Annotated in this window: 414 protein-coding genes, 7 tRNA genes, 3 rRNA genes, 7 pseudogenes, 1 riboswitch and 1 other annotated feature (2 of these 433 only partly in view); of the genes and pseudogenes, 251 read left to right on the forward strand and 180 right to left on the reverse strand. The window is 55.6% G+C overall.

From position 1 onward, the window contains the following. From AC6I8B_RS02330 to lplT, 5 genes are all read left to right on the forward strand, one after another. Positions 1–1364, forward strand: the 3' end of a protein-coding gene (locus AC6I8B_RS02330; RefSeq protein ID WP_497817572.1) for an efflux RND transporter permease subunit. The gene continues 1876 nt to the left of window position 1, outside the view; 1364 of the gene's 3240 nt are visible here — the last part of the coding sequence; the start codon falls outside the window, past its left edge; it ends in the stop codon at positions 1362–1364. After that, entirely contained in the window at positions 1361–4462 is a 3102-nt protein-coding gene (locus tag AC6I8B_RS02335; RefSeq protein WP_497817573.1) for a multidrug efflux RND transporter permease subunit, read from the forward strand. Before AC6I8B_RS02330 ends, AC6I8B_RS02335 begins: the two co-directional genes overlap by 4 nt. 3 nt (positions 4463–4465) lie before the next feature. Next, on the forward strand, positions 4466–5851 hold the full coding sequence (locus AC6I8B_RS02340) for an efflux transporter outer membrane subunit (RefSeq protein ID WP_157353473.1): 1386 nt from the start codon (positions 4466–4468) through the stop codon (positions 5849–5851). 90 nt (positions 5852–5941) lie between these two features. Beyond that, complete coding sequence (aas, locus tag AC6I8B_RS02345; protein ID WP_010671792.1) at positions 5942–8092, forward strand: bifunctional acyl-ACP--phospholipid O-acyltransferase/long-chain-fatty-acid--ACP ligase; 2151 nt, start codon at positions 5942–5944, stop codon at positions 8090–8092. Next, on the forward strand, positions 8089–9279 hold the full coding sequence (gene lplT / locus AC6I8B_RS02350) for a lysophospholipid transporter LplT (protein ID WP_010251689.1): 1191 nt from the start codon (positions 8089–8091) through the stop codon (positions 9277–9279). The genes aas and lplT overlap by 4 nt, the downstream gene beginning before the upstream one ends. A gap of 76 nt (positions 9280–9355) precedes the next feature. Here the strand turns inward: lplT and ridA are convergent, their stop codons facing one another. The 4 genes from ridA to argF form a co-directional block, all read right to left on the reverse strand. Further along, a complete protein-coding gene (ridA, locus tag AC6I8B_RS02355; protein ID WP_010251687.1) occupies positions 9356–9742 on the reverse strand; it encodes a 2-iminobutanoate/2-iminopropanoate deaminase in 387 nt (128 codons plus the stop codon). A gap of 72 nt (positions 9743–9814) precedes the next feature. Further along, the gene (gene pyrI, locus AC6I8B_RS02360; RefSeq protein ID WP_010251684.1) at positions 9815–10279 is read right to left on the reverse strand and encodes an aspartate carbamoyltransferase regulatory subunit; all 465 of its coding nucleotides are present in this window, start codon (positions 10277–10279) and stop codon (positions 9815–9817) included. Positions 10280–10291: 12 nt separating this feature from the next. Next, on the reverse strand, positions 10292–11227 hold the full coding sequence (gene pyrB / locus AC6I8B_RS02365) for an aspartate carbamoyltransferase (RefSeq protein ID WP_010251681.1): 936 nt from the start codon (positions 11225–11227) through the stop codon (positions 10292–10294). Positions 11228–11542: 315 nt separating this feature from the next. Next, entirely contained in the window at positions 11543–12550 is a 1008-nt protein-coding gene (argF, locus tag AC6I8B_RS02370; RefSeq protein WP_061901816.1) for an ornithine carbamoyltransferase, read from the reverse strand. Between the two features lie 160 nt (positions 12551–12710). Here argF and rraB point away from each other — a divergent pair, with 160 nt between their 5' ends. The 4 genes from rraB to AC6I8B_RS02390 all read left to right on the forward strand — a co-directional run bounded on the left by rraB (position 12711) and on the right by AC6I8B_RS02390 (position 16437). Further along, the gene (gene rraB / locus AC6I8B_RS02375) at positions 12711–13127 is read left to right on the forward strand and encodes a ribonuclease E inhibitor RraB (RefSeq protein ID WP_010251675.1); all 417 of its coding nucleotides are present in this window, start codon (positions 12711–12713) and stop codon (positions 13125–13127) included. Between the two features lie 54 nt (positions 13128–13181). Continuing rightward, positions 13182–13943, forward strand: coding sequence for a tRNA isopentenyl-2-thiomethyl-A-37 hydroxylase MiaE (miaE, locus tag AC6I8B_RS02380; RefSeq protein WP_033769520.1), 762 nt, complete (start codon positions 13182–13184; stop codon positions 13941–13943). Positions 13944–14312: 369 nt separating this feature from the next. Further along, the gene (locus tag AC6I8B_RS02385) at positions 14313–15641 is read left to right on the forward strand and encodes an OprD family outer membrane porin (protein WP_157353472.1); all 1329 of its coding nucleotides are present in this window, start codon (positions 14313–14315) and stop codon (positions 15639–15641) included. 10 nt (positions 15642–15651) lie between these two features. Continuing rightward, positions 15652–16437 carry a histidine phosphatase family protein gene (locus AC6I8B_RS02390; protein ID WP_033770889.1) on the forward strand — a complete coding sequence of 262 codons (786 nt, stop codon included), beginning with the start codon at positions 15652–15654 and terminating at the stop codon, positions 16435–16437. Here the strand turns inward: AC6I8B_RS02390 and AC6I8B_RS02395 are convergent. After that, entirely contained in the window at positions 16432–16932 is a 501-nt protein-coding gene (locus tag AC6I8B_RS02395; protein ID WP_010671786.1) for a GNAT family N-acetyltransferase, read from the reverse strand. The two genes, AC6I8B_RS02390 and AC6I8B_RS02395, sit on opposite strands and share 6 nt — an antisense overlap. Positions 16933–17237: 305 nt before the next feature. Between AC6I8B_RS02395 and AC6I8B_RS02400 the strand changes: the two genes are divergently transcribed. The 3 genes from AC6I8B_RS02400 to AC6I8B_RS02410 are packed head-to-tail and all read left to right on the forward strand — an operon-like array spanning position 17238 to position 18648. Next, entirely contained in the window at positions 17238–17717 is a 480-nt protein-coding gene (locus AC6I8B_RS02400; protein WP_010671785.1) for an Hcp family type VI secretion system effector, read from the forward strand. A 50-nt stretch (positions 17718–17767) separates the two neighbouring features. Further along, positions 17768–18130, forward strand: coding sequence for a tlde1 domain-containing protein (locus AC6I8B_RS02405; protein ID WP_010671784.1), 363 nt, complete (start codon positions 17768–17770; stop codon positions 18128–18130). Next, positions 18127–18648 (forward strand): hypothetical protein, encoded by a 522-nt coding sequence (locus tag AC6I8B_RS02410; protein ID WP_052061771.1) that lies wholly within the window; start codon positions 18127–18129, stop codon positions 18646–18648. The genes AC6I8B_RS02405 and AC6I8B_RS02410 overlap by 4 nt, the downstream gene beginning before the upstream one ends. 52 nt (positions 18649–18700) lie before the next feature. On the opposite strand, the gene AC6I8B_RS02415 is transcribed toward AC6I8B_RS02410, so the two are convergent. From AC6I8B_RS02415 to pepA, 3 genes are all read right to left on the reverse strand, one after another. Next, positions 18701–21556 (reverse strand): valine--tRNA ligase, encoded by a 2856-nt coding sequence (locus AC6I8B_RS02415; RefSeq protein WP_010251660.1) that lies wholly within the window; start codon positions 21554–21556, stop codon positions 18701–18703. Positions 21557–21561: 5 nt separating this feature from the next. Beyond that, positions 21562–22020 carry a DNA polymerase III subunit chi gene (locus AC6I8B_RS02420; RefSeq protein WP_061703670.1) on the reverse strand — a complete coding sequence of 153 codons (459 nt, stop codon included), beginning with the start codon at positions 22018–22020 and terminating at the stop codon, positions 21562–21564. A gap of 65 nt (positions 22021–22085) precedes the next feature. After that, positions 22086–23597, reverse strand: coding sequence for a leucyl aminopeptidase (gene pepA / locus AC6I8B_RS02425; RefSeq protein ID WP_010251654.1), 1512 nt, complete (start codon positions 23595–23597; stop codon positions 22086–22088). Positions 23598–23865: 268 nt separating this feature from the next. On the opposite strand from pepA, the gene lptF reads away from it, so the two are divergent. Continuing rightward, complete coding sequence (lptF, locus tag AC6I8B_RS02430; RefSeq protein ID WP_010671780.1) at positions 23866–24966, forward strand: LPS export ABC transporter permease LptF; 1101 nt, start codon at positions 23866–23868, stop codon at positions 24964–24966. After that, positions 24966–26042 (forward strand): LPS export ABC transporter permease LptG, encoded by a 1077-nt coding sequence (lptG, locus tag AC6I8B_RS02435; protein WP_010251648.1) that lies wholly within the window; start codon positions 24966–24968, stop codon positions 26040–26042. The genes lptF and lptG overlap by 1 nt, the downstream gene beginning before the upstream one ends. Before the next feature lie 419 nt (positions 26043–26461). Here the strand turns inward: lptG and AC6I8B_RS02440 are convergent, their stop codons facing one another. Beyond that, complete coding sequence (locus AC6I8B_RS02440) at positions 26462–27097, reverse strand: NADPH-dependent F420 reductase (RefSeq protein ID WP_157353471.1); 636 nt, start codon at positions 27095–27097, stop codon at positions 26462–26464. 101 nt (positions 27098–27198) lie between these two features. Between AC6I8B_RS02440 and AC6I8B_RS02445 the strand changes: the two genes are divergently transcribed. After that, positions 27199–28107 (forward strand): LysR family transcriptional regulator, encoded by a 909-nt coding sequence (locus AC6I8B_RS02445; RefSeq protein WP_157353470.1) that lies wholly within the window; start codon positions 27199–27201, stop codon positions 28105–28107. Positions 28108–28116: 9 nt separating this feature from the next. Here the strand turns inward: AC6I8B_RS02445 and AC6I8B_RS02450 are convergent, their stop codons facing one another. The 3 genes from AC6I8B_RS02450 to AC6I8B_RS02460 form a co-directional block, all read right to left on the reverse strand. Next, on the reverse strand, positions 28117–29397 hold the full coding sequence (locus AC6I8B_RS02450; RefSeq protein WP_157353469.1) for a DUF445 domain-containing protein: 1281 nt from the start codon (positions 29395–29397) through the stop codon (positions 28117–28119). A gap of 26 nt (positions 29398–29423) precedes the next feature. Next, positions 29424–30926 carry a helicase HerA-like C-terminal domain-containing protein gene (locus AC6I8B_RS02455; protein ID WP_157353468.1) on the reverse strand — a complete coding sequence of 501 codons (1503 nt, stop codon included), beginning with the start codon at positions 30924–30926 and terminating at the stop codon, positions 29424–29426. A gap of 118 nt (positions 30927–31044) precedes the next feature. Next, the gene (locus AC6I8B_RS02460) at positions 31045–32616 is read right to left on the reverse strand and encodes an ABC transporter substrate-binding protein (RefSeq protein ID WP_497817574.1); all 1572 of its coding nucleotides are present in this window, start codon (positions 32614–32616) and stop codon (positions 31045–31047) included. Positions 32617–33305: 689 nt separating this feature from the next. On the opposite strand from AC6I8B_RS02460, the gene AC6I8B_RS02465 reads away from it, so the two are divergent. The 3 genes from AC6I8B_RS02465 to AC6I8B_RS02475 are packed head-to-tail and all read left to right on the forward strand — an operon-like array spanning position 33306 to position 37107. Beyond that, positions 33306–34034, forward strand: coding sequence for a gluconate 2-dehydrogenase subunit 3 family protein (locus AC6I8B_RS02465; protein ID WP_010251628.1), 729 nt, complete (start codon positions 33306–33308; stop codon positions 34032–34034). A 36-nt stretch (positions 34035–34070) separates the two neighbouring features. Further along, a complete protein-coding gene (locus AC6I8B_RS02470) occupies positions 34071–35840 on the forward strand; it encodes a GMC family oxidoreductase (protein ID WP_010251625.1) in 1770 nt (589 codons plus the stop codon). A gap of 4 nt (positions 35841–35844) precedes the next feature. Next, positions 35845–37107, forward strand: a complete 1263-nt coding sequence (locus AC6I8B_RS02475; protein ID WP_497817575.1) for a c-type cytochrome — start codon at positions 35845–35847, stop codon at positions 37105–37107. Positions 37108–37150: 43 nt separating this feature from the next. Here the strand turns inward: AC6I8B_RS02475 and AC6I8B_RS02480 are convergent, their stop codons facing one another. The 3 genes from AC6I8B_RS02480 to AC6I8B_RS02490 all read right to left on the reverse strand — a co-directional run bounded on the left by AC6I8B_RS02480 (position 37151) and on the right by AC6I8B_RS02490 (position 39119). Beyond that, a complete protein-coding gene (locus tag AC6I8B_RS02480) occupies positions 37151–37819 on the reverse strand; it encodes a MarC family NAAT transporter (protein ID WP_010671772.1) in 669 nt (222 codons plus the stop codon). Between the two features lie 24 nt (positions 37820–37843). Next, complete coding sequence (locus tag AC6I8B_RS02485; RefSeq protein ID WP_497817576.1) at positions 37844–38479, reverse strand: hypothetical protein; 636 nt, start codon at positions 38477–38479, stop codon at positions 37844–37846. Between the two features lie 130 nt (positions 38480–38609). Next, positions 38610–39119, reverse strand: coding sequence for a YjjA family protein (locus AC6I8B_RS02490; RefSeq protein WP_010251612.1), 510 nt, complete (start codon positions 39117–39119; stop codon positions 38610–38612). 624 nt (positions 39120–39743) lie between these two features. Here AC6I8B_RS02490 and AC6I8B_RS02495 point away from each other — a divergent pair. Together AC6I8B_RS02495 and AC6I8B_RS02500 are read left to right on the forward strand one after the other, a co-directional pair. Further along, entirely contained in the window at positions 39744–40145 is a 402-nt protein-coding gene (locus tag AC6I8B_RS02495) for a DUF2382 domain-containing protein (RefSeq protein ID WP_010251609.1), read from the forward strand. Between the two features lie 16 nt (positions 40146–40161). Further along, positions 40162–41157, forward strand: coding sequence for a YsnF/AvaK domain-containing protein (locus AC6I8B_RS02500; RefSeq protein WP_083070269.1), 996 nt, complete (start codon positions 40162–40164; stop codon positions 41155–41157). Positions 41158–41261: 104 nt separating this feature from the next. Here AC6I8B_RS02500 and AC6I8B_RS02505 read toward each other — a convergent pair whose 3' ends face one another. Together AC6I8B_RS02505 and AC6I8B_RS02510 are read right to left on the reverse strand one after the other, a co-directional pair. Further along, positions 41262–41930, reverse strand: a complete 669-nt coding sequence (locus tag AC6I8B_RS02505; protein WP_497816127.1) for a class I SAM-dependent methyltransferase — start codon at positions 41928–41930, stop codon at positions 41262–41264. Beyond that, positions 41927–42940, reverse strand: coding sequence for an HNH endonuclease family protein (locus tag AC6I8B_RS02510; RefSeq protein WP_033787461.1), 1014 nt, complete (start codon positions 42938–42940; stop codon positions 41927–41929). Before AC6I8B_RS02510 ends, AC6I8B_RS02505 begins: the two co-directional genes overlap by 4 nt. 377 nt (positions 42941–43317) lie before the next feature. On the opposite strand from AC6I8B_RS02510, the gene AC6I8B_RS02515 reads away from it, so the two are divergent. From AC6I8B_RS02515 to AC6I8B_RS02550, 8 genes are all read left to right on the forward strand, one after another. Then, on the forward strand, positions 43318–43779 hold the full coding sequence (locus AC6I8B_RS02515; RefSeq protein WP_495915048.1) for a hypothetical protein: 462 nt from the start codon (positions 43318–43320) through the stop codon (positions 43777–43779). Positions 43780–43808: 29 nt separating this feature from the next. Then, a complete protein-coding gene (locus AC6I8B_RS02520) occupies positions 43809–44195 on the forward strand; it encodes an acyl carrier protein (RefSeq protein ID WP_238697651.1) in 387 nt (128 codons plus the stop codon). Positions 44196–44344: 149 nt separating this feature from the next. Further along, complete coding sequence (locus tag AC6I8B_RS02525) at positions 44345–45376, forward strand: DUF1176 domain-containing protein (RefSeq protein WP_497816450.1); 1032 nt, start codon at positions 44345–44347, stop codon at positions 45374–45376. 122 nt (positions 45377–45498) lie between these two features. After that, a tRNA-Leu gene (locus tag AC6I8B_RS02530) sits at positions 45499–45583 on the forward strand. A gap of 164 nt (positions 45584–45747) precedes the next feature. Further along, a complete protein-coding gene (locus tag AC6I8B_RS02535) occupies positions 45748–47016 on the forward strand; it encodes a tyrosine-type recombinase/integrase (RefSeq protein WP_497817577.1) in 1269 nt (422 codons plus the stop codon). A gap of 63 nt (positions 47017–47079) precedes the next feature. Next, entirely contained in the window at positions 47080–48213 is a 1134-nt protein-coding gene (locus AC6I8B_RS02540; protein ID WP_497817578.1) for an AAA family ATPase, read from the forward strand. 3 nt (positions 48214–48216) lie between these two features. Next, positions 48217–48804 carry a DUF4276 family protein gene (locus AC6I8B_RS02545; protein WP_497817579.1) on the forward strand — a complete coding sequence of 196 codons (588 nt, stop codon included), beginning with the start codon at positions 48217–48219 and terminating at the stop codon, positions 48802–48804. A 131-nt stretch (positions 48805–48935) separates the two neighbouring features. Further along, entirely contained in the window at positions 48936–49790 is an 855-nt protein-coding gene (locus AC6I8B_RS02550) for a hypothetical protein (RefSeq protein ID WP_497817580.1), read from the forward strand. Positions 49791–50031: 241 nt separating this feature from the next. Here the strand turns inward: AC6I8B_RS02550 and AC6I8B_RS02555 are convergent, their stop codons facing one another. Both AC6I8B_RS02555 and AC6I8B_RS02560 read right to left on the reverse strand, forming a co-directional pair. After that, complete coding sequence (locus tag AC6I8B_RS02555; protein ID WP_010671764.1) at positions 50032–50844, reverse strand: phage polarity suppression protein; 813 nt, start codon at positions 50842–50844, stop codon at positions 50032–50034. Positions 50845–50861: 17 nt separating this feature from the next. Further along, positions 50862–51137, reverse strand: coding sequence for an ogr/Delta-like zinc finger family protein (locus AC6I8B_RS02560; RefSeq protein ID WP_010671763.1), 276 nt, complete (start codon positions 51135–51137; stop codon positions 50862–50864). A 532-nt stretch (positions 51138–51669) separates the two neighbouring features. Between AC6I8B_RS02560 and AC6I8B_RS02565 the strand changes: the two genes are divergently transcribed. The 6 genes from AC6I8B_RS02565 (at position 51670) to AC6I8B_RS02590 (ending at position 57091) form a co-directional block, all read left to right on the forward strand. Further along, entirely contained in the window at positions 51670–51924 is a 255-nt protein-coding gene (locus tag AC6I8B_RS02565) for a helix-turn-helix transcriptional regulator (RefSeq protein ID WP_029519472.1), read from the forward strand. Positions 51925–51952: 28 nt separating this feature from the next. Next, positions 51953–52492, forward strand: coding sequence for a host cell division inhibitor Icd-like protein (locus AC6I8B_RS02570; protein ID WP_497817733.1), 540 nt, complete (start codon positions 51953–51955; stop codon positions 52490–52492). After that, positions 52489–52713 carry a hypothetical protein gene (locus tag AC6I8B_RS02575; RefSeq protein ID WP_010671760.1) on the forward strand — a complete coding sequence of 75 codons (225 nt, stop codon included), beginning with the start codon at positions 52489–52491 and terminating at the stop codon, positions 52711–52713. The genes AC6I8B_RS02570 and AC6I8B_RS02575 overlap by 4 nt, the downstream gene beginning before the upstream one ends. Next, entirely contained in the window at positions 52710–53033 is a 324-nt protein-coding gene (locus tag AC6I8B_RS02580; RefSeq protein ID WP_010671759.1) for a DUF5375 domain-containing protein, read from the forward strand. Before AC6I8B_RS02575 ends, AC6I8B_RS02580 begins: the two co-directional genes overlap by 4 nt. Before the next feature lie 14 nt (positions 53034–53047). Continuing rightward, the gene (locus AC6I8B_RS02585; RefSeq protein ID WP_497817581.1) at positions 53048–55378 is read left to right on the forward strand and encodes a phage/plasmid primase, P4 family; all 2331 of its coding nucleotides are present in this window, start codon (positions 53048–53050) and stop codon (positions 55376–55378) included. An 891-nt stretch (positions 55379–56269) separates the two neighbouring features. Continuing rightward, the gene (locus AC6I8B_RS02590) at positions 56270–57091 is read left to right on the forward strand and encodes a hypothetical protein (protein ID WP_010671757.1); all 822 of its coding nucleotides are present in this window, start codon (positions 56270–56272) and stop codon (positions 57089–57091) included. 91 nt (positions 57092–57182) lie between these two features. On the opposite strand, the gene AC6I8B_RS02595 is transcribed toward AC6I8B_RS02590, so the two are convergent. From AC6I8B_RS02595 to AC6I8B_RS02610, 4 genes are all read right to left on the reverse strand, one after another. Next, positions 57183–57392, reverse strand: a complete 210-nt coding sequence (locus AC6I8B_RS02595) for a hypothetical protein (RefSeq protein WP_138919693.1) — start codon at positions 57390–57392, stop codon at positions 57183–57185. A 627-nt stretch (positions 57393–58019) separates the two neighbouring features. Further along, on the reverse strand, positions 58020–58223 hold the full coding sequence (locus AC6I8B_RS02600; RefSeq protein ID WP_497817734.1) for a hypothetical protein: 204 nt from the start codon (positions 58221–58223) through the stop codon (positions 58020–58022). A gap of 214 nt (positions 58224–58437) precedes the next feature. Beyond that, entirely contained in the window at positions 58438–58713 is a 276-nt protein-coding gene (locus tag AC6I8B_RS02605; RefSeq protein WP_033759756.1) for a hypothetical protein, read from the reverse strand. After that, positions 58707–59759 carry a hypothetical protein gene (locus AC6I8B_RS02610; protein WP_354438978.1) on the reverse strand — a complete coding sequence of 351 codons (1053 nt, stop codon included), beginning with the start codon at positions 59757–59759 and terminating at the stop codon, positions 58707–58709. The genes AC6I8B_RS02605 and AC6I8B_RS02610 overlap by 7 nt, the downstream gene beginning before the upstream one ends. A 428-nt stretch (positions 59760–60187) precedes the next feature. Here AC6I8B_RS02610 and AC6I8B_RS02615 point away from each other — a divergent pair, with 428 nt between their 5' ends. Next, on the forward strand, positions 60188–61120 hold the full coding sequence (locus tag AC6I8B_RS02615; protein ID WP_497816129.1) for a COG2958 family protein: 933 nt from the start codon (positions 60188–60190) through the stop codon (positions 61118–61120). 155 nt (positions 61121–61275) lie between these two features. Here the strand turns inward: AC6I8B_RS02615 and AC6I8B_RS02620 are convergent, their stop codons facing one another. Genes AC6I8B_RS02620 through AC6I8B_RS02650 form a run of 7 tightly spaced genes read right to left on the reverse strand, consistent with a single transcriptional unit; the run spans position 61276 to position 72027 of the window. Next, positions 61276–64494 carry an RNA-dependent RNA polymerase family protein gene (locus AC6I8B_RS02620; protein ID WP_497816130.1) on the reverse strand — a complete coding sequence of 1073 codons (3219 nt, stop codon included), beginning with the start codon at positions 64492–64494 and terminating at the stop codon, positions 61276–61278. A 12-nt stretch (positions 64495–64506) separates the two neighbouring features. Further along, a complete protein-coding gene (locus AC6I8B_RS02625) occupies positions 64507–65340 on the reverse strand; it encodes an ATP F0F1 synthase synthase (protein ID WP_497816131.1) in 834 nt (277 codons plus the stop codon). A 2-nt stretch (positions 65341–65342) separates the two neighbouring features. Continuing rightward, positions 65343–65897, reverse strand: coding sequence for a KwaA family protein (locus AC6I8B_RS02630; RefSeq protein ID WP_497816132.1), 555 nt, complete (start codon positions 65895–65897; stop codon positions 65343–65345). Positions 65898–65899: 2 nt separating this feature from the next. Further along, positions 65900–67084 carry a restriction endonuclease subunit S gene (locus AC6I8B_RS02635; protein WP_497816133.1) on the reverse strand — a complete coding sequence of 395 codons (1185 nt, stop codon included), beginning with the start codon at positions 67082–67084 and terminating at the stop codon, positions 65900–65902. After that, positions 67077–68714 carry an HsdM family class I SAM-dependent methyltransferase gene (locus tag AC6I8B_RS02640; protein WP_497816134.1) on the reverse strand — a complete coding sequence of 546 codons (1638 nt, stop codon included), beginning with the start codon at positions 68712–68714 and terminating at the stop codon, positions 67077–67079. The genes AC6I8B_RS02635 and AC6I8B_RS02640 overlap by 8 nt, the downstream gene beginning before the upstream one ends. After that, positions 68708–71824 carry a type I restriction endonuclease subunit R gene (locus AC6I8B_RS02645; RefSeq protein WP_497816135.1) on the reverse strand — a complete coding sequence of 1039 codons (3117 nt, stop codon included), beginning with the start codon at positions 71822–71824 and terminating at the stop codon, positions 68708–68710. The genes AC6I8B_RS02640 and AC6I8B_RS02645 overlap by 7 nt, the downstream gene beginning before the upstream one ends. Beyond that, positions 71821–72027, reverse strand: a complete 207-nt coding sequence (locus tag AC6I8B_RS02650) for a helix-turn-helix domain-containing protein (protein WP_261109885.1) — start codon at positions 72025–72027, stop codon at positions 71821–71823. The genes AC6I8B_RS02645 and AC6I8B_RS02650 overlap by 4 nt, the downstream gene beginning before the upstream one ends. A gap of 242 nt (positions 72028–72269) precedes the next feature. On the opposite strand from AC6I8B_RS02650, the pseudogene AC6I8B_RS02655 reads away from it, so the two are divergent. From AC6I8B_RS02655 to AC6I8B_RS02690, 8 genes and pseudogenes are all read left to right on the forward strand, one after another. After that, positions 72270–72864: pseudogene (locus tag AC6I8B_RS02655) on the forward strand (transposase); the annotation flags it as partial. Positions 72865–73014: 150 nt separating this feature from the next. Next, positions 73015–73323, forward strand: a pseudogene (locus AC6I8B_RS02660) (type II toxin-antitoxin system RelE/ParE family toxin). Beyond that, the gene (locus AC6I8B_RS02665; RefSeq protein WP_497816136.1) at positions 73307–73630 is read left to right on the forward strand and encodes a helix-turn-helix domain-containing protein; all 324 of its coding nucleotides are present in this window, start codon (positions 73307–73309) and stop codon (positions 73628–73630) included. Before AC6I8B_RS02660 ends, AC6I8B_RS02665 begins: the two are co-directional and overlap by 17 nt. A gap of 522 nt (positions 73631–74152) precedes the next feature. Beyond that, positions 74153–74482 carry an endoribonuclease SymE gene (symE, locus tag AC6I8B_RS02670; RefSeq protein ID WP_033770916.1) on the forward strand — a complete coding sequence of 110 codons (330 nt, stop codon included), beginning with the start codon at positions 74153–74155 and terminating at the stop codon, positions 74480–74482. Next, entirely contained in the window at positions 74479–74745 is a 267-nt protein-coding gene (locus AC6I8B_RS02675) for a tlde1 domain-containing protein (protein WP_163842272.1), read from the forward strand. The genes symE and AC6I8B_RS02675 overlap by 4 nt, the downstream gene beginning before the upstream one ends. A 603-nt stretch (positions 74746–75348) precedes the next feature. Further along, complete coding sequence (locus AC6I8B_RS02680) at positions 75349–75669, forward strand: DUF8093 domain-containing protein (RefSeq protein ID WP_497817735.1); 321 nt, start codon at positions 75349–75351, stop codon at positions 75667–75669. Positions 75670–75785: 116 nt separating this feature from the next. Next, positions 75786–75872, forward strand: a pseudogene (locus AC6I8B_RS02685) (hypothetical protein); the annotation flags it as partial. Between the two features lie 392 nt (positions 75873–76264). Continuing rightward, a complete protein-coding gene (locus tag AC6I8B_RS02690) occupies positions 76265–76903 on the forward strand; it encodes an acyl-homoserine-lactone synthase (RefSeq protein WP_497816137.1) in 639 nt (212 codons plus the stop codon). A gap of 14 nt (positions 76904–76917) precedes the next feature. Here the strand turns inward: AC6I8B_RS02690 and AC6I8B_RS02695 are convergent, their stop codons facing one another. Continuing rightward, positions 76918–77610, reverse strand: a complete 693-nt coding sequence (locus tag AC6I8B_RS02695; protein ID WP_497816138.1) for a helix-turn-helix transcriptional regulator — start codon at positions 77608–77610, stop codon at positions 76918–76920. Positions 77611–78365: 755 nt separating this feature from the next. Between AC6I8B_RS02695 and AC6I8B_RS02700 the strand changes: the two are divergent. From AC6I8B_RS02700 to AC6I8B_RS02710, 3 genes and pseudogenes are all read left to right on the forward strand, one after another. Continuing rightward, positions 78366–78722 (forward strand): annotated as a pseudogene (locus tag AC6I8B_RS02700) (putative T6SS immunity periplasmic lipoprotein). Positions 78723–78853: 131 nt separating this feature from the next. After that, positions 78854–79279, forward strand: coding sequence for a hypothetical protein (locus tag AC6I8B_RS02705; RefSeq protein WP_497816139.1), 426 nt, complete (start codon positions 78854–78856; stop codon positions 79277–79279). Positions 79280–79338: 59 nt separating this feature from the next. After that, positions 79339–80076: a CDP-diacylglycerol diphosphatase gene (locus tag AC6I8B_RS02710; RefSeq protein WP_497816452.1), complete on the forward strand. Its 738-nt coding sequence runs from the start codon at positions 79339–79341 to the stop codon at positions 80074–80076. Between the two features lie 24 nt (positions 80077–80100). On the opposite strand, the pseudogene AC6I8B_RS02715 reads toward AC6I8B_RS02710, so the two are convergent. Then, a pseudogene (locus tag AC6I8B_RS02715) lies at positions 80101–80364 on the reverse strand (class II fructose-bisphosphate aldolase); the annotation flags it as partial. A 238-nt stretch (positions 80365–80602) separates the two neighbouring features. On the opposite strand from AC6I8B_RS02715, the gene AC6I8B_RS02720 reads away from it, so the two are divergent. From AC6I8B_RS02720 to AC6I8B_RS02730, 3 genes are read left to right on the forward strand one after another with little or no spacing between them, the layout of a single operon-like run. After that, positions 80603–81118 carry a DUF2778 domain-containing protein gene (locus AC6I8B_RS02720; RefSeq protein ID WP_010671743.1) on the forward strand — a complete coding sequence of 172 codons (516 nt, stop codon included), beginning with the start codon at positions 80603–80605 and terminating at the stop codon, positions 81116–81118. Continuing rightward, a complete protein-coding gene (locus AC6I8B_RS02725; RefSeq protein WP_033759772.1) occupies positions 81099–81620 on the forward strand; it encodes a hypothetical protein in 522 nt (173 codons plus the stop codon). The genes AC6I8B_RS02720 and AC6I8B_RS02725 overlap by 20 nt, the downstream gene beginning before the upstream one ends. Position 81621: 1 nt before the next feature. Further along, on the forward strand, positions 81622–82107 hold the full coding sequence (locus tag AC6I8B_RS02730; RefSeq protein ID WP_045140809.1) for an Hcp family type VI secretion system effector: 486 nt from the start codon (positions 81622–81624) through the stop codon (positions 82105–82107). 231 nt (positions 82108–82338) lie between these two features. Here AC6I8B_RS02730 and AC6I8B_RS02735 read toward each other — a convergent pair whose 3' ends face one another. From AC6I8B_RS02735 to AC6I8B_RS02780, 10 genes and pseudogenes are all read right to left on the reverse strand, one after another. Next, complete coding sequence (locus AC6I8B_RS02735) at positions 82339–83199, reverse strand: ketose-bisphosphate aldolase (RefSeq protein WP_010671740.1); 861 nt, start codon at positions 83197–83199, stop codon at positions 82339–82341. Positions 83200–83204: 5 nt separating this feature from the next. Further along, positions 83205–84629 (reverse strand): PTS fructose transporter subunit IIC, encoded by a 1425-nt coding sequence (locus AC6I8B_RS02740; protein WP_033759776.1) that lies wholly within the window; start codon positions 84627–84629, stop codon positions 83205–83207. A gap of 107 nt (positions 84630–84736) precedes the next feature. Further along, the gene (locus AC6I8B_RS02745; protein ID WP_010671738.1) at positions 84737–85210 is read right to left on the reverse strand and encodes a PTS sugar transporter subunit IIA; all 474 of its coding nucleotides are present in this window, start codon (positions 85208–85210) and stop codon (positions 84737–84739) included. Positions 85211–85228: 18 nt separating this feature from the next. After that, positions 85229–86434, reverse strand: coding sequence for a BglG family transcription antiterminator (locus AC6I8B_RS02750; RefSeq protein WP_320513883.1), 1206 nt, complete (start codon positions 86432–86434; stop codon positions 85229–85231). Positions 86435–86608: 174 nt separating this feature from the next. Further along, positions 86609–86746, reverse strand: a pseudogene (locus tag AC6I8B_RS02755) (HTH domain-containing protein); the annotation flags it as partial. Positions 86747–87022: 276 nt separating this feature from the next. Further along, a complete protein-coding gene (gene uhpT / locus AC6I8B_RS02760; protein WP_010251526.1) occupies positions 87023–88414 on the reverse strand; it encodes a hexose-6-phosphate:phosphate antiporter UhpT in 1392 nt (463 codons plus the stop codon). Positions 88415–88566: 152 nt separating this feature from the next. Beyond that, positions 88567–89895, reverse strand: coding sequence for an MFS transporter (locus AC6I8B_RS02765; RefSeq protein ID WP_033787439.1), 1329 nt, complete (start codon positions 89893–89895; stop codon positions 88567–88569). Positions 89896–89904: 9 nt separating this feature from the next. Then, positions 89905–91404: a signal transduction histidine-protein kinase/phosphatase UhpB gene (gene uhpB / locus AC6I8B_RS02770; RefSeq protein ID WP_497816140.1), complete on the reverse strand. Its 1500-nt coding sequence runs from the start codon at positions 91402–91404 to the stop codon at positions 89905–89907. Continuing rightward, positions 91401–91994, reverse strand: coding sequence for a response regulator transcription factor UhpA (gene uhpA, locus AC6I8B_RS02775; RefSeq protein ID WP_010251517.1), 594 nt, complete (start codon positions 91992–91994; stop codon positions 91401–91403). Before uhpA ends, uhpB begins: the two co-directional genes overlap by 4 nt. A gap of 181 nt (positions 91995–92175) precedes the next feature. Beyond that, positions 92176–92844 carry a YecA/YgfB family protein gene (locus AC6I8B_RS02780; protein ID WP_010671734.1) on the reverse strand — a complete coding sequence of 223 codons (669 nt, stop codon included), beginning with the start codon at positions 92842–92844 and terminating at the stop codon, positions 92176–92178. Between the two features lie 239 nt (positions 92845–93083). On the opposite strand from AC6I8B_RS02780, the gene AC6I8B_RS02785 reads away from it, so the two are divergent. Together AC6I8B_RS02785 and AC6I8B_RS02790 are read left to right on the forward strand one after the other, a co-directional pair. Next, positions 93084–94337, forward strand: a complete 1254-nt coding sequence (locus AC6I8B_RS02785; RefSeq protein WP_061703602.1) for a serine hydrolase domain-containing protein — start codon at positions 93084–93086, stop codon at positions 94335–94337. 132 nt (positions 94338–94469) lie between these two features. Further along, the gene (locus AC6I8B_RS02790; protein WP_022625353.1) at positions 94470–94976 is read left to right on the forward strand and encodes an RcnB family protein; all 507 of its coding nucleotides are present in this window, start codon (positions 94470–94472) and stop codon (positions 94974–94976) included. A gap of 42 nt (positions 94977–95018) precedes the next feature. On the opposite strand, the gene AC6I8B_RS02795 is transcribed toward AC6I8B_RS02790, so the two are convergent. The 4 genes from AC6I8B_RS02795 to AC6I8B_RS02810 all read right to left on the reverse strand — a co-directional run bounded on the left by AC6I8B_RS02795 (position 95019) and on the right by AC6I8B_RS02810 (position 98585). Beyond that, on the reverse strand, positions 95019–96131 hold the full coding sequence (locus AC6I8B_RS02795) for an NAD(P)/FAD-dependent oxidoreductase (RefSeq protein WP_157353448.1): 1113 nt from the start codon (positions 96129–96131) through the stop codon (positions 95019–95021). 19 nt (positions 96132–96150) lie between these two features. Next, positions 96151–96912 (reverse strand): amino acid ABC transporter ATP-binding protein, encoded by a 762-nt coding sequence (locus tag AC6I8B_RS02800; protein WP_157353447.1) that lies wholly within the window; start codon positions 96910–96912, stop codon positions 96151–96153. Continuing rightward, a complete protein-coding gene (locus AC6I8B_RS02805) occupies positions 96905–97711 on the reverse strand; it encodes an amino acid ABC transporter permease (RefSeq protein WP_010671730.1) in 807 nt (268 codons plus the stop codon). The genes AC6I8B_RS02800 and AC6I8B_RS02805 overlap by 8 nt, the downstream gene beginning before the upstream one ends. Positions 97712–97772: 61 nt before the next feature. Further along, entirely contained in the window at positions 97773–98585 is an 813-nt protein-coding gene (locus AC6I8B_RS02810; protein ID WP_031593265.1) for an ABC transporter substrate-binding protein, read from the reverse strand. A gap of 193 nt (positions 98586–98778) precedes the next feature. On the opposite strand from AC6I8B_RS02810, the gene AC6I8B_RS02815 reads away from it, so the two are divergent. After that, positions 98779–99864: a LacI family DNA-binding transcriptional regulator gene (locus tag AC6I8B_RS02815; protein WP_061703604.1), complete on the forward strand. Its 1086-nt coding sequence runs from the start codon at positions 98779–98781 to the stop codon at positions 99862–99864. 149 nt (positions 99865–100013) lie between these two features. After that, a complete protein-coding gene (locus AC6I8B_RS02820) occupies positions 100014–100727 on the forward strand; it encodes a GNAT family N-acetyltransferase (RefSeq protein WP_497817582.1) in 714 nt (237 codons plus the stop codon). 16 nt (positions 100728–100743) lie between these two features. On the opposite strand, the gene AC6I8B_RS02825 is transcribed toward AC6I8B_RS02820, so the two are convergent. The 3 genes from AC6I8B_RS02825 to AC6I8B_RS02835 all read right to left on the reverse strand — a co-directional run bounded on the left by AC6I8B_RS02825 (position 100744) and on the right by AC6I8B_RS02835 (position 104368). Next, positions 100744–101247 (reverse strand): hypothetical protein, encoded by a 504-nt coding sequence (locus tag AC6I8B_RS02825; protein ID WP_497817583.1) that lies wholly within the window; start codon positions 101245–101247, stop codon positions 100744–100746. A gap of 218 nt (positions 101248–101465) precedes the next feature. After that, positions 101466–103757, reverse strand: a complete 2292-nt coding sequence (opgB, locus tag AC6I8B_RS02830; protein WP_497817584.1) for a phosphatidylglycerol--membrane-oligosaccharide glycerophosphotransferase — start codon at positions 103755–103757, stop codon at positions 101466–101468. Between the two features lie 221 nt (positions 103758–103978). Next, complete coding sequence (locus AC6I8B_RS02835) at positions 103979–104368, reverse strand: tautomerase family protein (protein ID WP_010251498.1); 390 nt, start codon at positions 104366–104368, stop codon at positions 103979–103981. Positions 104369–104470: 102 nt separating this feature from the next. On the opposite strand from AC6I8B_RS02835, the gene AC6I8B_RS02840 reads away from it, so the two are divergent. After that, on the forward strand, positions 104471–105388 hold the full coding sequence (locus AC6I8B_RS02840; RefSeq protein ID WP_033769591.1) for a LysR family transcriptional regulator: 918 nt from the start codon (positions 104471–104473) through the stop codon (positions 105386–105388). Here the strand turns inward: AC6I8B_RS02840 and AC6I8B_RS02845 are convergent. Next, positions 105365–106378, reverse strand: a complete 1014-nt coding sequence (locus AC6I8B_RS02845) for a capsular polysaccharide synthesis protein (protein WP_010671722.1) — start codon at positions 106376–106378, stop codon at positions 105365–105367. The genes AC6I8B_RS02840 and AC6I8B_RS02845 overlap by 24 nt on opposite strands. Before the next feature lie 504 nt (positions 106379–106882). Between AC6I8B_RS02845 and AC6I8B_RS02850 the strand changes: the two genes are divergently transcribed. Then, positions 106883–107848, forward strand: coding sequence for a beta-propeller fold lactonase family protein (locus tag AC6I8B_RS02850; RefSeq protein ID WP_497817585.1), 966 nt, complete (start codon positions 106883–106885; stop codon positions 107846–107848). Here AC6I8B_RS02850 and AC6I8B_RS02855 read toward each other — a convergent pair. Next, positions 107830–108384: a histidine phosphatase family protein gene (locus AC6I8B_RS02855; protein ID WP_010671720.1), complete on the reverse strand. Its 555-nt coding sequence runs from the start codon at positions 108382–108384 to the stop codon at positions 107830–107832. The genes AC6I8B_RS02850 and AC6I8B_RS02855 overlap by 19 nt on opposite strands. A 580-nt stretch (positions 108385–108964) precedes the next feature. Between AC6I8B_RS02855 and AC6I8B_RS02860 the strand changes: the two genes are divergently transcribed. The 3 genes from AC6I8B_RS02860 to AC6I8B_RS02870 all read left to right on the forward strand — a co-directional run bounded on the left by AC6I8B_RS02860 (position 108965) and on the right by AC6I8B_RS02870 (position 112460). After that, positions 108965–110353, forward strand: a complete 1389-nt coding sequence (locus AC6I8B_RS02860; protein WP_010251485.1) for an MFS transporter — start codon at positions 108965–108967, stop codon at positions 110351–110353. Positions 110354–110439: 86 nt separating this feature from the next. Beyond that, complete coding sequence (locus AC6I8B_RS02865) at positions 110440–111462, forward strand: LacI family DNA-binding transcriptional regulator (RefSeq protein ID WP_029519642.1); 1023 nt, start codon at positions 110440–110442, stop codon at positions 111460–111462. Positions 111463–111473: 11 nt separating this feature from the next. Beyond that, positions 111474–112460 carry a nucleoside hydrolase gene (locus tag AC6I8B_RS02870; RefSeq protein WP_033787420.1) on the forward strand — a complete coding sequence of 329 codons (987 nt, stop codon included), beginning with the start codon at positions 111474–111476 and terminating at the stop codon, positions 112458–112460. Between the two features lie 155 nt (positions 112461–112615). Here the strand turns inward: AC6I8B_RS02870 and AC6I8B_RS02875 are convergent, their stop codons facing one another. The 3 genes from AC6I8B_RS02875 to AC6I8B_RS02885 all read right to left on the reverse strand — a co-directional run bounded on the left by AC6I8B_RS02875 (position 112616) and on the right by AC6I8B_RS02885 (position 115260). Continuing rightward, positions 112616–113080 (reverse strand): YbaK/EbsC family protein, encoded by a 465-nt coding sequence (locus AC6I8B_RS02875; RefSeq protein WP_010251476.1) that lies wholly within the window; start codon positions 113078–113080, stop codon positions 112616–112618. 94 nt (positions 113081–113174) lie between these two features. Then, positions 113175–113969, reverse strand: a complete 795-nt coding sequence (gene fhuF, locus AC6I8B_RS02880; protein WP_010251473.1) for a siderophore-iron reductase FhuF — start codon at positions 113967–113969, stop codon at positions 113175–113177. 193 nt (positions 113970–114162) lie between these two features. Then, positions 114163–115260, reverse strand: a complete 1098-nt coding sequence (locus AC6I8B_RS02885; RefSeq protein ID WP_157353441.1) for a GGDEF domain-containing protein — start codon at positions 115258–115260, stop codon at positions 114163–114165. 231 nt (positions 115261–115491) lie between these two features. On the opposite strand from AC6I8B_RS02885, the gene AC6I8B_RS02890 reads away from it, so the two are divergent. Then, positions 115492–115776, forward strand: a complete 285-nt coding sequence (locus AC6I8B_RS02890; protein WP_010251467.1) for a DUF1435 domain-containing protein — start codon at positions 115492–115494, stop codon at positions 115774–115776. A 161-nt stretch (positions 115777–115937) separates the two neighbouring features. Here AC6I8B_RS02890 and AC6I8B_RS02895 read toward each other — a convergent pair. The 4 genes from AC6I8B_RS02895 to rsmC all read right to left on the reverse strand — a co-directional run bounded on the left by AC6I8B_RS02895 (position 115938) and on the right by rsmC (position 117439). Continuing rightward, positions 115938–116024, reverse strand: a tRNA-Leu gene (locus tag AC6I8B_RS02895). 28 nt (positions 116025–116052) lie between these two features. After that, positions 116053–116139 (reverse strand) — tRNA-Leu (locus tag AC6I8B_RS02900). A 30-nt stretch (positions 116140–116169) separates the two neighbouring features. Beyond that, a tRNA-Leu gene (locus AC6I8B_RS02905) sits at positions 116170–116256 on the reverse strand. Positions 116257–116407: 151 nt separating this feature from the next. Continuing rightward, positions 116408–117439: a 16S rRNA (guanine(1207)-N(2))-methyltransferase RsmC gene (rsmC, locus tag AC6I8B_RS02910; protein ID WP_010253598.1), complete on the reverse strand. Its 1032-nt coding sequence runs from the start codon at positions 117437–117439 to the stop codon at positions 116408–116410. Between the two features lie 106 nt (positions 117440–117545). Here rsmC and AC6I8B_RS02915 point away from each other — a divergent pair, with 106 nt between their 5' ends. Genes AC6I8B_RS02915 through yjjG form a run of 3 tightly spaced genes read left to right on the forward strand, consistent with a single transcriptional unit; the run spans position 117546 to position 119067 of the window. Beyond that, the gene (locus tag AC6I8B_RS02915; RefSeq protein WP_022625367.1) at positions 117546–117956 is read left to right on the forward strand and encodes a DNA polymerase III subunit psi; all 411 of its coding nucleotides are present in this window, start codon (positions 117546–117548) and stop codon (positions 117954–117956) included. Further along, positions 117928–118368 (forward strand): ribosomal protein S18-alanine N-acetyltransferase, encoded by a 441-nt coding sequence (rimI, locus tag AC6I8B_RS02920; RefSeq protein WP_010671713.1) that lies wholly within the window; start codon positions 117928–117930, stop codon positions 118366–118368. The genes AC6I8B_RS02915 and rimI overlap by 29 nt, the downstream gene beginning before the upstream one ends. A gap of 18 nt (positions 118369–118386) precedes the next feature. Beyond that, positions 118387–119067, forward strand: coding sequence for a pyrimidine 5'-nucleotidase (gene yjjG / locus AC6I8B_RS02925; RefSeq protein WP_050680029.1), 681 nt, complete (start codon positions 118387–118389; stop codon positions 119065–119067). Positions 119068–119735: 668 nt separating this feature from the next. Here the strand turns inward: yjjG and AC6I8B_RS02930 are convergent. After that, positions 119736–120386: a YtjB family periplasmic protein gene (locus AC6I8B_RS02930; protein ID WP_050680500.1), complete on the reverse strand. Its 651-nt coding sequence runs from the start codon at positions 120384–120386 to the stop codon at positions 119736–119738. Between the two features lie 107 nt (positions 120387–120493). Between AC6I8B_RS02930 and serB the strand changes: the two genes are divergently transcribed. The 3 genes from serB to nadR all read left to right on the forward strand — a co-directional run bounded on the left by serB (position 120494) and on the right by nadR (position 124184). Beyond that, positions 120494–121471 carry a phosphoserine phosphatase gene (serB, locus tag AC6I8B_RS02935; protein ID WP_033770935.1) on the forward strand — a complete coding sequence of 326 codons (978 nt, stop codon included), beginning with the start codon at positions 120494–120496 and terminating at the stop codon, positions 121469–121471. 13 nt (positions 121472–121484) lie between these two features. Further along, positions 121485–122867, forward strand: coding sequence for a DNA repair protein RadA (gene radA, locus AC6I8B_RS02940; protein ID WP_010253610.1), 1383 nt, complete (start codon positions 121485–121487; stop codon positions 122865–122867). A gap of 75 nt (positions 122868–122942) precedes the next feature. Next, complete coding sequence (gene nadR / locus AC6I8B_RS02945; protein WP_010253612.1) at positions 122943–124184, forward strand: multifunctional transcriptional regulator/nicotinamide-nucleotide adenylyltransferase/ribosylnicotinamide kinase NadR; 1242 nt, start codon at positions 122943–122945, stop codon at positions 124182–124184. A gap of 45 nt (positions 124185–124229) precedes the next feature. On the opposite strand, the gene AC6I8B_RS02950 is transcribed toward nadR, so the two are convergent. Next, entirely contained in the window at positions 124230–125231 is a 1002-nt protein-coding gene (locus AC6I8B_RS02950; protein WP_033756486.1) for a zinc-binding alcohol dehydrogenase family protein, read from the reverse strand. A 204-nt stretch (positions 125232–125435) separates the two neighbouring features. On the opposite strand from AC6I8B_RS02950, the gene AC6I8B_RS02955 reads away from it, so the two are divergent. Then, positions 125436–126332 (forward strand): LysR family transcriptional regulator, encoded by an 897-nt coding sequence (locus AC6I8B_RS02955; RefSeq protein ID WP_010253616.1) that lies wholly within the window; start codon positions 125436–125438, stop codon positions 126330–126332. Here AC6I8B_RS02955 and AC6I8B_RS02960 read toward each other — a convergent pair. The 4 genes from AC6I8B_RS02960 to deoR all read right to left on the reverse strand — a co-directional run bounded on the left by AC6I8B_RS02960 (position 126313) and on the right by deoR (position 129780). Continuing rightward, the gene (locus AC6I8B_RS02960) at positions 126313–126915 is read right to left on the reverse strand and encodes a putative adenosine monophosphate-protein transferase Fic (protein ID WP_437382292.1); all 603 of its coding nucleotides are present in this window, start codon (positions 126913–126915) and stop codon (positions 126313–126315) included. The genes AC6I8B_RS02955 and AC6I8B_RS02960 overlap by 20 nt on opposite strands. 12 nt (positions 126916–126927) lie before the next feature. Beyond that, complete coding sequence (locus tag AC6I8B_RS02965) at positions 126928–127092, reverse strand: YhfG family protein (protein WP_109652447.1); 165 nt, start codon at positions 127090–127092, stop codon at positions 126928–126930. Positions 127093–127156: 64 nt separating this feature from the next. Continuing rightward, entirely contained in the window at positions 127157–128824 is a 1668-nt protein-coding gene (ettA, locus tag AC6I8B_RS02970; RefSeq protein WP_031593292.1) for an energy-dependent translational throttle protein EttA, read from the reverse strand. Between the two features lie 191 nt (positions 128825–129015). Further along, positions 129016–129780 carry a DNA-binding transcriptional repressor DeoR gene (deoR, locus tag AC6I8B_RS02975; protein WP_497816453.1) on the reverse strand — a complete coding sequence of 255 codons (765 nt, stop codon included), beginning with the start codon at positions 129778–129780 and terminating at the stop codon, positions 129016–129018. Between the two features lie 392 nt (positions 129781–130172). Between deoR and rbsK the strand changes: the two genes are divergently transcribed. Genes rbsK through AC6I8B_RS02990 form a run of 3 tightly spaced genes read left to right on the forward strand, consistent with a single transcriptional unit; the run spans position 130173 to position 133435 of the window. After that, positions 130173–131090 (forward strand): ribokinase, encoded by a 918-nt coding sequence (gene rbsK / locus AC6I8B_RS02980; RefSeq protein ID WP_033787409.1) that lies wholly within the window; start codon positions 130173–130175, stop codon positions 131088–131090. A gap of 9 nt (positions 131091–131099) precedes the next feature. Next, the gene (gene fucP / locus AC6I8B_RS02985; RefSeq protein WP_010671707.1) at positions 131100–132425 is read left to right on the forward strand and encodes an L-fucose:H+ symporter permease; all 1326 of its coding nucleotides are present in this window, start codon (positions 131100–131102) and stop codon (positions 132423–132425) included. Continuing rightward, positions 132422–133435 (forward strand): aldose 1-epimerase family protein, encoded by a 1014-nt coding sequence (locus tag AC6I8B_RS02990; RefSeq protein WP_497816141.1) that lies wholly within the window; start codon positions 132422–132424, stop codon positions 133433–133435. Before fucP ends, AC6I8B_RS02990 begins: the two co-directional genes overlap by 4 nt. Before the next feature lie 7 nt (positions 133436–133442). Here the strand turns inward: AC6I8B_RS02990 and urtE are convergent, their stop codons facing one another. The 8 genes from urtE to atzF all read right to left on the reverse strand — a co-directional run bounded on the left by urtE (position 133443) and on the right by atzF (position 145086). Next, a complete protein-coding gene (gene urtE, locus AC6I8B_RS02995) occupies positions 133443–134141 on the reverse strand; it encodes an urea ABC transporter ATP-binding subunit UrtE (protein ID WP_061703615.1) in 699 nt (232 codons plus the stop codon). A 1-nt stretch (position 134142) separates the two neighbouring features. Continuing rightward, positions 134143–134934, reverse strand: a complete 792-nt coding sequence (gene urtD / locus AC6I8B_RS03000) for an urea ABC transporter ATP-binding protein UrtD (protein WP_010671705.1) — start codon at positions 134932–134934, stop codon at positions 134143–134145. After that, entirely contained in the window at positions 134931–136004 is a 1074-nt protein-coding gene (gene urtC, locus AC6I8B_RS03005; protein ID WP_033769609.1) for an urea ABC transporter permease subunit UrtC, read from the reverse strand. The genes urtD and urtC overlap by 4 nt, the downstream gene beginning before the upstream one ends. Next, on the reverse strand, positions 136004–137569 hold the full coding sequence (urtB, locus tag AC6I8B_RS03010) for an urea ABC transporter permease subunit UrtB (protein ID WP_010253640.1): 1566 nt from the start codon (positions 137567–137569) through the stop codon (positions 136004–136006). The genes urtC and urtB overlap by 1 nt, the downstream gene beginning before the upstream one ends. A 92-nt stretch (positions 137570–137661) precedes the next feature. After that, a complete protein-coding gene (urtA, locus tag AC6I8B_RS03015; RefSeq protein ID WP_031292851.1) occupies positions 137662–138930 on the reverse strand; it encodes an urea ABC transporter substrate-binding protein in 1269 nt (422 codons plus the stop codon). A 28-nt stretch (positions 138931–138958) separates the two neighbouring features. Next, positions 138959–139660: a GntR family transcriptional regulator gene (locus AC6I8B_RS03020; RefSeq protein WP_122889260.1), complete on the reverse strand. Its 702-nt coding sequence runs from the start codon at positions 139658–139660 to the stop codon at positions 138959–138961. 9 nt (positions 139661–139669) lie between these two features. Further along, positions 139670–143287, reverse strand: coding sequence for an urea carboxylase (gene uca, locus AC6I8B_RS03025; RefSeq protein ID WP_497816142.1), 3618 nt, complete (start codon positions 143285–143287; stop codon positions 139670–139672). 2 nt (positions 143288–143289) lie between these two features. After that, positions 143290–145086 carry an allophanate hydrolase gene (gene atzF, locus AC6I8B_RS03030; protein WP_129062782.1) on the reverse strand — a complete coding sequence of 599 codons (1797 nt, stop codon included), beginning with the start codon at positions 145084–145086 and terminating at the stop codon, positions 143290–143292. Positions 145087–145355: 269 nt separating this feature from the next. On the opposite strand from atzF, the gene sltY reads away from it, so the two are divergent. Together sltY and trpR are read left to right on the forward strand one after the other, a co-directional pair. Then, the gene (gene sltY / locus AC6I8B_RS03035; protein WP_033756501.1) at positions 145356–147275 is read left to right on the forward strand and encodes a murein transglycosylase; all 1920 of its coding nucleotides are present in this window, start codon (positions 145356–145358) and stop codon (positions 147273–147275) included. 45 nt (positions 147276–147320) lie between these two features. After that, positions 147321–147638: a trp operon repressor gene (gene trpR / locus AC6I8B_RS03040; protein WP_010253656.1), complete on the forward strand. Its 318-nt coding sequence runs from the start codon at positions 147321–147323 to the stop codon at positions 147636–147638. On the opposite strand, the gene yjjX is transcribed toward trpR, so the two are convergent. After that, positions 147639–148157 carry an inosine/xanthosine triphosphatase gene (gene yjjX / locus AC6I8B_RS03045; RefSeq protein ID WP_010253660.1) on the reverse strand — a complete coding sequence of 173 codons (519 nt, stop codon included), beginning with the start codon at positions 148155–148157 and terminating at the stop codon, positions 147639–147641. It abuts the gene before it with no gap. Between the two features lie 206 nt (positions 148158–148363). Here yjjX and gpmB point away from each other — a divergent pair, with 206 nt between their 5' ends. After that, positions 148364–149011: a 2,3-diphosphoglycerate-dependent phosphoglycerate mutase GpmB gene (gene gpmB / locus AC6I8B_RS03050; protein WP_010253664.1), complete on the forward strand. Its 648-nt coding sequence runs from the start codon at positions 148364–148366 to the stop codon at positions 149009–149011. 40 nt (positions 149012–149051) lie between these two features. Here the strand turns inward: gpmB and robA are convergent, their stop codons facing one another. Further along, positions 149052–149933, reverse strand: coding sequence for an MDR efflux pump AcrAB transcriptional activator RobA (gene robA, locus AC6I8B_RS03055; RefSeq protein WP_033756504.1), 882 nt, complete (start codon positions 149931–149933; stop codon positions 149052–149054). A gap of 194 nt (positions 149934–150127) precedes the next feature. Here robA and creA point away from each other — a divergent pair, with 194 nt between their 5' ends. Further along, on the forward strand, positions 150128–150601 hold the full coding sequence (gene creA, locus AC6I8B_RS03060; protein ID WP_010253671.1) for a protein CreA: 474 nt from the start codon (positions 150128–150130) through the stop codon (positions 150599–150601). Positions 150602–150672: 71 nt separating this feature from the next. On the opposite strand, the gene arcA is transcribed toward creA, so the two are convergent. Beyond that, on the reverse strand, positions 150673–151389 hold the full coding sequence (gene arcA, locus AC6I8B_RS03065; protein ID WP_010253677.1) for a two-component system response regulator ArcA: 717 nt from the start codon (positions 151387–151389) through the stop codon (positions 150673–150675). A 609-nt stretch (positions 151390–151998) separates the two neighbouring features. On the opposite strand from arcA, the gene AC6I8B_RS03070 reads away from it, so the two are divergent. The 5 genes from AC6I8B_RS03070 (at position 151999) to thrC (ending at position 157725) form a co-directional block, all read left to right on the forward strand. Then, on the forward strand, positions 151999–152703 hold the full coding sequence (locus AC6I8B_RS03070) for a tRNA/rRNA methyltransferase (protein WP_497816144.1): 705 nt from the start codon (positions 151999–152001) through the stop codon (positions 152701–152703). Between the two features lie 188 nt (positions 152704–152891). Beyond that, positions 152892–152960, forward strand: a complete 69-nt coding sequence (gene thrL, locus AC6I8B_RS03075) for a thr operon leader peptide (RefSeq protein WP_071591720.1) — start codon at positions 152892–152894, stop codon at positions 152958–152960. Beyond that, positions 152899–153017 (forward strand) — a sequence feature (Thr leader region). (Overlaps the previous gene by 62 nt.) A gap of 26 nt (positions 153018–153043) precedes the next feature. After that, the gene (gene thrA / locus AC6I8B_RS03080) at positions 153044–155506 is read left to right on the forward strand and encodes a bifunctional aspartate kinase/homoserine dehydrogenase I (RefSeq protein ID WP_010671695.1); all 2463 of its coding nucleotides are present in this window, start codon (positions 153044–153046) and stop codon (positions 155504–155506) included. A 2-nt stretch (positions 155507–155508) separates the two neighbouring features. Continuing rightward, positions 155509–156438 (forward strand): homoserine kinase, encoded by a 930-nt coding sequence (gene thrB / locus AC6I8B_RS03085; RefSeq protein ID WP_010671694.1) that lies wholly within the window; start codon positions 155509–155511, stop codon positions 156436–156438. Between the two features lie 3 nt (positions 156439–156441). Further along, entirely contained in the window at positions 156442–157725 is a 1284-nt protein-coding gene (thrC, locus tag AC6I8B_RS03090; RefSeq protein ID WP_033769620.1) for a threonine synthase, read from the forward strand. A 61-nt stretch (positions 157726–157786) separates the two neighbouring features. Here the strand turns inward: thrC and yaaA are convergent, their stop codons facing one another. After that, on the reverse strand, positions 157787–158560 hold the full coding sequence (gene yaaA, locus AC6I8B_RS03095) for a peroxide stress protein YaaA (protein ID WP_010253688.1): 774 nt from the start codon (positions 158558–158560) through the stop codon (positions 157787–157789). A gap of 209 nt (positions 158561–158769) precedes the next feature. On the opposite strand from yaaA, the gene tal reads away from it, so the two are divergent. The 3 genes from tal (at position 158770) to AC6I8B_RS03110 (ending at position 161851) form a co-directional block, all read left to right on the forward strand. After that, entirely contained in the window at positions 158770–159723 is a 954-nt protein-coding gene (gene tal / locus AC6I8B_RS03100) for a transaldolase (protein WP_013356716.1), read from the forward strand. Positions 159724–159849: 126 nt separating this feature from the next. Next, complete coding sequence (gene mog / locus AC6I8B_RS03105; RefSeq protein ID WP_010253692.1) at positions 159850–160437, forward strand: molybdopterin adenylyltransferase; 588 nt, start codon at positions 159850–159852, stop codon at positions 160435–160437. Between the two features lie 106 nt (positions 160438–160543). Next, a complete protein-coding gene (locus AC6I8B_RS03110; RefSeq protein WP_010671691.1) occupies positions 160544–161851 on the forward strand; it encodes an MFS transporter in 1308 nt (435 codons plus the stop codon). 52 nt (positions 161852–161903) lie between these two features. Here AC6I8B_RS03110 and satP read toward each other — a convergent pair whose 3' ends face one another. Further along, positions 161904–162473, reverse strand: a complete 570-nt coding sequence (gene satP, locus AC6I8B_RS03115; protein ID WP_033770946.1) for an acetate uptake transporter — start codon at positions 162471–162473, stop codon at positions 161904–161906. A gap of 302 nt (positions 162474–162775) precedes the next feature. Between satP and dnaK the strand changes: the two genes are divergently transcribed. The 4 genes from dnaK (at position 162776) to nhaR (ending at position 168574) form a co-directional block, all read left to right on the forward strand. Continuing rightward, on the forward strand, positions 162776–164686 hold the full coding sequence (dnaK, locus tag AC6I8B_RS03120; RefSeq protein ID WP_010253698.1) for a molecular chaperone DnaK: 1911 nt from the start codon (positions 162776–162778) through the stop codon (positions 164684–164686). 104 nt (positions 164687–164790) lie between these two features. Further along, positions 164791–165936 carry a molecular chaperone DnaJ gene (gene dnaJ, locus AC6I8B_RS03125; protein ID WP_010253699.1) on the forward strand — a complete coding sequence of 382 codons (1146 nt, stop codon included), beginning with the start codon at positions 164791–164793 and terminating at the stop codon, positions 165934–165936. A gap of 520 nt (positions 165937–166456) precedes the next feature. Beyond that, the gene (gene nhaA, locus AC6I8B_RS03130; protein ID WP_010671807.1) at positions 166457–167635 is read left to right on the forward strand and encodes a Na+/H+ antiporter NhaA; all 1179 of its coding nucleotides are present in this window, start codon (positions 166457–166459) and stop codon (positions 167633–167635) included. A gap of 30 nt (positions 167636–167665) precedes the next feature. Continuing rightward, positions 167666–168574: a transcriptional activator NhaR gene (nhaR, locus tag AC6I8B_RS03135; RefSeq protein WP_033770947.1), complete on the forward strand. Its 909-nt coding sequence runs from the start codon at positions 167666–167668 to the stop codon at positions 168572–168574. 38 nt (positions 168575–168612) lie between these two features. Here the strand turns inward: nhaR and rpsT are convergent, their stop codons facing one another. Further along, positions 168613–168876 (reverse strand): 30S ribosomal protein S20, encoded by a 264-nt coding sequence (rpsT, locus tag AC6I8B_RS03140; protein ID WP_008925553.1) that lies wholly within the window; start codon positions 168874–168876, stop codon positions 168613–168615. A 306-nt stretch (positions 168877–169182) separates the two neighbouring features. On the opposite strand from rpsT, the gene ribF reads away from it, so the two are divergent. From ribF to AC6I8B_RS03200, 12 genes are all read left to right on the forward strand, one after another. Continuing rightward, positions 169183–170112 carry a bifunctional riboflavin kinase/FAD synthetase gene (gene ribF / locus AC6I8B_RS03145; RefSeq protein WP_010253714.1) on the forward strand — a complete coding sequence of 310 codons (930 nt, stop codon included), beginning with the start codon at positions 169183–169185 and terminating at the stop codon, positions 170110–170112. 29 nt (positions 170113–170141) lie between these two features. Further along, positions 170142–172958: an isoleucine--tRNA ligase gene (gene ileS, locus AC6I8B_RS03150; protein ID WP_497816145.1), complete on the forward strand. Its 2817-nt coding sequence runs from the start codon at positions 170142–170144 to the stop codon at positions 172956–172958. Further along, entirely contained in the window at positions 172958–173464 is a 507-nt protein-coding gene (lspA, locus tag AC6I8B_RS03155) for a signal peptidase II (RefSeq protein ID WP_424999152.1), read from the forward strand. The genes ileS and lspA overlap by 1 nt, the downstream gene beginning before the upstream one ends. A gap of 3 nt (positions 173465–173467) precedes the next feature. Then, positions 173468–173938 carry an FKBP-type peptidyl-prolyl cis-trans isomerase gene (gene fkpB, locus AC6I8B_RS03160; RefSeq protein WP_010253720.1) on the forward strand — a complete coding sequence of 157 codons (471 nt, stop codon included), beginning with the start codon at positions 173468–173470 and terminating at the stop codon, positions 173936–173938. Beyond that, on the forward strand, positions 173919–174872 hold the full coding sequence (ispH, locus tag AC6I8B_RS03165; RefSeq protein ID WP_010253724.1) for a 4-hydroxy-3-methylbut-2-enyl diphosphate reductase: 954 nt from the start codon (positions 173919–173921) through the stop codon (positions 174870–174872). Before fkpB ends, ispH begins: the two co-directional genes overlap by 20 nt. A gap of 223 nt (positions 174873–175095) precedes the next feature. Then, positions 175096–175911 (forward strand): 4-hydroxy-tetrahydrodipicolinate reductase, encoded by an 816-nt coding sequence (dapB, locus tag AC6I8B_RS03170; RefSeq protein ID WP_010253726.1) that lies wholly within the window; start codon positions 175096–175098, stop codon positions 175909–175911. Between the two features lie 61 nt (positions 175912–175972). Continuing rightward, on the forward strand, positions 175973–176317 hold the full coding sequence (locus tag AC6I8B_RS03175; protein ID WP_497817586.1) for a hypothetical protein: 345 nt from the start codon (positions 175973–175975) through the stop codon (positions 176315–176317). A 62-nt stretch (positions 176318–176379) separates the two neighbouring features. After that, the gene (gene carA / locus AC6I8B_RS03180; RefSeq protein WP_033756525.1) at positions 176380–177528 is read left to right on the forward strand and encodes a glutamine-hydrolyzing carbamoyl-phosphate synthase small subunit; all 1149 of its coding nucleotides are present in this window, start codon (positions 176380–176382) and stop codon (positions 177526–177528) included. Positions 177529–177542: 14 nt separating this feature from the next. Next, a complete protein-coding gene (gene carB / locus AC6I8B_RS03185) occupies positions 177543–180770 on the forward strand; it encodes a carbamoyl-phosphate synthase large subunit (RefSeq protein WP_010253739.1) in 3228 nt (1075 codons plus the stop codon). Between the two features lie 562 nt (positions 180771–181332). Then, positions 181333–182472 carry a porin gene (locus AC6I8B_RS03190; RefSeq protein ID WP_010253747.1) on the forward strand — a complete coding sequence of 380 codons (1140 nt, stop codon included), beginning with the start codon at positions 181333–181335 and terminating at the stop codon, positions 182470–182472. 234 nt (positions 182473–182706) lie between these two features. After that, positions 182707–183189, forward strand: a complete 483-nt coding sequence (folA, locus tag AC6I8B_RS03195; RefSeq protein ID WP_010253752.1) for a type 3 dihydrofolate reductase — start codon at positions 182707–182709, stop codon at positions 183187–183189. Between the two features lie 90 nt (positions 183190–183279). Next, complete coding sequence (locus AC6I8B_RS03200; protein WP_010253756.1) at positions 183280–185163, forward strand: PhoX family protein; 1884 nt, start codon at positions 183280–183282, stop codon at positions 185161–185163. A 33-nt stretch (positions 185164–185196) separates the two neighbouring features. Here the strand turns inward: AC6I8B_RS03200 and apaH are convergent, their stop codons facing one another. Genes apaH through lptD form a run of 6 tightly spaced genes read right to left on the reverse strand, consistent with a single transcriptional unit; the run spans position 185197 to position 192010 of the window. Further along, complete coding sequence (gene apaH / locus AC6I8B_RS03205) at positions 185197–186054, reverse strand: bis(5'-nucleosyl)-tetraphosphatase (symmetrical) ApaH (RefSeq protein WP_033787393.1); 858 nt, start codon at positions 186052–186054, stop codon at positions 185197–185199. A gap of 53 nt (positions 186055–186107) precedes the next feature. Further along, positions 186108–186485, reverse strand: coding sequence for a Co2+/Mg2+ efflux facilitator ApaG/CorD (gene apaG, locus AC6I8B_RS03210; protein ID WP_003854807.1), 378 nt, complete (start codon positions 186483–186485; stop codon positions 186108–186110). Between the two features lie 3 nt (positions 186486–186488). Continuing rightward, positions 186489–187310, reverse strand: a complete 822-nt coding sequence (gene rsmA / locus AC6I8B_RS03215; RefSeq protein ID WP_003854805.1) for a 16S rRNA (adenine(1518)-N(6)/adenine(1519)-N(6))-dimethyltransferase RsmA — start codon at positions 187308–187310, stop codon at positions 186489–186491. Continuing rightward, entirely contained in the window at positions 187303–188295 is a 993-nt protein-coding gene (pdxA, locus tag AC6I8B_RS03220) for a 4-hydroxythreonine-4-phosphate dehydrogenase PdxA (RefSeq protein WP_124889686.1), read from the reverse strand. Before pdxA ends, rsmA begins: the two co-directional genes overlap by 8 nt. After that, positions 188285–189580, reverse strand: coding sequence for a peptidylprolyl isomerase SurA (surA, locus tag AC6I8B_RS03225; protein WP_010253800.1), 1296 nt, complete (start codon positions 189578–189580; stop codon positions 188285–188287). The genes pdxA and surA overlap by 11 nt, the downstream gene beginning before the upstream one ends. A gap of 54 nt (positions 189581–189634) precedes the next feature. Next, positions 189635–192010 (reverse strand): LPS assembly protein LptD, encoded by a 2376-nt coding sequence (gene lptD / locus AC6I8B_RS03230; RefSeq protein WP_157353434.1) that lies wholly within the window; start codon positions 192008–192010, stop codon positions 189635–189637. Positions 192011–192192: 182 nt separating this feature from the next. Here lptD and djlA point away from each other — a divergent pair, with 182 nt between their 5' ends. Further along, positions 192193–193002 (forward strand): co-chaperone DjlA, encoded by an 810-nt coding sequence (gene djlA, locus AC6I8B_RS03235; protein ID WP_157353433.1) that lies wholly within the window; start codon positions 192193–192195, stop codon positions 193000–193002. Between the two features lie 63 nt (positions 193003–193065). Here the strand turns inward: djlA and rluA are convergent, their stop codons facing one another. From rluA to polB, 3 genes are all read right to left on the reverse strand, one after another. Continuing rightward, complete coding sequence (rluA, locus tag AC6I8B_RS03240; protein ID WP_010253813.1) at positions 193066–193719, reverse strand: bifunctional tRNA pseudouridine(32) synthase/23S rRNA pseudouridine(746) synthase RluA; 654 nt, start codon at positions 193717–193719, stop codon at positions 193066–193068. A gap of 39 nt (positions 193720–193758) precedes the next feature. Beyond that, positions 193759–196665 carry an RNA polymerase-associated protein RapA gene (gene rapA / locus AC6I8B_RS03245; protein ID WP_010253817.1) on the reverse strand — a complete coding sequence of 969 codons (2907 nt, stop codon included), beginning with the start codon at positions 196663–196665 and terminating at the stop codon, positions 193759–193761. Between the two features lie 152 nt (positions 196666–196817). Further along, positions 196818–199178, reverse strand: a complete 2361-nt coding sequence (polB, locus tag AC6I8B_RS03250; RefSeq protein WP_497817736.1) for a DNA polymerase II — start codon at positions 199176–199178, stop codon at positions 196818–196820. Positions 199179–199346: 168 nt separating this feature from the next. On the opposite strand from polB, the gene AC6I8B_RS03255 reads away from it, so the two are divergent. Further along, entirely contained in the window at positions 199347–200111 is a 765-nt protein-coding gene (locus AC6I8B_RS03255; protein WP_010253821.1) for a DedA family protein, read from the forward strand. A 5-nt stretch (positions 200112–200116) separates the two neighbouring features. Here the strand turns inward: AC6I8B_RS03255 and thiQ are convergent, their stop codons facing one another. From thiQ to sgrR, 4 genes are all read right to left on the reverse strand, one after another. Further along, entirely contained in the window at positions 200117–200818 is a 702-nt protein-coding gene (gene thiQ / locus AC6I8B_RS03260) for a thiamine ABC transporter ATP-binding protein ThiQ (protein ID WP_022625397.1), read from the reverse strand. Beyond that, positions 200802–202412, reverse strand: coding sequence for a thiamine/thiamine pyrophosphate ABC transporter permease ThiP (gene thiP / locus AC6I8B_RS03265; RefSeq protein WP_163763219.1), 1611 nt, complete (start codon positions 202410–202412; stop codon positions 200802–200804). The genes thiQ and thiP overlap by 17 nt, the downstream gene beginning before the upstream one ends. Continuing rightward, positions 202388–203374: a thiamine ABC transporter substrate binding subunit gene (thiB, locus tag AC6I8B_RS03270; RefSeq protein ID WP_010253828.1), complete on the reverse strand. Its 987-nt coding sequence runs from the start codon at positions 203372–203374 to the stop codon at positions 202388–202390. Before thiB ends, thiP begins: the two co-directional genes overlap by 25 nt. 46 nt (positions 203375–203420) lie before the next feature. Further along, positions 203421–203523: riboswitch (TPP riboswitch) on the reverse strand. Between the two features lie 35 nt (positions 203524–203558). Then, complete coding sequence (gene sgrR / locus AC6I8B_RS03275; protein ID WP_010671817.1) at positions 203559–205220, reverse strand: HTH-type transcriptional regulator SgrR; 1662 nt, start codon at positions 205218–205220, stop codon at positions 203559–203561. Between the two features lie 253 nt (positions 205221–205473). On the opposite strand from sgrR, the gene AC6I8B_RS03280 reads away from it, so the two are divergent. Beyond that, positions 205474–206652, forward strand: a complete 1179-nt coding sequence (locus AC6I8B_RS03280; protein ID WP_497817587.1) for an MFS transporter — start codon at positions 205474–205476, stop codon at positions 206650–206652. A gap of 617 nt (positions 206653–207269) precedes the next feature. Here the strand turns inward: AC6I8B_RS03280 and leuD are convergent. From leuD to leuL, 5 genes are all read right to left on the reverse strand, one after another. Then, positions 207270–207875: a 3-isopropylmalate dehydratase small subunit gene (leuD, locus tag AC6I8B_RS03285; protein WP_010253835.1), complete on the reverse strand. Its 606-nt coding sequence runs from the start codon at positions 207873–207875 to the stop codon at positions 207270–207272. Positions 207876–207878: 3 nt separating this feature from the next. Continuing rightward, positions 207879–209285 carry a 3-isopropylmalate dehydratase large subunit gene (gene leuC, locus AC6I8B_RS03290; protein ID WP_010671818.1) on the reverse strand — a complete coding sequence of 469 codons (1407 nt, stop codon included), beginning with the start codon at positions 209283–209285 and terminating at the stop codon, positions 207879–207881. A 4-nt stretch (positions 209286–209289) separates the two neighbouring features. Next, the gene (gene leuB / locus AC6I8B_RS03295; protein ID WP_022625403.1) at positions 209290–210381 is read right to left on the reverse strand and encodes a 3-isopropylmalate dehydrogenase; all 1092 of its coding nucleotides are present in this window, start codon (positions 210379–210381) and stop codon (positions 209290–209292) included. A gap of 2 nt (positions 210382–210383) precedes the next feature. Continuing rightward, entirely contained in the window at positions 210384–211946 is a 1563-nt protein-coding gene (leuA, locus tag AC6I8B_RS03300; RefSeq protein WP_010253843.1) for a 2-isopropylmalate synthase, read from the reverse strand. A gap of 89 nt (positions 211947–212035) precedes the next feature. Next, on the reverse strand, positions 212036–212119 hold the full coding sequence (gene leuL / locus AC6I8B_RS03305) for a leu operon leader peptide (RefSeq protein WP_099257765.1): 84 nt from the start codon (positions 212117–212119) through the stop codon (positions 212036–212038). Between the two features lie 731 nt (positions 212120–212850). On the opposite strand from leuL, the gene ilvI reads away from it, so the two are divergent. The 22 genes from ilvI to mutT all read left to right on the forward strand — a co-directional run bounded on the left by ilvI (position 212851) and on the right by mutT (position 238701). Then, complete coding sequence (gene ilvI / locus AC6I8B_RS03310) at positions 212851–214572, forward strand: acetolactate synthase 3 large subunit (protein WP_010253846.1); 1722 nt, start codon at positions 212851–212853, stop codon at positions 214570–214572. Positions 214573–214574: 2 nt separating this feature from the next. Beyond that, positions 214575–215066, forward strand: coding sequence for an acetolactate synthase small subunit (ilvN, locus tag AC6I8B_RS03315; RefSeq protein WP_003854770.1), 492 nt, complete (start codon positions 214575–214577; stop codon positions 215064–215066). A gap of 196 nt (positions 215067–215262) precedes the next feature. Next, a complete protein-coding gene (cra, locus tag AC6I8B_RS03320; protein ID WP_010253851.1) occupies positions 215263–216273 on the forward strand; it encodes a catabolite repressor/activator in 1011 nt (336 codons plus the stop codon). 494 nt (positions 216274–216767) lie between these two features. Further along, positions 216768–217226 carry a division/cell wall cluster transcriptional repressor MraZ gene (mraZ, locus tag AC6I8B_RS03325; protein ID WP_009092149.1) on the forward strand — a complete coding sequence of 153 codons (459 nt, stop codon included), beginning with the start codon at positions 216768–216770 and terminating at the stop codon, positions 217224–217226. 2 nt (positions 217227–217228) lie between these two features. Beyond that, positions 217229–218170, forward strand: a complete 942-nt coding sequence (gene rsmH / locus AC6I8B_RS03330) for a 16S rRNA (cytosine(1402)-N(4))-methyltransferase RsmH (protein WP_010253859.1) — start codon at positions 217229–217231, stop codon at positions 218168–218170. After that, positions 218167–218487, forward strand: coding sequence for a cell division protein FtsL (ftsL, locus tag AC6I8B_RS03335; RefSeq protein WP_003854764.1), 321 nt, complete (start codon positions 218167–218169; stop codon positions 218485–218487). The genes rsmH and ftsL overlap by 4 nt, the downstream gene beginning before the upstream one ends. Positions 218488–218503: 16 nt before the next feature. Continuing rightward, positions 218504–220270: a peptidoglycan glycosyltransferase FtsI gene (locus tag AC6I8B_RS03340; RefSeq protein ID WP_010671821.1), complete on the forward strand. Its 1767-nt coding sequence runs from the start codon at positions 218504–218506 to the stop codon at positions 220268–220270. Then, entirely contained in the window at positions 220257–221744 is a 1488-nt protein-coding gene (murE, locus tag AC6I8B_RS03345) for a UDP-N-acetylmuramoyl-L-alanyl-D-glutamate--2,6-diaminopimelate ligase (protein WP_010671822.1), read from the forward strand. Before AC6I8B_RS03340 ends, murE begins: the two co-directional genes overlap by 14 nt. Then, complete coding sequence (gene murF / locus AC6I8B_RS03350) at positions 221741–223099, forward strand: UDP-N-acetylmuramoyl-tripeptide--D-alanyl-D-alanine ligase (RefSeq protein WP_010671823.1); 1359 nt, start codon at positions 221741–221743, stop codon at positions 223097–223099. Before murE ends, murF begins: the two co-directional genes overlap by 4 nt. After that, positions 223093–224175 (forward strand): phospho-N-acetylmuramoyl-pentapeptide-transferase, encoded by a 1083-nt coding sequence (mraY, locus tag AC6I8B_RS03355; RefSeq protein ID WP_003854755.1) that lies wholly within the window; start codon positions 223093–223095, stop codon positions 224173–224175. The genes murF and mraY overlap by 7 nt, the downstream gene beginning before the upstream one ends. Before the next feature lie 2 nt (positions 224176–224177). Next, the gene (murD, locus tag AC6I8B_RS03360) at positions 224178–225494 is read left to right on the forward strand and encodes a UDP-N-acetylmuramoyl-L-alanine--D-glutamate ligase (protein ID WP_010253876.1); all 1317 of its coding nucleotides are present in this window, start codon (positions 224178–224180) and stop codon (positions 225492–225494) included. After that, entirely contained in the window at positions 225494–226708 is a 1215-nt protein-coding gene (gene ftsW / locus AC6I8B_RS03365; protein WP_010253879.1) for a cell division protein FtsW, read from the forward strand. Before murD ends, ftsW begins: the two co-directional genes overlap by 1 nt. Next, positions 226705–227763 carry an undecaprenyldiphospho-muramoylpentapeptide beta-N-acetylglucosaminyltransferase gene (gene murG / locus AC6I8B_RS03370; RefSeq protein WP_022625408.1) on the forward strand — a complete coding sequence of 353 codons (1059 nt, stop codon included), beginning with the start codon at positions 226705–226707 and terminating at the stop codon, positions 227761–227763. Before ftsW ends, murG begins: the two co-directional genes overlap by 4 nt. 70 nt (positions 227764–227833) lie before the next feature. Further along, positions 227834–229312 (forward strand): UDP-N-acetylmuramate--L-alanine ligase, encoded by a 1479-nt coding sequence (gene murC / locus AC6I8B_RS03375; protein WP_010253883.1) that lies wholly within the window; start codon positions 227834–227836, stop codon positions 229310–229312. Further along, positions 229302–230222, forward strand: coding sequence for a D-alanine--D-alanine ligase (locus tag AC6I8B_RS03380; protein WP_157353432.1), 921 nt, complete (start codon positions 229302–229304; stop codon positions 230220–230222). The genes murC and AC6I8B_RS03380 overlap by 11 nt, the downstream gene beginning before the upstream one ends. 1 nt (position 230223) lies before the next feature. Then, positions 230224–231063 carry a cell division protein FtsQ gene (gene ftsQ / locus AC6I8B_RS03385; RefSeq protein ID WP_010253887.1) on the forward strand — a complete coding sequence of 280 codons (840 nt, stop codon included), beginning with the start codon at positions 230224–230226 and terminating at the stop codon, positions 231061–231063. After that, on the forward strand, positions 231060–232316 hold the full coding sequence (ftsA, locus tag AC6I8B_RS03390; RefSeq protein ID WP_010253890.1) for a cell division protein FtsA: 1257 nt from the start codon (positions 231060–231062) through the stop codon (positions 232314–232316). The genes ftsQ and ftsA overlap by 4 nt, the downstream gene beginning before the upstream one ends. Before the next feature lie 71 nt (positions 232317–232387). Then, the gene (gene ftsZ, locus AC6I8B_RS03395) at positions 232388–233542 is read left to right on the forward strand and encodes a cell division protein FtsZ (protein WP_010253892.1); all 1155 of its coding nucleotides are present in this window, start codon (positions 232388–232390) and stop codon (positions 233540–233542) included. A 101-nt stretch (positions 233543–233643) separates the two neighbouring features. Continuing rightward, positions 233644–234561, forward strand: a complete 918-nt coding sequence (gene lpxC / locus AC6I8B_RS03400) for a UDP-3-O-acyl-N-acetylglucosamine deacetylase (protein WP_010253894.1) — start codon at positions 233644–233646, stop codon at positions 234559–234561. Positions 234562–234861: 300 nt separating this feature from the next. Further along, positions 234862–235368, forward strand: a complete 507-nt coding sequence (gene secM / locus AC6I8B_RS03405; RefSeq protein WP_223565752.1) for a secA translation cis-regulator SecM — start codon at positions 234862–234864, stop codon at positions 235366–235368. 74 nt (positions 235369–235442) lie between these two features. After that, positions 235443–238151, forward strand: a complete 2709-nt coding sequence (gene secA, locus AC6I8B_RS03410) for a preprotein translocase subunit SecA (RefSeq protein ID WP_010671827.1) — start codon at positions 235443–235445, stop codon at positions 238149–238151. A gap of 154 nt (positions 238152–238305) precedes the next feature. Further along, a complete protein-coding gene (gene mutT / locus AC6I8B_RS03415; RefSeq protein WP_010253900.1) occupies positions 238306–238701 on the forward strand; it encodes an 8-oxo-dGTP diphosphatase MutT in 396 nt (131 codons plus the stop codon). A 35-nt stretch (positions 238702–238736) separates the two neighbouring features. Here the strand turns inward: mutT and yacG are convergent, their stop codons facing one another. The 3 genes from yacG to coaE are packed head-to-tail and all read right to left on the reverse strand — an operon-like array spanning position 238737 to position 240299. Further along, on the reverse strand, positions 238737–238934 hold the full coding sequence (gene yacG / locus AC6I8B_RS03420; protein WP_010253903.1) for a DNA gyrase inhibitor YacG: 198 nt from the start codon (positions 238932–238934) through the stop codon (positions 238737–238739). 8 nt (positions 238935–238942) lie between these two features. Beyond that, positions 238943–239686 (reverse strand): cell division protein ZapD, encoded by a 744-nt coding sequence (gene zapD / locus AC6I8B_RS03425; RefSeq protein ID WP_010671830.1) that lies wholly within the window; start codon positions 239684–239686, stop codon positions 238943–238945. 4 nt (positions 239687–239690) lie between these two features. Beyond that, a complete protein-coding gene (gene coaE, locus AC6I8B_RS03430; RefSeq protein ID WP_010253911.1) occupies positions 239691–240299 on the reverse strand; it encodes a dephospho-CoA kinase in 609 nt (202 codons plus the stop codon). Positions 240300–240533: 234 nt separating this feature from the next. Between coaE and AC6I8B_RS03435 the strand changes: the two genes are divergently transcribed. Beyond that, positions 240534–241574: a GMP reductase gene (locus tag AC6I8B_RS03435; RefSeq protein ID WP_050680478.1), complete on the forward strand. Its 1041-nt coding sequence runs from the start codon at positions 240534–240536 to the stop codon at positions 241572–241574. Positions 241575–241599: 25 nt separating this feature from the next. Here AC6I8B_RS03435 and hofC read toward each other — a convergent pair whose 3' ends face one another. The 4 genes from hofC to nadC all read right to left on the reverse strand — a co-directional run bounded on the left by hofC (position 241600) and on the right by nadC (position 245690). Beyond that, the gene (gene hofC, locus AC6I8B_RS03440) at positions 241600–242799 is read right to left on the reverse strand and encodes a protein transport protein HofC (protein ID WP_157353430.1); all 1200 of its coding nucleotides are present in this window, start codon (positions 242797–242799) and stop codon (positions 241600–241602) included. Continuing rightward, positions 242792–244177 carry a type II secretion system protein GspE gene (gene gspE / locus AC6I8B_RS03445; protein ID WP_010253919.1) on the reverse strand — a complete coding sequence of 462 codons (1386 nt, stop codon included), beginning with the start codon at positions 244175–244177 and terminating at the stop codon, positions 242792–242794. The genes hofC and gspE overlap by 8 nt, the downstream gene beginning before the upstream one ends. After that, the gene (gene ppdD, locus AC6I8B_RS03450; protein WP_010253922.1) at positions 244164–244619 is read right to left on the reverse strand and encodes a prepilin peptidase-dependent pilin; all 456 of its coding nucleotides are present in this window, start codon (positions 244617–244619) and stop codon (positions 244164–244166) included. The genes gspE and ppdD overlap by 14 nt, the downstream gene beginning before the upstream one ends. 174 nt (positions 244620–244793) lie before the next feature. Continuing rightward, a complete protein-coding gene (gene nadC / locus AC6I8B_RS03455; protein WP_010671835.1) occupies positions 244794–245690 on the reverse strand; it encodes a carboxylating nicotinate-nucleotide diphosphorylase in 897 nt (298 codons plus the stop codon). Between the two features lie 197 nt (positions 245691–245887). Between nadC and ampD the strand changes: the two genes are divergently transcribed. Together ampD and ampE are read left to right on the forward strand one after the other, a co-directional pair. Then, on the forward strand, positions 245888–246439 hold the full coding sequence (gene ampD, locus AC6I8B_RS03460; protein ID WP_010671836.1) for a 1,6-anhydro-N-acetylmuramyl-L-alanine amidase AmpD: 552 nt from the start codon (positions 245888–245890) through the stop codon (positions 246437–246439). A 16-nt stretch (positions 246440–246455) separates the two neighbouring features. After that, a complete protein-coding gene (gene ampE, locus AC6I8B_RS03465; protein WP_010253930.1) occupies positions 246456–247310 on the forward strand; it encodes a beta-lactamase regulator AmpE in 855 nt (284 codons plus the stop codon). Here ampE and AC6I8B_RS03470 read toward each other — a convergent pair. The 3 genes from AC6I8B_RS03470 to aroP form a co-directional block, all read right to left on the reverse strand. Beyond that, positions 247292–248251 (reverse strand): glycoside hydrolase family 43 protein, encoded by a 960-nt coding sequence (locus tag AC6I8B_RS03470; RefSeq protein ID WP_157353429.1) that lies wholly within the window; start codon positions 248249–248251, stop codon positions 247292–247294. The two genes, ampE and AC6I8B_RS03470, sit on opposite strands and share 19 nt — an antisense overlap. Next, complete coding sequence (locus AC6I8B_RS03475) at positions 248248–249660, reverse strand: glycoside-pentoside-hexuronide (GPH):cation symporter (RefSeq protein ID WP_157353428.1); 1413 nt, start codon at positions 249658–249660, stop codon at positions 248248–248250. Before AC6I8B_RS03475 ends, AC6I8B_RS03470 begins: the two co-directional genes overlap by 4 nt. A 198-nt stretch (positions 249661–249858) precedes the next feature. Beyond that, on the reverse strand, positions 249859–251214 hold the full coding sequence (gene aroP, locus AC6I8B_RS03480) for an aromatic amino acid transporter AroP (RefSeq protein WP_010253939.1): 1356 nt from the start codon (positions 251212–251214) through the stop codon (positions 249859–249861). Positions 251215–251729: 515 nt separating this feature from the next. Here aroP and pdhR point away from each other — a divergent pair. The 8 genes and pseudogenes from pdhR (at position 251730) to AC6I8B_RS03520 (ending at position 260916) form a co-directional block, all read left to right on the forward strand. Further along, positions 251730–252494 (forward strand): pyruvate dehydrogenase complex transcriptional repressor PdhR, encoded by a 765-nt coding sequence (pdhR, locus tag AC6I8B_RS03485; protein WP_010253942.1) that lies wholly within the window; start codon positions 251730–251732, stop codon positions 252492–252494. A 103-nt stretch (positions 252495–252597) separates the two neighbouring features. Then, a complete protein-coding gene (gene aceE, locus AC6I8B_RS03490) occupies positions 252598–255264 on the forward strand; it encodes a pyruvate dehydrogenase (acetyl-transferring), homodimeric type (protein WP_157353427.1) in 2667 nt (888 codons plus the stop codon). A gap of 14 nt (positions 255265–255278) precedes the next feature. Next, positions 255279–257180, forward strand: a complete 1902-nt coding sequence (gene aceF / locus AC6I8B_RS03495) for a pyruvate dehydrogenase complex dihydrolipoyllysine-residue acetyltransferase (protein WP_010671838.1) — start codon at positions 255279–255281, stop codon at positions 257178–257180. A 160-nt stretch (positions 257181–257340) separates the two neighbouring features. After that, entirely contained in the window at positions 257341–258765 is a 1425-nt protein-coding gene (gene lpdA / locus AC6I8B_RS03500; protein ID WP_010253950.1) for a dihydrolipoyl dehydrogenase, read from the forward strand. A 182-nt stretch (positions 258766–258947) separates the two neighbouring features. Then, positions 258948–259127, forward strand: coding sequence for a type II toxin-antitoxin system HicA family toxin (locus AC6I8B_RS03505; RefSeq protein ID WP_157353426.1), 180 nt, complete (start codon positions 258948–258950; stop codon positions 259125–259127). Positions 259128–259153: 26 nt separating this feature from the next. Beyond that, positions 259154–259579, forward strand: coding sequence for a type II toxin-antitoxin system HicB family antitoxin (locus AC6I8B_RS03510; protein ID WP_157353425.1), 426 nt, complete (start codon positions 259154–259156; stop codon positions 259577–259579). A gap of 81 nt (positions 259580–259660) precedes the next feature. After that, positions 259661–259750 (forward strand): annotated as a pseudogene (locus AC6I8B_RS03515) (CRISPR-associated protein Cas1); the annotation flags it as partial. 236 nt (positions 259751–259986) lie between these two features. Then, positions 259987–260916 carry an Rpn family recombination-promoting nuclease/putative transposase gene (locus tag AC6I8B_RS03520; protein ID WP_033770970.1) on the forward strand — a complete coding sequence of 310 codons (930 nt, stop codon included), beginning with the start codon at positions 259987–259989 and terminating at the stop codon, positions 260914–260916. A gap of 428 nt (positions 260917–261344) precedes the next feature. Here the strand turns inward: AC6I8B_RS03520 and AC6I8B_RS03525 are convergent, their stop codons facing one another. Beyond that, on the reverse strand, positions 261345–262244 hold the full coding sequence (locus AC6I8B_RS03525) for a LysR family transcriptional regulator (protein ID WP_157353424.1): 900 nt from the start codon (positions 262242–262244) through the stop codon (positions 261345–261347). A gap of 105 nt (positions 262245–262349) precedes the next feature. On the opposite strand from AC6I8B_RS03525, the gene AC6I8B_RS03530 reads away from it, so the two are divergent. From AC6I8B_RS03530 to yacL, 3 genes are all read left to right on the forward strand, one after another. After that, positions 262350–262859 (forward strand): phenolic acid decarboxylase, encoded by a 510-nt coding sequence (locus tag AC6I8B_RS03530; protein WP_010253965.1) that lies wholly within the window; start codon positions 262350–262352, stop codon positions 262857–262859. Between the two features lie 553 nt (positions 262860–263412). After that, positions 263413–266010 carry a bifunctional aconitate hydratase 2/2-methylisocitrate dehydratase gene (gene acnB / locus AC6I8B_RS03535; protein WP_031593569.1) on the forward strand — a complete coding sequence of 866 codons (2598 nt, stop codon included), beginning with the start codon at positions 263413–263415 and terminating at the stop codon, positions 266008–266010. Positions 266011–266200: 190 nt separating this feature from the next. Next, positions 266201–266578, forward strand: coding sequence for a protein YacL (gene yacL, locus AC6I8B_RS03540; protein ID WP_010253973.1), 378 nt, complete (start codon positions 266201–266203; stop codon positions 266576–266578). Positions 266579–266639: 61 nt separating this feature from the next. On the opposite strand, the gene AC6I8B_RS03545 is transcribed toward yacL, so the two are convergent. From AC6I8B_RS03545 to AC6I8B_RS03565, 5 genes are all read right to left on the reverse strand, one after another. Then, complete coding sequence (locus AC6I8B_RS03545; RefSeq protein ID WP_157353553.1) at positions 266640–267311, reverse strand: SDR family NAD(P)-dependent oxidoreductase; 672 nt, start codon at positions 267309–267311, stop codon at positions 266640–266642. 8 nt (positions 267312–267319) lie between these two features. Then, the gene (locus AC6I8B_RS03550) at positions 267320–268516 is read right to left on the reverse strand and encodes a sialidase family protein (RefSeq protein ID WP_033756583.1); all 1197 of its coding nucleotides are present in this window, start codon (positions 268514–268516) and stop codon (positions 267320–267322) included. A gap of 1 nt (position 268517) precedes the next feature. After that, positions 268518–269933: a sodium:solute symporter family protein gene (locus AC6I8B_RS03555; protein ID WP_031292876.1), complete on the reverse strand. Its 1416-nt coding sequence runs from the start codon at positions 269931–269933 to the stop codon at positions 268518–268520. Between the two features lie 79 nt (positions 269934–270012). Continuing rightward, the gene (locus AC6I8B_RS03560; RefSeq protein ID WP_157353422.1) at positions 270013–270897 is read right to left on the reverse strand and encodes a dihydrodipicolinate synthase family protein; all 885 of its coding nucleotides are present in this window, start codon (positions 270895–270897) and stop codon (positions 270013–270015) included. 11 nt (positions 270898–270908) lie between these two features. Next, positions 270909–272057: an iron-containing alcohol dehydrogenase gene (locus AC6I8B_RS03565; protein ID WP_157353421.1), complete on the reverse strand. Its 1149-nt coding sequence runs from the start codon at positions 272055–272057 to the stop codon at positions 270909–270911. Between the two features lie 187 nt (positions 272058–272244). Between AC6I8B_RS03565 and dtnK the strand changes: the two genes are divergently transcribed. Genes dtnK through AC6I8B_RS03580 form a run of 3 tightly spaced genes read left to right on the forward strand, consistent with a single transcriptional unit; the run spans position 272245 to position 275248 of the window. Continuing rightward, positions 272245–273504, forward strand: a complete 1260-nt coding sequence (dtnK, locus tag AC6I8B_RS03570) for a D-threonate kinase (RefSeq protein ID WP_157353420.1) — start codon at positions 272245–272247, stop codon at positions 273502–273504. Next, complete coding sequence (locus tag AC6I8B_RS03575) at positions 273497–274477, forward strand: D-threonate 4-phosphate dehydrogenase (protein ID WP_158149547.1); 981 nt, start codon at positions 273497–273499, stop codon at positions 274475–274477. Before dtnK ends, AC6I8B_RS03575 begins: the two co-directional genes overlap by 8 nt. A 6-nt stretch (positions 274478–274483) precedes the next feature. Further along, complete coding sequence (locus AC6I8B_RS03580; protein ID WP_033756597.1) at positions 274484–275248, forward strand: DeoR/GlpR family DNA-binding transcription regulator; 765 nt, start codon at positions 274484–274486, stop codon at positions 275246–275248. Between the two features lie 248 nt (positions 275249–275496). Here AC6I8B_RS03580 and speD read toward each other — a convergent pair whose 3' ends face one another. The 3 genes from speD to AC6I8B_RS03595 all read right to left on the reverse strand — a co-directional run bounded on the left by speD (position 275497) and on the right by AC6I8B_RS03595 (position 277648). Next, entirely contained in the window at positions 275497–276306 is an 810-nt protein-coding gene (gene speD, locus AC6I8B_RS03585) for an adenosylmethionine decarboxylase (protein WP_010253978.1), read from the reverse strand. A 28-nt stretch (positions 276307–276334) separates the two neighbouring features. Continuing rightward, positions 276335–277198, reverse strand: coding sequence for a polyamine aminopropyltransferase (gene speE / locus AC6I8B_RS03590; protein WP_010253980.1), 864 nt, complete (start codon positions 277196–277198; stop codon positions 276335–276337). Between the two features lie 102 nt (positions 277199–277300). Next, positions 277301–277648, reverse strand: coding sequence for a YacC family pilotin-like protein (locus tag AC6I8B_RS03595; RefSeq protein WP_003854673.1), 348 nt, complete (start codon positions 277646–277648; stop codon positions 277301–277303). A 181-nt stretch (positions 277649–277829) separates the two neighbouring features. Between AC6I8B_RS03595 and cueO the strand changes: the two genes are divergently transcribed. After that, entirely contained in the window at positions 277830–279425 is a 1596-nt protein-coding gene (cueO, locus tag AC6I8B_RS03600; protein ID WP_157353419.1) for a multicopper oxidase CueO, read from the forward strand. On the opposite strand, the gene AC6I8B_RS03605 is transcribed toward cueO, so the two are convergent. Then, a complete protein-coding gene (locus tag AC6I8B_RS03605; RefSeq protein WP_022625436.1) occupies positions 279426–280709 on the reverse strand; it encodes a cystathionine gamma-synthase family protein in 1284 nt (427 codons plus the stop codon). A 235-nt stretch (positions 280710–280944) separates the two neighbouring features. Between AC6I8B_RS03605 and hpt the strand changes: the two genes are divergently transcribed. Continuing rightward, positions 280945–281481: a hypoxanthine phosphoribosyltransferase gene (gene hpt, locus AC6I8B_RS03610; protein ID WP_010254010.1), complete on the forward strand. Its 537-nt coding sequence runs from the start codon at positions 280945–280947 to the stop codon at positions 281479–281481. Positions 281482–281561: 80 nt separating this feature from the next. Here hpt and can read toward each other — a convergent pair whose 3' ends face one another. Next, positions 281562–282218: a carbonate dehydratase gene (gene can / locus AC6I8B_RS03615; RefSeq protein WP_029519477.1), complete on the reverse strand. Its 657-nt coding sequence runs from the start codon at positions 282216–282218 to the stop codon at positions 281562–281564. Positions 282219–282326: 108 nt separating this feature from the next. Here can and AC6I8B_RS03620 point away from each other — a divergent pair, with 108 nt between their 5' ends. The 3 genes from AC6I8B_RS03620 (at position 282327) to AC6I8B_RS03630 (ending at position 285461) form a co-directional block, all read left to right on the forward strand. Next, entirely contained in the window at positions 282327–283256 is a 930-nt protein-coding gene (locus tag AC6I8B_RS03620; protein ID WP_010254017.1) for an ABC transporter ATP-binding protein, read from the forward strand. Next, positions 283253–284023 carry an ABC transporter permease gene (locus AC6I8B_RS03625; RefSeq protein ID WP_061901747.1) on the forward strand — a complete coding sequence of 257 codons (771 nt, stop codon included), beginning with the start codon at positions 283253–283255 and terminating at the stop codon, positions 284021–284023. Before AC6I8B_RS03620 ends, AC6I8B_RS03625 begins: the two co-directional genes overlap by 4 nt. 424 nt (positions 284024–284447) lie before the next feature. Further along, positions 284448–285461 (forward strand): acyltransferase family protein, encoded by a 1014-nt coding sequence (locus AC6I8B_RS03630; protein ID WP_010254020.1) that lies wholly within the window; start codon positions 284448–284450, stop codon positions 285459–285461. Between the two features lie 65 nt (positions 285462–285526). Here the strand turns inward: AC6I8B_RS03630 and panD are convergent, their stop codons facing one another. The 9 genes from panD to thpR form a co-directional block, all read right to left on the reverse strand. After that, positions 285527–285907 (reverse strand): aspartate 1-decarboxylase, encoded by a 381-nt coding sequence (gene panD / locus AC6I8B_RS03635; protein WP_010254022.1) that lies wholly within the window; start codon positions 285905–285907, stop codon positions 285527–285529. Positions 285908–285954: 47 nt separating this feature from the next. Further along, entirely contained in the window at positions 285955–286809 is an 855-nt protein-coding gene (gene panC / locus AC6I8B_RS03640) for a pantoate--beta-alanine ligase (RefSeq protein WP_332837936.1), read from the reverse strand. A 15-nt stretch (positions 286810–286824) separates the two neighbouring features. Then, a complete protein-coding gene (gene panB / locus AC6I8B_RS03645) occupies positions 286825–287619 on the reverse strand; it encodes a 3-methyl-2-oxobutanoate hydroxymethyltransferase (RefSeq protein ID WP_010254026.1) in 795 nt (264 codons plus the stop codon). A gap of 83 nt (positions 287620–287702) precedes the next feature. After that, positions 287703–288188: a 2-amino-4-hydroxy-6-hydroxymethyldihydropteridine diphosphokinase gene (folK, locus tag AC6I8B_RS03650; protein ID WP_022625440.1), complete on the reverse strand. Its 486-nt coding sequence runs from the start codon at positions 288186–288188 to the stop codon at positions 287703–287705. Further along, complete coding sequence (pcnB, locus tag AC6I8B_RS03655) at positions 288185–289603, reverse strand: polynucleotide adenylyltransferase PcnB (RefSeq protein WP_203583884.1); 1419 nt, start codon at positions 289601–289603, stop codon at positions 288185–288187. Before pcnB ends, folK begins: the two co-directional genes overlap by 4 nt. Before the next feature lie 86 nt (positions 289604–289689). Continuing rightward, positions 289690–290568, reverse strand: a complete 879-nt coding sequence (gene gluQRS, locus AC6I8B_RS03660; protein WP_033756612.1) for a tRNA glutamyl-Q(34) synthetase GluQRS — start codon at positions 290566–290568, stop codon at positions 289690–289692. A gap of 73 nt (positions 290569–290641) precedes the next feature. Further along, positions 290642–291097 carry an RNA polymerase-binding protein DksA gene (gene dksA / locus AC6I8B_RS03665; protein ID WP_010254035.1) on the reverse strand — a complete coding sequence of 152 codons (456 nt, stop codon included), beginning with the start codon at positions 291095–291097 and terminating at the stop codon, positions 290642–290644. 247 nt (positions 291098–291344) lie between these two features. Then, positions 291345–292049, reverse strand: a complete 705-nt coding sequence (sfsA, locus tag AC6I8B_RS03670) for a DNA/RNA nuclease SfsA (RefSeq protein WP_033756614.1) — start codon at positions 292047–292049, stop codon at positions 291345–291347. Beyond that, positions 292027–292584, reverse strand: a complete 558-nt coding sequence (gene thpR / locus AC6I8B_RS03675; RefSeq protein ID WP_010671851.1) for an RNA 2',3'-cyclic phosphodiesterase — start codon at positions 292582–292584, stop codon at positions 292027–292029. Before thpR ends, sfsA begins: the two co-directional genes overlap by 23 nt. Before the next feature lie 36 nt (positions 292585–292620). On the opposite strand from thpR, the gene hrpB reads away from it, so the two are divergent. The 6 genes from hrpB to fhuB all read left to right on the forward strand — a co-directional run bounded on the left by hrpB (position 292621) and on the right by fhuB (position 303849). Further along, the gene (gene hrpB / locus AC6I8B_RS03680) at positions 292621–295104 is read left to right on the forward strand and encodes an ATP-dependent helicase HrpB (RefSeq protein WP_157353418.1); all 2484 of its coding nucleotides are present in this window, start codon (positions 292621–292623) and stop codon (positions 295102–295104) included. A 98-nt stretch (positions 295105–295202) separates the two neighbouring features. Beyond that, entirely contained in the window at positions 295203–297743 is a 2541-nt protein-coding gene (mrcB, locus tag AC6I8B_RS03685) for a bifunctional glycosyl transferase/transpeptidase (RefSeq protein ID WP_010671853.1), read from the forward strand. Between the two features lie 199 nt (positions 297744–297942). Beyond that, on the forward strand, positions 297943–300147 hold the full coding sequence (fhuA, locus tag AC6I8B_RS03690; RefSeq protein ID WP_033756618.1) for a ferrichrome porin FhuA: 2205 nt from the start codon (positions 297943–297945) through the stop codon (positions 300145–300147). A 39-nt stretch (positions 300148–300186) separates the two neighbouring features. Then, a complete protein-coding gene (fhuC, locus tag AC6I8B_RS03695; RefSeq protein ID WP_033756619.1) occupies positions 300187–300981 on the forward strand; it encodes a Fe3+-hydroxamate ABC transporter ATP-binding protein FhuC in 795 nt (264 codons plus the stop codon). A 10-nt stretch (positions 300982–300991) separates the two neighbouring features. Next, positions 300992–301870, forward strand: coding sequence for a Fe(3+)-hydroxamate ABC transporter substrate-binding protein FhuD (fhuD, locus tag AC6I8B_RS03700; RefSeq protein WP_033780605.1), 879 nt, complete (start codon positions 300992–300994; stop codon positions 301868–301870). Continuing rightward, positions 301870–303849, forward strand: a complete 1980-nt coding sequence (gene fhuB / locus AC6I8B_RS03705) for a Fe(3+)-hydroxamate ABC transporter permease FhuB (protein ID WP_157353416.1) — start codon at positions 301870–301872, stop codon at positions 303847–303849. Before fhuD ends, fhuB begins: the two co-directional genes overlap by 1 nt. Positions 303850–304126: 277 nt before the next feature. Here the strand turns inward: fhuB and hemL are convergent, their stop codons facing one another. After that, positions 304127–305407 (reverse strand): glutamate-1-semialdehyde 2,1-aminomutase, encoded by a 1281-nt coding sequence (gene hemL / locus AC6I8B_RS03710; RefSeq protein WP_157353415.1) that lies wholly within the window; start codon positions 305405–305407, stop codon positions 304127–304129. A gap of 203 nt (positions 305408–305610) precedes the next feature. On the opposite strand from hemL, the gene erpA reads away from it, so the two are divergent. After that, positions 305611–305958, forward strand: a complete 348-nt coding sequence (gene erpA / locus AC6I8B_RS03715; RefSeq protein ID WP_010254064.1) for an iron-sulfur cluster insertion protein ErpA — start codon at positions 305611–305613, stop codon at positions 305956–305958. Positions 305959–305988: 30 nt separating this feature from the next. On the opposite strand, the gene AC6I8B_RS03720 is transcribed toward erpA, so the two are convergent. From AC6I8B_RS03720 to mtnN, 3 genes are all read right to left on the reverse strand, one after another. Then, positions 305989–306240 (reverse strand): hypothetical protein, encoded by a 252-nt coding sequence (locus tag AC6I8B_RS03720; RefSeq protein ID WP_010254068.1) that lies wholly within the window; start codon positions 306238–306240, stop codon positions 305989–305991. A gap of 123 nt (positions 306241–306363) precedes the next feature. Next, positions 306364–307158: a vitamin B12 ABC transporter substrate-binding protein BtuF gene (btuF, locus tag AC6I8B_RS03725; RefSeq protein WP_010671857.1), complete on the reverse strand. Its 795-nt coding sequence runs from the start codon at positions 307156–307158 to the stop codon at positions 306364–306366. After that, complete coding sequence (mtnN, locus tag AC6I8B_RS03730; RefSeq protein ID WP_033756625.1) at positions 307151–307849, reverse strand: 5'-methylthioadenosine/S-adenosylhomocysteine nucleosidase; 699 nt, start codon at positions 307847–307849, stop codon at positions 307151–307153. Before mtnN ends, btuF begins: the two co-directional genes overlap by 8 nt. A 92-nt stretch (positions 307850–307941) precedes the next feature. Between mtnN and dgt the strand changes: the two genes are divergently transcribed. From dgt to AC6I8B_RS03745, 3 genes are all read left to right on the forward strand, one after another. Further along, positions 307942–309432: a dGTPase gene (dgt, locus tag AC6I8B_RS03735; protein WP_010254077.1), complete on the forward strand. Its 1491-nt coding sequence runs from the start codon at positions 307942–307944 to the stop codon at positions 309430–309432. Between the two features lie 134 nt (positions 309433–309566). Then, positions 309567–311012 (forward strand): serine endoprotease DegP, encoded by a 1446-nt coding sequence (gene degP, locus AC6I8B_RS03740; protein ID WP_010671858.1) that lies wholly within the window; start codon positions 309567–309569, stop codon positions 311010–311012. A 184-nt stretch (positions 311013–311196) separates the two neighbouring features. Further along, positions 311197–312354 carry a CdaR family transcriptional regulator gene (locus AC6I8B_RS03745; RefSeq protein WP_010254083.1) on the forward strand — a complete coding sequence of 386 codons (1158 nt, stop codon included), beginning with the start codon at positions 311197–311199 and terminating at the stop codon, positions 312352–312354. Between the two features lie 60 nt (positions 312355–312414). Here AC6I8B_RS03745 and AC6I8B_RS03750 read toward each other — a convergent pair whose 3' ends face one another. The 4 genes from AC6I8B_RS03750 to map form a co-directional block, all read right to left on the reverse strand. Then, positions 312415–312807, reverse strand: a complete 393-nt coding sequence (locus tag AC6I8B_RS03750) for a DUF3461 family protein (RefSeq protein WP_010254085.1) — start codon at positions 312805–312807, stop codon at positions 312415–312417. A gap of 224 nt (positions 312808–313031) precedes the next feature. Then, positions 313032–313856, reverse strand: a complete 825-nt coding sequence (gene dapD / locus AC6I8B_RS03755) for a 2,3,4,5-tetrahydropyridine-2,6-dicarboxylate N-succinyltransferase (protein ID WP_010671859.1) — start codon at positions 313854–313856, stop codon at positions 313032–313034. Between the two features lie 83 nt (positions 313857–313939). After that, positions 313940–316594, reverse strand: coding sequence for a bifunctional uridylyltransferase/uridylyl-removing protein GlnD (gene glnD / locus AC6I8B_RS03760; RefSeq protein ID WP_497817588.1), 2655 nt, complete (start codon positions 316592–316594; stop codon positions 313940–313942). A gap of 66 nt (positions 316595–316660) precedes the next feature. Beyond that, the gene (gene map, locus AC6I8B_RS03765) at positions 316661–317455 is read right to left on the reverse strand and encodes a type I methionyl aminopeptidase (protein WP_010254092.1); all 795 of its coding nucleotides are present in this window, start codon (positions 317453–317455) and stop codon (positions 316661–316663) included. A 318-nt stretch (positions 317456–317773) separates the two neighbouring features. Between map and rpsB the strand changes: the two genes are divergently transcribed. The 21 genes from rpsB to AC6I8B_RS03870 all read left to right on the forward strand — a co-directional run bounded on the left by rpsB (position 317774) and on the right by AC6I8B_RS03870 (position 341802). Then, the gene (gene rpsB / locus AC6I8B_RS03770) at positions 317774–318499 is read left to right on the forward strand and encodes a 30S ribosomal protein S2 (protein ID WP_008925636.1); all 726 of its coding nucleotides are present in this window, start codon (positions 317774–317776) and stop codon (positions 318497–318499) included. A gap of 182 nt (positions 318500–318681) precedes the next feature. Continuing rightward, entirely contained in the window at positions 318682–319533 is an 852-nt protein-coding gene (gene tsf / locus AC6I8B_RS03775; protein WP_010254097.1) for a translation elongation factor Ts, read from the forward strand. Between the two features lie 157 nt (positions 319534–319690). Then, positions 319691–320416 (forward strand): UMP kinase, encoded by a 726-nt coding sequence (pyrH, locus tag AC6I8B_RS03780; protein ID WP_010254099.1) that lies wholly within the window; start codon positions 319691–319693, stop codon positions 320414–320416. A 143-nt stretch (positions 320417–320559) separates the two neighbouring features. Beyond that, entirely contained in the window at positions 320560–321117 is a 558-nt protein-coding gene (gene frr, locus AC6I8B_RS03785; protein WP_010254103.1) for a ribosome recycling factor, read from the forward strand. Between the two features lie 111 nt (positions 321118–321228). Further along, a complete protein-coding gene (gene ispC, locus AC6I8B_RS03790; protein ID WP_010254105.1) occupies positions 321229–322425 on the forward strand; it encodes a 1-deoxy-D-xylulose-5-phosphate reductoisomerase in 1197 nt (398 codons plus the stop codon). Between the two features lie 181 nt (positions 322426–322606). Beyond that, positions 322607–323359, forward strand: a complete 753-nt coding sequence (gene ispU / locus AC6I8B_RS03795; protein WP_010254107.1) for a (2E,6E)-farnesyl-diphosphate-specific ditrans,polycis-undecaprenyl-diphosphate synthase — start codon at positions 322607–322609, stop codon at positions 323357–323359. A gap of 18 nt (positions 323360–323377) precedes the next feature. Further along, positions 323378–324235, forward strand: a complete 858-nt coding sequence (gene cdsA / locus AC6I8B_RS03800; RefSeq protein ID WP_010254111.1) for a phosphatidate cytidylyltransferase — start codon at positions 323378–323380, stop codon at positions 324233–324235. A 12-nt stretch (positions 324236–324247) separates the two neighbouring features. After that, positions 324248–325594, forward strand: a complete 1347-nt coding sequence (rseP, locus tag AC6I8B_RS03805; protein ID WP_010671861.1) for a sigma E protease regulator RseP — start codon at positions 324248–324250, stop codon at positions 325592–325594. 51 nt (positions 325595–325645) lie between these two features. Continuing rightward, positions 325646–328057 (forward strand): outer membrane protein assembly factor BamA, encoded by a 2412-nt coding sequence (gene bamA, locus AC6I8B_RS03810; protein ID WP_010254119.1) that lies wholly within the window; start codon positions 325646–325648, stop codon positions 328055–328057. 110 nt (positions 328058–328167) lie between these two features. Continuing rightward, on the forward strand, positions 328168–328665 hold the full coding sequence (skp, locus tag AC6I8B_RS03815; protein ID WP_010254125.1) for a molecular chaperone Skp: 498 nt from the start codon (positions 328168–328170) through the stop codon (positions 328663–328665). Between the two features lie 3 nt (positions 328666–328668). Further along, entirely contained in the window at positions 328669–329694 is a 1026-nt protein-coding gene (gene lpxD, locus AC6I8B_RS03820; protein ID WP_010254128.1) for a UDP-3-O-(3-hydroxymyristoyl)glucosamine N-acyltransferase, read from the forward strand. Positions 329695–329846: 152 nt separating this feature from the next. Continuing rightward, positions 329847–330302, forward strand: a complete 456-nt coding sequence (gene fabZ / locus AC6I8B_RS03825; protein ID WP_003852639.1) for a 3-hydroxyacyl-ACP dehydratase FabZ — start codon at positions 329847–329849, stop codon at positions 330300–330302. Between the two features lie 3 nt (positions 330303–330305). Then, the gene (lpxA, locus tag AC6I8B_RS03830; RefSeq protein WP_010254134.1) at positions 330306–331094 is read left to right on the forward strand and encodes an acyl-ACP--UDP-N-acetylglucosamine O-acyltransferase; all 789 of its coding nucleotides are present in this window, start codon (positions 330306–330308) and stop codon (positions 331092–331094) included. Between the two features lie 3 nt (positions 331095–331097). Then, positions 331098–332246, forward strand: a complete 1149-nt coding sequence (lpxB, locus tag AC6I8B_RS03835) for a lipid-A-disaccharide synthase (protein ID WP_157353413.1) — start codon at positions 331098–331100, stop codon at positions 332244–332246. Next, positions 332239–332865, forward strand: a complete 627-nt coding sequence (gene rnhB / locus AC6I8B_RS03840) for a ribonuclease HII (RefSeq protein ID WP_022625455.1) — start codon at positions 332239–332241, stop codon at positions 332863–332865. Before lpxB ends, rnhB begins: the two co-directional genes overlap by 8 nt. Before the next feature lie 31 nt (positions 332866–332896). Further along, positions 332897–336379 carry a DNA polymerase III subunit alpha gene (dnaE, locus tag AC6I8B_RS03845; protein WP_033756640.1) on the forward strand — a complete coding sequence of 1161 codons (3483 nt, stop codon included), beginning with the start codon at positions 332897–332899 and terminating at the stop codon, positions 336377–336379. A gap of 12 nt (positions 336380–336391) precedes the next feature. Continuing rightward, a complete protein-coding gene (gene accA / locus AC6I8B_RS03850) occupies positions 336392–337348 on the forward strand; it encodes an acetyl-CoA carboxylase carboxyl transferase subunit alpha (RefSeq protein WP_010254150.1) in 957 nt (318 codons plus the stop codon). A 169-nt stretch (positions 337349–337517) separates the two neighbouring features. Continuing rightward, entirely contained in the window at positions 337518–339668 is a 2151-nt protein-coding gene (locus AC6I8B_RS03855; protein WP_010671866.1) for a lysine decarboxylase LdcC, read from the forward strand. Between the two features lie 64 nt (positions 339669–339732). Next, complete coding sequence (locus AC6I8B_RS03860; RefSeq protein WP_010671867.1) at positions 339733–340122, forward strand: VOC family protein; 390 nt, start codon at positions 339733–339735, stop codon at positions 340120–340122. A gap of 52 nt (positions 340123–340174) precedes the next feature. Continuing rightward, positions 340175–341494: a tRNA lysidine(34) synthetase TilS gene (gene tilS, locus AC6I8B_RS03865; protein WP_157353412.1), complete on the forward strand. Its 1320-nt coding sequence runs from the start codon at positions 340175–340177 to the stop codon at positions 341492–341494. Then, positions 341494–341802 (forward strand): c-type cytochrome, encoded by a 309-nt coding sequence (locus AC6I8B_RS03870; protein WP_033787335.1) that lies wholly within the window; start codon positions 341494–341496, stop codon positions 341800–341802. Before tilS ends, AC6I8B_RS03870 begins: the two co-directional genes overlap by 1 nt. A gap of 40 nt (positions 341803–341842) precedes the next feature. On the opposite strand, the gene rof is transcribed toward AC6I8B_RS03870, so the two are convergent. Then, complete coding sequence (gene rof, locus AC6I8B_RS03875) at positions 341843–342103, reverse strand: Rho-binding antiterminator (protein ID WP_010254167.1); 261 nt, start codon at positions 342101–342103, stop codon at positions 341843–341845. After that, entirely contained in the window at positions 342090–342290 is a 201-nt protein-coding gene (locus AC6I8B_RS03880; RefSeq protein WP_010254172.1) for a YaeP family protein, read from the reverse strand. The genes rof and AC6I8B_RS03880 overlap by 14 nt, the downstream gene beginning before the upstream one ends. 217 nt (positions 342291–342507) lie before the next feature. Here AC6I8B_RS03880 and arfB point away from each other — a divergent pair, with 217 nt between their 5' ends. Next, complete coding sequence (arfB, locus tag AC6I8B_RS03885; protein ID WP_010254175.1) at positions 342508–342918, forward strand: alternative ribosome rescue aminoacyl-tRNA hydrolase ArfB; 411 nt, start codon at positions 342508–342510, stop codon at positions 342916–342918. Between the two features lie 232 nt (positions 342919–343150). Here the strand turns inward: arfB and proS are convergent, their stop codons facing one another. The 6 genes from proS to metN all read right to left on the reverse strand — a co-directional run bounded on the left by proS (position 343151) and on the right by metN (position 348714). Next, on the reverse strand, positions 343151–344869 hold the full coding sequence (gene proS / locus AC6I8B_RS03890; protein ID WP_157353411.1) for a proline--tRNA ligase: 1719 nt from the start codon (positions 344867–344869) through the stop codon (positions 343151–343153). Positions 344870–344958: 89 nt separating this feature from the next. Further along, positions 344959–345663, reverse strand: coding sequence for a tRNA (N6-threonylcarbamoyladenosine(37)-N6)-methyltransferase TrmO (tsaA, locus tag AC6I8B_RS03895; protein WP_157353410.1), 705 nt, complete (start codon positions 345661–345663; stop codon positions 344959–344961). Continuing rightward, positions 345660–346058, reverse strand: a complete 399-nt coding sequence (rcsF, locus tag AC6I8B_RS03900) for an envelope stress sensor lipoprotein RcsF (protein ID WP_010254182.1) — start codon at positions 346056–346058, stop codon at positions 345660–345662. The genes tsaA and rcsF overlap by 4 nt, the downstream gene beginning before the upstream one ends. A 128-nt stretch (positions 346059–346186) precedes the next feature. Beyond that, positions 346187–347002 carry a MetQ/NlpA family lipoprotein gene (locus tag AC6I8B_RS03905; protein WP_010254184.1) on the reverse strand — a complete coding sequence of 272 codons (816 nt, stop codon included), beginning with the start codon at positions 347000–347002 and terminating at the stop codon, positions 346187–346189. 34 nt (positions 347003–347036) lie between these two features. Then, positions 347037–347690 (reverse strand): methionine ABC transporter permease MetI, encoded by a 654-nt coding sequence (locus tag AC6I8B_RS03910; protein ID WP_003852613.1) that lies wholly within the window; start codon positions 347688–347690, stop codon positions 347037–347039. Continuing rightward, positions 347683–348714 carry a methionine ABC transporter ATP-binding protein MetN gene (gene metN / locus AC6I8B_RS03915; protein WP_010254188.1) on the reverse strand — a complete coding sequence of 344 codons (1032 nt, stop codon included), beginning with the start codon at positions 348712–348714 and terminating at the stop codon, positions 347683–347685. Before metN ends, AC6I8B_RS03910 begins: the two co-directional genes overlap by 8 nt. A 189-nt stretch (positions 348715–348903) precedes the next feature. Here metN and gmhB point away from each other — a divergent pair, with 189 nt between their 5' ends. The 6 genes from gmhB (at position 348904) to AC6I8B_RS03945 (ending at position 355189) form a co-directional block, all read left to right on the forward strand. Beyond that, the gene (gmhB, locus tag AC6I8B_RS03920; protein WP_122889296.1) at positions 348904–349464 is read left to right on the forward strand and encodes a D-glycero-beta-D-manno-heptose 1,7-bisphosphate 7-phosphatase; all 561 of its coding nucleotides are present in this window, start codon (positions 348904–348906) and stop codon (positions 349462–349464) included. 404 nt (positions 349465–349868) lie between these two features. After that, positions 349869–351408, forward strand: a 16S ribosomal RNA gene (locus AC6I8B_RS03925). 88 nt (positions 351409–351496) lie between these two features. After that, positions 351497–351571 (forward strand) — tRNA-Glu (locus AC6I8B_RS03930). Between the two features lie 231 nt (positions 351572–351802). Further along, positions 351803–354711, forward strand: a 23S ribosomal RNA gene (locus AC6I8B_RS03935). Between the two features lie 198 nt (positions 354712–354909). Further along, positions 354910–355025, forward strand: a 5S ribosomal RNA gene (rrf, locus tag AC6I8B_RS03940). The 16S, 23S and 5S rRNA genes sit together here with 2 tRNA genes alongside, the layout of an rRNA operon. 87 nt (positions 355026–355112) lie before the next feature. Continuing rightward, a tRNA-Asp gene (locus AC6I8B_RS03945) sits at positions 355113–355189 on the forward strand. Position 355190: 1 nt separating this feature from the next. Here AC6I8B_RS03945 and AC6I8B_RS03950 read toward each other — a convergent pair. Both AC6I8B_RS03950 and yafC read right to left on the reverse strand, forming a co-directional pair. Continuing rightward, positions 355191–355433, reverse strand: a complete 243-nt coding sequence (locus AC6I8B_RS03950; protein ID WP_157351575.1) for a hypothetical protein — start codon at positions 355431–355433, stop codon at positions 355191–355193. Beyond that, positions 355399–356301 carry a DNA-binding transcriptional regulator YafC gene (gene yafC, locus AC6I8B_RS03955; protein WP_157351577.1) on the reverse strand — a complete coding sequence of 301 codons (903 nt, stop codon included), beginning with the start codon at positions 356299–356301 and terminating at the stop codon, positions 355399–355401. The genes AC6I8B_RS03950 and yafC overlap by 35 nt, the downstream gene beginning before the upstream one ends. A 262-nt stretch (positions 356302–356563) precedes the next feature. Here yafC and AC6I8B_RS03960 point away from each other — a divergent pair, with 262 nt between their 5' ends. Further along, positions 356564–357355 carry an endonuclease/exonuclease/phosphatase family protein gene (locus AC6I8B_RS03960; RefSeq protein ID WP_010255114.1) on the forward strand — a complete coding sequence of 264 codons (792 nt, stop codon included), beginning with the start codon at positions 356564–356566 and terminating at the stop codon, positions 357353–357355. Between the two features lie 108 nt (positions 357356–357463). Here the strand turns inward: AC6I8B_RS03960 and mltD are convergent, their stop codons facing one another. Both mltD and gloB read right to left on the reverse strand, forming a co-directional pair. After that, positions 357464–358840 carry a murein transglycosylase D gene (gene mltD, locus AC6I8B_RS03965; RefSeq protein ID WP_022625195.1) on the reverse strand — a complete coding sequence of 459 codons (1377 nt, stop codon included), beginning with the start codon at positions 358838–358840 and terminating at the stop codon, positions 357464–357466. Positions 358841–358911: 71 nt separating this feature from the next. Next, positions 358912–359667, reverse strand: coding sequence for a hydroxyacylglutathione hydrolase (gene gloB, locus AC6I8B_RS03970; protein ID WP_052272058.1), 756 nt, complete (start codon positions 359665–359667; stop codon positions 358912–358914). 42 nt (positions 359668–359709) lie between these two features. Here gloB and AC6I8B_RS03975 point away from each other — a divergent pair, with 42 nt between their 5' ends. Next, positions 359710–360447 (forward strand): class I SAM-dependent methyltransferase, encoded by a 738-nt coding sequence (locus AC6I8B_RS03975; RefSeq protein ID WP_010671138.1) that lies wholly within the window; start codon positions 359710–359712, stop codon positions 360445–360447. On the opposite strand, the gene rnhA is transcribed toward AC6I8B_RS03975, so the two are convergent. Then, positions 360429–360896 (reverse strand): ribonuclease HI, encoded by a 468-nt coding sequence (gene rnhA / locus AC6I8B_RS03980; RefSeq protein ID WP_010255125.1) that lies wholly within the window; start codon positions 360894–360896, stop codon positions 360429–360431. The genes AC6I8B_RS03975 and rnhA overlap by 19 nt on opposite strands. Positions 360897–360947: 51 nt before the next feature. Between rnhA and dnaQ the strand changes: the two genes are divergently transcribed. Then, the gene (dnaQ, locus tag AC6I8B_RS03985; RefSeq protein WP_157351579.1) at positions 360948–361679 is read left to right on the forward strand and encodes a DNA polymerase III subunit epsilon; all 732 of its coding nucleotides are present in this window, start codon (positions 360948–360950) and stop codon (positions 361677–361679) included. A 134-nt stretch (positions 361680–361813) separates the two neighbouring features. After that, a tRNA-Asp gene (locus AC6I8B_RS03990) sits at positions 361814–361890 on the forward strand. Positions 361891–361939: 49 nt separating this feature from the next. On the opposite strand, the gene AC6I8B_RS03995 is transcribed toward AC6I8B_RS03990, so the two are convergent. Next, the gene (locus AC6I8B_RS03995; protein ID WP_157351581.1) at positions 361940–363448 is read right to left on the reverse strand and encodes an NCS1 family nucleobase:cation symporter-1; all 1509 of its coding nucleotides are present in this window, start codon (positions 363446–363448) and stop codon (positions 361940–361942) included. A 144-nt stretch (positions 363449–363592) separates the two neighbouring features. Between AC6I8B_RS03995 and AC6I8B_RS04000 the strand changes: the two genes are divergently transcribed. Genes AC6I8B_RS04000 through puuE form a run of 3 tightly spaced genes read left to right on the forward strand, consistent with a single transcriptional unit; the run spans position 363593 to position 366029 of the window. After that, on the forward strand, positions 363593–364315 hold the full coding sequence (locus tag AC6I8B_RS04000; RefSeq protein WP_010255133.1) for a GntR family transcriptional regulator: 723 nt from the start codon (positions 363593–363595) through the stop codon (positions 364313–364315). Beyond that, entirely contained in the window at positions 364312–365043 is a 732-nt protein-coding gene (hpxA, locus tag AC6I8B_RS04005) for an allantoin racemase (RefSeq protein WP_010671141.1), read from the forward strand. Before AC6I8B_RS04000 ends, hpxA begins: the two co-directional genes overlap by 4 nt. Before the next feature lie 32 nt (positions 365044–365075). Next, positions 365076–366029, forward strand: coding sequence for an allantoinase PuuE (gene puuE / locus AC6I8B_RS04010; protein ID WP_010255138.1), 954 nt, complete (start codon positions 365076–365078; stop codon positions 366027–366029). A gap of 50 nt (positions 366030–366079) precedes the next feature. Here the strand turns inward: puuE and hpxZ are convergent, their stop codons facing one another. Genes hpxZ through AC6I8B_RS04030 form a run of 4 tightly spaced genes read right to left on the reverse strand, consistent with a single transcriptional unit; the run spans position 366080 to position 369635 of the window. Continuing rightward, positions 366080–366460, reverse strand: coding sequence for an oxalurate catabolism protein HpxZ (gene hpxZ / locus AC6I8B_RS04015; protein WP_033756670.1), 381 nt, complete (start codon positions 366458–366460; stop codon positions 366080–366082). Next, entirely contained in the window at positions 366460–367857 is a 1398-nt protein-coding gene (locus AC6I8B_RS04020; protein ID WP_122889168.1) for an AtzE family amidohydrolase, read from the reverse strand. The genes hpxZ and AC6I8B_RS04020 overlap by 1 nt, the downstream gene beginning before the upstream one ends. Continuing rightward, positions 367854–368036: an oxalurate catabolism protein HpxX gene (gene hpxX / locus AC6I8B_RS04025; RefSeq protein WP_003852562.1), complete on the reverse strand. Its 183-nt coding sequence runs from the start codon at positions 368034–368036 to the stop codon at positions 367854–367856. Before hpxX ends, AC6I8B_RS04020 begins: the two co-directional genes overlap by 4 nt. 12 nt (positions 368037–368048) lie before the next feature. Further along, positions 368049–369635, reverse strand: coding sequence for a gamma-glutamyltransferase family protein (locus tag AC6I8B_RS04030; protein WP_157351583.1), 1587 nt, complete (start codon positions 369633–369635; stop codon positions 368049–368051). A gap of 138 nt (positions 369636–369773) precedes the next feature. Between AC6I8B_RS04030 and hpxU the strand changes: the two genes are divergently transcribed. The 9 genes from hpxU to uraH all read left to right on the forward strand — a co-directional run bounded on the left by hpxU (position 369774) and on the right by uraH (position 376973). After that, entirely contained in the window at positions 369774–370613 is an 840-nt protein-coding gene (hpxU, locus tag AC6I8B_RS04035) for a MurR/RpiR family transcriptional regulator HpxU (RefSeq protein WP_157351585.1), read from the forward strand. A 192-nt stretch (positions 370614–370805) separates the two neighbouring features. After that, a complete protein-coding gene (locus AC6I8B_RS04040; protein ID WP_010255154.1) occupies positions 370806–371591 on the forward strand; it encodes a transporter substrate-binding domain-containing protein in 786 nt (261 codons plus the stop codon). A gap of 10 nt (positions 371592–371601) precedes the next feature. Continuing rightward, on the forward strand, positions 371602–372270 hold the full coding sequence (locus AC6I8B_RS04045; protein ID WP_010255155.1) for an amino acid ABC transporter permease: 669 nt from the start codon (positions 371602–371604) through the stop codon (positions 372268–372270). After that, positions 372270–372926 (forward strand): amino acid ABC transporter permease, encoded by a 657-nt coding sequence (locus tag AC6I8B_RS04050; RefSeq protein ID WP_010255156.1) that lies wholly within the window; start codon positions 372270–372272, stop codon positions 372924–372926. Before AC6I8B_RS04045 ends, AC6I8B_RS04050 begins: the two co-directional genes overlap by 1 nt. Further along, positions 372907–373638, forward strand: a complete 732-nt coding sequence (locus AC6I8B_RS04055; RefSeq protein WP_010671147.1) for an amino acid ABC transporter ATP-binding protein — start codon at positions 372907–372909, stop codon at positions 373636–373638. The genes AC6I8B_RS04050 and AC6I8B_RS04055 overlap by 20 nt, the downstream gene beginning before the upstream one ends. Positions 373639–373658: 20 nt before the next feature. Then, positions 373659–374894, forward strand: a complete 1236-nt coding sequence (locus AC6I8B_RS04060) for a pyridoxal-phosphate-dependent aminotransferase family protein (protein WP_157351587.1) — start codon at positions 373659–373661, stop codon at positions 374892–374894. Beyond that, the gene (hpxK, locus tag AC6I8B_RS04065) at positions 374891–376144 is read left to right on the forward strand and encodes an allantoate amidohydrolase (protein ID WP_157351589.1); all 1254 of its coding nucleotides are present in this window, start codon (positions 374891–374893) and stop codon (positions 376142–376144) included. The genes AC6I8B_RS04060 and hpxK overlap by 4 nt, the downstream gene beginning before the upstream one ends. A 2-nt stretch (positions 376145–376146) precedes the next feature. Next, positions 376147–376641 carry a 2-oxo-4-hydroxy-4-carboxy-5-ureidoimidazoline decarboxylase gene (uraD, locus tag AC6I8B_RS04070; protein WP_157351591.1) on the forward strand — a complete coding sequence of 165 codons (495 nt, stop codon included), beginning with the start codon at positions 376147–376149 and terminating at the stop codon, positions 376639–376641. After that, entirely contained in the window at positions 376638–376973 is a 336-nt protein-coding gene (uraH, locus tag AC6I8B_RS04075) for a hydroxyisourate hydrolase (RefSeq protein WP_010671151.1), read from the forward strand. The genes uraD and uraH overlap by 4 nt, the downstream gene beginning before the upstream one ends. Before the next feature lie 27 nt (positions 376974–377000). On the opposite strand, the gene AC6I8B_RS04080 is transcribed toward uraH, so the two are convergent. Next, the gene (locus tag AC6I8B_RS04080) at positions 377001–377768 is read right to left on the reverse strand and encodes an amidohydrolase (RefSeq protein ID WP_157351593.1); all 768 of its coding nucleotides are present in this window, start codon (positions 377766–377768) and stop codon (positions 377001–377003) included. Beyond that, the gene (locus tag AC6I8B_RS04085) at positions 377756–378916 is read right to left on the reverse strand and encodes a pyridoxal phosphate-dependent aminotransferase (protein WP_033766594.1); all 1161 of its coding nucleotides are present in this window, start codon (positions 378914–378916) and stop codon (positions 377756–377758) included. The genes AC6I8B_RS04080 and AC6I8B_RS04085 overlap by 13 nt, the downstream gene beginning before the upstream one ends. Positions 378917–379392: 476 nt before the next feature. Here AC6I8B_RS04085 and AC6I8B_RS04090 point away from each other — a divergent pair, with 476 nt between their 5' ends. Genes AC6I8B_RS04090 through AC6I8B_RS04100 form a run of 3 tightly spaced genes read left to right on the forward strand, consistent with a single transcriptional unit; the run spans position 379393 to position 381231 of the window. Further along, positions 379393–380007 (forward strand): methylthioribulose 1-phosphate dehydratase, encoded by a 615-nt coding sequence (locus AC6I8B_RS04090; protein WP_157351595.1) that lies wholly within the window; start codon positions 379393–379395, stop codon positions 380005–380007. Continuing rightward, positions 380004–380687, forward strand: coding sequence for an acireductone synthase (mtnC, locus tag AC6I8B_RS04095; protein ID WP_157351597.1), 684 nt, complete (start codon positions 380004–380006; stop codon positions 380685–380687). Before AC6I8B_RS04090 ends, mtnC begins: the two co-directional genes overlap by 4 nt. Before the next feature lies 1 nt (position 380688). Next, a complete protein-coding gene (locus AC6I8B_RS04100) occupies positions 380689–381231 on the forward strand; it encodes a 1,2-dihydroxy-3-keto-5-methylthiopentene dioxygenase (RefSeq protein ID WP_010671156.1) in 543 nt (180 codons plus the stop codon). A gap of 56 nt (positions 381232–381287) precedes the next feature. Here the strand turns inward: AC6I8B_RS04100 and mtnA are convergent, their stop codons facing one another. After that, positions 381288–382310: an S-methyl-5-thioribose-1-phosphate isomerase gene (gene mtnA / locus AC6I8B_RS04105; protein WP_089414533.1), complete on the reverse strand. Its 1023-nt coding sequence runs from the start codon at positions 382308–382310 to the stop codon at positions 381288–381290. A gap of 122 nt (positions 382311–382432) precedes the next feature. On the opposite strand from mtnA, the gene mtnK reads away from it, so the two are divergent. Next, positions 382433–383632 carry an S-methyl-5-thioribose kinase gene (gene mtnK / locus AC6I8B_RS04110; protein WP_157351599.1) on the forward strand — a complete coding sequence of 400 codons (1200 nt, stop codon included), beginning with the start codon at positions 382433–382435 and terminating at the stop codon, positions 383630–383632. Positions 383633–383825: 193 nt separating this feature from the next. On the opposite strand, the gene fadE is transcribed toward mtnK, so the two are convergent. After that, complete coding sequence (gene fadE / locus AC6I8B_RS04115) at positions 383826–386276, reverse strand: acyl-CoA dehydrogenase FadE (protein WP_010255176.1); 2451 nt, start codon at positions 386274–386276, stop codon at positions 383826–383828. Between the two features lie 253 nt (positions 386277–386529). Between fadE and lpcA the strand changes: the two genes are divergently transcribed. Both lpcA and AC6I8B_RS04125 read left to right on the forward strand, forming a co-directional pair. Continuing rightward, positions 386530–387108, forward strand: a complete 579-nt coding sequence (gene lpcA / locus AC6I8B_RS04120; protein WP_010255178.1) for a D-sedoheptulose 7-phosphate isomerase — start codon at positions 386530–386532, stop codon at positions 387106–387108. A 51-nt stretch (positions 387109–387159) separates the two neighbouring features. Next, the gene (locus AC6I8B_RS04125; protein ID WP_010255181.1) at positions 387160–387927 is read left to right on the forward strand and encodes a class II glutamine amidotransferase; all 768 of its coding nucleotides are present in this window, start codon (positions 387160–387162) and stop codon (positions 387925–387927) included. Here the strand turns inward: AC6I8B_RS04125 and dpaA are convergent. Then, the gene (gene dpaA, locus AC6I8B_RS04130; protein ID WP_010255183.1) at positions 387898–388641 is read right to left on the reverse strand and encodes a peptidoglycan meso-diaminopimelic acid protein amidase; all 744 of its coding nucleotides are present in this window, start codon (positions 388639–388641) and stop codon (positions 387898–387900) included. The two genes, AC6I8B_RS04125 and dpaA, sit on opposite strands and share 30 nt — an antisense overlap. Positions 388642–388885: 244 nt before the next feature. Between dpaA and dinB the strand changes: the two genes are divergently transcribed. Continuing rightward, a complete protein-coding gene (dinB, locus tag AC6I8B_RS04135; protein ID WP_031590388.1) occupies positions 388886–389941 on the forward strand; it encodes a DNA polymerase IV in 1056 nt (351 codons plus the stop codon). Between the two features lie 36 nt (positions 389942–389977). Here the strand turns inward: dinB and AC6I8B_RS04140 are convergent, their stop codons facing one another. The 4 genes from AC6I8B_RS04140 to pepD form a co-directional block, all read right to left on the reverse strand. Further along, on the reverse strand, positions 389978–391045 hold the full coding sequence (locus AC6I8B_RS04140) for a sugar ABC transporter substrate-binding protein (protein ID WP_157351601.1): 1068 nt from the start codon (positions 391043–391045) through the stop codon (positions 389978–389980). A 25-nt stretch (positions 391046–391070) separates the two neighbouring features. Continuing rightward, the gene (locus AC6I8B_RS04145; RefSeq protein WP_010671160.1) at positions 391071–392072 is read right to left on the reverse strand and encodes an ABC transporter permease; all 1002 of its coding nucleotides are present in this window, start codon (positions 392070–392072) and stop codon (positions 391071–391073) included. Beyond that, positions 392069–393574, reverse strand: a complete 1506-nt coding sequence (locus AC6I8B_RS04150) for a sugar ABC transporter ATP-binding protein (protein ID WP_031292786.1) — start codon at positions 393572–393574, stop codon at positions 392069–392071. Before AC6I8B_RS04150 ends, AC6I8B_RS04145 begins: the two co-directional genes overlap by 4 nt. 260 nt (positions 393575–393834) lie before the next feature. Next, entirely contained in the window at positions 393835–395292 is a 1458-nt protein-coding gene (gene pepD, locus AC6I8B_RS04155; RefSeq protein ID WP_010671162.1) for a beta-Ala-His dipeptidase, read from the reverse strand. A gap of 254 nt (positions 395293–395546) precedes the next feature. Between pepD and gpt the strand changes: the two genes are divergently transcribed. The 3 genes from gpt to crl all read left to right on the forward strand — a co-directional run bounded on the left by gpt (position 395547) and on the right by crl (position 397905). Next, complete coding sequence (gene gpt / locus AC6I8B_RS04160) at positions 395547–396005, forward strand: xanthine phosphoribosyltransferase (RefSeq protein ID WP_009091894.1); 459 nt, start codon at positions 395547–395549, stop codon at positions 396003–396005. A 116-nt stretch (positions 396006–396121) separates the two neighbouring features. Next, positions 396122–397369, forward strand: a complete 1248-nt coding sequence (frsA, locus tag AC6I8B_RS04165) for an esterase FrsA (RefSeq protein ID WP_061901724.1) — start codon at positions 396122–396124, stop codon at positions 397367–397369. A gap of 134 nt (positions 397370–397503) precedes the next feature. Continuing rightward, entirely contained in the window at positions 397504–397905 is a 402-nt protein-coding gene (gene crl, locus AC6I8B_RS04170) for a sigma factor-binding protein Crl (protein ID WP_003851176.1), read from the forward strand. Between the two features lie 332 nt (positions 397906–398237). Here the strand turns inward: crl and ompC are convergent, their stop codons facing one another. Beyond that, positions 398238–399350: a porin OmpC gene (gene ompC, locus AC6I8B_RS04175; RefSeq protein WP_010255197.1), complete on the reverse strand. Its 1113-nt coding sequence runs from the start codon at positions 399348–399350 to the stop codon at positions 398238–398240. A gap of 238 nt (positions 399351–399588) precedes the next feature. Between ompC and proB the strand changes: the two genes are divergently transcribed. The 10 genes from proB to ymcF all read left to right on the forward strand — a co-directional run bounded on the left by proB (position 399589) and on the right by ymcF (position 407782). After that, positions 399589–400692 carry a glutamate 5-kinase gene (gene proB, locus AC6I8B_RS04180; RefSeq protein ID WP_010255198.1) on the forward strand — a complete coding sequence of 368 codons (1104 nt, stop codon included), beginning with the start codon at positions 399589–399591 and terminating at the stop codon, positions 400690–400692. Between the two features lie 10 nt (positions 400693–400702). After that, on the forward strand, positions 400703–401956 hold the full coding sequence (gene proA / locus AC6I8B_RS04185; protein WP_033766601.1) for a glutamate-5-semialdehyde dehydrogenase: 1254 nt from the start codon (positions 400703–400705) through the stop codon (positions 401954–401956). A gap of 360 nt (positions 401957–402316) precedes the next feature. After that, entirely contained in the window at positions 402317–403048 is a 732-nt protein-coding gene (locus AC6I8B_RS04190) for a S24 family peptidase (RefSeq protein ID WP_010255201.1), read from the forward strand. 423 nt (positions 403049–403471) lie between these two features. Further along, complete coding sequence (locus AC6I8B_RS04195; protein ID WP_071785064.1) at positions 403472–403750, forward strand: transcriptional antitermination N peptide; 279 nt, start codon at positions 403472–403474, stop codon at positions 403748–403750. 204 nt (positions 403751–403954) lie between these two features. Then, on the forward strand, positions 403955–404422 hold the full coding sequence (locus AC6I8B_RS04200) for a glycoside hydrolase family protein (protein WP_010255203.1): 468 nt from the start codon (positions 403955–403957) through the stop codon (positions 404420–404422). Beyond that, complete coding sequence (locus AC6I8B_RS04205; protein ID WP_157351603.1) at positions 404419–404766, forward strand: DUF7940 domain-containing protein; 348 nt, start codon at positions 404419–404421, stop codon at positions 404764–404766. The genes AC6I8B_RS04200 and AC6I8B_RS04205 overlap by 4 nt, the downstream gene beginning before the upstream one ends. Continuing rightward, positions 404763–405056 carry a hypothetical protein gene (locus AC6I8B_RS04210; protein ID WP_033766602.1) on the forward strand — a complete coding sequence of 98 codons (294 nt, stop codon included), beginning with the start codon at positions 404763–404765 and terminating at the stop codon, positions 405054–405056. Before AC6I8B_RS04205 ends, AC6I8B_RS04210 begins: the two co-directional genes overlap by 4 nt. A 203-nt stretch (positions 405057–405259) precedes the next feature. Next, entirely contained in the window at positions 405260–407014 is a 1755-nt protein-coding gene (locus tag AC6I8B_RS04215; RefSeq protein WP_157351605.1) for a putative phage tail protein, read from the forward strand. Between the two features lie 381 nt (positions 407015–407395). Continuing rightward, complete coding sequence (cspE, locus tag AC6I8B_RS04220; protein ID WP_003854408.1) at positions 407396–407608, forward strand: transcription antiterminator/RNA stability regulator CspE; 213 nt, start codon at positions 407396–407398, stop codon at positions 407606–407608. Positions 407609–407611: 3 nt separating this feature from the next. After that, the gene (ymcF, locus tag AC6I8B_RS04225; protein WP_085978710.1) at positions 407612–407782 is read left to right on the forward strand and encodes a cold shock small protein YmcF; all 171 of its coding nucleotides are present in this window, start codon (positions 407612–407614) and stop codon (positions 407780–407782) included. A 290-nt stretch (positions 407783–408072) separates the two neighbouring features. Here ymcF and AC6I8B_RS04230 read toward each other — a convergent pair whose 3' ends face one another. The 3 genes from AC6I8B_RS04230 to AC6I8B_RS04240 all read right to left on the reverse strand — a co-directional run bounded on the left by AC6I8B_RS04230 (position 408073) and on the right by AC6I8B_RS04240 (position 411142). Then, on the reverse strand, positions 408073–409650 hold the full coding sequence (locus tag AC6I8B_RS04230) for a methyl-accepting chemotaxis protein (RefSeq protein WP_497817589.1): 1578 nt from the start codon (positions 409648–409650) through the stop codon (positions 408073–408075). A 299-nt stretch (positions 409651–409949) separates the two neighbouring features. Then, entirely contained in the window at positions 409950–410099 is a 150-nt protein-coding gene (locus tag AC6I8B_RS04235; RefSeq protein WP_186437059.1) for a hypothetical protein, read from the reverse strand. An 80-nt stretch (positions 410100–410179) separates the two neighbouring features. After that, complete coding sequence (locus AC6I8B_RS04240) at positions 410180–411142, reverse strand: chemotaxis protein (protein WP_010255217.1); 963 nt, start codon at positions 411140–411142, stop codon at positions 410180–410182. Between the two features lie 167 nt (positions 411143–411309). Between AC6I8B_RS04240 and AC6I8B_RS04245 the strand changes: the two genes are divergently transcribed. Continuing rightward, a complete protein-coding gene (locus AC6I8B_RS04245; RefSeq protein ID WP_033785405.1) occupies positions 411310–411702 on the forward strand; it encodes a YgiW/YdeI family stress tolerance OB fold protein in 393 nt (130 codons plus the stop codon). Positions 411703–411737: 35 nt separating this feature from the next. Here AC6I8B_RS04245 and dbpA read toward each other — a convergent pair whose 3' ends face one another. The 3 genes from dbpA to AC6I8B_RS04260 form a co-directional block, all read right to left on the reverse strand. Beyond that, positions 411738–413120, reverse strand: coding sequence for an ATP-dependent RNA helicase DbpA (gene dbpA, locus AC6I8B_RS04250; protein WP_332837787.1), 1383 nt, complete (start codon positions 413118–413120; stop codon positions 411738–411740). A 987-nt stretch (positions 413121–414107) separates the two neighbouring features. After that, a complete protein-coding gene (locus AC6I8B_RS04255) occupies positions 414108–415496 on the reverse strand; it encodes an amidohydrolase (RefSeq protein WP_157351607.1) in 1389 nt (462 codons plus the stop codon). A gap of 90 nt (positions 415497–415586) precedes the next feature. Then, positions 415587–416447 carry a LysR family transcriptional regulator gene (locus AC6I8B_RS04260; protein WP_022625167.1) on the reverse strand — a complete coding sequence of 287 codons (861 nt, stop codon included), beginning with the start codon at positions 416445–416447 and terminating at the stop codon, positions 415587–415589. An 87-nt stretch (positions 416448–416534) separates the two neighbouring features. On the opposite strand from AC6I8B_RS04260, the gene AC6I8B_RS04265 reads away from it, so the two are divergent. The 6 genes from AC6I8B_RS04265 to yniD all read left to right on the forward strand — a co-directional run bounded on the left by AC6I8B_RS04265 (position 416535) and on the right by yniD (position 422238). Further along, the gene (locus tag AC6I8B_RS04265; protein WP_033771037.1) at positions 416535–417704 is read left to right on the forward strand and encodes a cyanate transporter; all 1170 of its coding nucleotides are present in this window, start codon (positions 416535–416537) and stop codon (positions 417702–417704) included. A 205-nt stretch (positions 417705–417909) separates the two neighbouring features. Further along, complete coding sequence (gene lldP, locus AC6I8B_RS04270) at positions 417910–419565, forward strand: L-lactate permease (protein ID WP_033766606.1); 1656 nt, start codon at positions 417910–417912, stop codon at positions 419563–419565. Further along, the gene (lldR, locus tag AC6I8B_RS04275; protein ID WP_010255231.1) at positions 419562–420335 is read left to right on the forward strand and encodes a transcriptional regulator LldR; all 774 of its coding nucleotides are present in this window, start codon (positions 419562–419564) and stop codon (positions 420333–420335) included. The genes lldP and lldR overlap by 4 nt, the downstream gene beginning before the upstream one ends. Further along, positions 420335–421522 (forward strand): FMN-dependent L-lactate dehydrogenase LldD, encoded by a 1188-nt coding sequence (lldD, locus tag AC6I8B_RS04280; RefSeq protein WP_022625165.1) that lies wholly within the window; start codon positions 420335–420337, stop codon positions 421520–421522. Before lldR ends, lldD begins: the two co-directional genes overlap by 1 nt. Positions 421523–421580: 58 nt before the next feature. Then, positions 421581–422009 carry an OsmC family protein gene (locus tag AC6I8B_RS04285; RefSeq protein WP_022625164.1) on the forward strand — a complete coding sequence of 143 codons (429 nt, stop codon included), beginning with the start codon at positions 421581–421583 and terminating at the stop codon, positions 422007–422009. A gap of 121 nt (positions 422010–422130) precedes the next feature. After that, positions 422131–422238, forward strand: coding sequence for a small membrane protein YniD (gene yniD, locus AC6I8B_RS04290; RefSeq protein WP_022625163.1), 108 nt, complete (start codon positions 422131–422133; stop codon positions 422236–422238). Between the two features lie 115 nt (positions 422239–422353). On the opposite strand, the gene AC6I8B_RS04295 is transcribed toward yniD, so the two are convergent. The 3 genes from AC6I8B_RS04295 to AC6I8B_RS04305 all read right to left on the reverse strand — a co-directional run bounded on the left by AC6I8B_RS04295 (position 422354) and on the right by AC6I8B_RS04305 (position 423677). Then, positions 422354–422584, reverse strand: a complete 231-nt coding sequence (locus AC6I8B_RS04295) for a hypothetical protein (RefSeq protein WP_029519422.1) — start codon at positions 422582–422584, stop codon at positions 422354–422356. A gap of 99 nt (positions 422585–422683) precedes the next feature. Further along, positions 422684–422854, reverse strand: a complete 171-nt coding sequence (locus AC6I8B_RS04300; RefSeq protein ID WP_003850083.1) for a hypothetical protein — start codon at positions 422852–422854, stop codon at positions 422684–422686. A gap of 172 nt (positions 422855–423026) precedes the next feature. Next, positions 423027–423677, reverse strand: a complete 651-nt coding sequence (locus tag AC6I8B_RS04305) for a CPBP family intramembrane glutamic endopeptidase (protein ID WP_010255238.1) — start codon at positions 423675–423677, stop codon at positions 423027–423029. Positions 423678–423890: 213 nt separating this feature from the next. Here AC6I8B_RS04305 and AC6I8B_RS04310 point away from each other — a divergent pair, with 213 nt between their 5' ends. From AC6I8B_RS04310 to AC6I8B_RS04320, 3 genes are all read left to right on the forward strand, one after another. Then, a complete protein-coding gene (locus AC6I8B_RS04310) occupies positions 423891–426494 on the forward strand; it encodes a bifunctional diguanylate cyclase/phosphodiesterase (RefSeq protein WP_060679539.1) in 2604 nt (867 codons plus the stop codon). Between the two features lie 273 nt (positions 426495–426767). Continuing rightward, positions 426768–427064 (forward strand): I78 family peptidase inhibitor, encoded by a 297-nt coding sequence (locus tag AC6I8B_RS04315; protein ID WP_052272152.1) that lies wholly within the window; start codon positions 426768–426770, stop codon positions 427062–427064. Between the two features lie 155 nt (positions 427065–427219). After that, complete coding sequence (locus AC6I8B_RS04320) at positions 427220–427540, forward strand: hypothetical protein (RefSeq protein ID WP_010255244.1); 321 nt, start codon at positions 427220–427222, stop codon at positions 427538–427540. Between the two features lie 9 nt (positions 427541–427549). Here AC6I8B_RS04320 and AC6I8B_RS04325 read toward each other — a convergent pair whose 3' ends face one another. Further along, positions 427550–427801: a biofilm development regulator YmgB/AriR family protein gene (locus AC6I8B_RS04325; protein ID WP_010255246.1), complete on the reverse strand. Its 252-nt coding sequence runs from the start codon at positions 427799–427801 to the stop codon at positions 427550–427552. 435 nt (positions 427802–428236) lie between these two features. On the opposite strand from AC6I8B_RS04325, the gene AC6I8B_RS04330 reads away from it, so the two are divergent. Beyond that, positions 428237–429511 (forward strand): multidrug efflux MFS transporter, encoded by a 1275-nt coding sequence (locus tag AC6I8B_RS04330; protein WP_437382223.1) that lies wholly within the window; start codon positions 428237–428239, stop codon positions 429509–429511. Here AC6I8B_RS04330 and AC6I8B_RS04335 read toward each other — a convergent pair. Further along, positions 429393–432530 (reverse strand): beta-galactosidase, encoded by a 3138-nt coding sequence (locus AC6I8B_RS04335; protein ID WP_497817590.1) that lies wholly within the window; start codon positions 432528–432530, stop codon positions 429393–429395. The two genes, AC6I8B_RS04330 and AC6I8B_RS04335, sit on opposite strands and share 119 nt — an antisense overlap. 253 nt (positions 432531–432783) lie before the next feature. Between AC6I8B_RS04335 and AC6I8B_RS04340 the strand changes: the two genes are divergently transcribed. The 4 genes from AC6I8B_RS04340 to AC6I8B_RS04355 all read left to right on the forward strand — a co-directional run bounded on the left by AC6I8B_RS04340 (position 432784) and on the right by AC6I8B_RS04355 (position 435545). Beyond that, positions 432784–432939, forward strand: a complete 156-nt coding sequence (locus tag AC6I8B_RS04340) for a hypothetical protein (RefSeq protein ID WP_497817591.1) — start codon at positions 432784–432786, stop codon at positions 432937–432939. A 204-nt stretch (positions 432940–433143) separates the two neighbouring features. After that, positions 433144–433395 (forward strand): anti-adapter protein IraP, encoded by a 252-nt coding sequence (gene iraP, locus AC6I8B_RS04345; RefSeq protein WP_010671173.1) that lies wholly within the window; start codon positions 433144–433146, stop codon positions 433393–433395. 115 nt (positions 433396–433510) lie between these two features. Continuing rightward, on the forward strand, positions 433511–433813 hold the full coding sequence (locus AC6I8B_RS04350) for a PsiF family protein (protein ID WP_010255256.1): 303 nt from the start codon (positions 433511–433513) through the stop codon (positions 433811–433813). Between the two features lie 205 nt (positions 433814–434018). Continuing rightward, positions 434019–435545, forward strand: coding sequence for an FAD-dependent oxidoreductase (locus AC6I8B_RS04355; protein WP_332837794.1), 1527 nt, complete (start codon positions 434019–434021; stop codon positions 435543–435545). Positions 435546–435612: 67 nt separating this feature from the next. Here the strand turns inward: AC6I8B_RS04355 and proC are convergent, their stop codons facing one another. Beyond that, positions 435613–436425, reverse strand: coding sequence for a pyrroline-5-carboxylate reductase (gene proC, locus AC6I8B_RS04360; protein ID WP_010255263.1), 813 nt, complete (start codon positions 436423–436425; stop codon positions 435613–435615). A gap of 167 nt (positions 436426–436592) precedes the next feature. Between proC and AC6I8B_RS04365 the strand changes: the two genes are divergently transcribed. Continuing rightward, positions 436593–437042 carry a YaiI/YqxD family protein gene (locus AC6I8B_RS04365; RefSeq protein WP_010255266.1) on the forward strand — a complete coding sequence of 150 codons (450 nt, stop codon included), beginning with the start codon at positions 436593–436595 and terminating at the stop codon, positions 437040–437042. A gap of 2 nt (positions 437043–437044) precedes the next feature. Here AC6I8B_RS04365 and AC6I8B_RS04370 read toward each other — a convergent pair whose 3' ends face one another. After that, positions 437045–437761, reverse strand: a complete 717-nt coding sequence (locus AC6I8B_RS04370; RefSeq protein WP_157351611.1) for a DUF2076 domain-containing protein — start codon at positions 437759–437761, stop codon at positions 437045–437047. A 315-nt stretch (positions 437762–438076) separates the two neighbouring features. Between AC6I8B_RS04370 and aroL the strand changes: the two genes are divergently transcribed. The 7 genes from aroL to ppnP all read left to right on the forward strand — a co-directional run bounded on the left by aroL (position 438077) and on the right by ppnP (position 443862). Next, the gene (aroL, locus tag AC6I8B_RS04375) at positions 438077–438601 is read left to right on the forward strand and encodes a shikimate kinase AroL (RefSeq protein WP_022625156.1); all 525 of its coding nucleotides are present in this window, start codon (positions 438077–438079) and stop codon (positions 438599–438601) included. Positions 438602–438712: 111 nt separating this feature from the next. Further along, entirely contained in the window at positions 438713–438904 is a 192-nt protein-coding gene (locus AC6I8B_RS04380; protein WP_010255272.1) for a YaiA family protein, read from the forward strand. A 349-nt stretch (positions 438905–439253) separates the two neighbouring features. Continuing rightward, positions 439254–440006 carry an IclR family transcriptional regulator gene (locus AC6I8B_RS04385; protein WP_010255274.1) on the forward strand — a complete coding sequence of 251 codons (753 nt, stop codon included), beginning with the start codon at positions 439254–439256 and terminating at the stop codon, positions 440004–440006. Positions 440007–440294: 288 nt separating this feature from the next. Further along, positions 440295–441854 (forward strand): OPT/YSL family transporter, encoded by a 1560-nt coding sequence (locus AC6I8B_RS04390; RefSeq protein ID WP_010671176.1) that lies wholly within the window; start codon positions 440295–440297, stop codon positions 441852–441854. A gap of 10 nt (positions 441855–441864) precedes the next feature. Then, positions 441865–442797: a DUF1177 domain-containing protein gene (locus tag AC6I8B_RS04395; RefSeq protein WP_033766613.1), complete on the forward strand. Its 933-nt coding sequence runs from the start codon at positions 441865–441867 to the stop codon at positions 442795–442797. A gap of 1 nt (position 442798) precedes the next feature. After that, positions 442799–443476, forward strand: a complete 678-nt coding sequence (locus AC6I8B_RS04400; protein ID WP_157351613.1) for an AroM family protein — start codon at positions 442799–442801, stop codon at positions 443474–443476. Positions 443477–443571: 95 nt separating this feature from the next. Then, complete coding sequence (gene ppnP / locus AC6I8B_RS04405; protein ID WP_009091800.1) at positions 443572–443862, forward strand: pyrimidine/purine nucleoside phosphorylase; 291 nt, start codon at positions 443572–443574, stop codon at positions 443860–443862. 646 nt (positions 443863–444508) lie between these two features. Here ppnP and rdgC read toward each other — a convergent pair. Beyond that, positions 444509–445420 (reverse strand): recombination-associated protein RdgC, encoded by a 912-nt coding sequence (rdgC, locus tag AC6I8B_RS04410; RefSeq protein WP_022625153.1) that lies wholly within the window; start codon positions 445418–445420, stop codon positions 444509–444511. A gap of 146 nt (positions 445421–445566) precedes the next feature. Between rdgC and mak the strand changes: the two genes are divergently transcribed. Next, positions 445567–446478: a fructokinase gene (gene mak, locus AC6I8B_RS04415; protein WP_157351615.1), complete on the forward strand. Its 912-nt coding sequence runs from the start codon at positions 445567–445569 to the stop codon at positions 446476–446478. A gap of 83 nt (positions 446479–446561) precedes the next feature. On the opposite strand, the gene eat is transcribed toward mak, so the two are convergent. Further along, entirely contained in the window at positions 446562–447926 is a 1365-nt protein-coding gene (gene eat / locus AC6I8B_RS04420) for an ethanolamine permease (protein WP_010671181.1), read from the reverse strand. 249 nt (positions 447927–448175) lie between these two features. Here eat and AC6I8B_RS04425 point away from each other — a divergent pair, with 249 nt between their 5' ends. Continuing rightward, entirely contained in the window at positions 448176–449180 is a 1005-nt protein-coding gene (locus AC6I8B_RS04425) for a phosphotransferase enzyme family protein (protein ID WP_157351617.1), read from the forward strand. A 162-nt stretch (positions 449181–449342) separates the two neighbouring features. Next, on the forward strand, positions 449343–450410 hold the full coding sequence (gene qhpR / locus AC6I8B_RS04430; RefSeq protein WP_497817592.1) for an AraC-like transcriptional regulator QhpR: 1068 nt from the start codon (positions 449343–449345) through the stop codon (positions 450408–450410). Here qhpR and AC6I8B_RS04435 read toward each other — a convergent pair. Continuing rightward, complete coding sequence (locus AC6I8B_RS04435) at positions 450407–450799, reverse strand: cell envelope integrity TolA C-terminal domain-containing protein (RefSeq protein WP_157351621.1); 393 nt, start codon at positions 450797–450799, stop codon at positions 450407–450409. The two genes, qhpR and AC6I8B_RS04435, sit on opposite strands and share 4 nt — an antisense overlap. Positions 450800–450952: 153 nt before the next feature. Between AC6I8B_RS04435 and AC6I8B_RS04440 the strand changes: the two genes are divergently transcribed. Genes AC6I8B_RS04440 through AC6I8B_RS04450 form a run of 3 tightly spaced genes read left to right on the forward strand, consistent with a single transcriptional unit; the run spans position 450953 to position 452651 of the window. Next, entirely contained in the window at positions 450953–451630 is a 678-nt protein-coding gene (locus AC6I8B_RS04440) for a CsgG/HfaB family protein (RefSeq protein WP_033756751.1), read from the forward strand. A gap of 11 nt (positions 451631–451641) precedes the next feature. Beyond that, positions 451642–452001, forward strand: a complete 360-nt coding sequence (locus AC6I8B_RS04445) for a DUF4810 domain-containing protein (RefSeq protein WP_089414524.1) — start codon at positions 451642–451644, stop codon at positions 451999–452001. Then, complete coding sequence (locus AC6I8B_RS04450) at positions 451998–452651, forward strand: DUF799 domain-containing protein (protein WP_031593975.1); 654 nt, start codon at positions 451998–452000, stop codon at positions 452649–452651. The genes AC6I8B_RS04445 and AC6I8B_RS04450 overlap by 4 nt, the downstream gene beginning before the upstream one ends. Before the next feature lie 29 nt (positions 452652–452680). Here the strand turns inward: AC6I8B_RS04450 and AC6I8B_RS04455 are convergent, their stop codons facing one another. Together AC6I8B_RS04455 and sbcD are read right to left on the reverse strand one after the other, a co-directional pair. Beyond that, positions 452681–456355 carry an AAA family ATPase gene (locus AC6I8B_RS04455; RefSeq protein ID WP_157351623.1) on the reverse strand — a complete coding sequence of 1225 codons (3675 nt, stop codon included), beginning with the start codon at positions 456353–456355 and terminating at the stop codon, positions 452681–452683. After that, positions 456352–457551 (reverse strand): exonuclease subunit SbcD, encoded by a 1200-nt coding sequence (gene sbcD / locus AC6I8B_RS04460; RefSeq protein ID WP_157351625.1) that lies wholly within the window; start codon positions 457549–457551, stop codon positions 456352–456354. The genes AC6I8B_RS04455 and sbcD overlap by 4 nt, the downstream gene beginning before the upstream one ends. A gap of 197 nt (positions 457552–457748) precedes the next feature. On the opposite strand from sbcD, the gene phoB reads away from it, so the two are divergent. The 4 genes from phoB to AC6I8B_RS04480 all read left to right on the forward strand — a co-directional run. Next, positions 457749–458438 carry a phosphate response regulator transcription factor PhoB gene (phoB, locus tag AC6I8B_RS04465; RefSeq protein WP_003852491.1) on the forward strand — a complete coding sequence of 230 codons (690 nt, stop codon included), beginning with the start codon at positions 457749–457751 and terminating at the stop codon, positions 458436–458438. A 14-nt stretch (positions 458439–458452) separates the two neighbouring features. Further along, positions 458453–459766: a phosphate regulon sensor histidine kinase PhoR gene (gene phoR, locus AC6I8B_RS04470; RefSeq protein WP_497817593.1), complete on the forward strand. Its 1314-nt coding sequence runs from the start codon at positions 458453–458455 to the stop codon at positions 459764–459766. A gap of 19 nt (positions 459767–459785) precedes the next feature. Further along, positions 459786–460706: a PstS family phosphate ABC transporter substrate-binding protein gene (locus AC6I8B_RS04475; protein WP_031293116.1), complete on the forward strand. Its 921-nt coding sequence runs from the start codon at positions 459786–459788 to the stop codon at positions 460704–460706. Between the two features lie 165 nt (positions 460707–460871). Continuing rightward, positions 460872–461373, forward strand: the 5' portion of a protein-coding gene (locus AC6I8B_RS04480) for a cobalamin-independent methionine synthase II family protein (protein WP_157351627.1). It continues 605 nt past the right edge of the window; the window shows 502 of its 1107 coding nt (coding positions 1–502); its start codon is at positions 460872–460874; its stop codon lies off the right edge, out of view.

A 461373-nucleotide genomic window follows, 5' to 3' on the forward strand; every position in this document is an offset into this window, starting at 1 on the left:
TGAAAGCGGGTGAGGTGATTAAACAACTGCAACAGGCGACCGCCGATGTGCCGGGCATCCGGCTCTATCTGCAACCGGCGCAGGATCTCACCGTCAACGATCAGGTCTCGCCGAGTCAGTATCAGTTCACCCTCGATGATGCCGACAGTGAAAATCTGGTCAGCGAGTCGCCGAAACTGGTGGCGGCATTGCAGCAGCGGCCCGAGTTTAATGGCGTGGTAAGTAACCTGCAGGATCAGGGGCGCGTCTCTTACGTTGAGCTGAACCGCGATAAAGCGGCGCGCTTCGGCATTACTGCCTCGGACGTGGACACCGCGCTCTATAACGCCTTTGGTCAGCGGCTGGTCTCGACCATCTTCACCCAGTCGAATCAGTATCGGGTGGTGCTGGAAGTGGCTCCGGCATACCAGCAGGGTCCGGCGTCGTTTGATGATGTCTGGCTGCAATCGTCCGGCAGCAGCAGTTCGGCGTCGTCATCCACCAGCACGGCTTCATCAGCGTCTTCGTCTTCATCAACGTCTTCGTCAACATCGTCGTCTTCGTCGACGTCCACTTCAGCCTCTGACACCAGCGCCAGCCCGACCAGCAGCGGCATGGTCAAACTCACTGCTATCGCCACCATTCACCAGCGCACCGGTTCGCTGATGCATATGCGGCTGAATCAGTTTCCGGCGGTGATGATCTCCTTCAACCTTAATCCGGGCTATTCGCTGGAGGATGGACAGCGGGCGATCGCGGAAGTACGGGAGCAGCTGCATCTGCCGGAGAGCACCACGCTGCGTTATCAGGGGGAAACCTCGGCGTTTCAGAGCGCCACCGGCAACACGCTGTGGCTGATTCTGGCGGCGCTGATCACCATGTATGTGGTGCTCGGCATCCTCTACGAGAGCTTTATCCATCCGGTGACCATCCTCTCTACGCTGCCGTCGGCGGCGGTGGGCGCGTTGCTGACGCTGCTGCTGGCGGGCACCGAATTCAGCCTGATTGCGCTGATTGGGGTGATACTGCTGATCGGCATCGTGAAAAAGAACGCCATCATGATGATCGACTTCGCGCTGGAGGCGGAACACCATCAGCAGCTCAGCGCGCGCGACGCGATTCATCAGGCCTGCCTGCTGCGCTTCCGCCCGATTCTGATGACGACGATGGCAGCGCTGCTGGGTGCGCTGCCGCTGATGCTGGCCTCCGGCTCCGGGGCAGAGCTGCGTCAGCCGCTGGGGCTGGTGATTGTCGGCGGGCTGATTGTCAGTCAGGTGCTGACACTCTTCTCCACGCCGGTCATTTACCTCCTGTTTGATGGGCTGGCACAGCGCGGTAACGCCTGGGTGAAACGCCGTCAGCAGCGGGCGCGGAGCGGGCAATGAATCTGACACGGCTGTTTATCTTTCGTCCGGTGGCGACGCTGCTGCTGACGCTGGCGATCCTGCTGCTGGGCGCGCTGGGCTACCGGCTGCTGCCGGTAGCACCGCTGCCGCAGGTCGATTTTCCTACCATCATGGTCAGCGCCAGCCTGGCAGGCGCCAGCCCGGAAACCATGGCGGCGACGGTCGCTACGCCGCTGGAACGTTCGCTGGGGCAGATTGCCGGTATCAGTGAGATGACCTCCAGCAGCTCGCAGGGCTCCAGCAGCATCATCCTGCAGTTTGAACTGGACCGCGATATTAATGGCGCGGCACGCGACGTGCAGGCGGCAATCAACGCGGCGCGCAGCCTGCTGCCCAGCGCAATGGCCTCGCTGCCAACCTATCGCAAAGCCAACCCGTCAGACGCGCCAATAGTGATGCTGGCGCTGACCTCTGCCACCCGCACGCCAGGCGAGCTCTACGATCTGGCGGAGAGCAAAATCGAACAGGCGATGGGGCAGGTACAGGGCGTCGGCGAAGTGTCGCTGATGGGCAGCGCCTTACCGGCGGTGCGGATTGATCTGCAGCCGCTGAAGCTGACCCATTACGGCATCTCGCTGGAGACGGTGCGTGCCGCCGTCGCCAACAGCACCACTAATCTGCCTAAAGGGATCTTACAGGGCAGTGACCAGTCGTGGCTGGTGGACAGCAACGGCCAGCTGGAGAAGGCGGCCAGCTACCGCGATCTGATCATCACTTATCAGCAGGGCAACGCGGTGCGGCTGCGTGACGTCGCCACGGTCTATGACTCGGTGGAAGATCGCTATCAGGCGGGGTTTCTGAATGCCACACCGGCGGTGATGATCGGTATCAAACGTCAGGCGGGTGCCAACATGCTGGAAACCATCGACGCGATAAAAGCGCAGTTGCCGCAGCTGGAAAAGAGTCTGCCTGCTGACAGCCAGCTGAACGTGGTGGTTGACCGTTCGCCTGGCGTGCGCGCCTCGCTGTATGACACCGAAGAGACGCTGCTGATCGCGGTGCTGCTGGTGATTGCGGTGGTGTTTATTTTTCTGCGCAATCTGCAGGCGGTGATCATTCCGGCGCTGGCACTGCCGGTGTCGCTGATCGGCACCTGCGCGGTGATGTATCTGCTGGGATACAGCCTGGATAACCTGTCGCTGATGGCGCTGATTATCGCCACCGGCTTCGTGGTGGATGATGCGATTGTGGTGCTGGAGAACATCACCCGTCACATTGAGCGCGGGCTGAGCCCGCTGCGGGCGGCGCTGCGCGGGGCGCAGGAGGTGAGCTTCACCGTGCTGTCGATGACCGTGTCGCTGATCGCGGTGTTCATCCCAATCCTGCTGATGGGCAGCATTGTCGGGCGGCTGTTCCGCGAATTCGCCGTGACGCTCACCGTGTCGCTGCTGATCTCGCTGTTTGTCTCACTCAGCCTGACGCCGATGCTCTGCGCCCGCCTGCTGAAACCAAAGCCGCCCGTCAGCCTGCGGCCGCATCCGCTCTGGCAGTTTATTGAAAACCAGCTGAATCGCCTGCTGGCCGCCTACGGGCGCGGGCTGGCCTGGGTGATGCGCCATCAGAAACTGACGCTGCTCAGCCTGCTGCTGACCGTACTACTGAATGTTTTTCTCTTCGTCGTGGTGCAGAAGGGCTTCTTCCCCAATCAGGATACCGGGCTGCTGATGGGTGCGCTGCGCGCCGATCAGAACATCTCGTTCCAGGCGATGAAGCCGAAAATGCTGATGTTCACGCAGATCATTCAGGAAGACCCGGCGGTAGAGAGCGTGATGTCGTCGATGGGCAGCGGGATGTTTGGCTCCCGCAACAGCGCCAACTTCTTTGTGCGGCTTAAAGATTTTGATCAGCGCGATGCGACCGCCACCGAGGTGGCCAACCGGCTGACGCGCAAAACCAGTCACATCGCCGGGGCGCAGATGTTCCTGATGGCGGCGCAGGACCTGCACATTGGCGGACGCAGCGCCAACGCCACGTATCAGTACAGCCTGCAGGCGGACGATCTCGATCTGCTGCGCACCTGGACGCCGAAAGTGCAGGCGGCGCTGGCGGCGATCCCCGAGCTTAACAGCGTGGACTCCGATTCGCAGACCGGCGGCCAGGAGGTAGAGCTGAACATCGATCGTGATCGCGCCACCCGGCTGGGCGTCAACGTGAACATGCTGGATACGCTGCTGAACAATGCGTTCAGCCAGCGGCAGATCGCCACGCTCTATCACACCCTGAATCAGTATCACGTGGTGATGTCACTGCAGGATAGCGACACCGCCAATCCTGAGACGCTGCAGCAGCTTTATGTGATTAACGACAGCGGTGACCGCGTGCCGCTCTCCGCTTTTGTCCGCTTCAGCGGCGGCAACGCGCCGCTGTCGGTGGCGCATCAGGGCCAGTCCGCGACCAGCACCCTGGCGTTTAATCTCAACGAGGGGGTGTCACTGGAACAGGCGCAGGAACTGATAAAACAGGCGATGGCGAAGCTGGGCCTGCCATCGACCCTTCATGCCGGTTTTGCCGGCACCGCCGCCGCCTTTTCTCAGCTGACCGCGACCATACCGTGGCTGATTCTGGCGGCGCTGGCGGCGGTCTATCTTGTGCTCGGCGTGCTCTATGAGAGCTACATCCATCCGCTGACCATTCTTTCGACCCTGCCGTCAGCGGGCGTCGGCGCGCTGTTACTGCTGCTGCTGACCGGCACGCAGCTCACGGTAATCGCGCTGATTGGCATCATCCTGTTGATCGGCATCGTGAAAAAGAACGCCATCATGATGATCGATTTCGCCATCGACGCGGAGCGGCGGCAGGGCATGTCGCCACAGCAGGCGATCACCCAGGCGTGCCTGATGCGCTTCCGGCCCATCATGATGACCACGCTGGCCGCCTTTTTCGGCGCGTTGCCGCTGGCGCTGGGCAGCGGCGGTGATGCCGATCTGCGCAGCCCGCTGGGCATCGCTATCGCGGGCGGACTGGCGTTCAGCCAGCTGCTGACGCTGTTTACCACGCCGGTTGTTTATCTTTGGCTCGATCGTCTGGGCCGTGCCACTCAACGTCAATGGCGTCGTCTGCGCCCTACGGAATCCTGATCCATGAAACCGCTTATCCCCTTTGTTGTGATGCTGCTGAGCGGCTGTAGCGTCGGTCCCGACTATCAGCGCCCCGCGATGGCGATGCCGGTCCACTATAAAGAGGCCAGAGGCTGGCAGCAGGCGACGCCGCTTGATGCGCAAAGCAAAGGCGAATGGTGGGCGGTTTATCACGATGCCATCCTGAGCGGGCTGCTGAGCCAGGTGAGCATCTCGAACCTGAACGTGGCGAATTATGCCGCGCAGTACCGGCAGGCACAGGCGCTGGCGAGTGAGTCACGCGCGGCGCTGTTTCCCTCGCTGGGCTATGACGGCAGCGCGACGCGCAGCGGCAGCCACGCGACTGACAGCAGCGTTCGCACCACCAGCAGCAGCCATCAGGCGGAGCTGAGTGCCAGCTGGGAGCTGGATCTGTGGGGCAAACTGCGACGCACGCTGGAGGAGAACCGCGCCAGCGCCTCGGCCAGCGCGGCGGAACTGGCCAATATCACCCTGAGCGCCCAGTCTGAACTGGCGCAGGACTATTTCCAGCTGCGCATCATGGATCAGAAAATCGCGCTCTATCAGCAGAGCGTTGATGCTTATCAGCGCTATCTGAAAGTGATTACCAGCCAGTATCAGGCGGGCACCGCGTCGCGTGCCACCCTGGCTCAGGCGCAGCTGCAGCTGGAGAGCGCCAGCGCCTCGGCGCAGGATTATCAGTGGCAGCGCGCGCAGATGGAGCACGCCATTGCGCTGCTGATCGGCAAAGCACCCGCTGAATTCAGCCTGACCGCCGCGCCGCTGACGGCCACGCTGCCCGCGATTCCGGCAGCCCTGCCGGGCGAGCTGTTGCAGCGCCGTCCCGACATTGCTTACGCCGAACGTAACATGGCCGCGGCCAATGCTGCGGTGGGCGTGGCGGTGGCCGGTTACTATCCCGACCTGACCCTGAGCGCCAGCGGTGGCGTCAGTTCTTCCGTGCTGCATTCCCTCTTCTCGCTGCCGAATCGCGTCTGGTCGCTGGGGCCGGAGCTGAGCGGCACGCTGCTGGATTTTGGTGCGACCGCAGCACAGGTCGATCAGGCACGAGCGGGCTGGGATGCCAGCGTTGCGACCTATCGTCAGACGGTGCTGACCGCAATGCAGGAGGTAGAAGATAAGCTGGTGGAGCTGAACACGCTGCAGGGTGAGATCGCCGCGCAGCAGCGCGCCACCGAAGCGGCGCAGACCTCGGCGCGGGTAACGCGTTTGCAATATGAGGCGGGCATGATTACGTATCTGGATGTGGCGACCACCGAAAACAGCCGCCTGAGCGCGCAGCAGAGTTTGCTGACGCTGCAGAGCACGCAGTGGGTCAGCAGTGTGGCGCTGATTGCCGCGCTGGGCGGTGGCTGGCAGGCACCCTGAAGGCGGCGTCAGGTTACCGATAATTCTGTTGTCGAACCGCGTCAAATCCTGCATCGTGAGGGGCTATTTTCACGATGCTAAGGAGCCGGCATGGTTTTCACACTATTGCGCCTGATATTTCGCCTGTTATGGCGGGTCGAACTGCGTGGCGACGTCGCCGAACTGCATAAGCAGAAGGTATTGATCACGCCGAACCATATGTCGTTTCTCGACGGCATATTGCTGGCGCTATTTTTGCCGATTAAGCCGGTCTATGCGGTCTATTCGACCATCAGCGAAAGCTGGTTTATGCGGCTGGTTAAACCCTTTATCGACTATGTACCGCTCGATCCCACCAAACCCATGGCGCTCAAACAGCTGGTCAGGCTGATCGACAGTGGCCGTCCGGTGGTGATCTTCCCGGAAGGACGTATTACCGTCACCGGATCGCTGATGAAGATCTACAGCGGGGCGGGTTTTGTCGCGGCGCGTTCGGGCGCGAATGTGGTGCCGATGCGCATTGAAGGCGCAGAGTACACGCCGTTTGGTCGTCTGGCGGGCGTGTTTAAACGTCGCCTGTTCCCGCGCATCACCCTGACGATTCTGCCCGCCACCCGCATTCCGATGCCGGAGGCGAAACGGGCGCGCGATCGGCGCGTGCTGGCCGGTGAGCATCTGCATCATGTGATGATGGAAGCGCGCATGGCGGTGCGTCCGCGTGAAACCCTGTTTGAGGCATTTCTGGCGGCGCGTACGCGTTATGGCGCGTTTAAGCGCTGCATCGAAGATGTCAATTTCAAACCTGACAGCTACAACGGACTGCTGAAGAAGGCGCTGGGCGTGGGCCGTATTCTGGAGCGCTACAGCCAGCCGCGCGAAGTGGTAGGACTGCTGCTGCCCAATACCACCGTCACGGCGGCGGCGATTTTCGGGGCATCCCTGCGCGGGCGTGTTCCGGCGATGCTCAACTATACGGCGGGCGTGAACGGCATGCGGGCGGCACTGACCGCCGCGCAGATCAAAACGGTCTTCACGTCGCGCCAGTTCCTGGACAAAGGCAACCTGTGGCATCTGCCACAGGGGCTCGATGATGTGCAGTGGATCTATCTGGAAGATCTGAAAGATACCGTGACCAGTAAGGACAAACTGTGGATCGTCGCCCATCTGCTGATGCCGCATCGCGCACAGCTGCCCCAGCAGCCGGAAGACGCCGCGATGGTACTGTTTACCTCCGGCTCGGAAGGCAATCCTAAAGGGGTGGTGCATTCGCATAAAAGCCTGCTGGCGAACGTTGAACAGATCCGCACCATCGCCGACTTCACCCCGCGCGACCGCTTTATGTCGGCGCTGCCGCTGTTCCATGCGTTTGGTCTGACCGTCGGGCTGTTTACGCCGCTGATGACCGGCGCGCAGGTGTTCCTCTATCCCAGCCCGCTGCACTATCGCATCGTGCCGGAGCTGGTCTATGACCGCAACTGCACCGTGCTGTTTGGCACCTCGACCTTCCTCGGCAACTATGCGCGCTTTGCCGCGCCCTATGATTTTGCCCGCCTGCGCTATGTGGTGGCGGGGGCGGAGAAGCTGCAGGAGAACACCCGTCAGCTCTACATGGAGAAGTATGGCATTCGCATTCTTGAAGGCTACGGCGTAACCGAATGCGCGCCAGTGGTCGCGATTAACGTGCCGATGGCGGCGAAGGCGCACACCGTCGGACGCATTCTGCCGGGCATGGATTCGCGGCTGATGTCGGTGCCGGGCATTGAGCAGGGCGGACGGCTGCAACTGCGCGGACCGAACGTGATGAAGGGCTATCTGCGGGTTGAGAATCCAGGCGTGCTGGAAGTGCCGGTCGCCGACGATGGCGAAGGCAATCAGGAAGCGGGCTGGTATGACACGGGTGATATCGTCAGCTTTGATGACGGCGGTTTCTGCCAGATTCAGGGGCGCGCCAAACGCTTCGCGAAGATTGCCGGTGAGATGGTGTCGCTGGAGATCGTCGAGCAGATCGCTCTGAAAGCGTCGCCGGACAAACAACATGCCGCCTCGCTGCGCCCGGATGGTCAGCGTGGTGAGGCGCTGGTGCTGTTCACCACCGACGCTGAACTGGCGCGCGACAGCCTGCAGAAAGCGGCCCGCGAGCTGGGGGCGCCAGAACTGGCGCTGCCGCGTGATATCCGGGTGATGAAGCAGTTGCCGCAGCTGGGCAGCGGTAAACCCGATTACGTCACGCTGAAAAAAATGGCGGAAGAGGAGCAGGCATGAGCCTTGATCGTAATGCGCCGCTGATGTCACGCGGCATGATCGCCGTGATTATCGCCCAGTTCTTTTCGGCCTTCGGCGATAACGCGCTGCTGTTTGCCACGCTGGCCGTGCTGAAAAGCCAGTTCTATCCCGACTGGAGCCAGCCGGTGCTGCAGATGCTCTTTGTCGCGGCCTACATTCTGCTGGCACCGTTTGTCGGTCAGGTCGCGGACAGCATGGCAAAAGGGCGGGTGATGATGCTCGCCAACAGCCTGAAGCTGCTGGGCGCGCTGGTGATCTGCTTCGGCTTCAACCCCTTCCTCGGATATACCCTGGTGGGCGCGGGCGCAGCCGCTTACTCTCCGGCTAAATATGGCATCCTCGGTGAGATCACTCACGGCGAGAAGCTGGTGAAAGCCAACGGGCTGATGGAGGGATCGACCATCGCCGCCATTCTGCTCGGCTCAGTGGCGGGTGGGATGCTGGCTGACTGGCATCTGCTGGCGGCGCTGGGGATCTGTGCGCTGACCTACGGCATTGCCGTGGTGGCCAACCTGTTTATCCCGAAACTGCAGGCGGCGCGTCCTGGTCAGAGCTGGCAGCTGGGTATGATGGTACGCAGTTTTTTCAGTGCTGCCGCGCTGCTATGGCGTGATGCGGAGACGCGCTTCTCGCTGCTCGGCACCAGCCTGTTCTGGGGCGCAGGCGTGACGCTGCGTTTTCTGCTGGTGCTGTGGGTGCCGGTGGCGCTGGGCATCAGTGACAACACCACGCCAACGACCCTGAATGCCATGGTGGCGATCGGGATTGTGATTGGGGCGGCGGCGGCGGCGAAGCTGGTGACGCTTGAAACGGTGCGTCGCTGTATGCCAGCCGGTGTGCTGATTGGTGTGATGGTCGTCGTCTTCGCGCTGCAGCATTCTCTGCTGAATGCCTATCTGGTGCTGATGCTGATTGGCGCGCTGGGCGGTTTCTTTGTGGTGCCGCTGAATGCACTGCTGCAGGCGCGGGGCAAAGAAAGCGTCGGTTCAGGTAATGCGATTGCGGTGCAGAATCTGGGTGAGAACAGCGCCATGCTGATCATGCTGGGGCTCTATACGCTGGCGATCAAGGCGGGTGCACCTGCGGTGGCGACGGGCGTCGGTTTTGGCGTGCTGTTTGCGCTGGCGATAGCGCTGCTGTGGCTGTGGCGTCCGGCTAAGCGTTAAGCGATTCACCGCCTCTCTCCGGGATAGCCGGAGAGAGGCGGGCGCCCTCGTTAACAATAGATGTTAACAACGGAGATTAGCGACGAAGGGCAATCGCTTCGATTTCGATCTTCACATCTTTTGGCAGACGCGCCACTTCGACACAGGAACGCGCCGGGAAGTGCGCTTCATGCTCGGTGAAAAACGCCTCATAAGCCGCATTGACCGTGGCGAAGTCATTTAAATCCTTTACGAACACCGTGGTCTTCACGATGTCGCCGACCTTCAGACCCGCTGCTTCAACAATCGCCTTCACATTTTCCAGTGACTGACGCGCCTGTGCGGCAACGTCATCCGCCACCTGGCCGGTCGCCGGATCCACCGGGATCTGGCCAGAGGTGATGATCATGCTGCCCAGATCGACACCCTGAACATAGGGGCCGATAGCGGCAGGGGCTTTTTCAGTACTGATTTCACGAGACATCATTGCTCCTTTGATTACGTCGTCAGGCGGCGATGCCGCCGGTGTTGCCCATTATAAGGTCGGGCAGGGCGATTACCAGTGACCCAGCACCACATGGCGGGCGAACTCTTTTTCGCAATATTTGCACTTCAGATGCACATCGTCGGCGCGCTGCTTCACGGCAAAGCTGGAGAAGACCGGCTCGCTGCGGCTGATGCAGTTGCTGTTGGGGCAGGTCAGCACCCGTTCAACGTGGTCCGGCAGCGTCGGGGCGATCTTCGCGACCACTTCATAGTCGTCGATGCGGTTGACCGTAGCATGGGGCGCATAGACCGCCAGCTGATTGACCTGATCGTCGGTGAGAAAGGTATTCTCAATCTTGATCAGATCTTTGCGGCCCATCTCGCCTGAGGGCAGATTCAGGCCAATGGTAATGCGCTGATCGGTTTCGGTCAGCCGGAACAGAGAGAGCAATTTAAAGCCGATCTGCGCCGGAATATGGTCGATGACCGTGCCGCGTTTGATCGCTTCGACCTGCAGTTTGTTGTCCTGCGTCATGGGGGTATCTCCTTACAGGGCGAGTTCGCTGTTTAAAACCAGTGCCAGCAGAGCCTGGCGCGCATAGATGCCGTTACCCGCCTGCTGGAAATACCAGGCATACGGGGTTTTATCGACATCGGTGGTGATTTCGTCGATGCGCGGCAGCGGGTGCAGTACCTTCATATTGTCGCGCGCTGTAGCGAGATCGGCAGCGCGCAGAATGAACTGCGCTTTGACGTTGGCATATTCTGACGGATCGAGCCGCTCTTTCTGCACCCGCGTCATGTAGAGGATATCGAGCTGCGGCATCACCTCTTCAAAGCTGTCGTGACGTGACCAGCTGATATTCTTCTCATCCAGCATATCGGTGATATAGGCCGGCATCGCCAGCGCATCGGGCGCGATAAAGAAGAAGCGGTTGCCGTCAAACTTCGCCAGCGCCTGGGTCAGGGAGTGGACGGTGCGGCCATACTTCAGGTCGCCGACCATCGCCACATTCAGCTGATTAAGACGGCTCTGCGTCTCCTGAATGGTGAAGAGATCAAGCAGCGTCTGGGTCGGATGCTGGTTCGCGCCGTCACCGGCGTTGAGAATCGGGATGCCGCCGGAGAACTCGGTCGCCAGCCGCGCCGCGCCTTCCTGCGGGTGACGCATCACGATCGCATCGACGTAGGTGCTGATCACTGAAATGGTGTCGGCCAGGGTTTCGCCTTTTTTGCCCAGCGACGTATTACTGCCGTCAGCAAAGCCCACCGCTGACGCGCCGAGGCGATGAATGGCGGTTTCAAACGACAGGCGGGTACGGGTAGACGCCTCAAAGAAGCAGCTGGCGATAACCTTGTGCTTCAGCAGTTCCGGCTGCGGGTGGGCTTTAAGCTTTGCGGCGGTGTGCAACGCCAGTTCCAGCTCTTCACGACTGAGGTCGTTAATTGAAATAATGTGCTTGCGATATAGCGGGTTAGCCATAGCTGTCTCCTCTGCGCGGCCGGATTGCGGACAAAAAAAAGCCCCTGCTTAAGGGGCTTTTTTAAGATCGGGTCGATGACCGAAAGAAACAGTAGCACCGCCTGCGGTCAGGCGTGATTGAGCGTCAAATTGTCCGCTGTGCTGTAGCATATTTCCTCCGGCAAATTGGGCCGCATTATACCCGTTCGCGGTGGGGCAGCAAGAGGAAAACGTTTGCGCCTGCTTAGCCGATCAGAGACCGGGCCAGATAAGACGGTGAATCGCCCGCTATGAGCGGGCGCGACTCAGCGTCCTCAGCCGCGCGGTGCTGGTCGGTCAGCGCTGGCCCAGCGTGGCCACCATTACCGCTTTAATCGTGTGCATCCGGTTCTCGGCCTGGTCGAACACAATGCTGTGCGGCGACTCAAATACCTCGTTGCTCACTTCCATGCCGTTGGGCAGATCGTACTGCTCTGCCATCTGCTGGCCCAGCGTGGTCTGATCGTCGTGGAAGGCGGGCAGACAGTGCAGAAATTTAACCTGCGGGTTGCCGGTCAGATCGAGCATCGCCCGGTTCACCTGATAGTCACGCAGCAGCGCGATACGCTCGGCCCACACCGCTTTGGCTTCGCCCATCGACACCCAGACATCGGTGTAGATAAAGTCAGCGCCTTTCACGCCGTCGGCAATATGTTCGGTGAGGGTAATTTTCCCGCCGGTCTGCTGCGCGGCTTCACGGCACTGCGCCACCAGTTGCTCCTCTGGCCAGCAGCTCTTTGGTGCCACCAGACGCAGATCCAGCCCCACCTGTGCGGCGGCTTCCAGCATGGTGTTGCCCATGTTGTTGCGCGCATCACCCACATAAACCAGCGTCATCTCGCTGAGTTTTTTGCCCGGCAGATGCTCCTGCATGGTCAGCAGATCGGCCAGCAGCTGGGTCGGATGAAACTCGGTGGTCAGGCCGTTCCACACCGGCACACCGGCATGTTCCGCCAGCGTTTCCACCAGTTCCTGACCGTAACCGCGATACTGAATGCCATCGTACATCCGGCCCAGCACCCGCGCGGTGTCGCGCATCGACTCTTTATGGCCGATCTGGCTGCCACTCGGGCCAAGATAGGTGACGTTCGCACCCTGATCGTAAGCGGCAACTTCGAAAGAGCATCGGGTACGGGTCGAGTCTTTTTCGAAGATGAGCGCGATGTTTTTACCTTTCAGATGCTGTACTTCCTGGGCGCTTTTTTTCGCCCGTTTCAATTCAGCGGAAAGGGTAAGCAGGTGATCAATCTCGGCGGGCGTAAAATCCAGAAGTCTGAGGAAATGGCGCTGATACAGCTGACTCATACAACACTCCGGTAATCATTAAAGTGAATTAAAATTCAATCTAACCGTATGAATATGCATTTTCAAGTGCGGGGCTAATAAACTTTTCGTTTTGTGTAGTGGCGCGACGGGCAGTATGGGAAAATAATTGATTATTGCCGAACTCAGAGAGGATATCGTCATGGCATATGAAGCATTACTGGAAGAGCAGCAGGAAGAGACGCGGCAGATTATTGAAGAGCTGCTGGAGGATGGCAGCGATCCTGATGCGCTCTATACCATCGAGCACCATCTCTCATGCAATAATTTTGATTCGCTGGAAAAAGCGGCCGTTGATGCGTTCAAGCTGGGTTATGAAGTGACCGAGCCGGAAGAGCTGGAGCTGGAAGATGGCACCACCGTGATGTGCGTCGACATCATCAGCGAATCCGCCCTGAAGCCTGAACTGATCGATGTGCAGGTTGAGCAGCTGGTGAACCTGATTGGTAAGTACAACGTCGATTACGACGGCTGGGGCACCTATTTTGAAGATCCCGATGCCGAAGATGAAGATGACGACGCCATCGAAGATGAAGATGATGATGGTATTCGCCACTAAGTAGCCGGGGCGGAGAGTTCTCCGCCTGTCACCCCTGCCACCTGTTTTAACATCATGAACTACGCACCCTTACTTGAACCAATCTATCAGTTTCTGCACTGCCGCACGCCACAGGCCTGGATTGATGAGGCGCGCAAGCCGGAAAATCTGACCCTGCTGTTAACCGACCATCTGGTGTGCGAACTGAAAGCCGCGCAGACCGCGGTGTGGTTGATCCGCAAATATGTTGCCGACAAACCCAGCGGCGACGCCATTCTGGCGTGGCTGAAACCCTATGAAGATTTTATCTTCCGCGAAGATGGCGACAGCGACTTTATCAACGCCCATAAGAACCTGACAAAACGTATCATCGTGCGCAATGCGCTGCCGTGGGCGGATGAGCTGGTGGAGAAGATGGTGCTGCTGATTAAAGAGGAGCTGCATCACTTCTATCAGGTGTGGGAAATTATGCAGTCGCGCGGGCTGGTCTATCAGAAGATCACTTCCAGCCGCTATGCCAAATCGCTGCTGCGCGAAGTCACCACCCATGAACCGGAAACGCTGGTGGATAAGCTGATATGCGGCGCTTACATCGAGGCGCGCTCCTGCGAACGTTTCGCCAGTCTGGCTCCTTATCTTGATGACGAACTGGCGAAGTTCTATCTGTCGCTGCTGCGCTCAGAGGCGCGGCATTATCAGGACTATTTAACCCTGGCGGCGCAGATTGCCACCAGAGACATCACGCCGCGGGTGCAGGCGATTGGGGCAACAGAAGGGCGGTTAATTAGCGAACCCGACAACGAATTACGCTTTCACAGCGGCGTACCGGCGTTCTGAAAAGAGTAAACGGCGCTCTTACGATGGCCGTTTATTTTTTATATTGAACCGGGTTGATTTTATTAATAATAAAAATATAAGTATTAACTGTTAATCTAATGTGAACGCGTTACCTCCGAAAAATATAATTTGAGTGACCCCTCACAAAATATTTTATCTCTTCTGTTTTTTCTTTGCGGAATAAATATAGTGCTCTTGCCGGATTAGGATTGTTATTTTTCAAGCAAAACCTGATTCATAACGCCTCTTTGCCAGAGAGGGTTGTGAATCAGGTTTTTTTTTGCACCGGGTATAGCCGGGGAAAAGAATCAGCGACTTTTTTTGGCGTCCAGTTTTGCTAATAAGCATTTAATGGAAGGAGTCATTAACATGAGGGGAAAGCGCGGTATTCCGTTATTTATTTTACTGTTTTTGCAGCCACCTGGCGCATGGGCTGACTTTTCCGACGCATTATCGTTCTCTGACACTGCTTTCCTGCGTGATTCGCAACTCGATCTCAGACTGCGTAATCACTGGAAGTATCTCAAGGAAAATGAAGCGCAGCCTACCGCTGTTCATAGTGCCTGGGGACAGGCGGCAAGCCTGAATTTTCGTTCCGGCTATCAGTGGGACTGGCTGGGTTTCGATGCAACCTATACCCGAGCGATCAGGCTGGGAGCCAGCGACTACTTTGCCACGCGCGGCCTGCTTTACGACAGCGGCGGTCATCAGCAAAAAGCTGACGCGCACGGCTTCAGCAAGTTTGGTGAACGCTATCTGAAAGTGAAGCTGGGGGACGCGAATGCGGGATTTAAAGGAAAAGCGGGCTGGCAGGAGTTAAAAAACATCGGCGTGCTGACCACCACGGACCGCTTGTCACGCAACAGTTACTCAGGCTATAGCGGCGCGCTGAACGTGCAGAAGATACGGCTGGATTTGGCTTATGTGACCAAAACGCTTCGCCACGACTCGCCGGAGAGTCTTGCCCTGCAAACCCAGGACCGACGAAAAATTAATGCGATCTATACCGGCGCACTGAGCTATACCGGTGATCGCGGACGTCTCGCCTACGCATTTGGCGAAGCGGAAGCCTACCAGCGGCGTCATGTTATCGAAGCGAATTACTCGCTCTCACCGAACTGGCGCTTGTCCTCTCAAATTTATGGCAGTCAGGGGCTGGAAAATTATAAAAGCATGGCGGCCAGCAAAAGATCGTTCGATAACCACGCGTGGCACTATGTCGGTGAAGCAGACTGGATTAACGACAGATGGACACAGAAATTCGCTGCTGCCTGGACTTCGGCGCCCAAACATAATGCGGTGGGATATTATGTGCGCCCGCTGACAAAAAATACCCGTGGGCGTTTCAACGCCCTGACCTCTGCCGGAAAAGATTATACCCGTGATAAAGAACTGGCGCTGGTGTCGCAGACGGAATTTGAAATTTCAAAAGGCATTTTTAGCGGATTTCAGATTAACTATGGACAGTTTAATTATCGTAATACGCGTATACGTTCGGGGGAAGTTGCGCTCATAAACCGCTTCATCGAACCCCATCCGGTCCTGAAGGATTTATCGGTCTTTACGCTATTCGGTTATGGCTGGTCATATAAGAATAATAAAGAAACCCCGGTTTTTAATGCGCAAGGTAAATATATGCGTTCTCCCAGCCTTTCTGCCGAGATCGCGGTTGAGTATAAATTAAACCTGTTCAGATAAGGAAAATACGATGAAGAGAATAGTTAAAGCGTTGCTGATTCTTATTGTGGTTGGGGCTGTCGCAGGCGAAGCCCTTGCCGCCGATGTCACTCTCTACGTTACGCGGCACGGTAAAACGATGTTCAACACGGTGCATCGCGCGCAGGGATGGGCAGATACTCCGTTAACGCCAGCGGGCGTGGAGGTGGCGCAAAAGCTGGGACGCGGTCTGCAGACGATCCCGTTTATCGCCGTCTGGTCCAGCGATGCTGGCAGAGCGAGAGAAACCGCGCAGCTTGTGATGCAGGCATGGAAAACGCCGCTGCCGCTGAACGAACGCCGGGAATTGCGGGAAGTGGGCTTTGGCCTGTATGAGGGCGATCTGAATAATAATATGTTGAACGATGCCGCCCATCAGTTGGGATTTGCATCCGACACGGCGCTAATGGAGGCCTATGGCAAAGGCAAGGTTCATGTCGACAGGATCATAGACGCTATCCGGCAGGCGGAAGCGTCAGGCACGCCGGCACTGAAAGGCATTAAATCAGCAGGCATGGCCGAAAGCTATCAGCAGGTTGCGAAGCGAATGGTCGATAGCCTGACTGAGATAGCGCAGCAGGCCCGGCAGCAGGGCGGCGGTAACGTTCTGGTGGTCACGCATGGCCTGGCGATTACAGCGCTACTGCAGGCGCTTGGCGATACGTCGTTAAACCAGACGCTGGACAATGCGAGCGTAACCCGGCTGCGCTATACCGACAGCGGAGAGTTCGTGATTGAATCCATCAACGATATGAGTTACGTAGAGCGCGGCTTATAACTTCCGCAACATACGCACTTCGCAGTCGACATGGCCGGTGCAGCCCATCGCGCTGTCGATATGCTCAAAGCCGAGTGACTCATAAAGTTTAATGGCCCGCGTCAGGCTGGCGGTGGTTTCCAGATAGCAGCGACGGAAACCGTGGCTGCGTGCATGTTCTATCGCCCGCAGCGCCAGTTCGCGAGCCAGACCCTGACCGCGCACCTCTGGCAGAAAGTACATCTTTTGCAGTTCGCAGATATCGGGCGCGCTGCAGGCGAGCGGCGCAACACCGCCGCCGCCGACCACCTTGCCCTGATACTCAACAATCCAGTAGGCGCTCTGTTCGGCACTGTAAAGCTCAAACAGCTGGTCGAGCTGCGGATCGGAAACGGTGTAGCCCTTGTCAGCCGTCAGGCCGAACTCCGCGGAAACATCGCGGATCACCTGGGCGATATGCGGATTATCGGCGGCAGTAATCGGCCGCACCTGGAGGTGCTGAGAGTCAGAAATCATGTGGGAGTTGAGCTATGTAAATCGGTTAGACATTTACCAGAAGTAACATTATCGTCATGTAAAAGCAATATTCCTGACAATGCAGGGAGGCTTTAAAAGCGTCATGTTTTTTAATGTCACTTGAAAATCTGTTTTATCATTTACACCTTACTATGTTCAGTAATAAGGGATTGTTTCTATCCTCTGGTCTTAATAGTGCTGATTACTTCACAATCAATTTGTTTGTCTTAATTGATGTAAATCAAAAATGCTGACTGCTACTCCTGTAAGTTAATATCTTTAACGCTAATTAAAGGATTAATTTCATGGCAATTCCAGCTTACCTATGGCTGAAAGATGATGGTGGCGCAGATATCAAAGGATCAGTTGACGTCCAACATCGAGAAGGAAGTATTGAAGTACTTAGTTTCATGCATGGTTTGAGCATACCGGTCGATCCTCACACCGGTAAACTCACAGGGACGCGTGTTCATAGTGCATTAGAATTCGAAAAAGAATTCGACTCATCCAGCCCTTATCTCTATAAAGCAGTCTCCTCCGGGCAAACACTCAGGTCAGCTGAAATAAAATGGTACCGTATTAATCACGCTGGCCAGGAAGAGGAGTACTTCAATATGTTCATTGAAGGAGTGAAAGTGGTGTCGGTTAATCCACTCATGCATAACATCAAATCCATTGAAAATATGAACCATCTTGAGTCAGTAACGCTGCGCTATGAAAAAATCACCTGGAAGTACTGTGATGGCAATATTCAGCACTCCGATTCATGGAAGGAACGCACATAATTCAACTATCAATGGCGCAGCAATTCTGTGAGTCATTTTAAGGAGCGTGTATGACATGGGTCTATGACGTCAGAAAGCGATCTTTTACACGAGATGGTGTCTATAAATTCGATGCGTTATATGCCGGGGCTGAAGGATATAAAGACGATCCTGCATTAGCATGTGAGGTGAACAAAGGTCCTTTGCCAGCAGGAAAGTATAAGATTGCCAGTCCTATGGCAAAGCATCCTACAGCCGGACGATTTGTTCTCCGTCTGATACCTTATGCGGGTAACAATATGTGTGGTCGCGCCGGATTTCTTATTCATGGAGATAACGGCTTTGGTACCGCTTCGAATGGCTGTATTGTCGCGTCTTTCAATGTAAGAAAAAGTATTGCGGATAGCGGCGACAGGGAGTTAATAGTGAAATGAAATGGCTCATTATTTTGCTATTAGCATTGTTTTCCGTCTCCTGTTCATCAGGAAGGTTCAATTCTGCAGAACATGTTTTGTCAGATAAAGTGATTACGGCATCCCGCAATAATGACAGCAGTTCACTTTCAGATGCTGATTATGACAAGATAACAGAATATCTTTCTCAGGGCCGGACACGCTGGATTGAACTTTACCCCATTCTTAATCGATCGCCATTCTTAGGCGCAACCTCTTTTCAGGAAGGTCTGGACATCGCGATGGCCTATGCCTTACCTGAAAATCCTGGCGCGGTAATGAAATACGTTAATCAAGGCAATGTTAATAAGCTATGCGGCATGCCATTTATTGAGCTGACTCCGGATGAAACAGATGCGTACTTTTTAAAAGCCCGCACGGCGCTTACTCAGTTAACGTCAGAAAGTGACCGGGAAAAAAGATGCCTGTCTGTATTAGAAAAGAGTCATGATCATCTTGCTGCTGAAACAAGGACGAGAAGGGTGTCATCGAAAAAATGATATAAAAAACCCCGCGCCAGAGCGCGGGGTTTTTTTCAGAGCGAGGAATCAATCAGAGCGCCGCAATGACCGCCTGCTGTTCAATCAGTTTTGTTTTTGATTGTTGCAGGTCCGCTACGCGTTCGCGCTCTTTCGCCACCACCGCTTCCGGGGCGCGCGAAACAAAGCCTTCGTTCGCCAGCTTGGTCTCGATCTTCTCGATTTCTACATCCAGCTTAACCAGCTCTTTCGCCAGACGCTCCAGCTCGGCGGTTTTATCCACCAGATCCGCCATCGGGATCAACAGCTCTGCGCCTTCAACCAGTTTGGTCACCGACACCGGACCTTTCTCGCCCGCAGGCAGAATGGTCAGGCTTTCCAGACGCGCCAGGCGCGACAGGAAGTTGCGGTTGGCTTCAACTCGACGCAGTGCCGCAGGCGAGCAGTCACGCAGCAGCACATCCAGCGGCTTGCTCAGTGCGATGTTCATCTCGGCACGGATATTACGCACCGCCACGATCGCCTGTTTCATCCACTCGATGTCCGCTTTCGCTTCGGCATCTTCTTTCGCCGCATCGTACTGCGGGAAAGGCTGCAGCATGATGGTGTCGTCGCTGATATTTTTCAGCCCCTTCACGCGCTGCCAGATGGTTTCAGTGATAAACGGAATGATCGGATGCGCCAGACGCAGCAGCGCTTCCAGCACGTGAACCAGCGTATGACGGGTGCCACGCAGTTCAGATTCACTGCCGCTGTTCATGACCGGCTTGGTCAGCTCCAGATACCAGTCGCAGAACTGGTTCCAGGTGAAGTCATACAGCAGGTTAGCCGCGATATCGAAACGGTAGCTATCCAGCGCTTCACGGTACGCTTTCACCGTGTTGTTGAACTCGGTCAGGATCCAGCGATCTGCCAGCGACAGCGTCATTTCGCCGCCATTCTGTCCGCAATCCTGCTCTTCGGTGTTCATCAGCACAAAGCGGCTGGCGTTCCACAGCTTGTTACAGAAGTTGCGATAGCCTTCCAGGCGCTTCATGTCCCAGTTGATGTCGCGACCGGTAGAGGCCAGCGCCGCCAGGGTGAAACGCAGCGCATCGGTGCCTGATGGCTCGATGCCGTCCGGGAACTGCTTCTCGGTACGTTTGCGGATTTTCTCCGCCAGCTGTGGCTGCATCATGTTGCCGGTGCGTTTTTCCAGCAGCGCTTCCAGTGAAATGCCGTCGACCATATCCAGCGGGTCAATCACGTTGCCCTTGGATTTCGACATCTTCTGACCTTCTTCATCACGGATCAGACCGGTCATGTAGACGGTTTTAAACGGTACCTGTGGTTTGCCGTTTTCATCTTTGATGAAGTGCATGGTCAGCATGATCATGCGGGCAATCCAGAAGAAGATGATGTCGAAGCCGCTGACCAGCACACTGGTCGGATGGAAAGTACGCAGCGCTTCGGTGTTTTCCGGCCAGCCCAGGGTGGAGAAGGTCCACAGACCTGAGGAGAACCAGGTATCCAGCACGTCATCATCCTGACGCAGCGCCACATCGGCGGCCAGGTTGTTCTCAGCGCGCACTTCGTCTTCGGTGCGGCCGACGTAGACGTTACCGTTGTCGTCATACCACGCCGGGATGCGGTGACCCCACCAGAGCTGACGGGAGATACACCAGTCCTGAATATCGCGCATCCAGGAGAAGTACATGTTTTCGTACTGCTTCGGTACAAACTGGATGTCGCCGTTTTCAACGGCTTCAACCGCGACTTTCGCCAGCGGTGCGGTACGCACATACCACTGGTCAGTCAGCATCGGCTCGATAACCACGCCGCCACGGTCGCCGTAAGGCACGGTCAGATCGTGGGGTTTGATCTCTTCAAGCAGGCCGAGTTCATCGACAGCGGCAACAATCGCTTTGCGCGCCGCGAAGCGTTCCATGTTCTGGAAAGCCGCCGGGATCTCATCGGAACAGGCATCGCTGGCTTCGCCATTGGTGTCATACACCTGAGCACGGTCGCGGATATCGCCGTCGAAGGTCAGGATGTTGATCATCGGCAGTTTGTGACGACGGCCGACTTCATAGTCGTTGAAGTCATGCGCCGGGGTGATCTTGACGCAGCCGGTGCCTTTTTCCATGTCGGCATGTTCGTCGCCAACGATAGGGATCAGGCGGCCAACCAGCGGCAGCATCACAAATTTGCCGATCAGATCTTTGTAACGTGGATCTTCCGGGTTAACGGCGACGCCGGTATCACCCAGCAGGGTTTCCGGACGGGTGGTGGCGACCACCAGGTAATCTTTGCCGTCGGCGGTTTTTGCGCCGTCAGCCAGTGGATAGCGGATATGCCACATCGAGCCTTTGCTCTCGCGGTTTTCCACTTCCAAATCGGAGATTGCGGTACGCAGTTTTGGATCCCAGTTCACCAGGCGTTTGCCACGGTAGATCAGGTTCTCTTTATAGAGGCGAACAAACACCTCTTTCACGGCGTTGGAAAGGCCATCGTCCATGGTGAAGCGCTCGCGCTCCCAGTCGACGGAGTTGCCCAGACGGCGCATCTGGCGGGTGATGGTGCCGCCGGACTCTGCTTTCCACTGCCAGATTTTGTCGATGAACGCATCACGGCCATAGTCCTGGCGCGTCTTGCCCTCTTCAGCCGCAATTTTGCGCTCAACTACCATCTGCGTGGCGATGCCCGCGTGGTCAGTACCTGCTTGCCACAGGGTATTTTTCCCCTGCATGCGCTGGTAACGGATCATGGTGTCCATGATGGTTTGCTGGAAGGCGTGACCCATGTGCAAGCTACCGGTGACGTTCGGCGGCGGGATCATGATGCAAAAGCTTTCCTGGCTGGTATCGCCATTCGGTTTGAAGTAGCCCTGCTTTTCCCAATGCTCGTAAAGCGGCTGCTCGATATCTTGCGGGTTATATGTCTTTTCCATTTCTGCTATGTCGTTTGCGGCTGTGGTGGCGCTGCCGTATTCAATTGGAATCCAACGCTGCGATACGCTTTATAGCGGTCGCGCGCCAGTTGTTTGAGCGTGTCTTCGTAAGGAACGAAGTCTATCACTTCATGGAAAGCAGTAGCAAAATCTGCGAAGTGGGGCAGCAGGCTAATCAGCAGGTCACGCGGTGAACTGCCGCGACGCTGTGGCCAGGCCAGCTCAACCGGCGCACCGTAGCGCGGGCCTTCACCCGCCAGGTTATGCGGCACGAAGGCGTTTGCCGGTCGTTGCCACAGCGCTTCGTCAAGTCGAATGGCTTGCTGTTCATCTTCGCAGGCGATCAACACCCGCTTTCCGGCCCGCCAGCGTGTTTCCGCCAGATTGCACACCAGCGCTTCAACGGCGCTAAGGCCATCGCTCGTTGCATCGGTTTCCAGCACGTAGAAGGTTACGTTTTTCATCGGTTTGCTCATCAGAAGATCAAGGGCGGAATGATATCCGCCCTTGCTGTCAGAAAAGAGGGCGCTTAATCGTCGCCGTTCAATCCTGCCCGATTCAACAGAAATTGCGATAGCATCGGCACCGGACGTCCGGTGGCGCCTTTGGCCTTGCCGGAGCGCCAGGCGGTACCGGCGATATCCAGGTGTGCCCAGTTATATTTGCGGGCAAAGCGTGCCAGGAAGCAGGCGGCGGTAATCGCGCCGCCGGGACGGCCACCAATGTTCGCCATATCGGCAAAGTTGGACTCCAGCTGCTCCTGAAACTCATCCGCCATCGGCAGACGCCAGGCGCGATCGCCTGACTGCTCCGAGGCGCTGATCAGCTCATGCGCCAGCGGATTGTGGTTCGACAGCAGGCCGCTGATGTGATGACCCAGCGCAATCACGCAGGCACCGGTCAGCGTCGCCACGTCAATCACCACTTCCGGATCGAAACGTTCAACATAGGTCAGCGCATCGCACAGGACCAGGCGGCCTTCGGCATCGGTGTTCAGCACCTCAACCGTCTGGCCAGACATGGTGGTCAGCACGTCGCCCGGACGCATCGACCGGCCATCCGGCATGTTTTCACAGCCCGCCAGCACGCCAACCACGTTCAGCGGCAGATTCAGCTCTGCCACCATACGCATCACGCCATAGACGGCGGCCGCGCCGCACATGTCATACTTCATTTCATCCATGCTGTCGGCAGGCTTGATGGAAATACCGCCGGAGTCAAAGGTCAGCCCTTTGCCCACTAGCACAATCGGACGTGCTTCCGCATCCGGATTGCCTTTGTACTCAATTACCGACATCAGCGATTCGTTTTGCGAACCGGCCCCGACAGCGAGATAGGCGTTCATGCCCAGCTCTTTCATCTGCTGTTCGCCGATGACGCGGGTGGTGACATTTTTGCTGAAGGCATCCGCCAGCTGACGCGCCTGTGACGCCAGATAGGCGGCGTTACAGATATTAGGTGGCATGTTGCCGAGATCTTTAGCCGCTTTCATACCGGCCGCGACTGCTAATCCATGCTGGATAGCCCGTTCGCCGCTGGTCAGTTCACGGCGGGTCGGTACGTTAAAGACCAGCTTGCGCAGCGGACGACGTGGCTCCGCTTTGTTACTTTTCAGCTGGTCAAAGTTGTAGAGCGCCTCTTTGGAGGTCTCTACTGCCTGACGCACTTTCCAGTAGGTGTTGCGGCCTTTGACATGCAGCTCGGTCAGGAAGCAGACCGCTTCCATTGAGCCGGTGTCGTTGAGCGTGTTAATGGTTTTCTGAATGACCTGCTTGTACTGGCGTTCATCCAGCTCACGCTCTTTACCGCAGCCAATCAGCAGAATACGCTCGGACAGGATATTTGGCACATGATGCAGCAGCAGTGTCTGGCCCACTTTTCCTTCCAGCTCGCCGCGGCGCAGCAGGGCGCTGATGTAGCCGTCGCTGATTTTATCCAGCTGCTCGGCAATCGGTGACAGACGACGCGGTTCGAAAACGCCAACGACAATGCAGGCACTGCGCTGTTTTTCCGGGCTTCCGCTTTTTACACTGAACTCCATGCACTCTCCTGAATCTTAAAGACAACGGCCGCTGCTGCCGCTAGAATGTAGCGCGCTCATGACCCATTTATTCATCGTCGCAGCATGACATTCTGCTGCTGGAGGTCATAATGAATCAGGGTGACAAGATGTTGTTTTTTCACCACCCGGACGCGTTTTTCATACAAATTTAGCTACGGCGACGGCCATTGATGAAGAAAAATGGCTGATAAGCGTTGAAACTAGCGATTTTCCTGCAAAAAGACAAGTTTTCACAGGCGTACTAAGCGTGATCATCATTAGATATCTGGTTCGGGAAACGCTCAAAAGCCAGCTGGCTATCCTGTTTATCCTGCTACTCATCTTCTTTTGTCAGAAGTTAGTCAGGATCCTGGGTGCCGCGGTGGATGGCGAAGTGCCGACAAACCTCGTTCTGACCTTGTTAGGACTCGGTGTGCCTCAAATGGCACAACTTATACTGCCCTTAAGTCTGTTTCTGGCGATCCTGATGACGCTGGGGCGGCTCTACACGGAAAGTGAAATTACCGTGATGCACGCCTGCGGCCTGAGTAAGGCCGTCCTGGTGAAAGCGGCGATGGTGCTGATGCTGTTTACCTCGATAGTGGCGGCCGTGAACGTCATCTGGCTGGGGCCGTGGTCATCCCGCTATCAGGATGAGGTGACGCAGAACGCCAAAGCGAACCCGGGCGCGGCGGCAATGGCTGCCGGGCAGTTCCAGACCTCCAGCGACGGCAGCGCCGTGCTGTTTGTCGAGGATGTGAAGGGCAACAACTTTGGTAACGTGTTCCTGGCGCAGTTACGGCCAAAGGGTAACGCGCGACCGTCGGTGGTGCTGGCTGACAGCGGTCACATGGAGCAGCATAAAGATGGCTCGCAGGTGGTGACGCTGGATAAAGGCACCCGTTTTGAGGGCACCGCTCTGCTGCGTGATTTCCGTATCACCGACTTCACCAATTATCAGGCCATTGTGGGTTATAAAGCGGCAACGCTCGATCCTAACGATGCAGAACAGGCGAGTCTGACTGACCTGTTCGCGAATAAGACACCTGAGTTTCAGGCCGAGCTGCACTGGCGTCTGACGCTGGTGTTTGCGGTGCTGGTGATGGCGCTGATGGTGGTGCCGCTCAGCGTGGTGAACCCACGTCAGGGGCGCGTGCTGTCGATGCTGCCCGCCATGATGCTCTATCTGATTTTCTTCCTGTTGCAGAGCTCGCTGAAGTCGAGCGGCGCGAAAGGGCGGCTCGATCCGGCGCTCTGGATGTGGGTGGTGAATATCAGCTATCTGGTGCTGGCGGTGCTCCTTAACCTGTGGGATACGGTGCCGATGCGTCGGATTCGCGCCCGCTTTACCCGCGGAGGGTCGGTCTGATGTTTCGCGTACTTGACCGCTATATCGGTAAAACCATTTTCAATACCATTATGCTGACGCTGTTCATGCTGGTGTCGCTTTCCGGCATCATCAAGTTCGTCGATCAGCTGCGCAAGACCGGGCAGGGCAGCTACAACGCGCTGAGCGCCGGTTACTACACGCTTCTTAGCGTACCCAAAGATATTGAGATCTTTTTCCCGATGGCGGCCTTGTTGGGCGCACTGCTGGGACTGGGCGCGCTGGCGCAGCGCAGTGAACTGGTGGTGATGCAGGCGGCGGGCTTTACCCGCATGCAGGTTGCGCTGTCAGTGATGAAAACGGCGATTCCGCTGGTGCTGCTGACCATGGCGATTGGCGAGTTTGTTGCGCCGTCGGGCGAGCAGATGGCGCGTAATTACCGGGCGCAGCAGCTTTATGGCGGTGCGCTGGTCTCAACCCAGAACGGTCTGTGGGCGAAAGATGGCAATAGCTTTATCTTTATCGAGCGCATTAAAGGCGACAACGAAATTGATGGCGTGAGCATCTACAGCTTTAACGATCAGCGTCGTCTGCAGAGTGTGCGTTACGCGGCGACGGCGACCTGGGATGCGGCTAAGAAGCGCTGGATACTGTCGCAGGTTGATGAGTCTAACCTGACCGATCCGAAGCAGATTACCGGTTCACAGAGCCTGAGTGGCGAGTGGAAAACCAATCTGACGCCGGATAAGCTGGGTGTGGTTGCGCTGGATCCTGACGCGTTATCGATTCGCGGTCTGCATAGCTACAGCAAATATCTGAAGCAGAGCGGCCAGGAATCGGGACGTTATCAGCTGAATATGTGGAGCAAAATTTTCCAGCCGCTGTCGGTGGCGGTGATGATGCTGATGGCGCTGTCGTTTATCTTTGGTCCGCTGCGTAGCGTGTCGATGGGTGTGCGTGTCGTAACCGGTATCAGCTTTGGCTTCCTGTTCTACGTGCTGGACCAGATTTTTGGCCCGCTGAGCCTGGTTTACGGTCTGCCGCCGATTCTGGGAGCGATTCTGCCGAGTTTTGCGTTCTTCGCTATCAGTATGTTTATGTTGATTAAGCGGCGCTAAGCGCAGTAAATGCAGTAAAAGAAAAGGCCGCGCAAGCGGCCTTTTTTGTGACCGGTGTTCAGGCTCAGAGCAGGCTCCCATCGCTTTACGTTTTGCAGCCGTGTGGGAGTAACGGTTTCAGCGGCCTGATTGTCTGTACGTAAAGCCGATGGTCTGTTTGAGTGAAGGCTCAGGGAGCATACGCCTTCCACAAAGACGCAAAAGCGCCATCCGTGGCGGCTCAGCGCGGGCGATTACGCACCTCATCCCTGAGGTGCGCCCGTAGCCGGGCCAACGCTTTGCGTTGTTCAAAAACGCTCCCGGCGTTTTTGTCCCTGGCCCGCGATGCTTTGCTACAGGCGTATGCTCCCATCGCTTTACGTTTGGTCTCCGTCTGGAAGATGCGGTTTCAGCGGCTTTATTCTGCGCTGATGCCCTGTTTATGCGGAGTGCCGGGTCGTCTCTTTCAGTGTCCTGGTGAGTTGCTCTCTGTTCAGGGCTACGCAATAGGCGGGCGTCCCACGCTCGAAACGCCAGCCTTCCGCTAACGAGCCCGCATCCACGGCATCAAATCCAAAGGCTTCATATAATGCCGTGGCGGTCGCTTTCCCTTCCCTATCATCCCCCGCCAGCGGTAACGCCTGCCGGTTAGCATCGCCCGGCGGCAGGCCCTGAGTTTCAAGATCGGTCATGCGGATGGCATTGAATGCCTTGGTGACGCGGCTGTCAGGAAGCAGGCGGGCAAGCCGTTCACTGGTGCTGATGCGGCCATTGAGCAGCTCTTCAATTTCGCCATCGCGGTCGGGATAGTAATTGACCGCATCAAGCACGATTTTTCCCCACAATTCTGTGGCCGGAAGTTGTTCCGTTGCCGTGAGCGGCACGGCAATCACCACCACGTCACCGAACTCTGCGGCCTCGGTGGCGGTGCCGGTTTCACAGCCAATCATCGGTTTCAGGCTGAACAGCGTTCGTGGATCGCGCGAGTTGCTGAGCATCACCTGATGTCCCGCCTGAATCGCCAGTTTTGCAATCGCCCGGCCAACAAAGCCTGCGCCAATAATGCCTATTTTCATACGTTTCTCCTCGATGAGTTTCACGCACTGACCTTAATTAAAAACAGGAGGTGAATAAATCGACAAACAGACGCAATATAAACAACCAACAGGAGGGAATCATGGATCGGCTTACCAGCATGAACGTGTTCGTTACCGTCGCGGAATCGGGCTCGTTTGCCGCCGCAGGCGGGCATTTGCAAATCTCACCGCAGATGGTGGCGAAGCATATCGCCATGCTGGAGAAGCATCTCGGTACGCTGCTTCTGCATCGCACCACCCGACGACAAAGCCTGACGGATGTGGGCCGCAACTATTACGAACGCTGCAAAATCGTGCTGGCAGAGGTGCAGGAAGCGGATGCGATCGCGCTGGATATGCAGCAGCGGCCGTCCGGTACGCTGAAGGTCAGCGCCCCGGTCACGTTTGGTTCTTTTAGCCTGGCGCCGTTTGTGACCCGCTATCTTGACCGGTTTCCGGAAACGCAGGTCGATCTTGAACTCAGCGATCGGCTGGTCGATCCGTTTGAAGAGGGTTATGAGGTGGTGATCCGGATTGGTGCGCTGGCGGACAGTTCGATCATTGCCCATCCACTGCAGCCCTACCGGCTGATAGCCTGCGCGTCGCCAGCCTATCTGGCGCGGCACGGTGTGCCCGCCACGCCAGCGGAGCTGGTGAACCACGCCTGTCTCGTTTATGGCATCTGGTCGCCCTCAAAACCCTGCCGCTGGGTATTCAGCCAGGCCGGTAAGGTTGAAGAGGTACATCCGCAGGGGCGCATGCGATCGAATGACTGGAAAGCGCTCCTGCATGCGGCGCTGGAGGGTTATGGCATTACCCTGGGGCCGGCCTCCATTCTCTCTGAAGAGATCAGACAGGGGCGGCTGGTCCAGGTGCTGCCCGATTATGCCGGGCCAGCACGACCCATGCATGTTCTGATCCCGGCGGGCCGCCGCCAGACGGTGAAAATCCGCAGCTTTGTTAGCGCTATTATCACCGAGTTTGGCCTCTATCCACCCCAATCCGGTTAAACCAGGCGGTTATCGGCTCAGCAGCGGGAGTAACTGAGGCAGCTGCGACAACAGGTAGAGAATCAGCCCGATGGTGCCGCCAACCAGCGTGCCGTTGATGCGGATAAACTGCAGATCTTTGCCGATATTAAGTTCGATCTGCTGCGACATGTCGCGTGCATCCCAGCTCTTCACGGTGTCGCTGATATGGCGCGTCAGGAAGCCAGCAAACTCTGGCGCAACGCTGCGTGCGGCCTGTTCCAGATGCTGATTCATCGAGTCACGCAGCGCCGGGTCGGCCGCCAGAGTTTCGCCCAGCCACAATGCTGCACCGCGCACTTTCTCCTGCACCCGTGAATCATCACTGGTGAGATCTGCCTTGAGCCAGTTGCGCATATCATTCCACAGCTCGCCGATGTAGCGGTTGAATGAGGCATCTTCTTTCAGCCAGCCTTTGATCTCCTCGGCACGCTCTGCCATTTCCGGGTCGTTCTGCAGTTTAACGATCAGCTTGTCGACCGCCCGGTTAAAGCCGAGGCGCAGCTCATGGCCCTGATCCAGCGCCACATCATCCAGCAGTGAATCGACCGCGTTTGCCACCAGCTCGGCGCTGTGCTCGCCCAGCCATTCGGTTGGCAACATTTTGGCTTTAATCGGATGCTCGCGTTTCAGCCAGCGCACCAGCTGCATGGCAATAAACTCGCGGGTGCTGGGCTTGTGCAGCAGCTTCAGCAGCTGTTCGATTGCCGCGTCCAGCAGCGCCTGATGACGGTTGTTTTTCGTCAGGCTCTCCAGCAGCAGGGCGCTGGTCTGGCTGAGATCGACCTTGTCGATGGCGCGATGTACTGCGCGGCGCATAAAGGTCTGGATCCGCGCATCATCGGTCAGATCAAGGAAGCCGCGCATGACCTGCAGCAGATGACGTCCGATGCGGTCAGCATTGCCGGGCGCATTCAGCCATTGCGCCAGCAGGTTGGAAGGATCGTGACGGCGAATCAGATTGAGCAGCGAGTCGGTATCAAGAAACTTCTCCTGCACAAAGCGACCGAGGTTTTCACCGATACGATCTTTGTTTCGCGGAATGATGGCGGTATGACGCGAGATAAAGGGCACCGGCACGCGCCGGAACAGTGCGACCACCGCGAACCAGTCCGCCAGCGCGCCGACCATCGCAGCTTCCGCAATCGCTTTTACGCCGCTGACCCAGAAGCCGGGCGGCAGAAAAAGCGTAACGATAAAGGTAATTGCGGCCAGCAGTAACAGCAGCAGCGCCAGACGTTTCGTCCGTTTCAGTTCGTGTTGTTTATCCATATCCTGATCTTAGCAGAGAGCCGGTTTCATCGGCGACGGCCACCCAGCAGGCTGCCGAGTACGCCACGGATGATCTGATTGGTAATCTGGCGCGTAGCGCTTTTCGCCATGGTCTGCACCACGCCATCGTGCTTGCCGCCGCGCGGGCCGGTTCGGCCAAACAGGATCTCTTTCAGCCCGCCGAGAATGCCGTTATCTACCGCGACATCGTCGCCTTTCGCCGGAGGCGCACTGGCCTGATCGCTGGCGGCCTGAAACCCTTTTTGCAGCTTCTCAAATGCCGATTCGCGATCAACTTCGCTGTCATATTTGCCATAGAGCGGTGAATGGTTGATCAGGCCGTTGCGTTCATCGCCTGTGACCGGACCCATACGTGAGCCAGGTGCGATCACCATGGCGCGTTCTACCACCGACGGGCTGCCTTTGATATCCAGGAAGGAGATCAGCGCTTCGCCGGTGCCCAGCGCCTGAATCGCCTCGACGCTGTCAAACGCCGGATTGGCGCGCAGGGTATCGGCGGCGGTTTTTACCGCTTTCTGATCTTTGGGGGTGAAGGCGCGCAGGGCGTGCTGGACGCGGTTGCCGAGCTGGCCCAGCACCCGATCGGGAATATCCGCCGGGTTCTGGGTGACGAACCAGACGCCGACCCCTTTGGAGCGGATCAGCCGCATGACCTGTTCTATTTTCTCCAGCAGCACCGGCGGCGCGTCGGTAAACAGCAGGTGCGCCTCATCAAAGAAAAACACCAGCTTTGGCTGATCGAGATCGCCCGCTTCCGGCAGATGCTCATAAAGCTCCGAAAGCAGCCACAGCAGGCTGGTGGCGTAGAGTTTCGGCATCTGGTAGAGCTTCTCGGCAGAGAGGATGTTGATGACGCCTTTGCCGTTGCTGTCGACGCGCATCCAGTCGGCGATATCCAGCATCGGTTCACCAAAGAAGTGCTCCGCGCCCTGTTGCTCCAGCGTCAGTAATCCGCGCTGGATGGCGCCGACCGAGGCGCTGTTGATGTTGCCGTAGTGGGTCTGGAAGCTTTTGGCGTTGTCACCGATGTACTGGGTCATGGCGCGCAGATCTTTGAAGTCCAGCAGCAGCAAACCCTGGTCATCGGCGATGCGGAAAATAATCTGCAATACGCCGCTCTGCACCTCATTCAGGTTCAGCAGTCGCGCCAGCAGCAACGGCCCGAGATCAGAGACGGTAGCGCGAACCGGATGGCCTTTCTCGCCGAAGATATCCCACAGCACCACCGGATTGCTCTGCGGCTGCCAGTCGGTGACGCCGATTTTCGCCAGCCTCTCCTGCAGCTTTTCGCTGGACTGGCCAGCCATCGCCACGCCGGTCAAATCGCCTTTAACGTCAGCCATAAAGACCGGCACGCCGCTGGCGGAGAACGATTCAGCCAGTTTCTGCAGCGTAACGGTTTTACCGGTGCCGGTCGCGCCGGTGATCAGGCCATGGCGGTTGGCCATTTGCGGCAACAGATGAAGTTCGACGTCTGGCGTACGGGCAATCAGTAGCGGGGAAGTCATGATTTCCACTCTCAGGCATTGGGTTATGCCTGAAGGATAGCAAGCCGGAGCGGCACAGGAGGAGAACTATTCACCAAAAAAAAGCCGCTGCCGGGGAGCAGCGGCCTGCAACAGTGGTTTACTTCTGCACCTCTTCAAAATTGAGCAGGCTGACCCCGATGCCCTGCTGCAGGTGACTGAGGTTGCTGCGCACCGCCACCTGGGTTGCGCCCTGCAACAGCATGACAAACGGCGAATCCTGCTGGATGCGGGTTTGCAGCCCGGTGTAGAGGTTGCGACGTTTCACCGCATCGCTCTCTCCGGCGGCGGCGCGGGTCTGTGCACTCAGCTCCGGAATCGTCCAGCCGACGCGCCACGCCAGGGTTTTGCCGCCGCCCGGCACGTTATAGGCAAAGGTGCTGGCATTGGTGTTGGGATCGATGTAGTCCGCGCCCCAGTAAGTAAAGATGGCCTGGAAGTCACGGCTGCGCATTTTGCTCCACAGCTCCGATTCCGCCACCGGCTGGATATCAAGCTGCACATCCGCTTTGGCAAAACTGGCCTGCAGTGCCTGCGCCACGTCAATGTAAGGCGGCTGGTTCACCACCGTCAGCGCGATATGGGTGCCAGGTTTAATGCCGCCTTTTTGCAGAATCGCCTGTGCCTTTTTCAGATCGTAATGGAACGGTGTCGTGTTCAGCGCACCATCGAAGCCATCCGGCAGGAAGCTCTGATGAATGCGGTACTGACCTTTCAGCAGCTGGTTCGCCAGGCTGTCATAGTCAACCAGCCAGTGTGCCGCCTGCCACAGCGCCGGATTCCCCAGCGCCGGTTGCTGCGGGCTTTGGGTGTTAAAGCCGATGTAATAAACCAGGCTGGACGGGAAAGCATCAATACGCACATTGGCGGTGTTCTTCAGCGCTGTAATCTGATCCGGACCGAGCTGATAGGCGACATCCACATCGCCCTGCTGGATCAGCAGACGGCGGCTGCCCGGATCGGCCACACCTTTCAGCAATACCCGCTTCAGATGCGGCTTCCGGATGCTGTTGGGATTGGCTTCCAGCACCAGCGCCTGCAGCGGCACAAACTGTTTTATGGCATAGGCGGCGCTACCGGCGGAGTGCACCTTCAGCCAGCTATTGCCGTAATCGTTGTTGCTGGCGTGCTCTTGTGCCAGTTTGCTGTCGACGATGGAGGAGACTGGCGCGGTCAGCAGGCGCAGCGCCAGATCGCTGCCGATCTCCGCTGGCCAGCGCAGTTCAAGCTGGTGGTCATTAATTACCGTGAACTGCTGATCGATGTTTTCTGGCGTCCAGCCAAATTCACCCAGAATAAAAGAGGGCGCTTTATTGAGTTTTACTGCACGGGTTAATGAGAAGACCACATCCTGTGCGGTCACGGGATGACCACTGGCGAAGCGGGCCTGCGGATTAAGATCAAACACCAGGCTGTGAGGCGTTTTGCCTGCCTGCCAGCGCGTGGCCGCCAGCGGCGAGAGCTGCTGCGGATTCTGATGGTCCGGCTCCAGCAGCGTCTGGTAGATATTGCGCAGGCTGCTGTTGCTGACGGTCTCAAAACTTTCAGCCGGATCGAAACTGATGATGCCATCAAGCGGAACGGCAATCACCAGGGTGTCGCCAGGCGTGGCGGCGTGTGCCGGGTGAACCAGTGCCAGAGCCGTAAACAGGGACAAGAGTGTTTTTCGCATGGAGAGTTATCCTGAGTCGTTGATAGCTCTACTCTATCGGGCGCCGGATAATCTCCAAATGCGGGTTTCTTATGAGCTTTGCACAATTATTAGCGTAGTCATTCAGGCAAAGAGACAAAATAAGATAATGACGGTCAGTAATTATTTTATTGTCATTTTACAGCGGGCGGAATAAAGCCGGTTTTACTCAGCCGATCACAAATTGCGCACAGTCTGATTGTATGACTATCAAAGTCACTATAGTGTTAACGATGAGAATCATTCTCTTGTATGGAAGTATGATATTTTTTTATCGGTTATCTGGCGTGATGATGACAGGGCGAAAATAATAACCCTCATTCCTGCGTTAAAAGAGTTAAATACCCGATTTTTATGCGGTTTTACCCCCGATTTCCGCGCTGTAAATCTTTTACCTCTCCGCAACCCTTTCGCAACACCATGATAAACTTTTACTAAGACACATCTTAAATTCAATTTTTACATCCAGACATATCTATATCCCTAAGATTGCCAGGTTATTAACCGATAAGTTCCGTTAGTCACCGAACCATAATTCTACCTGCCCTTGTCTGTTCTGCCGTCGTCTGTGCCGTGTGCGTTGATCTCTGCGGGGAGTTTTCCGCCTGCACTCAGCCTTTCAGCTTCATAACAAATAAAGTGGGTATTTAGCAGATGAGAGTCGTGCGGATATGCTTTTAGAAAAACCCACCACCAGGCGTAAATTTTTGCTCGGTTCACTGCTGGCGTTGCCATTAAGTGAACTGGTCTTCAAAGGCATTACTGCGGCACAGGCGGCAGAGATGGCCGCACCGGAGTTAGCCGATTACAAACCGATCTTTTTTAGTGCCGATGAGTGGCAGTTTATCCTGGCCGCCACTGACCGTTTGATTCCGGCGGGCGGCAAAGGCAAAGCGCCGGGCGCGCTGGAAACTAACGTGCCGATCTTTATCGATCAGCAGCTGCACAGCGAAGCGTTTGGCAGCGAAATCTACATGCAGGGGCCGTTCAATACGCAGGCGCCCGCAACCATGGGTTACCAGATCCCGTTCCGCCCACAGCAGATGTATCAGACCGGTATCCGGCTGATTAATCAGTGGTCGCAGAACACTCATCAGAAAGCGTTTCATGCACTGACGCTGGAAGAGAAAGATGCGGTACTGACCCAGGTAAACAAAAACGAGATCGACTTTGCCGCACTGGGCGAAGCCGATCTTAAGCCTGCGCATTTCTTCAGCCAGCTGCTTTCCGATACCAAGCATGGCTACCTTGCTGACCCGATGTACGGCGGTAATAAAGGCATGAAAGCCTGGATCGCCATCGGCTTCCCCGGCGCGCGTGCCAGCTTCACCGAATGGGTGAAACAGCACAACGTTCCTTATCCGCTGGGTCCGGTCAGTGTGAAGGGCGAACGCGCGTAGGGCGCGTCCACATCAGGTATTTGAAACAGGATTATCATGGCACAGGTTACTAAAAAAGAAGTCGACGTCGTGGTCTGCGGCCTCGGCTGGGCAGGCTCGCTGATGAGCATCGAGCTGGCACTGGCAGGTCTGGATGTGCGCGCCCTTGAGCGCGGCGGCGATCGCGATTATGACGAGTTCGCCTACCCGAAACCGGCGGATGAATACGCCTATGCGGTGCGCAACAAAGTGTTTGCCACCCCCGCCGAAGTGGCGGTCACCGTCCGCTACAACAGCAGCCAGACGGCATTGCCAACCCGTAAATGGGGTGCGTTTGCTCCGGGCACCGGCGTAGGCGGTTCCGGTCTGCACTGGACGGCGGTACTGATCCGTCCGACACCAACCGATATCAAACTGAAGACCTATGTCGACGAGGCTTACAAGCCGGGCATTCTGCAGGATGATATGCGGGTGATGGACTTCCCGTTCAGCTGGGAAGAGATCGAACCTTACTACTATAAATTCGAACTGATTTGCGGCCAGTCGGGTAACACCGGCAACCTGCGCGGCAAAATTCTGGAAGGCGGCGATCCGTTTGAAGGCCCGCGTTCTGAGCCTTATCCGCTGCCTGCGCTGGATGACACGCTGAACAACGTGATGTTCAAAGAGGTGGCGACCAAACTCGGTTACCATCCGTTCCCGAACCCGTCGGCCTGTGTGTCACGTGCGTGGAAAAACCCGTACGGCAACCAGATCGCGCCGTGCAACTACTGCGGCTACTGCAGTAAATATCCCTGCCTGAACTACTCCAAAGCGTCGCCGCAGACCGCCGTAATGGATTCACTGAAGCGTATGCCGAACTTCTCCTATGAAGTGAATGCGGAAGTGATCAAGGTCGTGCTGAACGATGATAAGAAAACCGCGAAAGGCGTGATCTACATCGATGCACAGGGCAATGAGTGCTTCCAGCCAGCGAAAATCGTGGTGCTGAGCAGCTTCCAGCTCTACAACGTGCGTCTGATGCTGCTCTCCGGCATCGGCAAGCCTTACAACCCGATTACCGAAGAGGGTGTGGTAGGGCGTAACTACGCGTTCCTGTCCAACGGCGGCGCGACGCTGTTCTTTAAAGATAAAAACTTCAATCCGTACGCTACGGCGGGCGCGACCGGCCAGATGTTTAACGATATCTCGCCAGGCAACTTCGACGGCCCATCCCTCGGCTTCCTCGGCGGCGCGAAGATCCACAGCTCACAGGCGACCGGTACGCCGATCAGCACCGCGCTGCCAAAAGGCACGCCGACCTGGGGCATGGGATACAAGGAAGGTCTGGAGGAGTGGTACGGTCATTCCATGAAGATCAGCATCACCACCACCTGCCAGTCTTACCGCGATATCTATCTGGATCTCGATCCGAACTACAACGATCACCGTGGCCTGCCACTGCTGCGCATGACATTCAACTGGAAAGAGAATGAGCTGAAGCTGCAGCAGCACCTGAAAGGCATCGTCGGCAATATCGCGAAAGAGCTGAACCCTGACAGCATGAGCATGAGCTTCCTGCCAATGGGCGCGGACTTTGACCTGACCAAATATGTCTCTACCCACAACGTGGGCGGTGCCGTAATGGGCGATAACCCGAAAACCTCGGCGCTGAATAAGTATCTGCAGAGCTGGGACGTGCATAACGTCTTTGTGCCGGGCGGCAACGCTTTCCCGCAGAACTTCCAGGCGAACCCGACCGATACCATCGGTGCGATCACCCTGATGGCGGCACAGGCGATCAAAGATCAGTATCTGAAAAATCCCGGCCCACTGGTACAGGCATAAGCGCATGAATAAGCTGAAACTGAAATCTTTTATCTTTGCCAACGCGGTGCTGTTAGCCAGCGGATTTGCGCTGCCGGTTCACGCCGAAGATGAAGCGCAACTGATTAAGCAGGGCGAATATCTCTCGCGGCTGGGCGACTGCATGGCGTGCCACTCCCTGCCTGGTAAGCCTGACTATTCGGGCGGGCTGGCGATTGAGTCGAACCTTGGCACCATCTTCTCCACCAACATCACGCCCGATAAGCAGCACGGCATCGGCAACTACAGCGAGCAGCAGTTCTCTGACGCAGTGCGCAAAGGGGTATTACCGGACGGTTCGCATCTCTATCCGGCGATGCCTTATCCTGATTACGCCAAAATCAGTGATGCCGACATCCACGCGCTTTACGTCTACTTCATGAAAGGCGTGCAGCCAAGCGCAGAACAGCCGCCGGAAACCGATCTGAGCTTCCCGTTCAGCCAGCGCTGGGGCATGCGCTTCTGGAACTGGGCGTTCGCCTCGGATAAGCCGTTCCAGCCGATTGGTGGTGCGTCAGCAGAGGTCAACCGCGGTGCCTATATCGTGGAGAGTCTGGGCCACTGCGGCAGCTGTCATACGCCGCGCGGTCTGGGCATGAACGAGAAAGCGCTGGATAGCGGTGACGATAAATTCCTGGCAGGCGGCAGCCTGAACAACTGGGATGTGCCGTCACTGCGTGGCCTGCCGCGCTGGAGCGAGCAGGAAGTGGTGGACTACCTGCAGACCGGCCGTAACGATAAAGCGGCGGTGGGCGGCGAGATGACCTCGGTGATTGAGCACAGCAGCTCACACATGACCGACGCCGATCTGAAAGCCATCGCGGCCTACCTGAAGTTCCTGGGCGGCAACCCGCCATTGCAGGCGTATAACGTGCAGGCGCAGCAGGCAACGGAAGCGAAACTCACTGCCGCGAAGAACCTGAGCGAAGGCGAGCGTCTTTATCTGGATAACTGCGGTGCCTGTCACTTCGTGACCGGCAAAGGCGCGCCGGGGATCTTCCCTGAGCTGGATCAGGCGACGATCGTGAATGCTAAAGATCCAACCGGATTGATCCACACCATCCTGGCGGGTGCTCAGCAGCCTTCCACCACGAAAGCCCCGTCGAAACTGGCGATGCCAGGCTTTGGTCAGCGTCTGAGTGATGAAGAGGTGGCGCAGCTGGCGACCTTTATTCGTCAGGGCTGGAGCAACACCGCGCCAGCGGTGAGCAAAGATCAGGTTGCTGAAGTGCGTAAAACGCTGAAGTAAGCGAGCTTTCCCCTCTGCCCGTTCGGAGAGGGGAAATCCCGGATTAGTGAAAGGTGCGCACCACTTCCAGCACGCCGTTAATGATAAACTGCACGCCCATACAGACCAGTAAAAATCCCATCAGGCGCGATATCGCCTCAATGCCGCTTTTACCCACCAGCTTCATGATGGCACCCGAACTGCGCAGTGAAATCCACAGAATCAGACTCACCAGCAGGAAGATCAGCACTGGCGCGACGGTGATGACCCAGGCCGGAAAGTCGACGCCGCTTCTTACCGTCGAGGCAGAGGAGATGATCATCGCAATGGTACCTGGCCCGGCCGTACTCGGCATCGCCAGCGGCACAAAGGCGATATTCACCGGCTCTTTGGCTTCATCCAGCTCATCCAGTTTCTGCTTTGCTTCGACAGAATGGCCGGCAGGTTTAGCCGGGAACAGCATCCGAAAACCGATAAAAGCGACGATCAGGCCGCCCGCCATGCGCAGGCCAGGAATGGAGATGCCGAAGGTATTCAGCACCGCGCTGCCCGCGTACCACGCCACCATCATGATGGCGAAGACATAGATAGAAGCCTGGCGCGCCTGTCGGTTGCGCTCCTGGAAGTTCATCTCACCCGCCAGCCCCAGGAACAGCGCCACGGTGGTGAGTGGATTGGCGAGCGGCAGGATCACCACCAGCCCCAGGCTGACTGCTTTAATTAACTCCAGCATGACAAATCGCCTTTTCCGTGGTGATTAGTGCTTCGGACGCTCCAGCGCCTCAAGCAGTTCCGGGAAGAAGTCCTGCAGGATTTCAGGCGTCATCAGTTCGGGATACTGCATCAGATGTTCGCGGATACGCTCGTTGATGTCCGGCAGCAGACGCTGGGCCGCGGCGCTGGCGGTGATTTTGTGCTTCTTCATGGCGCGCAGCAGATCGCCTGGCAGCGCGTCTTCATCGTCGGCGTCATCCACCATCTCCAGCGCGTCCAGTTCGTCGAACATCTCCATCAGCGCTTCGGTCTGTGGCGTGCGCGACTCATATTCACGCGGATGTTCATCTTCCAGGAAACGCAGCATGGCGCGCATCGGCGTGCCGTCTGGCGTAGAAGGCGGCTCGGTAGCGAACCAGCTCAGCAGCTGATGCATGGTGATCTGATGAACGCGAAAGCCGCTGTCGACCAGCTCATCGGCCAGCAGCTCGGCGGTTTCGTTTTCAATCACGCAGATGTGAGTACGTTTGGGTTCGTACTGCTCCAGCCACTGGTAGATCTCTTCAATCACGCCATCGTCATACTCGAATTTTTTGGTGACATAGCTGTCGTCCTGTTCGTGAACGCAGGCCTGAATCTGATCGGGGTCGAAGTAAAGTGCGATGTTGATGCCTTTCATGCGTGCTGTCCTGTAGAAATCAAAACAACACTATAGCGCTCAACCCCAGGTTAAGGGAATGTCAGGCGTCACAGCATGGGGGGCGTTTAACGCTCCCCTCAGAGCAGAGAGGGGAGAGAAGGGAAGGAGATTACGAGATAAAGTTTTTGCCCTGCTTCAGCACCACGTCACAGGCTTTGGTTTTCAGCTTCTCACCCATCGGCGAGTTGCTCAGGCTTTGCAGATTCAACTGCTGGCCATTACCGGTATTCAGCAGACCGGCCACGCCCTGGGTGTAGTCGGTTTTTTGTTCCTGCGCGGTGGTGGTGTTCAGACCGAGCTTGCTCAGCACCTGATCTTTTACCGACTGCACATTGTTTTTCACCACGTTATGTTCGACGCAGTACTGCATCACACCAGCGGCGTTGGTCATGCTGTTGGCGCTGACCGCTTTATCGCCGCCACCCAGCATGCTGGTAATGGTAGAAAGCGACATGCCGCCATTCTGCTGCGTGGTGCCGGTGGTGCTGCCGTTGTTCTGCTGGCTGAGCTGCGACGCTGCACTGCTCAGCTGATCCTGCCAGCTTGCCGCTGATGCACTGCCTGCGACCAGAAGTGCCGCCAGTCCCCATCCCCACGCACTGCGTTGTGCTTGCTTCATTTCAACCTCGGTATGTGCTTATTCAGTTTTCCTAAGAAAGGCTGACGGGCAGAAAGTTCCTGACTTCCTTTTATAAATAGCGTCTTAAATAGCACTTTGGGAATCTTCTGTAATAAGAGCGATAAAATATTCAGATGCTTGTGGGTGTTATTATTCTGTGAAGTGATTAACTGAAGGCAGTAATAAGCACATCCCGCGGAAATATTATTTAATATCCTCACGCTGTTTATCAGGAATTGTCCTGGTTTAAATTAAAGTTACCGCTTTGCTTATAGCGTGTTTTCTAAGCGCTTGCGTCTGGTCTGGTAATATTTACCTGCGAAATCATCTTAATATAACTTAATGTATTTTAGTTATTTTTTATTTTTAGCGTAGCGGTGATTTAAGCCAGATTGCTGTTCTTTGATGCGGGTTTTTGTACCGTAATTAAATTGAGTTAGCGGAATTTTTTATTATTCCGGCTTGCGAAATCAGCCAGAGTGTTCATGCTTAATCACTGTATCACTGTATCACTGTATCACTGTATCACTGTATCACTGTATCACTGTATCACTGTATCACTGTATCACTGTATCACTGTGTCAGGCAGTTGTGGCAGATATTTAATTTAACGGGAGCGATATTATGGCTGGACAGCCAGAGCACAATAATAATGCAGAGGTCACGCTTAAACTCGCTGAAGAGCAAATAGCCCTGACGAAGCAAAAGATTGTGGATGGACATGTCCGTGTTACCCGTTCCACAACTGAGCATGACGAGGTCATCAGTACACTGCTTAACCGGGAGAAGGTTGAGGTTGAGCATGTAGCGAAAGCGCAACCTGTTGAAACGATGCCCGAAATCAGGGAAGAGAACGGTGTACTGATTGTCCCGGTAGTAGAGGAAGAAATCCAAATCGTCAGAAAGCTGGTGCTTAAAGAGGAGATCCACATCCGAAAAGTGCAGGAGAATGTTCCTTTTCAGGAAGTGGTGACCCGACGTGAGCAGCAGGTGAACGTTGAAAGAGATGACGATCAAATTAGCTAACAGAGAGGAACCTATCATGGCACATGAAAAAATCGTAACACTGTTCGATTCTGCAATTCAGGCAGAGGCCGCGAAAAGAAATCTCGTGAAAGCAGGCTTTTCTGATCGGGACATCAGTCTTATCAGTGGAGAACGTTTGCAGGAGGAAGGACACTCTATCCGCCATCCGAGCATCTGGCAGCGTCTGTTTGGTCACTCCGTTGATAAAGAGCAGGCCGATGTTTATACCAGAGCGATGGACAAGGGCGGCGTAGTGCTGACTATCCGCACCGAGGAGGAGAAGCTGGCTCGCGCCATGACTATTCTCCATTCTCATGACTCGGTGGACGTTCCGTCACGTATGCAAAGCTCGGTTGAGAATGGCACCACCGCGCCGGGCATCAACCCGACGACGGCAGGTAAGCAGTTTGCCGGTGAGACCAACGACCGCCAGGTTGAACCGCGACGCACCTCACTGACCGGTGATGAGAGCGAAGCTGACATTTTGCGTCTTGCCGAAGAGCAGGTGGAAGTGGGTAAACGTCTGGTGAGCGAAGGCTCCACTCGTGTTCGCCGCTATACCGTGACCGATACCGTATCTGAAGATATCTCGCTGCATGAGCAGCACGCTGACATCTTCCGCCGTTCGGTGAATGAACCCGCGCTGGCTGGTGAAGTGGACTGGTCAGAGAAAACCGTCGAGGTCGCTGAGACCCATGAGCAGCCGGTGATCAACAAAACGACCCACGTGAAAGAAGAAGTGGTGGTGCGTACCGACGGCAGCGATCGTACCGAGACCATTAACGACACGGTGCGTCGGCAGGAAGTGGATATCGACCATGCACGAGGTGGGCTGGAGCGCGAACTGCCGGGTACAACCGCAGGGGTAAAACCTGCGACCGCCGCAGCAGGCACGCAGTCACCAGGTGCACATAACCGCGACCACAAAGAGAGCCTGACTGAGAAGGTGAGTGAGAAAGCCAGCGAAGTGAAGGATAAGGTCGGGAATAAATTGCACGACCACTCGCATTGAGGCGCTTATCCTGACAACAACAGGCGCTAATGGGCACCGCTGATGCCAGATGCTGAGCATGCAAGATGCAAGAAGGGGCCAACCGTGAGGTTGGCTCTTTTGCGTTATTTTTTCCTGATAATCGCATTCAGCCAGGCTTCGTCGCCGCGTCCGATACGAACATCACCGGTCTGCCAGATTTTATCTATTTCAAGAGCAAATCTCTTTACCGCTGTGTCCTCAGAGCCAGCCTCACTTTTTATCTCCATCGTATTTTTAGTCAGGAGGCTGCCGCCGGGAGTATTAATCCTCTCGATCAGTTTCTGTAACCCAGCCCTATCCATATCCGTAAATCTGCGCCCGTCCTTTTCCCGTTCGCCGCGGCCATATTTAAAAGAGAGATACTCTACGCCGCCAGGCTTCAGCGCTATGGCCAGTTTTGTCATGACGCCGGGTAGTTCAGCTTCGGAAACATGCAGCAGCGAGGCGCAGCACCAGATACCGTCATATGTTTCAACCGCATCAACATCCTGAAAGCGCATCTGTTCTACAGGCTTCCCGGATAACTGGCGGGCCAGCGCAACCAGCTCCGCCGAGGCATCAAAGGCTTCGACGATAAAACCCATTTCGCTGAAGGCTTTAACGTCACGACCTGAACCGCAGCCTGCATCGAGAATGCGAGCGCCCGGTGGCAGACAGTCAATAAAAGGCGGGTAAAGCGCAGACATATCCACGCTTACCGTATCCGTAAAAAATCGTTGAGCATTCTGCCGGTAATAATCTTCGTTGTTCAAAACAGGCTGTCTCCCTGTGCCGCTGGCTGCCACTCGTGGAGCAGGGCAAATTTTGCCGTATCCCAGCTGTTTTGCAGGAAACTGTGCCGCAGCAGCGGCGTTGCGCCGGTCTGGCGGATTAACGTCTCCCGCAGTGGCAGATGACTGTTAATAAAGTATTCGTTTCGATCATGCAGTCGCTGCAAAAGTGTTATTGAGGGAATGCGTGCAAATTTACCCTGAGCGCCGCGATTACAGGTCTGGCAGGCCAGCACCAGATTCCAGACGCCGTTGAGGTTGCCGATTTGCTCGCTGAGCATCAGCGGCAGAAAGTGATCGACATCCGCCAGGTTCTCTTCGCCACCCGTCACGCCAATGGCACGGAAGCAATAAAAGCACCGGCCTTTCTGGTAGCCATTCAGGCTGCTGCGGCAGCTGGTAATGGTGACGCGGCGACCGCTCTGACGGCTGAAAAGCATCTTGTCATTATCGTCATAATCAACCGCAATCAGGTTGCGTGAAACGTTCATCGCCCAGGCTTCTTCTACCAGCCGCCATCTGGCATCCGTTTCCGCTTTCAGACTGGCAAACTGTTCGTTTTCCGTCAGCTGATAAAAGTTCTCCGTCAGCCGGATGCCTTTATGGCTTCGCCGTTCATCCATGAAAAAGCGTTTGTCGATCTCGGCGTGATTCACATTGTGAAAAGCATCGATGACGTTAGCAAACCCGCGCTTAACGGTAATGGCAATTAACTGTTCTTCGCTGATTTCGCCTGCGTTGAATTGTCTGCATGCCTCCAGAAACTCGCTGCTTTTGCTGGTGATCTGCTTTGGTGCATGGCGCAGGTGGGCGCATAAATGCCGCACAAAAGGCACGGCCAGCGCTTCCAGCGTAATCAGGTCGTTGTCCGGCTGCTTCAGGTCGTACAGCGCATGGGCAAGGGCAAATTTATAAGAGGCGACGTTTTTGCCAAAAAGGATAACGCCGCGCCAGTAGTTTTCAAGACGGGGATCGGCCTGGTAAAAGCGCATGCAGGATCCTGTTTTGCGAGACAGCTCGAGGAATTCATGTAACAGGATCACATAACAAATGCAGGTAAATGTAAACCGTAAAGGTGGGGAGGAGTTTGGGCGTTTTTAGGGGCGAACAGGTGCTGTAAGACAATCAAGACAACATCAGCGTGAGAGGTAAGTAGAGGGAGGATACTCAGGCTAAAACGTTGGGCCATAGCCGGATTTATTCAGGCAACTCAGTTGTGCGGCAGGTGCGCAGCAATGTCTGTCGCTGGTACGCGTCAGACAGATCGTAGTGCACTGAAAGATGAGCGGGCAGGGCGGTAAAAACGGATAACGGCGTCATATCTTCTTCGATATAATCAGAAGCTATCCGAACAGGTCGGGTCATTTAAATGCATCAGTTTGTTTATTTTATTTTCTCACTGCTGTCGTTAGCTTTCTTCATTTTGTTCATCTGGTATTGCTTCAGGCCTTTGCCCCTTAAAAAAGGGCCTCCTCCTTCTCCAGGAGAGATGAAAAAGATATCGGCTAACACTCCGATATTGAAAAAATTGGGCATGAACACGGAAGATTATTACTATGACAGCGACTTCCTGTATCAGCAGCGTGACGGCGAAACGCTTTGCAAAGTTCCGCTGGAAAATATTATCAGGATAAAAGTTTCCGGAACTGAAGTCAGCAGTCGCCGGGTATGGCTGGTTCGCTATGTCACCGGGTCTTATAGCACCCAAAGGGAGTTCAGAGTCCTGAACAACTACACCCTTTTTAATCGGAATTTTGCCGGTTTTCTTGCCGCCGTAAAAGAGGCTAATCCAGCGGCTGAGGTGCAGGAAATGACCTTAGGACGACTGTAAATTGGCAGGATAGCGCGGAGCGCTTTAGCATGAGCAATGATATGGAACCCTCAATGGCGGACGTTATCGCTTTTGTCCGCGATTTTTCAGGATGTAGACGTGAAATAATCGATGAAAATACCTGGCTGGAAAAGGATTTGGGGATTACCGGCGATGATGGTGTTGAATTGCTGGAGGAGGTCGAAAAAGTTTTCGGCGTGAGCTTTTCTGCAGAAGAAGGTGGTTTCAGGAAGGCGTTCTCTCTGAAAGAAAACGAATATCTTTTCCATAGTGAAGGCATCGATTTTTTTGGCATTGTTTATCTTTGCAGACGACTGCGCGGTATTCCTGTGTCTGTCATCCGCGATCTCTCTGTCGGCCAGCTGCATAGCGTGCTGGTTGAAGCGCTTAACAAAAAAGAGAGAGTTACCCGATAGGCGCATCGCCCAGGACGGGGCGTAGCCTTTTTTCAAAGCCTGGCGGCGATTAACAATGGCTTTGGGTTCCCTCACACCGATGGTGAAAGAGTGATACCCGTACTGATATCAGAAATACAACCTGAGGGACTAAAGTGAACTGTAAACCGATGCTTTTCGTACTGGCGGCGTTCTCCCTGTCGGCTCAGGCCGCCCAGAGCGGAAAAACGCTTGAGCACAAAGACTGGGAAGTGGTCTGTGATAACACCCTGACCTGTCGCATTGCGGGTTATGCCAAAGAAGAGGATCCCTCCGGCTCCATTCTGCTTACCCGTGCCGCTGGACCAGGAACGGAGCCAGTGGGAGAAGTGACGCTGGGTGATACCGAAGATGACAGCACACCGGCGGAAAAACTGACGCTGTGGATCGACGGGAAATCAGCAGGCGATCTGGTGGCGGCTGATGATAACTGGCGGCTTTCGGCAAGTCAGACCTCTGCGGTAATCAGTGCCGTCAAAGGCAGCGGTAAAGTCGAATTTAAAGGCGGCACAAAGCCTTTCCTGCTTTCCGGCGAAGGCGCTTATGCCGTGCTGCTGAAAGCTGATGATGTTCAGGGCCGTATCGGCACGCCAGGCGCGCTCACCAAAAAGGGCAATAAACCAGAAAGCAGCGTGGCTAAGGCTGTGCCCGCACCGGTTATTCAGGCGGCAAAAACCCTCAGCGGCGAACCCCGTTTGCTGACCGCACCAGAAATCGACGCGCTGAAAACCCGCCTGCTTTCTACGGTCAATCACAATGACGATGACACGTGCGATAGCCTGTATTCACCTGCAGAAAACAGTGACCCGGAAACCGACGGACTCGCGCTTACGCCACTGGATGACACACACGCTTTGCTTTCGGCGCTCTGCTGGCGGGCCGCTTATAACGAAGGATATGGCTACTGGGTCATTGATAACCAGCTGAAAGGCAAGCCTGAACTGGTGACCATCTCCGGGTCGAATTACGACAAGGGCGAAATTACCAGTGTGCAGAAAGGCCGGGGTATCGGAGACTGTATGAGCCAGGAAAGCTGGGTGTGGGACGGCAAGGCTTTTCGCAAAAGCTATGACGGCGGGACCGGTATGTGTCGTTATATCCATGCAGGCGGCACCTGGGATCTGCCGACGCTGGTGACGGATGTGAAGGCTGTTTCGGGTTAGACAGGTGAACCTGAGAACCCAAGAGACGGTTTTTTCAGCAGTTGCACATTCGCCTGCTGATAAGGGTTGCGGAAACAGGGGGTAACGGTATAATCCTCAACGTTTTCCGCATACCCTTCAGTGCCGAAGTGGCGAAATCGGTAGACGCAGTTGATTCAAAATCAACCGCCGCGAGGCGTGCCGGTTCGATTCCGGCCTTCGGCACCAGTATCCTGTCCATCCTCGTCCGAGGAAGTGCAAATAAACCTTTAAAATCAACATGCAGGCTGATTTTATTATCCGGCATCGTCCGAGCGCATCCGTTGCAATCCAGACTCTGCTGGGGGCATAATTGGGGGCATCCCCACTTCGATAAGAAATGTGCCCCCAAAATGAAGCTGAACGCCCGCCAAGTCGATACTGCAAAGCCTAAAGAAAAAACCTATAAAATGGCTGATGGTGGCGGTTTGTACCTTGAAGTCACTCCCAAAGGATCAAAGTACTGGCGTATGAAGTACCGACGGCCAGCCGACAAAAAAGAGGACCGGCTTGCCTTTGGAGTCTGGCCGACAGTCACGCTTGCTGAGGCGCGTGCTAAGCGTGATGAAGCCAAAAAAATATTAGGGCAAGGGATTGACCCCAAAGCTGAACAGAAAGAAGCCCAGGCTGAAAATGCAGGGGCTTATACTTTTGAAACGATAGCCCGCGAATGGCATGCCAGTAATAAGCGCTGGAGTGATGACCATCGTTCAAGGATCCTGCGCTATCTCGAACTGTATATTTTTCCTCATATTGGTTCAGCAGATGTTCGTAAGCTGAAAACCAGCCAGCTGTTAGCACCTATTAAGGCCGTTGATGTCAGTGGCAGACATGATGTCGCTCAGCGTCTCCAGCAGCGTGTTACGGCGATAATGCGCTATGCCGTGCAGAACGATTATATTGAATCTAATCCAGCTGTTGATATGGCCGGGGCACTTTCTACGGTAAAGGCTCGTCATTATCCCGCCTTACCCTTCAGCCGTTTTCCTGAGTTTCTTGCGCGCCTTGCCTCATATCGTGGGCGAATTATGACGCGTATTGCCGTAGAGCTTTCATTACTGACTTTTGTCCGTTCCAGTGAGCTGCGCTTTGCTCGGTGGGATGAGTTCGATTTTGACAGAGCATACTGGCGTATTCCGGCAAAGCGTGAGGAAATTGAAGGTGTACGTTACTCACATCGTGGTATGAAGATGAAAGAGGAACACATTGTTCCGTTAAGTAGGCAGGCGCTGGTTTTACTTAACGAGCTAAAGCAACTTAGCGGTGATAACCCACGTTTGTTTCCTGGTGACCACGACCCAAAAAAAGTGATGAGTGAAAACACGCTCAATAACGCCTTGCGTGCTATGGGATACGACACGAAAACCGAGGTGTGCGGCCATGGTTTCAGAACGATGGCTCGTGGTGCGTTGGGTGAATCAGGATTGTGGAATGATGATGCTATTGAGCGGCAGTTAAGTCATACCGAGCGTAATAGCGTTAGAGCTGCTTACACCCATACTTCAGAGCATCTACAGGAGCGTTTCTTAATGGTTCAATGGTGGGCAGACTATCTAGATGCGAATCGAAGTTTTTTCAAAACCCCATATGATTTTGGCCAGCTATATGTAAGTATCAAGTGACATAGTGCTTAGTATTTTAAGCCAATTAATATCCTAACTTTAACGGAATAAACGAGGTAATTAATGAATATTACTAGAGTTAAACTTAAAAACTGGAAGAACTTTAGAAATATAAATGTTGCTTTAAACGATCGTGCGTATGTTATAGGGCCAAACGCGGTAGGTAAATCTAACTTTCTTGATGTTTTTAGATTTATGAGTGATCTCTGTAAGGATGGTGGAGGGCTGCAAAAAGCTGTAAATGATCGTGGGGGAATTACTAAGTTACGATGCTTGCAAGCACGTAACGATACTGAGGTGGCTATCTCACTTGAGCTGTCTGAAGATAGTGATGTATGGACTTATGATTTAATTTTTAAAGCCTCTGGTCGAGGCAAGCAACTTATAAATGTTACGCGTGAAAAAGTAACCAAGAATGGAATCGAAATTCTATCGCGACCAAATGATAAAGATGCGTTAGATGCGGTTCAGCTTACACAAACATATCTAGAACAAATACTAGCAAATCAAGACTTTAGGCCAATAGCAACATTTTTCTCATCGATTACATATTTGCATATCGTCCCACAACTATTAAAGTTTGCAAAAGAAATTGGTGTAAACAAAATTGAGGATGATCCATTTGGCCAGGGTTTTTTAGATAGATTGGCTAATACTCAAAGTCGAACCCGAGATGCTTGGTTGAAGAAAATACAGGCAGGGCTATCCATTGCAGTTCCTCAGTTCAAAGAATTAAGGTTTGAGCGAGATGAATCAGGTCAACCACACCTTGAAGCTCGTTATGAACACTGGAGACCTAATGCGGGATGGCAAAAAGAAGACCAGTTTTCTGATGGAACTTTACGTTTAATCGGTCTAATGTGGTCATTATTGGAAAAAAGGCAATTGCTTTTATTGGAAGAGCCTGAGTTATCACTTAACAGTGAGATTGTGAGATATATTCCTGAAATTATTGAAAATATTCTTAGGGGGGCACGAAATAAGAAACAAATAATAATAAGTACACATAGTACTCCTCTGTTAAGTAATGATATCGATGGTAATAATATCATATTATTCGTCGCGACTGAAAATGGCACAACCGCAAGATCGCCTACAGAAGAAGAACTAGATGCTATGAGGGCCGGTTTTTCTCCAGCCGATATTATGTTACCCCAGACTTCTCCCTATGATATCAAGAGAATTACAGGGATATAAAATATGAAAATTTCAATTGCAACGGAAGATGCCCTAACAGAAGAAATAGTCTTGAAGATGCTATCTCTTAAAGGTAGGTTTGAAATATTGCACCGGCTGGGAAAGAAAGGTTGCGGGTTTTTAGTTAGTAAATTAAATAATTTTAATCAGCTTTCTCGGACTCATAACGTTCTGGTATTTTTCGACCTTGATTTAAAGCCCTCGCAAGATGCTTATGTTCAAGAAATTGAAGGGTATTTAGCCAATAAACAACAATCTCTTCATGTTTTAATTTCTGTAAGAGAGGTTGAAAGCTGGATTCTGGCAGATCGTGAAGGGTTAGCGAACTTCCTACATGTTTCTAAAGAAAAGATTGATAGGAGCCCTGAGCAACTCCTTGACCCAAAAGAAAAAATAGTGAATTTAGCACGTAACTCAAAGAATTCAATTATAAGAAAAGGTATTGCGCCTTCGCAAGGCGCTGCTGCCAAGGTGGGGATTTCATATAATACTTTGCTTATTGATTTTATATGGAGCAGATGGGATCTTAATCGAGCTATTGAGTATTCACCAAGTTTAAAGGTGGTTTCAGATTTGATAGATTCCTTGTGATGCTTTTCCATATTTTATAAGGGTGGGTTATGATATTCAGATTCTACACGACATTCAGATTTCTTAAAATAATTGGAGGTAATTTTGAGGATTTCGATCTGCTTCCTGGGGTTACAGCTGTAAGAGAAAGAATGAAAATAAGAAAGATTCTATCAAAAGAATTCAAGTCTAATTCGGGGTTGATAGAGTTTAACCATTTTTATGAAGCTAATCATGTTATTTATGCGGAATTTTCAAATGAGCTTTTTGAATCTCACCGCGGAAGTCATGAAGCACTTATGGCTTGGTTGTTATGGATCGATATGTTGGTTTACAGCTCTTGGCTGATAAAAGATAACTGCATTCTTTGTGAGATAGCGTACTGTAATAAGACCGACAAAAAAAATTTATCGCATTGGACTAATAATAGCCTTATGAGCTTACACACGCTGGCTGATGGAAATCGTTTTGTTGATACTGACTTTAGTCATGACGAACTTGTAAAATGGGAAGAAGTCAATAATAGGCTGCAAAGTTATCTCTATGGCAATAACTCCACAATTTTTGTTTCTTTTTTGGATTCAAAGTATTCAAGATATGGAAGAGCGTATAACTTTGTTAAAGCAGCTAAAAGGGAATTCAACCCCGCAATGAAGATCGCACATTATTGTAGTGCTTTGGAAAGTTTGTTTTCTACTGATAGTTCTGAATTGTCTCACAAGCTATCAGAAAGAATAGCTATTTTTTTAAGAGATTATGGCTATGACCCAATAGCGACTTTTGACGATATCAAATCATTTTATAATGTTCGCTCTAAGGTGACGCATGGAGATAGCTTGAAATCAAGTAAGGTTGAGTTCATACCACAAATGAGTGTCAAGTTAGATAATTATCTAAGAACTGTGATGAACATAATTCTTGATTCCAATGATTTAATGGAAATTTTTAACGGTGATAAGAACGAATTTGAGAATTTTTTTAAGAAAAAAATCCTGACCGTTAGTTGAAAGAATTCGCATTGTTTTCAGGCTCTGCGCGCGCTCGTAGCCCCGCCACGCCTGCCCGCTTTATGCAGCGGTTTTCATGCACCTGCATGATTAGCTCTGAGCCGCGCCGCTGCTGGCCTTGCCTGCCGTTCCCGAGTGCCGGAGACTCATGCGTTTCCATGCAGCATAGACATGCACTCACGCAACGGACGTAAAAAAGCCCGGCACGGGCCGGGCTTCGGTGAGTTCCTGAGTCTGCGGCTCAGAAAAGTTTACGCTTGCGGCGGTCGGTTCTGGCTCCCCGGAAAGGATGCGCACCGCTGACGCTCAGCACGTCATCACGGAACATCAGCGGCTGATTTACGCTCGTCCATCGCTTAATCAGGTTCTGGACATATACGCGGTAAAGCGTGTCGGCATCGTTCGCGCCTTCGATAACGCCCGGTGCATGCGTTGAGCCATTCCGTTCAAACTGGCTGTACTTCATCCTGAGCAGGCTGCTCAGCTCTGCGCCGTGAATGATAAAGAAGTCATCAATCAGCGTATCAATACGCTCATCCGTGATGCCCTCATGACAGAATACGTAAGCGTTAGCCTTACGCCCGGTTACGTCTGCCAGCACCGGCAGCTGCTTTTCCTTTTCGGCAATCAGCCCGGCAAGGTCTGATGCCGTTTCCTGCTGCTCCAGATACTCCGCCCGCAGCGCCTTCATCTCCGGCGTGACGTTGCCGCCATTCTGTCCCAGCAGTTCACGGAAGCGTGCCCGGTTGTCCCGGCTTGCCTGCTCCATCTCGGCCTTACGCTGGCGCAGCCCGCTGAGATTTTCAGTAGCGGCGTTTTCGGTCTGTCTTGCCTCCAGCCAGCCCAGCATCTTTGTATTGAGGTCTTCAATACGCAACCGCCACTCAGAGGACAGCCCCTTTACCAGCTCGGTGGTGTGGCTGATAACGTCGGCCTCGGGTAACCGGAGGAGCCATCCGGCTTCCTTAAGTGGGCGCTGTGCTCTGGCCTGCGCCGTACCGATACGGTTACCGGCGGCCTGAATCTGTTCGTCGGTCATCTGCTGCTGTGTCATGCTGTTTTTCCTCTCTTTCAGGGCTGTGCGTGGCGGTCTTTGCGGGCACTGGCTGAACCATAGCGGCCCAGCGTCTGCGGCTGACGAACCGGCACGTCATTCTGCGGTTCCGGCTCTGCCGCTGCGGGCCTGTGCGGCTTCATGATGATTTTCTCGACGCTCTCCAGCGCGGTGAAGGTGCAGGAGCAGTCAAGGTTCTGGCACTGGTACCAGGTACGCTTTACAGAGGGCGCTTCATAAGCGCTGGTGCGGGTGTGGGCTACCTGACCACATTCGGGACATTTCAGGGCCATCTCGTTTCCTGTCGGCTGGTTTCAGTAAGTCAATTGTGCCGGGTCTGGCACAGTGGCTGCTACCGGAGAGCGTTGTATGACGGACCAGACAAAAGCATTACTTCTGGCGAGCCAGGAAAAGGTCTCACTGAAGCCTGTTATCAGCTTTCAGTTTTATATAAATCCTTCACTATTCTTCACCAGAGAGAAAAAAATAGTAAATACAGTAAATTAAGAGGTGAAGAGTGAAAAAGTAATCCTTCACCCTCTGTTCACCATTGATCATCGCCGGGATTCCGGCCTTATTTGCCCTTTAGAATGAGTAGTTTTTAAAATTCGACTGAAGCAAACTTAAAGTTATTGGATAAAACCTTACTATCCCTCTTTAGTACTATTTAGTACTGTTCTCGTACACCCATGCTTTATGTGGTTTTTGTGCGACCGGTCAGACAGATTTCTGTTGTTGTCACCGGCAAAAATATTCGCAAAATAAAGAGCTACCCGATGCCGTACACACCTGTGCGGCGCTTAACGGATACATAAGAGGTAGCTCATGCACACGACTTTAAACGCTCATTCATCCGCCCCGGCGGCCCCTGCCATGCCGGTATCATTCCCGGTCCAGGAACGCTTTATGCGCCTGCCGGAAGTGATCCACGTCTGCGGCCTGTCCCGCTCAACCATCTATGACCTCATCAGCCGCAATGCTTTTCCGGCGCAGGTATCGCTTGGCGGCAAGAACGTCGCGTGGCTTGCCAGCGAGGTCAGCGCCTGGATGAATGCACGCATCGCCGCACGCGCAGCATGATCTTCACCAACTGTTGAGATTTTCCGCCATGCTGCATTTTCCTGTGTTCCCCGGCTTGCGCGCCGGGGGCATTCCCTGGTACAGTCTCTCTGCTGTCGCAAAATCGGCAGCCGGGCGTGGAAACCCGAGCAAAACAAAGGCGACACCAGACGCGCCATGCGTCTTTTTTTGTGTCTGTGCCCATGTGCACCCATTTTTCGGGCGGCGGTTCTGTTTCCGCTGTGCCTTCTGCGTAATGGTGGCCCGGGCGGGGCAGCCTTCGGGCTGGCCGGTTTCCTTTGTTGCCGGTATTTCCACCCCCGTCCGGGCTGCCACCCATGAGCGTGGAAACTCTGGTGGTAGCTGTAAAAAGCTAACAAAGGAGTTTGCCCCTATGGCTGCGGTTCTTAATCCCCCATACCCTCAGTTTGTTTTCGTCTTTGCCGCCGTGCGCCGTACCGAGCGCCAGCAGCGTATCCACATGATCCGCACCGTTGCCGCTGACGAACGCGCCGCCCGCCGGCCGCTGGCCCGCAATTACATACTTTCCCTCGCTGCCCGCCTGCCGGTCAGGGAGGTGCGCGCATGACTCACGCCACCATTTCCCACGCCGACCTGTTGCGCCTTGAGCACCTGCGCAACGCCGGGCGCTTTATCAGCGACATGACCCTGCTTCAGGATTGCCACGAGCAGCCACAGGCCACACAGCAGGCGCAGCTGAACTCGCTTATTTTCCTCATCACCGAGCAGCTGGACGGGGTGGTGAACCGCTGTCAGGACGGCTGGATGAACGGGAAGGTTGAGTCATGAGCACACGTACCCTTTCCCCCGAACTGCGTTCCGCGCTGTCCCGCCGCGCGGTGGCCTGCGCCTGGCTGACCGTCTGCCGCGAACAGAAGCGCTATCCCGGCCTGACGCTGGCGCGTCTTGAGCACGCCATTGAAACCGAGCTGGAAGGCTTCTATCTGCGCCAGCACGGACGCCAGCGCGGTCAGGAAATTGCCTGCGCGCTGCTCGACGACCTGCTGGCCGCCGGGCCGATCAAGTCGGCCCCGTGCCTGAGCTTTCTGGGACAGGTGGTGATGGATGAACTCTGCGGGCGTCTCAAAGACGCGCCGGTGCTGCACTGAGGGAGAAAAGAACAATGAAAATGACCGTATCAGACGCGGCAAAAGCCGCACAGGGCCAGTGGCCCCGTATCCTTCCCGCACTGGGCGTGAAGGTGGTGAAGAACCGCCATACCTCCTGCCCGGTATGCGGCGGAACCGACCGCTTCCGCTTTGACGACCAGGAGGGGCGCGGCACGTGGATTTGTAATCAGTGCGGTGCCGGTGACGGCATAGACCTGGTGAAAAAGGCCCTCTCACTGAGCCTGACCGAAGCCGCCGCGCGGGTAAACGGCCTGACCGGCAGCCTGCCACCGATGGACAGCACGCCTGTCGCCAGCGCGGGCGAAGATAACGAAGCCGCACGCGCCGCCGCCGTAAAGCAGGCCCGGCAGCTGGTCAGCACCGCGCAGCAGGCAACCGGCAACGCCTACCTGTCCCGTAAGGGCTGGCCGGAGCAGTCCTGCCTGACGCTGGCGAAGCCGCAGAAAATCGCGCTCACGGCCTATCGCGCCGGTGATTTGCTCGTTCCCCTCCATGATGCGGGCGGCCAGCTGGTCAACGTGCAGCTGATTAACGCCGCGGGCGAGAAGCGCACGCTGAAGGGCGGACAGGTAAAAGGCGCGTGCCACGTCCTCAGCACCGGCAAACCGGCAGCGCGCATCTGGCTGACGGAGGGCTACGCCACCGGCCTGACGGTGCACAACCTGACCGGGGATGAGGTGTGGATTGCCCTGTCGTCCGTTAACCTCCTTTCTCTGGCTGGCCTTGCCCGTGAAAAGCACGCCGCACTGCCGCTGCTGATTGCAGCCGACCGCGACCTGAACGGCGACGGCCAGACTAAAGCAAGGCAGGCAGCCGAAGCCAGTCGCGCCGCCGTGGCCCTGCCGCCGGTGTTCGGTGACTGGAATGACGCCTTCATGCAGCACGGTGAGGAAAGCACCCGGCTGGCGCTGACCGAAGCCGCCACGCCGCCTGCCGCCAGTCCGTTCGACGTAATGAGCGAGGCGGAATTTTCAGCCATGAGCGCCAGTGAAAAGGCGGAGCGCGTGGCGGAGCACTACCGCAGCGCGCTGGCCGTGGACGCCAGCGGGGAAATTCTGTCACGCTACCGCTCCGGCGCGTGGAAGGTGATTTCCGGGAAGCAGTTTGAGCGCGACGTGGCGAAGCTGTTTCAGCGCCTGCGCGCGCCGTTTTCGGCGGGCAAGATTTCGGGCGTAGTGGACACGCTGAAGCTGATGCTGCCGCAGCAGGCCGACCCGGCGCGCCGCCTGATTGGCTTCCGTAATGGCGTGCTGGACACCCGCACCGGCGGCTTCAGCCCGCACAGTAAAGACTTCTGGCTGCGCACGGTCAGCGAGGTGGACTACACAAAGCCCGTTCAGGGTGAAACGCTGGCAGAGCATGCGCCGCACTTCTGGCAGTGGCTCGACCGCGCTGCCGGACGGGACCCGGCCAAACGCGACATTATTCTGGCCGCGCTGTTTATGGTGCTGGCGAACCGCTATGACTGGCAGCTGTTTCTGGAGGTCACCGGACCCGGTGGCAGTGGTAAAAGCATCATGGCGGAAATCGCCACCATGCTGGCCGGAACGGACAACACTACCTCCGCGACCATTGAAACGCTGGAGTCGTCGCGCGAACGCGCGGCAGTGATTGGCTACTCGCTGATTATCCTTCCCGACCAGGAAAAATGGAGCGGCGACGGCGCGGGCATCAAGGCTATTACCGGCGGCGATGCGGTCTCAGTAGACCCGAAGTATCGCGACGCCTATTCGACCCACATTCCGGCGGTGATTCTGGCGGTGAACAACAATCCGATGCGCTTCACCGACCGCAGCGGGGGCGTGTCGCGCCGCCGGGTGATACTGCACTTCCCGGAAATTATCCCGGCAGACGAGCGCGATCCGCAGCTGAAGGAAAAAATCAGCGGTGAGCTGGCCGTTATTGTGCGCCAGCTGATGCAGCAGTTCAGCCAGCCACAGCAGGCCCGGTCGCTGCTTCAGTCGCAGCAGAACTCTGACGAGGCGATGCGCATCAAGCGTGATGCGGACCCGATGGTGGACTTCTGCGGCTACCTGTTCACCACGCCGGAGCCAAACGCGCTTTACATGGGGAACGCCAGCATCAGGCCGCTTCAGCCCAGGCGTTACCTTTACCATGCCTATCTGGCCTATATGGAGGCCAACGGCTACAAGAATCCGCTCAGCATGAAAATGTTCGGCCTGTCACTGGAAAGCATCATGCGGGAGTACGGACAGCACTATATGAAGCGCCGCACTAAGCTGGGGATACAGACCAACCTTGATCTGACGGAAGAAAGCAGCACCGACTGGCTGCCGAAGTGCGACGCCCCTGCAGCGGCATGACTATCAGAACCGGCGAAAGCCGGTTTTTTTACGCTCATGCTTCACCACCGGTGAAAAATATCTGTCACACTTCACCTATTCATCACCACTTAATGGGTTGTTTAATATAGATAAAAGTGAAGGGTGAACAGTGTGAAGCATTTTTCGTAAAATCTTATTTTTACACCAATGCTTCTTTGGTTAGGTGCTTAATTGCACCTGACTTGACGATCCATTTGCATTTTACTTGGCGACATTTGCAAATTGCCTGATCACCGCCAACAAAATCTGGCCATACAGATTTGACGGTGAAAGAGTTTCGTCTGAGCGTCTGCTATGTGCTCAAGCGGTGTGAAAACCCTAACCCAAAACTTAAGTGCATGCATAAATTCAAAAACTGAAATTTCTCGACTAGTTAGCTGAGCCAAATTTTACGTTTGAGTGCAGTTTTTAGCCCTGTTTTTTTAGGAGTTTAAGTGACCATAATAGTTTTCATATAGCCTGTGCCAGAAGCAAAAATTACTAAGATCTTTGTGTATCAAGCGGCGGGAGTTGATCGTAGCAGTTCGCTCCAAGCTGCAATGTGTACGAACCCTATAGTCCGACTACCGCGCTCATTTCGATAACTATCGTCTGATGCTCAAATCTAAAAGGTACGAAAAATCGCGATTGGTAGACAGAATGTGTGAGAGCTGTTGTAAGATTTCTTGAAGTGCCGCTATGCCTATAGCTACACTGGAAGGACACATGTGGTGCCACGTCTCGTACAAGACTGTTACCACGGTTCAAAGAGCCGCAAACTCAGAGAACCTGCGAAATGCCGCTCCGCAAAGGCGGTTTTTCGTTTCAAGGACATGAGATAAGCCCTGCCAACAATTTCTATTTAAGTTAAAAAACAAAAAAGGATGAATAATGGATTTTTTTTCTTGGCTAAATTTTGGATGGGTCGGAAGCTTAATTGGTATATTGGGCCTTATTTTCGGCTTTGTCTTTTTCATTAAATCTTATAAAACCACTGTGCCATGTTATCAATACAGCACAAATATTATTGTTGGAAAGAAAGAAAGTGAGGCATCAAAAAATATAGAAATACTTTTCTTAGGTAAGAATGTAGATAACGTAAAAAGAACTGTGGTTGCAATATGGAATGATGGTAAGCATTATTTGGATAACTCAGTAATCCTGAGGGAAAAGCCATTAACAATAAGCTTTGAAGATGGCGAAATTCTAAGTCACCAAATAAAAAGCAAAACAAATGAATCCATAGTGTCAACTACTAACATGTCTGAAAACGGCGGGGTTATAGTCGAATTTAATTACTTAGACTACAAAGATGGTGTATGCGTAGAGTTGATACACACTAGCAACAGCAATGAACCAATATTGTCGTGTACAATTAAAGGCGTAAAAGGTGGGTTTATAAACAAAGGGAAAATAACCTCTACTACCCCCTCAAAAAAACCTAAAAAATTCTACTATATTATCCCAGTGATGGGCTTTTTAATGATAATAAGTGGGCTTGCATCATTACATGTAGCGAGCATGAAAAAGGAAGGACAAGAAGACTTCATCACTAAGTTTGATTCGTTTGGCAAAAGTTTTCTCACGATTAGCGATAAAGACTATATGACGGGATGGATTATGATAATTAGCGGCGCTATTTATGCGTTAACGCCGGTCGTCATGAAGTTTATATCAAGAACAAAAACACCAAAAAATATGGATATCTCTTAACAAACGAGAGATACGAGACAAGAGGACTGCTCTACAGGAAATTACTGTCTCTATCAGTTCTCGTTATTTACCGAAAAAATATTCGGACGCCTTAGCGCGATGTTTCGGCCACAGGGTCATTTTCGGCACCTTCCCTGTCCATATCGCGAATAATACGCCTGATGATTTCTGCGCGGTTGCACATGGCTATGCACGAAATTGAATGACGGGCATTTTGGCTGCTAAAATCCGGCGCAATGCCCAAAAACATCAAAGTAAATAGCAAATAACGGTGAATGGGTGCGTAGTTTACTTTGCTCACCTGTTCCCTGTTGGTTTACTCGCGGTATTGTTAGAACATTTATGGCGACTCCATTACGAATGCCTACTGATCTCTCAAAGCTGCCTATCAATTAAGTAGGGCTTTGTCTGCATTTTTAGTTGGAGACGACTAAGATAAATGCAAACAGGCAGCCAAGTAGAATGCAAATAGGTAGTCAAGTGAATGCAAACCCAGTCAGGATTCGCTATTCGCAACCTAATCAGTCAAAAATAGATTGAAATTTATACAGTTATGTGAGGTTTAAGACTAATGGATGCAAAGTAATATGGGGGCACAAAAGGGGGCATCTTAAATTTCTTCATTATTTAATTATTTAAGTTCAGTTACTTGCGTATGTTTTCGAGTCCGGCCTTCGCACCAGGTATGGAAATTAAAGTCGCTCAAGGGCGGCTTTTTTTGTGTCTGGGATTTATGCTTCCAAAGCCTGAATCAACCTGCCTCAATCCCCATCAGGTAATGGATGCAGGCAGATCTTGGGGTCCATCCCGTTTCGATAAGGTTTTACCTGCACATGATCCGGAAGAAAGATTTTTCGTAGCCATGGTTATATGAAGGTCCATACAGCAAAGCCTGAGATGTCTCGTATCCATAATAATTAGCCACAAATCATGGGATATCGGATGGGTTTATAACCTTGCCGATTTGCCCCAATAACTGGTGTCCTTGCTCAGATACGCGATACCTTGGTTTTGATGAGGTCTCGTTATAAACAGTATCTACCATTCCATCGTTCATCAGGTTGGTTACTATCGTCGCAACATTGCTAAATCCGGGAATACCCCGTGTAGCAAGGGTGCGATCCAGTATCATCCATGTCCAGTCTATGTCTTTTCCTGCCGTGATTTTCAGGACGTTGAGCTTTGTAGTGGTTAACACGTATTTCTTTGATATCATGAGAAATTATGCCAAGTGTGAATGACGCCTTCCCGGAATGTTTTAAGGCGAGATACTTCATCAAGCCATTAACCAAAAATGAATGGCTGAACCGCCAACAGAGCTTCTGAGGCGGTTCCTGAAACGACTGTTATGATAAATCGGTCTGGATTAAATCTTGATGATCAAGTTCTTCCAGAAGTCGAGAGCCTTGCTCTGATATCTGATAGTGATCCATACCTGCTGGGGTTCTTGGTATTATGTCAACTAATCCCGCTTCGGATAAGCCCCTAATAAGCCGTGCAACATTACCCACTCCATCCATTTTTCGCTTTGACATAGCGCGATCAAGATTATACCAATTCCAATTTACGTCATTTCTTGAAGCTAACAGCTTAAGAATGTTTAGTTCAGTGTTGTTTACCATGATGGGGCATCCGGATGATAAAGGTCATCGCCAGTTATTCTATAATCTTCGAGAGTTGCAGTGTGCGTGTTGTTCCATAAATCATAAGATTCAATGTCATCGGCTGGCCTGCCTGTTTCCCAACCTAAATTACAGTAACGCTGATATTCTCGACACTCATGAGTATAGTAATTCAAGTCTACTTTTTCAGGAGGTATTTCACCGTTTGCAATTTTTTTCAATCTGGAAACCATAAAGTCGTTGCCAGGATCGGGATCAAACCGTGATATGTGTTTTTCTACGATTTGAATCCCTTCATGAGTGATTTTTATTCCGTCTGTTGTCAGGTGCTCTATTGCCCCACCTGCTTTTTCTGGGTCAAATGTTCTTGACGTAAATGTGCCTTTAGCCCCGAATACTTCTGGTTTCTCTAACTCAGGAAATCGCATTCTTCCCATTGTTAGCCCGGCAGCAACAGATGCACCGGTGATAAGTAACCCCTTGTTATCCATGACCTGTTCGTAACCCGCTGGTGCATCCCCGCCGAGTTGCTCTGCGGTCTTCCTGAATCCCTCAATATTGCCGTTGTAAACACCCCCAGCGGCCAGAAGCCGACCCGCTGCTTTACTGTTGATGGTTTTTGCAGCCTGAGCATGTTGAATGGGTGCTGACGGAAGAACGCAGTACACCGGACGTTTTAGTTGATGTGTGATGAGGTAGCTAAGCCGGGAGTGGAGAAACAAAGGCAGGTCATTTCGGAGGTTGCCAGAGGATGTTTGCACCCCCGTTATGACATGACCAATTGCGTCATTTCCCAGTAAAACAACCTTCCCGGATCGAATGTCATCCAGCACGTCTCGGTACGCCATCCAGGGCTGCTGAAAGTGGAACTGACGATATCGGCTGACAAAAAGACCATAATTGCCCGGTAAATCCCACTCCCGGATGATTCTATTTGGCCGAGCGGTCTCCTCAAGGTAACGCACTGCCATATCCGGGTGGATGATGTCGGGAAAGTCATCAAGGTAGATATCATTCGCTGATTTTGCCTGATAGTGATGAAGCATAATGTCCCTATTAGCGCTACCATTGCACACAGCTTACAAAACGACCGATGTTGAGTGAGGTTTAAGACTATCCCTTCATTTAAGAAGAGTGAAGTGTCTGGCGATATCCAGGCGACTAATCAAAAGGTATTTTGGGACTACATGTAAATTATTGTCTGGCACCTCTGACAAAGAGGTCATTGAGGAAAAACAAGATTTACAACGCTTTACAGCTAATGAGATATGGCATTCAAGTTGAAGATTTTTCTCACAGTTTTATGATTATGGCCTGGAGCTTATCAATTGAATCAGGCTTAAAGTTGAGAGATACCGTTGAACGGGAAACAAACCATAAGCCTTCATATTGATATCTTGGTTTGAGCATCAGGGAGTTTTACACTGTGACATCTTAAAATCCGTGTTCTTATTATTATACCAAGGCAGGAGCCATGACGAGTCGTCCGCAGATGATTATCAATGTTCTTCAGGCCAATCCTGATGAACAATTCACAGCCCGTCAGCTTGCCCAGGAGATCATCGATCGATACAGCACAGAGCTTGCCAGTAAACGTCAAAATCCTCGTTTTGCCAGTGATGAAGATTTCTTAAGTCAAATAGCAGCTGAAGTAGGTGGGACCAGAACTGTTCAGGCTAAAGCGATGTGTCCTCAGGTTATGACGCGTGACAAGCCGCGACCCAGGCTATTTTACTGGGGTAAGGAAATTGATAATGGTGTGCAACAAGAATCATCTTTTGATATCGCTCCGACTCCCTCTGCTGAGACAGTAAGTTTTTCCGAGCATGCACTTTATCCGCTTCTGATTGAATACCTTTCTGAAGAAGAAGAACTATTTTGCCGTCGTATCGATGAGAGACGTTCAGGCAATAATAAAGGACCTGGAGCAAACCATTGGCTTTACCCTGACATCGTTGCCTTACAGCCCCTTGATAAGGGGTGGGATAGCGTTGTGCAAAACTGCGTACGCTATAGCGAAGGGCGTTTGACACGTTTGTGGTCATTTGAAGTAAAACGCCAGCTTAACCGCAGCAATGTCAGGGAGTGTATCTTCCAGGCAGTGAGTAATTCAAGCTGGGCTCATTTCGGCTATCTGGTTGCGACCGAAATAAACGAAGATAAGCAACGTAGTGTTGAAAAAGAGCTGCAGATGTTATGTGCACTGCATGGTATTGGCGTGATCCTGCTTAATCCGCAAGATCCCGGCAATAGCCAGACTCTTATTCCGGCGCGGGAGCGAACCAGTATTGACTGGCAATCTGTCAATCGTCTGGTTGTAGAGAACAAGGATTTTAAAGAGTTTATCGATCTGGTTTCTGATTATCACCAGATAGGAAAAGTACATAAAGCGCTATGGAATAGATAAGTCGCTCTGATATTTCAATCAGAAACATCATAGCGAACTGGTGGAAAATCAAACGTAATAAAGTGAGCGAGGACTCGCTCACCAAATGCAAAAAAATAAACTCATACAGATAGCGTTGGGTTGTCCAAAGCTGATCTTTAAAAGAAATAGACCATTTATTTTGGAGGAGATTTTTTGCGGTTGGTAGCTAATTGGAATCCCTCGGGCAACGGTTTGAATTTATCACCATTTTTAGGCCAACGTTTTGCTCTGCTCTGGAAAGCTCTAAGCCCATCAATATCCAAGGTTGCTGCAATGACAAAATCATTATCCCCACCTTTTACGCGAGCAAGATCACGCATAAAGGATTCTTTGGCTGGTGAGCGCACCCGGCTATCACCATACTTACGATTATTTACTAAAATAGTATAAGCATGTACATCAAGAGCTGCTGATTCTATCAAAGAAGAAAAAGTATCAAGATCTTTATTCCAGCTCAAAACCATTAATGCATCAATAGCACCCTGAAAGTGAATTCTAGCCTTGCTATTTTGGAGTTCAGAGCAAATCATGATACCAAAATTGATTCCATTATGAATATAAACAGGTTTTTCTAGTTTTCCTGCAAGAGACGAAAATGCCCAAGATTTCCCATACATTGAAAGCAGAGTCTCATCCTCACTAACAGCAGGTTCGAGTTTTGGTTGCCAAATTTTAACAAATGCAGGATAACCAAGTCTATTGTCCGATAATATAAGCAAAGCTTCACTTATTAATTCATCATTATTAATGTGACGATACTCTGTACCTGCTATAAGGCTAATACCAGCAGCGCTTAATCGTTCTCCGATACTGTTAACCCAGCGTAGAGGGATTGATAGCTCTGGAAATAAGACGTAATCAGGTCTAGGCGAGAGTTTCAATGTAGCATTAACCAGCTCAGATATTCTTTGATATCTGGAACGAGATAAATTTGATTTATTACAGGCCATAGCAGTCCAATCTTCCTCATCTGTCCTGATGTTTGTTAATGCCACTACAATTTTACTTTTCTTATCAGTACCTATACGAAGATTATTCGGAAGCTTATCTTGTTTTGATGATGCTTCATCTGAATCTTGCATCGTTGCCAGTTGTGTTGGTCGTATCCAGACACCACGTAATGCTTGTACATAATTGGCCCAAATATTTGTAGGTGTGTCAGCTGAAGAATTATTATCAATAGAAAATAATCCGACGCACTCCGGTGCTAACTCGGAAATTTCCGAAGGTGTCAAAGGCCTAGTAGGAAAAAGATAAGGGAGATAGCTCTCATTTGCACGATGCTCTTTTTCTACATTTGCTAATCTAAGATTTTTAGTCGATCTTAAAAAAACTCTAAGAGAATTGGTATCGATAAGAGAGGAAGAGCGAAATAACATTAAAACTGCAGCTTCTTTTTTTCTATCACGATCTACAAAAAGTTTTGTTGCTAACTTATTATCCAATATTTTTTTATATGGCTCATGAGCCAGGTCGGCACGGGCTAAAAAAGGTGCTTCTGAGTAAAATTTCGCAAGATCAAAATTCAAACTAAGTATATCTTTAAAGCTGGTCAGGGTTTGAACTATATTTTTAAAGAATATATCTGAAAGACATTTTTCTTTTTTCGAACGCTTTTCAGAAAGTAATTTATCGATGCTGTAATAACGGGTTGCTGCGTCAACAAATAGCCAGCTCAATGTACCTTTGACAAACCTCCAAAGATCATTAATGGCCCGTGTCTTGCAACCATTTATCGATACCTCCTTACCAGAGGTGACCTCAGATGCAAGAATATCAATGGCATTATCAGCCTTACGCACAATTGACTCCGCATGTTGCCACTCATTCATGCTTATAGCGAAACCAAGTAACCTTGGAAGATAACTAAAATGAGCAAATAAATTATCTGGCCTGAGTATATGATTATAAGCGAACTGATAAAAATCTTCTCTCTGCTCTTTCCATTCATGAGGGGGAAGGTCTCGCGCTAGCGTTTCAACATGTCGTAATTGTAATGACCAGCCTAGACGACGGATAGTTAATCCATCAGCGCGACGCAGGGTATCCGCATTTTCACCTACACTACCTGCAGCCGAAAGCACTTTAGCTGCCATAGAATCTTCTAATTGGTCAGGTGAGGGCATTAGTCGATGTTCACTGGAAAGCTCGTAAATCTCTTTTTCGATGCTGTCTAGTAAATCAATACCAGCTTTTCCATGGAGAATGAAAAGCTTTTGCTTATCAGATTGCAGTCTGATAGTTGTTTTTCCTTGAATTTTTTCGCCCTGCTGTATTTCCCAAATTTGATATTTGTTATCAACCAGATTTAAATGATCACTGCCTATCCTATTTTTTAGCAACATCATAAAATCGTGATTATTATTTATCTTTCCGGTATCGCGTAATACCAAAAACATATCGTCTACATAGCGACCATAGTAGATTGGCGATAGTTTTTCTATAATTAGCCTATCCCAGCAATGCAATAAAACATTCGAAATTATGCGGCTGGCAGTTAAGCCAATAACTAGTCCCCCCATAACAGTATATTTTTTATTTGCTATTTTTTCACTGAACACCATTGCTTCATCGGACCAATGATTCAAAAATTTCGCTAATTGTGTAGTGAATTCGATCTCTTCTTCGGTCAGTTCAACACCCAGCGTACTATGGAGATCATTTGAGACTAATGCTAATGGATCAATAAAATGGTAGTAACCCTTCAAATCAAGAGAGGCAGCAATTATATCGTGATCTTTTTCTAACTCATCACGCATTGCTTTTAATCCATCACCACGCCACTTCTTGTAAGGCTGAAAGTAAGGAGTAAAAGAACCAATTGAACTAATATGGAAAGGTCTATCTGCTTTGTCCGACAGTAACTCATCACTGCCGATTCTCTTTAGCCTTGCTCCATAGCAACAGTCCTCTAATTGTGCATCAAACTTATGTCCAACCATATTTATCCATAGTGCGGATATAATATGGCTATTGACTGGAAAGTCACCAACGATTCTAAATTCAGGGATTAAGTCGAAATGTTTGAATAATTCTTTAGCTGATCTTACTGGGTTAGAAAAATGGACATGGCCATTTTCTGGAAGTCCTTCTTTTTTCTTAGTGGATAATTTTTTAGGTAACATACGGAAATTTCCAATAAGATCAGAGTTGTTCTCAAAACCATTATTGTTATGTATGCTTTCTAGGAGATTAGCTAAATTCTCAACAAGATTTTGCTCATATCTGGCAAAGTTAGTGGCAGTAGGAAAGGTATCCTCAAAGAAGCAGTCTGCCTTAGCTTTGCGATAGGCAACTAATAAATCTTCAACTGTTAACTCATCCCAACCAGTAAAAATTGCTTTATACGCCATGTCTAATTGACCTTAATTTAGAGGCTGTACAGAATTAGCTAGTCGTCTTTCATGACCGTCATAAGTGGTGTAAAAACGTTTTTCAATACCATAAAGTAAAAGTTTTAATTCATCATCTGTTGATATTTCAAATTTACTGCTGGCATGGTCGAATTTTAGTTTTTGCTCGCAGTAGCTTTCAATATATGTCAACATGCTGGCTCTATCTGCGACTGACATTGTTTCCAAGGTTGCCATTGCAAGAGCTACTCTTTTCCGATTAGGTTTTGAAACTTTTTCTACGTTGTACTCATCCGCAAGTTCAATAAAAGATTCACCTAAAAACTCTTTGACTTCTTCTTTGGTTGCTTCTTTGTAGAGCATATCAATCCCAGGAAAAATGGATGATATCGTAACTAGATTTCTGAAAATTAACGTGTCAGATGCTGTAAAATATATCGCATCTGGTTTTGAATTAATCACGAGACGATTTGTGCTTTCTTCAACCTTCGCCACTTCACCAAAAACTACAGTCTTTCTTTTAATAAATAGTGAAGAAGTTATTTTTTGAAAATAAAAATTGCCCTCTTGAACTGAAACAACATAAGCAATTTTAGTAAATTGTTCCTTGGTTAAGTCATCATAGTTTTTTGAATCATAATCTCTATTAAAATGTTCAATGCTAAAAGGTTGCTGACTAAACTGTTCAACTTTAAACCAAGCATCCTCATCTAAGTTGTGATCAGGATTATAGGGAATACAAGTAGTTACATCGATATCAACAGTTTCGAAAAGTTTATAATCTGAGATCAATTTACGATATGGCTTTTTACGAAGCCCCTTAACTCTAACCAATACATGATCCATTGCTAACTCCGTTCAATAAATGTGTAGTTGTTAATTCTAAAGGCTGTTGAAATATCAATGTCACTTGGTGTTTTGTACTTCTGACGGCTAATTAAAAAAATCGCAGTTCCATTTTTTGTTTTAACGTTGTAAAACTCATAACCAAAGATGAGAAACAGTGGATTAAAATAAAGTGCTTGAGACAGGAAAGTGAAGATAAACAGAACGCCGTATACAAACCATAATGTCTCCCAATTTCCTACACTAAGAGCCACAAAGAAATAACCTAAATAACTGGGCAAAAAGCTGTTATTGGCATGCTCAATACTATCAATCTCACCTTTTTTGAATTGATCTTTTCCGAGTTTTGAACTTAGCACGATACTTAATCCTGTAAGTAGCACAGGGATAAGCACATATAACAGATAAGATACCGCGTCCGGCAATAAGTTCAGCCAGTTAGGGTTATTGTCTTTGGAAAAAAGGTACTCAAATGTATATCCTTTTTGCACAAGAAATATAATCACTAAAAGAGATGTGGCATTAAATGTAAGTAGCAGCCGAAACGCGGTATTCATAATTACCTCACAGTTATCTGCCCATTGATTAACATAGGGAGAAGCCAATCGCGGAGTTCTATAAGCTGATTATTCTCCAGCTCTAGTTTTTCTTGTCGACGAAATATGTTAGTGACTGTTTTAGTAAATTCATTTGTAACAGTTTCATTTGGAAGAATGATGTTTATTTTCTTGAGTACCGAGCCTGAAACCTCTTTAAAGGTTGATCCCGAAGCATGCTGTTCAATGATGGGGATACATCTTTTTACTGAATAATATACATATTCTGTCGAATACCCCTTCGTAGGGATAAAGGATTTAAAACCTTGATTCGTAGTAACTTCATTTATGGAAATAGCCATATAACCGATTGGTGCTCGTGAGCTTAACAACACAGTTCCTGGAGGGTATTTTTTCAGGGATGCAGCTTTAATTCCAGCATCAGAAACATCTTGTGCTCCATGAGATATAAATTTATACCCTTGGTTATTTGATAGATCGTTTGGTGTAATCCAAGAATTCCCGTTCAATGTAAAATTCTTTGGATTACTTGTTGATGGAGTGCTGCCACCTACTATTTGGCCTAAATCCTCCAACGTTCCGAACGCCCAACCTATAGGTATTTCTTGCTTTAGTATCGGGTTATAAACCATCTTTCCACCGGAGTTTTTATACGGTTGACCATTAGCATCTGGGAAATCAAACTGCACAAACCAGTAGTTGTAAAGTGTTTCCGCCATTGCCTCCAGTTCAGTGTTGATATGATTGTTGGTGGCGATCTTTTTGTCTAATAGCTTTAAAGTCCTGGCGATATTAATCTGCTCGCTTTCCACAATGTCTCTTAGTGATATGTCCTTAATAATAGGCATTGTAAGAAATTTTGTTTGTGAACCTTGAGATTTTTCACGCAATCTTTTTAATTCAAGCTTTAAAGCATAATAGATATAATCTATATCGTAACCCTGTTTAGCTGTCAGAACATAGGTTCGTTGATATGCATTAAATTTACCTTTATATTTGCTAACGTGAAAATTTCCACGGGCATTATTTCCAGCAACGAGTACTACATCATCATCAAATGCGTAGCGATCAATTCGATCAGGAAACTCTGCGCAAGTGAAAAATGGGAATTCACCGTCTGATACTGCTTGATTGGCATCTAATTTCCCTGTAAATATATGACAAGCATCTGCTATTTTTTTACTCATGGATATTCAATCCCTCCAGTTTACGCTTAATCTCTGCTTCCAACTCGCGTGACTGGCTGAACAATTTATTCAGATTGTCAGTAAATCCTTTCATTTTCTCTGAAAACTGTTTAGGAGTTATATCTGTATACTCAATCTTGACATCAAAGTATTGTCCAGCACTGAATGAGTAATTTTTGGCTGCAATATCATCATAAGAAACTAGAACGGAGAAATCTTCTTCGCACCATTTTTTATTAAATACTTCACAGATGCGCTGTTCTTCTTTAACCGTCAGAACAGTTTTTTGGTTTTTACCATCTTTGACTTTCTCCCCTAGATTTGAAGCGTCAATCAGTACCACACCCTCTTTGTTGCTGTCATCAATAAACAAAATAGAAACATTGGTGCCGGTGGTGGCAAAAATATTTGACGGCATAGAAACCACGCCAGCCAGCATTTTATTTTTCACCAGGTGTTCACGAATCCCCTTATCAATGCCGGACTGCTTAGTAATAAAGCCTGTTGGTACGACGACCGCTGCTTTGCCACCAGGCTTCAGTGAGAAAATGATGTGTTGCAGGAACAATTGGTAAATGGACATTTTGTTCTTTGCCGCTTTTGGTACTTTAGGGATACCGGCAAAGAAGCGCTCCTTATTCTCTTTACTGTCCAGAGAGTCACGAAAGTCGCTGAAATCCATATTAAACGGAGGGTTAGAAACAATATAATCAAAGCGTTTTGTCTCATGACCGTCTTTGTGGTATGGATGCAAAATCGTGTTGCCCTGAACTACATTCGGGATGGAGTGCACCAGATTATTAAGAATTAAGTTCAGGCGCAGCAGGCTGGAAGATTTTTGTGAAATGTCCTGAGCAAAAATACTGCAACGATCCTCGCCGATAGCGTGGGCTACGTTCATTAACAGCGTACCTGAACCGGCTGAGGGGTCATAACAGCTCACATCACGTATTTTGCCCTGCTGCTCTTTTGGGACTAGGATCTCAGCCATAATGCGAGCAACGGCGTGCGGCGTGTAGTATTCGGCATATTTTCCGCCAGAGTTGCTGTTGTAGTCTTTGATCAGGTACTCAAAGATGGTGGCGTAGAAATCAAATTTTTGGGTAAAAATACGCTCAAAACTGAACTGACCAAGCTTATTGATAATAGCGCGGCAGAAGTCATCACGTTTAGATTCATCCGCTATGTATTGGCTAATACGGTCGAACAGCACCACTTTAGCGCCACCATCAGTTTTCACGGCAAAGACATCATTGTTCGTAACGGCTATATCCAACAAGGTATCGTCAAAAGTTTTAGCAAAATCTGCAGCATTTTGATTATTAAACAGATAGCTGATGAAGTGGTGCGGCTTCAGGGTTGCAGTATCCGCACTCATCTTGAGTTGCAGTTTGTTTAATTGCTCTTCACTCATGGCGCTTAGCACATCTTCCCAGCGCTTTTCATCAGCTAGCTTTGGATCAACTTTTTTCGCCTCAAAGGCAAATTTGTCGTTCAGGAATTTGTACAGAAATGCCTGCGTGATGATTTTGAATTCGTTACCATCGTTACCCAGACCATAGTTGGCGCAAATGCTTTTCAGGTTGTCGATCAGGGCCTTAGTTTTATCTCTAAATTCTAGCTCTACCACGTTCTTGCTCCGGTATTAAATTCGTTCAGGTACTCTGCGACAATCAGGCGGTTGATGTCTTTGGCTGCGTCGGCACTCAGGTTGATATGGTGTACATCTTCAAAGTGGTTGATCACGCAAGACACCAACTGTTTTTCAAAGTAACTTTCGTTGTTCAGTATCTGGCTGTTGTTCAATACTTTTTCATCAGCATCCTGCTTCACACCAAACAACGCCTCAAAAATTTTACGCTCTGGCTCACCAAATGCGCCGCGCTCCTGTAACCGCTTATGAGTTCGGGCATATTTCCGGTCTCCCCGATACTTCTGGCGGAGCAGGTTGTTCTGGCGGTTCAGCTCTTTGATGCGGTCATGAATTCTATTGAGTGTGCCAATATTCGCAACCATTTCGTGCTGCGTGACGTCACTGAGTTTCTTTTTCTTAAACAGGCGTTCCAGCTCTTCTTTAAGGGTAACGAAGTGTGGGTCTTGCTGATCAAAGTTGCTTGCTAATGCTTCACGGGTGCGGCGTAGAGTCTGCTTCAGCTTGTCGGCCAGAACCAGCTCCTCTTCGCCCACCTTCACGAACTCGAAAATTACATCTTCCAATGCGCGATTTAGTAACCCGGAGATATCCTCACCCTGTTCCAGATTTTCTCTCAGATTGAGCAAGTCAAGGCGAGCACTAGCGACACGGTAGAGGACATTGAGCCGGTTAAAATCAAGCTCTGTGAGGAAGTCATAGTCACCCTGCAGGCGAATAACGTTATATAGACTTCTGGCATCGGCCAGAGCGTTTTTTAGTACCAGCGCAGTTTCACGATCCTGGATTTCGTTGATTTGGTCGGAGAAGATTTCTGCGTTTTCGGTATCAAACTGGAACAGCACATCCTTGATGTGTTCGATTTCCTGGCGAATTTCCTCCTGAGATTTGAATAACTGGGAGTAGTTAGCCATCTCGTCGCCCAGCTCATCCTGTAGTTCTTCGAAGTAAGCCTTATTAGTGGCATCGAACTCTTGGCTAATGTCGGCAAAATCCACCACATAGCCATAACGAAAATTCTTGTAGGTTCGATTAACGCGGGTTAGCGCCTGTAACAGACCATGTTTTCGGATCACGCGCCCGAGATAAAGTTTTTTCAGACGTTTTGCATCAAAGCCGGTAAGCAACATGTTGTAGACAAATAACAAATCGATTTTCCCTGCTTTAAAATCGTCTACCCAATCTTTTCGCTCTTGCTTTGTGCCAACATCATGAAGAATTAAGGCAGCGTTCTTAATAGAGCTCTTCTTACGACCGGGAACGCTGTAAAGCGCCTGAGGCTCGGCAGCCTGAGGATAGCCTACGATCTCTTGCTGTTCAGATTGCTTATCAGGAGAAGCAAACTCTTCATTAAAAAGTTCAAACATCTGTTTAGCCTGCTCAGAGCTGGAGCAGATAACCATCCCACCAATGGAGTCGTCATTGTAGGTTTTACGGCTATTTTCGAAATCAGTAGTAATGTAATTCAGCATTGGTTTAACAAAGCTTGGGTGCGAATAGACTTGAGTCTGCTGCCCGCTACCCATTTGTACCTCAGCATCTTTTAGCGCTTCCAGTAACACTATTCTGTAGTTACTGGCAATTTCTTCGCGGATAAGGCGCAGTGTATATCCGTCTGCAATAGAAGCATCGTAATAGTATTTGTGGATATATTCACCAAACATTAACCGCGAGTTGCAGTCGCTTCCTAGAAGTGGTGTTCCGGTCAAGCCTATTTTAATCGCGTTGGTATCTGACAGGGTTAGATTGGCAAGGAAACTGCCCGTTGGATTATAACTACGATGAACTTCATCCAGAAAATAGACTCGCTGAATACTGACATCATAATCTTTGGTCGTAACTACATCAGGGTCATCTTTAAATTTCTGAATGTTGACGACGGTGATTTCAGGCTTTCCAAGATGGTTATGAATAACCTGTGTTACTTTAATGTCACGAGAAAAGTCTTCACGAGAATCGATAAGATGAACCGTCAATCCTCGAGCTGTGAACTCACGATGCGCCTGTTGTAATAAATCCAGTCGGTCAACAATAAAATAGAATTTAGGGATCACCTGTTTTTTCTGAAAATAATCCGTCAGAAAGCTCACGTTGTAATAGGCCAGCGCAGTTTTGCCACTACCTTGTGTATGCCAAATGATTCCTTTTTTGAGTCCTGCATCAAACTTGCGTGCTATTGCCTTTGTAGCAAACAACTGCGGGTAGCGCATGATGTGCTTCTCAAGTCCAGTGGACTCTGTGACATAAACCAGCGCATAGCGCAGAATAAATGCCAGACGATCTCGGCTCAGGAGCGAAGTACAAATGCGATTAGTCGGTCGATTATAATCTTTATTGATCTGGAACTCAGGGCTGTTACGAATCACTTCAAGGTTATTGTCTTTTAACACAACTAATTCAGATTCTTCAGACAACGGCTTTAACATTGCCGTCAGGTCAAAAATCTCTTCTTCACGGAAATAGTTGAATACGGGCTTATGATACGAACTGCTGGCGTAGAATGCTCCTTGAATCGGTTCCGGGTCGCCGTCGTCATACTCCATGTTGTTGGAGAAGATCATAAATTGTGTGATGTTGGCAAAACGCCTAAATTTCTGGTTTCGAAAACGCTCGTTGATACGTTTTCGTTCATCAATAATGCCTTCCCGATTATTTGGCTTTTTAACCTCGATGAAAACCAATGGCATACCATTAATCAGCAATGTGATATCAGGACGGAATTCTTCATCGTCATTCACACAAGTCAGCTCGGTAACAACATGGAAGCTGTTGTTGTTGAAATTTTCAAAATCAATAAGTTTGATATTAGAGCGGTCTGTTATTTTTTCGAAAAATGCGCGCCCTAAATCTTCGTTATCTAGTAAGAGTGTTATCTCTTTAAGAAAGCGTTCTACGTCATCCGAGCTAGTATTGGGGTTTATCCTGGCAATCGAGGTTTTGAAAATCTCAGGGAAAATATTAGTTCCCTTGTCCCAATCCTGCCCTTTGAGTGATAGATAGGTATAACCCAACCTAATGAGATGAAGAATCGTTGGGATTTTTACGCGAGTATCTTCAGTAAATTTCCCTATTTTGGTAGGCGTTATCATTCCTCAAGTATCCTCTCAAACAATTTGCTTATGTCGCATTGGAAGAGGGCACAAAGCTTATCTACCGCCTCCAAATCAACCTTTTGAGCAGTTTCTTTGTACATCAGCGTTATGGTATTGCGGCTGATGCCGGTTTCTCTGACTACATCAGCGATGCGCATTTTGTGCTCACCCATTAGTCGGGCTAGATGGCAACGGATCATTGTTGTCCTACTATGCAAATGTATTAGTGGTTATCGTAACACTATACGATTTTTTTAGCCTTACCGAACATTTTTTCAGTTAAGCTTAAAAATTTTTTCATTATACAAAGTTTTTAGTTATGAAAGTGGTAGCCCGAGAGCATTTTTGACCTTAATCGGAGTTAGGGACATTGACCTGCTCCCCGTTGATTAATACATCGCGATGTTAGTAATGTCTTCATCAGTCACATGAGGACATTCTCATGAAGAAGCGTTTTTCCGACGAACAGATCATCAGTATTCTCCGCGAGGCCGAAGCCGGGGTTTCTGCACGGGAACTCTGCCGCAAGCATGCTATTTCAGACGCTACTTTCTACACCTGCCGCAAGAAGTTTGGCGGCATGGAAGTCCCTGAGGTAAAGCGGCTCAAGTTACCTGAAGAGGAGAACGCCCGACTCAGGAAACTGCCCGCTGAAGCCATGCTGGATAAGGAGGCGCTTCAGGTGGCTCTGGGCCGAAAGTTCTGACGACAGACCAGAAGCGGGAAGCCGTCGCTTTGGTTATCGTCGGATCTGGCAGTTATTGCGTCGTGAGGGCCTTCACGTCAACCACAAGCGGGTATACCGTATCTATCACCTTAACGGCCTGGGTGTAAAGCGCAGGCGACGCCGTAAGGGTCCGGAGACTGAGCGGCTTCCGCTGCTTCGCCCGGATGCGCCGAACCTGACATGGTCGATGGATTTTGTCATGGATGTACTTGCCAGCGGCCGCCGGATTAAATGCCTGACCTGCTTGGATGATTTTACGAAGAAGTGTCTGTCGATCACCCCCGCTTTCGGTATTCCAAGCATTCATATGCATGGTTAAAATTTCGTCGGTTCGGGCACTTTGCATCAGTATGCAAAAGAAGTAATGCGGCACCAGGTGCTATAGTTAAGGTAACAGGATGTCAGCCTGATGCGCGTATTCAAAACTTAATGTTTCAGCAAGGCAGCGAAATCTCACGCCATTAAAGATAGTGAGTTATGTCGGACTATAGAGGCAGTAGTGCAGGGGAAGGCTGACGATCCTGGTTGTGGTGTTTACAAGAAGCGCCTGAACCAGAATCGCGATCGCGCCATTATCCTGGCGAAAGGTGGGGAGCACTGATTTTACACGTTCCTTTATGCCAAACAGGATATGGCAAATATTGATAATCGCGAGCTGGCCGGATTTCGCGAGTTAGCAAAGCACTATGCTGCTCTTAGCGATGAAAAGATCACGGCACTGATTAAGAGTAAAGAACTGGTGGAGATTTGCCATGACTGCAAAAAGTAAATTCAAGAGTCCTGCCTTTGAGGCCATCCACAGCGCGGCTTCTGGATTATTAAGCGTCGATGCTATCCCGCAGGAAACGATGCGCAACTTTGATAAAGCGTGCCTCAACAATGTGGATGAGCTGCAACCCATCAAGATTAAGGCGTTGCGTGAGAAGCTGAACGTCAGCCAGCCCGTTTTTGCCAGCTATCTGAACACCAGTGTGTCAACGGTGCAGAAATGGGAAAGTGGGGTAAAGCGTCCAGGTGGATTATCGCTGAAATTGCTTACCGTAGTGCAGAAGCATGGGTTGAAGGTATTGGTTTGAGTGAGTTGTACTGGCTGCAGCATTAAATGGAAACCTGACTGAATCACGGCGCAGAAAGAACAATTTTAACCTCGATAATTGAGAGAAATCAGCTTTAAGCCATACACTGAAAAATTGAGGTCGGGAAAATTCTTGAATGTATTGAAGCACCATTTCATGAGCAACAATATGAGACTGTAAGGATTAGTGCAGTAACATGGGGAGAATACAATGAGGAGGAAAGTTAAACTCTCCCTGATAACTCTCTATTTATTGAGTCAGGAAGAATAGCTGTTGGTGATTTTCTGATATCCGGGACTAATGTTATTGATGTTTTTTCCTGGTGCGCTTCTTATTATTTCCTGCCAGGTAAACCTTACGCTTTATATTAAAATGATTTTATAAATTACTTATTTCGCTCTGTTTTTAGCTGGACTTTTCTTCCCTTTCCTGATGATATGTACAGGTATTTAGCGCGGTGCGGATGTGCGCCAACACACCCGCGCCGCTAATCACAATCACTATTTATAGGGAATAGTAATCATGACTGACGCCCATTCTATTGCACAACCGACTGAACCAGAAGTCTCTCCTGCAGATAACCGGCAATTAACCGTTAGCTATGCAAGCCGCTATCCGGATTACAGCCGAATACCCGCTATCACCATGAAAGGACAATGGCTGGAAGCAGCCGGTTTTGCCACGGGTACAGCAGTAGATGTAAAGGTAATGGAAGGTTGTATTGTTCTCACCGCCCGGCAGGAGAGCGAATTGATGCAGTCTCTGCGCCAGGTATGCAAGTTGTCGGCGCGGAAACAAAAGCAGGTGCAGGAGTTTATTCAGGTTATTGCCGGTAAACAGAAAGTCGTCTGAGTGTAAAACCGCTCCCGACATCGCATCGGGAGCGGTTAAGTGTCAGGAAGCGTAATGTAGAAAGAGGGGGCTTCAGACTACATCCTCGCGGGCCTCTTGGTGTATCTTTAGGTTGTATCACTTTGCAACACAGAACTGATTTCATCGCTATTCGGCAAGCATTACTCTCTACTTCACAAGTGAAATTACGTAATGGACTAATGTCTTTTGGCACAATTGAGGTGGTTTTAAATGGAAGCAAAACGTGTCCCAGCGGGGTTTAGAATCCTTATCGCAGTATCTTTGTTTGTAATGACGTTCCTTCTGGTAAGACCGTCAGATCCATCGACACAAGGAGAGCAGCAGTTTTGGACAGAGTTAGCAACGCTATTTAATCAACGCGATATTGAGGGTTTCGTGGGGATTGCGCTATTAGTGATATGTACAATGGTAACACTCATTGGTTATCAGATTATAGTCAGAGCGATTGAGAGGAAAAGTAACATTAAGAAATGATTTTTATATGGTGTGAATTAATTCTGGCAGAAGTTGAAAAATTACTTATAAATTGAATCATGTAAATTCGCTCACATTGTGCATTAAATTATTAAGACATGTATGGCTAAACCTTAGGTTTTCTTGCCCAAAAATACGTGCATGCGTGATTGAGTTGCATTATAACCTGCTCACCGTTTTCTGGTGTATCCACCACCGGGACATCGGGTTTTCGTTGCCTGATTGTTTAATTCACTTTCCTGCAGTCCGATTATCCCCCTGGAAATAAAAGAGACAACACAGGGATGCTTATATGGGATTGAGTCTGCCAGAAAAACCGTCTTATTTGCCTGTCGGGGAATAATCTTCCGCCGGAGTCGTGTGAACGTATCATCAGCTCTTTTGCAGCATGGAGCCACGCCGGACAGGACTACCAGTTTGATGATCGCTGGCATCACCAGCGCTATATCGTCAATATCGAACCACAATCCAGCTATCCCCTTGCCGGAACGCTTTCCAGACACGGAGAACGGTCAAAGGAACAACTAAAAGCCATGATAGAGTGTGGTGATGTGGTATGCCTGAATGATGTGTGTGTTCTGTCCGCCGGGCTGTTTTACATTGACGACAACGGTAAGTTAATTTGCGGCAATGAAAATGCCTTCAGATTCGGTGGAGCGAAAACACTATCGGTGCGTTTAATCCTGCAGTGAGTAAGTGCGATCACCGACGCTCTGACGGAATACCTGCGCCAACCTCATTAAGGCAGCTCCGCGTGGGAGGCGGGAGACAACCAGCCAGTAACCTACGGAACGCTTAACATCAAAACGTCGGCCGGTTACTCGCTGCTGGCGGTATCTGTAACGATAATAGTGAGGGGTTTCGTATAATGGCTGAACAGTTTGGTGGCGATGTCTTCAGCAACTGATTAGTGTCAGGCGGGGAAACCCCTGGTTAACCTGTATCACAGATTAGATAATAGTTGCTTTAGTCAATTCAACAGGAAAGCTTGCCCCTTAAAATTATAAAGGGCAATAATTAAACTATAGTTAATTGATGTTTTTCGTATTTTAATATAATTATTGTTTGAGCGCTTATTGCACTCTGTACCCGGTACCTGAAATATCAGATAATCGCGGGTGGGTTTTCCCTGGTGTTGACTTGGTCTTTGACCTCCTGACCGCTAAGCATGGTGAGTGCCCGGTGGTCAGGTACTTTTTTAAGTATAGAGTCTGCGCAGGTGTAATAAAAGCTGTCTTAAAAGACAGGGGGTAATGGTTCCCATGTGTGATTATCAGGAATGAATGAATGAATTCTGCTATTGAGTTTTTTTTGCGTGATTACGATGAATTTCCGCCAGAATTATCAACCGAACTCTACCGGCTCAGAAGAAAAACATTTCGTGAGAGGCTCGACTGGAAAGTCGAATGCATTGACGGCATGGAAAAGGATCAATTTGACAACGAAAATACGACTTACCTGCTGGGCATGCATAACGGGAAGTTGCTATGTGGTGCACGGTTTATAGATTCGACGCAGCCGACGATGATGAGCGAAATTTTTCATGAATATTTCGAGGGTATAAGTGGTCTCCCCACAGATATCCCCTGTTGTGAGATTAGCCGGCTGTTTTTAGATAAAGATAGACGTGACTCTGCAGGCCTGCATGGCTTGCCCGCCAGTAAAGTGTTATTCCTTGCAATGATTTTTTATTGCGTGAAGAGAAACTATCGGGGGATGTACGCTGTGGCAAGTCGCGGCATGTATGCAATATTTCGCCATGCAAACTGGAAAATAGAAGTTATTCAAAAAGGCCTTTCTGAAAAAGGGGAAGTTATCTACTACATTTTCATGCCTGCCAGCATGAGCATCGTGGAAGATATTATCACCAGGGACAAAGCCAGTGGCTGGCTTCGTGAGATGTCCCGGCATTTACGCCATCTTTAACCCGTAACGCTGGCTCAGTTGTCCAGCAGCCGGAGCTCCGTCCCTAGTTTTACCGCATGTGTGGCGTTATTCACTCCGAGCTTTTTCATGACGTTGCCCATATGAAATTTTACGGTGCGTTCCGCAATAGATAAAATGACCGCAACTTCGGCGTATGTTTTCCCGGCGCCGACCCACTTAAGTATTTGGCGCTCACGCGGTGACAAAAAAACGTTCTTTTTCTGATGGTGTTGGCTGTATAAGTTAAGCGTTTTCTGATGCAATTTAATAAGAAAAATAACTATTTTCGAACGATTTTTTTCCATGTCAATACCAGAATCTTTCTGACTGATAATGGATAGCAAAGCCAGGTTGTTCAGGTAGTCATGCAGAGGGAATGTCTGCCCCTGGAAAATATTATATTGAAAACTTTCATTGAAAATTCGCGTGAGATTGAAGCCGCCTGACAGAATGACGTTGTTTTCCCAAAAAAAATCTTCAACACAACGTAAACTCTGAATGATGACAGGATCAATAAACTGATACTTTCTTTCAAGGTATATATCGAACCAATCAGGGTTGTTATTAATAATACGCATCTGTGAAGGGTCTTTCTTGTTCATAATGGCGTAGGCATAGATAACACCCTTGTAATCCTCAAAGAATGCATTCAGTTCATTCTGGATTAACAAATTGATTCTTGTATCGTTGTAGTATGTATCCTTCACGTCAGTTTCTACCTCCGGGATGAGTGGATAAACCAGTATAATCCGCTTCGTTAGCTGTTGCTAATCGTATTTTAATCCAGCTAACGGACAGCGGAAATGACATCTGCCAGCAATATCCTGAATATTTTTGCTTTACAAAACGGATGGAAAGACCAGCTTACAAGACTACAGATGAATTATCGGGATTCACAAAAATCTGCGGGGACAGCAGGAACATTCGAATAATGATTCGCGATTTTAAGTTATTGCTGACTGGAGTGAACCGACAGCAGCATTTTTCATAACAAAACTCATGCTGGCAGGCGTAATTAAACAGGCACCGAGTCAGTATCTGGCTGCTGACGGTTTTTAAATCCTGATGCTCATGCTCCCCCTTTGGCTACCCGGCGTTACCGGGTCGTCAGTTCTGCTGCGCTAACCCCTGTGGCTTTCGGACATAGGGCCTGATGGCAAACGTTCAGGTCAACCCTGCAGCCGGTTTAACGCCTGCGCTTTCACTGGCCGTATAGGTGATGACAAGCGAGTGTTAATCAGCAGGAGGCACATCAGGTCGTGTAAGTAGGCCAGTAATCTGATTACTCTCCTGAACAGCAAGTCTCTATTTTAACTGACTATTGGTTACTACTGGTTTATGGGATGAGTAAGTGGTCTTTCTATCAGAGGCCAGGGCGCATGGGGATGTACAGGGGCAATGATATGTTGCAGGATGTCCCCACGCTTTCTCAGAAAATCGTAACAGGGAAGGGGCGTTAATCATGAAAAACAAGATGATGCTGGGTGTCGTATTTCTCTTAACGTGATGCCCTGGGCCTGGCGACCGAATGGTGGAGCGCGAATCTACAACGGCATTTATCAAAGACAAGCAAGTTTGTGTGGTGTCGCCACTGGAGCCACAAGAAAGGATTACTGCCATTCATATCAACAGTGATAAAAGCAACTCCCTTCACAAGGTTTTTGATGACAAACCTGTTTATGTTCCAAAAGGTGAGTGCCTTCCTGTGTTCGGATTTAAGTTCACAACTGGAGAACGTTACTATTTCGCCTGTGATGTTCAATCTGATAAATCAATATCGCATTTAGTCACTGCTGATTTTTCTTATCCAAAAGAATAGGGGGGCATAACGGCCCTTTGATTCTCATAAATGCACGCATGTCATCAGGCCAGGCTTAACGACTTCACATCTGCGGTAGTTAAGGTAGTTACCAATGATGGGACATCACTCTTATTCATGGGGGCGAGGCAATGAAAAACCTGTTTAAGTGGTCCGCACTTGTGGCTGCCACCGTCCTCATTCTTATTGGCTTGTTTGTCTGGCTTGTTGCATCGGGCTCTGATGAAACGACTGTCTACAAAGAAAATGACTTTTTCAGCTATCACACACTGACAGACAAGGACATTGAAAACGCGCCGCGTATAACGGACAACTACTATTTTGAAGCGCACCCTGGCGACGGTTACTCACCTTCAAATAGCATCGTATTTAAAGGGGCTACAGATACTGCATCGCTGCGTTCTTATCTCGAAAAGCTGGGATACGTGAAGCAAAATCGCAGTCTGGGTGAGAAAGAAATATGGGCAAGGCCTGATCAGTTGGATGGGGATCTGTTATATCTGTACTTTAATCCCACAACCCATGAGGTTGAGCTGACCAGGGTTCTGAATAATTGAGTCGCCTGAACGGGAAATTGTTGTGGCGATGCCGTTCTCTGCCGCTGGTCATCGCGCTGATGCTGACAGGATGCGCCCGCTCTGACGCGCTGTGGACGGTCACACATGACCTCTGCATGAATAACTATCACTACCGTCGCGATCCGGCACCCTGTCAGCAAATCTATCTGCCGCAGGACAGCACACAAGGCTACAGCATCATCCAGAATCCTCGCCACAGGCTGCACTTTATTCTGGTGCCCACGGTGGCGATGTCCGGCATTGAGAGCATCGCGCTGACGCGCCCCGGACGTCCCGACTATTTCGGCTACGCCTGGTTAATGCGTTATCGTCTGATGGCGGCCTATGGCGCTGAAGTGCCTGAGGATCGGCTCGGCATGGCGCTGAATTCCGCTTATGGCCGCAGCCAGAATCAACTGCATATTCATCTGACCTGCCTGCGGGAAGATGTCTATCGCCAGCTTCAGGCCGAGCGCCCCTTTATTCATAATGACTGGCGACCCTTGCCCGACCGTTTGCTGAACCACACCTACTATGCCCGTCGCGTTATGCAGCCGACGGCGATGGGGATCTATCCTGTCTCCTCCTTAGCACGCCATTTCCATCTGTCGCCGCCGCAGCTGGCAGAGTCTGGTGTGGCGCTCATCCCGGCGACGTTTTCGGGAGAAAAAGGGTTTATCCTGCTAACTACCCGGCGCGGCTGGGATAAGGGCAATCGGGCTTCCGTTGAGTCGCTGCTGGATAAACGCTGCGCTATTCTTTCAGCGCCGCCAGCTGACGTTTCAGTCGGGAAGTAACTAAACCTTATCACCCTTAATCCTTCACCGACAAAGCCACTCTGCTGTAATCAAATGCTCTGCCAGCAAGAACCCGACTGACGAGGACGATCGCCCGTGCATCGGTTTCGTAAACATTGAATCAGGTTCGTGTCCGCCCTGTTTCAGTTCCTGCTCCAATGCCACGAAAAATGCCTTCTTCATATCACTGGAAATATTGATTTTACCGACGCCATAACGAATTGATTCCGCGACCTCACTGTCTTTGTTGCCCGAACCGCCATGCAGTACATGTGGAATATTAATTAATAGTAAGCTTGTTACAAGCTTGTCATTTATACATGGTTGTTGAGCTATAACATCTCTGTTACTCTCAGGTTAAATAATAAGCCATAAACGCATATTAATTACATCTGTTAAGTGACTTATTGCTAACATAATCATCCTATTTCTTAAATTCAGACTTTTTCCAGGGAAAATTATTGCTCATTTTCTTTTCACCAGCGTAGGATAAGCGCACAAAGGATTATAGATGCAAGGATTATCAATGGCTCTACATGGAAAGTTTGTTATTAATGATGCTGACTACTCACCGTTATCCTTTCCGGGTGTGGGAACGTTTTTAGCGTTCTCTGGCAATGGTGCTTATCGTAATCGTGGTGCCTGTGGAATGATTCCTAAAGAGGGGCCTGTACCAGCGGGTAAATACTGGATTGTTGACCGTCCTGAGGGAGGCCTCCGATCACAACTAAATGCCGGTGTAAGGGATATTTATAATCATTTTGCCAGCGGTGCTACGTTCAGGCATTCCGAATGGTTTGCAATATGGCGGGATGATTGGGCAATTGATGATTACACCTGGGTTGATAGCGTTAAGCGTGGTAACTTTCGTTTGCACCCCGGCGTTCTTTCTGAGGGTTGTATCACACTTCCGCATGATTCTGATTTTTCCCTGTTACGCAATGCATTATTAAGGACCCAGAAAATAGAGGTTCCTTGTATGAGGAAGTTAAAGGCCTATGGAACGATTGAGGTAATTGCCAATGGCAAAACATGTCCTTAGTCTCTTTATAAAATTAGCGCTCTTTACTGTGATTATGCTGTTCGTTGCTAAAGAAGTTCCCTATGATGGATTAGTTGACTCTATAACAGCCTTATTTGATTTCCAAAGCGCTCTGAACGTTACCCATTTCATTCTGGGTGAACCTGACTTAGAGGCCTGGGAGTCGTTGCGAGATTACTTTTCTATTTTAATTAATACTCTAATCAGCATTCCGGTTATGAGTGCGATTATCACCCTTTTTAACGGCCTTACTCACAAAGTGAACCCATCTTGCCTCCCTAAAGAGTGGGCTTTCTCTACCGTGCGACGATTGATAAAAATAATCATTTTTGTAATGCTGCTTTGGTTATTCGTCCGCTTTGTACCTTACCAGGCTGTTTTTCCGGACATAGAAAAATTTTCAGATGTTGCTATGGCTGCACTTATGGCTTTCAACCTGATTTTAGCCATTTTCTGCTATTACTTTATTATGAAGAAATGCACATTCAAAAGGAGTTTGTAAAATGCCTATTCCAGCTTACATGTGGCTTAAAGATGACGGCGGTGCAGATATTAAGGGATCTGTAGACGTTCAGGATCGTGATGGTTCTATCGAAATTGTTGGCTTCAGTCACGGTTTAAATATTCCAGTGGATAGTGCCAACGGTAAAATCACCGGCAAGCGATCACACTCTCCCATTATGATTGAAAAAGAGTTTGATAGCGCCAGCCCATACTTATACAAAGCCGTTGCTACTGGTCAGACGCTGAAAAGTGCGGAGATTCGCTGGTATCGCATTAACAATGCCGGGCAAGAGGAATGCTATTTTGTTATGACTATCGAAGGGGTGAAGGTGACTGGCATTAATCCGGGGATGCCAAATGCTAAAATGGCAGGAAACTCGCAGATCAACCATATGGAAAGCCTTTCCCTGATGTACGACAAAATCACCTGGCGTTACGTTGATGGTAATGTGCAGTATACGGATGACTGGAATGTTCGGTCCTGAGATTAAAATCCTGTTTCCTGTGGTATAGCTAAGTTCTCCTTGGCAGTGAAGCACTAATTAAAACGTTACCGGGGTGTAATGGGGGATCTAGTGACGACCTCCATCCATGCTCGAAAAACGTTACGACCGCGTTATCCGGTTGTACAACATCTAAAAAAGGCACCTATTCATCGGTGCCTTTTCCCAGCCTCCCTGGCAGTCTTCAAGCCACCATCCACGCCACACAACCCCTTACCGATACAACGCCGCTTTCCCAACCGAACTAAATAGCGCCATCTTCGCCGCGACCACTTCACTTGCCGCCTGCATCGGTTTAACAAAGAGGGAATTAGGCTCGTGACCCCCAAGCTTCAGCTCCTGTTCCAGCGCCACGAAGAACGCCTTCTTCATATCGCTGGAGATATTGATTTTACCGACGCCATAACGGATCGATTCCGCGACCTCGCTGTCTTTGTTGCCCGAACCACCATGCAGCACCAGCGGAATATCAACCACCTTACGGATCTGCTGCAGGCGCTCGATATCCAGCTTCGGCTGCTTCCCTTTGGGGTAGAGGCCATGCGAGGTGCCGATGGCGACCGCCAGCGTGTCGGTGCCGGTCTCGCGCACAAAGGTCTCGGCCTGCTGCGGATCGGTATAGAGAATCTCGTTACTGCCGCCTTCGCCGCTGCCTTCCGCCACACCGATGGTGCCCAGCTCCGCTTCCACAGAGACATTAATCGTGTGCGCTATCTCGACAATCTTCTTCGTCAGCGCAATGTTCTGCTCGAAAGGGTGAGACGAAGCGTCAATCATCACTGAGGTAAAACCGGCGTAGATGGCTTTCATCACCTCTTCCAGCGAGCGGCCATGGTCCAGATGGATCACCACCGGCACGCGCGCCTGAATCGCCAGCGTCCGCAGATAGCCGATAAATTCCGGGCCGGTAAAGGCCATCTCTTCAGGATGGATCTCCAGAATCAGCGGTGAATCCAGTCGCTCGGCAGTCTCAACCGCCACACGTCCAAACTCCGCGCTGGCGATGTTAAACGCGCCAACGCCAAACTGATGCTGTCGGGCAACGCTGAGCAGATCTTTCATGTTGTAAAGCATAGGTTTTATCCTTGTTTTGCAGGAACGGAGATATCTTTTTTCAGGAACAGCAGGATCAGCGCTGTCAGCAAACTGCCTGCGGCAATCGCAAACAGATAACCCATGACATTGCTGATCACGTTAGGAATGAAGATGACGAAAATGCCGCCGTGCGGAGCGCGGGAAGCACAGCCCAGCATCATTGACAGGGCGCCCGCTAATCCGGAGCCCGCCACGATGGCCGGGATGACGCGCAGCGGATCGGCGACCGCGTATGGGATCGCGCCTTCGGTAATAAATGACAGACCGAGGATGTAGGTGACCTTGCCGGTCTCGCGCTCCTGCTCGGTAAACTTGCGGCGGAAGAGGGTGGTTGCCAGCGCGATGCCCAGTGGTGGCACCATGCCCGCCGCCATACAGGCGGCAATCGGCCCGTAGACCCCGCTCGACATCAGGCCAATCGCAAACATACAGACGGTTTTATTCAGCGGGCCACCCATATCAAAGGCCACCATCATGCCGAACAGCAGGCCGAGAATGGCCGCATTGGTGTTACCCAGCGAACTGAGGAAGTCGGTCAGCCAGCCGAGCAGCATTTTGATCGGCTCACCAATCAGCAGCGCCATTAGTGCGCCGGTCAGCAGCACGCTTAACAGAGGCACGATTAAAATAGGTTTCAGTCCGGCGACCGCTTTGGGCAGATGGATATGGTTATTGATCAGCAGCGTGATGTATCCGGCCAGGAAGCCGGCAATCAGCGCGCCGAGAAAGCCGGAGCCGGTGTGGATCGCCATCATCCCACCCACGGCGCCCGCCACGATGCCCGCTTTGCCGCTGACAGACTGGCTGATCCCCAGCGCCAGAATCGGTAGCATCAGGGCAAAGGCGGAACCGCCACCGATGTCAGAGAGCATCTTCGCTATCGGGCTGAAGTTCGCGTCCCCTGGTGTGGCCGCCGTAATCCCGAATGAAAAACTCAGCGCGATCAGAATGCCGCCCGCCACCACAAACGGGATCATCAGGTTCACGCCGGTGATCAGGTGCACATAAATCTCTGAAATCCAGGAACGGGAACCCGACGTCTCACGGGCACTGTTAGCCGGTTCCGATGCACTGGCCTGTGGGGCGGAGTCGGCAAGCCTCGGAGCCAGTTCGCCGTTAACAATGGCATTTAACAGGCCTTCAGCATCCTTCGCGGCACGGGTAACGGGCACCTCAATCACGTTTTTGTGCTGGAAGCGCGCCATCTCAACTTTTTTATCTGCGGCGATTAACACGACGTCCGCCCGATGAATATCGTCGTCGCTGAAAATATATTCGCTTTCAATCGCGCCCTGGGTTTCAACTAATACATTCAGGCCCAGTTTTTTAGCCGCTTTTTTTAAATTACTTTCGGCAAGGTAGGTGTGGGCGACACCTGTAGGACAGGCGGTAATGGCAATAATGTTCATAAATGTTCTCCAGTGAAAATTTTATATTTATGTTTTTCGGTCTGAAGGGATGGCTACAACCTGGAATACCTCCTTTATTTTTTAATTCATGCTGCTCTCCGGTTTATTCAGGCTCCCGATCGGGATAAGAGTAAATGAAACATCTCTTCGCGATGCGGGACATTAAGTAATTGCGCGACGACATCCTCATCGCCTAACGCAATGGATATTTTGGCGAGCATTTTGATATGGCCCACATCTTTATCGGACTCTTTTACCGCGAACAGAATCACCAGCCGGACTTTGGTGCCGTCGATGGTCTCCCACGGAATATCCTGGCGTAAACGACCCACGGCAATGCGGGTTTTGGCGACGGCGGCAGATTTGCCGTGCGGAATAGCAATATGATTTTCAAATCCGGTGGAGCCTAATTCCTCACGCAGATAAACATCTTTCAGGAAAGCGGCTTTATCAGTGACGGCCCCGGTCTGGCAGAGCAGATCGGTCAGTTGAGAAATAATCTGCTCTTTGGTCTGGCAATCGACATCGAGAATAATGCACTCTTCTTTTAATACTTCGTTAATAGCCACGGCTGTCGTCATTTTGCTTCTCCATTATCATTAATTAATCGAATTCGATACCAGACATTCTGTTACCCGTGCGATATCTTTCGCCGAGAACAGGGCAGAGACATACACCACCGGTTTTTCCAGTGGTTCCAGCCGGATGGTGGAAATCACCACGTCACACTCATGTCGTTTCAGGGAGTCAGCGATATTTTTCCCTGGCACGATGTCGATAATTTTCCAGTCGGGAAAGGCGCGGATAATCCGTCCGTAAAGCAGCTGCGAGGTGCCCAGACCGCTGGAGCAGACCAGTAATACCCGTTTTACCTTGATGCTGTTTTCGATGGCCGCCTGAATGTGCACCGTCAGATAAGCCACTTCGTCATCACTGATCTCATCCAGGCTGTACTCCTGCGTCAGCTGGCTGATCACCGCTTTCACGGCGGCGAACACCGTGCCCAGTTCGGTCTGAATATCATGCAGCAGCGGATTTTTAATCCGGATGTGATATCTGAGGCGGTTCAGCATCGGCTTGATATGCGAGGACAATGACGCCTGCAGGTTCTGGTCGGTGGTGATTTCAATGTTGATGCGCTGCGCCACCCGGGCGATCAGCGCCTCAGCAAAGCGGGTTTCACGTTCCGAAATCAGCGAGTCATCGTGCTGTGGTGACTCACCACCCGCCTTACCGGAGGAGACCAGATACTGATAGATGGAGTGAGACTCCTCGGCCACCAGTACCGTGTTGTAAGCGGTCTCAATACGTTCTATCACCGCCAGTGACACCTGCCAGGCGTGATGTTCGCTGACCCGGTTCATCGACACCGCGCGGGCGTCGGTCCTGTGCATCGGCGAGTGACTGCGGTGGATCAGCACCAGAATATGCGTAAATAAATTGATGTAGTAAGGATCGCTTATCGTATATTGCAGTTGCTGTTCAATAAAATTAATTAATTGCAGGGTAAAATGGACAGCCTGCTGACCAAACTTCTCTGAAAGCTCCTGCAGCGTGCTTTCATCCAGACGGCTTTCCATCATGTCCTGACGGTTATAAATCGATTTTAACACCAGCGCTTTCATCGCCATGCGAATATTATGGTCACTGCCTTTTATGCTGGTTCCGACGCGGCTTTTTAACAAGGTTAAATCAAACTGATGTAACCATGCTTCTAATGTTTTTAAATCATTCACTATCGAGGCGCGGCTGATAAAATATTTATCCGCCAGTTCGCTGATGGATGAACTTTTTGGTGACAGCATTAATAAATCCGACGCTATTTTCAGCATCCTGAAGTTACTGCTGAAATCATCCACCTCGGTTGAGAAAATCCGGCGCGCGGCTATTTCCGACTGCGCGTCAGCGAATTTAATTGTGATCCCTCTCCCACTTTTTCCGCTGAGATTGATTCCCTGGTCAGAAAGTTTTTCGTTAATGTCGGCAATATCGCGGCGTAGAGTTCTGGTTGTTATAGACGTTTTTTCTGAAATAGCGTGCAGGCTCACATAACTGTTATGAGAAATAAGCTGTCGCATAATCGTCAGTTGCCGTTCAGTCAGCGCCTTCATCATCATCAGGTTCCGCTTAATCCGTTATTCGCCTTGTCAGTTATCATCTAAGCAAAGGCACTATGCCATGTAAATATTAAAACATGGCCACAACTAAGTGGTCAGGCTGACCACCTGACAGTGAATTTCTTAAATAATCGGGGACGAGGTGAAAGAATAAGTGAAAGGGGATGGGAGGGTTTGGCGGGCTGACTGGCAGTGATCCGATTGGTGGGGCTACATCAATGGCTGAGGGCGGAACCTGGCGGGAAAGCCCGGCTTACGCCGGGCCTGATTCTATCTTTACGCCATCTTTAAACGCTGTAGCCGTTTCTCGCGGCGAATCTTACGCTCTTCCATCACGGCAACCAGCGCCATCAGGCAGATACAGGCGATAGCAGCGGCATCCAGTGCGGCAAAGGTGCCTGCCCAGCCGGTCAGGCCAAATATCGGCGTGCCGTCGGCAATCATGCCCAGGCCCAGTTTGGCGAAGCTGTCACCAATCAGATAGGCGAAGGTGCCTTTGATACCATCCGCTGCGCCAATCGCTTTTTTCGGTACAAAGCCGACTGCGGCGACGCCGATTAACAGTTGTGGGCCAAAGACCAGGAAGCCCAGAGCGAACAGCGACGCCAGATAAACATACTGGTTGCTGGCATGCTGATAGATCCCGAGCGTGGCAATAATAAGCGCTAACGCGACGCAGGCGACCAGCGCACGGCGGCCATTGGCCAGATCGGATAACCAGCCCCACATCAGCGTGCCCACCAGTGCGCCGACTTCAAACAGGGTAAACCCCTGAATCGCCACCTCTTTAGAGAGCTTCAGCTCCTGGAAGGCGTAAACCGTTGACCACTGATCGATCCCGATGCGCACCACATAGAGGAAGATGTTGGCGAAGCAGAGCAGCCAGATCACCTTGTTCTTCAGTACGTACTCAACAAAGATCTGCCATTTGGTCATCGACTCATCTTCAGCTTCTTTGTCCTCATCGCTCAGCTCTTCGTCAAACAACTCTTCGGCCTTGCCCAGGCCATAAGATTCCGGAGAGTCGCTGCCGTAGCGCAGGCCGATAAAACCAACAATCAGCGCGATAATAGAGGGGAAGATAAACATCCCAATTACGTGGCCGTTGAACAGCACATTGGCGCCAAACAGCGCAACGCCTGCCGCACCGGCACCGCCGAGGTTGTGGGAGATATTCCACATGCCAAGATAAGTACCTCGTTTGCGGCGCGGCGTCCACTTAGTGATGGTGGAGTAGCTACAGGAGCCGCCGGTACTCTGGAAGAATCCGCTTAAGGCATAGAAGGCGATCATCAGGAACAAACTGACGGAACCGGTGCCCATGCTGGCGCTGAAACCCAGCATACAGATGGCCGAGAGGATCAGCATAAACGGCAGGAACTGCTTGGTGTTTTTGCCGTCAGCATAATAGGAGACCAGGGTTTTCCCGACGCCATAGGTGATGGAGAAGCCCAGACCGATCATCCCCAGCTGCGTCATGCTCAGTCCGTAGGTGGTGATCATATCGTTCTGCGCGATATTGAAGTTTTTGCGGATCAGATACATGGTCAGGTAGCCGATAAAGACCACCAGATAGGACTGCATAAACGGCTTGAACCACATCTTGCGCCGCAGTTCGATGGGCAGATCCAGCGTCGGTCTGCGCACCTGTTTGAGGAATGCCAGCATGGAAGGGGATTCTCCTGGTTGGAATAGCTGCAATGGGCAGCGAATGGCTGGCATTGTAAAAACCTGCCGCCAGACTGGCCTGAGACAGCATCCAGGCGAAACCAGGAAAATTTCTTAGTTTTGCCCCACTCGGGGCAAAAAGGAGAGGCGTATCACGCTTCAGGCAGGGGGCGCGGTGCCTGAGCATTTAAAAACGGCAGCAGCAGCAGGGCGGATATCCCCGCCGCCGTGGCAATCACCGCAAAGAAGCCGCTCCAGTGCCAGACGTCGATAACCCACGCCAGCGGCCAGCCGGAGAGTGACGCGCCAAGATAGGCGAAAAGACCGACGAAGCCGGTTGCCGCGCCTGCCGCATCTTTATGGGAACATTCGGCTGCCGCCATACCAATCAGCATCTGCGGGCCGAAGACAAAGAAACCGGTAGTAAAAAAGCAGGCTGCCTGCATCACGTAACTGGTAAAGGGCATCAGCCACAGTGAGCCGACGGAAAGCAAAATCCCGGCTGCAAAAATCAGGTTCATCGGGCCACGGTTGCCGTTAAACAGCTTGTCCGAGCCCCAGCCCGCGACCAGTGCGCCTATCACACCGCCCAGCTCAAACAGGGTGACTACCGAGTTGGCCGTGACCAGATCTACCCCCAGCGTGTCGGAGATGTAGAGATTTCCCCAGTCATTAAGCGCTGCGCGAACCACATAGACCAGCACGTAACAGAGTGACAGCAGCCAGATGTAGGGGTTGAATAGCACGTAGCGGGTCAGGATCGCTTTGCGACTCAGACCTGCGCCTTCCTGCTGCTGCGCCATCTCCATCTCATCCTGTCGCCAGTCGCCTACCGCGGGCAGGCCGACAGTCTGAGGCCGGTCGCGCAGACGCCAGCAGAGAAACAGTCCGGCGAGGATCGCTAAACTGCCCGCAATCATCATCCCGATTCGCCAGCCATAGTGCAGCGCCACTGCACCGATAACGATCGGGATAACCGCACCGCCAACGTTGTGCGCGGTGTTCCATAATGCCCACCAGCCGCCGCGCTCGTTACGTGAATACCAGCTGGTCAGCAGGCGCGCGCAGACCGGCGCGCCCCAGCCCTGGAAAAAGGCGTTGATGGTCCACAGCAGCGCAAAGGCCCACAGTGAGGTCGAGAAGCCAAACAGGATATTGACCACGCCGGTAGCGATCAGCCCCAGCCCCATAAAGTAACGGGCGTTGGAGCGGTCACTGACGATGCCGGAGAAGAACTTCGACAGGCCGTAGGTGATGTAAAATAGCGTCGCCAGCAGGCCGATATCGGTGCGCATCATCACGCCGCTGGCGATCACTTCCGGCGCTGCCGCATTGAAGCTTTTGCGGGTAAAGTAGAACAGGGCATAGCCGATCCAGATGGTCGACATGATGTGCCGTCGCCAGTAGCGATAGCGGGTGTCAATCTCACTTTTGTCCTGCAGCGGAGCGGCGTTAGCGGGCGTTTTCAGAAAGTTAAACACGGTGGTTCCTCAGGCCATACGCAGCGGCAGATGCACGCTGACGCGGGTTCCATGGGTGCAGGAGATAGTCAGCGATCCGCCCAGCGCACTCACGCGTTCGCGCATCCCGACCAGACCAAAGCTCTGCTGACCGGAACCTGGCGGCAGACCGCAGCCATCATCTTCAATCACCAGCAAAACGCGACCATCCTGTTGCCAGCCTTTGAGCGTCACGGCGCTGGCGCTGGCGTGTTTCACAATGTTGTTCAGCCCCTCCTGACAGACGCGAAACAGCGTGACGCGCTGCGCTTCGCTCAGCAGCGTCTCATCAATACGCCACTCAAGGTGACTGACGATGCCACAATCCTCCAGCTCCATCTCACGCATCAGAGAGCGAACTGCCTGTTCAAGTGACAGGTCATCTAGCTGGCGGGGTCGCAGACGTCCCAGCAGTCGCCGCACTGAATCGTAGACACCCAGTGAGAGCTGCTCAATATGGACGCCGCTCTGGATCACCCGGCCATTATCCGGCGCAAGGCGCTGCACAATGCCCGCCTGGGTGCGGATTGCCGTAATCGTCTGACCGATATCATCGTGCAGTTCGCGTGCCACCTCCTGGCGCACATTCTCTTCTGTCTCGACCAGCCGTTCCGCCAGGCGCCGGTTGCGCGCCAGCTCACTCTGCAGCGACTGATTCAGCTCGCGCAGCCGCTGGATACCGGCACCCAGCAGCAGGCCGGTCAGGCTTTGTGCCAGTAGCGAAAGCAGGAGATCGACCGGATGATCGTGCCAGGTCTGGCTGGCGATCAGCGCGATAGCGTTCATCAGCGTCGCGATCAGTGCACCCTGCCAGCCGTAGTGCCAGGCCAGCGCAATAATCGGCAGCGCCAGACAGAATGGCGTAAAGCGCGACAGTTCAGCGGGCAGGCCAAGCTGCAACCACAGACTGATGACAAACAGCAGCAGATACCAGATAAGATGCCGGGCGCGCCAGTTGACCGGTTGCGAGACCAGCGCCGGTCCCAGCGGCTGCCAGCGGGTGCTGGTGAGGTAGTGCCAGATGACCAGGCAGGTCGGGGCCAGCGTCAGACCACCGGTGAGCGTCAGCAGCAGGGCGTTCAGCATCTCCTGCTGTCCCGCCCACGCCAGGGATTGCAGCAGCGCTGCGGCGATCAGAGCCGCGCCCTGGCTCAGCAGCGTGCGCCAGTCACGCTGATGGCGGTAATGGGAGATCAGCGCCACCGGCAGCAGCGTCAGTACACTGCCTGCCATTAACAGCGGCAGATGCGCCAGCGCGACCACCTTCGCCAGCCAGATCAGCATGATCCACTCAGCTGCCAGCAACACCGGCCAGTAAGCGCGTGGACATTGCAGCATCAGCCCCAGACGCAGGCCAAACGGGAATAGCAGCACCGCCAGCTCCGGGCGTTCCACCAGGTGCAGGCTGATACTCCACAGGCAGAACCAGGCCGCCGAGAAGATGAAAAAGCTGGCGACAACGGAGATCAGCCGCGAAACACAGGGGCTCATTGCCAGCCATCAAACATGCGGCGCGCCAGCTCCACATCATTGCTGACGCCGAGCTTCTCCATCAGATTCGCGCGATGGACATGTACGGTTTTCGGTGAAAGCGCCAGCTCAACGGCAATTTCCTTTACCGCCATGCCCTGTGACAGTTTTTCCGCCACCTGACGTTCGCGTCGGGTCAGCGGGTCCTGCCGACCGGCGGCCAGCTTGATCGCAATCTCTGGTGTCAGATAACAACCGCCTGTGGAGACGGTGCGCACCGCCGCGATCAGCTCATCGGGACGACAGCGTTTAGAGAGGAATCCGCGCGCACCGGCATTAAGCGCCTGCTCCACCAGGGCCGGACTGTCATGGACTGACAGCATGATGGTGGCCAGGCCCGTCGGCAGCTTGCTCAGCAACTCCAGCCCGGAGAGATCCGGCATCGAAATATCGCAGATACAGACCTGAACGCCCCGGCCCGGTAAACCTGCCAGCGCCTCACGGCCAGAACCAAATTCCGCTACGACCTGGAAATCCGATTCCAGGCCCAGCAACTGGGCAAAGCCGGAGCGGACGATAAGGTGATCGTCAATAAGCGCGATGGTGATCATGTTTATTCCTGGCGGGTAAAATCGCGCTTACCTTAGCGATAAGCACGAAGCTGTTCAAGTCGTGAGCAGTCTATTCAGGTAAGGGAGTGGGTAGAGTGATGCAGGTCAAACTGTCGTGGATCGTGAGAGAAGCATGCCGGACTGAATCGCCGCCCGGCAGATCGTGAGGCTAAGCAGCCGATCAGTGCAGACAGCACTGCTTATATTTTTTGCCGCTGCCGCACGGGCAGGGATCGTTGCGGCCGGGCAGCTTCTCTGCCGCGACAGGCTTCTGGGGAACGGGAATCGCTTCTGGCTGGGAGATCCAGTGATCGTGCAGCGCCAGCGCAGCAGGACGAATAGCTTCAATGCTGGCTTCCATCTCGTCCGGCGTCATGGCATCGATCTTTTCAAGATTCTCTTCCACGCCGTGCAGAGCGATGGCGTCCAGCGCGGGTTGCAGGTCCTGCGGCAGGGCAGTCCAGTCGGTCAGCGCGACACCGCGCATGTAGCCGAAGCACCACTCTTCCACCACGGTAAATTCCAGACCTTCCATTTCACGGATGCCAAACAGCGGTTCGAACTGCTCAGGGAATTCAGATAAGCGGTCAGCCACATCATTCATATGCTGGAAGCAAAGCGACATAAAGCGCGTCATTTCACGCTCGTTGCTCCATTTTGGGATCTGCTTCTCGCCACCCCACAGTGCCACCAGCCACTGGCTTGGCTCGACGGTGACGGGACCGGAGAGAACGGCAGTCAGCAGGCCGTCGAGCTCGGAGACATCAATAATCGATGCTTCGCTGCCATATTTTTCCAGCATATCTTCCAGCCATTGCAGCTCTTTTTCGGACAGTGGGCCTTCTTTCATGCGGTTGCCTCCCGGGCATTTCAAAATTTCAGCGGCGTTGAGCCTTAAAACCGCAGCAGTGTACACCCTTGTGGACTGCAACACAGCTAACCCTGTTCGGGCGAGCTGCGGTGATTAAACCGCGTTTAGCACCACTTTCACCCCGTTGTGCAGGCGATAGCCCACAGCACTTTATGGTACATTTTTGCGCTCCAGCCAGACAGTTACGTGTTAAATAATAATAAGTAAATGATTAATATATGAAAAATGGATTTACTGGCAGGCCGGCTGTTGCAGTCTCCCTTGCACGGCTGACCCCTGGTGGCCAGTGGATCAGCAGATTAATGACGCGATTCATGCCAGCCTTTATCTTCCTGCTGGCGGGATGTGGAACCCTGTCGCAAACCTCCGCCCCGGTGGGCGACCGCGTTTATCTGACACACGCCACCTTTCATGAAAATGTCGACGACATCGTGCAGCATTACATGCAACAGAAGCAGGTTCCCGGCATCAGCATTGCGGTCATTCATCGCGGTGGCCCGACCCGCTATTACGCTTTTGGCGTCACCGATCGTGTGCATCGCTATCCGATCACGCCCGATACCCTGTTTGCGCTGGGATCGCTGAGTAAAGGCGTGACGGCAGAAGTGATTATCCAGCTGGTTGATCAGGGTAAGCTGCGCTGGAGCGATACACTGGCGGATCTTCTGCCGGAAGGCGTTCGCCTCAGCGCTGACGCGCGGCGCATCACGCTGCTGCAGCTGGTGACGCACACCTCGGGTCTGCCGCGACAGGATATGGATCTGACGATGCTGCAGCAGTTCGTTCGTTATCTGGACACCGGCGAGAACTTCTATGGCAATCTTGATAGCGACAAGCTGCTGAGTTATCTGGCGGACTTCTCTGCACCTGCGGTACGCATGCCACACTACTCTAACCTCGGCTATGCGCTGCTCGGTTATATCCTGCGCACGCGTTGTCATCAGGATATTCAGACGCTGGCATCACAGCTTATCTTCACACCGTTAAAGATGAACCAAAGCAGTTTTGTACCGGAAACGCTGGCGGGCTATCCGCTGCGTGCGCTGGGCCATGCAGGCGATCAGCCGAAATTTATTCGCCGCGGCACGCTGACGCCTGACTGGCATTTTCACGGCAACATGGTGGCCGCGGCCAGTCTCTACAGTAACGCGCGCGATCTGAGTGCTTATTTGCGCGCACATCTCAGCGCTACCGGTGATGCTGCGCGGGACCGGGCTTTCGCGGCGGTAGATCAGGCGTGGTATCAGCAGGGCGCGCAGGCGCAGAATATCGCCTGGGTGACCGACACTTTCGAAGAGCAGCAGATTACCTATCAGGTGGGCTATATCGGCGGCTATGCCAGTTTTATCGGCTACGATAAACGTAACGGCAATGCGATTGTGGTGCTGCAGAACGGCTTTAACTGGAGTAACTATTTAGGCATTGCGTTGTTGGTCGATCTGGCAACTCAGGATAAAGTGGTCGGACAGTGATCCGCTACCTGGCCTGTGTGCAGTAAAGTGAATAGCGCTGTTTTTCCTTACACATAGCGTCAGTGCGCCGGAACTGAAGTGCGATAAACATTGTCTTTAGCCTGACTGTCAAAATTCAACGTGGAAATCATTATGCGCAGGACTCAACGTGTACTTTTATCAATGGGATTACTGGTTGGCTCGCTGAGCCTGATCCCCGCTGTACAAGCCGCTGGCGAAGCAACGGATACCGTTCCGCCACCGCCGCAGATTCAGCCTGCTAATCCGGATGCGCAGCCCGCTACGCCTGATACGGGCAGCGTTCAGCCGGATGCCGGTGCCGCGCAAAGCCAGGCGCCGACCAGCTCACAATCTAATGATGGTATTACGCCGACCACGCCGGCACCTTCCAACGGCGCGCACCCTAATTACGACCTCAGCACCATCATCATCGACTACAAACAGTACCAAATCGGTGACACAGTTCCAGAGAAGTACACCGATAAAACGTACACCATCAATGAGTGGCAAAAGCGTAATCTGCCTGCTCCGCAGGAAAATACCCACTGGGCCTATATCAACGCCAATTACATTCTTATTACCAATGACACCGGTAAAATCGTCATGGGTAAATCGGGCGATATCTTCTTCCGCGGTTAAAATAAGCGGTAAAAATCAGCCGGTCGTGATGACCGGCTTTTTTTAGCTGAAACGCTCAGCACCAAAGCTTGCCAGCATCGGATGCTTTTCACCGCTTACAATCTCCTCCGCCAGCAATTCACCGACAATCAGCGCCAGGGTTGCACCCGAATGCGTGAACGCCACATAACAGCCCGGCACCTTCTGCAGTTGCCCCAGTACCGGATCGCCATCGCCCGGAATCGGCTTCAGGCCAATTTTCCAGCTCTGGACGCTGAGCGGCTCGTCACCCCGTAACAACTGACTCGCTTCCTCGGCCAGCTTTGCTACAACCTGCTTATCAATATGGTAATCGCCTCCGGCCAGCTTCTGGATATCAGCCTCGTACCAGTCATGATCCAGGGCGTAACGGTTGCCGGGGTTTGGCCGGATGGCGGCGCGAGGCGTGTTCAGCACCGCCTTGAGTTCATGTTTGCCCGGCTCAGTGATCACCAGCATGGAGACGGGCGATCCGTTGGGAATCGTCACGCCCAGTGGCGCAATCACATCCGGTGTCCAGGGCCCGCAGGCGACCACCACCGCATCTGCCTGTAGTTCACCCAGCTCACTGCGAATGCCGCAGGCCCGGCCATTCACTGTGATCACACTGGCTTTACCGGCGTGTTCAATCACTTCACCACCCCGCACCCGGAACTGATTCACCAGATACTCTGACAGGTGCGGCAGACTGACCCAGCCTTCACCGGGGTTAAATATCGCCTGCGACGGCAGCGCGTCAGGATCGATCGTCGCATCCGCCTGCGCCACGTTATCAGGTGTCATGAGTTGTGAGTCGTAGCCGTGTGCTTTCTCATAGGCGTGCCGCGCCTGCGTTCCGGCTGCATCATTGCTGAACCAGCAGACCCCGCCATCAAAACGCAGCCAGTCGAGGGTAGGTTGTTGAGCAAACAGGGTGCGATAGCGATCAATGCCCGCCATGCGCAGCGCGTGATAGGGGCGGGAGCGTTCACCCGCCGAGTTGAGCCAGGAGAGTGAACGTCCCGATGCGCCAGAACAGAGCGCGGCTTCGGTCACCAGCGTCACCGCCGCTCCCCGTTTTGTCAGCTCCAGCGCCGTCGAGACACCTATTACGCCACCGCCCAGTACAACTACTTTCATTTCAGTTTTTACCGCCATTATCAGGTTCCTTGCTCAGTTACAGCACTTCAGAGAGAAAACGTTGCAGTCGCGGCGACTGTGGCGTATCAAAAATGGCGCCCGGCGGCCCGGCTTCAACAATCTCGCCTTCGTCCATAAACACCACCTGATCCGCCACTTTGCGCGCAAAGCCCATTTCATGTGTCACCACAACCATCGTCATGCCGCGACGACAGAGATCCGCCATCAGCGTCAGGACACCTTTCACCAGTTCGGGATCGAGCGCAGAGGTCGCCTCATCAAACAGCATGACCTCGGGATCCATCGCCAGCGCGCGGGCAATCGCGACACGCTGCTGCTGGCCGCCGGAGAGATCGCGTGGCCAGTGATCGGCGCGCTGACCCAGACCCACTTCTTCCAGCCGCTGACGCGCAATCGCCATCGCCTGCGCTTTGGGCAGGCCTTTAACCCGCCACGGTGCCAGCGCCACGTTCTCCAGCGCGCTGTGATCGGGGAAGAGATTGAAATGCTGAAACACCATGCCGATCCGTAACCGCAGCGCATCTGGCTTGTCGCGCAACACTGACCGATCAGCCAGAAGTACATCCCCCGATTGCGGTTCATGCAGCCGGTTGATGCCGCGCAGCAGCGTCGACTTACCCGAACCGGATGGCCCGATAATGCAGGTGGTGCTGCCGGGCGCGACCCGCAGCGAGACGTTACGCAACACCTCAATCGGGCCATAAGCCAGAGTCAGATCGCGCAGCTCCAGGCTGGCACCGTGCCAGCTCGCGGCAGTGGTGCTGTTCAGGTTATTCATGGTTGCCTCCGATCCGGGGATGAGTGACCAGTGCGCCGCCGGGCGCTCTGACTTCCTCCACCTCTTTTAAGCCACTTTGCGGGGCAGTCAGGCGACGTCGGCCGGTGCGATAACGCACATCGACATAGTTGACCATGTGCGTCAGCGGCACAGTGATAATCAGATAGAACAGCCCTGCCAGCATCAGGGGCGAGAGGTTGCCGGTGAGCACCGCCGCGTCCTGGCCCACGCGAAACAGTTCCCGTTGTTGTGTCATCAGGCCCAGCAGGTAAACCAGCGAGGAATCTTTAATGATGGCGATGAACTGGTTAACGATGGCGGGCAGTACGCGGCGGATCCCCTGCGGGATCACCACCAGTCGCATTGCCCGGCCATAACTCATCCCCAGCGCCCGGCAGGCTTCCATCTGGCCGCGTTCAACACTCTGAATACCGGCGCGGAAAATCTCGCCCATGTAGGCGCTGGCGATCAGGCTAAGGGCGAAGATCCCCAGCGGATAGGGCGTAGGACCGAACAGCTGATAGCTGAAGCGCGCCAGGCCCTGACCAATCAGCAGAATGGTCAGAATCGATGGCAGACCGCGGAACAGATCGGTATAGAGCCGGGCAGGCAGACGCAGCCAGCGTGAGGGCGAGATGCCCATCAGCGCCAGCAGAAGGCCGAATAGCGTGCCGAGCAGCGTTGCCGCCAGCGAGATAATCACTGTATTGACCAGCCCGGTGGTCAGCATCTGCGGCAGTACTTCCATCATTGATGGAAAATCAAAGAAGGTGCGGGAAAGAATCGTGAGCAAGTCCATCGCCGTCTCCATGCAGGGTGGGGGATCCCCCGGTTAACTCAGGACGCGAACGTCCGCATCTTTACTGCCCGCCAGGCAGATACTGTTTTGGCATCGGCGATCCGGGGAACCACTTCTGATAGAGCCGTTGCCAGGTGCCATCCTGCATGGCTGCTTTGATGGCACTGTCCAGCGCGGCCTTGAAGGCGGGTTTGCCTTTGGCAATGGCAATGCCGGCCGGTGCATCAAACGAGGGGATGTCGGCAGCAGAGACCAGCTTAAAGCGGTCGGCGTAGCTTTTTGCCGCCTCGTAGTCGAGGAAGATTGCGTCGAGCGTACCGTTATTGAGCGCAGAGACTGCGCTGTTGTTATCCGGGAAGCGCACGAGATCGGTCTGGGTGAAGTGTTCGACGGCATAGCTCTCCTGCAGCGTACCCTGAACCACCCCGAGCCGGTGTTTTGCCAGGCTGGCGACATTCTTCACGCCGCTGTCGTGGCGGGTCAGCACGGTGAGAAATCCCGCCAGATAGCCGGTTGAAAAATCCACCGTCTTTTCACGCGCAGGGGTGATGCCGATAGCCGCTACCGCCGCGTCATACTGACCGTTGGCCACCGCCGGCATGATGGCCGAGAAGTCCTGTCCAATAAAATCGACCTTATCGATCCCGATACGATGGGCGACATCTTTGAAGAATTCGACGTCAAAGCCGGTGAACTGACCGCTGGCATCCGTGAAGGTGTAAGGTTTTGAGTCGCCGACGCTGGCGATGCGTAGCTGACCCGGTTCGATCAGCCCATAGGGATTGTTATCACTGGCAGCCAGCGTACAGAACGACAGTGAACAGAGTGCGAGCGTGGTGCCGAGCAGTTTGCCCAGGGTGGTTTGCGATTTCATAGCTCATCCGTTTTTGCAGGTTTAAACATCAGAGACTGTTGAGCCAGCGATTATTATTGAGACCGGTCTCAACACAGGTGACACCTTAAGGCACTGATGTTGTGAGACCGGTCTCAAGGGGTTACAATGAGTTTAAGCACAGCCTTTTTTCGGCGTCAATATTCCTGTCATCAACCTGTGATTCAAAATAATTATGACCAGCCAGAAACGACAATCTAAAGCGCCCACCGTGGCGGATGTGGCGCGCGCAGCAAAAGTATCCAAAGCCCAGGCGGCGCGTGCGCTGGGTGGCTATGGGGCGGTCAGTGATGAGGTGCAGGAGCGGGTCAACAGCGCGGCCTCCGCGCTGGGCTACCGTCTGAATGCTCTGGCCCGCAGTATGAACACCGGACGTTCCAATACCATTGGTGTGATTGTCGGCGACATTGAGAATCCCCATTTCGGTCTTGCGCTGCGCGGCATGGCGGATGTGGCGCGCACTGCCGGTTACCATCTGCTGCTCAGTAACAGCGATGAGAAGTTGCAGGCTGAGCAGGATGCGGTGCGGGTGATGCTGGAAAAGCGGGTCGACGGCATCATCGTTGCGCCCTGCTGTTCAGAACACCGTCACAACAGTCACCTGACTCAGGTACTGGAAGAGGGCAGAGCGCTGAAATTATTTGATCGCGCAGTAACTGACCTTGATGTGGAGGCGATCTGTTGCGAATTTACCGAAGTGGCTGCAGAAGCAACCTCGCAGTTACTGGAAGCGGGCCATCGCCACATCGCTTATATCACCAGCATGGCACTGGCAACCGACTACAGCACACCAGGCGATTTTGGCCTGACGCCGGTCGCCCAGCGCGTGGGCGGCATGATGCAGGCATTTGCTGCCGCGGGCGTGGAATTTGATCCGACGATGGTGAAAGTGAATGCGCTGGACGAAGCGGAGATTGCCCGTATCGTGGCCGAGCTGTGGCAGCGTCCGCAGCCGCCTACTGCGCTGGTGGCTTCTGACAGCGTGGTGGCGATGTGGCTGCTGCGCGAAGTGACGCAGCGCGGACTGCGAATCCCTGCCGATCTCTCATTCGTGATGTATGACAATTTTCCGTGGAGTGAGATTGTCACGCCACCGCTGACGGTGGTGGCGCAACCGGTGTATGAGATGGGCCGTGAAGCGGCACGACGCCTGATCGCAGAGATACGCGGCGAAGCCGTCGGACCGATGCCGCGCTTTGATGCCCGCCTGATGATTCGCCAGTCCATTGCCGCACCGGCCAGCCTCATCAGTGGGAAATAATAGGGTTAACCCGGCCAGCCCGGTAACCGGTATATCGCCTGGCTGATGCGTTCGCAGGCAATGGGTCTATCATTTTCGCCAGTTTTGGTCCTTTTTTATCAATTATGATCGTGGCAATCTGCAGAGATAATCTGCAGCCAGGAGGCAACATGTCACAACATACCAATCAGTACGGACAGCCGGTCGGTGAGCCAATGCCAGACTGGCAGCCCCGGCCTCTTCCCCAGCATCAGGTTTTTACTGGCGAAGTTTGTCGGCTGGAGCCGTTCAGTGTGGCGCGTCATGCTGAGGCACTGTTTGAGGCATGGGCGCTGGCTGAAGATGGGCGTGACTGGACTTACCTGCCTGCCGGTCCCTTTACCGAACGTCCGGCATGGCAGGCGTATGCCGCACAGCTTGAAGTGAGCCGCGATCCGCTGCATTTTGCCGTGATCGATCTCGCCACCGACCAGGCGGTGGGTAGCCTGTCGTTAATGCGCATTCAGCCTGAACATGGCGTAATGGAAGTCGGGCATGTCATGTTTTCGGCCCGGCTGAAACAGACCCGCATGGCAACGGAGGCGCATTTCCTGCTGATGCGTTACGCCTTTGAGACGCTGGGTTATCGCCGTTATGAATGGAAATGTGATAGCTGTAACGCCCCTTCCCGTAAGGCGGCGGCACGTCTCGGTTTTCGGTATAAAGGCGATTTCCGTCAGGCGATCGTCTACAAAGGACGTTCACGTGACACCAGCTGGTTCTCGCTTATCGATAGCGAATGGCCGCAGGTGAAAAAGGGCCTGAAGCGCTGGCTGGCGGAGGAGAACTTTACCGCCGACGGTCAGCAGCGCGAAAAGCTGGAGGCGCTGCGCGACAGACCCTGACAGGGTGATAACGGGATCACATTAAAATATCTTTCAGGACCGCCGCCAGCAGGGTGGTGGTCATGAGAATAGATAACCGTTTGATCCAGCGCATATCGGTGGTCAGGGTAACAACGTCATTTCTGAGGCTGTCCACAGCCGAAGTTAATCGGAAATTCATTTCACTGAGAGCGACATCCAGCTTATCCACCTTGGCTTCTAACTGATTAAAACGGATGGCCAGTTTGTCCGTTTTTCTTTCAACATGGCCAAGCCGCTCGTCTATCTGATGTACTTTTGTTGTGAGCTGACCAAGCCGCTCATCTATCTGATCGACTTTGGTTGTAAGCTGCCCGAGCCGAATGTCTATATGGTTGGCTTTGGTCTGAATCTGACGGAGTTGCTTTCCAACCTGCCCGCCGGGCTGCCTCTGCTGCATATCAGTAAACACCTCCACCATCGCCTCCGCTTGCTGATCGTCGATCCCTGCCTGTTGCAGCGCTTTAAAGGCTTTGTGGGTACTCATCATTGTGCTTGTCATCACGACACCTCCCTGTGCACTTCAGCGATAACGGCATCATGACAGGCAAAAGACGTATCGCCACTAAGCCGGTTATATTTTGCGCGTCTCGCCGAAAAATATCAATTAGTACAACAAGTAACGTGCAGCAGAGTGCGGGCTGTCTCGCAACATTTAGCTGATGGCAGGATGAGGCGACTCTGCGGAAATCCGCAGAGTCGGAAAGAGAAAAGCGGGCGTCAGGGCTGTGGCACGATTTTAATTTCAACCATGCCGATGCCCAGTTTGCGCGGATCCTGACCGGTGATATTGCCGGTGTTACTCAGCTGCGGTTCAGGCGGTGCAATAACCAGACGATGGCTGGCGCCTGGGTTATCAAAATGCAGGGTATGTGTCGATATCTCTTCACTCAGCGACAGCAGTTGCTGCTGATCGCCCACCCGAACCGGAATCGCCCGGTGCGCATTGGGGCCATACGCACGCGCGGTGATCACCAGATCGAACTTCGCGGGCAGCGCATCGATATAGTCGATATGAACCTCGGGCGCGAGATTAGCGTTAGACCAGCGTCCCCAGCTCTCTGGCCGTGAGATGCCGCTGAAGCTTTTAACACTCTCCGGCGCGCCAGGCACGTCGAGCCGGAAGCTATCGGCGCTGTAGCGAATGTTGTTATCTTCAATACGGATCTGCGCGAGGTTCTGCTGGTAACGCGCATCGCTGATAGCGCCCTCGGGGAATCGGACTTTGCCTTTCCACTGCGGTTTGTCGACATGCGTCACCGACGGCGTGCCGCCGAGCTGTCCCATCGCCACACAGAGATCGCCGGAAAGTGCCAGCGAAGGCTGCCAGAGTCGCGCCATTTTAAAACAGCGATCCACCCAGAGGAATTTATCGGCTGAGGCGAAATCCGCCAGCTGATAGCGCAGCGGTGCCGAATATTCCCCCTCCGGCATCGGCTCGACATGCTTATCACTGATGCGGAACAGAATCGGCAATTTGAAGGTGGTTCCCGAGAAGCTGAAGATATTCTTCGCCTGATCCACCGTGAAGTTGTCTATCTTCTTCGGGAAGTTCCACAGCTGGATAATGTCGGGCTTCCAGCTCGCCACCTTACTCTTCATATCGTCGAACTGGGTGGAGAGTGAAAGCGATGAGAGGCTGCTGCGGCCCAGGCCAATCGCGTTATCGCCGCCGAGAATATCGAGCAGCGTGGCGCCGTTATCCAGCGTGCTGCGCTTCGCCTCCATCAACTCCGCCTGCGGCTTGTCACCACGGATCACCATGAAAAGATTGCGACGAGGCTGTTTAACCAGCCACGGATGCGCAGTGTTGTTCATCGCCAGATGATCCGAGCTCACCACAATCACGGTGTTTTTGAACCACGGCGACGCTTTAATGCGCGCAATCAGGCGCGCCACATGCTCCTGCGAGCAGGCGACCGCACTGAATGACTGATTCGGTTTGCCCTCAATGCTGTAGCTCCTGCGATCGCAGCTGCGTGAGATAAATCCGTCAGGATGATGGGTGTCGACGGTCAGCGTAAACAGCGCAAAAGGTTTACCGGCCTGAGAGAGTTCCTGATACTTCTCAAACACCTCATCCATTACCGTATCGTCGTAATAACCCCAGTTATTACGGTAGGTGGGATCGGCGACGCGGCTTTTCAGCTCCTGCGAACCATAAAGGTTAGCGGGATCAAAACCGTGTGATTTCAGGAAGACATCTTTCCCGGCGAAACGCAGATCGGCACCCTGAATAAACCAGTTCTGGTAGCCGGAGTTCTTCAGGATGTCGCCCAGACAGACGTTCTGTGGATAGAAACTGGAGAGCGACGCGGACGCATTGCCATCAAATGGGGCAAACAGCGGAATGCCACACTGTGAGGCGACCATGCCCGCAATGGTGTAATCGGTACCTGGCAGCTGTTCGGTTTCGCTGAAGTCGATGCTCTGCTCTTTCTGCCGGCTCAGCTCCGGCGCTAAGCCGGGAAAGGCGATAGGGTCAAAATAGGTGCGCTCTAAGCTTTCACCATAGATGTAAACCACGTTGAGGTGCGGCTGTTCAATGCGATTACGCGGCACTTTATAGAAGTTGTCGAAGTCAGAATCTGCCAGTTGGGTATGCGACACAATCAGGGTCGCGACCTGGCGAAAGGCCGGGGTGGTCTGCACCGAGCCGAGTGCACAGGCGGCGGCCAGCAGCGACCAGCCCATGTGATGCGGACGCTTACGCCGCCGCAGAATCCACGACAGCAGGCAGAACAGCAGAAACAGCACGATGATCAGCCCAATCGCCGGCACCACATATTTACTGATACCCGCGCCGATCAGACTGTTGGTCAGGGTATAAAGCACCGCATCGTTGATGCCGTCACCGGTAAAATAGTTGCTGGCATAGAGGGTGGCGTTCAGCACAACGAAAAGCACCAGCAGAATAAGAACGACAATAAACCAGAATTTGTTACGCCCGGCTTTACAGGAATAGATTGCAATAGCGGCCAGAAACAACGCGACGGACACCAATTCGGACAACGGCAAATCCTCTCTTCAGGGCTACGCGAGGCTTCACGCAACCGGCCACCTTCGGGGGATGGTTTTTCGACAATCTATATTGGCTGTAATCCGGCTGCAACATATCCGGCCCGATTTGTGCGGTGAAGAGCAGATTGGTTTATTGTCATTTCAGAAGTGAGGTTATCAGGCGTGACGGTGGCTGGCGCGCACCGTCAGCAGAACAGAAGTCAGGGCGATTTTCAGAGTTTGCCGGTGAGATATTGTGCTTCGCCGTCGGCAAAACTCCAGTCACCTTTGTCGTTGGTGATAAAGCTGATCATTAAATCGTTGCCCTGCACACCACAATGTTCACGCAGCTCACGCGCCAGCTCGGCCATGAACAGCTGTTTCTGTTCACTGCTGCGTGGGCTGGTATAGACCCGCACCATCACCAGATTATCGCTCCGGCTGAACCCCAGTCCGGTATCCTGAAACACCATCTGATAGCGCTTGTTTTCCTGAACAATCTGGTAACGATCGCGTTCCGGTACCTTAAAGGCCGTGAGCACGGCGCGGTGTGCCGCATCCAGCAGTGTACGAAGCTCTGATTCTGAACGACCCTGGATAACATCAAATTGCAGCAGTGGCATAGCGGATTCCTCCCGGTGATTAAGAACCCTATGGTGACCCCTTTATCCGGCGGGAAAAAGCGCGTAGCCTGAAATGATTATTCACTATAGTGAACAATCACGATGAAAGAGATGAAAACGGATACGCTGTGGGATCATCTGCACTGGCTGACCGTACTGGCAGAGCAGGGCAGTTTTACCCGCGCGGCAGAGCGGCTCGACGTCAGCAAGGCGGCGATGAGTCAGAAAATTAAAGAGCTGGAGGAGATGGCCGGTGTGTTGCTGGTACAACGCACTACGCGCAGCGTGCGGCTGACCTCTGCCGGTGAGAAGTTGGTGGAGGAGCTACGCGAGCCTTTTGCCCGCATTGAACAGAGTTTTTTCAGCGTGCGGGACACCGCCGGGCCGGTCCGTGGCCTGGTGCGCATTACCGCACCGGTGGCGTTTGCCCGTCAGCAACTGGTGCCGATTATCGGTGAGTTTCTGCGTGATTATCCGCAGGTGCGTCTGCAGCTGGATGTGACTGACCGCATTGTGTCGCTGAGCAGCGAGGGATTTGATCTGGCCATTCGACACAGCGACACCCTGCCGGAAACCCACGTGGCACTGCCGCTGTGTGACACGCGGACATTACTGGTGGCATCACCCGCCTATCTCAACGAACAGGGGATACCGCGTACGCCGCAGGATCTGGCGCAGCATAACTGCCTTTACTATCCACGAGGCGTCGAATCACCGCGCTGGCGGTTTACCACCTCCGCGGATAGCGAACAGGTCCAGATACGGATCCAGGGCAGCTTTGCCACTAACAACAGCGAGTCGATACGCGATGCGGCCCTGCAGGGATTAGGGATCGCTATGCTGCCCGATTTCAGCGCCCGGGAGGCGCTGGCAGCGGGATCATTGCAGCAGGTGCTGCCTGCGTGGCAGCCTGTTGAGGCCTTTGCCGCCCGCCTGTGGATCGTACGACCCTGGGCGGCGCAGGTGCCCCGCGCGGTCACCACGTTTACGCACTGGCTACGCGCGCGCTTTGACCGTTGATGGCAATGCCAGCGCAGATGGCGTGGTGTGCATCATCTCGCCAATCAGGCTGCTGCGGTTATATAAACCAAGCCGCAGATTGAAGTCGAGATGCAGCCGCTCGTTGCCGGTTAATTTTATAATGGGTGGCGGCGTTTGTGGCCGCTGCTGAAACATCACAGACTGCGCAAAGGCGCTGCTGCTGTCGGCATGCAGGCGCTGATAGAACCAGGCGCTGGCTTCACTTTTACGCAGATAGAGATTCGCCCGCCGGTATTCCCGCATCGCAACCTGCTGCGCCAGCGACAGGAGCTGACGAGACGGATTCTCCATATTCTGCACAATCAGCGGAAAATCATCACGCTTCTTCAGCTCATGGAAATAGTTGCGGATACCGACGTTTTTAACCGGTGCCAGCTGTTTCAGCCATTCGCGGATAAACGGATTTTGCGGGGCGGCAGCAAGAAACCAGCTCTCGGTGACCGGCGCAAGCAGATTCAGCGTTGATTGCTCGTTATAGTAACCAATGAGATCCATTGACCGCGCTTCGTGAACGCGATGCACCCAGGCGAGATTCTCAAACAGCAATGTGCTGCAATCAATGCCGATGCCGCCATAACGGTGAATCAGCTCAAGCCGGATGATTTCACTTTTATGTGCCAGCGTCAGATCGGAAGAGATAAAGTTGAGATCGGGCAGCCACTGCGACAGGGTGCGCTGCGTAATCAGATAAACCTGGTGGTCGGGGTTGTCCCGCCGGATTTTACTGATATTCAGCGCCATTGAGGCAGGCAGGTGATCGTTATGCCAGACCATCCAGACGATTTTTGGAATCTCCGGCAGATCTTTCTGCTGCGCGATCAATACGACATTATCTTCCTGACCCGGATCATATTCCGGTGCCCGACAGAGTTTCTGCTGTTTTCTATTCCATAACATCTGGCTACTGAACGATATTCTTTTCCAGTTACGCCAGATTTTATGCGCTGGACGTTGGCGATGTGAAGTCATGGTACACCTGTTATTTTTATTTTCCCGTCATAGTGCAGGCTCTGCCCGTTCCGCCAGCGGCGGGAACGGCCGGAATTACATACTGACTGCAATCCCGATGAGTGCGGGAATTAATGAATAGTTTTCCCTGGTGGCGACGCAGTGCTGGAGCGCGCGATAGTTTCCTCACGGCTGTTTAATTGCACTGCACCTTTTTAATAAAACATTATTTACACATTAGCTATGTCTTTTTTTGACTTTAGGATAATACGGAAATAATCCGGTCACGTTATGAAAATAATAATGTCGTCACTGTTAATCATTTATTTAAATGTGGGAATAAACGCAGTTAAGGAATATCTGAATATTATTCTTAACCTGCGCGTTATCCTGCGGCCCGGGCCACAGGAACAGTGGCTATTGTACTTAACTGGTGGTGTAAGCCCGGCTCATCAATCCGCGGAATCAGACAGCCTGAAGAGGATTGTCTACGCTTAAGAAGAACTTACTGAGAAAGGAGCGCGCATGCAGAGTGAATCTTACGGGTTACTGGCGGTTGATAAGCAGGGTAATCGCGTCCTGTTTCTTAATCCGGAAACCTTCGCGGTCGAGCGGGAACTGAACGCTTTTCCACCGCGGCCGCATGAACTCCTGATGCTGGCCCTCTGGGGTAAAGCCTATGTACCCATTTTTGGCGACGGCGTTCATGGTAATAACCCGCATCCGGGTCACAAAGTGGCGATTATCGATTTACAGCGTCGGGAGATCAGCGGCTTTATCGATCTGTCGCCGCTGCGGGCACCCCACAGCGGGCAGCTGGGCCGCGATGGCAAAGTCTATCTCTGCTGTGAGCAGAGTGCCGCAGTGGCGGTGATCGATCCGCAGAGCGACAAAGTGGAAAAAATCATTCCAATTCCTTCTCACAACGCGCATCGCCTGACGCTGTCACCCAGCGGCCGCAAGCTGTTCACCGATAACGAAGAGGATGCGACCATCACCGTGGTGGATCTCTGTGAAGCAGAGGGGCGGGTCATCGACACCATCCTGCTGCCCGGGCCGATTGCGGGCATCGCTGCCTCTCCGAAACACCCCTATCTGGTCGCCAGCGCCGCTGATGCACCGTTGCTCTATGTGATCGATCGGCAAAGCCACCGCATTCGCCAGCGCCTGACGCTGCCAGGTCATGAGCGGCCCTGTCAGGTGGTACGCTTCAGCGCCGATGGCGAGCAGCTGGTGGCGATAGGCGATCAGGAACCGCTGGTGACGCTGTTTGACGATCTGCTGAATCCGCTGGGCGACATCCGGGTAGGTAACATGCCGATGGATGGCTGTTTTACGCCAGACAGGCAACAGCTGCTGATTGCCAATCAGGATGATGGCACGCTGAGCGTCATCGATCTGGCGCAGCGTAAAGTGATTGCCACGCCGCGTGTCGGAACGGGCTGTGAGGTGCTGGGTTATTTTCCGATCGGTCAGATAAACGGACGATGATAGATCGCGGAACTCCAGTGGCGGCTGCTGGCGTGCTTCTCCGCCTGCCAGCCGCGTTTACGTAATTCGCGCGCAATCATCTTGTTCATGATGCCGTGACCCAGCAGCAGCACCGTGCCATGCCGTGAGTGATCGATCAGCTTCTCTGCCGCCGCGGAGGCGCGGCTGCGCGCATGTTGCAGCGACTCCGCTTCACCCGCATACCCGCAGAACCACAATAGCCGCAACAGGGCCAGCCAGCACAGGGTAGGCAGCTGCACCGCGCCGGTTCGCAGCAGTGGCACGGCGACTTCGCTGAACACGGCATCAACCTCATGGGGCTGCAGACCGAGCTGGCTCAGGGAGGATTGCGCGCGGGGCAGGGGACTGCAGACAATAAACGTAGCCTGACGGGCAATTTCGATGCTGCGCGGCGGCGGTCCGTCACTAACCTGTGACAGATCGTAGGCTTCGCACCAGTCTGCCAGTGCCTGCACGCTCTGGCGACCCGCAGCCTGGTGGTCAGGTTTACCGTGTCGCATCAGGATAATTTTCATAGCATCTCTGTCCGCCCTTTTTGTCAGGGTAACGTATTGTCTGCGCTTACAGCGATTTTTCAGAATAAATACACGTGTCATCTCATGGTCACAGGCGTGTGCGACAACAGAGCGCGATGAAAGGATTTTACCCTGTCTTATAACGCTTAAACATAAGAGAAAATGGTAACTTATAGTCGATGGTGATTTTTTTCAGGTGATGTGTTGCGGGTAACTGGCTGAATTTGCGCTAAAAATGCGTGATGACGGGATGTGATAGTGAAGTTTTACTAATAATTTTCATCAGGATCTATTGATTTATCTACGCGCGTAGATACACTAGGTCCCCAGTGATTGCTCACGGTGCCCGATGCACAGTAGGCCCATCGATTGTTAAGTTACATTCGCTCAGTTTAAGCGACCGGTGAAAAATACACCGGCGAAATGGGGCGAAGAACAAGATTCCAACACCAGGGAATCCTTTAACCTTTCATCATGGTTAGTCAACTGAACGTCGTCACCGGGGAATTTCCGCTTTTATCAGGGAATCGACCCATGGACGGGCGTTTATCGATCTGCATACTCATTCAGGGATAGGGTTATGACGGCACACAACTCCGTTAATCAGCAGGCATCACTGTCATCCACTTCAGCCGCCGATGAGCGGTTTAACACCCCTTCAGGCCGCAAAGATTTCTGGCGCGCCACTTTCTCATGCTGGCTCGGAACGGCAATGGAGTACGCGGATTTCGCGCTCTATGGTCTGGCGGCCGGTATTATCTTCGGCGACGTCTTCTTTCCGGAATCAACCCCTGCCATGGCACTGCTCTCCAGCTTTGCTACCTGGTCAGTCGGCTTTGTTGCCCGGCCTATCGGCGCACTCTTTTTCGGCTGGCTCGGTGACCGCAAAGGCCGAAAGGTGGTGATGATCTCCACCATCATTCTGATGGGCGCTTCCACGACGTTGATCGGCTTAATCCCGAGCTATGCCTCTATTGGCGTCTGGGCGCCTGCCTGTCTGGTTCTGCTGCGCTTTACGCAGGGTTTCGGCGCTGGCGCGGAGTTATCGGGCGGCACGGTGATGCTGGGCGAATATGCGCCCACAGAGCGTCGCGGACTGATCTCCTCCGTGATCGCGCTGGGTTCTAACAGCGGCACACTGCTGGCTTCGCTGGTCTGGTTGCTGGTGGTACAAATGGATCAGCAGAGCCTGCTGGAGTGGGGCTGGCGTATTCCGTTCCTCAGCAGTGCACTGATTGCGCTGGTTGCCTTGTGGATTCGACGTCATCTGCGCGAAACGCCGGTGTTTGAGCGCAGAAAAGCGGAGATGGAAGCGGAACGCGCAGGCGTACTGGCCGCTCCGGTGGTGGATCAGCGGCCTTTCTTCCAGCGTACCCGTGCCTTCTGGACCATGGTTGGCCTGCGTATCGGCGAAAATGGCCCCTCCTATCTGGCGCAGGGCTTCATCGTCGGTTACGTCGCGAAGGTGCTGATGGTCGACAAGTCCGTACCAACCACTGCGGTGTTCCTCGCGTCGTTGCTGGGTTTCCTGATCATTCCTTTAGCGGGCTGGCTCTCTGACCGCTTTGGTCGCCGGGTGGTTTATCGCGTGTTCTGTCTGTTACTGATGTTCTACGCCTGGCCCGCCTTTACGCTGCTCGACACGCGTGAACCGATGCTGGTGATCCCGGTTATCGTGGTCGGTATGGCGCTGGCGTCGCTGGGTATTTTTGGTGTGCAGGCGGCATGGGGCGTGGAGATGTTCGGCGTTCATCATCGCTACACCAAAATGGCAGTGGCTAAAGAACTGGGTTCCATTTTGTCCGGCGGAACCGCACCACTTATTGCCGCTGCTATGCTTTCTTATACCGGTCACTGGTGGCCGATTGCGGTTTATTTCTCGGCGATGGCCGCAATTGGGTTCTTTACCACCTTTGTCGCGCCTGAAACGCGAGGGCGGGATCTCAATCTGCCTGAAGATGCCATCTAGCTTTGCCTGAGGATGCCATCTGCCAGGATAGCGCGAAAAGCAGCAGGCCGTGTAAAGCGGCCTGTTTTTTTATGGAGGAACGTGATGTGCCTAAGTCGTTAACGGGAAAAGTGACCCGCAGTGAAGTTGCGAAAGCGGCAGGCACCTCAGTGGCAGTTGTCAGTTATGTCATTAATAACGGGCCTCGTCCGGTCGCCGAGGCGACCCGTCAGCGGGTACTTGAGGCAATTAAAGCGACCGGTTACCGGCCAAATGCGGCAGCACGCGCACTGGCTTCCGGTAACACCAAAACCTTCGGACTGGTGGTGCCCAACATCGGCAATCCTTTTGTGGCGTCAATGGCGCACGTGTTGTTGCAGGAGTCGATGAATCACGGCCACGTCATGCTGCTGGGTGATGCAGGTGATGACCGCAAGCGCGAACTGGAGTTAATTCAGGGACTGCTGAATCGGCAGGTCGATGGACTCTTTTACAACAGCGTCGATCGCCATCCTTACATTGACCTGATTAAAGCCAGCGGTACGCCACTTGTCATGCTGGAGCGGGTTGAGCCTCAGCCGGGCGTTAACATGCTGCGGGTCAATGAGCGTCAGGCCGCCTGGCAGGTGACGGCACATCTCTTGAGTCATGGTTATCAGCAGGTCGGCATAATCAGCGGCCCGGTCGATATGCTTAACGCGCAGGATCGTATTCAGGGCTGGCGTGATGCCATGCAGGATCGCGGGCTGCCGATTGATGAATCGCTGATGTTTCCCGCCAGCTACACCCCACAGGGCGGATACGCTGCGGCACAAACCATGATCGCCCGGGGTCGTGTGCCTCGTGCGCTGTTTACCAGCAACGAAGGTCAGGCGATTGGCGCGCTTCGCGCCTTTTCCGAACATCAGATTCGTGTGCCGCAGGATGTGGCGCTGGTCTGTTTTAACGGTACCAATCACTCGTCGTTTCACGTCCCGACATTAACGACCGTGCGCCAGCCACTGCGTGAGATGGCTCGCTCTGCGATTCATATGCTGAAAGAGGGACAGAGCGAAGCGCAATTAAAGGAGTTTCCACACTACCTTGAAATCGGTGAATCCTGCGGCTGTGAGCCGCAAAGCCAGAGTTAGCCTATAAAAATATGAAAAGAATTATTATTGACTGCGATCCCGGCAACGGTATCGCGGGTGCCAACACCGATGATGGACTGGCGATTGCGCTGGCCTTAGCTTCACCTGCACTGTCGCTGGAATTAATCACCACCGTGGCCGGTAACACGCCATGTGAAGTTGGCGCGCGCGTCGCCAAAGATCTGATCGTCCGGCTGGGATTATCTATCCCGGTAATCCAGGGGGCGACGCAGGCGCTACAGGAAGATCCTGCGCCGTGGCGCGAGACGCTGGATAACCGGGTCAATCAGCTTGCGCTGGGTGAGATGTGGCAGGGCGTGCGTCAGCCAGCGGATATCGCGGCGGATGCGTTTGATGCTGCTGACGCTATCGGCAAACTGATTTGCGACAATCCGGGCGAGATTACCCTGGTGGCGATTGGCCCGCTGACGAATGTGGCGCTGGCAATGCAGCGCTATCCCGCCATGGCCGACGCTGTGGCGGAAATTGTCATCATGGGCGGTGTGTTTACGCTGGATGATTATATCAAAGACACCAATTTTGGACTGGATCCGGAAGCGGCCCATCAGGTGTTGCACAGTGGTGCAGCAGTAACGCTGGTTCCGATGGATGTCACCACGCAGACGCTGCTGACCCAGCAGGATTTGACCCGCCTTACCGCCGTCGATCATCCGTTGACCGAATTTGTGCGCGATACGCTGCGTCCGTGGATCGACTATTCGATGGCGACCCGGCAGCTGGCGGGATGCTGGATCCACGATGCGCTGGTGGTCGCCTGGTTGCTGAATCAGCGGGTCGCGTCAGGCATCGATTACCGGGTGGATATCGAACTGCGTCCCGGTGCGACGCGCGGCAAAAGCTGGCGTTATCGTCAGCCCCTTCGGCTCACTGTCGGCGTGCCTGAGCAGTGCGGCGCATCGGTACATGTGCTGCATCGTGTCGATAACACGCTGCTGTTGTCGATTATTGAACAGGCATTTAAGCGCCTGAAATCCTGATATCGTAGGCGATTAACTCGCCCACTTGCTGGCGGCGGTGGATCGGTTTCCTGAAGATCGCTGTTGCCATCAAACGCTGACGGTATCCGTCAGTTTATCAGCCGCATCAGGACGCGGGCAGAAGGTGCAGGGCTTGTGTGAGCTGATACCCGGCATTACATTGCTTCGCACACGTCGATCCAGCGGGCGTTAGTCAGTTCAGCCATCAGCTGTGGGGTAATGCGGACGGCGCTGTGGATAGCGCCGGCGGCGGGCAGGACTTCCTCGAAACTGCGCAGTGAAACATCACAGTAAACGGTCAGCGGATTCTCAAGACCGAAAGGACAGACGCCGCCCACCGGATGGCCGGTCCAGTTAATCACCTCGTCCACGCTCAGCATTCGCGCTTTTGCCCCCAGCGCCGCTTTCAGCTTGCGATTATCCAGCCGGGCATCGCCTCGTGTCACAATCAGCACCACGTCGTTTTTCACTTTCAGTGACAGGGTTTTGGCAATCTCTCCTGGCGTCACGCCATGGGCGCGGGCAGCCATCCCGACCGTCGCAGTGCTTTCGGCCAGTTCAATAATTTCAATTTCAGGGGCGTGTTCGGCGAAGAACTGGCGCACGGACTCCAGGCTCATCTTTCTCTCCAGGCTGATCGAAGGCGTAAAAATTGCCACAAGCCTCAGTGCCTGTAAACGAGATAAACGGAGAATTCAGCGTAATTAAGTCTGTTTAGCTGCCGCTCAGGGTGCAGTTGCCGCATTGTTCGACATCGGGAATGCGATAACGCTGGCAGCAGCTGCGACGGACCAGTTCACCATTACGTGGGATCATGGTGCGGTAGAGCGGATTTTCGCTGCCATCCAGCAGCCGCTGGTTGAAGAACAGCGCCTGCTCCAGTTGCAGCACCAGCGACTCATCGATCTGACTTTTCAGCTCACCCAGGAACCACTGGAATGAGTAGCCCATATTGTTCCAGATGAGTCGGGCGTTGATATCACCATGCTGCGTAATACCATTGACTACCGGGATCAGATGCTGCTGAATCAGCCGATCGATACGCTGCTGAGGGTTAAGGTAGCGCGCTTCTTCATCCTCCTGCACATCGATCCAGAAAGTGGCCGGATGACCATTTTCATGAAAACCGACGCGGATATGCTCTGGCGAGCAGTCCAGCGCACGCGACTCCTGCAACAGCGCCATGATCAGTGTGGGCAGCAGCAGACCAAAATACCATTGCGCCCAGAGTGACAGCACCGGTTTCGCTTCACGAACCGCATCAGGATGATCGCGATAGAGATAATCGCTGTAGCGCTGAATAATTGGGGTAAAGGCTTCTGATTGTGACCAGGCGGCGAGGGTCAGCGTGTCGCGCGGAGCAGGCTGGCTGAGCTTCGTCGATTCAAGCAGATAGCTGCGCTGTTGTTGCAGCCGCTCATGCAGACTTTCCGCCAGTGGACGGTCATTCTGCCGGAAGATCATCGACTGAGCGTTAAAACGCTGTTCCTGAGCTGAAACGGTTGCCATGACGACTCGCGAAAAGTGTAGATAAGAAAGCAAATGATAATCGTTATTGATTAACTCTACAAGTCGTGTAAAAAATCGTCGTTGCGGGTGGGAAAACGGCGGGTTTGAGGTCAGTTATCCGATCGGACAGAGCAGCAGAGAGCCGGGCTTATCGAGTCAAAGCCTCAGTGATTACCGATAGCGTTACGTTTAATTATGCATGTTCACTGGCGGCGTGATGCTGTTTTCGGGTTAAATCTTCCCAGGCGAGAATGGTATTCCGGCCCTGATTTTTAGCCACATATAATGCGCTGTCAGCATTGGCGACCGCCAGGTCAAATTCATTATCATAAATAGGCGCGATGCCGGCACTGATGGTGACGTGGGTTGAAACGGTTTCATTGAAAAGATGAGGAATTTCTAAATCCAGCACGTACTGACGGATTCGCTCTGCCAGTTTCATGGCGATGGAACTGTTCACATTGGTCATCAATACCAGAAACTCTTCGCCGCCATAGCGGGTGACAACATCGCGTGAACGCACCGCATCACGAATTGCGACAGAGACCCGCGCCAGAGCCTGATCGCCCATCGCATGCCCGTAATTGTCGTTATAGGACTTAAAGTGATCGATATCCAGCAGCAGCACATAGTGGCTGCCAGCATGGTTTTCCAGAATATTATCGAGCCGGTTCTTAAGACCACGACGGTTATAAAGCCCGGTCAGCGGGTCGAGCATGCTGAGGTCGCTGAATGTCTCTTTCTCTTCGTAGAGCTGATGCATCAGGCGCAGAGTAAAGTTGTCGGCACGGCGGCGCATCAGATGCTGTAGTGAAAAACCAATCAGCGGCAGCGTAATGGTCAGCAGGATCAGCGGCAGGTGCTGCGCATTGTCGAGCAATAAAACGGTGAGCACCGGTGGCGTGACATGCAGACAAAAAGCCCCCAGATAGTCGCTCAGGGCGATGGCACTGATAAATAACACACTAATCAAACTGATAATAAGAAAGCCACCATCAAAATAGAACACCTGATGAAAGCGATAATTAATATGCCAGGCCCAGAGCATTCCCAGCAGCAGCGCCACAGGATTTAACAGGGGAAGTTTTACTTTAGGCCATATTAAAAGAGAAATTAACATGATGCCGCTAAAGGCCGCGACACTCATTACCGGCAGGGTCGTCTCACTTTGCTCACTGTTCATTATTGGCAGCAGATGAAATAGCGAAACGGCGATATTCAGAAACAGAAAAAGCATGACTGAAAGCCGGTATTCACTCTGTTTCAGTTCTTCATAAGATTGTAATTTCATTATAAGTACTCGTGACGACCCTGAAATACCAAAGCGCACGCCGGCAAAACCAGGTTCTGCCAGACAATGAGCAAATTATTGCTGTTGCTGTTATTAAAGGTGTTATCGGCCGCAATCTAGCATTTTCCAACTGGTCTGTCATCTTCGTTGCCGGGCGTGACAAAAACAGGCTGCAGAGCAGGCAAAACTGTCATATGATAATGGGAATGCTTATCATTTGAGGTTGGTGTCATGGGGATAGCGATTATAGCGGCCTGCGGCCTGTGGGGAGTCAGTTGGGCGCTGGGTAAAAAGCTGGATAGTGCGTGGGGCGTGTTGCTGCCGTGCATTGCGCTGCCGCTGTTCGCCTTATGGGAACCGAGCTTCAGCCAGTGGCGGATGGTGATGACGGTTGCGCTGCTGCTGACAGTCGTGATGCTGTTTAACCAGCGGCTGCGTCACTATCTGCTGCTGCCATCCTGTCTGGCGTTAGCGGGCGGACTGGCGGCTGTCTCTGTGAATTTTCATCTGAATTAACATAAGCGGAGTGGTTAAAACCGGCGAACGGGGTAAAGCGGCTGGAAAAGGTAAAGCGACCGGCAAACAGAACAACTGGAAAAGGTAAAACGAGCAGGGGATAAAGCGAAACTGCAGGGGAACAGAAGAGATGAGCGGGAAAGGCCTGAAGATGACAACGTTGGTGCGAAGAGAGGGACTTGAACCCTCACGTCCGTTAAGACACTAACACCTGAAGCTAGCGCGTCTACCAATTCCGCCACCTTCGCATCGAGTTGTCTGTTCATATCACCGCAATGGTGCGAAGAGAGGGACTTGAACCCTCACGTCCGTTAAGACACTAACACCTGAAGCTAGCGCGTCTACCAATTCCGCCACCTTCGCGCAGTGCTCGCGATATGAAACTTGTGATTTTGGTGCGAAGAGAGGGACTTGAACCCTCACGTCCGTTAGGACACTAACACCTGAAGCTAGCGCGTCTACCAATTCCGCCACCTTCGCATACCCGTAACACCTTGAGAATGTTACAACCACGGAGGCGCATTCTAGAGATTTTACTCTTTGCGTCAACAACTATTTCGTCGGGCTGAAACGATCGCTGTAAAAAGCAACGTTTTCAGCCCGGCAAAGCAGTTAACGGCAGGAAAAACTCTTAGCGCGTTTTGGCACCGCGACCATAGACGGCACGGTAAACTTTAAAGCGGCCGGTTTGCGCGATGACTTCGTGACTGCCGAAGGCTTCATCCAGCGCCTGCGGATAGGGCAGGAAGGTGTTGGCAACGATACGCAGTTCGCCGCCGGTATTCAGGTGCTTCACCGCACCACGAATGAGCGCCTGTGCGGCGTCGAGGCTGGTCTGAGTGCCTTCATGGAAGGGCGGATTAGAGATAATCATGTCGAAACGACCGGTCACGTCAGAGAAGACGTTGCTGGCGAAGACTTCGCCCTCGATGCCATTGGCGGCCAGCGTCGCTTTACTCGCTTCAATCGCCGCTGCGTGCACGTCACACAGCCACAGACGCACTTTAGGCGAACGGGCAGGCAGTGAGGCGGCAATCACGCCCGCGCCACAGCCCATATCCAGCACTTTACCTTTGGTGTGCGGGGTAAAGGTCGACAGCAGCAGTGCGCTGCCACTATCCAGACCGTCACGGCTGAAGACGCCAGGCAGGGTATGAATAGTCAGACCATCAAGCTGATACTGGTGACCAAAGGTGCTGGCATCGAATTCAGGCTGCTTGTCGAGGCGACCGTGGTAGAGACCACAGCGACGCGCGCTGTCGATCTTCTCCAGCTTCACCCATGACTCCATCATGCCTTCGGCGCTGCGCACGCCGCTGCGGTTTTCACCGACCACGAATACGTCGCAGCCCACCGGCAGCAGCGACAGCAGGTTCTGCAGCTGGAACTGCACTTCCGGCTTATTCTTGGTCCAGAAGTAGACCAGGGTATCGCAGCCCTGCACATCTTCGGCCTGAGCAACCATTCCGTAACGCGCCTGTTCGCCCATACGGCGGCTCAGGTTTTGCCAGTGATGATATTGCTGGGTGTGAACGCGCGATGAGGCGGTTTCCAGCTGAGCGGGCAGGTCATCCTGCAGATCGCCAGCAAATAAAACATGGCGGGCGGTAAATTCATCACTGTGGCGCAGAATGACTTCGCTGGCCGGGGTAAAAGCAGACATGTAGGGCTCCTGTAAGATCTGAGCGGGGATTATAGTGGTTTGTTGGCGCATGTTCGATGGGTTTGCTAGCATAGCGTCGCATTCAGGCAGCAGAACAGGTAACACCATGACGTCCAGGCGCGACTGGCTTTTACAGCAAATGGGAATTACGCAGTACCAACTGCGCCGCCCGCGCGTGCTTCAGGGCGAAATTGCCGTCACGCTGGCACCGGACACGCAGTTAATTATTGTCGCTGACGCGCCCCCCGGTTTGCATGAACCGCTGATGCGCGATGTGCTGCATGCCCTCAATCTGCAACCCGCCCAGGTAATGACCGTGACACCGGATCAGCTGCAAATGCTGCCGGAGACGCTGAACTGCGCGGGCTGGCTGCTCGGCGTAGAGAGCGAACAGACTTTCAATGGCGTGGCATTAACCAGCGCCTCTTTCAATGAACTGATCAGCAGCGGCGTCGCCAAACGCGCGCTCTGGCAACAGATGTGTAACCATGACAGCCATCTCTTTACTCACCCCTGACGATCTGGCGCAGGCCTTCGCCATTGAGTGTCGTAGTCACGCGTTTCCCTGGAGTGAAAAGACGTTTGCCAGCAATCAGGGCGAGCGCTTTATCAATTTACGTCTCGACGTTGACGGCCAAATGGCCGCCTTTGCGATTACGCAGGTGGTACTGGACGAAGCCTCGCTGTTTAACATCGCGGTCGATCCCGCTTTTCAGCGCCGGGGATTGGGCCGCCAGCTGTTGCAGCATCTGATCGATGAGTTGATCAAACGCGACGTGCTGACGCTGTGGCTGGAAGTGCGGGCCTCGAACCTGCCCGCCATCGCGCTCTATGAGCAGCTTGGATTCAATCAGGTCAGTCGTCGCCCCAACTATTATCCCACCGCCAGCGGCCGTGAAGATGCCATTCTCATGGCACTGACGCCGTAGCGGTGTTAAGGAGCTTTAATGATTGATAACTGGGATTGCATCCTGTTTGATGCCGACGATACCCTTTTTCATTTCGACGCCTATGCCGGTTTGCAGCGCCTGTTCGCCGGTTATGACGTGCAGTTCACCGACCAGGATTACAGCGATTACCAGGCGATAAATAAGCCGCTGTGGGTCGATTATCAGAACGGTGCTATCTCCGCGTTACAGCTGCAGACTCAGCGTTTCAACCACTGGAGCGAAAAGCTCAGCGTTGCGCCGGAGATCCTCAACAGCGGCTTCCTCAGCGCAATGGGAGAGATCTGCACGCCGTTACCGGGCGCGGTCAGCCTGATGAATCAGCTGCATGGCCGGGTGAAAATGGGCATCATCACCAACGGTTTTACTGCGCTGCAGCAGACGCGTCTGGAGCGCACCGGTTTCCGTGATTACTTCTCGGCGCTGGTAATCTCCGAGCAGGTCGGCCAGCCAAAACCGGCGCCAGAGATTTTTGATTACGCACTGAATCTGATGGGCAACCCGGATCGTGAGCGGGTGCTGATGGTGGGTGATACGCCAGAGTCAGACATTCTGGGCGGCATGAATGCCGGTATTAAAACCTGCTGGCTCGATCATGGCACCCGGCCATTGCCGGAACATATTAAGCCCACCTGGCAGGTCAAATCACTGGGCCAGCTGGAAGCGCTGCTCATCGGCTAACGCAAGACGCCTCGCAAATCAGCATCTTTCCCATAAAAAAGGCCCGCACAGCGGTAATGTCAGTCAGTTAAGGTTAGATTTGTAAAAGGCTGCCACGGTCAAACGTGGCAGCTTTTTTTCCGGGCGAGCGAGCCGCAGTGCGGGCCAGCGCACCTCTGCTGCTGCCGGGCCGTCCTCGCGCCGCTCACGCGGTACCTTCGGCTTTGACGTCGTGCCGACGAACCGTTCGGGGATCGGCCCTCCCTGGCCGGCCCCGAACTGTCCACGCTTCCCGGCGTGGACTTCTGGCCCGGCGTCACGCCTCAGCGCTGCGGATAGCCCTTTCAGCAGCAGAGGCGCCCAGGCCTCCACTCTCGTGCTCTTTTTAACAGCACGCACCAGAAGCTTCAGAGCAGGCCGGTGGCGATCAGGGGCAGGCAATCCGCAGCGCTGAACAGAATGAGTCTGCCAGGAGAGCCCGCAGGACGCGGGCGAAAGGCGGGGCGGCACAGGATGTGCCATCCCCGCCGGTCCGTCAGGCAGGCGAATGAAGTGAAGGAACCGCGCAGCGGCGCGAGGACCGCCAGCCCCTGAGCGGCACCAGACTGCGTTATCACCTGTCGGTTAACTGACTGGCATTACCGCATAGCGGGCCTTTCTTGTTTTATCTTTACCGCAGCGCCGGAACACTAGTCTTTCTTCTCGTCGTCCTCATCCCGATCCTCTTTCACCGGTGTACTGGCGGTGAGCAGGAACGGCGACTGCTGCCAGCGGGTGCGGCGGTGGCGCAGCAGGGTGCGTGAGAGAATAATGCCAATTGCCAGCGCCAGCAGCATCATCAGACGCAGAATATTGGTGGTGTTATCGACCTGATGTGAGTCGGTGACGAGCACGTGGGTATCCAGCGTCACGCGCAAAAAGCCCAGCGGACCCTCGTTTCCGGCCAGCGGCTGCACAATCTGATGGTTGAAATAGCTGCCCGCGCGCTGGCCGTCGAGCGCCAGCCGATCGCGTACATTGATGTTTTCACCGCTGTGCGCCACCAGGCTGCCGTCGCCGTCATAGACCGATGCATCCAGAATACGGCTGTTAGCCGTCATCTGATTAAGAATGGCTTCTATCTGAGTCCGGTTATTTTCACTGTTGTCCATCAATGGCTTAAGGCTGAACGCCACCTGGCTGGTCAGCGTATGCGCCAGCTCCTCGACCTGTTCTGAACGTGCCGCCTGATGGCCGAGACTGAACCAGGATGCGCCCTGCATCAGCACGACCAGCAGTGCCATCGAGATGAGAACGATCACGGTACGATGTAAGCGAAATTTCAGTGCGGTTTTAGCCATTAATCATCCGGGTCATATCACAACAGAAAGCCTGGAGATTATGTTGCCAGAAGCGGCGCAGACAAGGTAGCCTCTTGCGTGGTTTTGTTGTCCCTACAGGAGCTCTGATGCCAAATCGTTTAACCTGGTGCGATCTTCCCGCCGATGTCTCCCTCTGGCCGGGTTTGCCCCTTTCTCTTAGCGGTGATGAAGTGATGCCGCTGGATTATCGCGCTGGCCGTACCGGCTGGCTGCTGTATGGTCGCGGGCTGGATAAGCAGCGGCTGACCGATTACCAGCACCAGCTGGGTGCCGCCATGGTGATCGTCAGCGCCTGGAACGTCGATGAGTATCAGGTGATTCGCCTGGCGGGATCGCTGACGCCGTTTGCCAGCAAGCTGGCGCACGACGCTGGCCTGGATGTTGCGCCGCTGGGCAAAATCCCGCATCTCAAAACGCCAGGCCTGCTGGTGATGGATATGGACTCCACCGCGATTCAGATCGAGTGCATCGATGAGATTGCAAAACTGGCGGGCTGTGGCGAGCAGGTGGCGGAAGTCACGGAACGCGCGATGCGCGGCGAACTCGACTTCACCGCCAGCCTGCGTCAGCGCGTGGCCACACTGCAGGGGGCAGACGCCAATATTCTGAAACAGGTGCGTGATGCCCTGCCGCTGATGCCAGGCTTAACCACCCTGACGCAGAAGCTGCAGGCGCTGGGCTGGCAGGTTGCCATCGCGTCTGGCGGCTTTACCTACTACGCCGAATACCTGCGCGACAAGCTGCATCTGTCGGCGGTGGTCGCTAATGAGCTCGAAATTCGCGACGGCAAACTGACCGGCAACGTGCTGGGACCGATTGTCGACGCACAATACAAAGCCGATACCCTGAAGAAGCTGGCGCAGCGTTTTGACATCGCGCCGGAACAGACGGTGGCGATCGGCGATGGTGCCAATGACCTGCTGATGATCAAAGCCTCAGCACTGGGCATTGCGTTCCATGCTAAACCTAAGGTGAATGAGCAGACTGCGGTCACCATTCGCCATGCCGATTTAATGGGGGTGTTCTGCATCCTCACCGGCAGCCTGATCCACGAAGAGCGTTAACTGAGGTATTGATTTGGCCAAAGCGGCAAAACGCGCATTTGTCTGTAACGAATGTGGCGCAGATTACCCACGCTGGCAGGGGCAGTGCAGCGCCTGTCACGCCTGGAACACCATCACCGAGGTGCGCATTGCCGCCTCGCCCGCGGCTGCGCGTAACGAGCGCCTGAGTGGTTATGCCGGTAGCGCCGGCACCAGCCGGGTGCAGAAGCTCTCTGAAATCAGCCTGGAGGCGTTACCGCGCTTCTCGACCAGCTTCAAAGAGTTTGACCGGGTGCTGGGCGGCGGGGTGGTGCCGGGCAGCGCCATTCTGATTGGCGGCAGCCCCGGCGCAGGCAAATCCACGCTGCTGCTGCAGGTGATGTGCCGGTTGTCAGAGGGGATGAAAACCCTGTATGTCACCGGTGAAGAGTCACTGCAGCAGGTGGCGATGCGCGCCCATCGTCTGGGATTACCCACCGAAAATGTGAATATGCTGTCGGAAACCAGCATTGAGCAGATCTGCCTGATCGCCGAACAGGAGCAGCCGCAACTGATGGTGATCGACTCGATCCAGGTGATGCACATGGCGGAGATCCAGTCCTCGCCCGGCAGCGTCGCCCAGGTGCGTGAAACCGCCGCTTACCTGACGCGCTTCGCCAAGACGCGCGGCGTGGCGATCATCATGGTCGGTCACGTCACCAAAGATGGCTCCCTGGCCGGACCGAAAGTGCTGGAGCACTGTATCGACTGTTCGGTGCTGCTGGATGGCGATGCCGATTCCCGCTTCCGCACCCTGCGCAGTCATAAAAACCGCTTCGGCGCGGTCAATGAACTGGGTGTGTTTGCCATGACCGAGCAGGGCATGCGTGAAGTCAGCAACCCGTCAGCTATTTTCCTGTCGCGCGGCGAAGAGATCACCTCGGGCAGTTCGGTGATGGTGCTGTGGGAGGGAACGCGACCGCTGCTGGTGGAGATTCAGGCGCTGGTCGATCACTCCATGATGGGCAATCCACGCCGCGTGGCAGTGGGTCTGGAGCAGAACCGCCTGGCGATTCTGCTGGCCGTTTTACACCGTCACGGCGGATTGCAGATGGCCGATCAGGATGTATTCGTTAACGTGGTCGGCGGCGTCAAAGTCACCGAAACCAGTGCAGACCTGGCGCTGATGCTGTCGATGGTGTCGAGCCTGCGCGATCGTCCGTTGCCGCAGGATCTGGTGATCTTCGGCGAAGTGGGACTGGCGGGCGAAATCCGTCCGGTGCCCAGCGGTCAGGAGCGCATCGCTGAAGCGGCGAAGCATGGCTTCAAACGCGCCATTGTGCCGGCAGGGAATGCACCGAAAAAACCGATTGCCGGGATGCAGGTTTTCAGCGCGAAGAAGCTGGCCGATGCGCTGGCGATTCTGGACGATCTGTAACGCGCCTGCGGCCGCCAGCGAAAAGCCGCTGGCAGGCCGCTCCCACCTTAACCGCATTGATGCAGGAGGCACGACATGTCGTCGTTTGATTATCTGAAAACGGCCATTCGCCAGCAGGGCCACACGCTGCAACAGGTCGCTGATGCCAGCGGCATGACCAAAGGCTATCTGAGCCAGTTGCTCAATGCCAAAATCAAAAGCCCCAGCGCGCAAAAGCTGGAGGCGCTGCACCGTTTTCTGGGTCTGGAGTTTCCGCGACGCGATAAAACGGTCGGCGTGGTGTTTGGTAAGTTCTATCCGCTGCACACCGGCCATATCTATCTGATTCAGCGCGCCTGTAGCCAGGTCGATGAGCTGCATATCATTATGGGCTACGACGAGCCACGTGACCGCGAGCTGTTTGAGAACAGCGCGATGTCACAACAGCCCACGGTCAGCGATCGCCTGCGCTGGCTGCTGCAGACCTTTAAGTATCAGAAAAATATCCGCATTCACGCCTTTGATGAGGAGGGGATTGAGCCCTATCCGCACGGCTGGGATGTCTGGAGTAAGGGCGTCAGCGCGTTTCTCAGCGAGCACGGTATTGCGCCGGACTGCATCTACACCAGTGAAGCGCCCGATGCGGAGATGTATCAGCAGCATCTTGGCATTCAGACCGTGCTGGTCGATCCCAGCCGATCGTTTATGAGCATCAGCGGCGCGCAGATCCGTCAGGATCCGTTCCGCTTCTGGGATTACATCCCGACCGAAGTGAAACCCTTTTTTGTGCGCACCGTGGCGATCCTCGGCGGGGAGTCGAGCGGTAAATCGACGCTGGTGAATAAACTCGCCAACATCTTCAATACCACCAGTGCCTGGGAATATGGCCGCGACTATGTCTTCTCCCACCTGGGCGGTGATGAAATGGCGCTGCAATATTCAGATTACGACAAGATCGCGCTGGGCCAGGCGCAGTACATCGATTTCGCGGTTAAATACGCCAATAAAGTGGCGTTTATCGACACCGACTTTGTCACCACGCAGGCGTTTTGTCTGAAGTACGAAGGGCGTGAACATCCGTTTGTGCAGGCGCTGATCGATGAATATCGCTTTGATCTGGTGATTCTGCTGGAGAACAACGTGCCGTGGGTTGCGGATGGCTTGCGCAGCCTGGGCAGTTCCGTTGATCGACGGGAGTTTCAGTCGATGCTGGTGACGATGCTGCGGGAAAACAACATCGAATTCCTGCACGTGCAGGAAGATGATTATGACACCCGGTTCCTGCGCTGCATTGAACTGGTGAAAGCGATGCTGGGCGAGAAAAACGCCCAGCCGTAACGCATGCTGTGACCCGGTCTGCCGCAGGGCAGCCGGGTCAGCGCATTAATACACCATCACTACTTTGCCGCGCATGTGGCCTTCCAGTACGCGCTGATGGGCAGCAGTTAAGGTCTCAACGCTTAAGCCGTGCAGCGTCTCGCTCAGTGTGGTTTGCAGCTTACCTTCATCCAGTAACGCCGAGACGGCATCCAGAATCTCACCCTGACGCGCCATATCCGGGGTATTAAACATGCTGCGGGTGTACATCAGCTCGAAGTGCAGTGCGGCACTCTTCAGCTTCAGCTGATCCATCGACAGCGGATGTTCGTTTTCCACGATGGTGCAGATATGACCCTGCGGGGCAATAAGCTTTGCCATGGTTTCCCAGTGACCGTCGGTATCATTCAGGCAGAAGATATAATCGACCTGTTTAATGCCCTGTTTTTCCAGCTCTCCAATCATATCTTTGTAGTTGATCACCAGATCGGCGCCACGATCGCGGCACCACTGCGCGGAATCTTCACGCGAAGCGGTGGCAATGATCTTCACCTTGCTGCGCAGTTTCGCCAGCGGGATCGCCAGCGATCCGACGCCGCCTGCGCCGCCCACGATCAGCAGCGTCTGATCTTCCGTTGCTGACTCAAGGTTCAGTCGCTCAAACAGTCCTTCCCAGGCGGTCAGGGCCGTCAGCGGGATCGCGGCGGACTGCGCCCAGTCCAGGCTCTCTGGCTTGTGACCGGTGATGCGTGAGTCAACCAGCTGCTCGGTGCTGTTACTGCCAGGACGGGTCAGGTCACCCGCATAAAAAACTTTATCGCCTGGCTTAAAGTTGCTGACTTTGCTGCCCACTTCCAGCACCACACCGCTGGCATCCCAGCCGAGGATGCGTGGCTGCTCTAATCCGTTCTTCTTCGCCCCTTTGTGAACCTTGGTATCGACCGGGTTGACCGACGCGGCTTTGACTTCGACCCGCAGGTCATACTCCCCTGGCGCTGGGGTGTCAGGGAAAATTTCAGTAAAGTTTTCAGGACTTTCCGGATTAATTGCGATAGCGCGAATAGACATACATTTTTCCTGTTTAGTCAGGCTAAAAGCCTGGATCTGGTGGTTGCCATTCTGGCCCTGAAGAGTGCTCACACTCCGCAGGGGCTGTGCCATACTGTCTGTGGCAGACTGGCTGATGATTCGGAACAGGCTTTAAGTGTAGAACCTGATTTTAGCAGTGATAAGATGGACAATCTTTCATAGAGTGTTCGTCTGAGGTGAACAATGGCATTTCGCCAGTGGCAGGATATGGCACTGTTTGCGCTGGTGGCGGAGTGCGGCAGCTTTACCGGCGCGGCAGAACGTGCAGGGCTGCCAAAATCGAGCGTCAGTCAGCGCATCAGCCAGCTGGAGCAGCGGCTGGGGATTCGTCTGCTGAACCGCACCACCCGCCAGCTCAATCTGACCTTTGCGGGTGAGCGCTATCTGCTGCATTGCCAGGAGATGATGCAGGCCAGTGAACGCGCCGATCAGGCGATCGCCAGCCTGCGCGAAAACCCCAGCGGGCGTCTGCGCATCACCAGCCCGGCGGGGATTGGTGCCACGCTGCTGGCGCGCTGTAACGCGGCGTTTTTACGTCTCTATCCCGATGTGACGCTGGATGTCTCGATCTCCGATGAGATGCGTGATCTGGTGCAGGAGGGCTTTGATGTGGCGCTGCGCACCGGTCAGCCGCAGGAGTCCTCGCTGATTGGCCGCCGTATAGGCAACTGCCCGCGACTGCTGGTCGCTTCACAGCGCTATCTTGATCAGCATCCGCCGCTGGTTCATCCACAGCAGCTGTCGGCCCACCGCTGTATAGCACATCGCGCCTGGAATGAATGGGTGTTGCAGCGCGATGACGAGTTCTACCGCTGGCTGCTGCCGCCAGGCCATCTCACGGATAATTTACTCTATGCGCGCGAATCTGCGCTGGGCGATGCGGGCATTACGCTGCTGCCGCACTTTCTGACCGACGGGGCGATGGCGGATCCCCGGCTGGTGCCGGTATTGCCGGAATGGGAAATCGAAGGGAATGAGCTGTGGCTGGTCTATCCGGGCCGTAAACTGAATTCACCTGCGCTGGCGCGGTTTATTGAATTCGCGCTGCAGTCACCGGTGTTCAGGGAGTTTTATCGCTGACCGGTACAATGTGGCGCAGGAAGAGTGCCGCCATTTTTTCCGGGCCACTCTGGTAACCCGCGATATTTGCCGCTAACCAGTCGCTGGGGCTCACGCCTTCCCAGCTCACCTGATAGCCTGCGTGAAGAATGATATGCTCGAACAGAATGCGTAATGCCCGACCGTTTCCTTCCCGAAAGGGATGCAGGATATTGAACTCGCAGTAATACCAGGCAACCTGATGACAAAAAGCTTCATAGTCAGTCTGCTCCAGCCATCTTTCGCACGCCAGTTTTGCAAATAATTTCTCCGCTTCACGCAGAATAAAAGCGGGCTGGCAAAAGCGGGTCTCTCCTTTGCTGATAGAGATATCGCGTATCTGCCCCGCCCAACTATAAAGCTCGTTAAACAGGCAGTAATGAATGTGACACAGTGACTGAAGGGTAAAAGGAGGATGAGAGAGCTTAATGGTGTGAATGGTCAGTGCGGTAACATCACGCTCAGCCTGATCCAGCAGGGTTTGTTCGCGGATATCATAGCGATTGATCAGCACATCGGAATCGGGATAACAGTAGTGATCTCGCCAGACAAGATAACGATTCACGTTGGCTTCCTGCTACTGCTTATAGCGGCGTCGAACCTGTTCCAGGGTCGATAATTCAGCATCTGCTGAAATACGTATCCCCTCCAGCAGGGAACTTGCGGCAAAGTTTGCGACTTTAGTGGCTTCATAAATCGCTTCAGCTTTTTTAGCCACTGGCCGCTCAGCTTTTTTCTTCATTGCATTCAGCCCTTAAAACGTCACTGGTGAAGCAGGAGGAGGCCTGAGCCTCCCCCTGACATCGTTACTTCGTCATACGCTTGTACTTGATGCGCTTCGGCTCCAGCGCTTCGGCGCCGAGGGTACGCTTCTTGTACTCTTCATATTCGGTAAAGTTACCTTCGAAGAATTCGATGTTGCCCTCATCCTGATAATCCAGAATGTGTGTGGCGATACGGTCCAGGAACCAGCGGTCATGCGAGATCACCATGGCACAACCCGGGAACTCCAGCAGGGCGTTTTCCAGCGCGCGCAGGGTTTCAATGTCCAGGTCGTTGGTTGGCTCATCGAGCAGCAGCATGTTGCCGCCAACCTGCAGCAGCTTCGCGAGGTGCAGACGACCACGCTCACCACCCGACAGTTCGCCTACGCGTTTGCCCTGATCGACGCCTTTAAAGTTAAAGCGGCCGACATAGGCGCGGCTTGGCATCTCGGTGTTACCGATGCGCATGATGTCCTGACCGCCGGAAACTTCTTCCCACACGGTTTTGGCGTTATCCATGCTGTCGCGGAACTGATCCACAGAGGCCAGCTTGACGGTTTCACCCAGTACAATCTCGCCAGAATCAGGTTGTTCCTGACCAGACATCATGCGGAACAGCGTTGATTTACCCGCGCCGTTTGGACCGATAATCCCGACAATCGCGCCTTTCGGTACCGAGAACGAGAGATCGTCAATCAGCACACGGTCGCCATAAGACTTACGCAGATTGCTGACTTCCAGCACTTTGTCACCCAGACGGGCACCTGGCGGAATGAACAGTTCGTTGGTTTCGTTACGTTTCTGGTAGTCGGTGTTGTTCAGCTCTTCAAAGCGTGCCAGACGGGCTTTGCCTTTAGACTGCTGGCCTTTTGGCCCTTTGCGTACCCACTCCAGCTCTTTCTCAATCGACTTGCGACGAGCGGCTTCAGAGGAGGCTTCCTGCGCCAGACGCGCATCTTTCTGCTCCAGCCAGGAGGAGTAGTTACCTTCCCACGGAATCCCTTCACCGCGGTCAAGTTCCAGAATCCAGCCTGCAACGTTATCCAGGAAGTAACGGTCATGCGTAATCGCGACGACGGTGCCTTCGAAGTCGTGCAGGAAGCGCTCCAGCCAGGCGACAGATTCGGCGTCCAGGTGGTTCGTTGGTTCGTCCAGCAGCAGCATGTCTGGTTTTTCCAGCAGCAGGCGGCAGAGGGCGACGCGACGACGTTCACCACCGGAAAGGGTGGCAATTTTCGCGTCCCAGTCAGGCAGGCGCAGCGCATCGGCAGCACGTTCCAGCTGGGTATTCAGGTTGTGACCATCGTGAGCCTGGATGATCTCTTCCAGACGGCCCTGTTCCGCGGCCAGTTTGTCGAAGTCTGCATCTTCTTCAGCATAGAGCGCATAGACTTCGTCGAGACGCTTTAGTGCGCCAACGACTTCTGACAGCGCTTCTTCTACCGACTCACGCACGGTGTGTTCAAGGTTAAGCTGCGGTTCCTGCGGCAGGTAGCCAATCTTGAGGCCTGGCTGCGGACGCGCTTCCCCTTCGATATCTTTATCGATGCCGGCCATGATGCGCAGCAGGGTAGATTTACCCGCGCCGTTCAGGCCGAGTACGCCAATTTTTGCGCCAGGGAAGAAGCTGAGCGAGATGTTTTTCAGGATATGTCGCTTCGGCGGAACCACTTTGCCGACGCGATGCATGCTATAGACGAATTGAGCCACGTTGGTTTGAGCCTCTGGGTCTGTTGGTCGTTTGAATGATGTCGAAGTTTAGCCTTTTTCACCGTTTAATCCCAGCCGGGGGGCGGCGAATATTAGCGTGGCGGAGCCGATGCCGGGCATTGCCAGGCATAACTGACTGATTTCCACACTCAATCGCTGACAGAGTCAGGAGAGGATGTCAGAAAGAGGCGTCAGGGCAGGCGCAGCGGGAGCGCCTGCTGGGCCAGCCAGTTTTGCAACGCCTGATCGGGTACGCTGTCACTCACCAGCAGATCAAAGCGCTGCAGCTCGGCGATGCGGGCAGGCAGCACCTTGCCATATTTACTGCTGTCAGCCACCAGCACCGACTTTCGGGCGCGCAGCATGGCGTGATGTTTCATCATCAGCTCATTGGTGTTGTAGCAGGTCGCGCCCTGATCTTTGTCGATGCCCGCTGCAGAGATAAAGGCCAGCGTCGGGCAGAGATCGTCAAGGATGGTATGCACGCCAATCGGCGTAAACAGCGCGTTGTCGGCATGAAATTCACCGCCGCTGAGAATCACGTTACAGGCCGGTTTCTCTTTCAGGGTCAGAAAGGTATTCATGGCGCAGCAGATGGCGGTAAACGACAGAGTGTCGGGAATCGCATCCACGATGTAGGGCAGGGTGGTGCCGCAGTCAAAAAAGACCGTATCGTTCTCGTTGATCAGGCTGGCGGCCGCCTGTGCCAGTCGCTGCTTTCTGGCGGCATTCTGGCCATGCTGATCGCTGACAAAATAGTGGCTGGCATGACTTTTCGGATCGCTGACGATATAGCCGCCCAGCAGGACCACGCTGGAGCCCGGCTCGGTTAAATCGCGGCGAACCGTCATCTCTGAGACGCCGAGCAGCTGGGCCGCATCTTTCAGATGCAGTTTGTCGGTGCGTTTCAGCGCCTGCGTCAGCTTGTGAATGCGTTCGTCGCGCCGGGTTTCCATGGTCATCTCTCTGTTCCCTATCCTGCAGTGCGGAGGAAAGACGCCGGGATCGACGTCAATACGCTACAAACCTCACAGATTTGAATGAGTTGCGTCTCATCCGCCAGGCTGGCAGTCAATCTTACCCGCATTCCGTGAGGGCCGCAAACCTCCGCCGTGCTGTCAGCGCGTGGTGATATCGGCACATCACCGCGGGCGGTTGTGGCTTTCACCATCCGCGTTCAATGATGTTAGATTGTTATAATAATAACACTGAAAATCCCATTGCATGCCGTTGTTCGCCCATCACCACCGTGTCAGGATGTGGTTTTTGTCACATATTTAACCTTTAAGAATTGTTATTGTTACTTTAATAACATTTTAAGTTTAAAAAACATCCGGGAGAAAAGGTCATGACAATTGCGGTCATCGGCTCAAACATGGTCGATCTGATTACCTATACCAACAGCCTGCCGAAAGCGGGCGAAACCCTTGAAGCGCCCGACTTTGCCATTGGCTGCGGCGGTAAAGGGGCCAACCAGGCGGTCGCGGCGGCAAAAATGGGCGGCAACGTGATGATGGTCAGCAAGGTCGGTGACGATCTCTTTGCTCCGAACACCGTTGCAAATCTTCAACAGCAGGGCGTGGACACGCGCTTCGTCACCACCGCACCGGGCACCTCCAGCGGCGTGGCACCGATTTTTGTCGATGACCAGTCGCAGAACCGCATTCTGATTATCAAAGGTGCTAACCAGCAGCTGAAACCGGCCGATATCGACGACGCGGCTGAGGCGCTGAAAGCCTGCCAGCTGATCATTCTGCAGCTGGAGATCCCACTGGAGACGGTCTATTACGCCATCGATTTTGCCCGCCAGCATCAGATCACAGTGATCCTTAATCCGGCGCCGGCCGTCGCCACGCTTGATATTGATTACGCCTGCAAATGCGACTTCTTTATGCCCAACGAAACCGAGCTGGAGATCCTCACCGGCCTGCCGGTCAGCAGCGATGAAGAGGTGATCCTCGCCGGACAGTCGCTGCTGAAACGCGGCCTTAAAAATCTGATCATCACCCTGGGCAGCCGGGGATCGGTCTGGATGAGCGGCGACGAGATCCATCGCGTGGATGCCACACCGGTTCAGGCGGTAGACACCAGCGGCGCGGGCGATGCCTTTATCGGCTGCTTTGCGTATCTGCTGGTGGAAACCGGCGATGTGGCCGCCGCCATGACCCAGGCGTCTGCCTATGCCGCCTGCAGCGTCACCGGGCGCGGCACCCAGCGCGCCTATCCCGACGCAGAGAGTTTCCAGCGCTTTCTCAACCGTAACTGAGGGTCTGCCATGCAACAGAAAATTGTTCAGCAATCTGATGGCTATCTGAATAAAACGCCGCTGTTCCAGTTCATTCTGCTGTCGTGCCTCTTTCCGCTCTGGGGCTGTGCGGCGAGTCTTAACGATATCCTGATCACTCAGTTTAAAAGCGTATTTGCCCTGAGCGACTTTGCCAGTGCGCTGGTGCAGAGTGCCTTTTATGGCGGCTATTTTCTGATTGCGATCCCCGCGTCGCTGGTGATCCGCAAGACCAGTTACAAGATGGCGATCATGATCGGCCTGGCGCTCTACATTGCCGGCTGTATCGCCTTCTATCCCGCCTCGCACATGGCGACCTACACCATGTTCCTGGCGGCGATATTTGCCATCGCCATCGGCCTGAGTTTCCTGGAAACCGCTGCCAACACCTACAGCTCGATGATTGGCCATCGTGATCACGCCACGCTCCGGCTCAACGTCAGCCAGACCTTCTATCCGATCGGTGCACTGATGGGGATCGTGCTGGGTAAATATCTGGTGTTCCAGGACGGCGACAGCCTGGAGAGTCAGATGGCGACCATGACGGCAGAGCAGGCACATGCGTTCCGCCTGACGATGCTGGAACACACGCTGGAGCCCTACAAATATCTGGTGATGGTGCTGGTGGTGGTGATGCTGCTGTTTATGTTCACCCGCTATCCGCGCTGTAAACCCGAAAGCAGCGAGAGGTCGCGCCCCTCGCTGGGCGAGACCTTCCGCTATCTGGCTGGCAACCGACACTTTAAACGCGGAATTGTGACTCAGTTCCTCTATGTCGGCATGCAGGTGGCCGTCTGGTCGTTTACCATTCGTCTGGCGCTGACGCTGGGGGCGACTAATGAACGTCACGCCTCGAACTTTATGATCTACAGCTTCATCTGCTTCTTTATCGGCAAGTTCGTGGCGAACTTCCTGATGACCCGTTTCCGCGCCGAGAAGGTGCTGATTGCCTATTCGGTGCTGGGCGTGCTGACGCTGGCTTATGTGATGCTGGTGCCGAACTTTACCGCCGTCTACGCCGCCGTTTTTGTCAGCGTGCTGTTTGGTCCCTGCTGGGCAACGATCTACGCGGGAACGCTGGCGACGGTCGATAACAAATACACCGAAGTCGCGGGCGCGTTTATCGTGATGGCGATTGTCGGTGCGGCCTTTGTCCCGGCGCTGCAGGGCCTGGTTTCGGACTCACTGGGTTCAATGCAGCTGGCATTTGGCGTCTCGCTGCTCTGTTTCGCCTGGGTCGGATTCTACTTCTATGGCGAACTGCGCCATAAAAAACAGCCGGTTGCGACCGGTCGTCTGGCGGAGGAGTTACCATGAAAACCCGTTTACCCTTAGCGCGTGAACAGTTTCACACCACACCCTGGGTGCTGCTGGAGAGCGATGATTTCCGGGTTGAGCTGTTTCGTTATCCGGCGGGCATTGAGGCGGTGCGCATTCATAACCGGCGTGGCAGCGTGACCGTGCTGCCGTTTCTCGGGCAGATGATCTGGGACGCAGAGTTCGCCGATCATAACCTGACCATGGGCCACAGTTTTAAGCAGCCGCTGCCCGCAAATTCGATCATCGACACCTATGGCTGTTTTGCGTTTCATTCGGGACTGCTGGCCAACGGCTGTCCCGCACCAGAGGACGATCATCCGCTGCACGGTGAGATGGCCTGCGCCCGTATGGACAGCGCCTGGCTGGTGCTGGAGGATCAGACGCTGTCGCTGGAAGGGGAGTGTGAATATGTCAAAGGCTTCGGCCATCACTACCTGGCCGCACCCGCCGTCCGCATTCCGGCCAGCCAGCCCCGGCTGACGATTGAGATGACAGTCACTAATCTGGCTGGCGCGCCGATGCCGCTGCAGTATATGTGTCACCTCAACAGCGCGTGGATCGATCAGGGCCGCTTCCGGCAGTCGATCCCCGAACAGGCATTCCAGCTGCGTCGCTCGATCCCGGCGCATCTGCGACCGACGCCCGCCTGGCGGGATTACACCGATCGGCTGGCGCGCGATCCGCAGGCGTTACAGCAGCTCGATCAGCCGCAGCTCTGCGATCCGGAGATCGTCTTCTTCGCGGACGATCTGCCTCAGTATGGCGATGAGGTGCAGTTTGAGCTGCATGCGCCGCAGGGCTATGCGTTGATGACGCGCTTCTCTACCGCACAGTTCCCGCACGCCACTCGCTGGCTGCTGCACAACCACGATCAGCAGGTGGCGGCCTATATTCTGCCCGCCACCTGCCGGCCAGAGGGCTTTCTTGCCGCGCAGCAGGCTGGCACGCTGATCACCCTGGCGCACGGTGAACAGCGCCACTTTTCTGTCGAGACCGGCTTACTCTGAGCCGGGTTTAAATTGCCACCAGGCCGCGCACACCCTCTGCTTCCATGGTGTCGCCGCGGCCACGCTGCACAATTTCTCCGCGCGACATCACCAGATAGCTGTCCGCCAGCTCCGCCGCGAAGTCATAAAACTGCTCCACCAGCAGGATCGCCATATCTCCCCGTTGCGCCAGCTGGCGGATCACCGCGCCGATCTCTTTGATCACCGAAGGCTGGATCCCTTCGGTCGGCTCATCAAGGATCAACAGCTGGGGCCGACAGGCCAGCGCCCGGCCAATCGCCAGCTGCTGCTGCTGACCGCCAGAGAGGTCGCCGCCCCGGCGTGACTTCATCGCCAGCAGCACCGGAAAGAGCTGGTAGATCTCCTCCGGCACTTCACGCGCCTGCGCAGCCGGAAAGCGTGACAGCCCCATCAGCAGATTCTCTTCCACCGTCAGACGCGGAAAGATTTCCCGCCCCTGGGGCACATAGCCGATGCCAGCCTGCACCCGCTGGTGCGGCTTGCGGCCATTCATGCGCTGCTGCTGCCAGTGAATCTCGCCCGACTTCGCCGGGATCAGCCCCATCAGGCATTTCAGCAGCGTGGTCTTCCCAACGCCATTGCGCCCCAGCAGACAGGTGATTTCGCCAATCTTTACCTCAAACGACAGGCCGCGCAGAATATGACTGCCGCCATAATATTGATTCAGTTCAGTAACCTGTAACATTTCAGCGCCCCAGATAAACGTCGATAACCTGCTCGTTGGCCTGCACGTCGCGCAGCGAACCCTCGGCCAGTACCTGACCCTGATGCAGCACCGTCACGTGGTCGGCAATGGTTTCGACAAAGCCCATGTCATGCTCCACCACCATCAGCGAATGCTTGCCCGCCAGGCTGCGGAACAGCTCGGCGGTGTAGTCCGTTTCGGCATCGGTCATGCCCGCGGCCGGTTCATCCAGCAGCAGCAGATGCGGCTCCTGCACCAGCAGCATGCCGATCTCCAGAAACTGCTTCTGGCCATGCGACAGCAGGCCCGCGCGACGCTGGCGTTCGCCGCCCAGCCGCAGCAGTTTCAGCACCTCATCAATGCGGTCACGCTGTTCGCCGCTGAGGCGGGCGCGCAGGCTGGCCCAGACCGATTTATCGGCTTTAAGCGCGATCTCCAGATTTTCGAACACGGTTAACGCCTCAAACACCGTGGGCTTCTGGAACTTGCGGCCGATCCCGGCGCGGGCGATCTCAACCGGTGAGAGACGGGTCAGATCGCTGTCCTGGTCGTAGATCACCCGGCCGGCGTCGGGCCGGGTTTTGCCGGTGATCACATCCATCAGCGTGGTTTTGCCCGCACCGTTGGGGCCGATCACGCAGCGCAGTTCCCCGACGCCGATCTGCAGCGAAAGATCGGTCAGCGCCCGGAAGCCTTCAAACGACACGCTGATCTTCTCCAGTTGCAGCACCGGATCGCGCTGCACCCGATGGCGATCCGCCAGTTGAGTTTGGGTAAAAAGGGCATCACTCATTTTTTCCTCCGGCGCAGCAGGCCAATCACGCCGTGCGGCAGAAACAGCGTGACCAGGATAAACATCAGCCCCAGGAAAAAGAGCCAGTATTCGGGGAAGGCGACGGTGAAGAAGCTGCGTGCGCCGTTAACAATCGCGGCACCCAGCAGCGGGCCTATCAGCGTGCCGCGTCCGCCCAGCGCCACCCAGATCGCCGCTTCAATCGAATTGGCCGGTGACATCTCACCCGGATTGATAATGCCGACCTGCGGCACATAGAGCGCCCCGGCCAGGCCGCACAGCACGGCGGAGAGCGTCCAGACAAAAAGCTTGAAACCGCGCGGGTCGTAACCACAGAACATCAGACGGTTCTCCGCATCCCGCACCGCAGTCAGCACCCGGCCAAATTTGCTGCGCGCCAGGGCGAAGCCGATCGCCAGGCTCAGCAGCAGCAGCAGCACCGTGGCGATAAACAGCCCGATACGGGTGGGGGTTGCCGTTACCGAAAAGCCGAGCAGGGTGGTAAAGCCGGTAAAGCCATTGTTGCCGCCAAAACCGGTTTCGTTGCGGAAGAACAGCAGCATCCCGGCGTAGGTCAGCGCCTGGGTCATGATGGAGAAGTAGACGCCTTTAATCTTCGAGCGAAAGGCGAAGAAGCCAAAAATCAGCGCCAGCAGGCCCGGCACCAGCATGCTCAGGCAGAGCGCCCAGACGAAATAGTCGGTGCCGGTCCAGAACCAGGGCAGTTCACGCCAGGAGAGAAAGGACATAAAGGCGGGTAAACCCTCGCCTGCGGCCTGGCGCATCAGGTACATGCCCATGGCATATCCACCCAGGGCGAAAAAGAGGCCGTGGCCCAGCGACAGCAGTCCGGCGTAGCCCCACACCAGATCCAGCGCCACCGCGACCACCGCGTAGCAGAGGATTTTGCCGACCAGCGTCAGGGTATAGGTGGAGATCGCCAGCGGATGCGTAGCGGGCAGCAGGGCCAGAAACGGCATCACCAGGAGCGCCACGGTAATTGCCAGGCCAATGCTGATGGTCAGGCGCGGCGCGGTGCGCGCCACGCGAAGCGTGATGGGTTGCGTCATCAGTCAGTCACCCTTCCTTTTACCGCAAACAGCCCCTGCGGACGTTTCTGAATAAACAGCACGATAATCACCAGAATCAGGATCTTGCCCAGCACGGCGCCAATCTGCGGCTCCAGCACTTTGTTGAGAATGCCCAGGCTGAACGCGGCAACCACGGTGCCCGCCAGCTGACCGACGCCACCCAGCACCACCACCAGGAACGAGTCGATAATGTAGCCCTGGCCCAGCTCCGGTCCGACGTTACCGAGCTGCGACAGCGCCACGCCACCCAGCCCGGCAATGCCCGAGCCGAGTCCAAACGCCAGCATATCGACGCGGCCGGTCGGCACGCCGCAGCAATCCGCCATGGCGCGGTTCTGGGTCACGGCGCGCACGTTCATGCCAAGGCGGGTCCGGTTCAGCAGCAGCCAGGTGAGCGCCAGCACAAACACCACAAACAGGATCACCGCGATGCGGTTCCACGGCAGCACCAGATTGGGCAGCAACTGCAAGCCGCCGGAGAGCCACGCCGGATTCGCCACCTCCAGGTTTTGCGCCCCGAACAGCACCCGCACCAGCTGGATCAGCATCAGGCTGATCCCCCAGGTGGCGAGCAGCGTCTCCAGCGGACGGCCATAGAGATGGCGGATCACCGTGCGTTCCAGCGCCATGCCGATGGCGGCGGTGACCAGAAAGGCGACCGGCAGCGCCAGCAGCGGATACCAGGCTAAATAGTGCGGCGCAAACTGCTGAAACAGGCTCTGTACCCACCAGGTGGCGTAAGCACCGAGCATCAGCATTTCACCGTGCGCCATGTTGATCACCCCGAGCAGGCCATAGGTGATCGCCAGACCCAGCGCGGCCAGCAGCAGGATGGAACCCAGCGACAGGCCGCTGAAGGCCTGCCCCAGCAGATCGCCCCACATCAGCCGTTTCTGAATCTGTTGCAGACTTTCCGCCGCGGCGGCCCGTACCGTGGCGTCCGGCTCATTCGCGGGCTGGGTCAGGCGTTGCAGGCTGGCTTGCGTATTGGGATCGCTGGACTCACCCAGCAGTTTCACCGCCCGCAGGCGCACCATCGGCTCGCCATCCGCCAGTTGCAGATTCGCCAGCGCCAGTGCCAGTGCGGCATGGACCCGGCTGTCCTGCTCGGCGGCAAAACGCTGCTCCAGCAGCGGCAACTGGTCAGCAACGCCCTCACTTTGCAGCTGCTGCGCTGCGCGCAGACGCAGGGCCGTATCAGTGCTGACAAGCTGGTGGGCGGCCAGCGCGTTGTTAACCAGCACGCGCAGACGATTGTTCATAAACAGCTTTTTCAGGTTGCCCGTGGGCTGCGCCACCGCATCCAGCGGCTGCAGCGTGGATCCCTGCTGGCTGAACGGCTGTTTATTCTGGTCGATGACCACCGTTTCGGCATGCAGCGCTTCCAGCAGCGGCAGGCGATGGCTGTCCGGTGCGGCGGCCCACTGTTGCAGCAGCGTGGCCTGCTGACTGCGGCTGGCGGCGGCAAAGTCAGCCGCCGGTCCGGCACTGGCCAACAGCGGCATCAGCAGCAGCAGACTGAAAAAGCAGCGACATAGATTCATAAAAGGAGCCTCGTCAGGGGAGGGCAGCACGGCGGGGTGCCGTGCTGCCGCTTCACAGCGGGTGACGCTGCGTATCTATCAGCAACGCGCGATTACTGCGCGGTCTTCACCGGGTGATCGGGTTTTTTGTCGTTACCGGCAATGTACGGGCTCCACGGCTGCGCGCGTACCGGCTGATCGGTCTGCCACACCACGCTGAACTGGCCGTTCTCTTCCACTTCGCCAATCATGACCGGCTTATGCAGATGATGGTTGGTCTGATCCATGGTCAGGGTAAAGCCATCCGGCGCTTTAAAGGTCTGACCGGCCATCGCCGCCCGCACTTTGTCCACATCCGTGGTGCCTGCTTTTTCCACCGCCTGCGCCCACATATGAATGCCAACATAGGTCGCTTCCATCGGGTCGTTGGTGACGACGGTGGCGGCGTTCGGCAGGTTATGTGCTTTGGCATATGCGCGGTAGTCGGCGACAAACTTCGCGTTGGTCGGATTATCGATAGACTCGAAATAGTTCCAGGCGGCTAACTGACCCACCAGCGGTTTGGTGTCGATGCCGCGCAGCTCCTCTTCGCCCACCGAGAAGGCGACCACCGGAATGTCAGTGGCTTTAATCCCCTGGTTCGCCAGCTCTTTGTAGAACGGCACATTGGAGTCGCCGTTGATCGTGGAAACCACGGCCGTTTTGCCGCCAGCCGCAAACTTTTTGATGTTGGAGACAATGGTCTGGTAGTCGCTGTAACCAAACGGCGTGTAGACCTCTTCGATATCTTTATCCGCCACGCCTTTGCTGTGCAGGAAGGCGCGCAGGATCTTGTTGGTAGTACGCGGATAGACATAGTCGGTACCAAGCAGGAAGAAGCGTTTCGCGCTGCCGCCATCTTCGCTCATCAGGTATTCCACCGCCGGAATCGCCTGCTGGTTAGGCGCAGCGCCGGTGTAGAAGACGTTGGGTGACATCTCTTCCCCTTCATACTGCACCGGATAGAACAGCAGGCCGTTCAGCTCTTCAAACACCGGCAGCACCGATTTGCGCGACACCGAGGTCCAGCAGCCAAACACCACCGCCGCCTTATCCTGAGTCAGCAGCTGCCGCGCCTTCTCGGCAAACAGCGGCCAGTTAGAGGCGGGATCGACTACCACCGGCTCCAGCTTTTTCCCCAGCACGCCTCCTTTGGCGTTGATCTCATCAATGGTCATCAGCGCCACATCTTTCAGCGGCGTTTCCGAAATCGCCATGGTGCCGGAGAGCGAATGCATGATCCCCACTTTGATGGTGTCAGCCGCCTGCGCACTCCAGGCGAACCCCATGCTGACAACGGTGGCGGAGAGGGCGAAAGCCTTGATCAACGAACGTCTTTTCATCATCTGAAACCCCTGAGTAGTTGTTGTGTTATTCGGTGAGCTGGAGCCGGGCCTGCTGAAGGCGGTGCAGCGTGATCTTTCTGACCTCCGCCTTACTCACGGCGATGTGATCGGTCAGGATGCGTTGCGCCCCGGCGGTCTGCTGCTGAAAAATCGCCTGTAAAATCTGTGCATGTTCCTGATAAGTGGCACAGATGCGATCGTCACGAGTGAAGTCGAGCCGGCGGATAATGCGGATCTTCTCGGTGAGTTCGGCGTGAATGCGTGCCATCTCCGGGTTACCCGCTGCCGCCACCAGCGTCATGTGAAACGCTTCGTCATGCTGCGACACTACCAGGCCCTCTGTAAGCGCCTCCGCCTCGCACCAGAACTGGTTCAGTTCGTTTAACAGCGCGGCACACTGCGGCGCGGGCAGGGCGCAGAGGCGTTTGACCGCCTCGCACTCCAGCACGGTGCGCAGGTCATACAGCGATTCGAACCAGGCGAAATCGAAGTTCTTAATCTGCCAGCCGCTGCGAAACCAGACGTCGACAAAGCCTTCGCGTTCCAGCCGGAACAGCGCCTGACGGACCGGGGTGCGGCTGACCGCCATCCGTCCGGCGATTTCGCTTTCACTGAAGCGATCGCCGGGCATCAGGCGAAAGGCGAAGATATCGGCCTTCAGCGCCTGATAAACCCGTTCCGCCAGCGCTTCCGGGCGGGCTTTAGGGGAGTGGGGTTGCGTTGTCATTACCGCTCCTTATTCCAGCCACAGCAGGTTATCGCCAGGACTGACCGGACGGCCCGCCTGGCAGGCAATCCGCGTCACACGACCGGCCTGCGGGGCGATAATCGCCAGCTCCATCTTCATCGCCTCCACGATAATCAGCGTCTGCCCGGCGCTGACCTCGTCGCCCGGCTGCACCAGCACTTTCCAGATGTTGCCATTGAGATCCGCCTGCACCGGTAGCCCGTTCTCCTCCTCTTCGCTGACGCTGGCGCGCGTTTCATCCTCCGGCGGCGCGTTCTGCTCCTCCTGCGCCCATAGCTGCACTTCCTGTTCAAAGGCGGCGGCCTGGCGCTGGCGGAACGCTGCAATTTCAGCGGCGTGGTCGGCGAGGAACTGCTGGTGGGCGGCAAAATCAAACTGCGTCTCTTCAATACGCAGGCTGGCGCGGCCTTCGCGGAAATCTTCGCGCAGCTGGGTCAGTTCGGTTTCACTCACCGGATAGAAGCGCACCTGATCGAAGAAGCGCAGCAGCCACGGCGCATCGGTAGCGAACTGCGGATTTTTCAGGAAGGTGTTCCAGATGGGCAGCGTGCGGCCCACCAGCTGATAGCCACCGGGCGAATCCATGCCGTAGATGCACATGTACATGCCGCCGATCCCTACGGTACCTTCGGCGGTGAAGGTGCGCGCCGGACTGTATTTGGAACTCAGCAGGCGATGGCGTGGATCGATCGGAACGGCACAGGGCGCGCCAAGGTAGACGTCGCCCAGCCCCAGCACCAGATAGCTGGCGTTGAACAGGGTATCGCGCACCTCATCGCGGCTGCTTAAGCCATTAATCCGCTGGATAAAGTCCACGTTGTTGGGCAGCCAGGGGGCGCTGGCGCGCACCGTCTCCTGATAGCGGCTGACGGCACCCAGCGTGGCGCTGTCTTCAAATGCCATCGGCATCCACACTACGCGGGAGGGCACTTTCAGCGTGCTGACGTCGCCCAGCGTCGCTTCCAGCGCCAGCAGCAGTGACATCAGCCGGGACTGGTTAATGATGCGGCTGTCGTAGCGCACCTGCAGCGAACGCACGCCAGGCGACAGCTCCTCTACGCCGGGCTCCGCCTGCGCCGTCAGCGCATTCATCAGCAGATGGACACGCAGACGCAGCGCCAGATCCAGCACATTGTCGCCATACTCAATCAGCACATATTTGTCGCCCGCCTGGCGATAGACCACTTTCGGCGTGCTGGTCGTGGCCTCCAGAGCGGCCAGAATCGTGGCGGAACCGTGGGCGGTTTCGGCCAGTGACGGCACGGCAAACGTGGGCGGATGCTCAGGCCGCAATGTCTCAATCAGATGCATCTGCGCTTTTTCCTGCGCCAGCGCATCGTCTGCGGTGATGGGGTGGAAGCGGATGGTGTCGCCAGGTTTAACCTGGCCTACTTTCCACAGCTCGGCTTTGGCGATGGTCACCGGACAGACAAAGCCGCCGAGGCTTGGGCCGTCGTGCGTCAGGATCACCGGGAAGTCGCCGGTGAAATTGACCGCACCAATGGCATATTCACAGTCGTGAACGTTGGAGGGATGCAGGCCCGCTTCGCCGCCGTTGGCGCGGGTCCAGGTCGGTTTCGGGCCGACCAGCCGCACGCCGAGGCGGTTGGAGTTGTAGTGCACCTGCCAGTCACTGGCAAAGAACGCATCGATGGCGGCCTGGGTGAAGAAATCCGGTGCGCCGTGCGGGCCGTAAAGCACGCCGATGCGCCACTCGCTGCCGTAGTGCGGAATCAGCGCCGCATCGAGCGGCTGCGGATCGCTGACCGGGGCAGGCGTGGTGCAGGCTGCCCGCTCAGGCTGGGAGATCGCCAGCATATCGGCAACCCGCAGGGTGCGTCCGGCGTGACCGCCAAACTGGCCCAGCGAAAAGGTGCTGCGGCTGCCCAGATACTCCGGCACGTCGAAGCCGTTACGCACGGCCAGATAGCTGCGGCAGCCCGTCCGGGCGCGTCCCAGCGCCAGAGTCTCTCCCGCTTTCACCGCCAGCGGCTGCCAGGTGCTGACCGGTTCGCCCTCCAGCGTGGCGTCGCAGTCAGCACCGGTCAGCGCCACGATGGCATCACAGTGGAAACGCAGCGTCGGCCCCTGCAGGGTAAATTCCAGCCCCGCCGCCGCGTCATGATTACCGACGATGCGGTTAGCCAGCCGGAAAGCGAAGTCATCCATCGGGCCGGAAGGCGGCACGCCGATATCCCAGTAGCCGAGGCGGCCAGGATAGTCCTGAACCGAACTGAAGGTACCGGGTTGCAGCACTTCCACCACGGAGGAGGCAGGCACCACGCTGTCGAGGTAGCGCGTCCAGACGTTGCCGCTGCGAAACGCGTCGCTGGCGGTAATCTGGCGCAGATAGTCGAGGTTGGTGGCGATGCCGTGCAGCTGAGTGGCATCCAGCGCATGGCGAAGTTTTTTCAGCGCCGCATCGCGGGTGTCGGCATGCACGATCAGTTTGGCGATCATCGGATCGTAGAAGCTGGAGACCTCGCTGCCGGTTTCGATGCCGCTGTCGACCCGCACGCCGTCAGGGAAAGTTACGCCGGTTAGCAGGCCGGGGCTGGGCTGAAAGTTCTTGAGTGGATCTTCCGCATAGAGCCGCACTTCAATGGCGGCGCCCTGCGGCGCCTGCTGCAGACGTGACCAGTCAACCGCATCGCCCGCCGCCACCAGCAACATGCACTCCACCAGATCGAGTCCGGTGACGCACTCAGTGACCGGATGCTCCACCTGCAGGCGGGTGTTCACTTCCAGAAAGTAAAAGGCCTGCTGGTCGACGTCGTAGATATACTCCACGGTGCCTGCGCTGCGATAGTTTACCCGCTCGCCGAGCCGCACTGCCGAGGCGAGCAGGGCGTCACGCGTCGCCGGAGACAGACCGGGCGCGGGCGTCTCTTCCACCACCTTCTGATTGCGGCGCTGTAGTGAGCAGTCGCGTTCACCCAGCGCGACCACAGTGCCGTTACCGTCACCAAAAATCTGCACTTCTACGTGGCGGGCGCGATCGATGCAGCGCTCCAGAAACACGCCCGCATCACTGAAGAATTGCTCGCCAAGACGGCGCACGCTCTCCCAGGCGCTGGCGAGCGCACCGGCGTCGGCGCAGCGCGTCAGGCCAATGCCGCCGCCGCCCGCCGTGCTTTTCAGCATCACCGGATAGCCAATCTTATCGGCCGCCTGCATCGCCTCCTCCAGCGACGCAAGCAGCGGTGTGCCGGGCGTCATTGGTACACCTGCACTGGCTGCCAGCTCACGGGCACGGTGTTTAAGGCCGAACTCACCAATCTGCTGCGCGGTGGGGCCGACAAAGGCGATCCCTGCCGCTTCACAGGCTTCGGCAAACGGCTGGCTTTCTGAAAGAAAACCGTAGCCCGGCCAGATAGCCTGGGCGCCGCTCTGCTGAGCCGCCGCCAGAATTTTGTCGATGCGCAGATAGCTGTCGCTGGCTTTATCGCCGCCCAGCGCGATAGCGATATCCGCCTGCTTAACGTGCTGCGCGTTGCGGTCAGCATCTGAATAGACCGCGACACTTTTGACGCCCAGGCGCTTCAGCGTCCGAATGGCGCGACAGGCAATTTCGCCGCGGTTGGCAATCAGTACGGTGGTGAACATGATCAGTGACTCCCCTGTGATGCCAGCCAGTTGCGCCAGCCGCCCGTCTCAGTAATCTCCAGCGCGTTGTTCAGCGCCGCACCTTCGCAGATAAAGCCTTTCACCACCCGCCCATCCGCCAGCGTCAGGCTGCCGATGCCCAGCGGTGCGGGAATCTCGGCCACAAACTCACCAAAGCGCGCCAGCGGGATATCCCACAGCTCCACGGTGATAGCGGCGCCCTGTTCGTCACGCATCAGGCCGGGTTTTTTGATCGCGCCCTCCAGCAGGGCAAACAGGCGATAGTGTGGCGCGGTCTTCGTCTCTTCCACCCAGACGGCATGGCGATCGGTGAGCTGGAAATTAAGCGGCATTCCGGTGAGATGCGCGCCCACTACCGCCAGCCGGACATGGTCGGCGGAGGCGGGCAGGCTGGTGCGCCAGGCAGGGCAGGGCTGGCCGGTCGCGCCCAGCGGCAGAGCAAGCTGCTGCTGCCAGCGAATGCCAAACTCAGCCAGCGCCCGATCGTGCCAGGCGGGCGCAATCAGCGTGATGCCTGCCGGGAGATCGTCATTGCGGAACGGTGCGGGCAACGCCAGCGCGGCGAGGTCGGCAAGGTTGGTAAAGTTGGTATAGGTGCCAAACTGCGAGTTGTAGTGAATCGGCTCCTGCTTCATCTCCTCCAGGGTATGAATCGTGGGCGAGGTCGGCACCACCAGCGCGTCAAACTGTGCCAGCGTCTGCTGAATCTGGCGCGTCAGTTCGGCCCGCAGATACTCCGCCTTATAGGCGTCGACTGCGCTGTATTTCAGGCCGCTGGCGATAATCTCGTGTACCACCGGATCCATCTCCGCCGGGCGATCAAGCATCCCGCCCACCGCCGCCGTGCGTTCGGCGACCCAGGCACCGTAGTAGAGCTGTTCAGCCAGCTTCCGGAACGGGGTGAAGTCGATAGGGTGCAGCGTCACGCCACCCGCCTGCAATGCCTCCAGCGCCTGGTCCCAGGCGGCTTCGGCGGCGGCATCATCAAAAAACTCCGGGTTCAAAGGTACCGCAAAATGGGGATGGACGGGCAGGCTGGCCGGGGCGGTGCGCGGATTAATGCGCGAATAGGCGTCACCGGCATCATAGCCACCCATGACGCTGGCGACGCTAAAGGCATCTTCTGCCGTCAACGCAAACACGGAAATCGTGTCGTTGAGGCGGCAGGCGGGCACCACGCCGCGTGCAGAGAACCAGCCCTTGGTCGGCTTCAGTCCGACAATATTGTTAAAGCCCGCCGGAACGCGGCCCGATCCCGCAGTATCGGTGCCCAGTGAAAATGCGACCAGCCCGCGCGCCAGCACCGACGCGGAGCCGGAGCTGGAGCCGCCACTGACGTAATCGGCATCAAAGGTGTTACTGACCGCGCCAAACGGGGAGCGGGTGCCCACCAGGCCGGTAGCGAACTGATCGAGGTTGGTTTTGCCGATGACTATCGCGCCGGCGGCTTTCAGCCGGGCGACCGCTACCGCGTCTTCGCTGGCGGTATAGGTAAAGGCGGGGCAGGCGGCGCTGGTCGGCCAGCCCGCCACATCAATGTTGTCTTTGACGGCGAAGGGAACACCAAACAGCGGCAGCGATCCGGGATCGCGCTGATAGTGCGCCAGCAGTGGCTCAATCTGAGCCGCTAACTGATCCGGTGTCGCCAGATAAATCCAGGCACTATCCTGGGGATCGAGTGCCGCCAGGTGTGCGCTCAGCAGCGAAGTAATCTGTTGCGGCGCCTGCTGATAGCGCTGCTGCCAGGCGTGAAGCGTCAGGCCAAAGGTTGAAGTCATACGAAGAATTCCAGCTGGTATACAAGATGGAATTCAACAGAGCAAAGGCTGTGCCACTTTTTTAACGCAATGATTCAACAGTTTAATGCGTGCAGTGATAAGATTTTCTGATGATAATTTGCACAATTACGGCGCGCACGCTGAGCGATGACGGTGCGTTTACCTTTCGTGTGCGTAAATTTTGTGAAGAACATGGCAAGAGTCCGGTGGCCTGGTTAGCATGAAGACTGTCTGGCAACTCGCCGGCCCCAGCAACAGAGGAGATTTACGTGGTGAAGTGGCGTAACTGGATAATAGGGATCTGCATGGCCGGCACGGCCAGCAGCGCATGGGCCGATTCGCTTGATCAACAACGGCAACGTTATCAACAAATTAAACAGGCCTGGGACAGCAATCAGATGGCCACCGTGGATCAGCTGTTGCCCACGCTACAGGATTATCCGCTCTATCCTTATCTGCAATATCGCCTGCTGGCACAGGATCTCGATCAGGAGACCACCCTGGCGGTACAGAACTTTATTCGCCAGTATCCAACGTTGCCACCCGCGCGTTCGCTCAGCACCCGCTTTATTAATGTGCTGGCTTACCGACAGGACTGGCAGGGGGTGCTGAACTTCAGTCCGACTGAACCTAAGCCGGTGCAGGCACGCTGTAACTGGTATTACGCCAAATGGGCCACCGGTCAGCAGCAGGCCGCGTTTGACGGCGCGAAGCAGATCTGGCTGCGTGGCACGGCGCTGCCCGCGGACTGCGATAAGCTCTTCTCGGTCTGGCAGGCGTCCGGTCAGATTTCGCCAATTACGATCCTGGAGCGTATCCGGCTGGCGATGAAAGCAGGCAACGACAGCCTGGTGAGCTATCTGGCGAAAACGTTGCCAACTGACTATCAGACCATGTCTGACGCGATACAGGCCCTGCAGCAGGACCCGTTAACGGTCAGTACCTTCGCCAGCGCCGTCGGGCCAACCGACTTTACCCGCCAGGCGACGATTTACGCCTTTACGCGTGTGGCGCGGCAGGACATGGAAAATGCCCGCAGCCTGATTCCGATCCTGGTCCGGGCGCAGAAGATGGGGCCGGAGGATGAGCAGGCGCTGAAGGAGATTGTGGTCTGGCGCATGATGGGCAGCGATCTCACCTCTGAGCAGGCACGCTGGCGCGATGCGGTGGTGATGAACAGCGAGTCTACCGCGCTGGTAGAACGCCGGGTACGACTGGCACTCTCTCAGCATGACCGACGCGGCCTTAACACCTGGATCGCCCGTCTGCCGCTGGAAGCCAAAGAGAAAGATGAATGGCAGTACTGGCAGGCCGATCTGCTGTTTGAGAAAGATCGCAAAGAGGAAGCGGAAGAGATCCTGCGCAAACTGATGCAGGCGCGTGGCTTCTATCCAATGGTGGCCGCACAGCGGCTGGGCGTTGACTACCCGTTGCAGGTGGATGAAGCGCCGAAGCCTGACAGTGCCACGGTGCAGGGACCGGAGCTGGCCCGCGTTCGCGAGCTGATGTACTGGGGTCTGGATAACCTGGCGCGCAGCGAGTGGAGCAATCTGATCGGCAGCCGCACGCACACGCAGCAGCAGATGCTGGCGCGCTACGCCAATGAGCAGGACTGGTGGGATCTCAGCGTGCAGGCGACCATCACGGCCAAAATGTGGGACAGCCTGAAAGAGCGTTTCCCGCTGGCGTGGCAGAGCGTCTATGAGCGCAACACCGCGGTGAAGCAGATCCCGCCGAGCTATGCGATGGCGATTTCGCGTCAGGAGAGCGCCTGGAATCCGAAAGCGCGTTCACCGGTCGGCGCCAGCGGTCTGATGCAGATTATGCCTGCCACGGCGGCGCATACCGTGAAGATGTACAACATCCCTGGCTACAGCAACACCAGCCAGCTGCTCGATCCGGAAACCAATATTCAGATCGGCACCCAGTATCTGGAATATGTCTATCAGCAGTTCAATCAGAACCGGATTTTCGCCTCGGCGGCCTACAATGCCGGGCCGGGCCGGGTGCGAAGCTGGCAGAAAACCAGTGCAGGCAATCTTGATGCCGTCGCGTTTATCGAGACCATCCCGTTCTCTGAAACGCGTGGCTATGTGAAGAATGTGCTGGCGTACGACGCCTACTATCGTCACTTCATGGGCAAGCCTGACAAGATCCTGTCAGATGCTGAGTGGAATCGCCGTTACTAGCTGTGCTAAGCTTCCGTACTCTTTAGCGAGTACGGAAGCCTCTTCATGACCCATTCTGATTCCCCCACCGATGCGCATCCGGCAGAAGATAGCTGGCAGCGCTTTGTCGTGCTGATGCAGCAGGCCTTTGCTGATGGTCATGCGCTGCCACTGATGCAACTGATGATGACGCCCGACGAGCGGGAAGCGTTCGGCACCCGTCTGCGGATTATCGAAGAGTTAATGAACGGCGAGATGAGCCAGCGCGAACTGAAAAATGAGCTCGGCGTTGGCATTGCGACCATTACCCGTGGCTCGAACAGCCTGAAAGAGGCGCCGCCGGAGCTGAAACGCTGGCTGGAAGCGCGTCTGGGACGCGCCTGATCACTGCTGGTAAAGCGGATGGATGAACGGGCAGAGCGCCAGAATCAGTGCCTGATGATAGACACTGGAGCGGCTGAGCAGGCCGTTTGTGAACGCCCCGATAGCGCCACCCTGGTGTTTGATATTTTCGATGCCGGTTAACCGAGCCATCTCTTCACCCAGCTCCCGGCCTTCACGCAGACCCGCCAGCACCACCGGCGGCAGGGTGAAACTGGCCGAGCGCGATTCGCCGCGCTGCTTCTGATTTTCTACCACCATCCAGGCAAACGCGCTGTCATCTTCGATGCCCGCCTCAATCGCTACCCAGAACGCCGCTTCTGGCCGGACCTGCCGGGCATTCATCACGCGCTGACGTGCGCCAGTTCGCGTTTCGAGATGGGTTAACGGTTGTGCTGCTACGCCGCTATCGACCTCGACCCCTTCAATATGGCAGGATCCCTCGCCGAAAACGTCGTTGAATGCCTGAGCAATCGCATGAATTTTCGCTGGATTGGTGGTGGCTGCGACAACATGGTACATAATTGGTTGAACCCTCAGGTGATTAAGCGCCTGGCCCATCGGGCTGTTTGATTTGTCATTCTGAACCCGGGCAGTGCTCACAATCCTCACGTACTTTCCGTACGCGCCGGTTGTTTCGCGCTCTCCGTGTGCAGACTGACTGCAACAATGACGCCTGATGGGGTAAGCTCTAAAGCGATTTTTGTCGCAGTATAACGGAAACTAACATGCTACAGGTCTATCTTGTTCGTCACGGTGAAACGGTATGGAATGCGGAGCGTCGCATTCAGGGTCAGTCCGACAGTCCGCTGACGGAAAAAGGTGAGCAGCAAGCCTGGCAGGTGGGTGAGCGCGTGAAACATCTGGGCATTACGCACATTATTGCCAGCGATCTGGGGCGTACGCGCCGCACCGCGGAGATTATTGCGGATGCCTGCGGTTGCTCAGTCACGCTTGATCCGCGGTTGCGTGAGCTGAATATGGGGGTGCTGGAGAAGCGTCCGCTGGATGGCTTAACCGCGGAAGAAGAGCAGTGGCGCGCCACGCTGGTCAACGGCACCGAAGGGGGCCGTATTCCTGAAGGGGAGTCGATGACTGAGATGGCGACGCGCATGCACGCCGCGCTGAATGCCTGTCTTGATCTTCCAGCCGGAAGCCGTCCACTGCTCGTCAGTCACGGTATGGCGCTGGGGGCGCTGGTCAGCACGATCCTCGGTCTGCCCGCCTATGCGGAACGTCGTCTGCGTCTGCGTAACTGCTCACTCTCACGTGTTGATTATCAGCAGAGCGCCTGGCTGGCAGAAGGCTGGATTGTCGAGACGGCGGGGGATATTTCCCATCTGGATGCGCCTGCACTCGACGAGCTTCAACGCTGATTTACTTAAGGCTGCCGTCGCGATGACGGCAGCCTTAACGTCAGCTGGCTACGGTCTGGCGGCGAATGGGAATCAGATATTCGCAACGGATCTCGGTCGGTGGCTCAGCGCGTTTTTTACCGCCATCGGTGTAAAAGCGTTCGATGTCCTGTCCCTGACGGCGGGTCAGCCCCAGCGTCGGCATGCAGGTGCCATAGAGCAGCAGAATAAACTCCTGCAGATTGACGCGCGGGCCGGTATAGGTGAACTGCACGTAGTCGCCCGCTTCCAGAATCACGTTCTGCCCGGAGTGCAGGTTGACCGCGCTGTCAGCAGGCACCGCCGTGGTGTAGAGAATCTCCTGCTCATCATCTTTGTCCTGGCTGGCGCGCACCTGATGCAGGCCATACAGTACCGGCGGCACCGTGTCGGTTTCCAGCAGGAACTGCTTCCAGAAATGAATACGCATTTCGTCGCGGTAGCTGGAAATCTGCTCCAGAATACAGGTGTAGTTCTGGGTTTGTCCTACCAGCACCGTCTCCGGTAAGGTGACGAAAGCCGGTTCCGGCTGCGTCTCATCATCCAGGCGAATAGGGGGACGAATACCGAATGAGTTCCAGTCGGAAGAGCGGCGATACCACGCCGGTGTCTGAGCAAACTGCTTCTTGAATGCGCGAGTAAAAGTCTGTTGTGAATCAAAACGATACTGCAGTGCGATGTCCAGAATCGGGCGGCTGGTCAGGCGCAGCGCCACGGCGGCTTTAGACAGACGACGCGCACGAATATAGGCACCTATTGCGTGTCCGGTTACGTCTTTAAACATCCTCTGTAAATGCCATTTAGAGTAACCGGCTTTCTGGGCAACATTGTCCAGTGAAAGGGGTTGATCCAGATGGCTCTCCAGCCAGACAAGCAAATCGCGAATGATACCGGCTTGGTCCATAAAACATCCTCATACTCTGGTGGTGCAGCTAAACGCATTCGAAGAATATTAGCACTCATTGCTCAAAAGACGTGGGCCGTTTTCCGGGGAAGGTTGTGCTAAATCAGTACGGGCTTCAACCCGTTTTGGTTTGGTCATTAACTCGATTAACAGTACATTACATTCTCATCTATTCCATTTGCAATGGTAACTCCATGACAATATTCCGACTTATGATCGCTGCGCTGACCACGCTGACCTTTTCCAGCCCGCTGTTTGCCGAACAGATTGGCTCTGTTGATACGGTATTCAAGATATTCGGGCCTGACCACAAGATTGTCGTTGAGGCTTTCGATGATCCGGACGTTAAAAATGTAACCTGTTATATCAGCCGGGCGAAAACCGGGGGTATTAAAGGCGGACTGGGTCTGGCAGAAGATACCTCTGATGCCGCGATCTCCTGTCAGCAGGTGGGGCCGGTCGAACTGAGTGATAAAATCGCGCAGGGCAAAGCAGAGGGTGAAGTGGTATTCCGCCAGCGCACCTCATTGATCTTCAAGAAGCTGCAGGTTGTACGCTTCTTCGACAAAAAGCGCAACGCCCTGGTCTATCTGACCTATTCCGATAAAGTGGTTGATGGCTCACCGAAAAATGCGATCAGCGCCGTGCCGATTATGCCGTGGCACTGATTATGCCGTCACACTAAGGACAAAAAAAACGCCCGCAGGGGCGTTTTTTATTTGCCGCGTCTGACAGTGGCTTAATCCTGCAGGTCGCCGCAGAAGCGATAACCTTCACCATGAATGGTGGCGATGATCTCTGGCGTGTCCGGCGTTGATTCGAAATGCTTACGAATACGACGGATGGTGACATCGACAGTGCGATCGTGTGGCTTGAGGTCGCGGCCGGTCATTTTTTTCAGCAGATCGGCACGGGTCTGAATTTTACCCGGGTTTTCGCAGAAGTGCAGCATGGCGCGGAACTCACTGCGTGGCAGTTTGTAGTGCTCGCCGTTCGGGTTGATCAGTGAGCGGCTGTTGATATCCAGCTCCCAACCGTTGAACTTGTAGCTCTCTACCTGACGACGCTCTTCGCCTGGCATGGCCAGATTCATGGTGCGCGACAGCAGGTTGCGGGCACGAATAGTCAGCTCACGCGGATTAAACGGTTTGGTGATGTAGTCGTCAGCGCCAATTTCCAGACCAAGAATTTTATCGACTTCGTTGTCACGGCCGGTCAGGAACATCAGGGCGACATTGGCCTGCTCACGCAGTTCACGGGCCAGCAACAGGCCGTTTTTACCGGGCAGGTTGATGTCCATGATGACCAGGTTAACGTCATTGTCGGTCAGCACCTGATGCATTTCAGCACCATCAGTCGCCTCATACACCACATAACCTTCCGCCTCAAAAATACTCTTGAGGGTATTACGCGTGACCAGTTCGTCTTCAACGATAAGAATGTGCGGGGTCTGCATGTTTAGCTACCTAAAATTTGCCAACAAATTGAAAACAGGGCGTACAGCGGTATGGCGTTCTCCATCATCGAGAGCGGCGGGCCGCGCTGAACCGTTGTACGAAATCATATTTTGATAAGCCATCTATCAACGTCAACAACAGTATTAGCTCAGCCAGTCAGGATGAAAATTGCATGCCCCGGGCGTTAATGATAATGGCGCATATCCTAACTGTATTAACAGCAACCTAACAGCACCAACTACAACCGATAAGCATAAAAACAACGCTTCGTTGACTTATATCAAATGCAATTGTAGCACGTTAACACTTTTGTGAAAAACTTCTCGCAGATTGCCTGTTTAGCTCACAAAAAGCATCATTTTCGTTACATTTTTTACGCAGTCGGGCCAAAATAAAACCCGCCGGAAATCACATTCTATCTCGTTGAAGTTAAATGGTTTAATAATGATTTCTTTAATAAAGCTCGTTTCAGGGATAAAAAGATTCAGGCCATCACTTTTAACCAGTTTTAACATGGTTAACACACGATTTTCTTATTACCTTCTGGCGACTGAATCATTAACAGCCATGTTAATATGGCGTTATGTTAATGGACCAATGGAATAAATATGCTTTTTCCCCTGATTCTCGTCTCGCCCGCGCGGCCAGAAAATATCGGCGCTGCGGCGCGTGCCATGAAAACCATGGGATTCAGTCAGCTGCGCATCGTTGCCAGTGACGCCTGGCAGGATCCCGCCGCGCGCCGGGTGGCACATGGTGCCGGCGAAATTCTCGACAACGTTCAGACCTTTGCAACCCTGGCCGACGCGTTAGCGGACATCGATTTTTCGGTCGCGACCACCGCGCGCAGCCGGGCAAAGTTTCGTTATTACGCCACACCGGAGCAGGTTGAAACGCAACTGCTGGAGAAACGCCAGTGGGTAAACAGTATGGCGCTGGTGTTTGGCTGCGAAGATAGCGGGCTGACCAACGAGGAGCTGGAGCAGGTAGACCTGCTGACCGGCATCCCGATGGCGAATGACTATCCTTCACTCAATCTCGGACAGGCGGTGATGGTCTACTGCTATCAGCTGTCGAAGCTGAATCAGGTTGAGGCATCAAAAGCCTCTGCGGCGGATGGGCAGCAGTTGCAGGCGCTGCGTCAGCGTTTCCATCAGCTGCTGGCGCAACTGGAGGTCAGTGATGATGAGAAGCTGTCAGACTGGATTGATCAGCGGGTGGGGCTGCTGGAACAGCGCGACAGTGCGATGCTGCATCGTCTGCTGCACGATATTGAAAAAAAACTCACAGATAAATCCTCGGCAAAAAGTTGATTTTACAGCAAAAGATCGCAGGGAATTTCTGCATCGCAACCGATCGAACAGCGTTTTACGCTTTCACCGGTGGCTGTGCGCAGTGGTGGAAATCTGTCCGCCGGACAAATCGGGTTGACTTAATGTGCGCTTTGCTTTACTTCTGGAAGCAAGACGGACAGACAAAAACAGACAGAAAATAAATCTAAATGCGTAAAATCAGCCTGAACACCACAATTATTACCACCACCATTACCACAGGTAACGGTGCGGGCTGACGCATACAGGAAAAACAGAAAATAAGCCCGCACCTAAACAGTGCGGGCTTTTTTTTCGGCTTAAATTCAGGAGAGTTTATATTATGCGAGTGCTGAAATTCGGCGGGACCTCGGTAGCGAATGCGGAGCGGTTTCTTCGCGTCGCTGACATTCTGGAAAGTAATGCGCAACAAGGACAGGTTGCAACCGTGCTCTCTGCGCCAGCAAAGATCACTAACCATCTGGTGGCGATGATTGAAAAAACCATCAGTGGTCAGGATGCTTTGCCGAATATCAGCGACGCCGAACGCATCTTCAGCGAGCTGTTGCAGGGACTGGCTGACGCGCAGCCGGGCTTTGAGTACGATCGACTGAAAACCCGCGTTGACCTGGAGTTTGCGCAGCTGAAGCAGGTTCTGCACGGTATCAGCCTGCTGGGGCAGTGCCCGGACAGCGTCAACGCGGCGATTATCTGCCGCGGTGAAAAACTCTCGATTGCGATCATGGAAGCGCTGCTGCAGGCGCGCGGCCATGAGGTCAGCGTGATCGATCCGGTGGAGAAATTGCTGGCGGTCGGCCACTACCTTGAATCCACTGTTGATATCGCCGAATCAACCCGTCGCATTGAAGCGAGTCAGATTCCGCCGCAGAACATGATCCTGATGGCAGGCTTCACGGCTGGTAACGAGCGAGGCGAGCTGGTCGTACTGGGCCGTAACGGTTCTGACTATTCAGCCGCTGTGCTGGCCGCCTGTCTGCGCGCCGACTGCTGTGAAATCTGGACTGATGTGGATGGCGTCTATACCTGCGATCCGCGTCAGGTGCCGGATGCGCGCCTGCTGAAGTCGATGTCCTATCAGGAGGCGATGGAGCTCTCCTATTTCGGCGCCAAAGTGCTGCATCCCCGCACCATCGCGCCCATTGCCCAGTTCCAGATCCCCTGCCTGATCAAAAACACGGCCAATCCGCAGGCACCCGGCACCCTGATTGGAGCAGAAGGCGAACAGGATGAGAACCCGGTAAAAGGCATCACCAACCTGAATAATATGGCGATGGTCAACGTCTCCGGTCCTGGCATGAAAGGGATGGTCGGGATGGCGGCCAGAGTCTTTGCGGCGATGTCGCGCACCGGCATCTCGGTGGTGCTGATCACCCAATCCTCTTCCGAATACAGCATCAGTTTCTGCGTGCCGCAGAGCGAGCTGGCGCGGGCGCGTCAGGTGCTGGAGGAGGAATTCTATCTGGAGCTGAAAGATGGCCTGCTGGATCCGCTGGATATCATTGAAAACCTGGCGGTGATTTCAGTGGTGGGCGATGGCATGCGCACGCTGCGCGGCATTTCAGCCAAATTCTTCTCGGCGCTGGCGCGCGCCAATATCAATATCGTGGCGATTGCTCAGGGCTCCTCCGAGCGCTCAATCTCGGTGGTGGTGAACAATGATGAAGTGATCACCGGGGTTCGCGTGGTGCATCAGATGCTGTTCGCCACCGATCAGGTAATCGAAGTGTTTGTGGTCGGCGTCGGCGGCGTCGGTGGCGCGCTGCTGGATCAGTTACATCGCCAACAGGCGTGGCTGAAGAAAAAGCATATCGACCTGCGCGTCTGCGGCATCGCTAACTCCCGTGCGCTGTTAACCCACGTCCACGGCATCGATTTAAGCAACTGGCAGGCGGCATTAGGCGAAGCGAAAGAGCCGTTCAATCTCGGTCGTCTTACCCGTCTGGTGAAAGAGTATCACCTGCTCAATCCGGTGATTGTGGATTGTACTTCCAGCCAGGCGGTCGCCGATCAGTATGCTGACTTTCTCAGCGAAGGTTTCCATGTGGTGACGCCAAACAAAAAGGCCAACACCTCCTCCTGGAATTACTATCAGCAGATGCGCGCCGCCGCTGCCAAATCGCGGCGTAAATTCCTCTATGATACCAACGTCGGCGCCGGACTGCCGGTGATCGAAAACCTGCAGAACCTGATGAACGCCGGTGATGAGCTGCTGCGCTTCTCCGGTATCCTCTCTGGCTCGCTGTCCTACATTTTCGGCCAGCTGGATGACGGAATGTCACTGTCGCAGGCGACAACGATGGCGCGTGAGATGGGCTTTACCGAGCCCGATCCGCGTGACGACCTCTCCGGCACCGATGTGGCGCGTAAGCTGCTGATCCTGGCCCGTGAAGCGGGTCATCAGCTGGAGCTGAGCGACATTGAGATTGAGCCGCTGCTGCCCGCCAGCCTGACCGAAATCCAGGACATTGAGCAGTTTATGCAGCGTCTGCCTGAGCTGGATAACGCTTTTGCCGCCCGGGTTGCGCAGGCGCAGGATGAGGGCAAAGTATTGCGCTATGTTGGCGTGATTGAAGAGGGCGGCATCTGCAAAGTGAAGATCGACGCCGTTGACGGCAACGATCCACTCTATAAGGTGAAAAACGGCGAGAATGCGCTGGCGTTTTACAGCCGCTACTATCAACCGATTCCGCTGGTGCTGCGCGGATACGGTGCAGGAAATGATGTCACAGCGGCCGGTGTTTTTGCCGACCTGCTGCGGACGCTGTCATGGAAGTTGGGAGTTTAATCATGGTAAAAATTTACGCACCGGCCTCGATTGGTAACGTCAGCGTCGGCTTCGATGTGCTGGGCGCGGCGGTTTCGCCGGTAGATGGCTCCCTGCTGGGTGACTGCGTCTCCGTGGAAGCGGCAGAGCAGTTTTCACTGACCAACGCCGGACGTTTTGTCAGTAAGCTGCCCGCCGATCCGAAAGAGAATATTGTTTACCAGTGCTGGCAGCGTTTCTGCCAGGAAATCGGCAAAGCGATCCCGGTGGCGATGACGCTGGAGAAGAACATGCCCATCGGCTCCGGGCTGGGTTCCAGCGCCTGCTCGGTGGTGGCCGGTTTAATGGCGATGAACGAGTTTTGCGGCAAGCCTCTCAGCGACAGTACGTTACTGACCCTGATGGGCGAGCTGGAAGGGCGAATCTCCGGCAGCGTGCACTATGATAATGTCGCCCCCTGCTTCCTCGGCGGCATTCAGCTGATGCTGCAGGAAAATGACATCATTAGCCAGGCGGTGCCGGGCTTTGATGACTGGCTGTGGGTGATGGCCTATCCGGGAATTAAAGTCTCAACCGCAGAAGCGCGCGCCATTTTACCGGCGCAGTACCGCAAAGAGGACTGCATCAGGCATGGCCGCTTGCTGGCTGGCTTCATTCACGCCTGCCATACGCGTCAGCCGCAGCTGGCAGCTAAACTTATGCAGGATGTGATTGCCGAACCTTACAGGACCCGGCTGCTGCCAGGCTTCACCGAGGCGCGGCAGGCCGCGAAAGATATTGGCGCACTGGCGTGCGGTATCTCAGGCTCTGGTCCGACACTTTTCGCCGTTTGCAATCAGATGGAAACGGCACAGCGGATGGCTGACTGGCTGAGCCAGCACTATCTGCAGAATGATGAAGGCTTCGTCCATATCTGCCGTCTCGACACGGCTGGCGCACGACAATTGGGATAACGCATGAAACTCTACAATCTTAAGGATCACAACGAGCAGGTCAGCTTCGCCCAGGCGGTGAAACAGGGTCTGGGTTCGCAGCAGGGTCTGTTCTTTCCGCTGGAACTGCCGGAGTTTGAACTGACCGACATCGACGCGATGCTGGAGATGGATTTTGTCAGCCGCAGCAGCAAAATTCTCTCGGCTTTCATTGGTGACGAGATTCCGGCCCAGCAGCTGCATGAGCGTGTTAAAGCCGCTTTTGCTTTTCCGGCCCCGGTCAAAGCCGTCAGCGAAGATATCGCCTGTCTGGAGTTGTTCCACGGCCCGACGCTGGCGTTTAAAGATTTCGGCGGCCGTTTTATGGCGCAGATGCTGTCGTATGTCTCAGGCTCAGATGAGCAGATCACCATTCTCACTGCCACCTCCGGTGATACCGGCGCGGCCGTGGCGCACGCCTTTTACGGCATGAAGAACGTGCGCGTGGTGATCCTCTATCCGCAGGGCAAAATCAGTCCGCTGCAGGAGAAACTCTTCTGTACTCTGGGCGGCAACATCGAAACCATCTCTATCGACGGCGATTTTGATGCCTGCCAGTCGCTGGTGAAACAGGCGTTTGATGATGAAGATCTGAAGCGCGCGATTGGCCTGAACTCGGCTAACTCCATCAATATCAGCCGCCTGCTGGCGCAGATCTGCTACTACTTTGAAGCGGTCGCGCAGCTGCCACAGGAAAAACGTAATCAGCTGGTGGTGTCAGTGCCGAGCGGCAACTTTGGTGATTTGACCGCCGGTCTGCTGGCGAAATCGCTGGGCCTGCCGATCAAACGCTTTATCGCCGCCACCAACGCCAACGACACGGTGCCGCGCTTCCTGGGCAACGGCGAGTGGCAGCCAAACCAGACGGTCTCTACGCTGTCGAATGCCATGGATGTCAGCCAGCCTAATAACTGGCCGCGTGTGGAAGAGCTGTTCCGCCGTAAAACCTGGCGCTTAACCGATCTGGCCTGTGGTGCGGTCTCGGATGAGACCACGCGCGCCGCCATGCGTGAACTGGCTGAGATGGGCTACATTTCCGAGCCGCATGCCGCCATCGCCTGGCGTCTGTTGCGCGATCAGCTGCAGGAAGGGGAGTATGGTGTGTTCCTGGGAACCGCGCATCCGGCGAAATTCCGCGAAAGTGTGGAAGCGATCCTTGAACAGACCCTGACGCTGCCGCCGGAGTTAGCGGAGCGCGCCGACCTGCCGCTGCTGTCGCATCAGATGAAGGGTGATTTCGCCTCGCTGCGGGCGTTTCTGCTGAAGTAAACCTGTGAAAGGCTTCCCGGTTGCGGGAAGCCTGTTTGTGGAAAGCAGAGGGCGCGGGGTGTTACTGCTCTGCGCGCTTAAAGACCAGCTCGCTCTCGCTGCTGCTGGCTGCATCAAAACGATAGCCATCCAGATCAAACGCCTTAAGCTGTTCCGGCTTCGTCAGGCGCTGCTGAATCACATAGCGACTCATTAATCCACGCGCCTTTTTGGCATAGAAGCTAATCACTTTGTAACTGCCATTCTTCTCGTCGAGGAACACCGGCTTAATCATCTGTGCCCGCAGCGTCTTCGGCTTAACCGCCCGGAAATATTCGTCCGAGGCGAGGTTGATCAGCACCTCATCGCCCTGTTCCGCCAGCGCGGCATTCAGCGTTTCAGTGATGAGATCGCCCCAGAAGGTGTAGAGATCTTTGCCCGCCGGATTCGCCAGGCGAATGCCCATCTCCAGACGGTAAGGCTGCATTAAATCGAGTGGACGCAGTACGCCATACAGGCCTGACAACATACGCAGGTGCTGCTGAGCAAAATCGAAATCCTGATCGCTGAAGGTCTCTGCCTGTAAACCGGTGTAGACATCACCTTTGAATGCCAGGATCGCCTGACGGGCATTCTTAGGGGAAAAATCGGGCTGCCAGCTGTTGAAGCGCTCGGCATTGAGGTGCGCCAGTTTATCGCTGATGCCCATTAACGAGGCGATGCTAGCGGGTGACAGCTCGCGCGCAATTTCAATCAGCTGTTGTGACTTTTCTAACAGCGCAGGCTGGGTGAAACGCGTTGTCGCCAGCGGGCTTTCATAATCCAGCGTCTTGGCGGGAGAGATCACCATCAACATAGTTGCTTCCTCGGTTAATGCCTGGTTTAACAGGGCATTGGCTGCTTATCAGGCTTCGCAGTGTACCAAAAAAGCCGCAAAGAATGACGAATCACACCTATTTGTTCGCGCTATCGTAAACGGCATTCCCTGACCTTGCGCCACCGTTGCCGCGTGATATTATCGCAACAGCCTTTTTTCACACTGACAGTTAACTAAGAGAAAAGAACATGACGGACAAACTTACCTCCCTGCGTCAGCTCACCACCGTCGTCGCCGACACCGGTGATATTGCAGCCATGAAGCTGTATCAGCCACAAGACGCCACCACCAACCCTTCTCTGATTCTCAACGCCGCGCAAATTCCTGAATACCGTAAACTGATCGATGAAGCGATCGGCTGGGCGCGTGAGCAGAGCAGCAACAAAGAAGAGCAGCTGCAGCTGGTTTCTGACAAGCTGGCCGTGAACATTGGTCTGGAAATCCTCAAACTGATCCCAGGCCGCATCTCGACGGAAGTGGATGCGCGTCTCTCTTACGACACTGAAGGCAGCATCGCCAAAGCCCGCAGCCTGATCAAACTCTACAATGATGCCGGTATCAGCAACGACCGCATCCTGATCAAACTGGCCTCTACCTGGCAGGGCATCCGTGCTGCAGAGCAGCTGGAAAAAGAGGGTATCAACTGTAACCTGACGCTGCTGTTCTCCTTTGCTCAGGCGCGTGCCTGTGCTGAAGCGGGCGTGTTCCTGATCTCTCCGTTTGTTGGCCGTATCCTCGACTGGTACAAAGCCAACACCGACAAGAAAGAGTATGCCGCGCACGAAGATCCAGGCGTGGTTTCAGTTTCTGAAATCTACAACTACTACAAGCAGCACGGCTATGAAACCGTGGTGATGGGCGCCAGCTTCCGTAACGTCGGCGAAATCATCGAGCTGGCTGGCTGTGACCGCCTGACCATTTCTCCTGCGCTACTGAAAGAGCTGGCGGAGAGCGAAGGCACCCTGGAGCGTAAACTGAGCTACAGCGGCGAAGTGAAAGCGCGTCCGGCCCGCATGACCGAGTCTGAGTTCCTGTGGCAGCACAACCAGGATCCTATGGCGGTTGCGAAGCTGGCAGAAGGTATCCGCAATTTTGCCGTTGATCAGGGCAAACTTGAGAAGATGCTGGCAGAACTGCTGTAATCTGTTGACCGTGGCGGCGCAGGCTGCCACGGTTTTCCCTTTTCCGACCCTTTCACTTTATATTATCCTCTCGGCTATTCCCCTTTTACTCCAACCGCACCGCGGTAAATCACAGCGAAGCTAATCATGAATACATTACGCATTGGCCTGATCTCGGTCTCCGATCGCGCCGCGAACGGCATTTATCAGGATCAGGGTATTCCCGCGCTGGAGAGCTGGCTCGGCAGCGCAATCAGCAGCCCGTTTGAGATTGAGTCCCGACTGGTGCCCGACGAGCAGCCGATGATTGAGCAGGCGATTTGCGAACTGGTCGATGAACGTTTTTGCCATCTGGTGTTAACCACTGGCGGCACCGGTCCGGCCCGACGTGATGTCACGCCCGATGCCACCTTAGCCGTTGCCGATCGTGAAATGCCTGGTTTTGGTGAGCAGATGCGCCAGATTAGCCTGCAGTTCGTGCCGACCGCGATTCTGTCGCGTCAGGTCGGGGTGATCCGCAAACAGTCGCTGATCCTCAATCTGCCTGGTCAGCCGAAGTCGATCAAAGAGACGCTGGAAGGGCTGAAGGATGAGCAGGGCAACGTAAAAGTTCACGGCATCTTTGCATCTGTACCTTATTGTTTACAGTTGCTGGAAGGGCCTTACGTCGAAACGCATTCCAGCGTAGTAGCAGCATTTCGGCCTAAAAGCGCGATACGTGAGATAAATAACTAAATATTCCCCATTTCAGGCATAAGCTATAGCCTTGCTGGTGTGGCAAAAGATTGACGGTATAGTAATAAGATCTTTACAACTTTATCTCTTTTGCCTCTGGAATATTATGAATCCGACTCACACTCAGCGTCTGACCGGTAAGGATTACAAGACCCTGGCGCTGGCCGCGCTGGGCGGCGCGCTGGAATTCTACGACTTCATCATCTTCGTTTTCTTCGCCACCGTGATTGGCGAACTCTTTTTCCCTTCGGATATCCCGGAATGGCTGCGTCAGTTGCAGACGTTTGCCATTTTTGCCGCAGGCTATCTGGCTCGTCCGCTGGGCGGCATCGTGATGGCGCATTTTGGCGATAAGCTCGGGCGCAAAAAGATGTTCAGCCTGAGCATTCTGCTGATGGCGCTGCCGACCCTGATGATGGGCGCTTTACCCACCTGGCAGACGATTGGCATTGCTGCGCCACTGCTGATGCTGCTGATGCGGATGTTACAGGGCGCGGCGATTGGCGGTGAAGTGCCGGGCGCCTGGGTGTTTGTCGCGGAACACGTGCCCTATAAACGTATCGGCATCGCCTGCGGCACGCTGACGGCCGGGCTGACTATCGGCATTTTACTGGGTTCGCTGGTGGCCACGCTGATCAATACCTCAATGTCGCAGCAGGCGATCCATGATGGCGGCTGGCGCATCCCATTCTTCCTCGGCGGCGTGTTCGGGCTGGTCGCGATGTACCTGCGCCGCTGGCTGCATGAAACACCGGTGTTTATTGAGATGCAGCAGCGTAAAGCGCTGGCTGAAACTCTGCCGCTGAAGACCGTGCTGGCAGAGCATAAAAAGTCGATTGTCATCTCTATGCTGCTGACCTGGCTGCTCTCCGCCTGCATCGTGGTGGTGATCCTGATGTCGCCGGTCTGGCTGCAAAAACAGCAGGGCATCGCGCCTGCGCTGACCCTGCAGGCCAACAGCATCGCCACCGTGATGCTCTGCATTGGCTGCATTATTGCCGGACTCGCGGCCGATCGCTTTGGTGCCAGTCGTACGCTGTGTGTCGGCAGCCTGCTGCTGGCGATCTGTAGCTGGCAGTTTTATCACCTGACCGCCCTCTATCCACAGCAGCTCTTCCTGCTTTATGGCGTGGCGGGTCTCAGCGTCGGTATCGTCGGCGTGGTGCCCTTTGTGATGGTGCGCGCCTTTCCGGCAGAAGTGCGTTTTACCGGACTCTCATTTTCCTACAACCTCTCCTATGCGATCTTTGGCGGGCTGACACCCATCTTTGTGTCGCTGCTGATGAACGTCTCAGAGATGGCACCCTGCTGGTATGTGATGGCGCTGGCGCTGGTGGGATTGCTGACGGGGATCTGGCTGCGGCGTGATGTCAGCCACGAGCCTGGCCTGCAGCAGGGGATTAACTCTTTGTAATGCGGGGACGCGGAGCCTGGCTCCGCGTCTTTTTTTATGTGTAAAAGCAGGCTTAAAGCGATTTCGCGCCAATCGGCAGAATAGTGCGGCCAAAGGTTTCGTTCAGCACTTCACCCATCGCCAGATAGCAGGCGCTGGCTCCACAGAGTATCCCGACCCAGCCCGCGGAGACCACCAGCGCCGGCAGGTGCATAAGATGGGCCACGGCCAGCAGCAGAAACAGCAGCGAGAGCGAGCCGAAAACAAACTGCAGCATCCGCGCACCTCTCAGCGTACCGACGAACATAAACAGCGTGAAAATGCCCCACAGTGCCAGCCAGGCTCCCAGGAAACGTTCGTCTGGCGCTTTTGCCAGACCCATTTCAGGTAACAGCAGAATCGCCACAAAGCTTAACCAGAACATGCCGTAAGAGGTAAAGGCGGTCAGCCCGAAAGTGTTGTTCTTTTTAAACTCCAGCAGACCGGCCAGCACCTGTGCAATCCCGCCATAAAAAATGCCCATGGCTAAAATCGCCACGTCCATGGCAAACAGGCCCGTGTTGTGCAGGTTCAGCAAAATGGTCGTCATGCCAAATCCCATTAATCCCAGCGGGGCAGGGTTAGCCAGCGTTGAATTTGCCATAGTTCCTCGGCAGTAAAATGATCGTTGATGTAATAAACGGATTTCGTCCTGCTCCCTGAGGGGAACAAGGCGACGCATCATATTCAGCGTTGTGGCAGCGTTCTTTGATCCCGACAGGGCCAAAGGTAAAAATTTTTTTTTGGTTTAGCCCTTGATGCGCATCGAAGCGGCCCCATTTACTTGTCATCGAGCGTTGTGAACGTTGGAAAAAAAGCATGTGCTGGCAGTTGAATGCAAACAACCCGCCCACATAAAAGGTTCACAACCCAAATTGGCAACGAATTTAAGTGGGAGATGTTTAGATGGGTAAGATTATTGGTATTGACCTGGGTACAACCAACTCTTGTGTTGCGATCATGGATGGCACTAAAGCACGCGTGCTGGAAAATGCCGAGGGCGATCGCACCACGCCTTCAATTATTGCGTATACACAGGATGGCGAAATTCTGGTCGGTCAACCGGCTAAACGTCAGGCAGTGACCAACCCGCAGAATACCCTGTTCGCAATTAAGCGTCTGATCGGTCGTCGCTTCCAGGACGAAGAAGTACAGCGTGATATTAAAATCATGCCGTACAAAATCACCGGCGCTGACAACGGCGACGCATGGCTGGAAGTGAAAGGTCAGAGAATGGCACCACCGCAGATCTCTGCTGAAGTGCTGAAGAAAATGAAAAAGACCGCCGAAGATTACCTCGGTGAGCCAGTGACTGAAGCGGTTATTACCGTACCTGCTTACTTCAACGATGCGCAGCGTCAGGCAACCAAAGACGCCGGCCGTATCGCAGGTCTGGAAGTCAAACGTATCATTAACGAACCGACTGCTGCTGCACTGGCATACGGTCTGGATAAAGGCCAGGGTAACCGCACCATCGCGGTTTATGACCTGGGTGGCGGCACCTTCGATATCTCAATCATTGAGATCGACGAAGTTGACGGCGAAAAAACCTTTGAAGTTCTGGCGACCAACGGTGATACCCACCTGGGTGGTGAAGACTTCGATAGCCGCCTGATTAACTATCTGGTTGCTGAATTCAAGAAAGACCAGGGCATCGATCTGCACAACGATCCACTGGCGATGCAGCGTCTGAAAGAAGCGGCAGAGAAAGCGAAAATCGAACTTTCTTCTGCACAGCAGACCGACGTTAACCTGCCATACATCACGGCAGATGCGACTGGTCCTAAGCACCTGAACATCAAAGTGACCCGCTCTAAACTGGAGTCACTGGTTGAAGATCTGGTTGCTCGCTCAATCGCGCCACTGAAAGTTGCGCTGCAGGATGCGGGTCTGTCTGTTTCAGACATCAACGACGTTATCCTGGTGGGTGGTCAGACTCGTATGCCACTGGTTCAGGCCAAAGTGACTGAGTTCTTCGGTAAAGAGCCACGTAAAGACGTGAACCCGGACGAAGCGGTCGCGGTTGGTGCTGCGGTTCAGGGTGGTGTACTGGGTGGCGACGTGAAAGACGTGCTGCTGCTGGACGTTACCCCGCTGTCACTGGGTATCGAAACCATGGGTGGCGTGATGACTTCGCTGATCAGCAAGAACACCACCATCCCAACCAAGCACAGCCAGGTCTTCTCGACTGCTGAAGATAACCAGTCAGCCGTGACCATTCACGTGCTGCAGGGTGAGCGTAAGCGCGCCAATGACAACAAGTCACTGGGCCAGTTCAACCTCGACGGTATCCAGAACGCGCCACGCGGTCTGCCGCAGATCGAAGTGACCTTCGACATCGATGCGGATGGTATCCTGCACGTGTCGGCGAAAGATAAGAACAGCGGTAAAGAGCAGAAAATCACCATCAAAGCCTCTTCAGGTCTGAGCGATGAAGAGATCCAGAAAATGGTGCGTGATGCGGAAGCGAACGCTGAATCTGACCGCAAGTTTGAAGAGCTGGTACAGACGCGTAACCAGGGCGATCAGATTGCCCACAGCACGCGTAAGCAGCTGGAAGAAGCGGGCGACAAACTGTCAGCTGATGACAAAGCGCCAATCGAAGCCGCTCTGGCCGCGCTGGAAACTGCGCTGAGAGGCGAAGACAAAGCGGAAATCGACGCCAAAATGCAGGCGCTGATGGAAGTGTCCGGCAAACTGATGGAAGCAGCACAGCAGTCTCAGGCGGGTGCAGCGGATGCCGGTGACGCGTCAGCGAAGAAAGATGACGACGTTGTCGATGCTGAATTCGAAGAAGTGAAAGACAACAAGAAATAATTGCCCCTGACCGGGCGCGACGGTTGGCCTGACAGCCGTTGAAACCAGCACGGGCGTAGGAGATCTCTCCACGCCCGTGCGATCATGTTAAGGGCTAAATAAACATGGCGAAGAGTGATTACTACGAGATTTTAGGCGTCGCCAAATCCGCGGACGAGCGTGAAATCAAAAAGGCTTACAAACGCCTGGCAATGAAATTTCACCCGGACCGTAATCCCGGTGACAAAGAAGCCGAAGCCAAATTCAAAGAGGTCAAGGAAGCGTACGAAATCCTGACCGATGCGCAGAAGCGTGCGGCCTACGATCAATATGGTCATGCAGCCTTTGAACAGGGCGGTATGGGTGGCGGTGGATACGGCGGCGGCGGCTTTGGTGGTGGCGGCGCAGACTTCAGCGATATCTTTGGCGACGTGTTCGGTGACATCTTTGGTGGTGGACGCCGTCAGCGCGCCTCCCGTGGCGCCGATTTACGCTACAACATGGAGCTGTCGCTGGAAGAAGCGGTACGCGGCGTGACCAAAGAGATCCGCATTCCAACGCTGGAAGAGTGTGATGTCTGCCACGGCAGCGGCGCGAAAGCGGGAACGCAGCCACAAACCTGTTCAACCTGTCACGGTGCAGGCCAGGTGCAGATGCGCCAGGGCTTCTTCACCGTTCAGCAGGCCTGTCCGACCTGTCATGGTCGCGGCTCGGTGATTAAAGATCCGTGCAACGCCTGTCATGGTCATGGCCGTGTTGAGAAGTCGAAAACGCTGTCAGTGAAAATCCCGGCAGGGGTCGACACAGGCGATCGCATTCGTCTGAGCGGCGAAGGCGAAGCGGGCGAGCAGGGCGCACCAGCAGGCGATCTCTACGTTCAGGTCTCGGTGAAGAAACACCCGATCTTCGAACGTGAAGAGAACAATCTCTACTGTGAAGTGCCGATCAACTTTGCGATGGCAGCGCTGGGCGGTGAGATTGAAGTACCGACCCTGGATGGTCGCGTGAAGCTGAAAGTGCCCTCAGAAACTCAGACCGGCAAGCTGTTCCGCATGCGCGGACGTGGCGTGAAATCTGTGCGTGGCGGCGCGGTCGGCGATCTGCTGTGTCGTGTCGTGGTGGAAACACCGGTCAGCCTGAATGAGAAACAGAAAGCGCTGTTGCGTGAACTGGAAGAGAGTTTTGGCGGCCCGAGCGGCGAGCATAACAGCCCACGCTCCAAGAGCTTTTTCGACGGCGTGAAAAAATTCTTTGATGATCTGACTCGTTAAGTCTGCCTGATAAAAAGCGGAGCCCCGGCTCTGATGCTGATCAGTTTAGATTAGATTTGTAAAGGCTGTCACGGTCAAACGTGGCAGCTTTTTTTTGGGCGAGCGAGCCGCAGTGCGGGCCAGCGCACCTCTGCTGCTGCCGGGCCGTCCTCGCGCCGCTCACGCGGTACCTTCGGCTTTGACGTCGTGCCGACGAACCGTTCGGGGATCGGCCCTCCCTGGCCGGCCCCGAACTGTCCACGCTTCACGGCGTGGACTTCTGGCCCGGCACCAGACTGCGTTATCACCTGTCGCTTAACTGACTGGCATTAGAGCCCCGGCTCCGCTTTTTTTACTTTAAATCCCCTGCCTGTGATGGCTGCATTATCTCTCCCTCACCGCAGCACTCATAAAAAAGCCGACGTTTACTGCTGCTACTGCTCGGCGAAACCGAGCATATAGCGCGGTATAAGCTGCTTTTAACGAACTATATGAATCGTTACACTGTTTAACATTCTGTCTCTGCTCAGGAAGATGAACGTTGAACAAGCCGCGCAAATTAAAAAATCTGCTAAAAAGTTTTATTGAAAGTGATGCCAGCAATGGCGTGATGTTGATCGTGGCGGCGGTCGCGGCGATGATCCTCGCCAATACGGCCGCTACCGCCCAGGGTTACCAGGCGTTGCTGAATGAACCGGTACAAATCCGCTTCGGAGCGCTGGATATCAGCAAAAACTTGCTGTTGTGGATCAACGATGCGCTGATGGCGCTTTTCTTTCTGGTTATTGGCCTGGAAGTAAAGCGTGAGTTGATGGTCGGAGAACTTGCCAGCCGTGACAAGGCTATCTTCCCGGTCATCGCGGCAATAGGCGGCATGGCGTTACCCGCCCTGATCTTCCTGCTTTTCAACCATGGTGATGAGATTGCACGTAACGGCTGGGCCATTCCCACCGCAACCGATATCGCTTTTGCGCTGGGTGTGCTGGCCCTTCTGGGCAGCCGTGTTCCCGTTGCGCTGAAAGTCTTTCTGATGGCACTGGCGATTATTGATGACCTGGGTGCCATTGTGATTATCGCTCTGTTCTATACCAGTGACCTCTCAGTGCTCTCCCTGTGCGTGGCTGCTGGCGCAATTGTCGTGCTGGCACTCCTGAACCGCTTTAACGTCCGTAGAATCTCAGTCTACATACTAGTGGGTATCATACTCTGGACCGCCGTGCTGAAGTCGGGCGTCCACGCAACCCTGGCTGGCGTCATTGTGGGCTTCTTCGTGCCTCTGGAGAAGAAAGAGGGGCACTCTCCAGCGGAACATCTGGCGCATGGTCTGATGCCGTGGGTGAACTGGATGATTCTGCCGCTGTTTGCCTTTGCTAATGCCGGTATCTCACTTGCTGGCATTACGCTGAGTGATGTCCTCTCGCCTGAACCGTCAGGCATCATCTTCGGCCTGTTAATCGGTAAGCCATTAGGCATTACGCTCTTCTGCTGGCTGGCGGTAAAACTGCGGCTGGCAGTATTACCCAACGGCACAACCATACGCGATATTATGGCGATTGGTGTGCTGTGCGGAATTGGCTTCACTATGTCAATTTTTATCAGTTCGCTGGCCTTTGATGCCGCGCATGAACAGCTGGTGACCTTTTCTAAACTGGGCATACTGACCGGCTCTCTGCTTTCAGCCGTCATCGGCTATACGCTGCTGCGAATTAAACTGCGTTAATGGGGAGGAGGCGAAAGCCTCCTTTTTGCTATGAATCAGCTCAATTTCAATCATCTCTACTACTTCTGGCACGCCTGCCGTGCGGGATCAATTACGGCGGCAGCAGAGGCACTCTCCCTGACGCCGCAGACCATTACCGGGCAGATTAAGGCACTGGAGGAGCGCCTGCAGGGCAAGCTTTTCCGGCGTCAGGGACGGGGCCTAGTACCGACTGAACTGGGGCAGCTGGTTTTTCGCTATGCTGACCGCATGTTTATGCTGAGTCAGGAGATGCTGGATATTGTGAATTACCGCAAAGAGTCTCATCTGCTACTGGATGTTGGCGTGGCAGATGCGCTCTCAAAGCAGCTGGTCAGCAAGGTGCTGGAGACGGCGGTGGTCGCAGAGGAGAAAATTCATCTGCGCTGTTTTGAATCGACCCACGAAATGCTGCTGGAGCAGCTCAGTCAGCACAAGCTGGATATGATTATCTCTGACTGCTCCATCGACCCCACCCAACAGGAAGGGCTATTTTCGGTGAAGCTGGGGGAATGCCCGATCAGCTTCTGGTCAACCCAGCCGCTCAGCGATCTCTCTTTTCCGGCCTGCCTGGAGACGCGTCCCCTGCTGATTCCGGGGCGCCGCTCCATGCTGGGGCGCAAAATCCTCAACTGGATCAGCACCCAGGGAGTGCAGGTGGAGATTCTCGGTGAGTTTGATGATGCGGCACTGATGACGGCGTTTGGTGCGCGACAGAATGCGATTTTTGTCGCGCCTTTGCTGGAGATGGGTCAACGTGAGGGGATATATGAAGTCGGGCGGCTCGACGCGGTATCAGAGGAGTATCACATACTCTTCGCGGAGCGGATGATTCAGCATCCGGCGGTGCAGCGACTCTGTCACGCAGACTTCAGCGAACTCTTTCCCCGCCAGGGTACAGACGAAAAAAAACCGGCGTAAGCGCCGGCTTTTTTAACAAAGCGATTAACAACAGGCGATTAAGCCAGTTTGTTGATCTGTGCAGTCAGGTTAGACTTATAACGTGCAGCTTTGTTCTTGTGGATCAGACCTTTAGCAGCCTGACGGTCCACGAGTGGTTGCATTTCATTGAATGCGTTCTGCGCAGCAGCTTTGTCGCCTGAAGCGATCGCCGCGTATACTTTCTTAACGAAGGTACGCATCATAGAGCGGCGGCTAGCGTTATGCTTACGGCGTTTCTCAGATGTTACGGCGCGTTTCTTAGCTGATTTGATATTAGCCAAGGTACAACTCCCAAATGTGTTCTATAGAGACAAATCAAAGGCCGAGGACTATGCCCTTCTAACCTGATTTTGTCAATGGATTTGTGCAAATAAGCGTCGCCCTGAGAGCGGCACTCGGTTACGTATTTGATGGCGCAGGATTCTACCAGCTTCCCCTCGCTGAATACAGTATTTCGCGACAAAATTCTTAACATGCGCTTCTGCAACAGGAAATGCAGCGCCTAAAGCATGAAAGGCGTGCTGACGGGTTAACCTGAGTCGCTTTCAAGGGTATAATCCGCCGATTTCCACCGGTTTGGGCCAGCCATGAAGTTTATCCGCGGTATTCATAATCTTAACGAGCAGCATCGCGGCTGCGTTCTGACCATTGGTAATTTCGATGGCGTGCACCGTGGGCATCAGGCGCTGATGTCGCGGCTGTGTGAAGAGGGACGTAAGCGCAATCTGCCGGTGGTGGTCATGGTTTTTGAGCCACAGCCGCTGGAGCTGTTTGCCGGTGACAAAGCGCCGGCTCGTCTGACGCGTCTGCGTGAAAAACTGCGATACATGGCGGAAGCCGGCGTCGATAAAGTGTTGTGCGTGCGGTTCGACCGTCGCTTTGCGGCCTTGTCCGCCCAGCGTTTTATCAGTGACCTGTTAGTCGAAAAGCTGGACGTAAAGTACCTTGCGGTAGGCGATGATTTCCGCTTCGGCGCTGGTCGCCAGGGTGATTTCCTGTTATTACAGAAAGCCGGTGCGGAGTACGGCTTTGAGGTCGTCAGCACCGAAACCTTCTGTGATGGCGGTAAGCGAATCAGCAGTACTGCCGTGCGTCAGGCGCTGGCCGTGGATGATTTAGCGCTGGCGCAGTCGCTGCTTGGTCACCCTTTCACTATTTCCGGCCGCGTTGTGCACGGTGATGCACTGGGACGCACGCTGGGTTTCCCCACGGCGAACCTCCCTTTACGCCGCAGCGTCTCGCCGGTGAAAGGGGTTTATGCGGTAGAGGTACGGGGTCTGACGCCCGAGCCACTGCCAGGTGTCGCCAATATCGGCACCCGTCCGACCGTAAAAGGTTTACGCCAGCAGCTTGAAGTTCACCTGCTCGACATCAATATGGATCTCTATGGTCGTCACATTGATGTGGTGCTGAAACAGAAAATACGAAACGAGCAGCGCTTTGCCTCACTGGAGGCGTTGAAAGAACAAATTGCGAACGATGTGGTAACGGCCCGGCAGTTCTTTGGGCTGCTTTAACCTGAGCGAAAAACGGAATCGAGAATCTGATGAGTGACTATAAATCTACCCTGAATTTGCCGGAAACGGGATTCCCGATGCGTGGCGATCTGGCCAAACGCGAACCGGGAATGTTGCAACGCTGGTATGCCGACAACCTGTACGGCATCATCCGCGAAGCCAAAAAAGGGAAAAAAACCTTTATCCTGCATGATGGCCCTCCGTATGCGAACGGCAGCATTCATATTGGTCACTCCGTTAACAAGATTCTGAAAGACATTATCGTTAAGTCGAAAGGCATGGCGGGTTATGACTCACCGTATGTGCCGGGCTGGGACTGTCACGGTCTGCCAATCGAACACAAAGTTGAGCAGATGATCGGCAAGCCAGGCGAGAAAGTCACCGCTGCTGAATTCCGCGAAGCGTGCCGCAAATACGCCGCAGAACAGGTTGAAGGCCAGAAGGCGGACTTTATCCGTCTGGGCGTGCTGGGCGACTGGGATCGTCCTTACCTGACCATGGATTTCGGTACCGAAGCCAACATCATTCGTGCGCTGAGTAAAATCATCGGCAACGGCCACCTGCACAAAGGCGCTAAGCCCGTGCACTGGTGCCTGGATTGCCGTTCTGCCTTAGCAGAAGCGGAAGTGGAGTATTACGACAAAACGTCACCGTCGATTGATGTGATGTTCAACGCCATTGATGCCGACGCGGTGCGTCAGGCGTTTGGTGTGGCACAGGTTAATGGTCCGATTTCACTGGTGATCTGGACGACGACACCGTGGACGCTGCCGGCTAACCGCGCCATCTCGTTAAACGCGGAATTTGAGTATCAGCTGCTGCAGATCGACGGTCGCGCGCTGATCCTGGCAAAAGATCTGGTCGAGAGCGTGATGAAGCGCGCGGGCGTCAGCGAATGGCAGGTACTGGGCGAATGTAAAGGCGCGGCGCTGGAGCTGCAGAAATTCCAGCATCCGTTCCTGGCGCTTGAGTCGCTGGTGGTACTGGGCGATCACGTCACCCTGGAAGCGGGTACCGGTGCAGTCCACACGGCACCTGGCCACGGCCCGGATGACTATGTTATCGGTCAGAAATATGGCATCGAAACCGCCAATCCGGTCGGACCGGATGGCCGCTATCTGCCAGGCACCTATCCGACGCTGGATGGAGTCAACGTCTTTAAAGCCAACGACATGATCGTTGAGCTGCTGAAAGAGAAGGGCGCGCTGCTGCACGTTGAGAAACTGCTGCACAGCTACCCGCACTGCTGGCGCCATAAAACGCCGATTATTTTCCGCGCCACGCCGCAATGGTTCATCAGCATGGATCAGAAAGGATTGCGTGCGCAGTCGCTGAAGGAGATCAAAGGCGTACAGTGGATCCCGGACTGGGGCCAGGCGCGTATCGAATCGATGGTGGCGAACCGTCCCGACTGGTGTATCTCTCGTCAGCGTACCTGGGGCGTACCGATGGCGCTGTTCGTTCATAAAGAGAGCGAAGAGCTGCACCCGGACACGCTGGCGCTGATGGAAAAAGTGGCGCAGCGCGTTGAGCAGGAGGGGATTCAGGCCTGGTGGGATCTCGATCCGCGCGAACTGATGGGCGACGATGCCGATCATTACGTAAAAGTGCCGGATACGCTGGATGTCTGGTTTGACTCCGGTTCAACCAGCTATTCCGTGGTTGATGCGCGTCCGGAATTTGGCGGACATGCGCCTGACCTCTATCTGGAAGGGTCCGATCAGCATCGCGGCTGGTTTATGTCCTCGCTGATGATCTCCACGGCGATGAAGGGCAAAGCGCCTTATCGTCAGGTACTGACACACGGTTTCACCGTGGATGGTCAGGGCCGCAAGATGTCGAAATCGATCGGTAACACGGTTGCGCCGCAGGATGTGATGAACAAACTGGGCGCCGATATTCTGCGCCTGTGGGTGGCATCAACCGACTACTCGGGCGAAATGGCGGTCTCCGATGAGATCCTTAAACGTTCTGCTGATGCCTATCGCCGCATCCGTAACACCGCGCGTTTCCTGCTGGCTAACCTCAGCGGCTTTAACCCGGCTACCGATCTGGTGAAACCGGAAGAGATGGTGGTGGTGGATCGCTGGGCCGTCGGTCGCGCTCAGGCGGCACAGGCCGATATCGTTGCCTCTTACGAGAACTACGATTTCCACGAAGTGATCCAGCGTCTGATGCAGTTCTGCTCAATTGAGATGGGCAGCTTCTATCTCGACATCATCAAAGATCGTCAGTACACCGCGAAAGGCGATGGCCTTGCGCGTCGCAGCTGCCAGACCGCGCTGTGGCATATCGTCGAAGCGCTGGTACGCTGGATGGCACCGATCATGTCCTTTACGGCAGATGAGATCTGGGGCTACCTGCCGGGCGAACGTGCGCAGTATGTCTTCACCGAAGAGTGGTATCAGGGGCTGTTTGGCCTGGCTGAAGATGAAGCGCTGAATGACGCCTACTGGGCTGAGCTGCTGAAAGTGCGTGGCGAAGTGAACAAGGTGATCGAGCAGGCGCGTGCGGATAAACGTATCGGTGGCGCACTGGAAGCAACGATAACGCTCTATGCCGATCCGGAGCTGGCGGCTAAACTGCAGGCGCTGGGTAATGAGCTGCGCTTTGTGCTGCTGACCTCTGGCGCACAGGTGGCTGATTACGCCCTGGCGAACGACGAAGCGCAGCAGAGTGAGCTGCTGAAAGGTCTGAAAATCGCGCTGCACAAGGCGGAAGGCGAGAAATGTCAGCGCTGCTGGCATTACACTACCGACGTCGGACAGAATCCTGAGCATGCTGAGGTCTGTGGTCGTTGTTACACTAACGTAGCCGGTGACGGCGAACAGCGTGAATTTGCCTGATGCGTAAACCTATTTTATCAACCGGATTGCGCTGGCTGTGGCTGGTGCTGGTGGTGATTGTTGTCGACTTCGCCAGTAAGCAGTGGGTGATGAACAACATGATGCTGCATGAAACCCGGCCACTGATGCCCTACCTGAACCTGTTCTACGCGCACAACTACGGCGCGGCGTTCAGTTTCCTGGCGGACAAAGGCGGCTGGCAGCGCTGGTTCTTTGCCGGTATTGCGCTGGCTATCGTGATCTCACTGGTCGTGATGATGTATCGTAATCATGCCAGTCAGAAGATCGCTAACATCGCGTATGCCCTGATCATCGGCGGCGCGATAGGCAATCTGTTTGATCGCTCATACCATGGCTTTGTGGTCGATTTTATCGATTTCTATGTCGGTAACTGGCACTTCGCTACATTTAATATCGCTGACTGCGGCATCTGTATCGGTGCTGCATTGGTGGTGCTGGAGGGCTTTTTCAGCCCGAACGGCAAACAGGCTAAACAGAAAGGGTAAGTGATGACTGAGTCCGTACAGCGCGAAAGCGCGGTGTTGGTGCATTTTACGCTGAAGCTGGAAGATGGCTCGACGGCGGAATCGACCCGTGCAAACGGCAAGCCCGCGCTGTTCCGTCTCGGTGATGGCAGCCTCTCTGCGGCACTTGAGCAGGCACTGCTGGGGCTGAAAGCGGGTGAAACTAAACAGTTTACCCTGGAACCGGACGACGCCTTTGGCGGCGTCAGCCCTGACCTGATCCAGTATTTCTCGCGTCGGGACTTTATCGATGCGGGTGAGCCGGAAGTGGGAGCCATCATGCTGTTCAGCGGCATGGGCGGCAGTGAAATGCCTGGCGTGATCCGTGAAATCTCCGGTGACTCTATCACTGTGGATTTCAACCATCCGCTGGCAGGTCGTCGTATTCAGTTTGATGTAGAGGTGCTGGAAATCGATCCCGCACTGGAGGCCAACGATGCAAATCCTGTTAGCTAATCCGCGCGGCTTCTGCGCTGGCGTTGATCGTGCCATCAGTATTGTTGAGCGCGCGCTGGAGATGTATGGCGCGCCAATCTATGTCCGTCACGAAGTGGTGCATAACCGTTACGTGGTAAACAGCCTGCGTGAGCGCGGTGCCATCTTCATTGAAGAGATCAGTGAAGTGCCGGATAACGCGATTCTGATCTTCTCTGCGCACGGTGTTTCTCAGGCGGTGCGTGCCGAAGCCAAAGCGCGCAATCTGACTATGCTGTTTGACGCTACCTGTCCGCTGGTGACCAAGGTGCATATGGAAGTGGCACGCGCCAGCCGTAAAGGCGTTGAGGCAATACTGATTGGTCATGCAGGTCATCCGGAAGTCGAAGGCACCATGGGGCAGTACAACAACCCTAATGGCGGCATGTATCTGGTGGAGTCACCGGAAGATGTCTTCAGACTGACAGTGAAAGACGAAAACAATCTGAGCTTCATGACGCAGACCACGCTGTCGGTGGATGACACCTCTGACATCATTGATGCTTTGCGCCAGCGCTTCCCGGCGATTATCGGGCCGCGTAAAGATGATATCTGCTACGCCACCACCAACCGTCAGGAAGCGGTTCGTACTCTGGCTAAAGATGCGGAAGTGGTGCTGGTGGTGGGGTCGAAGAACTCCTCTAACTCTAACCGTCTGGCTGAGCTGGCTCAGCGTGCCGGTAAGCTGGCGAAGCTGATCGACTCTGCGGATGATATTCAGGAAGAGTGGGTAAAAGGCGTGGCCTGCATCGGCGTCACCGCAGGCGCGTCAGCGCCCGATATTCTGGTGCAGCAGGTGATCCAGCGGCTGCGTGAACTGGGCGGCGAAGCGGCAATTGAGCTGATTGGCCGTGAAGAGAATATTGTCTTCGAAGTGCCCAAAGAGCTGCGTGTCGAAGTGCGTAACGTGCAGTAACTCTGCGATATTACTGATAAAAAGGCCGACTCTGTTCGGCCTTTTTTGTTTTTTGAATCTGACAAAAAAAGTCGTTATTTGCTGCGGTGATTGCTTTTACTGATAATCACGGGCGGCTGGCATAAAATTCTTATTATCACGGATTAATAGTGGCGTGACTGTTAACTCATCGTTAACCTGATGACGCTTTGGATGCATAGTTTTGTTTTAGGAATGAATAAATATGAACACAATCCGCATTGCTATTGTGGGCGCGCCGGGCCGTATGGGCCGTAATCTGATTCAGGCAACGCAGCAGGCAGAAGGCGCTGAACTGGGTGCGGCACTGGCTCGCCCGGGCTCATCGCTGACCGGCAGCGACGCTGGTGAATTAGCGGGCATCGGAAAAAATGGCATCATCATCGCTGACGATTTACGCGCGGTGATTAACGATTTTGATGTGCTGGTCGACTTCACCCGCCCGGAAGGCACGCTGGAGTATATGGCGATCTGCCGTGAGCAGGGCAAAGCGATGGTGATCGGCACCACCGGTTTTGATGAAGCAGGCAAAGCGGCCATTCGTGCCGCGGCAGAAGATATCCCCATAGTGTTCGCCGCTAACTTCAGCGTGGGGGTTAACCTGGTGCTGAAGCTGCTGGAGAAGGCTGCCAAAGTGATGGGGGAGTACGCAGATATTGAGATCGTTGAAGCGCACCACCGCCATAAAGTGGATGCGCCCTCCGGAACCGCGCTGGCGATGGGTGAGGCGATTGCCGATGCGATGCAGTGGAAACTGGATGAGCATGCGGTCTATACGCGTGAGGGCCACACCGGCGAACGCCAGCCGCAGAGCATCGGTTTTGCAACAGTACGCGCGGGTGACATCGTCGGTGAGCATACTGCGATGTTTGCAGATATCGGCGAGCGTGTAGAGATAACCCACAAGGCTTCAAGCCGTATGACCTTTGCAAATGGTGCGGTTAAGTCCGCGTTATGGTTGAAAGATAAGAAATCTGGCCTGTTTGACATGCGGGATGTGCTGGATTTGTCGATGTTGTAAGTGTTGTGAACCATCGTGATGTGGTTGTTTCAATCGATAATCGCTTGATTGAAAAGGGGCAATGTTTTCATTGCCCTTAATTTTATCTGAAATGTGCCTTCCCGATATAAATTTATCTCTGACTTCTGTTTTTGCCTGTTTTCTTCATTTATTTGCTCTGCTGGAAGCTATTTTTGACCATTTGGTCAAAAATAAAGGCCGCGCTGCATCTGTTTTGCTTTTACGCTGCCTGGCAAACGATTATTCCGCCGAGTTTTCCTCTCTTTTTGCTGCTTATGCCCGTTATTTTCCTCAGAAGGCAGATAAGGGTGAAAAAATCCCGCCGCAGGGTAGACAATGGCCAGGGCGATCATTAGAATGCGCGCAATTTGCCAAAAATCGACAATTCAGGCGGTTTTTGCATTGATTCAGGCGGCTATTTTGAATTAATATGCAGATATTGTGACTGTTTATTCCCTGGAGGATGTTTTGATTAAGTCAGCGCTCTTGGTTCTGGAAGACGGAACCCAATTCCACGGTCGGGCCATCGGGGCAACAGGGTCGGCAGTGGGAGAAGTCGTTTTCAATACCTCAATGACCGGTTATCAAGAAATCCTCACTGATCCTTCCTATTCCCGCCAAATCGTTACTCTCACTTATCCCCATATCGGTAATGTCGGCACCAATACCGCCGACGAAGAATCCAGCCAGATTCATGCGCAAGGCCTGGTTATCCGTGACCTGCCGCTGATTGCCAGCAACTTCCGTAGTGAAGAGGGCTTATCCGCCTACCTGCAGCGCAACAACATCGTGGCGATTGCCGATATCGATACCCGCAAGCTGACGCGCTTGCTGCGTGAGAAAGGTGCACAAAACGGCTGCATCATTGCGGGCGATAATCCGGATGCCGCGCTGGCGCTGCAAAAAGCTCAGGCGTTCCCGGGACTGAAAGGGATGGATTTGGCGAAAGAGGTCTGCACCACTGAGACCTACAGCTGGCAGCAGGGCAGCTGGACGCTGGAGGGAGGGCTGCCAGAGCAGGCCGACGCTGAATCACTGCCTTACCATGTGGTGGCTTACGATTACGGTGCCAAGCGCAACATTCTGCGGATGCTGGTCGATCGCGGCTGTCGTCTGACCGTCGTTCCGGCACAGACGCCTGCCGAAGAAGTACTGAAGCTTAATCCGGATGGCATCTTCCTCTCTAACGGTCCTGGCGACCCGGAGCCGTGCGACTACGCCATCAGCGCGATTCAGGCCTTCCTGAAAACAGAGATCCCGGTGTTCGGAATCTGTCTGGGTCATCAGCTGCTGGCGCTGGCCAGCGGGGCTAAGACCGTGAAGATGAAGCTGGGCCACCACGGCGGCAACCATCCGGTGAAAGATCTCGATAACAATCGCGTGATGATCACCGCGCAGAACCACGGTTTTGCGGTCGATGAGAACAATCTTCCCGCTAACCTGCGTGTAACTCACATTTCGTTGTTCGATAAAACCGTGCAGGGCATTCACCGCACTGACAAGCCCGCATTCAGCTTCCAGGGACACCCGGAAGCCAGCCCGGGCCCAGGCGATGCTGCGCCGCTGTTTGACCACTTTATTGAATTGATTGACGCATTCCGTCTGCAAGCGAAGTAATCAGGAGCTAATTCATGCCAAAACGTACAGACCTAAAATCCATCCTGATTCTTGGTGCCGGTCCGATTGTGATCGGCCAGGCCTGCGAATTTGACTATTCCGGTGCGCAGGCGTGTAAAGCGCTGCGTGAAGAGGGTTACCGCGTCATTCTGGTGAACTCCAACCCGGCGACGATCATGACCGACCCGGAAATGGCTGATGCGACTTACATTGAGCCGATTCACTGGGAAGTGGTGCGCAAAATCATCGAAAAAGAGCGCCCGGACGCGGTACTGCCGACCATGGGCGGCCAGACAGCGCTGAACTGTGCGCTGGAGCTGGAACGTCATGGCGTGCTGGAAGAGTTTGGCGTCACCATGATCGGCGCAACGGCTGATGCGATCGACAAAGCAGAAGATCGTCGTCGTTTCGACGTGGCGATGAAAAGCATCGGTCTGGATACCGCGCGCTCCGGCATTGCGCACACCATGGAAGAAGCGCTGGCCGTGGCTGAAGATGTCGGTTTCCCCTGCATTATCCGTCCCTCATTTACTATGGGCGGAACCGGTGGCGGCATCGCCTACAACCGCGAAGAGTTTGAAGAGATTTGCGAACGCGGTCTCGACCTTTCACCGACCAATGAGCTGCTGATTGATGAGTCGCTGATTGGCTGGAAAGAGTATGAGATGGAAGTGGTGCGCGATAAAAACGACAACTGCATCATCGTCTGCTCAATTGAAAACTTCGATGCGATGGGGATCCACACCGGTGACTCCATCACGGTGGCACCTGCCCAGACGCTGACCGACAAAGAGTATCAGATCATGCGTAACGCCTCGCTGGCGGTACTGCGTGAGATCGGTGTTGAAACCGGTGGCTCCAACGTGCAGTTCTCGGTTAACCCGAAAGATGGCCGACTGATTGTCATTGAGATGAACCCGCGCGTGTCACGCTCCTCGGCGCTGGCCTCCAAAGCGACCGGTTTCCCGATTGCTAAAGTGGCGGCCAAACTGGCGGTCGGCTATACCCTCGACGAGCTGATGAATGATATCACCGGCGGTTTAACGCCAGCCTCGTTCGAGCCTTCCATCGACTACGTTGTCACCAAGATCCCGCGTTTCAACTTCGAAAAATTTGCCGGTGCCAACGATCGCCTGACCACGCAGATGAAGTCGGTCGGGGAAGTGATGGCAATTGGTCGTACTTTCCAGGAATCCATGCAGAAAGCGCTGCGCGGCCTGGAAGTAGGCGCTAACGGCTTCGACCCGAAAGTCCACCTCGACGACCCGGAAGCATTAACCCGCATCCGCCGTGAGCTGAAAGATGCCGGTTCAGACCGCATCTGGTACATCGCGGACGCCTTCCGTGCCGGCATGTCAGTGGATGGCGTGTTCAACCTGACCAATATTGACCGCTGGTTCCTGGTGCAGATCGAAGAGCTGGTGCGGCTGGAAGAGCAGGTTGCCCGTGAAGGGGTTAATAGCCTGGATGAGACGTTCCTGCGCGCCCTGAAGCGTAAAGGCTTTGCTGATGCACGGCTGGCAACACTGGCGGGCGTGGCAGAGAGCGAAATCCGCAAGCTGCGTCAGCAGTTTAACCTGCACCCGGTTTACAAGCGCGTGGATACCTGCGCCGCAGAGTTCGCGACAGACACCGCCTACATGTACTCCACCTATGAGGAGGAGTGCGAAGCCAATCCAAGTCCGGATCGCGAAAAAATCATGATTCTGGGCGGTGGGCCAAACCGTATCGGTCAGGGAATCGAGTTCGACTATTGCTGCGTTCACGCCGCCCTGGCGCTGCGTGAAGATGGTTATCAGACCATTATGGTCAACTGTAACCCGGAAACAGTCTCGACCGATTACGACACCTCTGATCGCCTCTACTTCGAGCCGGTCACGCTGGAAGATGTGCTGGAGATTGTGCGCATTGAGCAGCCAAAAGGTGTGATTGTGCAGTATGGCGGTCAGACTCCGCTGAAACTGGCGCGTGCCCTGGAAGCCGCAGGCGTACCGGTCATCGGCACCAGCCCGGATTCCATCGACCGTGCTGAAGACCGTGAACGTTTCCAGCAGGCGGTTGATCGCCTGAACCTGAAGCAACCCGCCAACGCCACGGTGGCGACACTGGAGCAGGCGGTTGAGAAAGCCGCGGGTCTGGGTTATCCGCTGGTGGTGCGCCCTTCTTATGTGCTGGGTGGCCGCGCCATGGAGATCGTCTACGACGAGATCGACCTCAAGCGCTACTTCCAGACGGCGGTCTCGGTTTCCAACGATGCACCGGTGCTGCTGGATCGCTTCCTGGATGATGCGGTCGAAGTGGATGTTGATGCGATTTGTGACGGCGAGCGGGTGCTGATTGGCGGCATCATGGAACACATCGAGCAGGCTGGCGTTCACTCCGGTGACTCCGCCTGTTCACTGCCGGCCTACACCCTGAGTCAGGAGATTCAGAATGTGATGCGCCAGCAGGTTGAGAAGCTGGCGTTTGAGCTGAATGTTCGTGGCCTGATGAACGTCCAGTTCGCGGTGAAAGACAACGAAGTCTACCTGATCGAAGTTAACCCTCGTGCGGCGCGTACCGTGCCGTTCGTCTCTAAAGCGACCGGTGTCCCGCTGGCGAAAGTTGCCGCGCGCGTGATGGCAGGCAAAACGCTGGCAGAGCAGGGCGTCACTGAAGAGGTGATTCCGCCTTACTACTCTGTCAAAGAAGTGGTGCTGCCGTTTAACAAGTTCCAGGGCGTTGACCCGATTCTGGGGCCAGAAATGCGCTCTACCGGTGAAGTCATGGGCGTGGGCCGCACCTTCGCTGAGGCGTTTTCTAAAGCGATGCTGGGCGCACAGAGCAACATGAAGAAGTCGGGCCGTGCGCTGCTGTCGGTGCGTGAAGGCGACAAGAAACGTATTGTCGACCTGGCCGCTAAGCTGCAGAAGTTTGGTTTCGAACTGGATGCGACTCACGGCACGGCGGTTGTGCTGGGCGAAGCGGGCATCAATCCGCGCCTGGTGAACAAGGTGCACGAAGGGCGTCCGCACATTCAGGACCGTCTGAAGAACGGCGAGTATAGCTACATCGTTAATACCACGGCGGGTCGTCAGGCGATTGAAGATTCGAAACTGATTCGCCGCAGTGCTCTGCAGTATAAAGTGCACTACGACACCACGCTGAACGGCGGCTTCGCCACCGCGATGGCGCTGAATGCTGACCCGACGGAACAGGTTATCTCCGTTCAGGAGATGCATGCCCAGATCAAGGCGATGTAAGGCGATGTAATGTGAAAAACGGCTCCTGCGGGAGCCGTTTTTTTTGACCAAAATCTGGCCCGGTCAGCTGTGAGATCGAGCCTGCGAAGGGAACACGGTCAGATCGGAAAGTCGCTTAAGCCAATCCCTGGCCGCTCGGCCCGCGCGATTACGCACCTCATCCCTGAGGTGCGCCCGTAGCCGGGCCAACGCTTTGCGTTGTTCAAAAACGCTCCTGACGTTTTTGTCCATGGCGCGGGACGCTTTCCTCTTCTGCCCGTGTTCCCTGCGCGTTGAGCCTATGCATTGTGGAAAAAAAACCTGAATTGAATTTGTCAGCTGTCTGAACGGCTCCTGCGGGAGCCGTTTTTTTTTGACCATCTTATTGGCGATAATCCGAAAACAGGGTCCAGGGAAAGCAAAGAGTTTGCGTTAAAGTGACTGATTTGGCTTAATTTTTTAGCTATAGGTGCGAATAAGGCCGGTTCGCACAAATTTATAATATAAACACTTCCTGTGCGGATTTTTCGTCAGTACTATGCCTGCCGCTCATCACTGGAGCGTATCAGGATATAAATAAAAAATGAAAATGCGTACTTTTTCTCTGAGTGCAGTGGCTGCACTGATGGCAATTCTTCCTTTCGCCAGCCAGGCGGAAATTACCCTGTTAAAACAGGATCCGCAGGCAGGCGATCCGCTTAGCCGTCTTAACTTTACTTTTGGCGGTAGCATTCGTGCTCAGTTCAATCATCAGACCGGCGTGGATGACAAATCCTACAAGCGCGACGGTTTTGATGGCGGCACCCGTTTCCGTTTCGGCGCTGACTACTACCTGTTTGATGACGTCAGCTGGATCAGCTACTACGAGCTGGGCGTTAACGTCCCGGCGGTCTTCAGCTGGGATCGTCACTATGCGGACGGTGCCAATAACACCACGCGTCGTCAGCTCTACACCGGTCTGAAAAGCAAAACCTGGGGTCAGCTTACCTTTGGTCAGCAGAACAGCGTCTATTACGATACCGTGGGCGCCAAGACCGATATCTGGGATTACGACATGGTCGGCCAGGCACCGGGTAACGGGATCAATGGCGACTACGACGGATCTTACCGCTCACGCAAACAGCTGAAGTATAAAAACAGCTTCGGCGATGCGGATCTCTACGCCTCTTATCTGTTCGAAGATAACGAGTATCTGCCAGGCAACGGCCTGCGCTATAAGCGCAAAGGCGGCGGCTCGCTGGGTGTGGACTACCACATCACGGACGATCTGAGCTGGGGCACGGCGTGGAACTACACCCGCGCGGCGATGCGTAACCCGAACAACGGCGACAGCCGCGATTACGATCAGAACATTTACGGCACCGCGCTGAGCTGGACCCCAGGCAACTGGACGTTGTCAGCCGGCGGTGGCTGGTATGAGAACTTCATGACCACCAAACGCAAAGATGTGCATGACTACTTTGCCGGCGACGCGTGGGGCATTGAATATTTCGCCGGTTACAAGATTCCGGTGGGGCAGTATGGTCTGAAAGCGGTACAGCCGTATGTCATGGGCGATCGCATTGAGTATGCGACAGGCCGTGATTATCAGCGCATCGACAACGGTCTGGGTGTGGTGCTGTTCCTCGACTACGGTTTCCGTGTCGATTACGAACATGTGTTTACCTCCAGCACCGATAACCTGGGTGATATGAATCTGGTGCGTCTGCGCTACGACTTCTGATAACCCTGACGGCTCCTCCGGGAGCCGTTTTCTTTTGCGCACGACTTTTGTGCCAGCCTGAGGCCGATCGCTGGCGAGCTGCGGCAAACTGACGCGATTAGGCGGTGAAAAACGCTGCACAGGCCGTGAAAAACGACGTCATGAAAAGCTTTACGCAATTAGACCTTTCCCCCTATCGACGAAAGTTTCACCTTTACGTATCATGGCGCCAATTTTTTTCAGTGAGTGGTTAACATGATTAGTCTTATCGCGGCATTAGCAGCAGATCGCATTATTGGAATGGAGAACGCCATGCCGTGGGACCTGCCTGCAGATCTGGCGTGGTTCAAGCGCCATACGCTGAAGAAACCGGTGATTATGGGCCGACTGACCTTTGAATCTATTGGCCGTCCGTTACCTGGCCGACTGAATATCGTGGTCAGCAGCCAGCCGGGCACCACCGAAGGCGTTACCTGGGTCACTTCGCTGGATGAGGCGTTACAGGCAGCCGGTGACGCTGAAGAGATCATGGTGATTGGCGGTGGCCGCGTCTATGAGCAGATGCTGAAGCGTGCCGATCGTCTCTATCTGACGCACATTGATGCGGAAGTCGAAGGTGATACGCAGTTCCCGGATTACGAGCCGGATGAGTGGCAGTCAACGTTCAGCGAATTCCACGACGCTGACGAGCAAAATTCCCACAGCTACTGCTTTGAGATCCTTGACCGTCGTCGCTAATCCCACCCCTGCCGGGCTGTAACCTGGCTGTCATCTTTATTCATTAGCATTGCTTCTTTTCTGGGATCGACACAAAGGAAGCAATCACTAATGAAAATCGAACTCTCCGCATTAAGCACTGACCGCCTGCCTGATCCACTGCGTCGTAAATTCCTTGCCGGTTCCGGTGCTATCGGCCTGACCGGCTTTCTCAGCGGCGGCCTGACGCTCTCGGGCAGTGCACTGGCGCAGGAGAAGCCTGCGGGCAGCCCACTGCTGGGCTTTCAGGCGATTGCCGCGTCCACGGCCGATGAGATTGTGGTAGCCCCTGGCTATCGCGCCGACGTGTTGATCTCCTGGGGTGATCCGCTGGTGAATGGCGCAGCCGCGTTTGATCCGCAGGGCAACAACAGCGCCGAAGACCAGGAAAAGCAGTTCGGTGACAACAACGACGGTATGAGCTTCTTCGCGATTAATGACCATCGCGGCGTGATGGCGATTAACAATGAATATGTGAATGAGCCGACGCTGTTCGCCCACGGCGGCAGTAAAGCGACCAGCCTGGAAGATGTCAAAAAGTCGCAGGCGGCGCACGGTATCTCCATCGTTGAAGTCAAACGGGGTGAGGACAATCGCTGGCAGGTGGTACGTCCTTCTGACTATAACCGCCGCATTACCGCCAATACCCCGATGCGCTTCTCCGGTCCGGCAGCGGGGGATAAAGCGCTGCAGACTGCCGCCGATCCGCAGGGAATGCATGTCCTGGGCACCTTTGGTAACTGCGCCAACGGCAAAACGCCGTGGGGCACCTATCTCACCTGTGAAGAGAACTACGACACCTACTTTGGCACCCATCAGGCGGACTTTACGCCGACCCCACAGCAGAAGCGCTATACCCTGAATGCCGCTGAGCCGGAGCGCAACTGGGCCGACTTTGATCCCCGCTTCGATATCGCTAAGAATCCCAACGAATTCAACCGTCACGGCTGGATTGTCGAAATCGATCCTTTCGATCCTCACTCCGTGCCGGTAAAGCGGACCGCGCTGGGCCGCTTCAAGCACGAGAATGCCGCCGTGACGGTCGCGAAAACCGGCCAGCTGGTGGTTTATATGGGCGACGACGAGCGCGGCGAGTATATCTATAAATTTGTCTCAGATGACAAGGTCACTCCGGATGATGCTAAAGCCAATCACGGACTGCTTGATAAGGGCACGCTCTATGTGGCGCAGTTCAACGGCGATGCTCAGGGCACGCCGCTTAAAGGCACCGGGCGCTGGCTGGCGCTGAAGTGGGGCGAAAATGGACTCACCGCTGAAAAGGGATTCAATAGCCAGGCAGATGTTTTGATCAATGCGCGTGCCGCGGCAGATGTGGTCAACGCAACGCGAATGGACCGGCCGGAGTGGATTGCGGTTAACCCGCATGACGGCCGTGCCTACTGCACCCTGACCAACAACAACAAGCGCGGAAATGAAGGCATGCCGGTCAATGCAGCGAATCCGCGGCCAAAAAATATCTACGGTCAGATTATTCGCTGGGATGAGAAAGGCGATGCTACCGCGCAGACGTTTGAGTGGGATATCTATGCGCTGTGTGGCAACCCGATAGCGCATCCTGAGGGGATCTATCGTGGCACACCGAACATCACCGCGGAGAATACCTTTAACAGTCCGGATGGGCTGGGGTTTGATGCGCAGGGGCGGTTATGGATCCTGACCGATGGCAAATACAGCAACAAAGAGGATTATCAGGGGCAGGGGAATAATCAGATGCTGGTGGGTGATCCTGATAGTGGCGAGATCCGCCGGTTTATGGTCGGTCCAAAATCGTGCGAGCTGACCGGTATTACCTTCACGCCCGATTACAAAACGCTGTTCGTGAATGTGCAGCATCCCGGCGAAGAGGGTGACTCGCACTTCCCGGACAACAGTCCGCGTCCGCGGTCGTCGGTGATTATGATCACCCGTGAAGATGGCGGAATTATCGGCGCATAAAACAGGATGCTGGCCTGATGGCCAGCATCGCCGTTATAGCGTGGGCGGTGCCAGACTTTCGCTGGAGGCCAGGGCTTTTTCGCGATTAGAGGGTTGCACCACATAGCGTTGTGTCTCCCAGTGCAGCAGGGTCAGCGTTCCGCCCCAGCAGCAGCCGGTATCCAGCCCGATAATGCCCTCTGGCGTGCCTTTGCCTTCCAGCGAGGCCCAGTGACCAAAGACGATGGTGTAGTCACGTGCGACCGGCCCCTCAATGTTAAACCAGGGTTTCAGCGGCGGAAGCGCCGATTCCGGGGCATCTTTGCAGATCATGTCCAGCTGGCCGTTAGGGAAGCAGTAGCGCATGCGGGTGAGGGCGTTGGTGCTGAAGCGCAGACGCGCCAGGCCGGTCAGATCTTCACTCCAGTTGTTCGGCATGTCGCCATACATGGCATCCAGGAACAGCGGATAACTGTCGCTGGCGAGAACCGCTTCGACTTCACGCGCGCACTTTTTCGCGGTCTCAATATCCCATTGCGGCGTGATACCGGCGTGTCCCATCACCAGCTTTTTCTCTTCATCAACCTGTAACAGCGGCTGACGACGCAGCCAGTTGATCAGCTCATCCGCATCATCCGCTTCCAGCAACGGGGTCAGGCGATCTTTAGGCTTGTTACGGCTGATGCCGGCGTAGACCGCCAGCAGATGCAAATCGTGATTGCCCAGCACCAGACGCACCGCATCGCCCAGCGATTTTACGTAGCGTAAGACTTCCAGTGAGCCAGGACCGCGCGCCACTAAGTCGCCAGTCAGCCACAGGGTATCCTGTTCAGGATTGAAGTCGACCTGTTGCAGCAATGCACGTAATTCATCGTAGCAACCGTGAACGTCGCCAATCAGGTATGTGCTCATAACGTTTTATCCATCAGGAAGGTGCCCGACTTAACGGGCAAAAAGCGTGTGAATCAATGAATGTGGGTCTGAATGGCGAGGCGGAACACCGGGATCTCTACGTGAAAGGTGTCGCCCTGTTCGTCGACCATCACATAGTGCCCCTGCATGGTGCCCATCGGTGTTTCGATCACGGCACCGCTGGTGTACTGAAATTCATTGCCTGGCGCGATAAGCGGCTGTTCACCGACCACGCCTTCACCCTGAACTTCCGTTTCGCGGCCGTTACCGTTGGTAATCAACCAGTAGCGTCCCAGCAGTTGCACTGAGGAACGGCCCAGATTGCGTATCGTAATGGTATAGGCGAAGACGTAGCGATCATCATCCGGTGAGGATTGTGAGGCGACGTACTGGCTTTGCACATGGACGGAGACGCGGGCCGTTTCACTCATGACTTACTCCTGCGATTTTCCCTGATGATTCGCCAGCCAGTTCGCCAGCTGACAATATTGCGCCACCGAGACGTTCTCGGCACGCAGGGTTGGATCTATGGATAACTCTTCCAGCGCACCGGCGGCCACCATGTGGCTCAGGCTGTTGCGCAGCGTTTTACGACGCTGGCCGAACGCTTCAGTGGTAATGCGGCTCAGGATACGCACATCGCTGACCGGATACGGCGGCTCGGCATACGGCACCAGACGCACCACGGCAGAGTCCACTTTCGGTGGTGGCGTGAAAGAGTGCGGAGGCACTTCCAGCACCGGAATGATCTGGCAGTAGTACTGTGCCATCACCGTCAGGCGACCGTAGGTCTTGTTACCCGGACCGGCAACCAGACGATTAACCACCTCTTTCTGCAGCATGAAGTGCATATCTTTGATCGAACCAGTATAGCTGAAAAGGTGGAACATCAGCGGGGTCGAAATATTGTACGGCAGGTTACCAAATACCCGCAGCGGCTGGCCTCTCTCCTGCGCCAGCGCGGCGAAGTCGAAGGTCATGGCATCCTGCTGGAAGATAGTCAGTTTCGGGCCAAGGAACGGATGCGTTTCCAGACGCGCAGCGAGATCGCGGTCCAGCTCTATCACCGTTAATTTATCGAGGCGTTCGCCTACCGGCTCGGTTAAGGCACCCAGGCCTGGGCCGATCTCCACCAGCGCTTCGTCGCGCTGAGGATGGATGGCAGAGACAATGCTGTCGATAATGTACTGATCGTTCAGGAAGTTCTGCCCGAAACGTTTACGGGCGTAGTGCCCCTGATGGACGCGATTATTCATTACTGCTCTTGATCATAGTGATGGCGAGGTTAAGCGCCGTGATGAAGCTGCCCGGTTCAGCCTGACCCAGGCCAGCGAGTTCAAGCGCGGTGCCGTGGTCAACTGAAGTCCGGATAAAGGGCAGGCCCAGGGTGATATTTACCGCCCGGCCAAACCCCTGAAATTTGAGTACCGGCAGGCCCTGGTCGTGATACATCGCCAGCACCGCATCGGCGTATTGCAGATATTTGGGCTGGAAAAGGGTGTCCGCAGGCAGCGGGCCGGTCAGATTAATGCCCTGCTGACGCAGTTCATTGAGTGCCGGCGTGATGGTCTCGATCTCTTCCCGACCCATGTGACCGCTTTCGCCGGCATGAGGGTTAAGACCACAGACGTAAATATGCGGCTCGGCAATCGCAAACTTCTGCTGCAGATCACGATGCAGAATCGTAATCACTTCATGCAGACATTCACGGGTTACCGCAGCGGGCACATCTTTCAGCGGCAGATGGGTGGTGGCCAGTGCGACTCGTAGCTCTTCTGTCGCCAGCATCATGACCACCCGATGGCCGCCTGCGCGATCGGCGAAGAATTCGGTATGGCCGGTAAAGGCGATGCCGGCATCGTTAATCACGCCTTTATGCACCGGGCCGGTAATCAGGGCAGCGAATTCACCGTCGAGACAACCGTCGCAGGCGCGCGTCAGCGTGGCCAGCACATAGTCGCTGTTGGCAACACAAAGCTCGCCGGGTGTGACCGGCGCTGCCGTTTCAATTGGCAGGATAGTCAGTGTACCCGCCTGCTGTGGCTCGGCTGCCACATCAGGCTGGTAGGGCCGCAGCGTCAGCGGCAGACCGAGTTGCGCCGCACGCTGCTGCAACAGGGCAGGCGAGGCGCAGACCACCAGTTCAACCGGCCACGACTGCTGGGCCAGCTGAACGGTAAGATCGGGACCAATCCCGGCAGGTTCGCCGGGCGTGATCACCACACGGGCATTACTGCGCATTGCCATCCAGAATCTTCACGTAGGCACTGGCACGTTGTTCCTGCATCCAGGTCTGCGCTTCTTCCGCGAACTTACGGTTAAACAGCATACGGTAAGCACGCTCTTTCTGGGCCGCATCGGTTTTATCCACCTGACGGGTATCCAGCAACTGAATCAGATGCCAGCCGAAAGAGGAGTGAACCGGCTGGCTGGTCTGGCCTTTCTGCAGGCGCAGCAGCGCGTCACGGAACGCCGGGTCAAAGACTTCCGGAGAGGTCCAGCCGAGGTCGCCGCCCTGGTTCGCCGAACCCGGATCGTCAGAATACTGTTTAGCCGCCGCCGCAAAGGTGGTTTTGCCACTGCGGATATCGTTAGCAATCTGCTCCAGCTGTGCGCGTGCCTGATCGTCTGTCAGGATCGGCGATGGCTTCAGCAGAATGTGACGCGAATGGACTTCGGTGACCGAGACATTTTTGCTCTCGCCACGCAGGTCGTTCACTTTCAGGATGTGGAAGCCCACACCAGAGCGCACCGGCCCGACGATATCGCCTTTTTTGGCGCTTGAGAGTGCCTGAGCAAACAGGGTCGGTAACTCTTCGATTTTACCCCAGCCCATGTTGCCGCCTTTCAGCGCCTGGGAGTCGGCAGAGTAGGTCACGGCCATCTTGCCGAAGTCAGCGCCATTTTTCAGTTCGCCAACCAGCTGTTTCGCCAGCGTTTCCTGCTCATCAACCTGCTGTTGCGTCGGGTTTTCCGGCAGCGGCAGCAGAATATGACTGACGTTCAGTTCAGTACCCTGGCTGTTCTGAGAGCCGATCTGGGTAGCAAGCGTATCCACTTCCTGCGGCAGAATCGTGACACGACGACGCACTTCGTTGTTGCGCACTTCGGCGATAGTCATCTCTTTGCGGATCTGAGAACGATACACGCTGTAGTTCATGCCGTCATAAGCCAGACGGCTACGCAGCTGATCAAGGCTCATCTTGTTCTGCGCAGCGATGTTCTGAATAGCCTGGTCCAGCTGCTCGTCGCTGATCTGAATTCCCGCTTTATCACCCATCTGCAGGATGATGTTGTCCATGATCTGACGTTCCAGAATCTGATGGCGCAACGTTTTATCATCCGGCAACTGCTGACCAGCCTGCTGGGCCTGAGATTTAACGGTGCTCATCATGCCATCCACGTCACTCTCAAGAACCACGCCGTTATTGACCACGGCTGCAACTTTATCAACGACTTGTGGTGCTGCGAACGCGGTGTTGGCACTGATTGCCACACCAAGAATCAGCATTCTCCAGTTCTTCATACTTTATCCATTGTTGGTTCCGCACTGCGGGATTGCCTGTCAAACATCACAACATCAGAAAGCAGGCTGGTAAGGGATAATGCCCTGACGCAGCATATCGTTGGTGCCTAAGCCATAGTTCGGACTCAGACCACGCAGCTCAATGTTGAATGAGATTTGGTTGTCATACTTACTGTCGTTGTTTTCCCAACCGTTAATTTTGCGTTCATAACCGACCCGGATAGCGTAACAGCATGAGCTGTATTGCAGGCCAACCAGTTGTGAAGCCGGACGCGTGTTGCGGGTATCGTAGTAGTAAGCGCCTACCACAGACCATGCGTCGGCAATCGGCCAGCTGGCCGTAGTACCTACCTGTGAAATCCCATTTTTGTAGATAGGATTCGTGACCAGGCTGCTATCGTTCAGCGCGGTCGCAACATACTCCGGGCTGCTGTAACGGTAGCTCAGCTGCACCATGCGGTCGGCATCACGACGGTATTCCAGTACGGTATTGCCCTGTGAAACGTTGTCGAGTTTGGTGTCATATTGCAGCCCACCACGGACGCCCCAGCGATCGCTGATTTTCCAGTATGTATCGCCAGCCCAGATCAGGCTGCCGGTATCATCTTCTTTACTGGTTTGATTCACACCAGTACGAGAAGGGGTAAACGAGTAGATTTGACCTACAGAAACGTTAAAACGTTCAACCAGATCGTTATCATAAATACGCGAGGTGACGCCGGTAGCCACTTCATTGGCGGAAGCGATGCGATCCAGGCCGCTATAAGTACGATCGCGGAACAGACCGGTGTAGTCGGTTTGCAGCAACGTTGAGTCGTACGGATAGATATTGCTCTGATTACGATACGGGATATAAAGGTACTGCACGCGCGGTTCCAGCGTCTGGGTGTAACCCACCGCCGAGTTCATATCGCGGTCAAACACCAGACGACCATCAACTTTAAATTGCGGCAGGGTGCGGTTGACTGACTCATCCAGTTCGCCGCTCTTATCACCCCTGAGACCATTGGCTGCGTTGTTATAGAAATCAACGTCAGTCTGCTGATAGTGGGTCGCCAGGAACTTCGCTTCGGTATCCAGGCTGGCCCAGCCGTTTGACAGCGGCAGGTTCAGCGTTGGCTCAATGTGTAAACGGGTCGCTTCCGGATAGCGGCTGCTGACGTTGGTGAACTTCACCGCCTGGGCATAAACCCGGCCATCAAACGGGCCGATATCGTTCTGATAGAGATTGACGTCCAGCTGCGGCATGGCGCGGTAGACGTTATTGCTGGTGGTATCGCCGAACACCTGGAAATCTTTGGTGGAGAGCGTAGCGTCCCAGTTGGTGTCCGCATAGCCGATGCTGAATTTCTGCGTGGCGTAGTTGTCGGTCGAGCTGTAGTACTTCGAGTCGAGATCGTTGAAGTAGTACTTATCGCTGACCTTGGTGTAGTCCGCGCTGAAACGCCAGTTCTGGTCATAGACACCGGCATGACGCCAGTAGAACAGCCAGCGATCGGAGCTGTCATTTTCGGCGATGCCACGCACCGCTTTGTCGTTATCGTACTGTTTGTCCGAGCCGAGGTAGTCGAATTCAACCAGACCTGCACCCAGCGTGGTCAGATAACGGAATTCGTTTTCAAACTGCATGCCGCGCTTACTCATGTAGTGCGGCGTGATGGTCGCATCGGCCTGCGGCGCGATGTTCCAGTAATAGGGCAGTGTGAACTCAAAGCCGTTGTTGCTGCCATATTTTGCATTCGGGATCAGGAAACCGGAGCGGCGACGATCGCCAATCGGTAACTGCAGATAGGGGCTGTAGAACACCGGAACAGATCCGATCTTAAAGCGGGCGTTCCAGATCTCCGCCACTTCCTCTTCGCGATCCTGGATGACCTCTGAACCCACCACGCTCCAGCTGTTGGAGCCGGGCAGACAGGAGGTAAAGGTACCGTTTTCCAGAATGGTGTAGCGGTTATCGCCGCGCAGCTTCATCTGATCTGCGACGCCGCGTCCCTGACGATCTACCATCTGGTACTGACCATTCCAGACGTTGGTATCTTTGCTGTTGAGGTTTGACCAGGCTTTCGGACCTTTCAGGATGACCTGATTGTCATCGTAGTGCACATTACCCAGCGCATCGACGGTACGTACGGGCGCGGTCTGGCCTTCCTGCTGACGCTGATGAAGCTGGACTTCATCCGCCTGCATACGGCTGTTGCCCTGCTCAATATTCACATTACCGGTGAATACCGCATCATTGGGATAGTTCCCTTTGGCGGCGTCGGAGTGAATGGTGACGGGCATCTGATTCGTATCGCCATTCACCAGCGGGCGGTTATAACTCGGCACGCCTAACATACACTGCGACATCAAATCGTCGGCAAAGGCTTGCTGGCTAATGGCTGCGCCGATCAGTGTGGCCAGCAGAGTAGGTATATGTTTTTTCATACGCGGTATCGAGAATTCCATGAAAACTGGCATCATGCCGACAATCGGGTCAGAGACTAACTTACTGCCCGGCGTTGCGCCAGTGTTAATCCTGGTCAGTCAGCGTTGCCGTTAGGCGCTGAGATAAATGACAGGTATGATAATGCAATTTTCAGCCGCAAGCATGGCGAATTGAGGAGTTTATGCGCTACTGGGGAAAAGTTGTGGGTCTGGCGGTGGGATTACTTTCCGGCGCAGGCTTTTGGGGTATTGTGATCGGTTTGATCATTGGCCATATGATTGACAAAGTACGCGGCGCGCAAGGCAAGGCTTACTTCTCAAATAATCAGACCCGACAGACGCTGTTTTTCAGCACCACCTTTCAGGTGATGGGCCATCTGACCAAGTCAAAAGGGCGCGTCACGGAAGCGGATATTCAGATTGCTTCGCTGTTAATGGAGCGGATGCAGCTGCACGGTGACTCTCGCACGGCTGCCCAGCGCGCGTTCCGCGAAGGCAAGCAGGCGGATTATCCGTTACGCAGCAAACTGCGTGAACTGCGCAGCGCCTGTTTTGGCCGGTTTGATCTGATTCGGATGTTCCTGGAGATCCAGATTCAGGCCGCCTTTGCCGACGGTTCACTGCATCCTAATGAGCGACAGGTGCTCTATGTGATTGCCGAAGAGCTGGGCATTTCACGCGGTCAGTTCGATCAGTTCCTGCGCATGATGGAAGGTGGCCAGCAGTTTGGCGGTGGTCAGCGCCGTTCAGGCGGTTTTCAGCAGGCGCAACGCGGGCCAACGCTGGAAGATGCCTGTAGCGTGCTGGGTGTGAAGAGTAGCGATGACGCCACCACTATCAAACGCGCCTACCGCAAACTCATGAGCGAACATCATCCTGACAAGCTGGTAGCGAAAGGGTTGCCGCCAGAGATGATGGAGATGGCGAAGCAGAAAGCCCAGGAAATCCAGGCGGCGTACGATCTGATTCGCAAAGAGAAAGGCTTTAAGTAAACACCATGTTCCGTGGCCGCTTCTGCAACAGAGGAGGCCACGGCGACAGGCGAGCAGTAAACCTTAAAAATCGGCGGGCTGACGAAACGTCATGGCATTACCAAATGCCGGATGGGTAATGGTCAGTGACTCCGCATGCAGCAGTAAACGGGGCGCCATCGCTTTGGCCTCCGGATGCGCATAGAAGTTATCCCCCAGAATCGGATGGCCCAGCGCCAGCATATGCACCCGCAGCTGGTGTGAGCGGCCGGTAATCGGTTTCAGCGAAACACGCGCACTGTTATCCGCACGATATTCCAGCACCTGATATTCCGTCTGCGCGGCTTTGCCGGTCTCGAAGCAGACCATCTGCTTCGGACGATTTGGCCAGTCGCAAATCAGCGGCAGGTCAACCAATCCCTCTTCCTTCGCCGGATGACCCCAGATGCAGGCCACGTAAGTCTTGGAAGGCTCCCGCTCACGGAATTGTCGTTTCAGCTCGCGCTCAGCAGCCTTAGTCAGCGCCACGACCATCACGCCGCTGGTCGCCATATCCAGTCGGTGGACAGATTCAGCCTGCGGGAAATCACGCTGAACCCGCGTCATCACGCTATCTTTATGTTCGTCCAGCCGACCGGGTACCGAGAGCAGACCGCTGGGTTTGTTCACCACCATGATGTGCGCATCCTGATAAAGGATGTGCAGCCAGGGTTCACGCGGTGGATTGTAAGGTTCCATGGGGCTTTCCAAAAATAAGGGGCCATGCGGCCCCTGAGCTTACTGGTGTGTCACCACAATCAGGCGCAGCGCGTCGAGACGCCAGTTGGCCTGATCGAGACTTTCCAGCACCTGTTCACGGTTGCTTTCCAGCGCCTCGACTTCATCGTCACGGATGTTCGGGTTCACCGCTTTCAGCGCGTTGAGACGGGAGAGTTCTGCGCCCAGCTTCTCGTTCGCTTCGGCACGCGCTGCATCAATCACCGCACGCGCTTCGCTGACCACGCTCTCTTCGCCCTGGGTCAGAATCGCATGCACATCCTGCTGCACCGCATTCACCAGTTTACTGGCGGTATGACGGTTAACCGCATTCAGCTGACGGTTAAAGCTTTCGAACTCCACTTTGTCCGCCAGGTTAGTGCCTTTGGTATCCATCAGCAGACGGATTGGCGTTGGCGGCAGGAAGCGGGTCAGTTGCAGATGCTTCGGTGCCTGTGCTTCAACCACATAGATCAGCTCGACCAGCAGCGTCCCCACCGGCAGCGCCTTGTTCTTCAGCAGTGACAGTGCGCTGCTGCCGGTATCGCCCGACAGAATCAGATCCAGACCGTTGCGGATCAGCGGATGTTCCCAGGTAATGAACTGGGTATCTTCGCGTGACAGCGCCTGATCGCGGTTGAAGGTAATGGTGCAGCCATCTTCCGGCAGGCCAGGGAAATCGGGCACCAGCATGTGGTCGGAAGGGGTCAGCACGATCAGGTTATCGCTGCGATCTTCCTGATTGATACCAACGATATCAAACAGGTTAAGCGCGAAGTTCACCAGGCCGGTGTCGTTATCCTGCTCGCTGATGGCATTGGCCAGTAGCTGAGCCGATTCGCCGCCGTTGGAGTTCAGCTCCAGCAGGCGATCGCGACCCTGTTCCAGCTGCAGTTTCAGCGCGTCATGCTGTTTACGGCAGTCGGTGATAAACGCATCAAAACCTTCGCTGTTTTCCGGCGCGGCCAGATAGCCGATCAACTGCGAATGGACGCTGTCATAGATTGTCCGGCCGGTCGGGCAGGTATGTTCAAACGCGTCCAGCCCTTCGTGATACCAGCGCAGCAGCACCGCCTGTGCGGTCTGCTCCAGCCACGGCACCAGAATCTGAATGTCGTGCGCCTGACCGATACGATCCAGACGACCGATACGCTGCTCCAGCAGGTCCGGGTTAAACGGCAGGTCGAACATCACCAGACGGCTGGCAAACTGGAAGTTACGGCCTTCAGAACCGATCTCGGAGCACAACAGCACCTGCGCGCCATTCTCTTCTGAGGCGAACCAGGCGGCAGCACGGTCACGTTCAATGATCGACAGCCCTTCGTGGAACACCGCTGCGCGGATACCTTCGCGTTCACGCAGTACCTGCTCCAGCTGCAGCGCGGTGGCCGCTTTGGCGCAGATCACCAGCACTTTCTCTTTGCGGTTGGTGGTGAGATAGCCCATCAGCCATTCCACGCGCGGATCGAAGTTCCACCAGGTGCCGCTGTCGCCTTCAAATTCCTGATAAATCTGTTCCGGATAGAGCAGGTCACGCGCCCGCTCTTCTGCACTTTTGCGCGCGCCCATAATGCCGGAGACTTTAATCGCCGTCTGATACTGGGCAGGCAGCGGCAGGCGGATCTGGTGCAGTTCGCGTTTCGGGAAGCCTTTAACCCCGTTACGGGTGTTACGGAACAGCACGCGGCTGGTGCCGTGGCGGTCCATCAGCATGGAGATCAGCTCCTGACGCGCCTCCAGCTTGCCGTCACGGTCGCTGTTGGCGACCTGCAGCAGTGGCTCAATATCCTGCTCGCCGACCAGATCGTTGATCCGGTTCATCTCCTCCTGGGAGATCGCTTTATCGGCCAGCAGCGCGGTGACGGCATCGGCAATCGGACGGAAATGCTGCTGCTCTTCAACAAAGGCGGCAAAGTCATGGAAACGATTAGGGTCGAGCAGACGCAGACGGGCGAAGTGACTCTCCATGCCCAACTGCTCCGGCGTTGCGGTCAGCAACAGAACCCCGGCGGTTTTCTCAGCCAGCTGTTCGATAACCTGATATTCACGGCTGGGCTCGCCTTCTGACCAGGCCAGATGGTGCGCTTCATCGACCACCAGCAGATCCCATTCGGCATCGGCCAGCATCTCAAGACGCTGCTTGTTACGGCGCACGAAGTCCAGTGAGCAGATAATCAGCTGCTCCGTCTCAAACGGATTATCGCTGTCGTGCTGCGCTTCGGTATAGCGATCGTCATCAAACAGCGCAAAGCGCAGGTTGAAGCGGCGCAGCATCTCGACCAGCCACTGATGCTGTAAAGTTTCAGGTACCACAATCAGGACGCGATCGGCGCGGCCAGCCAGCAGCTGCTGCTGGATGATCATCCCGGCTTCAATAGTTTTACCCAGGCCAACTTCATCGGCCAGCAGGACGCGCGGCGCATGGCGGCGGCCGACATCGTGGGCGATATGCAGCTGGTGAGGGATCAGATTGGTGCGCATGCCGCGTAAGCCGCTGATTGGCAGACGATATTGCTCACTCTGGTATTTACGGGCGCGGAAGCGCAGGGCAAAACGATCCATCCGGTCGAGCTGGCCGGCAAACAGGCGATCCTGCGGCTTACTGAACACCAGCTTGCTGTCGAGCATGACTTCGCGCAGCATCACTTCGCTCTCTTCGGTATCCAGACGGGTACCGATATAGGTCATCAGGTCATTTTCGTTGCGTACTTCATCGACGCGCATCTGCCAGCCTTCGTGGCTGGTGATGGTATCACCCGGATTAAAGATGACGCGGGTAACCGGCGAATCGTTGCGGGCGTAGAGGCGGTTTTCCCCCGTGGCCGGAAACAGCAGGGTGATCATGCGGGTATCGATCGCCACCACGGTGCCCAGTCCCAGTTCACTTTCCGTATCACTAATCCAGCGCTGACCTAATGTAAAAACCATATATTTTTTGCTCGAATTTTAACGTTTTTAGAGGTGTTCCCAAAGCTCAGGCAATAGCGTTACCGCCAGACAACAAGGCCTGGAGCGTACTTAAGAGCGGTGAGTTTCAGGAAGGGCGCTATGGTACTGGATGGCAGGACGTTCGTCACCTGTCAAAAAAGCCCCAGCTGTCCGGTAATAAGTGTAGCAAAGTCCCCCTCGACAAAAGGCAGAATCCCCTCTGCAACCGGCTGAAGTTGCTTCGTCACGTAGTGGTCATAGTCCAGCGGCGTGCTGCGCGCCTCCAGTGGCTCGGGGCCTGCGGTGGCGATGACATAACGGATCCGGCCACCATTCTGGTACTGCAAGGGCCGGTTTAATTTACGATTGTGCTCATCGGCCAGCCTGGCAGCGCGCACGTGCGGGGGCACGTTTCGTTCATATTCTTTCAGCGGACGCCGCAGCCGCTTTTTGTAGATCAGCTGATCGTCGAGTTCACCCGCCAGCAGCTGCGCCACGGTGGTACGGATATAATCCTGCCACGGCTGACGGTGGAAGATACGGTGGTAGAGCTGCTGCTGGAACGCTTTTGCCAGCGGCGTCCAGTCAGTTCGCACCGACTCCAGCCCCTTAAAGACCATGCGCTCACCGGCGGCGTCACGAATCAGTCCGGCGTAGCGTTTCTTGCTGCCCTGTTCCGCGCCGCGAATGGTGGGCATCAGAAAACGGCAGAAGTGATTTTCATACTCCAGTTCCAGTGTGCTGGTCAGCCCCTGTGTCTGCTGCAGATGGTCGCGCCACCAGGCGTTCACTTTCTGCACCAGCTGCTGACCAATCGCGGCGGCATCTTCTTCACTGTGCGCCGACTTCAGCCAGACAAAGGTGGAGTCGGTGTCGCCATAGATGACGTCGTAGCCTTCCGCCTCAATCAGCGTGCGGGTCTGCTGCATGATGGCGTGACCGCGCAGCGTAATAGAGGAGGCGAGCCGCGGATCAAAGAAGCGGCAGGCGCTGGTGCCCAGCACGCCGTAAAAGGCGTTCATGATGATTTTCAGCGCCTGGGACAGCGGCTGATTATTCTGCTTTTTCGCCGCTTCGCGACCCAGCCAGATCTGTTCAACTATCGCAGGCAGGCAGTGGGTATGCCGCGAAAAACGCGCTTCACGGAAACCCTCAATCGAATCGGCATCATCAGGATGGGCCAGCCCTTCCACCAGACCCACCGGGTCAATCAGGAAGGTGCGGATAATCGACGGGTAGAGGCTTTTGTAATCCAGCACCAGCACTGAGTCATACAGGCCGGGGCGCGAATCCATCACATAACCGCCAGGACTGGCTTCCGGGGCCACATCACCCATGTTCGGGGCGACAAACCCGGCGCGATGCATCCGCGGAATATAGAGATGACCAAAGGCCGCTACCGAACCGCCGTGGCGATCCACCGCCAGTCCATTGACCGCCGCGCGTTCCAGCAGAAACGGCATAATCGCCGTTTTGTGAAAAATGCGCGTCACCAGTTCGCAGTCTTTCAGGTTGTAGCGCGCCAGCGCCGGTTTATCGTTGGCAAAACGCCAGTTGATCTCCTCCATACGCTGCCAGGGATTATCAATCACTTTCCCTTCTCCCAGCAGTTGCTGCGACACGGACTCGAGGCTGAATGAGGGAAAATCCCAGAACGCTGATTTCAGCGCGTCAATGCCATCGATAATCAACCGGCCACTGGCCTGAGCGAAAAATACGCCGGGTTTGAAGCCATGTTCACGCCACTCCAGCGCGGCCTGCTGGCGTCCCAGGCGCAGCGGAATGCCGTAACGATCGGCATGCTTTTGCAATACCCGCAGGTCAAACTGCACGACGTTCCAGCCAATTAAGACATCCGGATCATGCTCTGCAAACCACTGGTTCAGGGCTTCAAGTAACTGCGGCCGGCTGTCGAGATAGATCAGCTCGAAATCCAGCGTGCTGGCATCACCGTTGGCCGGGCCGAGCATAAAGACCTGGCGCTGACCGCATCCCTCCAGCCCGATGCAGTAAAGCTCGCCATGCTGTGTGGTTTCAATGTCCAGCGAGACCCATTTCAGCGGCGGGCGATAGTCGGGATGGGGTTTGAGCCGCGCATTGACCACGCTGTCACCGCGCTGCTCGCCGTCAAACCAGACCGGCGCGGTAATAAAACGCTCCATCAGGTAGCGCTCCGGCGGACGGATATCGGCTTCATAGACCGGAATACCCTCTTCGCGCAGCCGTTTTTCAATGCGCTGTAGCTGGCGGTTCTGCTGGCAGTAGAGGCCGAAAACCGGGCGACGCCGAAAATCTTTCAGCGCCAGCGACTGAATCCGAAACTGACGTTCATCTTTCAGTAATTCGCTGACCTGCGCCTGAAATTCCTCAGGAATAAACGCGACGGACTCCTGCACCGGCAGCACCACGCGCTGCGCGCCCGCATCGGTCGCGAGCCAGAGGATAATTTCGGTGCCATGCGGGCTGTCGCGCCAGTGGCGGGTGAGCAGAAAACCTGCACGGGGCATATTCAGATGTTCTCCGGACTCAGCATTTCAGGATGAGAAAACCGCTTCAGTATAACATGGATATTTATACAGTTCCCGCCACCCGGTTTTGTCAACATTGTCCTACAATTCTTGCCTTGACGCTGTGTGGCTGGCTCAGGACAATCCAGCCTTCTGCTTTTACTTAGGATGATTATGGAAGCCTGGATTCAACAACTGATTACGCAGTCCCTGGAGTGGGCGCTGTTTGCCGTTGCGCTGGTGACGTTTCTGGAGTCGCTGGCGCTGGTCGGGCTGTTGCTGCCAGGTACGGTGATGATGGCCAGTCTGGGCGCGCTGGTCGGCAGTGGCGAACTTGGCCTTTATCCGGCCTGGGCGGCGGGCTTTGCGGGCTGCCTGATTGGTGACTGGGTTTCCTACGGCATCGGCTGGAAATTTCAGGGGCCGCTGCATCGCTGGAAGTATCTGCAAAAGTATAAAGGCCTGCTGGATAAAACCGAGCACGCCCTGCATCAGCACAGCATGTTTACGATTCTGGTCGGACGCTTTGTTGGCCCCACGCGTCCGCTGATCCCGCTGGCGGCCGGTATGCTGGAGCTGCCGGTGCGTAAATTCCTGCCGCCGAACATTATCGGCTGCATTCTCTGGCCGCCGCTCTATCTGCTGCCCGGTATTCTGGCGGGTGTGGCGATCGATGTGCCCAAAGCCGCGCAGGGCGGCAGCTTTAAATGGCTGTTACTCGGCGCAGCACTGCTGATCTGGCTGGGTGTCTGGTTATGCTGGCGCTGGTGGCGCAGCGGCAAGAGTCGCGACTGGGCATCGGCCTGGCTGCCGCCTGAGCGCCTGCGCTGGGCAGGGCCGCTGGGGCTGGTGATTGCCGTCGCGGCTTTCGTCGGCATTCAGTTCCATCCGATGATGCCCATTTTCCGTCATCTGCTGTGGCAGGTTTTCTTCGCCTGAATCGCTTAACGACGCGGGATGCCGAGCACTTCGGCCTCCCGCGTGTCGCCCGACAGTAACTGTCGGGTCTCGCCATCCCAGTAAACCCGGCCATCCACAATCACCACGCTGCGCGGCGCAATCTGCTGGGCATCTTCCAGACTGTGCGACACCATCAGCAGCGTGATGCTGCGCGCTTCACACACCGAACGCACCAGTTGCAGCATCTCTCCGCGAAGCGCGGGATCGAGCGCAGAAAAAGGCTCATCCAGCAGCAGCACCGGACGGTCACGCAGCAGACAGCGTGCCAGCGCCACGCGCTGTCGCTGTCCACCCGACAGCTCGCCCGGCAGCCGCGTCAGCAGATCGCCTAATCCCACCTGATCGGCCAGCGCTGCAAGCTGCTGGCGCTGCCCGGCGCTCAGCTTCAGTCCGGGGTGCAATCCCAGCGCCATGTTCTGCTGCACGCTGAGGTGCGGAAACAGGTTGTTCTCCTGAAACAGCATCGAAACCGGCCGTCTGGCCGGCACGCTGTGGGTGTGCTCCTGGCCGTCAATCATCAGGGTGCCCTGTTTCACCGGCAGGAAACCGGCAATCAGGCTCAGCAGGGTGCTTTTACCGGCCCCGCTGGGGCCGAGGATCGCGATGCGCTCGCCGCGGGTGGCGTTGAGACTAAAGCGCATCGGCAGATGCTGATAAAGGTACGTGAGGTTATTCAGTGTCAGCATGGCGGCCTGGTAATTTTTCCATCAGGGTGAACAGCAGCAAACAGAGCAGTAGCAGCAGCAGCGCGGTCACTGCACCGTCAGCACCGCGATAGGCACCGATCTGTTGATAAAGGTAGAACGGCAGGGTGCGGAAATCGGCAGTACCAAACAGCGCCACCACGCCAAAATCACCGATCGACAGCACGCAGGCAAAGGCCAGCGCCTGGGCCAGCGGACGTTTCAGCGCCCGCAGTTCAATCAGCCGCAGCCGGTTCCAGCCGTGGATATCCAGCGAATCACAGAGTCTGCCGTAACGCTCCGCGACGTCACGCATCGGGTTCTCCAGCACTTTCAGCGCATAGGGAATGGCGATCAGCGCATTGGTGAAGATCACCAGCCCGTCCGCCGACGCCGGCAGACCAATGGTGGCGTTAAACAGCAGGAAAAAGCCGGTGGCGAGCACGATGCCTGGCATCGCCAGAATCAGCATGCCGCTGGTGTCGATAAGGGTTGCCGCCGCCGGGCGCTGACGCAGGCGCAGCTCGCGACTGCTCCACAGCAGCATCATGGTCAGCACCACACAGAGCAGACCGGCGCCGGTGGCGATGCGCAATGAGGTAAACGTCGCCTGCCAGAGAGCAGGCTGCGCCAGCGCGCCGCGCAGTCCGCCGTGCAGACCATCGATGATGACCGCCGCCAGCGGGGGCAGCAGCAGGATCAGCGCCAGCAGGATCAGCAGCGCATCAACCAGCTGCGCCCCGCGCGAATCCTGCGGATCGCGCCAGCCGTTCAGCTGGCTGGTTCCGGCGGGAATGGCCTTACTGAAGCGCTGGCTGAGCAGCACCAGCGTCATGCAGCAGCCAAGCTGGATCAGCGCCAGAAGTGCAGCGCGTCCCGGATCGTAGTCATAACTCAGCGCCTGGAAAATCGCCAGCTCGATGGTCGTCGCCTGCGGGCCACCGCCCAGTGAGAGCACGGTAGCAAAGCTGGCGAAACAGAGCATGAAGATCAGCGCGCCGGTCGGCAGCAGCTGACGCCGCAGCCATGGCCACTCCAGCAGACGAAAATGGTGCCAGCCGCGCAGGTCGAGCTGTGCCGCCAGCTGACGCTGTTCCGCCGGAATGCTCTCCAGCGCCTGCAGCATCAGGCGGGTCGCCAGCGGCAGGTTAAAGAAGACGTGCGCCAGCAAAATGCCCGACAGACCGTAGGGAGAGAAGTGGTAATCAATCCCTGCCAGCTGGCACAGCTGCGCCAGCCAGCCGACACGACCATAGACGGTGAGCAGACCAAATACCGCCACCAGCACCGGCAGCACCAGGGTCATGGCGCACAGACGCAGCAGCAGCTGACGGCCAGGGAAACGGCGTCGATAGAGCGCGCGCGCCAGCGGCACCGCTGGCAGCAGCGACAACAGCGCGGAGAGCAGCGCCTGACCAAAAGAGAAGGCGATAACGTGATGCAGGTAATCATCCTGCAGCACGCTGCGCCAGTCATTCTCTGGCGCGGCGCTCCAGAGTGCACCGAAGGCCAGCAGCGCCACGCTGATTAACAGCAGCGTGGCGAGCGAACCGGGGATAAGCCAGCGCGGCATCAGCGGCTGACGGCGCGTTGCCACTGGCTGATCCAGCCTGAACGCTGGCTGGCAACCTCTTCCGGCGAGAACTGCAGGGCGGTGGCGGGCACAGTGAGCGCGCTAAAACCGGCAGGCAGCGGCGTGTCGATTACCGGGTACATCCAGTTACCGGTCGGGATAGTGCGCTGGAAGTCGGGTGACACCATAAACTTCATGAATTGCTGTGCCAGCGCCGGCTGTTTGCTGCTGGCTAACTGCGCGGCAACTTCAACCTGCAGATAGTGGCCCTCTGCAAACGGCGCGGCGGCATAGTTCTCTTTTTTCTCTTCGATGATGTGGTAAGCCGGTGAGGTGGTGTAGCTCAGCACCAGATCGCCTTCGCCCTTGAGGAACAGGCCATAGGCTTCACTCCAGCCTTTGGTCACCGTCACGGTTTTCTGCGCCAGCTTTTGCCACGCCTGCGGTGCCTGATCGCCATAGACTTTCTGCATCCACAACAGCAGGCCTAAGCCGGGGGTGCTGGTTCGGGGATCTTCGTAGATCACCCGCCACTTTTCCGGGCTGTCGACCAGCTCTTTCAGGCTTTTTGGCGGATTCTTCAGCCGGGTTTTGTCATAGACAAACGCGAAGTAGCCATAATCAAACGGCACGAAGGTGGTGTTGTGCCAGCCGCCGGGCAGTTTTAATGTCGAGGAATCGACCTGACTTTCGGCAAACAGACCGGTTTTCTGCGCCGCCTGTACCAGATTGTTATCCAGCCCCAGTACCAGATCGGCTTTGCTGTTTTTTCCTTCCATTCGCACGCGGTTCAGCAGCGACACGCCATCTTCCAGCGTGACGAATTTCAGCTCGCAGTTGCACTGCGCCTCGAAGGCTTTTTTAACCGCCGGTCCAGGGCCCCAGTCAGCGGAGAAGGAGTCGTAGGTGTAGACCGTGAGAACCGGCTTAGCCGCCAGAACGGGGGCGGAGAGTAACAGCAGCACCGGCAGAACTTTGTTTAACACTTTGCGCTCCTTCAGGAGAATAGGGGATGAGTCGCAAAGGATCTGAGCACAAAGGCCTCCCAAATCCCTACGTCGGTATTAACCGAATCAGGTTCGACGGGTATCTCTCAGCTGCTTGCTGTTGGCAGGCGGCACCCCGTTGAGAACGTCACATTCTAGTCATTTCAGCGCCGGGGCGAAAGCCTCACAGCGCGGGTGGCGCGAACCAGGCGGATTTAAAATCAAACCAGCCCAGCGTATTCATCCGAACGCCGCGCATGCTGCGCTGACCTTCAAGCAACAGCCAGTGGTGAAACAGCGGATGAAGACCCGCTTCTTCGACTAACTGTTTACTCCATTCGGCCAGCGGCAGCGTTTTCTCGCGCCAGCGGGCCGCATCGCTGTGCCAGTCGATCGGCAGACAGTGATGCAGCAACGGGATCTCATAAAGCTGCGCAAACAGAGAATAATTCAGCGGCAGGGTAAAGTTCACGCTGCCAAGCCAGATATCACTTTCCGCTTCGCCCTGATACCAGCTTTCGTAGCTGATCTCGCGGGTCTCCAGCGTGACGCCATGTTCTGCCAATAGCGGACGCAGCGCGTTAGCGATGCCTTCATGCTCCACGTGCTGGCTGTACCAGGTCAGCGTCAGGTGGGTTAAGCCGGGCGGTTTTTCCACTGGCGTCAGGTCGCGCCGGTGATGCCATCGCGGCAGCAGGCCATACGCCGGAAACCAGTAGCGCTGGTAGCCGACACCGGCGTGATTGAGCAGGGCGATAGGATTAAACAGGTAGCTGACCCAGCGCCGGACCGCCTCGTTGCGTCCCTGTTCTGAACGCTGGTCGAACAGCAGATAGTAGCAGCCCTCTTCAAGGCGGCTCTCCTCCTGAACCTCATCGGCTCCGTCGCCCTGCAGACGGACACCGGCATAGACCAGCTCATCGCTGATGTCGGGCAGTACCCAGATCGAGACATCATCAATCAGGGCGCGAAAACCAAAATAGTCATCAAACGCTTCGATCTTCAGCTGACTCTCCTGATTGCGGATCACCCGGTAAGGACCGGTGCCAACCGGCTGGCGGGCAAAATCGTGCAGCGTCGGCCATTCGCGCGGCAGGATCATCGCACTGACGCTGCCCAGCAGCCAGGGCAACCCTTCATCGGGCTGGCTTAAGCGGATATCCAGCGTCCAGGGCGCGGGCGAGTCGATCTGCTCGATATGGGAAAAGAGCGGATGAGGGCGCTGACGCTCAAGCGTGGCCAGCACATCCTCCATTTCCAGTTCTCTGCCGTGATGAAAGCGAATCGCCGGACGCAGAAAAAAGCGCCAGTGAAGCGGGGAAGTCTGCTGCCAGTGGTGCGCAATATCGGGCTCGATTTCCCCGTTTTCCTCATTTATCCGCGTCAGGCCGTTGAAAATCTGTCGCGCAATGTGGGTTTCGGAGCGCCGCAGCGGCGAACCGGGCAGCAGATTGAGCAGCGGACGATAGTAGAGCACCCGCAGGATATGCTTGCCCTGACGGAAACTGCGGCCCAGATGCGCGGCGATCATCTGCCGTACCTGATTTTTATCGCCCACCAGCTGGACCAGCTGATCGATGCGATCCTGCTCCAGCAAATCCTCGGCACGCTGCTGCTGCAAAGCCAGTCCGGTATAGCAGAAGGTAAGCTGTGAACGCTTGCCGCGTCCGGCTTCCGCCTGCCAGATTAGCCAGCCCGCGGCCTGCATCCGGTTGAGCAGATTGCGCATATGGCGGCGCGAGCAGTGCAGCAGGTCAGCCAGTTCGCTAAGGGTAATCTCCTGCGTTTGCCCCTGACAGCTCTGCCACAGGCGAATGAACTGCTGCTTCAGACGTGATGAGGACATAAAAGAGGAACTCCCGATGAAAAGCGCTCTGTTTTTCTTGCCCTATTTTAAGAGCAAACTTTACGTTATGGGAAGAGCGGGAGGCATTCAGCACTGAATGGCGTTCGACCCTGACTTCGCTGTTCAGCGGAGTGCTTTTCTGAGTAGGGTGCATTTACACCGCCAGCAGATGATCTCTGCTGGCTTTTTTCATGTTGCGCGGTATCGTCTACCCTTCTTTTTCCCCTCTGTTTGTTCTGTAAGGGATTTCGGTATGAAATCGCTGTTAACGCGGCAGCGCCGCATCAATCCGGTTTACCTCGCTTTTATGGTCGCCTCGTTCATGCTGGGCATCGCGGGCGCACTGCAGGCGCCGACGCTCAGCCTGTTTCTGACGCGCGAGGTGCAGGCGCGGCCCTTCTGGGTCGGACTGTTTTTCACCATCAATGCGGTGGCCGGTATCGTGGTGAGCATGCTGGTGGCAAAGCGCTCTGACAGCGTCGGCGATCGTCGTCATATCATTCTCTTCTGCTGCCTGATGGCGCTGGTCAATGCGCTGCTGTTTGCCTTTACCCGCCACTATCTGACGTTGCTGACGCTGGGCGTGCTGCTGTCGGCGCTGGCCAGCGTCTCAATGCCTCAGCTGTTTGCGCTGGCGCGGGAATATGCCGATCAGTCGGCGCGTGAAGCGGTGATGTTCAGTTCGGTGATGCGTGCACAGCTGTCGCTGGCGTGGGTGATTGGGCCGCCGCTCTCCTTCGCGCTGGCACTGAACTACGGCTTTGTGACGCTATTTATGGTGGCCGCCGCGCTGTTTCTGATCTGTATCCTGCTGGTCTGGTTCACCGTGCCGTCGGTGCCACGTTCGCAGCCTCTGATGCAAAGCGGCGGGCTGCCGCTAAGTGGCTGGCGCGATCGGGATGTGCGTTTACTGTTCCTGGCCTCAGTCGCGATGTGGACCTGCAACACTATGTATATCATCGATATGCCGCTCTATATCAGCACCACGCTGGGCCTGCCCGAGAAGCTGGCCGGTCTGCTGATGGGGACGGCGGCAGGGCTGGAGATCCCGGTGATGCTGCTGGCCGGACATTACGCGCGGCGTATCGGCAAGCGCCGGTTAATGCTGATCGCGGTGGCGGCTGGCGTACTGTTTTATCTGGGGCTGGTGCTGTTCAATTCCCGCACGTCGCTGATGGTGTTGCAGCTGTTTAACGCGGTGTTTGTCGGGATTATTGCTGGCATAGGGATGCTGTGGTTTCAGGATCTGATGCCAGGACGGCCTGGTGCGGTGACCACCATGTTCACCAACTCGATCTCGACCGGCATGATTCTGGCTGGTGTTATTCAGGGCACGCTGAGTGAGCGACTGGGACATGAGGCGGTTTACTGGCTGGCATTCGGGCTGGCTATTGTGGCGCTGGTGATGTCGGCACGGGTGCGCGACGTATAAAGAAGAAGGGCGACCCGATGTCGTAATGCCAGCCAGTTAAGCGACAGGTGATAACGCAGTCTGGTGCCGCTCAGGGGCTGGCGGTCCTCGCGCCGCTGCGCGGTTCCTTCACTTCATTCGCCTGCCTGACGGACCGTCGGGGATGGCACATCCTGTGCCGCCCCGCCTTTCGCCCGCGTCCTGCGGGCTCTCCTGGCAGACTCATTCTGTTCAGCGCTGCGGATTGCCTGCTCCTGATCGCCACCAGTCTGCTCTTAAGCTTCTGGTGCGTACTGTTAAAAAGGGCACGAGAGTGGAGGCCTGAGCGCCTCTGCTGCTGAAAGGGCTATCCGCAGCGCTGAGGCGTGACGGTGGGCCAGAAGTCCACGCCGGGAAGCGTGGACAGGTCGGGGCCGGCCAGGGAGGGCCGATCCCCGAACGGTTCGTCGGCACGACGTCAAAGCCGAAGGTACCGCGTGAGCGGCGCGAGGACGGCCCGGCAGCAGCAGAGGTGCGCTGGCCCGCACTGCGGCTTGCTCGGCCAGAAAAAAGGCTGCCACGTTTGACCGTGACAGCCTTTACAAATCTAATCTTAACTGATCAGCATTACGACCCAATGTCGCCCTGATTTTACTCAATTAGCGCAGGAAGGCGGGCTGATTCTGCTCATACTGCGAAATGGAGGCTTCGTGCTGCAGCGTCAGGCCGATGCTGTCCAGGCCGTTAATCATGCAGTGGCGGCGGAAGCTGTCGAGCTCGAACGAATAGACTTTATCGCCAGCGGTGACCGTCTGCGCTTCCAGGTCTACCGTAAAGCTGATGCCGGGCTGGTCCGCAACCAGTCTGAACAGCTCATCCACTTCCTCTTCGCTTAACTTCACCGGCAGCAGCTGGTTGTTGAAGCTGTTGCCATAAAAGATATCCGCGAAGCTCGGCGCAATCACCACGTGAAAACCAAAATCGGTCAGTGCCCAGGGCGCATGCTCACGTGAAGAGCCGCAGCCAAAGTTTTCACGCGCCAGCAGGATGCTGGTGCCTTTGAACTCAGGCTTGTTCAGCACAAAGCCGGGCGTTGGCACGGTGCCCGCGTCATCTTCAAAGCGCCAGTCGTGGAACAGATGCTGTCCAAAACCGGTGCGGGTGACCTTCTGCAAAAACTGCTTAGGAATGATCGCGTCGGTATCGACGTTCGCGGCATCCAGCGGCGCAACAATGCCGGTGTGCTGAGTAAATTTATTCGCCATGACTTAAGCTCCTGTCGTCAGTTCACGGATGTCGGCAAAGTGGCCGGTTACGGCAGCCGCCGCGGCCATCGCCGGGCTGACCAGATGGGTACGTCCACCACGGCCCTGACGGCCTTCAAAGTTACGGTTGCTGGTTGACGCGCAACGCTCACCCGGATTCAGGCGGTCATTGTTCATCGCCAGACACATTGAGCAGCCTGGCAGACGCCATTCAAAGCCCGCTTCCAGGAAGATTTTGTCCAGACCTTCCGCTTCGGCCTGCGCTTTCACCGGGCCGGAACCCGGTACCACCATGGCGACCACGCCAGGTGCGACTTTGCGGCCTTTGGCGATGGCGGCGGCGGCACGCAGATCTTCGATGCGTGAGTTGGTGCAGGAGCCGATAAACACTTTATCAATCGCCACATCAGTCAGTTTGATGCCTGGCTGCAGGTTCATGTAGGCCAGGGCTTTTTCGGCTGAGGCGCGCTCAACCGGATCGGCGAACGAGGCCGGATTTGGTATCACCTGATCAACGGCAATAACCTGACCCGGATTGGTGCCCCAGGTGACCTGCGGTGCAATCTCTTCAGCATGCAGCGTTACCACCGCATCATATTTCGCGCCTTCGTCAGACTTCAGGGTGCGCCAGTAATCAACGGCCTGCTCCCATTTCTCACCCTGCGGCGAGAACTGACGACCTTTCAGATAGTTGAAGGTGGTCTCATCCGGTGCCACCAGGCCCGCTTTCGCACCCATCTCAATCGCCATGTTGCACAGGGTCATACGACCTTCCATGCTCAGCGCCTGAATCGCCGGACCGCAGAATTCGACCACATAGCCGGTTCCGCCTGCGCTGCCGGTTTTGCCGATGATCGCCAGCACGATATCTTTAGCCGTAATGCCGGTTGACGCCTGGCCCAGCACTTCAATCTTCATGGTTTTTGCCCGACCCTGTTTCAGGGTCTGGGTAGCAAACACATGTTCAACTTCAGAGGTGCCGATACCAAAGGCCAGGGAGCCAAACGCACCGTGCGTGGCGGTGTGCGAGTCGCCGCACACAATCGTCATGCCCGGCAGCGTCATGCCCTGCTCAGGACCGATAACGTGGACGATGCCCTGGAACGGATGATTCAGGTCATACAGCTGTACGCCAAACTCAGCGCAGTTCTTCATCAGCTCCTGCATCTGGATACGCGCCATCTCGCCCGATGCATTGATATCTTTGGTCTGCGTAGAAACGTTGTGATCCATAGTGGCAAAGGTTTTGCCCGGCTGACGGACTTTACGTCCGTGGGCGCGCAGACCATCAAAGGCCTGGGGCGAGGTCACTTCATGGATCAGATGGCGATCAATGTAGAGTAACGGCGTTTCTTCTGGCGTTTCATGGACGACATGTGCATCAAATAACTTCTGGTATAAGGTTTTCATTTTTTTATTTTTCCTCGGCGATAAAGCGAGCAATGATGCTGCCCATCTCATCTGTGCTGACCGCTGGACCATCACCGGCTAAATCTTTGGTGCGGTAGCCCTGTTCCAGCGCACGGCTGATGGCGCGTTCGATACTGTCGGCAGCCTCATCGGCATTCAGGCTGTAACGCAGCAGCAGCGACAGTGACAGGATCTGGGCGACCGGGTTGGCAATATTCTGACCGGCGATATCCGGCGCCGAGCCACCCGCGGGTTCAAACAGGCCAAAGCCCGCTTCATTCAGGCTGGCGGAAGGCAGCATCCCCATCGAGCCGGTAATCATGGCGCACTCATCAGAGAGAATATCGCCGAACAGGTTGGAGCAGAGCAGCACGTCAAACTGCGACGGGTCTTTGATCAACTGCATAGTGGCGTTGTCGATATAGATGTGGCTCAGCTGCACGTCCGGGTACTCTTTGGCCACTTCGTTGACGATTTCACGCCACATCACGGAGGTCTGCAGCACGTTGGCTTTATCAACCGAGGTGACTTTGTTACGGCGTTTGCGCGCCGATTCAAACGCGATGCGGGCGATGCGCTCAATTTCGAAACGGTGATAAACCTCGGTATCAAATGCACGCTCTTCCGGGCCGCTGCCTTCACGTCCTTTCGGCTGACCAAAGTAGATGCCGCCGGTCAGTTCACGCACGCACAGAATGTCGAAACCTTTGGCAGCAATGTCGGCGCGCAGCGGGCAAAACGCCTCCAGTCCGCTGTAGAGTGCAGCCGGACGGAGGTTACTGAACAGCTTAAAGTGTTTGCGCAGCGGCAGCAGCGCACCGCGCTCCGGTTGCGATGCCGGCGGTAAGTGTTCCCATTTCGGGCCGCCAACGGAACCAAACAGAATTGCGTCGGCCTGCTCGCAGCCTGCAACCGTTGCGGGTGGCAGGGGTTCACCATGCTGATCGATAGCAATGCCGCCGACCGCATACTCCTGGGTGGTGATCTGCATATCAAAGCGCTGACGAATGGCATCCAGCACTTTCATAGCCTGCGCCATCACTTCCGGGCCGATACCATCACCGGGTAAAACTGCGATATGAGATGAGCTGGACATGGTTATACGGTTTCCTTCTGATCTTTAAATTTGCGCTGCAATTCTTGTTCAACCTGACGGGCACGCCAGATATTGTTCAGAGCGTTGACCATCGCTTTGGCGGAGGACTCCACAATATCGGTCGCCAGACCAATGCCGTGGAACTTGCGGCCGTTGTAGCTCACGACGATATCGACCTGACCCAGCGCATTCTCGCCGTGGCCTTTCGCGGTCAGCTTGTAGTTAACCAGCTCAGCGTCGAACTGGGTGATACGGTTAATCGCCTGGTAGACCGCGTCAACCGGGCCGTTACCGGTGGCTGCATCCGATTTAGCGACATCGCCGCAGCCCAGATTGACAGAGGCGGTGGCGGTGATGCTGGAACCGGTCTGGACGTTAAATTCGTGCAGCTGGAAATGTTCCGGCTCTTCATTCTGCTTGTTGATGAAGGCCAGCGCTTCCAGGTCGTAATCGAAAACCTGACCTTTTTTATCGGCCAGTTTCAGGAAGGCGTCATACAGCGTATCCAGATTGTAATCCTGCTCGGCATAGCCCATCTCTTCCATGCGATGTTTTACCGCCGCGCGGCCAGAACGTGAGGTCAGGTTCAGCTGGATTTTGTGTAAGCCGATCGATTCCGGCGTCAGGATTTCATAGTTCTCGCGGTTCTTCAGCACGCCATCCTGATGAATACCCGAGGAGTGAGCGAAGGCGTTAGAGCCGACCACTGCCTTGTTCGCCGGGATCGGCATGTTGCAGATCTGGCTGACCATCTGGCTGGTACGGTAGATTTCCTGATGATTGATATTGGTATGCACGTTCATGATCTGCTGGCGGGTTTTAATCGCCATGATCACCTCTTCCAGCGCACAGTTACCGGCACGTTCACCCAGGCCATTCATCGTTCCTTCCACCTGACGCGCGCCCGCCTGTACGGCAGCCAGGGCGTTGCCCGTTGCCATACCCAGGTCATCGTGGGTGTGAACAGAGATAATTGCTTTGTCGATGTTAGGAACGCGATTCATCAGCTCGCCGATGATGTGGGCATACTCGCCTGGCAGGGTGTAGCCAACGGTATCGGGGATGTTGATGGTGGTGGCACCGGCGTTAATCGTGGCTTCTACCATCCGGCACAGGTCATCAATCGGGGTACGGCCGCCATCTTCGCAGGAGAACTCAACGTCGCTGGTATAATTACGCGCACGTTTCACCATATGCACCGCACGCTCAATCACTTCCGGCAGCGTGCTGCGCAGTTTGGTGGCGATGTGCATCGGTGAGGTAGCGATAAAGGTATGAATACGGAAGGCTTCGGCAACGCGCAGTGATTCGTACGCCGCATCAATATCTTTTTCCACACAGCGTGCCAGACCGCAAACCCGACTGTTTTTAATGGTGCGCGCAATGGTCTGCACAGACTCAAAGTCGCCCGGTGAGGAGACCGGGAAACCGACTTCCATCACATCCACGCCCATGCGCTCCAGCGCTAAAGCAATCTGCAATTTTTCTTTCACACTCAGGCTGGCCTGTAATGCCTGCTCACCGTCGCGCAGAGTGGTATCGAAAATAATGACTTGCTGGCTCATCGTAATCATCCTTATGCTTTTTCTGGCCTGGCAACGAGCATAAAAAAACCCGCGACAGGCGCGGGTTTTTAACTTTCAGCAGGTTTGAATCAGTGTTTGATTCCGCCCACAAGTCTACCGCGCAAGCTGAGTGCGTTTAGTAGTAGACCGAGAAGGCGAACAGAACGAAACATGGATTCAAACCTTATAAAATGTTGTGCTGTACATATTGGTACTGGAATCACTCAGGGATGTCAACCTTCAATGCAGGGGTATTCTTAGTGGTGCCAGAGGAAGATATTCTGTTATTTAACGGTCAGGCAGCGTAATGAACAGCGCCGTAGTGACTGCGGAGGTAATCGACCCGGGAATGAGCACTGATTCTGCGTGGGTTTCATTTTATTTTATTGAAAATAAAAGATTTTATCAGGAAGGTGCCTTACGGGGACGCAGGATATATCACCTGCTCTTTAGCATAATCGAATGCGTCTCAGCGATTTACTGGTTAATTACGCCAGAAAAGAAAAGTGTCAGGCGATTGTGGGCCAGGGCAGTCGGGTAATAAGTTTTCGTTATTTCTTAGATCACGCTGAAAATAATTTATTAATCAGCATTTTCCTCTGCGGTTCTGCCGCGTAATTAGTTTAATCCGCGCAGCCAATTCTTATCGGGCAGAGCCTTTACGCCCCTGCCTTTTAATTTACGTGGGTTTGCGGTTTGCCTGCCCGGTTAACTGCGGTTATGGTAATCGACCTACTCTCAGAAAAATAAACTCAACAGATTTCTCTGTAACCGGACAGCGGCAGTTGTTTCCGCTGTCATGCATAAACATAAGATTTTGATTGGCAAAGCAGGCACCGGGGCTATGTGGTACGCGTTAACGGGCGTATTAACAGAGCCGGGTCCGCAAGCCTGGAGGCAGAAGATGGAGATGTTGTCAGGAGCCGAAATGGTCGTCCGTTCGTTAATCGATCAGGGCGTTAAGCAGGTATTCGGTTATCCGGGTGGCGCAGTGTTGGATATCTATGATGCGCTGCAAACCGTCGGGGGTATCGATCACATTCTGGTGCGTCATGAGCAGGGTGCGGTGCACATGGCTGACGGCCTGGCGCGCGCCACTGGTGAAGTCGGCGTGGTGCTCGTCACCTCCGGACCCGGCGCAACCAATGCGATTACCGGTATCGCCACCGCCTATATGGACTCGATTCCGCTGGTGATCCTCTCGGGTCAGGTTCCCTCGTCGCTGATTGGCTATGACGCCTTTCAGGAGTGCGACATGGTCGGCATCTCTCGTCCGGTAGTGAAGCACAGCTTCCTGGTGAAAAGTACCGAAGAGATCCCAACCGTGTTGAAAAAGGCGTTCTGGCTGGCTTCCACCGGACGTCCGGGGCCGGTGGTGATCGATCTGCCGAAAGATATTCTGAATCCGGCCAACAAGTTGCCTTATCACTGGCCGGAAACGGTAAGCATGCGCTCCTACAATCCGACCATTCAGGGCCATAAAGGTCAGATTAAGCGTGCGCTGACCACGTTGCTGGCCGCGAAGAAGCCGGTGATCTATGCCGGTGGTGGTGCCATTACCGCAGGCTGCGAAGCAGAACTGTTAAAGCTGGCCGAAAGCCTGAACATTCCGGTGACGACCTCGCTGATGGGCCTGGGCGCGTTCCCTGGCACTCATCGTCAGTGCGTTGGCATGCTCGGTATGCACGGCACGTACGAAGCCAACATGACCATGCACAACACCGACCTGATTTTTGGTATCGGTGTGCGCTTTGATGACCGCACCACCAACAACCTGGCGAAGTATTGTCCCAACGCCACGGTGATGCATATCGATATCGACCCGACCTCTATCTCTAAGACGGTGGCGGCGGATATCCCGATTGTCGGTGATGCGAAGCAGGTACTGCAGCAGATGCTGGAGTTACTGGCGCAAAGCGAAAGCCAGCGCGCTGAGAGCCTGCACGACTGGTGGCAGGAGATTGAGGGCTGGCGCAGTCGTCACTGCCTGGAATTTGATCGCACCAGCGACAAAATCAAGCCGCAGGCAGTGATTGAAACCATCAGCCGTCTGACCAAAGGCGATGCATATGTGACGTCGGATGTGGGCCAGCACCAGATGTTTGCTGCGCTCTATTATCCTTTCGACAAACCGCGTCGCTGGATCAACTCCGGTGGTCTGGGCACCATGGGCTTTGGCCTGCCTGCTGCGCTGGGCGTGAAGATGGCGCTGCCGGATGAAACAGTCATCTGCGTAACGGGCGATGGCAGTATCCAGATGAACATTCAGGAGCTTTCCACCGCGCTGCAGTACGATCTGCCGGTGCTGGTGCTGAACCTGAATAACCGGGTGCTGGGCATGGTGAAGCAGTGGCAGGATATGATCTACTCCGGTCGTCACTCCCAGTCTTATATGGAGTCACTGCCTGACTTCGTGCGTCTGGCGGAAGCTTACGGCCACGTCGGGATCGCGATTGAGCATCCGGCTGAGCTGGAAGAGAAGCTGGCGCTGGCGCTGGAAACCCTGGCGAAGGGACGTCTGGTATTCGTAGATGTCACCGTTGACGGTAGCGAGCATGTTTACCCGATGCAGATTCGCGGTGGCAGCATGGATGAGATGTGGTTGAGCAAAACGGAGAGGACATAATTATGCGTCGTATTTTATCAGTTCTGCTGGAGAACGAATCCGGCGCATTATCCCGTGTCGTCGGCCTGTTCTCACAGCGCGGCTATAACATTGAGAGCCTGACCGTGGCACCAACGGATGATCCTACGCTGTCGCGGATGACCATTCAGACGGTGGGCGATCAGAAGGTGCTGGAGCAGATTGAAAAGCAGCTGCACAAGCTGGTGGATGTGCTCCGCGTCACCGAGCTGGGGCAGGGCGCCTATGTTGAGCGCGAAATCATGCTGGTGAAGATTCAGGCGAGCGGCTACGGACGTGAAGAGGTGAAGCGTAACGCCGAGATCTTCCGCGGTCAGATCATCGACGTGACGCCGACGCTGTACACGGTTCAGCTGGCAGGCACCAGTGACAAACTGGACGCCTTCCTGAGTACCGTTCGCGATGTCGCCGAAATTGTTGAAGTGGCACGCTCCGGTATCGTCGGCGTTTCACGCGGCGATCGTATCATGCGTTAATCACGCAGCGTCATCATCAATCCTCACCTAACCCGGCGAAATGCCGGGTTTTTTTATTTTTTATGCGCCAGGCGAGTTACATTCAGAAAAGCGGTTGCTCCGCGCACTTTTCTGCTGTTAGATGATAGCCATGAGTTATCCATAGCTTAACTGCGGCTATTTCTGCCGTAAAAGCGGATTTGATGGTGGGGTTATCGTGAAACTGGATGAAATTGCGCGTTTGGCAGGCGTGTCGCGCACCACGGCCAGTTATGTGATCAATGGCAAAGCGCGGCAGTATCGTGTCAGCGACAAAACCGTTGAGAAAGTCATGGCGGTGGTACGTGAGCATAATTATCACCCTAATGCGGTGGCTGCCGGGCTGCGCGCCGGGCGTACGCGCTCTATTGGGTTAGTGATCCCCGATCTGGAAAATACCAGTTATACCCGTATTGCGAACTATCTTGAGCGGCAGGCCCGTCAGCGCGGCTATCAGCTGCTGATCGCCTGTTCTGAAGATCAGCCCGATAACGAGATGCGCTGCATTGAGCATCTGTTACAGCGCCAGGTCGATGCGATCATCGTCTCTACCTCGTTACCGCCAGAGCATCCCTTTTATCAGCGCTGGATCAACGATCCCCTGCCGATTATTGCGTTAGATCGCGCGCTGGATCGTGAACATTTCACCAGCGTAGTGGGTGCCGATCAGGACGATGCTCATATGCTGGCGGCTGAACTGCGTCAGCTTGAGGTCAAAAATGTGCTGTTCCTCGGTGCGTTACCCGAGCTGTCGGTAAGTTTCCTGCGCGAGCTGGGTTTCCGCGATGCATGGAAAGACGATCCCCGGCCGATTGACTACATCTACTGCAATAGCTTCGAACGCACAGCCGCCGCGGCACTGTTTGAACAATACCTTGAAGATCACCCGATGCCGGAGGCGCTTTTTACCACCTCATTTGGTCTGCTGCAGGGTGTGATGGATGTGACGCTGAAACGAGACGGACGGCTTCCGACCGAGCTGGCCATCGCCACCTTTGGCGACCACGAATTACTGGACTTTCTTGAGTGTCCGGTGCTGGCGGTGGGTCAGCGTCATCGCGACGTGGCAGAGCGCGTGCTGGAATTAGTTTTAGCCTCGCTGGATGAACCCAGAAAACCAAAACCCGGGTTAACCCGCATTCGCCGTAATTTATACCGTCGCGGACAATTAAGCCGAAAAGTTAAATGAGTCACGGGCAGTATTACGCTGCCCGCCTCTTTTATTTAACGATTTAACTGATTAAATAAACAGGTCGACGTAAAAAAGCGTAAATTCTGCTCATCAAATCTAACAAAGCAGAAAGGGTTATTTTTATTATCTGCTTACAACTTCAACAAACTTACTTTCCCGTCTGGCCTGAAGCCGCTGGGCTTCCTTTCGGAAATCCCCTAAAATGCCGCCGCTGTCTCAGAAACCACGATTAATATTTAGCCCTTTACATTGTTTCATTTTTAGTCGTTTTTTCCCGGGTCGTTTTTTTTATTCAGGTATTCATCGGCTTAATTTTTACTTTCCCCTTTTATTCGTTTATATCGTCGCCAGAGATTAATTCTTCACTCTGTAAATAGTGATATTCACCTGCCGCTCCGGCTTGACAAGGATTTCATGGGATCCTTAAACTCGTTTCGTGGTAAAAAGTGGGATAAAGTGGCGTAAATGGGTGATGAGGAGAAGAGACTGGCATGTTCCGCGGAGCAACGTTAGTCAATCTCGACAGCAAAGGGCGGCTCGCCGTACCCACGCGATATCGCGATTTGCTGATTGGGGAGTCTCAGGGGCAGATGGTCTGTACCATCGACCTCCACCAGCCATGCCTGTTGCTTTATACCCTGCCCGAATGGGAAATCATTGAAAAAAAGCTGGCACGCCTTTCCAGTATGAATCCACTTGAGCGCCGCGTGCAGCGTTTGCTGCTGGGGCATGCCAGTGAATGTCAGATGGATAATGCAGGCCGCCTGCTGCTGGCGAATACGCTTCGGCAGCACGCAAAATTAACCAAAGAAGTGATGCTGGTTGGACAGTTCAATAAGTTTGAGCTGTGGGATGAACAGACCTGGTATCAACAAGTCAGGGACGATATTGACGCAGAACAGTCGGCTCAGGAGCCTTTATCTGAGCGGTTGCAGGACTTGTCGCTATAGCTATGCAGGAAAATTTCAAACATACCACCGTGCTGTTGGATGAGGCGGTTAACGGCCTCAATATCAGGGAAGACGGTATTTACATCGACGGCACTTTTGGTCGTGGTGGCCATTCACGCCTGATTCTTTCGCAGCTGGGAGAGAAGGGAAAGCTGATCGCCATCGATCGTGATCCGCAAGCTATCGCCGCTGCCGCAGAGATCACCGACCCGCGTTTTTCAATTATTCATGGCCCTTTTTCCGCGCTGGCAGAGTATGTCTCTGAAAGGGATCTGGTCGGAAAGATTGACGGCATTTTGCTGGACCTGGGGGTTTCATCACCGCAGCTGGATGACGCCGAACGTGGCTTCTCCTTTATGCGTGACGGACCGCTGGATATGCGAATGGACCCGTCGCGCGGGCACTCCGCCGCAGAATGGTTGCTGCACGCAGAAGAGGCGGATATCGCGTTTGTCCTGAAGACCTACGGTGAAGAGCGATTCGCCAAACGCATCGCCCGGGCCATTGTCGAGCGTAATCGCGAACAGCCGATGACCCGGACCCGTGAACTGGCTGAGGTGATCTCAATCGCCATGCCGGTAAAAGATAAGTTTAAGCATCCGGCCACGCGCAGCTTCCAGGCGATTCGTATCTGGATTAACAGCGAACTGGAAGAGATCGATATTGCCCTGAAAGGCGCTGTTGAAGTGCTGGCTCCGCAGGGCCGCCTCTCTGTTATCAGCTTCCATTCACTGGAAGATCGGCTGGTGAAGCGCTTTATGCGCGATCAGAGTCGCGGGCCGCAGGTGCCGCCTGGGATTCCCATGACTGAACATCAGCTGCGAGCCCTGGGTGGGCGTGAACTGAAGTTGCTCGGCAAAATGTCGCCGGGTGACGCTGAAGTCTCTGAGAACCCACGTGCGCGCAGCTCGGTATTACGTATCGCGGAGAAAACCGACGCATGATCGGTAATGAGCGTCACAGTCTGCCTGCCGTTATCGGCGGGGATCTGCTGCGAAAGGGCAAGATTCCGGTGCTGTTGCTGATCGCTGTGGTGGTTTCTGCCGTGCTGGTGGTGACTACCACCCATAAAACACGATTGTTAACCGCGCAGCGCGAACAGCTGGTGCTGGAGCGTGACGCACTCGATATCGAGTGGCGCAACCTGATCCTGGAAGAGAATGCACTGGGCGATCACAGCCGTGTTGAACGCATCGCCACCGAGAAGCTGCAACTGCAGCACGTTGATCCTTCACAAGAAAATATCGTGGTGCAGAAATAAGGACCTCAGATAGCGAATGAGCGGCACAGGCAGAACGCTGAAATTGAAGAAACCGGAAGATAAAGCCAGCTTTGTAAGCTGGCGTTTTGCGTTGCTGTGCGGCTGTATTTTACTGGCGCTGGGTGGATTGCTGTCACGTGTGGCCTGGCTGCAGGTGATCAATCCTGGCAAGCTGGTAAAAGAGGGCGATCTGCGCTCGCTGCGTGTTCAGGCGGTGCCCACCTCACGCGGTATGATCAGCGATCGCGCCGGACGCCCGCTGGCAGTCAGCGTGCCGGTCAACGCTATCTGGGCCGATCCCAAAGAGCTGCACGCCGGTGGCGGCGTGACGCTGGACAGCCGCTGGAAGGCGCTTTCCGATGCGCTCTCTATTCCCCTTGATCAGCTGGCCGCCCGCGTGAATGCCAATCCCAAAGGCCGCTTTGTCTATCTGGCGCGCCAGGTCAATCCGGCTATCGGTGACTACGTTAAAAAACTCAAACTTCCCGGTATTCATCTGCGCGAAGAGTCGCGCCGTTACTATCCTGCCGGGCAGGTCACCTCCCATCTCATTGGCTTTACTAACATCGACGGGCAGGGCATTGAAGGCATCGAGAAGAGCTTTGATAAGTGGCTGACCGGTGCACCCGGCGAGCGGACGGTGCGCAAAGATCGGTATGGTCGGGTCATCGAGGATATCTCTTCGGTGGACAGCCGGGCCGCTCATAACCTGACGCTGAGCATTGATGAGCGGTTACAGGCGCTGGTTTACCGTGAACTGAATAACGCCGTTGCCTTTAACAAAGCGGAATCGGGTACGGCGGTGCTGGTGGATGTCAATACCGGTGAAGTGCTGGCGATGGCCAACAGCCCGGCTTACAACCCGAACAATCTCGGCAATACGCCAAAAGATCTGATGCGTAACCGCGCCATCACCGACATTTTCGAACCTGGCTCTACCGTGAAGCCGATGGTGGTGATGACGGCGTTGCAGCGTGGTGTGGTGAGAGAGAACAGCGTCCTGAATACCGTGCCGTACCGCGTCAATGGTCATGAGATCAAAGATGTGGCGCGCTACAACGAATTGACCCTGACAGGGGTTTTACAGAAGTCGAGTAACGTCGGTGTTTCACGTCTGGCGTTAGCGATGCCTTCCTCAGCGCTGGTAGAAACTTACGCGCGCTTTGGACTGGGCAAACCGACCAATTTGGGGCTGGTCGGGGAAAGCAGTGGCTTATACCCTAAAAAACAACGGTGGTCTGACATAGAGAGGGCCACCTTCTCTTTCGGCTACGGGCTAATGGTAACGCCGTTACAGTTAGCGCGAGTCTACGCAACGATTGGCAGCTATGGCATTAATCGCCCGCTGTCGATCACCAAAGTGGATCCGCCCGTCGCGGGACAACGCGTTTTCGATGAGTCACTGGTGAAAACCGTGATGCACATGATGGAAAGCGTGGCGCTGCCCGGTGGCGGGGGCGTCAAAGCGGCAATCAAGGGTTATCGCATTGCGATAAAAACCGGTACGGCGAAAAAGGTCGGGCCGGACGGACGCTACGTCAATAAATACATTGCCTACACCGCAGGCGTCGCGCCTGCCAGTCATCCCCGATTCGCGCTGGTGGTGGTGATCAACGATCCCCAGGCCGGCAAGTATTACGGCGGTGCGGTCTCTGCACCGGTATTTGGAGCCATCATGGGTGGCGTACTGCGTACCATGAACATCGAGCCGGACGCGTTACCGACCAATGACAAGAATGAGCTGGTGACTAACAGAAGTGAGGAATCAAGTGACAGATCGTAACCTGCGCGATTTACTCGGCCCCTGGGTGCCAGGCGCGCCGGCGCGCCCACTGCGTGACATGACCCTGGATAGCCGCATTGCGGCTTCTGGCGATCTGTTTGTCGCTGTTGCAGGCCATCAGGTTGATGGACGCCGTTTCATTCCGCAGGCAATTGCGCAGGGCGTTGCCGCTGTGGTGGCGGAAGCTGAGGGTGAAGCGGTCGACGGCGAAATCCGTGAAATGCACGGCGTACCGGTTATCTATCTGGCGCAGCTGCATCAGCGCCTTTCGGCCCTGGCAGGCCGTTTTTATCAGCAGCCGGGCGAAAAACAGAAGCTGATTGGCGTCACCGGCACCAACGGTAAAACCACCACCACCCAGCTGCTGGCGCAGTGGGCGACGCTACTGGGTGAGACCAGCGCGGTGATGGGCACCGTCGGAAATGGGCTGGTAGGTCACTTAGCGGCGGCAGAAAATACCACGGGTTCAGCGGTTGATGTTCAGCATCTGCTGCACGATCTGGCTGAAAAAGGGGCGACCCTGACCGCAATGGAAGTCTCGTCACACGGACTGGTTCAGCATCGCGTCGCTGCGCTGCCGTTTGCCGCAGCGGTCTTCACCAATCTCAGCCGCGATCACCTCGATTACCACGGTGATATGCAGAGCTATGAGTCAGCTAAATGGCTGCTCTTTTCTGAGCATCAGGTCGGGCAGGCGATTCTTAACGCGGATGACGAAGTCGGTCGTCGCTGGCTGGCGCGCTTACCTGATGCCGTTGCGGTCACCATGGAGGATAACCTCCAGCCGGGCTGCCACGGGCGCTGGCTTAAAGCCGATGCGGTGGATTACCACGATAACGGCGCACATATTCGTTTCAGCTCCAGCTGGGGCAACGGCGAAATCGACAGTCCGCTGATGGGTGCCTTCAACGTCAGCAATCTGATGCTGGCGCTGGCGACGCTGCTGTCACTGGATTATCCGCTGGCGACGCTAATCAGCGTTGCACCGCAGTTGCAGCCGGTCAACGGGCGTATGGAAGTGTTCAGCGCCGCAGGAAAACCGACGGTTGTCGTGGATTATGCCCACACCCCGGATGCGCTGGAAAAAGCGCTGGAAGCGGCACGTCTGCACTGCAAAGGAAAACTCTGGTGCCTGTTTGGCTGCGGCGGTGACCGTGACAAAGGCAAACGCCCGTTAATGGGCGCGATTGCTGAGCAATATGCGGATGTGGTGGTGATTACGGATGACAATCCGCGCAGCGAAGATCCGCAGGCGATTGTAAAAGATATTCTGACCGGTTTGCTGGACCCAGGCCGCGCCCGCGTGGTCTCTGGTCGTGCGCAGGCGGTCACTAACACTATTATGCAGGCGCAGCCCGACGATATCGTGCTGGTGGCTGGCAAAGGCCATGAAGATTATCAGATCATCGGCAATCGCCGTCTCGACTACTCCGATCGTGCCACCGTTGCGGCACTGCTGGGAGGCGTTGCATGATTCCGGTTTCATTAAAAACCCTGGCGGAGATCACCGGCGGCACGCTGCATGGCAGCGATTTAACGCTGAGTGACGTGACCACCGATACCCGCAAAGTCACGGCGGGCAGCCTGTTTGTTGCGCTGGTGGGCGAACGCTTTGATGCGCACGACTTCGCCGGCGATGCCATTGCGAATGGCGCACAGGCGCTGCTGGTAAGTAAGCATTTACCTGTCGCTGTGCCACAGGTGGTGGTTGAAGATACCCGTCTCGCCTTTGGCAGGCTGGGCGCATGGGTTCGTCAGCAGTCGAACGCCCGTGTAGTGGCGCTGACCGGCTCCTCCGGCAAAACCTCGGTTAAAGAGATGACGGCGGCGATTCTGCGTGAGTGTGGCGAAACGCTCTACACCGCAGGCAATCTTAACAACGATTATGGCGTACCGATGACGCTGCTGCGGCTGACCGCAGAACATCAGTATGCGGTCATCGAACTCGGTGCGAATCATCAGGGCGAAATCGCCTACACCACCGGACTGGTTCAACCGGAAAGCGCGCTGGTGAATAACCTGGCCGCGGCGCATCTGGAAGGCTTTGGTTCGCTGGCCGGTGTTGCTAAAGCCAAGGGCGAGATTTTCCAGGGCTTACCGGCTCACGGCATTGCGATTCTGAACGCAGAGAGCAATGACTGGCCCAACTGGCAGCGCACGCTGCAGGATAAAACCGTGTGGCGTTTCTCACCGCAGGCGGCAGAGTGTGAATTCTCCGCCCGTGATATCCGCATTGCTCAGGATGGTACTCATTTTGTGATGATAACGCCGCATGGCGAAGCTGAGATCGTGCTGCCATTGCCGGGTCGGCATAACATCGCCAACGCCCTGGCGGCGGCGGCACTGGCTCTGTCAGTGGATGCACCGCTTAGCGCCGTTCAGCAGGGGCTGAAAAACCTGCAGTCGGTGCCAGGTCGTTTGTTCCCGGTTCGCCTCTCTGCGCATCAGCTGCTGCTGGATGACAGCTACAACGCTAACGTCGGTTCGATGACAGCAGCTGTTCAGGTCCTGTCAGAGATGCCGGGTTACCGGGTGCTGGTCACGGGTGATATGGCGGAACTGGGTGAAGAGACCGAAAGTTGTCACCGCGAAGTGGGGCAAGCGGCACGTGACGCAGGCATTGATCGCGTGCTGAGCACCGGAAAATTCAGCCATTTCATCAGTGAAAGCAGTGAAGTTGGCGAACATTTCAGCGATAAGACTGCGCTGACTGAACGTTTGCGTCAATTGTTGTCCGAACACTCAGAAATTACCGTCCTGATAAAAGGTTCACGTAGTGCCGCCATGGAGCAGGTAGTACAGAGCTTAAAGGAGAAAGGAACATGTTAGTTTGGCTGGCCGAGCATCTGGTCGCTTTTTATTCGGGATTTAACGTCTTTTCCTATCTGACGTTTCGCGCCATTGTCAGCCTGCTGACCGCGTTATTCATCTCTCTCTGGATGGGGCCGCGCCTGATCGCCTGGCTGCAGAAATTACAGATTGGCCAGGTCGTCCGTAACGATGGCCCGGAATCGCATTTCAGTAAGCGCGGCACGCCGACCATGGGGGGCATCATGATTCTGACCTCCATCACCATTTCGGTGCTGATGTGGGCATATCCGTCGAATCCTTATGTCTGGTGCGTGCTGTTCGTGTTAATCGGCTTTGGCATCATCGGCTTTGTCGATGACTACCGCAAAGTGGTACGCAAAGACACCAAAGGCCTGATCGCCCGCTGGAAATATTTCTGGATGTCGGTGATTTCGCTGGGCGTCGCGTTCGGGCTCTATGCGGCGGGTAAAGATACCCCCGCGACCCAACTGGTCGTGCCCTTTTTCAAAGACATCATGCCGCAGCTAGGTCTGTTTTATGTGCTGCTGGCTTACTTTGTGATTGTCGGAACGGGTAATGCGGTCAATCTGACCGATGGCCTGGATGGGCTGGCGATTATGCCAACCGTCTTTGTCGCCGCGGGCTTTGCGCTGGTTGCCTGGGCCACCGGTAACGTGAAGTTTGCTGAATATCTGCACATTCCCTATCTGCGTCACGCCGGTGAGCTGGTGATTGTCTGTACCGCCATTGTCGGGGCAGGGCTGGGCTTCCTGTGGTTCAACACCTATCCGGCTCAGGTCTTTATGGGCGACGTGGGTTCGCTGGCACTGGGCGGCGCGCTGGGCACCATTGCGGTGTTGCTGCGTCAGGAATTTTTACTGGTGATCATGGGCGGCGTATTTGTGGTTGAAACGCTGTCGGTGATCCTGCAGGTGGGATCGTTTAAGTTGCGCGGCCAGCGTATTTTCCGCATGGCGCCGATCCATCACCACTATGAACTTAAGGGCTGGCCGGAACCGCGCGTCATTGTGCGCTTCTGGATTATTTCGCTAATGCTGGTGCTGATTGGCCTGGCCACGCTGAAGGTGCGTTAATCATGGCTGACTATCGGGGTAGAAAAGTCGTCATCATCGGGCTGGGCCTCACCGGGCTCTCCTGTGTTGATTTCTTTTTAGCGCAGGGCGTAACGCCTCGCGTGATGGACACCCGTGTCTCGCCGCCGGGGCTGGATAAATTGCCCGGGCAGGTTGAACGCCATCTGGGCGGCATCAACGGCGACTGGCTGCTGGCGGCCGATCTGATTGTTGCCAGCCCTGGCGTCGCGCTGGCGCATCCGATTCTCAGCGAAGCCGTCGAAGCCGGCATTGAAATTGTCGGCGACATTGAGCTCTTTTGCCGCGAGGCGCAGGCGCCGATCGTGGCGATCACCGGCTCCAACGGTAAAAGCACGGTGACTACGCTGGTGGGTGAAATGGCGAAAGCCGCAGGCTGGCAGGTGGGCGTCGGCGGCAATATTGGTCTGCCCGCGCTGAGTCTGCTGCAGTCACCGGCGCAACTCTATGTACTGGAACTCTCCAGTTTCCAGCTGGAGACCACGCACAGTCTGAAAGCCGCGGCGGCAACCATACTTAACGTCAGCGAAGATCATATGGATCGCTATCCGCTGGGTATGCAGCAGTATCGCGCCGCTAAGCTGCGGGTTTATGAGAATGCACAGGTCTGCATCGTTAACGCCGATGATGCCCTGACGATGCCGGTACGCGGCGCGGACACCCGCTGCGTCAGCTTTGGTGTCGATTTCGGGGACTACCACCTTAACAAGCAGCAGGGCAGTATCTGGCTGCGGGTGAAAGGCGAGAAGGTCCTGAACACGGCCGAAATGAAGATGGTGGGACAGCACAACTACACCAATGCGCTGGCTGCGCTGGCGCTGGCCGATGCGGTGGGACTGCCACGAGCTTCCAGCCTGGCTGCCTTAACGCACTTTAACGGTCTGGCGCATCGCTTCCAGCTGGTTCATGAGCATCAGGGCGTGCGCTGGATCAATGACTCCAAAGCCACCAACGTCGGCAGCACCGAAGCAGCGCTGAATGGCCTGCAGGTGAAGGGAACGCTGTGGCTGCTGATGGGCGGTGATGGCAAGTCGGCCGATTTTACGCCGCTGATCCCCTGGCTGCAGGGCGACAATGTGCGCCTTTACTGCTTTGGTCGCGATGGCGATGCGCTGGCAGCGCTGCGTCCGGAGATCGCCGTGCGCACTGAGACCATGCGCCAGGCGATGGAGCAGATTGCGCCGCAGGTTAAAGCAGGCGATATGGTTCTGCTGTCGCCAGCCTGTGCCAGCCTTGACCAGTTCCGTAACTTTGAGCAGCGCGGTGAGCAGTTCGCGCAACTGGCGAAGGAGCTGAGCTGATGCGTATTCCTGGCGCCGGACTGGCGGGATATTTCTCAGGACGCCTGAAAGACTGGGTCATGGGCGCACGCGAAAGTGATGACTCTTCGCTGGTGCTCTATGACCGCACACTGCTATGGCTGACGCTGGGCCTGGCGGTGATTGGTTTCGTGATGGTGACGTCGGCTTCAATGCCGGTGGGTCAGCGTCTGAATGACGATCTCTTTTATTTCGCCAAGCGCGATGCCTTCTACATCGTGCTGGCTGTATGTATGGCGCTGGTCACGCTGCGGGTGCCGATGGATTTCTGGCAGCGCTACAGCAACGTGATGCTGATGGTCACGGTCGCGATGCTGCTGATTGTTCTGGTGGTCGGTAGCTCGGTTAACGGTGCATCGCGCTGGATCGCGCTGGGTCCGCTGCGTATTCAGCCTGCAGAGCTGTCGAAGCTCTCTCTGTTCTGCTATCTCGCCAGTTATCTGGTGCGCAAAGTGGAAGAGGTGCGTAACAACTTCTGGGGCTTCTGTAAGCCGATGGGCGTGATGGTGGTGCTGGCCGTGTTACTGCTGGCGCAGCCGGATCTCGGTACGGTGGTTGTGCTGTTTGTGACGACCCTGGCGATGCTGTTCCTGGCGGGCGCCAAACTGTGGCAGTTCCTGGCAATCATCGGTTCCGGCATCTTTGCGGTGATCCTGCTGATCATTGCAGAACCCTACCGTATGCGCCGTGTGACCTCGTTCTGGAACCCGTGGGAAGATCCCTTTGGTAGCGGCTACCAGCTGACCCAGTCACTGATGGCATTTGGTCGCGGGGAATTCTGGGGCCAGGGGCTCGGTAACTCCGTGCAAAAGCTGGAATATCTGCCCGAAGCACATACCGACTTTATTTTCGCCATCATCGGGGAAGAACTCGGCTACGTCGGTGTGGTAATGGCACTTTTAATGGTATTCTTCGTCGCTTTTCGTGCGATGTCGATTGGCCGTCGTGCTCTGGAACTGGATCAGCGTTTTTCCGGCTTTTTAGCCTGTTCAATCGGAGTCTGGTTCAGCTTCCAGGCGCTGGTTAACGTCGGTGCAGCAGCCGGTATGTTACCGACCAAAGGTCTGACCTTACCGCTGATCAGTTACGGTGGGTCAAGTCTGATCATTATGTCGACTGCCATCGTCTTTTTATTACGCATAGATTATGAAACGCGCCTGGCGAAAGCGCAGGCGTTTACCCGAGGTGGTCGATGAGCGGTAAGCGATTGATGGTGATGGCAGGCGGAACCGGCGGACATGTCTTTCCCGGTCTGGCTGTCGCCCATCATCTGATGGAACAGGGCTGGCAGGTCCGCTGGTTAGGCACTGCCGACCGTATGGAAGCCGATCTGGTGCCAAAGCACGGCATCGACATCGACTTCATCCGCATCAGCGGATTACGTGGTAAAGGCATGAAGGCGTTGCTGCTGGCACCGCTGCGCATCTTTAATGCATGGCGTCAGGCCCGTCGCATCATGAAGGCCTGGCAGCCGGATGTCGTGCTGGGCATGGGTGGCTACGTTTCCGGTCCTGGCGGCTTAGCGGCCTGGAGTTGCGGTATTCCGGTGGTGCTGCATGAGCAGAACGGTATTGCCGGGCTGACCAACAAATGGCTGGCGAAAATCGCTACGAAAGTATTGCAGGCGTTTCCGGGCGCGTTTCCCGCCGCCGATGTGGTGGGAAATCCGGTTCGCACTGATGTACTGGCACTGCCTTTACCCGCGCAACGTCTCGCGAATCGTCATGGCCCGATACGGGTGCTGGTGATCGGTGGCAGTCAGGGTGCGCGGATACTGAACCAGACGCTGCCGCAGGTTGCCGCGCTGGTGGGTGATGAGATCACCCTGTGGCATCAGACCGGTAAAGGGTCGTTGCCCGAAACAGAAAAAGCTTATCAGCAGGTCGGGCAGACGCAGCACAAGGTGAGCGAGTTTATTGATGACATGGCTGCCGCCTACGCCTGGGCTGATGTGGTGGTGTGCCGCTCCGGCGCGTTAACCGTGAGCGAAGTCGCTGCCGCTGGCTTACCGGCGATTTTCGTGCCATTTCAGCACAAAGATCGCCAGCAGTACTGGAACGCGCTGCCGCTGGAGAAAGCGGGCGCCGCCAGAATTTTTGAGCAGCCGCAATTTACTGCGGAGGCTGTAGCGGATCAGCTACGCCACTGGGATCGCGCAACACTGCTGACGATGGCTGAGCAGGCCCGTCAGGTGGCGATCCCCGATGCGACTGAACGGGTCGCTCAGGAAGTGGCTCGCGCCGCAAAGTAATCATTCCGGTCAGCGCGTCTGACCTGTACCCGGACTGGGTACAAACTGAAATAGCAGGTAACTGAGAGCGATGAATACACAACAATTGGCAAAACTGCGTTCTATCGTGCCCGAGATGCGTCGCGTCCGGCACATCCACTTTGTCGGCATCGGCGGTGCTGGCATGGGCGGTATTGCCGAAGTGTTAGCAAATGAAGGCTACCATATCAGCGGTTCAGATCTGGCCCCTAACCCGGTGACGCAGAACCTGATTGCGCTGGGTGCCACCATTTATTTTAACCATCGCCCCGAAAACGTGACCGATGCCAGCGTCGTGGTGGTTTCCAGCGCCGTTTCGCAAGATAACCCCGAACTGGTGGCGGCACGTGAACAGCGTATCCCGGTGATCCGTCGCGCGGAGATGCTGGCTGAGCTGATGCGTTTTCGTCACGGCATCGCCGTTGCGGGTACCCATGGCAAAACGACCACCACGGCGATGGTGTCGAGTATTTATGCGGAAGCGGGTCTCGATCCGACCTTTGTTAACGGCGGACTGGTCAAAGCAGCAGGCACTCATGCCCGTCTGGGCCACAGCCGGTATCTGATTGCTGAAGCGGATGAGAGCGATGCGTCGTTCCTGCATCTGCAGCCGATGGTGGCGATTGTGACCAATATCGAAGCTGACCATATGGACACCTATCAGGGCGATTTTGAGAACCTGAAGCAGACGTTTATTAACTTCCTGCACAACCTGCCGTTTTACGGTCGTGCGGTGATGTGTGTGGATGATGCGGTTATTCGTGATCTGATCCCACGCGTGGGACGCCATATCACCACGTACGGTTTCAGTGATGATGCTGACCTGCGCATTGAAAATTATGAACAGAGTGGCGCGCAAGGGCATTTCACCTTGATCCGTCAGGATAAAGCACCGCTGCAGATTACGCTGAACGCGCCGGGACGCCACAACGCCCTGAATGCGGCAGCCGCCGTCGCCGTCGCCAGTGAAGAGGGCATTGAAGACAATGCTATCCTGGCTGCGCTGGAGAGTTTCCAGGGCACGGGCCGTCGCTTTGATCTGCTGGGTGAATTCCCGACAGAGCCGGTCAACGGACAGCCGGGCACCGCGATGCTGGTTGATGATTACGGTCATCATCCCACCGAAGTGGACGCGACAATTAAAGCCGCGCGCGCAGGCTGGCCGGATAAAAAACTGGTGATGGTGTTTCAGCCGCACCGTTACAGCCGTACCCGCGATCTGTTTGATGATTTCGCCAACGTACTGTCGCATGTGGATGTGTTGCTGATGCTGGATGTTTACTCTGCCGGTGAAACCGCTATTCCGGGTGCTGACAGCCGGTCGCTGTGCCGTGCGATTCGTAATCGCGGCAAGGTGGATCCGATTCTGGTGCCGGAACATGACGCGCTGCCAGAGATGCTGGCACCGCTGCTGTCAGGCAATGACCTGATTCTGGTGCAGGGAGCCGGTAACGTCGGCAAGGTTGCCCGCAAGCTGGCTGACACTAAGCTCCAGCCGGAACGCAAAGCGGAGGATCGTCATGGCGGATAAAGTTGCAGTATTAATGGGTGGCACCTCGGCAGAGCGCGAGGTTTCGCTGAACTCAGGTCAGGCCGTCCTCGCCGGATTACGGGAAATGGGCATTGATGCGCATGGCATCGATACCCGTGATGTCTCTGTGCTGACGCTGAAAGAGCAGGGCTTTACCAAAGCCTTTATCGCGCTGCATGGCCGGGGCGGAGAAGATGGCACGCTGCAGGCGGTGCTGGAGTTCCTGCAACTGCCGTACACCGGCAGCGGCGTGATGGCATCGGCCGTGACCATGGATAAGCTGCGCACCAAGCTGCTGTGGCAGGGACGTGGTTTACCGTCAGGAAAGTTTGTCTGGCTGACGCGTCAGCAGTTTGATGCCGGTCTGGACGCAGAAAACAATGCGGCAATTGCGGCGCTTGGCCTGCCACTATTTGTGAAACCAGCTAGTGAAGGCTCCAGCGTAGGCATCAGTCGGGTTAACGATCTGAGCGCGCTGCCGGCGGCACTGGACATGGCGTTTAAGCACGACAATGACGTGCTGGTCGAGGCGTTTCTTAGCGGCGCGGAGTACACCGTCGCGATTGTGGGCGATCGTATTCTGCCCTCGATTGAAATAAAGAGCGCCAGCGAGTTCTATGACTATGAAGCTAAATACATTTCTGACGATACTCAGTACGTCTGTCCGGCCGATTTAAGCGCTGAACGTGAAGCGGAATTACAGCAGCTGGTACTGGCGGCCTGGCGTGCGCTGGGATGTCGTGGCTGGGGACGGGTTGATGTAATGACCGATGGGGAAGGGCGCTTTCAGTTACTGGAAGCCAATACCTCACCGGGCATGACCAGCCACAGTCTGGTACCAATGGCAGCGAAACAGGCGGGCATGAGCTTCCCGCAGCTGGTTGCCCATATTCTGGAGCTGGCCGACTGATATGTCACAGGCGGCGATGAGAGTTCGAAACCGTGAACCGCAGGAGCGTATTCGCACCGGGCGCAGTAACGGTGCCCGACTGTTCGGCATTATTTTTCTGCTGATCGTCATCGGGATTATGGTTGCTGGCGGGCTGGTGGTACTGAAGTGGATGAACGATGCGTCCCGGCTGCCATTGTCAAAACTGGTGGTGACAGGACAGACGCACTACACCACACACGATGATATTCGTCAGGCGATTTTGTCGCTGGGTCCGCCTGGTACGTTTATGTCTCAGGACGTGGACATCCTGCAGCAGCAGATTGAGCGGCTGCCCTGGATTAAGCAGGTCAGCGTACGTAAGCAGTGGCCGGACGAACTGAAGATCCACCTTGTGGAGTACACACCGGTGGCGCGCTGGAACGATTTGCACATGGTGGATGCTGAGGGTGTCTCCTTCAGCGTACCCGCCAGTCATGTCGGCAAAGAGACAATGCCGATGTTGTACGGGCCGGAAGGGAGTGAGAAAGAGGTCCTGGCGGGCTATCACAGCATGGATGATGTGCTGAAAGCCCGGAAGTTTACTCTGAAGGTGGCGTCGATGACGGCGCGGCGTTCATGGCAGCTGGTCACCAGCGACGATGTTCGTATCGAACTGGGCCGCAGCGACACCATGAAACGACTGAATCGCTTTATTGAGCTCTACCCGGTGCTGCAACAGCAAGGTCAGAACGAGAGCAAACGTATCAGCTACGTGGATTTACGATACGACTCTGGCGCTTCTGTTGGCTGGACACCGATCGTGATGGAGCCACAGGACAGTAATCAGCAACAGAACCAGGCACAGGCTAAACAACAATGATCAAGGCAACGGACAGAAAACTGGTAGTTGGACTCGAAATCGGCACTGCGAAGGTTGCCGCCCTGGTTGGGGAAGTTCTGCCCGATGGTATGGTCAACATTATTGGGGTGGGCAGCTGCCCTTCCCGCGGTATGGATAAAGGTGGCGTAAACGACCTTGAGTCGGTGGTGAAATGCGTTCAGCGCGCCATCGATCAGGCTGAGCTGATGGCAGATTGCCAGATCTCCTCCGTCTACCTTGCTTTATCGGGCAAACATATTAGTTGTCAGAACGAAATCGGGATGGTTCCGATTTCCGAAGAGGAAGTGACTCAGGATGATGTAGAGAACGTCGTACATACCGCCAAATCGGTGAGAGTACGTGACGAGCATCGCATCCTGCACGTCATTCCTCAGGAATACGCCATCGACTATCAGGAAGGGATTAAAAATCCGGTCGGGCTTTCCGGCGTGCGTATGCAGGCGAAAGTGCATCTGATCACCTGCCACAACGATATGGCGAAGAACATCGTTAAAGCCGTTGAGCGTTGCGGGCTGAAAGTGGATCAGCTGATTTTTGCCGGTCTCGCCTCCAGTTTTGCCGTTCTGACTGAAGACGAACGTGAGCTGGGCGTGTGTGTTGTCGATATTGGTGGCGGTACAATGGACATAGCCGTATATACCGGCGGCGCTTTACGGCACACTAAGGTTATTCCGTATGCAGGCAACGTCGTTACCAGCGACATCGCCTATGCGTTTGGCACACCACCAACGGATGCTGAGGCGATCAAAGTGCGCCATGGTTGCGCGCTGGGCTCGATTGTCGGCAAAGATGAGAACGTTGAGGTGCCGAGTGTGGGCGGACGTCCACCACGTAGCCTGCAACGTCAGACGCTGGCTGAAGTGATTGAGCCGCGTTATACCGAACTTTTGAATCTGGTCAATGACGAGATTCTGCAGTTACAGGAACAACTGCGTCAGCAGGGCGTGAAGCATCACTTAGCCGCAGGCATTGTCCTGACCGGTGGTGCAGCGCAAATCGAAGGACTGGCGGCCTGTGCGCAACGCGTATTCCATACGCAGGTGCGTATCGGACAGCCGCTGAATATTACCGGCCTGACTGACTATGCGCAGGAATCGTACTACTCCACTGCCGTGGGACTGTTGCATTACGGCAAAGAGTCGCACATGAACGGTGATGCAGAGACCGAAAAACGGGTCTCAGTAGGTAACTGGTTCAAGCGTATTAACAGTTGGTTAAAAAAAGAGTTTTAATTTTTGTGAAAGGGGATCATGCTGTTTTCTTTAGTGATCTCCAGGCGACAGGCACATAACGGAGAGAAATCATGTTTGAACCTATGGAATTAACCAACGACGCGGTGATTAAAGTCATCGGCGTCGGTGGCGGCGGCGGTAACGCCGTAGAGCACATGGTACGCGAGCGTATCGAAGGTGTGGAATTCTTTGCTGTGAATACCGACGCGCAAGCGCTGCGTAAAACAGCTGTCGGCCAGACCATTCAGATCGGTAATAACATTACCAAAGGTCTGGGTGCGGGTGCGAACCCGGAAGTGGGCCGTAACTCTGCAGAAGAAGATCGCGAAGCACTGCGTTCTGCGCTGGAAGGGGCAGACATGGTCTTCATCGCAGCAGGTATGGGCGGCGGTACCGGTACCGGTGCAGCGCCTGTCGTGGCTGAAGTGGCTAAGGAGCTGGGTATCCTGACGGTGGCGGTTGTCACCAAGCCGTTCAACTTCGAAGGCAAAAAGCGCATGGCGTTTGCCGAGCAGGGGATCGCCGAACTCTCTAAGCATGTCGATTCACTGATCACCATTCCAAACGACAAGCTGCTGAAAGTGCTGGGCCGTGGTATCTCTCTGCTGGATGCGTTTGGTGCAGCTAATGACGTGCTGAAAGGCGCCGTTCAGGGTATCGCTGAGCTGATCACCCGTCCTGGCCTGATGAACGTCGACTTTGCTGACGTGCGTACCGTCATGTCCGAAATGGGCTATGCGATGATGGGTTCAGGCGTCGCGTGCGGTGAAGATCGTGCGGAAGAAGCGGCTGAAATGGCGATCTCCAGCCCACTGCTGGAAGATATCGACCTTTCTGGTGCGCGTGGCGTGCTGGTCAACATTACGGCGGGCTTCGACCTGCGTCTGGATGAGTTCGAGACCGTGGGTAACACTATCCGCGCCTTCGCCTCTGACAACGCGACCGTCGTGATCGGTACCTCACTGGATCCGGAAATGAATGACGAACTGCGCGTCACCGTGGTGGCAACCGGTATCGGCATGGACAAGCGTCCTGAAATCACCCTGGTAACCAACAAGCCAGCCAGTCAGCCAGTGATGGATCATCGCTATCAGCAGCACGGTATGTCACCGCTGCCGCAGGAGCAGAAACCTGCGGCCAAAGTCGTTAACGACCAGGCTGCGCAGTCGAACAAAGAGCCCGATTATCTTGATATTCCGGCCTTTTTACGTAAGCAGGCCGATTAGGATTAACCCTATAATTGGGATTCTCCGCTCTTTGTGCTAAAGTCTCTGTCCGCTGGTAAAGTATACTGGCGGTCGGACAGGTGATATTGCGAGATAATACGATGATCAAACAAAGGACATTAAAACGTATTGTTCAGGCGACTGGTGTCGGTTTACATACCGGCAAAAAAGTCACCCTGACATTACGCCCTGCGTCGGCTAATACCGGGGTCATCTATCGTCGCACCGACTTGAATCCACCGGTAGATTTTCCGGCTGATGCAAAATACGTGCGCGACACCATGCTGAGTACCTGCCTGGTGAATGATGAAGGCGTGCGTATTTCAACGGTTGAACACCTCAATGCCGCCCTGGCGGGTCTGGGTATCGACAACATTATTGTTGAAGTCGATGCGCCAGAAATCCCGATCATGGATGGCAGCGCAGCACCGTTTATCTATCTGCTGATGGATGCGGGCATCGAGCAGCTCAACAGCGCGAAGAAATTTGTGCGTGTTAAGCAGACCGTGCGTGTGGAAGAGGGTGACAAATGGGCCGAGATCAAACCGTTTAACGGCTTCTCGCTCGATTTCACCATCGACTTCAAACACCCGGCTATCGATTCCAGCTCACAGCGTTATGCGATGAACTTCTCTGCTGACGCCTTTGTTCGTCAAATCAGCCGGGCGCGTACATTTGGCTTTATGCGTGAAATCGAATATCTGCAGTCTAAAGGCCTGTGCCTGGGCGGTAGCTTAGATTGTGCGATAGGTCTGGATGATTTCCGCGTACTGAATGAAGAAGGCCTGCGTTTTGAGGACGAGTTTGTCCGTCACAAAATGCTGGACGCGATTGGCGACTTGTTTATGTGTGGTCACAACATCATTGGCGCATTCACTGCGTTCAAATCGGGCCACGCGCTGAACAACAAGCTGCTGCAAGCGGTTCTGGCTAAGCAGGAAGCCTGGGAATGGGCAACCTTCGAAGACGAAGCTGAACTGCCGCTGGCATTCAAAGCACCGAATCTGGTTCTGGCTTAATTACCCCGGAACGTGAAACGGCTGGTTATGCTGACACCCTCTCCGGTCAGCGGCGCCAGCCGTTTTTTATTGCCTCTTATCACACGCCTGATGACTGCGACCTCGCTCGCAAAGCGTTGTCTGTTCTGCTGATTTGCTGAACAATCACACGTGTTTTCTCTCGCCATCACTTTAATCCCAGGTGTGGATGCCCCACATTAATGATACTATCTGTGGCGCTTTTACAGGCCGAAATCCGTTGCGGCTCGCGGCGGGTACCAGAAAACAAGAGCGCAACAGAGCATGCGCGATGGAAAGGTTGTGATCGGGATTCTTCTGCGCTGGCGACAATTAGGTAGACGCTACTTCTGGCCTCATCTCCTGTTAGGGATGGTAGCGGCCAGCTTTGGCCTGCCAGCCTGTGCGCAAAGCTCCGAACTCAACGCGTCGTCTGAATCTCCGGCCAGCAGTCTCTTTCTTGGCAGTGCCACACGCTTTGATCACCTGATCCGGCTGCAGGAAGCGTCCCGACGCCCGAGCTTCAGCGTGGATTACTGGCATCAGCACGCCATCCGCACCGTTATTCGTCATCTCTCTTTCACGCTGGCGCCCCAGGCGCAGGCGGAGCAACAGACATTACCGCTGGCGGCACAAAAGCTGGCGCTGATCGACTCACTGCATAGTTTACTGACATCACATTCTGCGATGCACACTGCACCGCAGCAGATCTCTACGCCGCCTCTTTTCACGGCCGTTACCCGTTCATGGGTAGAGTGGCATGCCAGCGTGCATGGCATTCGCGCCGGACCCGCCCGATTGTTCTGCTAATATTTTTGGTTTTATTCACTCTGTTTAGATTTCGCAGTCCGGAATGCTCCGGCTGAATTGAGAATATATTTATTATGTTAAGCAAAATATTAACCAAGGTTTTTGGTAGCAGTAACGATCGTACCCTGCGTCGTATGCGTAAAGTGGTGGACGTCATCAATAAGATGGAGCCCGATTTTGAGAAGCTCTCTGATGATGAACTGAAAGCGAAAACTGATTTGTTCCGCGAACGCCTGAAAAAAGGTGAATCGCTGGAAAGCCTGATCCCGGAAGCGTTCGCAACCGTGCGTGAAGCGAGTAAACGCGTGTTCGGGATGCGTCACTTCGACGTGCAGCTGATCGGCGGCATGGTGCTGAACGATCGCTGCATTGCTGAGATGCGAACCGGTGAAGGTAAAACGCTGACCGCAACGCTGCCAGCCTACCTGAATGCGCTGTCCGGCAAAGGCGTTCACGTGGTTACCGTCAACGACTATCTGGCACAGCGTGATGCGGAAAATAACCGTCCGCTGTTTGAGTTCCTGGGTTTAACCATTGGTATCAACATGTCGGGCCTGCCGGCGGTGGCAAAGCGTGAAGCTTACGCAGCAGACATCACCTACGGCACCAACAACGAATATGGCTTCGACTACCTGCGCGACAACATGGCTTTCAGCCCGGAAGAGCGTGTACAGCGTAAACTGCACTATGCGCTGGTGGATGAGGTCGACTCCATCCTGATCGATGAAGCGCGTACGCCGCTGATCATCTCTGGTCCGGCAGAAGACAGTTCTGAGCTTTACACCAAAGTGAACAAGATCATCCCTCATCTGGTGCGCCAGGATAAAGAAGATACCGAAACCCATCAGGGTGAAGGCGACTTCTGGGTCGATGAAAAAGCGCGTCAGGCTCACATGTCTGAGCGCGGTCTGGTCAAAGTGGAAGAGCTGCTGGTCAGCGAGGGCATCATGGAAGCGGGCGAGTCACTCTACTCTCCGACCAACATCATGCTGATGCACCACGTCACTGCGGCGCTGCGTGCGCACGCACTCTTTACCCGCGATGTGGATTACATCGTGAAAGATGGTGAAGTGGTGATTGTTGATGAACACACCGGCCGTACCATGCAGGGTCGTCGCTGGTCTGATGGTCTGCATCAGGCGATTGAAGCGAAAGAAGGCGTTGAGATCCAGAACGAGAACCAGACGCTGGCCTCTATCACCTTCCAGAACTACTTCCGTATTTACGAGAAGCTGGCCGGTATGACCGGTACCGCAGATACCGAAGCGTTTGAATTCAGCTCCATTTATAAGCTCGACACCATTGTCGTGCCGACCAACCGTCCGATGGTGCGTAAAGATCTGGCTGACCTGGTCTACATGACCGAGAAAGAGAAGATCGATGCCATTATCGAAGATATCCGTGAGCGCACCGCCAATGGTCAGCCGGTGCTGGTGGGAACCATCTCGATTGAGAAATCAGAAGTGGTCTCTAACGAACTGACCCGTGCCGGTATCAAACATAACGTTCTGAACGCCAAATTCCACGCCCGCGAAGCGGATATCGTGGCGCAGGCTGGGCAGCCGGGTGCGGTCACTATCGCCACCAACATGGCCGGACGTGGTACGGATATTATGCTGGGCGGCAGCTGGCACGCTGAAGTGGCCGAACTGGAAGAGCCAACTGAAGCGCAAATCGAAGAGATTAAAGCGGCATGGCAGATTCGTCATGATGCGGTTCTGGCATCAGGTGGTTTACACATCGTCGGTACTGAGCGTCACGAATCGCGTCGTATCGACAACCAGCTGCGTGGTCGTGCAGGTCGTCAGGGTGACGCCGGTTCTTCTCGCTTCTACCTCTCAATGGAAGATGCGCTGATGCGTATTTTTGCCTCAGACCGCGTCTCGAATATGATGCGTAAACTGGGCATGAAGCCAGGCGAAGCGATTGAGCATCCGTGGGTCACCAAAGCGATTGCCAATGCCCAGCGCAAAGTTGAAAGCCGTAACTTCGATATTCGTAAGCAGCTGCTGGAATATGATGATGTGGCTAATGACCAGCGTCGCGCCATCTACAGTCAGCGTAACGAGCTGCTGGATGTGTCTGACGTTAGCGAAACCATCAACAGCATTCGCCACGACGTCTACAAAGTCACCATCGATACTTACATTCCGCCGCAGTCGCTGGAGGAGATGTGGGACGTGCCAGGCCTGGAAGAGCGTCTGCGCACTGACTTCGATCTGAACCTGCCGATTGCAGAGTGGCTGGATAAAGAGCCCGATCTGCATGAAGAAGTGCTGCGTGAGCGCATCATGACCCATGCTATGGAAAGCTACGCTGAGAAAGAAGAGATCGTTGGCGCAGAGATGATGCGCAACTTCGAAAAAGGCGTGATGCTTCAGACGCTGGATTCGCTGTGGAAAGAGCATCTGGCCGCGATGGACTATCTGCGTCAGGGCATCCATCTGCGCGGCTATGCGCAGAAAGATCCGAAGCAGGAGTACAAGCGTGAATCCTTCGCCATGTTTGCCGCGATGCTTGAATCTCTTAAATATGAAGTGATCAGTACGCTGAGCAAAGTGCAGGTGCGCATGCCAGAGGAAGTTGAAGCGATGGAGCAACAACGTCGCGAAGAAGCTGAACGTCTGGCACAGCAACAGCAGCTGAGCCATGTTGAAGAGGATCTGCTGGCAGCCGCAGAGCCTGTGGCGGAGCAGAGTGGCGAACGCAAAGTCGGCCGCAACGATCCCTGCCCATGTGGTTCCGGTAAAAAGTACAAGCAGTGTCATGGCCGTATCGCCTGAGACTGAATGCTAATAAAAAAGGAGCCGCTGGCTCCTTTTTTTATGGTCTCTGCCACCCAGGCAACAGCGACTCCGCTGAGCTAAAGCGGTTAACATCCGCTACGGCATGCTCTAAAATCAGGCTTCATTCACCCATTACTACCGGATAGTCTTCATGAAGCACCTGCAGGTTGCAGTTGGCATCATTCGCAATGCCAGTAAACAAATTTTCCTTGCCCAGCGCGCGGCGACCTCTTACATGGCGAACAAGTGGGAGTTTCCTGGCGGTAAGATTGAAGCGGGCGAAAGCGCCGAACAGGGTTTGATAAGGGAACTTCAGGAAGAGACCGGGATTGAGGTCACCGAGGCACGCCCGATTGGTCATGCAGACCACAGCTATGACGATCTGCGCGTGACGTTGCATTTCTTTCTGGTTGAAGGGTGGAAAGGAGAGCCGTGGGGCAAAGAGGGTCAGCCGCAGCGTTGGGTTGATCAGCATGCGCTGGTCGCGGAGGAGTTTCCGCCCGCGAATCATCAGCTGATTGCGCGTCTGATCGCCGGCGAACTCTGAGCGGATGGGGCAGCGTGCCCCATCCGGTTCGGCTATCAGCGATCCTCTTCACTCCAGTTGTCACTGTCGTTCATATCGTCGCGGCTGGGAATGCGTTTCTCTTCTGCGGCCCACTCACCTAAATCAATGAGCTGGCAGCGCTTACTGCAAAAGGGGCGCCACGGGCTGAGTTCATCCCAGATCACATCTTTGCCGCACTGCGGACAGGCAACGGTCATCACTTCTTGCTGCATTTTTACCTCTAACAACAGGCCAGTTGAAAATTAAGGCGGGCCGGAACTTCACCACGCTCACTATCAAGCGGCATAAAACGAATGGCGTAGCGGCTTTTATGTCCGGACACCTGTGGATAGAGCGCATCCTCCAGCGACAACTGCAGTCGCAGCAGATCGGCGCCTTCGGCATTATCCTGATAAAAACCATTAAGGCTGGTCTGCACATGAAACGCGCCGGACTGGCGGATCAAATCCAGTATCATCGCCAGCGCATGATGCAGTGGCTCCAGCGTCTGCATCCAGGCTTCGACCTGCGCATCGCGTGCTTCCTGTGGCAGATGGAGCCAGATGTGCAGGCCTGGCAAATCAAAGCTGCAGCATCCACCAGGGATGCTCAGGCGCTGCCGCACCAGGGCAATCAGACGGTCCTCGCGGAGTTGCTGGCCCATACGTGGGGCATTCATTAACTGCGTTGACTGAATTTTGAGTTTATCGCGCAGGGCATTAACCAGCGTCATATCAACACCTGGCACATCAGCCCATGCACGTAACTTTTGCTGCTGACGCTCCAGCTCTTTTAACAATTCAGTACGCATATCGCCCCGCTCAAAAATGTCGAGCAGCTCGCTAATCAGGCGAAAAAAGGTCAGCGCATTAACGGTTTTATCCAGTGGGACAATTTCATCTAACTGATTGATCAAAAACTCAACCCGTAACCAGGTTCGCATTTTTTCATTCAGTGGGTGTTCAAACAGAACGGGTGTGCTCATGGTATTAATCCTGTTTCGTTGCCGCCAGCCTGAGATAGCGCTGATGGAGTTCGGCAACCTGCGGCAAGGCGTCGTCGGGCTCGCCACTGTTATCAATAATGTCATCGGCACAGGCGAGGCGCTGCTGGCGCGTCGCCTGTGCGGCAAGAATGCGTTTCGCCTGCGCGACGGAAAGATGATCGCGCTGCCGGGTGCGCGCTAACTGCGTTGCCTCATCAACATCCACCACCAGTACCCGATCAGCCTGGTGCTGTAACTGATTTTCCACCAGTAGCGGCACCACCCAGAGCACATAAGGTGTGGTGGCTTCGGCGATCAATTGACGCGTCCGGGCATTAATCAGTGGATGCAGCAGCGCGTTTAACCAGCTTTTTTCTTCCGGCTGCTGAAAAATAATGTCGCGAAGCCGGCTACGATCAAGCTTCCCCTCATCAGTCACTATCGACGTGCCATAGCGCGCCTGAATGGCCTGCAAAGCGGGTGTGCCGGGTTCGACAACTTCACGTGCTATCAGGTCAGCATCAATAATTTCCACGCCAGACGCTGCGAATGCCTGGGCAATCGTACTTTTACCACTGCCGATCCCCCCTGTAAGCGCGACGATATAGGGCATGTTTCTCACCTGACTTCTCTTTTCGACAGGGCTTCAGGGTAATGATCTGTATAAAAAACGCAAAAATGCGCGTCAGATCACACCGATAAACCACAATTAAATTTAACGGATTGTAGCGTAAATAAAGTGAAATTCGCAGTCTTGTCGCGCAGCGAGAGGCGCGTATCATAACGTCACTGGAGCTGTGCTTACTTCGTGAACGACGATTCATTGCCACTTACCAGGACACTGTTTATGCGTATTGAAGAAGATTTAAAACTGGGCTTTAAAGATGTCTTAATCCGCCCCAAACGCTCCACGCTGCAAAGTCGCTCACAGGTTGAGCTGGAACGCAGCTTTACCTTCAGACATTCGGGCCTGAGCTGGAGCGGCGTACCGATTATCGCCGCCAACATGGATACCGTCGGCACATTTTCAATGGCTGAGGCGCTGGCCAGCTTCAATATCCTTACAGCAGTCCATAAGCATTACAGCGTAGATGAGTGGCGCGCGTTTATTCAGCGCGTCCCCGCGACGGTATTGAAACATGTGATGGTTTCAACCGGCACCTCGGAGGCCGATCTCAATAAACTGGTTGCGATTATGGCGCTGTCAGACGATCTGCAGTTTATCTGCATCGACGTGGCCAACGGCTATTCTCAGCATTTTGTTGATTTTCTGCAGCGCGCCCGTGAAACCTTCCCGGCTAAAACCATCTGTGCCGGTAACGTGGTAACGGGCGAAATGGTGGAAGAGCTGATTCTCTCTGGCGCGGATATCGTCAAAGTCGGCATTGGCCCGGGTTCGGTCTGTACAACCCGGGTGAAAACCGGCGTGGGCTATCCGCAGCTTTCCGCTGTCATTGAATGTGCCGATGCGGCGCATGGCTTAAGCGGACAGATTGTCAGTGATGGCGGCTGTTCAGTGCCTGGCGATATTGCGAAAGCGTTTGGCGGCGGTGCCGACTTCGTGATGCTGGGTGGTATGCTGGCGGCACATGATGAGTGTGAAGGGCAGGTGGTCGAAGAGAATGGCGAAAGCTTTATGCTGTTTTACGGCATGAGTTCCGAATCGGCGATGAAGCGTCACGTTGGCGGTGTGGCGCAATATCGCGCAGCAGAAGGTAAGACGGTGAAGCTGCTATTGCGTGGCCCGGTTGCTGACACCGCGCGCGATATTCTGGGTGGACTGCGTTCCGCCTGCACCTACGTGGGCGCGGAGCGGCTGAAAGAGCTGACCAAGCGCACCACCTTTATCCGGGTTAATGAACAGGAAAACCGCGTTTTCAACCGATAGTCATCCGGGGCGCAGCCTGCGCCCCTTAATGCATCGCATCACCCAGCCCGAACACCGGCAGATACATCGCAATCACCAGCGTGCCGACAATGCCGCCAATCACCACCATCATCATCGGTTCCAGCGAAGCAGCCAGTGTGTCAGCGCGCTCACGGGTTTCTGCCTCATGCCATTCCGCCAGACGAGCCAGCATTAAATCCAGCGCGCCCGCCTCTTCGCCGACGCGAACCAGCTGACCGCATAATGGTGTGAACAGCGGATGATGCATCAGCGCCTGATGCAGAGGATTCCCCTGAGCAATGTGCTGCTGCAGTCCGGCCATTGCTTCCCTCCATAGCAATGATGAGAGCGTCACTTCAACGGCAGCCAGTCCCTGTAGCAAAGTTAACCCGGCGCGCTGTGTCAGATTCAGAATGGTGTAGATCTGCGTCAGCTGCGTGCCACGCCATAACCCGGAAAGCAGCGGGATGCGCAGGAAAATCGCCTGCTCACGGCGCTGCAAGCCCGCAGAGCGTCGTCGTAACTGATGCCACGCCACCAGCATCAGCGATACGCCGATGGCTAACACCGCTCCCCACTCCTGAAGCGCGGCAGATAACTGCATTACCGCTGCCGTAAAGGCGGGCAGGGGGGCATCAAAGGAGTCATAAACGGCAACGAATTCTGGCAGAACGAACAGCAGCATGCCGCAGGTGACCGCAATCGCCACCAGCAGAATGAACAGAGGATAACGCAGCGCCTTCGTCACCTGATGCCATAACTGCTGTTGCCGGATCTGCTGCCGGGCCAGCTCACTGCAACAGGTATCCAACTGACCGGTCAGTTCGCCCACCTCCATCAGGGCCGGATAGAGCGCCGGAAAAATCTGCGGCCATTCACGTAAAGCCTGAGAAAAAGGGGCACCGCTGAGTACCCGATGATGCAGGGCGAGCATCAGAGCACGCCAGCCTGCATGCGGATGGCCCTCAGCCAGCAAAGCCAGACTCTCTGCCAGCGGCAGTCCCGCTTTGAGCAGAGTTGCCAGCTGACGAATCAGATCGGTTTTGTGCTGCCACTTCCACTCCCTCTGACGCCACACTTTTTCTCGCTTCCAGCTCACCGGCAGAAGATCGCGCTGCGCCAGCATCAGCAGCAGGTTATCACTGTCGATAGCCAGTAGCTGGCCACTGACTAACTGGCCCTGGCTATCGACCGCCTGCCAGCGAAATAAAGACGCATCAGCCATCGTCCAGCCCAATCACCCGTTGCATCTCTTCCAGCGAGGTATCGCCCCGGCTTACTGCTTCCAGGCCTGAAACCAACAGGGTGCGTAATCCCTGCTGTTTCGCCAGGCTGAGCAGATTTTCCAGCGGCATTTCGGCGGCGATTGCATTTTGCAGCCTGGCATTGATCGGCAGCAGTTCAAACAGCGCCAGCCGGCCAAAATAGCCGGAAAAACAGTGGTCGCAGCCGGGTGCCCGCCAGGTTTGCAAGGTACCGGGCCAGAGTTCCGCAGGATAGTGCGCCACCGCCTGAGCGGGCTGACGGCAGTGGGGACAGAGGCGTCGAACCAGGCGCTGAGCAACAATCAGTTTCAGCGCCGACCCCAGAAGATAACCGGGAATACCCATCTGTCGTAGCCGGGTCAGGGTCTCGGCGGTGGAGTTGGTGTGCAGCGTCGACAGCACCAGATGCCCGGTCTGTGCCGCTTTAACCGCAATCTCCGCCGTTTCAGCATCGCGGATCTCCCCAACCATGATCACATCCGGATCCTGTCTCAGCAGCGCCCGCAGCACGCGGTTAAAATCGAGGCCGTTTTTAGCATGGATCTGCGTCTGGTTAATGCCGGGCAGGGGGATCTCAATCGGATCTTCAACGCTGCACAGATTTTTTTCCGGCGTATTCAGGGCACTGAGTCCGCTATAGAGCGTAAACGTCTTGCCGCTGCCGGTAGGCCCGGTGACCAGAATCAGCCCCTGCGGCTGCGCCAGCGCGGCGCAGAACAGGCGCAACTGCGCGGCGGGTAAGCCGAGCTTATCCAGCGACAGCGCCGCGCTTTCACTCTGCAACAGCCGGACCACCGCTTTCTCACCACCGTAGATGGGTAAGGTGGCCAGGCGAAAAGAGGCGGGTTTACCGGCGATCTCCAGACTGAACTGACCATCCTGCGGTAACCGGCGTTCGGCGATATCCAGTCCGCCGAGGATCTTCAGTCGCGCCAGCAGCGCAGCAGGCTGGGTGACGGGCAGGGAAGATAGAGGGTGCAATACGCCATCGATACGCAAACGCACCCGCAGGCCATCACGGCCGGGTTCGATATGGACATCAGAGGCGCGACGCTCCAGCGCCTGACGCAGGATCAGCTGTGTCGCTTCGATCGCTGATTCTGCTGGTGCCTCTTCGCGCGCTACAAGCGGTGTGCCAGCGTGCTGAAGCTGGTCGAGCCGGGCCTGCGGCCAGCACTCGATTTCAATCTGACACTGGCTGGCAAAATGGAGGGCTTCAGCCAGCCCTGGCGGCACGCTCTCCGCGACGGCAACACGCAGCTGGCTGGCATCATGGTGCAAAACCAGGGCGCGATAGCGCTGACATAATGCCGCGATCGCCTCATCAGGCTTGCTCATCGCTGGCTCCTTTATCCGCAAAGCGGAACTGCTGCAGGCAATTGTCACGCAGGCTATTGTTGCTGCTGGTGCAACTGCGTTGCCAGCTGATGCCGCCCTCGGTGCTGTCCCAGAGAGGCAGCATTTCAACGCTCAGCCCATTCAGGCTCTCCTGGCCGGTCAGCGTAATGACCCCGTTGGTCACGCTCAGTGCTGAGACATAGCGCGATCCCCTGGCAGCAGGAATACCCGCTTCTCCGGCCTGGCACTGCGTCGGGCCGCCGCGCTCCATGGCGCAAAGCTCAACAGCGGTTTTATAGGGCACCATGGTTTGCAGCATGTCAGTAAGGGCAGCACGCTGCAGATAATTTTGATAAGCGGGCAGGCCGATGGCACTTAAGATTGCCACAATACCCACCACAATCATCAGTTCAACCAGCGTAAATCCACGTTGATAATTCATCACATCGTCTCCGTATTAAGAAGGCGACAGGTTAAAAATCGGGGGCAGTAAAAGACAGGCAGAGATGGGCAAACTGGAAAGCGTGATGTGAACAGATTTCAGACTTACAGCGCAGTCGAAACTGCGCCGGAAGCAGGGTCGCAAAATCGCCGTGTTGAGTGACGGCGAGGCAGGCTATTTTTGTTTAAAGCGCATCGAGAGATCCAGCGCCCGCACATGTTTGGTTAGCGCGCCAACCGAAACATAGTCCACGCCGGTCAGGGCGATCTGTGGCAGGGTAGTTTCGGTGACGTTACCGGAGACCTCCAGCAACGCCCGACCCTGATTAAGTTCGACGGCGGCACGCATCGCTTCCAGGCTGAAGTTATCCAGCATCACGATATCGGCTTCCGCTTCCAGCGCCTGACGTAACTCCTCCAGCGATTCCACCTCAACTTCAACCGGCACATCGGGCTGCAACCATTGCGCTCTTTCCACTGCCTGCCGAATCGAACCGCTGGCAATAATATGGTTCTCTTTGATGAGATAAGCGTCAGAGAGGCCCAGCCGATGGTTGCTGCCACCGCCGCACAACACGGCATATTTCAGCGCAGTCCGCAGTCCGGGCAGGGTTTTACGCGTGTCCAGCAGTTGCGTCTGGCTTCCCGCCAGCAGCGCGACATAGCGGCTGACTTCGGTAGCAACGCCTGAGAGCGTCTGCACAAAATTAAGCGCCGTTCGCTCGGCGGTCAGCAGCAGCCGGGCAGGCCCCTCGATTTCGAACAGCAGCTGGTCAGCCTCGATCTGATCACCATCTTCGACATGCCAGATCAGGGTCGCGTGTGAGCCGAGCTGAATGAACACCTCTTCAACCCAGCGTTTACCACAGAAAACACCGGCTTCGCGGGTGATGACCTGCGCATCGGCCTGGGTATCGGCGGGTAACAGCTGCGCGGTGATATCGCGGTCAGCGTCGATCTCGCCCCCTAGATCTTCTTTTAACGCCAGCGCAACGCTATCCGGAATGTCACTTTCAATGCGTTTAATCAGCGCCTGACGACGGCTGTCGGGATCATAACCACGGGATGACATAGGCGTTTTACTCCTGAAAGGGGAATGACAGAGGCGGTCACAATAGCCTGAACCGCCATTCGGTTCCAGCAACTGATAGCATTTTGTTTAGTATCCTTAACACACAGTGCGTGAATGTCATCAGACCGGCACACTAAGAAGCAAGAATCCTTTATTATTCATGCTATTCTCAGCCAGGTGAAATAAGGAAAACCGCTATGAAAATCAAACAGGGCTGGCTGACCCGCGTGCGTCATGTGCCGTCGCCGCATTGCAACGAACGCCCTGATAATGAGGCACCTTCACTGCTGGTGATCCACAATATCAGCCTGCCACCCGGTGAATTTGGCGGGCCATGGATCGATAAACTGTTTACCGGCACCTTACCGCCCGATGCCCATCCCTATTTTGCGGATATCGCCGCGCTGAAAGTGGCGGCACACTGCCTGATTCGCCGTGACGGGGAGATCGTGCAGTATGTCCCCTTTGATAAACGCGCCTGGCATGCAGGCATTTCGCAGTTCGAAGGACGTGAGAACTGCAACGACTTCTCCATAGGCATCGAACTGGAAGGAACAGACAGTGAGCCTTATAGCGAGGCGCAATATCGGGCCTTGCAGCAGGTGACGCAATTACTGCTGCAACACTATCCGTTAACGCCTGCACGTATCACGGGGCACAGTGACATCGCACCGGTACGCAAAACCGATCCCGGACCTGCTTTTGACTGGGACTACTACAAACAGCTGTTAACGCAGCAAAAATCCTGATTTTTGCGGAGTCAGTATGACGTTGTTTACCTTGTTGTTGGTTTTAGGCTGGGAGCGCCTGTTTAAACTGGGCGAGCACTGGCAGCTCGAACACCGGCTGGAGCCGATCTTTCGCCAGCGCCACCATTTCTCAATGATGCGTACCCTGCTGATGACCGTGCTGGCGATGGCGCTGACCGCGCTGGTGATCTGGAGTCTGAAAGGGCTGCTGTTTGGCGTGCTGCAACTGCTCTTCTGGATTGTTGCCGGACTGCTCTGTATCGGTGCCGGGTCGGTGCGACAGCACTACCACAGCTACCTGAAAGCGGCCAGTCATGACGACGACGCTGCGCATCAGGCGATGGCGGCTGAACTGACGCTGATTCATGGCGTGCCGGTGGAATGCAGCGAGCGCGAGTTCCTGCGTGAACTGCAGAATGCCCTGATCTGGATAAACTTCCGTTTCTACCTTGCGCCAATGTTCTGGCTGGTGGCGGGCGGTCCATGGGGGCCAGTGCTGCTGGTGGGTTACGCTTTTCTGCGGGCCTGGCAAGGCTGGCTGGCAAAGCATGGAACACCGATGGCGCGTTCACAATCTGGCGTGGATGCCATTCTGCATCTTCTCGACTGGATCCCTGCGCGGCTGGCGGGTGTGGCTTACGCCCTGCTGGGTCATGGCGAAAAAGCGCTGCCCGCCTGGTTTGCTTCGCTGACCGATCGGCATCGTTCTCAGTATCAGGTGCTGACGACCCTGGCGCAGTTCTCACTGTCACGCGATCCGCACACCGATAAAGTCGAAACGCCACGGGTTGCCGTGGCGTTAGCGAAACGTACCTCACTGGTACTGGTTGTCGCTGTCGCGTTGCTGACGATTTACGGCACGCTGGTGTAATCGGCAGGCGGCACGCCGAAATCAGGCGTGCCATCTTCCCGCCAGCTGAAATATTTCAGTCGTGTATGGCGGTTCGGATCCCATAACGGATCGCCTTCAATTTCAGTGTAGTTACGTGCGTGGTACACCAGCACGTCGCGTCCCGCCTCATCCTGGGTAAAACTGTTGTGACCCGGCCCATACTGATGGTTGTCCCAGCTGGAGACAAATACCGGACGTGCAGACTTTTGCCATGCGGCAACATCAAGCGGATCGGCATCAGCAGCAATCGACAGTATTCCCAGACAGTAATTCTCATCGGTGGCGCTGGCAGAGTAGGTCACAAACAGCCGATCCCCGTGACGGATAACCGCCGGTCCTTCATTAACGCTAAAGCCTGCGCACTCCCACTCATATTCTGGCCGGCTCAGCATCACCGGTGTGCCTTTCAGCGTCCAGGGATTAAGCAACTCAGCCAGATAGAGGTTAGAGTTGCCGGGAATCAATGGATCTTTCTGCGCCCAGAGATACCAGTTTTTACCCTGATGCACGAAGTGGGTAGCATCCAGTGAGAAGCTGTCGAACTGGCTGAAGACCCGGCGGCAGGGCTGCCAATCGCCCTGCAGCGGATCTTCCGCCTCACTCACCAGCGCATACATCCGGTGCTGAAACAGTCCCTCTTTGATTTCACGCGTCGGTGCTGCCGCGAAATAGATGACCCACTGTCCGTCAATGTAGTGCAGCTCAGGTGCCCAGATTAACTCGCTAAAGGGGCCGCTCTCGGGCTTGCGCCAGACGACTACCGGCTCGGCGCTGCGCAGGCCAGCCAGCGTCGTGGCGCGACGGATCTCCAGCCGGTCATACTCCGGCACCGATGCCACAAAGTAATAGTACTGTTCATGGCGCAGGATAAAGGGGTCGGCACGCTGCTCGATAAAAGGATTCGGCAAGATTGCGGTCATTTAACATCTCCGGTTGGCGTGACAACACCGTCGCGCAGGCGAACGGTGTGTAACTCATAGAAGTTTTCGCGGCGCAGCGCGAGATCCTGCTGGATGGTAATCATCATTTTGCGGTCGACCTTCATCAGTCGTACCACACCGGCGGTAATCAGATAGCCGACACCCGGAATAATGGTGAACAGCAGCATGATGCCGTTAATCGCCTCAGGTGACTGCTGCTTAGCACCTGCATTGTAGCCATAGATCGACAGCAGAAAGCCGACCATCGCACCGGCAACCGCCAGTCCCACCTTGAGGAAGAACAGGTTGCCGGAGAAGCTAATGCCGGTGATGCGTTTGCCGGTTTTCCATTCGCCGTAGTCATCCACATCGGCCATCAGTGACCAGTGCAGCGGAGAGGGGATCTGATGCAGGATATTCAGTACAAAGTAGGCGACCACGACCATCACGGTGGCGTGGGGATCGATCCAGTAAAAACCGCTGGAGAAGAGTGCCAGCGCGATATTGGTCCAGAAGAAGACTTTGAGTTTGCACCAGCGATCGGTGAGCAGTTTCGCCAGCGTGCTGCCGACCATCATGCCAATCACACCCAGGCTGATAAACAGCGTGGCGAAGTGCGTCGACTGGCCCATGACCCAGGTCACGTAATACATGGTGGCCGCCATGCGGATGAAGCCGGGACAGACGTTACAGAAGGTCAGCAGCAGAATGCGTACCCACTGATCATTCTTCCAGACGTCACGCAGATCTTTTTTCAGGTCATCATTGCTCGGCACGGCAGGGCGGATACGTTCACGTACCGTGGCAAAGCAGAACAGAAACATCGCCAGGCCAATGGTTGCCAGTACCGCCATCGCCATCTGGTAGCCGCGCGCTTTGTCTTCGCCACCGAACCACTCTGCCATCGGCAGCAGGGACAGAGAGAGTATCAACGTAGCGATGCCGACCATGACAAAGCGATAAGACTGGCAGGAGACGCGCTCACCGGGATCGTTGGTAATCACGCCGCCCAGAGAGCAGTAAGGAATGTTAATCGCCGTGTAGGTCAGCGACATCAGGAAGTAGGTGACGAATGCCCAGATCACCTTGTTGTGATAGGTCCAGTCTGGCGTGGTGAACATCAAAACGCTGAACACCACATAAGGTACGGAAACCCACAGCAGCCAGGGACGAAAACGTCCCCAGCGACTCTGGGTGCGATCGGCGATCGCGCCCATAATCGGATCGGTTACCGCATCGAGCACTCTGACCGAGAGCAGCAGGGTCCCCACCAGCGCCGGGGCCAGGCCGAAAACGTCGGTATAGAAGTAGTTCAGGAACAGCATGATGGCACCGCCAATCATGTTGCATCCGGCATCGCCCATGCCATATCCCAGTTTTTCCCGAAACGGGAGGGCTGTACCTTTCATGGTTTTCTCCTGCGCATCCAGTGTGAACAGGAATTATTGGCAGGAAATCAGCGAGATGAACGGGAGTAATTCGTTATGAAGATGGACAAAACAGTTGCGGGGAGAGAAGTGTGAACTGGATCGGGACAGTTGAGACGGTCAGAGAGGCGCGGGTGACGTGCTGCAACCCCGCAGGAGGTCGCAGCACGTGGTAAAGCATCAGGCTTTCTGTGTCTGGTTCTTGATAAAGTAACCCACGCCCAGAATCACCAGCCAGACCGGAATCAGCCAGACAGAGATCGCCATGCCCGGCGTGGTCGCCATCAGTACCAGAATCGCCGCCAGGAAAATCAGGCAAATCCAGTTACCCGCCGGATAGAGCAGCGCTTTAAAGCGGGTGGTTACGCCCTGCTGATCTTTCTTACGACGGAACTTAAGGTGCGCCAGGCTGATCATCGCCCAGTTGATCACCAGCGCAGAGACGACCAGCGACATCAGCAGACCAAACGCTTCACCCGGCATCAGATAGTTGATCAGCACACACAGCGCAGTGGCGACAGCAGAGACCAGAATCGTTAACACCGGCACACCACGACGATCGACCTTCAGCAGCGCTTTCGGCGCATTACCCTGCTGTGCCAGACCAAACAGCATACGGCTGTTACAGTAAACGCAGCTGTTATAGACCGACAGCGCCGCTGTCAGGATGACCACGTTGAGCGCATTCGCTACCATGGCATCGCCCAGCTCGTGGAAGATAAAGACAAACGGGCTGACTTCTGACGTGACACGCGTCCACGGCATCAGTGACAGCAGCACCGCCAGCGAACCAATGTAGAAAATCAGAATACGCCACAGCACCTGGTTGGTCGCTTTTGGAATGCTCACTTCCGGGTTATCCGCTTCAGCGGCGGTGATACCTACCAGCTCCAGACCACCAAACGAGAACATGATAATCGCCATGACCATCACCAGACCGCCGATGCCATGCGGGAAAAATCCGCCCTGTTCCCACAGGTTGCGCACGGTAGCCTGCGGACCCGCGTGACCGCTGAACAGCAACCAGCCTCCGAACAGGATCATGCCAATCACCGCAACCACTTTAACGATGGCGAACCAGAACTCCATCTCACCAAACACTTTCACATTGGTCAGGTTAATGGCGTTAATCATCACGAAGAAGATGGCAGCCGAAGCCCAGGTCGGAAAGTCTGGCCACCAGAACTGGACATATTTGCCAACGGCGGTGAGTTCCGCCATGGCGACCAGCACATAGAGCACCCAGTAGTTCCAGCCCGAGGCGAAGCCTGCAAAGTTGCCCCAGTATTTATACGCGAAGTGGCTGAAGCTGCCGGCGACCGGCTCTTCCACGACCATTTCGCCTAACTGACGCATGATTAAAAAGGCAATAAAACCGGCAATCGCATAGCCCAGAATTACGGCCGGTCCGGCGGATTCAATGACCGATGCACTGCCCAGAAACAGGCCGGTTCCCACTGCACCACCCAGCGCGATGAGCTGAATATGGCGGTTCTTGAGACCACGTTTCAGCGCTTCGCCTTGCTGTTGTTCCATACAAACCTCGTGATGTTTTTATTCTTCGTTCGCAGCGCAGGACGCTGTAATGAAGTAGTTACAATAACGTATTGATTATTTTACGGTATCTGGCGTACTGAATAGTGCCATCTGCTACCCTGGCGACAAGAATAGTGATAAGCGAATCGCTTTGCACCTGCTTTCGCCTTTCGTGCTGAGAGTTGACTGAAAAAACGCCGTCCTGGTCACGTCTGCCCACAGCAACTTCTGCCATGAAATTCCGTTAATGACGAATAGCTTTCACTTATGTCTGCCGCTGCGCTAACGCGCTAAGCGGGTGTAAGGTTTGGTAAAAGTGAAATTATTTAACATTTGCGATAACGCGAATTTTTCATTTTTTTAACCGCAAGTTAGCGCCAGCACAGGCTTTGGGGGCAGGTGAATGTCGCAGACACCATATAGACACAAGGTGAATACTTTGTTACTTTACCGGCACCTCTTTGCAATTGGTATTACCAATTTACTCCGGACGATTGGCTTAATAAGAAGGGACGATGGCTTACAGTAAGATTCGCCAACCTAAACTCTCCGACGCTATCGAGCAACAGCTCGAATCGCTGATTATGGAAGGGACCCTGCGTCCGGGAGAGAAGCTGCTGCCTGAGCGCGAACTCGCCAAACAATTCGATGTCTCACGTCCGTCTCTCCGCGAAGCGATCCAGCGCTTAGAAGCCAAAGGATTATTGCTGCGCCGACAGGGTGGCGGAACGTTCGTGCAGGAGAATCTCTGGCAAAGCTTAAGCGATCCACTCGTTGAGCTTCTCGCCGACCATCCGGAATCACAGTTTGATCTGCTGGAAACGCGCCATGCTTTAGAAGGCATCGCCGCCTATTACGCGGCGCTGCGCGGCACAGAGGAAGACCTGCTGCGCATTCGCGACTGCCATGTGAATATCCAGCAGGCGCAGGACAGCGGCGATTTAGACGCCGAAGCGGACGCAGTGATGCAGTATCAGATCGCTGTCACAGAAGCGGCCCATAATGTTGTGCTTTTACATTTGCTACGCTCAATGGGCCCTATGCTGGAACAAAACGTTCGCCAGAATTTCGAATTGCTCTACTCGCGCCGGGAAATGCTGGCAAAAGTGAGCGGTCACCGCGCCAGAATCTTTGAGGCGATTGTGGCTCGTGAGCCAGAAAAAGCGCGCGAGGCTTCACACCGTCACCTGGCGTTCATAGAGGAAATCTTGCTGGACAGAAGTCGGGAGCAGAGCCGTCGAGAACGCTCCCTGCGTCGTTTACAGCAACGTAAGGAATAACGTGCGACAAAGATCGTACGGACATGTGCGACGAGCCTGCCTGCATCTGCTTTAACAGGCTCCCGATTATTCAACGTATTAGACACAGATAAGGAACACACCCATGTCAGAACGTTTACACAATGACGTGGATCCGATTGAAACTCGTGACTGGCTACAGGCGATCGAATCGGTCATCCGTGAAGAAGGTGTTGAACGTGCACAGTATCTGATTGATCAGGTACTGGGTGCAGCCCGCAAAGGCGGCGTAAACGTGGCTGCAGGATCTTCTGCAATCAGCAACTACATCAACTCTATTGCCGTTGAAGATGAACCCGATTATCCGGGCAATACCTCTCTTGAACGTCGTATCCGTTCCGCAATTCGCTGGAACGCCATCATGTCGGTGCTGCGCGCATCGAAGAAAGATCTGGAACTCGGCGGCCACATGTCCTCCTTCCAGTCTTCTGCGACGATTTATGAAGTGTGCTTCAACCACTTCTTCCGCGCGCGCAGTGAGAAGGATGGCGGCGATCTGGTCTATTTCCAGGGCCACATCTCTCCCGGCATCTATGCCCGTGCGTTCCTTGAAGGCCGCCTGACCGAAGACCAGATGAATAACTTCCGTCAGGAAGTTGACGGTAAAGGCCTCTCTTCTTATCCGCACCCGAAATTAATGCCGGAATTCTGGCAGTTCCCGACCGTATCAATGGGTCTGGGTCCGCTGTCGGCTATCTACCAGGCGAAGTTCCTGAAGTATCTGGAACACCGTGGCCTGAAAGATACCTCTGCTCAGACCGTTTACGCCTTCCTGGGTGACGGTGAGATGGATGAGCCAGAATCTAAAGGCGCGATCACCATCGCGACCCGTGAAAAACTGGATAACCTGGTCTTCATCATCAACTGCAACCTGCAGCGTCTGGATGGTCCGGTTACCGGTAATGGCAAGATCATCAACGAGCTGGAAGGCATCTTTGCCGGCGCTGGCTGGGAAGTGATCAAGGTCATCTGGGGCGGTCGCTGGGATGAGCTGCTGCGCAAAGATACCAGCGGCAAGCTGATTCAGCTGATGAACGAAACCGTCGACGGCGATTACCAGACCTTTAAATCCCGTGATGGTGCCTATGTGCGTGAGCACTTCTTTGGTAAATATCCGGAAACCGCCGCGCTGGTTAAAGATCTGTCCGATGATGAAATCTGGGCATTGAACCGTGGCGGCCACGATCCGAAGAAAATCTACGCGGCACTGAAAAAAGCGCAGGACACCAAAGGCAAGCCAGTACTGATCCTGGCGCATACCATCAAAGGTTATGGTATGGGCGACACCGCGGAAGGCAAAAACATTGCTCACCAGGTGAAGAAGATGAACATGGATGGCGTGCGCTATATCCGTGATCGCTTCAACGTGCCAGTTTCAGATGACAAAATTGAATCACTGCCGTACGTGACCTTTGAAAAGGGCTCTGAAGAGCACACGTATCTGCACGGTCAGCGTGAGAAGTTAGGCGGCTATCTGCCAACACGTCAGCCGAAGTTCACTGAAAAGCTGGAAATGCCAGCACTCGAAGAGTTCAGTGCGCTGCTGGATGAGCAGAACAAAGAGATCTCAACCACCATCGCCTTTGTACGTGCCCTGAACGTGATGCTGAAGAACAAGTCGATCAAAGATCGCCTGGTTCCGATCCTTGCTGATGAAGCGCGTACCTTTGGTATGGAAGGTCTGTTCCGTCAGATTGGTATCTACAGCCCGAACGGTCAGCAGTACACCCCGCAGGACCGCGAGCAGGTTGCTTACTACAAAGAAGACGAGAAAGGCCAGATTCTGCAGGAAGGGATCAACGAGCTGGGCGCAGGTTCCTCCTGGCTGGCTGCGGCGACCTCTTACAGCACCAACAACCTGCCGATGATCCCGTTCTACATCTATTACTCGATGTTCGGCTTCCAGCGTATCGGCGATCTGATGTGGCTGGCGGGCGACCAACAGGCGCGCGGCTTCCTGGTAGGCGGCACCTCAGGTCGTACTACCCTGAACGGTGAAGGTTTGCAGCATGAAGATGGTCACAGCCACATTCAGTCGCTGACTATCCCGAACTGTATCTCCTACGATCCTTCTTACGCCTATGAAGTCGCTGTCATCATGCATGACGGTCTGGTGCGTATGTATGGCGAAGCGCAGGAGAACGTTTACTACTACATCACCACGCTGAACGAAAACTACCATATGCCAGCAATGCCCGCTGGTGCAGAAGAGGGTATCCGTAAGGGTATCTACAAACTGGAAACGGTAGACGGCAGCAAAGGCAAAGTGCAGCTGCTGGGCTCAGGTTCTATCCTGCGTCATGTGCGTGAAGCTGCGCAGATCCTGGCGAAAGATTACGGTATCGGCTCTGATGTCTACAGCGTCACCTCGTTCACTGAACTGGCACGTGATGGCCAGGATTGTGAGCGCTGGAACATGCTGCATCCGACAGAAGAAGCGCGCGTACCTTACATCGCTCAGGTGATGAACGACGCACCTGCTGTCGCCTCAACCGACTACATGAAACTGTTCGCTGAGCAGGTTCGTAGCTATGTCCCGGCCAGCGATTATCGCGTACTGGGTACCGATGGCTTTGGTCGCTCTGACAGCCGTGAGAACCTGCGTCATCACTTTGAAGTTGATGCATCTTATGTGGTGGTTGCCGCGCTGGGTGAGCTGGCTAAACGCGGCGAGATCGAGAAGAAAGTGGTGGCCGACGCGATCACCCGATTCAATATCGATGCCGATAAAGTTAACCCGCGTCTGGCTTAAGAGGTAATAGAGTAATGGCTATCGAAATTAAGGTACCGGATATCGGGTCTGACGAAGTTGAAGTCACCGAGATTCTGGTGAAAGTTGGCGACAAGGTGGAAGCCGAGCAGTCGCTGATCACCGTGGAAGGCGACAAAGCCTCAATGGAAGTGCCGTCGCCGCAGGCTGGCGTAGTGAAAGAGATCAAAATCTCTACCGGTGACAAAGTTGAAACCGGCTCACTGATCATGGTGTTTGATGCTGAAGGCGCTGCGGAAGCAGCACCTGCCGCCGCCGAAGAGAAAAAAGCGGACGCGGCGCCAGCGCCAGCCGCTGCTGCGGCCACTGCCAGCAAAGAAGTGGCTGTGCCGGATATCGGCGGTGACGAAGTTGAAGTCACTGAGATTCTGGTTAAGGTTGGCGACAAAGTCGAAGCCGAGCAGTCACTGATTGTGGTGGAAGGCGATAAAGCGTCGATGGAAGTCCCGGCTCCGTTCGCGGGTGTGGTCAAAGAGATCACTATTTCCACCGGCGACAAGGTCAGCACCGGTTCAGCCATCATGGTCTTTGAAGCAGAAGGCGCAGCACCGGCCTCTGACGCGAAGCCAGAAGTGAAAGAAGAAGCGGCATCGGCACCTGCCGCGGCTGCAGGCGCCAAAGACGTTAACGTTCCGGATATCGGCGGTGATGAAGTTGAAGTTACCGAGATACTGGTCAAAGTCGGCGACAAAGTTGAAGCTGAGCAGTCACTGATTGTGGTTGAAGGCGACAAAGCCTCTATGGAAGTGCCTGCGCCGTTTGCAGGTACCGTCAAAGAGCTGAAAGTGGCGACCGGCGATAAAGTCAGCACCGGCTCACTGATCATGGTGTTCGAAGTCGAAGGTGCTGCTCCGGCTGCCCCTGCGGCCGCGAAACAGGAAGCCGCACCGGCTCCTGCTGCCAAATCTGAAGCTAAAGCCGCGGCACCCGCTCCAGCTAAAGCGGAAAGCAAAGGTGAGTTCGCAGAGAACGACGCTTACGTTCACGCTACCCCGGTGATCCGTCGCCTGGCGCGCGAGTTCGGTGTTAACCTGGCGAAAGTCAAAGGTACCGGCCGTAAAGGTCGCATTCTGAAAGAAGACGTGCAGACTTACGTGAAAGAGGCCGTGAAACGCGCTGAAGCGGCACCAGCTGCAGCCAGCGGCGGCGGTCTGCCAGGCATGCTGCCATGGCCGAAAGTTGATTTCAGTAAATTTGGCGAAATCGAAGAAGTCGAACTGGGTCGTATCCAGAAAATTTCTGGCGCGAACCTGAGCCGTAACTGGGTAATGATCCCGCACGTTACGCATTTCGACAAAACCGATATCACCGATCTGGAAGCCTTCCGTAAGCAGCAGAATGCTGAAGCAGAGAAGCGTAAGCTGGATGTGAAGTACACCCCGGTGGTGTTCATCATGAAAGCGGTCGCGGCGGCGCTTGAGCAGATGCCACGCTTCAACAGCTCGCTGTCTGAAGATGCGCAGAAACTGACGCTGAAAAAATATATCAACATCGGTGTGGCGGTTGATACGCCAAATGGCCTGGTGGTTCCGGTCTTCAAAGACGTGAACAAGAAAGGCATCACCGAGCTGTCGCGTGAACTGATGGCGATTTCGAAGAAAGCGCGTGACGGTAAGCTGACAGCGGGCGACATGCAGGGCGGATGTTTCACCATCTCCAGCCTGGGCGGCCTGGGCACTACGCACTTCGCGCCGATCGTGAACGCGCCGGAAGTGGCTATCCTGGGTGTCTCTAAATCGGCGATGGAGCCGGTGTGGAACGGTAAAGAGTTTACTCCGCGTCTGATGATGCCGATTTCTCTCTCCTTCGACCACCGCGTAATCGACGGTGCTGATGGTGCGCGATTCATCACCATCATCGGCAATATGTTGTCTGACATTCGTCGTTTAGTTATGTAAATGTAAAGAAGGCCGGCGGAAGCCGGCCTTCCTGTAACGATTCGTCGCGCCGCGGTTGGCAGTTTGTTAACAATTCTGTAAACTCTTGCGGTGAAAGTCCCGGTGGAACAAGGGCATTATAAGAAAGTCTGACCCGCCGGATATCAATTAAGAGGTCATGATGAGTACAGAGATTAAAACCCAGGTCGTAGTACTTGGGGCAGGTCCTGCAGGTTACTCTGCAGCCTTCCGTTGTGCGGATTTAGGTCTGGAAACCGTACTGGTAGAGCGTTACAGCACCCTGGGTGGTGTTTGTCTGAACGTCGGTTGTATCCCATCTAAAGCGCTGCTGCACGTTGCTAAAGTGATTGAAGAGGCGAAAGCCCTTGAAGAGCACGGCATTGTGTTTGGCCAGCCATCTACTGATATCAACAAGATTCGCAGCTGGAAAGAGAAGGTTATCAACCAGTTGACTGGCGGCCTGTCAGGAATGGCAAAAGGTCGTAAAGTCACCGTGGTTAACGGCCTCGGCAAATTCACCGGTGCTAACACCCTGGTGGTTGAAGGAGAAGGCGGCGCGACCACCATCAACTTCGATAATGCCATTATCGCTGCGGGTTCACGTCCAATCGAACTGCCATTCATTCCACATGAAGATCCACGCGTCTGGGACTCTACCGATGCGCTGGAACTGAAAGAAGTGCCGAAGCGCTTGCTGGTCATGGGCGGCGGCATCATCGGTCTGGAAATGGCGACGGTTTATCATGCGCTGGGTTCAGAGATTGATGTGGTTGAGATGTTCGACCAGGTTATCCCGGCTGCGGATAAAGACGTGGTGAAAGTCTTTACCAAGAAAATCAGCAAGAAATTTAACTTGATGCTGGAAACTAAAGTGACCGCCGTTGAAGCAAAAGACGATGGCATTTACGTTTCAATGGAAGGTAAAAAAGCACCAGGCGAAGCGCAGCGTTACGACGCAGTGCTGGTGGCGATCGGTCGTGTGCCGAACGGTAAAGGTCTGGATGCCGGTAAAGCGGGTGTGGAAGTGGACGATCGCGGCTTCATTCGCGTCGACAAGCAGATGCGCACCAACGTGCCACACATCTATGCTATCGGCGACATCGTCGGTCAGCCAATGCTGGCGCACAAAGGCGTGCACGAAGGCCACGTGGCGGCAGAAGTGATCTCTGGTCTGAAGCACTACTTCGATCCGAAAGTGATCCCTTCAATTGCCTATACTGAGCCAGAAGTTGCCTGGGTCGGTCTGACCGAGAAAGAAGCGAAAGAGAAGGGCATCAGCTACGAGACCTCCACCTTCCCGTGGGCAGCCTCAGGCCGTGCTATCGCTTCTGATTGTGCAGACGGCATGACCAAACTGATTTTCGACAAAGAGACGCACCGGATTATTGGTGGCGCGATTGTCGGTACTAACGGCGGCGAGCTGTTAGGCGAAATCGGTCTGGCGATTGAGATGGGTTGTGATGCGGAAGATATTGCGCTGACCATCCACGCTCACCCGACCCTGCATGAGTCAGTCGGTCTGGCGGCAGAAATCTTCGAAGGCAGCATCACCGATCTGCCTAACGCAAAAGCGAAGAAGAAATAAGTTTCTGCTACTAAAGAAAAAAGCTCCCGTTATGGGGGCTTTTTTTTCGCCTGGAGTTTGGTGCTGTATGGCAAGAATCGATTTGGGTTAAGACTAAAGGTAACCCCAATAACCCTGAAAACGTTGCCTGTGAGAGTTATTAGAGTTATCGTGCTTTCATCGGGACGCGACAGGACACAGGGATGGATAGCAGCACGTTAATTTCCGAAATGAAGGCTGATGGCTGGGTTCTGACAAGGATAGACGGTAGCCATCACCATTTCACACATCCGACAAAACCGGGGCTGGTTACAGTACCCCATCCTAAAAAAGACTTACCGATCGGTACGGTAAAGAGCATCAGGAAACAAGCGAGAATTTAATCCCGCTTGCCCGTAGAGGTATGAATATGTTTTATCCAATCGCGATTGAAGCGGGTGATCACGAACACGCATACGGCGTAATCGTTCCCGATTTACCAGGGTGTTTCTCTGCCGGGGATACTCTTGATGAAGCCATTAAAAACGCCAAAGAGGCTATCACAGGGCATATCGAATTATGTGTAGAACTCGGTCATGAGATCCCTGCCGTGTCCACCATTGAGACTCTGGCCACGAATCCTGAATATCAGGGTTATATCTGGGCATTGGTTGATGTAGATGTCATTCGCTTGCTGGGCGGCTCTGAAAAAATCAATGTCACTTTACCCAGGTCGTTAATTGATCGGATTGATCGTTGTGTGGCTTCACACCCCGAATACAAAAGTCGCTCGGGCTTTCTGGCTCGGGTAGCGCTTGAGCGTATTACTGCTCCGATTAACAGGCCTCAAAAGTAAGTCCGCGTGATAGCTAAATTTATTGGTGGCAGAGGAATCAAAAGGCACCGTTTATGAGTTTTTACCCCTTAAGCCGTTGCCATGATCTTTCTCACGTATGGTCAGGTTGATGTCTTTGATGATGCTTTTATCCAGATTGATAAAACCGGCGTAAGAATGCATATTCCGGTGAATCTGGATGGACTGCTGCTGATTCTCTTCCTGACTCTTATAAATCAGTGAGTTACTGATCTTTAAATACGTGAATTTAGTGGTGATTTTTTTATGAGGGTAAAATCATCATATTTTACAGCCACATACATTAAGAGTGTTCCCCGCGCTAGCGGGGATAAACCGCATTGATGATGGAGGTGGCCAGACATCTGGCCTGTAATCCCCTACGAATGTGAATATCAGAGTCAGGCCCGATGAAAAAAAAGAACAGCACTCCCACACCTCACGATGCCACTTTCCGGCAGTTTCTCTCACAGCCGGACATTGCCCGCGACTTCATGGAACTGCATCTGCCCGCCGAACTGCGCGCTATATGCGACCTCAGCACCCTGAAACTTGAATCCGGTTCGTTCGTTGAAGACGATCTTCGCCAGTATTTCAGCGATATCCTCTACAGCCTGAAGACCAGTAACGGGGATGGGTACATACACGTCCTGGTTGAGCATCAGTCTACGCCGGACAGGCATATGGCATTCAGGCTGATGCGATACGCTGTGGCGGCTATGCACCGCCACCTTGAAGCGGGCCATAAGCAGCTGCCGCTGGTTATACCGGTACTGTTCTATACCGGCAAACGCAGCCCTTATCCGTATTCAACACGCTGGCTCGACGAATTTGAAGACCCTTCGCTGGCGGAAAACCTCTATGGCAGCGCCTTTCCACTGGTGGATGTCACGGTGATCCCGGATGAGGAAATCATGGGGCACCGCAGCATGGCGGCGCTGACGCTGTTACAGAAGCACATTCATCAGCGTGACATCGCGACTCTCACCGATCGGCTGGCCACGTTACTGATGGCTGATTATCTTTCTTCACCCCAGGTAACAGCGCTGATACACTATTTACTGCAGGCAGGCGAGTCGGCTGACTCCGAAGCCTTCGTGCGCGAACTGGCACAGCGAGTGCCGCAACACGGAGACGCACTTATGACCATCGCACAGCAGCTGGAGCAGAAGGGCATCGAGAAAGGTATTCAGCTTGGTGAACAGCGTGGAATCGAGAAAGGCCGAAATGAAGGCAAACTCGAGGTTGCCCGCACTATGCTGCAGAACGGCATCGACCGTAACACCGTCATGAAAATGACCGGTCTCTCAGAAGATGAACTTTCACAGATCCGTCACTGATTTTTATGTCAGAAAACGGCTCGGCAACGTAAAGCCCTGCACTACAGGGCTTAACAAATTTAATGAAACGCAGGCGCTGCTCATCAGACAGTGCGCTGATGCAGTCTCCCGGGTTAACTGACTATAAGTACGAGCGTGCTTTTCTGCCATTCCCGAAACTCATCACAAAGCAATTCGACTGTTATGACAAAATTACCGGGTCTCCTGGCTGAAACATCAGGATAGGTGGCGCTCCTGGGAGGAAGCGAAGAGGGCTGCAGATCAGCAGGGCATAACCTTCCTGGATGCTAAAATTCAGGGTTCGGCTAAGGTCTGGCTTATCCCTTTCACTGTTTCCAGTAAACCCGATAAAACACAATATGGGATGCTGGACGGTGGCACTCTGACAGTCAAATTCTCAGAAGATTAGGCAGCAAGCTAACCTTCAGCTAACCACGCATCTCCCATGCAGCCACTCGTTCAATAAACATCTGTGCCAGGGCAGTAATGGCGCTGTTGCCGGGTAGTCTTTCTTCATTGATATACATCACCAGCGAACTACTGCGTCGGCGGCCCTGCAGCAGCGGCAGGGGACGGAGCTCACCGCTCTCTAACAGCGCGGCGATATTCTGTTCCGGCAGCCAGCCATAACCTAACTGATGCTGGACCGCTTCAATGGCTGCCGACAGCGTCGTGAATGACCAGTTCTCCGCCTGATCGCCATTGACCTCCGACTGCTGCTGTTGCTGACGATCCAGAATGGTAATGCAGGGCCAGCGTGCCAGCGTAGCAGCACTAAGCGGGGCGGATTCGCGGTGCAGCGGGTGGTCGCGATGGGCGACGGCGACGAAATCGACACTCATCAGGCTTTCGCCTGCTAACGGCGTGTCACCATATTGCGCTACCAGCCAGAGATCAGCCTGATGCTCCGCCAGTCTGTCAGGCGTTTCGCTTCGGACGATTTCGCTAAACCAGATGCGGACATGCGGATAGCGTTGCTGAAAGGTCTGAAGCACATCGAATAGCAAGGGTTTGGGTAGCGTCGCATCGACCATCAGATCGATGCGCGAACGCTCGCCGCGTTGCAGTGCACTGGCCTGCGCCTCAAGCGCGCCGAATCCCTCCAGTAGCGGACGCACCTGTGCCAGCAACTGATGTCCCTCTGCACTCAGGACAGCGCGGCGGCCCTCCTGCTGAAGCAGGGTCAAACCCAGCCGCTGCTGTAACAGGCTCAGCTGATAACTCAGTGAGGACTGGCTGCGATTGTTCTTCTCCGCTGCCAGCGCAAAACTCCCCTCATTCACTACAGCGTCGAGCAGATACCACTGTTCGAGTGTTGTCTTGTACATGCTCACTCATCTAAAAATTAAATGATTTAGTGCTAAAAATAGCGTTATTCATCGGTTTTGTAACGCGCAATAATCTCCTCAAGGAAAACAAATGAGGAATTAACCATGAGCACTTTCGATAAACATGACCTGTCTGGCATCGTCGGCAAACATCTGGTTTACACCTATGACAACGGCTGGAATTACGAGCTCTATATTAAAAATGCCAGCACCATCGACTATCGCATTCATAGCGGTATGGTCGGTAATCGCTGGGTTAAAAATCAGCATGTCTATGTCGTTCGTCTGGCGCAGGATGTCTATAAAGTTTCCTGGACTGAACCAACCGGTACCGATGTCAGCCTGGCCGTTAATCTGGCTGATAAAATTTTCCACGGCACCATCTTCTTCCCGCGCTGGGTAATGAATAATCCGGAGAAAACCGTCTGCTTCCAGAATGATCATCTGGAAGAGATGGCAAAATTCCGCGAAGCGGGTCCGGCTTATCCAACTGAAGTGATTGATGAGTTCGCGACGCTGACCGTAATCCGTGATGTGGGCGAAAATAACGAAAGCGTGATCGACTGTCCGCCTGACCAGTTGCCCGCTAATTTTCCGGAAAATCTGAAAAATTAAGCATGCACAGAAGAGGTCATAACGACCTCTTCTGAATAACAGCTTATGTTTTGTAGCTTCTGACGTGTAACTTGCGAGGATGAAAAAGAGATTTACCGACCAGGGTTTTATCAGTAGTAATCAGCAGGACGGATTCGGTGTCAGTTGCATCAGGCTGATTTCCGGCCTGGTGTTGTTATCCTCCTGAGCTCACCTCCGCTGTACCCCATAAACACGCCGGCTTCTATTCCTGCCAGTTATCTATTTCCCTGAATCACTTCGCTAAAGCCACGGCAAAACTGACATAAACCTGCAGCCATTTGTGTGGAATGCGGTACGCTGCAGAGAGACCCATTCAGCCGACTCAGCTGGCTGATGCAGGGAGTTGAGCGGGCAGAATGGCCGTAGTGGATTATGTTGTATTTTTGTAAACAGATTAACAAACAGACGAAATACTGCTATTCTGCCCTCCGCGAAACCGGGCACCTCAACCTGGACGAGAAAGGGAAGATTGTTCTCCATAAGTGAGCAAGGTGGTCGGAAAGCCCTACATAATGAGAGCGAGGATAACGTCGTGCTAGAAGAATACCGTAAGCACGTTGCCGAGCGTGCTGCCCAGGGAATTGTACCTAAGCCTTTAGAGGCTTCCCAAATGGCCGCGCTGGTTGAACTGCTAAAAAATCCACCTGCGGGTGAAGAAGAATTTTTGATCGATTTATTGGTCAACCGCGTCCCACCTGGCGTCGATGAAGCGGCGTATGTCAAAGCCGGTTTCCTGGCGGCTGTCGCCAAAGGCGAAGCAACCTCTCCTCTGATATCTTCTGAAAAAGCGGTTGAACTGCTTGGCACCATGCAGGGCGGTTACAATATTCATCCGCTGATTGAGGCGCTGGACGATAGCAAACTGGCTCCGATTGCCGCGAAAGCCCTTTCACACACGCTGCTGATGTTCGACAACTTCTATGATGTCGAAGAGAAAGCGAAAGCGGGTAATGAATACGCGAAGCAGGTGATGCAATCCTGGGCAGATGCGGAATGGTATCTGTCACGGCCTGAACTGGCAGAGAAGATCACGGTTACCGTGTTTAAAGTCACTGGCGAAACCAACACCGACGATCTCTCTCCGGCCCAGGATGCCTGGTCACGTCCAGACATTCCTCTGCACGCCCTGGCGATGCTGAAAAATGCCCGTGAAGGCATTGAGCCTGATGACGCGGGCAATATCGGCCCGATCAAACAGATCGAAGCTTTGAAGACCAAAGGCTTCCCACTGGCGTATGTCGGTGATGTTGTCGGAACCGGTTCTTCACGTAAATCCGCCACCAACTCGGTGCTGTGGTTTATGGGCGACGACATCCCGAACGTGCCAAATAAAAAAGGCGGCGGCGTGGTGCTGGGCAGCAAAATTGCACCCATCTTCTTCAACACCATGGAAGATGCGGGCGCACTGCCCATTGAAGTGGACGTAAATAACCTGAACATGGGCGATGTGATCGACATCTATCCATTCAAAGGCGAAGTCCGCAACCACGAAACCAATGAGCTGCTGGCCAGCTTCGAGCTCAAAACCGAAGTAGTAATTGACGAAGTGCGCGCCGGTGGCCGTATTCCGCTGATCATCGGTCGCGGCCTGACCACCAAAGCGCGCGAGTCGCTGGGTCTGCCGCACAGCACCGTATTCCGTCAGGCGAAAGATGTCGCGGAGAGCACCCGTGGTTTCTCGCTGGCGCAGAAAATGGTTGGCCGCGCCTGTGGCGTGACCGGTGTTCGTCCTGGCGCCTATTGCGAACCTAAGATGACCTCGGTTGGCTCGCAGGATACCACCGGCCCGATGACCCGTGACGAGCTGAAAGATCTGGCTTGCCTGGGCTTTTCGACCGATCTGGTGATGCAGTCGTTCTGTCACACCGCCGCGTATCCGAAGCCGGTGGATGTGAGCACGCACCATACGCTGCCAGACTTCATCATGAACCGCGGTGGTGTGTCACTGCGTCCGGGTGACGGCATTATCCACAGCTGGCTGAACCGTATGCTGCTGCCGGATACCGTCGGTACCGGTGGTGACTCGCACACCCGTTTCCCTATCGGCATCTCTTTCCCGGCGGGTTCAGGCCTGGTGGCGTTTGCCGCCGCGACTGGCGTAATGCCGCTCGACATGCCGGAATCGGTTCTGGTGCGCTTCAAAGGTAAGATGGAGCCGGGCATTACCCTGCGCGATCTGGTTCACGCCATTCCGCTGTATGCCATCAAACAGGGTCTGCTGACCGTTGAGAAGAAAGGTAAGAAAAACATCTTCTCTGGTCGCATCCTGGAGATTGAAGGTCTGCCGGATCTGAAAGTCGAGCAGGCGTTTGAGCTGTCCGATGCGTCAGCAGAACGTTCCGCTGCGGGCTGTACCATCAAGCTGGATAAAGCGCCGATTATCGAATACCTCAGCTCTAACATCGTGCTGCTGAAGTGGATGATCGCAGAAGGCTACGGCGATCGTCGTACGCTGGAGCGTCGCATTGAAGGTATGGAGAAATGGCTGGCCGATCCTCAGTTGCTTGAGCCGGATGCCGATGCTGAATATGCCGCCGTGATCGAAATCGATCTGGCTGAAATCAAAGAGCCAATCCTCTGTGCGCCAAACGATCCGGACGATGCACGTCTGCTCTCTGACGTTCAGGGTGAGAAGATCGACGAAGTGTTTATCGGCTCATGCATGACCAACATTGGTCACTTCCGTGCTGCGGGTAAACTGCTGGATAGCCACAAAGGCCAGCTGCCAACCCGTCTGTGGGTGGCACCGCCAACCAAGATGGATGCGGCACAGCTGACCGAAGAAGGCTACTACAGCGTATTCGGCAAAAGCGGCGCGCGTATCGAGATCCCAGGCTGTTCACTCTGCATGGGTAACCAGGCACGTGTTGCAGATGGTTCGACGGTGGTCTCTACCTCGACCCGTAACTTCCCGAACCGTCTGGGTAACGGCGCTAACGTCTACCTGGCATCAGCGGAGCTGGCTGCGGTCGCGTCTCTGCTTGGCAAACTGCCAACGCCGGATGAGTATCAGCAATTCATGGCGCAGGTCGATAAAACGGCCAGCGACACGTATCGCTATCTCAACTTCGACCAGCTGACGCAGTACACCGACAAAGCTGATGGTGTGATTTTCCAGACCGCGGTCTGATTCTTCACCTTGCAGGCATTAATAAGGGGCGATGATTCGCCCCTTTTTTTCGTCTCAGCATGGGGTAAAGAGACGATCAAAAGCTGGCTTTCGGCAGACAGCCTGTAATAATGCGCGACGTGTCACACTTTGCCGCGAGAGCAGCACGGACACTTACCAGGTGAGACGACGACGTTGAGAGGAACGGGCGATGGAATATGAATTTTTACGCGATGTGACCGGACAGATTAAGGTTCGCATGTCGATGGATCATGAAGCGGTCGGCCACTGGTTCAACGAAGAGGTCAAAAACGATCCGGGATTGCTGGATGAAGTTGAAGCCGCCATTGAAGATGTCAAAGGCAGCGTACGTCAGTGGCAGCGGATCGGCAGCGAGTACACCATTCTGCTGGATGAAGAGGAGGTGATGATCCGCGCCAACCTGCTGGCTCTGGAAGATGACGGTATGGAAGAGGGGATGAACTACTATGACGAAGAGAGCCTCTCGTTCTGCGGCATTGAAGATTTTCAGCTGGTGATCGCTGCTTATCGCCAGTTTATGAACCAGTACGGCAAACCCGTACGGTAAGACAGTAAGGCAATCCTTTACGGTTATAAGGCCGGGCGAACTCAGCAGCCCGGCCTGTTAACTAACTCAGCGATGCACCGCCACACATTACCAGCTGCTGGCCGGTGATCGCCGCCGCCGCAGGGGAGAGCAGGAAATCGACCAGCCCGGCCACTTCCTGCGGCTGAATATAGCGGCCTATCGGTGGCAGACGGGGCGGTGAACTGGCACGGCCCGGTTGTTGCAGCATCGGCGTTTCGGTGGCGCCTGGCGCCACAATATTGGCGGTAATGCCGCGCGGAGCGAGTTCGGCCGCCCAGCTGCGCACCATACCGATCATCGCCGATTTGGTGGCGACATACTGACTGCGGCCCGCCGCACCGCCTGATGTCCGGCTGCCCAGCAGCACAATTCTGCCGCCCACACGCATCCGCGGTGCAAAATGATTCGCCAGCTGCTCAGCAGCGGCAACGTGCAGTTGCCATAAGCGTGTACTGGCGCTCAGATCCAGCTCCCCAAGCGGCGCGGCCTGCATCATACCGGCTGCATGGATCACCGCCTGCGGTACCGGTAGCGCGTCCAGTAAAGCCTGCAATGCCGCGCTGTCGCTGATATCGATTTGATGGCTCTGCCAGCCCGCTTCTGCCCGGCTTATCGCCGAGCGACTCAGGCCGATAACCTGCCAGCCCTCATCGAGTAAACGGTCAGCAATCGCCTGACCGATGCCGGAGCTGGCCCCGGTCACCAGCGCCATCCGTTCAATCACGCATCACCTCCCTTCACCCATGACTCCGCGACCCGCACATATTTAATCGCCTGGCGATACCAGGTGTAGGCGATATGCAGTTCGCCATCCAGGCCCTGTTTAATGCTGGGATAGGAGAACTCACGGTTTAATTTCTGCTGGGAGTTATTGGTCATGCAGTAGCCATCGCCCTCGTCCAGATTGCGCTGCAGCGGCCAGCTTTTACCGCCATCCGTGGAGATAGCCAGCGTCATCGGCGCACGAGGCGCACCCCAGAAAGCGGTGCGACCACTGTGCACCACCGGCTCAGCGGCGACGGCAACATCACTTACCTCTTCATCGTCTTCAATTTCGTCATACAGCGACAACCGGCGTTCGCTGGCACCTTCGGCGCTCATGGCATTGAACACCAGCGCCAGATGACCATTGCGCAGTGTTGTGACCTGAATTGAGGAGTTATTGTTGGGCAGCGATAACGGCTGTGGCGCGCTCCAGCTTTCGCCCTGATCAAATGAGCGGCTCTGGTAAATGTGGTCAGCCCAGCGGCTGCGGTAGAGCGCCAGCAGCGAGCCATCATCCAGCAGGGTAACGTTCATATGAACGCAGCCGGTGCTGTCAGGCACGCTGACGTCGCGCCAGCTCTGGCCTTTATCTTCTGAGATTTTTACCGCGCTCACGTCATAGCTGCCGACCCACTTTTCGCCGGGCTGGGTCAGACAGTAAAACACTGGCAGCAACCAGTTACCGTTGGGCAGCACCACAATCGGCTGGCGAATAAAGGTGCCAGGCTTATCCAGCAGCGTTTTGATCTCCCCCCAGCTCTGGCCCAGATCGTGAGACTGGCGATAGCGAACAATCGCGGTGTCCTGATTGCCCGATTTCTGCGCCGTCCACAGCAGCCACAGTACCTGGTCGGGATCGAGAAACAGCACCGGATTCTGTTCTGAACGGCCCGGATCGTCAGAGAGTTTTTGTGCTTCACTCCAGCGATCGCTGCCTTTTCGCAGCCGTGAACACCAGACAGAGATATCGGCAATCCCTTCCTGCGTGCCGCCAAACCAGACGCAAAGCAGATCGCCATCGGGCAGCGGCAGCAGGTTAGCCGCGTGGTTTTGCGGGCAGGAGGAGGGCAGCATCGCAACCTGCTGCGCGCTATCCTGCGGGTGAGGCGCAAGCAGGCCGGTGCGTTCTGCGGTGACGGTTTCCTGAGTCATTTTAGGCTCCACTGTTTTGTGCATTGTGTTGCGATTGAGGCTGAGACTGGCGTGACGGGATACAGCGGTCAATCACCATAATAATTGCCGGGGTGATCAGCGCCACGTACATATTGTCGATACCAAACGGGTTACCCATCAGGAACCAGACGGAAGTGACAACGCAGGCGCCAATCAGACCGGCATTGGCGCCGCGTGTGCTCTTAAACCACGGCAGGTAGAACGCCATGATCGCCACAACGGTAATCGACAGACGAATCGCACGGGTAAAGAACGAGAGCTTCAGCACTTCCGGGAAGAACAGAACAAACAGCAGCGGGAAGAAGCCGATGCCAATCGAGATCCAGCGTGTCATTTTAAATTCGCGCTCTGGCGTAGGATTACGATAAGGCACGTAAAAGTCTTTCACCACCAGCGAGGCGATGGCCAGCGCCACGGTACCGACGCTGACGAAAATCGAGGCCACCAGCGAGGTGGTGACAATGCCCGCCAGCCACGGTGACATATCCTGCAGAAACACCGGCAGCGCATAGAGGCTCTTGATATCCGGGTGAGCAAACTTCGCTGCCACGCCAATCAGCGCCATCGCCAGACCAATCGGCAGGCAGAAGAAGAAGGCGACCCAGGTGGCGCGCTTCGCTGACTTCACATCTTTGGTGGAGGAGATCGCCTGAATCACAAACTGGGTACAGAAGATCGAACCTACGGTCCCGATCAGCCAGGCCACAATGGTACTGGCACCGACGTGACCATCCCATGTCCAGTAGAACGCCGGCATTTTTTCCATCATCGGGGCGACGCCGCCGGTCATCTTCAGCGCCACATAGAGGATAATCAGGATCCCCATATACTTGATGGCGCTGTGCAGCAGCGTGACCCAGGCCACACCTTTCATGCCGCCAAATGCAAAGTAGAAGGTGCTGACCACCGCAGTGATAAAGGCAGCCTGAGTCAGGTCAATCTTCAGCACGGTGGAGATCGCCGCCGCGCCGCTGATGTAGTTGCCGACGTTCACCAGCAACAGCGCATAGATCATGATCAGCGAGATAATATTTTTGGTCGAACTGCCATATTTCTCGGCGATAGCACCGGAGATAGTGATCTTTCCGGTGTTGTAGATGCGTTTGACCAGTATCAGGCCAAACAGCGGGAAGCCAATTGCCGCGCCAATCACCGACCATGAGGCGGCGAAGCCATCTTCAAAGGCCGCCTGCGCGGTGCCGATGGTGGATTTTGCCCCGATATATTCAGACATCAGCATAATGCCGACGATAAAAGCAGGCATGGCGCGCGAGCCTTCCATAAAGTCGCCGCTGGTTTTACTGCGCAGCCGCCAGGTGAGCCAGGTGGTGAACAGGATATAGGCGACCACCATGCCGACGATCAGTAAGGTGCTCTCAGTTGAAAATGCTTTCATCATGACCTCGATTGTTCTGGCAGATGGCGACCATCAGGTTCGTTCTCATCTGACCGGTAGGGTGCAAAGGTGATGGACGTTATTGCAGGTAGTGGTTCACGATTTGGCGGATCTGCTGCTGCTCTTCGGCGCTGAACTGCACCGCATAGCGGCTTTCACCCACCTCAAAGCCCTGCAGGCTGACCGCTTTTTTCACGGCGGCCGGTGAGAAACCGATGCTGTAAAGCGCGGTGCGCAGGCCGGTGACGTTCTCCTGTGCCTGATGCGAACCGGCAATATCGCCCGCATGGAAGCGCGCCCAGATGGCGTTAATCGCCTCCGGTGCCACGTTTGCCAGCCCGGAAATTGAGGCGGAGCAGCCATCCACAAAACCCTGGTGGATCAGCGAATCCGGGCCGTTCAGCACAGCAAAGTCCTGACAGTCGGCGGTAGCCTGCAGAAAGCCGCTCAGACTTTCATAGCTGCCTGCTGAATCTTTAATGCCGATGATGTTCGGATGCGCGGCCAGCGTACGAACAGTCTCTGGCTGCAAGGTATTGCCGGTACGCGCCGGGATGTTGTAGAGGAACAGCGGTACCGTAAGCGCGTCAGCCACGCGCTGATAGTGGTCGATCAGCTCCTGCTGCTTAAGCGGAACAAACCACGGGGTGATCGCGGAAACAGCATCTACGCCAAGGCAGGCAATCTGTTTGCCGAGCCGGATAGTTTCACGGGTCGAAATCTCCCCGATATGCGCCACCACCGATGCCCGGCCGTTAACTTCATCGACGCAGGTGGTGGTAACCGCGATCTTCTCCTGCTCGTTCAGCACAAAGAATTCGCCGTTGGTTCCGCCACAGAAGATGCCGTTACCAGCGTTGATCTGGCGTCTGACCTGTTCGCGCTGCCTCTCCGGATCAAAGGCACCTTCCCGGTCAAAAGTGGTGACGATGGCGGTCAGTACGCCATTTATTTTCTTATTCATGACAATCCTCATTACGCCTGGCAGGAAGGGAAAAGCGTCAGGTAGACGGCGCGCACATCGTCGGCGGTGACCGCCATCGGCACGTTGTTCATCAGACGCTGGACGTTGAGCGCGGCTTCCACTAACCAGGGCAGTTGATCCGGGCTGATGCCCAGTGCTTCCAGGCTGGCAGGCAGCTGCAGCCGCGCCACCAGCGCGGTGAAGTAGTCGACCAGCGCGTGTGATTTCTCTTCATCGCTTAAACGGACGTCGGCGTCGGGCAGCAGATCATAGACCTGAGCGAATTTGCTCACCGCCGCCGGACGGACAAAGCGCATGCAGGGAGCCAGCAGGATGGCGTTGGCGACGCCGTGTGGCAGATGATATCTGCCGCCGAGCGGGTAAGAGAGGGCATGCACCAGATGTGTCCCGGCATGGGCAATCGATGCACCGCCATAATAAGAAGCCCAGAGCATCTCCAGGCGTGCCTGCAAATTTTCTGGCTCGCGCAGGGTGGTTTCGAGATTAGCGAACAGTTTCTTCATCCCAGTCAGCGCATAGTTGTCGCTGACCGGGTTGGCGACATTGGCGGTAAAGCACTCAATCAGATGGCAGAGGGCGTCAATACCGGTTGAAGAGGCGATGTGGGCCGGCATGCTGGTGGTCAGTTCCGGCACCAGGGCCACCACATCGGGTAGCATCACCGGTGAAATAATGCCGACTTTGGTCTCTTTCTCCGGGATCGCCAGGATCGCATTGGGCGTCGCTTCAGAACCCGTGCCTGCGGTGGTAGGGATTAGTATTGAACGGGTACGGCGCTGCGGTTTTTCGCCTGCCAGCAGGGCGTCCAGCGAAGGCGCGGCGTCGATGCACAGCACTGAGAGCAGCTTCGCCACATCCAGCACGCTGCCGCCGCCGATGCCAATCACTATATCGACCTGGGGCCGGGAGAGCGTCGCGATAATCGCTGCCACATCATGCTGGCTTGGTTCAGGCGGGACGCTGTTGACCACGCTGATACCCGGAATCTGATCCCGAAGTTGACCCATCAGCGCCTGCACTGCCGGAATAGCCTCAATGTTCCGGTCAGTGACCACGACTGCTGTCGATATCCCCTTCAGCAGATAGCGCATGTCGTTTAACGCCTGATAACCGCTAATCACCGTGCTGTTAATGTTCATTTCATACCCTTATTTCTGTCCTGTCTGAGCAGATGATTAATCTTGCTCAGCGCAATGCGAAGTCAGTCACTCTCTGTGGCTAATTTTATAAGGCATATCGATTTCGATTAATTTGAACTTGCTCACATATAATCAATCATGATTGAATATAATCAAATGCAGTGGCAATCGCCTGACAGGAGTGAGGATGGGCTCATCATTATGGAAAACCCCGGTGCTGGTCATCGCCGATGACTTTACCGGTGCCAACGATGCGGGTAGCGGACTGGCACAGGCTGGCGCCCGCGTACATGTGCTGTTTGGCACTAAGGCACCGTTGCCAGACGACGCTGCGGATGTGCTGGTTATCAGCACCGACAGTCGGGCAGTCAGCGCCAGCCAGGCCGCAGAGCGCGTGGCTCAGGTGGTGCAGCACTTCGCCGCACAGCTTCAGCAGGGCTGGCTGTTTAAAAAGATCGACTCCACGCTGCGCGGCAACGTCGGTGCTGAAACCGCGGCTGCGCTGCACGCCAGCGGCAAAAGGCTGGCGCTGGTGGCACCGGCCGTGCCACGACTGGGCCGCACCACATGCGAAGGTAAAGTGTGGGTCAATCAGCGCTTACTGACAGACACCGAATTTGCCAGCGATCCGAAAACCCCGATCCTCAGCCCCCGCGTACTCGATCAGATGCAGATCGACGGCACGGAGATCGATCTCCCGACGCTGCGCAGCGATCGGCTTGATGCGGTGTTAGCGGCGGCGCACGGCGTGGTGGTGGTGGATGCCGAAAATGAAGCCGATCTGGCGCGACTGATAATCGCTGCGGCGCGGCTGACAGAGAAGCCGCTGCTGGTGGGAGCAGCCGGTTTAAGCGATGCGCTGGGCGCAGCGCTCTCTGTTCGCCCGTCGCGGCCCGTGCTTGCGGTAGTGGGATCGATGAGCAGCAGCGCGCAGCAGCAAATCGCCACGCTGCTTAACCAGCGGGCAGTTGAGATCGTGGATGTCGATATCCGCCAGCTGTTTCAGCAGCCCGCCTGGCCTGACCGGAATCGCTGGATCGAACAGGCTGCCGGCGCACTTCGTGCCGGTCGCCATACGGTGATCCGCACCTGCCAGCATGAATCCCAGCGTCACGACATTGAGCATCTCAGCCAGCAGCACAGCGTGACCCGCCAGCAGCTGGGCGAAGCGATCAGTCTGTTGCTGGGCGAAATGACTCACAGCCTGTGCCGGACACAGCTGCCGCATGCGCTCTATCTGTCGGGAGGCGACGTGGCGATTGCCGTTGCCCAGGCACTGGGGGCCAGCGGCTTTAAAATTCAGGGTCTGGTGGCGGGCTGTGTGCCGCACGGGGTTCTGCTTAACAGTGAATTTACTCTGCCGGTGATGACCAAAGCGGGTGGCTTTGGTGATGAAAATACCCTGGTAGCAGCCATTGGTTTTATTGAGGAGAAGTCGAGTGAGTAAAATTATTGCGATCACCATGGGCGATCCAGCGGGCATCAGCCCGGAAATCATCATTAAGTCACTCTCTGAAGGTGAGCTGAATGGCATCCCTGCGGTGGTGATTGGCTGTGCCAGTACGCTGCGCCGCATTATGGCAATGAACATTACGCCACAGGCCGAGCTGCGGGTGCTGGACCGGGTGCAGGATGCGCGGTTTGCGCCCGGCATCATCAACGTCATCGATGAGCCTCTGGCCGATCCCGACGCGCTGAAACCTGGCGTGGTGCAGAAAGAGGCGGGAGATCTGGCGTGGCGTTGCGTGAAGCGTGCTACAGAGCTGGCACTGGCGGGCGACGTGCATGCCATAGCCACCGCGCCGCTGAACAAAGAGGCGCTGCATGCGGCGGGCCATCTCTATCCTGGTCACACTGAACTGCTGGCGCATCTTACCGGGACCAAAGATTACGCCATGGTCCTCTACACCGATAAGCTGAAAGTGATTCATGTCACGACCCACATTGCGCTGCGTAAGTTCCTCGATACGCTGAACCAGACGCGCATCAAAACCGTGATTGGTATGGCGGACACTTTCCTGCGTCGTGTCGGTTACAACGCCCCGCGTATCGCTGTGGCGGGCGTTAATCCGCACGCTGGTGAGAACGGCCTGTTTGGCGATGAGGAGATCACCACCGTGGCACCCGCTATTGAGGCGATGAAAGCGCAGGGGATTGATGTCTACGGGCCTTGTCCGCCGGACACGGTGTTCCTGCAGTGCCAGGATGGACGGTATGACATGGTGGTCGCGATGTACCACGATCAGGGGCATATTCCGCTTAAACTGCTGGGCTTTTATGATGGCGTCAACATCACCGCAGGCCTGCCGTTTATCCGCACCTCTGCTGACCATGGCACCGCATTTGATATCGCCTGGACAGGTAAAGCGAAGTCTGACAGCATGGCGATCTCTATTAAACTCGCGATGCAGCTCGCATAGGGATATATGAAGGGACAGAGCCGTCTTGACCAGATTATGGATTACCTGAAAAGCCATAATCTGGTGACTGTTGAGCAACTGGTCAGTGCGATTTCCGCCTCACCCGCCACGATTCGCCGTGATTTGATTAAGCTGGATAAAGAGGGCGTGATCAGCCGCAGTCATGGCGGCGTTACCCTGAATCGTTTTATTCCTGCCCAGCCGACCACGCTGGAGAAGATGCAGCGTAACCTGGCCGAGAAGCAGGCGATTGCAGAATGTGCCGCCAGCTTTGTCCGGGCGGGCGATGCGGTCGTGCTGGATGCGGGCACCACTATGCTGGAGCTGGCGCGGCAGCTCACGCATCTGCCGCTGCGGGTCATCACTGCCGATCTGCACATTGCACTGTTTTTGTCTGAGTTTAAGCAGATCGAAGTGACGATTATCGGCGGACGTATCGACGACTCCAGTCAGTCCTGTGTGGGCGAACATGGACGGCGGCTGCTGCGCAGCATCAATCCCGATATCGCCTTTGTCAGCTGTAACTCCTGGAGCCTTGAGCGCGGCATTACCACGCCGACGGAGGAGAAAGCGGGGCTGAAACACGATCTTCTGGCCAATGCGGCTCGCCGGGTCTTGCTGGCGGACAGCAGTAAATATGGCTCCTGGTCGCTATTCTGCGCTTCTCCGGTGGATGACCTGACGGATGTGGTGACCGACAGCCGGTTAGATGAGGCTGTCTGCCGCACGCTGCGCGAGCGCGGGATTACGCTGGCGCTGACCTCCGCCTGAACAGAACGCGCCATGTTGCTCTGACCTGATCAGCAGGACGAGAGCAGCACCGCGCGTTTATCTTTATCTCTCGCCGTTAAAACGCGCCGTTAACGCGCGTACGCATCATTCTCTTCGCGCGTAGTCGCGGGTGTGTCCACCGAAACCCGTTCAAACCTCAGTCAGGCAGTTGCCGTGATGAAAAAGCAGGGGGAACAAGAGGGAAGGAGACGCGCAGGTTATGAGCTATAACGCTGCGCGCCTGATAATCAGAGGGTCTTCAGGCCCACTGAGGGGATATTTCTGCCGTAGTAGATCTCGCGCATCTCTTTCCAGAGCAGATCGGTAATGCGCTTGTGCTCCTGCGGAGTGAGATCTTCCGGGCGGGTGTTAAACAGGTAGTGTTTAAGGTCGAACTCTTTCAGCAACATCTTGGTATGAAAGATGTTTTCCTGATAGACATTCACATCCACCATGTCATACATCGCTTTCATATCTTCAGACATGAAGTTCTGAATCGAATTGATCTCGTGATCGATGAAGTGCTTCATCCCTTTCACGTCACGGGTAAAACCGCGCACCCGGTAATCGACGGTGACAATATCGGACTCCAGCTGATGGATCAGATAGTTCAGCGCTTTCAGGGGCGAAATGACGCCACAGGTTGAGACTTCAATGTCTGCACGGAAGGTGCACAGACCGCCTGCCGGATGGCTCTCCGGATAGGTGTGCACGCAGATATGACTTTTATCGAGATGAGCCACCACCGAGTTGGGCAGCGGACCGGGGTGCTCTGAGTTATCGATATCTTTCGGATCGATCGGCTCTTCGCTGACCAGAATCGTGACGCTGGCCCCCTGCGGTTCATAATCCTGGCGCGCAATGTTGAGCACGTTAGCCCCGATAATGGAGCAGGTCTCAGTCAGGATTTCCGTCAGACGGTTAGCGTTATATTGTTCGTCAATGTAGGCGATGTAACCATCGCGTTCAGCTTCAGTATTCGCATAGCAAATATCGTAAATACAAAAACTCAGGCTTTTCGTCAGGTTGTTGAAGCCATGTAGTTTTAGCTTTTGCAATTTCGTTCACCCCCTTAGAAATGCACTATCAGCACGCGGCGGATAACGCATTCAACAGATATTGCGGCAGGGCAAAGCTGCCGGTATGGATTGCTGGCGTGTAATAACGGCAGGTCAGGCCAGCGGCCTCGAAACGCGCCTTTAAAGTCGCGGTGTCGAGCTGGCGCAGCGCCGGATTATCACTCGCCCAGGCAAAGGTCATAATGCCGCCGTAGTAGGTCGGAATCGCCGCCTGATAGAAACTGACGTCCGCAAAGTAATGTCCCAGCTTACGATGGCTGTTAACGGCCTCATCCTGTTGCAGGAAGCAGACGCCATTCTGCGCCACAAAGATGCCATTTTCATTAAGGGCCGCTTTGCACCCGGCATAAAATTCCGAGGTAAACAGACTCTCGCCCGGACCAATCGGATCGGTGCAGTCGGAGATAATGACATCAAACTTTTCCTGCGTCTGATTAACGAAGTTCACCCCGTCATCAATCACCAGCGTAAAGCGCGGATCGTCATAGGCACCCGCGCTGTGGTTCGGCAGATACTGGCGACAAAAGGTCACCACGCCTGCATCGATCTCCACCATGGTAATCTTTTCGATCCCGGGATGACGTGACACTTCACGCAGCATTGCGCCGTCACCGCCACCGATAATCAGAACGCTCTTCGCCGCGCCGTGCGCCAGCAGCGGAACGTGGGTCATCATTTCATGGTAGATAAATTCGTCGCGTTCGGTGGTCTGAACGACGCCGTCCAGCGCCATTACGCGGCCCATCGCGGCATTTTCGAAAATGATTAAATCCTGATGCGCAGTCTTCTCACGGTACAGCTCTTTATCGACCGTGAAATACTGGCCAAAACCGGCATGAAGGGTTTCATACCACGTTTCATTGTGGGCCATGGTGCTCTCCTCTGATGACATCGCCATGAAGATGGGCGGCATATGATAGCTAACACTGACCGTGGTTGCACGGTCAATGTCCGGCTGCAGAGGGAAGAATCGTTACCTGACGTAGGCCAGCAGGCTCAGCGAATCGCGGGCCAGTGACTTGCACTTTTTATCGTTGGTGATGGCGATGCCGCTGAGATCGCGATAGCTATCTTCACCCAGCGCTTTCATGTTGTAGTTGCTGTAGTTGCTTAAATCCCAGCGGTTCTGCTGAGCAAAAAAGACCAGCGCTTTGCGAATCTGCGCGTCCGGTAAATCCTGATAGCCACAATCATTTTTCAGATAGACGAAAACCGCCGTGAGATCGGCCAGATCTTCCGCTTCGGATTCGCTCAGGGCAAAACTGGTGGAGGAGAAGCCAAGGAGTCCCGTCAGCAGCAGGATCCTGATACTTTGCTTCATAGTCGTTCTCTTCAATGGATATTGCTAATGACGTTAGCACAGTTGCTCTCAGGTTTTCGATTAATTTGCCGCTGTGGGCCGCTGCACCGCCTTTTTTCGTCAGATTCGCGCGGGTAAGACTTGACCTTCCCATAAGGTCAGGGTTTAGGCTGTGCGCTCTGATGCCACAAGGATGATCACCATGCAACGTCGCCATTTCCTGAAACTCACTGCCGCACTGAGTGCAGCCGGAGCATTACCGCTCTGGAGCCGTTCGCTGATGGCAGCCACCCGTCCGCTGCTGCCGATTCCGTCTCTGCTGGAACCCGATGCCAGGGGCAGCTACAGCCTCACCGCGATGCAGGGTACCACCCAGTGGAACGGCAAAGCGGTGCCGACCTGGGGCTATAACGGCAGCCTGCTGGGGCCGGTGCTGAAGATGCAGAGTGGCAAACCGGTGACGGTGAACATTCATAACCGGCTCAGCGAAGCGACCACACTGCACTGGCACGGGCTGGAAATCCCCGGTGCAGTGGATGGCGGCCCGCAGGCGGTGATTGCGCCTGGCGGCTCGCGTCAGGTCTCTTTTACGCCCGATCAACCCGCCGCAACCTGCTGGTATCACCCGCATCTGCATGGCAAAACCGGGCATCAGGTGGCTCAGGGGCTGGCGGGACTGATCCTGCTGGAAGATAAAGAGAGCGGAACGCTGCGATTGCCCTCGCAGTGGGGTGTGGATGATGTGCCGCTGATTTTTCAGGATAAGCAACTGACCAAAGATGGCAGCCGCATTGATTATCAGCTCGACGTGATGCGCGCCGCGGTGGGCTGGTTTGGCGACATGATGCTGACCAACGGCATGCACTATCCGCAGCATGCGGTGCCGCGCGGCTGGCTGCGTCTGCGCCTGCTCAACGGCTGCAATGCCCGTTCGCTGCATGTTGCCGCCAGTGATAAACGTCCTCTCTACGTGATCGCCAGCGATGGTGGCCTGCTGGCCGAGCCGGTAAAGCTCGACTCGCTGCCGATCCTGCCGGGCGAGCGTTTTGAGGTGATGATCGATACTTCTGACGGTAACAGCTTCGATCTGGTGACGCTGCCGACAGAGCAGATGGGCATGACGCTGCCGCCGTTTGACCAGCCGCTGCCGCTGGTGCAGATCCTGCCGCTGCGGGTGATGGCCAGCGCCACGCTGCCGGATCAGCTGGCGACGCTGCCAGCGCTACCCTCAACCGACGGCCTGACGACACGCTGGCTGCAGTTGATGATGGACCCGCAGCTGGACCAGCAGGGCATGCAGGCGCTGATGCAGCGCTACGGCGAGAAAGCGATGGGCAAGGGCGGTCATCACACGATGCCGGAAAAAACGGCTACCGAGCCGATGCCACCAATGGAAAATATGGCAAGCATGGATCACAGCATGCACGGCAATACACCGCCCGCCGGTTACGATTTCCGCAACGGCAATAAGATTAATGGCCAGGCCTTTGATATGACGAAGCCGTCATTTGCGGTGAAGCTGGGTGATTACGAGAAGTGGACGATTTCAGGTGAAGGCGACGCGATGCTGCACCCGTTCCACATTCACGGCACCCAGTTTCGTATTCTTTCAGAAAACGGCAAACCGCCAGCCCCGCACCGGCGGGGCTGGAAGGATATGGTGAATGTCGACGGCTGGCGCAGCGAAGTGCTGGTACGCTTCAACTATGTCGCCGCCGCAGAACACGCTTACATGGCCCATTGCCATCTGCTGGAGCATGAAGACACCGGCATGATGCTGGGCTTTACCGTCAGCTGATTACGCCTGATCCAGCGCCAGCTTCACATCTTCAATCAGGTCGCCGGCGTTTTCGATGCCAATCGACAGCCGCACCGTGGCGTCAGTGATCCCAATACGCTGACGCACCGCCTGCGGCACGCCGGAGTGGGTGGTGCTGCCAGGATGGCTGGCCAGCGACTCGGTCCCGCCCAGGCTTACCGCCTGCTTAAACAGTGACAGCGCATTAAGAAAACGGAACGCAGCGGGCTGATCGCCGACGATATCAAATGAGAAGGTCGAACCGGCACCGCTGCACTGCTCGCGATAGGTTTTCCCTTCGGCGCTCTCCGCATCCAGATAGGGCAGCCAGTGCAGCTTCGCCACTTTCGGGTGATCGCGCAGAAACGCCGCGACCGCTTCCGCATTCTGCCAGGCTTTCTCCATGCGTAGCGACAGCGTTTCCAGCGAGCGGCTGAGCATCCAGCTGGAGTGTGGATCCAGCTGCGTGCCGATTGCGCTGCGCAGGGCGCGCACTTTCGCCATCAGCGCTTTACTGCCCATCGCCGCGCCTGCAATCAGGTCAGAGTGACCGCCAACATACTTGGTCAGCGAGTAGAGTGACAGGTCAGCGCCCAGCGTTAGCGGCTGCTGGAACAGCGGGCCGAGCAGCGTGTTGTCACAGGCGATAATCGGTCGTGAACCCTGCTGCTGATCAATCTCATCAGCGATACGCGCCATCAGACGGATATTGACCAGGCTGTTGGTGGGATTCGCTGGCGTTTCAATCAGGATCACCGCTACCCGGCCCTGGGCCATCGCCTGCTGAGCGGCTTCACGCACTTTGACTTCATCATTGCCGTCGCTGAAACCCACCGCTTTGATGTCCAGATTGTGCAGCGTCTTGCTAAGCAGGGTTTCGGTGCCGCCATACAGCGGCTGGGAATGCAGGATCACCTCGCCCGGACGGGCAAACGTCAGCAGGGCAGTGGAGATGGCGGCCATACCGGAAGAGAAGAGCGAACAGCTCTCCGCCTGCTCATAGACCGCCAGCCGATCTTCTACAATTTCGCTGTTAGGGTGGTTAAAGCGGGAATAGACCAGCCCACCCGATTTGCCTTCCGGCGGCTCACGTCGGCCAGAGACGTAATCAAAGAAATCCCGTCCCTCTTCGGCGCTGTCAAAGACAAAGGTTGATGTCAGAAACACCGGCGGCTTCACCGCACCTTCAGAGAGGCGGGGATCATAGCCATAGTTCAGCATCTGGGTTTCAGGGTGCAGCGGCCTGTCGCCGATATGCGTTTTTTTGCTTGAAGATGAAGTCATTGTGATCTCCGGCCAGCGGCGCGAGTAGGGTAACGATCTGTTGGATAAAGGCTACCATGCAGCGAATCATGCTGGTAAATGCCAGAATGTTCTAAGGTAATGCGCATTTCAGCGAGCCGCAGACGGCGGGTAATAATTTTCGCGACGTAATCGTTTGCTTGTGGGGCCGCGCAGCCGTCGCTGCTGCGTCTGTGATAGACTCCGGGGCTTTTCTGACGTAACCGGGCTGAACGCAATGAAACACACTGTTGAAGTGATGATCCCTGAACAGGCAATCGCCACGCGCATCGCTGAACTGGGCAAAGAGATTAACGACCACTACCGCGACAGCGGCAGCGATATGGTGCTGGTGGGGCTGCTGCGCGGCTCCTTTATGTTCATGGCTGATCTCTGTCGCGCCATCGATGTGCCGCATGAAGTCGACTTTATGACGGCTTCCAGTTACGGCAGCGGGATGTCCAGCACGCGTGATGTGAAAATCCTGAAAGATCTGGATGAAGACATCCGTGGCAAGGATGTGCTGATCGTCGAAGATATCATCGACTCCGGTAACACCCTGAGCAAAGTGCGTGAGATTCTGCAGCTGCGTCAGCCAAAATCCCTGGCAATCTGTACCCTGCTCGATAAGCCAGAGCGCCGTGAAGTCGAAGTGAACGTCGAATATGTCGGCTTTGCGATTCCGGATGAGTTCGTGGTGGGCTTTGGTATCGACTATGCTCAGCACTATCGCCATCTGCCTTATATCGGCAAAGTGGTGCCGCTGGAATCCTGATACCGCTCTACCGCACATTCTTCCAAGGCCTGCACCGGTTGCCTGGTGTAGGCTATGCCGCGCTTTACGCTGCGATCGGCTCAGGCCTCGCCGTTCTTCCGCAGATTTGCAATGCCGTGGCGGTAGCGCTGTTCGAGGATCTCCCGGCTGTTTGCCGTCACATCAAGGTTACGCAGACAGCCGTCCTGAATGCCGTATACCCAGCCGTGCAGGGAGACATCCTTTCCGCGTTTCCAGGCAGATTGCAGTACGGTGGAGTGCCCCAGGTTATAGACTTGTTCAATAACGTTGATTTCGCACAGTTTGTCCAGGCGCTTATCCGGCGGGAGTTCCCCCAGCAACACGCTATGCTTGTACCAGAGGTCGCGGATGTGCAGCAGCCAGTTGTCGATTAATCCCAGTTCCGGGTTATCCATCGCCGCCTGCACGCCGCCGCAGCCGTAATGGCCGCAGACGATAACGTGTTCCACTTCCAGCACTTCGATAGCGTACTGCACCACGGACAGACAGTTCAGGTCGGTGTGGATTACCAGATTGGCCACGTTGCGGTGAACGAAGAGTTCGCCGGGTTCGAGCCCGGTCAGACGTTCTGCAGGAACCCGGCTGTCAGAACAGCCAATCCACAGGAAGCGCGGTTTTTGTGCCTGGGCGAGCCGCTCAAAAAAGCTGGGATCTTCTTCAACCAGTAATTTTGACCATTCGCGGTTGTTTCTGATCAGGGTGTTGATGTCTGTCATGGTGTTGAGCGACCGGTTACTGCGCAGAGTGCGCGCGCGTACTATATGACAGGGCCTGATAAATTTAAACGGCATTGCAATGCCATCAAAACAGGGTATGGATGCAGAATGACTTATGCACTGGAACTTTCCCGGCTGACCAAGACCTATCCCGGCGGCGTGCAGGCGCTGAAGGGCATCGATCTTAACGTTGAAGCGGGTGACTTTTATGCGCTGCTGGGGCCAAACGGTGCCGGTAAATCGACCACCATCGGAATTATCAGTTCGCTGGTTAATAAATCCGAGGGCAGCGTGCGGGTGTTTGGCTACGATCTCGAAAAAGATGTGGTGAATGCCAAGCGCCAGCTCGGCCTGGTGCCGCAGGAGTTTAACTTCAACCCGTTTGAGACGGTGATGCAAATCGTCGTTAATCAGGCGGGTTACTACGGCGTTGAGCGTCGTGAAGCCAATGAGCGGGCAGAAAAGTATCTGAAGCAGCTCGATCTGTGGGGAAAACGCGCTGAACGTGCACGCATGCTTTCCGGCGGAATGAAGCGTCGCCTGATGATCGCCCGTGCGCTGATGCATGAGCCTAAGCTGCTGATTCTGGATGAACCCACTGCTGGCGTGGATATCGAACTGCGACGCTCGATGTGGGTGTTCCTGAAAGATCTCAATGCCAAAGGCACGACCATTATTCTCACTACCCACTATCTGGAAGAGGCGGAGATGCTGTGCCGCAACATCGGCATCATCCAGAGCGGTGAGCTGGTGGAGAACACCTCAATGAAAGGGCTGCTTTCCAAGCTCAAATCAGAAACCTTTATCCTGGATCTGGCACCACGCAGTCCGCTGCCCACGCTGGAAGGGTTCCAGTACCGGCTGACCGATACCTCAACGCTCGAAGTGGAAGTGCTGCGTGAGCAGGGGCTCAACAGCGTCTTCAGCCAGCTTAGCGCGCAGGGTGTGCAGGTGCTGAGTATGCGTAATAAAGCCAACCGTCTTGAAGAGCTGTTTGTGGGTCTGACGACGCAGGGAAAAACAGGAGCAAAAGCATGACACATCTCTACTGGGTGGCGCTGAAGAGCATCTGGGCCAAAGAGGTTAACCGTTTCGCCCGCATCTGGATCCAGACGCTGGTGCCGCCGGTCATCACCATGACGCTCTATTTCATCATTTTTGGCAACCTGATCGGGTCGCGCATCGGTGAAATGCACGGCTTCAGCTATATGCAGTTCATCGTGCCGGGATTGATCATGATGGCGGTCATCACTAACGCCTATGCCAACGTGGCGTCGTCGTTCTTCAGCGCCAAGTTCCAGCGCAACATTGAAGAGCTGCTGGTCGCGCCGGTGCCGACTCACATCATTATTGCCGGTTATGTTGGCGGCGGGGTGGCGCGTGGTGTCTGCGTGGGTATTCTGGTGACGGCCATCTCGCTGTTCTTTGTGCCGTTCCACGTGCATTCCTGGACGATGGTAGCGGTCACGCTGCTGCTGACCGCGATTCTGTTTTCACTGGCAGGTCTGCTGAACGCTGTCTTTGCGCGCACCTTTGACGATATCAGCCTGATCCCGACCTTTGTGCTGACGCCACTGACTTATCTGGGCGGCGTATTCTATTCACTGAATTTGCTGCCGCCGATCTGGCAGGCTGTCTCTAAACTCAATCCAATCGTTTATATGATTAGCGGATTCCGTTATGGCTTCCTCGGCATTAATGATGTGCCGCTGGTGTTTACCCTCTCGGTGCTGGTGGCCTTTATTCTGGTGTTCTACTGGCTGGTCTATGCGCTGATACAGCGCGGACGCGGATTACGCACCTGACGTTAAGCTGAATGGTAAGGGCCACGCTGCAATAAGGGCGTGGCTTTTTTTTGGGTGGAGAGCAAATCACGCTGACTACGGTTCTGCCTGGCCTTAAAAATCACCTTAAAACCCGCCTCATTCGTTATATTTTGTCTCTGAAGCCGCCCGACGCCTCGCTTACACCCTTGCTCACAAAAAATAACCCTAAGTATTATCTGATAATACTCTGACATCTTTCGCTATCTGAATGATTCTTAACTATTAAATATTTTTTAAGAATAGCCTTAAAGTCTGGCTGTTGTTTATTTGATTATGAATTATCAGAATAGCGCCGGAATAAGGTTATTCCTCTGCTCAGGGACGAATGAGTAGGCTAAGAGTCTTCTTAATAAGAAAAATGGCAACCGAATCAGGGCCAGTTTTTAATCAAAGGCAGGAAAAGATGAATCGTATAACGTGGATCGATAATCTGCGGGGATTGAGTATTCTCGCAATCATTTTTTTGCACAGCACTATTGCCGTACATAATAACGCCGGACATTTTACCGCCTTCAGCGGCCTGTTAAATGAGATGCTGGCACCGGTAAGGCTGGGGCTGATGTTCTTTGTTTCAGGTTTATTTGTCGATGCCGGGTTAAGAAAAGGCCTGGGTCCTTTTTTTAATAACAAGGTGCGCAGTATTCTCTATCCATTTGTGGTCTGGGTTGCAGTCTACGGCGGGTTGAAAATCCTGTTTAGCTCGATGGCTAATACGCCGCAATCACCGATGAATATTATTCTCTCCCACCTGACCGGTGGCGGTGATATGACCTGGTTCCTGCATTCGCTGTTTATCTTCTTTATTGTGATTATCTTTGCCCGTCACTTGCCGTTCCTGCTGGTGTTTGCCATCTGTATGACGCTGAGCTGGGCGCTGCCAGCGATTGAGGCGGATGGCGTGTTTGCCAGCTTCGACAATACCCACATCAATAAATCGCTTTATCTGTTTGTATTCTTCTATCTCGGCGATTACGTCGTGAGAAAGCAGGTGGATATCGCAGAGAAAGTGCAGCATGGCCCGACGCTGTTAATCTCGGTAATTAGTTTTGTGCTACTCTCCTGCCTGAATATCTTTGTACTGGAACGTCATTCCCAGGCGTTATTGTCACCGCTGGCACTATTATCGGTTCCGTTCTTTGTCTGGATTGCGCTGAAACTGAAGTCTGAACTGGTCTACTACATAGGCGTCAATTCTATCGTCTTCTACCTGTCGCATTATCTGGCGATTCAGTTCTTCAGTAAGATTGTGAAGTTTGAAAGCCCGTCTGCCTGGGTAAATGACCTGAAGTTTATTTCGGCATTCCTGGTGGCGCTGGCGTTACCGTGGACATTATGTCTGATGAGAAAACGCGGCTGGTTTAATTTCCTCTTTACGATGAAAAAGTCATCGAAGCCGATGACAACCAAACCGGTTTAATTACTGCAGCAGAAATAAAAAGGGCCGCCCGTTTTACCGGCGGCCCTTTTTTAATCAGGTTGTAATCAGGCAATCTGCACCGGCAGCGCTTTCGCCAGACGCTTCATCTGGTTGTCACCTTCAAAATAGGCGACCTTAGGCTGCCACTGACGCGCTTCGGCATCGTCTACCTGCACATAGGAGCAGATAATTAAAATATCGCCTTCGCAGGCGCAGCGGGCGGCCGCACCGTTGACCGAGATGATTTTCGAGCCACGCTCAGCCGCGATAGCGTAGGTGGAAAAGCGCTGACCGTTGGTGACGTTATAAATATCGATCGCTTCATATTGCAGAATGCCGGAAGCATCCAGGAAATCCTGATCGATAGCGCAGGAACCTTCATAATTGAGGTCCGCCTGCGTCACCTTCACGCGGTGCAATTTGCCTTGCAGAACTGTGCGAATCATAGCCAGAAACCTTGTCAGAGAAATAAAATAACCTGCAGCGGGATTAATTACTGCGTCAGGTCAACGGTTTGATTATCAATCAGGCGGGCCTTGCCCAGCCAGGCGGCCATCAACACCACCGCGCGCTGGCTGTCCACCGTCAGCGGTTGCAGCGTTTCCGCATCACAGATCGCCAGGCCATCAGGGTGCAATCCCTGCGCCAGCAGGGCCTCACCGGCTGCCTCAATGATCTCGTCAATATGACGCTCGCCATTCTCCAGCTGCGTTGCCATCTGATGCATCACCTGGCTCAGGACCGGAGCCAGCTTACGCTCATCTGCCGTCAGGTAGCCGTTGCGAGAACTCAGCGCCAGGCCATCTTTAGCGCGCACCGTAGGCACACCAACAATCTCAATGTCGAAGCCCATATCGGCCACCATCTTACGAATGATAGCCAGCTGCTGAAAATCCTTTTCACCGAAACAGGCAATATCGGGCTGTACCAGATTAAACAGTTTGCTGACGATAGTGGCCACACCGCGAAAATGGCCTGGACGTGTGGCCCCTTCCAGCAGGGAAGAGAGCACAGGCACCTCAACAAAGGTCTGATTCTGCGCGCCCTGCGGATAGACTTCAGCAGATGAGGGGGCGAAGACCACGTCAACCTGGTGGCGATTCAGCTTTTCACAATCTTCCTGCAGCGTGCGCGGGTAGCGCGCTAAATCATCGGCGCGATCGAACTGCATCGGATTGACAAAGATCGAGACAATCACGATGTCGCCGCGCGCCCGTGCTTCATCCACCAGCTTCAGATGACCTTCATGCAGGTTGCCCATGGTCGGCACCAGCGCAATGCGTTTACCCTGCTGGCGCCAGCGACGGACTTCCTGGCGCAGCATCAGCAGCGTTTCAATGATCAACACGGTGACTCTCCTGGATTACTGGAAACTGTGCTCTGCCGCCGGATAGGTTCCGGCCTCGACTTCGGCGATATAGTGGCGAATCGCCGCGCGAACATCGCCGGTCTCCGCCAGGAAATTTTTGGCAAATTTGGGAATGTGGCCGCCGGTCACGCCCAGCGCGTCATGCATCACCAGAATCTGACCATCGGTGACATTGCCGGCACCGATACCGATCACCGGGATGGTGAGCGCGTCGGTAATCCGCTGCGCTACCGACACCGGCACACACTCCAGCACCATCAGCTGTGCACCTGCGGCTTCCAGCGCCAGCGCATCGGCCAGCAACTGCTCTGCACCGGCTTCATCCCGGCCCTGCACTTTATAGCCGCCAAAGATATTGACCGACTGCGGTGTCAGGCCCAGATGACCACATACCGGAACGGCCCGCTCGGTCAGCATCTGCACGGTCTCAGCCAGCCAGCTGCCGCCTTCCAGCTTCACCATGTTAGCACCGGCACGCATCAGTTGCGCGGCGTTGTCAAAGGTCTGCTGTGGCGTGGCATAACTCATAAACGGCAGGTCGGCGAGCAGCAGTGCCTGTGGTGCGCCACGGCGCACGGCGGCGGTGTGATAGGCGATGTCGCTGACCGTGACCGGCAGGGTGGAATCATGCCCCTGCACCGTCATCCCTAAAGAATCACCAACCAGCAGCACCTGAATGCCTTCATCGGCAAACAAGCGGGCAAAACTGAAATCGTAGGCGGTCAGGGTCGCGAATTTTTTACCGCTGGCTTTCGCCTGACGCAGATGTGAAATCGTGGTGGGTTTCATGGCGCTCTCAACTCAGGAATTCTGATGGGCGCAGTTTACTGGATAGCGTGAAAGAGCGGAATCAGAGATGTGCGTTTGTCTGCTCAGCCGTGCCACAGCACGATGCTGCTGCTGTCGAGGGTAGCCAGGATTGTGCTGAGTGCGCGGCCGTCGGGCAGGCGGGCGTCTGGCGCAATCGCCAGCAGGGGCACCAGCATAAACGCACGATTCAGCAGATCATAGTGCGGCACAATCAGCCGCTCCGTGTTGATGTGCGCCTCGCCAAACAGCATCAGATCGATATCCAGCGTGCGCGGACCCCAGCGTTCTGCCTTGCGCACCCGGCCATGCTCCCGCTCGATCCGCTGGGTATGGTCAAGCAGCGCTTCGGCACTGAGATCGGTCTCCAGCGCCACGGCGGCATTGAGAAAATCGGGCTGATCGGGCGGGCCATAAGGCGGCGTGCGGTAGAATGGCGAGGTAGCGATGCGTTGCGTCTGCGGCAACGCATCCAGTGCGGTCAGCGCTGCATCAACCTGATGCAGCGGATCGGCCAGATTACTGCCTAACGCGAGGTAAACCCGTGTCATGAGACGTTCTGGTTGTCACGACGTGGTGCGGAAGGACGGCGGCGCGGACGACGCGATTTATTACGCGGCACCGGATCGTCACCCAGGTTATTGAGCATGTTTTTCTGATGCGGCGGCGCAGCCACCTGGAATTCACCCCACCACTGGCTCAGGCGCAGCAGTTCCGGGTTATTTTCCACTTCCGCCCGCAGCGCCAGCAGATCGTAAGCGGCGCGGAATTTCGGATGCTCCATCAGTTTCCAGGCGCGTTTACCGTGACGGCGGGACATGCGTAACTGCAGCAGCCAGATATCGCGAATTAGCGACGTAATACGTTTCGGAATCGCCAGCGCACGGCAGGCTTCGTCCAGCGTATCGTTCATCGCCATCGCAAAAGCTTCGAAGTAGGTCAGGCCACTCTCCTGCGCAATGCGTTCTGCCGTTTCAAGCTGCGGATACCAGAACATCGCGGCAAACAGGAACGCCGGGTTAACGCGCATGTCGTTGTGAATGCGGTTATCGGTGTTTTTCAGCACCTGCGCCAGCATCCGCTCCATGTGACTGTCGCTGTTTTCGGTGAAGTTGCGCGCCAGCGTCGGGAACAGGGGCTGGAACAGCTGATATTCACACAGCTTGAGATATGTGCTGTAGCCGTAGCCAGCCTGCAACATCTTCAGCGACTCTTCAAACAGGCGAGCAGGCGGAATATCACGCAACAGCGAGGCCAGACGTGGAATCGGCTCGGCGGTTTCCGGCGCAATGCTCATATTGAGTTTGGCAGCAAAGCGTGCGACGCGCAGCATGCGGACCGGATCTTCGCGGTAGCGGGTTTCCGGATCGCCAATCAGGCGAATGATGCCCTGTTCGAGATCGCTGATGCCGCCGACATAGTCACGCACGCTGAAATCAGCCACGCTGTAGTAGAGGCTGTTGATGGTGAGATCGCGTCGCTGGGCATCATCTTCGATTGAGCCGAAGATGTTGTCGCGCAGCAGCATACCGCTCTGGGCACGCTGCGAGCTGTTGCGATCCTCTTCCGGCTCTTCCGCCTGATGGTGTCCACGGAAGGTGGCGACTTCGATCACTTCCGGGCCAAACATCACGTGCGCCAGACGGAAACGACGGCCAACCAGGCGACAGTTGCGGAACAGCTTACGCATCTGCTCAGGCGTGGCATTGGTGGTCACGTCGAAATCTTTGGGTTTTTGCCCCAGTAGCAAATCGCGCACGCCACCGCCTACCAGATAGGCTTCATAACCGGCTTTGTTCAGGCGATAGAGCACTTTGAGGGCATTTTCGCTGATGTCTTTACGTGAGATGGTATGGCTTTCACGAGGAATGATGGTCATCAGACGCTCTGGTTCAACCTCTGCTGGGGCTTCCTCTTCATCACGCTTCAGGACTTTCCGGCAAAAATTAGCTACTCGGGTAAAAATGGGACACCTCGACAGTGGCAATTAGGGTGTAGGTAAAATCAGCGGCTAATCATAGCCTGTTGAGAACCGTTTGAGAATGCTGTTGTCTATGCATCCGGTTTCAGGGCGTTCTCTTGCGGCATCAAAGCGATATTCCACTGCGCCACCGCATCAGACAGCAGTTTGTCCTGCGTTAAGTCCTGCCAGCCGCCTGAAACCGGCTGTCCGAGGAAGCGTAACGCCGCCACCAACAGGGGTCTGGCATCGCCATCCGGCAGCGCAGGTGCATGATTCTGCTTCGACAACTTATGGCCATCGTGGTTAAGCGCCAGCGGCAGATGCAGCCAGTCAGGCACCGGCCAGCCAAATTGCTGGCAGAGCGCAATCTGTCGCACCGTCGGCTCAATCAAATCTGCGCCGCGAACCACTTCGGTAATGCCCTGAAAATGATCATCGACAACGACCGCCAGGTTATAGGCAAACAGGCCATCACGGCGGTGAATAATAAAATCTTCCTGTGCCAGACGCCTGTCCGCCTCCACACGGCCACGCAGACGATCGTCAAACGCAAAGACCGGTGCATGCTGGCGTAAACGCAGCGCGGCATTCTCCGGTCCGCGTTGCCGTTCACGGCAGTAACCATCATAGAAACCGCCAATCTGCTGAATGCGACGCCGGGGGCAGGTGCAGTAATAGCTTTGACGATGCTGCTGCAGCCAGGCCAGCGCGTCACGGTAGGCCTCATGACGTTGTGACTGCCACAGAACCTCGCCATCCCACTCTAAACCGTAGTGCTCCAGCTGATGCAGGATACGGCTGGCGGCACCCGGCACTTCCCGTGGCGGATCGATATCTTCAATCCTCACCCGCCAGACGCCGTTTTGCGCACGCGCGCTCAGGTAACTGCCCAGGGCAGCAATCAGCGATCCGAAGTGGAGTTCACCAGAGGGAGAAGGGGCGAAGCGACCGATACAGGAGGATGACATAGGTTTCAGAAGTGACCACGCAGCGGACAAAACAGCAGTTGTTCCACTGCGTGGTAACAGGCTGGACGCGGCATCAGCCGGCCATTTGTTTCTCACGAATTTCTGCTAACGTCTTACAGTCGATGCAGAGATCGGCAGTAGGACGGGCTTCGAGACGGCGGATACCAATCTCAACGCCACAGGAATCGCAATAGCCGAAGTCGTCATCTTCAACTTTCTTCAGCGTCTTCTCGATCTTTTTGATCAGTTTACGTTCGCGATCGCGGTTACGCAGCTCCAAGCTGAACTCCTCTTCCTGCGCGGCACGGTCAACCGGGTCCGGGAAGTTAGCGGCTTCATCCTGCATATGAGAAACGGTACGATCGACTTCGTCCCGTAATTGATTACGCCAGGCTTCCAGAATCTTGCGAAAATGGGTCAGCTGCGCATCATTCATATACTCTTCGCCAGGCTTCACCTGATAAGGTTCGACGCCAGCAATAGAGAGAATACTCAGGGACGATGTTTTACGGTTTTGACCTTCTTGCATGTTGCTTCTCCTGGATAACACGCACTATACCCTTCGAAATTCGTCTCGCAGGGGCCTTGCTGCCAGCCTGCATTTGACGTCTGCGGGGTACATCGATCCCCCATTGGGGAAAAAAACAGGCCGCTATAAATAACAGAAGCAGTCAGGGTTGGCAATTCTTCATGAACACACCTTGACAAGCCTGTGAGGAACAGCGTAATTGGCCCTTAGCTCAGAACATTCTTAACACATAAAATTGCAAAAGATATTACAAGGTTACGTTGATCGGCGATTTAAGAAACATTCCCTCCGCCGATAAGTCTGCCTGATACGCTAAAACCTCTACGCCCTCCTGCTGCGCCTGAGCCAGTTGTTCTGCATACGCCACATCAATGTGACGTGCCGGAGAAACGTCCTCAATCCCCGAGTGCAAAACGGCAAACAACAAAACGGCCCGATGACCCTCTGCCGCAACTGTCGCCAGTTCACGCAGGTGTTTCTGTCCTCGAATCGTCACCGCATCCGGAAAATACCCTTTTCCTTCATGTAGAAGGGTTACGGATTTCACCTCAATATAGCAGTTGCGCCGGGCCTCTGCTTTGAGCAGGAAATCAATTCTGCTTTTTTCAGTGCCATATCTCACTTCCGCCTGACGATGCGTATAACCGGCCAGCGCCGGCAGCCGTTCCTGCTCCAGCGCCTCAGCCACCAGTTGGTTGGCGCGCAGCGTATTCACGCAGATCCAGTGGCCCTGTTGCGTTTCGGTCAGCTCCCAGCTGTGGGGGTATTTGCGCGTCAGGCTATCGGACGTCGAATACCAGACCCGATCGCCCGGCGTGGCGCAGCCGGTCATGGCGCCGGTATTGGCGCAGTGAATCGTCAGAACGTCGCCCTCTGGCGTCACCACATCGGCCAAAAAACGTTTGTAACGGGCAATCAGACGGGCGGGTTTAAGGGGCGGAGAGAAGTGCATGTGGATCCTGAGAATGTAATGGCCAGCTAGCCAGGGCGCGATAGCGGGTGCGGCCCCGGGCATATTCAGAGGCGAACAGAGAAAAGGTAGAGACGCGAAAACGCCAGTGAAAGCCGCGCGGCGGTAACGTCACCGGCTGCGTGGCGTGGCGTAACAGCGTGATGTGCGGATGAAACGGCTGGGGGCTCTGGTAACAGCCATGCCGGGCGGCCTGGGCCCGCAGCAGGCTGGCGAGCTGCAACAGACCGCGTGGCGCGCGCTGGCAGCCGAGCCAGACCACGCCGGGGCGCGGCCAGTGTCCGGCATCATCCAGGTCGAGATCAAAACCGGGCTGCACAATACGGGAGGCCAGCGTCTGCAGGCGCTGTGAGGTTTCCGGCGCAACTTCACCCAGAAACGCCAGCGTCAGGTGCAGATTCGCCGCGACCACCGGCTGGCCCGCCTCCGCAGGAAAGGTATCGGCCCGCCAGCGCACCAGCTCTTGCTGCATCTCGTCAGGCAGGCTGATGGCAAAAAATAAGCGTTGTGTCGCCATGGCGCTCTCCGGCAAATATCACGGATGGATGCTACAATGCGCGCCATCTTAGCACAGGCAGAAGCGGAGTTTGCTGTGAGCGATTTACCGGTCAGCGCGGTGCTGCCTGACATCCTGGCGGCGCTGAGTGACGCCCCACAAATCCTGCTGGCCGCACCAACCGGCGCGGGCAAATCGACCTGGCTGCCGCTGCAGTTGTTACAGCAGGCGGCGCTGCCAGGACGGATCATCATGCTGGAGCCACGTCGGCTGGCGGCGCGTAATGTGGCGCAGCGGCTGGCGGAGCAACTCGGCGAGCAGCCGGGTGGCACGGTGGGATTCCGGATGCGTGGCGAAAGCTGCGTCGGGCCACAGACCCGGCTGGAAGTGGTGACCGAAGGCATGCTCACGCGCATGCTTCAGCACGACCCGATGCTGGAAGGCGTGTCGCTGGTGATCCTCGATGAATTTCACGAGCGCAGCCTGCAGGCCGATCTGGCGCTGGCGCTGCTGCTTGATGTACAGCAGGGGCTGCGCGACGACCTTAAAATCATGCTGATGTCCGCCACGCTGGACAACGCCCGGCTGGCGGCGCTGCTGCCGGATGCGCCACTGATCGTCTCAGAAGGGCGCAGCTATCCGGTTGAGCGGCGTTACGCGTCACTGAATCAGAATGTGCGTTTTGAAGAGGCGGTCGCGCGTGAAGTCGCCCAGCTGCTGCGGGATGAGAGCGGTTCGCTGCTGCTGTTTCTGCCGGGTGTGGCGGAGATCGAACGGGTGAAGCGCGAGCTGGAATCACGCATCAGTGACGACGTTGATCTGACGCCGCTCTATGGCGCACTGCCGCTGGCGGCGCAGCGCCGGGCAATTCTGCCTGCCGCCGACGGCCGCCGCAAAGTGGTGCTTGCCACCAATATCGCCGAAACCAGCCTGACCATTGAGGGGATTCGACTGGTGGTCGACAGTGCGCTGGAACGCAGCGCTCTGTTTGACGCCCGCAGCGGCGTGACGCGTCTGCAGACCCAGCGAATCAGCCAGGCATCGATGATCCAGCGAGCGGGTCGCGCCGGGCGACTGATGCCGGGGCTCTGCCTGCATCTGGTGCCGCAGGAGCAGGCATCACGAGCGGCGGCGCAGAGCGAACCGGAAATCGTTAACAGCAATCTCTCGTCACTGTGGCTGGATCTGCTGCAGTGGGGCTGTACCCAGCCGCAACAGCTGCAGTGGCTGGATCAGCCGCCCGCCAGAAATCTGGATGCGGCGCAGCAGCAGCTGACCCGACTGGGAGCACTGGACAACAACGGCCTGCTCAACACGCTGGGACGGCGCATGGCGCAGCTGGGATGCGATCCCCGACTCGCCGCCATACTGTGTGCCGCAGGCGATGAGCCGGATGCGGTCGCCAGCGCCGCGCTGCTGGTGGCGATTCTGGAAGATCCTCCCCGCAGCGGCAGCGCCGACCTGCGTGATGCGCTGCATCGGCCGCAGGCGCAATGGCAGCGGCGGGCGCAGCAGTGGCAGCAGCGGCTTAAAATCCGTGGCGGGCGCATCGATGAAGATCGTTTCGCCGGATTGCTGGCGGTGGGCTTTGGCGATCGGCTGGCGCGGCGACGCGATCAGAGCGGTCGCTATCAGCTGGCCAACGGGCTGGGCGCCAGACTCGATGAGCAGGATGGCCTGACGCGTAATGAATGGCTGATTGCGCCTGCTCTGTTGCAGGGCAGTGCCACACCGGATGCCCGGATGTTGCTGGCACTGCCGGTCGATATTGAAACGCTGTGCCAGCAGCAGCCCGCCCTGATTGAGCGCCGGACCGAAGTAGAGTGGGACGAAGAGAAAGGCACGCTGCGTGCTTTCAGACGTGAGCAGATTGGCGCGCTGATACTGAAAACCCAGCCGATGGCGCGCCCGGAACCGGAGGTGCTGCACGCGGCCATGCTGCGCTGGATTGCCGAAAAAGGTCTGTCGGTACTGGGCTGGACGCCGGAGGCCGAACAGCTACGTCTGCGCATCCAGTGTGCGGCCCGGTGGCTGCCGGAAGAGAGCTGGCCCGCGACCGACGATGAAACCCTGCTTGAGAGCCTGCCGCAGTGGCTGTTGCCGCAGATGTCAGCGGTACGCGATCTCCGCAGCCTGCAGGCGGTGAACCTGACCACGGCACTCTTACATTTACTCACATGGTCACAGCGTCAGCGGCTGGATACTGTGCTGCCAACTCATTACACTGTGCCCACCGGAAGCCGGCTGCCAATCCGCTACGATGCGGAGAAGCCGCCCGCGCTGGCGGTAAGGATTCAGGAGATGTTTGGCGAAGCGCAGAATCCCACCGTGGCGGAAGGACGTATTCCGCTGGTGCTGGAGCTGTTATCGCCCGCCCAGCGCCCGTTGCAGATCACCCGCGATCTGGCGGCGTTCTGGCGCGGTGCCTGGCCGGAGGTCAGGAAAGAGATGAAGGGACGTTATCCTAAACATCCCTGGCCCGAGGATCCGGCCACCGCCTTGCCAACAAGGCGAACCAAAAAAATGTCCCCGCAGGGTTGAGTCCGCTGGATCGAATTCAGAGGGTTCTGCCATGCGGCACGCGAGAAAGCAGTTAGAGTAGCGGCGCTGCCGTAAGCACTGCCTGGAGAAGAAAAGTAATGTCTGGGAACGATCGCGAACCAATAGGGCGCAAAGGTAAACCGTTGCCGCCGCGCAGCAGTGCGGGCCGGGGACGACGCAGGGATATCGAACAGGATATCGATCAGGACGATTTTAATGATGACGAGGAGGAAGCGCCGGTGCCACGTAAAGGTAAAGGTGGAAAACCGCCGCGCGGCAAACGCCGTTGGCTGGGATGGGTAATCAAACTGTTCCTGGTGTTTGTGGTGGTCATGGCCGCGTGGGGCATCTACCTCGACTCGGAAATTCGCAGCCGGATTGACGGTAAAGTGTGGCAACTGCCCGCCACCGTCTATGGCCGCATGGTCAGCCTGGAACCCGGCATGGCCTACAACAAAAGTGAAATGGTGGCGCTGCTGGAAGGTACTCAGTATCGCGAAGTCTCCCGTATTACCCGCCCTGGCGAGTTTTCGGTGAAGGGCAACACCATCGATCTGCTGCGTCGCCCGTTTGATTTCCCCGACAGTAAAGAGGGGCAGATCCACGCGCGCATGAGCTTCAGTAAAGATGAGCTGAGCGAGATTAAAAACCTCGAAACCGGTCGTGATTTTGGCTTTTTCCGCCTCGATCCGCGTCTGATCACCATGCTGCAGTCGCCGAACGGTGAACAGCGACTCTTCGTACCGCGCGCCGGTTTCCCGGATCTGCTGGTCGATACGCTGATCGCCACCGAAGATCGCCATTTCTATGAGCATGATGGCATCAGCCCTTACTCCATTGGCCGCGCCTTCCTGGCGAACATCACGGCCGGGAAAGCGGTGCAGGGCGGCAGTACGCTGACGCAGCAGCTGGTGAAGAACCTGTTCCTCACCAACGAGCGTTCGCTGTGGCGTAAAGCGCGTGAAGCCTACATGGCGGTGATCATGGATGCGCGCTACAGCAAAGATCGCATCCTGGAGCTCTACCTGAACGAGGTCTATCTCGGTCAGGCTGGCAGCGATCAGATCCGCGGTTTCCCGCTGGCCAGCCTCTATTACTTTGGCCGTCCGGTTGATGAGCTGAGTCTGGATCAGCAGGCGATGCTGGTCGGCATGGTGAAAGGCGCGTCGCTCTATAATCCGTGGCGTAACCCGAAACTGGCGCTGGAACGACGCAACCTCGTGCTGCGCCTGTTGCAGCAGCAGAAAGTGATCGACCAGGAGCTGTATGACATGCTGTCGGCCCGTCCGCTGGGCGTGCAGCCGAAAGGCGGCGTGATTACTCCGCAGCCGGCCTTTATGCAGATGGTGCGTAACGAGCTTCAGGCAAAACTGGGCGACAAGGTGAAAGATCTCTCCGGGGTGAAAATCTTCACCACGCTGGATCCGGTGTCGCAGGATGCGGCCGAAAAGGCGGTGATCGATGGCATTCCGACGCTGAAAAAACAGCGTGGTCTGAAAGATCTGGAAACCGCGATGGTGGTGGTTGACCGTTTCAGCGGCGAAGTCCGCGCTATGGTCGGCGGTGCCGATCCGCAGTATGCCGGTTACAACCGTGCGCTGCAGGCACGCCGCTCTATCGGCTCACTGGCGAAACCGGCGACTTACCTGACCGCGCTGAGTCAGCCAAACAGCTACCGGCTGAACAGCTGGATCGCCGATGAACCGATTGCGCTGAAACAGCCAAACGGCAGCATCTGGAAACCGATGAACGACGATCGTCGCTTCAGCGGCAAAGTGATGCTGGTGGATGCGCTGACCAACTCAATGAACGTGCCGACCGTAAACCTCGGCATGACGCTGGGGCTGGATGCGGTGGTGGATACCTGGAACAAGCTGGGCGTGCCGAAAGAGCAGCTGCATCCGGTGCCATCGATGCTGCTGGGTGCCTTAAACCTGACACCGGTTGAAGTGGCTCAGGCGTTCCAGTCGATTGCCAGCGGCGGCAACCGCGCGTCGCTGTCAGCGGTGCGTTCGGTGATTGCGGAAGATGGCAGCGTGCTCTATCAGAGCTATCCGCAGGCGCAGCGTGTTGAGCCGGCGCAGGCCGCTTATCTGACGCTCTACACCATGCAACAGGTGGCTGACCACGGTACCGCCCGTGCACTGGGCGCGCGTTTCCCGAATGCGCATCTGGCGGGCAAAACCGGTACCACCAACGATCTGGTGGACAGCTGGTTTGCCGGTATTGATGGTAAAGAAGTGGCGATCACCTGGGTGGGACGCGATAACAACCAGCCGACCAAACTCTATGGTGCCAGCGGCGCGATGCAGCTCTACCGTCGCTACCTGGACATTCAGGCCCCGATGCCATTACAGCTGACGCCACCGGAAGATGTGTCGCTGATGAATGTGGATTCTGCCGGTAACTTTGTCTGCGGCACGGGCAGCAGTACCTGGCGTTCTCTGCCGGTGTGGGCGCTGGATCCGAATGCGCTGTGTCAGCAACAGCAGCAGCAGGTTCAGCAGCAACAACAGCTCTTCGATCAGCAGCAGCAACAACAGCAGCAGCAGCAGCCGCAACAACCGGCCCAGCAACAGCAGGAGCAGAAAGATAGCGACGGCGTAGCAGGGTGGATAAAAGATATGTTTGGCAAATAAATCAGTCAGACAGGTTAAAAAGGGCGCTTCGGCGCCCTTTTTTTGTTCCTGATCAATACGCGTCAATCGGCCTGCAAACGGCGTCACTACTGGGATTTCTTCTTGCAGTGCCTGCTGAATTTCGCATATTATCTAAGCGTTATAATAATCATTATCGTTTCGATTCGCCTGCCTGAGCCTATTGTTAAGAGACACTTTTATGAATGCGCGAACGACTTTTTCTGACAACACCAAAAAAACATTTTCCCGACCGCTTCTGGGCATCATGATCTCACTGAGCCTGAGCTCCTCTCTTTACGCCGCGCAGACGGAGACGATGGTCGTCTCGGCTGATGGTGGCAGCGGCGTCGAGGCGGAAAGCGCCTGGGGACCAGCACCCACCGTGGCAGCGAAACGCAGCGCCACCGGGACCAAAACTGATACCCCCATTGAAAAAAATCCGCAGTCCATCTCCGTGGTCACCCGTGAAGAGATGGAGATGCGTAACGTAACCAGCGTGAAAGGGGCGTTTAACTACACGCCTGGCGTGCTGACCGGTAACCGGGGCAGCTCAGACGTGATTGATGCGCTGTCGATTCGCGGTTTCAGCGAAACCAACACCAATCAGTATCTGGATGGTCTGAAACTGCAGGGTGACAACTACTCTGAGTTTGCCATCGATCCCTACTTCCTGGAACGCGCTGAACTGCTGCGCGGCCCGGTTTCGGTGCTCTACGGTAAGAGCAATCCCGGCGGTGTGGTCTCGCTGGTGAGTAAGCGTCCGACCCAGGAAACGCTGCGCGAAGTGCAGTTCCAGATGGGCAACGATAACCTCTTCTCGACCGGCTTTGACTTTGGCGGCGCGCTGGACGACGACGGCGTCTACAGCTATCGCCTGACCGGCCAGGCGCGCAGTCAGGATGCGCAGCAGGCGATGAACAAAGAGAAGCGCTACACCATCGCACCGGCTTTCAGCTGGCGTCCCGACGATCGCACCCGCATTGACCTGCTGACCTATTTCCAGAACGAGCCAGAAACCGGTTATTACGGCTGGCTGCCGCGTCAGGGCACGGTGGTACCGATCACCCGCGCTGATGGCAGCCAGTACAAACTGCCGACCAACTTCGATGAGGGCGAGCAGAGCAACAAGATTTCACGCAACACCAAAATGGTCGGTTATAACGCCGAGCACAGCTTTAACGACACCTGGACGCTGCGCCAGAACCTGCGTTATGCCGACCTGCGCACCGATTACCGCAGCATTTATGGCAATGGTTTCCTGCCGGCGACTCAGGAAATCACGCGCGGTTCGGCGGTTTCAGAAGAGAAACTCAACCAACTGGCGGTCGATACCCAGGCGCAGGCGAAATTCGCCACCGGCCAGGTTGATCATACGCTGCTGCTGGGCGTGGACTTCCAGCGTACCCGCAATGATATCGACGCACAGTTTGGCACTGCCTCCAGCCTGAATGCGGTTAATCCGCAATATGGCGATAACAGCGTAACGCCATTTGCCGATCCCTATCAGCATCTCAACAAACAGCGTCAGACCGGCCTCTATGCTCAGGACCAGATGGAGTGGAACCGCTGGGTGCTGACGCTGGGTGGCCGCTACGACTATGCCATGAACTCGGTTTACGATCGGGTAGCGGATAGCGTTGATCGCCAGAACGATCAGGCCTTTACCTGGCGCGGCGGCCTGAACTATGTGTTTGATAATGGCATCGCGCCTTACTTCAGCTACAGCGAAGCCTTTATTCCGAATGCAGGTTCGACCTATGAGGGTCAGGCATTTGATCCGTCACGTGCTAAGCAGTATGAAGCGGGCGTGAAGTATGTGCCGAAAGATCGTCCGGTGGTGCTCACCGCCGCGCTTTATCAGCTGACCAAAACCAAGAACCTGACTGCCGATCCCGATCCAAACAGAGCTTTTTTCAGCGTTCAGAGCGGTGAAATCCGGTCACGGGGCGTAGAGCTGGAAGCTAAAGCGGCGCTGAATGCCAACGTTAACCTGACGGCGTCCTACACCTACACCGATGCGGAATATACCGAAGACACCCAGCTCAAAGGCAAAACACCGGTGCAGGTGCCGAAACATATGGCCTCACTGTGGAGCGACTACACCTTCCACGAAACCGCTTTGTCAGGCGTGACGATCGGCGCGGGTGTGCGTTATGTCGGTGAGAGTCAGGGCCTTTACAGCACTGGCACTGAGCAGAACCAGAACTTTAAAGTTGCCGGTTACACCACGGTGGATGCGGCGCTGAAATATGATCTGGGTCGTTTCGGTTTGCCGGGTTCGACTGTGGGCGTCAACGTCAACAATCTGTTTGACCGCGACTACGTCGCCAGCTGCTATCGTGAATACGCCTGCTACTGGGGTGCGGAGCGCCAGATTGTCGGCACCGCGACCTTCAGATTCTGATTTAACCGGGCGCTTCGGCGCCCGTTCACAGGGATAACCATGCCGCATCCGCACGCAGAAGAGGCGACCTTTACGCTGAAAAACGCCAGTTTTGAAGTGCCGGGCCGGACTCTCCTTCAGCCACTGTCGCTGACTTTTCCGCCGGGGAAAGTGACCGGGTTGATCGGTCACAACGGCTCGGGCAAATCAACACTGTTAAAAATGCTGGGTCGTCACCACGCGGCCAGCAGCGGAGAGGTGCTATTGAATCAGCAGCCCGTCGGGCGCTGGAACAGCAAAGCCTTTGCCCGTCAGGTAGCCTATCTGCCGCAGCAGTTACCGGCAGCCGAAGGGATGACGGTGCGTGAACTGGTGGCGATTGGCCGCTATCCCTGGCACGGCGCGCTGGGGCGCTTTGGTCAGGAAGATCGCGACCGGGTAGAGGATGCGATTGCCCAGGTCGGGCTTAATGCCTTTGCCGGACGGCTGGTAGATAGCCTGTCGGGCGGCGAGCGTCAGCGCGCCTGGCTGGCGATGATGGTGGCGCAGAACAGCCGCTGTCTGCTGCTGGATGAACCGACGTCGGCACTGGATATTGCCCATCAGGTTGAGGTGCTGGCGCTGATAAAAGCGCTGAGCCAGCAGCGCGGCTTAACCGTGATTGCGGTGCTGCACGATATCAATATGGCAGCACGCTACTGCGATCATCTGGTGGCGCTGCGTCAGGGCGCGATGATTGCCGAAGGAGACGCAGAGGCGATTATGCAGGCTGAGGTGCTCGGTGCGATTTATGGCATTCCGATGGGCATTTTACCGCACCCGCAGGGCGGCGCGCCGGTCAGTTTTGTCTGTTAAGGAGAGGATGATGCCCGATCTTAATCGCCGCCGACTGATGCTGGCGCTGGCAGTCTCTCCGCTGTTTTGTGCGCTTCCCCTGCGTGCCGCCAGGCCAAATCCGGGTCGGATTATTGCACTGGAGTGGTTACCCACCGAACTGCTGATAGCATTAGGCGTCACGCCCTGGGGCGTGGCCGATCTGCACAACTACAACATCTGGGTAGGGGAGCCGCCGCTGCCTGAAGGCGTGATCGATGTAGGTCTGCGCACTGAACCCAATCTTGAGCTGATGGCGCAAATGCAGCCGTCGCTGATCCTCTGCTCCAACGGCTACGGCCCGCCTAAAGAGAAACTGACGCGCATCGCGCCCATTATGGGCTTCGACCTCCACAGCGGCGACGGGAAACCTCTCACTGCCGCGCGCGCATCGCTGCGTCAGCTGGCGGCGCGCCTTGGATTAAGCGCGCGAGCGGAACAGCATCTGCACGAGGTCGATGATCAGCTGGCGGCGGCGCGCCAGCGGCTGGCGCCCTATGCCGGACGCACTATCCTGCTGATGTCGCTGCTCGACAGTCGTCACGCCATTACCTTCGGCAAAAACAGTCTGTTTCTGGAAGTGATGACTCTGCTGGGCCTGAAAAATGGCTGGCAGGGCGAAACAAATTTCTGGGGCAGCGCGGTGATCGGCATTGAAAAGCTGGCGCAGGTCGGGGATGTGGATGTCATCTGTTTTGATCATGATAACGATGCGGAGATGCAGCAACTGATGCGCAGCCCGCTATGGCAGTCGCTGCCGTTTGTACGCACCGGACGCTTTCAGCGCGTCCCGGCCGTCTGGTATTACGGTGCGACGCTCTCGGCGCTGCACTTTGTTCGCGTGCTGGAACGCGCGCTGGAGACGCACTGATGCGCCATGCTCTGTTTCCCGCAGGCCTCCTCAGCCTGCTGTTTCTGCTGGCGCTCAGCCTGACGCTGGTCAATCTGCATCAGGCGTTACCACAGGCTGAATGGTGGCAGGCACTCTGGTCACCGGCGGTCGATAGCCTGCCGCAGATGGTGTTTCACCACAGCCTGCTGCCGCGTATCGTGCTGGCGCTGCTGGTGGGGAGTGGACTGGGGTTAGCCGGTCTGCTGTTTCAGCAGATATTGCGTAATCCGCTGGCGGAGCCAACCACGCTGGGCGTCTCTTCCGGCGCACAGCTGGGCATTACTGTGGCGACGCTGTGGCATCTGCCGGGCGGGGCGCTGACACAGCAGTTTGCCGCGCTCAGTGGCGCGCTGCTGGTGGGCGCGCTGGTGTTTGGTGTGGCCTGGGGCAAACGTCTGTCGCCGGTAACGCTGATTCTGGCCGGGCTGGTGCTGAGCCTTTACAGCGGCGCGGTGAATCAAATCTTCGCTATCTTCAATCACGATCAGCTGCAGAACATGTTTCTTTGGAGCACCGGCGCGCTGAATCAGATGAGCTGGGAAAATGTGCAGCAACTCTGGCCGCGCCTGCTGCTGGCGTTTGTGCTGGCGCTGGCGCTGCTGCGTCCGCTGACGCTGATGGGGCTGGATGATGGCGTAGCGAAAAACCTTGGCCTTGCGCTCTCCGTGGCGCGTGTCGGTGGCCTCGGGCTGGGGATCCTGCTCAGCGCACAGCTGGTCAACGTCGCCGGTATCATCGGCTTTATCGGGCTGTTTGCGCCGCTGCTGGCGAAGATGCTGGGTGGACGACGGCTCATCACCCGGATGCTGCTGGCTCCGCTGACTGGCGCGCTGCTGCTGTGGCTGGCGGACAGTTGCGTGTTGTGGCTCAGCACCCACTGGCGCGATATCCCGACCGGCACCGCCACGGCGCTGCTCGGCGTACCGATTCTGCTGTGGCTGCTGCCGCGACTGCGCACCGGTTCGGTGCCGCCCGCGCTGAATCAGGGTGATAAGGTGCCCGCCGAGCGACAGAACCTGCTGCGCTGGGCGCTGACCGGACTTGCCATCCTGGCGCTGCTGGGGTGGGGTGGTCTGGCGTTTGGCCGTGATGCGCAGGGCTGGGTCTGGTCAGCGGGTGAGATGCTGCAATCGCTGCTGCCATGGCGCGCACCGCGCGTGCTGGCCGCGCTGGTGACCGGCCTGATGCTGGGCGTGGCGGGGAGTCTGATTCAGCGGCTGACCGGCAATCCCATGGCCAGCCCGGAAGTGCTGGGCATCAGTTCGGGTGCCGCTTTTGGCGTGGTGATGATGATGTTCTTTGTGCCGGGCGATACGCTGGCCTGGCTGCTGCCCGCCGGTGCGTTGGGCGCGGCGCTGACGCTGCTGGTGATCATGGCGGTAGCCAGTCGGGGCGGCTTTTCGCCGGAACGAATGCTGCTGGCGGGCATGGCGCTTAACAGCGCCTTTGTCACCCTGCTGATGCTACTGCTGGCGAGTGGCGATCCGCGTATGGGCGGGCTGCTGAGCTGGATCTCCGGCTCGACCTATAACATCAGCGGCACTCAGGCGGTTCAGAGCGCAATCTGCGCGCTGGTGCTGGTGTCGCTGGCACCGCTGGCCAGTCGCTGGCTGACGCTGCTGCCGCTGGGAAGCGCTACCGCACGCTCGGCCGGTATGGCGTTGACGCCTGCGCGGCTGAGTCTGCTGCTGCTGGCGGCCGCGCTGACCGCCAGCGCGACACTGACTATCGGCCCGCTGAGTTTTGTCGGACTAATGGCGCCCCATATGGCACGCATGCTGGGATTCCGGCGGGCGTTGCCGCAACTGCTGCTGTCAGGATTACTGGGGGCGGGATTGATGGTGCTGGCTGACTGGTGCGGACGGATGCTGGCATTCCCGGATCAGATCCCAGCCGGGCTGATGGCGACCTTTTTAGGCGCGCCTTACTTTATCTGGCTGCTGCGGCGTTCAGGTTAAGAGGAAAAAGCAGGCTGGTTTCAGACGCCGGCCAGATCCAAAGTAGGGTGAATCTGACAACAACGAAGAAGCTCAATGCGCAGGAAATTGGGTCAGAGGAGGAAAGCGTCCCGCGCCAGGGACGGCGCGGGCCGAGCGAGTCATGGATGACGGCTTTCGCGCCTTTCCGATCTGACCCTGTTTCCTGTGCGTGCACCCTCTCACAACAGAGCGGGGCAAGCCTCATCAATCACAAAAGACCGGCTGCTGCCGGTCTTCATCTTTAACGCTGCCGCAATTACAGCTTCGCGAAACAACGACGCGCAGCGTCGACAGTGCGCTGAATATCGTCTTCGCTGTGCGCCAGCGACATAAAGCCCGCTTCATAGGCTGAAGGCGCAAAGTAAACGCCCTCCTCAAGCATCAGGTGGAAGAAGGTTTTAAAGCGCTCCACATCGCAGCGGGTCACATCGGCGTAACAGGTTACACTGTCAGCATCGGTGAAGAAGAGGCCGAACATCCCGCCAACATGGTTAATCACCAGCGGGATATTTTGCTGTTGTGCTACTTCGCGCAGACCCTCTGCCAGCTTGCGGGTCAGGGCATCCAGCTTCTCATGGGTGCCCGGCTGCGCGATCTGCGTCAGGCAGGCGAAACCCGCCGCCATGGCGATCGGGTTACCGGATAGCGTTCCCGCCTGATAAACCGGACCGGTCGGAGCCAGCGCCGCCATCACTTCGCGACGGCCACCGAACGCACCGACGGGCATGCCGCCACCAATGATTTTCCCAAGGCAGGTCAAATCAGGGCGCACATTGTAATGAGCCTGCGCGCCACCCAGCGCGACACGGAAACCGGTCATCACTTCATCAATAATCAGCAGTGCGCCGAACTCATCACACAGTGAACGCAGACCCGTCAGGAACTCTGGCTGCGGTGGGATGCAGTTCATGTTGCCAGCCACCGGCTCAACGATGATGGCCGCAATCGACTCGGGATATTGCTCAAAAGCGCTGCGCACTGAGTCGAGATCGTTAAAGGTGCAGGTCAGGGTATGTTTAGCGAAATCAGCCGGTACGCCCGGCGAGTTCGGCTGACCCAGTGTTAACGCACCTGAGCCGGCTTTCACCAGCAGATGATCGGCGTGGCCGTGGTAGCAGCCTTCAAACTTGATGATTTTATCGCGGCCGGTAAAGCCACGCGCCAGACGGATAGCGCTCATGGTCGCTTCGGTGCCGGAGTTGACCATCCGCACCATCTCCATGCTCGGCACCAGCTCACACACCAGCTGTGCCATGGTCACTTCCATTTCGGTCGGTGCGCCAAAACTTAAGCCGCGCTGTGCCGCTTCAATCACGGCGTTACGAATCGCCGCGTTGTTATGACCCAGCACCATCGGACCCCATGAGCCGACATAGTCGATATAGGCTTTGCCGTCAGCGTCATAGAGATAGGCGCCATCAGCGTGTTCAATAAACAGCGGAACGCCGCCCACACCGGTAAATGCGCGTACTGGCGAGTTTACCCCACCCGGGATCAGGCGTTGTGCCTCGGCAAACAGTTGTTCGGACTTACTCATTTTCGGCTCCAGCGGTTCATAAAAATATTGCGCCATTCTACGGAAGAGGGGCAGCAGACGAAAGGTGGATTCACCCCCTGTGCCCTTAACAGGAGTGAAAGCGGCACAGAGTGCGAAGGGCAGAGCTTGATTGCGCTGAGGTGCTGGCTGATAATAGTGTAATTAAGGTCGTTTTCTGACCTGGGCGTTTACCGGAGTAAAACATGAGTGATGAAGTAGTAGCACTGCCGTTGCAGTTTACCGACGCCGCAGCCACCAAGGTGAAGAACCTGATTGCCGACGAAGAGAACCCGGCGCTGAAACTTCGCGTCTATATCACCGGTGGCGGTTGCAGTGGTTTCCAGTACGGCTTCACCTTTGATGACCAGATGAATGATGGCGACATGACGATTGAAAAGCAGGGCGTCTCACTGGTGGTTGATCCGATGAGCCTGCAATATCTGGTGGGCGGTTCAGTGGATTACACGGAAGGTCTGGAAGGCTCACGCTTTATCGTGACCAACCCGAATGCCAAAACCACCTGTGGCTGTGGCTCTTCCTTCAGTATCTGATAATGCAGGCCGTCATACAGACGGCCTCGTTTACCATTCTATTGTGACCAGCCGGTTACTTTGCTTCACACTTCCCTGCGATTGAATCTGGCCGTTTGTTACGCGCGGCTGCGCGCTTGCCTGTCTGCCGCAGTTGATCTGCGGTGCGGGCTGGCCGTTAGCCGTGTTGATTTCACAGCGTGAATAGATGACAAGTCTGGCGCCAATAGAGCCATTTATCGATCCTGCAAAGGCAGAACCGGCGATCGACAGCCCTATGGCCAGCAGCAGTGCTCTGGTCATATAAGGTTCCTGGTGTTTTAAAAAAGCGCCGGAGCGCTAAAAGGACGGCGAGCATACGTGGCGCGTTCGTCTCTGGTATTGATCAACGGCAAAAATCGCAGTGACTTTAATCAATTCGCCGATTTATTCATCGGGATGCAGGGCCGCACAGAGTTGCTGCGCGGCCAGCAGCAGTCGCGGGCCTGGCCGGCTAAGCCAGTCCTCGTTGATGGCAATCACCGGTACATCCAGCTGCGGTCGCCAGAACACCCGGATGTTTTCCGCCTGCTGCGCACTGCCACCCGTCACAACGGCCTGAGGATGGCGCATCAGCACCTGCTCACGGCTGACCTGCGGCCAGCTGACGCGGCTGTCAGCAAAGATGTTCCTGCCACCACATAACGTAATAATTTCATTCTGCAGCGTGGCTCTGGCGGCGGTAAACAGGGGCTGCTGACCAAATTGCAAAAAAAGCGGAACCGCAGTCAGATGAGCATAGCGCTGACGCAGCGCGGCTTCCTGCTGACGTAACTGGCGGGCAGCGCGAGTTGCCTGCTCCGGTCTGGGACTCCAGTGGCCCAGATCGGCCAGCGCCGTGAACATCTCATCCAGCGTCAGCGGATCTATCCATTTAACCGGCACGCCGAGCTGCTGTAACTGGTCAATCTGCCGCTGCGGATTACCGCCTCGCCAGGCTAACACCAGATCCGGCTTAAGCTGCAGAATACGTTCAGCCTTGATGCCCTGCCAGTTTGCGACCTGCTCAATCTGTTTCGCCTGCGGCGGATAGTCGGACCAGGCGCTGACCGCAATCGGGGTAATCCCGGCAGCAAAGGCGAGTTCGGTAAGGTGAGGGGAGAGGGTAATCACGCGTGGCGGGGAAGCCAGCAGGCTGCCGCTCAACAGCAGCAGCCAGCAGAGGAGTAGCGTTTTAGCCACGCGCCAGATGCGCCAGCAGGTTCTCCACCATCAGCGAAGATTGCTTCGCCGCAACGCTTAAGAACTCATCAAAGCTGAGGTGAGATTGCTTATCGGCCACGTCGGAAATGGCGCGGACCACCACAAAAGGCACCTGGAACTGATGACAGACATGGCCGATAGCGGTGGCTTCCATCTCAACGGCAATCGCCTGCGGGAACAGATTACGAATGCGCGCCAGCGGTTCGGCACCATTGATAAAGGCATCACCGCTGACCACCAGACCGCGTACGGCTTTCAGATCCAGCTGCTGAATACAGGCTTCTGCAGCGGCGATAAGCTTGCTGTCTGCCACAAACGCGGCCGGACAACCCGCCATCTGACCCGGCTCATAACCAAAAGCGGTGACGTCAGCATCGTGATAACGCACTTCTTCTGACACCACGATATCACCGACGCTGAGCGACGGCGCTAAACCGCCAGCCGAACCGGTGTTGATCACCACATCCGGCTTGCAGAGCTGCAGCAGCAGCGTGGTACCCAGCGCGGCAGAGGTTTTACCAATGCCCGATTTCAGCAGAGCCACCTCAACGCCCTGCAGGGTGCCGGTATAAATTTCACAACCCGCCAGCGACAGCGTTTGACGGTTTTCAATTTTGTCGCGCAGCAGTGTGACTTCCTGCTCCATCGCGCCAATAATGCCTGCTTTCATAGTGAGTTCCGCTAATGTAAAGAATCAAAATTTAGGGCATAGTCTACCATGGCATTCAGGGGATTAATTCACGAAAAAATAAGGGGTAATCCATGTCAGCGATCAATTTCAGGAAGAAGATCAGCTTCTCGCGCCCTTATAACAGCCGCAAGGAACCGGAAGGCGAATATTACATTACGCGCCATTTTGAGAGCGATCGCGGAAGGATTATAAACTCCGCCGCTATCCGGCGTTTGCAGCAAAAAACGCAGGTGTTTCCGCTGGAGCGTAACGCTGCCGTTCGTTCCCGCCTGACGCATTCGCTGGAGGTGCAGCAGACCGGGCGTTACATCACCAAAGAGATCCTGCAAACCCTGAAGATGCAGGGCGGGCTGGCGCAGTATGGTCTTGATGAGCTGGAAGGCGCGTTTGAAAGTCTGATTGAGATGGCCTGTCTGATGCATGATGTCGGTAATCCACCTTTTGGCCATTTTGGCGAGGCGGCGATTAACGACTGGTTTGAAGAGAACCTCTCAGCCGAGCTGGTGGATCCGCTGGTGGCCGGCGTGGAAGGAGAAGCACAGCGTAAAGCCTTTGATCAACTCAACGCCATGATCCGCCAGGATCTCTGTCACTTTGAAGGTAATGCGCAGGCGATCCGGATGGTGCATACGCTGCTGCAACTGAATCTCAGTTATTCTCAGGTCGCCTGCATCCTGAAATATACCGCGCCTGCCTGGTGGCAGGGGGAAAAGCCCGCCGAATTTAGCGTACTCATGAAGAAGCCTGGGTTTTATCTCTCTGAGCAGGATTATATTGCCGACCTGCGTGCTGCCACCAATATGGAAGAGCACCACCGTTTTCCGCTGACTTATATAATGGAAGCTGCGGATGATATCTCCTATTGTATTGCTGATTTGGACGACGCTGTAGAAAAAGATATCTTTAATGTTGAAAGTTTGTATGAGTTTCTCAATAAAGCCTGGGGGCCGGTTAAAAATAATGACGCTTTCAGCCGGACTATTGGCGAAGCCTGGCGTGAAGCCTGCAGTAAAAAACGCCGAAGCCGCAGCGATCAATTTTTTATGTCACTCCGCGTAAATGTTCAGAGCGTGCTGGTAAGCTATGCGGTGAAACGTTTTGTTGATAATCTTCCTGCTATATTCGATGGAAGTTTTAACCATGCGCTACTGGAAGATGAGGGTGAAGAGGGCCGCTTACTGCAATTGTTTAAAACCGTTGCGCGCCAGCAGGTCTTTAATCATTCTGAAGTAGAGCAGCTGGAGTTGCAGGGTTACCGGGTGATTAAAGGGCTGCTGGAGATCTATCAGCCGCTGATGCGCCTTAATTACGAAGCCTTTACCACGCTGATAAATGAAGATTTCCTGCGTCAGCATCCGATCGAAACCCGGCTTTTTCATAAGCTCTCGGGTAAACACCGTAAAGCCTATTTGCATAAGATGCGTAATCTGGTTGTAGAACATAAATATCAGCGTCTGTTGTGGGAACGTTATTATCGCTTCCGGCTCATTCAGGATTATATCAGTGGTATGACCGATCTCTATGCCTGGGATGAGTACCGACGACTGATGGCGGTAGAATAAGCCGCCAATTGTAAAGAGCGCGAATAAATTTTTACTTTTGCCTTAAACTTTTAAAGGAACTTCGCGCTAAAACATTTATCTCACCTTTCGACCACAGCAATGGTCTGAACAGTAATCTTATTGAGAAACGAAAAATGAAAAAAAAGACCTTAATGTTAAGTGCGCTGGCGTTGAGCCTGAGCATGGCGCTCGCCCCTGTTACTGTTTCTGCTGCGCAAACGGCCTCTTCCGATAGCCTGCAACAGCCAAGTCTGGCACCGATGCTGGAGAAGGTGATGCCGTCTGTGGTCAGTATCAGCGTCGAGGGGACCACCACGGTGAAAACCCCGCGTATGCCGCAGCAATTTCAGCAATTCTTTGGCGACAATTCGCCATTCTGCCAGGATGGTTCCCCGTTCCAGGGTTCACCGATGTGCCAGAACGGCGACGGTGCAGGCGGTAACGGCGGCGCGCCAGTGCCTGATACCCAGCAGGAAAAATTCCGTGCTCTGGGATCGGGTGTCATCATTAACGCTGACAAAGGCTATGTGGTAACTAATAACCACGTCGTGAATAATGCCACCAAAATTCAGGTACAGCTCAGCGACGGTCGTCGCTATGACGCCAAAGTCATCGGTAAAGATCCCAGCTCTGACATTGCCCTGATTCAGCTGCAGGAAGCCAAAAATCTTACCGCAGTCAAAATCGCTGACTCTGACAACCTGCGCGTCGGCGATTATACCGTGGCGATCGGCAACCCTTATGGTCTGGGTGAAACGGTCACCTCAGGTATCGTCTCCGCGCTGGGACGCAGTGGCCTGAACGTGGAAAACTACGAAAACTTTATCCAGACAGATGCGGCCATTAACCGGGGCAACTCCGGTGGTGCGCTGGTTAACCTCAACGGTGAACTGATCGGGATTAACACCGCCATTCTGGCGCCTGATGGCGGCAACATCGGTATCGGCTTTGCTATCCCCAGCAACATGGTGAAAAACCTGACGGCACAGATGGTCGAGTTTGGTCAGGTGAAACGCGGCGAGCTGGGCGTGCAGGGGACTGAGCTGAACTCCGAGCTGGCAAAAGCGATGAAGGTCGACGCACAACGTGGTGCCTTTGTAAGCCAGGTGCTGCCAGACTCAGCGGCCGCCAAAGCCGGTATTAAGGCGGGCGACGTCATTGTGTCGATGAACGGTAAACCGCTGAGCAGCTTTGCTTCGCTGCGTGCGGAAGTGGGCTCACTTCCGGTTGGCACCACCCTGAAACTGGGGCTGCTGCGTGACGGCAAACCGGTCGATGTCTCTGTTAAGTTGCAGCAGAGCAGCCAGTCAAAAGTGCAGTCCGCGACCATCTACACTGGCATTGAAGGCGCCGATCTCAGCAATATCGAAGCGGGTACCAAAGGTGTCCGGGTTGATAACGTGAAACCGGGCAGTGCTGCGGCGCGTATCGGCCTGAAAAAGGGCGATGTGATTCAGGGCGTTAACCAGCAGGTGGTAACCAACCTGGGTGAGCTGCGCAAAGTTCTCGACAGCAAGCCGTCCGTTCTGGCGCTGAATGTGAAACGCGGCGACAGCAGTATCTATCTGCTGATGCAGTAAGCGAACAGCAACGGATGAAGAGGCGGACTGCGGTCCGCCTTTTTTATGTCCACTTTCTGCCTCGTCAGAGTGTGATGCTCACCGCAAATTCGGCAAATGACGGCCTGGCTCTGTGCAATTGCACAATGTTCTGCGTGCTGTGCATGCGTATTCTGTTTCTCCCCCCTCTTTTCAGGAGTAATGGATGGCTACCTATCACCTTGATGCCCGGCTGGCACAGGATATCGTGGCGCGCACCATGAAAATTATTGACAGCAATGTCAACGTGATGGATGCGCGGGGCCGGATTATCGGCAGCGGTGACCGGGAACGTATTGGGGAGTTGCACGAAGGTGCACTGCTGGTGCTCTCTCAGGGGCGCGTTGTCGACATCGATGAGGCCGTGGCTAAACATCTCCATGGCGTGCGGCCTGGCATTAACCTGCCGCTGCGCATTGATGGTGACATCGTCGGGGTGATCGGCCTGACCGGTGAGCCGCTGGCGCTGCGGCATTATGGCGAGCTGGTCTGCATGACCGCAGAGATGATGCTGGAGCAGGCCCGGCTGCTGCATATGCTGGCGCAGGACAGCCGTCTGCGTGAAGAGCTGGTGCTGAACCTGATCCGCAGCGATACCCTGTCGCCACAGCTGACCGAATGGGCGCAGCGGCTCGGTATCGATCTCAATCAGCCGCGTGTGGTCGCCGTGGTGGAAGTGGATAGTGGTCAGCTCGGCGTCGACAGCGCGATGTCAGAGCTACAGCAGCTGCAAACGCTGCTGACCACGCCGGAGCGGGACAATCTGATCGCGATTGTGTCACTGACCGAAATGGTGGTGCTGAAACCGGCCCTTAATGGGCATGGGCGTCACGATCAGGAAGATCATCGCCGCCGCGTAGAGCAGTTACTACAGCGGATGAAAGAGAGCGGTCATCTTCGGATGCGTATCGCGCTGGGCAACTTCTTTACCGGACCCGGCAGCATCGCACGCTCTTACCGGACGGCGCGCACCACGATGATGGTGGGCAAGCAACGTATGCCCGAGGTGCGCAGCTATTTTTATCAGGATCTGGTGCTGCCCGTGCTGCTCGACAGCCTGCGGGGTGGCTGGCAGGCCAATGAGCTCGCCCGGCCACTGGCGAAGCTCAAGAGCATGGATAACAACGGCTTGCTGCGCCGCACGCTGATCGCCTGGTTCACCCATAACGTCCAGCCGAGCGCCACCGCGCGTGCGCTGTTCATTCATCGTAATACGCTGGAATACCGGCTGAACCGGATTTCTGAACTGACCGGACTGAATCTTGGCCATTTTGATGACAGGCTGTTGCTCTATGTTGCTTTGCAACTGGATGAGCAGGGCTGAAGTGCAGATTTGCGGCATAAAAAAGGCCAGCAATGCTGGCCTCTCTGGTCGGGCAGGGAATTAACGACCGTTACGGGTTAATTTTTCCAGATCCGATTCAATTTCAGTGATCTTGTGGGAAACCACGCTTTCCAGGTGACGCAGGTCATCCAGAATTTTGCGTTTCAGATCCACTTCAACCTGATCGCGCTGGCAAATCTGGTCCAGTTCATCGATGACATAACGCAGATTCGGGCTGATTTCCTGAACTTCTTTGTAGCCCTGGGTCGCGTGATCGGCAACAACCGTTTTGCGCTGGCGCGGATATTTGAATTTGACGCTCTTCGCGAAAAACTCACCTTTATCTTTGCGGAAGTAGATTTTCAGAATGTCGTTATTGGCTTCCTGACGCAGGCTATAGCGGTCAATGTCGTCCGGGTTACTGATACCTAAGCTTTTCAGATTGTCATACATAGCGTTGTTTCCATCAAAAGTGAGAAGCGCGCAGACTTGTTCATGACGTCCGTCAACTGTAGACATAAATAAGCGGGATGAACATTGCGCGACAGGATTTAACTGGCGCGGATTATGACCTGGATAAAAACTAAACGCACCAGTTAATTCGCGACGCGAAGCATGTTGTTCAGGAATCACTGTAAAGAAAAGATGACGGGCTGGAAACCAGCCCGTCACTTAAATCAGTCGATGGTGCGCAGCAGTTCGTTGATGCCTGTTTTGCCCAGCGTTTTCGCATCCACTTTCTTCACGATTACGGCACAGTAGAGGCTGTAGCTGCCATCTTTAGAGGGCAGGTTACCTGAGACCACCACGGATCCCGCAGGAACACGGCCGTAATGCACTTCGCCGGTCTCGCGGTCATAGATTTTGGTGCTCTGACCGATGTAAACGCCCATTGAGATCACGGAACCTTCTTCAACAATCACGCCTTCAACGATTTCAGAGCGCGCGCCAATGAAGCAGTTATCTTCGATGATGGTCGGGTTCGCCTGCAGCGGCTCCAGCACGCCACCGATACCCACGCCGCCAGAAAGGTGAACGTTTTTACCAATCTGCGCACAGGAGCCAACGGTCGCCCAGGTGTCCACCATGGTGCCTTCATCCACAAAGGCGCCAATGTTGACGTAAGAAGGCATCAGCACCGTGTTGCGGGCGATATAGGCACCCTGACGCACAGCCGCAGGCGGCACGACGCGGAAACCGGCTTCTTTGAAACGCGCTTCATCCCAGCCTGCAAACTTCATCGGCACTTTGTCGTAAAAGCGGGTTTCTGCACCTTCCATCACCTGATTGTCATTGATGCGGAAAGAGAGCAGTACGGCTTTCTTCAGCCACTGATGCGTTACCCACTCGCCGTCGATCTTCTCAGAAACGCGCAGTGCACCGCTGTCCAGCAGGGCGATCACCTGGTTGATGGCATCACGGGTTTCGCTGTCGACGCTGGCGGGTGTGATGTCAGCGCGACGTTCGAAGGCGGATTCAATAACGCTCTGTAACTGTTGCATATTTTTTTCCTGATCTGTCATGTGCGATGCCGGGCAATACCCCGACACAAGTAAAGAGATTAATGTTTACAAATCGAGTCTGGTCACACTTTATCGTTTGGATTAAGGGCCTCTGTCAACCGTTGTCGCAACGCTTTTCGCATTTCTTCGTCCAGTGCCTGACGTTCGCTGTTGGCCAGAATAAACAAATCTTCGACCCTCTCGCCGATGGTGCTGATGCGTGCGCCATGCAGTGAGACCCCGAGATCGGCAAAGACTTCACCGACCCGCGCCAGCAGGCCTGGCTGATCCAGCGCCACCAGTTCCAGATAGCTGCGACGATCGGTATGCGTCGGCAGGAAATTGACCTCGGTATCGACGCTGAAATGCCTGAGTTTGGCCGACGGACGGCGGGTACGCGGGGGCGCCCACTCTGACTGGGTTATTGCCTGCTCCAGCGCCTGAATGATCATCGGATGGCGATCCGGAGAGAGCGGGCTGCCATCCGGCTCCAGCACAATAAAGGTATCCATCGCCATGCCGTCGCGGCTGGTAAAGATTTGCGCATCGTGCACGCTGAGATTACGGCGATCGAGTTCACCCGCAACGGCGGCAAACAGGTGCGGGCGATCGGGACTCCAGATAAAGATTTCGGTCCCGCCGCGCGTGGCCTGCGGACTGACCAGCACCAGCGGTTTTTTCAGGTCGTGAACCAGTAAGTGGCGGGCATGCCAGGCGATCTGATTCGGCGTATGGCGCAGGAAATAGTCAGCGCGGCAGCGATTCCAGATCTGGTGCAGACGCTCTTCATCAATGTTGTCCATCCGAAGCAGCGCCAGCGACTGCAGGCGATGATGACGCACCCGCTCTCGCAGATCCGGACTGTTTTCCATGCCGCGTCGCAACTGCTTCTCGGTGGCGAAAAAGAGCTCACGCAACAGGCTCTGCTTCCAGCTGTTCCACAGACTTTCATTGGTGGCACAGATATCGGCTACGGTCAGGCAAACCAGATAGCGCAGCCGGTTCTCATTCTGCATCACCTCGGCGAACTGCTGTATCACCGTCGGGTCCTGAATATCGCGCCGCTGTGCTGTCACCGACATCAGCAGATGATGACGCACCAGCCAGGCCACCAGCTGAGTTTCTCGCGAGTTGAGACCGTGCATTTCAGCAAAGTCGAGCGCATCCTGCGCGCCGAGAATAGAGTGATCGCCGCCGCGCCCTTTGGCAATGTCATGCAGCAGCGCGGCCATCAGCAACAGCTCCTGTTGCGGCAGGCGCGGCCATAACTCGACGCACAGTGGATGCTGCGGGCGGGTGCTTTCATTGGCAAAACTTTCCAGCTTCTGCAACACCCGAATGGTGTGCTCATCTACGGTGTAGGCGTGAAACAGATCGAACTGCATCTGTCCGACGATATGGCCCCACAGCGGCGTATAAGCCCACAGCACGCTGTAGCGATGCATCGGCACCAGCGCCCGGCTGACCGCGCCGGGATGGCGCAGAATCGACATAAAGGTGCGGCGCGCTTCCGGGATCTGACACAGCGGCTGTTTAAGATGACGACGCGCATGGCGCAGGTGACGCAGGGTGGTGGAGTAGATCCCTTTGATGCTGTCGTTACGCACCATGACGTAGAACATGCGCAGAATCGCCTGCGGCTCTCGCCGGAACAGCGTTTCGTCGCGCAGGTCGATCAAATCGCCACGCAGCTGAAAATCGTCATCGATAGGCCTGGGCTTTTCGCTGGTGGAGAGCGCCAGAATCGCCTCATCAAACAGCTGCAGCAGCATCTGATTCAGTTCGCCGATACGCCGCGTGACCCGATAGAAATCTTTCATCATCCGCTCGACCGGCTCATTGCCCTCGCCCTGATAATTCAGGCGTTGTGCCACGCTGAGCTGGCGATCGAACAGCAGGCGATTATCGTAACGGGGCAGGGAGAGGTGCAGGGCAAAGCGGATGCGCCAGAGAAATGCCTGACATTCGTTGAGTTCGCTGCGCTCGGCGTCGGTGAGGAAACCAAAGCCGACCATCTCATCCAGCGTGGTGGCGCCAAAATGGCGTCGGGCGACCCACTGCAGCGTATGGATGTCCCGCAGGCCACCGGGGCTGCTTTTAATGTCCGGTTCAAGGTTATAGCTGGTGCCGTGGTAACGCTTGTGGCGCTCCTGCTGCTCTTCAATTTTGGCGGCGAAAAAGCAGGATGAGGGCCAGAAACCATCGCTGAAGATGTTTTTCTGTAATTCCAGAAACAGCGCTACATCGCCGGTCAGCATGCGTGACTCAATCAGATTGGTGGCAACGGTCAGGTCAGATAACCCCTCCAGCAGGCACTCTTCCAGCGTGCGGACGCTGTGACCCACTTCCAGCTTAAGGTCCCACATCAGCGTTAACAGATCGCTGGTGCGCTGCGCAGCCTGTTCATTCAGCGGCTGGCGGCTCAGGATCAGGACGTCAATATCAGAGAGTGGATGCAGCTCGGCACGGCCATAGCCGCCAACGGCGACCAGCGCGATAGCCGGCATCTCATCAAAGCCAAAAAAGCGCCACAGGCGACGCAGCAGCCGATCGATAAACAGCGTGCGGGCATCAATCAGCGGCTCAACGGGTTCACCGGCATCAAACGCGGCGGCCAGATGTTGCTGAAACTGCTCCAGCCGCGGCTTCAGAATGTCACGTGTCAGCTGGTCGTCACCCCATTCGGCTGGCGAATCGACCAGACCGTTTTTCACATCTTCTGACAGACTCACGCTCATGCAGCTCTTCTCTTTTTTAGCCAAAAAAAAGCCGGCTCAGCGCCGGCTTGATCTGTAATGGGGGAATTACCCTTCGGCGACAAGCACAGCGGGCAGCGTGTCGTCTTTGCGCAGGGTTAAAATCTCACAGCCGTTCTCCGTCACCACAATAGTATGCTCATACTGCGCGGACAAGCTGCGATCTTTGGTTTTTACCGTCCAGCCATCTTTCATGGTGCGGATGCGGTAATCCCCGGCATTGACCATCGGTTCTACCGTAAAGGTCATGCCCGCCTGGAGTACCACGCCGCCATCATCGGCATCGTAATGCAGCACCTGAGGCTCTTCATGGAAACCCTTGCCGATACCGTGGCCGCAATATTCGCGCACCACAGAGAAGTCGTTGGCTTCAACATATTTCTGGATGGCGCGGCCCAGTTCGCGCAGGCGGATGCCGGGCTTGATCAGACGCAGTGAGAGATAGAGGCTCTCCTGCGTGACACGGCACAGGCGTTCGCCCTGAATGGTCGGCTTACCGACGATAAACATCTTTGAGGTATCGCCGTGGTATTCATCTTTAATTACGGTGACATCGATATTCACTACATCGCCATCTTTTAACGGACGATCATCGCTGGGGATCCCGTGGCACACCACTTCATTCACCGAGATGCAGACTGACTTCGGAAAGCCGTGATAGCCGAGGCAGGCGGAGACAGCCTGTTGCTTTTGAGTAATGTGATCGTGGCAGATGCGGTCCAGTTCACCGGTGGTCACACCCGGTTTTACGTAAGGCTCGATCATCTCCAGCACTTCGGCGGCCAGTCGGCCCGCGACGCGCATTTTTTCGATTTCTTCAGGGGTTTTAATTGAAATTGCCATTAAATTAATCCGCAGTTGTCGAAATTTTCGACAATAATAAGTTCTGTGCTGTCATGTTAGCAGCCAGCAAATGGGCTGCCAAATAGAGAACGCGCTGACCTCCGTCAGCGATCATTTATTGGCGTCCCTGGGCTGGTTGTGGTATAAAGCGCGCCGACGATTCTCTGTATGGCCGTTTCGGTCAGCAGGAAACGCATAACTCTCATTATGTGTAATAAAACACACATGTATCGACACATACGCCGGGGTGCCTTGAAAGAGGTCGGTCGTATGGGATACATGGAGGCCCAACCCCAATCAAACTTTAGAGGTTTTATCATGGCAACTGTTTCCATGCGCGACATGCTCCAGGCTGGTGTTCACTTCGGTCACCAGACCCGTTACTGGAACCCAAAAATGAAGCCATTCATCTTTGGTGCTCGTAACAAGGTTCACATCATCAACCTGGAAAAAACTGTACCTATGTTCAACGAAGCTCTGGCTGAACTGAACAAGATCTCTTCCCGTAAAGGTAAGATCCTGATCGTAGGTACTAAGCGTGCTGCTGCTCAGGCGGTAAAAGAGTCTGCACTGAGCTGCGACCAGTTCTTCGTAAACCACCGCTGGTTGGGTGGCATGCTGACTAACTGGAAAACCGTGCGTCAGTCAATCAAGCGTCTGAAAGATCTGGAGATTCAGTCTCAGGATGGTACTTTCGACAAACTGACCAAAAAAGAAGCGCTGATGCGTGCGCGTGAGCTGGCCAAGCTGGAAAACAGCCTGGGCGGTATCAAAGATATGGGCGGTCTGCCAGACGCGCTGTTTGTTGTCGATGCTGACCACGAACACATCGCAATCAAAGAAGCAAACAACCTGGGTATCCCGGTATTTGCTATCGTTGATACCAACTCAGATCCAGATGGCGTTGATTTCGTTATCCCAGGTAACGACGATGCAATCCGTGCTGTAAACCTGTACCTGACTGCCGTTGCGACCACCGTTCGCGAAGGCCGCTCTCAGGACCTGGCTGAGCAAGCTGAAGAAGCGTCTTTAGAAAACGCTTAATAAGGTTTGCTCTGCATAAGAGCCCTTAGCATTCAGATGTGATCTGTAAGGGGCCTATACTGGCCCCTTTATTTTATCTTAAGTCTGTTACGCCCCCAACCGGACGGCGGGACAGAGTAAATTTTCCGCAAATAAGTGTCTGCTGGTGCAAACGTACACAGGCACGAACCGAGGATTCTGGAATGGCTGACATTACCGCTGCATTGGTAAAAGAACTGCGTGAGCGTACTGGCGCTGGCATGATGGATTGCAAAAAAGCGCTGACTGAAGCGAACGGCGACATTGAGCTGGCGATTGAGAACATGCGTAAGTCTGGCGCAATCAAAGCAGCGAAAAAAGCAGGCAACGTTGCTGCTGATGGCGTAATCAAAACCAAGATCGTTGGCGACTACGGCGTGATTCTGGAAGTAAACTGCCAGACTGACTTCGTTGCAAAAGATGGCGGTTTCCAGGCGTTCGCAGACAAAGTTCTGGATGTGGCTGCAGCTGATCGCGTTACCGACGTTGAAGTTCTGAAAGCGCAGTTCGAAGAAGAGCGCGTTGCACTGGTTGCTAAAATCGGTGAGAACATCAACATCCGTCGCGTTGCTATCCTGGAAGGCGCAGAGCTGGGCAGCTACCTGCACGGCGCACGTATCGGCGTTCTGGTTTCAACCAAAGGCGCTAACGAAGATCTGATCAAACAGATCGCGATGCACGTTGCGGCAAGCAAGCCTGAATTCGTTAAGCCAGAAGACGTTTCTGCTGACGTGGTTGATAAAGAGTACCAGGTTCAGCTGGACATCGCGATGCAGTCTGGCAAGCCAAAAGAGATCGCAGAGAAGATGGTTGAAGGCCGTATGAAGAAATTCACCGGCGAAGTCTCTCTGACTGGTCAGGCTTTCGTTATCGACCCAAGCAAAACCGTTGGCCAGGCTCTGAAAGAGCAGGGCGCTGACGTTATCAACTTCATCCGCTTCGAAGTTGGTGAAGGCATCGAGAAAGTTGAGTCTGACTTCGCTGCAGAAGTTGCAGCAATGTCCAAACAGTCTTAATGCTCTGAAAGAACCGCCAGATGGCGGTTCTTTTTTGTCTGTGAATCGCAACAGATACGTTTTCAGTTTCATCCCAATAGCAATTTCATTGCGGTAAGCGGATGATCGATCAGAATTTACTTCTCCTTTACACCCAATCTTCCAGGAAGAACTGACCATGGCGACCAACGCAAAACCTGTTTATCAACGTATCCTGCTTAAACTCAGCGGCGAAGCCCTGCAAGGCGCTGAAGGTTTTGGTATCGACGCGAGTGTGCTTGACCGCATGGCACAAGAGGTAAAAGAGCTGGTTGAACTGGGCATCCAGGTTGGCGTGGTGATTGGCGGAGGGAACCTGTTCCGTGGAGCGAGCCTGCAGCAGGCCGGCATGAACCGCGTTGTGGGTGACCACATGGGTATGCTGGCAACCGTGATGAACGGCCTGGCGATGCGTGATGCACTGCACCGCGCCTATGTGAATGCACGCCTGATGTCAGCGATTCCACTGAATGGCGTCTGTGACAACTACAGCTGGGCAGAAGCAATCAGCCTGCTGCGTAACAACCGCGTGGTGATCTTCTCCGCCGGTACCGGTAACCCGTTCTTCACCACTGACTCTGCAGCGTGTCTGCGCGGCATTGAGATTGAAGCGGACGTCGTGCTGAAAGCGACCAAAGTGGACGGCGTCTACTCTGCGGATCCGGTGAAAAGCCCGGACGCAACGCTGTATGAGCAACTGACCTATGCTGAAGTGCTGGATCAGGAGCTGAAAGTGATGGATCTTGCGGCCTTTACCCTGGCGCGTGACCACAAATTACCTATCCGTGTTTTCAACATGAATAAGCCTGGCGCACTGCGTCGCGTAGTGATGGGTGAAAAAGAAGGCACCCTGATTACGCATTAATACCCGAGGCGAGATAAAATAAGGTATATTCTGTCAGCGCGATGATAATGCATCGCGCACCAGTCAGGATTATCGATGATTATCGATCCCGCTTCCGGTTACGCCGGAACTGGCCAGGTCAAACCGAATCCAAGGGTTTCAACGTGATTAACGACATCAAAAAAGATGCTGACACGCGCATGGAAAAATGCGTTGAAGCATTCAAAACCACCATCAGCAAAGTGCGCACCGGTCGTGCTTCACCTTCGCTGCTCGACGGCATCGTCGTCGAATATTACGGCACGCCGACGCCACTGCGTCAGCTGGCTTCTGTCACTGTGGAAGATTCACGCACGCTGAAAATCAACGTGTTTGATCGTTCACTGAGTCCGGCAGTCGAAAAAGCGATCATGAAGTCCGATCTCGGTCTGAACCCAAGTTCAGCCGGTACCGACATCCGTGTTCCGCTGCCTGCGCTGACAGAAGAGCGTCGTAAAGATCTGATTAAAATCGTGCGCGGCGAAGCCGAGCAGGGCCGTGTGTCGGTACGTAACGTCCGTCGCGATGCCAACGATAAAATCAAAGCGCTGCTGAAAGATAAAGAGATCAGCGAAGACGACGAACGTCGTGCGCAGGATGAAGTGCAAAAAATGACCGATGCGTACATCAAGAAAGTTGATGCTGCACTGTCAGAAAAAGAGACGGAGCTGATGGATTTCTAATCCCATCACTGCCGGACAAAACGCCGTACAGAGAGGTATTCGTATGAATGCGACATCTGGCGGCGTTTTACATTGTGCCTGTGGGCACGCTGACTTCACACGGATAGCTTCATGAAGCGATTAACTCTGCTGGGATCCACCGGCTCTATCGGCACCAGTACGCTGGCGGTGGTGCGCGCCAACCCGGCGCTTTATCAGATTACGGCGCTGGTTGCCGGCCATAACGTGGCGCTGATGGCCGAGCAGTGTGCGGCCTTTACACCGCGCTTCGCCTGCATGGCAGACGAGGCATCCGCCGCTGCGTTGCGTGAGCGACTGAGAGCAATCAGGGTCAATACTGAAGTGCTCTCCGGCGTTCAGGCAGCCTGTGAGCTGGCCGCGCTGGATGAGGTGGATCAGGTGATGGCGGCGATCGTCGGCGCATCGGGTTTGCTGCCGACGCTGGCGGCCATTCGCGCCGGAAAAACGGTGCTGCTGGCCAACAAAGAATCGCTTGTCACCTGCGGCCGTTTGTTTATGGAGGCCGTGCGTCATCATAACGCACAGTTACTACCGGTCGACAGCGAGCATAACGCCATTTTTCAGAGTTTACCGGCTACCATCCAGCATCAGTTAGGTTACGCTGACCTGCGGGATAATGGCATTGAGTCGATTATCCTTACGGGATCGGGTGGTCCTTTTCGTGACACAGATTTAGCGGATCTCAGCGCCATGTCGCCAGATCAGGCCTGTGCACATCCGAACTGGTCGATGGGGAGAAAAATCTCTGTCGATTCGGCCACCATGATGAATAAAGGTCTTGAGTACATTGAAGCCCGTTGGTTGTTTAATGCCAGCGCAGCGCAGATGGAAGTGATACTCCACCCACAGTCGGTGATTCACTCCATGGTGCGATACTGCGATGGCAGCGTGCTGGCTCAATTAGGTTCTCCTGATATGCGTACGCCGATTGCCCACAGCATGGCCTGGCCTTCGCGCATCAATGCAGGCGTGACGCCGCTGGATTTTACCCGCATGTCGGCGCTCTCCTTTGCAGAACCTGATTTTAGTCGCTACCCCTGTCTGAAACTGGCCATTGATGCCTGTGATGCAGGGCAGGCGGCGACCACCACGCTAAATGCAGCCAACGAGGTTGCCGTCGCGGCTTTCCTGAATCACCAGATCCGCTTCACCGACATTGCCGCGCTTAATAGTGAGGTGATGGCGGCACAAGTGTGTCCGGAGCCGGATTCGGTGGACGCTGTCCTTGAAATCGATCGCACTGCGCGCGCGCTGGCGACAGAAATGTTGCCGCGTTTCACGTCGTGATGCCGATCGTTATGAGGCCATTTGTTCGCTTCAGGTGAAAATGATATAGTCGCTGGCTCGCGTTTCACGGTCTGTCACCGAATTCGGTGTGGCCCGGCACTGAGAGTGTGTCGGGATTTGAATCGGGCGCAATGTATTCAGAAACCACAGCATTTCTGATGAAAGGAATTGGTTAAGCGTTATGTCGTCTAACAATCACAACAACACTGATGACCAGCAGGGAAACGGTCCGCGCCACGTCGCTATCATCATGGATGGCAATGGCCGCTGGGCCAAAAATCAGGGAAAATTGCGCATTTCAGGCCACAAAGCTGGCGTTAAATCGGTACGCCGTGCCGTCAGCTTTGCGGTCAGTAACAATCTTGAAGCCCTGACGCTTTACGCCTTCAGCAGTGAAAACTGGAGTCGTCCGCCGCAGGAAGTCACCGCGTTAATGGAACTCTTTGTCTGGGCGCTTGATAGTGAAGTGAAGAGCCTGCACAAACACAATGTTCGCTTACGCGTCATTGGCGATACCAGCCGTTTCAGCCCGCGTATTCAGGAACGTATTCGCCGTTCTGAGACGCTGACCGCAAATAATAGTGGCCTGACGCTCAACATTGCTGCCAACTATGGCGGCCGTTGGGATATTATCGAAGGCGTGAAAAAACTGGCTGAACAGGTTCAGGAAGGATTACTGCGACCTGACCAGATTACCGAAGAGAGCCTGACGTCGCAGCTCTGTATGCAGGAGCTGGCGCCAGTGGATTTAGTGATAAGGACCGGGGGAGAGCATCGGATTAGCAACTTCCTGCTGTGGCAGATTGCCTATGCTGAATTCTATTTTACCGATGTGCTCTGGCCGGATTTCGATGAACACGTTTTTGAAGGTGCACTGAATGCATTCTCTCTGCGGGAGCGTCGTTTTGGCGGCGCTGCACCAGGCGGCGCCTGAGCAATCTGGGGGTAACCTTTGCTGAAGTCTCGTCTGATTACCGCGTTGATATTAATTCCGCTGGTAATAGCTGCACTGTTCTGGTTACCGCCTGTTGGCTTCGCCCTGACAACCATCGTTATCTGCATGCTGGCAGCCTGGGAATGGGGTCAGTTTGCAGGGATGGCATCACGGCAACAGCGCGTCTGGCTGGCTGTACTTTGTGGTCTGCTGCTGGCGCTGATGCAGTTTACGCTGCCACCTTATCAACACACGGTGCATCTGCCACAGATCGCGACATCGCTTTGGGCGTCGCTGGTGTGGTGGGTTGTTGCACTACTGCTGGTGCTCTCCTATCCCGCTTCTGCGGCCTTCTGGCGCCATTCGCGTCCACTTCGCTTACTGTTTGGCGTGTTAACGCTGGTCCCTTTTTTCTGGGGCATGGTGGCGCTGCGCCAGTATCACTATGACACCGACCACTTCGCCGGTGCCTGGTGGCTGCTGTTTGTGTTGCTGCTGGTGTGGGGAGCGGATTCAGGTGCCTATATGTTTGGCAAGATGTTCGGCAAGCACAAGCTGGCGCCAAAGGTCTCACCAGGCAAAACCTGGGAAGGCTTCCTGGGCGGTCTGGTCACCTCGGCGCTGATTGCAGTGCTGTTTGCGACGCTGGCGCCACTGACGGTTTCCACCGGTACGCTGGTGATTTGCGCGATTATCGCGACGCTGGCCTCTGTGCTGGGCGACCTCACTGAGAGCATGTTTAAACGTGAAGCGGGCATCAAAGACAGTGGTAATCTGATTCCTGGTCACGGCGGCATTCTTGATCGTATTGATAGTCTGACTGCGGCGGTGCCGGTGTTTGCCTGTTTATTGCTGCTGGTGTTTCGCACCCTTTAAGGACAGGCAAAGATGTTGAGCATACTCTGGAGTTTCGTCGCCTTTATCGTTGCGCTGGGCGTATTAATTACCGTTCATGAGTTTGGCCATTTCTGGGTCGCTCGTCGCTGTGGCGTCAAAGTTGAGCGCTTTTCCATTGGTTTTGGTAAGTCGCTCTGGCAGCGCCGTGACCGCCACGGCACCGAATTTGTCATCGCGCTGATTCCCCTTGGCGGCTACGTTAAAATGCTCGACGAGCGTGTTGAAAGCGTGCCAGCCGAATTTCGTCATCAGGCTTTTAACAACAAAGCCGTCTGGCAACGCGCCTCCATCATTGCGGCAGGTCCTGTCGCTAATTTCATCTTTGCCATCTTTGCCTACTGGGTTGTGTTTATTCACGGCGTGCCCGGCGTGCGCCCGGTAATCGGTGAAATTTTAAACGGTTCGGTGGCTGCGGAAGCTCAAATTACGCCCGGCATGGAACTTAAGGCTGTTGACGGTATCGAAACGCCTGACTGGGATGCTGTGCGTATGGCGCTGGTGGGTAAAATCGGCGACAGCAGCACCACCTTAACAGTGGCTCGATTTGGCGAGGACGCAACCCAGCAGAAACAGCTGGATTTGCGTAACTGGCAGTTTGAGCCTGATAAGCAGGATCCGGTCGTCGCGTTAGGGATTCAGCCACGCGGTCCGCAGATTGAGACCACGCTGGCAGAAGTGCAGGCGAACTCGCCAGCCAGTGAAGCCGGTTTGCAAGCAGGCGACAGGATCGTTAAAGTCGATGGTCAGCCATTATCGCAGTGGCAGACTTTTGTCACGCAGGTCCGGGATAACCCCGGCAAAAGCATGGCGCTTGAGGTGGATCGCGGCGGTGAGTCTATTGCGCTGACGATGACGCCAGAAGCGAAATCTGGCAGTAAAGCGGGATTTGCGGGTGTCATTCCGCGCATTGTTCCTCTGCCAGAAGAGTACAAGACGGTAAGACAGTATGGCGCGTTTGCGGCTATCGGTGAGGCTAGTGTAAAAACCTGGCAACTGATGAAGCTCACCGTCTCCATGCTGGGCAAGTTAATAACCGGTGATGTGAAGCTGAACAACCTGAGCGGGCCAATTTCGATTGCGCAGGGTGCAGGGTTGTCAGCAGAGTATGGGTTGATTTACTACCTGATGTTCCTGGCGTTGATTAGCGTCAACCTGGGCATCATCAACCTGTTCCCTCTGCCGGTTTTAGATGGTGGGCACTTGCTCTTCCTGGCGATCGAAAAGATCAAGGGTGGACCGGTGTCCGAGCGAGTTCAGGACTTTAGTTATCGCATCGGTTCAATTTTACTGGTGCTGTTAATGGGGCTTGCACTTTTCAATGATTTCTCACGTTTGTAACCGCTGGAACGCGAACATTCGAGGGATGTGTTAGGAAAACGCATAACAACGATGGCGATGAAAAAGTTGCTCATAGCGTCGCTGCTGTTTAGCAGCGCCACCGTTTACGGTGCAGACGATTTCGTAGTGAAGGATATTCATTTCGAAGGGCTGCAGCGAGTCGCCGTCGGCGCGGCTCTGCTGAGCATGCCAGTACGGGTTGGCGATACGGTGAATGACGATGATGTCAGAAATACCATTCGCTCGCTGTTCGCTACTGGCAACTTTGAGGATGTTCAGGTCCTGCGAGACGGTACAACGCTGATTGTCCAGGTCAAAGAACGTCCTACCATTGCCAGCATTACCTTCACCGGTAACAAAGCGGTGAAAGAGGATCAGCTCAAACAAAATCTGGAAGCCTCAGGTGTCCGTGTCGGCGAAGCGCTGGACCGTACCACCATCTCCTCTATCGAGAAGGGACTTGAGGATTTCTACTACAGCGTAGGTAAATATACCGCCAACGTGAAAGCCGTGGTCACGCCACTGCCGCGTAACCGTGTGGATCTGAAGCTGGTCTTTACTGAAGGTGTCTCTGCAAAAATTCAGCAGATCAACATCGTCGGTAATAAAGCCTTTAGCTCCGATGAGCTGATTTCCCGCTTCCAGCTGCGCGATGAAGTGCCATGGTGGAACGTGGTCGGCGATCGTAAATATCAGAAGCAGAAACTGGCGGGTGACCTTGAAACCCTGCGCAGCTTCTATCTGGATCGTGGCTACGCACGCTTTAACATCGATTCAACGCAGGTCAGTCTGACGCCTGATAAAAAAGGCATCTACATCACGGTGAACATCACCGAAGGTGACCAGTACAAAATCGCTGGCGTGATCGTCAATGGCAGCATGGCGGGCCATTCAGCAGAAATTGAACATCTGACCAAGATTCCGGCAGGCGAGCTTTATAACGGCGCCAAAGTCACGAAAATGGAAGATGACATCAAGAAACTGCTGGGCCGCTACGGCTATGCCTATCCGCGCGTGGCAACACAGCCAGAAATCAACGACGCCGACAAAACCGTAAAACTGCATATCAATGTGGATGCGGGTAACCGTTATTATGTCCGTAACGTCCGTTTCGAAGGCAATGACACGTCGAAAGACTCCGTGTTACGTCGCGAAATGCGTCAGATGGAAGGCGCGTGGCTGGGCAGCGATCTGGTTGAACAGGGTAAAGAGCGTCTGAACCGTACCGGTTACTTTGAAACCGTTGATGTGGATACTCAGCGTGTGCCAGGTTCGCCGGACCAGGTTGACGTGGTCTACAAGGTTAAAGAGCGTAACACCGGTACCTTTAACTTCGGCGTCGGCTACGGCACCGAAAGTGGTGTGAGCTTCCAGGTCGGCGTCACGCAGGATAACTGGCTGGGCACCGGTAATACCGTGGGCATCAGCGGGACCAAGAACGATTACCAGACCTATGCTGAATTCTCGCTGACTGACCCTTACTTCACCGTTGATGGTGTCAGTCTGGGTGGTCGTCTGTTCTACAACGACTTTAAAGCAGATAACGCGGACCTTTCTGACTATACCAACAAAAGTTATGGTCTGGATGGCACGCTTGGCTTCCCGGTTAACGAAAACAACACCCTGCGTGTCGGTCTGGGCTATGTCCACAATGACCTGTCAAACATGCAGCCTCAGGTGGCGATGTGGCGTTATCTTGACTCGGTCGGCAAGCCGCAGCAGCTCAATGATGAAGGTGATTTCTCAGCAGATGACTTCACCTTTAACTACGGCTGGACTTATAACACCCTGGACCGCGGCTTCTTCCCGACGTCCGGTAACCGTACCAACCTGAACGGTAAGGTGACGATTCCGGGCTCGGATAACAGCTTCTATAAGGCCACGCTGGATACTCAGCAGTATGTGCCGATTAACCAGGATCGTACCTGGGTGCTGTTAGGCCGTGGTCGCGTAGGTTATGGCGATGGTCTCGACGGCAAAGAGATGCCGTTCTACGAGAACTTCTACGCCGGTGGTTCAAGCACCGTGCGCGGCTTCCAGTCCAACACCATTGGACCGAAAGCAGCCTACTTAAATAACAACTCGTCGAACTGCCGAATCGCCGATCCAAATGGCGTCTGTAAGTCTGACGATGCGGTGGGCGGTAACGCCATGGCGATTGCCAGCCTTGAGCTGATTACGCCAACGCCGTTCCTGAGCGAGAAGTATGCTAACTCGGTTCGTACCTCGGTGTTTGTCGATGCCGGTACAGCGTGGGATACCCATTGGGAAAATACCGCAGAAACGCGTGCGGCGGGCATTCCTGACTACAGCGATCCAAACAATATCCGTGTATCCAGCGGTGTTGCGCTACAGTGGATGTCACCGCTCGGCCCGCTGGTGTTCTCTTACGCCCAGCCGATGAAGAAAGTCGATGGAGACAAGTCAGAGCAGTTCCAGTTTAACATTGGTAAAACCTGGTAATGTTCTGAGCATGGATGCATAGCTGAAGTATTGCTGCCGGACAGCACCTGTTGCTGTTCCGGGGCAAACACTGTGTCGCTGACACAAACGTTGATGGTAAGGAGTTTATAGTGAAAAAGTTGTTGTGTGCCGCAGGTCTGGGTCTTGCTTTAGCGGTCTCCGCTGGTGTTCAGGCTGCCGACAAAATTGCAGTGGTAAACGTGTCCAGCATTTTCCAACAGTTACCGCAACGTGCGACTGTTGCTAAACAGCTGGAAAACGAGTTCAAAGGCCGTGCAACTGAGTTGCAGAGCCAGGAGCGCGATCTGCAAACCAAAATGCAGCGTCTGCAGCGTGACGGTTCTACCATGAAGGCGAGCGAACGCAGCCGTATGGAAAAAGATGTCATGTCTCAGCGTGAAGCTTTCTCTACAAAAGCCCAGTCTTTTGAGCAGGATAATCGCCGTCGTCAGATGGAAGAGCGTAACAAGCTGCTGAGCCGTATTCAGGATGCCGTGAAGAAAGTCGCTGACAGCGATGGTTACGACGTCGTGATCGACGCTAACGCGGTGGCTTATGCGTCAAACGCAAAAGACATCACTGCTGACGTGCTGAAACAGGTTAAATAATTCATGTCATCTATTCGACTGGCTGATTTAGCCCAGCAGTTGGATGCAGAATTGCACGGAGATGGCGATATCGTCATCTCCGGCATTGCTTCTATGCAATCCGCCACAACTGGCCAAATCACTTTTCTTGCAAACAGCCGTTACCGCGAGCAACTCGCCCTGATTAAGGCCTCAGCCGTGGTGCTGACGGAAGCGGATCTGGAGTGGTGCAATACCGCAGCGCTGGTGGTGAAAGATCCCTACCTGACCTATGCGCGTATGGCACAAATACTCGATACCACGCCACAGCCAGCGCAAAATATTGCCCCCAGTGCAGTGATCGATCCCTCAGCCCGACTCGGGAGCAACGTCGCCATTGGCGCCAATGCGGTGATCGAAGCGGATGTTGAGCTGGGCGATAACGTGGTCATTGGTGCAGGATGTTTTGTTGGCAAAAAAACTCGTATCGGCAGCGGTACCCGTCTCTGGGCCAACGTCTCTGTTTATCACGAAATTGAAATCGGTCAGGATTGCCTGATTCAGTCAGGTACCGTCATCGGTTCTGATGGTTTCGGCTATGCCAACGATCGTGGTAACTGGGTGAAAATCCCGCAGTTAGGCGCGGTGATAATCGGCGATCGCGTAGAAATAGGTGCCTGCACCACTATCGATCGCGGTGCGCTGGATAACACTCTGATCGGCAATGGTGTTATCATAGACAACCAGTGCCAGATCGCTCACAACGTAGTTATTGGCGACAATACTGCGGTTGCAGGCGGTGTGATCATGGCGGGTAGTTTGAAAATTGGGCGTTACTGTATGATTGGCGGTGCCAGCGTCATTAACGGCCATATGGAAATCTGTGACAAAGTAACGGTGACCGGTATGGGTATGGTCATGCGTCCTATCACAGAGCCTGGTGTCTATTCATCAGGCATTCCGCTGCAACCCAACAAAACCTGGCGCAAAACTGCAGCGCTGGTGATGAACATCGATGACATGAGCAAACGCTTAAAAGCCATCGAGCGCAAGGTCGGCAAAGACGACTAACCGCCATCCCAAAACTGACCGGCTTTCATAATAAAAATGTTAAGCAGGGAAGCCCGGCGCCACAGAACCTATTTGCGGCCTGCGGAAGATCATTTTGATCTGTGCAGGCCGTGTTATTGATGTCATCAGATTTTTAGGACAGGAAGAGTATTTTGACTACTGAAACTCATACTCTGAAAATTGAAGAGATTTTAGAGCTGCTGCCGCACCGCTATCCGTTTCTGCTGGTAGACCGCGTGCTGGAATTTGAAGAGCACAAATACCTGCGTGCAGTGAAGAACGTTTCTGTTAATGAACCGTTTTTCCAGGGGCATTTCCCTGGTAAACCGATTTTTCCTGGCGTTCTGATCCTGGAAGCGATGGCGCAGGCTACCGGTATTCTGGCGTTTAAAAGCGTAGGTAAACTGGAGCCAGGCGAACTCTACTACTTTGCCGGTATCGACAGTGCTCGTTTCAAGCGCCCTGTGGTACCTGGCGACCAAATGATCATGGAAGTCACTTTCGAGAAAACCCGCCGTGGTCTGACCCGCTTTAAAGGCGTGGCGACTGTCGACGGTAAAATCGTTTGTGAAGCGACCATGATGTGTGCCCGCAGCCGGGAGGCATAATTCGTGATTGATCCAACAGCCACTATCCATCCCAGTTCTGTCATCGAAGAGGGCGCTATTATTGGCGCCCGCGTTCACATTGGCCCGTTTTGCTTTATTGGTGCGAATGTTGAGATCGGTGAAGGAACGGTACTGAAGTCACATGTTGTGGTGAACGGCCACACGCGCATCGGTAAAGATAATCAGATTTATCAGTTCGCCTCAATTGGCGAAGTGAATCAGGATCTGAAATATGCCGGTGAGCCAACACGGGTTGAGATCGGTGATCGTAACCGCATCCGTGAAAGCGTGACGATTCATCGCGGCACCACGCAGGGTGGCCAGGTCACCACAGTGGGCAGCGATAATCTGCTGATGGTTAATGCTCACATCGCGCATGACTGCGTGATTGGCAACCGCTGTATCTTCGCCAACAACGCCACCCTGGGTGGTCACGTGACGGTCGATGATTTCGCCATTATTGGCGGCATGACAGCGGTACATCAGTGGTGCATCATCGGTGCTCACGTGATGGTTGGCGGCTGTTCGGGCGTGGCGCAGGATGTGCCGCCTTACGTTATTGCGCAGGGCAACCACGCTACGCCGTTCGGGATCAATATCGAAGGTCTCAAGCGTCGTGGCTTCAGCAAAGAGTCGTTGCACGCTATCCGCAACGCCTACAAGTTGCTCTATCGCAGCGGCAGAACGCTGGAGGAAGTGAAACCGGAGATCGAAGCCATCGCACAGCAGCACAGCGAAGTGCAACCTTTCTACGATTTCTTCACCCGTTCAACCCGTGGATTAATTCGTTAATCCATGTCAGCGCGTCCTTTAACGATTGCCCTGGTCGCCGGAGAAACCTCCGGCGATATTCTTGGTGCAGGTCTGATCCGTGTCCTGAAAGCCCGTCATCCGGATGCACGCTTTGTCGGCGTGGCGGGTCCTCTGATGCAGGCAGAAGGGTGTGAAGCCTGGTATGAGATGGAAGAGCTGGCGGTGATGGGCATTGTCGAGGTGCTCGGTCGCCTGCGACGCCTGCTGACAATCCGTCGCGATCTCACCCGGCGTTTTACCGAACTCAGACCCGATGTCTTTGTCGGGATTGATGCGCCCGATTTCAATATCACGCTGGAAGGCAATCTTAAACGCACTGGCATTCGCACTATCCACTATGTCAGCCCCTCGGTGTGGGCATGGCGGCAAAAGCGTGTCTTTAAGATTGGTCGTAACACCGATCTGGTGCTGGCGTTCCTGCCATTTGAAAAAGCTTTCTACGATCGCTATAACGTTCCCTGTCGTTTTATCGGTCACACCATGGCGGATGCCATGCCGCTGCAACCCGATAAGCTGGCTGCACGCCGTCATCTGGGCATTGCCGATGATGCGCTCTGCCTGGCCTTGCTGCCCGGCAGCCGGGGTGCGGAAGTGGAAATGCTCAGCGCCGATTTTCTGAAAACCGCTCAGTTGCTGCGTCGTCACTATCCGGCACTGGAAATCGTGGTGCCGCTGGTCAACGCCCGTCGCCGCGAACAGTTTGAGAAGATTAAAGCCGAAACCGCCCCCGAACTGCCGATGCATCTGCTTGATGGTCAGGGACGTGAGGCGATGATTGCGAGCGATGCCGCACTCCTGGCGTCAGGCACTGCCGCACTGGAGTGTATGCTGGCAAAATGCCCAATGGTCGTCGGTTATCGCATGAAGCCGGCCACCTTCTGGCTGGCGAAACGGCTGGTCAAAACCCCTTACGTCTCGCTGCCAAACCTGCTGGCAGGGCGTGAGCTGGTCAAAGAGTTACTGCAGGATGAGTGTCAGCCTGAAGCCCTGGCCGCAGCGTTAGATCCGCTGCTGCATGCCGGGCCTGAGCGAGAAACACTCCTGCAGACGTTTCATGAATTACATCAACAGATCCGCTGGAACGCCGATGAGCAGGCAGCGGATGCGGTACTGGAGCTGGTGAATGCCTGATTTTATCTATCCTGTCGCCAGACTGATTGCCGGTGTGGACGAAGTGGGCCGCGGTCCGCTGGTTGGCGCGGTCGTTACTGCCGCGGTGATCCTCGATCCGGCAAACCCGATTACCGGCCTGGCCGACTCGAAGAAACTGTCTGAAAAGCGTCGCCTCGCGTTGTATGACGAAATCAAAGAGAAAGCGCTGGCATGGAGTCTGGGACGCGCAGAGCCTGAAGAGATCGATCAGCTCAACATTCTGCATGCCACTATGCTGGCGATGCAGCGCGCCGTAGCTGGCCTCGGCATTCAGCCCGATTATGTGCTGATTGATGGTAATCGTTGCCCGGCACTGCCAATGCCTTCACAGGCGGTAGTTAAAGGGGATAGTCTGGTTGCCGAAATCAGTGCAGCATCGATCATCGCCAAAGTGTCGCGTGACCAGGAGATGACCGAACTCGATCTGCTGTTCCCGCAGTATGGTTTTGCGCAGCACAAAGGTTATCCGACGGCGCTGCATATGGAAAAACTGACGCAGTATGGCGTCACGCCGCACCACCGTCGCAGTTTTGCGCCCGTACGCAATGCGCTGCTCGATGCTGAAGTACTGGCTGCACGCCAGACCCTTACGCTTTAATAGCCTGACGCTGTTTTAACCGGAAACTGATATGGCTGAACCCCGTTTTATACATCTGCGTGTCCACAGTGACTATTCGATGATTGATGGCCTGGCGAAAACCGGGCCGTTAATCAAGAAGGCGGCTGCCCTTGGCATGCCGGCTATCGCGATTACCGACTTCACTAACCTCTGTGGCCTGGTGAAATTTTACGGTGGCGCACATAGCGCAGGGATAAAGCCGGTCATTGGTGCCGATTTCAACGTTGCCAGTGAACTGATGGGGGATGAACTGACACAGCTTACTGTGCTGGCGTCCAGTAATACCGGATATCAGAACCTGACGCTGCTGATCTCCCGTGCCTATCAGCGTGGGTATGGCGTGGACGGACCGATCATCGACCGCGACTGGCTGATTGAATTGCAGGAAGGATTAATCCTGCTGTCGGGCGGACGGCGCGGCGATGTGGGTCGCAGCCTGCTGCGCGGCAACAATGCCCTGGTTTCGCAATGCCTGTCGTTTTACCAGCAACATTTCCCCGATCGCTACTACCTGGAGCTGATTCGTACCGGCCGTCAGGACGAAGAGAGCTATCTGCATGCGGCAGTTGAACTGGCGATTGCAGAGGGAATACCGGTCGTTGCCACCAATGAAGTCTGCTTTATCAATGCAGAAGATTTCGATGCGCACGAAATTCGCGTCGCCATTCATGACGGCTATACGCTGGATGATCCCAAGCGTCCGCGTAACTACAGTCCTCAGCAATATATGCGCAGCGAAGAGGAGATGTGCGAGCTCTTCTCGGACATCCCGGAAGCGCTGGAAAACAGCGTAGAGATTGCTAAGCGTTGTAACGTCACGGTCCGGCTGGGCGAATACTTCCTGCCGCAGTTCCCGACCGGTGACATGACCACCGAAGATTATCTGGTGGTGAAATCCCGTGAGGGTCTGGAAGAGCGTCTCGAGTTCCTGTTCCCGGACGAAGCCGAACGCCTTGAGAAACGCCCGGAATATGATGAACGTCTGGAGATTGAACTCAACGTTATTAACCAGATGGGTTTCCCCGGCTACTTCCTGATCGTAATGGAGTTCATCCAGTGGTCCAAGGACAACGGCGTGCCGGTCGGGCCGGGGCGTGGTTCCGGTGCCGGTTCGCTGGTGGCCTATGCGCTGAAAATCACCGATATCGATCCGCTGGAATTTGACCTGCTGTTCGAACGCTTCCTGAACCCGGAACGCGTCTCGATGCCCGATTTCGACGTCGACTTCTGCATGGAGAAGCGCGATCAGGTGATCGAACACGTTGCAGATATGTACGGACGTGAAGCGGTTTCCCAGATTATTACCTTCGGCACCATGGCGGCGAAAGCGGTCATTCGCGATGTGGGCCGCGTGCTGGGACATCCTTACGGCTTCGTTGACCGCATTTCAAAACTGATCCCGCCCGATCCCGGCATGACGCTGGAAAAAGCCTTTATTGCTGAACCGCAGCTTCCCGCCATGTATGACGCGGACGAAGAGGTTAAAGCGCTGATCGACATGGCGCGCAAGCTGGAAGGGGTCACCCGTAACGCCGGTAAACATGCGGGCGGCGTAGTCATTGCGCCAACGAAGATCACCGATTTTGCGCCGCTCTATTGCGATGAGCATGGGCAGTTCCCGGTGACCCAGTTCGATAAAAATGATGTGGAATATGCCGGCCTGGTGAAGTTCGACTTCCTGGGTCTGCGTACGCTGACCATCATCGACTGGGCGCTGAAGATGATCAACCCGCGCCGGGAAAAACAGGGGCTGGAGCCGATCGATATCGCCTCTATCCCGCTGGATGATAAGAAAAGCTTCGATATGCTGCAGCGCTCGGAAACCACCGCGGTGTTCCAGCTTGAATCGCGCGGCATGAAAGATCTGATTAAGCGTCTGAAGCCCGACTGCTTCGAAGATATGATCGCACTGGTGGCGCTGTTCCGTCCTGGCCCACTGCAGTCCGGCATGGTGGATAACTTCATTGACCGTAAGCATGGCCGTGAAGCGATCTCCTATCCCGACATTCAGTGGCAGCATGAAAGCCTGAAACCGGTGCTGGAACCGACCTACGGCATCATCCTCTATCAGGAACAGGTGATGCAGATCGCCCAGGTTCTCTCCGGTTACACGCTGGGCGGTGCGGATATGCTGCGTCGCGCCATGGGTAAAAAGAAACCCGAGGAGATGGCCAAACAGCGTTCTGTATTCCGCGACGGTGCTGAAAGTATGGGCATCGACGGGGAACTGTCGATGAAGATCTTCGATCTGGTAGAAAAATTTGCAGGTTATGGCTTTAACAAGTCACACTCTGCGGCCTACGCACTCGTCTCCTACCAGACGCTGTGGCTGAAGGCACACTATCCGGCTGAGTTTATGGCTGCGGTCATGACCGCCGACATGGATAACACCGAGAAAGTGGTTGGCCTGGTCGATGAGTGCTGGCGGATGGGACTGAAAGTCCTGCCGCCTGATATCAACTCCGGTCTTTATCAGTTCCATGTTAATGACGCGGGCGAGATCGTTTACGGCATTGGCGCGATTAAAGGCGTCGGTGAAGGTCCGATCGAAGCGATCATCGACGCCCGTAACGAAGGCGGTTATTTCCGCGAGTTGTTTGATCTCTGCGCCCGTACCGACACCAAAAAGATCAACCGTCGGGTAATGGAAAAATTGATCATGTCCGGGGCCTTTGATCGCCTTGGACCGCATCGTGCTGCGCTGATGAGTTCACTCAGTGACGCGTTAAAAGCGGCCGATCAGCACGCGAAAGCGGAAGCGATTGGCCAGGCTGATATGTTTGGCGTACTGGCGGAAGAGCCGGAGCAGGTTGAGAAATCGTATGCCAGCGTCACGCCGTGGCCTGAGCAGGTGCAGCTGGATGGCGAACGGGAAACGCTGGGGCTTTACCTTACCGGCCACCCGATTAATCAGTACCTGAAAGAAATTGAGCGTTACGTTGGCGGGGTGCGGCTGAAAGATATGCATCCTACCGATCGGGGTAAAATTACCGTGGCGGCCGGTCTGGTGATCGCGGCACGGGTAATGGTCACCAAACGCGGCAACCGAATTGGTATCTGTACTCTGGACGATCGCTCCGGTCGTCTTGAGGTGATGTTATTTACCGATGCGTTAGATAAATACCAGCAGTTGCTGGAGAAAGACCGAATTCTGATCGTCAGCGGACAGGTCAGCTTTGATGACTTCAGTGGTGGCCTTAAAATGACCGCTCGTGAAGTCATGGACATCGACGAAGCTCGCGAAAAATACGCGCGCGGACTTGCTATCTCGCTGACGGACAGGCAAATTGATGACCAGCTATTAAACCGACTCCGTCAGTCTCTGGAACCTCATCGATCAGGGACTATTCCGGTGCATCTCTACTATCAGAGAGCCGACGCGCGAGCGAAGCTGCGCTTTGGTGCCGCGTGGCGAATTTCGCCCAGCGATCGTTTACTTAACGATCTGCGCTCGTTGATTGGATCGGAGCAGGTGGAACTGGAGTTTGACTAGAACAGGAACATTATGAGTCTTAATTACCTGGATTTTGAACAGCCAATTGCAGAACTGGAAGCGAAGATCGATTCGCTGACCTCAATTGGTCGTCAGGATGATAAACACGTTAATCTGGATGAAGAAGTTCAGCGTCTGCGTGAGAAAAGCGTTGAGCTGACCCGTAAGATCTTCGCCGATTTGGGCGCATGGCAAATCGCTCAGCTGGCGCGTCATCCTTTGCGTCCTTACACCTTTGACTACGTGCGCAACGCCTTCGACGATTTCGATGAGCTGGCGGGCGACCGTGCTTATGCCGATGACAAAGCGATTGTGGGCGGGATTGCACGTCTTGATGGACGTCCGGTGATGATCATCGGGCACCAGAAAGGCCGTGAAACCAAAGAGAAAATTCGCCGTAACTTCGGCATGCCAGCACCGGAAGGCTATCGCAAAGCGCTGCGCCTGATGGAGATGGCTGAGCGTTTCAAAATGCCAATCATCACCTTCATCGACACACCGGGTGCCTATCCGGGTGTGGGCGCGGAAGAGCGTGGGCAGTCTGAAGCGATTGCCCGCAACCTGCGTGAAATGTCTGGCCTGAAAGTGCCGGTGATCTGTACGGTCATCGGTGAGGGTGGTTCAGGTGGTGCGCTGGCTATTGGCGTGGGCGATAAAGTGAATATGCTGCAGTACAGCACCTATTCAGTGATCTCGCCGGAAGGCTGTGCATCCATTCTGTGGAAAAGCGCTGACAAAGCGCCGCTGGCCGCTGAAGCGATGGGCATTACCGCTCACCGTCTGAAAGAGCTGAAGCTGATTGACTCCGTGATCCCTGAGCCACTGGGTGGCGCGCATCGCCGTCCGGTTGATATGGCGCAGTCACTGAAGCAGCAGCTGCTGGCCGATCTGGCCGATCTCGATGGATTTAGCACTGAAGAGCTGCTGGATCGTCGTTATCAGCGCCTGATGAGCTACGGCTACGCCTGATTTAGCCCCATCCATAAAAGCGGACTCCGGTCCGCTTTTTTTATGCCGCCGGTTTATCTCCGCACGCTATTCCCCTCTCTTTCAGCGCCATCCGATAGCCGCCTTGCTACACCTTCCGCGGGTTAGCGGTTATGCTTGTCCGGTTCCACAATAATCAGGGAGATGGGCATTGAATATTCTGGCGATCATGGGCGCGCACGGCGTGTTTTATAAAGATGAACCGTTACGCGAACTCGACGCGGCGTTAAATCTGCAAGGCTTCAGGCTGCTTTACCCGAAAAACAGTGACGATCTGCTGAAACTGATCGAGCATAATCCGCGTATCAGCGGCGTCATCTTCGACTGGGACGCGCACAACAGTCCGGAACTCTGCGGTGAGATTAATCAGCTCAACGAATACCTGCCGCTGTACGCCTTTATCAACACCCACTCGCAGATGGACATCAGCGTCAATGAGATGCGCATGCCGCTGCACTTTTTTGAGTACGCGCTGAATGCCGCCGACGATATCGCGCTGCATATCCGGCAATATACCGATGACTATCTCGACCACATTACGCCGCCGCTGACTAAAGCGCTTTTCACCTATGTGAAAGAGGGCAAGTACACCTTCTGCACGCCGGGCCATATGGCGGGTACCGCGTTTCAGAAGAGCCCGGTGGGCTGCCTGTTCTACGATTTCTTCGGGGCCAATACCCTGAAATCGGACATCTCAATTTCCGTTACCGAACTGGGTTCGCTGCTTGATCACACCGGTCCGCACCTTGAAGCGGAGGAGTACATTGCACGCACTTTTGGCGCCGAGCAGAGTTACATGGTGACCAACGGGACCTCAACGTCGAACAAAATTGTCGGCATGTATGCCGCACCGGCGGGCAGCACCGTGCTGATCGATCGCAACTGCCACAAGTCACTGACCCATCTGCTGATGATGAGCGATCTTATCCCCATCTGGCTGAAGCCGACCCGCAATGCGTTGGGTATTCTCGGCGGTATCCCAAAGCAGGAGTTCACCCGCGAGAGTATTTCGCTCAAGGTGGCTGCCACCGACCGTGCCACGTGGCCGGTTCATGCGGTGATCACCAACTCCACCTATGATGGGCTGCTCTACAATACCCAGTACATCAAAGAGACACTGGATGTACCGTCGATTCATTTCGATTCAGCCTGGGTGCCTTACACTAATTTCCATCCGATCTACGCCGGTAAAAGTGGCATGAGTGGCGACCGCATCCCGGGAAAAGTGGTGTATGAGACGCAATCGACCCACAAACTGCTGGCGGCGTTTTCGCAGGCATCAATGATTCACATTAAGGGCGACTACGACGAACAGACGTTTAACGAAGCCTACATGATGCACACCACCACTTCGCCCAATTACGCCATCGTCTCCTCTATTGAAACTGCTGCTGCCATGCTGCGTGGCAATCCCGGTAAACGACTGATCAATCGCTCGGTGGAGCGCGCGCTGCACTTCCGTCGGGAGATCCAGCGCCTGCGCGAAGAGTCCGACAGCTGGTTCTTTGATATCTGGCAACCGGAAGAGGTTGACGAAGCGCAATGCTGGCCGATCCAGCCCGGCGACGAAGAGTGGCACGGATTTACTCAGGCCGATCGCGATCACATGTACCTGGATCCGATCAAAGTCACCATTCTGACGCCGGGCATGAGCGAACTGGGGAAGATGGCGGAAGAGGGGATCCCGGCGGCGCTGGTGGCGAAGTTTCTGGATGAGCGCGGCATCGTGGTGGAGAAAACCGGTCCCTATAACCTGCTGTTCCTGTTCAGCATCGGCATCGACAAAACCAAAGCAATGAGCGTGCTGCGCGGACTGACCGAGTTCAAACGCGCCTACGATCTTAATCTGCGGGTGAAAAACATGCTGCCGGATCTCTATGCCGAAGATCCTGACTTCTATCGCAATATGCGCATTCAGACACTGGCGCAGGGGATCCATCAGCTGATCCGCCATCACGATCTGCCGCGTCTGATGCTGCAGGCATTTGATGTCCTGCCCGAAATGAAGATGACGCCGCATCAGGCATTTCAGCAGCAGGTGAAGGGCAATATCGAAACGGTGGAACTCAGCGAGCTGGTCGGGCGGGTGTCAGCCAATATGATTCTGCCTTATCCGCCAGGCGTTCCACTGGTGATGCCAGGCGAGATGATTACTGAGAAGAGCCGCGCGGTGCTCGATTTTCTGCTGATGCTGTGCAGCATTGGACGGCATTATCCGGGCTTCGAAACGGATATTCACGGTGCCAGCCTGACCGAAGAGGGCGAGTATCGCGTCCGCGTGCTGAAAAACGACCTCGCATAAACCTTTAAACGACTATCAGCGGCAGGGTGTCTGCGGACAGCCTGCCCGAATCAGGGAATTGAACATGTTGCAGTTAACCGCTATTCACCACATCGCCATCATCGCCTCTGACTATCAGCGCAGCAAAGCATTCTATTGTGACGTACTGGGTTTCCGTCTGATGGGCGAATATTACCGCGAAGCGCGGGACTCCTGGAAAGGCGACCTTGCCCTACAGGATCGCTATACCATTGAGCTGTTCTCTTTTCCTGAGCCGCCGGCGCGGGTCAGTCATCCTGAAGCGTGTGGCCTGCGTCATCTGGCCTTTACCGTGCCGGATGTTGCCGCTGCCGTCGCGACGCTGGCCGATAAAGGCGTTATCTGCGAACCGATTCGCATTGATGACCTGACCGGTAAACAATGCACTTTCTTTGCCGATCCGGATGGTTTGCCGCTGGAGCTTTATCAGGCGTAAAATAGCGCGCTCAGCGGGCGACATTCAGTGGCCCGATTTTCTGGATTCTGCCATGTCTTTGCCCGCTTTTGACAACCTTTTGCAACCTGATGCCGCCCTGGTGGTCGCATTCAGCGGTGGACTGGATTCAACCGTGCTGCTGCATCAGCTTCGCGGCTGGCAGCAGCAGCATCCTCAGTTGCGCCTGCGGGCACTGCATGTTCACCATGGGCTTAGCCCGAATGCCGATCGCTGGGCAACCCATTGCCAGACGATTTGCGCGCAGTGGCAGCTGCCCTGTGAAGTGCTCCGCGTTAACGTTGATGGCAGGGAAAACGGCATTGAAGCAGCCGCCCGCACTGCCCGTTATCAGGCGCTGAGTGCGGCACTGCAGCCGGGCGAAGTGTTACTCACAGCGCAGCACCTCGACGATCAGTGCGAAACATTCCTGCTGGCGCTGAAGCGCGGCAGTGGTCCCGCCGGGCTGGCAGCGATGCCCGCTACACGCACGCTGGGTTCTCATCAGCTGGTGCGTCCGCTGCTGAATCAGACGCGACAGTCGCTTGAAGCCTATGCCGACGCGCATCAGCTGGCGTGGATTGAAGATGAGAGCAATCAGGATCTTCGCTACGACCGCAACTTTCTGCGTCAGCGGCTGCTGCCTGAGCTTCACCAGCGCTGGCCCCATTTTGCCGAGGCAGCGGCCCGCAGTGCGGCGTTATGCAGTGAGCAGGAGCAGTTGCTGGATGAACTGCTCACCGGGCAACTGGCAGAGCTGATCCAGCCTGATGGCAGCCTGCACTTTCCACCCATAATGGCCATGAGTGAGCTGCGTGCTAATGCCTTATTGCGGCGCTGGATCGCCGGACAGGGTGGGGCGATGCCGTCCCGTGAAGCGCTGAAACGCATCCACGACGAAGTGATGGCGAGCCGGGAGGATGCGCAGCCCCGGCTGCGATTCGGTCAGGCTGAACTTCGTCGTTACCGTCAGCAGCTCTACTGGCTGCCGTTGTTCAGTTCACTGCGCGACACCGCGCTGGCATGGCCCAATCTCTGCCAGCCGCTGGCGTTACCGCAGAATCTTGGCACGCTGCGTGCCAGCCAGTCGCAGAGTCTGTTGCGCTATCCTGAGCCGGATGAGCAGGTCAGCGTGCGGTTTCACGCACAGGGTCATGTCCATCTGGTGGGCCGTCGTGGCGGAAGGGAAATGAAAAAACTGTGGCAGGAGTTGCAGATACCGCCGTGGCAGCGTGAACGGCTGCCGTTAATTTTTTATAACCAGACGCTGGTCTGCGTTCCGACTCTCTTTGTCACCCGTGATGGCGCGGCCCCTGATCAGCAGGGCTGGCAGATAGTCTGGGACGGGGCATCCGGCGCAGGAGAACAACAATAATGAAACAGTGGCTTATCGCCTGTTTAGCGGTCACCGTGTTACCGGCATGGGCAGCGGGTGATGCGCAGCGCGGCGCACAGAAAGCGGGCAGTTGCATGGCCTGTCATGGCGCAGCAGGAAAAGCGGCGGTGCCGCTCTATCCTGACCTGGCCGGGCAGCACGCACCTTATCTGGAACATGCGCTGCAGGCCTATAAAAATGGCGAACGCAGTGGCGGTCAGGCTGAAGTCATGAAGGCGTTTGTGGCGGGATTGAGTGACAGCGATATGGCGGATTTAGCGGCGTACTACAGTTCGTTGCAGCCCTGAAGTTTAACAGGGCGGAAAGGTCCCGCCCTGAATGCGTAGGTTACTCTGCGCTGACAACCACCGTACCCAACTCGGGATGGGTGAAGCTTGCGATATGGTCGAGACGTAATTCGCGATGTTCACCGGAAAGATCGATAGCCAGATATTCAACGTTCTTACGTGAAAAGATCTCTTTGGCTTTTGCCTTAAGCTGCTCGCCATCTTTCATTTCCAGCGACAGCATCCAGTTGTTCTGGCAGGCGAGTTCCAGATTATCGTAATCATCGCAATTGATAGGTTGGTACGCTTCATTTATCAACATAGTCGCTCACCAATAAGTTAGCAGCGGCGTAGGCCGCCTGTTCCCTGACAGAAGAGTTTAGCTCAGTATTTGCGGCAACATCATTAAGTGCCTTCAATGCGCAGCCAATCGCATCCGGTATGTAACCTAAATCCCCGCTGCCGATTTCGGCATACTTCCGGCGAACTAACTCACAATAATTTTGCACGTGGCCCTCCTCGGCAGAGCGTAAATACTCTGGTTAACTGGCGACTATATCATAGCCATTTAGAGGAAATCAGCCTGCGTAAAGCAGGAACAGTGCGCGAATCACTGCTAAAGTGACAGATTCCGCTGTCTGAGGCGGAATAAATCAGAGCACAAAAGGTTAATTTGATGAACAGGTTATCGGAGGTCAACGTGGTTAAGGTGTGGGGAGCGAGCTTATGATTATGCTATCCCGTTCGGTTGAGATTCCGGAAAGTGAGATCGAGCTGACGGCGATTCGTGCTCAGGGCGCAGGCGGACAACATGTCAATAAAGCCAGCACCGCCATTCATCTGCGCTTCGATATTGCTGCCTCTTCACTGCCCGCGTTTTATAAAGAGCGACTGCTCACCGCCACTCATCATTTGATTACCGGTGATGGCGTTGTGGTGATCAAGGCGCAGGAGTATCGCAGTCAGGAGATGAATCGTGAAGCAGCGCTGCAACGTCTGGTTAATCTGATCCAGGAGCTGAGTACCGTGGAAAAAGCCCGGCGCGCCACGCGGCCGACTCGCGCTTCAAAAGAGCGCCGTCTGGAAGGAAAAGCCCGCCGCAGTTCAACTAAATCGATGCGCGGCAAGGTGCAATAAAAAACGCCCCGCAGGCGGGGCGTTTGAGTACTTACAACGTCAGGGGCGAGCGGCGAAGAGATCGAGCCTGCTCAGGGAACGCGGTCAGATCGGAAAGTCGCTAAAGCCATCCATGGCCGCTCGGCCCGCACCGTCCCTGGCGCGGGACGCTTTCCTCTCCTGACCCGGTTCCCTTCGCGTTGAGCTCATCTGTTGTGGCCAGATTCAGCCCGCTTTGATTAACGCTAAGAACTTACTTATTCAGAGCCTTCAGCAGGAATTCAACAATTTCATCCTGCTTAATCATCTGCTTCTCACCGGCACGACGTGATTTGTACTCAATCTCCTGATTATCGAGATTGCGATCACCAATGACGATGGTGTGTGGCACACCAATCAGTTCCATATCAGCGAACATCACGCCCGGACGCTCTTTACGGTCATCCAGAATAACCTCAACGCCTTTGGCACGGAGGGTGGCATACAGCTCTTCCGCCAGCTCTTTAACCCGGAACGATTTCTGCATATTCATTGGCAGAATCGCAACTTCGAAAGGTGCCAGTGCGGCGGGCCAGATGATGCCGCGATCGTCATGGTTCTGCTCAATGGCTGCCGCAACAACGCGGGTGATGCCGATGCCGTAGCAGCCCATGCTCATCACCTGATTGCGGCCATCTTCGCCCTGAACAGACGCTTTCAGCGCGTCAGAATACTTGATGCCGAGCTGGAAAATATGACCGACTTCGATGCCGCGCTTAATCTGCAGCGTGCCTTTACCATCCGGGCTTAAATCGCCTTCGACCACGTTACGGATATCTGCAACGCTGGCCAGCGGCAGATCGCGCTCCCAGTTAATGCCGAAGTAGTGCTTACCATCGACGTTGGCACCGGCACTGAAGTCGCTCATCTTCGCCACGGTACGGTCAGCAATAACAGGCATCTGCAGACCAACCGGGCCGATTGAACCCGGTCCGGCACCTACTGCGGCGCGAATCTCTTCTTCGGTCGCGAACACCAGCGGTGACGCAACGATCTCTGACTTCTCCGCTTTGATCTCATTAAGCTGATGATCGCCGCGTACCAGCAGGGCAACCAGCGCGTGGCCGCTATCTTCAGCACCTTTAACAATCAGCGTTTTCACTGTTTTTTCAACAGGCACGCTGAATTGCTCAACCAGCTCCGCGATGGTTTTTGCGTCTGGCGTCTCGACCAGTTGCATCTCCTGCGACGGCGCTGCGCGCTCACCAGCGGGTGCGACGGCTTCGGCCAGCTCAATGTTGGCCGCGTAATCAGAATCGGTAGAGAAGATCACATCATCTTCACCGCTCTGCGCCAGAACCTGGAACTCATGGGAGGCGCTGCCGCCAATCGAGCCGGTGTCGGCCTGCACGGCGCGGAAATCCAGACCCATACGGCTGAAGATCTGGCTATAGGCGCGGTACATCGCGTCATACGTTTCCTGCAGCGACTCCTGCGAAACGTGGAACGAGTAAGCATCTTTCATGATGAATTCACGTGAACGCATCACGCCAAAGCGCGGACGGACTTCATCACGGAATTTGGTCTGGATCTGATAGAGGTTGAGCGGCAGTTGCTTATAAGAGCTCAGCTCATTGCGGATCAGGTCAGTGACCACCTCTTCATGCGTCGGACCCAGCACGAACGGACGCTCGTGGCGATCTGCAATACGTAACAGTTCCGGGCCATACTCCTCCCAGCGACCGCTCTCCTGCCACAGGTCGGCGGGCTGCACAACCGGCATTAAAATCTCAACCGCGCCCGCGTTGTTCATCTCTTCGCGCACGATGTTTTCGACTTTTTTCAGCACGCGAACCCCGGTCGGTAACCAGGTGTACAAGCCAGAAGCCAGTTTGCGGATCATACCGGCGCGCAGCATCAGCTGGTGGCTGATCACTTCAGCGTCGGAAGGCGTCTCTTTCTGAGTAGAGAGCAGATATTGAGTAGTACGCATTGATTACGGTTCCAGTTGATCGGAAAGTCACAGACAGAATTTTGCTGGCGGCTAGTGTACCAGTGAGATCACCGGCTCAAAAGCGGGTTTTAACGCGGGTCGATGGCGATCACTTCAGTACCGGCATCGTCAATGCGCCAGCGTACATTAAAATCCATCAGCCAGGCCGCATATTCCCGCGCCTGTGTCTCGCCCTGACGGTAAGCGGGACGGGGATCCTGTGCCAGCACTTCACTGATAAAGCGAGCCAGATTGGGGTAGCGCGACTGTTGGTGAAGCTGCTGTTGTGCCAGCGCGGAGAAGCGAACCGGCATATCAGCCGCAGGTGCCGCCTGAGCAAAACCCGCCTGGGCATGGGGCAATGCTTCGGCAAAGGGCAGATAAGGTTTGATATCCACCACCGGGGTGCCATCGACCAGATCCAGACTGCCAAGCTGCAGGATCACCTGCTGTTTTTCAATCCTGATACCTTTTAGCTCAACCAGCGACATGCCAATGGGATTGGGACGGAACGTTGAACGTGTCGCAAATACACCCATGCGCGCATTGCCGCCCAGCCGGGGAGGGCGAACCGTGGGACGCCAGCCGCCCTCCATCGTCTGATGGAAGACAAACAGCAGCCAGAGGTGGCTGAACGCTTCTATTCCACGCACCGCTTCTGGCTGATTGTAAGGTGGCTGCAGGTGCAGTTCGCCGCCGCCATCCTGTACCAGCCCTGGCTGGCGCGGCACGGCAAACTTCTCCTTCCACGGTGAGCGGATTACCCCAATTTGCGCAAAGGCGAATTCACTCATTGATTGCTGACTTTCAGTGCCGAACCCTGACACACCGCCTGACGATAGCAGCCTGGCGTGCCGGTGACGATTTCACACTGATGCAGCAGCACCGCATTGGCTTTCATCTGTGACGCTTTGATCTGCAGGCGTTTACGTGCAGTAGCGATGTTGGCTGGGGAGTTCTGATTACTCATCTGGCAATCTTCAGCGGAGACTTCACCCAGATCGCGGAACGGCTTGCTGACCAGATCGGCGGCATCGGTATAGAGCTTAACCGGTGCCGGTCGTGACACAGGCTTGCGGGTGGGTTCACTGGATTGCTGCGGCCGGGACGGTGCGCTGCTTATCGGGTGATACTCATGAACACACCCTGTCAGCATCAATGCTAACAAGCAGAGCGGTAAAAAACGCATGGCAACATCCTCAGGTTTCAAAAAGTGGCGTTATTGAAACAAGGACAAGAATAAATAACAAGTCGGGCAGGGCACCCAATAACAGAAAGGGCGGCATAGCGCCGCCCTTAAGGAGATGAACAGCTGAATTACCAGCCTTTAACCGCGCCGCCGTTAAAGACTTTGTTAGCGGCATCGTAGACTTCGTCAGACTGGTAAGCCTTGACAAATTTCTTCACGTTTTCCGCATCTTTATTATCTTCGCGCGCCACAATCAGGTTCACGTACGGTGAATCTTTATCTTCGACGAAAATACCATCTTTGGCTGGTGTCAGGCCAATCTGGCTGGCGTAGGTAGTGTTGATAACCGCCAGCGCGATCTGCTGATCGTCCAGTGAGCGTGGCAGCTGCGGCGCTTCCAGCTCAACGATTTTCAGATGCTTAGGGTTTTCAGTGATATCCAGCGAGGTTGGCAGCAGGCCCACGCCATCTTTCAGCTTGATCAGACCCACTTTCTGCAGCAGCAGCAGCGTACGGCCCAGGTTGGTCGGGTCGTTTGGAATGGCAACCTGAGCGCCATCCTGCAGCTCATCCAGTGACTTAATCTTTTTCGAATAGCCCGCGATTGGGTAGACGAAGGAGTTACCCACTGAAACCAGCTTGTAGCCACGATCTTTGATTTGCTGATCCAGATACGGTTTGTGCTGGAAAGCGTTGACGTCGATATCGCCTTTGCTCAGCGCTTCATTCGGCAGTACGTAATCGTTGAAGGTGACCAGCTCAACGTCCAGACCATATTTCTCTTTGGCAACTTTCTGCGCTGCTTCAGCAACCTGCTGCTCAGCACCGACAATCACACCCACTTTGATGTGGTTAGGGTCTTTCTCTTTTTGATCGCATCCTGCCAGCGCAATCGCGCCAATCAGTGCACCCACAGCGGCAATTTTCTTGAATCTGAAAGACATATCCTTTCCTTCTTAATAATGTGATATTGCTGGCTTATTTATGGGACACCGCATGCACGATGCGGTCGCCACAGAATTGAATGAGATACACCAAAACTACTAACAACACCAATACCGTATTCATCACAGTGGCGTTATATCCGATATAACCATACTGATAACCGATCTGGCCCAGACCACCGGCACCCACCGCGCCACCCATGGCGGAGTAACCAACCAGGGTAATCAGGGTGATGGTCGCAGCATTCACCAGGCCAGGCATCGCTTCCGGCAGCAGAACCTTACGGATGATCTGCATTGGCGTGGCGCCCATAGCACGTGATGCTTCAATCAGTCCGGTTGGCAGTTCCAGCAAGGCATTTTCAACCATACGTGCGATAAACGGTGCCGCGCCAACGGTCAACGGAACGATGGCCGCCTGCAGTCCGATTGAGGTGCCGACGATTACGCGAGTAAAAGGAATCATCCAGACCAGTAAGATAATGAAAGGAATGGAGCGGAAGATATTCACCAGCGCGGAGAGCACGCGATAAAGTCCCTGATTCTGCAGAATCTGGCCCGGACGGGTGACATAGAGTAAAACGCCGACCGGCAGACCCAGCACAAAACCGAAAAAGCCCGAGACGAAGGTCATCATCAGCGTTTCCCACACGCCCCGTCCCAGCAACCACATCATCGCTTCAGACATAACCTAACACCTCTACTTTCACATGATTCTCCTTCAGCCAGGCTATCGCCTCGCGGGTATCGCTTTCTGTGCCGTGCATTTCGGCCAGCATAATGCCGAACTTCACGCCACCGGCGTAATCCATCTGGGCACTGATAATGTTGTTATTCACGTTGTAACGGCGGGCAGCTTCAGACAGCAGCGGCGCATCAACCGATTTACCGGTGAATTCCAGTCGCAGCAGGGGCACGGTGCCTTCAGCGGCGGTGGCAGAAAGGCGCTGCTGGTAATCATCCGGAATATCCAGATGCAGCGTAGACTGAATAAACTGCTGCGCCAGCGGTGTCTTAGGATGAGAGAAGACCTCACTGACGCTATCTTTCTCAATCAGCTCACCGTGACTGATGACCGCAACCTGATCGCAGATGCGTTTCACTACATCCATTTCATGGGTGATCAGCAGAATCGTCAGCCCAAGCCGGCGGTTAATGTCTTTAAGCAATTCCAGAATAGAGCGGGTCGTCGCGGGATCCAGTGCACTGGTAGCTTCATCACACAACAGAACCTTGGGATTGCTGGCCAGGGCGCGGGCAATCGCGACACGCTGCTTCTGACCGCCCGAGAGATTCGCAGGCCAGGCATCATGCTTATCTGATAATCCCACCAGTTCCAGCAGTTCAGTTACGCGAGCCGTGATCTGAGCGCGGGAGAGATTACCGAGTTCCAGTGGAAGAGAGACGTTACCCGCGACGGTACGGGAGTTCATCAGATTAAAGTGCTGGAAGATCATGCCGATCTGGCGGCGCGCCTGGGTTAACTGACGTTCGTTGAGTGCGGTTAAATCAGCACCGTCTACCAGTACGCGGCCCGAAGTAGGGCGCTCCAGCAGGTTAACGCAACGAATCAACGTACTTTTACCGGCACCGGAAGCACCGATAACGCCATAAATCTGTCCGGCAGGCACGTGCAGGCTGACATCCGTTAGCGCCGGAACAGACCGCGTACCTTGCTGAAACACCTTGGTAATATTTTCTAGTTTAATCATTATGTTATTTATTATCGTGTTGCGTTGTCCGTGGTGTGGGAAGCCTCGTCGCTTTTATTCGGTATAAAAGCTGGATGGATGTTAAGGCATCCAGACGTCTAAATCAATGGAAGTGATTCAATCTGACATTCTCCCTTTTATAGCAATCATGCGATACTGATCGGCAATTTTTACAGCAGGAGTTTCTACGTGGCGAATAAAGTCCCCGCTATTTTTCTTGATCGTGATGGCACCCTTAATGTCGACAATGGCTATGTCCATGAGATCGATGACTTCCAGTTTATTGACGGCACGATTGAAGCGCTGCAACAACTTAAGACAATGGGTTTTGCGCTGGTGGTCGTGACCAATCAGTCTGGCATCGCGCGCGGTATGTTTACTGAAGATACCTTTATGCGGCTGACAGAATGGATGGACTGGTCGCTGGCCGATCGCGATGTTGATCTTGATGGCATCTATTTCTGTCCTCACCATCCTGAAGCAACAGTAGCAGAGTTCCGTCAGGCCTGTGACTGCCGCAAGCCTCAGCCGGGTATGCTGCTGACGGCGCAGGAAGAACTGAATATTGATATGACCGCTTCTTATATGGTGGGTGACAAGCTGGAAGACATGCTGGCAGGGCAGGCTGCCGGTGTCGGCAAGAAAGTACTGGTGCGCAGCGGCAAACCGGTCACTGCTGAAGGTGAAGCAGCAGCAGATTGGGTGATTAATAGCCTGGCAGAGCTTCCGGCGCGCATTAAAAAGGGGTAAAACGGCGCTTTTGTGCAAATTTCAGACGAACAGAAAAAAAGTCTCAATTTGCACTTGCGCTATCTGAGCCGTTCCCTATAATGCGCCTCCACTGACACGGCAAACCGGAAACGGAAAACGGGTCAGAAGGCACAGGAGACTGCGCCGCCGGAGAAAAACTTTTGAGAAAGAGGTTGACTCTGCAGGAGGAAAGCGTAATATACGCCACCTCGCGACAGGACGCTAACGCACTGTTCGCACTGCTCTTTAACAATTTATCAGACAATCTGTGTGGGCACTCGCAGGATTGATATCAGCGTCTCCGGACGTAAAAAATATCAAGCCTCACGAGTGAACACATAATGAAATTCATTATGACGTTTTACAGATGAGCACCGCTTAACTTGTTTAAGCAAATCAAACTTAAATTGAAGAGTTTGATCATGGCTCAGATTGAACGCTGGCGGCAGGCCTAACACATGCAAGTCGGACGGTAGCACAGAGAGCTTGCTCTTGGGTGACGAGTGGCGGACGGGTGAGTAATGTCTGGGGATCTGCCCGATAGAGGGGGATAACCACTGGAAACGGTGGCTAATACCGCATAACGTCGCAAGACCAAAGAGGGGGACCTTCGGGCCTCTCACTATCGGATGAACCCAGATGGGATTAGCTAGTAGGCGGGGTAATGGCCCACCTAGGCGACGATCCCTAGCTGGTCTGAGAGGATGACCAGCCACACTGGAACTGAGACACGGTCCAGACTCCTACGGGAGGCAGCAGTGGGGAATATTGCACAATGGGCGCAAGCCTGATGCAGCCATGCCGCGTGTATGAAGAAGGCCTTCGGGTTGTAAAGTACTTTCAGCGGGGAGGAAGGCGATGCGGTTAATAACCGCGTCGATTGACGTTACCCGCAGAAGAAGCACCGGCTAACTCCGTGCCAGCAGCCGCGGTAATACGGAGGGTGCAAGCGTTAATCGGAATTACTGGGCGTAAAGCGCACGCAGGCGGTCTGTTAAGTCAGATGTGAAATCCCCGGGCTTAACCTGGGAACTGCATTTGAAACTGGCAGGCTTGAGTCTTGTAGAGGGGGGTAGAATTCCAGGTGTAGCGGTGAAATGCGTAGAGATCTGGAGGAATACCGGTGGCGAAGGCGGCCCCCTGGACAAAGACTGACGCTCAGGTGCGAAAGCGTGGGGAGCAAACAGGATTAGATACCCTGGTAGTCCACGCCGTAAACGATGTCGACTTGGAGGTTGTTCCCTTGAGGAGTGGCTTCCGGAGCTAACGCGTTAAGTCGACCGCCTGGGGAGTACGGCCGCAAGGTTAAAACTCAAATGAATTGACGGGGGCCCGCACAAGCGGTGGAGCATGTGGTTTAATTCGATGCAACGCGAAGAACCTTACCTACTCTTGACATCCACGGAATTTGGCAGAGATGCCTTAGTGCCTTCGGGAACCGTGAGACAGGTGCTGCATGGCTGTCGTCAGCTCGTGTTGTGAAATGTTGGGTTAAGTCCCGCAACGAGCGCAACCCTTATCCTTTGTTGCCAGCGATTCGGTCGGGAACTCAAAGGAGACTGCCGGTGATAAACCGGAGGAAGGTGGGGATGACGTCAAGTCATCATGGCCCTTACGAGTAGGGCTACACACGTGCTACAATGGCGCATACAAAGAGAAGCGACCTCGCGAGAGCAAGCGGACCTCACAAAGTGCGTCGTAGTCCGGATCGGAGTCTGCAACTCGACTCCGTGAAGTCGGAATCGCTAGTAATCGTGGATCAGAATGCCACGGTGAATACGTTCCCGGGCCTTGTACACACCGCCCGTCACACCATGGGAGTGGGTTGCAAAAGAAGTAGGTAGCTTAACCTTCGGGAGGGCGCTTACCACTTTGTGATTCATGACTGGGGTGAAGTCGTAACAAGGTAACCGTAGGGGAACCTGCGGTTGGATCACCTCCTTACCTGAAGATACCTTCCCGCGCAGTGTCCACACAGATTGTCTGATAAAAAGTAATGAGCAGGACGGCTGCGAAGTCGTGACACTTTTGTGTCCCCTTCGTCTAGCGGTTAGGACTCCGCCCTTTCACGGCGGCAACAGGGGTTCGAATCCCCTAGGGGACGCCACCTGCTTGGTGACAGGTGAAAGGTGTCTCCATACAGTATCTCAAAACCGATTTGGTTGCGTAAGCAGCCGGGCCGCGTTTGAGATATTTGCTCTTTAACAATCCGGAACAAGCTGAAAATTGAAACGACGCAGCGCGTCATTCCTCCGTAATTAAGGAATGACTTGGCGATGCGTTCGAGTCTCTCAAATGCTTGCAATTCGCAGCGTTGTAAAACGCCTGTGGGTTGTGAGGTTAAGCGACTAAGCGTACACGGTGGATGCCCAGGCAGTCAGAGGCGATGAAGGACGTGCTAATCTGCGTAAAGCGACGGTAAGGTGATATGAACCGCTACAGCCGTCGATGTCCGAATGGGGAAACCCGGTGCACTCTGTGCATCATTGCAGCATGAATACATAGTGCTGCAAGGCGAACCGGGGGAACTGAAACATCTAAGTACCCCGAGGAAAAGAAATCAACCGAGATTCCCCCAGTAGCGGCGAGCGAACGGGGAGCAGCCCAGAGCCTGAATCAGTTTGTGTGTTAGTGGAAGCGTCTGGAAAGTCGCAGGGTACAGGGTGATACTCCCGTACACAAAAGCACACATGCTGTGAGCTCGATGAGTAAGGCGGGACACGTGGTATCCTGTCTGAATATGGGGGGACCATCCTCCAAGGCTAAATACTCCTGACTGACCGATAGTGAACCAGTACCGTGAGGGAAAGGCGAAAAGAACCCCGGCGAGGGGAGTGAAACAGAACCTGAAACCGTGTACGTACAAGCAGTGGGAGCCTTCTTTATGGGGGTGACTGCGTACCTTTTGTATAATGGGTCAGCGACTTATATTCTGTAGCAAGGTTAACCGTATAGGGGAGCCGCAGGGAAACCGAGTCTTAACTGGGCGTTAAGTTGCAGGGTATAGACCCGAAACCCGGTGATCTAGCCATGGGCAGGTTGAAGGTTGGGTAACACTAACTGGAGGACCGAACCGACTAATGTTGAAAAATTAGCGGATGACCTGTGGCTGGGGGTGAAAGGCCAATCAAACCGGGAGATAGCTGGTTCTCCCCGAAAGCTATTTAGGTAGCGCCTCGTGAACTCATCTTCGGGGGTAGAGCACTGTTTCGGCTAGGGGGCCATCCCGGCTTACCAACCCGATGCAAACTGCGAATACCGAAGAATGTTATCACGGGAGACACACGGCGGGTGCTAACGTCCGTCGTGAAGAGGGAAACAACCCAGACCGCCAGCTAAGGTCCCAAAGTCATGGTTAAGTGGGAAACGATGTGGGAAGGCACAGACAGCCAGGATGTTGGCTTAGAAGCAGCCATCATTTAAAGAAAGCGTAATAGCTCACTGGTCGAGTCGGCCTGCGCGGAAGATGTAACGGGGCTAAACCATGCACCGAAGCTGCGGCAGCGACGCTTATGTGTTGTTGGGTAGGGGAGCGTTCTGTAAGCCGTCGAAGGTGTGCTGTGAGGCATGCTGGAGGTATCAGAAGTGCGAATGCTGACATAAGTAACGATAAAGCGGGTGAAAAGCCCGCTCGCCGGAAGACCAAGGGTTCCTGTTCAACGTTAATCGGAGCAGGGTGAGTCGACCCCTAAGGCGAGGCCGAAAGGCGTAGTCGATGGGAAACAGGTTAATATTCCTGTACTCGGTGTTACTGCGAAGGGGGGACGGAGAAGGCTATATCAGCCGGGCGACGGTTGTCCCGGTTTAAGCGTGTAGGCGGAGGGTCCAGGTAAATCCGGTCCCTTATTAACGCTGAGGCGTGACGACGAGGCACTACGGTGCTGAAGTGATAAATGCCCAGCTTCCAGGAAAAGCCTCTAAGCATCAGGTAACACAGAATCGTACCCCAAACCGACACAGGTGGTCAGGTAGAGAATACCAAGGCGCTTGAGAGAACTCGGGTGAAGGAACTAGGCAAAATGGTGCCGTAACTTCGGGAGAAGGCACGCTGGCGCGTAGGTGGAGGGACTTGCTCCCCGAGCCGAAGCCAGTCGAAGATACCAGCTGGCTGCAACTGTTTATTAAAAACACAGCACTGTGCAAACACGAAAGTGGACGTATACGGTGTGACGCCTGCCCGGTGCCGGAAGGTTAATTGATGGGGTTATCCGCAAGGAGAAGCTCTTGATCGAAGCCCCGGTAAACGGCGGCCGTAACTATAACGGTCCTAAGGTAGCGAAATTCCTTGTCGGGTAAGTTCCGACCTGCACGAATGGCGTAATGATGGCCAGGCTGTCTCCACCCGAGACTCAGTGAAATTGAACTCGCTGTGAAGATGCAGTGTACCCGCGGCAAGACGGAAAGACCCCGTGAACCTTTACTACAGCTTGACACTGAACATTGAGCCTTGATGTGTAGGATAGGTGGGAGGCTTTGAAGCGCGGACGCCAGTCTGCGTGGAGCCAACCTTGAAATACCACCCTTTAATGTTTGATGTTCTAACGTAGGCCCGTGATCCGGGCTGCGGACAGTGTCTGGTGGGTAGTTTGACTGGGGCGGTCTCCTCCTAAAGAGTAACGGAGGAGCACGAAGGTCAGCTAATCACGGTCGGACATCGTGAGGTTAGTGCAATGGCATAAGCTGGCTTGACTGCGAGAGTGACGGCTCGAGCAGGTGCGAAAGCAGGTCATAGTGATCCGGTGGTTCTGAATGGAAGGGCCATCGCTCAACGGATAAAAGGTACTCCGGGGATAACAGGCTGATACCGCCCAAGAGTTCATATCGACGGCGGTGTTTGGCACCTCGATGTCGGCTCATCACATCCTGGGGCTGAAGTAGGTCCCAAGGGTACGGCTGTTCGCCGTTTAAAGTGGTACGCGAGCTGGGTTTAGAACGTCGTGAGACAGTTCGGTCCCTATCTGCCGTGGGCGCTGGAGAATTGAGGGGGGTTGCTCCTAGTACGAGAGGACCGGAGTGAACGCACCACTGGTGTTCGGGTTGTCATGCCAATGGCATTGCCCGGTAGCTAAGTGCGGAAAAGATAAGTGCTGAAAGCATCTAAGCACGAAACTTGCCCCGAGATGAGTTCTCCCTGACTCCTTGAGAGTCCTGAAGGGACGTTGAAGACTACGACGTTGATAGGCCGGGTGTGTAAGCGCAGCGATGCGTTGAGCTAACCGGTACTAATGACCCGTGAGGCTTAACCTTACAACGCCAGAGGCGTTTTTGAGAGACACAATTTTCAGCCTGTACCGGATAAAAATTAGCGGAAACGAAAGATTTTGCGGCGTGACAAGGCGCAGAGCGAGGACGTCAGCGGGAGCATACTGAAGTATGTGACCGGTGTGGCCGGGCGATGGCAACGCGGTCATGGCGTAAAAGATTCGTTTCGTGCACCAAGATTTGCCTGGCGGCTTTAGCGCGGTGGTCCCACCTGACCCCATGCCGAACTCAGAAGTGAAACGCCGTAGCGCCGATGGTAGTGTGGGGTCTCCCCATGCGAGAGTAGGGAACTGCCAGGCATCAAATTCGTTCCTTTTCCCCTGACAAGGAAAATAACAGGAACAGACGGCCATCAGCCAGTTGCTGACAGCTGTGAAAGAATCGGTGGAGCGGTAGTTCAGTTGGTTAGAATACCTGCCTGTCACGCAGGGGGTCGCGGGTTCGAGCCCCGTCCGTTCCGCCACTTAATTGGAAAGCCCTGACTTAACGGTCAGGGCTTTTTCCATTGCAGCAAATTCAACACGGAAAAATACACCGCACTGATTCTCTTCGATCTCCCGGATCATTTTAACGATCGCTAATTCTTTGAATCTGAAGCGATAATCGCGCAATCGATCCCACCCTTCCCAATTGTGTGCGGGCAGACCCCGATCAGGCCTGCCCTTGTAGACTTCAGGTACGCCAAGGCTGGTCAGCTGTCCACTCACTCAGAAAATCGATAAAAGCGCGCACACGCTGGCTTACGCCAATATCACTGTAGTAAACAGCATGGAAGGGCATCTCGACCGGCAGACGCTGATCGGCCAACACTTCCACCAGTTTTCCCTCAGCAACTTCACGATCGATCATATAGTCCGACAGGCAGGCAATACCATTACCGGTAAGACAGAGCTGCTTAATCGTCTCTCCGCTGTTAGAGGAGATAGCCCAGCTAATATCATAGAGTTCACCGCTTTCACGGGAGACGGGCCAGCGATTGAGTCGTGGGGAATCATCAAAGCCGAGACAGTGGTGGTTATCCAGCTCAGCCACCGTTTGCGGTGTCCCATGCTCACGGAGATAGGCGGGTGAAGCAACCATCTTGCGAAAGCTCCTGAACAGCAGCCGGGCGTGCAGCGTTGAGTCGGTGAGATTGCCGGCGCGAATGGCGATATCCACTTTCCGCTCAATCAGATTGATAAAACTCTCTGAGGAGATCAAAGAAAGAGTCACGTCAGGATAGCGCAGACGAAAGGGTTTAATCATCGGCATCAGCAAATGCAGAATGACCGGCGTCGCGGCATCAACGCGCAGTAGTCCTTTAGGCGCCTGTAAACTCTCGATCAAATCGCTTTCTGCCGTGGTCATCTCCTGCAAAAAACGTTGAACATGGCGAAAATAGCGTTCGCCCTCCTGCGTAAGCGCCAGCTGCCGTGTTGTGCGGGTCAGCAGGGCAATACCCAGCTTGCTCTCCAGCTTTTTAACTGTCCTGCTGACGGCAGAGTTAGCCATCTTCAGCTGTTCAGCAGCGCGACTGAAACTTCCACTTTCTACAACGCTGACAAACACTTTTAGTTCATCAGAAGATGCCTTCATTCTTCCTCCCTGCAGTCACATGGCCATTAAGCCAGTTTATGATTGATAATGCTGTTATAACCAGTACAGGAGCCGTTAACGATGACGTCGGGGATGTCACCGCCTGATCTGCCTCGTTTTGCTTAGCGAACTTAAAAGGGCTGCTTTATTCTGGAAAAGGTGATGAATTCTGACATTCACCTGCATCCATTGAAACCCCGGTCTAAAATCCCTATAACAGACAGGTGTTAACTGTATTTTGAATCATCAGCCAGGCGGGAAAGTGCGCAAAAAAACTTATGCAATGCGATATGTAGCAGGACAACCAGTGGAACAGATCTTTCCACCTGGCGCGATGCTCCATCTCGGTCAGGCACTGCCACCCGGCGCCCCCTTGCCCGCGCACCCAAACCTCAAAGTTCTGGTGTGGAACATCTTTAAGCAGCAACGCGCAGACTGGATGTCGGTACTGGAAGGATTTGGTAAAGATGCGCACCTGGTATTACTGCAGGAAGCGCAGACCACACCAGAACTGGTGGAGTTTGCCACCAGTAATTATCTCGCTGCCGATCAGGTACCTGCCTTTGTGCTGCCTCAGCATCCCTCTGGGGTGATGACGCTCGCCTCTGCGCACCCGGTCTATTGCTGCCCGTTGCGTGAGCGTGAGCCTCTGCTGAGGCTGTCAAAATCGGCACTGGTCACGGCGTATCCGCTGCCCACGGGTGAAATGCTGATGGTCGTGAACATCCATGCGGTAAATTTCAGCCTGGGCGTAGACGTCTACAGTAAACAGCTGGGGCCAATCGGGGAGCAGATCATGCATCACCAGGGGCCGGTGATTATGGCCGGGGATTTCAATGCCTGGAGCCGTCAGCGTATCAATGCACTCTACCGTTTTGCACAGCGAATGAAGCTGGAAGAGGTCATGTTCACTGCCGATCACCGCCGTAAAGCCTTTGGTCGCCCGCTGGATTTCGTCTTCTATCGCGATCTCAGGGTGAGTGAGGCATCCGTACTGGTGACGCGCGCGTCCGACCATAACCCCTTACTGGTGGAGTTCAGTTCAGGAAGCTAGTCCGGTGCATTAAGCGAGCCTGCAAAGGGGAGGGAAGTCCGGCAGATGAGTAAACGGTGGCGGATGAATAAAAGAAAAAGGCTGACAAATGTCAGCCTTTTCAACGTATCAGGTATCAGGTGTTGCGTTATTATTCACAAACAGCGTTAAGTTATCGCCGGGTTGAATATCTTTCGCACTGTCCAGCACACTGTTCCAGCGCATCACGTCTTTGATATTGACGCCGTGATGACGGGCAATACTGTCAAGAGAATCACCCTTACGAACACGATAGGTGATGCTGTTGCCGTTATCAGCCAGTCGGGTGCCATTCGAACCAATGGTCAGAGTCTGACCAGGTCGGATATCAGCACCGCGCAGGTTGTTATCCTGCTTCAGTGTCGAGACGCTAACGCCAAGTTTTGAGGCGATACCAGAGAGCGTATCACCCCGTCGCACTTTGTACCCGCCACTCGCACTGGCTTTCGCAAGCTGAGTAGGCTGTACCGCTGCGATGTCACCGGAAGCCAGTGAGTTACGCAGTTTCGCGACGTTCGACTTCGGCACCATAATATAGTGTGGGCCGTTTGGCGCTGTTGCGCCGCCTTTATAACCGGTATTGAAGCTCTTCAGTTTCGTGAGCGACATACCCGCCATTTCGGCAGCCTGCGTCAGCTGTATCTGCTGACCCACTTCCACTCGCGCCAGAGCACGACTTTCATTAGGTGTCGGCAGTTTGATACCGTAACGCTTGTTATTTTTGAGCAGTTCACTCAGAGCTAACATTTTAGGCACATACACGGTCGTTTCACGTGGCAGCGATAAATGCCAGAAGTCAGTCGGCTTACCGCGCGCCTTGTTCTGCTTTATCGCTTTGAGTACACGTCCTTCACCACTGTTGTACGCTGCGATGGTTAATAACCAGTCGCCGTCGAACATGGTGTTAAGACGCTGCATCATATCCAGCGCAACTTTCGTGGATGCGACCACATCGCGTCGCCCATCGTAATACTGGTTCTGTTTCAAACCATAGTTTCGACCTGTTGCAGCAACAATCTGCCAGATACCAGCGGCATTGGCTGATGAAGTTGCCCGGGGGTCAAAAGCGCTCTCCACTATGGGTAGCAGTACCAGTTCCATCGGCATTTTACGTTTCTGTATCTGCTCGACTATCCAGTACATGTACGGCTCTGCCCGTAATGTTACATCGTGGAGATAGCTCTTATTTTTTAAAAATTTACTTTTTTGTTCGCGGATTGCCGGGTTTTCCGGAATCCCCATCTTCAACTCGTCACTAATGAAACTCCAGAGATCTGCGTCTGCTGCGAGGCCAGTTCCATCTTCCTGCCATCGCGGCGACAAAAACTCGTCTCCGTACTTTCCATTTTCACCTTGACCAGCTGAAGACAGACTCTGTGCATGCTGTACCGGGATATTGGCATCGTTCCTGGACGCCTGACATCCTACCAGCAAGACTGAGGCGAGTAAGATCGCTTTAGCCTTCATGTGTGTGTCAATAGTTCGCTTAAAAGACGAGCAACTATACGTGACGACTTTTCACAACACAACCCGAAAAATCAAAAAGCGTCTTTCTTCTCGCGTAGAACGGCAAATGAACGCCATACGGGTTCATCAGTAACGTTAACGTTTAATGCCCTTTGTAAATCAACGTCTTGCGTGCGAAGAAATAAATTTATTGTCCGTTCGTGCGCCAGTTTTGTGGGCAAACTAATGCCATTTTCAGCGCGTAAGTCCTTAATTTTCTGATATTCGGCCGTTATTTGTGGGTCATGGGGCAGAATAGCCGCAGCAAACTTCAGATTGGATAAAGTATATTCATGTGCGCAGCAGACTAATGTTTCACCTGGAAGCTGGTTAAGCTTTTGAAAGGAATCATACATCTGCTCTGCCGTGCCCTCAAAAAGCCGTCCGCAGCCGCCCGAAAAGAGTGTGTCACCACAGAAAAGATAAGGTGAGCTGTAATATGAGATATGTCCTAAAGTGTGACCAGGGGTGTGGATCACCTCAAACGTCAGGCCCAGTACCGTGACCTTATCGCCTTCGCTGACTATGGTTCTGGCCCCTTTAGCCGCAGTTTCCTGGGGACCATAGACCTCAAGCTGAGGGAAATGCTCGCATAGTGTTTTCACTCCGCCCGTGTGGTCGTTATGGTGGTGAGTCAGCAGAATAGCGACCGGCTGCCAGCCGTTGGAGGCCATTTTTTCTAACACCGGTTGGGCTTCGCCGGGATCGACAATCAGGCATTTACCCTCATCATCAGTCAGCGTCCAGATGTAGTTGTCCTGCAACGCAGGAATACTGGTAAGATTCATCATCATCTCTCGCAGGTCGTAGGAAAAGGAAGAGCGTAAAGCATGAAGCCCGCTAAATCACGCCAGATTCTGAACGCACCGCTGTCATGGCGCGATATGCCGTGGGGAGATTATTTCCGCGACGCGCTAACGCAGCAGCTTCAGCCTTACCTTGGAAAGCTTTATGGCTTTCATATGCTTAAGCTTGGCAACCTCAGCGCAGAAATCAACACCGAAAACTGTGCTATTTCACATCAGGTCAATGTTGGCAGGGAAGGTGAGCTGTTACAGGTGCTGGCTGACCCGATGCAACTGCCGTTTGAGTCGAAGTCGATCGATGCCTGTTTGCTGGCCCATACGCTCGCCTGGAGCCAGGATCCTCACCGGGTGTTACGTGAAGTAGATAGGGTGTTAATTGATGATGGCTGGATGATTATCAGCGGCTTCAATCCATTCAGTCTGCTCGGCGTGAGTAAGATGGTGCCGGGCCTGAACCGCAAAGCCCCCTGGAGCGGACGGATGTTCAGCCAGGTGCGGTTAGTCGACTGGCTGGGACTGTTGAATTATGAGGTGGTCTATCGCACCCGCTTTCAGGTGCTGCCGTGGCATCGGCAGGGCGGAAAACTGATCAGCGCCCACTTACCGGCGCTGGGCTGTCTGAATATTGTGGTGGCACGTAAACGCACCTTCCCGCTGCTGCCGACCCGGGCTAAGAAGAGTATGAGCACCAGTAAGATCCGCCAGACGGTCAATGCCACACGCCAGTTCCGGCAGGCAGAGGATCAGGATTCGGTTTTATAACCGATATCCTCAAAAGCGGGATTTTCAGCTGCGCTGCGGGCCAGCACGTCGCAGCGCTCATTTTCCGGATGTCCGGCATGGCCTTTAACCCACTCCCACTGAATCTTATGGGTGCTGAGTGCTAAGTCGAGACGCTGCCAGAGATCGACATTCTTCACCGGCTTTTTGTCGGCGGTTTTCCAGCCACGCTTTTTCCAGTTATGGATCCAGCTGGTAATTCCCTGACGCACATACTGACTGTCGGTACTGAGCACCACATCGCACGGCTGGGTCAGCGCTTCCAGTGAGACAATCGCCGCCATCAGCTCCATCCGGTTATTGGTGGTAAGGTGATAGCCCGCGCTGAAGGTTTTCTCATGCTGACCGTAGCGTAAAATCGCCCCATAACCGCCGGGACCGGGATTTCCAAGACAGGATCCATCGGTGAATATTTCTACCTGTTTGCGCATCTCTGGTAGACTTCCTCTCAAAAACGCTAAGTCTGACATAAAACGGGTCTTATGAGCACTGCAAATAACCGCCAGATCGTTCTCGATACTGAAACCACCGGCATGAACATGATCGGGGTACATTATGAGGGGCATCGCATCATTGAGATTGGTGCGGTAGAGGTGATTAACCGTCGCCTGACCGGTAACAATTTCCATATGTATCTCAAGCCCGATCGGCTGGTCGATCCCGAAGCCTTTGGCGTACACGGCATTGCCGATGAGTTCCTGGCCGACAAGCCTGCATTCAGCGAGATTGCCGATGAGTTTCTCGACTACATTCGCGGTGCTGAATTAGTGATCCATAATGCCCCGTTTGATATCGGCTTTATGGACTACGAGTTTGCAAAGCTGAACCGCGGCATTGAGAAAACCGAAACTTTCTGCAAAATCACCGACAGTCTGGCGCTGGCGCGCCGTATGTTTCCCGGCAAGCGCAACAGCCTTGATGCGCTTTGCTCGCGTTACGAAATAGACAACAGCAAACGAACCCTGCACGGCGCACTGCTCGATGCCGAGATTCTGGCTGAACTCTTCCTGACGATGACCGGCGGACAGACTTCACTCTCCTTTTTATCGGAAAGTGAAAGCGCCCGACAGGCGCAGGGAGAGAGCATCCAGCGCATCGTGCGTCCCACCTCTGCACTGCGCGTGGTCACGGCCAGCGATGAGGAAGTGGTTGCCCATGAGTCACGTCTGGATCTGGTGATGAAAAAGGGTGGTAGTTGCCTGTGGCGCGGCTGAATTACGCATTTTTGTGGATAAAATCAACGGCAAGCTGAAAAAAACAGCAAACGATTTGTTCACCTGGAAAAAGCGTTGACGTCGCAACAGGCTGCCATTACTATGCGCCTCGTTCCCGACGGGGAACAAAGCGCGGAGCGGTAGTTCAGTTGGTTAGAATACCTGCCTGTCACGCAGGGGGTCGCGGGTTCGAGCCCCGTCCGTTCCGCCAATCTCTTTAAAAAAGCCGATTCAGAAATGAATCGGCTTTTTGCTGTCTGCTATTCAGCGGTGGCCTGGTTCTTCTGCGGCATCACCTCGCCTTGCCAGCGGGCACCATCCTCCGCCTCACGATCTTCACGGGCGATAAAGCGATAGCAGCCTGCCGCCAGACCGGCGCCAATAAACCAGCTGAAGTTCGCCACCTGATGCAGGGAAGGGATAAAGCTAATCACCAGGCAAATCGCCACCGATGGCAGCAATGCGCCAATCGCTTTAGGGTTAAAGCCACCGCGATACCAGTAACGGCCTGCCGGCGTATCGTTAAACAGATCGTCGACCGAGATGCGTCCACGTTTAATCAGATAGAAATCGGTCAGCAAAATCCCGAACAGCGGCCCGATAAACGATCCCAGCACATCCAGCGTATAGTGAATCAGCTCAGGAGACTGGAACAGATTCCACGGCGTTAACAGCACCGACCCCACCGCGGCGATCATCCCGCCGGTACGGAAACTGATTTTCTGCGGTGAACAGTTGGAGAAGTCAAAAGCGGGCGAGACGAAGTTCGCCACGATATTGATGCCGATGGTGGCGGTAATCATGGTCAGCAATCCAATCGCGACCGCCAGATCGTTGCCGACCATGCTCACGGTTTCGATGGGATCGGTAATCATTTTGCCAAACAGCGACTGTGTACCCGACACAATCACTACGGTCACCACCGAGAACAGCAGAAAGTTAAACGGCAGTCCCCAGCGGTTGCCGCGACGGATCTCTGACATGCTTTTGCCGTAGCGTGAAAAGTCACCGAAGTTCAGCAGCGGCCCGGAGAAGTAAGAGACCACCAGCGCCGTCGCCGTAATCATCTGCCACGTCTGCTCGCCTGCGGTCAGCGATTTGCTGGCGAGGGTAAATGAGATCCCATCGAAGCCGGTCTTGTATACAATCCAGCCCGCCAGCGCCACCATCACCACATAGACCGCCGGTCCGGCGACATCAATAAACCGTTTGATGGCGTTCATGCCATGCCAGAACACCATTGCCTGTAGTAACCACATAATGCCGAAGCAGCACCAGCCCAGCAGCGACAGACCAAGCCAGTGCGGCACGGTCATCGACGTCATCGACGGCGCGAACTTCAGCAGCACCAGCATCAGCGCATTCGCCGCGAGATAGGTCTGGATGCCATACCAGGCGAACGCGATCAGGCCGCGTATCACCGCCGGGATATTGGCACCAAACACCCCAAATGCCTGACGGCAGATCACCGCATAGGGGACGCCCGCCATCTGGCTCGGTTTCGCCACCAGATTCGCACAGATCTGCACGATGCAGATCCCCGCCAGCAGGCAGAGCAGCACCTGCCAGCTGGCTAATCCCAGCGTGAAGAAGCTGGCCGCCACCACATAGCCGCCCATGCTGTGCACATCCGACATCCAGAAAGAAAAAATGTTGTACCACGACCAGTTCTGATCGCGAGTCGGTGCCAGGTCGTCGTTACAGAGTCGTGGGCTGTAACGGGCGTTGGCTTCAGAGGCCGTGCTGGCCACCGTTGATTGATTTGGCATGAAACCTGCTCCTCTACCCGAGAGTGGAATGAATAATCTGGTAAAGCGGTATTGCAGGATCCAGGCCAGATCTCTTTTCTTGTATACAATATTTATTTTTCACGTATACGATATGTGGCGTACAGCAAGCGACCGGAGCGGGTAATGACGAGTAAAACAGGACAGCGAGACGCCACCAGGCTGCAGGATAAAGATGAAGGGATTTACCAGGCATTGATGAACGCCATTGTTGAGCATCAGCTGCCGCCGGGCAGTAAATTGCCGGAAGAGGCGCTTTCCGGGGTCTTTGGCGTGAGCCGCACCGGCATCCGCAAAGTGCTGCAACGCCTCGCGGCGGTGCAAATGGTCACTCTGACGCCCAAACGTGGTGCGCAGGTCTCCACGCCCGGCGTTGAAGAGGCGCGGGATATCTTCTCAACCCGCAGTTTAATGGAGTGCGCTAATCTGCCAGCGGTCCTGGCCCATCTGCAGCCCCCGCATCTGGTGGCGCTGGAGCAGCTCATCGCGCAGGAGAATCAGGCGCACGCCGATCATGATGGCCCGGCAGCCATCCGGCTGTCAGCGGCCTTTCATATTCAGTTGCAGGCGATCTCCGGGAATCAGGTGCTCACCGGCATGGTGACCAGCCTGACGCAGCGCTCATCACTGGTGATCGCCGCCTATGGCGCACCCTGGCAGCGTGGCTGCCGCTGTGACGATCATGCGAATCTGCTTCAGTTACTGCGCGCGCGTGCGCTGCAGCCGCTGACGCAGGCGCTACAGCATCACTTCGAGCACATCGTCTCCAGCCTGCACTTCGAACGCAGCGGGGAAACGCTGCCCGACTTTTCCCGACTGTTTGCCGCAGGCTCTGGAGCTGCCTCATGAGCCTGATTCAGGTTATTAACCCTAATACCAGCCTGGCGATGACCGAAACTATCGGTCAGGCCGCGCGTGCGGTCGCCGCACCGGGCACCGAAATTCTGGCTGTTTCGCCGTCGCAGGGTGTGCCCTCCATTGAAGGGCATTTCGATGAGGCGATCGCCGCCATCGGCGTGCTGGAGCAGATTAAACTGGGCAGAGCGCAGGGCGTCAGCGGCCACGTCATTGCCTGCTTTGGCGATCCGGGTTTGCTGGCGGCACGCGAACTGGCCAGCGGACCGGTGATCGGCATCGCGGAAGCGGCGATGCATACCGCCACGCTGCTGGCGACGCGTTTCTCCATTGTCACCACGCTGCCGCGCACCCTGGTGATTGCGCGTCATCTGCTGCAGCAGTATGGCTTTACCCATCACTGTGCCGCACTGCATGCCATCGATCTGCCGGTACTGGCGCTGGAAGATGGCAGCGGCCTGGCGCAGGAAAAAGTGCGGCAGCGCTGCATTCAGGCTAAACGGGAAGATGGCAGCGGGGCGATTGTGCTGGGCTGTGGCGGAATGGCGACGCTGGCCGGGGAGCTGACCCGGGAGCTCGGCCTGCCGGTGATCGATGGCGTCAGCGCGGCGGTGAAGATGGTGGAGTCGCTGGTGGCGCTTGGTTTTGGCACCAGCAAACATGGTGATCTGGCCTGGCCTTTGCAGAAACCTCTCTCAGGTGCGTTTCAGCATCTAAACTAACGGAACTTTCCCGAATCAAAACAGGTGGAGTGATGACTGACGCTGCAGAGAAGAAAGAGTACAGCTTTAACAAAAACTATCCGCGCGATTTAATCGGTTATGGCGCTCATCCGCCGCACGCCGCCTGGCCCAACAACGCCCGTGTGGCGGTGCAGTTTGTTCTGAACTACGAAGAGGGCGCAGAAAACAGCGTGCTGCACGGCGATACCGGCTCAGAGCAGTTCCTCTCCGACATCATCGGGGCAGCCAGCTATCCCGATCGCCACATGTCGATGGAGTCGCTGTATGAGTACGGCTCACGCGCCGGTTTCTGGCGCATCCACAACGAATTCCAGAAACGCGGTCTGCCGTTAACGGTTTTCGGCGTGGCGATGGCGCTGGCGCGTCATCCGGAAGTCGTCGAGGCAATTAAACAGGCTGACTACGATGTGGTCAGTCACGGCTGGCGCTGGATCCACTATCAGGGCATGGATGCAAAAACCGAACGCCAGCATATGCAGCAGGCGGTCGATGTGCTGGTTGATCTGTTTGGTAAAGCGCCGACCGGCTGGTACACCGGCCGCGACAGCCCGAATACCCGGCGGCTGGTGGTGGAGCAGGGCGGTTTCAGCTATGACAGTGACTACTACGGCGACGATCTGCCTTTCTGGACCCAGGTCACCTGTCAGGATGGAACGGTTAAACCGCACCTGATTATCCCCTATACCCTGGAGTGCAATGACATGCGCTTTGCCTCGCCGCAGGGATTTAATACCGCGGAACAGTTCTTTACCTATCTGCGCGACAGCTTCGATGTGCTGTATGAAGAGGGCGAAACCGCACCAAAGATGATGTCGATCGGTATGCATTGCCGCCTGCTGGGCCGTCCTGGCAAATTCCGCGCGCTGCAGAATTTTCTCGATCACATCCAGCAGCATGAGGATGTCTGGATCTGTACCCGTCAGCAGATCGCTGACCACTGGATCAACACGCACCCGGCACCTTAAGCCGGTTCCGGCGCTCGGCCCGCGTTGATCGGGCGAAGCGCCGGACGATGTCAGCCCATCAGGCTGACCTGCGCCGCCACGATGCACCAGCCGTGGGGCATGCGTACCCAGGTCTGCTGCTGACGGCCAATTTTATCGCTGCCGGTGCGGGTAAATTCGGTGCTGCAGACCGCATAATCCTCGCCAAAGGTGGTGATCACGGTGTTTCGTAGCGTCCGGTTCAGCCCGGCTGAAGGACGCGCGGCGCGGAAGGCCCGAATCTCATCAATGCCATACAGATTCTCACCTGCGCCGAGGCGCACGGTTCGCGGGTCGTGCCAGAACAACGCATCCAGTTCGGCCACGTCATTGCTGACCAGCGCCTGCTCGTAGCGGTAAAACTGCGCCGTCACCTCGGTGACCACCTGCGGTAAATTAATCTCTCTGTTCATCAGGCTCCAGCCATATTGATTTGCGGTATCGTAATGCCGCGTTGTTCCAGTGCCCAAGCGGCACGTAACACCGCCTCTTCATTAAATGGACGGGCGATAAGCTGTAATCCAATCGGCAGACCGCTTCGGGTCGCCAGCGGCACGGTACAGACCGGCAATCCCAGGAAGGAGATCGGCTGCGTCAGCATACCCATGCTCGCCTTAGCGGGCAGCGATTCCCCCTGAATCGACAGGGTCTGCTGACCGATGGTGATCGCGCTGCAGGGTGTCGCCGGCGCTATCAGCACATCAAACCGATCAAAAAGCGGCAACACCTGCTGCTGGAAATGGCGGCGGAAACGCTGCGCCTGCACGTACCAGGCACCTGGCATCATGGCACCGGCCAGCAGACGCTCGCGTGAATTGGGTTCAAACTGCTCAGGCGTCTGGCGCAGGGCGGGCAGATAGTGATTGCCGCCTTCTGCCGCGGTCATGATAAACGCCGCCGAGCGTGCCAGCTCAGCGTCTGGCATCAGCACCTCTTCCTGTGCATCAAGTGCTGCCGCGATCACCGCGACGGCAGCGCGGGCATCCTCATCGCACCAGCGGGCAAAAAAGCCACCCAGTACGCCGCAGCGCAAGCCTTCGCTGCCCTGTGACAGCCCCGGTAGCGTCGCGGCCAGCGGGCGATCGGCCTGAAACGCATCGGTGTGGTCTGCGCCCTGCAACAGATCATATACCAGCGCCAGGTCTTCAACCCGCCGCGCCAGAGGACCGATGTGATCGAGGCTGGCGACAAACGGATGGCTGCCGCTGCGTGACAACCGGCCAAAGGTCGGCTTAAGACCAAAAATACCGCACAGCGACGCGGGCACCCGAATCGAGCCGTTGGTGTCGGTGCCCAGTGAAAAGTGGACCAGACCGGCGGCCACGGCAGCCGCCGAACCGCCTGACGAGCCGCCAGCCACGCGGCTGAGATCGCGCGGATTGTGCGTCGCGCCGTAGTGGCTGTTTTCGGTGGTAAAACCATACGCGTAGGCATCCATGTTCAGCATGCCAGACAGCAGCGCACCAGAGCGACGCAGTTTATCGACAGCAAACGCATCTGCACGTGCCGCCGGCCGGTCGCTGAACAGGCTGGCACCGGCCAGGGTAGTGTGACCCGCCACATCAAACAGGTTTTTTACCGCATACGGGATGCCCGCCAGCGGTGGCAGGGTTTCGCCGCGCTGCCGCTGCGCATCAATCGCACTGGCTTCTTTTAACATGCGCGGCCCGGTCACTTCCGTCCAGGCATTCAGCGCCGGATTGTGCTGCTCAACCGCCTGCAGCGTGCGCTTTGCCACTTCCAGCGCACTGATTTCACCCTGCTGAATCGCCCGCTGCAGGGTCTGAATCGAAACGTCACCTAATCTCATGCCTGGTATACTCCTGCCACTTCAAGCCGGTCATCCAGCGGAAACGCCATCAGCGGCGCGGCCATCTCCGCGATACGCGACAGCTGGATCAGCAGTTCAGCGCGGCGGGCGTCATCCAGTTCCAGTTGCAGTATCTGCTCCATATGGCCGATGTAGCTGGCCCAGTCGTGTTGATTCATGATTCGCTCCTGTTAAAAACCGGCGGCGCTGCCGTTACTGCGTGGATCGCTTGCGCCCTCAAACATGCCGTTGCTGTGGCGCACAATGGCGCCCGCATGGCCTACGGATTCGCTGAAGTCCGGCAGCAGCTCCACCTCATGTCCCCACAGACGCAGCATCAATACCGTTTCGTCGTCAAAACGACCTTCCAGTTTCAGCGAGTCTGATGATTGCCCCCAGGTCCGGCCCAGCAGCCAGCGCGGCGCACTGACCGCCTGTTGTAACGGCAAGCCCTGAATCACATGGCGGGTAAAAATCGCCGCCTGAGTCTGCGGCTGTCCATCCCCACCCATCGCGCCATACACCAGCGTCCGGCCATCTTTCAGCCGTGCGGCGGCGGGATTCAGGGTATGAAACGGCTGCTTACCGGGTGCCAGGGCCAGCAGATGGTCAGGATCGAGGCTGAAAGCGGCACCGCGGTTCTGCCAGGTGATACCCGTGCCGGGCAGCACCACACCACTGCCAAATTCGTGATAAATGCTCTGAATAAAGGAGACGGCCAGGCCGCTGCTGTCCATCACGCCCATCCAGACCGTATCGCCCGGCCCGCGTCCGTTTCCCCAGGCTGCCGCCTCTCCATCGGTGATCTGGCTGGCGAGTGTGGCAAGGTGATCGCTGTCCAGCAGCGCCTGCAAATCTTCCGTGACGTGACGTGGATCGGTGATGTGTTTGTCGCGCAGTGCAAACGCTTTTTTGGTGGCTTCCACGATACGGTGCACCGTCTGCGCATCGTCAGCCTCCGCCATCTCCAGCCGATCGGTGATGCCCAGGATCGCCAGCGACACCATGCCCTGCGTTGGCGGGGTGATATTCCAGATATCACCTTCGCTGTGGGAGAGATGCAGCGGCGTTGTGCGACGGGCGCGATGCTGCTGCAGATCGGCCAGCGTCACCGGCATGCCCAGCGTGGTCATCTCATCGGCCATATGGTGAGCCAGCGGGCCGCGATAAAAGCTGTCGAGCCCCTCTTCAGTAAGCTGGCTGAGGGTGTTAGCCAGTGCGGGCTGGGTAAAACGGCTGCCTGGCTGCGGCACGTTGCCGTCAGGCATAAAGGTGGCGCTGAAGCCGGGCTGATGCTGCAATTCACTGCGGAACGTCGCGGTGGCGGCGCTCTGTGAGGCAGTCACCGGAATACCGTCGGCGGCGTAGTGAATCGCATCGCGCAGCAGACGTGCCAGCGGCAGCGGCGGGGTGCCCATCTCAGCCGATAGATTCAGTGCCTCCTGCCAGCCGCTGACCGTACCGGCCACGGTCAGCGCCGCTTTCGGCCCGCGATGCGGAATCTTAGGGTGATCGGCGTAGAAATCGTGATGAGCCAGCGAACCGGCTGCGCCGCTGGCGTCGATAGCGACAGGATCGCCGCCGGGCGGCAGAATCAGCCAGAAACCATCACCGCCCAGTCCATTCATATGCGGGTAGACCACGGCGATGGTCGCGGCAGCGGCCACCATTGCTTCAATGGCATTACCGCCATCACGCAGAACCGCGAGCGCGCTCTCACTCGCCAGATGGTGTGGCGTCACCGCCATCCCCTGCGGGGCCATATTGCTTTGAATCATTTTTTTCTCGTTATCCGGGTGACAGAACCGATAACAAAGCAAGAGCTGTTCCAGTTTTCACCCTGAGCTGACAATGCGCCGGTTAACCTGGCGCAAATTGTGCTAGCTTCTGCTGAAACAAAAGTTACAGGACGGGTTATGAAACAGCTTGATGAACGACTCAGGAGTCACTATCCCCAGCTCTCTCCGCAGGAGCAGCGCATTGCCGACTTCGTGTTTGACCACTTCGATGACCTGATCAGCTACAACAGTGCCGAGCTGGCGCGGCTCAGTGGCGTGTCGAAAGCCACGGTCAGCCGGCTGTTTAAGCGTCTGGGCTATGAAAAATACAAGGATATGCGTGATGAGTTACGCATCCTGCGCCAGAGCGGCATGCCGCTGACTGATAATCGTGATGCGGTGCAGGGCAATACGCTGCTGGCGCGACACTACAAGCAGGAGATGGCTAACCTGACGCAGTGGGTGAACAGTCTGGATGCCCGGCACTTTAATGAGGTTATCCAGCAGCTGGCGCAGGCAAAACGCGTCTTTATCATCGGCATGCGCAACGCCTATCCGGTGGCACTGCATCTGCGACAGCAGCTGGTGCAGGCGCGTTCGCAGGTACATATCCTGCCGCAGCCGGGCCAGACGCTGGCTGAGGAGCTGGTGGATATTACGCCGGAGGATATGGTGGTCGTGATGGCCTTCCGTCGTCGTCCCCGCATCATTCGCCCGCTGATGCAGCAGTTGCAGGCTGCCGGTATCCCGCTGCTGGCGCTGTGTGAGCCGCAGGCGCAGACGGTGATTGCGCTGGCGCGCTGGCAGCTCTGTACGCCGCTGGACAGCGTTTCCGCCTTCGACAGTTATGGCTCCGCCATGAGTCTGGTTAACCTGATTGCCAATGCACTGCTGCATGAAATGCTGGCACAGGGACGCCAGCGCATTCATCAGATCGCCGACCTTTACCAGCAGTTTGAAGAGCTGGAGCACCGCTAACAGGCACCATTTTGGTGCTTTGCCCCATTTCAGAACAGACCTTCCCCCGGCGTAGTCGTCCCGATTACGCCAGATTTCAGCTGAATGCTTTGCCGCTTAACCCTTTTTCTGTGGCCGTCCGGATTGGCACATTAGTTGCAGATTGCATCTCAAAGAATCTTTTGTTTCACGTTAATCTCACCGGGGTGCATAATGAAAAAAGTTTTGATGGCGGTTGCGACAGCGGCATTACTGATGGCACAAGCGGGAAGCGCGCTGGCCGATCAACTGCAGGACATCCAGAAACGCGGCGTCATTCGCATCGCCGTGCCGCAGGATTTCCCGCCGTTTGGCTCGGTTGGCACCGATCTGCAGCCGCAGGGGTATGACATCGACACGGCCAGATACCTGGCAAAGCAGATGAAACTTAAGTTGCAGCTGGTGCCGGTCAGCAGTGCCAACCGCGTGCCTTATCTGCAAACCGACAAGGTCGACCTGGTCATCTCCAGCATGGGTAAAAATGCCGAGCGGGAAAAAGTGATCGACTTCACCCGCGCCTATGCGCCGTTCTTCCTGGGCGTATTCGGGCCGAAAGGCGATGAAATCAAAGCGGCGTCTGCCCTGAGCGGCAAATCGATTGGCGTAACACGTGGTGCAGTAGAGGACATGGTGCTCAGTGACGTTGCGCCGAAAGATGCACAGGTGAAACGCTACGAAGATAACAACACTACCTTGTCTGCGTATCTCTCCGGTCAGGTGCAGTATGTGGCGACCGGCAACCTGGTGGTCGCCGCCATTGCCCGTCAGAATCCGGCTAAAGCGCCGGTGGCGCAGTTTATGCTGAAAGATTCTCCCTGCTATATCGGCCTGAAGAAAGATCAGCCGGCACTGAAAGCGAAAGTGAATGCGCTGATTGAGCAGGGCATCAAAGATGGCACCCTGAATAAACTGTCAGAAGAGTGGCTGAAAGCGCCGCTGCCCGCCAACCTCGGCGCCTGAGGAAAGATTCATGACCGGGCAACTTAACTTTCCCGCCCTGTGGCCCTACTGGCCGGAGCTGCTCTCCGGTCTTTGGGTCACCATTCAGCTGACGGTGCTGGCGACTACCGGTGGTGTGGCGCTGGGCATTGCGGGCGCGGCGCTGCGCAGTGGCAGACCCAGCTGGATGAGCCGCCTGTGGGGCATCTATGTCGAGCTGATCCGCAACACGCCGTTTGTGGTGCAACTGTTCTTTATCGTTTTCGGTCTGCCTGCGCTGGGGCTGAAACTCACTGCTGGCGAGGCGGCGCTGTTGGCGATGCTGATCAACCTCGGGGCATATAGCACCGAGATTATTCGTGCCGGAATACAGGTGACACCCAAAGGGCAGTGGGAAGCGGGACGGGTGCTGGGATTAACCCGCAGCCAGACGTTTCTGCGGGTGGTGTTGCCGCCCGCGCTGCAGCGCATTTATCCGGCGCTGGTGAGTCAGTGCATCATCGTGATGCTGGGTTCGTCGGTGGTGTCGCAGGTCTCCTACGAGGAGCTGACCTTCGCCGCCAACCTGATCCAGTCGCGCACCTTCTTAAGTTTTGAGGTCTATCTGGTGACTACGCTGATCTACCTGGCGTTGTCGATTGCAATGCGCCATCTGCTGCTGGCGATTGGCCGTAAATGGTTTGGAGTGCAGCCATCATGATGACGACCTTTACCGACTGGGACATCCTGCGCAACCTGCTGCTGGCGGCACGCTGGACCCTGTTGCTGTCGCTGGTGGCCTTTGTCGGCGGCACGCTGGTGACGCTGCCGCTGCTGTTTATGCGCCTGCTGCAACGCAAATGGTTAACGCGGCTGGTACGCGGTTACACCGCGCTGTTTCAGGGCACGCCGCTGCTGATGCAGCTGTTCCTGGCGTTTTTCGGCGTCGGCCTGTTCGGCATTGATGTTGCACCCTGGACGGCGGCCTCGCTGGCGCTGACCTTCTACACCAGCGCCTTTCTGGTCGATATCTGGTACGGCAGCATCCGCGCCCTGCCAAAAGGCCAGTGGGAAGCGTCGCGCTGTCTCGGCCTGACCTTTGGTCAGACGCTGTGGCGGGTCATTGCGCCGCAGGCGATCCGCATCGGTATTGCCCCGACGGTGGGGTTTGCTGTCCAGGTGATCAAGGGCACCGCGCTGGCGTCAATTATCGGTTTTATCGAGCTGACCAAAGCGGGCACCATTCTGAACAACGTGACCTATCAGCCGTTTAAAGTCTTTGGGCTGGTGGCGCTGGGCTACTTCCTGATGTGTTATCCGCTGTCTCGCTACAGCCAGTATCTGGAGAAAAAATTCAATGCCGCTCATCACCATTAATCAGGTGCAAAAATATTACGGCGACAACCATGTGTTGAAAGGCGTGGATCTGGATATCGACATGGGCGAGGTGATCTCAATCATCGGTCGCAGCGGATCGGGCAAAAGCACGCTGCTGCGCTGCATGAACGGGCTGGAAGGCTATCAGGAGGGCAGCATCAAGCTCGGCGGTATGACGATTACCGATCGCGACTCGCAGGCGCGTGAAATCAGCCGCTCGGTCGGGATGGTGTTTCAGAGCTTCAATCTGTTCCCGCACATGACGGCACTGGAGAACGTGATGCTGGCGCCGCGCCGGGTGCTGAAAAAAAGCGAGGCCGAGTGCCGGGCGCTGGCGGCGCAGATGCTGGAGAAGGTCGGGCTGGGCGAGCGTCTCAACTACTATCCTGCCAGCCTCTCCGGCGGTCAGCAGCAGCGCGTGGCGATCGCCCGTGCACTGGCGATGACGCCGAAAGTTTTACTCTGTGATGAGATCACCTCCGCGCTCGATCCCGAGCTGGTGGGCGAAGTGCTCAAAGTTCTGGAGCAGCTGGCGTCAGAAGGGATGACGCTGATCCTTGTCACGCATGAAATGAGCTTCGCCCGCGACGTGGGCGATCGTGTGGTCTTTATGCATCAGGGGCGCGTCTGGGAGCAGGGCGACAGTAAGACGCTGTTCGCTCAGCCGCAGTCACCGGAGCTGAAGCAGTTTATCTCTTCGGTTCGCCTCTGATTCTGAAAAAGGAAATTACGATGGATATCAATCACTACCCGCAACTTAACCCGCCACAGCGTCTGCTAATGGGGCCAGGACCGATCAATGCCGATCCACGTGTGCTGCGCGCCATGTCGAGTCAGCTGCTGGGGCAGTACGATCCCGCGATGACCCACTACATGAATGAAGTGATGGCGCTCTATCGCGGCGTGTTTCGCACAGAGAACCGCTGGACGCTGCTGATTGACGGCACCTCCCGCGCCGGTATCGAATCGATTCTGCTGTCATCGATCCGGCCTGGCGACAAAGTGCTGGTACCGGTGTTTGGCCGCTTTGGTCATCTGCTGTGCGAAATTGCCCGCCGCTGTCGTGCGGAAGTGCACACCATTGAAGTGCCGTGGGGCGAAGTCTTTACTCCCGACCAGATCGAAGATGCGATCAAAAAAGTGCGGCCGCGCCTGCTGCTGACCGTGCAGGGCGACACCTCAACCACCATGCTGCAGCCGCTTGAGCAGCTGGGTGCGATCTGCAAACAGTATGGCGTACTGTTCTACACCGATGCCACCGCGTCGCTGGCGGGTAACGCGCTGGAAACGGACGCCTGGGGACTTGATGCCGTATCCGCGGGGATGCAGAAATGCCTGGGCGGTCCATCGGGTACCTCGCCGATCACGCTGAGCGCAGAGATGGAAGCGGTGATCCGCAAACGCAAATGCGTAGAGCAGGGGATCCGCACCGAGGCGCATCAGGATGGCGAAGAGGAGATGATCTACTCCAACTATTTTGATCTCGGCATGATCATGGATTACTGGGGGCCGGAGCGGCTCAACCACCATACCGAAGCGACCAGTGCGCTGTTTGGCGCGCGCGAGTGCGCCCGGCTGATCCTGCAGGAGGGGCTGGACAACGGCATCGCCCGCCACAAGCTGCACGGTGAAGCATTGCTGAAAGGCATTCAGGGGATGGGGCTGGAGACCTTCGGCGACCTGAAACACAAAATGAACAACGTGCTGGGCGTGATGATCCCGCCTGGCGTAAACGGCGATCAGGTGCGCAAGCTGATGCTGGAAGATTTCGGCATTGAGATTGGCACCTCGTTTGGCCCGCTGCATGGCAAGGTGTGGCGCATTGGCACCATGGGCTACAACGCGCGTAAAGATTGCGTGATGCAGACTCTCTCCGCGCTGGAAACGGTGCTGACCTATGTCGGCTATCGCACGCCACAGGGTGCCGCCGCGCAGGCCGCCTGGGATCACTACGGGAGCCACGCATGATGATGAGCGCCAGCGAAGCCCAGGCCGCTGCACAGCGCGTTATGGCGCGCTGCGATGCGCTGGCGGCGATCAGCGAAACGGCCGAGGGGCTGACCCGCGTCTACCTCTCACCCGAACATCTGCGCGCCAACGCCTTTGTCGGTGAGTGGATGCAGGCGGCGGGGATGCAGGTGTGGCAGGATGAAGTGGGCAATATCTGTGGGCGCTACGAGGCGGCAGAAGCGGGTGCACCCGCGTTACTGCTTGGCTCGCATCTCGACACGGTGCGCAACGCCGGTCGCTACGACGGCATGCTGGGCGTGCTCAGCGCCATTGAAACCGTACAGTGGCTTAACGAAAATCAGCGCCGCTTACCGCTGGCGATTGAAGTCATTGGCTTTGGTGACGAAGAGGGCACCCGTTTTGGCATTACGCTGCTCGGCAGTCGTGGCATTACCGGCAGCTGGCCGCAAAGCTGGGTGACGCATCCTGACGGCAACGGCATCACCGTGGCGCAGGCGATGGCGGATGTCGGGCTCGACAGCGACAGGATCGCATCTGCGGCGCGGCGGGTTGAGGATATCGTCGGTTATCTTGAGCTGCACATCGAGCAGGGCCCCTGCCTGGAGCAGGAGGATCTGGCGCTCGGTGTGGTCACGGCCATCAACGGTGCGCGCCGCCTCAACTGCCGTTTCACCGGTGAAGCGGGCCATGCGGGCACGGTGCCGATGACCCACCGCAAAGATGCGCTGGCTGCCGCTGCCGAGTGGATGGTGTTTATTGAGCAGACCACCCGTGAGCAGGATCCGCAACTGGTGGCTACCGTCGGTACGATTAACTGCGCGCCGGGAGCGGTAAATGTAATCCCTGGCGAGGTATCGCTGTCGCTGGACGTGCGCGGTCCGCTGGATAACCCACTGGAGACACTGCTCTCCAGTCTGTTAACCCAGGCGGAGGCGATTGCGCTGCGGCGTGGACTCCGCTTTGAGTCGAACGAATATTATCGCATCGGTGCCACCGCCTGTGACTCCGCGCTGCAGCAGGCGCTGAGTCATGCGGTGGAAACGGTGCAGGGTCGCAGCCTGTCACTGCCGAGCGGCGCCGGGCACGACGCCATCGCTATCGCTGAACGCTGGCCGGTCGGCATGCTATTTGTGCGTAACCATCGTGGTATCAGCCACCATCCGGCAGAGTCCGTGGCGGTGGCTGATATGGCGCCCGCGCTGCAGGCTTATTTACAGGCGGTCTCGCTGATTGCTGAACGGAGCTGAACATGGAATTAGCCGCATTTAATCAGCTGACAGCTGATGAGGCGCAGGCGGCCATCCGGCACTGTGTCGCTATCCCGCACTGGCAGCAGTCGCTGGTGGCGGCGCGGCCTTTTGACACCCTGGATGCGCTACGGGCAACCGCCGATGCGCTGGCCCGCCAGTGGCAGCAGCCTGAGCTGGAGGCCGCACTGTCGGCGCATCCCCGCATTGGCGAACGCGCGAACGGCGCGGATAAAGAGGCGGCCCTGTCGCGCGGAGAGCAGTCTGCGATGCAGCAGGCCGACAGCGCTTTGCAGCAGGCAATGCAGCAGGGGAATCAGGCTTATGAAACGCGTTTTGGCCGGGTGTTTCTGATTCGCGCCAAAGGGCGCAGCGGCGAGCAGATGCTGGCAGAATTGCAGCGTCGGTTGCAGAATAGCGATCCTGCCGAGCAGCAGGAGGCGCTGGATCAGCTGCGTGAGATTACCCTGTTACGCCTGAAGGAGACGATTCAATGAGTACTGTTACCACCCATATTCTGGACACGGCGCTGGGCAAACCGGCCAGCGGTGTAGCGATTTCACTTGAGCAGAACAGCCCGGAAGGGTGGTTTCCGATTTCACAGGGTGAAACCGACAGCGACGGGCGTCTGAAAGATCTGACGCCCGAGCCGCTGACGCCGGGCCACTACCGTTTAACGGCAGAAATCGGCGACTATTTTGCCGCCGCCGGTCGGGATGCACTCTACGTCAGCGCGCAGATCGATTTTATGATTGCCGAAGCGGGCAGCCATTTTCATCTGCCGTTTCTGATTTCGCCCTGGTCCTGGTCAACTTATCGCGGCAGTTAATGGGCGGTCTGACTTCCCGCCCGCCATTCACAGCGAAAAGCGATCCGCATCCTGCCAGGCCGGGAAGCGCTCGCGATAAGCATTCAGTGCGTCCAGCGACAGCTCTGCGTCCAGCCTGGCGCGCTGGTGCGGCTCAGCCGCGCTGAGGATCTCACCCTGCGGTGAAATAATCTGGCTGTCGCCGCTGTATTCATGCTGATTGCCGTCACTGCCGACGCGGTTACAGCCTGCTACATAAGCCTGATTCTCAATTGCCCGCGCCAGCAGCAGTGCCTGCCAGTGCAGTGCACGCGGTGCAGGCCAGTTGGCGACATAGAGCGCCAGATCGTAATCGTTGCGGTTGCGCGAGAAGACCGGGAAACGCAGGTCGTAACAGATTTGCGGCAGGATGCGCCAGCCGCGCCACTCAAACACCTGACGCTGTTCGCCAGGCAGATAGTGGTGATGCTCGTCCGCCATGCGGAACAGGTGGCGCTTGTCATACTGATGCAGCGTGCCGTCCGGCTCCACCAGCAGGAAGCGGTTTACCGCGCCGTGTTCGGTCTGAATCGCCGCACTGCCGCCGACCAGGGCATTGTTGCGACGGGCATGCTGATGCAGCCACTTCACCACCTGCGCCTGAGGCAGCGAGCTTTTCGCCGCTTCCATTGCAAAGCCGGTGGTAAACATCTCCGGCAGTAAAATCAGATCGCGCCCGGTGAGTCCATCCAGTTGCTCGTCAAAATGGCGCAGGTTGGCCTCGCCATCCATCCAGCTCAGCGTCTCCTGCAGTAACGTGATTTTTAAAGCTGACATAAGCGCTCCGCGGCGGCATCTAATGTCGCCGGCTGTTTGGCAAAACAGAGGCGGATCAGTTTATGAGGAAAGGCATCGGCGCAGAACACCGACAGAGGAATCGCGGCAACGCCCACTTCGCGGGTCAGCCACTGGCAGAAACTGACATCATCCAGATCGGAGATGGCGCTGTAATCGACCAGCAAAAAGTAGGTACCTTCGCAGGGGAGTACCTTAAAGCGGCTGCTGCTTAGCGCCGTTGCCAGCCGATCGCGGCGGTCGCGATAAAACGCCGGCAGCTCAAGATAGTGCTCCGGATGCTCACGCAGCATATCGGCAATCGCCAGCTGCGCCGGTGTATTCACGGAGAAAGTCAGATACTGATGCACCTTGCGCAGTTCAGCGCTGATCGCGGCAGGGGCAATGCAGTAGCCCACTTTCCAGCCGGTCATATGGAAGGTCTTTCCAAACGACGACACCGCGATAGCGCGCTGGCGCAGTTCGGGATGTGCCAGCACGCTGGCGTGGCCTGCCTGATCGAAGCAGATGTGCTCATAGACTTCGTCGCTCAGTACATAGACCGGTCGCGCAGCAATCGCCTGCCACAGCGCGGCGAAATCCTGCTGCTGCCAGACGGTGGCGGAAGGATTGTGCGGCGTATTCAGGATCACCAGCCGGGTTTTATCACTCAGCAGCGCAGCAAACGCCTGCCAGTCCACCCGGAAAGCGGGCGGCTGCAGCGTAATGCGTTTCATCACGCCGCCCGACAACTCTACTGCAGGCGCATAGCTGTCGTAGCTGGGATCAAAGCAGATCACCTCATCGCCCGGCCGCACCAGCGCGGTAATCGCCGCATAGAGCGCTTCGGTTGCGCCCGCCGTCACCGTAATCTCTGTTTCGACATCAGGACGATAGTCATAGAGCCGCGCGGTTTTCTCTGCAATCGCCTCACGTAACGGCAGCGCACCGGTCATCGGCGCATACTGGTTCGCGCCCTGGCTGACGTGATACGCCAGCCGCTGCTGCAGATAGTCCGGGCCGCTAAAATCAGGAAAGCCCTGAGAGAGATTGATAGCGTTATGCTGCTGCGCCAGCGCACTCATCTGGCTGAAAATGGTGGTGCCGAGCAAAGGGAGTTTACTCTCGGGGATCAGGTTGTGCTGCGTCATGATGTCAGGCCTTAAGCGCGAAGATTGATGCGGTGTCACCCGGTGTTTGTGCCACTATAAACAGGATGATAGTATTTGGCAATCAAGACGCTTAGATGGCTAAATGCGTCATGCTCCACACCTCAGCTTCGTTAGCTTCGTTTGCTTACCCCGGTCACTGACAAGTGTCAGCTCCCGGGGATGCGCGCACTTGCTGCCTTGCTGAGATGCGGATCATTTAGCATTTACATGCGTCATGCTCCGGGCGTCAGCGGCGTTGGTTGCACTTACTTACCCCGGTCACTGACGAGTATCAGCTCCCGGCGATAAGCGCTTGCCGCCTTGCTGACACAAGGATCATCTGGCAGGACCCGGAGAGTATGGTTCAGCAGTCAGGCACGTTTGCTAACTGTTTAAGATTTTCAAACTGTTGTAATTTTATAGCCATTACCGTTATCTGAGCCACCCGGAATCATATTTCACCGCAAGGAACTTTTATGTCGCAGAGTCTTCCATTAGATCAGCTGGTCGCCGCCTGTCACTGGATTGGCGCGAAAGGCTGGGCACCGGCCACCGGCGGAAATATGTCGGTGCGCCGCGATGAACATGTCTGCCTGCTGAGTGAATCGGGCAAAGATAAAGGCACGCTGACGCGGGATGACTTTATCGAGGTCGATATTGCTACCAGCCAGTCGCTCTCTGGCCGTAAGCCGTCGGCAGAAACCGGTCTGCACACGATGATCTATCGACTCTTTCCCGAGGCGCGCGCGGTGCTGCATACCCACACCGTGAATGCGACGGTGCTGTCGCGGGTGGAGCAGGGCGCGGCGCTGCTGCTGCACGGCTATGAGATGCAAAAATCATTGAGCGGCCAGCACACCCATCTGGATACGCTCGCCATTCCTGTGTTCGACAACAGCCAGGACATTGCGGCGCTGGCGTCAGAAATTGAAGATTACGCCGCCCGCTTTCCGCTGCGTTACGGCTTTCTGCTGCGCGGTCACGGCTTAACCTGCTGGGGCCGGGATGTCAGCGAAGCACGACGTCATCTGGAAGGTCTGGAATTTTTATTTGAATGTGAACGTCAACGTCGCCTGCTGGAGAGAGCATGATTCGCGCCATTGTTACTGATATCGAAGGCACCACCAGCGATATCCGTTTTGTACATAACATCCTGTTTCCCTACGCCCGCCAGCATCTGGCGAGTTTTTTGCGTGAAAATGCGCATCAGCCCGAGGTCGCCGCAGCGCTGCAGTCGGTACGTGAGGAGGCTGGTCAGCCGCAGTCTGATCTGGATGCGGTGACAGAGATTCTGCTGGGGTTTATGGACCAGGATCGCAAATCAACCGGCCTGAAAGCGCTGCAGGGCATGATCTGGCGCGATGGCTATGTTAACGGCAGTTTTACCGGCCATCTCTATCCTGACGTCCTGCCAGCACTGAGCCGTTGGAAGGCGCAGGGCATTGAACTGTATGTATATTCCTCCGGCTCGGTTGCGGCGCAGAAATTGTTATTTGGCTACAGCGACGAAGGTGATATTACTGACCTCTTCAGCGGCTATTTTGATACGCACGTGGGTGCCAAACGCGAAGTCGCAGCCTATCGCGCTATCGCCGCTGAAATTGGTCAGCCAGCGGAGCAGCTGCTGTTTCTCTCCGATATTGATCAGGAGCTGGATGCCGCCGCTGAGGCGGGCTGGCAGACGCTGCAACTACTGCGTGGCGATGCGGACGGCGAGAGCCGCCATCGTCAGGTGACAGATTTTTCCCAGATTAACCCGGAGTCAATTTAGGATGAGCGCACTGACTATTTTTACCGACCGCGAAGCCAGCCAGCCGGTGTGGCACAGCACCGACGCGGAAGAGATTCGTGAACGCCTGAGCACCAAAGGCGTCCGTTTTGAGCGCTGGGAAGCCGATCGCGATCTGGGTGAAAATCCGGATCCCGAAACGGTGATCAACGCCTATCAGCATGCGATCGATCGGCTGGTGGCAGAGAAGGGCTATCAGAGCTGGGACGTGATCAGCATGCGCGCCGATAATCCCCAGAAAACCGTGCTGCGCGAGAAGTTCCTCTCTGAACATACACACGGCGAAGATGAGGTGCGTTTCTTTGTTGAGGGTGCCGGACTCTTCTGTCTGCACCTGGATGGCGAGATCCTGCAGATCCTCTGCGAAAAAAACGATCTGATCTCGGTACCAGCGGGAACACCACACTGGTTTGATATGGGATCGTCACCGCACTTCACGGCTATCCGTATTTTCGATAATCAGGAAGGCTGGGTAGCGAACTTTACCGGCGATAAGATTGCGGATGCCTATCCGCGTCTGGCGTAAACCGCCCGTTGTTTTCGCAAGGCGTTTGTCGCTCACGGTAAACGCCTTGCAGACCGTTATTGTGGCTGGAAAATGCCACCCTGAACCTGGTCAGGCGTGACTACCCCGGTGTCCAGTACCCAGCCGCTGATCAGGGTGGCGGGCGTGACATCAAACGCCGGGTTATAGACCTTCGCCGCTTCCGGCGCCCACTGCACGCTGCCAAAACTGCCGGCAACGCCCGTCACTTCACTGGCGGCGCGCTGTTCAATAGGAATCGCTGCGCCGTCCGGACAGCTGCGATCCAGCGTGGTATGCGGGGCCGCCACGTAAAACGGAATCTGATGATAATGGGCCAGCACCGCCAGGCTGTAGGTGCCGATTTTATTCGCCACATCGCCGTTGGCGGCAATGCGGTCAGCGCCTACCCATACGGCATCGACCTCTCCACGGGCCATCAGGCTGGCGGCCATGGAATCGGTAATCAGGGTGTAAGGAATCGCCAGCTCGCCCAGCTCCCAGGCGGTTAACCGGCCGCCCTGTAACAGCGGTCGGGTTTCATCAACCCAGACATTCTTAATCAGCCCCTGCTGATGGGCACGAGCAATCACGCCAAGGGCGGTGCCCACACCGGCGGTGGCGAGTCCGCCGGTATTACAGTGGGTCAGCAGCTGGCTGCCAGGTTTCACCCGCGTACAACCCGCGTCAGCGATGGCGTCACACAGCTGCTTATCTTCCTGCACCAGTCGCCAGGCTTCTTCTGCCAGCGCGGGGGCAAAGTCCGGCTGCGCCAGCGCCAGTTTCATCCGGTCCAGATTGTTCATCAGATTGACAGCGGTAGGGCGGGCGGCGCGCAGGGTCTCCAGTGCCTGCGCCAGTTCAGCGCGCGTCTGCCCCTGTTCTGCCAGCAACGCCAGCAGCAGCGAGGCGGAAAGGCCGATCAGCGGCGCACCGCGCACCCGCAGCGCATGAATATGTTCAATCAGCTGGGGCACGCTGTGCGCGGACAGCCAGTTCTTTTGCTGCGGCAGTGCCTGCTGATCCAGAATCCAGAGCTGATTGTCACGAACCTGTAAGCTGGTGGTTTGAAGTGTCTGCATTGTGGGTGAAATCCATGTTGCGTTAATGATACCTATTGTGCCAACATGCTGAACGGATGTATAGACGTCTGAACGGCTTATTACACCCAGGTTATCCCCCTTCGATTGATGAGGAACAGGCAATGTCGCAATACCGTACCTTTACTGCTGCTGATGCTGTGGAATATGCCCGACAATTTGGCGGCGTGGACAATCCTGCCGCGCTGAGCAGCGCAGAAGAGATTGGTGATGGCAACCTCAACCTGGTGTTTAAAATTTATGACGATCAGGGCAACAGCCGGGTGGTGGTCAAGCAGGCGCTGCCCTATGTGCGCTGTGTGGGTGAGTCGTGGCCGCTGACGCTGGATCGGGCGCGGCTGGAAGCGCAGACCCTGGTCGAACACTACAAATATTGTCCGCAGCACACGGTGAAGATCACCCATTACGATGCGGAGCTGGCGGTGATGGTAATGGAAGATCTCTCCAGTCATCGCATCTGGCGCGGCGAGCTGGTGAAGGGCGCTTACTACCCGGAAGCGGCTCAGCAGTTAGGCGACTATCTGGCACAAACCCTGTTTCATACCTCCGATTTCATCCTGCATCCGCACCAGAAAAAAGCGGAAGTGGCGCGTTTTATTAATCCGGAAATGTGTGAAATCACCGAAGATCTTTTCTTTAACGATCCCTATACCGACCATGAGCGCAATAGCTACCCCGAAGCGCTTGAACCGTTGGTCGCCAGCCTGCGTAATGACGATGCACTGCGCATTGCGGTGGGCGGTCTCAAGCATCGTTTCTTTGCCCACGCTGAAGCGCTGTTGCATGGTGATATTCACAGCGGATCGATTTTCGTTGCTGATAACAGCCTGAAAGCGATTGATGCGGAATTTGGTTATTTTGGCCCTATCGGTTTTGATGTCGGCACCGCCATCGGCAACCTGCTGATTAACTACTGCGGCGTGCCGGGTCTGCTGCCACCGCGTGAGGCCGCCGATGCACGCGAGCAGCGTCTCAGCGATGTGCACACCCTCTGGACCACCTTTGCCTCGGGCTTTCTGGCACTGGCGGCTGAGAAAACCCGTGATGAGGCGCTGGCTTATCCAGGCTATGCGGAGGCGTTTCTGCGTAAAGTATGGGCCGATACCATCGGTTACTGCGGCACCGAACTGATTCGCCGCACGGTGGGGATGTCACACGTGGCGGATATGAAGCTGATTGCCGATCCGGCGATGCGTACCGACTGCATCCGTAATGCGATTAATCTGGGACGCACGCTGATTCTGGCGGCCGATCATGTAGAAGATGTGGATGCGCTGATTGCCCGCATCCGTCAGGCGGGATAAAAAAAGCCGACGTGATGTCGGCTTTCAGGTAAATCAAAGGCTGGCTGTAAGAGTGTGCCCGCGCCGGAAACAGGGGCAGATCGGAAAGTCGCTAAAGCCATCCCTGGCTCGCTCGGCCCGCGTCGTCCTGACGCGGGACGCTTTCCTCTTCTGACCCTGCTCCCTGCGCCGGTGATGCAGGCTAACGCTAAAACTATGCTGCCTCACTCGCCCGCGACGCAGCCTGAGGAGCTTTCTCTGGCACCGGCACTGCCAGCGCATCCGCCTCAAACTCATCGACGTTAATCGAACGCAGGCGGCTGGCCTCAGCACGCTGCAACACTTCAGCCTCTTTAGCATCAATCCAGCCCTGCTCCAGCGCCCGCTTCGCCAGCGCATCCAGCCGGGTAAAAGAGAGGTGCTGCTTCGTCTGTTTGCACAGCCTGTCATGGATCACTTCTGCCGCCATCACATCCTGCAACGCCTGTTCCAGCTGACCGGCAGGGTTGTGCTCGCTGGGCGTCAGGTACATGCCACGGCCCAGACGGCTACGGGTAGCTGACGGCTGTTGCAGCAGTTTTGCCAGCTGATGGTCCAGACGGTCAGACGGAGCAGGGCAGTGATGACCGCCTGCAAAAATAGTCATCCGCAATGCGCCCGCGACCAGACGGTTCGGGAAATTACGCAGCAGATCGTCCATCGCGACTTCCGCCTGATGTAACGCATCCTGCACGCCCCAGTGCACCAGCGGCAGATCGGCTTCGTTGCGGCCTTCATCGTCATAGCGTTTCAGCGTCGCCGAAGCGAGATAGAGCTGGCTCAGCACATCGCCCAGACGCGCCGAAATACGCTCACGACGTTTCAGGCTGCCGCCCAGCACCGCCATCGACACATCAGAGAGCAACGCCAGGTTGGCACTGATGCGGTTCAGATGCTGATAGTAACGACGGGTGCCATCGCGGGTCGGGGTGGCGCTGGTGCGTCCGGCGGTTAAGCCCAGCCACAGGCTGCGCATGGTGCTGCTGCCGACATGACCGATGTGGCTGAACAGCGCCTGATCAAACGCGTTAACATCGTTGCTGGCTGCCGCCGCCATCTCCTGCAGTACGTAAGGATGGCAGCGAATCGCACCCTGTCCGAAGATAATCATGCTGCGGGTCAGAATATTAGCCCCTTCCACCGTGATGGCGATAGGCGCACCCTGATAGGCGCGGGCCAGGAAGTTGCTGTTACCCAGCATAATGCCTTTACCGCCGGCAATATCCATGGCGTCGATAATGGCGCGCTGACCGCGATGGGTGCAGTGATATTTCACAATCGCTGACAGCACTGCCGGTTTTTCACCCTGCATAATACCGGCTGTAATCAGCGTGGCCGCCGCATCCATCACGTATGCGTTACCGGCAATGCGCGCCAGCGGCTCTTCAATCCCTTCCATCTTACCGATTGAGACGCGGAACTGACGACGGATATGGGCATAGGCGCCTGTCGCCAGCGCCACACTTTTCAGGCTGCCGGTTGAGTTCGATGGCAGCGTAATGCCGCGACCCACAGACAGACACTCCACCAGCATCCGCCAGCCCTGACCGGCCATTTGTGGGCCGCCGATAATATAGTCAATCGGCACAAAGATATTATTGCCGCGTGTCGGCCCGTTCTGGAACGGCACGTTAAGCGGGAAGTGGCGATGACCAATCTCCACGCCGGGCGTGTTGGTCGGGATCAGCGCACAGGTAATGCCAGGATTCTCGTTATCGCTGAGCAGATGATCCGGGTCGGAGAGTTTAAATGCCAGCCCCAGCACGGTGGCGATCGGCGCCAGCGTAATATAACGCTTGTTCCAGGTCAGCCGCATGCCCAGCACCTGCTGACCCTGCCACTCGCCCATGCAGACCACGCCGGTATCGGGGATGGCTCCGGCATCTGAGCCCGCTTCCGGACTGGTCAGCGCAAAGCAGGGGATCTCATCGCCGCGTGCCAGCCGGGGTAAATAGTGATTTTTCTGCTCTTCAGTGCCGTAGTGTTGCAGCAGTTCGCCCGGACCTAATGAGTTAGGCACGCCCACGGTAATCGCCAGAATCCCGGAGACGCCCGACAGTTTTTGCAGCACGCAGGCCTGCGCATAGGCGGAGAAATCGAGTCCGCCATACTCTTTTTTGATAATCATCGCGAAGAAACGATGCTCTTTCAGATAAGCCCAGAGTTCCGGCGGCATATCGGCCAGCTCATGGGTAATCTGGAAATCATTGGCCATGCGGCACGCTTCTTCAACCGGACCATTGAGAAAAGCCTGCTCATCGGCGGTCAGGCGCGGCTGCGGATAGTTGTGCAGCTTCTGCCAGTCTGGTTTGCCCTGAAACAGATCGCCTTCCCACCAGGTGGTGCCCGCATCGATCGCTTCTTTTTCGGTGCGTGACATCGGCGGCATCACCTGCTGGAAGCGCTGAAACATCGGCTTTGAAAACAGGCTGCGGCGCAGTGACGGCAGGTTGAACGGCAGCAGAATGATCGCCAGCGGCAACAGTAACCATGGCGTCCAGAGGTGAGCAAAAGCCATCGCAGCAGTCCACAGCAGCAGAATCGCGCTGCTGAGCCGCAACGACAGGCGGTGATAGAACAGGGCGCCAATCAGCGCCACTGTGGCAAGTATCGAGACAACCATCATAATGAACCGCTCCAAGTAGTAAGAGGTCTGACCTGTTATGTAGAGAGGTTTAGAGCAGTTGGGTTGATTTATCAATTTGTTTACATCGCAATTACAACCTGCCTCACAAAAACCGATTTCTGTCCATTTTTGCATCACCTGCTGCAGCGATAATCACCGCCACTGCCTGGCCAGCCATGGCATGACGCTTTGCGCTGACCGGCCATTCCGTTAAACTTGCTGCGATTAACCTCTCCTAAAAAAGGACATCCCTATGTACCAGGACATTATCCGCTCTGAGCTTAATGAAGCTGCTGATACGCTGAATAAATTCCTCAGCGACGAGGCCAATATCCATGCGATCCAGCGTGCGGCGGTGCTGCTGGCTGACAGCTTTAAGGCGGGCGGCAAGGTGCTTTCCTGCGGTAACGGCGGTTCACATTGCGATGCGATGCATTTCGCTGAAGAGCTGACCGGTCGCTACCGCGAAAATCGTCCTGGCTATCCGGCGATTGCCATCTCTGATGTCAGCCATCTCTCCTGCGTCAGTAATGATTTTGGTTATGACTATGTCTTTTCACGCTATGTGGAAGCGGTAGGGCGTCCGGGCGATGTGCTGCTGGGCCTCTCAACTTCCGGTAACTCTGCCAATATCATTAAAGCGATTGAAGCTGCCCGTGCGCAGGGGATGAAAGTGATCACCCTGACCGGTAAAGATGGCGGTAAGATGGCAGGCAGTGCCGACATTGAAATCCGGGTGCCACACTTTGGTTATGCCGATCGCATCCAGGAGATCCACATTAAAGTGATCCACATCCTGATGCTGCTGATCGAAAAAGAGATGGTGAAGTAACTGCGCTGGCCTCCCGCCTGACGGGAGGCCGCTTACTCTAAGGCGGTGGCTATGTGCGAATTGCTCGGGATGAGCGCCAATGTTCCCACGGATATCTGTTTCAGCTTTACCGGTCTGGTTCAGCGTGGCGGTGGAACCGGGCCTCACAAAGATGGCTGGGGCATTACCTTCTACGAAGATAAAGGTTGTCGTACGTTTAAAGATCCGCTGCCGAGCTTTAACTCGCCGATTGCGCGTCTGGTGCAGGAGTATCCGATCAAATCGCATTCGGTGGTGGCGCACATCCGCCAGGCGAATCGCGGGCAGGTGTCGCTGGAAAATACCCACCCGTTTACCCGTGAGTTGTGGGGCCGTAACTGGACCTATGCGCACAACGGGCAGCTCAGGGGCTATCGGCAGCTGGAGACCGGCACATTCCGGCCGGTGGGCGAAACGGACAGTGAGAAGGCGTTCTGCTGGATCCTGCATCAGCTGGCGACGCGCTATCCGCGTACGCCAGGCAACTGGCCTGCGGTATTCCGTTTTATCGGGGAGCTTGCCGGCACGTTGCGGCAGAAGGGCGTGTTTAACATGCTGCTGTCAGACGGCCGTTATCTGATGGCCTTTTGCTCCACCAATCTTTACTGGATCACCCGCCGCGCACCCTTTGGCCGGGCGCAGTTACTGGATCAGGATGTGGAGGTCGATTTTCAGCAGCACACCACGCCGCATGACGTGGTGACGGTGATTGCTACGCAGCCACTGACGGCCAATGAAACCTGGCAGCGGATTGTGCCAGGTGAATGGGCGTTATTCTGCCTTGGAGAGCGCCAGGAATGAACGTGAAGCGGCTTCGGGACTGGCTAAAACCGGTGCCGGGCTGCTGTTCATCACATATTTACCGCTGGCGACATTAACCATCGGCGGCTGATGATATTTAGCAAAGTAAGCGTATCCCGGCTGCAGCTGCTGCCAGAAACTGGCATAGGTGGAGTAGCGGTGACGCTGCATATTGCTGTCGGTCATGCGGAATGGATAGATGCTGATGCTGATATCCTGCTGGCCGTTACGCAGTGCGGCATTCACATAGGTAAAAATCTCATCCATATAGGCGTTAGTCATGGCATAGCAGCCAATCGACTTACAGTCGCCATGAATCATCAGGTAATTGCCGCTGTAGCCCTGATTACGATCGTACTGATTCGGAAAGCCGATGTTGATCGCGCGATAAAACCGGCTATCCGGCTTCAGCTGATTCAGCTTCACGTTGTAAAAACCTTCCGGGCTTTTGAAATCGCCTTCACGGCGTTTCGGGCCGAGGCCGCCAGAAAAGTTACAGATGCGGTAGGTGTCCAGCAGGCGGTATTCGTTACCGATTTTGCCGTAGAGTTCGAGCGTGCGTTCTTCCTTGAAGATCTGGATATAGACCGGGGTGCCGAGTAACTGCTTCTTTAATTCTTTGCTGACCGGTGCCGTTGAGACGGGTTCGGGTGTCATTGCCATGCTGAGGGCTGGCAGTAAAATCATCGCAAACAGGAGTGCGATTTTGCCCATGCTGTGTGTACCTTGAGGTGAAGAGAACATGACGCAAAATGTGCGTCTCTGTTTGCATTATCGGAACTGTCCGCTACCGCAGCGCAACATTAAACATTGTCTGTTTTTTTAGCAAGACGGCGTCAGCCAAATTCGCGATTTACTGAAGGATATTCGGCCAGAAATTTGTAAACTTTAATCGTCAGCGCGACAAATATTGCAGTTACCCCTGCCAACTGTATACTTATCCAGTGCCGGAGGGGGTATGCGTAAAATCATTCATGTCGATATGGACTGCTTCTATGCCGCGGTGGAGATGCGTGATAATCCCCAGCTGCGCGACATCCCGATCGCCATTGGTGGCAGCCGCGAACGTCGCGGCGTGATCAGCACCGCCAACTATCCGGCGCGCAAATTTGGCGTGCGCAGCGCGATGCCAACCGGCATGGCCCTCAAGTTATGCCCGCATCTGCGTCTGCTGCCAGGACGCTTTGACGCCTATAAAGAAGCCTCCGCGCAGATCCGCGACATCTTTACCCGCTATACGCCGCTGATTGAACCGCTCTCCCTCGATGAAGCTTACCTGGATGTCACCGACAGCCCCCACTGTCACGGCTCTGCCACGCTGATGGCGCAGGCGATCCGTGCCACCATCTACCGTGAAACCGGGCTTACCGCCTCAGCGGGCATCGCCCCGATTAAATTTCTGGCGAAGATCGCCTCTGACCTCAATAAGCCGGACGGGCAGTTCGTGATTACCCCGCCGGAGATGTCCGGTTTTCTGCTGACCCTGCCGCTGGCGAAAATCCCTGGCGTCGGCAAGGTCTCGGCCAAAAAGCTGGAAGAGATGGGGCTGGTAACCTGTGGCGACGTGCAGAAGGCGGACTTAGCGCTGCTGTTAAAGCGCTTTGGCAAGTTTGGCCGGGTGCTGTGGGAGCGCAGTAATGGCATTGATGACCGCAGCGTGATCGTTGAGCGCGAGCGTAAATCGCTGGGGGTTGAACGAACGCTGGCGGAAGATATCAGCGACTGGGATGCCTGCCTGGAAATTATCGATTTTCTCTACGCCGAACTGGATCGCCGGCTGACGCAGATCCGACCTGACAAGCAGGTGGCGCGTCAGGGCGTCAAACTGAAGTTCAGTGATTTTCAGCAGACGACCCAGGAGCATATCTGGCCGGTGCTGAACAAAGAGGACATGATTGCCATCGCCCGTAAAACCTGGGATGAGCGTCGTGCCGGGCGCGGCGTGCGGCTGGTGGGATTACATGTGACGATGGTGGATCCCCAGCTGGAGCGTCAGCTGCTGCTGGGTCTGTAACCGTCAGCCTCACCGACCGGCAAGGCTGACATCCGATTACTTCTTATATTTCGCCGCCAGGGTCGCAAACCACGGTGCGACGAAATCCTCATTGCTGCCCCAGCCCGGAATGATCTTGTTCAGCGACGCGACGTTCACCGCGCCAGGCTGGCTGTTAAGCTGCTGCTGAGAGATTGATGCCGCTTTAAACTGATAAGTCGCGGGCGTCTCTTCACCGGCAATTTTCTTCGCCACCAGACGCATATTCACCGCGCCAATAGTTTTAGGATCCACCGCTACCGTCTGCACCCACGGGCTGTTTTTCTCGCGCATCAGCTGCAAATCCTGGTTCGAGACATCAATGCTGTAGAGCTTGATCTCGGTACGGCCATTCTCCTGCAGCGCTTTGTAAGCGCCCTGGCTGAAGGCATCCCAGGCACCCCAGATGGCGTCGATTTTGCCTTTCGGGTATTTCGCCAGAATCGCGCCAATTTTATTGGCGGTGTCGCCCTGAACGTCAGTTGAAACCGCACCAATCGACTCAAGCTGATGAATGCCCGGATTCTCTTTCAGCAGTTTTTCATACACCACCTGACGGCGTTCCATCGGCGGGAAACCGGCAACCCATAGCTTGACGATGTTCGCCTTGCCGTTGAAATCATGGATGAGCTGGCCCAGCGACAGCTGCGCCAGTGAAGCGTCATCCTGCGCGGTGACGGTGACGCCCGGGATCGGGCTATCCACCGGCGTATCAAACACCGACAGCTTAATGCCTGCATCGGCAATGCGCTTCACCAGTCCGCTGGCGTAGGGCGCTTTACCGTGCGACAGCACGATGCCGTCATATTTCTGGCTGATCGCCTGATTCACGAAATCCTGGAAGCGCGCATCGTCGCCATTGCTGAGGAAGGTGCTGACCTTGAAGCCAAGCTGACGACCCTGCTGAATGGCACCGGAAACAAACTGGGTGGTGTTGTCATCGGAGCCGAGATTGCGGATCACCGCAATACGGATCGGGCCATCATGACTGGCGATAGCCGCAGGCACCGGCGTGACGGTATCCGCGAAGGCGGCGCTGGCGTTCAGCAGGCTCAGGGCCAGCAGCGAGAGTGTTATTTTTTGCATTGTTATCAACTCCGGTAAACGCGCCTCAGCGGCGCTGGATATAGGTGATCGCCAGTGCTAAAGCCAGCACCAGCCCTTTAATAATGTCCATGGCGTAGTAGGGAACAGAGAGCATCACCAGACCGTTCTGCAGCACGCCGAGGATCACCGCACCGACCAGCGTGCCCAGTGCATTCGGCTTGCCGGAACCCGCCAGTGAGAAGCCGATCCACGCCGCCGCGACCGCGTCCATCAGGTAGCCGCTACCGGCGTTCACCTGCGAGGAGCCGATACGCGAGGCGAGCAGAATGCCGCCCAGACCGGCCAGCAGTGAGGCGATCACATAAGCCAGCACCCGATAGCGGGTGGTGCGGATGCCGGAAAGGCGCGCCGCTTCCGGATTGCCGCCCAGCGCATACATCCGGCGACCATGTTTAGTCAGTGAGAGCGCCAGCTGCGCGGCGACGGTGACGACCAGCATAATGATGACGATGGTGGGCACCTGGCCGAGCAGGCCAAACGCCGCCGGAATGGTGCCTTCCGCCATATCACCGCTCGGCAGCACCATGTTCTCGGTGATCGATCCGCCAAAGCTGTAGGTCATCGCCACACCCTGAATCACAAACAGTGTCGCCAGCGTTGCCAGCATGTCGGGGATGCGCAGGATCACAATCAGAAAGGCGTTAAACAGCCCGACCAGGGTGCAGAGCGCCAGGGTGAGCAGGATGGCGGTGGTAGTGCCGAAGCCGTACCAGACAAACAGTGAAATCACCAGCGCATTGGCCAGCGAGGCGGTCGATCCGACCGACAGATCAAAGCCGCCAACGGTCAGCGAGATCGAGACGCCGATCGCAATCACCGTGACAATGGCAATTGAGCGCAGAATATTGATGATGTTGTTGGGTTCAAGGAAGCTGTCGGAGGCGAGACCAAAGGCGGCGATCAGGATCACCACCGTGAGCAACATGCCCCATTTATAGAGAAAGTCGAACAACTGGTGACGCCACGGCGAGGCTGTCAGATTCAGGCTGGTTTCTTTGCTGCTCACGCAGGGGTTCCTCCGGTGGAATAGAGCAAAAGCGTCTCTTCGGTGACGTCGCGTGCAGCCAGTTCGGCCACAATGCGTCCATCCCAGAGCACGCAAATCCGGTCGCATAAACCGACCAGTTCAGAAAACTCTCCCGACGCGTAAATGATGCCTTTCCCCTCGCGCGCCAGGTTATCGATCAGGGTGAAGAGTTCGGTTTTGGCTTTGATATCGACGCCTTTCGTCGGCTCATCGAAAATCAGCACGTCGGCGTTGTTGCGCAGCCATTTGCCTATCGCCACTTTCTGCTGATTGCCGCCGGAGAGACGGCGCAGCGTCTGTGCCGGACCGGTGGTGCGCACCTGCAACTGCTGGATAACCTGCTCCGCCCAGCGCCACGCCTGGCGATGGCCAAACAGGCTCCAGCGCGAAAAGCTGTCGTCTGCGCTGACGCTGAGGTTCATTGCCACCGACTCATCAATAAAGATCCCCTCTTTGCGCCGCTCCTCCGGCACCAGCGCCATGCGGCGACTGACGGAGTCATGCGGCGAACGGGGCTGCCACGGCTGGCCATGCAGTTCACCGCGACTGACGCGGCTTTTGCTGGCACCAAACAGCGCCTTACAGAGTTCGGTTTTACCGGCACCGGCCAGGCCTGCAATGCCCAGAATTTCCCCTTTGTGCAATCGTAGCGAGATATCCTGCAGCAGTTGCTCATCATGAAGACCGTCAATCGCCAGCAGCAGCGGCTGAGTCTGCTGCGCACGACGGGCCGGGAAGATATCGGTGAGCTGATGCCCCAGCATCTTCTCCACGATCTGCTCACCGCTCAGTGCCGCCATCGGGCCGGTTTCGATCAACCGGCCATCACGCAGCACCGTCAGCTGGTCACAGATTGCTTTCAGTTCATGGATGCGGTGAGAGATAAACACCACGCCGATGCCGCTGGCCTGCAGGCGACGCACCACAGCAAACAGCCGCTCACTTTCATGCTGATCCAGCGGGGCGGTGGGTTCATCCAGAATCAGAAAGCGGCAGTGGTGCGACAGCGCGCGCGCCAGCAGAATTTGCTGCTTTTCAGCCAGGGTACAGCGCTCCACCAGCCGGTTGACGTCCAGCGCCACGTCGAGCTGAGCCAGCAGCGCCCGCGCCTGACGCCGAACCTCGCCCCAGCGATAGCGGTGGCCAGGCTCTGCCAGCCGATCCAGCAGAATGTTTTCCGCTACGCTGAGCTGCGGCACCAGCGCCACGTCCACTTCCTGCTGAACCAGATGGATACCCAGCCGTTTCGCATCACGCGGCGTACGGATGGAGACCGGCTCACCATCCAGCAGGATCTCGCCGCTGTAGTGGCTGTGCGCACCGGAAAGGATCGCCATCAGTGTTGACTTGCCCGCGCCGTTAGCGCCGGTCAGAGCATGTACTGAATGGCCGTCACTGCGGAAATCCACCGACGATAGCGCGGCAAACCCGCCAAAAGCGATGGAGATGTTACGCATCTCAAGGCAGTTTAACCCTGGCATGTCATTACTCTCCTGAAGAATCACTGGCCGCATTTTTTCCTGAACCTTAAGGCGCGGCAACAGCCGAAAGCGCATAAGCTAGCACGAAATCTTATTAGCCATCCAGACATCTGGACATAATGGCGGCTGTGACCAGCGAAGCGCGGGAAAGCGGCGGAATAACGGGGTAAAGGACGGAAAAGGCAGCGAATTATGCTGGGGGAAAGTCACAGGCATAAAAAAACCAGGCCGGAGCCTGGTTTACTTTTTTTGTGACAGAATTACTTTTCTGGCACCACATTCAGCAGGGTGGTCAGCAGTTTCCAGTAAAGGCCAACGCTTTCGATGTGAACCTGCTCATCCGGCGAGTGCGGCCCGGTGATGGTCGGCCCAATCGATACCATATCCATCTCCGGATACGGTTTTTTGAACAGACCACACTCCAGACCGGCGTGGATCACCTGAATGTTCGGGGTCTTATCAAACAGCGCGATATAGGTCTGACGGGTCAGCGCCATAATGGCGGAGTCCGCATCAGGCTGCCAGCCTGGGTAGCCGCCTTTCGCTTTGGTCTGTGCACCGGCCAGCTGGCCCAGTGAGGTCAGCATCTGCACCACATAATCGCGGCCGGTGTCGATCAGCGAACGGATCAGGCAGTTGATCTCTGCATGATCGGCTTCCATGGTCACCACACCGATATTCAGTGAGGTTTCTACCACGCCTTTCGCCACGTCGGAGTTGCGGATCACGCCGTTTGGCATGCTGTTGAGCAGGTTCAGGAAGCGATCGCGGCTGTCAGCGTTCAGGGCATCACCCTGATGCGCCAGTGGCTCAGTGACCAGTGCGATGTTCGGCTCTTTGATGCCGTGCTCATTTTTGATGGCGCTCAGGAAGTGCGCCGCCGCTGATTTCAGCGCATCCGCTTTGTGGCTCTCGACCGCCACGGTAGCGAAGGCTTCACGCGGGATCGCGTTGCGCAGCGTACCGCCGCTGAAGGCCAGCAGACGCAGATCCAGTTCAGCAGCGTGTGCCGCCAGGAAGCGCGCCAGCAGTTTGTTGGCGTTGCCGAGGCCCATATGAATATCGGCACCGGAGTGACCGCCACGCAGGCCTTTCAGCGTCAGCTTCAGGGTCTGGAATTCAGCAGGCACCGCTTCACGGGTCAGTGGCAGGGTGGTGACGAAGTCGATACCGCCCGCGCAGCCCATGTAGATCTCACCTTCTTCTTCGGAGTCGGTGTTGATCAGGATTTCTGCCTGCAGCCAGTTGGGTTGCAGACCGAATGCGCCATCCATACCGGTCTCTTCAGTCATGGTCAGCAGCACTTCCAGCGGGCCATGCGTCAGGCTGTTGTCAGCCAGTACTGCCAGCGCAGAAGCCATACCGATGCCGTTGTCCGCGCCCAGCGTGGTGCCGCGCGCTTTCACCCACTCACCGTCAACCCAGGGCTGAATCGGATCTTTGGTGAAGTCATGAACGGTGTCGTTATTTTTCTGCGGCACCATATCCAGATGCGCCTGTAGCGCAACCGGGGTACGGTTTTCCATGCCTGCGGTGGCGGGCTTACGAATCAGGATGTTGCCGACCTGATCGCGCTCACACCAGAAGCCTTGCTCTTTGGCCCAGCCGACGATGTAACTCGCCAGCGCTTCTTCGTGAAAAGAGGGATGGGGAATAGAGCAGATCTTAGCGAAAATATCCCACAGCGGCTGTGGAGAGAGTTGAGACAATTCAGACACGACAGGTCTCCTGTGTCAGTGTACCGGCGAGGCCGGACATCGCGAGTTTCCAGTGAAAAATCGCCGTCAGAGAATCTGACGAGCCAGGCCCGAGAATATCACTGTTTTCTACCGGGTGCGCTCTCAGACGCGCTAAAAAGCCGCAACCAGTGCGCGGGTGCTGGTTTTTAGTGCGTCAACTCCTTATAATCTCGCGCAACCTTTTCCCCGTTGCACATTTTTACGCCACCTCGGTTGGCTGGGATTTCTATTCTATGAGCGAAAAATACGTCGTTACCTGGGACATGCTTCAGATTCATGCCCGTAAACTGGCCCAGCGCCTGCTTCCTGTTGAACAGTGGAAAGGCATTATCGCGGTGAGCCGCGGCGGTCTGGTACCGGCTTCGCTGCTGGCACGTGAACTGGGTATCCGCTACGTCGATACCGTCTGCATCTCCAGCTATGACCACGATCATCAGCGCGAAATGAAAGTTCTGAAGCGCGCAGAAGGCGACGGTGAAGGCTTTATCGTGATCGATGACCTGGTGGATACCGGCGGCACCGCCCAGGCGATTCGCGAGATGTATCCGAAAGCGCGTTTCTGCACCATTTTCGCTAAACCGGCCGGTCGCTCACTGGTTGATGATTATATTGTCGATATTCCGCAGGATACCTGGATCGAGCAGCCGTGGGATATGGGCGTGGTCTACATCCCGCCGATTGTTAAAAGCTGATTGATATGCATCAGACAACGCCCGGTTTTCCGGGCGTTGTGCTTTCTGTGCCTCGCACCCCGAATTGCCGTACAGTACACTTAGCCATCGCCGTTTCTGTTGCAGGAGAAGTGAGTATGTCGAGCAAAAATCTCAGCGAGGAGTTGTTCAAACCGCGCTTTAAACATCCTGAAACCTCATCCCTGGTTCGCCGCCACCATCATGCTACTTCGGATGTCCACTCAGCCCTGGATGGTGACAGCCAGCGTGGCTGGTATCGTATGCTGAATAAGCTGATGTGGACATGGCGTGGCCTGACGCCGCAGGAGATCAGCGAAGTGCTGGCTCGGATTGCTATCAGCAATGTTGAACATACGGATGAGACGCTGCTCGACACTGTAATCGGTTTTCGCGGCGGCAACTGGCATTTCGAATGGTGTAAACAGGCGGGTATCTGGCAGCAGAAAGCGCTGGAGGCCACCGACGACAGCGAGGCGGGCGACTACTGGCTACACGCGGCGCATCTCTATAGCGTTGCGGCCTATCCCTATATAAAAGGGGATGAGCTGGCCGACCAGGCGCAGACGCTGGCGAACCGCGCCTATGAAGAGGCGACTCAACGCCTGCCGGGCGAGCTGAAACCGCTGACGTTCGCCATTCAGGGTGGCAGCCCGGTTAACGGTTTTCTGCACATGCCGCCTGACGTTGAAGCGCCTTATCCCACCGTGCTGTTCTGTGGCGCGCTCGACTCATTACAGAGCGATCACTATCGCCTGTTCCATGATTACCTTGCCCCGCGCGGCATCGCCATGCTGACCATTGATGTGCCGTCGGTAGGCAACTCGGTGAAATGGACGCTGAGTCAGGACACCAGCTTTCTGCATCAGCAGGTGCTGCGCGATCTGAAAAACGTGCCCTGGATCGACCATACCCGCGTGGCGGCGTTTGGTTATCGCTTTGGCGCTAACGTGGCCGTACGACTGGCCTATCTGGAATCGCAGCGGCTGCGTGGGGTCGCCTGTCTTGGCCCGATTGTGCATGCGCTGCTGACGCAGACAGCGTTGCAGGATGAGATCCCGGATATGTATATGGATATGCTGGCGAGCCGGCTGGGCATGGCAACCGCTTCTGACAGTGCGCTGCGTACCGAACTCAATCGATATTCGCTGAAAACTCAGGGATTGCTGGGCCGCCGGACGCCGACACCCATGCTGTCGGGCTACTGGCAAAACGATCTTTTCAGCCCGGAAGAGGAGAGCAAGCTGATCGCTAACTCTTCGTCAGATGGCAAAGCGTTGCTGATTCCGGTGAAGCCGATGATGGCCAGTTTCGACAAGGCGCTGAATGAAATTTGCGACTGGCTGGAGAAGCGTTTAAAAAGGTAACTGGCAAAATTTACAGTATTTGCTACAACTAGTAGCGGAATTCTTCCGGGCTGCCGTTAAGCGAGAAACATGACATCCCCTGGCCGTCCGGAAAATCAAGGCTGTATAGCGGTCAAAATCTATGGAGATTCAGCATGACGTTACCAAGTGGTCATCCCCGCAGTCGCCTGCTTAAGCGCTTTACGGAGCTTGGGCCTTATATTCGCGATGGGAAATGTGGCGAAACCCGGTTCTTTTTCGACTGCCTGGCTGCCTGCGTTAATGTGAAACCGGCACCGGAACTGCGTGAGTTCTGGGGCTGGTGGATGGAGCTGGAAGCGCAGGCTGACCACTTTACCTATGTCTACCATATCGGTCTGTTCGATAAAGAGGGTGACTGGTCGGTGGCAACCATCAAAGGCAAAGAGAATACGGCGCGCGTGGAAGAGACCTTACGGAATTTCCATACCCGTCTGAAAGCGATGCTGAAAGAGTTCGAGCTGGATCTGATTCCGGCCAGCGATTTCGATGAGAAACCGGTGAAGCTGAGCGCCTGATTGGGTGTTTAGAGATTAAAGGGTGAGTTAAAACGCTTGCCCACAAACTGCTGACAAATCTCAAGTAGGGTGAATCTGGCAGCAACGAATAAGCTCAACGCGCAGGGAACACGGGCAGAAGAGGAAAGCGTCCCGCGCCAGGGACGGCGCGGGCCGAGCCTGTCAAGGATGACGTCTTTTGCGTCTTTCCGATCTGACCGTGTTCCCTGCGCAGCTCGATCTCATAGCAGAGCGGGCCAGATGTTGTTAACAAGCAAAGGGCGCGTTGAAAAACGCGCCCTTTTTCATGCTCATACATTCTGTAGCTTATGCTGTCCGGCATTAGCCTGAAATCAGAACTGGTAAGTCACACCCATCGCGACCACGTCATCGTTGTTAATCGACAGCGCGTTGTCATCATCCAGCTGGTTGATTTTGTAATCAACGAAGGCAGACATATTTTTGTTGAAGTAGTAGGTCGCGCCCACGTCGATATACTTCACCAGATCCGCATCGCCGATACCGTTTTCGATATCTTTGCCTTTGGTCTGTACATAGCCAATGGAAGGACGCAGGCCGAAATCAAACTGATACTGCGCCACCAGTTCGATGTTCTGCGCTTTGTTGGCTGCGCCCGCGACGGTAGCACCGGTGTTACGGTTGGTGCCGCTGATTGGTGTCATGTTGCGGGTATCGGTATAGATCGCCGCCAGGTAGACGCTGTTGGCATCATACTTCACGCCTGCACCCCAGGAATCCGCACGGTCACCGCCGCCATAGGCGCGTGCCTGCTGCTGGTTGGTACGGTCAGAAGAGGTGATGGCACTCATCAGGCTCACACCGGAATCACCCAGGGCATAGCCCAGTGAGGCACCGTAGCCGTCGCCATTCTGACGGTTGATGTCGGTGCGGGTGTTGGCGCTGGTGGCGTCGTTTTTACCCTGATACTGCAACGCAAACTTCAGCCCATCGACCAGACCAAAGAAGTTGTTGTTACGGTAAGTCGCCACACCGGTAGCGCGCTGGGTCATAAAGTTATCGGAACGGGCTGTACCGTCACCGCCGAATTCCGGGAACACGTCGGTCCAGGCCTCAACGTCATACAGCACACCGTAGTTACGACCGTAATCGACCGAACCATACTGCGAGAATTTCAGACCAGCAAACCCAAGGCGGGTTTTGTTGCCATTGTTGGCGTCGCTGCCCTCGGAGTTATTGACGTTGTACTGATATTCCCACTGACCATAACCGGTCATCAGGTCGTTAATCTGTGTCTGACCCTTAAAGCCGATACGGGTATAGGACTTGTCTCCATCCTGGCTGGCATTATCGCTGATGTAGTGCTCAGCTTTAACTTTGCCGTATAAGTCCAGTTTGTTGCCATCTTTGTTATAGATTTCGGCAGCCTGCGCGGCAGATGCCAGCGTCAGCGTGGAGAGGATCATGGCCAGTGTGCTTTTCTTCATTTGCTATCAATCCCAATGTGAACGCCGTAAAAAAATGAAAGTTTTTGTAAAGCACGGACTTTTTACCCGTCGGCGATGAACTTTTTATGACACTTTTCATGATTTCTTGTTAACCCTGAACTTTTGGTCTACGTCCTTGTCCGCGTAAATTCGTGCTTTTCCCCCGCTGGCTGTTGGCTTCCTTATCGACTCCTGTTAAAACGTCCTTTCGTAAAAATTTTTCACTACGGCAGGAAATATGAGTGGCAGTCAGACCTTAGTGGTCAAGTTGGGTACCAGCGTTCTCACCGGCGGCTCCCGCCGGCTGAATCGGGCGCACATGGTGGAACTGGTTCGTCAGTGTGCGCAGCAGCACGCGGCGGGCCACCGCATTGTGATTGTGACCTCTGGCGCGATGGCCGCCGGACGCGAACATCTGGGTTACCCCGAACTGCCGCCCACCATCGCCTCAAAGCAGCTGCTGGCTGCGGTGGGGCAGAGCCGTCTGATTCAGCTGTGGGAACAGTTGTTCTCAATCTACGGTATCCATATTGGTCAGATGTTGCTGACCCGTGCCGACATGGAAGATCGCGAGCGCTTCCTGAATGCCCGCGACACGCTGCGCGCGCTGCTGGATAACCACATTGTGCCGGTGATCAATGAGAACGATGCCGTCGCCACCGCTGAAATCAAAGTGGGTGACAACGACAATCTCTCGGCGCTGGCGGCGATGCTCGGCGGTGCCGACAAGCTGCTGCTGCTGACCGACCAGCAGGGACTGTTCACCGCCGATCCGCGTAACAATCCTGAGGCTGAGCTGATCAGTGATGTCCATGTGATTGATGATGCGTTGCGTGCCCTGGCGGGCGACAGCGTATCGGGTCTCGGCACCGGTGGCATGTCGACCAAGCTTCAGGCGGCGGATGTCGCCTGCCGCGCCGGTATCGATGTGATCATCGCCTCAGGCAGTCGCAGCGGCGTGATCAGCGATGTCATTGACGGTAAGCCGGTCGGTACGCGCTTTCATGCGCAGCAATCGCCGCTGGAAAATCGTAAACGCTGGATTTTCGGTGCGCCTCCGGCAGGTGAACTCACCGTCGATGATGGTGCGCTGGCAGCAATTATTGAACGCGGCAGTTCGCTGCTACCGAAAGGGATCCGTGCTATCCAGGGGAATTTCTCACGTGGGGAAGTGATCCGTATCCGCAGTTTGCAGGGCAGGGATATCGCGCATGGTGTTTCACGCTACAACAGCGACGCGATGCGGATGATTGCCGGTCATCACAGCCAGCAGATCAGCGAAATCCTGGGCTATGAATATGGCCCGGTGGCGGTTCACCGCGACGACATGATCGTCAGTTAAGGAGCGGACAATGCTTGAAGAGATGGGAAAAGCGGCGCGCGCCGCAGCTTACACCGTGGCCGATCTGTCGACGGCAGAGAAAAATCAGGTTCTGATGACTATTGCCGACCGTCTGGAGGCGGAAAGCGCAGACATTCTGGCGGCCAATGAGCTGGATTTAGCCGATGCGCGTCAGAACGGTATGAGCGCCGCGCTGCTGGACCGGCTGACACTCAATCCGCAACGCCTCGGCAGCATCGCCAGCGATGTGCGCCAGGTCTGCCAGTTGGCCGATCCGGTTGGACAGCTAATTGACGGCGGTCAGCTCGACAGCGGGCTGCGCATTGAGCGTCGTCGCGTGCCGCTGGGCGTGGTGGCCGTAATCTACGAGGCGCGTCCCAATGTCACGGTGGACGTCGCCACTCTGTGCCTGAAAACCGGCAACGCCGCCATTCTGCGCGGCGGTAAAGAGACCTGGCGCACCAATGCGGCCACGGTACGAGTGATCCAGAACGCGCTCAAACAGCACGGTCTGCCTGCGGCGATCGTTCAGGCGATCGAAAATCCGGATCGCGAGCTGGTGAATCAGCTACTGAAGCTGGATCGCTACGTCGATATGCTGATCCCGCGTGGCGGAGCCGGGCTGCACAAGCTGTGCCGGGAAAACTCCACTATTCCGGTGATTACCGGCGGCATCGGCGTTTGTCATATCTATATTGATGAGACGATGGAGATCGAACCGGCACTTGATCTGATCGTCAACGCCAAGAAACAGCGCCCCAGCGCCTGTAACTCACTGGAGACGCTGCTGGTGGATCAGGCGATTGCCGATCGTTTCCTGCCCGCCTTTAGCGCGCGTATGGCACAGGAAGCGATTGCGCTGCATGCTGACAGCAACGTGCTGGCGCAGCTGCAGCAAGGCCCGGCATCGGTCACGCAGGTGAATCCGCAGCAGTACAATGATGAGTGGCTGTCGCTGGATCTTAACGTCAAATTAGTGGCGGATATGGATGAGGCGATCGATCATATTCGTACGCATGGCACGCAGCACTCGGATGCCATCCTGACCCGTAATACCCGCAACGCCGCGCGTTTTGTCCGTCAGGTCGACTCCTCAGCGGTCTATGTCAACGCAAGCACCCGCTTCACCGATGGCGGACAGTTTGGCCTGGGTGCCGAAGTGGCGGTCAGTACACAGAAACTGCATGCTCGTGGCCCGATGGGATTAGAGGCGCTGACGACCTATAAATGGATAGCATGGGGCGACGATACGCTCCGGCCATAACTGCCATAATTTTTAACAAAGCGGGAGTCTTTCAGAGACTCCCTTTTTTTTTAGCTCCATTTTCCGGTCCATTGAAAGATAGAGTTTTCTGCGCATCAGCTTAATTTCCGTTCCGGTCTCGTCACTACTGGCCATTATTCTGGCTGATATTCACGCAATTTTTTACGGAACATTCCTGAAAGCCGGGGCTGTACGCGGCCTGAGGCAATATTTTTTGTCCAGCCGTGGGCTGAAGCGGATAATGATTATCAGGAATGCTTGATAAAGCGGTTAGGTAGTAAACGAGCGGTAATATAAAATGAACTGGTAGCAATAATGAAAATAACATCCAGTATCTCTTCTATGGCTGATTATTAACTAATGGTTAAAAAAGAAAGTACAAGACAAGCTTTCACCGCCAGGCTGATAGCGGCCTGTGAGAGTGCCGGCATTGCCGGACATGGACGAAACAAACAGGTTGCCAGGGCTCTGCAGCAGCAAGGCTGTAAGATTTCAACGCCGGGAGTGTGGAAGTGGTTTAACGCGCAGTCAGTGCCGGATGGCGGCAATTTACTGGCTCTCAGCCAGCTGCTGGGCGTCAGGGTTGAGTGGCTGCAATACGGTATGGAACAACCTGCTGAACCGGTGACGCTAAGTGCGCTCACCGGTCAGAAGAATGTGTTTCGGATTGATAGCCTCGACATTGGTCAGCGAAGTGCTGCAGGCCTGCCCGCGCGTGATGAGTTTGTCGAGACTATCCAGGCGATCGAATATGGTCTGGATGAGGCGCGGGTGCTGTTCAACGGGCGCCCGGCGGAAAACATCCGGTTAATCGCTATCAACAGTGACTCCATGGCTGACACCTTTGCACCGCGCGATCAGCTGTTTGTGGATATCAGCGTGCGGATGTTCGACGGCGACGGCATCTATATTTTCACCCTCGATGAGCAGCTCTATCTCAAGCGCCTGCAGCTGCAGCATAAGAAAATCGCTGTAATATCAGATAATAAGCGCTATGAAACCTGGTATCTCAATCATGATGACGTCACCAGCCTGAAGGTACTGGCCAAAGTGATCATGAGCCAGGCGCGACATTATCAAATCCTCGGTTAAGGCCACTTCTGCCGGTTTTTTCAGGAAGGCTGAAAAAAAAATAATCGGCATAAATTCATAAATTTAACCAGCGGTAAATAAAAAATTAACCAACAGTGTTTGATAAAGCATAAGAACCTGTTAATAATTTGGATATGGATGAACGAAGCAGTTCTTTCAGGGACGAGCCGCTCTTAAACAATTGAGGCGCTGCACAAGCGCGAATCATACCACCACAAAGTTAGTGAACTTTGGGATGGGGTGGATGCGCAAAATGCAGCGTCGTCAGATGCCGTTTATTTCCCCTCGCTTACTTTCCACCTGACTGCTAATGCAGCCGGGCGGTAAGCGTGCGACCGTGATACGCGACATTCGGGCCCGTTCGGTTCGCCGAAAGCTCGCGCCTGCCACCCCATCGCCAAAGACTCATTCACAGGAGGAGTTATGGCGATAATTCACTATGGCAAAAGCGTTTTTATAGGCAACGCACGTACTCGTCGCCACCGGCGGCGCCAACCTCTCAGCAGCCTGACACAGAGCATCGACGAGGCCCTGAACTTCCCAACTGAAACACCCACCCTGAGACGTGCAGAGCAAATCTGCCAGCGTCAGGTCGCCCCGCGCGTTGACCGCGCAATTACTGCACCCCGCGTCACCAGTCAGGAAACACCCAGTTTCGACAATTGCTGTCTTCCGCACGTTCATCTCTACGCCGTGAGCTGAAACGCGCAGAAAACGCATTTTTCCGTTCCGGCTAACTCTTCGCTTTCTCCAGTTCTCACTGGGCGCAATTTGCTGAATTACTGTTCAGTTTTGCTGCAGGGTCAGTAAGGCCTTCTGCTGCGCCGTGCTGAGTAATGATCAGCGAGCGTTATGTATTTCTTTTCACAAGGCTGAGTTGCTTTAACCCGTCATTGAGGAGTCGTTATGAGCCAGATAATCGCAGTACTGAATTTTGAAGAGGGGTATGTCGACACGCCCTATCTCGACACGCTGGGCTTTCCCACGGTGGCCGGCGGCATTCGCATTGGACCCAAGGGGGCGTCTCTGAGTAATTACGCTTTCCGCGTGCCACGGCGCGTCGGTGATGTCTGGAAGCAGTGCATTCTTGAAAACAAAATTCAGGAGATGCAGGGCAGGGAGCTGCTGCGTAATGCGCTGGCGAAGTGCAACGACGCCCGCACCGACGTGCTGCTGAGCATGGCTTATCAGCTGGGCGTCGAGGGCGTCCTGCAGTTCAAAAACATGCTCAGCGCGATCGTGGCTGAACAGTTTAATGATGCGGCTGACGCGATGATGAACAGCCTCTGGGCCCGTCAGACGCCGGGCCGCGCCAGACGTCACGCGGAGATGATGCGCAGCGGAACCTATGCGGTTTACAGGGGGTTGCTATGAGAGGGTTGATGTTTCTCACCGCCGTGCTGACGGCAATCATCATTCTGCTGCTGCTGCAGCGCTTTACCACCCTCCAGTTTGTCTCTCATGCCCGTCTGCTTTTCAAAACCTGGTCTGTCTGGCTTGCGTCGCTGGGTTCCATGCTCAGCGCCTGGGCGCAGTCGTTTCCTTCTGCCGCCGTTGATGCCTGGAGCGCACTGCCCGAAGACGTTAAAGCGATTCTGCCGCACAACTACCTCGGGCTGGTGGGCGCCTTCATGGTGGCGATGGGGGTGATTGCACAATTTGTTCGTCAGAAAAACCTGCTCAATGCGAAGGAGCAGTCTCAAGGAGCGAAGCCATGACTCTGATTACCACCTTACTGGGCGGCAGCTGGCACTGGCTCGCCGCGCTGGCTGGCGTCATTGCGGCACTGGCCGCCAGTTATTTCGGCGGCAAGAAAATCGGCAAAGTGCAGCAAAAAGCGCGTTCTGACGTCGATAACGCGCAACAGGAGGCGTCCCGCGTCACCGCGGTGGCGCAACAGCAACAACATAACCGCGAGGAGGCTAACCGTGTGGCGACTGACAACCATAGCCTTGATGACGCTGCTGCTCGCGACAAGCTGCAGCAGTCGAAATACCACAAACCCTGAGCCGGTGGCGATCACCGACTCTGCCTGCGTACTTTTTTCCCCTCTTTATACCTACGGCGATGACGCGCAAAAAATGGACGTTCGTACGGTGCGCGCCATCAACACCCACAACGACATGTGGGACTCCCTTTGCGGCCATCCGGCTGCGGCTAAGTAGTGCGCTGATTTCAGCGCGATATCTCTATGATCCTGAGGAGGATTCTATGATCGAAGTTAACTCTTTTGCTGAACTGCGTACCACTATTCCACCAAAATCAGGTGAAGTCGCGAGCCTTAAACGCTATTACGATAAGGATTCCAGCTTCCGTGGTGGCGCAGACTTTGTTGGTTTCCTCAGCACCACTCCGCTGAAAGATGATGGCGGTACGGTGGCGGTGGGTAACGGTTTCTACTGGAAGCGCACCATCAACGATCCCGCCGAAGTAAACATTCTGCACTTTGGCGCGAAAGGGGATGGCGTGACCGATGACACTGAAGCCTTTAAGCGGATGCTGGCATGGACACAATCCTACAACGCCTACGCGAAAGCCATTCCGGTGCGTTTTCCGGGGGGCCGCTTCCTGATTTCACCCATCGATATCAGCGATACGGAGTTGTCGTTTTTTGGTCTGGCAGGCGATGATATCGAGCTCGGCTCGGCACCGCGCACCACCATTGTTTCTGATAAAAGCGCGAATACCGTGTTTAAGGTTAATGCGCGTCGAATCGTCATTAAAGGCATCTGCTGGCATGGACAGGCTAACGCCGGGACTGTCGACACCGCGGCCAAAGTCACCGTCACGCCTGAACAGTGCAGTAACACGCAGCCGTTCTTTGAAAATACCATTGTCGGAGGCCAGATCGTCAATATCTTCTGCTTCAAGGCGCAAAGTACCGGGGGAACCGTCTTTAAGCTGCAGGATACGCTCGACAGTAAGTTCGATCAGATTTACAGCTCCAATACCTTTTCACGGGTGTTTGATGTCGGCTGGTCAAACACACCGAAGGGGAACTGGGACCACTCAACCGCCATTGAGCTGTGTAATGCCAACTTCCAGTCGGGCTATGGCGACGCGACGCTCTATATGCCACGCGTCACACAGGGAGTGATGCGCAACGTCTGGATTGAGCACACGACTAACCCAGGAGATCTGTCGGATGGCGGCTGGAACATCGAAACGCTCAACATTGAAGATTGCGGCACGCCGCTCAATCTCAATAATGCCCGCGTGGTGATGCGTCATATCAACCTGCAGGCGGGGGCGAAAATCACCAATGATCTGGCCGGAAGTAAGTGGTTATCGACCTTCGAATATGGCTATCGTCGGGATGAGAACTACGGCACGTTCATGACCGGTTCGCTGCGTGCCGGCTACTACAGCGGCTATAAAGTGGTGAACAACACCGATACCGACAACTGGTATCGGCTGGGGCAGCTCTATTTCCCGGCGCCTAACCAGCAATGGGTAATGGAGCTGATCGGGAAAGCGGATGCGACCACGCCCTCCGGCACCGCCGGTTCGCCGGTTAATGTGGTGGGCACCGGTAAAACCCTGATCAACCTCCAGCGACTGGAGACGGTCTGGGCCGATGCTTACCATATGGGTCAGCCTTCCGTACTGGACATTCGTTATGGCCGGGTAGGGACCACCTATGCCGTAATCTGGGTCAAGCTGAGAGCGAACAGCGGCGAAACCATGTTCAACCTGAAGACGACCGGTCCGACCCGCTTCGATACCGGCTCCTGCTCGCTGTTCCAGGCTGATATGTCGGTGGTTACGGATATCACCAAAATCAGCAACCTGAAACCCGCTGCACGTTTTGGTATGCACAATGGGCTGGCGGGCATCGGGGCCAACGAAAAAGGGGTGGTTACGCTGGCTACCGCTGCGGGTACGCCGACTAATAAGACCGCTCCGACCGGATTTGTGCTGATCAATATCAACGGCGTTGACCGTAAGGTTCCTTACTACGATTAATGATCGGCATGTTTTGGGCGAGGCTCCGGCCTCGCCCTTTTTTGATCTGACATTATCTCCGCTTCTTTTTACGTCGCCAGAAAAGTCACCGCTGCACTGTGAAGCCAGACAGTCTCCCTGACACAGCCTTTCGCCTTCATCCTCGTCAACGGGCTGATTGCGATTAATTTGAATTACGGCTTGCGTCACTTTAAGAAGTGTGGCCTAATGAATCGTCGGTTTGATTAACAGACACTATCAAAGTAAGTAACCAAAGCAGTTCTCATCTCTAAGTTTGTCGCGAGACATCCCTTCTTTTTGAGTCTTCTCTTACGTTCTGATTAAAATCTGTTCTCAGGCCATTATGTATGCCGGAAGGCTCGATATATTAAGGATTTAAGCATGTCTAACAAAATTCGCGGTACCGTTAAATGGTTTAACGCAGAGAAAGGCTTCGGTTTCATCTCTCCTGCAGACGGCAGCAAAGATGTATTCGTACATTTCTCTGCAATCCAGGGCACCGATTTCCGTTCATTAGATGAAGGTCAGCAAGTTGAATTCACAGTAGAAAATGGCGCCAAAGGCCCAGCTGCTGCGAACGTTGTTGGTCTCTAAGGACTGAAAATTACTTTTAAATGTCCTCACTGTAGTGGCTCACAGTTTCGTACATCACATTTTGATGTTACAAGAGCCAACCCGCATGGAGCGAAATGCATTTTCTGCAAATCTGTCGTGGTTCAGGTGAACCTGGCAAGGATTGCAATTCAGAGCCAGCTTCGCGCTCTCTGATTAAGGCTAGTGAGCTTTATAGCGTTGTTGCATTTACAGTAATAAAAGGCTGCCTCTGGCAGCCTTTTTTGTTTCTGCGTTTCTCCCTTCTTAAACCTCAAACCTTTGCCTCTTTACCTTCCTGTTTACTTTCACTTTCCCTGTTTAACTTTTACCGCTAACCGCTAACCGCTAACCGCTAACCGCTAACCGCTAACCGCTAACCGCTAACCGCTCTGTTGCCTGTAACGTATCCGCTCTTATCGTCACCATTCTTAAACTGGCCCGCCGAAGCAGGCCGTTGAGAGGGATTAACGCAGTACGGGTTGCAGTGAGAGCTTGCCGGTATTAAATACGCTCATCGCCTGTGCCATACGCTCTGCCTGATCCTGCAGCGCTTGTGAGGCGGCTGACGCTTCCTGTACCAGCGCGGCGTTTTGCTGCGTCACCGCTTCCATCTGGGTAATCGCCTGATTGATTTCATTGATGCCGCTGCTCTGCTCGCTGCTGGCAATGGTGATTTCGCTCATGATGTTTGCCACGCTCTGCACGCTGTTCACCACTTCGCCGATAGTTGAACCGGCGTGTGTCACCAGCTTGCTGCCTTCATCGACTTTAGCGACGGAATCTTCAATCAGTACCTTAATCTCTTTGGCCGCTGAGGCTGAGCGCTGCGCCAGATTACGCACTTCACTCGCCACCACCGCAAAGCCACGACCCTGTTCACCCGCGCGTGCCGCTTCAACGGCGGCGTTCAGGGAGAGAATATTGGTCTGGAAGGCGATGGAGTCGATAACGCTGATGATATCGACAATTTTTCGTGAGGAGAGGGCGATCGCTTCCATCTTCTCAATGACCTGCTCCATTACCACGCCACCTTCACGCGCCACGCTGGAAGTGGTTGAAACCAGGTGATTGGCTTCACGCGCGTTGTCGGCATTGTGTTTCACGGTCGACGTCATCTGCTCCATGGCAGAGGCGGTCTCTTCCAGCGAACTGGCCTGCTGTTCGGTTCGGGTCGAAAGATCAAGGTTCCCGCTGGAGATCTGATTAGAGGCCACCGCAATAGTGTCGGAACCGGTACGCACTTCAGTCACAATCGACAGCAGATTATCGTTCATCCGTTGCAGCGCCTGCATCAGGACGCCGGTTTCATCGCGTGAGGTCACCTGCATCTGTGAACTCAAATCGCCTGCGGCAACGCGTTCAGCAACGTCAACCGCTGCAACCAGCGGACGCACAATAGAACGGGTCAGGAAGTAGCCCAGCAGAATAGACGCCAGAATCGCCAGCGCGGAGAAAATCAGCGTAATGGAGATAGCCGACTGACCATTTTCCACAATACCCTGACCTTCACTGCGCAACTGTGCGTCCTGAGAGTTGGCAAAATCCACGGCATCCTGAAGGAATTTGTTCTGGGTGGCGGTCATCGATTTCAGGACATAGGTGCTGGCAGCCTCAAAATCGCCCGCCTTCACCAGGGTGATCAGCTCTGCTTTAACTTTCTCAAAAGCCTGCGAAGAGGCCAGCAGACCGGCGATCTTTTTCTTGCCGACGGGCGTGACCTGAATATATTCGATCCTTTTCATTGCGCTGTTGGTGCGTTGCGTGGCTTCATCCAGCTGACCATAACGCTTCACATTCATTTCCGGACGTGTCGTGTCGATCACCATGCCGCGCAGGTATTTGATCTGATCGTTGACGCCATCGCGCACATCAAATGCCAGTCGTACTTTCACATAACGATCGTCAACGATCGAGGCGATCGCCGTATTAATGCTGTTAATCCTGGTTATGGATGTCACGCCAATCACTATCAGTAACGTCACAATAATACCGAAGGCTGCTGCGAGCCGCATTCCCACCTTCATATTCTTGATACTGAACATGTTCTCTTCCCCGTTTTATTATTAATCAATTTGTTAGCAACACTCAGGTTTCCTGCTGTTGTGCGCAGTGCCTTGCTGATGTCTGTGGTCACAGCCTCAGGCAAAAAGGTGATCTCGCGCATACTGTTATCGGAGCACGAAGTTGTACCTTTAATAATTTTTAAGTAATAACGCCGGGTGAATAAATAGTCAGTAAAAATCATCAGAAACGGTTAAGTAATAACCAGATGAAATTCAGACAAAAAAAAGGGCTGTCAGCAGTGATGCTGACAGCCCGATCCAGACAAGGATGAATGGATTCAGAAAACTAAGAAGTAGAGGCCTGTCCAGAACGCGACGCTTAATGTGACGGCGCTAATCCAGGCCAGCTGGCGTAAACGGCCACGCAGCACCTTTTGACGGGAAGGCGTAACAGGTGCAGGCGTAACGGGTAAAGTTTCAATGTGCATAGTCGGTTCCTGATCAGGTCAGCCATTCTGCTGGCTAAAAAGTAAAAGCGTGCCGGGCATTCTTAGCGGCCCGCATTCGCTTAGCGGGCAGTGTCGAGAACGTTGAAAATCACGTCTGACAGCTCATTCAACTCAAACTTTGCCACATAGCCATCGGCACCCACTTTGCGCACGTGATCTTCGTTGGCGCTGCCAGAGAGTGAGGAGTGAATGACGACCGGCAGAGCCTTGAGGATCGGGTCACGCTTGATGTTGCGGGTCAGCGTAAAACCATCCATCTCAGGCATTTCCAGATCGGTCAGCACCAGGGCGATTTTGTCGTGAATCGATTCGCCGGCAGCCTGCGCTTCCTGGCTCATCAATTTAATTTTTTCCCAGGCATCCAGACCGGTGTTAAACATCAGCGCCGGAATGCCCATACTCTTCAGACCCTGCTCCAGCAGCTGACGTGCGACTTTGGAATCTTCTGCCACAATCGCCACCGCACCTGGGCGGTAGTTGAAGGCACGCGGTCTGGCCGCTTCCGGTTCGACGCCGCGCACCGATGGGATGATGTCATACAGGATTTGCTCAACGTCCAGCACCATCGCCAGCTCGTTGCTCTGCTTGTCACTGTCCAGGCAGGCGATGCTGGTAATGTTGCGGCCGCCGATACCGGCTTCGGCGGTATGCACCTGGCTCCAGTCGAGACGCACAATGTTCTCGACTGACTCTACGGCAAACGCCTGGGTGTTACGGGCATACTCGGTAACCAGCAGCAGGTTAAGACCGGTTTCCGGCACACAACCCGCCACGGCAGGCAGGTCGATGACCGGAATGAACTGGCCACGAATACTTGCCATACCCAGCAGCGGCGAACGCATGCCTGCGGCTTTGGTGATAGTTGGCATCGGCACAATTTCACGCAGCTTGAAGACGTTAATGCCAAACAGTTCAGACTTGCCTTTCAGCTGATCGGAACCTAAGCGAAACAGCAGCAGCTCAAACTTATTCGATAACGCGAGGTTCGCTCTCTCATCGATCTCTTTCTGAAAATTATCCATGGTTGCCTCTGCATTAACGCAGCTGGTGAAATAGGGTGTGAACAGGTTATCGGCAGCAAATAGAAAAAAGTGAGAAGAGAAGGGTGAAATAAAACGGACGCCAATTAATGTGCCAGGATTAACCCTGAAGGTTCAACATGGACACCTTTCCAATAAAGGAGTGTGAAATGAAAAAAGTGATTTTGGCGTCGTTGCTGGTGATGATGAGTGCGGGTGTTTCGGCCGAAGAGGGCGGATACAAAGCGGGCGATACGCCGCCACCGCAACACAAGCAGGATGCCGGCTATAAAGGTTCAGAAGATACCGGTCAGACGCATATTGATCAGATCCGCGATTTCCGTCAGGGCGGATATGTGACGCTGGAAGGTTACATCCTGAAGAAAGAGCAGGGCGAACGGTATCAGTTCCGTGACAACACCGGCACCTTACCGATTATCGCGCCGAAGAAGACCTTTGATGGTAAAACCTACACCGCAGAAGACAAAGTACGCGTCAGTGGCAAGGTACAGGGCAAAGGGGATAAAACCACGCTGCATGTGACCCAAATCGAAGAGCCGTAACAAACCGGGCGAGATAATCTTCTCGCCCGTTTTATTTAGTCCTTCAGCAGAATCGCCCGGCAGGTTTTGCCTTTGATTTTGCCCTGCTTGAGTTTAACCAGCGCATTTTTGGCCTGATTCGCCTCAATCGCCACGTAGGCGTGGGTCGGCGTCAGGACAATTTTGCCGATCTGCTCGGCACGATAACCCGCTTCACCCGTCAGCGCGCCCAGAATATCTCCCGGACGTATCTTGGCTTTACGGCCACCATCAATGCACAAAGTCATCATAGCTGCAGGCAGCGGCTTGCTGCTGCCCTTTTTCAGCGTGCTGGCAGAGACCCACGGCAGCTTCTGCTGCAGGAAATCTTCCAGCGCATGCGCGCGAGCCATCTCATCGGCAGCAACCAGGCTGACCGCAACGCCATGTTCGCCCGCACGCGCCGTACGACCAATACGGTGCAGGTGAATTTCAGGGTCCCAGGCGAGCTGATAGTTAACCACCATCGCCAGCGATTTGATGTCGAGTCCGCGTGCAGCGACGTCGGTGGCGACCAGCACGCGACCACTGCCGTTAGCGAAGCGGATCAACACGCGTTCGCGATCGCGCTGCTCCAGATCGCCATGCAAAGGCAGGGCGCTGATATCACGCGCGTTAAGCGCCGCGGCGACATCATCACATTCACGTTTGGTGTTGCAGAACACCACACAGGATGAGGGCTGACGATCGCTGAGCAGAGCTATCAGCAGACCCAGTTTTTCATTGTGGCTGGCTTCGAAAAACTGCTGATCGATTGAAGGCAGTTCGCTGACATCTTCTGTCACCACGCTCAGCGCATCACGCTGAAAGCGGGTGCTGATAGCCGTAATGCCGTCTGGCCAGGTGGCGGAAAAGAGCAGCGTCTGGCGCGAAGCGGGCGTCGCTTCAATGATCGTTTCCATATCATTCAGGAAACCCATCTCCAGCATCCGATCGGCTTCATCCAGGACCAGCGTGCTGAGCTGGTCCAGCTTGAGGTTTTCGCGGTTAATGTGGTCGAGGATACGACCCGGCGTGCCGACCACGATATGGGGCGGATGCACCAGCGAATCACGCTGTGCGCTCATCGGCTGTCCGCCACACAGAGTGAGAACTTTGATGTTGCGGATGAAGCGCGCCAGCTGGCGCAGCACATTGCCTACCTGATCAGCCAGTTCACGGGTCGGACAGAGAATGAGTGCCTGGGTCTGAAAGCGGGCGCTGTCGATATGGTGCAGTAAACCAATACCAAAGGCAGCCGTTTTACCGCTGCCGGTTTTCGCCTGCGCGCGCACGTCGCGTCCCTGCAGAATGGCGGGCAGCGTAGCGGCCTGCACGGGCGTCATGCTGGTGTAGCCCATCTCGCGCAGGTTTTCGAGCTGGCTGTCGGGAAGCGAATTGAGGGTAGAAAAAGCGGTCACGGGCGCGGCCTCTGAGGCTGAAAGTGTAGGGCATTATTGCGGGGCAAGTCTGGCAGAAAGCACGCCTGACAGCAACGGGAACCTCGATGGTTAGCAGTATGAAACTATATCTGTCAGAGGGCTTAGGAATAGACTGAAGTTTACGGGAGAAAGGTGGTTTATTTTTATAGATTAACCCCGACTCAATGTGATTGTTCCAGGATGAGGATCTTTTGAGGCCAGCGATTATTTGATAAGTGGCCGTTTTTAAATATTTATTTCATTGTTAATCAGATAAATCCTTAACTACTACTCCAGTAATAGAATTAATCATTAAAAAATATCACCACTGGTGCCGATAAAAATCCTGAGCTAATTGCTTTATATTTAGCGCGCCATATTCCTGGTACAACGACCGGTAGAGGGTATTTGCATTGAGTAATCGCATCCAGGGACCACATGAAAATGTGCTTAAAATAGTAGGCCGCGCCGTACTGACACTGCATGTTCATGGAGAGAGCTTATCGGCTGATAAGATCGCTTCGATGATTGCGTGTTATGCGGAAGATGAGCCCTGTGATCAGGAAGATCGTCGCTTATACGCGCTGGCAATGGAACTAATGTCGAATGATAAATGGGCCAAAAGCGCGTAACCCGCACTCCGCTCAGGTAAATGCAGAGCCTCCCTTGTGGAGGCTCTGTTGTTTTTGGGGGAGTAGGTTTGCGTTGTGGGGCAGGTACTGGCTCCCGGCGCTTTAGGTAAGGTGGTCGTCTGTAACCGGGCCTGAGCCGGCTCGATCTCTCCGCATTTGCTGAGAAGGCTCAGCGCGGGCGATTACGCACCTCATCCCTGAGGTGCGCCCGTAGCCGGGCCAACGCGTTGCGTTGTTCAAAAACGCTCCCGGCGTTTTTAGTACGCACCTCATCCCTGAGGTGCGCCCGTAGCCGGGCCAACGCGTTGCGTTGTTCAAAAACGCTCCCGGCGTTTTTGTCCGCAGCCCTGCTGTTTCAGGCTGATGCCAGCGCAAACACTGGTTTACCGCGCGAGAAGGTCGCGTCGACTGGCGAAATTCGTGCCACGGCTTCGGCGGAACAGCTCGCCGCCACCAGCATCATGCTCGCTTCATCGCCCGGTACTGGCCACTGGCGGTCACCCTGGGCTGTCAGCGGCAGCCGATCGTCTGTGGCGATCGCCAGCGCCCGCGACAGCGAGAACTCATCCGATCCCCGATAGAGCTGCGCATAGAGATTCGCTTTTTCCAGCATGCTGCCGGTGCCAAACGGTGACCAGTGATCGATAACGCTGTCGGTGCCGGTCATCACCTTCACGCCCGCTGCCTGTAATTGCGGAATCGGCATGGTCAGCTTGCCGATCGGCAGCGTAGAGGCGACGCTGAACTGCTGCTCCGCCAGCCCTGCGATCATCTTATCCAGCGTACTGCCGGACAGGGTCGCCAGCGCAAAACCGTGGCTCAGCGTCACTTTGCCCTTCAGCGCCGGATTCTTTGCCACGGTGTCAATCATGTACTGAATCGCCGCCACGCCAGCAGGTGAGGTTTCATGCAGATGTATATCCACGCCGCGCTGATAGTCGAGCGCAATCTGGAACATCGCATCCAGTGACTTCTCCATGGCACCATCGACATTGGTGGGGTCCAGGCCGCCGACATACTCAACGCCGTGCTGCATCGCCTCGCGCATCAGCCCATCGACCTGCGAGTGCAGCATGCCATGTTGGGGAAAGGCTACAATCTCGCAGGGAAAGGCGGGGTGACGGGCTAATGCCGCCTGCAGATGCTCCAGACTTTGCAGGCCGCTGACCGGATCGATATTGCAATGGCTGCGGGCGCGGGTGGTGCCTTTGGCGTGCAGCAGAGCGATCAACCCTTCGGCGCGCGCCTGAGAGTGCGGCAGCAGTTGCGGAATCAGCACCTGTTCACGCGCAATCATGTCCATGATAGTTTTGCCCTGACGGGGACGCGGAGCCTGCCACGGGCCGCCGTAGAAGGTTTTATCAAGGTGGATATGCATATCCTGGGTGGCGGGCAGCAGCAGGGCATCCTGTGCATCCCACGACGGCAGGGTGCTGTCACCCTGACCGGCGGGTGTCAGCTGGTCAATTTTACCGTCGCGCACGCTGATGTCGTAACGCCCGGTGCGGGTCGCAACGATCTCATCATCCTCACGGATAAAGCCCTCCTCCAGCCGCACATTGCGCAGCAGATAGTGATCCTGCCGGGGCAGGGCGGCGGGCTGGTCGGGATTGCTGGAGGACAAAGGTGATGGCGTGGCGGCATTGGCCTGGCCGAGACCGGCGGCCAGCAAGCCGCCTGCGGCGGTCCAGCGGACGCTCTGCCCAAGGAAATCACGGCGGCTCGGCGAAGAGGAAATAGGCATCAGAGGCTCCTGCAAAGTGAACAAGGTCTTAATCTGACAAACGACGCTTCACCCTGCTGCGTTATTTTCCACTGACGACTATTCAATATCTCACTGCCAGCGCAGCTGGCTGAAGGTTGCCAGGGATTCCGCCAGCTCGCGCTGCAGCGGATCCTGCGGATGACGACAGAACAGCGCCAGTTCGAAGGTATCAATCACCGGCAGACCCTGTTCCGGGCCCAGTACCCGATGTTGCGGCAGGCGGCAGCTGGCGGGCAGTAATGTCAGCCCCAGACCCTGCGCACTGGCGGCGGCCAGCGCGACCAGGCTGGCGCTGCTGTAACTAATGCGCCAGCTACGGCCCAGTGCGTCGAGCGTCTGACACACCTCATCGCGATAGAGCCCCTGCTGGGGAAACAGCACCAGCGGTACCGGCGTCTGCTCAAAGCAGGGCCACTCTGCGCTGTCGAGCCACAGCAGGGGTTCAGGACGCGACGCCAGCGGACGCTCGCCATAAGGCTGCTTAATCAGCATGATGTCGAGCTCTTCACGCTGCCAGGCGCGACGCAGCTCCACCTGCATGCCGCTCATCACGTCCAGCCGAAGTTGCGGATGGTCGCGACTGAAGTGCGCCAGCAGACCGGCCGTGGGCGCCGCGAAATCTTCTGGCACGCCAAGACGCAGCACGCCGTCGCGCCACTGGTCACTCAGCACATCGTGCGCTTCCCCATTCAGGGCGATAATCCGCCGGGCGTAGCCTAAAAGCTTCTCGCCCTCTTCGGTGATCTGCACCTGATGCGAGGAGCGGTTCAGCAGCTCTTTGCCGACCATCTCCTCCAGCCGTCGCACCTGCTGGCTGACGGTGGATTGCGACAGGTGCACCCGGTCGGCGGCGCGTGTAAAGCTGGCGGTTTCGCACACCGCGACAAAGCTGAGCAGCTGTTGAGGAGTAAACATCGGCTGACGATTCATATTTCCACTACCTGGCAGAGTAATATTTCATTTCCAGATAGTAACGACTGCTGCCAGGCTGGCAACTTTTAACTGTGTGGATCTCAGATGAAGAGAGAGAACAACCTGCTGCTGGCGGCGCTGGTGTTAGCCGGGCTCAATATGCGACCGCTGATGACCTCGGTCAGTCCGTTACTCGGCGAGCTGAGGCAGAGCATCGGTCTGTCGCCGCTGGCGGCCTCGCTGTTGCCTGCGGTGCCGATGATGATGATGGGTGCCATTGCGTTAGTCAGCGCCCCGCTGATGCAGCGCTTTGCGGTACGTAAACTGCTGCTGGGTGGCCTGTTGCTGTTGCTGCTGGCGCTGGTGAGTCGGCTGTTTGTGGCTGACGGAGGCTGGCTGGTACTGAGTACTGTGCCGGGAGGGGCGGGCATTGGCATTGTGCAGATGGCGATGCCGGGATTGATCCGTCAGCGATTTGGCAGCCGCAGTGCCGGCGTGACCGGACTGTGGGCAGCGGCGCTGATGGGCGGCGGCGGGATTGGCGCGGCGATCTCGCCGTGGCTGAATGGGCAGCTTGGCTGGCAGGGCGCGCTGAGCAGCTGGGCGCTGCCGGTGGTGCTGGCCATCCTGCTCTGGCTGTTTATCACCACCCCACGTGCAGCCCGGACGGAGGCCGCCGCTCTGCCTTCGCTGTGGCGTAAAACCCGCGCCTGGACGCTGGCGTTGAGCTTCGGTCTGGTGAACGGCGGATATGCCATCTGTGTCGCCTGGCTGCCCGATTTTTATCATCAACTCGGCTGGAGCGCGCAGGCGGGCGGTTCACTGCTTGGCATGATGATCGGCTGTCAGGTCACGGGTGCGCTGCTGCTGCCCTTGCTGGCGCGGGGCCGCGATCGCCGTCCGCTGCTGCTGCTGACACTGGCGATGCAGTTCAGCGGCATGCTCGGTTTCCTGTTTGCGCCACAACTGGCGCCGTGGCTCTGGGCGGGGATTGCGGGCTTCGGGCTGGGCGGGGCATTTCCGCTGGCTCTGGTGCTGGCGCTGGATCATCTGGAGCAGCCGCAGGCTGGCGCGCGGCTGGTGGCTTTTATGCAGGGCGTCGGCTTTATTATCGCGGGCAGCATGCCGTTTATCGCCGGGCAGTTGCATGCGCTCACCGGTCACTTCACCAGCGTCTGGTTATTGCAGGCGGCGGTCACGCTGCTGTTAATCGTGCTTAATCTGCGTTTCCATCCGCGCAGCTATCAGCACGCCTTTCCTGAGGTGAATCGCTGATTTTGGTCCGACCAATCCCGGCAATATTTTTCTCTGGTTCACACTCCGGGAAAATTCGCGCATCTTCTGTTGCCACAAGTTAACAATGTGTTAACTATCTGTTGCCATAAGCCCCGACAGAGCGGTTTGGTCTGACCAATCCGGGGCAGATGGCACCAGCGCTGCGGCTGTGTGCCACGTCACCTTTTCCTCTGGAGATACTGGCATGCAGATCTGGCAACAAAACTACGATCCGCTGGGTAATATCTGGCTTTCAAGCCTGATCGCACTGATCCCGATTCTCTTTTTCTTCTTTGCGCTGATTAAGCTGAAGATGAAAGGCTACCTGGCGGCCACCACCACCGTGGTGCTGGCGCTGCTGGTGGCGCTGTTTCTCTATCAGATGCCGGTTGCACAGGCGCTGGCCGCCGTGGTGTATGGCTTTCTCTATGGCTTGTGGCCGATTGCCTGGATTATTGTCGCCGCGGTGTTCGTCTACAAGATCTCAGTCAAAACCGGCCAGTTCGACATTATCCGCGCCTCTATCCTGTCGATTACTCCCGATCAGCGTCTGCAGATGCTGATTGTCGGCTTTTCGTTCGGAGCGTTTCTGGAAGGGGCTGCGGGCTTTGGTGCGCCGGTGGCGATTACCGCCGCGCTGCTGGTGGGACTCGGCTTTAATCCGCTCTACGCCGCCGGGCTCTGCCTGATTGTGAACACCGCGCCGGTGGCCTTTGGCGCGATGGGCATCCCGATTATTGTGGCGGGGCAGGTGACCGGGCTGGACAGTTTTGCCATCGGCCAGATGGCCGGACGCCAGCTGCCGCTGCTGACCCTGATTGTGCTGTTCTGGATTATGGCGATCATGGATGGCTGGCGCGGGGTGAAAGAGACCTGGCCGGCGGTGGTCGTGGCAGGGGGATCGTTTGCCATTGCCCAGTTCCTCAGCTCCAACTTCCTGGGTCCGGAGCTGCCCGATATTATCTCGTCGCTCGCCTCGCTGATTTCGCTGACGCTGTTCCTGCGGGTCTGGAAGCCGGTTCGCATCTTCCGCTTTGCGGATGCAGAGGCGAAACAGGGCGATCCGTTGCTGCCACCGCAGAAGTATCGGCTGGGGCAGGTGATCCGCGCCTGGATGCCGTTCCTGTTTCTCACCGCCACCGTCACGCTCTGGAGTATCCCGCCGTTTAAAGCGCTGTTCGCCAAAGGCGGTGCGCTCTATGAGTGGGTGCTGGCTATGCCGGTGCCGATGCTGAATGAGCTGGTGGCGCGGATGCCGCCCGTGGTCGGTACTGCAACCCCTTATCCGGCCATCTTTAAGCTGGATCTGGTGTCCGCCACCGGCACCGCCATTTTAATTGCGGCGATCATGGCGATGATTTTCCTGCACATGAAGCCAAAGGCGGCATTGCAGACTTTTGGTGAAACGCTGAAAGAGCTGGCGCTGCCGATCTACTCTATCGGGATGGTACTGGCCTTTGCCTTTATCTCGAATTACTCCGGGCTGTCTGCGACGCTGGCACTGGCGCTGGCGCACACCGGCCACGCTTTTACCTTCTTCTCACCGTTCCTGGGCTGGCTGGGCGTCTTCCTGACCGGATCAGACACCTCATCGAATGCGCTGTTTGCTGCTTTACAGGCCACGACCGCGCAGCAGATTGGCGTCTCCGATATTCTGCTGGTGGCGGCCAACACCACCGGTGGCGTGACCGGTAAGATGATCTCGCCGCAGTCGATCGCTATCGCCTGTGCGGCGGTCGGGCTGGTGGGTAAAGAGTCCGACCTGTTCCGGTTTACCGTTAAACACAGCCTGATTTTCACCTGTATGGTCGGTGTGATAACCACGCTTCAGGCCTACGTCTTCCCCTGGATGATCCCATGAGCAGCAATGCCGATCCGCTGGTGACGCGCCTGCGGGCCTATATCACCGAACATCAGCTCGAGCCGGGCATGCGCCTGCCCGCCGAGCGGCAGCTCTCTGCGGAGCTTGGCGTCTCCCGCTCCTCGCTGCGTGAAGCCATACAACAGTTGATCAGCAACGGCATGCTGATTAGCCGACGCGGCGGCGGCACCTGGATCCGTCAGCAGCTGGCGCCCTGGTCGGAACAGCGCATCGTCGAGCCGATTCGCCAGCTGCTGCGCGACGATCCCGACTACCGCTACGACATTCTGGAAGCGCGCCATGCCATTGAGGCCAGCACCGCCTGGCACGCCGCACTGCGCGCCACCGACGCCGACAAAGAGAAGCTGCAGTACGCTTTCGACGCCACCCTGAAGCTGAAAGAGAGTGACGATCCCGATCTCGCCGCCCAGGCGGATGTGCGCTTCCATCTGGCGATTGCCGAGGCGTCGCACAACGTAGTGCTGCTGCAGACCATGCGTGGTTTTTTTGAGCTGCTGCAATCGTCGGTAATGCAGAGCCGTCAGCGCATGTATACCCAGCCCGCGATTTTCGCCCGCCTGACTGAACAGCATCAGGCGCTGCTCGATGCGATCCTCACGGGCGATGCCGACGCTGCGCGCCAGGCGGCGATGCAGCATCTGGGATTCGTGCACACCACCATGAAAAGCCTGCATGAAGATGAAGCGCGTCAGGCGCGCATCACCCGCTTACCGGATAACGACACACGCAACCCAAAGGAATCTGACTGATGATTATCTCCGCTGCCAGTGACTATCGCGCGGCCGCGCAACGTATCCTGCCGCCGTTCCTGTTTCACTATCTTGATGGCGGTGCCTATGCCGAGCACACCCTGCGTCGCAACGTAGAGGATCTCTCGGATGTGGCGCTGCGCCAGCGCATTCTGAAAAATATGTCGGAACTGAGTCTTGAAACCAAACTGTTCAATGAAACCCTGTCGATGCCGGTTGCGCTGGCACCGGTCGGCCTGTGCGGCATGTATGCCCGCCGGGGTGAAGTGCAGGCGGCGCGCGCGGCAGACCTGAAAGGCATTCCGTTCACCCTGTCGACCGTCTCTGTCTGCCCGATCGAAGAGGTGGCCCCGCAGATTAAGCGTCCCATGTGGTTCCAGCTCTATGTGCTGCGTGACCGCGGCTTTATGCGCAATGCGCTGGAGCGCGCCAAAGCCGCCGGTTGCTCTACGCTGGTGTTTACCGTGGATATGCCCACGCCGGGCGCGCGCTATCGCGATGCGCACTCCGGGATGAGCGGCAATCACGCGGCGCTGCGTCGTTACTGGCAGGCGGTCACCCATCCACAGTGGGCGCTGGATGTGGGTCTGCAGGGGCGCCCTCACGATCTGGGGAATATCTCCACGTATCTGGGCAAGCCTACCGGGCTGGAAGATTACATCGGCTGGCTGGCGAATAATTTCGATCCCTCTATCTCGTGGCGCGATCTGGAGTGGATCCGCGAGTTCTGGGATGGACCGATGGTGATCAAGGGCATTCTCGATCCGGAAGATGCGCGTGATGCGGTGCGCTTTGGCGCCGATGGTATCGTGGTCTCTAATCACGGCGGACGCCAGCTGGATGGCGTGCTCTCCTCGGCGCGTGCGCTACCGGCCATTGCCGATGCGGTAAAAGGTGACATCGCCATTCTGGCGGACAGTGGCATTCGCAACGGGCTGGATGTGGTGCGGATGATTGCGCTGGGCGCAGACAGCGTGCTGCTGGGACGGGCATTTATCTATGCGCTGGCAACCCACGGTCAGCGCGGCGTAGAAAACCTGCTGACGCTGATTGAAAAAGAGATGCGCGTTGCCATGACCCTGACCGGCGCGAAGTCTATCGGTGAAATTACCCGCGATTCGCTGGTGCAGGCGGAAGCGTTGCTGGCACCGCAGAGCACACCGCCACGTCCCCGCGCGGTGAGTTGAGCCTGCGAAAATGAATGTATTGTCTATACTTAGCTTCTTTACCAACAGGAGGAACGACATGACCATTCATAAGAAAGGTTCGGCGCATTGGGAAGGCGATATCAAAGGCAAAGGCACCGTCAGCACCGAGAGCGGCGTGCTGAGCCAGCAGCCTTATGGCTTTAACACCCGTTTTGAAGGCGGCAAAGGCACCAACCCGGAAGAACTGATTGGTGCAGCGCATGCAGCCTGTTTCTCTATGGCGCTGTCGCTGATGCTGGGCAACGCGGGTCATCCGCCGGAAAGCATTGATACCACGGCCGACGTGTCGCTGGACAAAAAAGGCGATGGCTTTGCCATCACCAAAGTGGCACTGACCAGCACCATCTCTCTGCCAGGCATTGATGAGTCGACCTTCGACGAGATCATCAATAAAGCCAAAGCGGGCTGCCCGGTTTCTCAGGTTCTGAACGCGGAAATTACGCTGGATTACACCCTGAACAACTGATGCCGGTAACGGGTCGCCTTTTGGCGGCCCGGGCGTTATGCTATGCCTCACCGGTCCTGTTGCTGACCGGAACAGATGCGCCTTCTGGCGCATCTTCGCTTTCTGACCAGAGGAAACTGAGGTGACGAGATACCGGGCAGCCAAAAAGTACTGGAAGATGGTGCTGGTTCTGTTGTGCATCTGTGGCGCGCTGCTGCTGATTCGCTGGGCTGCCATGATCTGGGCCTGAACAGATGAAGGGGATTGGCCGCCACACGCTGGGCATATTATTAATGGGGATTATTGTGCTGGAAGCGGTTCACTATCTGCTTACTGCCTCATGGCTGCCGTGGCGATAAACGCGCTCAGACAAAGGCATCCTCGCGCCTTTTAGCCCGCACATCGCTGCGCGCAATGCGATAAGCCTTGCGCGGATCGCCCACCACAAACTCAAAGGTTGGCGTGTAGTAAAATGGCAGCCAGCCGCCATAGCTGCTCTCCCACTCCCAACGGACGGGGCAGGGCCACAGAATGCCATCATACAAAAGATAGTAAACCCAGCGTCCACCAGGACGACGGGGGCGTGATGTTTTCATGGGATTCACAACGATAATGGTTAACAACAGCTTATATTTTGTACGCTAAAGCGTCAGCTTGCAACGTTACAGCCCTGCTTTATTGAACCTGGCCCTGAATTAGCGATGTACTTCACCGCACAGCAGTACCACATTCGGTCTGACTTTATGAATGCGGTTCGCCATCGTTTCACAGTCGACCTTCGTCGGATAGATGCGCTCTGATACCGGCAGCGCCTCGCAGGCATCGTAGCCGCATGCGCTCACTAATAACACAAATCCTATCAACATAGATCCTCTCCTTTACACGGTCTGGTGGTCCGGACTGTGGTGCTTTTTATCCCTTTTTAACATCCAGTATAGACAAACGTGCCGGGGCGGCATTGTCAGTGTGAGCTATGGTCCGCCAGCCAGGGTGTGATGCGGCGGCCTGTAAGGTGTGCCAGAAGGGGCGGGCCTGGCGCTAGCCTGCGAAATACCAGGCGGGCAGCAGCGCAATCAGGTTATTCAGCGTGTGCAGGAAGATGGGCAGCGCCAGACTGTTACTCCGCAGCCGGGCGTAACAGAGCAGTAGCGAAAACAGCGTCAGGGCGATAAGGGTCTGCCAGTGCACATACTGCGTATGCATCACCGCAAACAGCAGTGAGGTCAGCAGCATACAGGCAAAGCGGCTCCGTGGCGCCCACAGCAGAAAGCCCTGCAACAGAAAACCGCGGAACAGCACCTCTTCAAACACCGGCGCCAGCAGCACGGCGGTGAGCAGCAGGATCAGCAGCGAATTACGTCCCTGCTGGGCCTGCATCACCAGCCATCCTTCCGGCTGCATGAACTGCATCTGTGCGGCCATCAGAACAAATAGCGCGCCAGTAAACAGCAGAGTTTGCAGCGTGCAGAGTTCACCCAGCGGCAGGTCTGTACGGCGCTGGCAGTAAAAGCGGTAAAGCGGATAGATAACAGCAAATTCAAACAGGCAGAGCACCGGCACCAGCAGGCCGTCATTACGCAGCACGCTGTAATTAGGGAACAGCGTGATCAGCATGGTAACCAGGTAATAGACCACAAAGCTGCCGACGTAGAAAAGCGTCAGTGTCACTCTGTCGGAATTGGTATTCATAGGCGACTCTGCCAGCGAAGGTTAGCGCATAGTAGCAATGCACCAGATCGCTGTCGAGTCAGCCTGTAACACAATATTTAAGCGCAAAATGTTAACCGCAGACTAAACACCCGCGCGCGTGAGCCGATAACTGAGGAAACTAATCTGGTCAGCACTGCATGTTGTATTGCAGGCCCGTCATCTCAAACTCTGACTGTGTAGTGAGCACTCTTAATGACTTCTAACCCTCCGGCGCCACCCTCGCCTCCATTCAGTCATGCCGCTGAAGACCGCACTGTCCGCTTTACGCGGCGCAGCCTGCGCACGCTTTCACTGCTGCTGTTTGGCGTGCTGGTGCTCTCGATGCTGATGGTGCTGACGATTGCGCAGCGGCAAAACAGCGTATCGGTTGAGCATGACCAGTTGCTGATGCAGCAGGCGTGGAAAAATCGTCAGGAGGCGATGGTCACGGATATCCGGGATTATGCGTTCTGGGGCGAAGCCTGGCGCAATCTCCATGTCAGGGTCAACAAAGTCTGGGCTTATGACGAAGAGAACTTTGGTCCGGGCCTCTACGAAGAGTATCACTATGAGGGCGTATTCGTGGTCGACGGCAACGGTCACACCACGTACAGCGTCATTAATGGGCAACTGGTGGATACGCCGCTGGAAGCCTGGCTGGGAAAAGAGGCTCCAGCGCTGATTGCGGCGGCACGTCAGCGCAACGACGCGGCGATAACCCGTGATGCGCTGATTAATCATCTGCCCGCCATTGTGGTTGCCGCCCCCATCGGCAGCGGCAAACTGACGAATATGCCGCCGATAGCGGGGCCAGCGTCAGTCATGGTGTTTGTGAATCTGTTCACCCCTGCCAAATTACAGGCGCTGGGCGCCACGCTGGATGTGCGCGAACTGCGCCTGCCCGTCAGTGCAGGGGATGCCCTGCGTGAACCGCGGATGGTGCAACCGTTACCCGGTGGCGATCTGATTGTGCTGCGCTGGACGCCAAAGATGCCTGGCATGGGCCTGGTCTGGTTTCTGTTACCACTACTGATGCTCATGGCGATCATCATTGGCATAATCACCCATCGCGTCAGCCGCCATGCGCTCTCTAATGCGATTCTTTCTGACCGGCGCTTTGCCCTGCTGGCGATCAGTCAGCAGGAGCTGGCCAACAGTGAAGCGCGGTTTCGCGATCTCGCTGAGGCGGCGTCAGACTGGATCTGGGAAACGGATGGAGAGGGCCGCCTGATCTACCTGTCAGCGCGCTTTCAAACCGTGACCGGCCACGATATTACACACTGGCTGGGCCGTCACATCGATCACCTGCTGACGCATCCCAGCCATTCGCTGGTCGCCTGGCTGCAGCGTCAGGAGGAGGAGGGGCAACGGATGCCACTGCGCTGTCAGTTTATGTCGGCGCACGGCAACCGCCGTATCGGCCAGCTGGTCGCGAAAACAATCTGGCATGATGCGCGACGTATCGGGTTTCGCGGCACGGTGTCGGACATCACTCAGAGCATGGAAGCCGAGGCGCGCATTCATTTTTTGTCGCGTCATGACGTCTTAACCGGCCTGTCGAACCGCGTACAGCTGCAGGAGTTTCTGACGCTACACCTTGAGCTGCCTGATGGCGCTGCGCCGCTGACGCTGATTACCCTCGATCTCGATCAGTTCAGGCCGATTAATGAAACCTGGGGCCATGCGGCGGGCGATGAGGTGCTGAGCCAGATAGCGCAGCGTCTGAAGCGCTGTATCGGCCCGCAGGAGCTGGTGGCGCGGCTGAGTGGCGATGAGTTTGTGCTGGTATTGCGTGAAACGAACCGTGAGCGGGTCGATCAGCGTTGCGCACAGCTGGTGCACGAGGTTCAGCAGCCCATCAGCACCGGCCAGCATGTTCACTATCTCACCGTCAGCATGGGGATTGCCTGTGTACCGCAGGATGCCAGCCATCCGGAAGCGCTGCTGCAAATGGCTGATATCGCGCTGAATGAAGCGCGCGAAGCGGGACGCAATCAGTGGGTCTGGTATGCCAATGAGATGGCCAGTCAGCGTGAGGATAAGCGTGAAATGGCGCGGCGGATTGAGAAAGCGCTGAAGAACAATGAATTTCGCCTGCACTACCAGCCCCGCTATCAACTGCTGACGGGTCAGCTGGCAGGTGCCGAGGCGCTGATTCGCTGGCAGATTGCGCCGGATGAGTGGATTACCCCCGATCACTTTATTCCGCTGGCGGAAGAGAGCGGTCTCATCGCCACTATCAGCGACTGGGTGTTGATGCGGGCGTGTGAGGATGCGCTGGGATGGGGGGGCGATCGCTATGTTTCGGTTAATATTTCGCCCATGGAGTTCCGCACCAGCGATTTAGTACAGCGGGTTGCGGATGTGCTGGCGAAAAGTGGCCTGCCGGCTACCCGGCTGGAGCTGGAGATCACGGAGAACGTGACCTTTGAACATCCGCAGCATGCGCTGGAGGTGATGCAGGGTTTACGGTCACTCGGGGTAAGGTTAACCGTTGATGATTTCGGCACCGGCTATGCGGCCCTGGGCTACCTGAAGACCTTCCCGTTTAATGGGCTGAAGATCGATCGCTCCTGGATGAAAGATTTCCCGGAGTCGCAGCAGGCACAATCGGTGGTCGCGGGGATTATTGCGCTGGCACGCGCCTTTGCCCTGACAATTACGGCTGAGGGGATTGAGACAGAAGCGCAACTGAACCAGCTAAAACAGCTCTCGTGCGAAGAGGGGCAAGGCTACTTCCTCGGTCGACCGATGCCGCTGGCTGCATTCAGTACGCTTCTGGAAAGAACCGCGCAGAACCAGGCTGAACCCGTTTAACGGACTTTAACCGCCACGGCGGTCATCAGCATTGCGCAGACGACAAAAATAATCAGTTCCATCATGACCTCCACAGGGCTAAGACTATTCTTAATATTGTAGTGGTCCGCTGTGCTTTTTTTAGGCAATGAGTGCGATTAATCTTAAAAGATGACCTGTGCGGCGACCCGTTTAATGCTGCTGTAACAACTTTACTTTTTAGGGGTTCAGGTCAGCAGGTGCGCTTTGCTACTCTTGGGGCAGGGTTTTAACACGTCCAACAGGAGAATAAACGTGAAATTTTATGGAAAAGGGCTGCTGGTAGTGGGGCTGTTTGCATTAACCGCCTGTCAATCTGCCTCTAAGCCCGATACCGCCAGTGTGGCGCAGGATCCCGAAGCTGACCGCTGCGGTGCCTCTCAGTATCAGAATTATGTCGGTAAACCGTTAACCGCGCTGCAGGGTCAGCACTTCGAACAGAAGGTCCGCGCCATCCCCTATAATTCTGCCGTCACCATGGACTTCAACCTTAACCGGCTGAACTTCCTGGCTGACAAAAATGGCAATATCAGCTCAGTTTATTGTGGTTAACGGCAAAGATGTCATAGGTTTGTCATAACGGCAGGCGAGGATAGCAGCGCGTTTAAGAAACTTCCTCGTCACACAATAGATAGTGCTCGTCTTGTTTATTCCCGCCCCGGCGGGAATTTTTTTAGCGGCTTCGGGCCGTAACAGGAGCAGAGAAGATGAAACGCATAATCGGGGCACTTCTGCCCGCATTGTTACTCAGCAGCACACTGGCGCAGGCTTCCAGTGAAGAGGCCTGGCAAAAGAGCCGTCAGGTGATGGTGCAGGCCTGCATTAACGCCAGTCATCTGAGCAAAGTAAAGGTGCTGGGCGAGGCGATCGAGTATGACGACAACACGGGCTACAGCGCACTGTTGCTGGAAGGACGCTATCCCCAGCCGCAGATGAAAAATAAGCGTGGACGGGAGCTGTGCCTGTTTCAGCGCAGCAGCGGACGGGCCAGTATCAGCGAAGCGGATAAATTGCGCTGGGTGAAGTAGGTGGTGGGTTTACGCCTCCGGCTGCGTGTCGATTAACTGCGCCAGCAGGGTGCGATAACGCTGCAACTGCGTCTCGTCGCCTTCCACTTCCAGTTTATCGATAACCCGCGCAATAAGGGCTTTATTGGTGGCGGGTTCTCCCGCTTCCATTATTTCACGCAGAATCACCGCCAGCAGATCGGACTCAGGCGGTATCCGCCAGTCCGGGCTGTTAAAATAGTCGCTGATAGCACGGCTGGCGCTGTCAGGTTGTACTCTCATTACCCACCTCCGCTAAAACAAGACCCCCCTCCCTTACACCTGAGCATAAGGGCGTTTAACCATAAAATAAGCTGGTTCGCCTCAGCGTAGCCGGACGGTCTGCACCGTTTTTTGCGGAGGATGTCGCGCCGATTAAAAAGATTGCCACACCGCCGCGGCTGGCGGTTTTTTAAACATAGAAGCGGGGTGAAGAGTTGTCAGTAACAGAATGACATATTTTTCTATATTGACGGGCCGGATTGAGGAAGATCGGGTCCGGCCAGACCATCGCCCGCGTGCTTCGCGCTAAAAACCCGGCGGGCTGGAAAATTTGCGCCGGTGATTGCGCTGAATCAAAGAGGAATCCGGTCTTTTGCCATTTGTGCCATGTTTTGTCGGTCACGCTGAGAATAGCCGCGTTAGACTGAGCATTCCCTCTCTTTAAAATATCTGCTCATGCCACGCACTATAGAACCCTGGAAGATAAACCTGATCTCAGTCTGGTTTGGCTGCTTTTTTACCGGCCTGGCCATCAGTCAGATCATCCCGTTTCTGCCGCTCTACCTTGAGCAGCTTGGCGTAACCGGTGGCGAATCACTGAGTCTCTGGTCGGGTCTTACCTTTAGTATCACCTTTGTGGTTTCGGCGGCCGTAGCCCCGCTGTGGGGCAGTCTTGCCGATCGTAAAGGCCGTAAGCTGATGCTGCTGCGCGCCGCTTTTGGCATGGGCGTGGTAATTCTGCTACAGGCTTTTGTCACCGAAGCCTGGCAGTTGCTGCTGCTGCGTGCCCTGATGGGGCTGACCTCCGGATATATTCCCAACGCCATGGCGCTGGTGGCCGCTCAGGTGCCGCGTGAACGCAGCGGCTGGGCGCTGAGCTGTGTCTCAACCGGCCAGATTGGCGGGGTGATTCTGGGGCCGATGCTGGGCGGGCTGCTGGCAGACTGGGTCGGTTTGCGTACGGTGTTTATTGTCACCGCAGCGCTGCTGATGGTCAGCTTTCTGGTGACGCTGTTCCTGATCAAGGAGACCGGTTACACCCCGGTGAGTAAAAAGGAGAAGCTCAGCGGACGCGAGGTTTTCCGCTCGCTGGATAATCCAAAACTGATGCTCTGCCTCTTTTTCACCACCATGGTGATCCAGATGTGCAACGGATCGGTGAACCCGATCCTGACGCTCTTTGTGCGGGAACTGGCACCCACCGCTGAGAATATCGCTTTTCTTAGCGGGGTCATTGCCGCGCTGCCTGGCGTCTCTGCACTGCTGGCCGCGCCTCGTCTGGGACGACTCGGCGATCGCATCGGCACGCAGCGTATCCTGCTGGCAACGATGGTCATCTCGCTGCTGCTGTTTATCGCCATGTCGTTTGTCACCAGCACGACACAGCTGGGGGTATTACGTTTTCTGCTGGGCTTTGCCGATGGCGCGATGATGCCCGCGGTCCAGACGCTGCTGGTGCGTCACTCGCGTGACAACATCACCGGCCGGATCTTCGGCTACAACCAGTCCTTTATGTATCTCGGCAATGTCGCGGGTCCGCTGCTGGGCGCCGCGGTGTCGGCGGTGGCCGGTTTCCGCTGGGTCTTTTTTGCCACCGCCGTGGTCGTGCTGATTAACGTGCTGTTTCTGAAGCGCTTTTACCGGCGTCCGAAGACAGCGCTGCCCGCGTTGGCTGACAAATCGTCAGTTCAGCCTGCCAGCGCTGCTGAGTCAGTAAAAACTCAGGACTGACGCTGGGGCTCCAGGAGTCATCGCCGCCGACACCCATGTGGCAGGCATCCAGATGCAGCCAGCAGCCCGCTTCCGGACGCAGATGGTGGCGGTGTGATGCCTCTCGCAACTGCTCCAGGCTGAAACGGCTCAGTGAGAAAGCGAAATCGCCGCTGACCTGCCAGCTGCCGCTGTCGAGCTGACGGGTGCCGCAGCGCAGACCGTTCTCACCCGGGAAAACATAAGGCGTTGAGAGCTGATCCAGCGGCAGCTCCCAGCGGGAAAACTGCGCGGCCAGCTGGCGATCGGGATAGTTTTCATGCGGACCCAGGCCGAGCCAGCTCACCTGTTGTGGTATCTGCGTCAGCTCACAGCGTAATCCGATGCGGGCGGGCGGGGGCAATCCGCGCGACTGCTCAACGGAAAGCTGCAACTGCAATTCACCCTGCGCATTGATCAGATAACGTTTACGGCTGATAAAGGCGATCTGGCCATGGGCGAGCCAGCTGTGCAGCGTCTCAATCTGCACCGCCTGTGGCAACGTATTCGCCGTCATCGACACCAGCTGGCTGCTCATCTGGTCATAACCCGCTGCTTTCCAGCGCTCGACCCAGGCATTGGGATCAACCCGTTCCGCTTCGCTGGTGCCGATGTCATTGTCGAGCGGCGCGCGAATAAAGCAGTCCTGAAGCGGTGAAAGCAGCGTTGGCTGTTCATCCACAAACCACTGCGTCAGTTCGCCGCTGTGGCGTGAAAAATGCCAGCGTTGCTGCTGATGGGTGATGACAATCTCACGGGTATCATCGTGCAGGCCCGGTGCGTCGCCACTTTCCGGTTTTGATGGCAGCGCCAGCGACGAGGGCAGCGCCCATTGGTGCCAGGCGACACGCCAGCCAGCGGCGCTCCATTGGGTCGGTTGAATCTGATGAACCGCGACGTTCAGCCAGCATTCGCCCTGTAATGCTGGCGGTGACGGCAGCGTGATCCGCTGCTGGCCCTGTGGAGCGATATCCAGCGGCACTTCTCCTTCCGTCACCACACGACCCGCCTGTTCGATGCGCCAGCGCAGCACTTCGTTGTCACTGTGGCGGAACAGATAGTCGCTGCTGACCGTAAAGCTCAGCGGATCGCCGGGATCGACGGCAAACTGCCAGAACTGCTGGGCGCACTGCGCCTCATAAAGCGCCGGATGCGGCGTGCGATCGGCAAATACCAGCCCGTTCATACAGAACTGACGATCGTTGGGTTTATCGCCAAAATCGCCGCCGTAGGCCTGCCAGGGTTCGCCCTGATCGTCATAGCGGGTCAGGCTCTGATCAACCCAGTCCCAGACGAAGCCGCCCTGCAGACGCGGAAACTGGCGGAAGGCCTGCCAGTACTTAGCAAAACCGCCAAAGCTGTTGCCCATGGCATGCGCGTACTCACACAGGATCAGCGGACGCGTCTCACCCGGCAGACCGATCCACTTTTTCAGCGACCATTTCGGCACCGCCGGGAAGGGCTGATCTTCATCAACCCTGGCATACATCGGGCAGATGATATCGGTAGCAGCGGTATCCGAACCGCCGCCTTCATACTGAACCGGACGGGTTGGATCGCTGCTTTTTACCCAGCGGTAGAGCGCATCGTGTGTGGCACCATGTCCTGACTCGTTGCCCAGCGACCAGATAATAATGCTGCAGTGATTACGATCGCGCTGCACCATGCGCGTCACACGTTCGCTATAGGCGGCGAACCAGCGGGGATCATCGGAGAGCCGGTTCATCGGCTGCATGCCGTGGGTTTCGATATTGGCCTCATCCACCACATAAAGCCCATACTGATCGCATAACCGGTACCAGAGCGGATGATTAGGGTAATGCGAACAGCGCACCGCATTAAAATTGTGCTGCTTCATCAGCTCAATGTCGCGGCGCATCGTCGCCTCATCCACCACCTGACCGCGCTCCGGATGATGTTCATGACGATTGGTGCCACGGATCAGCAGCGGTTTGCCGTTCAGGCAGAGCAGGCCGTTGTCGATGGTGACCTGACGGAAGCCGACATCATAGGCTTCCACCTCGATCAGCTGCTGATTCTCATCCAGCAGCGCCAGCGTGGCGCGATAGAGATGGGGTGTTTCGGCACTCCACAGCGCAGGCTGTTCCACCGGCAGGCTGAGCAGGGCGCGTTCGGGATAGTGACCCCGCTCGTCAATAATGGCGCTGCCCAGCGGCTGCTGACACTGAGCAATCTGCTGTTTACCCTGCCACAGCGTCAGGCGCAGCTGATAGCGCGAGCTGACGTCATCTGGCAGAGCAACACGGACCCGGGCACGCAATTCGGCACGGTAAAACTCCGGGCTGAGCCGGGTTTCCAGCTGAACGTAGGCCAGATGCACCTGCGGTTTATGCATTAACGTGACATCGCGGAAAATGCCGCTCATCCGCCACATATCCTGATCTTCCAGATAACTGCCGTCGCTCCAGCGCAGCACCATTACTGCCAGCCGGTTTTTGCCCGGCCGCAGATAAGGCGTCAGGTCGAATTCAGCGGGCAGACGACTGTCCTGAGAGTAGCCAATCCAGTGTCCGTTGCACCACAGGTGAAAGGCCGAGTTTACGCCGTCAAAAATGATGCGTGTCTGCCCATTATCCAGCCAGGCTGCGTCAGTGCTGAATGTGAGCGAGTAACATCCGGTTGGATTCTCTGCGGGGACCAGCGGAGGATTGACCGGAATCGGATACTGCACGTTGGTATAAATGGGCGCATCGAAGCCGTGCATCTGCCAGTTGGCCGGAACCGGAAGGGTCGTAGTGTCCGGCAGAGCCTGCAGTAACCAGCTGGCCGGGACCGCTTCAGGCTGCGTAAAATAACGGAAACCCCACTCTCCGTTGAGGCTCTGCAGTGACGCCGAGGGGCTGTCATCCCGCGCGGCTGCTTCATCTCGCCAACTGGCGAATGGCGGGTGCGCATCCAGCCGATGCAGCGAGGTCACGACCGGATTTTCCCAGTCGCGCCGGGAGAGGATGTCACTGAAAGCAGCCTGAGAGAGAGTCATGTTTATATCCTGTAAATGTAATGCGCTCACAATGCGCAAAATTACGCCGCCTGTAAAGTGTTCACCCTCCCGATTTGCACAAATAATTTGTGCTGTAATCCAGCCGGGATGTTGAGATTGTGCCGCCTTAATGGTGGTAAATCGTTAAGCCTGGTCAGCAAAGATGAATAGTCGCCGGATGCGGAAGAATCTCACTTGTCGCCATGCAGGTGGCTCCATACACTCAGCCCGATTTCATCACCCTGAGGTAGATATGGTACGAATCTTTAAGCTGGCTGCCGTTGTGGCATTGATTACTGCATTAAGCGGATGTATTTTCCCGCCTCCAGGCGGCGGTGGCGGTGGCGGTGGGGGTGACTGGGGCGGACACGGCGGCGGACCAGGCCGCGGATTTGTCGATCCTCGCTAAGCAAAAGACCGATTTCGGGCGGGCGAAACGTTTGACCATAGCGTTGATTGCAGGGAAAACGTTTCGCTCGCAAGGTTAGCCGGAATCGTCTGAGCAGACGGTGAGGAATGCGGGCTAACTCACTGAAAAAAGTAGCGGTTACCCTCTGTTTTTTTAGCCAGCGTGGTGATAATTTCAGCTTTTCTCCACCGCTGAGATAACAGCATGAAAAACCTGATTGCTGAATTGCTGGTAAAGCTGGCTGAAAAAGAGGCGACAGCCAAAGAGCAGATGGCGCAAATCGAAGCGCTGGAGATTGTTGTTACCGCGCTGGTTCGCAAGCTGGAGCCGCAACAACATCTGGCTATAACCACCAGTATTGAAACCGCAATAGACAATGTGGCCGATGCCGAAGATGAAAATGCGCAACTGCTGCGCAATTACATCGAAAAGTTACTCAGACATCCTCGCCAGTAACGATCCAAGTGCCAGACTGGAATGGGATCTTCACATCACTTTGACCTGAAACATTTTCCGCTTTGCTTATTCGCTGCCAGAATAACAAAGGACAATCCACTGTGGAGATAACAAGATGAAAGTCGGTTTAATGGCGATGATGATGGCGGGCCTGCTGGTCAGTGGACTGGCCGGTGCGGCGGAAAAGACCCCGCAGCAGGAGAAGATGACGATGTGTAACCAGCATGCTAAATCACAGGATCTTAAAGGGGATGCGCGCAAAACCTTTATGAGTGAATGCCTGAAAAAGGACAGCAAGCTGTCGCAGATGTCACCGCAGCAGATGAAAATGAAAAGCTGTAACGGCGAAGCTGGTGATAAAAAACTGGCGGGCGATGCGCGTAAAACCTTTATGAGCCAGTGCCTGAAAAAAAGCTGATTATCCCCACGGCCACGCAGGTGGCCGCTTCTCCTTCCCGCGCAATACTGATTAAATTCCCTTCTATAACAGCATGTTAACCTTCTGATAAGCATTCATCGCCAGGCTTCCCGGTTCTTTTGCCACACTTACTGTTTGTGGGGATTTGCGCAGCACTCTGTTTTGCCGCGCAGCACAAGACAAGAACCGTTAAAGGAGCCATGTCGTGAACTATCAATTTACCGTCGACCTGAACGATCTGCCCCAGCGCCAGCCGGTTAAAAAAACGCTCGGCGAGGTGGAGGTGTTGCTGATCCGCGAAGGTGACAACGTACGTGCTTATCAGGCGAAATGCCCGCACGCAGGCGCGCCGCTGGAGCAGGGCGCGATTTGTGGCGATCGGCTGGTCTGTCCTTGGCACAAAGCCGCGTTTAATCTGGCCAGTGGAAAAATGTGTGAACCGCTGGCGTTAGCCGATCTCAAACAGTATCCGCTGCGCATTGAAGAGGGCCGGGTGCTGGTTAATCCGAAAGCGATGTCGCCCGCGGCGCCGATTGGCAGTGGGGCAGAAGCACCGGTCTATGTGGTGCTCGGTGGTGGGGCGGCGGGCAGCGCGGCGCTGTGGCGTCTGCGCCATGAAGGCTTCAAAGGCCGCGTGATTCTGGTTGAGCGGGAAGCGGATGCGCCTTACGACCGCACCGCGCTGACCAAATTTGTGCCGTCGGGCAAAATGGATATCAGCGAGGTGCCGCAGCTGCTGAAAGCGGATGTGATGGATCACGTTGAACGACTTCAGGCTACCGTGAGCCGCCTGGATGCCCAGCAGCAACGGCTGATCTTTGAGGATGGCGAGACGCTCGCCTTCGACAAACTGCTGATAGCCAGCGGCGCAACGCCAGTCCGCCCCGATTTGCCGGGCAGCGATCTCGATGGGGTCCATCTGCTGCGCAGCAAAGCGCAGACCGATGAGCTGCTTCAGGCGGTGGATGCCAGCCATAAAATCGTGATTATCGGCAACAGTTTTATCGGCACCGAACTGGCGTCGGCGCTGCGTAATCGTGACATTGACGTGACGATAATCGCCCGACAGGCGTTGCCCTTTGCTAAACAGTTTGGCGATCAGATTGGCCGCTATTTCTATCAGCTGCATGAGCAGAACGGCGTGAAGTGGGTGCAGGGCGAGATCGAAGCCTTACAGGGCGACCAGCGGGTGAGTGGCGTGCAGCTCAAGGGCGGACGGTTGCTGGACGCGACGGTGGTGCTGTTTGCCACCGGGGTTAAACCGGCTACCGACTTTATCCACGATCTCCCGCTGGCAGAGGATGGCAGCCTGCAGGCGGATGAGCAGTTGCGGGTCGCTGACAATATCTGGGTGGCGGGAGATATCGCCACGTATCCGTCGGCACAGGGGCCGCTGCGCATTGAGCACTATCGCGTCGCGCATCAGCAGGGACAAACCGCCGCATGGAATATGCTGGACCAGACCGTCGCGTTTGATCGTGTGCCGTTCTTCTGGACTACGCAGTATGGCACCCGTTATGAGTATCTGGGCCATGCCAAAGAATGGGATTCATTCCAGCTGCTCGGCTCGCTGGAGGATAAAAAGTTTATGGCGTTTTATGGCCAGCAGGGGAGGCTGGCGGCAATCTGCTCATGCGGCATGTATACGCTGACCGCTGAGCTGGTGGAGCGGATGCAGCAGCCGATGACGTTTGCCGACGCGGTGGCGCTCTGTCAGGAACAGATCCGTTAATATCTGTTAAGCTGGAGGCAAGGCGGGCCAGCGTGCGGGGCCGCCTTGCACATCCTTTGTTGAGCGGTTAGCTGCGGCTCAGTTTCTCTGACTTCGCCATGCACTGCAGCATCGCTTCCATCACCGCCGAGCGCATGCCTTTCTCTTCCAGCACTTTCACCGCTTCGATGGTGGTGCCGCCCGGAGAGCAGACCATATCTTTGAGTTCAGCCGGATGTTTACCGGTGGTCAGCACCATCTGCGCCGCCCCTTTCACCGCCTGTGCAGCAAACTGATAGGCCTGAGCGCGTGGCATGCCGCCCAGTACGGCCGCATCGGCCATCGCTTCGATAAACATAAACACGTAGGCCGGCGCAGAACCGCTGACGCCGACCACGGAGTGAATCAGATATTCATCCACCACGGCCGCTTTGCCGAAGCTCTCAAAAATCGCTATCACCTCGTCGATTTCCGCCTGCTCAACCAGCACGTTGGGCGTGACCGAGGTCATGCCTTCGCTGACCAGCGAGGGAGTATTCGGCATCGCACGGACAATTTTACGATCGTAACCCAGCACCGATGAGAGCGAATCGAGCGTCACCCCAGCCGCAATCGACACCACCAGCGCCTCTTTTTTCAGGCTGCCTGTCAGCTCTTTTAAGACTTTCAGAATGACATTGGGTTTGACCGCGCCGAACAGGATGTCCACTTCACGCGCCAGCGCTTCAGCGCTCTCCGCTGCGTTGATACCATACTGCTCTGCCATCGCCTGGTTGGTCTCTGCTTTGCGATCGTAAACGAAGATATCAGACGGGGCGATTTTGCCGCTGTTGACCAGTCCGCCGATAATGGCTTTCGCCATATTTCCCCCGCCGATAAACCCGATTTTCTTTGCCAGCATCGCCATCTCCTTAGGACATTATTCGTTTTCTCAGTGAGCTAGCTTACTTCAGCCAGCCTGAATAACAAGTCAGCCGGGCGCAGGCTGGAAAGCACGCCGCAAATAAAATTTGCCATTTAGGGGGAACCCGGCAAGATCTTACTCTTCTCTGACTGTAAGGAATCATGATGTTTATCTGGGTCGATGCCGATGCCTGTCCGAATGTAATCAAAGAGGTGCTCTACCGCGCAGCCGACCGCACCGCAACTACCATCACTTTTGTGGCGAACCAGTTTCTGCGTGTGCCGCCCTCACCGTATCTGCGCACCCTGCAGGTGCCTGCCGGATTTGATGTGGCGGACAATGAGATCGTCAGACGTTGTCAGCCAGGCGATCTGGTGATCACCGCCGATATCCCGCTGGCAGCAGAGGTCATTGAGAAGGGTGCGGCGGCGCTGAATCCGCGCGGCGAGCGTTACTCACCGGCGACGATACGTGAACGCCTGACGATGCGGGATTTTATGGATACCCTGCGGTCAAGTGGGGTGCAGACCGGCGGCCCCGCGGCGATGAGTCCGCGTGACCGCCAGCAGTTTGCAAATGAGCTTGATAGCTGGCTCACCCAGCAGAAACGCTGAAGTTAAACGAAGCTGTCGTCGTCGTAATCGTTGCCGCCAAAATCATTGAGATCGCTGTTGTCGGCATAATTACTGTCCCAGCCTGTATTCTGGTCGAGGAAGGCGTTGTCGTTACCGCCGTCAAAGGTATCGGCATTGTCATCGCCACCGTTGAAGGTGTTGAGATTGTCATTCACATCGGGCAGGGGTGGCTCATTGATGATGTTCACAATCTCTTCCGGCTGTGAATGGTGGAACATGCTGGTCAGCATATCGGCCATCACCACACCGCCCGCCACACCCACAGCTGTCTGCAGTGCGCCGCCGAGGAAACCGGTGCCGCGTGGTGCAGGCGCTTGTGCAGGCGCATATTGCGGCTGAGCCGGTTGCTGTGGCGCACTGTTCCACGGTGACGATTGCTGTTGCTGCTGCACAGGCGGCTGCTGACGCGAACCGCTGCCAAACAGCCCGGACAGAAAGCCGCCGCTGCTCTGTGCAGGTTGCTGCTGCTGTTGCTGGGCCAGCTGGCTTTCCAGCGCCGATACTTTCTCATTGAGTTTTTTCAGCGCCGCTTCCTGAATCAGGATCGCCTGCGCCATGTAGTAAGGCGCGCCCGGCTGCGCCTGCAGATGCTGGTTAATCAGTTGTTCGGCAGCGGAATCGCGTGCCACGGTCTGGCTTTCAGCCTGTTTCAGACGGCTGAACAGCCCTTCGATCAGTTGTTGTTCTTCGCGTTGCATGATGACTCTCCTGTGGCGATTGTTACCAGTATATGTGGGCGCCAGCGTGAAAAGTAAAATCGGGGCAGTAAGCAAATATTGCCGACGCATTTTAGCCGCTCTTTTGCGGAGTTTTTATCGCTCTGTTACGGCCCTGATGCACAAAACGTGCATGCATTTCCCCTTGAAAACACAAAGATTGTCGCTGTTCAGGGGACGAAAATGCGTAAATCGTGCCTGACAGGTAGAGGCCATAATAATTTCCAGTTATTATGCGTCGCATTAATAAGCTCACCATGCAGCCGCATCGCGCGGTCAGGCGGAGGAACGGCCCTGATGTCACTACCCATCTTTTTGATTGGCGCTCGCGGTTGCGGCAAAACCACGGTCGGCGAGGCGTTGTCGCGGGCGCTGGGCTACGCCTTTACGGATACCGATCACCATCTGCAACTCAGCACGCAGCGGAGCGTGACGGAGATTGTGGCGGAGGAAGGCTGGGAAGGTTTCCGCGCCCGTGAAACGGAATCGCTTAAAGCGGTGACGGCACCCAGAACCGTCATTGCCACCGGCGGCGGCATGATTCTGGCTGAAGAGAACTGTCGTTTTATGCAGGAGCAGGGCCAGGTGATCTGGCTTAGCGCGTCCCCCGAGGTGCTGGCAGAGCGGCTGGAAAGTGAACCTGAAGCGGCCCAGCGTCCGACCTTAACCGGCCGTCCGATTGCTGATGAGATGAGTGATGTGCTGCGTGAACGTGCGCATCTCTATCAGGCTGCGGCCCATCATCAGGTGAATGCGATGCAATCGCCTGAGTGCGTGGTAGAGGAAATTCTGCTGTCACTCTCCCTGGCGCGCGCCAGCTAACCCTCAGATTTTTCCCGCTTTGATCCCGCTTCAGACGGCATTGTCTATACTTATCCTATGACAGGCAGCGGCCTGTCCTGTGGAATGTTATTCAGACAAGAGGGACACAGTATGCCGACCAGACCACCGTATCCACGTGAAGCGAAAGTTGTGCCAGTTGAAAAGGGCACTGAAGGTAATAAAGTAACCTCTTACGAATTGCGTGCTGATCATCCCAAACCGAATTCATTAATCAGTGAGCACGAAACGGAAGAAGAAGCGCGTGACGCCAAAGCGCGCTACGAAGACGTTGAAAAAGAGTAAAGCTTTACTGCTGGCAGGGACGCCAGCCTGTTACACCGGATAACTGCTTATTACTGACCCGCCTGACGTTGTGCCTGAACCACGCCTCTTTTTACTCCCACCTGCAGTCGATCGGGTTATTTAAGAAGCGAAATTGACGCAGATTTACTGTCGAATGCTCTCTGCGTATGCTTCTGTTCTGCACTCTCCTTGTCTCACCAGATAAAGCCCCGCTAATCATTTTTATCCCCTTATTTTCTCTGCTGCCGATCTCTGTGTGAATCAAATTGTCGCTTGACCGATTCAGCGCCACGTTTTATTTTCATCAAACCAACAGAGGAACTTAGTTCCATATAGTGGAACACGTAACATGACCACACTTGAAAATGCTGCCGCCGTACTTCGATTGTTTCAGCACAAAGGTGTGACGCAGGGGCATGTTGGTCTCTCATTCAGTGAGGTGGTTGAGGCGTTAAACCTGCCAAAAAGCACCGTTTCGCGTCTGCTGGCCACCATGGAAAGTCAGGGGCTGCTGGAGCGGAATGCGGATACGCGCGGTTATCACATTGGTCGCGTATTGCTGGCTGCCGCCGGACATTATCTTTCGGCACCGCTGGTTGACAGCGTTTCAGCGGCGATGGTCAGGCTGGCTGCGAAGACCGGCTGCATGGGTTACGTGTCGAAGCTCGACGGGCGGGAAGTATTAGTGATGCGTATGTTTCATGGGCGTCACTTTACGCAGATGGTCACGCCGCCGGGCAGTCGGATGCCGGCTGCCGCGACCTCAACCGGCCGGGCGCTGTTAGCGCAGTTAAGTGATGAAGAGGTGCTGGCGCGCTTCCATGATCAATGGCAGGTCGCATCAGCGAACTCGCCGCAAAGTCCTGAGGCACTCTGTGCCAGACTGGCTGAGATCCGCCAGCAGGGCTGGTCACTGGCCCGAAATGAATCGCTGCCAGGCATCAGCTCGCTGTCAGTTATTGTTCATAACAAACATCATGGCGAAACGGTGGCACTCTGCCTGTCGTTTCCGTCTATGGAGTCTGAACCGGGTTTCCCGTCAGAGCTCCTTGAAGCATTACGCGCAACGGCCACTGAGATGACCGAAAAATATGGCGCGTAACTTCACACCGTTTTTATCGGCGTAGTACTTTCGCCACACCAGGGAAAACAAAGGCCTTCGGGCCTTTTTCTTTCAATCTGATCGCCACGCTTTACGCAGCACTCCGGTTGCCTGTGTCCGTCTCTCATTGCCTCCTGTATCGGTTCAGCATGCGGAGGGACGACCATCTGCAGTGGCTGTTGCAATCTCTGTGCGCATCAGAGCAGTGAAACTGATAACCGGCGTAAACCGGCCAGCAGGCGGGTAGACGTTATTTCATTTCTTCTGGACAAGGACTGGCGGGGACGTATGGAACGGGTAAATCCGATTAAGCACGTTGGCGTGGCACTGGTTTTAATTCTTCTTTCCATCGCGGGTGCCATTATTGGCATTCAGCTGATTACCACCATTGGCGTAACGCCTAACACCTCTATTATCGGCGCGCTGTTTGCCATGTTGCTGGCGCGTATTCCGCTGCAGGCATTTCGCCGTTATCGTTCAATTGAAATCCAGAACCTGGCGCAGACCGCCATCTCTTCAGCCACCTTTGGGGCGGCGAACAGTCTGTTGATGCCGATTGCCGTGCCCTGGGCGCTGGGTGAACCGCAACTGGTCCTGCCGCTGTTCTGTGGCGTCAGCGCCGCGATGCTGCTGGATGCCTGGCTGCTCTATCGGCTGTTTGATACCCGCGTCTTTCCGGCCAGTAATGCCTGGCCACCGGGCGTTGCGGCAGCAGAAGCGATCAAAGCGGGTGATAAAGGCGGACGCCAGGCGTGGCTGCTGGTGCTGGGCATTGTGGGTGGCGTCGTCGGTGCCATGCTGAAGATCCCGATGTCCGCCTTTGGCACCGCGTTTATCGGCAATATCTGGGCACTGTCGATGCTCGGCATCGGTTTTCTGCTGCGTGCCTATGCGCAGCCGGTGGCCGGTATTGATATTAATGCGCTCTATATTCCGCATGGCGTGATGGTCGGTGCCGGTCTGGTGGCGCTGATTCAGGTCGTGATGGTGATTCGCAGCCGCAAAAATGATGCGCTGGTGGTGAGCCGTAATGGCAATGAGGTGCAGCGGGCGCTGGGTTTCGGCAGCGTGGGTTATATCGTGATTTCCGCGCTGCTGGCGCTGGCGGGCGGCCTGTGGAGTGAGATGGGCATCGCGATGCTGCTGCTGTTTGTTCTTTATGCCGCGTTTGCTGCTTTCGCCCATGAACTGATTGTCGGCATTGCCGCTATGCACTCCGGCTGGTTCCCGGCCTTTGCCGTGGCGCTGATTACGCTGATTATCGGCATTCTGATCGGCTTCCCACCGCTGGCGCTCTGCCTGCTCTGCGGCTTTACCGCCGCCACCGGTCCGGCGTTCGCCGATATGGGTTATGACCTGAAGGCGGGCTTTATCCTGCGCGGCAACGGTGCCGATCTGCAGCAGGAGCTCTGGGGACGTCGTATTCAGCTCATCGCAGCTATGATCGCCTTTGTTGTGTCGATTCCGCTGGTCTGGTACGCCCATACCTTCTTCTTTGCTGACAACCTGCTGCCGCCTGTAGCGCGGGTGTATGCCAAAACCATTCAGGCGGGTGCTGAGCCAGGTATCGCCGGTAATCTGCTGATGTGGGCGATTCCGGGTGCGATTATTCAGTTGATCGGCGGGCCGAAACGCCAGCTGGGCGTGCTGCTCGCCACCGGTTTATTAATTAATAACGCCATGGCGGGCTGGGCAGTAGTGGTGGGGATCGCCTTACGCATCGTAATCATCCGGATCTGGGGCGAGCGGGGCCGGTCGCCTATGGAGGTGATGGCGGCAGGCTTTATTGCCGGTGATGCCCTCTACAGCTTCTTTCATTCGCTGTTTGCCAGCAGCAGCAAGAAATAAAGGATAAAGCATGAGTTTGCAGCAGACCCTGGCGGTTTTTGAGTTACTGGATAGCGCCCACATTGACGGGCAGCAGGTGGTGGATCTCTTCGCGGCGTATCCTGATGTTGATGCCCGCTTTACCCGTGTCTCCGGTCCCAAAGGCCGCACCGATTTTGTGCGCATTGATATTCCGGGGACGCAGGGCAAATCAGGCGGCGGCAGTGCACCGACGCTGGGGATTATTGGTCGCCTTGGTGGCATCGGCGCTCGTCCTGGTCGTATCGGCATGGTGTCAGATGCGGATGGCGCGATCGCGGCCGTTGCCAGCGCGCTTAAACTGGCGCAGATGCAGAGCAAAGGCGACAGGCTCGATGGCGACGTCATCATTACCACCCATATCTGCCCGGATGCGCCAACGCGGCCGCATCTGCCGGTCGATTTCATGGACTCGCCGATTGACGATATCACCATGAATGATAATGAAGTGGTGGCGGGTGTGGATGCGATTCTGTCAATCGACACCACCAAAGGTAACCGCATTATCAACCACAAAGGCTTTGCCCTGTCGCCGACGGTGAAAGAGGGCTACATCCTGCGGGTTTCGGAGGATCTGCTGCGCATCATGGAGATGACCAGCGGCCGTCCGGCGGTGACCTTTCCCATCACCACGCAGGATATTACGCCTTACGGCAATGGGGTTTATCACCTCAACAGCATTCTGCAACCTTCTACCGCCACGGATGTGCCGGTGGTGGGGGTGGCGATCACTGCCGAGTCGGTGGTGCCGGGCTGCGGAACCGGCGCCAGCCATGAAGTGGACATTGCGGCAGCGGCGAAGTTTGCCATTGAGGTGGCCAAGGAGTTTGGTCGTGGAACCTGTCACTTCTACGACGCCGAAGAGTATGCGCGGCTGATTTCGCTCTATGGCAGCCTGGCGCATCTGCGTCACCGGAATCACTAAGATGACGAAACCACTGGTAACGCTGACTATCGGCCAGTCTCCGCGCAGCGATATTCTGCCGCTGCTGCGACAGCATCTGCCGGATGCGCTGACCGATCACGCCGGTTTACTGGATGGTCTCAGCGCGGCAGAGATTGCCGCACACTTCGCGCCAGCTGCGGGCGACCGGGTTCTGGTGTCGCGGCTGCAGAGTGGCGAACAGGTGCGGCTGGCGGCCTCGAAAGTGGAGCAGGGATTGCAGCGCAAAATCAGTGCGCTGGAGCAGGCGGGCTACGCGACCATTCTGCTGCTCTGCACCGGTGAATTCAGCCGGCTCCGCACCCAGCGTGCGCTACTGCTGGAGCCGGATCGCCTGATTCCACCGCTCATCTGCGCCATGGTGCAGCAGCAGCGGGTCGGCATTGTCGTGCCGGTTGAGGAGCAGATTGTTGAGCAGGCAGGTAAGTGGCAGCAACTGCCTGCGCAGCCCTGCTTTGCGGTCGCCAGTCCCTATCAGGGCAATCAGGCAACCTTCGCCGATGCCGCAAACAGTCTGAAAGCGCAGGGCGCAGCGCTGGTGGTGCTCGACTGTATGGGTTATCACCAGCAGCATCGGATAGGGTTACAGCAGCGGCTGGGCGTACCGGTTCTGCTCTCTAATCAGCTGGTGGCGCGCCTGGCGGCGGAGTTGCTTCCCTGAGTGAAGAGATCACAAACGGCCATCATTTCGCGTGACAGATCAGCGGGTTCCCTTCTACACTGCCAGACACACAACATGTGCTCTGGAGAACTATTATGCTCAACGTAAGTGAGTATTTTGACGGAAAAGTTAAGTCTATCGGTTTTGACAGTGCGAGCACCGGACGTGCCAGCGTGGGCGTAATGGCTGAAGGCGAATACACATTCGGTACCGGCCAGCCGGAGGAGATGACTGTGGTCAGCGGCTCGCTTAAGGTATTACTGCCAGGTGAAACCGAGTGGAAATGGTTTGAAGCGGGTTCGGTGTTTAACGTGCCGGGTCACAGCGAATTTCATCTGCAGGTTGGCGAGCCAAGTTCCTATCTCTGCCGTTACCTGAAAGATTAAAAACATGGCCGCTTAGCGGTAATGCTGGTCAGTTAAGATTAGATTTGTAAAGGCTGTCACGGTCAAACGTGGCAGCTTTTTTGTCAGGGCGAGCGTGCCGCAGTGCGGGCCAGCGCACCTCTGCTGCTGCCGGGCCGTCCTCGCGCCGCTCACGCGGTTCCTTCGGCTTTGACGTCGTGCCGACGAACCGTTCGGGGATCGGCCCTCCCTGGCCGGCCCCGACCTGTCCACGCTTCCCGGCGTGGACTTCTGGCCCACCGTCACGCCTCAGCGCTGCGGATAGCCCTTTCAGCAGCAGAGGCGCTCAGGCCTCCACTCTCGTGCCCTTTTTAACAGTACGCACCAGAAGCTTCAGAGCAGGCCGGTGGCGATCAGGGGCAGGCAATCCGCAGCGCTGAACAGAATGAGTCTGCCAGGAGAGCCCGCAGGACGCGGGCGAAAGGCGGGGCGGCACAGGATGTGCCATCCCCGACGGTCCGTCAGGCAGGCGAATGAAGTGAAGGAACCGCGCAGCGGCGCGAGGACCGCCAGCCCCTGAGCGGCACCAGACTGCGTTATCACCTGTCGCTTAACTGGCTGGCATTACCGCTTAGCGGCCCTTTTTTTGGCGAATATCGTCTGTCAGGATGATTCTGCCGGTGACTGATTAACGCTGGGCTTCGCCGCCCAACGCTTCTACCAGATTGCTGGTCAGTGCGGCCAATTCGCTGGTCATCAGAATAAAGTCCGCATCAAAACGCTGTGCAAAATCTTCGCGGTCTATATCGTCGTTCTGGTCGCGCAGCGTGTCGCTGAACTTCAGACGCTTCACTGAACCATCATCGGCCAGCACGAACTGAATGCGCTCCTGCCAGTCGAGCGCCAGTTTGGTTACCAGCTTGCCCGCTTCGATGTGGTTGGCGATCTCATCGCACACCAAATCCTGTTTCTTGCAGCGGATAACGCCGCCATCTTCCAGCAGCGCTTTCAGCTCCGCTTCATCCATCAGGGCGAATCCGGCAGGCAGCTCGCCTGAACGTACCCATTCTGTCAGGGTCAGTTCAATCGGGCTTTCCAGCGTCAGCGGCACCACCGGCAGTGAGCCCAGGCTTTTGCGCAGTAGCGCCAGGGTATCTTCCGCTTTTTTTGCGCTGGCACAGTCAACCATAATCAGGTTGTTGACCGTGTCGATCCACAGGTAGGTCTGGCTGAAACGGCTGAAGGCGCGCGGCAGCAGGCTGTGCAGCACTTCATCTTTCAGCGAATCTTTTTCGGTCTTTTTGAGCTTGCGGCTCTGCTCAGATTCCAGCTTGTCGATTTTCGCTTCCAGCGCCTGTTTCACCACCGGCGAAGGCAGGATTTTCTCTTCTTTGCGGGCGCAAATCACAATCTGGCCTTTGTTTTCATGGGTCAGCGCATCGCTGCGGTTGCCCATCGGCGAGACCCAGCCGGTCTTGCTCATATCCTGACTGCCACACGGTGAAAACGTGAAGGCGTCGAGCTGCTTTTCCATCTCATCTGCGGACAGCGGAATGTCACGATTCAGACGATAAACCATCATATTTTTAAACCACAACATCGGGATTCCTTACCGTGGCGCGATCGGGCGCACAAGTCTGCGAGAGTCAGCGCGCATGATAGCGAAACATCGGAGTGGTTTCATTGCCTTTCCGGCAGACGCCTTTTACTGTATCTCTCACCTGAACGAATAACGAGGACGTAATCTTGCGCATAGGCATAGATCTGGGTGGCACCAAGACAGAAGTGATCGCATTGTCGGATAAGGGAGAGGAACTGTTCCGCCACCGGGTGAATACCCCGCGTGATGACTATCAGGCAACGGTGCAGGCGATTGTCGATCTGGTCACGCTGGCGGAGCAGAAAACCGGCGCAACCGGCACGGTCGGCCTCGGTATTCCCGGCACGCTTTCGCCTTACAGTAAGCGGGTAAAAAATGCCAACTCCACCTGGCTCAACGGTCAGCCGCTGGATAAAGATCTGGCGCAGGCGCTGAACCGGGAAGTGCGTATCGCCAACGACGCCAACTGCCTGGCGGTGTCGGAAGCGATCGACGGTGCCGGTGCCGGACAGTCGCTGGTGTTTGCCGTGATCATCGGCACCGGATCGGGCGCCGGTGTGGCGATCAACGGTGAGTCGCGTATCGGGGGCAACGGCAATGCCGGTGAGTGGGGCCACAATCCGCTGCCGTGGATGGATGAGGATGAGCTGCGCTACCGTCAGGAAGTGCCCTGTTATTGCGGGCAGCAGGGCTGTATTGAGACCTTTATTTCAGGCACCGGTTTTGGTATCGACTATCAGCGGCTGAGCGGCGTACATCGCAAAGGTGCGGAGATCGCCTCGCTGCTGGCGCAGCAGGATCCGATCGCCGAACTGGCGATGAGCCGCTATGAGTTGCGGCTGGCAAAATCGCTGGCGCAGGTGGTAAACCTGATCGATCCCGATGTGATTGTACTGGGCGGTGGGATGAGCAATGTGGATCGTCTCTATCAGACCGTGCCGGTGCTGATGAAGAAGTGGGTATTTGGCGGGGAGTGTGAAACGCCGGTGCTGAAGGCGCAGCATGGCGACTCCAGCGGCGTACGCGGTGCGGCGTGGCTCTGGCCGCTTAACGGCTGAGTTACCCGAGCATCCGCTGACGATTCAGCGCCAGAGAGACCCGGCGCTGAATCGTTAACCCAAGGCACTCACCCGCGCCGCTTTTATTCGCCGACCAGCATACTGTCCTGCGGCGCCCGATCGCGCTGCGCTTTGGTGGCGAGGAAGTAGAGATAGCCTGCCAGCATGATGGCGAAAAACAGCGCGCCTATCACCGGATTAAACCACAGCATCGCCAGCAGACAGACCACCGACAGCAGCAGGGCGATGCCCGGAACAATCGGATAGCCCGGCGCGCGGAAACTGCGGACCATCTCCGGCGCGCTGCGGCGCAGTTTAAACAGGCTCAGCATACTCATGATGTACATCACAATCGCGCCAAATACCGCCATGGTGATCATCGCCGCCGTCAGCGTCATCCCCTGCAGATTAATCACGCCATCGCTGTAAATTGCCGCGATACCCAAAACGCCGCCGAGAATAATCGCCCGATGCGGGGTCTGGAAACGCGACAGTTTGGCCAGAGAAGGCGGCAGATAGCCCGCGCGTGCCAGGGCAAAAAACTGCCGTGAATAACCGAGGATGATGCCGTGGAAGCTGGCAATCAGGCCAAACAGTCCGATCCACACCAGCATATGCATCCAGTTAGAGTGTTCGCCGACAATCATTTTCATCGCCTGCGGCAGCGGATCGTTAATATCGGCAAGTTTGCGCCAGTCGCCCGCGCCGCCCGCCATCAGCATCACACCTATCGCCAGCACCACCAGCGTCAGAATTCCGCTGATGTAGGCGCGGGGAATGGTCCGGGTCGGATCTTTCGCCTCTTCGGCCGCCATCGCCGCGCCTTCAATGGCCAGGAAAAACCAGATGGCAAAAGGAATGGCGGCGAAAATGCCGGAGAAGGCGGGCAGTCCGAAGCTGTCACTGCCTGCCCAGCCGTGTGCGGCGAAGTTCGCCAGGCTGAAGCCGGGTGAAACCACACCCATAAACACCAGCAGTTCAATCACCGCCAGCACCGTCACAACCAGTTCAAACATCGCCGCCAGTTTTACGCCGAGAATATTCAGCGTCATAAACAGCAGATAGGCGCCGACCGCCGCAGTCTTCGGGTTCAGTTCGGGATACTGCACGTTGAGATAAGCCCCAATCGCCATGGCAATCGCCGGTGGCGCAAAGACAAACTCAATCAGCGTCGCCAGACCGGCAATCAGTCCGCCGGTTTCGCCAAAGGCGCGGCGACTATAGGCAAATGGCCCGCCTGCATGGGGGATCGCGGTGGTCAGTTCGGTGAAGCTAAAAATAAAGCAGGTATAGAGCGTGGCGATCAACGCGGTGGTGACCAGAAATCCCAGCGTGCCCGCCACGGCCCAGCCGTAACTCCAGCCAAAATATTCGCCTGAAATGACCAGGCCAACCGCAATCCCCCACAGATGCAGGGTGCCCAGAGTGGGCTTGAGTCTGTTTGTCATACTGTTATCCCCGTCGTTGTTGGTCTCACGCGGCGTTACACCGCCATTACGCTACAGTAAGGGGATAATGCCGTTGCATTACTCGCCACGACTTGACGCGGGCGCAGTGACTTCTGTTCTCCACGGTCAACTCACAGGCAACAACCGGGCCAGCTGCACGCTGCGGTCAACTTTGTCTCTTCCGGAGTCAAGCAGCTCACCTTCTGGCAACGCATGCTGAGATAACGCAAGTGACAAGGAGCCGGACTGATGAGCGCTAAACAATATGACAACCTGACTGATTCCCAACTCACCCTGATGGCGCAGCAGGCGCTGGCCTGTTATCCCGCCGCGCTGCAGGGCCAGCTCAGCCTGCTGTGCCGCTCAGAGAACGCCACGTTTCTGCTGCAGGCGGCAGGCCGGCGTTATGCGCTGCGACTGCATCGCGGCGATTATCATCAAAAAGCCGACATCGTCAGCGAACTGCTGTGGCTCAATGCGCTGCGCGAAACCGGCATTATGGTGCCGGAAGCGGTGCCGGACAAAGAGGGCGAAACCGTGCTTACGCTGCGGCTGCCGGAGGGCGGTGAACGCTACGTGGTGCTGTTTCACTGGATCGACGGAGAGATGCCGACCACCGACGTCGATCCCCGCGCTTTTCAGCAGCTCGGCCAGATCACCGCGCGGCTGCATCAGCACAGTAAACAGTGGCAGCCGCCTGCGGGTTTCCAGCGCATCATCTGGGATCACCACACCATGACCAGCGCAGAGAGTCACTGGGGACGCTGGCAGGATGCGCCGGATCTGAATCCTGCCGATCACGGCGTGGTAGAGCAGGCGATAAGCCAGGTCGGCGCGGCGATGGCGCAGTTCGGTAAAGGATCGGATCGCTATGGCCTGATCCACGCCGATCTGCGGCTGACCAATCTGCTGCTGCACAAGGGCGAAACGCGGGTGATCGATTTCGATGACTGCGGGCTAGGCTGGTATCTGCACGATCTGGCGGCGGCGATCAGTTTTGTTGAGCATCATCCGCGCGCGCCAGAGTGGATCGATCACTGGATCCGCGGCTATGAGCAGGTGGCGCATATCAGCGATGCGGAGATGACCATGCTGCCCGCGCTGTTGATCCAGCGTCGTATCCAGCTCACCGCGTGGGTGGGATCGCATGCCCAAACCGAAATGGCGCGCAGCCTGGGATCGGCGTGGGCCAGCCACTCGGTCCGCCTCTGCCGCCGTTATCTGGAAGGTGAGCAGTTGCCGGTCGGCGTCTGATGCACCAGCGGCGGGCGTCGCTGCGCCGCCGCAGTGCCCTGCGCGTAGCCCGCACGCCGCCCGGAATGCCCGCAGGCGGCGCGTCGGGCATCAGGGACCTGGTATGGAAATTGCTCGGATAGAAGTGACGGGTGATCCACCTGAATTCTGACTGAGGCGACCATGAATCCGACACTGATAAAGCCCGATGCGTTTGCGGCCTGCTCGGCAGCGGCGGGGGCAGGCAATCACGGCGTGCTGGCAGCGGCGGCGACCGGCTTAGGCGACTTTATTCATACCCAAGGCGGCGATGTTGATCGTATCTTCGGCATCAGCGGCATCGATCCGGAGCGCCTGGCCAGTCCGACGCTCAGCCTGGGGCTGGTCAACTACTGTCGGGTGCTGGAAGAGGCGGCGCGTCACTCCGGTTTTGATAACTTCGGTTTGCACTACGGCAGGCAGTTTAAACCGCAGTCATTAGGCCTGATCGGCTACATCGGTTTGTGCTCCGCCACGCTGGAACAGGCGCTGCATAATGTGGTCAACGCGTTTCCCTGGCATCAGCACGACACCTTAACCCGGCTGGTGGATAAGGGAGAGTGCTGGCGGCTGGACTATCAGGTGCGACATGGCGCGATCCTGTCGCGCCGACAGGATGCAGAGCTGACGCTGGGGATGTTTATGAATCTGATCCGCCACGTGGCAGGCAGACACTGGGCACCGCGCGAAGTCCACTTTGAACATCCGCGTCCCGGCCAGTGGCACGATCACTGCAAAGTGTTTGATGCGCCGGTCTGGTTCGATCAGCCGTTTAATACACTGGTGATCCCAAAACGCGATCTGCTGCGCGCCATGCCGGAGAGCGATCCGATCCTGTTAATAGTGATGCAGGATGCGATCCGGCGGCTTAACCGTGGGACGTCGCAGCAGAGCATGATTGAGCAGGCGCGTTCGCAGGTTAATTTATCGCTGATGCAGGGTGAGCCGGTGCTGGAAGAGGTGGCGGATAAGCTCGGACTTTCGAGCTGGTCACTGCAGCGGCGGCTGCGCGAAGAGGGCAGCAGCTTTACCGCGCTGGTCGATCAGGTGCGCTGCGAAATGGCGACATACTATCTGCAGCAGAAGCAGCTGCCCATCTCTGAGATGGCGCTGCTGCTGGGCTACTCGGAAGTCAGCGCGTTTTCACGCGCCTTTCGTCGCTGGTTTGGCATCAGTCCGCGCCAGTGGCGTCAGGAAGGTCTGGCCAGCTAACCGCGCGGCGCAAAGCCGAACCACGCCGGTTGTCCAGGCTCCGGCGGCGGCGGCAGATCGCGGGTCTGCGCCACCAGCTGCCAGGCGCGCAGGCAGAGCGCTTCATCACCCTGCGTCTGGGTCACCGCATAATGTCTGCTGTGTGGTTGCCACTCCATCCGTACCAGACATTGCTGACCGGCGTAACGCGCCGCATCGCTGAACTGCCGGTTCAGTACTGGCTGCATTTGATTAGTCCAGTGACAGGATTGGCTGTCAGGATCTTTCGACGGCTGACAGAGGTTTGCCACGCTATCCCGTTGCTTTGTCACAGGATGCTGACAGGCGCTGAGCGACATTGCAATAATCACGCCCGGCAACATTCTCATCGTTATATTAATTAAATTCATTTAACTGGCCAACTTTCCTTAAAGATCTTCCGGTCTGCTGCCGACAGTCTACAGACCGGCATCATGAATGCTATGGCATTACTCCGACTGTCGACAGAACCAGAATTTACCGCCCTGGCGCGGGTTACATCTCTTTCACTTCATGGATTAGAAATGCAGAAAAAATATGCCTTTGCGGCACTCTCCCTGTTAACGGCCTCGCTCATCAGCGGCTGCGCCACTGAATCTTCCCGCGCTATTCAGGCCCCCCAGGTTCGCGCGGCCAGCCAGCCGGTTTATCAGGGCGTGCGCAGCCCGATTGCGGTGGGGCAGTTTGATAACCGCTCCTCCTATATGAACGGCATTTTCTCTGATGGTGTCGATCGGCTGGGCAATCAGTCAAAAACCATTCTGATTACCCATCTGCAGCAGACCAACCGGTTCAGCGTGCTGGATCGCAGCAACCTGAAAGAGCTGCAGCAGGAGTCGGACTTCAAACGCAGCCAGCAGAATATCAAAGGCGCGAACTTCATCATCACCGGTGATATCACCGAGTTTGGCCGCAAAGAAGTGGGCGATCAGCAGCTGTGGGGCATTCTGGGCCGCGGCAAAACGCAGATCGCCTATGCCAAAGTGAATCTGAACGTAGTGGATGTCACTACCTCAGAGGTGGTCTACAGCACCCAGGGCGCGGGCGAGTATCAGCTCTCCGCACGTGAGGTCATCGGCTTTGGTGGCACCAGCAGCTATGACTCTACGCTGAACGGCAAAGTGATGGATCTGGCGATTCGCGAAGCGGTCGATCATTTAGTGGATGGAATCAACAACGGCGCATGGCGTCCGGCTAAATAAGGAAGCAGTAAATGAAGATAATGACACTGAGCAGCCTGCTGATTGCAGCGGCGTTGCTGGCAGGCTGTGCGCCAAAAGCGCCGAAAACGATCTACTACTGGGGCGATTATCAGCAGCAGGTCTATAGCTACTATCAGCCGGGCAGCGATCCGCTGAAGCAGATCGATGCGCTGAATCTGGACATTGAAAAAGCCCGTGCCGTTAACCAGCCGGTTGCGCCTGGCCTGCACGCCCAGCTTGGCCTGCTCTATGCCAAAACCGGCGATACCAATAAAGCCTTTGGTCAGTTTGCCACCGAGAAGCAGCTGTTTCCCGAATCGGCACCTTACATGGATTTTCTGATGAGTAAAAAACAAGGAGTGGTACGGTGAAAAAACTGATTGCCCTCGGCGGCGTGCTGATGATGCTGCTGCTGACCGGTTGTGCGACGAAAAAACCGTATGACTACAGTGCGTTCCGTGCCAGCAAGCCCGCCTCGATTCTGGTGCTGCCGGCCGATAACACCTCGCCGGATATCAATGCCGCTCACAGTCTGACCTCGCTGGTGACGCGCCCGCTGGCCGAAGCCGGTTACTACGTCTTCCCGGTGGCAGTGGTTGAAGAGACCTTTCAGCAGAATGGCCTGACCAGTGCCAGTGACGCCCAGGCCGTCAGCGCGAAGCGTCTGAATGAGATTTTCCACGCCGACAGCGCGCTCTATATCTCGATCAGCGAATATGGCAGCAGCTATCGGGTCATTGACAGCGTGACGATCGTAACCGCCAAAGCACGGCTGGTGGATCTGCGCAGCGGCAAAGAGATCTGGCAGGGTAAGGCCAGTGCCAGCGACAGTGAAGATGGCAACAACAACAACGGTGGACTGGTCGGTATGCTGGTCAGTGCGGCGATCAAACAGATTGCCAGCAACGTGACTGATAAAGCGCACACCGTGGCCGGACTGACCAGCAATCGTCTACTGGCACAGAACGAGCAGGGCGGGTTACTCACCGGCCCTCGCTACAAGCTCGTCAGCGCCCGCTGATTGCACGTAAACGGGCGCTGCGGCGCCCGTTATCCCTGCGGCAGTTCCAGCTGGCTGTAACCCAGCCCATTCATCTTGCGTACTTTAATCTGTACCGGAATACGCTCCTTCATCGCTTCCACGTGACTGATGACCCCAATGGTTTTGCCGCTGGCATTAAGCGCGTCCAGGGCATCCAGCGCGGTGTCCAGCGTCTGCGCATCCAGCGTGCCAAATCCCTCATCCAGAAACAGCGATTCGATGCGCGTTTTGTGGCTGACCAGATCCGACAACGCCAGCGCCAGCGCCAGACTCACCAGGAAGCTCTCACCACCCGACAGCGTGCGGGTATCGCGCGCCGCATCGGCTTGCCAGGTATCGACCACATCCAGCTCCAGCAGATCCTGCGCCCGTCGCTGCAGCAGATAGCGGCCATGCAGCCGATCGAGCTGACGGTTAGCCAGGGCCACCAGGTGATCCAGCGTTAAGCCCTGGGCGAAGCGCCGGAATTTATCGCCGCTGGCGGAGCCAATCAGATCGTTGAGCAGGCTCCACTGCGCCAGCGTCACACCATCCTGTTCAATCTGTGTCATCAGGCTCTGCTGGCGCACACGAAGGCTGGCATCGCTCTGTAGCTGCTGCTGAATCTGACCCTGCTGGCTGGCGTTGTCGCGCAGTGCCAGCCGTAACTGCTCCAGCTGTTGCGCCAGCGCCTCGGCGGATTCCGGCATCGCAGCGGGTTTCGCCTGCTGATGGAGACTGAGCCGCTGACGCAGATCCGCCAGTCGCGCCTGCTGCTGCTGGCATTGCTGATCGAGCTGCTGCAACTGCTGACGCAGTTGCACTGCGGTCTGCTCATCCAGCAGCGCCGCGCGCAGGCTGGCTTCATCCGCGAATCCGGCGCTCTCCAGTGCCTGCTGCAGCGCGCTTTCCGCCTCTGCCAGTTTGCTATTGAGCGTCTGCCGCTGATTTTCCAGTCCCGAAAGCTCACCCTGCAGGCGACTGACCTCGGCCTGCGCCTGTTGCAGGGCCGTGAGCTGCTGTGCCAGTTGTTCATCAGCCTGCTGAACGCGGGCCTGCATCTGCTGACGGGCGTGGGTGACCTCGCGGTCGCCAAACAGCGCCTGACGGGCACGGCGCATCTCGCTGAGCTGCGTCTGGCGCTGGTTTTGCTGCTGCTGACGAGTGGTGAGCTGCTGCTGCTCCAGTTCTGCCTGCTGTTGCAGGGCAGTGAGCTGGGTTTCCCCCTTTAACAGCTGCGGTTGCAGGTTAGCGAGCAACCGCTCACTTTCCTGCCAGCGCTCCCAGCGCCGCTGCTGTTCTGTCAGCCATGCATCGCGATGGGCGGCGTCGGGCAGGGCAAGGTTGTGTGCACTGAACTGCTGCTCCAGACGACTCTGCAATTGCGCCATGGCCTGCTGGTCCTGCTGCTGACGCTGTTGCAGCGCATCCAGCGCCTGTTGCAGGCTGGACAGCGACTGCTGCGCCAGCTGTTCTGCCTGCAAATGCTGCTGCCAGGCCTGTGACTGCTGAAGATGGTAATCCTTTGCGGCCTGACGCGCCTGTTCGGCGGCTTCCTGCGCCTGTCGCTGTTGCTCAAGCTGGCTTTCACGTTCGCTTTGCTGCTGCTCCCACGCGGTTAAGGTATCCCGATCGGCGAGCGGGAAGGTAAGTGCCAGCTCACCGCTCAGCGCCTGCCATTGCTGCTCAAGCCGATCGAGCTGTTGCTGCATCTCCGCGATCTCATCGCGCAGGGTCTGCTGCTGCACGGCTGACTGTTTCAGCTGTTCGCTTTTTGTCGTGCCCGCTTCGCGCAATGCCTCGGTTTGTTGCTGCAGTGCAGCCCGGCGCTGCTGGTTAGCACTTACTTCCAGCGTGCTGTAGGCCTCAACGGCGGGATGCGTGCAGGAGCCGCATAGCGGACAGGGCTGATCGGCGGCGAGCCGGGCGCGGTAATCGCTGAGATCGACAATCTGCTGCTCCAGCGCGCAGATTTTTTCGACATCATCCAGCTGCTGTTTTTCGCGTTTCCACGTTTCGCGCAGGGCCTGGAGTTCCGCTTCACTCTGCTGATGCGCTTTTGCGAGCGCGATAAGCCGCTGCTGGCGCTGGCCCAGCTGCTGGTGCAGCGGCTGCCACTGGGTTGAAAGCAGCAGCAGTTGCTGACGCGCCGGACGGCTGTTCTGCAACTGGCTTAATGCCTGACGCAGTGCGGCAGGCGGATGCTGTTCCTGTAGCGAAGTTAGTACTTGCTCCGCCTGCGAGAGCGCCTGGCGGGCCTGTTGCTCCGCCTGCTGGCGCGGGAGCGCCTGTTCTGCCTGCTGCTGCTGTTCCGCCTGCTGGGCAGCGATCTGTCGCTGCTGCTGCTCGCGCTGTTGCGCCAGTCCGGCCAGGGTCGCTTCACGCTGCGCCAGCAGGGCAAAGTTCTCCTGCCACACCGGCAGCGAAGCGCCCCATTGGGCGAGATCGGCAAGCTGCTGGCGTAACTGATGCTGTTCGGCAATCGCCTGCTGCCATGTCTCAACCTGGCGCTTCTGCTCTGCCAGGCTGGCCTGTGTCTGATCAGCATGCTGCTGCTGTCGGGCATTTTCCTGCTGCTGCTCCGCAAGCTGCTGCTGCAGTGCGCTGATCCGCTGATCCAGCGGCAGCACCTGTTCTGTCAGCAGACTTTCCTGCTGCTGCTGTTCCTGCAGCGCCTGCTGGCGGGCACTTTGGGTCGTCGCGTAGTGCTGTTGATGCTGCTGCTGTTGGCTCTGCGCCTGCTGCTGCGCCGCCGTGAGTTGCTGACAGCGGCTCACGACCTGCTGCTGTTCGGTGCGTAACGCATCGCGCTGCTGCAGTTTTACCCGCAGCTTTTCAGCCGGTTCGCTGCGTGCAAGACGCTGACGATCGGCCTCTGCCGCCTGGGATGCAGCCTGGGCCTGCTGCAGCGCGACGTCAGCCTGCGCATCTTCCTGCTGTAACTGCTGCGCCTGCTGTTGCCACTGCTGCTGTTGCTGCGCCTGCTGATAGTGCGCGCTGAGCTGCTGTTCCGCATCGGTCAGATCGGTGAGCTGCTGTTGCAGCGCGGCGCGTGCGTCGCTATCCAGCAGCGCCATCGCTCCCGCCTGGCTGCGCAGCAGATCCAGCTGGGTTTTTGCCTCTTTGTGGCGCTCGTAGATGGCGGCGGAAATCAGACCGTAAATCTCGGTGCCGGTCAGCTCCTCAAGCAGTTCCGCGCGCTCACTGGCTTTGGCGTTGAGAAAGGCGGCGAACTGGCCCTGTGACAGCATCATCGAGCGGGTAAACCTTTCAAAATCGAGCCCGGAGAGGGTTTCGATCAGCTTCAGCTTGTCACCGACTTTATCGGCAACAATGATGTTGTCGGCGCAGCGTGCCAGCTCAACGCGCGGTGCCTGAAGTTTGCCGTCGGCAGTGCCGCGCGCGCGGTTCTGGCTCCAGAAGGCGCGCCAGGCTTCTCCTTTGATCTCAAACTCCACCTCGGCCAGACATTCGGCACAGTCGCGGGTCATCAGCGCATTCTGGCTCTGTGAAATCGCGCCCAGGCGCGGAGTCTGGTGATAGAGCGCCAGGCAGATGGCGTCCAGCAGGGTGGTTTTACCGGCGCCGGTGGCACCGGTAATGGCGAACAGGCCGTTGCTGGCGAAAGGTTCGGCGCGAAAATCGATGAACCATTCACCGCGCAGGGCATTGAGGTTTTTGAACCGTAGCGTGAGGATCTTCATTGGGTCTCTTCCATGGCGGCCAGCGTCTGGCGGAACAGGGTGGTCATCTCGGCGATTTGCTCTGGTTGCAGCTCCTCATCCAGCGCCAGCCGGCGGGCAAAGACCTCCTCCACCTTCAGCTCACTCAGGGTTTCGTTGTCGAGCCGCGCCAGGCTCTGTTGTCGCTGTTCACGGCTGCGGCGGAGCAACAGGACTTCGACCGGCAGCGTGGCGGTCAGGGTTTCTACCTGACGCTGCAGATCGCTGAGGTACTCCTGGGTGGTGACTTCGATGTCGAGCCAGGTCGGCTTCTCCTGCTCTGCCGTGCTGAAGGCATTTAACTGTTCTGCAATCTGCGCCAGCGATCCTTTCAGCACCTGCATCGGCTGCGCCTGTGGCACCACCAGCGGCGTGACCGATTGCAGGCCGCTGGTGGTGAGTTCCAGCAGGAAGACGCTTTTTTCTGTGCCCAGCTCGTCAAAGCTCAGCGGAATCGGTGAGCCGCTGTAGCGGATATGCTCGCTGCCCGCGACGCGCTGGGCGCGATGAATATGCCCCAGTGCGATATAGTCAGCCGCGGGAAACACGCTGGCCGGGAAGGCATCCAGCGTCCCGATATAGATGTCGCGCACCGAATCGCTCTGGCTGACGCCGACGGTGGTGAGATGGCCGGTGGCGATAATCGGCAGTGCATGGCCCAGCGCCTGGGCGGCGGTGAATCGCTGCTGATAGTGGTGGGCGATCGCTTCCAGCAGCGAGGTCTGCTTGTCGCGTCCCGACTGACCCGCCCGGCTGCGCAGGATATCGCGCGGCCGCAGATAGGGAATCGCACACAGCAGCGCGCCCGGCTCGCCCTGGCGGGTGTTGAGCAGCAGCACATCATCCTTCTCCTGCGGGGTGGCGATCACCCGGGTATTGAGACAGGCGAGCAGCTCACGCGACTCATTCAGCGTGGCAACGGAATCGTGGTTGCCCGCCAGCACAATCAGCTGACAGCCGCTGGGCTGCAGCGCCACCACAAAGCGGTTGAACATTTCGCGGGCGTAGCTGGGCGGTGTACCGGTATCAAACAGATCGCCTGCGATGATCAACGCATCCACCTGATGCTGTTCAATCTGGATCAACAGCCAGTCGAGAAATGCCTGATGTTCGGCTGCCCGACTTTTGTTGTAGAAGAACTGCCCCAGATGCCAGTCCGCAGTATGAATGATGCGCATGATGAGTCCCTGCCGTTGTGATTCGCCCGGCGATTATACTGGCTCTGCGGCCAAAGCAAAAAATTGTCGCTGCGCTGTCATAAATGATTACCAGTGAGGTTACAGGCAGGTTATGTTTTTCATAAAAGTGTCACAAATCTGACGCATAATGGCGCCGCGAATCTCAGTGACATCCGTCATAATCAGCAGGAGTAATAATGGCTAAGCGCATTTTGGTTGTGGAGGATGAAGCCCCCATCCGTGAAATGTTGTGTTTTGTTCTGGAGCAGAACGACTATCAGCCAATCGAGGCGGAAGATTATGACAGCGCCGTTGGCAAGCTGATTGAACCCTGGCCCGATCTGATTTTGCTGGACTGGATGTTACCCGGTGGCAGCGGTATTCAGTTTATCAAACATCTGAAACGCGAGGCGATGACACGCGATATCCCGGTGATGATGCTCACCGCGCGCGGCGAAGAGGAGGATCGGGTGCGCGGCCTGGAAGTGGGTGCCGATGATTACATTACCAAACCCTTTTCACCTAAAGAGCTGATGGCGAGGATCAAAGCGGTGATGCGCCGTATTTCGCCGATGGCCGTGGAAGAGGTGATTGAGATGCAGGGGCTGAGTCTGGATCCCTCCTCACATCGCGTGATGTCCGAAACCACGCCGCTGGAGATGGGTCCCACCGAATATAAGCTGCTGCACTTCTTTATGACCCACCCGGAACGCGTTTACAGCCGCGAACAGCTGCTGAACCACGTCTGGGGCACCAATGTGTATGTGGAAGATCGTACTGTCGATGTTCACATCCGCCGTTTACGTAAAGCGCTGGAAGTGTCCGGCCACGATCGCATGGTACAAACCGTTCGCGGAACAGGGTATCGTTTCTCTGCCCGCTACTAAACGGAGCCTTAACCGTGCTGGAACGCCTCTCCTGGAAGAGATTACTGACAGAACTGCTGCTGGTCTGTCTGCCCGCAGTGCTGCTGGGCCTGCTGTTCGGCGGTCTGCCCTGGTGGCTGCTGCTGAGCGTGCTGACGGTGCTGTTGTGGCATTTTCACAATCTGATGCGGCTGTCGCACTGGCTGTGGATCGACCGCACCATGACGCCACCGGCCGGGCGTGCCAGCTGGGAACCGCTGTTTTATGGTCTTTACCAGATGCAGCTCCGCAACCGGCGGCGACGGCGTGAACTGGGCAATCTGATTAAGCGTTTCCGCAGCGGTGCCGAGTCGCTGCCGGATGCGGTGATCCTGACCACCGAAGAGGGCACCATTTTCTGGTGTAACGGCCTGGCGCAGCAGCACCTGGGTCTGCGCTGGCCGGAAGATAATGGCCAGAATATCCTCAATCTGCTCCGTTATCCGGAGTTCTCGCGCTATCTTCGCCAGCGCGATTTCGACAAGCCGCTGACGCTGGTGCTGAACAACAAACTTCATATGGAGTTCCGCGTCATGCCCTACAGCGAAGGGCAGTGGCTGCTGGTGGCGCGTGATGTCACGCAGATGCATCAGCTGGAAGGGGCGCGCCGCAACTTCTTTGCCAACGTCAGCCATGAATTGCGCACACCGCTCACGGTGCTGCAGGGCTATCTGGAGATGATGAACGACTCGGTGATGAGCGAGCCTTCGCGCAGCAAAGCGCTGCACACCATGTCGGAGCAGACGCGCCGCATGGACAGCCTGGTCAAACAGCTGCTGACGCTGTCGCGCATTGAAGCCGCGCCCGCGATCGATCTGAAAGAGAAGGTCGATGTGCCGGTGATGCTGAAACTGCTGCAGCATGAGGCGGCAACGCTGAGTGGCGGCCGTCACGACATCCATTTCCATACCGATCCCCATCTGAAAGTGTTCGGCAACGATGAACAGCTGCGCAGCGCCATCTCCAATCTGGTTTACAACGCGGTAAACCACACACCGGATGGCACGCGAATTGATATCAGCTGGCTGCGCGGCAAACAGGGGGCTATCTTCCGGGTGTGCGATAACGGGCCGGGCATCGCCTCAGAACATATTCCGCGTCTTACCGAGCGTTTCTACCGGGTCGATAAAGCGCGTTCGCGTGCGACCGGCGGCAGCGGGCTGGGGCTGGCGATAGTGAAACATGCTCTGAGCCACCATAACGCCCGGCTCGATATCACCAGCGTGCCGCACAAGGAGACCTGTTTTACCTTTACGCTGCCAGCGAGGTTGATTGTCAGCAGCGTGATGCAGGAGAATGCCGTTCATTAATTGCTGCCGGATCTCCCTGATGCGCATCCTTCTTTTGTTGATCGTTACTCTGCTGCCGGGCCTGGCACTGGCCCAGCCCGGCGCGCTCTCCGGCAATCTCAGCAGCGTCGGATCGGATACGCTGGGTTATCTGATGACGCTGTGGGGCGAAGATTTCAGTCGCCAGGCGCCGGGCGTCAATGTCCAGGTTCAGGCCTCCGGCTCTTCTACTGCGCCGACCGCGCTGGCGGCAGGGGCAGCACAACTCGGTCCGATGAGCCGCCCGATGCAGGCAGATGAACGCCAGGCCTTTGAGGCGCGCTACGGTTATCCGCCGCTGGCGGTTCCGGTGGCTATGGATGCGCTGGTGGTAGTGGTGAATCAGCGCAATCCGCTGCAGCAGATAGAACCGCGTCAGCTCGATGCCATCTTCTCGATTACCCGTCTGTGTGGCGCACACAGCGTGCCGCTGCGCTGGGGCGATCTCGGCTTAACCGGCGCGCAGTGGAGCAAACGGCCGATTCAGCGCTATGGACGTAACTCCGCCTCCGGCACATGGGGTTTCTTCAAGCAGCAGGCGCTGTGTAAAGGTGATTTTCGCAGCGACGTGGCGGAGTTTCCCGGCTCGGCCGCAGTGGTGCAGGCGGTGGCCGGTAATTCACGCAGCATCGGCTACGCCAGTTTTGGCTTTCATCTCAGCGGCGTAAAAATGCTGGCGGTGATGAATGATCAGGGGCAGGCGATTACCCCGGATGCCGATGCCATCCGCAGTGGCCGTTATCCCTGGGCGCGCCCGCTCTATCTCTATGTGAATAAAGCGCCCGGCAAACCTTTGCCGCCGCTGGTGGCCGCGTTTCTGCAGCAGGTACTTTCGGCGCAGGGACAGCGGCGGGTCAGTGAAGCGGGCTATCTGCCGCTCTCTGACAGTCAGATGACGCAGGCGCGCGCCGCGCTGCGTTAATCTCCCACACGTGAATTTTTTTCATCATCACTGAATTTTCTTCAGTTGCAGAAGAAAGCCGCCCATGCCACTCTGTGTTCAGACATGTAGCCATCCAGATGGCTATTTATATGAGGATGCAACTATTTCCTGCCGTCATTAACGGCAGGAGAGACAGGAGTGATCATGCAAAGAGAAACCGCCCCGTTCCGTGCCGATACCGTTGGCAGCTTTCTGCGTCCCGCCGCCATTAAGCAGGCGCGCGAACAGTTTGCAGCCGGAGAGATCGATGCGGCTGCCCTGCGCCAGGTTGAAGATGAGGCGATTCGCGATGTGGTGGCGAAACAGCAGGAAAACGGTCTGAAAGTGGTCACTGATGGCGAGTTTCGTCGCGGCTGGTGGCACTTCGACTTCTTCTATGGCCTGAATGGCGTAGAGCGCTATGAAGCGGAGCAGGGCATTCAGTTTAATGGCGTGCAGACCAAAGCGCATGGCGTGAAAGTGGTGAGCAAACTCGGTTTCCCGGCGGATCATCCGATGCTGGCGCATTTCCGCTTCCTGCAGAGTATTGCCGGTGATGCGGTGCCGAAGATGACCATTCCCAGCCCCAGCGTGCTGCACTTCCGTGGTGGCCGCAAGGTGATCGACGCGGAAGTCTATCCCGATCTGGCGGACTACTTCGACGATC

This window comes from Pantoea sp. X-Soil-ISGK-285, from assembly GCF_059730815.1.

What these genes read in the sequence shown, in the direction of transcription:
- AC6I8B_RS02335 (WP_497817573.1), top strand. Translation starts at nt 1,361, where the DNA reads ATGAATCTGACACGGCTGTTTATCTTTCGTCCGGTGGCGACGCTGCTG.
- AC6I8B_RS02340 (WP_157353473.1), top strand. Translation starts at nt 4,466, where the DNA reads ATGAAACCGCTTATCCCCTTTGTTGTGATGCTGCTGAGCGGCTGTAGC.
- aas (WP_010671792.1), top strand. Translation starts at nt 5,942, where the DNA reads ATGGTTTTCACACTATTGCGCCTGATATTTCGCCTGTTATGGCGGGTC.
- lplT (WP_010251689.1), top strand. Translation starts at nt 8,089, where the DNA reads ATGAGCCTTGATCGTAATGCGCCGCTGATGTCACGCGGCATGATCGCC.
- ridA (WP_010251687.1), bottom strand. Translation starts at nt 9,742, where the DNA reads ATGTCTCGTGAAATCAGTACTGAAAAAGCCCCTGCCGCTATCGGCCCC.
- pyrI (WP_010251684.1), bottom strand. Translation starts at nt 10,279, where the DNA reads ATGACGCAGGACAACAAACTGCAGGTCGAAGCGATCAAACGCGGCACG.
- pyrB (WP_010251681.1), bottom strand. Translation starts at nt 11,227, where the DNA reads ATGGCTAACCCGCTATATCGCAAGCACATTATTTCAATTAACGACCTC.
- argF (WP_061901816.1), bottom strand. Translation starts at nt 12,550, where the DNA reads ATGAGTCAGCTGTATCAGCGCCATTTCCTCAGACTTCTGGATTTTACG.
- rraB (WP_010251675.1), top strand. Translation starts at nt 12,711, where the DNA reads ATGGCATATGAAGCATTACTGGAAGAGCAGCAGGAAGAGACGCGGCAG.
- miaE (WP_033769520.1), top strand. Translation starts at nt 13,182, where the DNA reads ATGAACTACGCACCCTTACTTGAACCAATCTATCAGTTTCTGCACTGC.
- AC6I8B_RS02385 (WP_157353472.1), top strand. Translation starts at nt 14,313, where the DNA reads ATGAGGGGAAAGCGCGGTATTCCGTTATTTATTTTACTGTTTTTGCAG.
- AC6I8B_RS02390 (WP_033770889.1), top strand. Translation starts at nt 15,652, where the DNA reads ATGAAGAGAATAGTTAAAGCGTTGCTGATTCTTATTGTGGTTGGGGCT.
- AC6I8B_RS02395 (WP_010671786.1), bottom strand. Translation starts at nt 16,932, where the DNA reads ATGATTTCTGACTCTCAGCACCTCCAGGTGCGGCCGATTACTGCCGCC.
- AC6I8B_RS02400 (WP_010671785.1), top strand. Translation starts at nt 17,238, where the DNA reads ATGGCAATTCCAGCTTACCTATGGCTGAAAGATGATGGTGGCGCAGAT.
- AC6I8B_RS02405 (WP_010671784.1), top strand. Translation starts at nt 17,768, where the DNA reads ATGACATGGGTCTATGACGTCAGAAAGCGATCTTTTACACGAGATGGT.
- AC6I8B_RS02410 (WP_052061771.1), top strand. Translation starts at nt 18,127, where the DNA reads ATGAAATGGCTCATTATTTTGCTATTAGCATTGTTTTCCGTCTCCTGT.
- AC6I8B_RS02415 (WP_010251660.1), bottom strand. Translation starts at nt 21,556, where the DNA reads ATGGAAAAGACATATAACCCGCAAGATATCGAGCAGCCGCTTTACGAG.
- AC6I8B_RS02420 (WP_061703670.1), bottom strand. Translation starts at nt 22,020, where the DNA reads ATGAAAAACGTAACCTTCTACGTGCTGGAAACCGATGCAACGAGCGAT.
- pepA (WP_010251654.1), bottom strand. Translation starts at nt 23,597, where the DNA reads ATGGAGTTCAGTGTAAAAAGCGGAAGCCCGGAAAAACAGCGCAGTGCC.
- lptG (WP_010251648.1), top strand. Translation starts at nt 24,966, where the DNA reads ATGTTTCGCGTACTTGACCGCTATATCGGTAAAACCATTTTCAATACC.
- AC6I8B_RS02440 (WP_157353471.1), bottom strand. Translation starts at nt 27,097, where the DNA reads ATGAAAATAGGCATTATTGGCGCAGGCTTTGTTGGCCGGGCGATTGCA.
- AC6I8B_RS02445 (WP_157353470.1), top strand. Translation starts at nt 27,199, where the DNA reads ATGGATCGGCTTACCAGCATGAACGTGTTCGTTACCGTCGCGGAATCG.
- AC6I8B_RS02450 (WP_157353469.1), bottom strand. Translation starts at nt 29,397, where the DNA reads ATGGATAAACAACACGAACTGAAACGGACGAAACGTCTGGCGCTGCTG.
- AC6I8B_RS02455 (WP_157353468.1), bottom strand. Translation starts at nt 30,926, where the DNA reads ATGACTTCCCCGCTACTGATTGCCCGTACGCCAGACGTCGAACTTCAT.
- AC6I8B_RS02460 (WP_497817574.1), bottom strand. Translation starts at nt 32,616, where the DNA reads ATGCGAAAAACACTCTTGTCCCTGTTTACGGCTCTGGCACTGGTTCAC.
- AC6I8B_RS02465 (WP_010251628.1), top strand. Translation starts at nt 33,306, where the DNA reads ATGCTTTTAGAAAAACCCACCACCAGGCGTAAATTTTTGCTCGGTTCA.
- AC6I8B_RS02470 (WP_010251625.1), top strand. Translation starts at nt 34,071, where the DNA reads ATGGCACAGGTTACTAAAAAAGAAGTCGACGTCGTGGTCTGCGGCCTC.
- AC6I8B_RS02475 (WP_497817575.1), top strand. Translation starts at nt 35,845, where the DNA reads ATGAATAAGCTGAAACTGAAATCTTTTATCTTTGCCAACGCGGTGCTG.
- AC6I8B_RS02480 (WP_010671772.1), bottom strand. Translation starts at nt 37,819, where the DNA reads ATGCTGGAGTTAATTAAAGCAGTCAGCCTGGGGCTGGTGGTGATCCTG.
- AC6I8B_RS02485 (WP_497817576.1), bottom strand. Translation starts at nt 38,479, where the DNA reads ATGAAAGGCATCAACATCGCACTTTACTTCGACCCCGATCAGATTCAG.
- AC6I8B_RS02490 (WP_010251612.1), bottom strand. Translation starts at nt 39,119, where the DNA reads ATGAAGCAAGCACAACGCAGTGCGTGGGGATGGGGACTGGCGGCACTT.
- AC6I8B_RS02495 (WP_010251609.1), top strand. Translation starts at nt 39,744, where the DNA reads ATGGCTGGACAGCCAGAGCACAATAATAATGCAGAGGTCACGCTTAAA.
- AC6I8B_RS02500 (WP_083070269.1), top strand. Translation starts at nt 40,162, where the DNA reads ATGGCACATGAAAAAATCGTAACACTGTTCGATTCTGCAATTCAGGCA.
- AC6I8B_RS02510 (WP_033787461.1), bottom strand. Translation starts at nt 42,940, where the DNA reads ATGCGCTTTTACCAGGCCGATCCCCGTCTTGAAAACTACTGGCGCGGC.
- AC6I8B_RS02515 (WP_495915048.1), top strand. Translation starts at nt 43,318, where the DNA reads ATGCATCAGTTTGTTTATTTTATTTTCTCACTGCTGTCGTTAGCTTTC.
- AC6I8B_RS02520 (WP_238697651.1), top strand. Translation starts at nt 43,809, where the DNA reads ATGAGCAATGATATGGAACCCTCAATGGCGGACGTTATCGCTTTTGTC.
- AC6I8B_RS02525 (WP_497816450.1), top strand. Translation starts at nt 44,345, where the DNA reads ATGCTTTTCGTACTGGCGGCGTTCTCCCTGTCGGCTCAGGCCGCCCAG.
- AC6I8B_RS02535 (WP_497817577.1), top strand. Translation starts at nt 45,748, where the DNA reads ATGAAGCTGAACGCCCGCCAAGTCGATACTGCAAAGCCTAAAGAAAAA.
- AC6I8B_RS02540 (WP_497817578.1), top strand. Translation starts at nt 47,080, where the DNA reads ATGAATATTACTAGAGTTAAACTTAAAAACTGGAAGAACTTTAGAAAT.
- AC6I8B_RS02545 (WP_497817579.1), top strand. Translation starts at nt 48,217, where the DNA reads ATGAAAATTTCAATTGCAACGGAAGATGCCCTAACAGAAGAAATAGTC.
- AC6I8B_RS02550 (WP_497817580.1), top strand. Translation starts at nt 48,936, where the DNA reads ATGAAAATAAGAAAGATTCTATCAAAAGAATTCAAGTCTAATTCGGGG.
- AC6I8B_RS02555 (WP_010671764.1), bottom strand. Translation starts at nt 50,844, where the DNA reads ATGACACAGCAGCAGATGACCGACGAACAGATTCAGGCCGCCGGTAAC.
- AC6I8B_RS02560 (WP_010671763.1), bottom strand. Translation starts at nt 51,137, where the DNA reads ATGGCCCTGAAATGTCCCGAATGTGGTCAGGTAGCCCACACCCGCACC.
- AC6I8B_RS02565 (WP_029519472.1), top strand. Translation starts at nt 51,670, where the DNA reads ATGCACACGACTTTAAACGCTCATTCATCCGCCCCGGCGGCCCCTGCC.
- AC6I8B_RS02570 (WP_497817733.1), top strand. Translation starts at nt 51,953, where the DNA reads ATGCTGCATTTTCCTGTGTTCCCCGGCTTGCGCGCCGGGGGCATTCCC.
- AC6I8B_RS02575 (WP_010671760.1), top strand. Translation starts at nt 52,489, where the DNA reads ATGACTCACGCCACCATTTCCCACGCCGACCTGTTGCGCCTTGAGCAC.
- AC6I8B_RS02580 (WP_010671759.1), top strand. Translation starts at nt 52,710, where the DNA reads ATGAGCACACGTACCCTTTCCCCCGAACTGCGTTCCGCGCTGTCCCGC.
- AC6I8B_RS02585 (WP_497817581.1), top strand. Translation starts at nt 53,048, where the DNA reads ATGAAAATGACCGTATCAGACGCGGCAAAAGCCGCACAGGGCCAGTGG.
- AC6I8B_RS02590 (WP_010671757.1), top strand. Translation starts at nt 56,270, where the DNA reads ATGGATTTTTTTTCTTGGCTAAATTTTGGATGGGTCGGAAGCTTAATT.
- AC6I8B_RS02600 (WP_497817734.1), bottom strand. Translation starts at nt 58,223, where the DNA reads ATGATACTGGATCGCACCCTTGCTACACGGGGTATTCCCGGATTTAGC.
- AC6I8B_RS02605 (WP_033759756.1), bottom strand. Translation starts at nt 58,713, where the DNA reads ATGGTAAACAACACTGAACTAAACATTCTTAAGCTGTTAGCTTCAAGA.
- AC6I8B_RS02610 (WP_354438978.1), bottom strand. Translation starts at nt 59,759, where the DNA reads ATGCTTCATCACTATCAGGCAAAATCAGCGAATGATATCTACCTTGAT.
- AC6I8B_RS02615 (WP_497816129.1), top strand. Translation starts at nt 60,188, where the DNA reads ATGACGAGTCGTCCGCAGATGATTATCAATGTTCTTCAGGCCAATCCT.
- AC6I8B_RS02620 (WP_497816130.1), bottom strand. Translation starts at nt 64,494, where the DNA reads ATGGCGTATAAAGCAATTTTTACTGGTTGGGATGAGTTAACAGTTGAA.
- AC6I8B_RS02625 (WP_497816131.1), bottom strand. Translation starts at nt 65,340, where the DNA reads ATGGATCATGTATTGGTTAGAGTTAAGGGGCTTCGTAAAAAGCCATAT.
- AC6I8B_RS02630 (WP_497816132.1), bottom strand. Translation starts at nt 65,897, where the DNA reads ATGAATACCGCGTTTCGGCTGCTACTTACATTTAATGCCACATCTCTT.
- AC6I8B_RS02635 (WP_497816133.1), bottom strand. Translation starts at nt 67,084, where the DNA reads ATGAGTAAAAAAATAGCAGATGCTTGTCATATATTTACAGGGAAATTA.
- AC6I8B_RS02645 (WP_497816135.1), bottom strand. Translation starts at nt 71,824, where the DNA reads ATGATAACGCCTACCAAAATAGGGAAATTTACTGAAGATACTCGCGTA.
- AC6I8B_RS02650 (WP_261109885.1), bottom strand. Translation starts at nt 72,027, where the DNA reads ATGATCCGTTGCCATCTAGCCCGACTAATGGGTGAGCACAAAATGCGC.
- AC6I8B_RS02665 (WP_497816136.1), top strand. Translation starts at nt 73,307, where the DNA reads ATGACTGCAAAAAGTAAATTCAAGAGTCCTGCCTTTGAGGCCATCCAC.
- symE (WP_033770916.1), top strand. Translation starts at nt 74,153, where the DNA reads ATGACTGACGCCCATTCTATTGCACAACCGACTGAACCAGAAGTCTCT.
- AC6I8B_RS02690 (WP_497816137.1), top strand. Translation starts at nt 76,265, where the DNA reads ATGAATTCTGCTATTGAGTTTTTTTTGCGTGATTACGATGAATTTCCG.
- AC6I8B_RS02705 (WP_497816139.1), top strand. Translation starts at nt 78,854, where the DNA reads ATGAAAAACCTGTTTAAGTGGTCCGCACTTGTGGCTGCCACCGTCCTC.
- AC6I8B_RS02710 (WP_497816452.1), top strand. Translation starts at nt 79,339, where the DNA reads ATGCTGACAGGATGCGCCCGCTCTGACGCGCTGTGGACGGTCACACAT.
- AC6I8B_RS02720 (WP_010671743.1), top strand. Translation starts at nt 80,603, where the DNA reads ATGGCTCTACATGGAAAGTTTGTTATTAATGATGCTGACTACTCACCG.
- AC6I8B_RS02725 (WP_033759772.1), top strand. Translation starts at nt 81,099, where the DNA reads ATGGCAAAACATGTCCTTAGTCTCTTTATAAAATTAGCGCTCTTTACT.
- AC6I8B_RS02730 (WP_045140809.1), top strand. Translation starts at nt 81,622, where the DNA reads ATGCCTATTCCAGCTTACATGTGGCTTAAAGATGACGGCGGTGCAGAT.
- AC6I8B_RS02735 (WP_010671740.1), bottom strand. Translation starts at nt 83,199, where the DNA reads ATGCTTTACAACATGAAAGATCTGCTCAGCGTTGCCCGACAGCATCAG.
- AC6I8B_RS02740 (WP_033759776.1), bottom strand. Translation starts at nt 84,629, where the DNA reads ATGAACATTATTGCCATTACCGCCTGTCCTACAGGTGTCGCCCACACC.
- AC6I8B_RS02745 (WP_010671738.1), bottom strand. Translation starts at nt 85,210, where the DNA reads ATGACGACAGCCGTGGCTATTAACGAAGTATTAAAAGAAGAGTGCATT.
- AC6I8B_RS02750 (WP_320513883.1), bottom strand. Translation starts at nt 86,434, where the DNA reads ATGCTGTCACCAAAAAGTTCATCCATCAGCGAACTGGCGGATAAATAT.
- uhpT (WP_010251526.1), bottom strand. Translation starts at nt 88,414, where the DNA reads ATGCTGGCATTCCTCAAACAGGTGCGCAGACCGACGCTGGATCTGCCC.
- uhpB (WP_497816140.1), bottom strand. Translation starts at nt 91,404, where the DNA reads ATGAGCCCCTGTGTTTCGCGGCTGATCTCCGTTGTCGCCAGCTTTTTC.
- uhpA (WP_010251517.1), bottom strand. Translation starts at nt 91,994, where the DNA reads ATGATCACCATCGCGCTTATTGACGATCACCTTATCGTCCGCTCCGGC.
- AC6I8B_RS02780 (WP_010671734.1), bottom strand. Translation starts at nt 92,844, where the DNA reads ATGAAAGAAGGCCCACTGTCCGAAAAAGAGCTGCAATGGCTGGAAGAT.
- AC6I8B_RS02785 (WP_061703602.1), top strand. Translation starts at nt 93,084, where the DNA reads ATGAAAAATGGATTTACTGGCAGGCCGGCTGTTGCAGTCTCCCTTGCA.
- AC6I8B_RS02790 (WP_022625353.1), top strand. Translation starts at nt 94,470, where the DNA reads ATGCGCAGGACTCAACGTGTACTTTTATCAATGGGATTACTGGTTGGC.
- AC6I8B_RS02795 (WP_157353448.1), bottom strand. Translation starts at nt 96,131, where the DNA reads ATGGCGGTAAAAACTGAAATGAAAGTAGTTGTACTGGGCGGTGGCGTA.
- AC6I8B_RS02800 (WP_157353447.1), bottom strand. Translation starts at nt 96,912, where the DNA reads ATGAATAACCTGAACAGCACCACTGCCGCGAGCTGGCACGGTGCCAGC.
- AC6I8B_RS02805 (WP_010671730.1), bottom strand. Translation starts at nt 97,711, where the DNA reads ATGGACTTGCTCACGATTCTTTCCCGCACCTTCTTTGATTTTCCATCA.
- AC6I8B_RS02810 (WP_031593265.1), bottom strand. Translation starts at nt 98,585, where the DNA reads ATGAAATCGCAAACCACCCTGGGCAAACTGCTCGGCACCACGCTCGCA.
- AC6I8B_RS02815 (WP_061703604.1), top strand. Translation starts at nt 98,779, where the DNA reads ATGACCAGCCAGAAACGACAATCTAAAGCGCCCACCGTGGCGGATGTG.
- AC6I8B_RS02820 (WP_497817582.1), top strand. Translation starts at nt 100,014, where the DNA reads ATGTCACAACATACCAATCAGTACGGACAGCCGGTCGGTGAGCCAATG.
- AC6I8B_RS02825 (WP_497817583.1), bottom strand. Translation starts at nt 101,247, where the DNA reads ATGACAAGCACAATGATGAGTACCCACAAAGCCTTTAAAGCGCTGCAA.
- AC6I8B_RS02835 (WP_010251498.1), bottom strand. Translation starts at nt 104,368, where the DNA reads ATGCCACTGCTGCAATTTGATGTTATCCAGGGTCGTTCAGAATCAGAG.
- AC6I8B_RS02840 (WP_033769591.1), top strand. Translation starts at nt 104,471, where the DNA reads ATGAAAGAGATGAAAACGGATACGCTGTGGGATCATCTGCACTGGCTG.
- AC6I8B_RS02845 (WP_010671722.1), bottom strand. Translation starts at nt 106,378, where the DNA reads ATGACTTCACATCGCCAACGTCCAGCGCATAAAATCTGGCGTAACTGG.
- AC6I8B_RS02850 (WP_497817585.1), top strand. Translation starts at nt 106,883, where the DNA reads ATGCAGAGTGAATCTTACGGGTTACTGGCGGTTGATAAGCAGGGTAAT.
- AC6I8B_RS02855 (WP_010671720.1), bottom strand. Translation starts at nt 108,384, where the DNA reads ATGAAAATTATCCTGATGCGACACGGTAAACCTGACCACCAGGCTGCG.
- AC6I8B_RS02860 (WP_010251485.1), top strand. Translation starts at nt 108,965, where the DNA reads ATGACGGCACACAACTCCGTTAATCAGCAGGCATCACTGTCATCCACT.
- AC6I8B_RS02870 (WP_033787420.1), top strand. Translation starts at nt 111,474, where the DNA reads ATGAAAAGAATTATTATTGACTGCGATCCCGGCAACGGTATCGCGGGT.
- AC6I8B_RS02875 (WP_010251476.1), bottom strand. Translation starts at nt 113,080, where the DNA reads ATGAGCCTGGAGTCCGTGCGCCAGTTCTTCGCCGAACACGCCCCTGAA.
- fhuF (WP_010251473.1), bottom strand. Translation starts at nt 113,969, where the DNA reads ATGGCAACCGTTTCAGCTCAGGAACAGCGTTTTAACGCTCAGTCGATG.
- AC6I8B_RS02885 (WP_157353441.1), bottom strand. Translation starts at nt 115,260, where the DNA reads ATGAAATTACAATCTTATGAAGAACTGAAACAGAGTGAATACCGGCTT.
- AC6I8B_RS02890 (WP_010251467.1), top strand. Translation starts at nt 115,492, where the DNA reads ATGGGGATAGCGATTATAGCGGCCTGCGGCCTGTGGGGAGTCAGTTGG.
- rsmC (WP_010253598.1), bottom strand. Translation starts at nt 117,439, where the DNA reads ATGTCTGCTTTTACCCCGGCCAGCGAAGTCATTCTGCGCCACAGTGAT.
- AC6I8B_RS02915 (WP_022625367.1), top strand. Translation starts at nt 117,546, where the DNA reads ATGACGTCCAGGCGCGACTGGCTTTTACAGCAAATGGGAATTACGCAG.
- rimI (WP_010671713.1), top strand. Translation starts at nt 117,928, where the DNA reads ATGACAGCCATCTCTTTACTCACCCCTGACGATCTGGCGCAGGCCTTC.
- yjjG (WP_050680029.1), top strand. Translation starts at nt 118,387, where the DNA reads ATGATTGATAACTGGGATTGCATCCTGTTTGATGCCGACGATACCCTT.
- AC6I8B_RS02930 (WP_050680500.1), bottom strand. Translation starts at nt 120,386, where the DNA reads ATGGCTAAAACCGCACTGAAATTTCGCTTACATCGTACCGTGATCGTT.
- serB (WP_033770935.1), top strand. Translation starts at nt 120,494, where the DNA reads ATGCCAAATCGTTTAACCTGGTGCGATCTTCCCGCCGATGTCTCCCTC.
- nadR (WP_010253612.1), top strand. Translation starts at nt 122,943, where the DNA reads ATGTCGTCGTTTGATTATCTGAAAACGGCCATTCGCCAGCAGGGCCAC.
- AC6I8B_RS02950 (WP_033756486.1), bottom strand. Translation starts at nt 125,231, where the DNA reads ATGTCTATTCGCGCTATCGCAATTAATCCGGAAAGTCCTGAAAACTTT.
- AC6I8B_RS02955 (WP_010253616.1), top strand. Translation starts at nt 125,436, where the DNA reads ATGGCATTTCGCCAGTGGCAGGATATGGCACTGTTTGCGCTGGTGGCG.
- AC6I8B_RS02965 (WP_109652447.1), bottom strand. Translation starts at nt 127,092, where the DNA reads ATGAAGAAAAAAGCTGAGCGGCCAGTGGCTAAAAAAGCTGAAGCGATT.
- deoR (WP_497816453.1), bottom strand. Translation starts at nt 129,780, where the DNA reads ATGGAAACCCGGCGCGACGAACGCATTCACAAGCTGACGCAGGCGCTG.
- rbsK (WP_033787409.1), top strand. Translation starts at nt 130,173, where the DNA reads ATGACAATTGCGGTCATCGGCTCAAACATGGTCGATCTGATTACCTAT.
- fucP (WP_010671707.1), top strand. Translation starts at nt 131,100, where the DNA reads ATGCAACAGAAAATTGTTCAGCAATCTGATGGCTATCTGAATAAAACG.
- AC6I8B_RS02990 (WP_497816141.1), top strand. Translation starts at nt 132,422, where the DNA reads ATGAAAACCCGTTTACCCTTAGCGCGTGAACAGTTTCACACCACACCC.
- urtE (WP_061703615.1), bottom strand. Translation starts at nt 134,141, where the DNA reads ATGTTACAGGTTACTGAACTGAATCAATATTATGGCGGCAGTCATATT.
- urtD (WP_010671705.1), bottom strand. Translation starts at nt 134,934, where the DNA reads ATGAGTGATGCCCTTTTTACCCAAACTCAACTGGCGGATCGCCATCGG.
- urtC (WP_033769609.1), bottom strand. Translation starts at nt 136,004, where the DNA reads ATGACGCAACCCATCACGCTTCGCGTGGCGCGCACCGCGCCGCGCCTG.
- urtB (WP_010253640.1), bottom strand. Translation starts at nt 137,569, where the DNA reads ATGAATCTATGTCGCTGCTTTTTCAGTCTGCTGCTGCTGATGCCGCTG.
- urtA (WP_031292851.1), bottom strand. Translation starts at nt 138,930, where the DNA reads ATGAAAAGACGTTCGTTGATCAAGGCTTTCGCCCTCTCCGCCACCGTT.
- AC6I8B_RS03020 (WP_122889260.1), bottom strand. Translation starts at nt 139,660, where the DNA reads ATGACAACGCAACCCCACTCCCCTAAAGCCCGCCCGGAAGCGCTGGCG.
- uca (WP_497816142.1), bottom strand. Translation starts at nt 143,287, where the DNA reads ATGTTCACCACCGTACTGATTGCCAACCGCGGCGAAATTGCCTGTCGC.
- atzF (WP_129062782.1), bottom strand. Translation starts at nt 145,086, where the DNA reads ATGACTTCAACCTTTGGCCTGACGCTTCACGCCTGGCAGCAGCGCTAT.
- trpR (WP_010253656.1), top strand. Translation starts at nt 147,321, where the DNA reads ATGACCCATTCTGATTCCCCCACCGATGCGCATCCGGCAGAAGATAGC.
- yjjX (WP_010253660.1), bottom strand. Translation starts at nt 148,157, where the DNA reads ATGTACCATGTTGTCGCAGCCACCACCAATCCAGCGAAAATTCATGCG.
- gpmB (WP_010253664.1), top strand. Translation starts at nt 148,364, where the DNA reads ATGCTACAGGTCTATCTTGTTCGTCACGGTGAAACGGTATGGAATGCG.
- robA (WP_033756504.1), bottom strand. Translation starts at nt 149,933, where the DNA reads ATGGACCAAGCCGGTATCATTCGCGATTTGCTTGTCTGGCTGGAGAGC.
- creA (WP_010253671.1), top strand. Translation starts at nt 150,128, where the DNA reads ATGACAATATTCCGACTTATGATCGCTGCGCTGACCACGCTGACCTTT.
- arcA (WP_010253677.1), bottom strand. Translation starts at nt 151,389, where the DNA reads ATGCAGACCCCGCACATTCTTATCGTTGAAGACGAACTGGTCACGCGT.
- AC6I8B_RS03070 (WP_497816144.1), top strand. Translation starts at nt 151,999, where the DNA reads ATGCTTTTTCCCCTGATTCTCGTCTCGCCCGCGCGGCCAGAAAATATC.
- thrA (WP_010671695.1), top strand. Translation starts at nt 153,044, where the DNA reads ATGCGAGTGCTGAAATTCGGCGGGACCTCGGTAGCGAATGCGGAGCGG.
- thrB (WP_010671694.1), top strand. Translation starts at nt 155,509, where the DNA reads ATGGTAAAAATTTACGCACCGGCCTCGATTGGTAACGTCAGCGTCGGC.
- thrC (WP_033769620.1), top strand. Translation starts at nt 156,442, where the DNA reads ATGAAACTCTACAATCTTAAGGATCACAACGAGCAGGTCAGCTTCGCC.
- yaaA (WP_010253688.1), bottom strand. Translation starts at nt 158,560, where the DNA reads ATGTTGATGGTGATCTCTCCCGCCAAGACGCTGGATTATGAAAGCCCG.
- tal (WP_013356716.1), top strand. Translation starts at nt 158,770, where the DNA reads ATGACGGACAAACTTACCTCCCTGCGTCAGCTCACCACCGTCGTCGCC.
- mog (WP_010253692.1), top strand. Translation starts at nt 159,850, where the DNA reads ATGAATACATTACGCATTGGCCTGATCTCGGTCTCCGATCGCGCCGCG.
- AC6I8B_RS03110 (WP_010671691.1), top strand. Translation starts at nt 160,544, where the DNA reads ATGAATCCGACTCACACTCAGCGTCTGACCGGTAAGGATTACAAGACC.
- satP (WP_033770946.1), bottom strand. Translation starts at nt 162,473, where the DNA reads ATGGCAAATTCAACGCTGGCTAACCCTGCCCCGCTGGGATTAATGGGA.
- dnaK (WP_010253698.1), top strand. Translation starts at nt 162,776, where the DNA reads ATGGGTAAGATTATTGGTATTGACCTGGGTACAACCAACTCTTGTGTT.
- dnaJ (WP_010253699.1), top strand. Translation starts at nt 164,791, where the DNA reads ATGGCGAAGAGTGATTACTACGAGATTTTAGGCGTCGCCAAATCCGCG.
- nhaR (WP_033770947.1), top strand. Translation starts at nt 167,666, where the DNA reads ATGAATCAGCTCAATTTCAATCATCTCTACTACTTCTGGCACGCCTGC.
- ribF (WP_010253714.1), top strand. Translation starts at nt 169,183, where the DNA reads ATGAAGTTTATCCGCGGTATTCATAATCTTAACGAGCAGCATCGCGGC.
- ileS (WP_497816145.1), top strand. Translation starts at nt 170,142, where the DNA reads ATGAGTGACTATAAATCTACCCTGAATTTGCCGGAAACGGGATTCCCG.
- lspA (WP_424999152.1), top strand. Translation starts at nt 172,958, where the DNA reads ATGCGTAAACCTATTTTATCAACCGGATTGCGCTGGCTGTGGCTGGTG.
- fkpB (WP_010253720.1), top strand. Translation starts at nt 173,468, where the DNA reads ATGACTGAGTCCGTACAGCGCGAAAGCGCGGTGTTGGTGCATTTTACG.
- ispH (WP_010253724.1), top strand. Translation starts at nt 173,919, where the DNA reads ATGCAAATCCTGTTAGCTAATCCGCGCGGCTTCTGCGCTGGCGTTGAT.
- dapB (WP_010253726.1), top strand. Translation starts at nt 175,096, where the DNA reads ATGAACACAATCCGCATTGCTATTGTGGGCGCGCCGGGCCGTATGGGC.
- AC6I8B_RS03175 (WP_497817586.1), top strand. Translation starts at nt 175,973, where the DNA reads ATGTTTTCATTGCCCTTAATTTTATCTGAAATGTGCCTTCCCGATATA.
- carB (WP_010253739.1), top strand. Translation starts at nt 177,543, where the DNA reads ATGCCAAAACGTACAGACCTAAAATCCATCCTGATTCTTGGTGCCGGT.
- AC6I8B_RS03190 (WP_010253747.1), top strand. Translation starts at nt 181,333, where the DNA reads ATGAAAATGCGTACTTTTTCTCTGAGTGCAGTGGCTGCACTGATGGCA.
- folA (WP_010253752.1), top strand. Translation starts at nt 182,707, where the DNA reads ATGATTAGTCTTATCGCGGCATTAGCAGCAGATCGCATTATTGGAATG.
- AC6I8B_RS03200 (WP_010253756.1), top strand. Translation starts at nt 183,280, where the DNA reads ATGAAAATCGAACTCTCCGCATTAAGCACTGACCGCCTGCCTGATCCA.
- apaH (WP_033787393.1), bottom strand. Translation starts at nt 186,054, where the DNA reads ATGAGCACATACCTGATTGGCGACGTTCACGGTTGCTACGATGAATTA.
- apaG (WP_003854807.1), bottom strand. Translation starts at nt 186,485, where the DNA reads ATGAGTGAAACGGCCCGCGTCTCCGTCCATGTGCAAAGCCAGTACGTC.
- rsmA (WP_003854805.1), bottom strand. Translation starts at nt 187,310, where the DNA reads ATGAATAATCGCGTCCATCAGGGGCACTACGCCCGTAAACGTTTCGGG.
- pdxA (WP_124889686.1), bottom strand. Translation starts at nt 188,295, where the DNA reads ATGCGCAGTAATGCCCGTGTGGTGATCACGCCCGGCGAACCTGCCGGG.
- surA (WP_010253800.1), bottom strand. Translation starts at nt 189,580, where the DNA reads ATGAAGAACTGGAGAATGCTGATTCTTGGTGTGGCAATCAGTGCCAAC.
- lptD (WP_157353434.1), bottom strand. Translation starts at nt 192,010, where the DNA reads ATGAAAAAACATATACCTACTCTGCTGGCCACACTGATCGGCGCAGCC.
- djlA (WP_157353433.1), top strand. Translation starts at nt 192,193, where the DNA reads ATGCGCTACTGGGGAAAAGTTGTGGGTCTGGCGGTGGGATTACTTTCC.
- rluA (WP_010253813.1), bottom strand. Translation starts at nt 193,719, where the DNA reads ATGGAACCTTACAATCCACCGCGTGAACCCTGGCTGCACATCCTTTAT.
- rapA (WP_010253817.1), bottom strand. Translation starts at nt 196,665, where the DNA reads ATGGTTTTTACATTAGGTCAGCGCTGGATTAGTGATACGGAAAGTGAA.
- AC6I8B_RS03255 (WP_010253821.1), top strand. Translation starts at nt 199,347, where the DNA reads ATGGAAGCCTGGATTCAACAACTGATTACGCAGTCCCTGGAGTGGGCG.
- thiQ (WP_022625397.1), bottom strand. Translation starts at nt 200,818, where the DNA reads ATGCTGACACTGAATAACCTCACGTACCTTTATCAGCATCTGCCGATG.
- sgrR (WP_010671817.1), bottom strand. Translation starts at nt 205,220, where the DNA reads ATGTCCTCATCACGTCTGAAGCAGCAGTTCATTCGCCTGTGGCAGAGC.
- AC6I8B_RS03280 (WP_497817587.1), top strand. Translation starts at nt 205,474, where the DNA reads ATGAAATCGCTGTTAACGCGGCAGCGCCGCATCAATCCGGTTTACCTC.
- leuD (WP_010253835.1), bottom strand. Translation starts at nt 207,875, where the DNA reads ATGGCGAATAAATTTACTCAGCACACCGGCATTGTTGCGCCGCTGGAT.
- leuC (WP_010671818.1), bottom strand. Translation starts at nt 209,285, where the DNA reads ATGAAAACCTTATACCAGAAGTTATTTGATGCACATGTCGTCCATGAA.
- leuB (WP_022625403.1), bottom strand. Translation starts at nt 210,381, where the DNA reads ATGTCCAGCTCATCTCATATCGCAGTTTTACCCGGTGATGGTATCGGC.
- leuA (WP_010253843.1), bottom strand. Translation starts at nt 211,946, where the DNA reads ATGAGCCAGCAAGTCATTATTTTCGATACCACTCTGCGCGACGGTGAG.
- leuL (WP_099257765.1), bottom strand. Translation starts at nt 212,119, where the DNA reads ATGTTTCGTTCTGTTCGCCTTCTCGGTCTACTACTAAACGCACTCAGC.
- ilvI (WP_010253846.1), top strand. Translation starts at nt 212,851, where the DNA reads ATGGAGATGTTGTCAGGAGCCGAAATGGTCGTCCGTTCGTTAATCGAT.
- ilvN (WP_003854770.1), top strand. Translation starts at nt 214,575, where the DNA reads ATGCGTCGTATTTTATCAGTTCTGCTGGAGAACGAATCCGGCGCATTA.
- mraZ (WP_009092149.1), top strand. Translation starts at nt 216,768, where the DNA reads ATGTTCCGCGGAGCAACGTTAGTCAATCTCGACAGCAAAGGGCGGCTC.
- rsmH (WP_010253859.1), top strand. Translation starts at nt 217,229, where the DNA reads ATGCAGGAAAATTTCAAACATACCACCGTGCTGTTGGATGAGGCGGTT.
- ftsL (WP_003854764.1), top strand. Translation starts at nt 218,167, where the DNA reads ATGATCGGTAATGAGCGTCACAGTCTGCCTGCCGTTATCGGCGGGGAT.
- AC6I8B_RS03340 (WP_010671821.1), top strand. Translation starts at nt 218,504, where the DNA reads ATGAGCGGCACAGGCAGAACGCTGAAATTGAAGAAACCGGAAGATAAA.
- murF (WP_010671823.1), top strand. Translation starts at nt 221,741, where the DNA reads ATGATTCCGGTTTCATTAAAAACCCTGGCGGAGATCACCGGCGGCACG.
- mraY (WP_003854755.1), top strand. Translation starts at nt 223,093, where the DNA reads ATGTTAGTTTGGCTGGCCGAGCATCTGGTCGCTTTTTATTCGGGATTT.
- murD (WP_010253876.1), top strand. Translation starts at nt 224,178, where the DNA reads ATGGCTGACTATCGGGGTAGAAAAGTCGTCATCATCGGGCTGGGCCTC.
- ftsW (WP_010253879.1), top strand. Translation starts at nt 225,494, where the DNA reads ATGCGTATTCCTGGCGCCGGACTGGCGGGATATTTCTCAGGACGCCTG.
- murG (WP_022625408.1), top strand. Translation starts at nt 226,705, where the DNA reads ATGAGCGGTAAGCGATTGATGGTGATGGCAGGCGGAACCGGCGGACAT.
- murC (WP_010253883.1), top strand. Translation starts at nt 227,834, where the DNA reads ATGAATACACAACAATTGGCAAAACTGCGTTCTATCGTGCCCGAGATG.
- AC6I8B_RS03380 (WP_157353432.1), top strand. Translation starts at nt 229,302, where the DNA reads ATGGCGGATAAAGTTGCAGTATTAATGGGTGGCACCTCGGCAGAGCGC.
- ftsQ (WP_010253887.1), top strand. Translation starts at nt 230,224, where the DNA reads ATGTCACAGGCGGCGATGAGAGTTCGAAACCGTGAACCGCAGGAGCGT.
- ftsA (WP_010253890.1), top strand. Translation starts at nt 231,060, where the DNA reads ATGATCAAGGCAACGGACAGAAAACTGGTAGTTGGACTCGAAATCGGC.
- ftsZ (WP_010253892.1), top strand. Translation starts at nt 232,388, where the DNA reads ATGTTTGAACCTATGGAATTAACCAACGACGCGGTGATTAAAGTCATC.
- lpxC (WP_010253894.1), top strand. Translation starts at nt 233,644, where the DNA reads ATGATCAAACAAAGGACATTAAAACGTATTGTTCAGGCGACTGGTGTC.
- secA (WP_010671827.1), top strand. Translation starts at nt 235,443, where the DNA reads ATGTTAAGCAAAATATTAACCAAGGTTTTTGGTAGCAGTAACGATCGT.
- mutT (WP_010253900.1), top strand. Translation starts at nt 238,306, where the DNA reads ATGAAGCACCTGCAGGTTGCAGTTGGCATCATTCGCAATGCCAGTAAA.
- yacG (WP_010253903.1), bottom strand. Translation starts at nt 238,934, where the DNA reads ATGCAGCAAGAAGTGATGACCGTTGCCTGTCCGCAGTGCGGCAAAGAT.
- zapD (WP_010671830.1), bottom strand. Translation starts at nt 239,686, where the DNA reads ATGAGCACACCCGTTCTGTTTGAACACCCACTGAATGAAAAAATGCGA.
- coaE (WP_010253911.1), bottom strand. Translation starts at nt 240,299, where the DNA reads ATGCCCTATATCGTCGCGCTTACAGGGGGGATCGGCAGTGGTAAAAGT.
- AC6I8B_RS03435 (WP_050680478.1), top strand. Translation starts at nt 240,534, where the DNA reads ATGCGTATTGAAGAAGATTTAAAACTGGGCTTTAAAGATGTCTTAATC.
- hofC (WP_157353430.1), bottom strand. Translation starts at nt 242,799, where the DNA reads ATGGCTGATGCGTCTTTATTTCGCTGGCAGGCGGTCGATAGCCAGGGC.
- gspE (WP_010253919.1), bottom strand. Translation starts at nt 244,177, where the DNA reads ATGAGCAAGCCTGATGAGGCGATCGCGGCATTATGTCAGCGCTATCGC.
- ppdD (WP_010253922.1), bottom strand. Translation starts at nt 244,619, where the DNA reads ATGAATTATCAACGTGGATTTACGCTGGTTGAACTGATGATTGTGGTG.
- nadC (WP_010671835.1), bottom strand. Translation starts at nt 245,690, where the DNA reads ATGTCATCCCGTGGTTATGATCCCGACAGCCGTCGTCAGGCGCTGATT.
- ampD (WP_010671836.1), top strand. Translation starts at nt 245,888, where the DNA reads ATGAAAATCAAACAGGGCTGGCTGACCCGCGTGCGTCATGTGCCGTCG.
- ampE (WP_010253930.1), top strand. Translation starts at nt 246,456, where the DNA reads ATGACGTTGTTTACCTTGTTGTTGGTTTTAGGCTGGGAGCGCCTGTTT.
- AC6I8B_RS03470 (WP_157353429.1), bottom strand. Translation starts at nt 248,251, where the DNA reads ATGACCGCAATCTTGCCGAATCCTTTTATCGAGCAGCGTGCCGACCCC.
- AC6I8B_RS03475 (WP_157353428.1), bottom strand. Translation starts at nt 249,660, where the DNA reads ATGAAAGGTACAGCCCTCCCGTTTCGGGAAAAACTGGGATATGGCATG.
- aroP (WP_010253939.1), bottom strand. Translation starts at nt 251,214, where the DNA reads ATGGAACAACAGCAAGGCGAAGCGCTGAAACGTGGTCTCAAGAACCGC.
- pdhR (WP_010253942.1), top strand. Translation starts at nt 251,730, where the DNA reads ATGGCTTACAGTAAGATTCGCCAACCTAAACTCTCCGACGCTATCGAG.
- aceE (WP_157353427.1), top strand. Translation starts at nt 252,598, where the DNA reads ATGTCAGAACGTTTACACAATGACGTGGATCCGATTGAAACTCGTGAC.
- aceF (WP_010671838.1), top strand. Translation starts at nt 255,279, where the DNA reads ATGGCTATCGAAATTAAGGTACCGGATATCGGGTCTGACGAAGTTGAA.
- lpdA (WP_010253950.1), top strand. Translation starts at nt 257,341, where the DNA reads ATGAGTACAGAGATTAAAACCCAGGTCGTAGTACTTGGGGCAGGTCCT.
- AC6I8B_RS03505 (WP_157353426.1), top strand. Translation starts at nt 258,948, where the DNA reads ATGGATAGCAGCACGTTAATTTCCGAAATGAAGGCTGATGGCTGGGTT.
- AC6I8B_RS03510 (WP_157353425.1), top strand. Translation starts at nt 259,154, where the DNA reads ATGTTTTATCCAATCGCGATTGAAGCGGGTGATCACGAACACGCATAC.
- AC6I8B_RS03520 (WP_033770970.1), top strand. Translation starts at nt 259,987, where the DNA reads ATGAAAAAAAAGAACAGCACTCCCACACCTCACGATGCCACTTTCCGG.
- AC6I8B_RS03525 (WP_157353424.1), bottom strand. Translation starts at nt 262,244, where the DNA reads ATGTACAAGACAACACTCGAACAGTGGTATCTGCTCGACGCTGTAGTG.
- AC6I8B_RS03530 (WP_010253965.1), top strand. Translation starts at nt 262,350, where the DNA reads ATGAGCACTTTCGATAAACATGACCTGTCTGGCATCGTCGGCAAACAT.
- yacL (WP_010253973.1), top strand. Translation starts at nt 266,201, where the DNA reads ATGGAATATGAATTTTTACGCGATGTGACCGGACAGATTAAGGTTCGC.
- AC6I8B_RS03545 (WP_157353553.1), bottom strand. Translation starts at nt 267,311, where the DNA reads ATGGCGCTGGTGACCGGGGCCAGCTCCGGCATCGGTCAGGCGATTGCT.
- AC6I8B_RS03550 (WP_033756583.1), bottom strand. Translation starts at nt 268,516, where the DNA reads ATGACTCAGGAAACCGTCACCGCAGAACGCACCGGCCTGCTTGCGCCT.
- AC6I8B_RS03555 (WP_031292876.1), bottom strand. Translation starts at nt 269,933, where the DNA reads ATGAAAGCATTTTCAACTGAGAGCACCTTACTGATCGTCGGCATGGTG.
- AC6I8B_RS03560 (WP_157353422.1), bottom strand. Translation starts at nt 270,897, where the DNA reads ATGAATAAGAAAATAAATGGCGTACTGACCGCCATCGTCACCACTTTT.
- AC6I8B_RS03565 (WP_157353421.1), bottom strand. Translation starts at nt 272,057, where the DNA reads ATGAACATTAACAGCACGGTGATTAGCGGTTATCAGGCGTTAAACGAC.
- dtnK (WP_157353420.1), top strand. Translation starts at nt 272,245, where the DNA reads ATGGGCTCATCATTATGGAAAACCCCGGTGCTGGTCATCGCCGATGAC.
- AC6I8B_RS03580 (WP_033756597.1), top strand. Translation starts at nt 274,484, where the DNA reads ATGAAGGGACAGAGCCGTCTTGACCAGATTATGGATTACCTGAAAAGC.
- speE (WP_010253980.1), bottom strand. Translation starts at nt 277,198, where the DNA reads ATGGCCCACAATGAAACGTGGTATGAAACCCTTCATGCCGGTTTTGGC.
- AC6I8B_RS03595 (WP_003854673.1), bottom strand. Translation starts at nt 277,648, where the DNA reads ATGAAGCAAAGTATCAGGATCCTGCTGCTGACGGGACTCCTTGGCTTC.
- cueO (WP_157353419.1), top strand. Translation starts at nt 277,830, where the DNA reads ATGCAACGTCGCCATTTCCTGAAACTCACTGCCGCACTGAGTGCAGCC.
- AC6I8B_RS03605 (WP_022625436.1), bottom strand. Translation starts at nt 280,709, where the DNA reads ATGACTTCATCTTCAAGCAAAAAAACGCATATCGGCGACAGGCCGCTG.
- hpt (WP_010254010.1), top strand. Translation starts at nt 280,945, where the DNA reads ATGAAACACACTGTTGAAGTGATGATCCCTGAACAGGCAATCGCCACG.
- can (WP_029519477.1), bottom strand. Translation starts at nt 282,218, where the DNA reads ATGACAGACATCAACACCCTGATCAGAAACAACCGCGAATGGTCAAAA.
- AC6I8B_RS03620 (WP_010254017.1), top strand. Translation starts at nt 282,327, where the DNA reads ATGACTTATGCACTGGAACTTTCCCGGCTGACCAAGACCTATCCCGGC.
- AC6I8B_RS03625 (WP_061901747.1), top strand. Translation starts at nt 283,253, where the DNA reads ATGACACATCTCTACTGGGTGGCGCTGAAGAGCATCTGGGCCAAAGAG.
- AC6I8B_RS03630 (WP_010254020.1), top strand. Translation starts at nt 284,448, where the DNA reads ATGAATCGTATAACGTGGATCGATAATCTGCGGGGATTGAGTATTCTC.
- panD (WP_010254022.1), bottom strand. Translation starts at nt 285,907, where the DNA reads ATGATTCGCACAGTTCTGCAAGGCAAATTGCACCGCGTGAAGGTGACG.
- panB (WP_010254026.1), bottom strand. Translation starts at nt 287,619, where the DNA reads ATGAAACCCACCACGATTTCACATCTGCGTCAGGCGAAAGCCAGCGGT.
- folK (WP_022625440.1), bottom strand. Translation starts at nt 288,188, where the DNA reads ATGACACGGGTTTACCTCGCGTTAGGCAGTAATCTGGCCGATCCGCTG.
- gluQRS (WP_033756612.1), bottom strand. Translation starts at nt 290,568, where the DNA reads ATGTCATCCTCCTGTATCGGTCGCTTCGCCCCTTCTCCCTCTGGTGAA.
- dksA (WP_010254035.1), bottom strand. Translation starts at nt 291,097, where the DNA reads ATGCAAGAAGGTCAAAACCGTAAAACATCGTCCCTGAGTATTCTCTCT.
- sfsA (WP_033756614.1), bottom strand. Translation starts at nt 292,049, where the DNA reads ATGCACTTCTCTCCGCCCCTTAAACCCGCCCGTCTGATTGCCCGTTAC.
- thpR (WP_010671851.1), bottom strand. Translation starts at nt 292,584, where the DNA reads ATGGCGACACAACGCTTATTTTTTGCCATCAGCCTGCCTGACGAGATG.
- hrpB (WP_157353418.1), top strand. Translation starts at nt 292,621, where the DNA reads ATGCGCGCCATCTTAGCACAGGCAGAAGCGGAGTTTGCTGTGAGCGAT.
- mrcB (WP_010671853.1), top strand. Translation starts at nt 295,203, where the DNA reads ATGTCTGGGAACGATCGCGAACCAATAGGGCGCAAAGGTAAACCGTTG.
- fhuA (WP_033756618.1), top strand. Translation starts at nt 297,943, where the DNA reads ATGAATGCGCGAACGACTTTTTCTGACAACACCAAAAAAACATTTTCC.
- fhuC (WP_033756619.1), top strand. Translation starts at nt 300,187, where the DNA reads ATGCCGCATCCGCACGCAGAAGAGGCGACCTTTACGCTGAAAAACGCC.
- fhuD (WP_033780605.1), top strand. Translation starts at nt 300,992, where the DNA reads ATGCCCGATCTTAATCGCCGCCGACTGATGCTGGCGCTGGCAGTCTCT.
- fhuB (WP_157353416.1), top strand. Translation starts at nt 301,870, where the DNA reads ATGCGCCATGCTCTGTTTCCCGCAGGCCTCCTCAGCCTGCTGTTTCTG.
- hemL (WP_157353415.1), bottom strand. Translation starts at nt 305,407, where the DNA reads ATGAGTAAGTCCGAACAACTGTTTGCCGAGGCACAACGCCTGATCCCG.
- erpA (WP_010254064.1), top strand. Translation starts at nt 305,611, where the DNA reads ATGAGTGATGAAGTAGTAGCACTGCCGTTGCAGTTTACCGACGCCGCA.
- AC6I8B_RS03720 (WP_010254068.1), bottom strand. Translation starts at nt 306,240, where the DNA reads ATGACCAGAGCACTGCTGCTGGCCATAGGGCTGTCGATCGCCGGTTCT.
- mtnN (WP_033756625.1), bottom strand. Translation starts at nt 307,849, where the DNA reads ATGAAAGCAGGCATTATTGGCGCGATGGAGCAGGAAGTCACACTGCTG.
- dgt (WP_010254077.1), top strand. Translation starts at nt 307,942, where the DNA reads ATGTCAGCGATCAATTTCAGGAAGAAGATCAGCTTCTCGCGCCCTTAT.
- degP (WP_010671858.1), top strand. Translation starts at nt 309,567, where the DNA reads ATGAAAAAAAAGACCTTAATGTTAAGTGCGCTGGCGTTGAGCCTGAGC.
- AC6I8B_RS03745 (WP_010254083.1), top strand. Translation starts at nt 311,197, where the DNA reads ATGGCTACCTATCACCTTGATGCCCGGCTGGCACAGGATATCGTGGCG.
- AC6I8B_RS03750 (WP_010254085.1), bottom strand. Translation starts at nt 312,807, where the DNA reads ATGTATGACAATCTGAAAAGCTTAGGTATCAGTAACCCGGACGACATT.
- dapD (WP_010671859.1), bottom strand. Translation starts at nt 313,856, where the DNA reads ATGCAACAGTTACAGAGCGTTATTGAATCCGCCTTCGAACGTCGCGCT.
- glnD (WP_497817588.1), bottom strand. Translation starts at nt 316,594, where the DNA reads ATGAGCGTGAGTCTGTCAGAAGATGTGAAAAACGGTCTGGTCGATTCG.
- map (WP_010254092.1), bottom strand. Translation starts at nt 317,455, where the DNA reads ATGGCAATTTCAATTAAAACCCCTGAAGAAATCGAAAAAATGCGCGTC.
- rpsB (WP_008925636.1), top strand. Translation starts at nt 317,774, where the DNA reads ATGGCAACTGTTTCCATGCGCGACATGCTCCAGGCTGGTGTTCACTTC.
- tsf (WP_010254097.1), top strand. Translation starts at nt 318,682, where the DNA reads ATGGCTGACATTACCGCTGCATTGGTAAAAGAACTGCGTGAGCGTACT.
- pyrH (WP_010254099.1), top strand. Translation starts at nt 319,691, where the DNA reads ATGGCGACCAACGCAAAACCTGTTTATCAACGTATCCTGCTTAAACTC.
- ispC (WP_010254105.1), top strand. Translation starts at nt 321,229, where the DNA reads ATGAAGCGATTAACTCTGCTGGGATCCACCGGCTCTATCGGCACCAGT.
- ispU (WP_010254107.1), top strand. Translation starts at nt 322,607, where the DNA reads ATGTCGTCTAACAATCACAACAACACTGATGACCAGCAGGGAAACGGT.
- rseP (WP_010671861.1), top strand. Translation starts at nt 324,248, where the DNA reads ATGTTGAGCATACTCTGGAGTTTCGTCGCCTTTATCGTTGCGCTGGGC.
- bamA (WP_010254119.1), top strand. Translation starts at nt 325,646, where the DNA reads ATGGCGATGAAAAAGTTGCTCATAGCGTCGCTGCTGTTTAGCAGCGCC.
- lpxD (WP_010254128.1), top strand. Translation starts at nt 328,669, where the DNA reads ATGTCATCTATTCGACTGGCTGATTTAGCCCAGCAGTTGGATGCAGAA.
- lpxB (WP_157353413.1), top strand. Translation starts at nt 331,098, where the DNA reads ATGTCAGCGCGTCCTTTAACGATTGCCCTGGTCGCCGGAGAAACCTCC.
- rnhB (WP_022625455.1), top strand. Translation starts at nt 332,239, where the DNA reads ATGCCTGATTTTATCTATCCTGTCGCCAGACTGATTGCCGGTGTGGAC.
- dnaE (WP_033756640.1), top strand. Translation starts at nt 332,897, where the DNA reads ATGGCTGAACCCCGTTTTATACATCTGCGTGTCCACAGTGACTATTCG.
- accA (WP_010254150.1), top strand. Translation starts at nt 336,392, where the DNA reads ATGAGTCTTAATTACCTGGATTTTGAACAGCCAATTGCAGAACTGGAA.
- AC6I8B_RS03860 (WP_010671867.1), top strand. Translation starts at nt 339,733, where the DNA reads ATGTTGCAGTTAACCGCTATTCACCACATCGCCATCATCGCCTCTGAC.
- tilS (WP_157353412.1), top strand. Translation starts at nt 340,175, where the DNA reads ATGTCTTTGCCCGCTTTTGACAACCTTTTGCAACCTGATGCCGCCCTG.
- AC6I8B_RS03870 (WP_033787335.1), top strand. Translation starts at nt 341,494, where the DNA reads ATGAAACAGTGGCTTATCGCCTGTTTAGCGGTCACCGTGTTACCGGCA.
- rof (WP_010254167.1), bottom strand. Translation starts at nt 342,103, where the DNA reads ATGTTGATAAATGAAGCGTACCAACCTATCAATTGCGATGATTACGAT.
- arfB (WP_010254175.1), top strand. Translation starts at nt 342,508, where the DNA reads ATGATTATGCTATCCCGTTCGGTTGAGATTCCGGAAAGTGAGATCGAG.
- proS (WP_157353411.1), bottom strand. Translation starts at nt 344,869, where the DNA reads ATGCGTACTACTCAATATCTGCTCTCTACTCAGAAAGAGACGCCTTCC.
- tsaA (WP_157353410.1), bottom strand. Translation starts at nt 345,663, where the DNA reads ATGAGTGAATTCGCCTTTGCGCAAATTGGGGTAATCCGCTCACCGTGG.
- rcsF (WP_010254182.1), bottom strand. Translation starts at nt 346,058, where the DNA reads ATGCGTTTTTTACCGCTCTGCTTGTTAGCATTGATGCTGACAGGGTGT.
- AC6I8B_RS03905 (WP_010254184.1), bottom strand. Translation starts at nt 347,002, where the DNA reads ATGTCTTTCAGATTCAAGAAAATTGCCGCTGTGGGTGCACTGATTGGC.
- AC6I8B_RS03910 (WP_003852613.1), bottom strand. Translation starts at nt 347,690, where the DNA reads ATGTCTGAAGCGATGATGTGGTTGCTGGGACGGGGCGTGTGGGAAACG.
- metN (WP_010254188.1), bottom strand. Translation starts at nt 348,714, where the DNA reads ATGATTAAACTAGAAAATATTACCAAGGTGTTTCAGCAAGGTACGCGG.
- yafC (WP_157351577.1), bottom strand. Translation starts at nt 356,301, where the DNA reads ATGAAGGCATCTTCTGATGAACTAAAAGTGTTTGTCAGCGTTGTAGAA.
- mltD (WP_022625195.1), bottom strand. Translation starts at nt 358,840, where the DNA reads ATGAAGGCTAAAGCGATCTTACTCGCCTCAGTCTTGCTGGTAGGATGT.
- gloB (WP_052272058.1), bottom strand. Translation starts at nt 359,667, where the DNA reads ATGAATCTTACCAGTATTCCTGCGTTGCAGGACAACTACATCTGGACG.
- AC6I8B_RS03975 (WP_010671138.1), top strand. Translation starts at nt 359,710, where the DNA reads ATGAAGCCCGCTAAATCACGCCAGATTCTGAACGCACCGCTGTCATGG.
- rnhA (WP_010255125.1), bottom strand. Translation starts at nt 360,896, where the DNA reads ATGCGCAAACAGGTAGAAATATTCACCGATGGATCCTGTCTTGGAAAT.
- dnaQ (WP_157351579.1), top strand. Translation starts at nt 360,948, where the DNA reads ATGAGCACTGCAAATAACCGCCAGATCGTTCTCGATACTGAAACCACC.
- AC6I8B_RS03995 (WP_157351581.1), bottom strand. Translation starts at nt 363,448, where the DNA reads ATGCCAAATCAATCAACGGTGGCCAGCACGGCCTCTGAAGCCAACGCC.
- AC6I8B_RS04000 (WP_010255133.1), top strand. Translation starts at nt 363,593, where the DNA reads ATGACGAGTAAAACAGGACAGCGAGACGCCACCAGGCTGCAGGATAAA.
- hpxA (WP_010671141.1), top strand. Translation starts at nt 364,312, where the DNA reads ATGAGCCTGATTCAGGTTATTAACCCTAATACCAGCCTGGCGATGACC.
- puuE (WP_010255138.1), top strand. Translation starts at nt 365,076, where the DNA reads ATGACTGACGCTGCAGAGAAGAAAGAGTACAGCTTTAACAAAAACTAT.
- hpxZ (WP_033756670.1), bottom strand. Translation starts at nt 366,460, where the DNA reads ATGAACAGAGAGATTAATTTACCGCAGGTGGTCACCGAGGTGACGGCG.
- AC6I8B_RS04020 (WP_122889168.1), bottom strand. Translation starts at nt 367,857, where the DNA reads ATGAGATTAGGTGACGTTTCGATTCAGACCCTGCAGCGGGCGATTCAG.
- hpxX (WP_003852562.1), bottom strand. Translation starts at nt 368,036, where the DNA reads ATGAATCAACACGACTGGGCCAGCTACATCGGCCATATGGAGCAGATA.
- AC6I8B_RS04030 (WP_157351583.1), bottom strand. Translation starts at nt 369,635, where the DNA reads ATGATTCAAAGCAATATGGCCCCGCAGGGGATGGCGGTGACGCCACAC.
- hpxU (WP_157351585.1), top strand. Translation starts at nt 369,774, where the DNA reads ATGAAACAGCTTGATGAACGACTCAGGAGTCACTATCCCCAGCTCTCT.
- AC6I8B_RS04040 (WP_010255154.1), top strand. Translation starts at nt 370,806, where the DNA reads ATGAAAAAAGTTTTGATGGCGGTTGCGACAGCGGCATTACTGATGGCA.
- AC6I8B_RS04045 (WP_010255155.1), top strand. Translation starts at nt 371,602, where the DNA reads ATGACCGGGCAACTTAACTTTCCCGCCCTGTGGCCCTACTGGCCGGAG.
- AC6I8B_RS04050 (WP_010255156.1), top strand. Translation starts at nt 372,270, where the DNA reads ATGACGACCTTTACCGACTGGGACATCCTGCGCAACCTGCTGCTGGCG.
- AC6I8B_RS04055 (WP_010671147.1), top strand. Translation starts at nt 372,907, where the DNA reads ATGCCGCTCATCACCATTAATCAGGTGCAAAAATATTACGGCGACAAC.
- AC6I8B_RS04060 (WP_157351587.1), top strand. Translation starts at nt 373,659, where the DNA reads ATGGATATCAATCACTACCCGCAACTTAACCCGCCACAGCGTCTGCTA.
- hpxK (WP_157351589.1), top strand. Translation starts at nt 374,891, where the DNA reads ATGATGATGAGCGCCAGCGAAGCCCAGGCCGCTGCACAGCGCGTTATG.
- uraD (WP_157351591.1), top strand. Translation starts at nt 376,147, where the DNA reads ATGGAATTAGCCGCATTTAATCAGCTGACAGCTGATGAGGCGCAGGCG.
- uraH (WP_010671151.1), top strand. Translation starts at nt 376,638, where the DNA reads ATGAGTACTGTTACCACCCATATTCTGGACACGGCGCTGGGCAAACCG.
- AC6I8B_RS04080 (WP_157351593.1), bottom strand. Translation starts at nt 377,768, where the DNA reads ATGTCAGCTTTAAAAATCACGTTACTGCAGGAGACGCTGAGCTGGATG.
- AC6I8B_RS04085 (WP_033766594.1), bottom strand. Translation starts at nt 378,916, where the DNA reads ATGACGCAGCACAACCTGATCCCCGAGAGTAAACTCCCTTTGCTCGGC.
- AC6I8B_RS04090 (WP_157351595.1), top strand. Translation starts at nt 379,393, where the DNA reads ATGTCGCAGAGTCTTCCATTAGATCAGCTGGTCGCCGCCTGTCACTGG.
- mtnC (WP_157351597.1), top strand. Translation starts at nt 380,004, where the DNA reads ATGATTCGCGCCATTGTTACTGATATCGAAGGCACCACCAGCGATATC.
- AC6I8B_RS04100 (WP_010671156.1), top strand. Translation starts at nt 380,689, where the DNA reads ATGAGCGCACTGACTATTTTTACCGACCGCGAAGCCAGCCAGCCGGTG.
- mtnA (WP_089414533.1), bottom strand. Translation starts at nt 382,310, where the DNA reads ATGCAGACACTTCAAACCACCAGCTTACAGGTTCGTGACAATCAGCTC.
- mtnK (WP_157351599.1), top strand. Translation starts at nt 382,433, where the DNA reads ATGTCGCAATACCGTACCTTTACTGCTGCTGATGCTGTGGAATATGCC.
- fadE (WP_010255176.1), bottom strand. Translation starts at nt 386,276, where the DNA reads ATGATGGTTGTCTCGATACTTGCCACAGTGGCGCTGATTGGCGCCCTG.
- lpcA (WP_010255178.1), top strand. Translation starts at nt 386,530, where the DNA reads ATGTACCAGGACATTATCCGCTCTGAGCTTAATGAAGCTGCTGATACG.
- AC6I8B_RS04125 (WP_010255181.1), top strand. Translation starts at nt 387,160, where the DNA reads ATGTGCGAATTGCTCGGGATGAGCGCCAATGTTCCCACGGATATCTGT.
- dpaA (WP_010255183.1), bottom strand. Translation starts at nt 388,641, where the DNA reads ATGGGCAAAATCGCACTCCTGTTTGCGATGATTTTACTGCCAGCCCTC.
- dinB (WP_031590388.1), top strand. Translation starts at nt 388,886, where the DNA reads ATGCGTAAAATCATTCATGTCGATATGGACTGCTTCTATGCCGCGGTG.
- AC6I8B_RS04140 (WP_157351601.1), bottom strand. Translation starts at nt 391,045, where the DNA reads ATGCAAAAAATAACACTCTCGCTGCTGGCCCTGAGCCTGCTGAACGCC.
- AC6I8B_RS04150 (WP_031292786.1), bottom strand. Translation starts at nt 393,574, where the DNA reads ATGCCAGGGTTAAACTGCCTTGAGATGCGTAACATCTCCATCGCTTTT.
- gpt (WP_009091894.1), top strand. Translation starts at nt 395,547, where the DNA reads ATGAGCGAAAAATACGTCGTTACCTGGGACATGCTTCAGATTCATGCC.
- frsA (WP_061901724.1), top strand. Translation starts at nt 396,122, where the DNA reads ATGTCGAGCAAAAATCTCAGCGAGGAGTTGTTCAAACCGCGCTTTAAA.
- crl (WP_003851176.1), top strand. Translation starts at nt 397,504, where the DNA reads ATGACGTTACCAAGTGGTCATCCCCGCAGTCGCCTGCTTAAGCGCTTT.
- ompC (WP_010255197.1), bottom strand. Translation starts at nt 399,350, where the DNA reads ATGAAGAAAAGCACACTGGCCATGATCCTCTCCACGCTGACGCTGGCA.
- proB (WP_010255198.1), top strand. Translation starts at nt 399,589, where the DNA reads ATGAGTGGCAGTCAGACCTTAGTGGTCAAGTTGGGTACCAGCGTTCTC.
- proA (WP_033766601.1), top strand. Translation starts at nt 400,703, where the DNA reads ATGCTTGAAGAGATGGGAAAAGCGGCGCGCGCCGCAGCTTACACCGTG.
- AC6I8B_RS04190 (WP_010255201.1), top strand. Translation starts at nt 402,317, where the DNA reads ATGGTTAAAAAAGAAAGTACAAGACAAGCTTTCACCGCCAGGCTGATA.
- AC6I8B_RS04195 (WP_071785064.1), top strand. Translation starts at nt 403,472, where the DNA reads ATGGCGATAATTCACTATGGCAAAAGCGTTTTTATAGGCAACGCACGT.
- AC6I8B_RS04200 (WP_010255203.1), top strand. Translation starts at nt 403,955, where the DNA reads ATGAGCCAGATAATCGCAGTACTGAATTTTGAAGAGGGGTATGTCGAC.
- AC6I8B_RS04205 (WP_157351603.1), top strand. Translation starts at nt 404,419, where the DNA reads ATGAGAGGGTTGATGTTTCTCACCGCCGTGCTGACGGCAATCATCATT.
- AC6I8B_RS04210 (WP_033766602.1), top strand. Translation starts at nt 404,763, where the DNA reads ATGACTCTGATTACCACCTTACTGGGCGGCAGCTGGCACTGGCTCGCC.
- AC6I8B_RS04215 (WP_157351605.1), top strand. Translation starts at nt 405,260, where the DNA reads ATGATCGAAGTTAACTCTTTTGCTGAACTGCGTACCACTATTCCACCA.
- cspE (WP_003854408.1), top strand. Translation starts at nt 407,396, where the DNA reads ATGTCTAACAAAATTCGCGGTACCGTTAAATGGTTTAACGCAGAGAAA.
- AC6I8B_RS04230 (WP_497817589.1), bottom strand. Translation starts at nt 409,650, where the DNA reads ATGTTCAGTATCAAGAATATGAAGGTGGGAATGCGGCTCGCAGCAGCC.
- AC6I8B_RS04235 (WP_186437059.1), bottom strand. Translation starts at nt 410,099, where the DNA reads ATGCACATTGAAACTTTACCCGTTACGCCTGCACCTGTTACGCCTTCC.
- AC6I8B_RS04240 (WP_010255217.1), bottom strand. Translation starts at nt 411,142, where the DNA reads ATGGATAATTTTCAGAAAGAGATCGATGAGAGAGCGAACCTCGCGTTA.
- AC6I8B_RS04245 (WP_033785405.1), top strand. Translation starts at nt 411,310, where the DNA reads ATGAAAAAAGTGATTTTGGCGTCGTTGCTGGTGATGATGAGTGCGGGT.
- AC6I8B_RS04255 (WP_157351607.1), bottom strand. Translation starts at nt 415,496, where the DNA reads ATGCCTATTTCCTCTTCGCCGAGCCGCCGTGATTTCCTTGGGCAGAGC.
- AC6I8B_RS04260 (WP_022625167.1), bottom strand. Translation starts at nt 416,447, where the DNA reads ATGAATCGTCAGCCGATGTTTACTCCTCAACAGCTGCTCAGCTTTGTC.
- AC6I8B_RS04265 (WP_033771037.1), top strand. Translation starts at nt 416,535, where the DNA reads ATGAAGAGAGAGAACAACCTGCTGCTGGCGGCGCTGGTGTTAGCCGGG.
- lldP (WP_033766606.1), top strand. Translation starts at nt 417,910, where the DNA reads ATGCAGATCTGGCAACAAAACTACGATCCGCTGGGTAATATCTGGCTT.
- lldR (WP_010255231.1), top strand. Translation starts at nt 419,562, where the DNA reads ATGAGCAGCAATGCCGATCCGCTGGTGACGCGCCTGCGGGCCTATATC.
- lldD (WP_022625165.1), top strand. Translation starts at nt 420,335, where the DNA reads ATGATTATCTCCGCTGCCAGTGACTATCGCGCGGCCGCGCAACGTATC.
- AC6I8B_RS04285 (WP_022625164.1), top strand. Translation starts at nt 421,581, where the DNA reads ATGACCATTCATAAGAAAGGTTCGGCGCATTGGGAAGGCGATATCAAA.
- AC6I8B_RS04295 (WP_029519422.1), bottom strand. Translation starts at nt 422,584, where the DNA reads ATGAAAACATCACGCCCCCGTCGTCCTGGTGGACGCTGGGTTTACTAT.
- AC6I8B_RS04300 (WP_003850083.1), bottom strand. Translation starts at nt 422,854, where the DNA reads ATGTTGATAGGATTTGTGTTATTAGTGAGCGCATGCGGCTACGATGCC.
- AC6I8B_RS04305 (WP_010255238.1), bottom strand. Translation starts at nt 423,677, where the DNA reads ATGAATACCAATTCCGACAGAGTGACACTGACGCTTTTCTACGTCGGC.
- AC6I8B_RS04310 (WP_060679539.1), top strand. Translation starts at nt 423,891, where the DNA reads ATGACTTCTAACCCTCCGGCGCCACCCTCGCCTCCATTCAGTCATGCC.
- AC6I8B_RS04320 (WP_010255244.1), top strand. Translation starts at nt 427,220, where the DNA reads ATGAAACGCATAATCGGGGCACTTCTGCCCGCATTGTTACTCAGCAGC.
- AC6I8B_RS04325 (WP_010255246.1), bottom strand. Translation starts at nt 427,801, where the DNA reads ATGAGAGTACAACCTGACAGCGCCAGCCGTGCTATCAGCGACTATTTT.
- AC6I8B_RS04330 (WP_437382223.1), top strand. Translation starts at nt 428,237, where the DNA reads ATGCCACGCACTATAGAACCCTGGAAGATAAACCTGATCTCAGTCTGG.
- AC6I8B_RS04335 (WP_497817590.1), bottom strand. Translation starts at nt 432,530, where the DNA reads ATGACTCTCTCTCAGGCTGCTTTCAGTGACATCCTCTCCCGGCGCGAC.
- AC6I8B_RS04340 (WP_497817591.1), top strand. Translation starts at nt 432,784, where the DNA reads ATGGTACGAATCTTTAAGCTGGCTGCCGTTGTGGCATTGATTACTGCA.
- iraP (WP_010671173.1), top strand. Translation starts at nt 433,144, where the DNA reads ATGAAAAACCTGATTGCTGAATTGCTGGTAAAGCTGGCTGAAAAAGAG.
- AC6I8B_RS04350 (WP_010255256.1), top strand. Translation starts at nt 433,511, where the DNA reads ATGAAAGTCGGTTTAATGGCGATGATGATGGCGGGCCTGCTGGTCAGT.
- proC (WP_010255263.1), bottom strand. Translation starts at nt 436,425, where the DNA reads ATGCTGGCAAAGAAAATCGGGTTTATCGGCGGGGGAAATATGGCGAAA.
- AC6I8B_RS04365 (WP_010255266.1), top strand. Translation starts at nt 436,593, where the DNA reads ATGTTTATCTGGGTCGATGCCGATGCCTGTCCGAATGTAATCAAAGAG.
- AC6I8B_RS04370 (WP_157351611.1), bottom strand. Translation starts at nt 437,761, where the DNA reads ATGCAACGCGAAGAACAACAACTGATCGAAGGGCTGTTCAGCCGTCTG.
- aroL (WP_022625156.1), top strand. Translation starts at nt 438,077, where the DNA reads ATGTCACTACCCATCTTTTTGATTGGCGCTCGCGGTTGCGGCAAAACC.
- AC6I8B_RS04380 (WP_010255272.1), top strand. Translation starts at nt 438,713, where the DNA reads ATGCCGACCAGACCACCGTATCCACGTGAAGCGAAAGTTGTGCCAGTT.
- AC6I8B_RS04385 (WP_010255274.1), top strand. Translation starts at nt 439,254, where the DNA reads ATGACCACACTTGAAAATGCTGCCGCCGTACTTCGATTGTTTCAGCAC.
- AC6I8B_RS04390 (WP_010671176.1), top strand. Translation starts at nt 440,295, where the DNA reads ATGGAACGGGTAAATCCGATTAAGCACGTTGGCGTGGCACTGGTTTTA.
- AC6I8B_RS04395 (WP_033766613.1), top strand. Translation starts at nt 441,865, where the DNA reads ATGAGTTTGCAGCAGACCCTGGCGGTTTTTGAGTTACTGGATAGCGCC.
- AC6I8B_RS04400 (WP_157351613.1), top strand. Translation starts at nt 442,799, where the DNA reads ATGACGAAACCACTGGTAACGCTGACTATCGGCCAGTCTCCGCGCAGC.
- ppnP (WP_009091800.1), top strand. Translation starts at nt 443,572, where the DNA reads ATGCTCAACGTAAGTGAGTATTTTGACGGAAAAGTTAAGTCTATCGGT.
- rdgC (WP_022625153.1), bottom strand. Translation starts at nt 445,420, where the DNA reads ATGTTGTGGTTTAAAAATATGATGGTTTATCGTCTGAATCGTGACATT.
- eat (WP_010671181.1), bottom strand. Translation starts at nt 447,926, where the DNA reads ATGACAAACAGACTCAAGCCCACTCTGGGCACCCTGCATCTGTGGGGG.
- AC6I8B_RS04425 (WP_157351617.1), top strand. Translation starts at nt 448,176, where the DNA reads ATGAGCGCTAAACAATATGACAACCTGACTGATTCCCAACTCACCCTG.
- qhpR (WP_497817592.1), top strand. Translation starts at nt 449,343, where the DNA reads ATGAATCCGACACTGATAAAGCCCGATGCGTTTGCGGCCTGCTCGGCA.
- AC6I8B_RS04435 (WP_157351621.1), bottom strand. Translation starts at nt 450,799, where the DNA reads ATGAATTTAATTAATATAACGATGAGAATGTTGCCGGGCGTGATTATT.
- AC6I8B_RS04440 (WP_033756751.1), top strand. Translation starts at nt 450,953, where the DNA reads ATGCAGAAAAAATATGCCTTTGCGGCACTCTCCCTGTTAACGGCCTCG.
- AC6I8B_RS04445 (WP_089414524.1), top strand. Translation starts at nt 451,642, where the DNA reads ATGAAGATAATGACACTGAGCAGCCTGCTGATTGCAGCGGCGTTGCTG.
- AC6I8B_RS04455 (WP_157351623.1), bottom strand. Translation starts at nt 456,355, where the DNA reads ATGAAGATCCTCACGCTACGGTTCAAAAACCTCAATGCCCTGCGCGGT.
- sbcD (WP_157351625.1), bottom strand. Translation starts at nt 457,551, where the DNA reads ATGCGCATCATTCATACTGCGGACTGGCATCTGGGGCAGTTCTTCTAC.
- phoB (WP_003852491.1), top strand. Translation starts at nt 457,749, where the DNA reads ATGGCTAAGCGCATTTTGGTTGTGGAGGATGAAGCCCCCATCCGTGAA.
- AC6I8B_RS04475 (WP_031293116.1), top strand. Translation starts at nt 459,786, where the DNA reads ATGCGCATCCTTCTTTTGTTGATCGTTACTCTGCTGCCGGGCCTGGCA.